Genomic DNA, 461,373 nt, shown 5'->3' on the forward strand with positions numbered 1-461,373 from the left:
GTGATCTCGTAGCCCTGCTTCTCGAGCCGCTTGCAGGTGTCGAGCACCGCCTTGTGCTCGATGACGCTCGTGATGATGTGGTTGCCCTTGTCCTTGTAGAACTCGGCGACCCCCTTGATGGCGATGTTGTCGCTCTCGGTCGCGCCGGAGGTGAAGACGATCTCCTTGGGGTTCGAGGCGCCGATGAACCTGGCGAGCGTCTCGCGCGCGTGGCCGACCGCCTCCTCGGCCGTCCAGCCGAAGACGTGGCTCCGGCTCGCGGCGTTGCCGAATTTGCCGTTGAAATACGGCAGCATGGCGTCGAGGACACGCTGATCGACCGGCGTCGTCGCGTGGTAGTCCATGTAGATCGGAAGCTGGATACCCATGATGTTTCTCGCTCAGCGGTGATTCGAGCCGTGGCGGCAATGCCCATTGCCGCGGATGCCGGCGACGAGCTCGGGCTCAGCCGTGCTCTTGTCGTGGAGGTTACAGTTCGTGCAGGCGGCGACGAGCTCTGCCGGGTCGCACGTCTCGCAGGTGTCGAGGTAGGCGAGGCTCGCCACGAGCTCGTGCTCGAGGGTCTTGAGGTGCGCGATCTGCTCCCGCACCTCTTCGAGCTTCTGCTGGTAGACGTGGCGGATCTGCGCCATCGCGCCGGGGGCCGAGGGGGACGACTCCCAGGTCGAGACGATCTGCTGGATCTGGCTCAGCGACAGGCCGAGGTCGTGGAGCTTGCCGATCCACCGGACGCGGGTCAGGGCCCCGTGATCGTAGAGCCGGTAGCGCCCCTTGGAGCGGGCGTGCGGCGTGAGCAACCCCACCTCTTCGTAGTGGTGGATTGCCCGCACGGTTTTCCCGGTTGCCTTGGCGATGTCCCCCACCTGAAGGAGGCGCTCCTCCTCCTCGGCGCCACCGAGAGCCCCCATCAGGTCGTCCGTTCGGGACGTACTGGACGTGACGGGCCCCGCGATGCTTTGCTCGTGGGCTAGCGGAAGGTGGTGGCGGGTGGTCATCGGGGCCATCGCGCTCGTAACCGTGCTCGGTTGAAACCATGACCCTTACGTGCGCGTGAGGGTTGGGGACCTTGTAGGTCGGAGCGCCAAGACTGTCAACCGGGTCGTACGAGGCCAGCGTGAAACAGCGGAAGGAGGCGGAATTGGCGGCCGCGCCGCGGCGGGTCGGGGCGGCGGGAGGGCGCGCCTGCAGAGCTCGCCCCGCCGCCCTGTGCCGAGGCAGGCTGGCTGCTTTCCCGGGGGCGCGGGCCGTTCGGTGACGATCCGGCGCTGTCGGCGCGGCGCTCGGCGAGCGGGCGTTCCCGCCATCCATCGCCGCACAGGTATGGTATCACCTCCGGGACGATAGCGACGCGATGGCAGACAAGAAACGAATCCTGTTCGTGGGCTCGTTCAATCCCCCGGCTGACGGGAGGATGGGTGGGCAGTACTTTGCCTGTCGCTCGCTGATCGAGAGCGATCTGAAAGATGATTTCGATTTCCTCCTCGTCGACTCCACCCTCGACAGCATCCGGGTGCAATCGGCGCGCCGCAGGCTGCACAGGATCGCGCCGAGGGTGCTGAGGTGCGTCAGGGCGCTGCTCTTCTCGAGGGTGGACGCGCTCCTCTTGTTCTCGAGCTCGGGGCTGAGCTTCGTCGAGAAGGGATCGATCGGGCTCCTCGGCAAGCTGCTCGGCAAGAAGGTCGTCATCTTCCCTCGCTCGGGGCCGATCGTCGACAATGTCGCCAGGAGCAGGCTGTACAGGTCATACCTGAGCGCCGTCGTGAAATCCTGCGATGTCGTGATATGCCAGAGCGAAACTTGGCGAAGCTTCTTCCAGAGCGTGGTCCCCGAGGAGCGCGGGGACAAACTCGTCGTCATCGAGAACTGGCTGCCCGACTCCAGCTTCGGCGACGTGGGAGAGAAGGCATACCCTCGAGCCATGGACAGGCCCTTGAGGCTGCTCTATTTCAATCGGATCGAGCGGCAGAAGGGTATTTACGATTTCCTCGAGGCCATGCTCCTCTTGCAGCGGGCGAACGCCTCGGTCAGCGCCAAGATCTACGGGGACGGGAGCGAGCTGGACGACGTGCGCAGGTTCATCTCCGAGAACCAGCTCGAGAACACCGAGTACATGGGCTGGCTCTCGACAGACAAGAACGACGTCATCTCGTCCTTCGATCTGTGCGTGTTCACCTCGCACAGCGAAGGGTTCCCGAACGCCTTGCTCGAGGTCATGGCCCTGGGGGTCCCCGTCGTGTCCAGCAGGGTGGGCGCCGTGAACGATCTGGTCGTGTCCGGGAGAAATGGGCTCCTGGTGGACGTCGGGAGCCCGGGCCAGATCGCGGAGGCGGTCCTGACCGTCCTCCGCGAGCCGGCGCTGCTGGAGGAGTTCTCGCGGCGCTCGCTCGAGAGGGTGAGGCAGACCAACACGATGGGTCATGCCGTGACCAAGTTCAGAGACCTGTTGTCGACGCTATGAAGAACCCTTCTGTGCTGCTGTATCGGCTGGGAAACTTCTTTTATCGGAACAACCTGACCTTCGTCGCCACGATCATCACGTGGTTGAACAGGTGGTTGTTCGCGGTCTTCGTCCCTTCCTCGGCCACGATCGGGGCGAATTTCAGGCTCGCCTACTGGGGGCTTGGGATCGTGATCCACACAAGGGCGGTCATCGGCGACAACTGCATCGTCTGCCAGAACGTCACGATAGGCAGGAATTTCGGCAGCCAGGGCGTCCCGCGCTTGGGCAACGACGTCTATGTCGGAGCGGGGAGCGCCGTCTTCGGCGACATTGTCATCGGCGATAACGTGATCATCGGAGCCAACAGCGTCGTGAACAAGGACGTGCCGTCCAACTCCGTCGTCGCCGGAAATCCGTTCAGGATCATCGCGTCCGACAGGAAGCTCAAGTACTACGAGCTGGATAACCCGAGCGCCTGATCCGCAGGATCGGGTCGGCCGGTCCGCGTGACGGGGCGCGCCTTCTTGCGTGCGTGTTCCGTGCGCGCCCGGCCCCATGGTGCGCGTGGCCCGTGCGGGCTTGCACCGCCACGGGCGCGCCGGTTTCACCCGGCCGGGGAGCGCACGCAGCTCGAGCGCACGGGGCGCCGCGCTGCGACATCCGTCCAGATTTGTCCTGGACCGAGCTGGGAAACCGTGATTCCTTTCGCGAGGCACCCGCCCCGCCGGCGGCCTGCCCTAGCGAGGACGTGATGAGCAACACGGCGTCGTCGGCCGGAGACAAGGCAGGAAGAGCGCATTGGAATCAAGTGTGGTCGAACCGGTCGCTCCCGACGCCGGTGGATCCGCACGCGCGTGGGTTTCGGCAATATGTGCGCCAGGCGTTTCATCGGGAGTTCGTTCGCGCGTTCGAGGGCATAAACACGAAGGGGCAACGCCTGCTGGAGATCGGCTGTGGTCGTTCCGCCTGGCTCCCCTACCTCGCGCGTGAGTTTGGCTTTCAGGTCAGCGGGCTCGACTATACCGAGATCGGCTGTGCGCAGGAGCGGGACATCCTCGCGGGCGCCGGCATCCCTGGAGAGATCGTGTGCGCCGATCTGTTCGAGCCGCCGGAGCGCTTCGTGGGCGCCTTCGACGTGGTGGTGTCGCTCGGCGTGGTCGAGCACTTCGAGGACACGGCGGGCTGCCTCCGCGCATGCGCGCGCTACCTGCGCCCAGGCGGGCGCATCGTCACGGAGATCCCGAACATGCGCGGGCTCGTGGGGTGGGTGGCCAAGGTCACCGACAGGCCGACCTACGACGTTCATGTTCCGCTGGACCGCGAGGCGCTGGTGAAGGCGCATCGCGACGCGGGCCTCCATGTACTGCGGAGCGACTACATCCTGCCGCTGGACGTCAGCCTCTTCGGCGTGGGCAGCATCGGGCCGCGCTGGCTCCGCCTGCCGGCGGTCGGCGCTGCCTCCGCCGTTGCTGAGCTCGTCTGGGCGCTCGACGCGCGCGGCCTGGCTCCCCGACCGAACGCCGTCACGTCCCCGTACATCTTCTGCGTCGCCGAAAAGAGCTGATGGCACGACTCCATCGCGCCATGGAGTCTCGGGCCAGAAAGCGCACTCCAGGCGCGGGCTCCATCGCTGCTATGGAGCGCCGCGCGGCCCGCGAGGGGCTCCACGCCCAGCCGAGACGAGAAGGGGCCCGCCGAGGCCACGTCTCTGTCCCGATGAAGGCGTTTCCGCTTTCACGACAAGCCCCGCCATGGCCGAGTCCGGCATCATGACATTGTCACCAGGCCGACGCACCATGGTAGACACTCACAGGTAAATTTGTTCGACGTAGCTGTAAAATGTGAGCAGAGACAGAAAATTCCAGATGCTCGCCGCATTCCAAAGCCTGCTCCTGGGTTGTTCCGTGTGCTGACTTGGGGTACTAAGTGCGCACCAACAACGGGCTGTCCGCCATGGTGATGAGCTATGAATGCCGCCCGCCGCGCCGCACCTTAGGGATGCGGGATTTCCAGAGGAGCGAGCGATGGTAAGTACGCTCACGGCGGTCATTCTGGCGCTGGTGTTCTCGTGGGCAGCGACGCCGCTCGCGCGCCGTTTGGCGGTGAGGGTGGGGGCGGTGGATGAACCGACCGCGCGGCGCGTACACACGCGGTGCGTCCCGCGCCTGGGCGGGCTCGCGATCGTGGCGGGTTTCGTGCTGCCGCTGTTCATCCTGGTCGCGCTGGGGACGCAGATCGGGCTGTTGTGGTTCTCGCAGCACTCGCTGGTGGTGGGGCTGCTGGCTGGAGGGCTGGCGATCGCCGCGGTCGGCGCCTGGGACGATACGAAGGGAATGCGCGCGCGGCACAAGCTGGCCGCGCAGGTCCTCGTCGCGTCGATCGCCTGGGCCTTCGGGCTCCGCCTCGAGTGCGTGACGCTGCCGTACTTCGGTCATGTATCGTTCTGGCCGCTCTCGTTCCTGGTGACGATTCCGTGGTTCGTCGCCATCATCAACGCGATCAACCTGATCGACGGGCTCGACGGGCTCGCGGCGGGCGTCGGCTTCTTCGCCTGCGTCGCGAACTTCATCACCGCGTACCTCGGCGGCTACCCCGGCAACATGGTGATCTGCCTGCTCGCGGCGACGCTCGCGGGCGCGATCGTGGGGTTCCTGTTTCACAACTTTCACCCCGCGACGATCTTCATGGGGGACACCGGGAGCATGTTCCTTGGGTTCATGCTGGCCGCGATCCCTCTCTTCGGCGTTGGCACGCACAAGGGCGGCACCGCGCTCGCCGTCATGGTGCCGCTGCTCGCGCTGGGCCTGCCGATCTTCGACATGATCTCGGCGATGGTGCGGCGTTATGTCGCTCGCCGGCCGATCTTCTCCCCCGATCGTTCGCACATCCACCACAAGCTGCTCGACAAGGGCCACTCGCATCGCAGCGCGGTGCTGATCCTGTACGGGCTCAGCCTGCTGTTCACCGTGGTCGCGCTGGTGGCGTATGTCGGCCGCTCGCTCGAGATCGGGTTTGCCCTCGTCGCCTGCAGCGTGGTGCTCTTCATCGTGGTGCGCACGGCGGGCTCGCTCCCGCTCTTCGGGGCGCAGCCGCAGGACCCTCGGCGCGCCCGCGAGGCCACCGTGGAGGCGCTGCGCCGCGCCGTGCCGTGGGCGCTGATGGAGATCGAGGCCGCGAGCGGCGTGGACAGGCTGCGCCCGGTGCTCGAGCGCTTCGCCGAGGAGGCGAAGCTCGTCGCGCTCGAGGTGAGCTCCGCCGGCGCCAATGGCAGCGCGCGCGTGAAGCCCTGGAGCTGGGCGCAGGACGCGGCGACGGCCCAGCAGCTCCGCGAGGCGGTGGTCGCGGTGTTCCCGATCCAGCTCGAGGGCGAGACCGTCGAGCTGCGCTTCCGCTGGGACAGCGAGGCGTGCGCGGTCAGCCCGCAGGCCGACATGCTGCTGCAGCTCGTCGTGGACTCTGCAGAGCGCCTGCTTCTACGCCGGCCGCCGCCGCGCGCGCGGGATTCGCGCCCGCAGGGGCGCTTGTCGGTGGTGTGAGGGGCCTCTATCCCCCGCTGATTTGTTCGTGCCGCCGGACTAGCTGAGGAGACATCGTGGACATTGCCAGCAGGATCGTTGGTCTCAACAACAAGACGAACGAGCTCTATTATCGTTTCAGCGATCGTGCGCATTACTGGAAGGTCTACCAGGGCATCGTGGACGAGGCGGTCACGCCGGCGACGGACATCATCCACCTCGGCTGCGGGCCGCTGTGGTTCGGTAAGGTCGCGACGGTGCCCCTCGACGGCAAGACCATCTACGCGGTCGACCCGGATGAGGAGGCGCTCGCGCGCAACCCGGCGCAGCGGCATATCTGTGCGTTCGGCGAGTCGATCCCGCTGCCGGACGGCTGCGCGGACGTGATCGCCGCGGACCACCTGCTCGAGCACCTCGAGCGGCCCGAGGCGGTGCTGCGCGAGGCGCACCGCCTGCTGCGGCCGGGTGGGCGGTTCGTGTTCACGGCGCCGAACCTCCTCTCCTATTCGGGGCTCGCGACGCACCTGACGCCGCACTGGTTTCATAGGCTCTACGTCGGGCTGCTGCGCGGGACGAACGGCAGCGACAATGCCAAGCCGTACCCGACGTACTTCCGCATGAACACGGTCTGGGCCGTGAACCGCATCGCGAAGGCCGCGGGCTTCCGCGTCGATAAGCTCGCTACCGGGGTCGACCATCCGACGTATACGGTGCTGGTCCCCGGGCTCCACCAGGCTGCGTTGGCGCTGCACCTCGTGCTCGACAAGGTCGAGGCGCTCTCGCCCTTCCGCATCACGCTCACAGGCAGCCTCGTGCGCGAGTAGCGGTCACGCTCCGGGCGTGGAACGCCGGAGCGACTGCGGCGTTCAGCGCGAAGCCCGAGCCGCTCTAAAAGCGGATGCGAAAGCCGCCGCGCCAGGTGTCGCGCACGTCGCCGCGCCCGGAGAACACCGTGGCCGCCTGCGACCTCCGGAAGCGGGGGTGCCACACGCCCGAGCTCCGCTCCGGCGCGAGCTGGATGCCCTCGATCACGATGGACTGGCGCTGCAAGGTGGCCTCGTCGAGCCTGAGCCGGGAGCACGCGCTCGTCCTGCCTCCGAGGATGTCGTCAAGGACCACGAGCTCCCGCGCGGCGAGCTCCACCGTCCGGCGATGTCGGGGGGCCCCGGGGAGCGCTCGATACCCGTCGTGCTCGGCCTCCACGGTGACGCGGGCCGGGGCGCGCTCGAGCCTGCGCACCTCAGCGCGCGCCCGGCGGCCGACGCGAAAGGCGCTCCATACCTCGCTCGAGTCCATGTTGCCGAGCTCCACGGTGTTGTGGGCGCGCGTGGAGCGGGTCGTCTGCCGGTCGCTGTCGGCCCTGTAGCTGGAGACCCCGTAATCGACGACAGCACGCTCTCCGCTGAGCCATAGCTCGAAGGTGAGCGCGTCCGCGTGCACGTGCCCTGGCTGATAGGGGGCCCCATCCATCCCCGCGTCGAGCGCGAGCCAGGCCCGGTCGCCGAACCGCAGGATCACCCAGCCGGTGGCTGGGAGGTAATCGAACGACGGCACGTCGTCCGGCGGCGCGCCGGGGGCCCCCCGCGCGCCGCCGGAGGCCGTTCCCGGCACGAAGAGGCCGAGGTCCGCGCCGAGGGCGAGGACCTGGTCGAGCTCAGGCGCGGCGTCGAGCGACGCATCGTTGAAGAGAGGATACGAGCCATCCGGCGCGCGCACGGCGGCCGCCCACTCGAGGGCCCTCTCCGCCGTGGTCCGCCAGCTCTGGGGCACAGCGCGGCCGGCTGCCTGCGCGAGCTCGATGGCTTCGAGCAGCCCGGCCGTCAGCGCGAGGTGGTACGAGGCGGAGAGCTCGAAATGACCGCCGTCCGCGAGGAACTGCTCCGGCAGCTGCCAGGCCAGGATCGCGGAGCCGAGCCGCCACCACGCCTCGGCCTCAGGCCCTTGGGCCACCGCGCCCCCGCACACGAGCCCGATCGCGTTCTCCAGGAGGTGATTGGCGAGCAGGTGCAGCTCGAGGCCGAGCGCGATGGCCCGACACGCGCGCGCCAGCTCGGCAGAGAGCCCGGGGCGTCCGAGGCGCGCCGCCACCGCGAGCCGGCGGGCGCGCACCGACGCGGGAAACGCGTGCGACGCGATCGGGTCGTCCCACGGGCCGGGGGCGGGGAGGGTCGGCTCGGCCCCGAGCTCATAGCCGTAGGCGCGCTCGTAGGCGTGCAGGAGCGACCCTTCGGGAATGGCTGCCAGTCGCGCGCGCCCGCGCTCCTTCTCCGCGTCGGCGAAGGCCGCGAACCGCGGGCTCGACGGGGCAAAGCCCGGCCGGACGCGCGGCGCCAGCGCCGCGCTCGGCCCCCCGCCGAGCGCGCGGCGGCCGAGGGCGACCGGGCGGGCGAGCACCTGCAGCGGATGGAGCTGGACGAGGGTGCGGGCGATCCGCGGGAGGTTCATCGTTCGCTCCTGCTCTGGCCTTCAGGAGAGCGCGAGCGGCTGAGCACGCGCTCCAGCACATCGACATACTCGCGCGCGAGCATGTCGCGCTCGAACGAGCGCATCACGTGGGCCCGCCCTGCCTTCCCCATGCGCCTTCGCCTCTCGGGGTCGGAGGCGAGCTCGACGATCGCCCGGATCATGGCCGGTACGTCTTCAGGGGGAGCGAAGACGCCGGCGTTCGCCTCCTCGACGATGGACCGCGCCTCGCCATCGACCGAGATCACGATAGGCCGCTCCATGGCGAGGATCTCGAAGATCTTCGACGGGATGACCGTCTGAAAGAGCTCGGTCTTGCGCAGCGGCACGAGGCATAGATCGGCGGTCGCATACACCTCGGCGACCGCATCGCGCGGGAGGGCGCCGAGGAACGTCACATTGGAGAGCCCGAGCTCCCGGGCACGCGCTTCCAGGCTGGCCCGCTCCGCCCCCTCGCCGGCGAACAGGAAGCGAATGTCGTCGCGGGCGCGCAGGCCGTTCGCCACATCGAGCACTGCGGAGAGGCCGTGCGCCATCCCGTGCGTCCCGACGTACGCGACGACGAGGCGCTCACCGATGCCGAGCTTCTCCCGGAGCGGCGTGTCGCGCGAGGAGGGGGTGAAACGATCGAGGTCCACGCCGTTCCTGATGACGTCGATCTTGCCGGCAGGGATGCCTCGCTGGACGAGCCGCTCGCGGAAGCTCTGCGTGACGACCACGATCCCGTCGGCCGCCTCGTAGAGATGCTCCTCGATGCGCGTGAGCCCGCGCACGACCGCGTGCCCGGCGGAGAGCGCGCCCACGGCCACGATCGACTCGGGCCAGAGGTCGCGCACCTCGAACACGAACGGCAGCCCGCGGAGCATGGCGAGCCCGTAGCCGGCCATGGCCGAGAGGAACTGGGGGCTCGTCGCGATGAGGACGTCGGCCCGCGGTAAACCGAGCTGCGCGAGCGAGAGCGCGGATAGGGCGAAGGACCCGTACGCGAGCGAGCGACGCACCGTGCCTCGGTTGGCGGCGGCGTAGATCCAGGTGCGGAGGACCCGCACTCCGTGGAAGTCCTCTTCCACGCGGAGCCGGCCTCGATACGCAGCCGGGATCACCCCAGTCGGGTGGTTCGGCATGCCCGTCAGGACCGTGACGTCGTGTCCGGCACGCCGCCAGGCCCGGGAAAGCTCGGAGACACGCGCAGCGGGGGCCCCAGGCTCGGGGGGAAAGTAGGGAGAGACGTAAAGGATGCGCATCAGGGTTTCAGGGAGGGCTTCGCGTGGGAAACGAGCTTCGCTCGGCGGAAGAGGGCCGTCAGCAGCTCAGGATGAGCGCCTTGATCTCCGTTCCGCCGTGGATGCTGTCGATGTGCCCGAAGCCGCTCTCCGTTCGCACGAACAGCGACGCCTTCTCGGCGTCGCGGTTGTCGATCACGAGGAGCTGCCCGCCAGGCGCGAGGGTGCGCCAGAAATTGCGCGCGGCTCGGCGGAGCTGATCGTCGGAGAAATAGGCGCGATTCAGGATGTTCGCTGCCTTGATGACCGTCGGCGCGGGGCCATCCCACGGCTGGAAGATGTCGTGGGGCCTGAGGCGCACGCGCGCGTCCCGGCGCGCGATCTCGCGGAGCCGCGGCTGGATGAGGGATACCTCCGGATAGGCCGGGTCGAAGGGCGGGATGGCGCCGCGCCACCCTGAGAGCACCCAGCGCGGCCAGCGGCGCGATCCCGCCGCTGCGGGATAGAACAGCAAGCGCGGGGTGGCCGCAAGGACGCAGGCACCGTCCGCATCATAGAAGAACGCCCGCCCGCGGTCGTCGGTGCGCACCCGGAGCGAGAGCGCCCTGTCCGTCACATAGTACGCCTCGAAGGCGTCGCCGAGCGCGGCGATCAGATCGAGCGCCGTGCTCCCGTCGGAGGCACCGACATCGAGGACGACGGGGCGCTTCTGCCGGAGCGCTTCCACGAGGAGGGCGTCGCTCTGCCGATGCCTGCCCGGCCGCGTTGTCTTGTAGGTGCCGCCCAGCAAGAGGACGGAGATCCGCTCCGAGAACACCTCGGGCGACGTGATCTCCTCAGGCCGGAGCAGCGCCCGCGGGTCCGGGAAGCAGACCCTTCGGGGCAGCACGCGCGCCGGCCAGCTTGAACGGTTCAAACGAAAGGGAACTCTCATGACGATAGGGACCTGGCTTTTCCGCTCTTCAATGTTTCGGCGCTGCGCGGTCCATCTTGCGGGCGCGCGGTCCGCGTTGTCCTCGCGCCGGCAAGCTCCACCCCAGCGCGGCTATCGCCCCAGCGCAGACGAGGGGCCGAGGCGCGGGTCGCGCAGGCGCTGGCCGGGTCTCTTGCGTGTCGGGCGGAGCGCCGCCAGCCCGCGCCGCAGGTGCGCGACCACCGAGGTGAGCAGGAGCACCGCGATCAGCGCGATCCCCAGCGACACCGTGATCTTGAGCAGCGCGGTCAGCTCGCCGCGAAACTGGTTGTATGCGAACGAGGCGAGGTTCACCGCCGCAGCGCGGATGAGCAGGGGCGAGCCGCGGGCGCCGGCCACGAGGAGCGGAAGCATGAAGAAGAGCGCGCTGAAGACCCCGATCTCGATGGCCGTGCCGGCGAGCCCGAAGTTCAGGTACCCTTCGGCGGCGGCGCCCATCGCGAAGCCGGTGCCGCCGCGCGCGAGGTCGGGGGCCTCCCACAAGGCATATCGCTGCGCGAGGCCGAGCGGCCGCTCGCTCCAGAGCGGCTTGGGCACCAGGATGAGGAACGCGTTCACCCAGCTCTCACCCGGGTAGGTGATGATGGGCGGCTGCTCGTTCACGACGCTGACGAGGTTGGCGTAGACCCGCTGGAGCTCTCCGATCTCCAGCGGGTTCTCGATCTGATCGAGGTACGCGCTGGCCGACGATATCTGCGCGTCGAGCCCGCTGCCCTGCTCGGCGCGGGCGCCCTCCACGACGATGCCGTAGAAGACGACGGCCACCATTCCGATGGCCAGCCATATGCGTCGAATCTGGATGCCAAACGCATGTGCGGCGAGCGCGATGGAGAGGACCGTCCAGACGAGGGGGCCCCGGCGGCCCATGATCGTGTTGAGCAGAAAGCTCACCAAGAAGCACAGCCCCGCGAGCGAGATCACCCTCGGCACGCCCAGCCCCGCTTTGCGGAGCGATACGGCCCGGAGCAGGAGGTAGACGACGGCCAGCCCGACGAGATGCCAGCCGCCGAGGAGCAGCCCTTTGCCATCTGCCTCGAGGTGATTGGAGGCGTAGTTCATCGAGAAGAACCGCCCCACACCGATCGTGATGATCCACGTGGCCACGAGCCCCAGGCCCACCATGCCGACGATGATCGAGGCCCAGTCCTGGTCCAGCGTCGCCTTGGGCCTGTGCGCCGGGACCAGGCGCTGCAGGTCAGGCGCTTCCTTGGGGCGGCTCAGCGCGGTGCAGGCGAGGGCGCACCCGACCGCGCCGGCATAGGCCACCTGCATGGCTGCCGTCTCATGGCTCGACAGGGCGAACTCGCGGGAGATGAGGAGGCGCAGGATAGGTGAGTAGGCGACGCTGAGGAAATAGGCGGCTGGTATGTAGGTCTCCGGATCCAGCGGATGGAACCGGGGGCCGCTGGCGCGGGCGAGCGACGGGGCGGCCAGCAAGAGCAGGAGGCCGATCGTCCATCCGCGGCCGTCGCCGAGCGCTCCCTCGAGGATCGGGCCGAGGGCCGCCAGCGTCCCGACGAGGAGCGTCGCGGCCACCCGGCCGAGGGGCGTCTTCGTCCGCCGCGCGGGCGCCGCGCGGGCGCCGCGCGCGCGGGGGAGTCTCAGCGGGGGCAACGGCGGCGCTCCTCAGTTCGGCAAGGGGGGTGGAGGAGCGTCCGCCGGGGGCGGGGGCGCCGGCTCGGAGGGCGCGTGGTAATAGCCGTCCTTCCTGTCACCATAGTAGTGGTAGACCCCGTACTCCTGGCGTTTCAGATCGACGGCGTTCAGCACGACGCCCACGGTCTTGCCGCCGACGTCGAGCAGCGCGCGGATCCCGTAGCGCGCGAAGTCGTGCCTCGTCGAGGAGGCGCGCACGACGAGCACCGTGCCGTCGACCAGCGTCGACAGCACGGCGCCGTCGGTGACCGCGACGATGGGAGGGCTGTCGATGATGACCCGGTCGAAGCGGCCCTGGAGCTTCTGGAGCAGCGCCTTGAAGCGACCGCTGTGCAAGAGCTCCGCCGGGTTCGGCGGGATCGGGCCTGCCGGGATGACGTAGAGGTTCTCCACCTCGGTCTTGAGCGCGCTCTCGTCGTCCACGACGGAGTCGTCGAGCAGCGCGCTGGTGACGCCGAGCTCCGGGCTCTTGCCGAAGATCTGGTGGATGCGCGGCTTGCGGAGGTCGCAATCGATGAGGACGACCTTCTGTCCGGCCTGCGCCATGGCGACCGCGATGCAGCAGCACACGGTCGTCTTGCCCTCGCTGGGGCCGGCGCTGGCGATGAGGAGCGTCTTGTAAGGCCGGTCGGGCGACATGAAGAGCAGGTTGGTCCGGATCGCGCGCGCCGCCTCGGCGATCCCGCTCGTCGGCTGATCGTGCACGACGAGCTCGCGCCGGCCCAGCTGGGGCGCGGCCTTGCCGCGGTGGCGCGCCCTGCGGCGCTGGGCTTCCTTCTGGTCCCGCTTGTCGAACTCCGGGAGGAGGCCGAGGAAGGGCAGCCCGAGCTCCCGCTCGACCTCATCCGGCGTCCGCAGCGTGCGATCGAGCATCGCCCGCGCCAGCGCCGCGCCGATCCCGAGGAGCAGCCCGGCGAGGATGCCTATCCCGATGTTGACGCCGACGCGCGGCCGCAGCGCGGTGAGCGGGAGGTTCGGCCGATCGAGGATGTGGATGTTGTTCACCCGCAGCATTCGCTGGAGATCGCTCTCCTTCGTGCGCTCCAGGACGAGCTGGTACAGCTTCTCCGTGTTGTCCTTCGTCCTGCGGAGTCGATCGTACTCGATCTTGAGGGAGTTCAGCTCGAACGCCTGCTTCTTCGCGTCCTCGAGCAGCCCCACGAGGCCCCCCTCCTGGCGCTTCACGATGGCGAGATCGCGACTCACCGCGCCCTGAACGTTCTTGATCTCGGCGACCAGCGCGCTCCTGTTGGCGGCGACCCGCTCGGTCGCGGCGCGGACGTCGGGGTGGTTTTCACCCTTGCCGGAGCCGATGAGCGCGTCGCGCTCACGGACGCACTCCTCCTGGCGCGCGCGCAGCATCTGGAGGACCGGGCTCTGGATGAGCTCGGAGGCGGGGAGGTCGAGCGGGTTGTTCGGGTCGAGCTTCGACAGCTCGTGGTTCCGGGCCGCGAACTCTTCACGTTTCGTGCGCACGGACGTGAGAGCGTCGTTGATCTGCTTCATCTCCTCGCGCAGCAGGTTCGTCTTGTCCTCGAAATCGACGTCGAGGATGTTCTTGCTGAGCTTGTATTCGTGGAGCGACGTCTCGCTCGTCTCGAGATCGTTCTTCAGCTTGTCGAGCTGCGCCCGGAGCCAATCGACGGCTGAGTTCGTCGAGGCGACCGCGTCATCGAGGTTCTGCTCGATGTAGATGTCCATCAACGTGGAGAGGACGCGCTGAGCCCGCTCGCGATCCGCGTCGTTGTAGCGGATCACCGCGAGGCGGCTGTCCTTCACCGGCTCGACAGCGAGCCGCTCGCGCAGGATCTCCGCGGCCTCCTCCGGGGTCACGGACATCGGCCCGGGCGAGGCCGCGTCCTTCGGGAGGTCCTTCAGAAAATAAGCATCGTTCTGCAGGTTGAGCTGGGCGACGACCGCCAGCGCCACCCGGATGGACCGGATGACCTTGTACTGGGTTTCATAGTACTCGCGGTTATTCCAGTACGAGCCGGCGCCCATGTCGACCACGGTGTCGACCCCGCGGCCGAGCGGCCGAGGAGGGTTCGGATCGAACTGCACCGTCGCCGCCGATTGATAGATCTTCTTCTGCCCGAGCGTATAGAACGTGACGCTGAGGGCGACCAGGAGCAGGGTGGTCAGCGCGATGGCCCAGTGCTTGCTGACCGTTCGCCAGGTGACGACGAGGTCGAACGCGCGCTCGCCTGTGATCTCGTCGCGGAGAGCGGTCGTGGAGGGGGCTCTGGATTCGTCGGCCATAAGTCATGCGCTCGAAGCGCCTTCGCGGAGGGTAGAGGTCCGCGCGGAGGGGTAAGGTGCCCGCGGCGTCTCCAAAATTCAAGCCGGGGTTCTTACCAGGGGGGACGATGTAGTACAGTGTGCGCATTGTGGCAGGGCGCGGCCTGGCGGCGGCCTGGCGTCGGGGAGGCGAGGTGCGGCACATTCTCGCGCGGTGCGACGCTCGCGCCGATGCAGTACACTCCGGCCGCGCGTTCGGCAGCGAAAAACGCGCTCGGGCAGTCAGAATGGAACGATCGTCCTTCATGGCGCGCGGCGCGGTCGCGAGCGCGGTTTGCTCTGCGCTCCTCCTCGAGGGGGCCTCGGCCTTCGCCGACTGGCCATCTGCCCGTCACGACACGCAGCGCACGGGCGCCACGTCGTCCACGAGCAATATCGTGAAGCCGGCGCCCTACTGGCGGGCGTACCTCGGCGGTGTCCTCTCGACAGGCCGGGTGCTCGCAGGGGACGCGGACCAGGACGGCGATATCGACCTGCTCTTTGTGTCCGGCGGCCGCGTCGTCCTCTCCGATCCGCTGGGGTTCGTCCGCTGGAGCACCCCATCGCTGGGATTGCAGACGCTGCACTCCGTCGACGATCTCGACGGAGACGGGCGGGTCGAGATCGTCGCGCTGAGCGGCGCGGGCGCGGCGGTCATCGATGGATCGAGCGGAGCCGTCCTGTGGCGCGAGGACGCCTCGGAGCTCGGAACGCTCGGGGCCGCGCGCCTCGCGGATTTCAACGGCGACGGTTATCTCGATCTCTTCCTGGACGAGTGCGGCTGTTGCAGCGTGCGCACGGACAGCCCGGGTGTCATCTACAGCTTCGCGAGGGGGTTCGGCGCTGTCGAGCGGTTGCCTCCTCCTCCGCGGCGCGTGCATTGCAACGCGACGATCGACACGGTGGGCGACTGGAACGGAGATGGCGCGGACGATCTCCTCGTGTCCTCCTATGACCAGCTGTTCCTCGTCTCGGGCTCGGGGGACGTTTTTGCGGAGTCGGCCAGCATCGGCGCCCATCTCGGCGGGGCCGTCTGCGAGGCGGTGACCATGGGCGATCGGGCGAGCCCCGGTCAACACGCGCTCTGCTTCCAGAATCGGGTCCGCGGCAACCAGGGCGCGCGCGAGGTCACCCTGCTCGCGTACAGGCCGGACGAGATCCCGTCGCTCGCTGTGGTCTGGCGAAAGACCCTCAGCCCCAATGACGGCGGCGACGCCCGCGCCCCGACGCGCCTCGCGTGGGATCTCGACGGCGACGGCGCGCTCGAGGTGCTGGCGAGCGGCAAGGTGGGCGAAACCTGGACGTCCTTCGTGCTCGATGCCGCCACGGGCGCCGTGCTCGCCACCCTTCCCGACGCGATAGCGCAGGGCGCGGTCCAGGGAGACGCCGGCTCCGAGCAATGGCTCGTCGCGTCGCGCGAAGAGCGCGTGTCGGCGTACCGGTTCAGCCGCGCCGCCGGAGGCTCGCTGGAGAGGCTCTGGTCGCTGGACGGCGAGCGGGTGCGCACGCGGCTCGACTGGGCGAGATCCCGCAGGACGAACCTCGCCTTCTCGCTGGTGACTCCGGATCTCACGGGCGACGGACGCGGCGAGCTCGTGCTCGAGTCGACGTCGGAGCCCGTGGCGCTCACCGCGGTCGACATGCAGGGGGGCGGGACGACGGTCGCGGCCGTCTACTCCGTCGAGCCTGGCAGCGGCGTCGCGGCGCTCGAGCTGCCCGTCGCGAGCGCTCCGTCGTGGCCGCGGCTGGTGGTCTCCCGGGCCGACGGGTTCCTCACGTTGCTCGACGCGTCGTTCGGGCCCTCCAACCTCGTGCGGGAGGGGCGCGACGTCCTGCCCGGGATGCGCGTCGGCGGCTTCTACACAGGCCCGGGCGCCTTCGTCAATTTCGGCCGCGCCCCGCTCGCCGCGAGGTTCTCTCCGGAGGACGCCGCCGCCAGCGTCGTGGTCGTCGACAGCCGGGGCGACCTCGTCCGGGTCGCGTCCGACGGCGCGAGCAACGTGGCGCCGGCCAAGCCCGCCTGGCGCGTGAGGGACGCGTTTGGCGCGTCCATCGTTCCCGCCGAGGGGAGCTCGCCCGCGACGCTCGCGTGCTTCAGGCGGCTGCACCCGCTCACCGACCCGGCGAAGTACGCCGTCGCGACGCTCGACGCGAACGGCAGGCCAACGAGCGAAACTCCGCTCGAGAAGCCCCCCGCGTGGGACGTGCTGCACGGGGATCTCGACGGAGACGGCGCGCGCGAGCTCGTGGCGGTCACGGTGGATCCGAGCCTGCACACCGAGGTCGTCGCGATCGAACGGGGCGGCGGCGAGCGGTGGAGACACCGTATCGACGCCTCCGCCGGCACCCAGGCCGTCGCGATCGCCGACTGGAACGGAGACGGCGCGGAGGACGTGGCGGTCGCGATCAACAGGGCCAAGGTGCTCTCGGGCAGGAACGGCAGCCCCCTCGGCGAGAACCCGGAGACGGTGCTCTATTTCATGCCCATCCTCGCCGATGTGTCGGGAGATCATCGGCTCGAGATGACCCTGCAGGGGGGGTATGCCCCCGCGCGGGCGCTGCCGCACGACCTGAGCGCCGCGCTGTGGCGGGGCGCGGAGGACATCCGTCCCTATCCGCACGGCGCGATCGCGCGCTGCGACGGCAAAACGGTCCTCGTCGAGGGGTCGTTCATGAATCCGGCGCGGCTGACGTTCTCCGTGCTGGACGCCGCCAGCGGGGGGCAATCGAGCTTCATCGTCCTCGCGGGCGACGGCGCGTTCGACGCGGAGGACGCCGCGGCGCAGGCGGGCGCCCCGATGGGCCAGCTCGGAGACGTGGCGATCTCGCGGAACCTGACCGGGCGCGCGTCCGCCGGTCCGACCGCCATCGTCGGCTCCACGAACGGCTTCCTCTATGCGGTCGACGCGTGCTCGGCGCGCCTCGTGTGGTCATATGCTTTCGGCAGCCCCGTCGGCTCACCGAGCCTCGCGGACACCGACGGTGACGGCCACGACGACATCCTCGTGAGCGTGGCAGATGGCTACCTCTACAACATGCGACACGAGATCCTGCCGGCGCCCGAGTTCGTCTGGGACGTCGATCCGGGCAGCGGCGAGCGGGGCGAGGATATCGACGAGATCGAGACGAGGGACACGCTCCACATGAGGTGGTCGAAGGTCGATGGCGCGACGTCGTATCAGGTGACGGTCGTGGGCGGGCAAGGGGATTACCTGAGCTCGCCTGCGTGGCAGGACGTGGGCGACGTCGTCGAAGCCTCGGTCGGCGGGCTGCCGCTCCTCGATGGGGCGAAGTACTACGTCGGCGTGCGCGCGGTCTCTGCCGCCGGGCTCTCGCCGGACCGGGGGTCGGACGGCGTGATCGTGAGGATGCCGCAGGGCGAAGGGGGAGGCGGCGGTGGAGCCGGAGGCGCCGGAGGCGCCGGAGGCGCCGGCGGCGCCGGCGGCGGGGCAGGGGGTGGCGGCGATGGCGGAGCAGGGGGCACCGGCAGCGCAGGTCCTGGCGGAGCCGGCGCGGCCGGGTGGGACGACACGCTCCTGTACGGCCGTGGTTGCGTGTGCACCGAGGCGCCGGGGCAGCGTCCGGCCTCGTGGGCGGCCGGCCTCGGCGCTATCGCCCTGGCGCTCGTCGCCCTCGGCCGGGCCCGCGGGACGGCGAGCGCGCCGCCGAGCCGCCGCGCGACCAGGGCACCTCGCGGGCGCTGGCCGCACGACGCGCGGCCGGCGCGCTAGAAGCTCACGCCCCCGCCGAGCGCCAGCGTGAGCGCGAACGCCGCGCTCAGCAGGAGTATCGCGCCGAGCGTGTACCGCCGCACAGGCGCGTCGATCACGAAGGCGAGGCGCGCCACGCCGACCAGCACCGAGGGGCCGAACACGCCGAAATGGCGGACCAGGGGCGCCGGCGCCAGCAGGAGCCATCCGGCCACGCACGCGCTGCTCAGCACGCTGCCCGCCGCGAGCACGCGGCGCGAACCCGGGCCGGAGAAGTAAATGCACATGGCGTCCGTGACGAGCGGAGCCACCGCGGAGACCAGCATCGTCATCGTCATCGCGTCGCGCGCGGCGCCCGAGTGCGGCAGGCCGGGGATCCGGACCGTGAAGATCACATAGATGGCCGCGCCGAGGAGCGAGAGCAGGGCGGCCGGAGGCAGCCAGGCGCGCACGGCGCGCGCCTGCCAGGCCGCCGCGTCTCCAGACCTGCTCGCGCCCGCGACCGCGCGCGCCGCGAACGCCTGCGACGCCTGGGAGAGCACCGTGGCGAACGACCAGTAGAGCACCTGCTGCCCCACGCGATGGTCGCCGATGAGCTTGAGGTTGGCGCTGAGCGAGATCGGGTAAACGATGACCGTCGAGAAGTTCGCGATGGAGTACGGGACCGCGCGCCGGACGATGAGCATCGCGTAACGCGCGGCGCGCCGGAGCCGGGTCGGGCGCAGGAGGAGCAGCGCAGGCGAGGCGCCGGCGAGCCCGACCGCGACGGCGACGGCATCGGGGCGCCCCGCGAGCGCGGCCAGCATGGACGCGCCCGGGGAGAAGACGAGGAGCACCGCGAGCGCGTGCACATACCGCCCCCGGAGCTGCCAGCTCGGCCAGATGCTCGGCGAGGCGGCGGCGAGCAGCGAGCACGCGCTGAAGAGCGCGGTGACCAAACCCGCCGTCCCGCCCAGCCCGGTGATCAGCTCATGGGCGAGCGTGCAGCTGAAGGCGAACACGGCGACGAGCGCGAGGGCGCCGCCCACGAGCGCGCGGCCCTCCCTGGTCGCGAAGGCGCGCGCGCGGCGCGCAAGGGTCGGCGCGAGGCCGGCGGAGACCAGCGCGACGACGACCATCCCGCGCGACATGTAGTTGGCCAGCGCGGCGAGCGCCGCGGGGTCGGCCGACACCGCAAGCACCCACTGGGCCGCGAGAGAGACGGCGCGAGGCAGGATGACCGCGAAGGCGACCCCGGCGCCGCCGTGCATCCCAGCGCGCAGCAACGACGACAGCTTCACAGGGCGATTCGAAGGACGGGGAGGAAGGCGGAGATGGCCACGATCGTGCGCAATCTACCTACGGGCTGAGCGAAGGCGCCAGCGCCTTCGCCTTCTCCTCGAGGACCCGCTTGCGCAGCGCAGGGTCCTGCCCCCCGCGCCGCTGCAGCAGGCGCTCCAGCGCCTTCGACGCCTCGATGTGCGCGCCCGCTCGGCTGGCGGCGTCGGCCAGCTTGAGGAGGCGCTCCTCGGTCGGCTCGTCCTGCGCTGCCCGCGCGTAGTAGGTCACGGCCGACGGATGGTCTTTCCGCGCCGTGAGCAGATCGCCGGCCCAGGTCGACGTCGCCGCGCACGCCGCGAGCGTGGTGCACGACGCGGAGAGCAGCTCGCGGAGCGCGGGGAGGAGCTTCTCGGACGAGGCCATCTGCGCCGCCGCGACGACCCGCAGGCGAAGACAGCCGGCCCGATTGTCCAGCCGCTCGCAGCTCCCCGAGAGCAGCTGCTCCGCCTCCGCGCTCTTCTTGCCCAGGAGGAGGAGCCGCGCCCTCAGCTGGACCGCGAAGAACGAGTCGTCGTCGAGGCCCTGCACCGCCGCCGCGTGCGCCTCGATCTCCCGCTCGCAGGCGGCCCTCCGCCCGTCGTCACCGCCGCAGCGGGCGGAGCCCGGGACCTCCAGCATCGCGAGCAGCGCATCGCCGGCAGCCCAGTGCGCTCCGACCCGCGCGGGGTCGCGTGCGATCGCCTCCTCCGCGCAGCGCAGGCGCAGCTCGACCTCTTCCCGGCGGTCGCCCGCGGTGGCCATGCGCTCGAGCACCGCGACCCCGGCCTTGCCTTCCGGCACGGCCCGCTGCAGCTCCTCCCACGTGTGGGTCCACTGCCGGGCGAGCCCCGCGGCCGTGTCGGTCACGCCGGGGTCGTCCTCCACGGCGAGCCGCAGGCTCAGGAGCGCCTGCTCCTTGGCGCCGCGCGACGCGAGCACCTCCGCGAGCAGGAGGTGGGCGCGCCCGTGGCGGCGCGAGCGCTCGAGCGTGCGCTGGAGCCATGGGATGGGGCTCTCGCCGCTGCCCCGCAGCGCGGCGACCGCGCCGAGCAGCGGGAAGTACGGCTCCGCGGGGTGGCGGAGGATCGCCGCGCGGAGCTCCTCGCGGAAGCGTGGCCAGCCGGCGCCGCTCGCCGCGCCGGCGTCGCTCTGCGCGCGCAGCGACCGGCGGTCGTGGTCGACGTCACGCCAGCCGAAGCGCACCATCAGGGAGACGAGCGCGAGCGCGGAGGCCGCGGCGCAAGCCGCCGCCTGCCACGGCCGCCGCCGCTCCGGGCCGGGCTCGCCCGCCGGAGCCTCGTGCCGCGGCCGCTCGCCATGGGCCTCACCCCAGAGCGAGCCCAGGGTCGTCGCGAGCGCGATGCTGACGCCTGGCACCTCGAGCCCGAGATCGAACAGGTTCTGGAGGACGAGCACCGCGCAGCCGACCCAGGCGCCGAGCGCCGCCGTGCTCGCGCGCAAGGCGATCTTGCCCGGGCGAAACGCGGCGCCGAGCGCGACGAGCGAGGCCGCCGCGACCGGAGCGCCCCACTCGGCCGCCCACTGGATCACCACGTTCTCGGCGTGTGTGAACACGATGTTCCCCGGCGACTGTCGGTACGCCGGGAACACCGTCTCGAACGCGCCGCGCCCGACGCCGAGGAGCCAGTGATCCGCGAGCAGCGGGAGCGTCGAGCGAAAGAGCGACAGCTTGTCGAGGTTGTCGTCCGCCATCTCCGCGAGCGTGCGGTTCGTCGCGGCGAGCGCGGCCAGCAGCGCGCCGCCGCCGATGGCCACGCTCAACAGCCAGGCCGCCGCGCCCCGGCCGCGGGGGCCGGAGCGGTGCCTGCCGCGCCGCCGCGAGAGCAACGCGAAGAGGGCGAGGCCGAGCGGCAGCACGAGCAGCCCTCCGCGCGACGACGCGATGATGCCGACCCCGACGATCGTGGTGAGGCCGACGCCGGCGACCCAGGGCGGCAGGAGCGGCCTGCTCGTGAGCAGCAGCCCGACCCCCGAGAGGACGCCGAGGTTCAGGTAACCGGCGAGGTTGTTCGGGTTGAGCAGCGGCCCGACGTGCCATGACGCCACCGAGAACCGCGGTTGATACAGGCCGAAGACGGTCGTCGCGCCGAGCAGCCCGTGGGCGATCGTCGTGAGCGCGGCGAGGAACGCGCTGCCGAAGACCAGGGTGATCCCGAGCTTCGCGCCGCGCCGCGCGCCGACGAACGCGGCCGTGATGAAGACGCCGGTATAGGTCAGCCATTTCACGGCCTCCACCAGCGTGGCCCCGGGGTCGAGCGAGGCGCTGGCGTACCGCGGCGCCGCCTCGCCGAGCGGCATCAGGGAGCGCGACCAGATGTCGGCGCTCGCCGGCGAGAGCCGCTCGAGCCACGCGAGCGGCAGCGGCGCGGCCTGCAGCAGCGTATACGCGGTCAGGCCGAGCAGCGTGAGCGCCGGCAGCGTCTTCACGGGAGACGGCTCGCCGGCGAGCGCGCTGGCGCGGAGCGAGAGCGCGGCGGCGATCGCCACGACCGCGGACACGAGGGCCAGCGTCGGCGTATGGACAGCGCCGATGGCGAGCACGGACCCGGCGACGATGGCCCCGAGCAGCCACGGGATCACGCGCTCGGCGAGCGGCGGTGCGGCGCCTCCTGGGCGGCTCCGCGCCGCGGCGCCCATCGAGCGCCGGAGCTCGGCGGGCGACCTTAGCTTCGGGCGTGGGGAGTCCGTCGTCACGGCCGGCCAGGGTAGTCGATCTGCGCCGCAGAGGGACGGGGTCGCTCACGGCACCATCGAGTCGACCTGCGCACTCGCGGGATTGACCGAGAGAGTGTGAGATGACGAGCATCCATCCAGGAGCGCTGTCGCGCGCCGCCGCGCGCCGCCGCGCATCAAGGGGCCTTCCTTCGCGTTCGACGCCGAGCGGTTGATCACGAAGCGGTCGTCCAAGGCGCTGAGCGCGCTCGCGCCCAACCACGCCTCCGGCGACCAGCTCGCCGATCACGACCTGCTCCGAGGAGGCGCTCGCGCAGCCTCGCCGCTCGTGTAGAGTGCGCCGCGTGCTCACGCTCTCGGCGCATCCTCTGCTCGAAGTCGCCGCCTTCGTCACGACGTTCCCCGCGCCGCTCGGCGAGCTGCAGGGGAGCGACGCGCTCCGCGGCCTCCTGTCCGACAAGGCCTCGGCCCCGTTCCGCTCGGACGACGGCGTGCGGTCGGCGGTCCGCGATCTGCTCCGGCACGGCGGCTACAAGCCGACAGGCCGGGGCAAGCCGGCCTCCGAGTACCTCATCCGCGCCGCCGAGGGGGGATCGCTCGCGGCCATCAACGCGGCCGTGGACGCGTGCAACGCCGTGTCGCTGCACACGGGCCTTCCCATCAGCGTGATCGATCTCGACCGCGCCCGCCCGCCGCTCCGCATCGAGGTCGCGCCCGCTGGGGCCCGCTACGTGTTCAACGCCTCGGGGCAGGAGATCGACCTCGAGGGGCTCCTCTGCGTCTTCGACGCGGACGGCCCGTGCGCGAACGCCGTGAAGGACGCGCAGCGCACGAAGACGCACGCGGGGACGACGCGCACGCTCTCGGTCCTCTGGGGCAGCCGCGCGCTTCCGGGCCGCGCCGCGGGAGCGGCCGCCTGGTACAAGGAGCTGCTCGCCGGCGTCGGCGCGGCGACCTCGGACGCGCCGATCGCGGCCTGATCGCCCGGCGCGCGGGCCATCGCCTCCCACGCACGCCGGCGCGCCGCCGCTGCCGCGATGCGCCCTACGGCGCCGGCGCAGGGGGGTCGGGCAGCGTGATCACGCTCTCGTCCTTGTCGGTGAGCCACCGCCAGTTGTCGATGAGCCCGGTCGAATCGAGCTGATGGTCTCCGGCGTCGTAGGCCCCCCATCGGATCTTGATCTCCGTGTTCGGCTCCACGGGCGCCGAGGTGACCAGCCAGCTCGTCCCCGCGCGGCTCTCGAACCCCGTCCCGAGCAGCTCCCGGGTCCCGCGGGTGCACGCGTAGACCCTCTCGTCGAGATCGCAGGGCGGGCCGTCCGCGCAGGCGCAGACGTCGATGAAGGAGTTGTTGACGCTCATCGCGTTCCTCTCGCTGTCGAACAGGATGTGGCCATCGATGAGGTTGGCCGGCCGCGGCGAGAGGAACGCGACGAAGTAATCGTTGAAATTGTCGCAGACGACGGGCCAGTCGAACGTGACGTAATTGACGTTGAACGCGAAGCCGCGGACGTTCGACGGGACCCGGAGAGTGATCTCGACGGCGGTCGGATCGGACGGCTTCGCCGGCACGAGATCCTCGCAGTTGCGAGGGTCCTTCGGAAAGCCCTCGGGGAACTCGCCTTCGTACTTCTTGTCGAAGCCCTGCGGGCTCTCGAACCCCTCGTCGTCCGCCGTCCGCGCCGTGCCGCTCGAGAGGGCGAGCAGCCGCGTGCCCGCCCTCGGCGGGACGTTGGGTCCGAACTTGGGGAGGATGCCGTGCCCGAGGTGGAAGTTGGCGAGCAGCTGGGCTTCCTGCGGCGGCGGCGCGCCGTCGACCATGACCCAGGCGGCGGAGACCACGCCCCAGTCGCGGGGCCCGGACGACATCTTGCACAGCTCGACCGCCCTCGCGGCGTTGAGCGGATCCAGGTCGTCGAGCGGGATCCCGTCGTCGCACGGCTCGGGCACGTTGTCGGGGATGCCGTCGCAGTCGTCGTCCACGGGCTCCGGCGAGGCTCCCCCTTCTCCACCGACCGTCGGGAGCTCGAGCGCTCGCGGGTTGATCAGCGCGTTGCAATCGTCGCAGTCGCCGTCGAGCTCCGTGAAGCCGTCGCCGTCGTCGTCGGCCTCCGGCGAGCCGCTGCAGCCCGCGCCCCCCGCACCCACCCCCGCGGACGTGGCGGCGGTCGTCGCGTCGGCCGTCGTTTCGGCTGTCGTGGTCGGTGTCCCGCCGGTGCTGGAGCTGCTCGCGGCGCCGCCCTCCCCGACATCAAGGCCGCCTACCGGTCCGATGTTCCCGGTGCAGGCCGTGCCCAGACACCCTGCCGCGGTGATGAGGCTCAAGAAATTCAACCAAGGTTTCATCGGTGCTCCTCGAGGTCGCATGGAACCAGGGAGGTTCGGGTCGATCCGGCGATACGGGAGTCGTCGATGATTTTATCAGCAGAAGCGGCCGCAGCAGTCAGCCCATCCCGGCAAAGGTCGGTGCTTTTTTGTGAGGTGAATGCCCACATCGTGGCACCCGCATCCGACCCAGGCGCCATGGTCATGCGCGTTCCAGGAGACGCGGGTCATGGCGACAAAACGCAGAGCGCCGGCGCTTCGACAGCGCCGGCGCTCTCGGCCTCTCCGAGGGGCCGTCCACGGTTCGCCCCGCTCACACGCAGCGGGCGGAGCGCTCTGAACGATCAGGCCTGGGCGCCCGCTTCCTTCTTGCCCTTGCGCTTCGGCTCCTTCTTGCTGCCGGCGCCGTTCGTGGTCGCGGGGACCGCGGCGAGCGTCGGGCGCAGCAGGTCCTCGGCCAGCTTGGCCGCGCGGTCCGTCTTCTCCCAGGTGAACTCGTCACGCCCGAAGTGGCCGTACGCGGCCGTCTTTCGGTAGATGGGCTTCAGCAGATCGAGCTGATCGATGATCGCCTTCGGCCGCATGTCGAAGTTCTGCATGATGTACTTCTCGAGCACGTCCTCACCTACGCGGCCCGTGCCGAAGGTGTTCACGTGGACGCCGACCGGCTGCGCGACGCCGATGGCGTAGGCGATCTGCACCTCGCAGCGCGCCGCGAGCTTGGACGCGACGACGTTCTTCGCGACGTAGCGCGCGTAGTAGCAGGCCGAGCGGTCGACCTTCGTCGGGTCCTTGCCGCTGAAGGCGCCGCCGCCGTGCCGGCCCATGCCGCCGTAGGTGTCGACGATGATCTTGCGGCCGGTGAGGCCGGCGTCGCCGAAGGGGCCGCCGACCACGAAGCGGCCGGTGGGGTTCACGTAGATCTTCGTGCTCCGATCCATCAGCTTGGCCGGGATGCACTTCTCGATGATCAGGCTCCGCACCGCGTCGACGATCGTCTTGTGCTTGACCTCGGGGCCGTGCTGCGTCGACACGACGACGGCGCTCACGCGCACGGGCGTCTGATCTTCGTACTCGATCGTGACCTGGGTCTTGCCGTCGGGGCGCAGCCAGTCGAGCTTCTTGGATTTGCGGAGATCGGCGAGCTTCCGGGCGAGGCGGTGGGCATAGCTGATGGGGGAGGGCATCAGCTCCGACGTCTCGTCCGTCGCATAACCGAACATGAGCCCCTGGTCGCCTGCCCCCTGCTCCTTGAAGAGGCCCTCGCCCTCGGTGACGCCGCGGGAGATGTCGGGCGACTGCTTCTCGATCGCCGTGAGCACCGCGCACGTCTCGTAGTCGAAGCCCATCGCGGCGTCGGTGTAGCCGATGTCCTTGATGGTGTTGCGCACGACGACCGGCATGTCGACCCACGCCGAGGTGGTGATCTCGCCGGCCACGACGGCCATCCCCGTCTTCACCAGGGTCTCGCACGCGACGCGGGCCGTCGGATCCTTCTCGAGGATCCCGTCGAGAATGGCGTCGGAGATCTGGTCGCACACCTTGTCGGGGTGTCCTTCGGTGACGGACTCGGATGTGAACTGGTAACGGCGCATGAATCGCTCCTTCGGCGGACTCGAAATCGGACCTCTACGCATAGTTCGAGCGCGGGGCACCGTCAACGCGAGCCGCGGCCTTCCGCGGACAAAAGCGCCGGCCGGACGAGCTGCCTCCGGGCTGTCGGTGTGGGCTGTCGGTGTGGGCTGTCAGTGTGGGCTGTCGGTGTGAACGGTGCCGGGCGGCTGTCGCTGTCGACCCGCACCGACGTTCCGCGCAGGCTGCTGCCTGGGCAGCACTCTCACTCGGCTTCGCTGCTTCCTCGCTTCGCTGCTTCCCTGCTTCCCGGTGCGCCCGCGCTCCCTGGTGAAGGCGCTGCGCTGACTGCGGGGAGCTTGCCGGCGGGGTCGCCCGCGAGACCGGACGAGCGGGGGGCGTCGGGCCGCCGATCCGGCGCGCTCGCCCCGAGTGCGCCGCGCCGCCAGAGGTTATGATGCCGCGCATGATGTTCGACGAGATCAAGGCGTGCCTGGAGCGCGAGGGCTGGGCTGTGGAGGTCGTATCCAACGACAGCATGCGCAGCGACTTCCAGGGGGCCGAGCGGCTCTTCCCGCTGTTCGTGCGGCTCTCGCCCCCCTTCGTCGTCTTCGCGGTGATCCCGTTCGTGCGGCTCCCGATGGAGCTCGAGGAGGGCGACGCGATCGTGCGGCGCCTGCTCCAGCTGAACCGTGAGATCAACATGGCCAAGCTCTCGGCCGACGAGGAGGGCGACGTGATTCTCAGCGTCGAGTACCGCCTCGAGGACCTCGATCCGAGCGAGGTGCGCGACGCCGTCGACGTGCTCTCCTTCTACGCGAACAAGCACTATGCCGAGCTCGTGGCGCTCGCCGCGCCATGAGCGGTCACCGACCCCGCTTCAAGGCAGGATCTGCTCCTCTCTGGGCTTGAGCCCCTCGTGCTCCTTCAGCTCGGTGCGCACGACCCGGACGCGCCGCACGTCGCGCCCGCGGACGACGGTGAGCTCGACGGCGCTCCCGACGGCGCCGCGGAGCCGATCGCGCACCGCCGCCGACGAGAGATCCCGGACATACACGCCATCAATCATCATGATCTCGTCGCCCGGGATCAGCCCCGCCCGCTCGGCGGCGAGGCCCGGCGGCACGTCGCGCACGTAGAGCGCCAGCGACTCGTTATCTCGCCCAAGGACAGCGCCGATGGATCCCACGCCCGCGGTGCACCCTGCGGCCACGAGCAGGAGCGCCGCGCTCCAGGACCTGTTTGCCACCGCGGCACCATAGCGCCGAGGAGCCCCGGCGCGCCGCCATTCTCGCAGGGCGCCCCCCGGAGCGCGCGGCGGGACGCGGCCGCCACGTCAGACCGGCCCGAGCGGACGCGCGCGCTCGTCGAACGTCAGATCGCCGCAGGCGAGAGAATGTGACTTTACAGGAAGGGAGCGCCCGAGTGTGCCTGTCGCGTCCGCACGCGAGGTGCGAAGCGCGGTTCTCGGTGGGGCTTCAGGAGCGCAACCAACTACGCAGCTGGTCGCCGGAGGCGCGGGATACGCGCTGGAGAGCGCGGCGTGGCGCCGGGGCGCGGGCTTGCAGCGATCTGTCACGCCATGTCCATCGAGAGGTCGCAATCCAGTTGGTCTCCGGGGGCGGCTGCCCTAGAGTCCGGGCCGGGGTCGCCGATGCCTGAACCGCGCGCTGCTGCCGAGAGCTCGACACCTGCCGCCCAGTCCGGCGGTGTGCCCGGCGGCTGGAAGATGCGGATGGAGGACCCGCTCAATCGCTACTATCGGTACCCGATCGCGCGCTGGATCGTGCGGGCGCTGATGAGGACGCCGGTCACGCCGAACCAGGTGACGCTGGTTCAGCCGCTCTTCGCCGCGCTGGCCGGTTACCTGGTGACGTTCGATGATCCGAGGCACCTCATCGCCGGGGCGCTCGTGTTCGAGCTCCGCTCCATCCTGGACTGCGTGGACGGCGCGCTGGCGCGGGCGAAGAGGATGGTGAGCCCCGCCGGGCACGCCATTGACGGCCTGGCCGACTGGCTGGGCGTCGTCTTTCTTTATGCCGGCATCTTCTGGCACCTTCACCTTCACCCGCCGCCGGAGGGCCCGTGGAGCGCGGCCGTGCCCACGAACGCACTCCTGCTGATCGCGCTGCTCCAGGGGGCGCTGCGCTCTTTCTCCGCGGACTACTTCAAGCTCAAGTACTGCTCGATCTTCGAGACGGGCACCGACGAGACGGCGGACGTGCTGCGCCGGAAGATCCAGGCGCTCGGCCCCTCCTCCTCGTTCTTTGCCCATTTCGATGTCTTCATCGGGCGCATGGGGCACCTGGCGTTCGAGCACGAGTGGTTCGACCCGCGGCGGAGCCAGTCCTCGACCAGCGCGGATCAGGTAAAGCAGCTGATCCGGGAGGAGGCGTCGCCGCTCACGCGCCTCATCGGCGCGCTCTGGGCGATATCGAACGGCGACGCGTTCCTGTCGATGGTGGTGCTGACGCTCCTCGTGAACCAGCTCTGGCTGGGCCAGGTCTTCTTCGCGACGGGCGGGGTCGTCTGGATCGTCGCGGTCGTCTGGCTGAACGGCTGGTTCCTCCGCGGCGCATCCCGCCGCGCGAAGCTGGCCGTGGCCTGAGCTCGGCGATGGGCTGCGCCGCCGAGCTCGGATCCGCGAGTCCCCCTCAGCGCCCGCTCTAGAGGGCGCTCGCCAGGCGGCGGGCCTTCTCCACGTCTTCTTCGAAGTCGATCTCGGTCCAGGGCAGGTCGTCGACGCGCTCGATACCGAACGGTACCTCCTGGAAAGCGCGGTCCATCGCGGCCTCGTACTCCTGGTCGAGGCGGCCGGCGGAGACCTCCTCCTCCAGGAGGCGCTGCATCGCGCGACCGCCCTGCGGGCCGACCTTGGCGAAGCCGACGGTCTCGCCGGCGATGTCCCAGTCCTTGCCCACGCGGCGCGCGATCTTGAGGACGCGGCCGGCGCGGACGCCGACCATCATCTCTTCGCCGCTCTCCTCCGAGCTCGCGTCGACCAGCAGGCAGTTCTCGTGGGGCGAGCTCACGAGGCGCCGCAGCAGCGCGGCGGGGTACAGCACGTCGGCGTCCATCCACAGCCCGCCGCCCGACAGCCGGTCGGCCGCCACGTGGAGCGAGACGATGCTGCCGTGGGTGAACCGCGGGTTCTTGACGAGCTCGATCTTCAGCGAAGGGCGGAGCGAGGCGAGCGCGTCCTCGATCATCTCGTGCCGGAAGCCGACGACGATCGTCAGATCGGTGACGCCGCTCTCGGTGAGGTTCACGAGGTGGCGCTCGAGCAGCGTCTTGCCCTCGATCGAGATGAGGCACTTGGGCGCGTCCCGGCCGATGCGCCGGCCGCGGCCGGCGGCGAGCAGGATCGCCCTCATCGGCGCGCCTCGGCCGCGAAGCGGGAGGCGAGCTCCTGCGGCGTCTCCGCGACGCGGCCGATGCCCTTCACGGTGCCGCCGTCGACGAGGGCGAGGACCATGACCGGGCCCGGCTGCACGAGCGCGACGCGCAGCGACGCCTCGAAGGACTCGGCGGAGTCGGCGCGGTGCGTGGCGCGGTAGCCGACCGCGCTGGCGACCGACTCGAGCTTCACGTCGCCCGAGATCGTCCGCTGCCCGCCCGTCGAGGCGTGGGAGCGGTTGTCGAGGACGACGTGGACGAGGTTCGCCGGCCGCTCGCTGCCGACGCTGGCGAGGGCGTTCATGCCCATGAGGACGTTGCCGTCGCCGTCGAGCACGAAGATCCGCTTGCGCGGCTGCGCGAGCGAGAGCCCCAGGCCGATCGACAGGCCGAGCCCCATCGAGCCGATCATGTAGAAGTTCGAGGGCCGGTCCTGCGTCGTGTAGAGCTCGCGGCCGATCATGCCGTTGCAGCAGACCACGAGGTCGTCCTTGCCGACCGCCGCCGTGAACACCTTCAGCGCTTCGAGCTTGTTCATTCGAGCACCCCCGCGGGCACGATGAGCGCCGCCGGCTGCCTGGTGGAGAGCATGACGTCCTTCGCCCACTGCACCTGGGGCCCCATCGGCTCGGCGGCGCGGAGGACGCGGTGCTGGATCTTCATCAGATCGAGGATAGGGAGCATGATCTCGCCCATCATGATGTGCTCCGGGGCGTCGTTGCCGCCCTCGCCGCGCCAGGAGATGACGAGCAGCGTGGGCACCTCGTACATCGTGCTGAGCGAGGCCAGCGCGTTCACGGAGACGCCGAGCCCGGAGTTCTGCATCAGGACCATCGGCAGCCTGCCGCCGAGCCAGGCGCCGAAGGCCATCCCGATGGCGCTGTCCTCGCGGGTCGCCGAGATGTAACGGGCGCTCGTGTCGGCGTCGAGCCGCGAGACCAGGCCCTTCAGCAGCGAGCAGGGCACGCCCGCGAAGAAGTCGAACCCCGCCTCCTTGAGCGCGGCGACGAACTCGGGTGCATACGATTTGCCTGAACCGTGGGACATCGCCTCACTCCTTGATGAGCGCCCAGGCGCGACGGTAGTCCTCGAACGTGTCGATCTCGAGCCACCCCTTGTAAACGTCGATCGCCTGCACGTCCGCGCCGCGGTCGACGAGCTCCTGGAGCAGGTCGGTGAAGGTCGCGTTGCGGAGCGACTCGGCCTCGTGGAAGCCGCCCTTCGCGCGGCTCTCCTGCAGCTGGTGGTAGCAGTCGGTGAGCAGGCGCGCGCCCTTCGCGGTGAACATGGCCATGCCCACGAACTCGCCGTGCGCCTCGCCCGCGGGGATCGCGCGGCCGACGCGGGCCACCCGGTGCGGCGCCTCGGCGCCGACGAAGCGGTAGCCGGCCTCCTGCGCGTCCTTCAGGGCCACGAGGTCGGGCACGCCGCGCGCGTCCTTGGGCCGCTGGCCCTCGGCGTACGCGCGGTCGACGACGATCGAGATGTCCGCCGGGCTCTTGAGGAGCTTCTCGAGGTGGCCGCGCTCGAACACGATGTCGCCGTAGAGGAAGAGGAACGGCCCGCTCAGCTCCTTGGAGGCGCGGAAGAGCGAGACCACCTCGTTCGTCGTCGCGTACTCGTCGTTGTCGTAGAAGCGGGCGTTCGGGACCTTGATCGCCTCCTTCTTGTACCCGCGCACGACGGCGACGTCCTTGACGCCGCAGGCGTTGAGCACGTCGATCTGCCGCTCGAGGATGCTCTTGCCCTTCAGGTCGAGCATCGGCTTCGGCAGCTCCTCCGTGAGCGGCAGGAGCCCCTGGCTCTGGCCGGCGGCGAGGATGACGGCGGTGACGCCCGGGCTGCCGGAGGGCAGGAAGCTCGACTCCTCCTGCTTCATCTTGTCGACGCCCACGAGCTGGTAGACGCGCTCGAGCGGCACGACCTTGTCGTCGACGCTGCCGGTGTACATCTCGCGCTTCAGCGTCTGGAGCGTCTCCGTCATCGCCTTGATCGACGAGCGGATCGCGTGGTTCGCGAAGATGATCAGCTTGAAGCCGGCCTTGTGCAGCGTGTCGACGCTCGTCGTGCGGTAGATCGTCGGCACGCAGACGAGCGGCGTGTTCGGGCGGTCCCACGCGCGGGCGAAGGAGAGCACCTCGTCCGGGTCCTTGCTCTTCGAGTGGATGAGGACCATGTCGGCGCCCGCGTCCGCGTAGGCGCGGCCGCGGCGGAGCGCCTCCTCCATCCCCCAGCCGGCGATGAGCGCCTCGGTCCGCGCGATGACCACGAAGTCGCGATCCTTCTGCGTCGCCTTCGCCGCGCGGACCTTGAGCGCGTGCTCCTCGACGTCCGCGAGCTCGCGCTTCACGCCGGCGTAGAAGCTGCAGCGCTTCGGGAAGATGTTGTCTTCCATGCAGATCGCCGCGATGCCTGCCGCCTCGTACTCCTCGACGCAGCGGACGACGTTGACGGCGTTGCCGTAGCCGTTGTCGCAGTCCGCGACGACCGGGAGCGACGTGTTGTTCATCATCTTGGCGGCCTGGAGGTTCTCCGCCATCGTGAGGATGTTCGCGTCCGGCACCGCGTAGCTCGCGGAGATCTCGAAGCCGGAAGCCCAGAGCCCGTCGAACCCTGCCTCTTCGCCGATCTTTGCAGAGAGCCCGTTGTGCGCGCCGATGATGACGATCGGCCCGGGGCGGGCCATGAGTTCGCGCAGCTTCCTGGCTTTGGTCACGTCTCCTCCACTCCTCCGCGCGGTGTTGCCATCTCTGCCCGGCGGCCGACCGCGCCCGCGTGCGCCGCGGTGCGTGTCCCCGGCGAGCGGCGTCCCGTCGTCACCGCGCGCGGGCAGCTCCGGGGGGCGCCTGATCTCGCTCTCCTCCCCGAGGAGCCGGGCTTCAGAACGGGGCCTGCCTTAACACCGTTCGCCAGTGCCGCCAATGGCAGGGCACGACCGGAGCAGACGATCGCGAGGGCGGCGGAGCGCGCTCTCCGCCGCAGGGACGTGCGCGCTGCGGCGGTGCCTGATGGCGGGCGCGCGCGATGCTCGCGCCCCCTGCCGCTCAGCCCTCGCGGCCGACGACCCCGCGCAAGCGGACCAGCCCGGGGCCCGCGCGGAGCACCGCCTGGCATGCGAGCCGGAGCCGCGGCGGGGCGCCGAAGCGCTCGAGCAGATCGCGCTCGCCGCGCGCGGGCGGCTCGAGGAGCTGCTCCCCTTCGACGACCTCGACGCGGCACGTGGCGCAGCGCGCGTCGCGGCACGAGAACACGATCGGAGCGCGCGCGCCGTCGCAGACATCGATGAGCCTGCCGGCTCCCGTCTCCGCGGTGACGGCGGGGCCGAGCGCGCCGTCCTCGAACACGACCGTGGGCACCGCCGATCCCTCCTCCCGAACCAGGCGCGCGACGCCGAGAGCGCATTTTCTCGGGCGTCGGCACGCATTATACGACGAGCGATGACGGATCGCTGGGACGCAATCATCCTCGGCGGAGGGCCGGGTGGGTCGACGCTCGCCGCATCGCTGGCCCGCCTCGGCCGCCGGGCCCTCGTGCTCGAGCGCGAGCGGTTCCCTCGCTTTCACATCGGCGAGTCGCTGCTGCCGCGGTCCCGCGAGGTCTTCGAGCGGCTCGGGCTGGACGAGGAGCTGGACGCGCGCTTCCTCCGCAAATACGGCGCCCGGTTCCTGTGCTCGTCGACGGGGCGGACGCGGACGTACAGCTTCGCCGACGCGTTCGATCCGAGGTTCGAGTTCGCCTACCAGGTGCAGCGCGACGCGTTCGACCAGCTGCTGCTCCGCCACGCCGCGGAGCTCGGGGCGGAGGTGCGCGAGTCGTGGGAGGCCGTCGAGGTGGTGTTCGAGGGCCCCCGCGCCGTCGGGGTGCGCGCGCGGCCCCGCGCTCGATCCGACGGCGCCGGGCCGGAGGAGGCCGCGGCCGCGCGCGCCGGCTCGAGCGACGTCGTCGAGCTCCGGGCGCCGGTGATCGTGGACGCGACGGGGCGGGACACGCTGCTCGCGTCGAGGATGCGGCGGAAGGCGCAGCTGGCCGAGCTCGACAAGACCGCGCTGTTCACCCACTACGAGGGCGTGCCCCGCGAGGAGGGGATCCACCAGGGTGACATCCAGATCGTCCTCTTCGAGCACGGGTGGTTCTGGTTCATCCCGTTCCGCGGCGAGGTGACGAGCGTCGGCGCGGTGGTGTCGTCGAGCTGGATCCGGGGCCGGGCGAAGGGGGAGCGGCTCGACGAGCTGTTCGATCGCACCGTCGCGCAGAGCGGCTGGGCGCGGGAGTTCCTCGCGAGCGCGCGGCGCGTCAGGCCGGTGGGGGCGCTCGCCGATTTCTCGTACCGGATCGACCAGCTCGCCGGAGATGGATGGCTCTTCGTGGGCGACGCGGGCGGGTTCCTCGACCCGCTCTTCTCGACGGGCGCGCACCTCGCCATCAAGGGCGCCGATCTGGCCGCCACGACCATCCACCGCGCGCTCGACGCCGGGGACACCTCGCGCGCCGCGTTCGCGGCCTACGAGGCGGAGATCCGCTACGCCGTCGATCTCTTCCTGGGGGTCGTTCAGGGCTTTTACAAAGGCCAGTTCCGGGAGACGCTGTTCGAGCCGAACCAGCGGCCCACGATGCGCAAGCTCATCACCAGCATGCTCGCGGGCGACGTGTTCCACGCCGAGCGGCGGCCGCAGTGGGCCTCGTTCCTTCGGCAGCAGTATCCGGCGGAGGTGCCCGCCTTCGCGTGAAGCGCGGCGGGCGGCCGAGCGTGTGCCTCGTCGCGCGCGCGCTCGCCCGGGCGCTCGGCCGTCCGGCGCTCAGCGGCCGCACGCTTCGCGGTCCAGGACCGCGTCGCTCATCTGCTTGCAGGCGGCCGCGAGCGCGACGCGCGCCTCCGCCCTCGCGTCGCCCTCCAGCGCCTCGTCGTCGGCCTCCGCCTTGGCCTCGAGCACGTCGCGCGCGATCCGGATCGCGGCCTCGTGGCTCTTCCTGCTCTCCGCGGGCAGCTTGCCGGCGCAGGTGGTCATCGCGACCAGGTAGCTGTCGCAGGCGTCGACCCCCGTGCTGTCGAGGTCGGCCATCCCCGGATCGCCGCCTGCCTTGCCGCAGCCGAGGGCGAAGGTGCCCCAGAGAAGAAGTGCCAGGTGAGCTCTCGCCATGGTCGCGCGCGCCGGAGCGCCGCGCGCCGCAGGAGGCCGGTGCTGGCCGCCTCGCGCGCTGCCCGACGCCGGTGCACCCTGCCATGAGCCCGCGCCGTGGGGCAATTTTCGGTGGCTCCTGCGCGGCGGCGCGCCCTGCCAAGCGCCTGCGCCGCGCGGGTCAGGTGCGGATCAGCAGGATGGCGTGCTCGTGGCGCGGGCGGCGCTGGAAGGCGCGCGCCGTGGGGCGGTGGAAGTGGGGGCGCGGCTGCGACGCGACCGCGCGGACCGCGAAGCGCGCGCCGGACGCGGCGGCCCTGACCACGTCGACCGCGTAGACCGGCGCGCCGGCGACCACGCTGTCGGCGATCAGCAGCACGAGCGGCGCGCCGCTCCGGAGGACGCGCGCGAGCGCGGCGAGCACGCCGCCGAGCTCGTCGCGCCAGCGCGCGCGGCCGGCGTCGGGGCCGAGCGGGTCGAGGTGCCGACGGGCCCCGATCTCGTCCTGCTCGAAGCGGGCGCTGCGGAGCCGGAGCCAGCGCAGCCTCGCCTCGTGGTGGGCGAGGTAGTCGTACACGCCCGGGTAGGGCGGCGACGTGATCGCGAGGTGGACGGAGCCGGCCTCGACGCCGCGGAGCACGCGCGCGTCTCCCTCCTCGACGAGCGCGGGGGGGCTCGCCTCGAGCGGCGCGGCGACCTCGGCGAGGCGCTGGGCGAGCTCCTCCGCCTTGCGGAGGAAGAGCCGCGCCGGATAGCCGGCGGCGATCCGCCGCGGCAGCTCGTGCTCCGACGTGTCGGACGTGCGGCGGCTGAGCTTCGTCAGGATGGCGGAGAGCACGAGCTCGAGATCGGCGCGGAGCGCGTCGGCGCCGTGGCCCGCGATGCGGTCGAGGCCGACGCGGAGCCCGTCGACCTCGAGGAGCACGTGCGGCTCGAACAGGGCGACGTCCTCGGGGCCGTACCGGCGGCTCGGACCGGCGCGCGCCTTGCGGCGCTCATCGGCAGCGGCCGCGACCTCGCGGGCGGCGGCGACGAGCCGCTCGCGCTCGCCGGCGGTGCTGCCCTGCACCTTGAGGCGGGCGAGGCGCACGGCCAGCGGGTTCGCGTCGACGCCGATCGCCGCCCGGCCCGCGAGCCGGGCCTCGACGAGGACGGTGCCGCTGCCGCAGAAGGGGTCGAGCACCCGCTCGCCCGGCCTCGAGAGGCCCTCGATCAGCCGGCGGGCGGTGTCCGGGTGCATCCGGGCCGGGTAGCTGTGGAACCCGTGCACGTGCGCGCGCGCCGCTTCCTCCGCCGTGCTCGAGCTGGCCACGTCGAGCGCGTGGGCGAGCTTCGCGGCGCTTTCGGGGTCGCCCTCGAGCACCGTCGCGCCGCCGATGTGGGTCAGGGCGCGGCGCTCCTGGGGCGCGGGCCGGCCCGCGCGGGCCTTCTGCTGCGGCGGGCCTGGCTTCGGCTTGGGATCAGCGCTTCGCGGGGTCGACATGGGCGGTCCGTTGCGTCATGGGCTCGGCAGCGAAGGCTTCCTCTTCGGCGGCGAGGGCGCGCGCCACGCCCTCGGCCCCCGCCTCGCCCCGGTCTTCGCCGCGCGCCGCGCCGACGCGCAGCTTCGGCGCATAGCCGAACTCGCCCGCGGGGCTCACCGCGCCGCGCACGACGTCGTTGACCTCCAGCAGGGCGAGGAGCTCCTCGGCCTGGGACTCGGCGACGCGGAGGGTCGAGGCGAGCCCGCCGGCGGTGAGCGGGCCCTCGGCCTGGCGGGCGACGTCGGAGGCGACGGAGACCCAGGCGGCGTCGAGCGCGGGCGCGATGTCCCGGCTCCGCGACTTCGCCCGCCGGAGCGCCCAGAGGGCGAAGGCGCCGACGGGCGCCATGGTCAGGAGGCCGGCGGTGAAGAGCCCGACGCTCGCGTTGAGGACGAGCAGCAGCACGGCGAACAGGAAGAGCTCGAAGCCGAGCAGCGCGCTGGCCGCGACGCCCGCGGCGCGCCAGACCGAGCGCGCCGAGGCCGCCGCGCGCGCCTTCTGGAGCAGCGGCACCTCGCGGCCGGATCGCTCGACGCGGGCGTCGGCGACGGGGACGCGCGGGCCGCCGCAGGCGTCGCACGCGAAGCGCAGCTCGGGGTGCGCCGAGACGCCGGTCACGCCGCCGCAGTGCGGGCAGGCCTCGGCGCGCGCGGCCGCGCCGCACTGCGGGCAGCGATCGCCCTCCGGCGCGAGCGCCGCGTCGCACACGCGGCAGCGGGCGGCGCCGGGCGACGCGTCGCTCACGGCGCGCTCGCGGATGGGGCCGGGCGGGCGCCGCCCACGCTGCGCAGCACGGCGTCGAACAGGGCGCGCCCGTCCGCGCGGCCCTGGCCCTGGAAGGGCTCGCTCATCCGTTCGGGGTGCGGCATCAGCCCGAGCACGTTCCGCCGGGGCCCGCCGTAGATGCCGGCGATGTCCATCGCCGATCCGTTGGGGTTCGCGTCGCCGCCGACCAGCCCCTCCCGGTCGCAGTACTGCAGCGCGATGGCGCGCTCCTCGACGAGCTTGCGGAGCGTCTCCGGATCAGCCTGGTAGCGCCCTTCGGCGTGCGCGATCGGCAGGCGGAGCACCCGTGGCAGGCCGGTCGTGAACGGCCCTTCCGCGCGCGGCGTCACGAAGACGTCGCGGCACTCGAAGCGGAGGTGCGCGTTGCGGGTGAGGGCGCCCGGGAGCAGCCCCGCCTCGGTGAGGATCTGGAACCCGTTGCAGACGCCGATCACCAGGCCGCCGCGCTCCGCGTGCCGCCGGATGGCGGGGACGATCTGGCTCGTGCGCGCGATGGCGCCGCAGCGCAGGTAATCGCCGTAGGAGAACCCGCCGGGGATCGCGACGAGATCGGTGCCTGCGGGGAGATCGGCGTCGCGGTGCCAGGCGGTCGACGTGCGGACCTGGAGCACGTCGCGGAGCGTATGGATCATTTCGGCATCGGCGTTGGAGCCCGGGAAGATGACCACGGTCGCGTGCATGGCGGTCGACGTACTCCGATTGCCGGCGCTCGGCCAGGGGTCCTGACGGCGCGCGCGGCTTCACCGGCTTCTTTTGGCGTGCCATGATGGGACATGGCGTCGCGATGGGCGCGGACCGGTCGAACCGACGCGACGGTGCAGGCGGCGTCCGGCTATCTCGTCCTCGCGGCGCTGGCGATCTCGCTGGGCCTGGTGCTGCGGGATGGATGGCCGTGGATCCACCCGAGCCCGTGGCTCGCGCTGCCGCCGCTGGCCGCGCTGCTGGTAAGCGCCGCGCTCGGCCTCACGCTGGCGGCCGGCGTCATCGTGACGACGCGCGTCGCCGTGGCCCGGTTCAGCTGGGCTCGGCGCCTGCACGCGGAGCTCCGCCCGGTCGCGCGCGACTTCTCGCTCGGCCAGATCCTGCTCCTCGCGGGCCTCTCGAGCCTGGGGGAGGAGCTGCTCTTCCGCGGGCTCCTGACGCCGCTCCTCGGCGTGCTGCTGAGCGCGATCCTCTTCGGCCTGATGCACCAGATGCGCGGCCCGAGCCGCTGGGTGTGGATCGGCTGGGCGGTGGGCGTGGGCGCGGGGCTCGGCGCCATCTTCGCGGCGACGGGGTCGCTCGTCGGGCCGATCGTGGCGCACGCCGTCGTGAACGCGGTCAACCTGAGCTACCTGCGCGATCACGATCCGGGCGAGGTGGAGCAGCGGACGGCGCTCTAGATCGGCGCTTCCGCTTCCTCGCTGTCCCCGTTTCCTGCCGTCAGCGCTTCTTCGCGTCGGGACGGGGAGGCCTGGCCGGCATCGGTCTCGGGGGGATCGGGGTCGCGCGCGGCGGGCCTTCATGGCTCGCCGGCTGGGTCTCTGGGGGAGCGATGGTCCCGCGGGAGAGCTCGCCTGTCTCCACGGCGCTCTGCCGCGCCCGGCCTGGCGAGGACGGTCGCGAGGGCGGCGTTCGGCTCCCGCCTCGCGGGAGCGTCGGAGGCTCGCTCTCCGCCACGCGCACGCCGCGCTGGCTCGACGGCTTCGCTGTCCTGCGGGCCAGCGAGGGCAGCGTCGGCGGCGCCGCCGGGGCCGCCAGCTCGAGCTCGAAGCTCAGCTCGAGCGACGGCGGCCCCTCGGCGATCGCCACGCCGGGGTCGGAGCCCTTCGGCGGCGCAGGGGTGGGCCCGCGGCGCAGGCGCTCCTCGAACACGACGCGCGATGACGGCGGCGCGACGTCGTCGAGGATGGACGACGGCCCGCCGAGCGCCGTCGTCGCGCTCCGGGGCTCCGGACGGCGTCGCGACGGCGGGAGTGGCAGCTCGACGCGGGCGCTCTCGTCCTCGAGCCGGGTCGCCTCGAGCAGGTACGCAGCGATGGATGTCCGCTGCGCGGGCAGGGGGCGGATGCCTGGCACGAACGCGAACCGTCCGACCTTCCAGCTGAGCATGGTGCGGAGCGCGGCGAGCGCCGAGGCGCGCGTGCCTCCCACGGTCCCCTCGACGATGCACCCTTCGGCGATGTCCAGCTGAGCCCGACGTTTCTTGCTGCTCACCTCGAACACGCCCGACCGCCGCTCCATCTCGAGGACCGTGAGGACGGTCGCGATGGACATCTGGCTGAGATCGCCCTCGATCGCGGTCTGATCGACGGAGGTCGGGATGGACATGAGGCTGTCCCGCCGCAGGCGCAGGCGCGACGCCATCTGCACGAGCGCCCCGATCTGCGCGACGACCTCGCCGACCCGGAACGGCTTGGTCATGTAGACGTCGGCGCCCACGTGGAACCCTTCGAGGCGGGCCTCCTGGTCGTCGAGCGCGGAGAGGAACAGGAAGGGGGTGACCGATACCCGGGACGGCTGGGTGCGCACGTTGCGCGCGACCCAGTAGCCGTCGTGGTCGGGCAGGCCGATGTCGCAGACGATGCACTCGGGCTCCAGGGTGCAGGCGGTGGAGAGCCCGGCCTCCGCGGTGGGGCAGAAGACGACCTCGTAACCTGCCTCCCGGATCGCGGTGGCGAGCAGGTCCGCGACAACCTCCTCGTCCTCGATCACGAGCACGACCCCGCTCGGCATCTGGCAGACGGTACACGCGCCCTGCGGGGGTGGCCAAGGGTGAATGGCGGAGAGCCAGCCTGATCATTCATTCGCCGGCGCGCCGCCGTCCCGGCTCCTCGCGCGAGCCCTCGCCGCGGCATCCCGCGCGGGTTCGCCCGCGGCGTCCGGCCGCGGCGAGGAATCCACGCTATAAGAACGGAAATGGCAACTCTGGTCCGAGAGGCCGACGGTACGGCGCGGCCCGGCGAGCGGGCCTCGTCGGGGGCTCGCGTCTTCATCGCGATGAGCGGCGGAGTCGACTCGTCCGTCGCGGCGGCGCGCCTCTGCGACGCTGGATACGAGGTCGTCGGCGTGACGCTGCACCTCTGGGACTACCCCGACGACGGCAGCGTCAAGAGCCGCTGCTGCGCGCCCGAGGATCAGCACGACGCCCGTCGGGTCGCCGACCACCTCGGGATCCCGCACTACACGTTCGACCGCCGCGCCCTGTTCCGCGAGCACGTCGTCGACCCCTTCGTCGAGGCCTACCTCGCGGGCGAGACGCCGAGCCCGTGCGTGGCCTGCAACCGCTCCGTCAAGCTCCGGGAGCTGTTCCCGCTGGCGGAGCGGCTGGGGGTCTCGTGGGTCGCCACGGGCCACTATGCGCGGGTCGTCCTGGAGGACGGCGGCGCTCGCCTCTACCGCGGCCGCGATCGGCACAAGGATCAGAGCTATTTCCTGCACATGCTCCGGTCGGACGAGCTGTCGCGGCTCCTCTTCCCGCTCGGCGACTCGACCAAGGACGAGGTGCGCGCCGAGGCGATCGCCCGCGGGCTCCCGGGCGCCGAGAAGGGGGAGAGCCAGGAGCTCTGCTTCATCCCCTCCGGCCGTTACGCGCCGTTCGTGGCCGAGCGCGCCGCGGACAGGCTCCGCCCCGGCCCCATCGTCGATCGGGACGGCCGCGTGGTCGGGTCGCACGGCGGGGTGCACGGCTTCACGGTGGGCCAGCGCAAGGGCATCGGCGTCTCGCTCGGCCGGCCCGCGTTCGTCGTGGGCCTCGACGCCGCGTCCGGCGCGGTGCGCCTCGGCGACGAGGGCGATCTGTACGCCGCGGGCGCCGAGATCGCCGACGCGGTGTGGTGCGACGACGCGGTCTTCCCCCTGGAGGCCGAGGTGCGGGTGCGCGCGCGGCACGAGGCGGCGCCTGGCATCATCGAGCGGCGCCGCGACCCCGCGACGGGCGCGGAGAGCTTCGTGGCGCGGTTCGCGAGCCCGGTGCGGTCCGTCTCCCCCGGGCAGATGGCCGTGGTCTACCGGGGCGATCGCGTCCTTGGGGGAGGCCGCATCAAGGCGGCCCTCCGCTCGCAGGAGGCGTCATGAGGGCCCGTGCGCTCGCGCCCCTCGCCTGCGCGCTCTCGCTCGGGTGCTCGCTCGGGCAGGGGGAAGGCGAGGTCGTCAGCGAACGGCTGCGCGCGGCCGGCTGCTGGGACGACAGCTACGACATGAACCCGGACTTCTTCGCCGCGGTCCCCTACCGCTCCACCTTGCAGGTCCGGGTGCAGCGGGGGAGCGATCTGCAGGAGATCTCGGACGGGCTCGCGGTCCTGATCGATGACGTCGACCTCATCCGCGGGGACGGGACCGTGAACAAGCTCGACGTCGACCTGAGCGTCGGGCTCCCGCCCGGCGTCCAGCTGCCGGGCTCGCCTCCACCGACCCCGAAGCCGGAGGGGCTCGCGCCGCTCGTGCACATGGCGCTTTACCTCCAGCGGTCCTGCCACAACCAGAACATCGTGCTCTACGCCGTCGATGGGACCATCAAGTTCCAGGCGCTGTTCAGCGGCGATCCCAACGAGACGGACGCGGTCGACAAGTACACCGACGCGACGTTCGACGTCTGGGTCGGCGATCCGCGCGACGCAGGGCTCGGTCATCCAGCCGACGCCATCCCTCGGGAGCTCCTCTCGCGGGTCACCGGGGGGTTCCGCTTCTACTTCGAGCGGGGTCAACCTGGGCAACCGTTCCCCTGAGCCCGCCACGACTCCGTCCTGGGTTTCAGGTGGTGTCCTACCTGTCGGGACAGGCGCCTTCAGCGCCCGGGTGGATTGAAGCTGACCATCTGGAAGGTGTCCTGGCCGAGACGACATGGCAAAGCGCCGCGAACTCGCGGTAAAGTAGTGACCGCTCATGCCCCAACCCCCGCCTCGACCCGCATCGCGAATGGGCGGACCTCCAAGCCCCGGGTCGACCCATTCATCGCTCGAAGCGCGCGCGAAGGAGTCCGAGAAGCAGCAGGGGACCTACTTCCTGGGCCGTTACCGTGTGGTCGACGAGATCGGGGTGGGCGGAATGGCGAGCGTTCACCTGGCTCGCATGGATGGCCCGGGCGGCTTCCAAAAGTGGGTCGCGATCAAGCGGATCCACCCTCATCTGGTCGAGGACGATCAGTTCGTCGACATGTTCCTGGATGAGGCGCGCATCGCGGCTGGCATCAACCACGCCAACGTCGCGCAGGTCTTCGATCTCGGGAAGGACGACAACACCTACTGGATCGCCATGGAGTACCTCCACGGCGAGCCGCTCCGGGAGGTGATGCGCCGCGCGGAGGAGCGCCGGCTGCGCATCTCGCCCGAGCTCGCCGCGCGCATCTGCTCCGATGCCGCAGAGGGGCTCCACGCCGCTCACGAGCTGCGCGGAAAGAACGGCCAGCTGCTCGGCCTGGTGCACCGAGACGTCACGCCGCACAACCTGTTCCTCACCTACGACGGCTACACCAAGGTCGTGGATTTCGGGATCGCCAAGGTGGCCGACCGGCTGTCGTCCACCCGCGCGGGAACGCTGAAAGGCAAGTTGGCCTACATGTCTCCCGAGCAGGTGCGCGGCAACGAGATCGATCGCACGACCGACGTGTTCGCGCTCGGGGTCGTCCTCTGGGAGCTCACGACGAACCAGCGCCTCTTCCGGATGGATACGGATCTCGACACGCTCGAGAAGGTGCAGGCCTGCGTGGTCCCGCCGCCGTCCACGATCGTGCCCGACTATCCGATCGAGCTGGAGAGCGTGGTCATGAAGGCGCTCGCCAAGCACAAGCAAGACCGCTTCCAGACCGCGCGTGAGTTCTCGCGAGCGCTGCAGAATTTCCTGATGAGGAGCGGGGTCTTCGTTGGCTCCGAAGAGGTCGCGCAGTTCGTGCAGCAGGTGTTCGTCGATCGCATCCAGAAGCGCGAGGCGCACCTCGCGTGGGCCGCCGAGGTGACGTCCACCATCAACGTCGAGCAGGTGCGCGCGCGCAGCTCGACGACGGCCACGGACAGCGTCGGGCTGCGCAGCCGCGGTCGGGAGCCTGAGCCGCAGCAGCGCCTCACGCCGCCGCAGATCCTGCGGCACAACGCTCCGCCGGCGAGCGGGATCGCGCCGGTCGGGCGCCCGCCGTCGAGGGGCGCGGACGACAGGCAGATGGTCGCCTCATCGCTGATGGATGACGATGAGGATGTCCCGACGACGGTCGCGACGCGCGAGCAAGCCGAGCCGGTGCGCTCCCCTCCTCATGGGGAGCGACCGATGGTGCGCCCGGCGGCCGGCATGGTGCCCGAGCCGGCGCCTGCGCAGCCTCGCCAGGCCGGCGTCCAGTCCGGCATTGCCACGGTGCGTCCTGGCATGCCGACGGCGCGCCCCGGCTTTTCGCCGGCCTACCCGGGCCCACCGCGCGTGCCCGGCGGCCACGATCCTGCTCCGCCTCCGCTCTCCTCGAGCCCGTACCCTCCGCGCGACTTCGACACCGGCGAGCTCGCGCCCCTCCCCAAGGGAGGCCTCCTGGACAGCGATCTGGGCAACCCGCTCGCGTCCACGCTCGCGCTCCCGTCGCAGGATCCACCGCCGGTCTTGCAGAGCGCGAACGAGCCTGCGCGTCACGCGCGGATGACCAGGACCCCTGCCGTCGCCGCGCCGTCGCCGGCGCACGCCGCGGTCCCGTACGCGCTCCCCTTCAATGGCCATGCCGCAGCCCATGCGCCCCCTGTCGGCTCGCCGGTGCAGGCGGCCCAGGCGCCGATGACCGTGGGGCAGGCCCAGCTGTTCGCGTCCGCGGCGACAGCGCAGCCTCCACAGTCGCAGATCGAGACAGCGCTCTCCCTGCCGCGCCCGGATCCGGCGGCCATCTGGGCCGCCACGCAGGACGCGGCGTCCAAGGGGAACGGCAGGAACACGCTCGTGCTCGTTGCCGTCATCACCCTCACCGTGCTGTGCGTGCTCGGTATCGGCGCGCTGATCTACATGAAGACGAGCGCCGCGCAGTCCTCGCCTTCCAGCGGCGTGGACGCTGGCCCTGCGTCGCCCGCCTCGACGGACGCGACCACCACGGGCCAGTCGAGCTCCTGCGTGCCGGGGAGCGCCGCGGGGGCCCTTCGCGCGCTCTCTCTCGCTGCCCGCGACCGAGCGTCCGTCGTCCACCCCGGCCGGATCCGCCTGCAGCGCCTTACGATGAAGGGATGAAGTCTGTCCACCGCCGCTCGAACGGCGCCAGGGCGCGGCAGCGCCCCGGCGAGCGAGCTCAGCTGCGCATCGAGGCGCTGGCCGCCGGAGGCGCGGGGGTCGGCCGGCTCGCGGGCGAGGTCGTCTTCGTCCCTGGGACCGCGCCGGGTGATCTTGTCGAGGTCGAGCTCGACAGGAGCGCACGCCCGGCGAGGGGCAGGCTCATCGGCGTCGTCGAGCCGAGCGCCGACCGCGTCGCTCCGCCGTGCCGCTTCGCTGACGCCTGCGGCGGCTGCGACTGGATGCACGTCCGTATCGAGGCGCAGCAGGCCGCGCACGAGCAGATCGTCCGGCAGGCCATCGCGCGGGCGACGTCGCTCGCCGAGGCCGATCTGCCGCCGATCCGCGTCCATCCGGCCCCCCTGCCGCTCGGCTACCGGTCGCGGGCGAGGCTGTTCGCGCGCGCGGAGCGCGGCGAGGTGCGCGTGGGGTATCGCGCGCCGAGGACGCACGCCGTGGCGGCGGTCGATCGCTGCGTGGTGCTTGTCGACGCGATCGCGCCGCTCGCCGGCGAGCTGCCCGGCGTCCTCCATGGAGCCGTGGGGGAGGGCGATGTCCTGATCTCGCTGGGCGCCTCGAGCCGCCCGGTGGTCGAGATCCTGTGGCGTGGCCAGCTGCCGCCGGCCGTGTGGCAGCGGCTGGACGAGCGCACGGCGCGCGGCGAGTGGGCCGGCGCCCGCGTCACGCTCGACGGGGCGCGCGAGGCCGCGTCGTTCGGCGATCCGCGGCCCGCGATCCTGGGAGCGGACGGCCTGCCGCTGTTCCTCGCGCCGGGCGGGTTCGGGCAGCCGTCCGAGGAGGGGGCAGCCGTCCTCGCCCGCCGCGCCGCCGAGCTCGCCCACCTCGACTCCACCCGCGCGCCGCACGTCCTGGAGCTGTTCGCCGGGAGCGGGACGCTCTCCGTGCTGCTCGCGCGCGGCGCGCTGCGACCCTCCCCGGCCGCCGAGCCCGCCGGGGCCGCGGCCTCCGGCCCCCCGGGGCCCGCGTCCTTCACGGCCGTCGAGCTCTCGTCCGCAGCGGTCGCTTGCTTGCGGCAGAACCTCGCCGCCCGGGGCCTCGCCGGCAAGGCGATCGAGGCGGACGCCGATCAGTACCCGATCCCGGCCCGCACCGACGTCGTGGTGCTGGATCCCCCGCGCAGCGGGGCTCCCGGCGCGGCGCGCGCGATCGCCGCCTCGAGCGCGCGCGTGGTCGTCTACGTCTCCTGCGATCCGGCCACCCTCGCGCGCGATCTCGGCGGGATCCTCCGCGGCGGCTTCGAGATCACGGACATCGAGGCGGTCGAGCTCTTTCCCCAGACGAGCCATATCGAGTCGATCGTGCGGCTCTCCCGCGCCCGCAAGTCCGCGCGCTGACGCGCGCTGATCCGCGCGGGCATGCCGTCCTGCTCGCCGCGCCGAGCGCTGTTCCGCCGAGCTCGGCCGGAGGGCCGCGAGCGGCCGCGTGGCGCCGTCACCCGGCGGCTTGCGCTACGCTGCCAGGGATGATTCACCACCTCGACGATCGACTCCGCGAAGAGGCGCGGCGCTATCGTCTCGTGTTCGCCTGCCCCGATTGCGCCTCGTTCGATCCGGTGTCCCCCGACCCCGGCGAGGCGGGCGCCGGGCCGCCTGGCCGCGGGCCTCGTTGCTCGCTTGGCTACCCGGTCGCGCCGCACCTGAGCACCTCGCTCGAGGATCGCGACGAGATCATCTTCTGCAAAGCGTTCGAGCTGCGATGAGCCCTCCTGCTGGACCTCCCCCGCCGCCCAGGCGAGGCCGGTCGCACCCCCCGTCGCTGATCCGCCTCGCCGAGCGGCTGATCCGGGACGAGCGGCTGCTCGCTCGCGGCGACGTCGTGCTCTGCGCCTGCTCCGGAGGCCCCGACTCGACCGCCCTGCTGCACGTCCTTTCGCTGCTGCGGCGGCGGATCGGCCACGAGGTGGTCGCGCACGGCGTCGACCACGGCCTCCGCGCCGCGGCCGCGGCCGAGCTCGCGATCGCGCGCGACCTGTCCGAACAGCTCGGGGTCCCTTACGCCGAGACCCGCGTGGACGTGGCTCCCGGTGCGAACCTCCAGGCCAGGGCGCGCGCCGCCCGGTTTGCCGCGCTGGCAGCCGCCGCGGCGGCGCACGGCGCCCGCGCGATCGCGACCGGCCACACCGCGGACGACCGGGCCGAGACGGTGCTCTTGCGCCTGCTGCGGGGGGCGGGGCCGCGTGGGCTCGCCGTTTTGCCGCCGCGCGCCCCGCTCCCGTCCGACGTCGCCGGCGCGGCGTGTGGCGGCGTGTTGCCGGCCCCGGCGGCGAGCATCGAGCTCATCCGCCCCTTGCTCCAGGCCCGCCGCGCCGACGTCCTGGCCCACCTCGGCCGACATCGACTGGCGTTCGCAGAGGATCCCAGCAACCGGGATCCCCGTTTCACCCGTGTCCGCGTCCGCCGCGAGCTCCTCCCGCTCCTCGAGGACCTGTCGCCGGCGATCGTCGACCACCTCTGCGCGCTCTCGGACATGCTCGTCGCCGGGCGAGATCGGCCGCCTGGCGGCGATTCAGACGTCCTCGACGGCAGTGAGCCGCCGTCGATTCCGCTCGGTCGGGCGCAGCGATTCGCGATCGAGCGGGCTCGCAAGCTGGGGCGGCCGCTGCGCGTCCGGGTTCGCGGCGGCGAAGAGATCGCCGTGGGCTTTCCAGAGGAGTCCAGCGTGCTTATCGAGGATGGGTCTGCGCGTCGCGGGACCTGACCGCATGCACCCCACCCGCGGCCGCTGTCGAGCCCCCTTTTTTCGCCGTGTCACCACGGTCGAGACCCGCGGTCGACGACCGAGCCGACGGGTGGCATGCTGACTGGAACACGCGTACAATTTCAGTACACGCCGGCTCGCCGCGCGAGCTTAGAGGGTCCTCGTGAAGCAATCGCACAAGACGCTGCTGCTCTGGGTTCTGCTGATCATGATGTTCTTGGCGATCTGGCAGTTCTTGAGCCCGGATTCCCGGCCCGCCACACAAGTCGCGTTCAGCGAGTTCATGGCCCAGGTCCAGGTCGAGGCCAAGGACAAGGAGCCGCACGTCGAGTCGGTCACGATCAAGGACCGCGAGTACACCTTCTGGGTCAAGGACCCGAAGAGCGGGACGAAGACGAAGAAGGTCACGATCGGGCCTGACAACGCCGACGAGATCACGAAGACGATCGTCGACAACAAGGTCGCGGTGTTCTTCGAGAAGGAGGAGACGTCGCCGTTCTGGCCGGGGGCGATCATGTATCTCCTGCCGACGGTCTTCCTGCTCGTGATGTTCTATCTGTTCATGCGCCAGCTCCAGGCCGGCGGCGGCAAGGCGATGAGCTTCGGCAAGTCGCGCGCCCGGCTGCTCAGCGAGGCGCAGAACAAGGTGACGTTCGCCGACGTCGCGGGCATCGACGAGGCGAAGGACGAGCTCGAGGAGATCATCGCGTTCCTCAAGGACCCGAAGAAGTTCCAGAAGCTCGGCGGCCGGATCCCGAAGGGCGTCCTGATGATGGGCCCCCCCGGGACGGGCAAGACGCTCCTCGCGCGCGCGATCGCCGGCGAGGCGGGCGTGCCGTTCTTCTCGATCTCCGGCTCGGATTTCGTCGAGATGTTCGTCGGCGTCGGCGCGAGCCGGGTGCGCGACCTGTTCGAGCAGGGCAAGAAGCACGCGCCGTGCATCATCTTCATCGATGAGATCGACGCGGTCGGTCGCCACCGCGGCGCGGGGCTCGGCGGCGGTCATGACGAGCGCGAGCAGACGTTGAACCAGCTGCTCGTCGAGATGGACGGCTTCGAGTCGAACGAGGGCGTGATCATCGTCGCCGCGACGAACCGCCCCGACGTCCTCGACCCTGCGATCCTGCGGCCTGGCCGCTTCGACCGGCGCATCGTCGTGAACCGCCCCGACGTGCGCGGCCGCGAGGGCATCCTCCGGGTCCACACGAAGAAGGTCCCGCTCGGTCCGGACGTCGACATGGAGATCCTGGCGCGGGGCACACCCGGGTTCGTCGGCGCCGACATCGAGAACCTGGTCAACGAGGCGGCCCTCCTCGCGGCGCGTCAGGACAAGGACGTCGTCTCGATGGTCGACTTCGAGATGGCCAAGGACAAGGTGCTGATGGGCGCCGAGCGCCGCAGCATGGTCATCAGCGACGAGGAGAAGCGGACCACGGCTTACCACGAGGCCGGGCACGCGCTCGTCGCGAAGCTCCTGGAGAAGTTCTCGGATCCGGTCCACAAGGTGACGATCATCCCGCGCGGCCCGGCGCTCGGCCTCACGCAGCAGCTGCCGAAGGAGGACCGGCTCAGCATGTCGCGCGACTTCGCCAAGGCGCGGCTGTCGGTGCTGATGGGCGGCCGCGTGGCGGAGGAGATCGTGTTCGGCCAGTTCACGACGGGCGCGGGCAACGACATCAAGCAGGCGTCGAACCTCGCGCGGCGCATGGTGACCGAGTTCGGCATGAGCGACGTGATCGGGCCGATCTCGTACGGCGCTGACGAGGAGAGCGTGTTCCTCGGGCGCGATTTCACGAGCCGGCGCCGCGACTACTCGGAGACGATCGCCAACCAGATCGACGACGAGGTGCGGCGGTTCATCCTCGACGCCCACGCCGAGGCGCGGCAGCTCCTCACGGACAACCGCGAGATCCTCGAGCGGCTCGCCACGGCGCTCCTCGAGCGCGAGACGCTGGACGCCGAGGAGGTCGACGCCATCGTCGGTGGCCGCGAGCTGCCGCAGCGCCAGCGCGTCGTGATCCCGAGCTACAGCGATCGCGATCGCGCCGCCAAGGAGAAGCGCCGCGCGGCCAGCATCTTCGGCACCCCGAAGCCCGCCCCGAGCACCTGATCCCGAAGCGCGGGGCGGAGCCCGATGCCTCTCGGGCGGCCCCCGCGTACCTGGGGCGCCACGCGGGACGGCGCGGCGCCCCGAGCCTCCTCGATTCCCTTCCCCATCAGAAAAGCGGCGCGCGCAGCCGGCGCGCCCCCCGGATCGCCTCAGGGGGCGGTCAGCGTTGCCTGCAGGAACGCCCACTGCTGCAGATCCGCCGGGCGGCCGTCGTCGTGCGCGCGGTTCGCCTTCGTGAAGATCGCCTGGGCGCCGTCACCGAAGAGGAACAGGCCGTAGCCGAGCGCGAGGCGCAGCGGCTCCCATGGCTGCAAGGCGAGCGAGACGTCGATCTCGTGGCCCAGCGTCCGGCTCTCGTTGTCGCTGGCGGCGCCGACAGGGAGGAGGCGCGCTGTCACCCACCTGCCTGCTGGAGAGGCGAGGCCGACGAACGTGTATCCGGCGGAGACGGTCAGCGGGTCGAAGGGCGAGGCGCGGACGCTTCCGCCCCCCTCGATCACGTTGGACCACGCGTAGAGCCCCATGGGGCCGTGGTTGTTCTGTGCGTCGGGCAGGATCGGATCGAAGCGGCGCTGCGTCTCGCCCACCGCGAGCGCGCCGTCGTCGCCCGTCGCGTAAGCGCCGCGGGCGCTGAAGGTGAGGTGGGCGGGGAGCGCTGTCTCGAGCTCTGCGCGCGCTGCGGCCGCGAACGCGCCGAGAGCGCGGTCGGCCGCGAACGTGGCCACACGACCGAGCTCGTACGCCCCCTCGATCGCGTACCGAAAGCCCCGGCGGTCACCGGAGACGCGCGCGTCGAGGACGACGGTGTCGCCGGGCGTGAGCCAGGTCGGGCGCGGCTCCCGGGTGATGCGCGCGAGCGCCGTGGCCTCGAGGTGGAGCAGGGGGGCGAGCCGCCAGATCGCGTTCAGGCCGTAGAGCTGGGACCCTGTCCCGGCGGCGATGGGCTTGCGCGTCCCCGCCACCTCGGGCGGGGCGCCTCCTGGCGCAGCGAGGAGCACGGCCATCGCCTCGAGGTCGATGTTGCCGAGCTGCAGCCCTGCGCGCACCGCATCGAGCGATCGCCCGGTGAGCGTCTCGTCGTCCGCTCCGACGAGGCGGCCATCCCCCCACGCGATCCGCTGCCGGCCCAGCCGGATGAAGGCGCGGCGCCCCGAGCGCGCGCGCAGATCGATGTACGCCTCGTACGGCGCCGTCTGCGGGAGGGCTGGCTCGCCCGGCCCGACGAAGATCGCGTCGTCGTTCCCCCAGAGCCGCGCGTCCTGGAGCGTGACGACGCCCGTGACGGGGCCGCGCTCGACGGTCAGCCCGAGGCGCGCGCGCTGGGCGAAGAACCACTGCGTCTTGACGACGTTGCCCGTGTCGCTGAGCGGCGGCAGCGCGCCTCCGAAGCCCTCGGCGAGCACCGCGTTCGAGCTGTAGACGTCGCCGCCCGTGTCGACCGGGTACCGGCGGAACTCTCCGCGGAGCCGGAGCTCCACCGAGGGGCGGAACGTGAACCCGCCGACGGCCAAGCCCTCCGACTGCGGCGACGCCTGCGCCGCCGCCCTCCTGGGCGCGAACGTGAGCGCGAGGAGCGCCGATCCCAGAGCGATGGAGGCGAACGGCAGGGATCGGATCATCAGCGAGGAGGGCCGGAGCGCGGGGACGTCGAACTGCAGATGTGCGGCCAGGACCGCGGCGTTCAGGCGGGCCGCGCTCCTGGAGCGCTCGCGCGAGGATAGGCGTCCCGATGCGCGTCGGACAAGTGGGGAAGCGGCTCCGCTCCTCCCCGGCGGCCCCGGCGTCCGGCGGGGCCAGCTCGCGCGCCGCGCGCCATGCGGACGACGTCAGGGATCGAAATCGTCCTCGCCGTGCGACGTCGGTGGCTTCGGCGGCTTCGGGGCGGCCCCCGTGCTGCTCCCGCGCCGCGGCGGCGCCTTCACGCTCGGGGCGGGTTGCCTCGTCGGCGGTCGGCTGGCCGCGCCCCGCCGCGCCGGAGCGTCGCCCGAATCGACGGCGAGCACCAGATCGAGCGTGAGCTTCGACGCCCTGCCGGCGCGTCGATCCGCGGTCGCGCCCGCCTCCGCGATCACGCGCTCGGCCGCCTCGAGCTCGTGCTTCACCTCGCGACGCTGCGGATCGTCCGCCAGCGCCTCTGCCCACGCGGCGGAAAGCGACGCCCGCTTCTTCTCGAGCTCCGCGGCGCGGCTCGACAGCTCGCCGAGCTGCTTCGACATCGCGAGGGAGCTCTTCAAGAACGCCTCGAACGCCGCGATGGTGTTCCTGTCCTCCGCGTCCAGCGAGCGCCCGCCTCGGGCGATCCCGACCCGCGCCTCTGGCACGAGCTCGACCTGGAGCCGCACGCCCGCCGCGCGGAGCTCCGCCGCGCGCGCGCGCGCCGCCTCGAGCGCTGCCTTGCCGTCCGATCTCGGATCGAGCCCCAGCGCGCGCGACAGCTCGGCCGGCGCTGCATTCGAGAGCTCCTCGGCCTTCAGCGACTCGTCGCGGAGCGCCCGGGTGGCCTCGAAGAACTCGTCGTAGGGCTGCTTGCCCGTGCGCAGGGCCTGTCCCTGATCGAGCAGCGAGATCTGCGCGGTGCACGCGGCGAGCAAGGGGGCGTGCGGCGCGACCAGCAGCAGCGCGAGCGCCGCCATGCGGAGCCGGCTCGCGCGGTCCGGCGGCCTCGTCACCCACATTGGAGGATGACCCCCCAGAGCTCGTAGCTCGCGGCAGGCTTCGAGAGGAACACCACGCCCACGTAACCCGAGCGCGACGACACGCCGAGCACGCCTTGCCCGAAGTTCCCGGCCGGCGGCGAGAGCGCGATCGGATCTCCGATGGGGGAGAAGTTGGCGGCCAGGGTCTGCGCGCGCATGGCGCGGCTCCCCGGAGGGCCCTCGGTCCACACGAGGAGCCAGCGTCCATCGCCGAGCCCCGCGATATCCGGCGCGAAGGCGTCTCCCCCGGGGCCGCCGGAAGGGAGCGGGATCACCTGGGTCGACCCGGGGATGGACCCCGGGGCGGCCTGCCCGGCGCGGATCTCCCATCGCCCGTCCGTTGGCCGATCGGCAAAGACGACGGCGAGCGCGCGCTCGTTCCATCCGAGCGATGGCTTGCCGATCGAGCCTCCGGAGCCGGTCACCCGGGTGAGCTCGCCGACGGGCTTGCGCTCGGCGTCGAGCCAGCCTGCCCACACGGCCTTCTCGCGGCGGAACGCGACGGCGTAGCCGCTGGCGCCGGCCGCGAGCGCGCGCGGCGCCTCGAGCGGCTCATCCCCTTGCACCGGCCAGAGCGGGGAGGGGGCGGCGTCGGGAGCATCGGCCGCCACCAGAGCGCCGTCCGCCAGACCGATGACGAACGACCTCGGCCCCGGCACGCTGACGGGAGAGCGGATGGCCTGCTGTGCCGCCGTGAGAACGGTGAAGCGCTCCTCGACCGGCGAGATGCTCAGGATGTCGGCGGCCTCTCGGTTCGAGAACCGCTCGCTCCGCTCCCCGGTCGCGGGATCGATCTCGAGGCCCACGGCCTCCATGGGGCTCTTCGCGTACCCCACCACGAGCTTGCCGCCCTTCGTCGTCGTGACCTCGAAGGGGATGCTCTTCGCAACGAGCGGCGCCCATGGCTGGGGCTGGCGCGCCACCCAGCAAGGCTTCGGCGGGACGGGGATCGCCGAGCGCGCGGCGTCCTGCGCTGCGCCGAGCGTCGTGCGCGCCGTCCCGACCGGCGGCTGGCGCGCGGTCGTGACGGAGCGGCGGCCCGCGAAGAAGGCGACGACGCTCATGAGCACCGCCGCCCCGCAGAGGCCGATGAGCGACGAGGCCGGCACGGTCACCGCTGCGGAGAGCCCCTTTCCGTCGCCGCGTCGCGCCGCGAGCGCGCGCGGGTTGAGCGCTGGCGGGCCGTTGCCCGATCCGGGGACGGAGCCTCGATCCGAGCGCTGGCCCGAGGCGTGGAGCGCGTCGGCAGCCGCGCTCCGCTGCGGGTTCGGCAGCCCCGGCAGCCCCGGCCACGCGCGCATCGCCGGGTGCCCCTGCGACGCGCTCGATCCGACGCCGACCGACGGGATCGTCGCGTACTCGCGGCGCCCCAGCGGCGCCTCGGCGGCCAGAGGAGAGCGCTTCGTCTCGCTGGGCACGGGCGGCGTGGGGAGCTCCGGGCTCTCGCGGCGCAGCACCGTGGTGGAGGGCTCCGGGGCGTCGCTGCGATCGCGGCTCGCCGCGGGACCGCGGCCGTCGGCGGCCGGCATGTCCTCGGAGCTGCGGGGCGAGGGACCGTCGGTGGACGTCGCTGGGCTCGCAGGGCGAGAGCCAGGCGCCGTGGAAGCGGCGCCCGTGACAGGCGCAGCTTCGGCCGGCGGGGCCGGCGCAGCGAGGGGCAAGGTCGGCGTCGCCAGCGGGGCCGACGGCGCGGGGGGCGGTGCCATCAAGGGCGTGGCGCGGGGCGCGTCCGCAGGGGGGCGCGGCGGCGGCGCGGGGAGCGCGCCGAGACGGACGAGGGCCTTTGCGCCGGCCGCCGTCCGATCCGACGCGTCAGGCGCGCGCGGGCCTGCGGGCCGCTTCGCGGCGACCGCGGGGAACCGGACCGGAACTGGAGGTGGCGGCACGGAGCGCTTCCCCGTGAGCGCGGCGCGCTTCGTGGCGCGGCCGGGGCTCGACGGCGCCGGTGACGTCGCCGAGAGCGGCTTGCCGGCGCCCTGATCCGCGCCGGTCGTCGCTCCGCCGCGCCCATCGTTCTGCTGTGCAGCGCCCGCCAGCGCCGCGTCGCGACCGACGGGGAGAGGCGGCGGCCGGGGTGGTCTCGCCTCCGCGCGCGACGCCGTACCGCCCGCGGCTCTCGGCGCTGTTCCCGGGCTGCTGGGCGCGGCCGCGCCCGCCGCGCGCCTCGGCGGCGCCGGCTCATCGCCGTCCGTCGTCGCGCCGGCGCCGCCCGCGTCTGCGGCAGGGCGCTGACCCGCGGAGGTCTCCTCCGGATCCTCCGCCCCCGAGGGGAGCTTCGGCGCGCGCGGGATCTCGGTCGTCCCCTGGTCGCCGGGCGAGGGGCCGTCGTAACGGGGGAGCTGGGTGATCGCGCGGGCGACCCCCGCATCGAACGTTCCGCCTGCGGCTGGCACGACGATCGGCGCGTTCTGTCCGCTGGCCGGCGCGTCTGCCGGCGCCTCGACGCCCGTGAGCGTCCTCATGGACTCTCGCTTGCGCGGCGGCAGGGGAGGCGGCTGCGGTCGCGTGGCCGCTCGGCGCGCGTGCGGCGGCGCGGGCCTCCGCCCGTTCGAGGACCTCTCCGCGGGCGCCGGGCCGATGGGCTGACCGCTGCGGGCGGGCGCCGGACCCAGATCCTCGATGAGCTCGATCTCCAGCGCCGCGCCGTCCTCGCGAGCGGCCTCTTCAACCCCGGCGGCCGGCCCCTCGGGCGCAGCGGTGCGCGCCTCGGGCTTGCGCCGGAGCTGGGCGGCGTCGGCGAGCTCCGGCTGCCTGGACGCGGGCGCCCAGGCGTCCATGCCCTTGCGCCAGACGAGCGTGGAGCCTGGAATGATCCCGGCAGCCAGCGCGCTGCGCAGCTCGGCGGTGCTCAGGCTCCGCTGGACGCCACGCTCGTCCGTCCATCTCCACGCGCTCAACGGGGGCCCCTCCGCCAGCTGGTAGAGCGCCGAAATTTCAGGACGTGAACCACGACGATCGCGATCGTACCGCGCGTCGTTTGCAAAGAGATCTTCTTTCGTGCGCCCACGCAACCGCGCGTCCACTCACGACGAAGATCGCGCTGGTAGCTCATGACCCTTTCCAGCGCCCTCGCCGCCGCAGTCCGCTCCGTGGTCGCCGCCGCTGCGCGCACGCTCAGCCCGCCGGCCTGTGCGGGCTGTGACGCCCCGGTCGCCGATGCCTCGGTGTTCTGCGCCGATTGCGCGCGCACCTCCGTGCCTTACGCAGAGGGGGCGCCGCGAGGAGGAGCGGGCACGCGCGCCGGGGCGGGAGCACCTCTCGTCGCGTTCGCTCCGTTCGGAGGGGCGGTCGCGGAGGGTATCCGGCGCTTCAAGTACGGAGATCGTCCGGATCTCGCGCGCCCGCTCGGCCGGTTGATGCTCTGCGCGGCGCGCGAGGCGGAGGTGCGCGTCGACCTCGTTGTCCCGGTGCCGCTGCATCCGCGCCGTCTCGCCGAGCGCGGGTACAACCAGGCCGCCCTGCTGGCCGCGCACGTCGCCGACGGACTCGCGGTGTCCTTCGCGCCACGGGCCCTCTGCCGTGTCCGTCCCACCGCGCAGCAGGCGCAGCTCTCGCGTGATCGCCGCCTGGAGAACGTGGCAGGTGCGTTTCGCGTGCACGCGCCTGAGCGCGTCCAGCGCCGGAGGGTCGCGCTCATCGATGATGTGGCGACCACGGGGGCCACGCTCGCGGCGTGTCGAGATGCGCTCCTCGGCGCGGGCGCCGCTTCGGTGATCTACCTCGTCCTCGCGACCGCCGAGAGCGGGGCGGACGAGCTCAGAAGCTCACCTCCGTCAGCACACCGCACTTGACGCGGACGGTCCTGCCCTCGGTGAGCCATCGCGTGCCGTCGCGCGTCGGCTCGCCGAGTCGAACGAAAAAACGCCCGCAACGGACCTCGACGGGTCGCTCGCTGGGCCCCACCGGCACGCCCGTCACGTAGACGGTCGCATTCCGGGAGGAGTTGAGCTTGAGCAGGCCGTGGCCCTTTCGCGGGGTCGGCGGAGTCGTCGCTGCAGCGTCGACGGATGTCTGTCGTTGAGGGGCTGCCGTCTCGGTGGCTGATGGTGCTGGAGGTGCCGCGGCCTCGGTGGCTGATGGTGCTGGAGGTGGCGCGGCCTCAGCACGTGGCGTCGGGGATGCGGCCGGCGTCGGCTGTGCCGTGGCGTCGGTCGCGCTCGCCAGCTGCACGGGGACGGCTGCTTGCTTTGAAGCCACGGCGGTGACGCTTACAGGACCGCCGGTGGTCACGATCGCCGGTCGGGGCGCTCGGCTGGGTGCCGCCAGTTCGGGCAGGCTCGTCTCGACGGTGTACACCCCCAGCGCAAACAGGATGGTTGCTGTCGCCAGCGCAACTCCGGCGGTGCCGAGCGGTGAGAGCGGCTTCGACAGAGGCGCCGCGACTGACTCAGGTTGAGGCGAGGCCGACCCAGGTTGCGGCGAGAGTGGCTTCGACGGGGGGCCGTCGTCCGACCGAGGTTGAGGAGCGTCCGACGGGGGCGGGGGCGAGGCCGACCCAGGTTGCGGCGAGAGTGGCTTCGACGGGGGGCCGTCGTCCGACCGAGGTTGAGGAGCGTCCGACCGAGGTTGAGGAGCGTCCGACCGAGGTTGAGGAGCGTCCGACCGAGGTTGAGGAGCGTCCGACCGAGGTTGAGGAGCGTCCGACCCAGGTTGAGGAGCGTCCGACCCAGGTTGAGGTACGTCCGCGCCTGTCGACCCAGGTTGGGGGGCGTCCGGGTCCGTCGAGAACATCGGGCGCCACTTTAGCCGGATCGCTGCCGCGCCGGATTCCCCCCCTGTCGGCGGCCCACCCGACGGAAGCGCAGGAGCTTCGCCGTCGGAGCCGCTCTCGAGAGCAAGCACGAACGTCGGATGTGTGCTGGAATACATCCGTGTACGTCGTCGCACATCCACTGACGTGGATCCGCAGGAGGTTGCCGCGCGGTCGTCGTGTTCTGGCCGCCGGGGTGCTCGACACCCTCGGGCTCCTGGATCGCTTCCTCTGGCTGCGCGCGAAGCTTCGGTTGCCCGTGCTCTCCGTGTTCACCTACCACCGCATCGCGGATGTCTCGGAGGTGGACGAGCTCGATCCGGGGGTCGCCGAGGTGAGCGCGCGCGAGTTCGAGGAGCAGCTCGCGGTCATCAAGACGCACGGCACCGTGGTGTCCCTCCGGGACGTGCGGCTCCTCGCGAAGGGGCGGAAGCTCCCGCCGAACCCCGTCATGGTCGCGTTCGACGACGGCTACCGTGACAACCACGACGTCGCGTTGCCCCTCCTCGAGCGCGCGGGGGTCACGGCCACGTTCTTCATCGCCACCGGGTACCCCGACAGGGGCCGCCTCTTCTGGTGGGATCGCGTCGCGCTCCTCATGCACCGGTGCCGTCGGGCGCGCGTCGAGATCGCCTACCCAGCGACGCTCGTGCTCGAGCCGCTGCGCGACCCGATCGCCGCGGCGATGCTCGTCTGCCAGACCATCAAGCACACCTCCGGGGTCGACATCGGGCGCCTCTGGGACGAGATCGAGCGCGCCACGGGGGTGTCGATCGACCTCGACGAGGAGCGCGCGCTCGCGACCAGGACGATCATGGACTGGAACCACATCGGGGCGCTGCGCCGGGCAGGCATGGACGTCCAGTCGCACTCGCACAGCCATCGTGTCCTCCAGACGCTCTCGCCCGAAGAGGCCACTCGCGATCTTGCGCGCTCCCGCCGCGTGCTCTCCGACGCCCTGAACGAGGCCGTGCACGCGGTCGCGTACCCCGTCGGATACAGCCTGTGCGGCGCGTTCCATCGCGCCGTCAAGGAGGCCGGCTTCGAGATCGGCTTCACCAACAACTCCGGCCTTTGCATGCTCTCGTCCTTCGACCCCCTGAATTTCCCGCGCATCGCCATGGACCGCGGGCAGATCGGCGCGCTCTTCAAGCTCAAGCTGCTCATCGGCCAGCGGCCCGGCTCTCGGTCCGGCTGCTGATCGAGCAAAGACCGCGCGCCGCTCCGCCGCCGCGCGCGCCGAGCGCCTCCGCTCGCCCGACGCCGCCTCGGCCGGCGCGCGTGTGGCCTGGGCTGTGCACGTGGACGTCGCTGGGCCGGTTCTGCACGCGCGTGGCCTCGATGGCCCAGGAAAGCTGCTGCGCAGCCTGTTCGACGAAGGGGGGCTCACGTGAAAGGCACAATCCATGAACGCAGCTTCCGCGCCGCCGTCTCGATGCTCGGCGCGGCTTCGCTGATCTCCGCGGCCCTCGCGTCGGGATGCGGCGGCGCGTCGGCGCCCGCCGCCTCCGCGAAGGCGCCCGCGCGACCCGCGCAGGCGTCGCCCGGCGGGCAGGGCGCGCGGGGGGCGAGCGTCGAGCAGCGCGAGCAGCGCGAGGCCCAGCGCGCCTGGTGCGTTTACCTCGAGGCGCTCTACCAGCGGGCCACCGAGCAGGCGAAGGGCTGGCCGAAGTTCGAGCAGTGCACGCAGATGACGACGATGGCCTCGCCGAAGATGCTCCGCGCGACCTCGGAGTGCTCGCTGGCAGCGCTGCGGCGCTTCGAGGGCGATCCCTTCACCGCCGCCTATGCCGAGGAGGTGAGCCGTTGCGGCTCGGAGGCCATGACGGCCACCACGCTCCCGCGCGCCGACCTGGCGCCGTACATGGCCGTCCTCTGCGGCCGCCTCGCGGGGTGCGGAGACCTCGACTACGACACCTGCCGGCAGAGCCTGGAGGAGGGCCTCGGCCCGCAGCTCGAGCGAGCGATCGGCGCGATGAACAGCCGCGGCCGGCACGAGGTCCGCGTCTGCTTCGGCAAGCTCGCGTGCGGCGGCGATCTCGGCCCCCAGATCTCCGCGTGCCTCGAGCCCATCATGGACGACCTGCTCTGGCTGCCGGGGTGAGCGGCCGCCGCGCCGCGCTCCGCCACGCCCAGAGGGCGGCGGCGCCGCGCGGCGGTCAGCCGGCGGCGCCCGGCAGGCGGCAGCGCGCGATCAGGGGGACATGATCGGACAGCCCTGCGAACGCGCCCTTGTGCCCGAACGGGTGCGTGCCCGTGAAGTCCAGCCACTGGAGGCGCTCGGACGAGTAGACGTGGTCGAGGTGCATGCGGAGGTTCATGAAGCCGGCCGTCGGGAAGGCGCGCGCCTCGGTCTCGGAGAGGCAGCGGACCTTGGCGAACGCGTCCACGAAGCCGATCTCCTCGCGCAGGAAGCGATCGACCGGCGAGCCTGGCAGCGAGTTGAAGTCGCCGACCACCACGAAGTTGCCGCTCCGGCGCTCGCGGCGGACGAAATCGGCGAGCACCCTCGCCTCCTCGATCTGATTGGGCCCGAACCCCATCCGCGCCTCGCCGGTCCAGAACTCCCGCGAGAACACGCTCGGCAGGCTGAGGTGGGTGTTGAACACATCGAAGCTCTGCCCGCTCTCGTGCTCGAACGACACGTGCGCGCAGATGCGCGTCTGCTTCAGGCTCTTGACCCCCCGCCGATGGGTGATGTCGTGCGGGCGCTCCGCGTTGTGGTGTCCGATGTGGAATGTGTCGCGCGCGAGCACCGCGAGCCCGGTCGTGTAGATGTTCGTCCGGGAGGTAAGCCTGTAGGTGTGCGCGGGGAAGTAGTAGGCGACGTAGCGCTCGCGCCGCTCTGCCTGCGCCAGCGCCGCGTGCAGCTCGGTCGTCAGGCGATCGAGCTGGGTCTCCTCCGGGTGCCAGCGCGGGTTCATCGTCGAGGACCTCAGCGACTGGGTCTCGACCTCCTGGAGGCACACGAGATCGGGCAGCGGGGACATCCGCGCGAGCGTCGTCGCGATCCGGGTGATGGCGGCGCTGGTCGAGGCGATGCCCCGCGTGCCGTGCCCGAAGTAGCGGACGTTATAGGTGACGATCCTGAGCGCCGTGGCGTCGTCGCGCGGTGTCCCGGGGCCGCGGAGAGCGCCGGACGCCGCGCGTGTCGAGGTCGGGTCCGGTACCTGCTCCGCCGGTGTTGGGCCGCTCGAACGAGGTGGGAGGCGTCGCTCGGTCATGTATCCTCTCGCCCATGGGCAAGAACATCATCGTTTCCGAGGATACCATTCGTGACCTGCTGGAAGCGCATGCCTCCCTCTCCGCCTGGTATTACGAGCTCTGGTCGGCGCTGCGGGTCGCGAAGGCCTCGGCGAGCGCCCCCGATGATGCGGCCCGTGCGGCGTTTGTCGAGCGGATGGCCATGAGCTTCCCGGAGGTCGCGTCGATCGCCCGCTCCATCCAGGTGCCGAGGATGTTCGTCCCGCCGCCGCCCGCGGTGAGCGTGCCCCCCGTCGCGGAGGGCGAGACGGGAGGAGATGAGGCCCCGACAGCGATCGAGCCCGCGCCCGCCCGGCTGCGGGAGCTCCACGGCCAGCCACCGAAGAGCCAGCCAGGCTCGCAGCCCACCGATGAGTCCGCCCCTGCGCCGTCACAACCTGCGATCGCTCCTCCACCGATGGTGGTCCCGTCGACAGTGAAATACGACACCTGAGGTCCAGTCCCCGCTCGGCCGGACTCGCGAGCTCTCACCACCAAGGGCACGCCTCGCGTGCTCCCCCTCAGCGCGCCTCGCGCGCTGCTCCTCGCAGAGCCGTCAGCGCGCGAGGCCGCGGGGGGCCTTGCGACGCGCGAGGAGCTGCTCGGCCTCGGCGGCCCCTGTCATGTCGAACCTGGGGTTCAGATCGAGCGCGTCCCGCACGAGCCGCTCGCCTCGCGCCACGTCCCCCAGGGCGATCCGGATCGCCCCGGCGTGGTAGAGCAAGCGCGCGTCCCTCGTGCCGAGCGCCAGCGCCCGGTCGCTGGCCGCGCGCGCTTCGGCCAGCTTGCCGGCGCGGTACAGCGCCCAGGCGTGGGTGTCCTCGGTGTAGATGTCTGCGCGGACGGCGCGCTCCGCGCCGGCGAGGCGGAGCGCCTCGTCGCGCTCCAGGCCCCTGGTCGCGTAGTACAGCGCGAGGGTCCGGCGGTCCGACCGCTGCCCCGCGTCGACCGCGCCGGCGTAAGCCCGCGCTGCGCCGGCGTTGTCGCCTGCAGCCATCCTCGCGTCGCCGAGCAGCCACGCGGTCTCCGCGTCCGGGCTCCGCAGGTGGGCCCGCTCGAGGAGCTCGACGGCGCGGCCCCACGCGCCGCGGGCCAGCGCGACGCGCGCCCTGCCGGCGAGCGCCGGCGGATATTCGGCCAGCGCGGCGAGCGCCCGCTCGAAGCCCAGGTCTGCGCCCTCGTGGTCGCCCTCGTGCCAGAACATCATGGCCGCCTGGGTCAGGGTCCACGCGAGCGCCTCGGGGTCGCCCGGGTCCCCGGCGTCGATCGCGAGGCGGATGATCCGCTTCGCCGTCGCCGCGTCGCCCTGGAGCCACCGCAGGTGTGCGGCCCGCGCGTAGGACGGCAGGCCGGGCCGCTGGTCGACCATCCGCTGCGCCGCGTGCGCCGCGACCTGGAAGGCACCGAGCGCGAGGGCGGCGTCGCTGAGCGTCCCGAGCGCGAGCGCGTCGCCCTCGTCCTGCGAGAGGACCCGCTCCGCCGCGTCGCGCGCCTCGGTGAACCTGCGCTCGTGGATCAGCACGAGGCCGAGCAGGTTGAGCGACGCGCGATCCTCTGCGGTCAGCGCGAGCCCGGCCTCCGCGCACGCGCGAGCCCGGCCGTAGAGCGACGGATCGCCCGAGGCGCGCGCCTTTCGGAGCCACGCGTGGCCGAGCGCGCTCCAGAGATCCGCGCCGCCGGGCGCCTTCGCGAGCCGCCGGGACAGCGCCTCGATCTCGCGATCGACGGCGCTCGCGCCCGCCGGGGCCGCGAGCGCGAGCGCGAGCGCGGCGTCGAGGCTCGAGGGCGCCGGCGCCTCGGCCGCGCGCCCGGTCGACACCGTCGCGGCCGGGACGGCCTCGGCGCGCGGGCGCTCGGTGCAACCGAGGCCTCCGCTCAGGGCAGCGCAGGCGAAGAGGCAACCTGTTCGTCGCAGCATCGGAGCGCTGACCTCCTTTCGCGCTGGAGCTCCGCCCTGGGCGCGCCGCGGCTCTCCCGGGGGCGTCACAGGCTCGACCCGATCGCGAAAGAGCTTGCCTCGCCGGTCTGCGCCGGCAAGCTCGCCGCTCCAGCGCATCGTTCGATCGACCAGCGGCGCGCAGCGCGGAGGAGATCGCATTGCCTGTCCAGACGGATGGCGACCGCCTGCAGCGGCTCTGCGCCGCGGCGCTGATCGTGCACCTCTGCGCCGCGTGTGCTCGCCGCGCCTCGCCGGAGGCGGGCGCGACAGCGGCGCCCTCGCCGGGGGCGGATGCGGCCGCGGCGCTCTCCTTGGAGGCGGGCGCGACCTCGGCGCCCTCGCCGGCAGGGCACGCGGAGGGCCTGACGGGCGACGAGATCACCCCCGTCTACGGGAAGGCCGAGGGCACGCCGGAGCCGCTCGCGGCCCGGCTGTGCGACGCGCTTCACGCGTTGCCCGCGCGGCGAAAGGCGGCGTGCTGCGGCGGCGCCGCGGGCTTCCAGGCCGCCGCCGAGTGCGCGCGCGCGCTGAGCGTCGCGGTGCGCGCGCGGGCGGTGACGCTGTCGACCGACGAGGTGGGCCGCTGTGTCGAGGCGATGGAACGGTCGCTCGATGGATGCGACTGGGTCTCTCCGCTCGCCGCCCCGGTCCCGCCAGCGTGCGAGGGGATCGTGCGGGGCGCGCTCGACGAGGGGGCCCGGTGCCGGTCGTCGCTCGAGTGCGCGGGCGGGCTGCGCTGCGACGGCGCCGGCCCCACCGACGCGGGCACCTGCCGCGCCCCGCGCGCCGCGGGGCCCTGCGGCCTCTCGGTCGACGCGCTGGCCGCGGTCACCCGGCAGACGCGCTACGCCGAGGCGCACCCCGAGTGCCGCGGCCACTGCGCCGGGCGCGCGTGCGCGGACGACCTCCCGCTCGGCGGCCGCTGCGAGGCCCACGCGGCCTGCGGGCGGGGCCGCCGCTGCATCGACGCGCGCTGCAGCGAGGCGGCGCTGCCCCCCGCCGGCGCCGCCTGCCTCGGCGGGCTCTGCGCGGCCGGCGCGCGCTGCGTGGACGGGCGCTGCGCGGCGCCGAAGGCCGAGGGCGAGGCCTGCACGCGCGACGGCGAGTGCCGCGCCGCGTGTGTTCGACGAGCGCGCGGGGGCGCCGCAGGCGGCGTGTGCGGGATGCGGTGCGCTGCGCCGTGACAGGCGAGCTGCGCGCGCTGCGCCACGCCGGGCGGCTCAGGGCCGGAAGTGGCCCTGGGTCGCGCCCTCCCAGGCCGTCGCGAGGTAAGGGAAGGCCGGGAGGAACCGCGCGTCGTTCGCGCCCACGCCGTCGCCCGCCGTCGCGCCGAGCGCGCCGGTCAGGACGAGCGTGAGCAGCGCGTCGGTGACGTCGGTCTGCTCGTGATCCGCGCCGGGGACCAGCGCGCGGCCGTTCGGGAAGCCCGACGGCATGCCCAGATCGATCCGGAGCACGTCGCCGACGGTCTCCAGGCTGTGTCCTCCGAGGCTCGCGGGCTTCAGGTTGAAGGCGTCGATGAGGTCGGTCCGGCTCTGCTTCAGCGCCTCGGGATCGAAGGCCGCGAGCGGCTGGCCTGCCTGGTAGAGCCCGGAGAACTCGGCGTCCCGCACCAGGATCGGGTTCAGGAAGTAGGCGCCGAAGTTGGCGAGATCGTCGCGCGGGTGCGCGCGGTTGTACTTGTCCTTGTCCTGCAGGCCGATGATCCAGGTGTTGATCAGCGGCAGGCCGACCCGCGACACCTGGACCCAGGGACCGAGGCCGTCTTCCTTGCCGTTCGCGCGCAGGATCCGCACCTTGCGGCGGCTCGCGGAGGCCCAGACGCCGAGCGTCTGCCGGTCGCTCGGCCCCGGCGTCGGCTCCGCGCCGCCGTTGACCGCGGCGAGCGGGAGCTCGAGCGCGAGCGTGTGGACGTTGAAGCCGGCGAGGTTGTCGCGCGCGGTGCACGACGGGTGCGGCGCCGCGAGGAGCGGGCACATCCCCGCCAGATCGGACGCGCGGCCGAGATCCGCGTAGAACCCGTCGTCGCGCGGCCCGGCCCAGGCGCGCCCCGCGCCGCCCGCCATCTGCTTGAGGAACTTCGAGGACGTCGCGAAGGCCGGGTAGCCGCCGCCGGTGATCCGGTAGGCGAGCTGGTTCGTCCTCCTCCCGATGTTCGGCGGCGCGACCGGGGCGTCCCTCAGGAGCACGGTCGGCGCGCCGCCCTCGATCCTCGTCACGGTGTACGTCTGCTCCCCGCCGGCGAGCTGCGAGAAGAACTCGTTGCCGCCGCTCGGCGCCGGCGTGAGCCCCGCCGGATCCGCCGCCACGTACGGCCTGGTCGAGAACCGGAACTGATAGGTCAGCGCGTCCTCGAGGCTCGACGGCCCGCGCGCGATGTGCACCTCGTAGAGCACGTCGTCCGAGAAGCCGTGGAAGTTCGGCCCGCTGGCGGGTTCCTCGAGCGGGATGTAGCTCGCGAGGATCACGAGGTTGCCGCCTTCCACCCACGCGTACAGGTCGGTGTTGTCGGCGGCCGGATCCCTCGCGATGGCCGGCGCCTCGCGGTGGCTCGACGCTGCGGCGAGGCCGGGCGCGCTGAGCGCGACGGACGCCGTGAAGACGGCGACGGCGCGCGACGGTCGGTGGATCATGCGTGCGGGTCCTTCCATCGCTCCTCTGCGGCTCATTGCCTGAGCAGGAACACCGAGCCTTGCTCCTGGGCCCTGTGATCGACGAACGCGAAGACGTCGGCGCCCCTCGCCCGGTGCAGCCCCCCGGGCTCGTCGTGGCCAGGCGCGCCAGCGACCGTCGCCGAGCGCGCCCCGGACGCCACCTCGAGCCACACGACCTCGTCGGCGCCCCGGGTCGGGTCGCGCGTGAGCACGAGCAGCGCCGCGTCGTCGCGCGTCAGCGCGATGCCGCACGGCGTACCGACGTGGAGCCCGGTCGCGAACGGGCTCACGAAGCCGTCCTCGATCCTGAAGATGGTCGCCGTCTTGTCGGGGCCCGCGAGGGGGTCGCACACGAAGACGTCGCCCCGGCCGGCGACCGCGATCCCGCTCGGGTCGACGAGCGGGTTCCCCTTGGCGAGCGCCGACACCTCGCCGCCGCGCGCCGGCAGCGAGAACACGCCGGGCTGGCCGTCGTCGCGAGCGCGCCCCGAGAAGATGATCCGCTCCTCGTTGTCCGCGCCGCGGGCGACCTCGAGGCCGCGCGCGCACAGCCCCTCGCCGCCGTCGATCGGGGCGACGGCGCCGCCGGGCAGGTCGATCGCGAAGAGGGCGCCCGCGTCGCCGAGCGCCGGGTCGCCCGCGCCTGGGTCGGCCACGAAGACGCGACCGCCGTCCGCGCTCGTCGCGATCCCGAGCGGCGCCACGAGCGGCGGACCGGCCGCGATCTCGGCGGCGTCCGCGCCGCCTTGCGCGCCGATCCTGAAGACGCCGGCCCTGCCGTCCGCGCCGAGGCCGGTGAAGTACACGTGAGCCCCGGCGACATCCGGCGTCGCGTCGAACGCGATCGCCGGGACGAGCGGCAAGGCCGCATAGGGAGCGTCACCCCCCGCGCCGCCCCCGCCTCCCGTTCCGCTCGCCGCGGTCGTTCCTGGCGCTCCGCCGGTGGCGCCCGCGCTGGCCCGTCCGGGCGGATCCTCCGCGCGGCTGCAGCCCGGGTTGCTCGCGGCGGCCGCGAGCGACGCGGCAGCGCACAGCACACCGGCGCTTCGCCGGAAGTCCCCCCTGGCTTCCGTCATGCCTGCTCCTCCCGAGGGCGCCGTTCGTGCGCTCGGCTCGCGCGGCGCGCGCTGGCGCGCGCGACGCGAGCCGCACGGCGATCGCGCGGCGCTGGACGCTGCCCGTTCTGCCACGTGCCTCCCGGATCGAGTAGGCGCGCGGCCGCGCTGCGCGCGACAAAGCCGCTTGCACCCTGCCTCTCGTGTCCGGGGTTGCCTGCTGGCGCTCAGGCCCATGAGCAGCGCCGCCCTGGGGGCCCGGACGGCGTTCCCCCGTCGACCGGCCGACAGCCCCGTTTTATAACGACGTCATGTTCGATGTCGCTCGGTCATTGTACGTACGGGCGTTGGAGGACATCCGTGCGGCGGGTCTCTACAAGGAAGAGCGGATCCTCGAGACGCCGCAGGGGCCGGTGATCCGGACCGAAGGTGGCGCCGGGGTCCTCAACTTCTGCGCGAACAACTACCTTGGCCTGTCGTCGCACCCGGCGGTCATCGCGGCGGCGAAGGAGGCGATCGACACGCACGGCTTCGGCCTCTCCAGCGTGCGCTTCATCTGCGGCACGCAGGACCTCCACCGGCGGCTGGAGTCCAGGATCGCCCGCTTCTTCGGCGCCGAGGACGCCATCCTCTACTCGTCGTGCTTCGACGCGAACGGCGGCCTCTTCGAGACGCTCCTCGGCGAGGAGGACGCCGTCATCTCGGACGCGCTGAACCACGCGTCGATCATCGACGGTATCCGCCTCTGCAAGGCCGAGCGGCACCGCTACCCGAACGGGGACATGGCCGCCCTCGAGGACATCCTCCGCGCGACGGCCGGCAAGCGGCTCCGGCTCATCGCCACCGACGGCGTGTTCTCGATGGACGGGTACCTGGCGAAGCTCGATACCATCTGCGATCTCGCCGACAAGTACCGCGCGATGGTGATGGTCGACGACTCGCACGCGACCGGGTTCATCGGGCCGACCGGGCGCGGGACCGCGGAGCTCTGCGGCGTCATGCACCGCGTCGACGTGATCACCTCCACCCTCGGCAAGGCGCTGGGCGGGGCGAGCGGCGGCTTCACGACCGGCCGGCAGCCGATCGTCGACCTGCTCCGGCAGCGATCGCGGCCGTACCTGTTCTCCAACACGCTCGCCCCGGCGATCGCCGGCGCCTCGATCGCCGTGTTCGACCTCATCGACGCGGAGCCCTCGCTGCGCCTGCGGGTGATGGAGAACGCGCGCCGGTTCCGGCAGGGGATGGCGCAGGCCGGCTTCACCATCAAGCCCGGCGCCCACCCGATCGTGCCCATCATGCTGGGCGAGGCGCAGCTCGCGAACGAGATGGCGAGGGCGCTGCTCGCCGAGGGCATCTATGTCATCGGCTTCTCGTACCCCGTCGTGCCGAAGGGCCAGGCGCGCATCCGGGTGCAGCTCTCCGCCGCGCACGAGCCCGAGCACGTCGATCAGGCGATCGACGCCTTCCGGAGGGTCGGCCGGCGCCTCGGCGTCGTCGCCTGAGCGGCTCACTCAGTAGCGGAGGATCACCTTCGGGTGGCTCGAGATCGCCTCCTGGAAGGCCGCCGCGTCGTAGTCCTCGAAGTCGAACACCGTCCCCTCACCGCGGTTCAGGATGACCTCCCAGATGAGGTCGTGGATGTTCGGATCGCGCGACTCGAGCAGGTGGCGCGTGATGTGCCACGTCTCGAAGATGCGCCGGCCGATCACGCTGTGGAGGCTGATGCCGTCCACGATGAGGCGGTCGAAGTTCTCGATCACCGCGTCGCCGCTCTTCAGGCCGAAGAGGATCACGTCGCCCCCGCGCCTCGCCGCGTGGATCGCGTTGTTGACGCTGCTGTTCACGCCGCTCATCTCGAGCACGACGTCGACGCCGACGCCGTCCGTGAGCTTCCGCACCCGCTCCGTCAGCTCGGGATCGCTCGCGTGGGGCCGCTCGGGGCTCGCCCGGTGCGGGCGCAGGACCGCGTCGGCGCCCAGGCGGCGGGCCATCTCGGCGTTCCGCTCCGCCGGCTCCACGCCGATGACGTAGATCGCCCCCATCGCGCGGGCGATCGCGATCGCGAACAGGCCGATGGTGCCGCAGCCGAAGATGGCCACGCGCTTGCCGCGGAGGTTCACCTTGGTGCACGCGTGCACGGCGTTGCCGAACGGCTCCTGCACCGCGGCGACCTCGGGCCGGATCCTCGCGATGTCGGTGCGCCAGAGGTTCTTCGCGGGCAGCTTGACGAGCTCGGCGAAGCAGCCATCCTCGCTGATCCCGATGATCTTGTCGTCCGCGCACACGTGGGTGTCGCCGACGCGGCACTGGTAGCAAGCGCCGCAGGCGATGTGGCTCTCGGTCGACACGATGTCGCCGATCTCTAGCCCGAACGACCGGCGCGCGTCGGTCCCGAGGTCGACCACGCGGCCGAGCAGCTCGTGGCCGATCGTGCGCGTCGCCTTCCGATCGCGCTCGAGCGACGAGAGGATCATGTCCTTGAAGGCGCTGCGGAACCAGATGCCGCGATCCGAGCCGCAGAAGCCCGTCATGATCGGCTTGACGAGGACGCTCGCGCGGTCGTGGTAGTCCCTGGCCTCGTCGATCGCCGGGCGCTCGACCTGATCCTTGGACAGCCCGACGGTGGACTCCCACGGCTGCTTCTCGCGGTTGTACGTCAGCGCCCACATCGCGTCGCTCATGCACCTGGCTCCTGTTCGGGGTTCGAGGCGCACGCAGCTCACGCAGCTGGCGCACGGGCGCCTCGGGCATGGGAAGCGTGGCGCGTGAACGAGCGACCGCCCATCAGAAAATTGCGCTCGGGCTGCTCCCGTCTCCGGCGTCTCTCCTCGGCTTCTTCGGCTCGATCCCGCGGCGCCCCGGGCGCACCGTCTGCTCCGTCGCCCTGGACCGGATGACTCGCCGCGTCGACCTCGAGGGGACAAGACCGCCTACGCGCTGACGGGGAGGCTGCGCGCCCACGCGCTGCCGGCGCGGCTTCAGCGGCGCTTCGACTGAGGGCGCGCGGGCGCGGGCGGCGGGGTCGTCTCGGAGACGGGGGGCCGCTCGCGGAGGCATTTCTCGAGGCCGTCGTGCAGGGTCGCCTCGTGGGCGCCGGGGAGCTTCGGGCGCCCCATGACGTTCACGAAGAGGCGATCCTGCGCGATGCCGCCGCCGGGGCCGAAGCTCATCCACACGAACATCGCGCGTCCCTTGATGTGATCGAAGGGCACGCCCGCGCCGAGCCCTCCGCGCCAGCTGCGCGAGTCGTGGCTGTTGTTGCGGTTGTCGCCCATCACCCACGCCTCTTCGGCGGCCACCTTGAAGGGGCCCTGGAGATCGCCGCAGATGCCGCCCCGGCACGAGGAGCCCGGCGTGCAGTCGTCGCTCTCCACGCACATCATCCCGTCGGGGTTCTTCTCGTAGAGCGTGAAGTACGACTTGTCTCCGAGGTACTCGACGAACAGCTCCGCTTGCCGGCCCTCGTAGTGGTAGGGGCCGACGTGACAGTGCGGGACGAGCCAGCCGTTGATGACGGGGCGGCCGTTGATCGCCTCCAGCGTGTCGCCGGGGATGGCGATCGTCCGCTTGATGAAGTCCTGCTCCTTGTTCTCGGGGAACTTGAACACCATCACGTCCCCGCGCGACGGCGGCAGGCGAGGGAAGAGGCGCTGGTCGGTCCAGGGGATGAGCGGGCCGTAGGTGAACTTGTTGACGAAGATGTGGTCGCCGACCATGAGGGTCGGGATCATCGAGCCGCTCGGGATCTTGAACGCCTCGACGACGAAGGCGCGCAGGAGGAGCGCGACGGCGACGGCGATGCCGATCGACTCCGCGTACTCGCGCATCTCGCCCTTGCGCCAGCGGCCGAGGTGCTCGCCGACCGCGCGATCGGCGCGGCTGTGGGCGGCGTCGAACTCGTCGGCGTCGAACGTCTCGGCGCTCATCGCGCGCTCGAGGGCCGCGATCGCCTGCATCACCTGCTCGCGCTCGCCGCTTGTCAGCTCGCGCTCGACGTCACGCTTGCGGCCGCGCAGGATCCGGTGGGCCTCCTCGAGGAGCGCCGCGGCGTCCTCGAAGCGAGCGCGCGCCTTCGGCGGGATGTCCCGGCGGCCGCCGACGCCGATCGCCGACGCGAACGGCAGCTCGTGGCGGAACCGCCAGAGGATCATCGCGAAGATCGTGAAGAGCACGATGCCTGCCGGGATCTGCTGCTCGCCGACGAAGACCCGGAGCGGCTGGGAGCTCCCTCCCTGGGCCGGCGGGGTGAGCAGCCAGACGTTCAGGACCGCGAGCGCGAAGGGGACGATGCCGATCCACACGAGGTGGAACAGGAAGCGCAGCGGCGCCCGGCCATCCCTGCCCCCTGGCGGTGGCGGAGGAGAGCTGCCAGCCGGGCGCGGGTCTGCGCCGCCTGTCGCCTTGGCCGCGCTGGCGCGGGGCTCCGAGCTCGCGCTGCCCCTCATCGAGGGTCTGAACTCCGAGCTTGCGGGCCGACTGGCCGCGACCGACGGGACGCTCTGGGGTGGATCATCGGGGCGCGGCGGCAAGAGAGAGCTTATGTATACGCCGCCCCTCGCCGCGGCAAGTGCGCAGGCGTGGGGGGCGACACGCGGTCCGTCGGCGTCGCCGCCCGCGTGTCCTCGCTCGCCCTCGTCAGGGCGCGTCTCCGACCTCGACGGCGTAGCTCACGAGGGCCGCGCGGTCGTCGCGGGCGTACGTCGTTGGCTGCGTCCGCCCCGCGGCGCTCGTGTTGTCGATGACGAGGTAGTACTGCCCCTTGGGCAGCGGCACCGTTCGCCGCCAGGGGGCGCCGGAGTACACCGGCTCGTCGAGCAGGGCCGCCGCTGTCAGGGGCGCCGGCGTGGGCTGCGTCAGGTACGCCTGGAGCCACGGCTCCCCGGCGCCTCGAGGCACGAGGAGGACGTCCACGCCGGGCGCGCCCTCGACGGCGATCGTGAGCGTCAGGGCCTCGCCGTTGCCCGCGATCTCCAGCGGGCCGATGTAATCGCGCTGCTCCTGGTGCACCTCGGTGCGCTCGTTCGCCAGGAGCAGCTTGCCGTTGTCGCGGCGCTCGTACGGAGCGTCGGGCCGCTGCCCCTTCTCAATGATGCCGAGCCCGAACTGCACGGCGCCGTCGTCGTCGCGGATGACGGTGAACCCCCGGGCGATCTCGGTCTTCAGGAGCTGGGCGCCGAGCGCGTTCGCGTACGCGCTGCCCTGGGCGAGCGACACGCCGCCGAGCGAGATCGCGGCGGGCTGCTCGATGAGCTTGGTCGTGAAGCTCGCCGCCGTCGTCGAGCGCTGGCGGAAGTACACGTACATCGTGTCGCCATCCATCAGGAAGTCGTGGTCGTACTCGACGGCCGCGCTCGCATCGAAGCTCATGCGCTTCGTCAGGTTCGTCCAGACGACGCCGCTCCCCCCGAACTGAAGGAGCAGGTGCCCGTTCGCGAGCTCCTGGGCGACGCACGAGCCCGGGTAGAACCGGCCCGTCACCGGATCCTCGTCGCGGAGGCGCAGCGGCACGCTCCGCTTCCGCATCTCGGTGCAGAGCTGGCTCGTCGCGAAGGCGAGGATGGCCCTGCGGAGGGACAGGTTTCCCGGGTCGTTCACGACGCCGGGCATCACGCCGAGCGCGCCTTGGCCGCACGCGCCGCACACCGTTCCGAGCAGCGAGAGGCAGAGCGCGAGGCCGAGCGCGCGCAGCGCGGCGGTGCGGAAGAGCATGGGCGCAGCATAGTCGAAACACCGGCGGGTCGAGCGGCGCGCCGGCGGATCGAGCCGCGCGCCGCGAGGCGCGCCGCCGTCGGCCTCCGCGCGCCGCGAGGCGCGCCGCCGTCGGCCTCCGCGCGCCGCGAGGCGCGCCGCCGTCGGCCCCCGCGCGCGGGTGGTGATAGGGTCACCGCCATGGCGAACGTCGCAGTCATCGGGGCCGGCGCGTGGGGGACGGCGCTGGCGAAGTTGCTGGCGGACAAGGGCAACCCCACCGCGCTCTGGGCGCACCACGACGAGCTCGCCGAGCGCATCGGCCGCGAGCGCCAGAACGGCCGGTACCTGCCGGGCGTGGAGCTGCCCGCGAGCCTGCGGGCGACGGGCGATCTCGAGGACGCGCTCCGCGGCGCGGAGCTCGCCGTCGTGGTCGTCCCGTCGCACGCGCTGCGCGAGGTCGTCCGGGAGGCAGGGCGCCACATCCCGCGGGACGCGCTCGTGTGCAGCGCGACGAAGGGCATCGAGAACGACTCGCTGATGCTGATGAGCGAGGTGCTGGTCGACGAGCTCGGGCGCGAGGCCGAGCCGCGGCTATCGTACCTGTCGGGCCCGAGCTTCGCGCGCGAGGTCGCGGCCGGTCAGCCGACCACGGTCGTGGTCGCTGGCAGGGGCGAGCGGGAGACGCACGCGGTGCAGCGCATGTTCGCGACCGACAGGTTCCGGGTCTACTCGTCCGATGACGTCGTGGGCGTCGAGGTCGGCGGCGCCCTCAAGAACGTCATCGCCATCGCCGCCGGCATCTGCGACGGCCTCGGCTTCGGCCACAACGCGCGCGCCGGCCTCATCACGCGCGGCCTCGCGGAGATCGGCCGCGTGGCGGGGGCGAAGGGGGCGAACCCGCTCACCCTCGCGGGCCTCTCCGGGATGGGCGACCTGGTGCTCACGTGCACGGGCGAGCTGTCGCGCAACCGCACCGTCGGGATCGAGATGGGCAGGGGACGGAAGCTCGACGAGATCCTCGCCGGCCTCGGCCACGTCGCCGAGGGCGTGAAGACCGCGAAGAGCGCGCACGACCTCGCGGACAAGCTGGGCGTGAGCGCGCCGATTACGGTCGAGGTGTACCGGATGCTGTACGAGGAAAAGCCGCCGCAGCAGGCCGTCGTGGACCTCATGACCCGCGCGCTCACGAGAGAGTGAGACGCGGGGCCGGCTCGCGGGAAGGCGCTTTCTCGCGCCGCCGCGCGCCTCGCCTCTCGCGAGCGTGTAAAGTGGCGGCGCGATGCACACGCGACCTCTCGTGAGTCTCCTCTCCGCGCTCCTCCTGTCGAGCGTCAGCTCGACGGCCGCTGCCCAGTACGGCGCGCCGCCCTACGGTGGTCAGCAGGGCGGCGCGTACGGCGGTCAGTACGGCGGTCAGTACGGCGGTCAGTACGGCGGCGGGTACGGAGGCCAGTACGGCGGCTACGGGTACGCCCCGCCGAAGAAGAGCGAGCCCAAATCGACGCCGCTCGAGGTCGGCTACCTCTACGCCACCTCCGTGGCCTACGGCGTGGGGACCGGCATCTGGATCGACGCGATCGCCGGCATCGACGATCCCGGCGTGCAGTTCATCGCGCCCGCGCTCCTCGGCGTCGCGGCGCCGGTCGGCGTCTACTTCCTCGACTCGCCGCCGATGCCGCGCGGCATGCCGTCCGCGATCGCCACGGGCATGGTGATCGGCGCGGGCGAGGGGCTCGGCATCGCGTCCTACCAGTACGTCAGCGCGCGGAAGGGCAAGGAGTGGGGCTTCCTCGGGCTCGCGACCGCCGAGGTGATCGGCTCCACCGTCGGCGGCGCGGCGGGCTGGGGTTTCTACTACTTCCTCCGGCCCAAGCCGCAGACCAACATGCTCGTCGCCTCGGGCGCGGTGTGGGGCTCGCTCATCGGCAGCGCGTTCGGGGCCGCCGCCAGCAACGGCGACTGGAGCGAGTCGAACGACAGCATCTCGCTCGGGGGCCTCATCGGGTTCAACGTCGCGACCGCGGGCGCCGTGGGCCTGTCCGTCGCGTGGACGCCCTCGTGGAACCAGCTCGCGTGGATGTGGGGCGGGCTCGGCATCGGCACGGTGGTGTCGTTGCCCATCTACCTCGCGTACATCGGGAGCGATCATGACCCCCGCCGCGGCCTCATCGCCCAGGGCGCGGCGGGCACCCTCGGCCTCGTCGCGGGCGCCTTGTTCCTCGGGAGGCCGGACTCGAGCGCCTCCGTCGCCCTGGACGACCAGGAAGATCGTGGCCGTCCTCCGTTCGCGCGCGTGCTCGGCGGCAGCCTCACGCCCTACCGAGGTGGGCTCGGCGCCGTCGTCGTCGGAGAGCTCTGGTAAGCCGCGGTGTGCCGTCCAACACGGCTGCATGAGGCCGCGGCACGCCTGCTATGCTGCCCTCGATGCCGACCCTGAAGTATTTCGCCTCCGAGGGCGCGCCACGCCTGTACAGCGTCCACAAGCCGGTCACGACGATCGGCAAGGCGCTCGGAAACGACGTCGCGGTCGTGGGGGCAGGGGTGCTGGACCATCACGCGCAGATCGTGTTCGACGGACGCGATTTCGTGCTGGAGGAGTGCGAGCGCGACGGGGAGATCGCGATCAACGGCAAGAAGAAGCGGCGCGCCCGCCTGGTGCACGGCGACCGGCTCCAGCTCGGCGCGGTCGAGGTCGGCTTCTCGATGTTCGCCGAGGCGCCGACCGTCCAGGAGCGGCTCGCGCCGGACGACGGCGGCGCGGAGCGGCCCGCGCCGCTGCGGGGCTCGTCGGAGCTCGCCGGCGTCCGCAAGCTGTTCGCCTTCAGCGAGAAGCTCATCAACCGGCGCAGCGTCGACGAGCTCCTCGAGGCGATGCTCGACGACGTCATCGAGCTGACGCACGCCGACAAGGGCTTCCTCCTGCTCCTCGAGGGGGCGGAGGCGGCGGCCGACACGGCGGTCTGCGGCGGCGCTCCGGCCGCGCCGGCCGCGGGCGGCGAGCGCAAGCTGGCCGTGCGCGCGTCGCGCAACGTCCGCAAGGAGGCCATCACCGACGCGGCCGGGGGGATCTCGGACAGCATCGTGCGTCAGGTCATCGTCTCGGGCCGCCCGGTGATCGTGTCCGACGCGCTCGCCGACACGCAGTTCGGCCGGAGCGACAGCGTCATCGCGATGAAGCTCTCCAGCGTGATGTGCGCGCCGCTCCTGTCGCAGGGCCAGATCATCGGCGCGCTCTACGTCGGCAACGACAAGATCAAGCACCTCTTTGACCGCGCCCAGCTCGATCTGCTCAGCATCTTCGCGTCCCAGGCCTCGCTCATCCTCCAGAACGCGATGCTCCTGAACGCGCTCAGGGCCGACAAGGCCAAGCTCGTCGCCGAGCTTCACGACAAGAAGTTCGGCGAGATCATCGGCGCCTGCCCGTCGATGCTCGAGGTGTTCCGCAAGCTGCAGAAGGTCGCGGCGACCGACATCAGCGTGCTCATCACGGGCGAGACGGGGACCGGGAAGGAGCTCATCGCGCGGGAGCTGCACCGGCGCAGCCCGCGCGATGGCGGCCCGTTCGTCACCATCAACTGCGGCGCGATCCCCGAGAACCTCATCGAGAGCGAGCTCTTCGGCCACGTGAAGGGCGCCTTCACCGGCGCCATCGCCAGCCGCCCGGGCAAGTTCCAGGTCGCCGACAAGGGCACGCTGTTCCTCGACGAGATCGGCGAGCTGCCGCTGAACCTCCAGGTGAAGCTCCTCCGCGCCCTCCAGGAGCGGGTCGTCTTCCGCGTCGGCGACTCGAAGCCCGAGAAGGTCGACATCCGCATCGTCGCCGCCACGAACAGGAACCTCGAGGAGGAGATCCGCGCCGGCAATTTCCGGGAGGATCTCTACTACCGGCTCAACGTCGTGAACCTGTGGCTCCCGCCGCTCCGCGAGCGGGGCGATGACGTGCTCATCATCGCCAAGGTGCTGCTCTCGAAGTACGCCGACGAGCTCGGCAGCGCCGTGCGAGGCTTCAGCCCGGCCGCGCTCGCCGCGATCAAGAAGTACCCCTGGCCGGGCAACATCCGGCAGCTCGAGAACCGCATCAAGAAGGCGCTCGTCCTCTGCGACCAGGCGCTCCTCGCCGTGGAAGACCTCGATCTCGGCCCGGGCGCCGAGACGGCCATCATGCCGCTGGAGAAGGCCAAGGAGGAGTTCCAGCGGCGGTACGTGCTGGAGGCGCTCGAGCGCAACAACGGCAACCGCACGCAGACGGCCCGCGACCTCGGCGTCGACCCGCGCACCATCTTCCGCTACCTCGAGAAGGAGCAGAACCCGATGCCGAGCGGGGCCGGCGGCGTGGCCCGCGATCCGACCGAAGCGTGATGGACTACAACCCCGAAGGGCCCTTCGCAGACCCCTGTCCGACCAAGACCCGCGCCGATCTCGAGTGGGATCGCGTCCTCGAGGCGCTCGCGGAGCGATGCGCGTCCCGGGGCGGGAAGCGGCTGGCGCGGGCCCTGCCCTTCGCGTCGACGCGCGCCGAGGCCCTCACCGCGCTCGCGGAGGTGCGCGAGGCGGTGGAGCTCGCCCGGGCCGGGGAGCCGGTGCCGTCGCGCGACGTCGCGGAGCTCGAGGACGCGCTCGATCGGGCCCGCATCGGCGCGGCGCTCGCGAACGAGGAGCTGCGCGCCGTGCTCGGCCTCCTCGAGGCCGCGCGGACGTCGCGGCAGTACCTGCAGAACCGGCGCCAGATCGCGCCCGCGCTCCACGCCGCGTGCGCGACCAACCCGGAGCTCGACGCCGTCGCGCGCGAGCTCGCGGCGGCCTTCGATCCGGACGGCACGCTCGCCGATCGCGCGTCGCCTCGCCTGGAGGCGCTGCGCGCGGAGCGGCGCGCGGTGCGCGAGCGGCTCGTCCGGCGCCTCGAGGACCTCATCCAGAAGCACGAGGACATCCTCCAGGACCGCTACTGGACGGAGCGCGACGGGCGCTACGTGCTGCCGGTGCGCTCCGACGCGCACGAGCGCTTCCCCGGCATCGTCCACGCGACGAGCGCGAGCGGCGCCACCGTGTTCGTGGAGCCCCGGGTGCTCGTCGAGACGGGCAACCGGATGAAGATGGTCGACGCCGAGGTCGCGCGGGAGGAGCTGGCGATCTACGCGGCGCTCACCGCCCGCGTGGCCGAGGATGTCGAGAGCGTCGCGGCCGCCGCCCGGGCGCTGGCCCACGCCGACGTGCGGGCCGCGGCGGCGCGGCTCGCGCAGGACCTCGACCTCACCTTCCCGGACGTCCCGGAGGACGCCTTCGAGGCCGGGCGGGGCGCCTCGGAGGGCGGCTCGAGGCCGACCTCCATCGAGCTCGTCGGGGGCCGCCACCCGCTCCTCGCGCTCGACGGCGTGAAGGTGGTCCCGAGCGACCTCGCGATGAGCGCGGGCCGCGCGATGATCGTCTCCGGACCGAACGCCGGGGGCAAGACCGTGGCCCTGAAGACGCTCGGGCTCGCGGCGCTGATGGTCCGCGCGGGCCTGCCGGTCGCGGCCAGGGAGGGCTCTCGCGTCGCGCTCTTCGACGTCGTGCTGACCGATGTCGGCGACGAGCAGAACCTCCACAAGAACCTGTCGACCTTCAGCGCCCACGTGAAGAACCTGGGGCGGATCCTCGGCGAGACGCGCCCCGGCGCGCTCGTCCTGCTCGACGAGCTCGCCGGCGGCACCGATCCGCGCGAGGGCGAGGCGCTCGCCGCGGCCGTGCTCGACGCGCTGTGCGCGCGCGGGGGCACCGTCGCCAGCACCACGCACTACGAGGGCCTCAAGGCGCTCGCGCTCGGGGATCAGCGCTTCGAGAACGCCTCGGTCGGCTTCGATCTCGCCACCATGAGCCCGACCTTCCGGCTCGTCATCGGCGTGCCCGGCGCCTCGAGCGCGCTCGCGGTCGCGCGGCGGTTCGGCATCCCGGGCGCCGTGCTGGAGCGGGCCGACCGCTTCCTCACGAAGGAGGCGGTCACCTTCGAGCAGATGGTCGAGAAGCTCTCCGCCGAGCGCCGCGCGCTCGAGCTCGCGCGCGAGGACGCCGAGCGGGAGGCGGCCGCCTCCCGCGCGAAGCGGCGGGAGCTGGAGGCGGAGATCGAGCGGGCTCGGGACAAGGAGCGCGGCGTGATCACGCGGGAGGGGGAGGCGCTGCTCGCCAGCCTGCGGCGCGCGCGCGAGGACCTCAAGGCGGCGCAGGCGCGCCTGCGCGGCAAGCCCACCGAGGAGGACGTGCGCGCGGCCGCTCGCGCCATGGACGCGGTGGGGCAGAAGACGTCGATCGGCGGCGAGCTCGAGCTGCGCCCGAAGGACGAGCCGCAGGCGCGGCCGGCGATCGATCCGGCCGCCATCCGCGTCGGCGCCCGCGTCTACGTGCCTCGCCTGCGGGCCGAGGCCGAGGTGGTGGAGGTCCTCTCGGGCGGCCAGCTGCGGGTCACCGCCGGCTCGCTCAAGCTCACGACCTCGATCGCCGAGCTGCGCGGCACCGGCGCGCCGCCGGCCGCCGCGGCGCCCCCGCAGCGCCGCGTCGATCTGGACGCCGCCGCCGACCCCGACGTCCCGATCCAGACGGCGGACAACACCGTGGATCTCCGCGGCCTGCGCGCGCACGAGGCGGTCGCCATGGCCGAGCAGTTCCTCGACCGCTCGCTCGGCGCGGGCCGCAAGGTCACGTTCTTCGTCCACGGGCACGGCACGGGCGCCCTGCGCGATGCCGTCCGCGAGGCGCTGCGCGGGAGCCCGTACGTGGCGCGCCTCCGCCCGGGCGGACCGAGCGAGGGCGGCGACGGCGTGACGGTCGCCTGGCTGAAGTGGTGAGCGAGCGCGCGCCCGAGCGGCAGCGCGCCGTGACGCTCAGCGGTCCCGGTCGACGCGGCCGAGGTTCTCGGCGATCCGGTCGAGCACGCCGTTCACGAAGGCGCCGCTCTCCTCGCTGCCGTAGCGCTTGGCGAGCTCGACCGCCTCGTCGAGGATGACCGCGCGCGGCACCTCCGGGCGGTTCATGAGCTCCCACGCGCCGAGCCGGAGGACGTTCCGATCGACGCGCGCCATCCGCTCGAGGCGCCAGTTCGTGCTCGCCTTCCGGATCGCCTCGTCCACGGCCCCGAGATCCTCGGCGACCCCGACCACCACCTCGTCCGCGTAGGCGCGTCCCTCGGGATCGCCCGGCGTCTCGCGCCAGAAGGTCGCGACGACGCGGGGCGCCGAGCTTCCTCCGGCTTCCACCGCGAACAGCATCTGCAAGGCCGCTTCACGGCCGGTAGAGCGCGCACCCATCTCTCAGAACCTTCGTTTACAGGCCAGCGGTGTCCAGCGCGGCGCCGAGCGCGAGCATCTCGATCGCGCTGACGGCGGCCTCCCACCCCTTATTGCCATGCTTCGTGCCCGCCCGCTCGACCGCTTGCTCGATCGAGTCGGTCGTGAGCACCCCGAACGTGACCGGCACCCCGGTCTGGAGCGACACGGTCGCGATCCCCTTCGTGACCTCGGCCGCCACGTAGTCGAAATGCGGCGTCGAGCCCCGGATCACCGCGCCCAGGGTGATGATCGCGTCGACGCTCTTCTTGTGCGCGAGCCTCCCCACGATGGTGGGCATCTCCCACGCGCCCGGGACGCGCACGATCGACGTCCGACCGAGCGCGCCGCCGTGCCGCGCGATGGCGTCGAGCGCGCCCTCGACCAGGCGGTCGACGATGAAGTGGTTGAAGCGGCTCGCCACGAGCGCGAAGCGCGCCCCCGGCGGGACCACCAGGTTCCCTTCGATCACCCTCGCCTGTGCTTGCCCGACCGCTTGCTCTGCCATCCGCCGTTCCTCTCTCCTGCCGCGCGAGGTGCGCGATCGCCGCGATCGCGATCCTGTCCGAGCGCCCTTTTACCAGCGAACGAGCGCGCCCGTCTGTCAGGCTTCGCCCTTCATCGAGACGAGCGGCACCCGCTCGATCACGGTGAGCCCGTACCCGGTGAGCCCCGCGATCTTCGGCTGGCTGTTCGTGAGGAGCCGGATCTGGTGCACCCCGAGGTCCGCGAGGACCTGCGCGCCGAGGCCGAACTCCCGCAGCGTCCACGGCTGCTGCGTCTTCACGACGGGGAGCGTCTCGTCGGAGCCCGAGCCCTTCAGCAGCTCCAGCTCGCGGCCCAGGTCCCCTCGCGACGGGATGTAGACGACCACCCCGACGCCGGCGCTCTCGATCGCGAGGAGCGCCTCGCGCAGGTTCGAGCCGCCGTCGAGGGGCGTCGAGCTGAAGAGGTCCGCGATGGTCGACCCGGAGTGCACGCGGCACAGGATGGGGTCCGGCGTCGCCACCGCGCCCTTGGTCAGCGCGAGGAACTGCCGCTGCTCGTTGATCACCTCGTAGACGTACACGCTCCACTCGGTACCCGTCAGGTCGAGCCGCAGCGTCCGCTCGCCCACGCAGCGGACCAGCCGCTCGGTCTGGAGCCGGTACTGGATGAGGTCCGCCACCGTCACGATCAGCAGGCCGTGCTTCGCGGCGAACCCCTCGAGATCCGGCATGCGGGCCATGCTGCCGTCGTCGTTCATGATCTCGCAGATCACGCCCGCCGGCCGGAGCCCGGCGAGGCGCGCGAGATCCACGGATCCCTCGGTCTGCCCCGTCCGCACGAGCACGCCCCCGCGGCGCGCCTTCAGCGGAAAGACGTGCCCCGGCGTGACGAGATCCTCGGGCGCGGCGTCGCGCGCGATCGCGACCCGGATCGTGTGCGCCCGATCGGCGGCGCTGATCCCCGTCGTCACCCCGGTGCGCGCCTCGATGCTGACGGTGAAGGCGGTGCCGAGCGGCGGTCCGCTCCGCCCTGGCGCGGACATCATCGGCAGCTCGAGGCGCGCGACCTGCTCCTCGTCGAGGGCGAGGCAGATGAGCCCGCGCCCGTGCATCGCCATGAAGTTGATCGCCTCGGGGGTGACCGCCTCCGCGGCCATGCAGAGATCCCCCTCGTTCTCGCGATCCTCGTCGTCGACGAGGATCACCATCTTGCCCGCGCGGATGTGATCGAGCGCGGTGTTCACCCGGTCGAGGACCGCTTTGTCGATGGTGAGCCGGTGAGGCATCGGGCCCCCGGAGGTCATGTCCTGGTCGAGCCTGCCGCTCGAGGCGGCTGACACAGCCTCACCAGAATCCCCCCGCGCGCAGCTTTGCGAGGAGTCGTTCGTCGTGATCCGCATGCTCTCCCGTATTTCCGCGCTCTTCGCCGCGCTCGGCGGAGGCATCGCCGCCGCGCGCGTCTTGGCTCGAGAGGCCCTTCACGCTGGCGAGCGATGCGACCTCGAGCGCCCGCGCCACGTAGCGCGCGAGCACGTCAACTTCAAGGTTGACGGCCGCGCCGGGGCGGAGCTCTCCGAGGAGAGTCCGGCCGATGGTGTGCGGCACCAGCATCACCTCGAACCAGATCTCGGCGGCGCCCGGCGTGGACACGGCGTTGAGCGTGAGGCTCGCGCCGTCGACGGCGATCGAGCCCTTCGGAGCGAGGTACGGCGCGAGCTCGGGCGGGGCGCTCACCCGGAGGCGGATCGCGTCGCCGGCCCGCGCCTGCTCGACGACGCGGCCGAGCCCGTCGACGTGGCCCAGCACCACGTGCCCCCCCATCCGCGCGCCGAGCGGCGTCGCGCGCTCGAGGTGGACGCGCGCGCCGACCGGCAGCGCGCCGAGCGTGGTGCGGCCGAGGGTCTCGGCGGACATGTCGCACTCGAAGCCGCCGGGCGCGATGCGATCGACCGTGAGGCAGGCGCCGTTCACGCTCACGGACTCGCCGAGCGTCAGCGGCCCGAGGCTCGCCTCGACGAGCGCGCGGGCGACGGCGCCGCCGCTCCGGCGGCGGAGGACCCCGATCGTCTCGACAAGCCCGGTGAACATCGCCGACGCCCCTCTGCCTAGCCCTTCGAGGTGCGGTGCCCCTGGCTGGTCAGGAGCTTGTCGATGAGCCCCTGCGAGTAGCCCGACAGCTCGGTGAAGACGACGCCCATCCCCTGCGGATCATCGTGCACGCGCACCACCTCGCCGACGCCCTCGATCGTCTCGATGTCGTCCATGATCACGGTGAACCGCAGGTTCACCTTCGTCCCGACGGCGAGCGGCGTCTTCGAGCGCACGAACACGCCGGTCCGCGAGATGTTCGTCACGTACTCGTTGATGAACGCGTCGTAGGACTCGAACTCCTTGTTGATGGTGACGCGCTCTTCCTTGCGTCCCGTCTTCGCGTCGCTGCTCTCCGGAGAACCCTGATCGTCCACCATGACGCCTTACCTGCCTTGCAGATCGAACTGCTCGAGGTGGTACTCCTTCCGGGGCACGAGATCGATCCGGCGCTGGAACAGCCGCTCCGCCTCTTGCACGGCGATGCGCTCGTCGTTCTTCAGCAGATCGATCACGGCCGGGTGCGCGTTGACCACGACCGAGTAGCCGGGCAGGTTCATCCGCTCGCGCCGTATCTGCCGCAGGATCTCGTAGGCGACGGTCTGCTTGGATTGCAGCTGGCCCGTCCCGTCGCAGTAGAAGCACGGCTCGAGGATCGTCCGCCCGAGGCTCTCGCGCGTCCGCTTCCGGGTCATCTCGATGAGGCCCAGATCGGAGATCCGGTTCAGCGTGGTCTTCGCCTTGTCCCTGGAGAGCAGCTCCTCGAGGCGGCGCCGCACCTTTTCCCGGTTCTGGGCGCGCTCCATGTCGATGAGGTCGAGGATGATGAGCCCGCCGATGTTGCGGAACCGGAGCTGGTAGGCGATCTCTTCGACCGCCTCCAGGTTCGTGGTCAGGATCGTCTCCTCGAGATCCTTCGACCCCTTGCCGACGAACCGCCCTGTGTTCACGTCGATCGCGGTGAGCGCCTCGGCCTGGTCGATGATCAGGTGCCCGCCCGAGGGCAGCGGGACCTTCCGCGACAGCGCGCGCTGGATCTCGTCCTCGATCCCGTACGCGTCGAAGATCGGCTCCGTCCCCTCGTAGAGCTCCACCGCGTCGGCGCGCTCGGGCATGAACATCTCGACGAAGCGCCGCAGCCGGATGTACTCCTCGCGGTCGTCGATCACGATCTTCTCGATGTCGTCGGTGAAGAGGTCGCGGGCGGTCTTCAGCACGAGGTCGAGCTCGGTGTAGAGCACCGCAGGCGCCCTCACGCCGCTCTCCCGCTTCTTCGCCACCTCGCCCCAGAGGCGCACGAGGTAGCCGACGTCGGCCTTGAGCTGCTTCTTCGTGAGGCCCTCGGCGAGCGTGCGCACGATGAGCCCGCCCTGCGGAGGCTTCATCGCCTCGATGGCGTCCCGCAGCCGGGATCGCTCCTTCTCCGAGCCGATGCGCTTGGAGATCCCGATGTGATCGACCGTCGGCAGGTACACGACATAGCGGCCGGGCAGCGAGATGTGGCTCGTGACCCGGGCGCCCTTCGTCCCGATCGGCTCCTTCGAGATCTGGACGATGACCTCCTGCCCTTCGCGGACGACCTCGCGGATCGGCGTCGACTTCGAGATCCGCGGCGGCTCGTTCTGCCAGCTGCGTGAGCTCTGCTGGCCCCGCGCTGCGCTCTTGCCCTTGCCGTCCCGCGGCTGCTCGCGCCCGCGCTCTCGCGTCCGCTGCTCGCGCCCGCGTTGCTCGCGCCCCTCGCGTCCGCCCTGCTGTCCTTTGCCGCCCCGGTCGCGCCCTTCGCGCGCGTCCCGGCCCTCGCGGCCTTCGCGCGGCGCCTCGCGCCCTTCTCGGCCCTCGCGCGGGGCCTGGCGTCCCTCGCGCGGCGCCTCGCGGCCTTCGCGCCCCTCGCGCGGGGCCTCGCGCCCTTCGCGCGGGGCCTCGCGCCCTTCGCGCGGGGCCTCGCGCCCTTCGCGCGGGGCCTCGCGCCCTTCGCGCCTCTCGCGTGCTTCCGCGGGGGCCGCCTCCGCGAGCGCGGGGCCGCCCTCGAGGTTGGCGCGCCGGTCGCGCGTCCGTCCCGAACGGCGCACGCGCGCCTCGCGCCGTCCGCGCGCGCGCCCGCTGCGCGCGCGCGCTGCCGGCGGGACGTCCTCGCCGGAGGCCGCTGCCGCGGCCTCCGGGACCAGCGGCGCGCTCGCCTCCTGTCCGGCCGGCCAGTCGCCGGCGGCGCCGTGCTCGTCCGACGCGCTCGCCTCCTGCGCTCCTGTCTCGCCGCTGTCCGCGGTGTTGCTCAGCGCTTCCGGATGCTCCTCGGCCGCGCTCCACGCGCCCGCGGCATCCTCCGGTGGCGGGGAGGCAGGCTCGACCTCGTAGCCGGGCGTGTCGAGCTCGTCGTCGTCCTCGATGCTCGCCTCGTCGGGGCCGGATTCCTCGTCGCTGGCCTCGTCGGCGTCGCTGCCTCCGCCTGGCGCGACCAGCTCCTCGTCGTCGTCCGCGCCGTCGTGCTCGTGCCCGTCGTCGATCTCCGGCTCCGAGTCGTCGGCCTCGTCGAGCGCCACCATCGTCCCCACGCCGGCGAACGCCTGGCCGGAGGGGCCTCCGAGCACATCGAGCGCCGTGGGCAGCTCGATCGGCACGTCGCTCCCTTCGTCGAGCGAGCCGCCGGCATCGGCCGAGCCGCCGGCCTCGAATTCTTCTTCCGCCCCGAAGTCCGCTCCTTCCCGGAGCTCGTGTCGTCCGGGCGTCACGTCGGGGCTCTCGGGCGCGGCTTCTGCGCCCGATAGCTCATGCACCTCGCTTTCGTCTGGTCTAGGCGCCTCGCTGCCACGCGCGGCGCGGCCTCGTGAGGAGGCGCGCTCTTCCTCAACATTCCGGCGGTGCCCAGCCAGGTACGCCTCGAAATCGTCGGGCCGGATGAGGTCCTCGACGTGCAGGAAGGCTGCTCGCTCGAGCCCCACGTCGATGAACGCGGCCTGCATTCCGGGCAAAACGCGGCTGACCTTGCCGAGGTAGATGTTTCCGAGCGTCCCCTTGGAGCTCTCCCGCTCGAGATGCAGCTCAGCGATGATCCCGTTTTCGATCAGCGCGACGCGTGTCTCGCGGATGTCCACATTGATGACGAGAAGGTTCTTTCCCATGTCGGATGCCGCACATCGGCGGCGCCGCCAAGCGTTACCACGGGTTGCCCGGCCCATGAAGGCGCAACCCGGAGTATGCTGCGCGATTGGGGCCCGGGACCGGAGGCCGCCGAGGCAGGCCGGCCGCCAGTGCGTGAGCTACCTCGCGTCTCCGCCGCTCTGCCTCGACGGCGCCCGGCGGCGCGCCTGCCGCCTGGCCCGCGGACCGGCGGCGCCCGCCGCCGGGCCAGGGCCCTGGCCAGGAGCGCCGGATCGAGGCGCCCGCACGGCGGCGAGGGCGCGCGAGCCGGGGCGACGTCCCTCAGGCGGCGCTCCCCGCCCTCGCCCGGGACCCGGACCGCCCCGTTCCCTCGCCCCCGCTGGCACGCCGCCGCTTCCGTGCTGCTCCGGAGCCGCCGGTGTCGTGCCCCGCGCCGCCCTGCGCCGGCTGTCGAGCCGCGACGGCTGGCGCGGGCGAGCCGTCCGCCGCGGCTCAGCCCGCATAAAGGCCGAAGGGGGCGGCCATCTGGCGCCCCCTCCGGAGATGCGCTGCTGTTGTCAGAGGCTCACAGGCCACACACCGGCTCTCCGCCGGCATCGCAGCGCTCGGCGCACTCCTCGCAAACAGTGCACGTGATGAGGGCGTCGTAGGCCTCGACCCCGGCCGCGTTGTCCGTGCGGCACGTCTCGATGCACGTGGCCGGGTCTTCCACCGCGGCGCAGTCAGCGATACACACCACCACGTCAATACAATCGCTGCTGTCCGCGCAGGCCTTGCGGACCTCTTTGCACGGCCCATCGCCGGCGCACTTGTAGCAGCCCTCATTCGTGTCGCGGCCGCACGTGTCCGTCGTGTCATCACAGGTCGGGGTACCCGTCGAGGAAGTGCTCGTGGCGCTCGCGCCTCCTTCTCCGCCGGCGCCGCCGCTGCCGCCGGAGCCGCCATTGCCGCCGTTGCCGCCGTTGCCGCCGCCGCCAGAGCTGCTGCTCCCGCTGCTGCTGCTGGTGGTGCTGGAGCCCGACGACGTGTTGCCGTCGTCACCGCAAGCCACGAGGGCGCAGCCGGAGATCAAAACCGCAGCGAATACCCAAGATTTCATGCTCAATACCTCCACAGAACCCAACCGACCCTTCATTCGTGTACTCGGCGCCCCCCCAACGCTCGGCATGCCTGCCAAACCACCCGTTGTCCTGCGACCGGCCTCCGGGTGCACCTGTGCAGATCGTCGGTCAGAGAGAAGCATCGTGCGTGAAGTTCAAAGAAAAACAGCCACGCAAGTCGTTTCTACACGCTCGGGATCGGCCGCGCAACGGCGTCGCTCGCCCCAGCACCCACCTGCCGTGGCGCTCTAAGCGGTTTGCTCGCTGATCTCTCCCAGAGCACGGCTCTCGCGGGCTCTCAGCTGTCGCAAAATTCTGCTAAAGCGGGATGTTTGATGTGCTTGGAGGCCATGACGTCGTAAGCGCCGCCATAGGCCGTGCGGGTGATCACCCTCGCCTCGGGCACGGAGGCTCGGGCGAACGCATAGAGGAGCTTCGCTCCGTGAGCGATGATCCCGCCCTATTCCTGGTCGAGCCCCGGGAGGAAGCCGGGCACGTCGACGGAACGTGACGAGCGGGATAGTGAAGCAGTCGCAGCAGCGGACGAAGCGCGCCGCCTTGATGTCGAGGCAGCCGGCGAGCACGACCGCGCGACGCCATGGCAGGGCGACGACCCCATGCAGCCGGTACGACAAGGGAGCGAGGCCGGCGGAAACGTGCGAACCGTGCGAAACATGCGAAACGCACGAAACGCGCACGACGTGGAGACCTGGGGACGCGCGAGGCGCGCGGGGACCTGCGACGAAAAATGACCGCGGTCCTCGATCGGCTCCGCCCTACTCTCTTGCGCGGGCGAGGGGACACCACGTACGCTGAGCGGCGCTCAGCTCCCGATGGTAAATGCAGGAATTCCCGATACGTAGACCATCTGAAGACCGGGACGCGGGGGCCGCCATCGCCGCTGCGGACCCGCCGCGCCGCGACTTCGAACGGGGCAGCTCGGGCCGGCGTGGCAGCAGAGCGGTCGCCTTCCACGGCCACTGACGTGCGGCGCCTCGTGAGATGCGCGCGGAACAGCGTCACCGGCAGCCCTCGATCGTTCGCGCGAGCGCCACGCGCTCCTGGCTCGCAACGCCTTGCGCTCGACGGCCTCAGCGTGGCCTTCCGCCTCGCGTCGCGGGGTGAGATCGTTTCGGACGAGAGGTCGCTCGAGTGAAGCTCGCTCAGACTCGTGAGGCTCGTGCCCTGGCCGTCGCCGCGGTGGCGCGAGGGCTCATCGAGCCCAACGCCCTTTGGGATATGGCTTGCCGATGGACCCTCGGCGGCGCGTCGACGCCCCAGGAGCTCTTCGAGGGGATCCTCACGCCCGAGCAGCTGGCGGCGCTGCCGGAGCTGCTCGCGCAGGAGGGCCACAGCCCGCCCGTCGCGCGCGCCCTCTCGCCGCAGAGCGAGGACGGGGACGCGCTGCGCTTCGACACGCAGCGGGAGATCGACCTGCCTGGAGATGACGTCGGGGCCGATTTCCCGACGCTCGCGACCTCTGCCACGCGCGCCGTGAACTCCGGCGGCACCCGGTACGAGGTGGGCGAGGCGCTCGGGGCCGGGGGCGCCGGGAAGGTCGTGAAGGCGCGCGATCGGGAGATCGGGCGCGTGGTCGCGCTGAAGACCTTGAAGCCAGGGGCCGAGGAGGACTCCGCGGTAGGCAACCGCTTCCGGACCGAGGCGCGGATCACGGCCCAGCTCGAGCACCCGAACATCATCCCGGTCTATGACCTCGGCACGCTGCCGAACGGCCAGCCGTACTACTCCATGCGGGTCGTCAAGCGGCAGAGCCTGCAGAACGTGCTGACGAACCCCGAGCTCCGCAGGCAATGGCCGCTCGTCCGGCTCATCGGCGCGTTCGTGCAGATCTCCCGGGCGCTGGCCTACGCGCACCGGCGAGGCGTCGCCCACCGCGACATCAAGCCGGAGAACGTGCTGCTCGGCGACTACGGCGAGGTCTACCTGGGCGACTGGGGCAACGCGAAGCTGCTCGCGAGGGCGGAGGTGAGCGAGCCGATCTCCGTCGATCCGAGCGGGCAGGACTTCGGCCGCAGGCGGCACGAGGCGATCGCGAGCGCGCTCTCGGGCACGCCCGGCTACATCGCGCCCGAGCAGATCCGAGGGGACCACGCGCGGATCGATCACCGTGCGGACATCTTCGCGCTCGGCGTGGTGCTCTACGAGATCCTCACCGGCGAGCACCCGTTCGACGCGCCGACCGTCCTCGCCGTGATCCTCGCGACCCAGACGCGCGACCCCAGGCCGCCGCGCTCGATCGCGCCGAGCTGCCCGCTGCTGCTCGAGGACCTCTGCCTGGCGATGCTCGCGAAGGATCCCGATCAGCGGCCGCCGACCGCCGACCGCGTCGCGGCGGAGGCGGAGGCGTTCCTCGAGGGCGCCAAGGAGCGGATGCGCCGCCGCGAGGAGGCCATCAAGCTATGTGAGCTCGCCAAGGCCCCGCTCGAGCGTGACCGGCGGCTCGACGGCGAGCGCGAGCGGCTCGTCGAGGAGGCGCGGCGGCTGCTCAAGGACGTGAAGGAGTACGAGGCGATCGAGCGCAAGCGGGCGGGGTGGCAGCTCGAGGACAGGGCCGCCGGGGTCGAGCGCGAGCAGGCGCGCGCCGCGGCGGAGGCGATCGATCTCTACACGAAGGCGCTGGCGTACGATCCGGACCTGGTCGAGGCGCGCGCCGGGCTCGCGGACCTCTACTGGTCGCGCGCGGTGCGGGCGGACCAGGAGCACCAGCACGCGGCGCGCATCTACCACGAGGCGCTCGTGGCGGAGTTCGACGTGGGCCGCTACGCCGCCCTGCTCAGCGCCGATTCGGTCCTCTCGTTCGACTCGTCGCCGCCCGGCGCGAGCGTCGTCGCGTACCGTTACGTCGAGAAGGATCGCATCCTCGTGGCGAGCGACGAGCGCTCGCTCGGCCGCACCCCGCTCCGCGAGGTGCACCTCAAGCCGGGCAGCTACCTCTTCATCCTGAAGCGCGCCGGCTGCCGGGACGTGCGCTACCCGCTGCTGCTCAAGCGGGGCACCCACCACCGCGTCGAGGTGAACCTCTACACCGACGCGGAGATCGGCGAGGGGTTCGTGTACATCCCGGGGGGGACCTTCATCGCCGGCGGCGACGCGCAGGCCGACGATCCGCTCCGCCGCGCCGAGCTCCACGTCCCCGACGTCGCGATCGCGAAGTTCCCCGTCACCTTCCGCGAGTATTGCGAGTTCCTGAACGAGCTCGAGACGCGCGATCTCGATCTCGCCCTCAAGCGCGCGCCACACGGGACGCGCGGCTCCGAGGGCTACGTCGCGCGGCCCGCCAGCAGCGGCGGCTGGGAGCCGTTGCCCAGCGTGGTCGAGGGCGACGCGCAGAAGCGGTTCCCGGCGGAGGAAGGGCACCTCTGGAACCTGCCGGTCATCCTCATCGACTGGTTCGACGCCGTGGCCTACTGCCGTTTCCGGAGCGAGCGCGACGGGATCGAGGTCCGGCTGCCCACCGAGCTGGAGTGGGAGAAGGCGGCTCGCGGGACCGACGGCCGGTTCTACCCGTGGGGGGATCACTTTGACCCGACGTTCTGCCTGATGCGCTCGTCGCGGCCCTTCCTGGCGCAGCCGGAGCCGGTAGGGACCTTTCCCATCGACACCTCGCCCTACGGCGTGCGCGACATGGCGGGCGGCGTGCGCGAGTGGGTCGCCGACGTGAACGGCGAGAGATCGTGGGCGGAGACGTCGGGTGATCTCGAGTCGGCCGCCGACGCCGGCGGAGACGCGCCGCCGTGGCGCATCGCCCGCTCCGGGAGCTGGGCCGCGGACTCGCAGCAGTGCAGGAGCGCGTCGCGCACCCGCTTCTTCGGGATCGCGCGGGCGCTGAACCTGTCGTTCCGGGTCGCGAAGCCGCTCTCGCGGGGTCCGGGTCGCTGAGCCGGCGGCTCAGCCGCCAGGCCCCGCCGGGGGGTCGACGTACTCGACCTCGACGCCGCGGTGCGTGCGGAGGACGGTGCGCCCCGGCCGGCGGTCGACGACGTAGTCGGGGCCGATGGGCACCTTGCCCATCCCGCCGGGCGTATCCACGATCAGCTTCGGCAGCGCGATGCCGGTGAGCCGGCCCTGGAGCTGCTCCATGAGGGAGACGCCGGTCGCGAGCGGCGTGCGCAGGTGCGCCGTGCCGCGCACGGGGTCCATCTGGAGCAGGTAGTAGGGGCGCACCCGCCAGCGCACGAGACCCCGGAAGAGCGTGGCCAGCGTCGTCGCGTCGTCGTTGATACCGCGCAGCAGCACGGTCTGGTTCATGACGGGGAAGCCGTGATCCGCGAGGCGCTTGCAGGCGCGCTCGGCGGCGGGCGTGAGCTCCTTCGGGTGGTTGAAGTGCGTCATCACCCAGAGCGGGTGATACGGCTTGAGCGCGCGCACGAGCTCTGCGGTGATCCGCTGCGGCAGCGTGACCGGCACGCGCGTCGCGATCCGGATCGTCTCCACGCTCTGGATCTGCCGCAGCCGGGCGATGAGCCGCACGACGCGGTCCGTCGAGACGGCGAGCGGATCGCCGCCGCTCACGATGACATCGCGCACTTCCGGGTGCGCCTCGAGGTACGCCATCGCCGGCGCGAGGCGCTCGAGCGCCACCGCGCCGCCGCCGTCGCCGACCATGCGTGATCGGGTGCAGAAGCGGCAGTAGACGGCGCAGCGGTCGGTCGCGAGGAGCAGCGCGCGATCCGGGTACCGCTGCACGAGGTGAGGCGCGACCTCGTGCGCGACCTCGCCGAGGGGGTCGACCAGATCGCCGGGCACCTCGGCGGCCTCGTCGGCGAGCGGCACGCACTGCCGGCGGATCGGGCACGCCGGATCGCCGTTGTCGCAGAGGCTCAGGTAATAGGGGGTGACGCGGATGGGCAGCCCCGCCTTTTCGGCGCGCCGGGCGCCAGCGAGCTCCTCCGGCGTCAGCGACAGCGCCCCGTGGAGCGCGTCGGCGCTCGAGAGCGCGTGACGCAGCTGCCAGGTCCAGTCGCTCTTCCGCGTCTTCACGCGGGCGGCTCGCGCTCCCTGCTGCTCGCTCGCGGCGAGCGGCCCCGCTCGCTCCGGCAGCGCGGCGGCGCGGGCGTTCGCGCCTTCCTCGCCGGGTCGCCGGGCGAGCCGCGCGGCGGCGACGAGCTCGCTACTTGCCGGCATCGCTCGACGGCGCCGCGGCAGCGCCGGACCGCTCCGGCTGTGGCGTGCGGGGCTTCGCGGGATCGGGCTGCGCCGCGCTCCCGGTCTCCATGAGCTGCTCCGGCAGCTTGACCGAGGAGAGCGCCGCCTCGTTGATCTCGACGGGGAATTTCTTCCGCAGCTCGTCCTCGAGAGCGCGCTCCTGGTCCTGCATCTTCTGCTGGAGGAGCGCGACCCGGATCGAGCGTTCGGCCTCCGCGAACTGGCGCCGGTGCCCGCTGGTGAGCCCGTTCAGGCGGACGATGAAGAACCGTCCGTCGGCCTCGACGACCTCCTCGCCGACCGCGCCCACGCCGCCGATGCGAAACGCGGCCGCGCGGACCGGCTCTGGGACGCGGGGGTGGGCGCCGCGCGGATCGCCGGGCGGGCTGACGATGCCGAGCTCTCCGGCCAGATCGAGCGGCGGGGCCGCGCTCTTGTCCTTCGGCGCCGTGAGCGAGTGCTTGAGGAAGAGCTCACCCCACGCGCTGCTGCTCCCGGCCTTCTGCGCCTCCTTGAGGACCTTCTCCCCGAGCGCTCGGTCGCCGACGACGATGGCGGCGACGCGCCTGCGCTCGGGCTCGCTGAACTTGTCGGCGTTCGCCTCGTAGTACGCGCGCACCTCGGACGCGGGGATGTCGGCCGGCGCGGGCAGGCCCTTTCGCGCCCGGGCGATCATCGCCTCGCGGAGGATCTGCCGGATCGTGTCCTCGACCGCGGGGTCCTTGTCGAGGCCTCGGCGCCGGGCTTCCAGCGCGAGCAGCTCCGCGTCGATGAGCTCGCTGAGCAGCTCGCGGCGCCGCTCCTTCGTCTGGTACCGGAGCCGATCGAACTGGTCCATTCGCTCCAGCGTCCTGCCGAAGTCGCCCAGCGTGATCGCCTTGTCGCCGACCTTCGCGAGCACGCGCGCCGACTGCTCGGCGGTGAGGCCGAAGACCGGATCCCCCGCGTCCGAGGGGACCTGGAGGGCCGGCTCATCGCAGCCCGCGACGAGCGCGACGAGCGAGATGGCGAGCAGGGGTCGGCGCACCGGAGCTCGGGTCATTGCTGGCTCGGGGTCTAGCACGGTTTCAGCGTGGCTCGAGGTCGCAGCGCCTCGTTCGGGCTGGCGCGTCGGCGGACGCCTCGGCTCGTCGCGCGCGGAGCGCTCGCTCAGTCGACGATCGTGCCGATCTCTTCGCCCCTGCAGACGCGGAGGATGTTGCCGCGGGTCATGAGCTTGAACACCCGGATGGGCATCTTGTTCTCGCGGCAGAGCGTGACTGCCGTCGAGTCCATGACCCCGATCCTGTCGGCGAGGAAGCGGTCGTAGCTCAGGTGCGCGAACATCTGCGCGCCTTCGTGGCGCACGGGATCGCGGTCGTAGATGCCTTCGACCTTGGTCGCCTTGAACAGCGCCTGCGCCTGGATCTCCATGGCCCGCAGCGCCGCCGCCGTATCGGTGGAGAAGAACGGGTTGCCCGTGCCCGCGGCGAAGATGACGATGCTGCCCTTCTCCAGGTGCCGCATCGCCCTGCGGCGGATGTACGGCTCGGCGACCTGCCGGATCTCGATCGCGGTCATCACGCGCGTCGGCACGCCCGTCTTCTCGAGCGCGTCCTGGAGGGCGAGCGCGTTGATGACGGTGGCGAGCATGCCCATGTAGTCGCTCTGGGAGCGGTCCATCCCCGCGCTCGCGCCCTTCAGCCCGCGGAAGATGTTGCCGCCGCCCACGACGACCCCGATCTGCACCCCCATCCGCTGGAGCTCGGCGACCTCGCCGGCCACGTGGTGGAGCGTCTCGGGACGAATGCCGAACCCCCCTTCCTCGCCGCAGAGCGCTTCGCCGCTCAGCTTGAGCACGATGCGGCGGTACTTCAGCCCGGGGGCCGGACGAGGGGGAGGGGGAAGGAGAGAGTCCTGGTCAGCGGCCACGGTGGGACCTCGTAGCCGGGACCTGCGTGGAGGGCAACGAACAACGTGAACCATCGCCCGGGCGAAGCTGCAGCGCGCGCCGCAAAGTAGGAAGAGCGAGGGGGCAGAGCCAGAGGAAGCAGAGGAAGCAGAGGAAGCAGAGGAAGCAGAGGAAGCAGCGGCAGCAGAGAAAGCAGAGGAAGCATAGGCAACAGAGCAGGCAGACCCGCCGGGGCGGCATGTACCTTGCGTTTGCTGGGGCGGGGAGCTACTCTCGGTCCCCCTATGGCGCGTGTGACTGTGGAAGACTGCCTCGAGCGTGAGGAAAACCGTTTCGCCCTCGTCGTGCTCGCGGCCAACCGGACGCGGCAGCTCATGAAGGGCTCGGACGCTCTCGTGAAGACGAAGAACAAGCCTGCCGTGACCAGCCTCCGAGAGATCGCGGCGGGCAAGGTGCACTTCCACCGGAGCTCCCACGAGGTCGTCTCCGAGTGGCTCCAGCAGATGAACGCTGGCGGCCAGCGCTGATGCCGCATCGGAAGGGCGCGCGTCCGGTGATGCGCGCCTCCGTAGAGGCTCCGTTCTGCAGCTCGCTCCCGTCACCGTGCCAGCGCTGCGCTTGATCTACTGCCTCGCATGAGCGGGATGGCCACGAGGCGGCCGGCGCGCGTTTCGGGCTCCGGCCAGCGCCGCGATCCGGAGCTCGAAGCAGGTACGTCGGCCCACTACGAGGATCCGGCGTACTACGCGAAGACGTACGCGCGCCGTAAGGATGACGTCCGCTACTACGTCGACCTCGCCGTCGCGTCCGCGGGGCCGGTGCTCGAGTACGGCTGCGGTAACGGGCGGATCACGCTGCCTGTCGCGAGGGCGGGGGTCCAGATCACCGGCGTGGATCTGTCGGCGCCGATGCTCGGCGATCTGCGCGCGCAGCTTGGACGCGAGCCGCGCGGTGTCTCCTCTCGCGTGAGCCTCCGGCGGGGCGACATGCGGGCGCTGCGGCTAGGGCGCCGCTTTCCGCTCGTGATCTGCCCGTTCAACGCCTTCTTGCACCTGTACACGCGCGTGGACGTGGAGCGATTCCTCGCGCGAGCGCGCGAGCATCTGACGCCGAAAGGCGAGCTCGTCTTCGACGTTTCCATGCCCGAGCCGGCAGAGCTCGCGCGAGATCCGGATCGCGCCTATGCCACGCCGCGCTTCCGGTACCCCACGAAGGATGGCCCTGGCGAGTTCGTCCGGTACACGGAGCGGTTCGACTACGACAAGGTCCGGCAGATCCTGTTCGTCTCCATGGAGTTCTCGCCCGTCGACGGCGGCGAGCGCTGGATGACGCCGCTCGCCCATCGCCAGTTCTACCCGCAGGAGCTCGAAGCCTTGCTCCACTACAACGGCTTCGAGCTCAGGGAGCTCCGCAGCGATTTCTCCGCGGAACCGCCCGACAACCAGACGAGCATGCTGCTCTATCATTGCCGGCCACGCCGTTCTGCCAGGGCTCGCCGCCCTGGACAAGACGGGGGCCGCTGAAGGGGGCGCGGCACCGGCGCGCGAACACCCGGCGCCCGCTGCGCCTCGCGCCGCCCTGTGGCGGCGCCCGGTCGGCATCAGGGCATGCGCGACGTGTCCGTGCACGAGCGCGCGTGTGCCCCTTGGTCCTGCCGCACCGAGCGTGCGCCAGTGCCGCCGTTGCCTGGAGCCTCAGACGCCGATGTAGAGGCGGTGGGCGAAGTTGCGCTCGAGTTTGGCGCGCAGCACCTTCTCCGCCGCCGTCTCGATATCGTACTCGACGCGCTTGAACTCGAAGCGCTTCGTGTCGCTGTCGTAGACCGTGTAGCTCGCGCGGTTGTCGTAGTCCCGCGGCTGTCCCACCGAGCCGACGCTCACGATGTACTTGCGACCCTGCTCAAGCTGGAAATCCACCGCAGGGAGCTCCTCGACGCTGTTCGGTGTGAGCGCGAACACCTTGCAGAGGTGGGAGTGGCCGATCAGCGTGATGTGACCGAGCTCGTTCCACATCGGGAGGCACTCGCGCGCCTGCTCGGGGGCGAAGATGTACTCGAACTCTTCGAGCCGGACGGGCGAGCCATGACAGAGGTCGACGTTGATGTCCGTCAACTTCTCCTGGTACGTCAGGCTCCGGAGCCAGGCCGCGTTCTCGGAGGACAGCATCGCAGCGTGGGTGTCGAGCGCTTGCCGGGCGGCCTCGTAGTAATACGAGTAATCCATCCGACCCGCGACGGCCGCGTCGTGGTTGCCGAGGATCGTCTTCTTGGCCACCTTGCGGACGAGATCGGCGCACTCGTTGGGCGAGCCGCCGTAGCCGACCGTATCCCCGAGGCAGTAGTAAACGTCGATACGTTCGTGGCGGTAGGACTCGAGCACAGCGCTGAGCGCCTCGTAGTTGGCGTGCGTATCGCTGAAAATCCCGAGTCTCATTTCGACGCGAGGGCGGAGCTTAGCACGAAGGCCTCGACTTCCGTTAGGAATTCAAACCTGGATCCACGGATGGGCCGGTCGGACCGGCACGGAGCTTTGTCGACTCGGCGTTGTGTCGGCTGGCTTGTCGTTTCTGCTAGCTCCGGCGGTTCTGCTAGCTCCGGCGGTTCTGCTAGCTCCGGCGGTTCTGCTAGCTCCGGCGGTTCTGCTAGCTCCGGCGTTTCTGCTAGCTCTGGCGGATCCATCGGGTCCGTCAGTTCTGTCAGTCTCGTCAGCTTTGTCGGCTCCGACGGAGCGTGCTTCCACTGCGCCCGAGGATCTGCAGAGGACGGTCGAGGGCCGGACATGGTCCTTGCGGAGCTTGCCGAGGCGCTCCCAGCACGACCACGTTGACGAGCGGCCACCCGCACCGGAGAAGAATAGCGTGGAGCCCATGAATACCAAACAGAACGGTGCAGGGACGTCTCCGATTTCTGCGGAGCGGCCGGCCGAGTCTGCGCCGTCCGCTGCAGCTGTCGAACCTGTCGCGCCGCCGCCGTCCACCGTGGAGGATCTCGCCGAGGGGTGCGTGCGGTTTGTGGAGCGCGCCCTCGGCGTACGGCTTGACTATCGACCGGAGACCTTGCCCCTGCTCGACCACTACCTCGAGCAGGCGCGTGGTGCGACGTCGGAGCGGGCCGAAGCGTTGCCGATGGTCGCGCACATGGCAGGCGCTTACTTCGGCGAGGTGATCCGGCGCCGGCACGCGTCGTGGTGGCGCCTGGATGGCGAAGACCCGACCTACTGGCAGGTGCAGTTCGGCTCGGTTTTCCTCGCGTTCAGCCCCGTCCTCTTCGTGCGCGAGGCGCTCACGCGCGAACATCGGGCCGACGCCGCGCTGGACCTTGCAGAGGACTCCCTGAGCGGCGATCCGGCGGCGCTGGAGCTGGAGGAAGACGATCGCGAGGCGGTCGCGGCCAGGCTCGCGGAGCTGCCGTCGGTCTCGGAAAACGAGTACTACGCGCCCTCGACGCGGCTCGAGGTGATCGACATCGCCGTGGACGCGATCCGTTCGCGCCGGCTCGCTGCCGGCGAGGATACCGACGCCGCGCTCGATCCGGGCGACTACGAGCGCGGCGGCGGCTGACGCGGGGATCGCGGCGCGCGGGGTGTGGGGCGCCCACGCTCGCTCGGCGGCGCCGCGTGGACGTGCTCCGGAAGCGGCGACAGGTGGTATCGTCGCTTCCGTGTTGTGGGTCCTCTTCGGGCTGTTGTTCCTCATCTCGTGGGCGGCGTTCTTCACGTTCGACCTGCCCACCGCGATCCCGATCGCGACGAGCGTCGTCATCGCGCTCGCCGCGATCGCGCTCTTCGTGTACCGCCGGATCAACGCGCGCCGCGCGGCGTCTGCGCTTGAGCGGGCCATCGTCCAGCAAGGAGCGCAGCAGGCGCTCAACGCGCGGCCCGAGCGCCGCGCCGAGATCCAGGAGCTCCAGCGGCAGGTCCAGGGCGGCATCAGCGCCCTGAAGAGCTCGAAGCTCGGCAAGGGGAAGGAGCACGGCAACGCCGCGCTCTACTCGCTGCCCTGGTACGTCATCATCGGCCCGCCCGGGGCGGGGAAGACGACGGCGTTGAAGCACTCCGGCCTCGTCTTCCCGTACGCGCACCCGAGCAACGGCGGCGGCGTGCGCGGCGTCGGCGGCACGCGCAACTGCGACTGGTGGTTCACCAACGAGGCGATCCTCCTCGACACCGCGGGGCGCTACACGACGGAGCAGGACGACCACGAGGAGTGGATCGCGTTCCTGCAGATGCTCCTCAAGCACCGCGCTCGCCGCCCGCTCAACGGCATCCTGGTCGCCGTGAGCGTGGCGGATCTCATCGACGCGAGCGAGCAGCAGGTCGAGCTGATGGGGAAGAAGCTCCGGGCGCGCATCGACGAGGTGATGACGCAGCTCCACATGGTGCTGCCCGTCTACCTCCTGTTCACGAAGTGCGACCTCATCGCGGGCTTCTCGGAGTTCTTCGGCGACATGCGCAAGAGCGACCGCGCGCAGGCGTGGGGAGCGACGCTCAAGCTGAGCGCGGACAAGGCCGACCCAGGGAGGCTCTTCGACGCCGAGTTCGACGCCCTGGCGAAGCAGATCCACGCCCGCTCGCTGAAGCGGCTCGTGATGGAGCGCAGCCGCGAGGCGCGCGAGCGCGTCTACCAGTTCCCGCTCGAGTTCTCGGGTATCCGGCGGAACCTCTCCGATCTGGTCTCGACCGTCTTCATGGTCAACGCGTTCCAGGGGACGCCCATCTTTCGCGGCTTCTACTTCACGAGCGGCACGCAGGAGGGCAGGCCGCTCGACCGGGTCCTCCAGCGCATGGGCCAGGCGATGGGGATCCGCACGCACGAGGCCGCGGCGCAGCAGAACGTGGAGTCGAAGAGCTACTTCCTCCACGACGTCTTCATGAACGTCGTCTTCCCGGACGGGGACATCGCCGCGAGGAGCGCGAGCGAGATCCGGCGCCAGCGGCTCGTTCGCGGCGCGATCAGCGCGGCGGCCGCGGCGCTCGGGGTCATCCTCGCGATCCCCAGCGTGGTGTCGTTCGCCAACAACCGCGCGTTCCTGCGCGACGTGGAGGCGGACGCGCGCACCGTCAGCGCGCTCCGATGGGAGGACACGCGACCCCTCTCGGAGAAGCTCGCCGCGCTGCGGCCTGCGCTGGATCGGCTGAAGGAGATCGACAAGGCGCGCGAGGAGGGGCCGCCGGACGGGAAGGGGTGGACGATGTTCCAGGGGGAGACGGTGTACCCGCCGCTCGTGCACGTCTACGTCGCCAGCCTCCAGAACGGCTTCGTGATCCCGTGCAAGCAGCGGCTCGAGGATCGCCTCAAGCTCGCGAAGGGCGACCACTACCTCCGCGAGCGGAACGACCTCAAGCTGTACCTGATGCTCAGCGACGTCGAGCACCTCGACGTCGCGTGGGCGAAGGACAGGTTCACCTCGCTCTGGGCCGAGGTGCTGCGGGCGACCTCGAACCTCACCGAGGCCGAGCTGAAGAAGCAGCTCGAACGGCACGTCGAGTACTACCTGATGCTCATCAAGGAGAAGCGGGTCACGCCGATCGCGCGCAAGGAGGATCTGGTCGCGAGCGTGCGCGCGACGCTCCAGGCCGTGGCGCCGCGGAAGCGGTACTACGACTTCTTCGTCAACGCGATCATCGAGGAGAAGTACGACGAGACGGGTGACAACAGCCGCGCCAACCGCAAGTACCCTCCGCACACGCTCGGCGACATGTTCGCCGACCGCCCCGCCGTGCTGAAGATCATCGGCAGCAAGCTGTACGCGAAGGAGAAGCGCTGGAAGGAGGTGGACGGTCCGTACACCGAGAGGGGGCACTTCGCGGTGCTCGAGAGGCTCGAGAGCGGCGCCGACAGCTTGATGGCTGAGCGGTGGGTCGTGGACCTCGCGCCCGGCGAGGAAGCCTCCATCAACAAGAACCTGGACGGCCTCGCGGCCGACTACGACGTCAGCTACATCGCGCAGTGGACCGACTGGATGGCGGACCTCACCGTGCGGGTCCCGGCCAACCTGAAGGAGGCGAAGGAGACGTACCAGGCGCTCACCCAGGCGGATTACCCTTACCTCCGCATCCTCCGCGCTCTCGAGGACAACACGCAGTGGAAGCGGGATCGCAGCGCGATCGAGGACTCGGCCCTGGTCAAGCGGGGGAAGGAGTACCTCGATCGAAAGATCGAGCAGAAGACGAGGCTGAAGGTCCCCGTCAACGTGAAGCTCATAAGAAACCGGCCGAGCTCGGTGCCGGACGAGTTCAAGCGGACCGTCGAGTTCGGCGTGCCGACCGCGCCGAGCGGCTCGGCGCCGATCACGGACACGCCCCTGGCGAGGTACGTCTCGTTGCTCAGCGCCCTTCGCGACGAGATCCAGCGTCTCGAGGATCTGAACCCCAACGTCGACGCGCGCCTCATGGCCGATCGGTTGGTCGAGGCGACGCGACAGGCCGACGCGCTCCTCCAGCCCTTCGACGAGCGGGCCAAGACGCTGCTCCGGCCGCTGTTGCTCACCCCGATGCAGGTGGTGGCGGCGCGGCTGCCGCCGCTCGCCGCGGTGTCTCGCTATCCCGCGGCGGCGCCTGCTGGGGGCCCGCGCTGAGCCACGCGGCGCGGTTCAGATCTCGATGCGGATCTCGTCGCGGCCTGGTTGCACCGCGCCGGTCGCTGGATCGAGCGTGAGCACCATCTCGATCGCATCCTCGCCGTTGTCGCTGTAGTACCGAGGGCGTACCCCCATCGCGGTGAAGCCGAGCTTCCGGTAGAGCCGGATCGCTGCCCGGTTCGAGCGGCGCACCTCGAGCAGGATCAGCCGCACTTGCTGCTGCCGCGCATACTCGAGCGACCGGTTCATCAGCGCCGTCGCGAGCCCGCGCCGCCGCGCGGCCGGGCAGGTGGCCACGTTCAGCACGTGGAGCTCGTCGGCGACGTGCCACGCGATGAGGAAGGCGAGCGCGCTCCGCTCTTCGCGCGCGACCCAGCAGCGCGTCCAGGGGCGGCGCAGCTCTTCTCGCGCGGAGAATTGCGGCACGTCGAAGGCAGCGGACGCGACGGCGTCGATCTCGTCGAGCGCAGCGTCGTCCGCAGCGTCGGCCGTCAGCTGGCTCAGCGAGGCCGAGAGCCTCGTCGCGTCGCGCTTCACCTCGCCACCTCCGTGGGACAGCCGGAGACGATCTGGACTTGCCCCACCCGCCCGCTCTTGAGCTTCGTGCAGGCTTCCCCGAGGAGCTCGATGACCGCGGGCGACTTCCAGCGCCAGCCGTTCTCCGGGTCGTAGGCGACCAGCTCGTCGTCCAGGTAGACGTTCGTCTGTCCCGCCTCGGGAGGCGGGTCGACCAGGTCGAACTCGCAGGAGACGACGATGCTGGCGATCTTCGAGAGGACGTTCCCCAGCGTGTCGAGGTCGTCCACCTTGAAGTAGAACGGGCTCACGAACTGCGCCGTGCCGCCGGCGAGCGCCATCTGGTCGAGGACATCGCCGTAGAACTCGCTCCCCGGGATGCCGACGACGTAGACCTCGATCCCGCTCGCCGCGAGCCGCTCGATCGCGGCGACCGTATCGTCGCGATCGAGGCACCCTTCGGGGCCCGAGGGGCCCATGGGCGAGCAGCAGTTCTCCTCGGGGTCTGGGCACTGCTGTTCGATGTTGGCGATGCACCCGTCGGCCTCGCAACTTGCCGAGCTGTTGCAGTTCGGACCGCCGTCGGTCGCGAGCACGACGATGGTCTTGCCGGGGAGCTCGACGAGCTTCGGCGTCAGCGCCGCGAGGGTCGCCGCGGTAGGCGTGCCGCCGAGGGGCGCGGCCCGCGTCGCCGCGCGGAACCGCGATGTCGTCGTGGAGCCCGCCTGTCCCTCTGCGAAGGGAGCCCCCGGCGTGACAGCGAACACCTCGCCGCCCGGCCTGCACGGCGCCTCGTCGGTCGCGTCCAGGGGGAACACGGCGGCGCCGACGTTGATCAGCGGGCCCAGGTTGCGCACGAGGTCGACCGCGGCCGCATGGACCCGGTCGTATCGGGTCGCGTTCGAGCTCGAGGAGGCGGGGCTGAGCATGCTGCCCGACGCATCGAGGACGAAGTAGATGTTCGGCGCTTCGGCGATCTCGACCTGGTGGATCCGGTTGCCGCAGAGCCCTCCCGCGTCCGCGGCCGGTGGTCCGCTCGGGCCTTCGGTGTCCGGATCGAACCCGTCCTCTGGCTCTTGCGCCTCCTGACCGGTGCCGCTGCGCGGGCGCTGCTTCGTGACCTCGTCCTCGCACGCGGTCATCGCCGCGCCGCCGAGCGCGAGCGCGGTCCCGATGCAGAGGAGCATGCCGCAGGCGCCGGCTCGCTGCTTCACGGCCGTCTTCATGGCGAGCAGCGTATCACGCCCGTTCGAGCCGGCAGCGCCAGCGCGGGCGCCACCGCGCGCGTTCAGGGCTCGCGGTAGAACCTGGGCACGCGGCGCGAGATGCTGGTCAGCACCTCCCAGGCGATCGTCCCCGTGAGCTCCGCGATCTCTTCAGCGCTGATCGCGCCGCGCCCGAGCGGCCCGTCCTGCGCTCCGAGGAACACCACCTCATCTCCCAGGCGTGCTCCCGGTACATCCGTCACGTCGAGCATCGTGAGATCCATCGACACGGCGCCCGCGATCGGCGCGCGTTGACCGCGCACGAGGGCGGCCCCGCGGTTCGAGAGCTGGCGGCTCAGGCCGTCGGCGTACCCCATCGGCACGGTGGCCACGACGCTCTCCCGGGAAGCTTGCCAGGTGTGGCCGTAGCCGATCCTGTCGCCCTTCGCGATCGTGCGCAGCGCGACGATCTCGCTGCGCACCCGGATGACCGGCTTGAGGTCGGGCGCGAGCCCTGCGCACGGCGATATTCCGAAGAGCGCGACTCCCGGACGGACGATGTCGAGCCACGCCGCAGGGAGGCGCAGCATCGCCGCGCTGTTCGAGGCGTGCCGCACCCGCGGCGTGAGGCCGAAGCGCTTCGCTCGCTGCTCGATCTCCCCGAAGAGGCGCATCTGCTCGATCGTCACGCCGAGATCGTCGGCGTCCGCGCAGGCGAGGTGGGTCATGAGCCCGTCGAGCCTCACCTCCGGGTGCTTGGCGAGCGTCGCGAGCACCGCCTCGATCTCCGAGCTCGCGGCCCCGAGCCGTCCCATGCCGGTGTCGACCTTGAGATGGACGCCCACGCGACCGCGCTGCTCGAGCCGCACGACGCTCGCGAGGCGCTCGATCTGGCCAGCGTCGTAGACGACGGGCACGAGGTCGCGCGCAATGATCTCCTCGAACCCGTCGCGGCGCGGGCCGTAGTAGCCGCCCATGACGAGGATGGGCAGCCGGATGCCGGCGTCTCGCAGCTCGATGGCTTCCTCGAGCAACGCGACGCACAGGCCGGGGATCCCTGCGCGCTCGAGCGTCCGCGCGACCGCTGGCGCGCCGTGGCCGTACGCATCGGCCTTGAGCACGCCCCAGATCTGCGGCTTCGTCGCGCCGGTAAGCCCTCGCTCGAGGACGCGCAGGTTGTGCCGCAGGTGCGCGAGGTTCACCTCGGCGCGGGTCGGCCGCACGGCGTCCGCGGGCGCCGCTCGCCGTGGCCGCAGCACCCGCATGGGGCCTGCGCTCGCACCGAGCCCCTCGAGGGGCGACGCCGCGCCGTTGCGATCAGGAGTCGTGCTGCTGAGCTCTTTGGGCGCGTGCGAAGCGGACATCGTGTACGCCGATAGCTCTACGCTCGATCGCGGGTCAAGATTCCAGGCCATCTTGGTGTGACAAGGTGAGGCATCCGCGCGGAGAGCCGACGACGTCGATCAGAAGCAGCGACGCATGCACCGCGAGTACTTGCCGGAGCATCCTTTTTCGCAGGCGGCGGATTTGCAGTCGTCCTGGCATGCCTTCCAGTCCGTCTGGCACGACGCGCCGCACTTCGCGCCCGGCGGCGCAACCTCCTCGGCGGTGTTCGACGCCGAGGCCGCAGCGCCGCCGTCGTTCGCGTCCGGGTCTGCATGGGCCTCCTCCGTCGCCGCCGGCGCGGCCACGTCGGCGGTCAGGAGCCTGGGCGGCGGAGCGAGCGCGCTGGTCGGCTCAGGCACGGCAGGGGCTCGGCTGCTCGGCGGAGTCCACTCGCCTTCGTCGAAATCGCTGGCGTGGCTGAGCTGCCTGGCCCGCAGCGTGGCGTACTCCACACGGTCGCGCGTCTGGCCGAACGTACAGAACTGAAGCCACTCGTCCCAGCACGCGCGCCGCAGGGTCGGCTTGACATCGGCCAGCGAGTCAAGCGCCATGCAGTGCTCGAAGCGTACGTCCCCCTCGTAGACCGCGTTGATGCTCGCGCCGCATGCGGTCACCGAGGCGGCGGCTAGGCAGAGGAGGGTCCTGGACCGCACGTCGTAGAACACCGATAGCAGAAAAGCTCGGCCCTTGTGCCAGGGCCCGTCCTATCCGCCGCGGGAACCTGCCGGTCGCCCGGTCGAGGTGCTCTCCGGTTGAACTTTGCCCTGTGATGCCGTACGTTGCCGCCCCTTCGCACCGGCGGCGGCGGCACGACGCCTCCGCGCCGGGCGCCTCAACGGAGCCTGTTCATGTTCCTCATGCTGTCGAAAGGTCCCCGGAAGACCACGCGCTCCAAGTCGAAGCGCCACCGGTCCAAGCTGAAGGCGAAGAACCGCAACCGGCGCAACCGCATCTACCAGCGCACCTGATCGTTGCACTGAGCGCGAGCGGGTCCACGGCCTCGCTCGCGGTGCGTTCTTCGATCCAATCTTCGGGGCCGGCCCTTGGAACCTAGGGGCCGCCCTTCTTCAGCTCGGTCAACACCAGCTTGGCGACCGCCTTGAGCGTGTCGAACACCCCGACGCCGGTCCGCGCGACCCCCTCGAAATCGGGGACATTCGTCGGGTTGAGCAGCGAGCGGAGCTCCTCGACGGTGCCGATCTCCGGCAGGTCCCGCTTGTTGTACTGGATGACGTACGGGATCTTGTCCAGCGAGTAGCCCTGCTCGGCCAGGTTCGTGCGGAGGTTCTCCACCGACTCCTGGTTCGCCTCGATGCGGCCGAGCTGCGAGTCTGCCACGAAGACCACGCCATCGACGCCCTTCAGGATGAGCTTGCGGCTCGCGTCGTAGAAGACCTGCCCCGGCACCGTGTACAGGTGGAACCGCGTCTTGAAGCCGCGGATCTCGCCCAGCGCGAGCGGGAGGAAGTCGAAGAAGAGTGTCCGGTCGGTCTCCGTGGCGAGGGAGATCATCTTCCCCTTCGCGTCCGGGTTGGTGCGCTCATAGATGTACTGCAGGTTCGTCGTCTTGCCGCAGAGACCCGGGCCGTAATAGACGATCTTGCAGTTGATCTCGCGCGCCATGTAATTGATGAAGCTCATCGACCGCGCTCCTAGTCGTTGAAGAGGTTGTCGATGTCCTCGTCGGTGATCTCGGCGAACGGCGAGTCGGCGCCCGGCTCCTGCACCTTCTTGAGCAGCGCTTCGAAGATGTGGTTGAGCTCCTCGCTCGCCTTTCGCACCCGGAGCCTCACCAACCCGAGGCTCGACTTTGAGTCGAAGATCACCACGAGGATGACGCGGTTCCCGACCAGCTGGATGTGGATGTTCGCCTTTTCACCCTCGTGGAACTGAGTGGCGAACTCGTTCTCCTTGAGGAGCTTCGCCATCCCGCCCGTGGCGGCGATGTTCCCCGCCGTCAGCGAGGCGAGCGACGTGGTGTCGAGGTTGTCGACGTCTCCGCTCGCGGCGATCAGTTGCCCGTTTTTGTCAACGATGAAGACGACCTTCGCATTGGCGTCCTTGACGAGGCGATCCACCACGCTCTGGATCTGATTGAATTCCTCCTCGTACATCACCATCTGAGGGTTGACCATCGTTCCTCCGCCAGCGCTCTCGCGATGGGGCCCTGGGCATTGCGGGCTCTGTCGCCCTTGTCATCACCGGGCGCCGCACGTGCGGTCCCCGACCATCGTCATCCAACTGGCTTCCCGCTGCGCGGGGTTGCCTTACCACCGGTACCACGTTCGCGGCCTGACGCTCGCTGCCTTGGGACTTGCAGGGCTGGTTCGCAGCGCGCAGTGCGGCTGCTCCTCGACCGTGCACCCGTACATCTTGGGACGTTTCTATCCGAAGCAGGTGCGGCGGAGCAAGGCGGCCCTTTCTGGAAGTTGGAGGATCGCACGGCCGAACCTCGCCGAGCCCTTGCCGGACCCCGTCGGAGCTCGCTCCCCCTGCCCCCGGGGGAGGCTCGGTTCCGGACCTCTTCCAGGCGCCTGTCCGCCCCGGCTCACCCGAGGGCCTGCATGATAAATATCGAAAATTGTTATTATTTCCCTTTGTTGAATGCGGTCGGACGGCGCTGCGCCCTCCTCCGGGGGCGCTGGTGTGGGGCGCGCTGCGTGTCATCGCGCTGTACCCGGCAGAAGATCGACAAAATTCGCGGGATCGGCGCGCGCGGCGCGGCGCGCTCATGGAGATGCGGCCCGATGAACGCGGCCCGGGGGACGACCTCCTGCCGGCGTGCGTTCCGCCGGCTCGCGGGCAGCAACCCCTTGACCTCGGCCGGTGCGACGCCTCTGCAGCCATGGCTTGTGCTTGACCGATGGCTTCGGCCACGGGATAGCGCCTCGGATGCGTGACGTGCTCAGCCGGGCCGAGCCCCGTGAGATCGAGCTCAACCCGGGGACGACGAGGGGGCGCTCCTTCTGCGCGCTCACCGTGGGGACGGCGGTCTTGGCGTGCGCCGTGTCGCTCGGCGCCGACGCGCGCGCGGAGCTCGGCGCGGTTCACCCTGAGGTGCTCTCCGCGCACGCGGCTGTACGCGCAGCGAGAGGCCCCGAGGTCTACGCCGCGTTACGTGAGCTCTGGCGCACGTGGGACCGCGCGGACCCGACCCAGGTCGAGGAGGCGATCGCGTCGATGGCTGAGGCCGGCGCGACCAGCGCGCCCACCGAGGTCTATGCCGAGCTCCTCTCGGCGTACGCGCGCAGGCGTCGAGGTGATCTCGACGGAGCGGTCGCCAGGATCCAGAAGCTCGGGTTCATCGGCCGCTGGGCGACGATCGGACCGTTCGACAACGAGAACAAGGGGGGCTTCGAGCGGGCGTTCGGGCCCGAGGAAGATCTCGAGCAGCCGATGGCTGCGGGCAGGACGTACGACGGCAAGGCGCGCGCGGTCCGCTGGCGCGTGCCCCCCGAGGCGCCGCAGTACGGGTGGTTTGATTTCGGCGACTTCATTCGTCCGGTGGAGAGCGTCTGCGGCTACGCGACGACGTTCGTCCGCGCGAAGGCCGGGACGCGCGCTCCTCGGCCGATCTCGATCTGGGTCGGGGCAGACGGGGCGTTCAAGCTGTTCTGGAACGGCGCGAAGGTCCTGGCCGATCCGGGGTACCGCGAGCTCGACATCGATCGGTTCGCCGCGCCGGTGACGCTGCGGCCCGGCTACAACCGCCTGACGATCAAGGTCTGCGGAGGCGCGTCGGCGCCCAAGTTCGCGCTGCGCATCGGCAACGAGAAGGGGGCGCCGGATCTTGATCTGGAGGTGACCTCGGACATCGGAACCCAGGTCGCGGCGCCTCAGGGGGAAGCCGCTGACACGAGGCGCGCGGGCGGGGCGCGGGCGCAGGCTGGAGGGCCAACCTCCGGCGCGACGCGCGCCGCGCGCGCGGCTGCGATCGAGGGGCCGATGCAGGCGTTCGAGCGAGCCGCGAGCGCCGCTCGGCCTTCGCCCGCCGTGCTGGAGGCGTTCGCGCGGTACCTCATGCTCACCGGCGGCGACGCCGAGGGGGAGCACAGAGCGCGCGATCTCGCGCGGCGCTCCGCCGAGGCCGAGCCGAGCGTGCGTCGCTACCTGCTCGCGGGTCAGCTCTCCGAGGACAGGAACCAGCAGCGCGCGTGGATCGAGCGCGCCGCCGCGCTCGCGGGCGGTCGTGAGGACACCGACGTACTTCTCTCGCAGGCTCGGCTCGCGCAGACGAGCCCGAACTGGCGGGAGGCGGCTCCGATCTACGAGCGCATCCTGGCCTCCGATCCCGATCATGTCGCGGCCGTCCTCGGGCTCGTGGACCTCTACGTGGAGGCTGGGCTGAAGCGCACCGCGCTCGCCACGCTGGAGCGGGCGCTCGCGCGCCAGCCGAGCAGCGTCTCGCTCCTCCGCGCCTCGGCGGCGCAGCTGCGCGCGCTCGGGCGCGACACGGAGGCCGCCGAGATGGAGGCGCGCTACGCCGCGCTGCGGTTCGACGACTCGAGCTTCCTTCACCAGCAGGTCGAGCTCGCGGTGGCGCGCCGCGACCCTGCCGGCGCGGAGCGCTGGATCGAGCGCTTCCTCCGCAGCGAGCCCGACTCCGTCTGGGCCCGCACGGTCGCGGCGCGCACGTACCGCGCGCTCGGCCAGGGCGATCGCGCCCTCGCGGCCCATCAGCGCGCGCTCGCCATGGCGCCGGAGGACATCGGAACGCTGCGCGCGCTCTCGGACCTCTACGGCGAGGAGGGAAACCGAGAAGCGCAGCTGGAGATGCTGCAGCAGATCCTGGCGATCAGCCCTCAGGCGAAGGATGTGCGCGAGTACATCGAGCACATCGAGCCGCCGAAGCCGCGCGCTGACGAGGCTTACGCCTGGGCGCCCGACCGCTTCCTCCCGATGCGGCGCAACGCTGACCGGCAGTATCCCAAGCGCACGCTGCGCAACCTCACGGTCACCACCGTCTTCCCGAACGGCCTGGCGAGCCGGTTCCGGCAGGTCGTCTTCCAGCCGCTGACGGACGAGGCTGCGGCGAGCGCCCGGCAGTACGCGTTCGAGTACCAGGCCGATCGCCAGACCGTGAGCCTCCGTGCGGCGAAGGTCTACCGAGCAGACGGCAAGGTCGACGGGGCGATCGAGAGCGGGGAATCGGGGGCGAACAACCCGGCGCTCGCGATGTACACCTCGGCGCGCACGTTCTACGTCAGCTTTCCGCGGCTCAACGCCGGCGACGTCGTCGAGCTGCGCTACCGCGTCGATGACGTCAGCCCTCGCAACGAGATCGGCGATCACTTCGGCGAGATCGAGTTCCTCCAGGGGGATGAGCCGATCGCCAGCAGCGAGTACGTGCTGATCACCCCGAAGACCAGGCAGTTCCACCTCTTCGCGTCCGACCTGCCTGGCCTCGTGCGCGAGACCAAGGAGGACGCCGAGCGGCGCATCTTCCGCTTCTCTGCCGCCTCGGTGCCGCCGGTGGCGCCCGAGCCGGCGATGCCCGCGTGGTCCGAGATCCTCGCGCACGTCCACGTCTCGACCTTCAAGACCTGGGACGAGGTCGGCTCCTGGTACTGGGGCCTCGCGCGTGAGCAGTTCGATGTGGATGATGAGGTGCGCAAGCGGGTGCGCGAGATCACGAAGAACCTTGCCGACGATCGGAGCAAGGTCCGCGCGATCTACAAGTACGCGACCGAGACGCGCTACGTGGCGCTCGAGTTCGGCATCGAGGGGATTCGCCCGAGGAGGTGCGCGCAGACGCTCGCTCGTGGCTGGGGCGACTGCAAGGACAAGGCGACGCTGATCGTCACGATGCTCCGCGAGATCGGCATCCCAGCGACGATCGTGCTCGTGCGCACCCGCATGCGAGGCGACATCGGGCCGGAGCCCGCGAGCCTTGCTCCGTTCGACCACGCGATCGCGTACGTGCCGTCGCTCGACCTGTACCTCGACGGAACGGCGGAGCACTCGGGCTCGACGGAGCTTCCGATCATGGATCGCGGCGCGATGGCGCTTCAGATCAACGAGGGCAAGCCGAAGCTCGTTCGCCTCCCGGAGCCTGCTCCCGAGGCCTCGGTCGTGCACCGGACCGTCGACATCGCGGTCAGCGCTGACGGATCAGCTCAGCTCGGGGTCGACATCCAGGTGGCCGGTGCGTTCGCGCCGGAGTGGCGGACCCGCTACATGGCGGAGGGGACGCGCCGTGACCGAGCAGCTCGTGACCTCGCCACGGATTTCGGCGCGGTCGAGCTGGCCCCTGGGAAGGCCGGGGTCGAGGTGAACGATCTCGAGGACATCGAGCAGCCGGCGAAGCTGCGGGCTCGAGGAAGAGCCGTCGCGCTCGCTCGAAGGGAGGGCGACAGCCTGTCGGTCCCGGCTGTCCCCACGCAGCGTCTTGCCACCGAGTTCGCCTCCCTCTCGGCGCGCACCCGCGACGTGATCATCCCCGCGCTCACCACGCGCCGGGATGAATGGACCATCCGGATGCCTGCCGGGTGGCGTGTCACCAGGGCGCCGCTGCCCCAGGACGTCGACACCCCCTTCGGCAAGTTCTCGCTCTCGGTCGAGCAGTCCGCGGGGAAGATCGTCGTCCGCAGTCAGATCTCCCTCACGAAGTCCCGGATCAAGCCGTCCGAGTACATGGCCTTCCGAACGTTCTGCGAGACGGCGGACCGCGTCTTCGGTCAGCGGGTGGTGCTCGGAAAGTGAGCGAAAGTGAGCGACTGAGCGACGACCTGACCCCCGGCCCTCCGGCGCGCCGACCGGCCCCCCTAGCCGCTGCCTGGACACTTGACAACCCCACGCCGGATCGCCATAAAGCGCCCCCTCTACGCATCCCTGCGGCGAAGAACAGCCTCTCCGGTGGTTCGGAGCGGTGGCCGCCGGGAGCGATAGGCATTCGGATCGAGGGCATCATGCCGAAGATGAAGACCAACCGCGCCGCGGCCAAGCGCTTCAAGGTGACCGGCTCCGGCCGCATTCGCCGCAGCAAGGGCGGGCTCAACCACTGCATGCAGGAGAAGAGCAAGAAGCGTCTGCGTCGTCTCCGCAAGAACGACATGGTCGATTCGGCGATGGAGAAGCGCGTCAAGCTGCTTCTTCCCTACGGCTGACCCTGGAGCAGTGAGGTAGATTACCGATGCCGCGTGTAAAGAGAGGCTTCAAGGCCCGTCGCCGTCGCAACCGTGTCCTCAACCAGACCGAGGGCTACTTCCTCGGCCGAAAGAACCGCTTCCGCCAGGCGGTCGAGGTGCTCCGTCACGCCTGGGAGTACGGCTACATCAGCCGTAAGCTCAAGAAGCGGGATTTCCGTCGCCTCTGGATTACCAGGATCAACGCCGCCGCGCGCCTCAACGGTACGACTTACTCCCGCCTCGTCAGCGGGCTCAAGAAGGCGGGCATCGCCCTCGATCGGAAGATCCTCTCGGAGATTGCGATCCACGATCCTGCGTCGTTCGGCGCCGTGGCGAAGCTCGCCTCGCCCGCAGCGGTGAAGTGACGGCTCCGCGGGGGGGTCTTCAGCCCGCCGTTCGACCACCCCGATGCGGAACGGTCGAAATTGGCCAAGGCCGCCCCCCTTTCCTCTCCAGTGCCCGATTATCCTAGTATTTCGTATAGTTGGTGCGCCTCCGCTGCGAGCGCTCCCTCGGGTTGCATCGCAGACGTAGAGTTCGGGGGCATCCCTTCGGCAGGGACGTGCGGCTGCCGTCGCTGACGCTGATCAGCCTCATCAGTGTGAGGCGATTAGGCACTGAGCAACTGCGCAGCGTGCATTCCGTGCGCACCTGCTATGCACCGCCGATGGCACCGTATGATCGTGCGATCAGGGTGAACTTCGACCCAGCCCGGTTCGACGACTGGCCGACCGTTCGTTGTCTCTCAAGGGGCTCTGCGTCCCCAGTCGAGGCCTGAGCAACCTAAGGCGTGATCCCGGTCCCCTCCCCGGGGGCAGACTTAGCGATAAATTCCGCTGAGGCTAAACAATTTGCCGGAATTTCTAACTCTCCAGGCGATCTGTCGCGAAAAATAACCTTCTCCGCCTTCGTCCGTCAGGTGAGGGCTCGACATTGCCATCGGGAGGCCCAGGTTCAGGAAACATCGAAGCTCACTGAGAGAACGGCCTCAGCGGCTAGGCACGGGCTCCTACTCGCTGGAAAAGACAGCGAAATTCCCTTACCTGTGCTGCGAGGACGGACCCACCGGACCGCGGAACGCTGACGAGCTCGAGGTGTCCCCAAGGAGAACAGGTTGCCGATGTTGTTGCGTCCCCGAAAGCGTACCCAGTCATGCAGTTCGGCCCGGTCGCAGCGAAACGCCTCGCTCGACAGGACATGGACAGCGCCTTCCGCTCTACATAGCGCACCCAGGCCGAGCTCTCAAACGGGAGAAGCGGGAACGCACGCTAAAAAAGGCACTGTTTTTGCTTCTGGAGCTGGGCTGCTACCGGGGACTGGCGCAGGAGCATCATTCTGCAAGAGCAGACCTGCCTCAGGTGAGAAGAGTTCGACCGGAATCAAAAGAAAGCACCAGCGGTTGCCAGTCTCAACGGGGGCTCCTTCGGTCAGCTCCTCCCCTCTGTTTGGCACGAAATCCTCTCGCCTGCCGTCAAAAGGTGGCGAGACATTTCAATCTCGCAAGGTCAGCCGTTTAGAAGTGAACGCCGACACAAAGACCAAGATGAGCACGTCGACCGCCCGCCGTCCAGAAACTGCGCGGAGAAACGCCAAGTCCTCTGCTGTAGGTGCCTCTGCGCGGCTCGCGGCATCCAAGAGCTCGCAGGGGGCCGAGACCGCATCGGCTCCCCGGCGGGGGGCATCGCAGACCACCGAGTTGGAGGTCTCCGAGGTCGAAGATTTCGGGGACAACCAGTCGCCGCGCTCGCACTTTCAAGGAGCTACCACCGTGGAGGGAGCCGCCATGAGGTCGACCAAGAGCAACGCCACTGTAGTGAAGGGCGACCCGCTCGCTCAGGGTGGGACGGCCACGCCGGAAATCGCAGCGCTCGGCCTTCTGGAAGACGACCAGACGGAGGAGACGGCCGTGCGACCCCGCCCGGCCGAGATCCTCGATGAGGAGCGGGCGGCTGACTTCATCGATCTGGACCTTGGGCCGCTCGATCGGCTGCCTCAGCCCGAGCGTGCGAGGAACCAGGATCGGGAGCTGAAGGATGTCGAGGACGGGGGCGGCGACTCGATGCTCGCCCGCTATTTCCGCGACATGGCGCTCCACCCCGTCATGGGGCCGGACGAGGAGCTCGACACCGCGCGGGCGGTTGAGCGCACGGAGGTGGAGCATTGGGTGGCTCTCCTCTCCTACCTGCCTGCGGCCGAGTTCATCCTCACCGCGCTCGAGGAGGACGTCGTCAAGGCGGGTGAGGACGAGGTGAAGGCTCCTCAGATCGCGGAGATGCAGAAGCTCGTTCGCCTGGCGAAGAAGCAGAAGGGAAAGCTGCTCGCCGAGCAGGAGAAGCCGTGGACCCAGCTCTCCGAGGAGCTCGCTGCGGCCGTCCGCCTGCCGGACTCGGATCGCCTCTGGATGGCGCGTGCCTTCAGCATCGCGCGCGATCTCGTGCGCGAGCCCGACTTCGAGGACGACGTGAGCGATCCCGAGGAGACCCGCCCCACGCGGCCGAGGCTCCCGATGTCTGGCTCCTACCGCCGTTACCTCGATCGGGTCGAGCGGTCCTTCCAGGCGCAGCACGACGCGAAGAACCGCTTCGTGAAGGCCAACCTGCGGCTCGTCGTGTCGATCGCGCGGCGTTACAACCGCGGGCGCCTGCCGCTCATCGATCTGATCCAGGAAGGCAACATCGGCCTGATGAAGGCGGTCGAGCGCTTTGACCACAGCCGTGGCTACCGCTTCTCGACGTATGCATCGTGGTGGATCAGGCATGCGATCAGCCGCGCCTTGGCCGACAAGGGCCGCGCGGTCCGCATCCCGGTCCACATGCTCGATACGTACAACCGCGTGGCGCGGGCGACGCAGGCGATCATCGCGCGCACGGGGCATGAGCCGACCATCGAGGAGCTCGAGAAGGAGACGGGGGTTCCGCGCGAGAAGCTCGACAAGGTGAAGGACTTCTACGCGGAGACGCCTTTCTCGCTCGATCGTCCGGTCGGCGACGAGGACGGGCGCAAGTTCATCGACTTCCTCCAGGAGGAGAACGCGCTGTCGCCGTTCGATCACCTGGCCAACAGGAAGTGGAGCGACGAGGTCCGGCGTCTCCTGACCACGCTCACGCCGATCGAGTCGCGGATCATCCGCTGGCGCTTCGGCCTCGACGACGAGGATGAGCTCACGCTCAAGGAGATCGGCGACAAGTACAACCTGTCGCGCGAGCGCATCCGTCAGCTCCAGGAGCAGGCGCTCGGGAAGATCCGCAAGCAGATGCGCGACTACTGAGCGACGAGCTCAGCGCGAGTCGGTGAAGCGGCCGCGCGGCGTCATGCTGCGCGGCCGCTTTGCGTGAGCCGCCCGAACACGCAGCTGCGTGGGGGCGCGCAGAGGTGAGCGGGGGCCGGAGCTCACCGCAGCCCAGCGGGCCGACACGACAGCCCGCGCTCTCACGGCGTGCGTGCGTCCTTCCAGAGCTCGTCGGCGAGCGACTCGACGAAGTGGTCGATGGCCCTTCGCGCGGGGTCGATCTTCCCTGGGACGTCGGAGGCGAGCACGGCGAAGGCGATCGGGGAGCGACCAGGGGGCGCGAGGATGTAGCCAGACAGGGCCACAACCGCGGCGAGCGTTCCCGTCTTGGCACGGATGGCGCGCTCCTTCGACCACCCGCGGAAGCGGCTGCGCAAGGTGCCGTCGACACCGCCGATCGCGAGCTGCGCGGTGAAATCTGCGCCGAGCGCCGGATCGAGAAGCGCGGCGCGCAGCAGCCGGACGATGGCCTCCGGCGATGCGCGAGCGGCGTCGAACAAGCCCGAGCCGTTCCTCAAGACGACGTCTTGTCCGAACGCATCGAGCTCCCGGAGGGTCTCGCCGACCACCTCCGCGGCACCCTCGGCTGTGCCGGGGCGCCCGCGCTTCTCTGCGGCGAGCGTTTTGAAGATCGTCTCCGCGTAGAAGTTGTCGCTGTCCTTCCCGAGGGCGGAGAGGAGCTCGCCGAGCGGCGCCGAGCGGTGAGCCGCGAGGAGCCGCTTCTGGCGCTCACCGCCGAGCCGCACCTCGCCGGAGACGTCGACGCCCACCTCCAGCAGCATCTCCTTGAGCGCATACGCGACGACCAGGCGGGGATCGTCGACGCGCCTCGCCAGGCTCACCGCGCGGCCGCCCTCTGGGATGTGCCCGCTGAGGTGCGCGACGAGGCGCTCGCCGTTCGGTTCGAGCCGGACCCCGAGCTTCTCTGGTGTGCCGCGCCTCGCGGTGGTCACCGTGCCCCGGAGCACCGTGAAGCCCGGGGGATCGATCGCGACGGAGGCAGCCTGCCCTGCCTTCGACGGGCGCACCGTGAAGAGCAAGGCGTTCGCGTTCAGCGAGGCTGCCGCGACCGGGGCGCGAAAGGCCGCCCACTCCTCCGGCTGCTGTTCGAAGGCCGGAGGCACGTAGCGCGCGTCAAAGTAGCCCTGGTCGATCGCGATCGCCGCGACCTTCCGGACGCCGGACGCCCTCAAGGCGCGCGCCATCTCCCAGAGATCACGCGTCCTGAGGGAGGGATCGCCCGAACCCCGGAGCACGAGCTCGGCGACGGTTCCGTTCGACGCGTCCCCGTAGAGGCCGGTCAGGTAGCGGTAGCTCGGCCCGAGCAGGCGAAGCGCGGCCGCTGCCGTGAAGAGCTTCGCGTTGGATGCAGGGTTGTACAGGCCGCGCTGATCGAAGGCCGCCAGCGTCGCGCCGCTGGCGACGTCGAGGGCGAGCACGCCGACCCGCCCCCCCAGGCGGCGCACGTCGGTAACGAGCGTCTCGACCTGCGCTCGAGCGCGCTCAGGGTCGATTTTTCGAGGTCCGTACGACGCGAGGGGCGCCGGGAGCGCGCTCGGCGAGACGGGGGCTCCCTGGGTCGGCCTCGCTGTGGGGGTCGAGCGGTCAGCGGGAGCGGCGCCGCTGTCGAGCGGCTGGGAGCCGCCGGGGCGGGCGAGGAGCGACGAGAGCACGAGCGCGAGCGCGGAGGCTGTACGGCGGGGATGTCGAGGCATGAGATGTCTCCGCCTCTACAACGCCTCCACCGCGGACGCCTCCTCCGGTCGACCGGTCGTCGTAGCCCGGCGTCGCTCATCGGTGCGCGCGTGTGCGCTCGGGGTTGTCCTCGGAAAGGAGAGCTTGCTAGGGTGCGCGCAGACGCTCCTTCACGCTCTGTTCGAAGGGAGGACACCGTGTCCCAGCAGCATTCGACCCGCGCGCTCTTGCCGCTCCTCATCCTCGCGGCTGCAGCATGCTCCGGCGCCAAGCCCAAGCAGGCAGGGGAAGACTACAACTTCGATCAGGCACCGTCCGATGTTGCCGCACCCGCCGAGACGGGGGGCTCCGGCTCCGAGGCGGAGAGCTCCGGCGCCGAGGCGGGCGCGTCGGCGGACAGCGGGGGCGGGCTCAACCCCGATCAGAAGAAGCAGATGGAGATCGCGCTGCGACGCGGAGGGGACAAGGCGGCGAACTGCGCCGAGGTCGTGCCCAACGCGCCGACGGGCGAGGGAGAGGTCAAGGTCGTGTTCGACGGCCAGAAGGGACGCGTGACCGACGTGCTGGTCGGGCCGCCCTTCGCAGGGACGCCCGCCGAATCCTGCGTGAAGCGCGCCTTCGTCGGAGAGATCGTGCTGCCGTTCGAGGGGGAGCCGCTCGAGGTCCCGTACACCGTGAAGCTGCCGTCCAAGAAGTCGGGCGCGGGAGCTTCCGGAACGAAGACGCCATGAAGTTCGCCTCGATCGCCGTCGTCGCCGCGCTGGGGTTGGCCGCAGCCTCCGCCGGCGCGGAGGAGCCGGCGGCGCCTCCGCGGTACCCGCCGTCCTCGGCACGCGTGAAGGTCATCGTCGGCGGGGTGGCCGTGACGGCGCTCGCCTACGGCGCGGCGTTCCTCGCCGCATCGTCATGGCCAGAGGTCCCTGGGGCGAGCGAGCTGAAGATCCCGATCGCTGGTCCATGGCTCGCGCTCGCCAAGAACGGCTGCGCCGCGGACGATCCGGACTGCGGAGCGACGCTGTACGTTCGCGGGGCGCTCACCGCGATCGGTGGGCTCGCGCAGCTCGCCGGTCTGGGTCTCGTCGGCGAAGGGATCTTCATGACCACGGAGGCGCGCTCGGCGCAGCCTTCGACCCCTGCGGCGCTGACGGTGCGGCCGGCCCCGGTGATCACCGCGACCGGCATGGGCATCGGCGTCGTCGGAACGTTCTGAGCCACCGAGGACCACGCGGTCCGCGCGGTGATGCGCCGGCGCCCGCTCACCGGCGGCGCCATGGCAACAGCGCGGGGCCGCAGACGGGCTTGCCGGTCATCCGTCCGATGCGCTCGATCATCAGCTCGACGCTGGCGCCGTACGGTACGCGCTGATCAGCGCTCCCACCGAAGACGCGGCCCGCGCCGATCACGTCGCCCGCGCGCAGCTCGACGTGGTTGCTGATGTACGCGACGGACTCCGCCAGCGAGAAGGTCCACTCGCCAACGCGCGAACAGGAACGCGTCTCGGCGTCGACGCGGACCTGGGTCCGCAGCGCCTCGACCGAGCCGAGCTCGTCGGGCGTGACGAGCACCGGGCCGAGCTGCGTTGCAAAGTCCTTCGCCTCCGACAGTGGGAGCCCGCGCACCAGCGACCGCGCCTCCAGGCTGCGCGCGGTCCAGTCGTTCAGCACGGTGTAGCCAGCGATCGCGCGCTCCACCTCCTCCGGGGCGGCGCGCCGCAGATCCTCGCCGAGGACCACCGCGAGGTTCAGCTCGTAGTCGGGCCTGTCCTCGAGCGGGGGGAAGGGGATCTCGGCAGCATGTCCAAGCAGCGCGCGGCTGTTGCCGAACCGATACCAGGGGCGCTCGGCGCCGCGCGCGTAGGGGCCGAGCTGGATGTACGCCGCGCGGTCGGTGGCGCAGGGAGGCAACCACAAGATCGTGGCTGGGTGCAGATGCGTCGACGCGGGACGATCTCCGCTGAGCAGCCGATCATCCAGCGCGTGAAGGCCGGCGCAACGGAGCGCCACCACGCGCGTGTGAAAGTCCGACACGCCGCGGATGTCCGCGAGCTTCGTCCCGAAGTGGCGCTCCAGCTCCGCGACGTCGTAGAGCGCACCGTCCCGTTCGAGCGCTACGACCGGGGTGGACGTCGCGAGCTGGAGCACGTGCGCGATTCTCATGGCGTGACCAGGCCCGCCGGCAGCCGGCGGAGCGTACCATCCCGATCCGCCGGAGCTCTCAGGCCCGCGGAGCCCCCGGCGCCTACGCCTGCGGCCGGCGGTCGGTGTCCGATCCCGAGGGACTCGACCCTTCTTGGGACATCGGATTGTCCTTTGCATTGACGCGCTGGGAGAGCGGCCTAGAATGCCGGCGGATTCAGAGCGGCATCACGTCGCGCAGGCTTGCCGTGGGTCCCTGCCGGTTGCAGATGGGCTCGTACGGTAGGTCAGGTTCTGTTGCCGGCGCGGGGTTCCCCGTCGCGGGGTTTCCTCCGGCTTCGGTCCTGCTGACGGGGCCGTGCGGCTTGTAAGCCGGGCAAGGTATTTGCCGTGGACAGCCGACCCTCGGCGGCGCTCACCTTGGAGCGCCGCTCGAGGGACTGGTTACAGGCGCGCACACGGCGCAGCGGAGCGATGGGTCATGAGCAAGCGGACCAAATTCGTCTTCGTCACAGGCGGAGTCGTATCGTCGATCGGCAAGGGACTGGCTGCGGCCTCGATCGGGGCGCTGATGGAGTCCCGTGGGTTGAAGGTCACCCACCTCAAGCTGGACCCGTACATCAATGTCGATCCCGGCACGATGTCCCCCTACCAGCACGGCGAGGTCTTCGTCACAGACGATGGCGCGGAGACCGATCTCGATCTCGGGCACTACGAGCGCTTCACGCTCGCCCGGATGAGCCGTCAGAACAACTTCACCACCGGCCGCGTCTACGAGGCGGTCATCTCGAAGGAGCGCCGCGGCGAGTACCTCGGGGCGACGGTGCAGGTGATCCCGCACGTCACGGACGAGATCAAGCTGCGCATCCGTTCTGCTGCGGACGGGGCTGACGTCGCGATTGTCGAGGTCGGCGGTACCGTGGGTGACATCGAGTCGCTTCCGTTCATCGAGGCGATCCGCCAGCTCAAGGTGGAGTCGGGCGCGCAGAACGCGATCTCGGTGCACGTCACGCTGGTGCCGTTCATCGCGACGGCGGGCGAGCTGAAGACGAAGCCCACCCAGCACTCGGTGAAGGAGATGCGCGAGATCGGCATTCAGCCGGACATCCTCCTCTGCCGCTGCGATCGGCCGCTCCCGCGCAGCATGAAGGAGAAGATCTCCCTCTTCTCGAACGTCGCCGTCGACTGCGTGATCGCGGCCGTCGACGTCGACTGCATCTACGAGCTCCCCCTCGTGCTCCACGCCGAGGGGATCGACGAGAAGATCACGGAGCTGCTCAACATCTGGGCGAGGCAGCCGGACCTGTCGCCGTGGCAGCGCATCGTCGAGCGATTCAAGAAGCCGTCCCGCGGCATCGTGAAGATCGGCGTCGTCGGCAAGTACGTGCACCTGCGCGACTCCTACAAGTCGCTGCACGAGGCGCTCGTCCACGGCGGGCTCCACAACGACGTGCGGGTCGAGCTCGAGTACATCGACTCCGAGCAGATCGAGGCGCGCGGCGCGCCCGAGGTGCTGTCGAACCTGGACGCCATCCTCGTGCCCGGCGGCTTCGGCGATCGCGGGACCGAGGGGAAGATCGAGGCCATCCGCTTCGCGCGCGAGGAGAAGATCCCGTTCTTCGGGATCTGTCTCGGCATGCAGCTCGCGGTCGTCGAGTACGCGCGCCACGTCTGCGGCATGACGGGAGCCAACTCCGTGGAGTTCGATCGCAACGCGGCCTACCCGGTGATCGATCTGATGCCCGACCAGAAGGGGGTCGTCGAGAAGGGCGGGACGATGCGCCTCGGCGCGTACCCGTGCGTCCTGGACAAGGGCTCGATCGCCGCGGAGGCGTACGGGCAGACGAGCATCAGCGAGCGGCACCGACATCGGTACGAGGTGTCGAACAAGTACCGCGAGGCGATGGTGCAGAAGGGGCTCGTGCTCTCCGGGACGTCGCCCGACCAGCGCCTCGTCGAGATGATCGAGCTGCGCGAGCACCCGTACTTCGTGGGCTGTCAGTTCCACCCCGAGTTCAAGAGCCGCCCCCATAGCGCGCACCCGCTCTTCGCGCGCTTCGTGCGCGCCGGTCTGGAGCGCCAACGCGAGCGCAACAAGGCCGAGAAGCCGAAGCCCGGCGATTCTGCCGCCGCCCACACCCAGCAAGCTGTCTCGTCCGTCAACTAGAGCGGGGTGCACAGGTTCGTGCGCTACGGGCTCGGTCGCTGGGCAGGCGAGTGAGGCGTGCGAAGCTACGCCGCAGCGAGCCGAACGACGCGGATGAGCGCGCGGCGCACCGAAGATGCGCCCGCGCGCTAGCGGCCCGCACCAGAGCTCCCGGGGAGCTCTGGCCGTCGCATCGACGGCGAGACGGGCGGCGCTGCGATGGTCGTCGAGGGTTCTGTCGCGAGCTCTTGCGGACGAAGGCGGCCCTGCAGCCTCCGTCCGCAGATCATCGATGACGAACGCCGCGCGCGGTCAGACGTCGCCGAGGCTCGGCCGGCCCAGCGGCGGGGCGTCAAGGGGCTCGGCGTTTGCGGCCTGAGGGGCGAGGAGCGGCGACCGCTCGCCGACCTCCTTGATCAGGTTCCGCTGCAGCACGTGCGCCGGCGCGGTCCTGAGCTCCCAGATCAGGCCGAGCTTCTCCATCGCGCGCAAGACGTAGAAGCTGACGTCGATCTCCCACCAGAAGAAGCCCTGGTTCGCGCTGCTCATGTAGTGGTGGTGGTTGTTGTGCCAGCCCTCGCCGAGGGTGATCAGCGCGAGCCAGAAGTTGTTGCGGCTCGTGTCGGTCGTTGCGTAGCGCCGCGAGCCAAACACGTGCGCGAGGGAGTTGATCGTGAACGTGCCGTGCATGAGCGCGCACGTCGACACGACATAGCCCCACAGGAACGCGTCGTAGCCGCCCACCGCGAAGAGCAGCGCCATCATGCCGAGCGGCCCGACCACGTGGTAGCGGTCGAGCCAGCGGAGCTCAGGGAAACCCGCGAAGTCGGGGATGCGCTTCAGGTCCAGCTCCTCGTGCTCGCGGCCGAGCCACCAACCCATGTGCGCGTACCAGAACCCCTTGCGGAGCGGGCTGTGGACGTCGCGCTCGGTGTCCGAGTACTTGTGGTGGACGCGGTGCGTCCCCCCCCACCACAGCGGGCCCTTCTGCGTCGCCGTGGTGCCGAGCAGCGCAAGCAGGAACTGCAGGCCGCGGCTCGTCTTGTAGCTACGGTGCGAGAAGTACCGGTGGTAGACCGCCGTGATCGCGAACATCCGGACGACGTACGTGGCCGCGGCGAGCGCCGCGAGCTTCCACGTGGCACCTCGGAGGATGGCGACCACGGCGCCCACGTGGATCGCAGTGATCCCCAGCACGTTGAAGATCTGGCCGAGGCTGGGGCCAGGTTTCGGTACGACGACCCGTGTAGGGCTCGATGCAGGCGCTTGCGTCATGGGTTCCAAAGTGGATGGAGCATCGAGCACGCCCGTCACTGGGGCTCACGACGCTGGTCATGATTCCGTCATGCGATGCGGCAGCCGGCTCGCCGACGGATCGGCGCAGGGCGTCGGCGAGCGCGCGGCCTCAGGGGCGCAGGGAGAGGACGTCGATGGCTGGCCCGGCGGAGACCCGGATCTCGCTCGCTCGGAGGGGATCGCCGTCGAGGATGTAGGGGCCGTCGCCGGGCGAGGTCGCGCTGGTCTCGGCGCCGAACCGGACCGTGAAATCTTGGACGAGGTCGTCGAAGTGGTCCCTGCCGCCGATCCGGCGGCCCGCGAGGACGAGCGGAGCGCGCGGCCCGAGCTCTCGAGGGGGCAGGGCGCTGGCGACGAGGTGAGGGCGATCGAGATCCTCGCCTGCCCGGTAGGTGACCAGCATGTGGATCCCGAGGTCACGCACTGCAGACGAGCAGATGAGCGACCAGGCGCGTGGGGCGAGCTGCCGCCCCTCCACGTCGATCGTGCAGGGCAGCGGGTCGAGGACGCGGCGCGCGTGGGCGCCGCCGTAGAAGGACTCGATGAACACCCGCGCCACGATGCGCGCAGCGGCGCCGTAGCCGTCGCCTCCGCGCTCGTAGTAGACATCGAAGAAGCTGGCCACGAGCCCGGTGCCGAAGATGAAGCCGATGCGCTCCTCGACGCCGCTGCGGGTCGTCGCGCGCACGCGCAGGGTGGGCCGGCGGACGGCGCCATGGATGGCCGCGCCGCTCGGGAGGCCGCGAACCTCGCTGACCGTCCGCGCGAGGAGCACAGCCGGATCTCCGGTCATGCCCCAGTTCCGCGCGACGGTTGCCACGGTGCCGCCTGGCAGCAGGACAAGAGGCGGCAGCGAGCGCTCGCCAAAGGCGCGCGCGAGGGCCGTGACGCCGGCCATGAAGCTGCCGTCGCCGCCCGAGAGCGCGACGAGATCCGTGCGTCGCCGGGCGAGCCGCTCGCAGACCTCCGCGAGCTCCGCGACGTTCGAGGTCGGGTGGAGCTCCGCCGCGCCAGCGCACGCGGCCGCCATGCGGTCGATGAGCGACGGCCTCGCCCGGTACCGGCGCGCCGTGGTGTTGACGATGACGTCGATACGCATGGTGCCGGAATGTGACCGCCCTATAAAACGGAATCCCCGGGTGGTCGAGCCGAAGGGGCTTCGAACGCGAACTTCGGCGCGGTAAGAGGCGCGTCATGCGCCGCGTGCTCTCCCGGTCGATCCTCGCCGGCCTCCTCTCGTTCGCCGCCGTCACCGGCTGCGCGAGCTCGGCCTCCCTGCGCGCAGCCGAGGCGGGCAGGTTCGACGAGCTGCGCCGCACGTTGAGCGACGAGCTCCGCCGCGGCACGCTGGACAGCGAGGGCGCACGAGCGATCGCCCGCGCGGTCGCGCAGGGGGAGATCGCGCGCGCGACGCCGCCATCGGGCGCCGATCGGCTGCGCGAGCTCCGGACGTGCGCGCGCGCGCTGGAGGACGCGCTCGCCGAGCGCGCCGCGGGCTCGGACGCGATCGCGACCGCCGCGGCGATGATCCTCCTCGAGGCGGGGCTCACCGACCCGGAGAGCGTGAAGCGGTACGCGAGCGACGCGGCGGCCGGGAGATACCCCGGCAAGGACACGGCGCTCCGCGCGCTGGAGACGCGGGCGCTCATCACAGCCGACGACGGCGCGGTGCGCCGCTCGCGGATGCTCGACGGAGATCAGGAGGTCCGCGTCTCGGCGCTTCGCGCCGCCGCCGCGGCAGCGGACCCGAGCGATCGGGAAGCGCTGCTCGCGGCGGCGCGGCTCGATCCTTACCCGCTCGCGCGGACGCTGGCGATCCGCGCCGCCGGGGCGCTCGGCGGTCAGGAGGTCGTGCTGGCGCTGCGCGATGTCTGGACCCTCTCGGATGAACCCGGGCGCGAGGCGATCGCCGAAGCGTGGGCGACGTCGCGCGCGCTGGACGGCGGCGGGCGCGCGCAGCTCCGCTGGGCGATCTCCACCCAGCGCGGCGCGCCCGCGATCGCCGCCGCGCGCGCGCTGGTCCGCGCGGGAGGCGAGGGCGCCGGCGAAGCGGTCTCCGTCCTCATCGGCTCCATCCGCTCCAGCCAGAGCCGGGATCGCGTCTACGCCATCCTCTCGGCGCCGCTCCAGGACCCGGCGGTGCGATCTGCGCTCATCGAGGCGCAGGGCGATCCGGATGAGGCCGTGGTCTTCGCCGTCCATAGCCGCCACGTCGACGCCGCGCCGCGGGACGTCGCGGCGCGCGAGCGCTCCGCGGCCGTCGCTTGGCTGATGAAGCTCGCCGCGGGGACGTCGACGCGCGCGGTGCTCGCGCGGGGAGCCCTCGCACGTGCAGGGATCCGCGCGGTCGTGCCGCTGCTGGAGCGCGACGTCGGATCCCGCGAGATCCCGGTGCGCGAGGCGGCGGGGGCGGGTTTGGTCGCGCTCGGCGAGATCCCGCGCGCCGCATCGCTCCTCGCCGACGCCGAGCCCCAGGTCAGGACCTCGGTGGCCTGCGAGATCCTTGCGGCGTTCTGAGCGTTGCCGGTATGGCGCTCGCGGCGGCCCGGTCGCTCAGAATTTCGAGACGAGCTCGAGCCGCGCCCCCTCGAACGGTGGGAAATTCCGGCACACGCCCGAAACGCAACGCAGGCCCGCGCGCCGCTGTCCGACGAAGAGCTGCACGGTGTCAATGACCTGGTCGAGCACTGTCTCCCTCGACCCGGCTTTCCACTGAAGTCCCCCGTTGAAGTAGTGGCAGAGCTCGTTGCCCCTGCCGGGCGCACACCCAGGCTGTGAGGAGTACTCGTAGCCGAACATCGCCGCGAGATGGGGTGACCACTGGAGCGCGACGTAGTTGTCCCCTTCGACCCAGGACGATTCGAAATTCTCTGGCCTGTAACGGCGGCGGCTGTTGCCCTGTGCCTGGAGGGAGAACGCGCCGGCGAGGTGCTTCACGATGTCGTACCGGACGTAGCCTTCGCTGTAGAAGACGTCGCCGGTGTCGGCCGCATCGGATTGCCGAACTCCAGTCCAGGCGCGCACGTGCGAGCGGCGGCCATCGAAGTCGATCTCGGCGCCTGCCGCGGTATCCCAGGTGTCGGTCCGAAGGCTATCCGCCGTGTCGCAGTCGATGTTGTCACGGCGTTCCGAGAAGCTCACATAGCGTCCGAGCCAGGCGTAAATGGCCGCGCTCCGGTTGAAGCGGTAGTCCACGCGGGCGCGACCGCCCGTTACGCAGACATTGGGGGACCCGATCGGCTCGACGTAGATGGGCTCCGCCGTCGGAGGCTGGTTGTACGCCACGCCTTCGAACTCCGGCGCGTTGAACCCCGGGTTCGACAGCGGGGAGACGTCGACGTTGGCCGAGAGCGGGAAAAATCGCCGGTAGTGCTTCCCTTCGAGGGCGACGGCGAGCGGACCTCCGCGCCCGTTCGCCGCCAGATAGACCGCGTAGCCAGATATGTCCCTTGCCGGCTCACCATCCCGGCTGGGGCGACCGCTGCGGAGCTGCTGACCGGCCACCTCGACGTAGACGTCCCCGCGCTCCGCGATAGACGGAATACTCACCGAGCCGCTGAAGGTGCGGATCGTGTTGCGCTGCCGCTCGGGGGGGTTGCTGACGAACTCAGGGAACTCACCGGCGCACAGGCGTTGCTGCGCCCTGCGCACATCGGCGTCCTCAATGAGCTGGGCCGCGGCCACGCATCGGTTGAACTCCGCGGTATATGACTTGCGCAGCAGCAGCGCGCCGTTCGCTGCGAGCTCGACGCCCTTCACACCCGCCTCCAGGCGTCCGCCGAGCACGGTGTCCTCCAGGTAGTTCGGCCGGGCCCCCTCGATCGCATTGTAAGGTCGATTGTTTTTGTTGAAGTCGATTGTGGCCAGGTCGCTTGCGCCAGGGAAGCCGAAGAAGAGCGGCGACCCGTCCCCGTGGAGCCGCCTGCCGCTCGCGTCGTCGACGCGCAGGGGGTTCATCTGTCCGGCGAAGGCGGTGGCCTCCAGCCTGAACAGCTGGAAATCCTTGTCGAGCACGAGCCTGCCGCCCCTCACGGTCGTGTCGATGGCCAGCTCGTCCATCTTCCGCACGCTGAAGACGAGGCCGCGCCCGAGCTGCGCGTAGAAGTCGCCGACCGTGGCCTCGATGCCCGGCTGCGTGTAGGTGAGCCAGAGCTTCGCCGGGTAGACCGTCGTCAAATACCGGGAGTGGAGCTCCCGCGCGGCGTCGTCCAGCTCGAACGAGACCTCTTTGTTCAGGACCTTCCGCTGCAGATCGATGTCGGTCGCCGAGGGCCTGGGCACGTAGAAAGAGCCGTTGAGCCGCATCCCGAGCTGCAGGCGCCACCAGTTGAGCTGGGCGTCGAGCCGATCGACGAACTCTCCGTAGTTGTCGTCGAGATGGGTCGAGGGATAGCGGCGATCGTCGTTGCGATTGTCGAAGTGGTAGCTGACGGCCGCGGTGTTCACGACATCGAGCGAGAGCGGTTCGCCGCCGACGTTCGGGAGATCGACCGCCGCCGCCGGCGTGGCCGCGAGGAGGAGCGTCGCTGTCAGGCAGGAACGGACGAGGCGGAGCGGGCTGCGCACCGCCCGATCTCTACCATGGACCTTGGCGCCGTGGAGCGAGCGAGCCGCCGATCGCGCCGACAAGGCGCGCCGGACGGCCGCCCCGGCGCTACTGGCCAAGCGCCTTCTCGACCTGCTCGGTGAGCGCCGCCTCGTCGCCGGGCTGGTACCCGCTGCGCTTGTGAAGAATCGAGCCGTCTCGGCCGATGAGCACGGAGAACGGAAGCTCGCGCTTCGGATTGTACTTGGCGGCCACGGTCGTCTCCTCGTCGAGGAGCACAGGGAAGATCATCTCCCTGTCGTGGACCGTGCTGCTCACCTGCGCCCGCGACTCCGGTCCGTCGAGCGAGACGGCGAGCACGACGAACCCCTTGTCCCTGTGCTTCTTGTAGAGCTCGACGAGGTGGGGCATCTCCGCCAGGCACGGATCGCAGGTGGTCGACCAGAAGTCGATGAGCACCACGCTCTTGCCGGCATGGTCCGAGAGCCTGACCGTCTTGCCGTCGAGGGCGGGGAGCGAGAAATCCGGCGCCCGGCTCGCCGATGGGCCGCCTGAGGCTGCTCCGCACGAGGTGGTAGCGAGGCCGAGGACAATCGACGCCAGCGAGAGCGCGCAGCGGGTTTTTCGGTTCATTGGGTTTCCATCGCGAAGGGGCCGGCCTGAGCGGCCGACCGGCATGAGGGCTCAACGTCGCGGGCGCCCTCTGCGGCGCCCTGGCAGATTCTCCCTACACGCGCGCGCCGACCGGTGGTTCGACGAGGCGCGCACGGCGAAGCTCGTTCAGAGCTCGCCGTTCATGATCTTCTCAAAGGTTCGCCAGAAATTGCTGTTCTCCTCGGGCACGCCAGCGACGATCTCCATGATCGTCATGTCCTGCGTCCTGACGATCATGTTCGCCGGGAACGCGTCGGCCTGGAAAAGCGCGCCGAGCTTGTACGAAGGGTCGATCGCCGACGGGTACTGCACGTCGTACCGGGTCGTCCAGCGGTACAGGTCGTTCGGGACCGCCGCCTCGCCCGGGGTCCTTCCGTCTGCGAGCTGAACAAGGAACTCGCCGCCCTGGGGTTGATACTTCTTGTAGAGCTCGGGCAGGACGGACTCTGCCTCGATTTTGCAGGGGCCGCACCATACGGACGAGACGTCGATCAGCAGCACCTTCGGCTTCGGCTCTCCCGCGCCGTAAAGCGAGCCTTCCGGAAAGACCTCCGTCCCGGTCGGGTTGTAGAAATCGGCGAGCTGAATCGGCTGCATCGTGTCGTTGTGTTCGGCGGCGTTGGCGTACCCGACGAACTGATAGTTCGCGATCACCCGGTGGAGGCTCACCCCATACGGCCCAGCCGGATATCGAGCGTTCGCAGCTTGACCCGTCCCCTCGGGAAAAGGAGGAGCAGGAATGGGATCCTCTTCTGCGCAGCCGACGAGCCCTAGAGCCGCCACGACGAAAAGGCCCATCCCACCGAGAACCGCGTCGATTCGCATGATGCCACCGCCTGAAGTATGGTGTAGGAGTGCTCATTCTTCTGGGCGGCACGGGGGGCGTCAAGGGCAACCTTGGCGTCGCCGCTTCGCTCGGGAGCGCGTTTCCGCAATCTCCGGCCAGGCCCGCCGTGCCTGCCCCGATCCGCGGGTGTTTCCCGCGCTGAGGTCCTATGCAGCAGGTTGTCGCTTCTCACAGCGCCCGTCGGCCCCGTCTCCGTAGTATCCACGCCTTCCTGATGCTGTGCTGCCTGGCGAGCGGGGCGGCCATCGCGAGCGGCGCATGCTCGTCGGGCACGCCGCAGGACAAATGCTTCGGGGGGGTCATCGTCGACGGCGTTTGCGAGGGCAAATGCGAGCCAGATCTCTGCCTGGAGGGCAACACCTGCGTCGGCAACCGCTGCGTGCTCAGGTGCAGCAGCCACCGCGAATGTATTCCAGGCTTCCAGGACTGTGCGCCGGCCGAGGAGGACGACACGAAGGCCGAGATCCTGGTCTGCACGCAGAAGGAGAAGATGGTGGGCTTCGGTGCGCCCTGCCCATTCGGCACCGAGTGCGGCCAGTTCGGGCGCTGCCCCGACGAGACGCCGTGCAACCCGATCCAATGCAACGGGAACCCAGGCGAGTGCCAGCGCGACACGGAGCGGTGCGGCGGCGACCCCGCCTGCTCCGCCGGCAAGTGCAGCGACGGCAGCGCCTGCGTCGTCCCGGCCTGCTCCCCCGACCAGTGCACCTCGCTCGGCCTGGAGTGCCTTGGCAAGGGACAGGGCGACGCCGAGGCCTACTGCACGATGCCGCACTGCATGGGCGATGCGGACTGCCCCGGCGGCTTCGAGTGCGCCGTGTCCCGCGATCCTCACGCGATCTGCGGCACGAACAAGGGGGATAACGGCTTCTGCGGTGAGACCGACGAGGAGTGCATCGACCCGTCCACGTTCGGGGACGGCAACACCTATGTCGAGGGCCCGGTGTGCCTGCTGCGCAGCACCTGCGTCAAGCGCACCCAGTGCGCGCCGTGCAGCACCGATTTCGACTGCTCGTTCGCCGCGGAGCAGCGCTGCGTCGCGATCGACGGCGAGCTCCGGTGCGCCAGGTCTTGCAGCGCGGACTCCGACTGCGACCTGGACTACCGGTGCGACGAGGGCGCGTGCATCCCGCGGTTCGGCGCCTGCACCGGCAAGGGCAACTTCTGCGAGCCGTGCCGCAACGACACCGACTGCGGCGACGCGGAGTCCACGATGGAGTGCACCACCACGCTGCGCGGCGAGCGGGCGTGTCTGGACGCGGCGCTCCCCATCCGGTGCACCGCGGAGAACGCGGCGGAGGTCTGCCCGAAGTCGCCCAGCGGGCTCGTCGGCGCGTGCGTGTGCGTCGAGCAGAACTCGAGCGGGGACTGCGTGGACTCGCGGTGCTACCTGCCGTCGCGCCAGCTCGATCGCGGCGACCCCGATTCCAAGGTCGCCACCTGCTGGTGACGGCGCCGGCCGGGCGCAGGAACGGCCTGTGTCGCGCCGCGCCCGGCCAGGCCAGAGCGAGCGCCCGCGGCGACGCCGCGCTCGCCGGTTGACGGGAATCCCGAGCAGTCCTAACTCCTTCGCCCCATGCCCATCACGAAGGACGCCGCGCTCGCCGCGCTGGCAAAGGTCATCGCGCCGGACCTCCAGCGTCCCATCACCGACCTCGGTCGCGTCCGGGAGCTCTCGGTCGAGGGCGAGGCCGTCTCGCTCACCGTCGAGCTGACCAGCTACTTCAAGCAGCGGCTCGCGGCGGACATCGAGGCGGCGCTGAAGGGCGCCGGCGCGAAGGGTGTCCGGATCGCGTGGGACATCGGCATCCCCGCGCGCACCATCCTCCAGGACGACCCGTCCCCGGGCGTGCGGAACATCATCCTCGTGATGAGCGGCAAGGGCGGCGTCGGCAAGAGCACGGTCGCCGCGAACCTCACCCTGGCGCTCAGCCGCGAGGGGGCCAAGGTCGGCCTCCTCGACGCGGACATGTACGGGCCGAGCGTCCCGACCATGCTCGGCGTGATGGGCCGCCCGACATCGGCCGATGGGCAGAAGTTCTTGCCGCTCGAGCGCTTCGGCGTGAAGCTCATGTCGATCGGCTTCCTGCTGGAAGATCCGAGATCGGCGGTCGTCTGGCGCGGGCCGATGCTCCAGAACGCCCTGATCCAGTTCATGCGCGACGTGGAATGGGGTGAGCTCGACTACCTCGTGCTGGATCTTCCGCCCGGTACCGGCGACATTGCGCTGACGATTTCCCAGAAGATGAGGACCACGGGCGCGATCGTCGTGACAACGCCGCAGGAGGTGGCCCTCCAGGACGTGTACAAATCGGTCTCGATGGCCCAGAAGGTCGGGATCGCCCTGCTCGGCGTGGTCGAGAACGAGAGCTACTTCGTGTGCGACGGGTGCAGCAAGCGGCACGAGCTCTTCGGGGCCGGCGGCGGGCAGAAGATCGCCGAGTTCGCCGAGGCGCCGCTGCTCGGCCAGATCCCGATGGATCCGGCCATCCGGGAGTGGGGCGACGCCGGCACGCCGGTCGTTCAGGCTGCCCCGAGCAGCCCGATCGCGCGCGCTTTCGTGGATGTGGCGGAGCGGCTGGCCGGCCAGGTCAGCGCCCACAACCTCGCGAGCGGGGGCGGCCTCCGCATCGATCGGAGCGGGGGGAGCAACAAGCACCTGCCCATCATGCGGTAGGCTCTCGCGTAAACGTCCCGGGTACGATATGGTTCCGGCCCCTTCCCCCATTCAACCGAGGGGGCCGCTGGAGAGAACGCGAGCACGTTTCGCCCCCATCGGCATGCGTTGTCGCGCGAGGCGCGGATGAATACCCACGAAAATACCACCACGCCGGCGGACGCGCCGGGAGCTCCGGCCGACCAGGGCGGCCCGCTCGAGTCGTCGAACGCTGCGCCCGAGCAAGCAGCCCAAGCCCATGAAGGGGGGTCCACCCCTCCAACTGAAGCGAGCTACGAGCCCGGCGAAGAAGCGTCGCCGCAGGCGAGCTCGGCCCAGTCCGAGGCGACACCGGCCGCGGCGGCGAGCGCCGCCCCGGCGAGTGACGCCGACGACGAGTGGGAAGAGCAGCCGGGCGACAACATCGGCAACCGCGTTCCAGGCTTGCCGCGGGATGATATCGGCAATCGCAAGCCGGGGTTCTCGTCCGGCAGGCGGACCCCTCCGGCGGCTTCGAAGCCCGCGCCGGCCGCGAAGCCGGCGCTGGCTGCGAAGCCCGCGCCGGCCGGAGAGGCCGGTGCGGCCGCGCAGACCGAGGGTGGCGCTGGAAAGAAGCGTCGTCGCCGCCGTCGCCGCAAGGGCGCGGAGGAGTCCGGCCAGCCCGAGGGCGAGGCCGCTGAGGCGGCCGAGGCCAGCGGCGCGGAGGCGGCCGACGCGGCAGAAGAAGAGGAGGGCGAGGAGGAGCACGCGGCCGACGAGGCGGGCGGGCAGCCGCAGCCCGGTGGCGAGAAGCGCAAGCGGCGCAAGGGGCAGGGCGCGCCGCCGCCGCGCGAGCGCCCGGCCTTCAGCATCGGCGAGGAAGTGTTCGGCAAGGTCAGCAAGATCACCGACCACGCCATCTGGATCGACATCGCCGGGAAGGCGACGGGGCTGTTCGACCGTCGCGAGATCCTCGAGGAAGAGCCGCCCGTCGAGGGAGATCAGTTCATCGCGACGGTGGCGAGCACCGGCGTGCGCGGAGGCATGCTCCTCCTGTCCAGGGCGCCGGTGCAGCTCGATCAGGCGCGCGCGCGCGCCGAGGCTGCGCTCCAGAGCGGCGAGTCGATCGAGGGGTTCGTGACCGGGGCGGTGAAGGGCGGGCTCGAGGTCGACCTCGGCGGCCTCCGCGCCTTCGCGCCGGCGTCGCACGTCGATCTGCGCCACGGCGCCGACCTCAACTACCTCGTGGGCCAGCGGCTCGACTTCGGCGTGACCCAGTTCGCGAAGAAGGGGCGCGACATCGTCGTGTCCCGCCGCAAGATGCTCGAAGAGGAGAGCCGGAAGGCGCGCACCGAGGCGCTCACGTCGATCGAGCCCGGCTCGCTGCACAAGGGCATCGTGCGCAAGGTCGTCGCGTGGGGCGTGTTCGTCGCGCTCCCTGACGCCGGCGGCGTCGAGGGGCTGGTCCACATGAGCGAGGCGAGCCACGACCGCGGCGCCAAGCTGGCCGACCTGTTCAAGCCGGGCGCGGAGATCGACGTGAAGGTCCTCCGCGTCGACGACAAGGGCAAGCTCTGGCTGAGCCGCAAGGCCGCCACGGTCGACCCGTGGGACGCGGTGAAGGAGAAGTACGCGGTCGGCACGCGCCACAAGGGCAAGGTCGCTCGCCTGCAGCCGTTCGGCGCGTTCATCGAGCTCGAGCCGGGCATCGACGGGCTCATCCACACGGCCGACCTCTCGATGAAGCCGATCCAGCACCCGAACGAGGTCGTGAAGGTCGGCGACGACGTCGACGTTGTCGTCGCGACCTGCGACGCCGCGGGCCGGCGCATCGGGCTCCACCCCGCTCCGCCAGAGGGCGAGGAGAGCGAGCCGCGCCAGCGTGTTCAGCAGGGCAAGGCGGTGAAGGTGTCCGTCACGCAGGTGACCGAAGGGGGGCTCGTCGTCCGGGTGCTCGGCACCACGGGGCGAGCGGCTCGCGGCTTCATCCCGGCAGGCCACACCGGCACGCAGCGCGGCACCGACCTCCGGAAGGAGTTCCCCATCGGGACCCAGCTCGACGCGAAGATCATCGAGGTGGATCCGCGCCGGGGCGAGGCCAAGCTGTCGATCCGCGCCCTCAAGGAGGACGCCGAGAAGCAGGCGTACCAGCAGTACCGCGCGGGGGTCGCGCGCGAGGCCAAGTTCGGCACGTTCGCCGACCTGATGAAGAAGAGCTGATCCCGGGAGGCGCGCGCCGGCTCGTGCGGCAGCGCCTCCGCCTCCCTCCTCCACCGGCCACCGCCCGCGGTCCGGCGCGCTTCGCGCTACTCGCGCCCTAGCGCGCTCACGGGATCCATGCGCGCGGCCCGCCGCGCCGGGAAGAACCCGAAGACGATCCCGATCGCCGTGCTCACCCCGAGCGCGACCGCGAGCGCAGCCGGCTCGAGCCTCATCGGCCAGCCGAGCGCGCGCGAGAACCCGAAGATGACGCCGTACCCGAGCGCGCTGCCGACGATGCCGCCCAGCGTGGCGAGCACGAGCGCCTCGAGCAGGAACTGCAGCAGGATGTCGATCTCCCGGGCGCCGATGGCCATCCGGATGCCGATCTCCCGGGTGCGCTCGGTGACGCTGACCAGCATGATGTTCATGACGCCGATGCCGCCCACGACGAGCGACACCGCCGCGATGCTGACGAGCAACGCCGAGAGCGCCGCGAAGATCGCGTCCTGCATGGCCTGGAACTCCGCCTGGCTCCGGACGGCGAAATCGTCCTCGTCGTTCTCGCCGATGCGGTGCCGCTGGCGGAGGATCGCCTCGGCCTGCTGCCTGGCGCGCTCCGACGTCTCGGCCGACGTCGAGCTCAGCAAGATGGCGTGAACCTCCCCGGGCCGCGTGGCGACGACGTGCGACCGCATCGTGGTGATGGGCATCAGCACGATCTCGTCCTGGCTCTGCCCGAAGGGCGACGCCCCCTTCTCCTCCAGCACGCCGAGCACGCGGTACATCTGGCGGCCGATCCGCACCATCCGGCCGACCGGATCGAGCGATCCGAACAGATCGCGCGCGGTCTGAGCCCCGATCACGACGACCTTCTCGGAGAGGTTCTCCGAGGCGGGGCTCCACGGCTCTCCCTGCGCGACCTTCCAGCTCCGGATCTCGAAGTAGTTCAGGCGCGTCCCGACGAGCGTCGGGCTCGCGTTCTGGCCCTCGTGGATGACCTGGGCGCTCGACCTGAGGAACGGCGCCACGAGCCGGATGCTCGTCGACTCGCGCGCGAGCGCCTGGCCGTCGAGCTCCGAGAGCTTGGCGCCCGCGGTGCTGCGGACGCCCGAGGCGCGGGCGGAGCGGGCGAAGACGATGAGCGAGTTGGAGCCGAGGTTCGAGATCTGCGCGTTGACGCTGGCGCGCGCGCCGCTCGCCAGCGCCGTGACGGTGACGACGGCCGCGACGCCGATCGTGATCCCCAGGATCGTGAGCCCGGCGCGGAGCTTGTTCCGGCGGACGGCGCGCAGCGCGATCACGACCGCCGAGAACACCCGGGTGAGCGTGGCGCTCATTCGTGCCTCAGGGCGGCGATGGGATCCTGACGGGCCGCGCGGCGGGCCGGGAAGAACCCGAAGACGATCCCGATCGTCGCGCTCGTCCCCACCGCGACGACGACCGCGCTGGCCGGCAACGTCATGTTCCAGCCGAGCGTCGCGGCGAGGGCCTCGATGACGCCGAGCCCCGCGCCGAGCCCGAGCACGCCGCCGATGAGCGACAGGGTGATGGCCTCGACAAGGAACTGGACGAGGATGTCTCCCTCGGAGGCGCCGATCGCCATGCGGATGCCGATCTCGCGCGTCCGCTCGGTGACGCTGACCAGCATGATGTTCATGACGCCGATCCCGCCGACGAGGAGCGACACCGCGGCGATCGAGGACAGGAGCATCGTCAAGGTGTCCAGGATCCGCTCCTGGGACGCGCGGAACTCCGCTTGCGTGCGGATCACGAAATTCGGCTCGTCGTCCGGCGCGATCCCGTGGCGCTGCCGGAGGATCCTGTCGATCTGCTCCACCGCGCGATCGACGGTCCGCTCGCTCGTGGCGGCGGCGACGAGCATCTGCACCCTGCCCGGCGCGCTCGGCACGATCCGCGACCGGAAGCTGCCGATCGGCATGAGCAGCCGGTCATCCTGGTCCTCGCCGAAGGGCGATTGCCCCTTCTTCGCGAGCACCCCGATCACCCGGAACGGGTGCTTGCCGATCCGGATGTACCGGCCCACGGCCTCGCCCGAGCCGAACAGGTTCTCCCGGACGGTCTCGCCGATCAGGCAGACCTTCGCCTTGAGCTGCTCGTCGGCCTCGGTCCAGCCCTCGCCCACCCCGACGCTGTACGAGAGGATCGAGAGGTAGCTCCGGGTCACGCCCATGACCTGGGTCGCGACGTTGGCCTCTCCGGCAACGATCTGCGTCGACGTCGAGCTGAACGGGCTCAGCACGGCCACGCTCGTCGACTCCTTCAGGATCGCGATCCCGTCGGCCTCCGACATCCTCGCGTTCTCGCGGCGCTTCAGCCCCGACGCCTGCGTCGATTGCGGGAAGATGTAGATCGAGCTCGCCCCCATGCCCGAGATCTCGCCCAGGACGCGGTTGCGCACGCCCGTCCCGAGCGCCACGACGATCACCACGGCCGAGACCCCGATCAGGATGCCGAGCACCGTCAGGGCGGCGCGGAGCTTCGAGCGGACGATGGCGCGCAGCGCGATCCGGACGGCGGCGAGGTAGCCGCTCATGGCGAGCGCTCGTCGCTCTCCGCCGCGGAGAGCGGCAGCGCGGCGAGCGCCGCGGCCGCGTCGACGGGGCGATCGTTCCTGAGATCGCTGCGGATCTCGCCGTCGCGCATCGTGATCACGCGGCTCGCGCAGGCGGCGATGTCCGGCTCGTGCGTCACGAGGACGATCGTGATCCCGCCCCGGTTGAGCCGCTGCAGCAGCCCGAGCACCTCGTAGCTCGTGCGCGTGTCGAGGTTGCCCGTGGGCTCGTCGGCGAGGAGCAGCGGCGGTGAGGTGACGAGCGCCCGCGCGATGGCGACGCGCTGCTGCTGCCCGCCCGAGAGCTGGTTCGGCGTGTGGTGCAGGCGCTCGGCCAGCCCCACCGCGCCGAGCGCCTCGAGCGCCCGCTGGCGCCGCTCCGCCGCGCCGACGCCCCGGTAGACCAGCGGCAGCTCGACGTTCTCGAGCGCCGTGGTGCGCGGCAGCAGGTTGAAGCCCTGGAAGACGAACCCGATCAGGCGGTTCCTGACGATCGCGCGCGCGTCGTTGCTGCGCCGGGTGACGTCGAGGCCGTCGAGCCGGTACGTCCCCTGCGTCGGCCGGTCCAGGCACCCGATGATGTTCATCAGGGTGCTCTTGCCCGAGCCGCTCTGCCCGACGATCGCGACGAAATCGCCGTGCTGGATGCTCAGATCCACGTGCCGGAGCGCCCTCACGATGACGGCCTCGGTCGTGTAGTCCTTGCCGACGCTCGAGAGCTCGATGAGCGGTTCGTCTCGGGGCGCCGCGGCGACGTCTTGGCTCTGGGGCAGCATCACGCCTCAGAACAGCCGAGGGCCGCGCCCCCTGCCGCTCGCGGACGGATCGTCGTTCTCGTCGGTGACGACCTTGAGCGGCCCGAGATCGGACCCGAGCGCGGTGAAAATGCCGTCGGTGATCCCGACGTCGACGACGCGCGGCTCGATCTTCTCCGCCCCGGGCGTCGCGTCGGTCAGCACGTAGATTCGGCCCTTCTTCGGCGGGAGCGGCTCGAGGGGCGGCCCCTTGATCTCCTTGCCGTCCTTGTCCCGCGTCGGGGCGGGCTTGAACCGGAGCGCCGCGTTCGGCAGCCGCCGCACCCCCTTGGCCTCGGCGGACCGGACGCTCACCGTCGCCGTCATCCCCGGCCGGAGCTTGATGTCGGGGTTGTCGACCTCGACGACCGCCGCGTACGTCACCACGCCGGACTGGCTCAACGGGCTGTAGCGCACCTGGCTCACCGTCCCTCGGAACGTCTCGCCCGGGAACGCGTCGACGCTCACGTCCGCCGTCATGCCCTCGCGGAGCCGCCCGACGTCCGCCTCGTCGATGTCGGCGAGCACGCGCATCTTGCGAAGATCCTGGGCGATCACGAAGAGGGTCGGCGCCTGGAAGCTCGCCGCCACGGTTTGCCCGGGGTCGATCGCGCGGCTGATGACGACCCCGTCGATCGGCGAGAAGATGCGCGTGTACTGGAGGTTCGTCGTGGAGGAGCGGAGCACCGCCCTGAGCTGCGCCACCTGCGCCTTCGAGGCCGCGAGGTCGGCGAGCGCGACGTCGTAGGCGCCCTGCGCCGTGTCCAGATCGGCCTGCGAGCCCACCCCCTCCGCGACCATCTTCCTCGCGCGCTCGAGGCGCTGCTTGGCGGTCCCCAGCGACGCCTCCGAGCGCACGACGCTCGCGCTGGCCGCCGCGATCTGCGCCTGGTTCGAGTCGATCTGCGCCCCGAAGAGCGTCGGATCGATCTCGGCCAGCACGTCGCCGGCCTTCACGATGCTGTTGAAGTCCACGTAGACCTTGGTGATCCGCCCCGAGACCTGGGCGCCGATCTGCACCTCGGTGAGCGGCTTGACCTGCCCCGTCGACTGGACCACTTCGAGCACGTCGCCCGTGGTGACGTCGCCCGTGACGTAGCGCGGCGGCGGCGGGGGCCTCGTCCGGATCCTCCAGACGGCGAGCCCCGCGACGAGCGCTGCGATCGTCGCGAGGACGCCGAGGCGAGCGAGCCAGCGCTTCGTGCCTACCCGGGAGAGCTCCTGCTCCAGGCTCTCTCCCCCACGTCGAGGACGCGGTCCGCCCTCGCGCGGGCCCCGGGCCGCCGCGCCGCCGGGGGGCGCCGGCGCGGTCGAGGCCGGTCGCGTCTCGCCCGGCGCCGCCTCTCCGGGACGGAGGCGCTCCGCTTCCGTGGTGGCCTGCGCAGCAGCGGGCGACGCGTCGAGGGGGTCGCGACCGGTCGCCCGAGCCATGGAATCGGCCATCGGACGTCCTCATAGCATGCTGCCGCGCGAGCGCGCCTCGCTTGAAACCGCGGAAGCGCCGTGGCAGACCAACCGCCGCCCCATGGAGTCGCTGCCCATCGCAACGGATACGGTCGTCACGCTGTCCTACGTCCTCTTCAACGAAACCGGAGAGACGGTGGATGAGGCATCGACCGCGGAGCCGCTCGTCTACACGCACGGCTATGCTCAGATCGTGCCCGGGCTGGAGCGCGCGCTGGAAGGGCTGCGCGCCGGCGAGCAGCGCGAGATCACCGTCGAGCCGGAAGATGCGTTCGGCGAGCGCGATGACGCCGGCATCTTCGAGGTGGACAAGGCGGATTTCCCCGATGGGGGCGCTGTCGAGGTCGGCGACGAGTTCGTCGCCCAGGGCCCGGACGGTTCGCCGATCGCGCTCCGGGTCATCGAGATCCTCCCCGAGGGCTTCCGGGTGGACACGAATCACCCTCTGGCAGGCCAGAAGGTGCGCTTTCAGGTTCAGGTCAAGGACGTGCGCGCCGCCAGCGAGGAGGAGATCGCGCAGGCTCAGGCCGAGCTGGAGGAGCGCATCGAGGATTCCGAGGGCGAGGGCTGCTGCGGTCACGACCACGACCACGACCACGATCACAGCCACCATCACGAGCACGGGGATGGGGGGGTGCTCGTGACGCTCTCGAAGAAGTCGTCATAAGCCCACCGCGAACGGGTGGGTTGTCTGAGGAGATCACATCATGACCGTAGGTGAGAAGGGCAAGCTGACGGAGCTGCAGCTCGATCGTCGGGTGCGCGAGCGCCTCCTGGCGAGCGGGACGCTCAGCGCCGGGATCATCGAGGCGCACCTCGCGGGCTTGCAGGACCTGGAGGAGCACGCCGAGGGGATCGCCGTCGACCAGCCGGCGCTCGGCGCGTCAGCGCAGGGGTCGCGGATCGAGCCCGAGCTCGACGACGAAGGGGCAGAGTGAGCGACGCGACGAATCGGGAAGACCTCCCTCCGCCAGGGAGCCTCCCGGAGCTGCCGACGCTCGACTTCTCGACCTTCGTGCTGTCGATCATCGGCTCCGCGTACGTTCACCTCGGCGACGCGCCCAGCCCCGACGGCCGGGAAGAGCAGAACCTGATCCTCGCGCATCAGGACATCGATTTGCTGTCGCTCCTCCAGGAGAAGACGAAGGGGAACCTCTCGGGCGACGAGGAGAGGTTGCTCGAGCAGGCGCTCTACGATCTGCGGATGCGCTACCTTGAGGTCTCGAAACGATCGTGACCGTTGGCGCCAGGGCTCTCTTGTGGGTCCTCCTCGCCTCGCTGGTCGCCTCGTGCAGCAAGGCCTCTCCCGGCCACTCTTCCAGCGCAAGCAGCTCCACCGTCCCCTCGGGCGCCGTGCCGGTGGCGATCGCGCCGCCGCCTCCGCCCGCGCCGCCGCCTCCTCCGATCGTCCGCTCCGAGGGCATGCCCGGCTCCTTCGCGCCGCTCGCGCGCAGGGCCGATCCAGCGGTCGCGACGGTCAAGGCGCGCGTCGAGCGGCAGCAGCCGGGCGGCCGCCGCCGCACGGTCGCCGAGGGGCTCGGGACCGCCTTCGTCTATGATCCAGAGGGCTTCCTGCTGACGAACAACCACGTGATCGAGGGCGCGACCGACATCCTCGTGAGCTTCGTCGACGGCCGCGACATCAAGGCGACCGTCATCGGCCGCGACAAGCACACGGACGTCGCCGTGCTGAAGGTCGACGAGAAGGGGCTCCCGTCGCTCCCCCTGGGCGACTCGGACACCATCGAGGTCGGCGACTGGGTGGTCGCGATCGGCAACCCCTTCGGCCTCTCCCACACGGTCTCGGCGGGCATCCTCTCCGCCAAGGGCCGCACCCGGGACGACGTGAAGGGGCTCGACCCGAGCGGCTACTTCAACTTCCTCCAGACGGACGCGAGCATCAACCCCGGCAACTCCGGCGGCCCGCTCCTGAACCTCAAGGGCGAGGTGGTCGGCATCAACGCGGCCGTGCGTGCCAACGCGAACAACATCGGGTTTGCGATCCCGATCAACATGGTCCGGCAGCTGCTCCCGATGCTGCTGCGCGACGGCAAGATCCGGCGGAGCCAGGTCGGGGTGATCGTCGACGTCCTCAACTCGATCGAGGCGGGGCGGCTCAAGCGCCCCGATCGAAAGGGGGCGTGGGTGAAGACCGTGGTGGCGGGGGGACCCGCGGACCGGGCTGGCATCGCGCCGGACGATGTGATCATCGGCTTCGAAGGAAAGGCGATTTCCGACCCGAACGAGCTCCGGTGGATGGCGAGCATCGCCGGGGTGAACAAGGCCGTTACGCTCCGCGTCGCGCGGCTGGAGCGGGTCTTCGATGTCCGCCTCACGCTGGGCGAGCTGCCCGAGCTCAGCGACGAGGCCGATGAACCGTGAGCCGGGCGGCCGCTGTCTCCCGCCCGGCACGTCCGCCGGCTGCCGCGCGCCGTGCGTGTCCGCCTGCTCCGCGACCTCCCTCGTCCCCCAGCCTCCTCAGGTAAGCTGACCCCGTGGCCATTGCACCTTCCCACCCGGACGAGCTCGAGCCGGTCGCACCTCCCGGTGATCCCGGCGAGGTCGACGCGGAAGGCGACGAGCTGTCCGCGGAGGGCGACCACCCCGAAACGAAGCAGCTCCACCCGCGCCTGAATAGCGCTTCCGCCCGTGCGTCCAACCGCGAGGCACGGCGGCGGGAAGCGGAGGAAGATCGTGAGCTCATCGAGCGGGCGCAGAAGGGGGACCAGGCGGCTTTCCGCTCGCTCGTGGAACGGCACCAGCGCAGGGCGTTCGCGATCGCGATGGGGCTCGTCCGCGACGAGAACGACGCGCGCGAGCTCGTGCAGGACGCCTTCCTCCGGGTCTACAAGGGCCTCGGCTCCTTTCAGGGGGGCTCGTCCTTCTTCACCTGGCTCTACAGGATCGTCACGAACCTGGCGATCGACCTCATGCGGAAGCCGGGACGCCGCGATCTCGAGCTCCAGGAGAACCAGGCGGCAGACGAGCAGTCCGACTTCCCGCTCGTCGCTCGGATCGACGGCGCGGACCCCCTCAACGTCGTCCGGCGCCGGGAGATCGCCGGGCGCATCCAGGCCGCGCTCGACGCGCTGCCGCCCTACCACCGAGGCGTGATCCTGATGCGGGAGGTGGAGGGCATGTCGTACGAGGAGATGGCTCAGGCCATGGGGGTCTCGAAGGGGACGATCATGAGCCGCCTGTTCCACGCCCGTCAGAAGCTTCAGCGCGCCCTCGCCGACTGTTACGCGGAGGAAGAGGGCAAGGCCCCAGCAGAGGACCCGGAGGAGATCGCGTGAGCAGCGCCAACAGCAGCAAGGCGAATCACGGGGAAGCGAGCGCCCCGCCGACGGATCTGGAGCTGATGCTCTATGTCGATGGTGAGCTCGATGAGGCGCGCCACCGGCAGGTGGAGGAGCACGTGCTCCACGACCCGCGCTGCCGGGCGAAGGTCGCAGCGCTCGTCACCGCGGCCGACATGGTCCGGGACAGCGCGCTCGCCTCCAGCGCGGCCGACGGCATCGCCGATGGGGTGATGGCGAAGCTCCTCGAAGGGCAGGCGGGCGCCGCGCGGGGCGACGGGGGCGGCGCCGCGCGGCCGCTCGCGGCGCCGCCGTCGGGCGAGCCGCCCCGCGCTCGGGCGCGGCTCCAGGGAGCGCCGGCGAACGACAACGCGCGTGGGATCTTCGCGCTGACGGCGCTCGCCGTGGCGGCGGCCGCCGCCTTGATGGTCTGGGGCAAGATGGGCGTGGAGACGCCCACCGCGGAGCTGACGACGTCGGCGCCCTCCGCGTTGCTCGCCCCGCCGCCCGAGGCGCCCTCCGCGCCGCTCGCGGCGCCGGCGAAGGAGCCGGACGCCGCGCCGAGCTTCGAGGGGGAGGTCGAGCCCGGCGTCGAGATCGCCGCGGTCGACTTCGGGGCACGCATGGGCACCATCTTTTACGTCCCTCAGGAGGCCGTGGCTTCAGGCCCGACGACCACGGTGGTCTGGCTCTCCGATGACGGTCCGGGAGGACAGTGATGAGATTTCTTGCGAGTGCGATCACCGCGACGATGGTCCTGGCGCTCGGCGTGAGCCCTTCCCCTGCCGTCGCGCAAGAGAAGGCGCCGGCCCCCCCGCAAGCGGCGCCTTCGGACGCCGAGGTCACGTCCGAGATCGTGATCCTCCACGCGACGAACGATGGGAAAGGCATCGACCCGAAGATCGGCAAGATGCCCGAGCTCGGGAAGCCGCCGTTCTCTGCGTACAACAGCTACAAGCTCCTCGAGCGGCTGAAGGTCACCCTGCAGAAGGGGAAGCCGACCACGACGAAGCTGCCGAACGGCAGCGTCCTCATGGTGTCGCTGAAGGACGTGGTCGCCGCGAAGAAGAAGGACGAGCCGAGGCGCTTCGTCGTCAGCGCGAGCATCCAGAAGCCAGGTGGCACCACGTTCCTGCCCCTGCTCGAGGTGAACGCCAAGGCCGGCGAGAGCTTCTTCGTCGCGGGTCAGCCGCACATGGGCGGTGTGCTCGTGCTCGGCATCAAGGTCGCGCCCTGAGTCGAGGGGAGCTCGCCCCTGCTCAGCGGCGGGCCGAGGACGGCAGCGCGATCGGCAGTTCCAGAGAGAAGACCGTCCCGCGCGGGGCGCGCGCATCCGCGCGGATGCTGCCGCCGTGCGAGGCAACGATGTTCCTTACGATGCTCAGGCCGAGCCCGGTGCCGGTTCCGTCGGTCTTCGTCGTGAAGAAGGGCTCGAAGATCCTCGTCAGGTGCTCGGGCTCGATCCCGTGCCCGTCGTCGCGGATCGTCACCGTGATGTAGCCGTCCGCCGGCGACATCGCGGTGGAGATGCCGAGGCAGCCGCCGCGCTCGTTCATCGCGTGCGCGGCGTTCGTGAACAGGTTCACGAACACCTGCGTCAGCGGATCGATGACGCCGCAAACCGGAGGGATCTCGTCGAAGCGCCGCTCGACGGTGACGCCCGTCTGGTCGAGGAGGTGCTCGCAGAAGACGAGCGCGCGCTCGATGATGTCGTGGAGCGAGACGGCGCCCGGCTTCTCCGTGGACGGCCGCGCGTAGGCGATCAGGTCGCGCGAGAACCGGCGGATGCGATCCGCCGCGTCGTTGATCCTCGCGAGCCGCTCGATGTCCGAGGGGTCGAAGCCGCCGCGCTCGCCCTTGCGGCGCAGGTACTCGGAGTAGGCGAGGATCGAGGTGAGCGGGTTGTTGAGCTCGTGCACGACGCCTGCGGCCATCTTCCCGAGCGAGGCCAGCTTCTCGGCCTGCATGACCTGAGCGCGCAGCGACTCGTGCGCGCGCGCCTCGCGGAGCGACGCACCCAGGGTGAGCACGAGCCGGTCGACCAGCGCCTCGACAGGCGCGCTGTCGAGGTACGCGGCGTCGTCGGCCGCGATGTGCATCGTCGAGCGACCTCCGGGCTCGATGGCCACGACGCGCTCGAAGGCGAACTCCGGGAGGAGCCGCGCCGGATCGCGGCCGTCGTCGCGGCGAGCGCGCGGCGAGACCCGGACCGCCACCTGCGCGCCCGTCGCGCCGGGGATGTAGATGCCGAGCCCGCAGGCCGTGAGCACCTTCGCGGCCGCGCCGAGCAGCGTCGAGGCGCGCTGCTCGATGGAGGCCGACGGATCCAGCTCGCTCGACGCGATCAGCAGGCTGTCCACCCACTCGAGCGGGATGTCCCGGGTGAGGGGCTTCCGGAGCGTGACGGGAGCGTCGGACAATGGCTGCTCCCCCAGGCGCTCCGCGGTCTTTCCGCTCACCCGATCACCCTGTTCGGGTCGTCGCCGCTCGATCGGTCGAGATCGATGATCTTCGCTGCGCCGACATAGGATTTCGTCTCATAGCGGGTGATCTTGCCGATCTTGCGGACGATCTCCGCCATCCGCTCGGCTTCGCTGCGGATCGTGGTCGCGGCCCCCTTGATGGGGGACGCGTCGTCGATCCGGCGGCAGATCAGCTCGGCGTAGCCGAGCACGCTGGTGAGCGGCTGGTTCAGCTCGTGCGCGGCCGCGCCCGCGAGCTCGGCGATGATGGCCTGCTTCTCGCGAGCGCGGAGCTCCTCCTGCGCCTCGGTGAGGCGGGCCTCCATCCGCATCCGCTCCCGCAGGTCCGTGAAGATGCCGACCGAGCCGACCGGGACGCCGTTCTCGAAGATCAGCGCCGCGGAGAGGTGCACCGGGATCCGCGACCCGTCCCTGGCCAGGACCTCGGTCCGGTAGCCCTCGAGCCGGCCGGGACCGCCGTGCTCCTTCGCGTGGATGAGCCTCATGATGTGCTCGGCGTTGTGGTCGGGGTAGAGCGCGCGGGCGTTCATCACGCCGACGACCTCCTTCGCGTCATACCCGTAGATCCGCTCGGCGGCGCGGTTGAAGAGCAGGACGACGCCCTCCATGTTGGCCGAGACGATCGCGTCGACCGAGCTGTCGATGACGCGCTCCAGGAACTCCTTCGTCTTCGTGAGCTCCGCCTCGGTGGCGCGCTCCGTGGTGACGTCGCGGAAGCTGACCAGGACGGCGCCGCTCTCCTCGCGAAGGACGCTGCTGAAGCTGAAGCTCAGGATGAGCCGCTCGTGCTCGCCCCGCCGCACGGTGAAATCGACCATGTGCGGGAACGATCCCTTGGCGAAGCCGGCCCGGATCTCCTCGAGGAGAGGGTGCTCGCGCGCGTCGACGAGATCGGCCAGGTTCGCCCTCTCGAGGTCCTCCGCCGTGCGCCCGGTGATCGCCTGCGCGCGCGGGTTGGAGAAGAGGATGTGGCCGTCGGGATCGACGACGACGATGCCGTCCGCCGTCGAATAGAAGAAGTCGGCGTAGCGCTGGAGCGCCTTCAGCCGGCGCTCCGCCTCGAACCGCGCGAAGGTGCTCTGCTGCGTCTGGTCGCGGAGCGACTGCAGGATGCGCGCGTTGCGCAGGGCGATCGCGGTGGCGCTCGCGACAGTGCGGGCCAGCGAGAGCTCGTGCGCGTGGGGCGCCACCGGCTGCCGGCCGCGCAAGAAGAGCACGCCGAGCGGCTTGTCCTCGAACAAGATCGGCAGCAGCGCCAGCGAGCGGAACGCGTTCTCCGGGAGCTCCGCACGCACGATGTCGAAGAGCGGGTGCGCCTTCGCGTCGTCGATCACGAGCACGTCGCCCGTGCGCATGACGCGCTGGATCTCCGGGTACTTGCCGAGATCGATCGGCAGATCCCGCAGCTCCTTGTCGTCGCTCGCGGCGACCACGTAGCCGACGTCGCCCGCGTCGCCCACGAGGACGATGCTGCAGCGGTCGACGCGGGCCACCTCGGCGATGCGCCGCACGACCGTGAAGAGGATGTTCCGGAAGTCGAGCGTCGAGGAGAGCGCCTGCGTGAGCTCGAGGACCACCTTCGCGTCGTGCTCTTTGCGCGCGAGCGCGTCGACGTAGTCCCGGATCCGGAGCTGCCCGCGGATGCGCGCGATCAGCTCGGCAGGGCGGAACGGCTTGCGGATGAAATCGTCGGCGCCGAGCTCGAAGGCGCGGGCGACGTCCTCGTCCGCGTCGAGCGCGGTCAGCACGACGACGGGGACGTCCTGCGTCCGGGGGGCGTCCCGCACGGCGCTGAGGACCACGTAGCCGTCCGGGGGCGGCATCACGAGGTCGAGCAGCACGAGCGCCGGCACGCTCGCCTTGAGCCAGGCGAGCGCGTCCGCGCCCGAGGTGACCGCGACGGCCTCGATGCCCGCGTCGGCCAGCGCGTGCAGCAGCATCTGCCGGCTGACGGCGTCGTCGTCCACGACGAGCACAGGATCACGGCGAGGCACACGCCAAGCTTAGCGACTCCAGGCTGGAGCGATGAGAGAATTCCGGGCCTCGGCGCGGCGCTGGCGCACTGCATTGCGCTGCCCGCGCGGCGCTGGGATCAGGAGAAGAGATCTCCCTGCTTCGTCGCAGGAGCCGCGAGGCCCAGGTGCTCGTAGGCGCGGCGGGTTGCGACCCTGCCGCGCGGCGTGCGGCCGACGAAGCCCTGCTGGAGCAGGAACGGCTCGTACACGTCCTCGATCGTGTCGCGCGGCTCACTGAGCGCCGCGGCCAGGGTGTCGATGCCCACAGGGCCGCCGTCGTAGTGATCGACGATGACGCGCAGCAGCCGGCGATCCATTTCGTCGAGGCCGGCCGCGTCGATCTCGAGCCGCTCCGCGGTCTTCCGCGCGATCTCCACCGTGATCGCGCCGTCGCTCAGCACCTCGGCGAAGTCGCGGACGCGGCGCAGGAGGCGGTTGGCGACGCGCGGCGTCCCCCGCGCGCGCGCCGCGATCTCGCGCGCTCCGCCGGCGTCGATCGGCACATCGAGCAGGCCGGCGCTGCGCTGCACGATGCGCTCGAGCTCCTCGACGGGGTAGAAGTCGAGGCGGACGACGTGGCCGAAGCGCGACAGCAGCGGCGCGGTGAGCAGCCCGGTGCGGGTCGTCGCGCCCACGAGCGTGAAGGGCTTCAGCGCGAGCTGGATCGTCGTCGCGTACGGGCCGTCGCCGGTCATGATGTCGATGTTGAACGACTCGATCGCGGGGTAGAGGCTCTCCTCGACCGCCGGCGTGAGCCGGTGGATCTCGTCGATGAACAGCACGTCGTTGCGCTCCAGCTTCGTCAGCAAGCCGGCCAGCGCGCCCTTGTGCTCGATCGCCGGTCCGCTCGTGACATGGAGGGCGACGCCCATCTCGCGGGCGATGATGTGGGCGAGCGTGGTCTTTCCCAGGCCGGGTGGGCCACAGAACAGCATGTGGTCCAGCGGCTCGCGCCGCCGGCGCGCGGCCTCGACGAAGATCTTGAGGTTCTCCGTGTGCTTGGCCTGGCCGACGTACTCGGCGAGCGAGGCAGGCCGGAAGAGGCGATCGAAGCGATCGTCGTCGCCTGTCTCGGCAGGAGAGAGCGCCCGTTCAGGCATACCACGGGCGTACCGCGTGCAAGCAGCGAAGGGAAGCGATCCGCGCGGCGGCGTGGGTCGCCGCGGGGCGCTGGTCGAGGTCAGCCGAGCGCAGGGACAGAGGACAGGCGGGGGCGGCGGGGGGGCGGGATGCGCGGCAGACGAGCGCGGCAGAGCGGCCGGCCGTCGGGGGCGCCGTCCACCTCGAGAGAGCCGCCGTGGAGCTCGATCACCGATCGCGCGTGGCTGAGGCCCAGCGTCAGGCCGCGCCCGCGCGCCGTGGTCTGCCGGCTGAACAGGGCCTCGAGCTCGTCCGGCGGCACGTCGCGGCTGCCGTACTCGATGTCGATGCGGACCTCGTTGTTGAACTCGCCGGCCATCGTCGCCGTGAGGCGCACGAGGCGGGCCGACGGGTCGGCCGCGCCCGTCCGGAGCGCGTGCGCGACGATGACCGCGATCGCGCGCGTCGCGTAGGCTTGATCGACGGGGATCAGCGGCAGGGTGTCGCCGACCTCGATGACGACCTCGCCGCCGGCGTCGCTCGCGAGCTCGCGCGCCTTGCGGAGCGCGCCCGCGATGAGCCAGCCGACGGACGTCGGCTGAGGCTCGAGCGTGAGCTGCCCGGCCTCGACGCGGGCGGCGTCGAGGATCGACTCGATGAGGCCAAGGAGCTCCCGGCCGCGCGTCGCGATGAGCTCCAGGCTCTCGCGCTGCGCGGGGGTCAGATCCTCCTGGCCCACGAGCTCGGCGAACCCGAGGATGGCGTTCAGCGGGCTCTTGAGGTCGTGGCTCACGCTCGCGAACAGGAGGCCGCGCATGCGCTGCGCCGCCTCGCGGGACTCGAGCGCGCGCTCCTGCGCCGCGGCGAAGACGCGGAAGCGCTCGGCGAGGTCCTCGATGGCGTGCCCGAGCCGGGCGACGACGGCGAACCGGGCGGGGCGCGCGATCTGGGTGGCGCCGCGCAGCACGCTGTCCGTGCCGAGCAGGCGCACCTGCTTCGTGGCGTGCACGAGATCGGCCGCGAGGACGCGGCCGAACAGGTTGCCGAGCGCGCCGGCGACCAGCACCGCGAGCAGCGCGACGAGCGCGCCCCAGATCGCGGCAGAGGGCTCGAGGTCGGCGGAGAACCGGGTGTTGACGCAGCCGTAGTCGAGCGGCGTGATCACGGCGATCTGCCCGTCGGCTTCGCGGCCGAAGGAGGGCTCCGAGCCCACGCAGTCGTGCTCCAGGCGCGCGAGGAACCCGAACTCCGCCGCCGAGGCCACGACGTCGTTGCGGCCGGCCGCGTCGATGGCCCCGAGCGACGGGTCGAGCGCCGTGCGCGCGATGAGCCCCGCGGTCGAGCGCCGGCTGCGCTCGATGAACGTCTGGAGGTGCGCGTTCGCGATGAGCACCGCCCCGACGCCGACGAGCAGCACCGGCGCGGCGACGGCCAGGAGCAGCTTGGAGGTGACCCGCCGGCGCGGCGTCTGGTAAAGCTCGGCGGTCTCGAGCAAGGCGCCGATCGCCTCGGCCGGGCTGATCTCGAAGAGGCTGAACGCCGCGGCGCGCGTCAGCACGTAGTGCGGGATCGCGGAAGCGCTCAGGATCGTGATCGCGAGGATGAGCAGGCTGACCGCGCGGCCGTCGTCGAGCTTCTCTGGCCTGATCCCAGGGATCATCATGAGGCCCGCGATCGTCGAGCTCGCCAGCACGAAGCGCAGCGCCAGCGAGGTCGGGAGCCTGGCGAACCGATCGAGCTCCTCGTGATCGACGTCACGCGAGCCGATCACGAGCGAGCGCAGCAGGTTCTCGTGGGTGCGCAGCCGGAGCAGCGTCAGCAGCGTGGTCGCGCAGATCGCGGCGAGCGCGAGCTTGGCGCCGACCGAGAGCACGCTGGCGGCGACGCGCTGCTCGAGGATGAGCAGCTTCGGCGCGAGCGCCGCGATCGCGCCGAACGCGGCGACGCCGACCAGCGCCTGGCGGACGAGCACGCGCCTCGCGAAGTGGATCGCGTCGTCCCTCATGCGCTCCTCGGTCATGCGATCCTCCCCTGGGAGCCGCCGGCGCCGGGGTCGCTCCCCGGCGGCGCCGCCGCGTCGGGCGCGGGCGGGGTCGGCGCGAACAGGGGCTGCTGAACGATCCACATCGGCAAGGTGATCGTGAAGGTCGAGCCCCGCCCGAGCTCGCTCTCCAGCTGGATCGTCCCGCCGTGCATCAGCACGAGGCGCCGCGCGATCGAGAGCCCGAGCCCCGTCCCGGCCCGGCGCGAGCGCACGTCGCCGGTCTGCCGGTACTCCTCGAAGACCGCCGACGTCTCCTCCGGCGGGATGCCGGGGCCGGTGTCCTGGACGACGATCGCCACATAGCGGCCGCGCCCCGTGATGTTGACCGTCACCGAGCCACGCGCCGTGAACTTGACGGCGTTCGAGACGAGGTTGGTCAGGATCTGCCGCACCCTCCGCGGATCGGCGTGCGCGACCAGGGCGTGGTCCCCGGTGACGCGGAGCTGGAGGGGCTTGTCGCGCGCCGCCGCGGACGCTTCCCGCATCACCTGATCGACGAGCGCGCGGAGGTTGACGGCGCGGCGGGAGAGCTGGAGCTTGCCCGTCTCGAGCGCCGAGAGGTCGAGGATGTCGTCGATGAGCGTGCGCAGGTGCTCGCCGCTCTGCCGGATGACCGATAGCGCCTCGCGCGCGTCCTGGCTGAGCGGCCCGTCGACCTCGCTCTCCAGGACGTGCGCGAACCCGAGGATGGCGTTGAGCGGCGTGCGCAGCTCGTGGCTCAGCCCCGCGAGGAACGCCGAGCGCTCGCGGTCCATCGCGGAGGCCTGCTGGAGGTCCGCCCGGTAGGTGCGCTCCGCCGCGGCGAAGCGGGTGATCAGGAGGTTGAAGGCCGCCGTCAGGAGGCCGACCTGGTCGAGCGACCTGATCGGAACGGGCTCGGCCTGGATCACGTCCGTGGGCAGCGCGCTCTGGACCTGTCCGCGCGCCATCGCCGTGATGCGCTCGCGCAGGTAGTCGACGTCGTCGCGCGCCGACTTGGTGAACGAGAGCGCGACCGCGACAGCCACGCCGAGCAGCAGCACCGTGAGCGCCGCGACGGCGTTGCCGAGCGCGATCGAGTCGGGCGGCGGGCTCGGCGCCGAGACGAAGGTGAGCACCGAGAGATGAGAGAGCGGCGGGTGCAGCGGGCGCGCCGCGAAGCGGACGCGGCCGAGCGAGGTCGTCGTCTCGCCCTTGCCCTGGGTCAGCATCTGGACGATGCCGGCCCTGGCCGGCGCGCTGAAGCTCTCGTTGATCAGCACGTGGCCGCCTTGATCGACGAGCAGGATCTCCGACCCAGCCCGCCGCGCCGCCTCCCGCAGGAACGCCGCCCGCTCCCCCTCGATGGTCCCGCGGAGCCGCGCCGAGAGCGTCGCGGCCAGCACCTCGGCGCGCAGGCTCGCGGCCTGATCGCTCATCTTCGCGAGCTGGCCGATGCCGATCAGCGCGATCGCCATCGCCGTGGCGATCCCCACGACGATCACGATCGCGGGCGCGAGCGGCACGAGCGGCGTCGTGCCGCGGGGCCAGCGGATGAGGCGACGACGGCGGGCCACGGAGGAGCCAGGATGCTAGCGCGCTTCGGGCGGCGCACGGACCACCTCGGGCGCGCGGAGGGAACTAACGAGCGAGCGCCCTCGCGGGCGGCTCTACCTGGGATCGGTCGCCAGGAGCGCGAAGACGGAGTGGTCGAGCCAGCGGCCGTCGCACCACTCGGCCTGCCGGGCGATGCCCTCGAAGCGGAAGCCGAGCCGGCCGATGACCGCGAGGGAAGGATGGTTGTCCGTCGCGGCCGCAACCCGCACGCGGTGCGCGCCCATGTGGCCGAACGCGAACCCGAGCGCGGCCCTCGCGGCCTCGGTCATGAGCCCGCGCCCGGTCGCCTCCTTGCGGAGCCAGTAGCCGAGCTCGCAAGAGCGGTGCAGGTGCACGCACGCCTCGAGCCCGACCACCCCGGCGAGCGAGCGGTGCGCGCGCTCGCGGATGACGAAGCGCAGCGCTCTGCCGTGATCCCAGTCGGCGGCGCACGCCTCGGCGAAGCGCACGCTCGCGGCCGGATCCGTGTGGAACTGCACCCAGGGCAACCAGCGCTGGAGGGTCGCGCGCGAGCCGTTGACCGCGAGCCAGAGCTCGGGCCCGTCGGACGGGTCGATCGGCACGAGGATCAGCCGCTCGGTCTCGATGGGACGGGCGCGGACCTCGCTTCGAGGTGGGAGGATGAGCATGGGGTCACCGGCACTGGATGCGGGCGGCGTAGGGCTCGAGATGACCCGCCTCGTAGTCAAGCCAGGCGACATACCACTCTCCAGGCTTCGCGCCGGGGCTGATCGAGGGCGCCGGCTGATCCCCGCTGACGCGGGCGAACTTCGTGGGCGCGCCGATGCCGTCGCGGTTGATCGACGCGGTGAGCATGCGGCCCCCCTCGAACCAGACCAGCTGGGCCTGCCCGCTCGGCGCGATCGCGATCGACGGGCGCGCGCCCGACTTCGAGAACCGCTTGCGCCAGAGCGGCTGGCCCTTGGCCGGATCGATGTAGGCGGCCGATGCGCCCCCGAGCGGCGCCTCGCCGTGCCAGACGACGAAGCAGCCGCCCGCGCCGCAGGCGAGCGAGGGGCTGTCGCTCCGTACCCGATCGCTGTTCACGAGCGACAGGTCGCCGAGCGCGCGGTCGGCGCGCTTGCCGGGGCTGGCCGGCGGGAGCCCCTTGCCGGCGTTCGCGAGCGGGAGGCGCATGTACTGGATGACCCGCGTCGGCTCGCGATCGAAGCGGAAGGCGAGGTGCATCACGTCGTTCGCCACCGCCACCGAGGGGAAGCGGACGCGCGGCTTCGAGGGGCCCGTCGGGGTGACGTCGGTCAGCCGGATGATCTCGCCCGCCGGATCGAGGTTCGGCGAGAGGCGGCGCATGAAGAGGTCCTCGGAGGCGTTGTCGCCGTCGTCCGACCACGTGATCAGGAACCCTTCGGCGGCGCGCGCGAGCGAGGGCCACGAGTTCCCTCCGCGAGGGAAGGGCGCGACCATCACGGCGGGGCCGTCGATCCGGCCGTTGGCGTCGAGCCAGCGCACGTGCACGCCGGCCTCCGGTCCCTTGCCGTCCCAGTACGTGAGCACCAGCCGATCGCCTGCGGAGGTCAGCTCGGGGCGCCCGATGGCGCGGCCCTCGGGCGTCACGTCGAGCGCCGGCGACGACGGCCGCATCGCGCCGTCCAGCGTCGTCGTGTAGGCGTGCTCGGTGCCCTCGTGCGAGTCCGTCCAGGTGACCACCGCGCCGCGCGGCCCGAGCGCGATCGAGGGCCGGCTGGCCCCGACGGCGCGGCCGCCCTCGCGCACCAGATCGTGCGTGCGCGGCCTCGCGAGGCCGGTGAGCGCGCAAGGCGCCTTCCCGCTCGCGTCTTTCAGGGCGACCTGCACGTGATCGATCAGGGTCCGCGGCACGGCGTGGTTGCCCTTGTCCTGGGCGTCCTTCAGCAGCCTGAGCGCGGCCTTGAGATCGCCGGCGGCGACCGCCTCCTGCGCCTGCGCGACGAGCGGCGGCCACGCCAGGGCGGGCGGCTCGACGCGGGCGTCGGTGCGCGCCGGCACGTTGGTCCCGGCGGACGCCGAGGGGGCGCTGATGGCGCTGATGGCCGGCGGCGGCGCCGCGCTGCTCGACGAGACGGGCGGCAGGGCCGTCGGCTTGAGGAACTGGCGGTAGCCCGCGTAGGCGCCGCCCGCGAAGAGCGCGAGCACGCCGAACACGACGAGCGCGCGCCCCGCGCCGCCTCGCTTCGGCGTTGATGCGTGCGCCAGCGGATCGGGGACCGAGGTCTCGCCCGAGCCCCCGGAGAACGTGATCTGCTGCCCCGCGCCCTGGCTCATGCGCCCGGCGATCGCGGCGCCGGGCGCGCCCGAGGTGTCCAGCCCGGCGAACGGATCTCCCCCGCGCTCCGCCGGACCCGACGGGACGGTCCGCCGCGATTCGTTGGGGGTCACACGGACGACCCCCGGCGGGTCGAACGACAGGTCGGCCGGCGCGTCGCCGCCCGGCATGACGAGCCCCGCCTGCGACGGCTCCGCGCCGCGCGGCGGCGTCGGCTGCGCGACGCCGAGCGCGACCGACAGCTCGTCGGCGAACTCCTTCGCGGTCTGGAACCGGCGATCGATGGAGCGGTCGAGCGCCTTCTCGAACCACGTGGTGAAGCTCGCCGGGAGGTCGGGGCGGAGCGCCGCGGGCTGCGGCAGGGGCGCGTTGGCGATCTGCGCGAACGTCATCGCGACGCCCTGCTCGGTCTGCCAGACGGTGCGGCCGGTGAGGCACTCGTAGGTGATGCAGCCGAGCGCCCAGAGATCCGCGCGGTGGTCGACCGCTCCCTGGCCGCGCACCTGCTCCGGGCTCATGTACGCCGGCGTTCCGAAGACCGCGCCCTCGCGGGTGAGGCGCGCCTGCGCGTCGCCGCCGTCGACCGGCGCGTAGAACTTCGCGAGGCCGAAATCGAGGATCTTCGCGCAGAGCCGGCCCTCCTCGTCCTTCGTGAGGAAGATGTTCTCCGGCTTGAGGTCGCGGTGGACGATGGAGGCGGCGTGCGCCTTGGTGAGCCCTCGACACACCTGGGACACCACCGTCACGGTGGTCTCGGGGTCGAGGTACCTGATGACGGTCATCCGCTCGTACAGCGACTCGCCTTCGAGGAGCTCGAGCACCAGGAAGGGCCGCCCGTCGTCGAGCTTGCCCGAGTCGTAGACGTCGCAGATGAAGGGGCTGCGGATCGACGCGGCGGCCCGGGCCTCTCGGAGAAAGCGCTCGACCACGACGGCTGAGGTCGTCAGCTCCTGGGCGAGCACCTTGATCGCCACGCGCTTGCCGATGTCGATGTGCTCGGCCTCGTACACGGCAGCCATGCCACCGCGCCCGATCTCGCGTGTGATGCGGTATTTTCCGGCGAGGACCGTGCCTACCGGGATCTTCGCTTTGTTCGGCAAAGCCATCAGGCAGGGCTGTCCCGCGACTGGATTCGCCAGCGCAGCCTATTCGAGCCGCGTCACAAGAACAATGGCGAGCGCAGCGTGACCCGTCGGGGAGGGGCCCGATCCTCTCTCTGACGCCGCGCAGGCGGGCTCAGCGGCCCCACGACGGCACCGTGAAAGCGGATTCCACCCGGGGCCGGTCATGGAACAAGGCGGGGCCACCGCCCTGGTGGCGCGGTGCGTAGGCAGGTTCCCACCTCCGGCGCCACCGCTGCGCAAGCGAGCTCTGCCTTGTACAGGTGGAGCTGTGAAAAAAGTAAGCGGGCTCCGATTTCCTGACGTCCGATGCACTTTTCTCACGCTCGCGCGGTGCGCGAAACATTCCGGAAACATGAGCTTGGGTACACCAGCCTGGACCTTCGGTCGCGCGCCAGCGTCCGGGGTGAAGGGTCGCCGATCCGGCTCCGCTGGATGGGTCCCTGAGTCGTTGACAGTGGCGGGCTAGGCTCGGTGGACCGGGCTGCTCCCGTCACGGATCGGAAGCCGGGCGGTGCCCGGCACATCGATGGGAGGCCGCCGGCGGAGGTGTCCCCCCTTTACCAGCTCTGCTCCGGCGGGGCCTTTCGGGTGAGCGCCCGGGTCTTCCACCCTGGCGCGCACCCGGTCACCACAGGCGTGCGCAATGAAAAAGGTCGAGGCGATCATCAAGCCGTTCAAGCTCGACGAGGTCAAGGACGCCCTCGCCGAGGTCGGGATTCAGGGCATGACGGTGACCGAGGTAAAGGGCTTCGGTCGGACCGGCGGCAAGAAAGAGGTCTATCGAGGGTCGGCGTATGTCGTCGACTTCGTGCCGAAGGTCAAGGTCGACATCGTCGTGCCGGACAGCATGGTCAGCGACGTGATCGACGCCATCGAGAAGAGCGCCAAGACGGGTCGGATCGGCGACGGCAAGATCTTCGTCGTCCCCGTCGAGGAGGCCGTGCGGATCCGCACGGGGGAGCGCGGCGAGGACGCCATCTAGGAGGCGCGCCGCCGGCAGAGCGTCACAGGGCATTCGCGGCGGGTCACAGGCTCGCGGATCGATAGATCGACAGATCGACAACCGAGAAGCGAGCACGAGCCCGCGCACCGTCGAGTCACATACAGCGAGAGCAGCGAGTCAGCGAGGTAGAGAAGATCATGAAGGCGAAAGATGTCGTCGCGTTTGCGAAGGAAAACGACGTAAAATTTGTCGATCTCAAGTTCATCGATCTGCCCGGCATCTGGCAGCACACGACCATCCCGGCGTCCCGCCTGAACGAGGATCTCTTCGAGGAGGGGATCGGCTTCGACGGCTCGTCGGTGCGCGGATGGCAGCCGATCAACGCGAGCGACATGCTGATGACGCCCGATCCGTCGACGGCGAAGCTCGACCCGTTCCATGCCCAGAAGACGCTGAGCATGATCTGTAAGATCAGCGATCCGGTGACCGGCCAGCCCTACGGCCGCGACCCGCGCTACATCGCCCAGAAGGCCGAGAACCACCTCCGCGCGAGCGGCATCGCCGACACGTCCTACTTCGGGCCCGAGGCCGAGTTCTTCGTCTTCGACTCGGTCCGCTACGAGAGCTCGCAGCGCGGCGCCTTCTACGAGATCGACAGCGACGAAGCGGTCTGGAACTCCGGCAAGGCCGGCCCGAACCTCGGGCACAAGATCCGGTCGAAGGAGGGCTACTTCCCCGTCGCGCCGACCGACACGCTCGGCGATCTGCGCGGGCAGATGATGTCGACGCTGATCGAGACCGGCATCGCGGTCGAGGTCGGCCACCACGAGGTGGCGTCGGCCGGCCAGTGCGAGATCGGCATCAGGTTCTCGACGCTGACGTCGATGGCCGACAACCTCATGTGGTTCAAGTACGTCATCAAGAACGTCGGCCGCAAGAACGGCAAGTCGGTGACGTTCATGCCGAAGCCGCTCTTCGGCGACAACGGCAGCGGCATGCACTGCCACCAGTCGCTCTGGAAGGAGGGCAAGCCGCTCTTCGCCGGCGACGGCTATGCCGGGATGTCCGACACGGGCCTCTGGTACATCGGCGGCATCCTGAAGCACGCGAAGGCGCTCGCTGCGCTCACCAACCCGACGACGAACAGCTACCGCCGGCTCGTCCCGGGCTACGAGGCGCCCGTGAACCTCGCGTACTCGAGCCGCAACCGCTCGGCGTCGATCCGCATCCCGCTGGCCCCGGGCAACAGCCCGAAGGGCCGCCGCATCGAGGTCCGCTTCCCGGACGCGAGCTGCAATCCGTACCTCGCCTTCGCCGCCATGATGATGGCCGGCCTCGACGGCGTCCAGAACCGGATCGATCCGGGCGACCCGCTCGACAAGGACATCTACGCGCTCTCGCCCGAGGAGCTCAAGGAAGTGCCGCACATGCCGGGTTCGCTCGACGATGCCCTCGGCGCCCTCGAGCGCGACCACGAGTTCCTGCTCCGCGGCGACGTCTTCACCCGCGACATCATCAAGACCTGGCTCGACTACAAGCGCGAGCGCGAGGTCGACGCGATCCGGCTCCGCCCGGTCCCGCACGAGTTCTTCCTCTACTACGACGTCTGATCGCCCCCACCCCCGAGGGCAGCACAGGGGCCGGCGCACAAGAAAATTGCGCTGCGCCCCTCGCTGCCCAGCCTCTTCCTCGCTCGTCGTCGTGTCCGGCGGGCGCCGGTGACGCCGAGTCGAGGCGTCGCGGCATCGCAAAATCGACGGATCTCTGCGCCCGTGGAGGCGACGAGGCGGGTTATCGTCCCCTCGCGCCGCCAACTTTTGCTTCCTGCTGGAGCGCGCCGCACCGCGGTACCGCTCGTCCATGGCTCGGGTTATCCTCCGGTCCGGCTCCGGTGGGGGCGGCGTAAAGCCAGCTCCTCCTCGGTTCCCTGGTCCCGCGGTCCTCCGGTCCGCCTGTCTCCTCGGTCCCCTCAGTTCCTTCGGCTCCCTCAGCTCCCCAGCGACACCTCGGCGCAGCAGTGAACCCCGGCGATCTCATCCAGTCTCGCTACCGGCTCGTGAAGCTCCTGGGCCAAGGCGCCAGCGGGTCGGTGTGGGCCGCGAAGAACGTGCTCATCGACCGCGACGTGGCGCTCAAGGTGATGAGCCCCGAGGTGGCCGGGGACGCCGTCGCGCTCCAGCGCTTCTTCAACGAGGCGAAGGCGAGCGGGCGCCTGCGGAGCCCGAGCATCGTCGAGATCCTCGACCTCGGCCAGGCCGAGGACGGCTCTCCGTTCCTCGTGTTCGAACTGCTCGTCGGCGAGGGGCTCGACGAGTGGCTGCAGCGTGAGCACACCATCGAGCCGGAGGTGCTGGTCGAGCTCTTCCTCGGCCTCGCGCGGGCGCTCGACATGGCCCATCAGCAAGGGATCATCCACCGCGATCTGAAGCCCGCGAACATCTATGTGCATCGCAACCACCTGGGCGAGCTCGTGGGGAAGATCCTTGACTTCGGGATCAGCAAGGTCCTCGAGAAGGAGCACAACTTCTCGCTGACCCGCACCGGCTGCGTCGTCGGCTCGCCGGCGTACATGTCGCCCGAGCAGGCCGCGGGGCGCGAGGACGTGGACGCCCGCGCAGACATCTGGTCGCTGGGCGTCGTCATGTACGAGGCGTTGACCGGGACGACCCCGCATCAGGCGCCGAACTACAACGCGCTGATGGTCCGGATCCTGAGCAAGGACTGCGATCCGATCGCCGCGCGCAGGCCAGGGCTCCCGCCGCACCTCTGCCAGCTCGTCGAGGCGTGCCTCCGCCGCGAGCGCGACGAACGGATCGCCTCGGCGGACGCGCTCGCGAGGGAGCTCGAGGCCGTTCTCCGCGAGCTGCGCGCCGAGCGCTTCCGGGGACAGAAGGGGCGGCGCGCCTCGGACACCGGCCTCGGCGGCGACGTCGGCCTCGCGCCGGAGAGCGCGGCGGCGCGGGGCGGCGATGCCGCCGGGACGCTGGGGCGGCTCGTGCAGCACGGCAGGCGCCTGCCGCCGGCCATGCTCGTCGCGGCGGGCATCGGGGTGGTGCTCTGGGCGATGGCGCTCGTGCTCATCGGCAAGTACTGGGTCCGCTGAGCGCCGCGCCGCCGCAGGGCGAGCGAGCGTGGTCGGCTCGCCCGCGGCATGCGCGCCAGGTTGCTCCTTGCGGCGGTGCGCGTCGGGGCCCCATGTTGGCCCCACGTCGAGCCGTCACCCGAGCTCGAAGCGAACATTGATGGAAAGGATGCAAGTCGATGGACGACCACCAGACGCATGAAGCGCACGCCCATGTTCATGGGCAGGGATGTGGACATCAGGCGCTGCAGCATGAAGGCCACGTCGATTACCTGCACGACGGGCACCTGCATCACCCGCACGGCGATCACTTCGATGAGCACGTGCTCTCGGTCGGCAAGGAGAACCCTGACGCGTGCACGCCGGGCCATGCATGCGCCGATCACGAGGAGGCGCACACGCACGGGGCGGGCTGCGGCCATCAGGCCGTGCCTCACGGCGATCATTCCGATTACCTCGTCGGGGCGCACCTGCACCATCCGCACGGCGATCACTGCGATCACCACGGCTCGGTCCAGCTAGGGTGATCGCTGCGCCGCCCCGCGCCGGAGCTCCGGCGCGTGAGGTGGAGGCCGCGGGACGACACGCGAGGGAGACTGGCGAGCGGCGCGCGAGGGAGGCCGCGAGCGGCGTGAGGGAGAGCGGCGAGCGTGAGCTCCTGGAACGACGTTCCGGGGAGCCCGGCGTCACGCGGGCGGGGCGCCGTGGTCGTCCGGTGCGCCGCTCGCGCTGCAGCGATGTGCGTGTGCGCAGGGCGCATGCCGCTCCTCAGGCCCGGACGCACCGGTGTCGCCGGCGCCGCGCATGCCGCCGAGCCATGCGCGAGGGCCGAGCCTCATGAAGCTCGAGATCAGGAGCGCGCCGAGCGCGGCCGCGCAGACCCACGTGATCGTGGAGTGCTCCTGCGGCGCGAGGTCGTGGAGGTCCGGGATCGCCGAGAGGGGGACGAAGGCGTTCGCGACGAGGCCGAGCGCGACGGCGAAGGCGACGCTGAAGAGCGCGGAGGCGGCGGCGGCGCGCGCTCCGAACGCCCGATGCAGGGCGCCGAGCGCCGCGATGTGGGTCGCGGGCCCCGCCACGAGGAACGCGAGCGCCGCGCCGACCGGGAGCCCCTTGTGGATCATCACCGCGGCGAGCGGCGCCGCGCCTTGCGCGCACACGTGCGCGGGCACCGCGAGGAGCGCGCTCACGAGGACGTCGTCCGGCGCGCCGAGCGCGCGCGCCGCGGCCGGCGCGATGGCCGCCTCGAGGGCGGCGGCGAGCAGAAGGCCCGCGACGTACCAGGCGGCCATGTGATCGAGCGCTGGACCGACGGCCTCGGCGACGGCGGCGCGGAGCCGCGCGCCCGGCGATGCCACGGCCCCGGCGACGACGGGCGGCGCGCCGCCGGAGGGCGCGGCGCTCGATCCATTCGTCCTGGCCACTCTGGCGACGAGGAGCGCGACCAGCACGGCGAGGAGCGCGCCGCCCGCGACGCGCGCCGCGGTGAACGGCAGGCCGAGCATCCGCAGCGAGAGCAGCGCGCCGGCGGGATCGAGCGCCGGCGCGCAGAGGACGACAGCGACGACCGCGGCGACCGGCGCGCTCACGCGCGGGAGCCGCTGCATGCGCGGCGCAACGCCGCAGGCGCAGAGGGGCAGCGGCGGCCCGGACGCTGGGCCGCGGGCGGCACGGGGCAGTGCCGCGCCGCCGCGCAGCGAGCCGGTCGAGCTGTGCAGGACGCCCGGAGAGAGCGCGCGCAGGAGCCCCGCCATGGCGAGCCCGGCGAGCACGGCGGGCGCCGTCTCGATGAACAGCGGGCCGAGCGACTCGGCGAACGACAGCTCGGACGCGTGCGCGCTCGTGAAGCAGCTCTCCGGGCCGGGGAGCGCGAGCGCGACGCAGAGCCCCGAGGCGAAGGCGATCGCGCTCGCCGTCCGCGCGCGCGCCCCCCGAGGCGGCGCCTCGTGCGTGTGGACCACGAGCCGCAGGAGGACGCCGAGGCCGAACGCGATGAACACCTCGAACGACTCGTGGGGGAGGCTCTCCACGGCGCGCTGGCCGAGGAGGGCGCCGGCGACGGTGAGCAGCCCGAGGAGCCCGAGGCGCGCGGCGAGCTGCCGCCAGCCCCAGGCGGGCAGGAAGCGCGCCGCGAGCGACAGCCCCTCGGGCAGCCGGTGCACGAGGACGGCGCTCGCGAAGAGCACCCCATCCGCGCTGCTGTCGGCCGCGGCCACGGCCAGCGCGAGCCCGGCGCCGTCGAGCAGCCCGTGCACGGCGAGCGCCGAGAACGCGATCTCCCGCCCCAGCACCTCGCCGGTGTCACGCCTCCGGTGCTCCGTGAGCCCGAGCGCCGCGTACCCGAGCGCCGCCCAGAGGAGCGCCTGCGCCCCGATCTCCTCGACGACGTGCGGCAGGTGGCGCGTGAGGACGAGCGCGGGCACGAGGCCGAGCGTCAGCCCGTCGAGCGCCGACGTCGGCAGCGCCTGGCGCCGGCCGAGCGCCACGAGGAGCGGCCCCGCGGCGAGGCCGGCGATCGACAGGACGACGACGAGCGCGAGCATGGGCGCGGTGGGCTATGCCCGAGCCACGTAGCCTAATCAATATCAAATTGGTGTTGCAACCAGGATGCAGGCAGCCGTCTGTGGTCGCCGAGCGCCGCCGAGCGCCGCGTCATCCACGCGGCTCGGGGCTGCTGGTGGCCGGGGGTCGCCGGTGACCGGGGGCTGCTCCGCCGCTCAGGCTTGCACGCACCGATCGCAGCGGCCCTTGATCTGGATCTGGAGCCCCTTGCGCCGCAACGCGCGCGGCGCGCCGCGCGCCGCCTTGATTTCGATGCTCTCGTCAGGGAGGCAGAGCACATCGCCGCATGTGTCGCACATGAAGTGCGGGTGCTCGTCCGCCGCGTGCGTCCCGGTGGACTCCCGCAGCTCGAACCGCCAGAGGTGGTCGCCCATGTCGGTGCGGCGCACGAGCCCGGCGTTGGTCAAGTCGATCAGGTTCCGGTAGATGGTGGCGCGATCCCACCCTTTCGGGGCGAGCTCAGCAGCGAGCTCCGCGTGGCTGACGGGCGTCCGCGAGCGGCCGAGGCTATGCAGCACCGCGATGCGCGGCGAGGTGGCCCGCAGACCGGTCGCCCGGATCTGCTCGCGGAGCTCCTCCGCGGACTGACCTGCTTTCGTACGCGCCATGCCAAACATCTACCGTCGCCAGGAGAGTGCCGCAATCACGATGCATCGCGCCCGCCGGGCCGCGCGGCGCCCGGGTCGGCCGCGTGCCAGTGTGAGCGAGATCGCAGGATCGCCGCCGAGCCCGCCGCACCACCGCCCGCGAGAACGCAGCGTCTGCCCTCGTGCGGACCGCGTGTGCGCGTGCCCGGCGCGGCCCCGACGAGAGGGCCGGCGGCGGCGAGCGCCGACGGGGCCCCGAGCGGATGTGGCAGGCGGAGAGTTTGGATAACGTCGTGCGCTTGCCTTCGATCGTCGCTCGATCTGCACAGACCAGGCGGATGGGCGCGCGGCGCGGCGCTCCTCGGGAGAGCGCCTCGAAATCGGGGTGAGCTCCGCGGGTCCCTGATCCCGAAGGCGCGGAGGACATGGAACATGCGGAACAACCAGGTCCCCGTCATCGTCTGATCTCGAGTCGAGGGGCGCTCTCTCGGTCCGCGCCGCTCTCGACGTGTGCTCCATCATGGAGCGATCGATCCAAGTTGGAGCGATCGGCGTGTCCGTTCCACACGGGCCGCTGCGCCTCGTCATCGCCCTGCATGTCCGGGGGCCTGTCGGCGTTCGGCGAGAGAGCGCAAGACTCGTAAGACGACCAGAACGACCAGAACGACCAAGGCATGGAATCTTCCTTTGTCGTCGCGAGTGGAATCAGCTCTTTGGGAATTGAACCGATTGTGATCGCGGATATATATTCATGCTTCCTTTGCGGGGAAATGAACCAAGGAGAGTGTCCATGCGAGCTCGGACGTGTGCGGAAGTACTTGCCTTAGTCTTGATCGCTGCCTTGGGCGTCGCGTGCGGCGCCGACCCCTCGACCCCCGTGGAGGATGCGCCGGCCGTCGCTGACGTCGAGCCCGAGCAGGTCGAGGCGGCGCCGGCGCCCCTGCGGCGCGGCTGCGCGACCGCCGAGCTGAGCGACGTTGAGAAGGACGACGTCGAGCAGTTCGTCCGCAGCCAGATGGCGCTCGGGTTCTCGGTGGGCGCGACGGTCGAGATCCCCGTGCACGTCCACGTCATCAACAAGGGCACCGGCGTGTCGAACGGCGACGTGACGGACGGGATGATCGCGGAGCAGATCGACGTGCTCAACGAGGCGTACGCGAACACCCGCTTCAGCTTCACGCTGGCCTCCGTCGATCGGACGAGGAACGCGACCTGGTACACCATGTCGTCGGGCTCTTCGGCCGAGCGGCAGGCCAAGGCCGCGCTCCGCATTGGTGGGTCAGACCACCTCAATATCTACACGGCCAATCCGGGCGGCGGTCTGCTGGGCTGGGCGACGTTCCCCTCGAGCTACGCGGCCCATCCGACCGACGACGGCGTCGTCCTGCGCCATTCCACGTTACCCGGCGGCAATGCGGCGCCGTACAACGAGGGAGATACGGGTACGCATGAGGTCGGTCACTGGCTCGGCCTCTTCCACACGTTCGAAGGCGGCTGCAACAAGAGGGGTGATGGCGTCGCGGACACGGCGTCCGAGCGCAGCGCCGCGTATGGTTGCCCGCTGAGCAGGGACAGCTGCCGGGGAGGTGGGCTCGACCCGGTCCAGAACTTCATGGATTACACCGACGACTCCTGCATGGATGGGTTCACTGCAGGGCAGGCCGCTCGCATGTCGGCTCACTGGGATACGTATCGTTGATCGGTGGGTGATGGGACGGCGGGCGGCGGGCGACTCCGCCGCTCCCTGCCGGACAGGCGTCCGGCAGGGCTCGATCACATCGGCTTGATCTGGGCCCGGCGCTCGAAGCTCCGGCTCTCGGTGAGGACGCGCGGCGCGGGCTCGGCAGGCGCCGGCCCCGCGCTCGAGTCCCTCTCTCCCGGCGCCAGGCGCTGCTGGCGGCGGGTGCCGGCCTGTACGCCGAAGTACACGCCGAGGAACGTCACGACGCCCCAGCCGAGCAGGCCGACGGCGATGAGGCCGGTCTGGCGCGACGCATCGCCCCCGAGCTGGCTGATCTCCTCCATCGGCGCCGACAGCTTGCTCACCTCCTTCATCGGCTCGCGCAGCGTCGCGACCTGCTCCATCGGCTGCCTCAGCCCGGCGACGTCGCGCATCGGCGCGTCGAGGGCGGCGACGTCGCGCATCGGCGCGTTCAGGGCGGCGACGTCCGTGAGCGGGCCGCGGATGCCCACGAGGCTCTCGTTCATCGCGGCGATGGTGGCCTCCATCTCGCTCAGCCGGTCCATCGACTCCTTGAGGCGCGCGGTCTCCCGCATGCTCTGCTGCATTGCGTCCATCGACCCCTTGAGCTCGGCCAGCCGCTCCATCGCCGCCTGCATCTCGGCGAGCTTCTCCATCGGCTGACGCAGCTCGGCGAGCTGATCGATGCTCTCCTGCGAGCTCCGCAGCGTCTGATTCGAATCCTCGATCGTCGCGCGGGTGCGCCGCATCTCCTCCGTCGTTGCCTGGATGGAGCGCGTGTTCGTGTCGATCATCGTCGCCATGCCGCAGCCCGTCGACACGAGCGCGAGCAGCATCATCGGCGCAATCCGAAGGATCCTTTCGCAATGCATACCTGATCGTTGGTTCCTCGAAGGCGGCGCGTCAATGTGTGCTTGACGCGGTGCGCTGAAATATGACATAGCCGTGTCCGAGGGGTGAGGCGCTGTGGGAGATCGCGCGCGTTCGCCCGCGATCCGCTTGCGCGGCGCGCGCTCTCACGGCGCTGTGACATGTCGGTGTCGGTCCGGGGGATGTGACGCGCCGAGCGCCGGAGACCGGACGCCGGCGGTGGAAGAGGAGAGGCCGAGTGCCCAGCTGCGATGGATGCGGCGCCGCCGGCGCCGATGTCCGGAGCTACAACGCGGGTGCGGCGCGCTTCATGCCGGCGCGGCGGCGAGAGCTCCGTGGTGGCCGCGCGGGGCGGGGCGCTTTACCGCGCTGGACGGTCAGGCTGCAGGGCGCCGGCGCGGAGGGTGAGCGCGGCGAGGATGGCGAGCACGGCCGCGCCGAGCCAGGCGGGCGGGCCGAAGGCCTGCGTTCCCGCGGCGAGGGCGCCGTCGAGCCACGTGGCGTCGAGCAGGGCGCCGCGCAGACCTGCGCCCGCGAGCGCGGTGAAGCTCGCGTGGACGGCGACCGCCCCGAACACGCCGCGGCCGCGCAGGAAGAGCGCCGCGGCGAGCGCGCCGAGCGCGGTCGCGAGGGCGAAGCTCGACGGGGACGCGCCCGGCGCGAGCCCGAGCGCGGCGCCGTGCGCGAGGGCGGAGAAGACCAGCGCGGGGCGGGGCGAGAGGCCGGCGCGCGCCGCGGCGGCGAACGGGATGCCGGTGAGCAGGAGCTCGTCGCGGACAGCGAGGGCGATCGCGCGCGCCAGGGCGAAGCCGAGGCCCGCCGAGGGCGCCCCGGCCTCGACGGTCACCCACCCCAGCACCGCGGAGACGCCGAGCGTGATCAGCACGGCGAGCGCGCCGAGCGCGGCGCCGAGCCCGACGCGACGGGCGAGGCGCGCGCGGCGGCCTGGGCCCTCCGGCTCCAGCGGGTCGCTCCACTGCACGCCGGCCCGCGCCGCGACGACGTCGGCGACGACCGCGCCGGCGAGCGCCGCCGCGAGCGGGCTCGACGAGAGGAGCACGGACACGATCTGCAGGGCCGCGGCGAGGCCGATGAGCCAGGCCGCGCCGAGCGCGAGCTCCGTCAGGCGGCGCTGCGGTCCGGCGGGACCGGGCCGAGGAGGGGCCTCCTCCGTGGCGTTCAGTGGAGCGTGTGCCACTGGCCGTTGTGCTCCACCTTCGGGACGTCCGCGTCGCCGTCGACCTCGTTGCGGTGACGCGCGCCCAGCGTGGCGACGAGCTGGACCGTGGACGGGCGCGCGGGCCGGTGGCGTGCCTCCGACGCCGCACGGAGCCGGCGGCGCGGCGCGGGAGGCGGCGGCGATCTCCGGCTGCGGAGCCGCTGCACGGCCAGCCGGCCGGAGGCCAGCAGCCCGAGCGCCAGCAGCGAGCCAGCCAGCACCGGGACGAAGCCGTAGCGGCGCGCGACGTTGGCGCGCCACGCGAGCTCGATCTCGCGGCCCGTCGAGACATAGGCGGCCCCGAGCGCGGCCTCGAGCGGCACGCCGCCGCGCACCTGAGCCAGCGCGCGCACGAAGCTCTGCCGCCGCTCGTCCTCGACGAGGAAGCGGACGACGTCGGCCGCCTGCGCGTAGGGCAGCGAGACGGCCGTGTCCTCGGCGCCTGTCAGGTGCGCCTCGAGCTCGTCGAGCGGGAGGAGGCGCCCCCGGAGCGTGGCGACCGAGAGCTCCTGCGCGCGACGAGCGCCGCGGTCCCCGGCCACGTGGGCGGCGAACCCCTCGTGGAACCAGCGCGGCACCACGGCGCCGCCCGTGACCTCGTCCAGGGCGAGGTGCGCGAGCGCGTGACGGAAGGCGCCCTCGAGATCGGGCGCCTCGGCGCCGAGCCGCGGAGAGGCGCTCAGGACCGCGAGCCGCAGCGCGCCGAACGAGATCGCCGTCACGGGGCCAGCGAGGCCCCCGGGGACGAGATCGTCGAGCTCGGCGGGCACATCCGCGATCCGGACCTTCACGGGGGCGGTCAGCACGTCGCGGCCGAGCAGGGCGCCGAGCTCGGCGCGCAGGTCGCCGGCGCGGGCGATCAGCGGACGGACACGGTCGCGGGTGGACGGGTGATAGGCGAGCTCGATCCAGCCGAGATCCTCGGTGTGGTACGCCGGCGGCGGCGGCGGCACGGGAAGATCGGCGCTGCCGTCGCGCGACGCGGCGGGCGCGTCGTAGACGCGGGGCGCGGCGCCGGCGAGCCGCGCGGGCGCGGCGATGATCGCGACGCAGAGGAGCGCGGCGAGCCTCAGCCCGAACCCCGCTGGGCTGCGCCGGGAGGAGCGCGTCATGGCGCGATCCGGCCCCGCAGGTGCACGGTGTCGCCGTCATCGCCGCCCGTCTGGGCCAGCACCAGAACGACGATCCCGGTCGCGACGACGCCCGCGAGCGGCCCCCAGAACCAGGGGGAGCTCCACGTCGAGCGCCGCTCCGGGGGCTCCGGCGAGCTGACGCCGCCGCCCGCGGACCTCGGCGCCGCCTGGGCGACGTCGGCGCGAGGTCCGCGAGGTCCCGAGGCGCCGCGCGGCGATGAGGCGGGCGCGGGCGGCGGCGTCGCGGCGCGGCCCGCCGCGCCTCCGCTCTGTTCGTCTCCGGCGAGCAGCGCGCGCACGGCCGCGCCCGCGCCCGGCCAGCCGAAGATCGCCCCGGCGGGGGCGGCCGCGCCGTCCGCGGTCCGCTGGACCGTTGCGCCGAGCTCGAGCGGCGCGTAACTCGCGCCCGCGACCCGGAGCACGCGCGCCACGGGGTGGCCGTGCGCCGTGCTCACCGCGACGACGAGCGCCGCGCCTGCGCCCGCGCCGAGCGACGCGAGCAGCCCGCGCGCGACCGGCTCGGACTCGGCGCGCCCGGCGGAGCGGCGCACCTCCGCGAGCTCCTTCACGGCGGCCGGCGCGTCCGGGTGCGGCGGATCGCCGGCGAGCACCTGCGCCGTCGCCTCGTCGATGGGCGGGCGGAGCGCGGGGTCGCCGTAGATCGCGCGGGCGAGCGAGCGAGCCGCCTCGGCGCTCGCGTCGTCCACCGCCACCACGACGGCGCCGCGCAGGGCCGACCGTGCGGCGGGCGTGTCCGGCGCGCCGCGCGCCGCCGGCGCCGCGCTGCCCGCGTCCGGAGCCGCCGCGGCGGCGCCGTCTCGAGGCGGCTCCTGGGCCTGCGCGGGCGCCGCCGTCAGGCCGAGCGCCATCGCGACGAGGCCCGGGGCAACCGGCGGACAGCGGGACATGCATTTACGGTACGGAGGCCGCGGGCGAGCGTCAAACGGCGCGCGGCGCGGCGTCACGTCACAGCCAGCCGTGCTCGCGGTACCAGGCGACCGCGCGGCGCGTCCCCTCCGCCCAGCTCACCTCGGGCGCCCAGCCGAGCTCCCGGCGGGCGTCGCTCGAGTCGCAGACCCAGTGCGACGCGGAGAGCTCGTTCAGCTTGTCGCGCGTGAGCATCACGGCCTTGCCGGTGAGGCGGCCGAGCCCCTCGCTCGCGAGCGCGGCGCCGCGCACGAGCGAGAACGGGACGCCGAGACGGACGAGCGCCCGCGCGCCGAGCGCCGCCTCCACGTCCGCCAGCATGTCGCGCCACACATACACGCTTCCGTCGTCGATGAAGTAGGCGCGGCCGCTCGGCACGTCGCTCTCGATCGCCCGGATGCACGCGGCGGCCGCGTCGGAGGCGTAGATGACGCTGAGCGTGTTCCTGCCGTCGCCGAGCATCGGGAGGAAGCGGCGCGCGACGCTCTGGAAGAACGCGAACGACTCCTGGTCGCGCGGGCCGTAGATCATCGGGGGGCGCACGACGACCACGGGCAACGCGCCCTTCTCGGCGAGCACCAGCCGCTCGGCCTCGAGCTTCGAGCGCCCGTAGCGCGTCACCGGGGCCGGGCGCGCGTCGGCGGCGATGGGGCGCCCGTCCAGGCTCGGGCCGATGGCGGCGAGGCTCGAGACGAACACGAACCGCCGTATCGCCCCCGCCGGCGCCGCCTTCGCCGCGTCGAGCAGGTTGCGCGTGCCGCCGACGTTGACCCGGAAGAACTCCGCCTCGTCGCGCGCCTTGACCAGCCCGGCCGAGTGCACGATCGCGTCGACGCCCGGGGGGCCGACGACTGCGCGGCGGACGCTCTCCGCGTCCTCGACGGCGCCGTACGCGAGCTCGACCCCGCGCAGCGACGACAGGAACCTCGTGTCCGACGAGCGCCGCACCAGGGCGACGACGCTGTGCCCCTGCTGCACGAGCTGCTCGGCGACGTGCGAGCCGAGGAACCCGCTCGCGCCCGTGACCAGCACCCTCATCGATCCGCTACTCCTTTCCGGCCCCGGCGCACGCGTCCATCACAGCGCCCGCTCGTAGACGCGGTACTTCTTGTGGATCCGGCCGCCCATCAGCCGGATGCCCGCGTTGATGGCGGCGTTGTCCTCCAGCGTCCACCCCAGCTCGCCGCCCTCCATGCCGAGCAGATGCGCCGCGCGGTTCATCTCGACGTAGAGGAAGGCGCTGAGCCCGGCGTAGCGCCGCACGTGGCGCCACTTCTTGCGGATGCCGAGCACGACGAGGCGCCCGCGCTTCGGGCCGCGCACGCGCAGCCGCCACAGCAGCTTGAAGATGCCGCCAGGGAGGAGCTTGCCGTGGAAGTCCTTGATCAGCTGGTTGAGGTCGGGCAGCCCGAGCGACACGGCGGCCGGCTCGCCGTCGATGAACGTGATCTTGGTGAGCTCGGGCATCAGGATGAGCCGCACGTCCTTCGCCCACTTGACGAGCTCCTTCTCGGTCATCGGGACGAAGCCCCAGTTGTCGCTCCAGGCGTCGTTGTAGACGTCCATGAGGATCCGGATGTCGCGGAGCAGGTTCTTCGGATCGCCGCAGCGCGTGTGCACCTCCGGCATCGCCAGGACCTCGGCGTGGGCCCTCTGCGCCCGGGCGGGGACGTTGCCGACCTCGTAGCCCCACGCGTAGAGGTCCTTCACCTTCTCGAGCCCCGCCTGCTCGATGAGCCGGCCCTGGTACGGCCGGTGGTAGGGCATCATCATCACCGGCGGGAGCTCGAAGCCCTCGATGAGGCAGCCGATCTCCTCGTTGGTCGAGAGCGAGTAGGGGCCCCGCATGCGCTTCATCCCGCGCGCGCGCAGCCAGCCCGCGGCCTCGGCGAGCAGCGCCCCGGCCGTCTCGGCGTCGTCGATCGTGTCGATGAACCCGAACGAGCCGGTCTCGTCGCGGTGGACCCGGAGGTGCTCGTGATCGACCTGCGCGGTGATCCGGCCCGCTGGCCGGCCGTCCTTGTACGCCACCCACGCCGTCCCCTCGGCGTGCTCGAAGAACGGGTTCTTCTTCTTGTCGAGCCGATCGGAGATGTCCAAGTCGAGCGGGCGGATATAGTTGGGCTCACCTTCGTAGACGGTGTCGACCACGTTCAGGAAGTCCTTCAGGACCTTCTTGTCGCCCTTCCGGAGCTCGCGGATCTCGATAGCCATAGGGCCTGAGCCCGTACCTTCCGAGACGCGGCGCTGCAAGGGGCTCGCACCGACGTGGTCTCGGCCCCGAGCGCCGCGCGCCGCGCTGATCGCCGGACGCCACGCGCCGCGTTGATCACACGACGCCGCGCGCGTGAAGCCGGTAAGCTCTCGCGGAGGGCCTGTCCGGCCCCCGGCAACTCAGGTGGACGCAGCATGATGACCCCGAAGGAGTTCCAGAGGCAGTTCAAGCGGCTGCTGATGAGCCGCGTGGAGGGCATGGACTGGGAAGACAAGCTCGCCCGGGTCCGCCAGTACCTGCGCCAGCTCGAGGCGCGCCAGAGCCCGGAGGAGGAGTCGGCCGAGCTCTCGCCGTCGCTGGAGCTCATCCCGTTCGAGCCCGGCAAGCGGCCTGTCGACGAGGCGCTCTATCCGGGGCACGGGTGCAGCGAGCGCGTCGGCTGCATCAACACCTCCGGCGACCCGTCGGAGCTCGGCGACGAGGTGTGGCTGCTCTACCGGCTGCGCGATATCTACGCGTTCGTCGCCCCCTTCGAGCGCCCGTTCGAGGTGACCATGTCGGCGTGGTTCCTCCCCGCGAGCCCCGGAGACGGCGATCCGTGCCCGGTGCCCGGCCTCGTGGACCGGCCGCTCAGCCCGCAGATCGTCTCGACGTCGTCCTACCCCGTCCCGATGCTCGAGCCGGCCCCGTGGAACTCGTTCCATCAGACGGTCTACGTCGCCACCATCGCGCCGGCGCGGCAGCTCGTGCCGCACCCCCCGGGCGAGGAGACCGGCGGCGGCTATGCCTGGAGCGACCTGCCCGAGTCGTTCCGGCGGCGCGTCACCGACGGCTTCGAGCCGTTCACGTTCGCGAGCCTGTTCCGGCAGCAGCTCCGGGTCGAGATCAGGCTGAGCGAGGCGGGCAGGACGGTCGCCTCCGAGTCGACGGACATCGAGATCTTCGACACCGGCCGCTTCGGCTCGCTCTACGCGCGCCTGCTCGACCGGCTCGTCAAGGCGGACACGGAGATCCAGCAGCGGGCGCTCGGGATCGACGATCTCCACGTCGGCTATCACCCGTGGTTCCCCGTGCTGACCATCGGCATGGACAAGGCGCTCCTGTACCTCCGGGCCATCCATCAGGACCTCGAGCAGCACCGGCGCAACCTCCCCGACCCCCGCTGGCTGCTCCGGGTGGGCCTCTACCTCGAGCTGCTCACGTGCCTCGGCATCTTCGAGGCCGTGAAGCACGACTACCCGGACATGCTCTCGCCGGGGGAGCGCGAGGCCTTCGAGGAGGGCGCGGCGTTCGCGCCGATCCGCGCGTCGATCGACGTCGCGGCGTGGGCGCAGGTCTGGGACATGCGGCACATCGCGCCGCGCGCGGCCGGCTTCTTCGCGGCCGGGCCCGTGAGCCTGACGAACCTGATGCGCAAGCAGAAGGCCACGCTCGCCTTCCTGCACGCCCACCACGCGGACCTGCAGAAGGCGATCGAGCTCGCCGGTCCCAACCTGTGGAACGCGCAGGAGACGTGGCACCGGGTGTTCCGCGACGCGGAGCGGGCCGTGCTCAAGAACAACGCGCTCGCGTTCCCGGAGCTCGCGCACCTCGATCCGCGGTGGCGCGACTTCGCGCTCTGGCACCAGCGGGGGGACATGCGGCTGTTCGGGCTCAGCCTGATGCCCGAGGCGCTGACGGGGCTCTTCGGCGACCAGGACGGCATCTTCCCCGCGGCGTGCCGGCAGTACCGGAAGTCGATGAACGACGTCGCCCGGTGGGCCGCCGAGCGGAACCTCATGGATTACACGGGCGACGAGTGCATCCCGCGGAACGCGAGCCTGCTCGAGGCGTACATGGAGAAGAACCCGTCGCACCTCGCCGCGCTGCAGCGGCGCGACGGCCACGGGGCCGCGCCGTCGATCGAGCTGGAGGAGCCGAGCAAGGCGGCGCGGGAGGCGAGCGCCGAGGACCTCATGGTGCTGCTCCGGCGGACGCCGGTCTTCAAGCCGCTGCTCGATCGCGAGCTCCGCAAGCTCGCCACGAAGGCGCGCCGGATCGAGTACGGGCCGCTCGACCGGATCGTGCTGCAGGGGCAGCGGGACTCGTCGATGTTCGTCGTCGCGTCCGGCGCCGTCGAGGTCCTGGTGCGGCACCCCGACGGGCAGGACGCGACGGTCGCCGCGCTCGAGAAGGGCGCCGTCTTCGGGGAGTTCGCGCTGCTCACGGGCGAGGAGCGCACCGCGACGGTGCGCGCCGTCGACGAGGTGGTGCTCTACCAGATCACGAAGGAGGCCCTGCAGCCGATCATCGAGGCGCGCCCGCAGCTCGTGATCGAGCTGAGCTTGCTCATGGCGTCGCGCCAGGCCCACCTGCGCGACGCGGCCGAGCGCTACCTCGAGGCCGAGGAGAAGGTGCGGAGCCTCGCCGGGCGCATCCGGCGGTTCGTCCTCGGCTGAGCGCGCTCGGCCCTCCGTGGCCGGCCTCGCGCTCGGCCCTTCGCGGCCGGCCGGCGTCGCTCGGCCCCCTCGCGCTCAGCCCTTCAGGAGCCACGCGACGGCGTCGGCCTCCGCGGTGAAGAACGAGTACTCGGGCAGCCCCATGGCGGCCGACAGGCGAGAGATCTGCATCTTCGAGAGCGCGCTGTTCACGAGGTTCGCCGCCTTGCGCATGCCGTGCTCGACGGCGTAGGCCATGGTCTGCTCGACGTACGGGCTCACCTCGGGCTTCTGCGGGGGGAAGTCCGCGATGTCGGCGAGCACGTACCAGGGCTTCCCGAGGTTGAGCAGCGTCGATGCCTTCTGGCGGAAGTCGTCGAGGTACGCCTTGCCCTCGTCGATGTCCCAGAACCCCCACACCTTCACGTGGAGGACCCCCGTCGACGTGTCGGGCCTGACGTTGAAGCGCCGCTGCGGGGCGCGCTCGCGCCTCGACGTGAGCTCGGATCTCCTCGGCGGCTCGCTCCCGGAGAGGCCCGTCCGGCCCGGCGGGTCCAGGGGGGGCGGCGTCCGGGGTCGGGTCTCCGCGAACTTCGAGGCGGCCGACGCCGCGGGCGGCGCGGAAGAAAACGAGGGTGGGACGGAGCGCGAGGGCGGATTGGGTGCCGACGGCGTAACAGAGCGCGAGGGCGGGCTCGGGTAGGAGGCCGGACCGGGGCGTGAGGGAGGCGTCTTCGACGACAGCTCCGGCACCGTGACGGTCGGCACCTCGGCGAAGCCCCTCGCCGTGCCGGGCTTCGAGGGCAGCGTCGGGTCGGTCGGGCTCGGGTTCGCGCTCGGCGCGGGCGCCGCCGGCTCCGGCAGGAGGACGACGCGCGAGACCCGCGGGAGGGCGACGTCGAGCGCGGCGGCGAGCGCGCTGACCGCGACGGACGCGCGCTCGAAGCGGTCCTCGGCCTTGAGCGCCGTCGCCTTGAGGAACCAGCCGTCGAACTCCTTCGGCAGCGCCACCGAGGACCGCCGCGCCGCGCGCGCGCTGGGCGCCTCCATCGCGCCGCGCAGGAGCTCCCCCGCGAGCATGTACGGGGACGCGGTCGCCTCGGCCTCCTGGGCCCAGTACGACTCGCCGACGAGGAGCGCGTACGCGACGTGCCCGAGCGCGTAGATGTCGGCGCGCGGGCCGACGTTGCGCTCGGCGCGGATCTGCTCCGGCGCCATGTACACGGGCGTGCCGAGCATCTGCCGCGTCAGCGTGGAGGCGTTGTGCTGCTCGATGACCTTGGCGATCCCGAAGTCGAGGATCTTCACGCACGGCGAGCCGTCGTCGCGGACGGTGACGAACAGGTTGTCCGGCTTGAGGTCGCGGTGGACGATGCTCGCCGCGTGCGTCTTGTCGAGCGCGAGCGCGGCCTGGAACAGGTAGAGCGCGACGTCCTCGGCGAGGAGGGCGCCGCGCTTCTTGACGAGGCTGCCGAGCTCCTCGCCGCGGAGCAGCTCCATGACGAGGAACGGGGTGCCGGTCTCGTCGTCGACCCCGGCGTCCGAGGTCCTGACGATGTGGTCGCTCTCGATGACGCCGGTGATGCGGGCCTCGAGGGCGAAGCGGGCGCGCAGCTCCTCGCTGTCGAGCAGGCTGGGCAGCATCACCTTGAGCGCGCGGCGCGTCGCGGTGACGTCGTCCATCACCTCGTAGACGGCGCCCATCCCGCCCGCCTTGATGACGCGCAGCACCTGGTAACGGTTGCGAAACCGCGTATTCGGCTGCAACAGGCCGGGCGAGGAGCTCATCCTGCGGCCCTCGGTTCAGGCATGGTTTGCACCACGCTACCAGCGCCGCTTCCCGCGTCGCAAGGCGGTCGGGTGAGGAACGTGCTCAGCGCAGGATCGCGCCTCCGCCCGTAGGCCCACCTCCGGATCGATCGGCGTGGTCGAGGTGCGGCTCCAGCGCGCTCCAGAGCGAGCGGACGTCCTGGAAGCGCTCCTCGGGGGCCACGGCCAGCGCCCGCGCGACCCACGCGTCCACCTCGGGGAGCAGGTCGGGCCGGAAGGCGTGCAAGCTCGGCCGCGGGCCGCGGGCGGCGGCGAGCAGGATGTCGACCCGGCTCGCGCCGGCGAACGGCACGCGCCCCGCGAGCGCGCGGAAGAGCACCGCGCCGAGCGAGTAGATGTCGATCCGGTGGTCGATCTCCTGGGGCCGGCCCTTCCATACCTCGGGCGCGATGTAGCTGGGCGAGCCGGGGATCGTGCCCTCGCGGGTGAGGGGGTCGGCCTGCATGACCTTGACGAGACCGAAATCGAGCAAGCGCACGCGCCCCCGCGCCGCTGCCCCGGCGCGGGCCGGCGCGCTCCCGCGGTGAGGGGAGGTGGAGGAAGGGACGCCCGTGTCGTGGTCGAGGACGAAGATGTTCGCGGGCTTCAGATCGCGGTGGACGATGCCGCGCGCGTGCGCGGCGTCGAGGGTGTCGACGATCGGGCGGAACAGCTCGCGGATCTCGTCGAGCGGGAGCCGCTGGTTCCGCGCCTCCAGCTGGCGCAGCGCCGTCTCGAGATCGCTGCCCTTCAGGAACTCCATGACGATGTAGAGGGTGCCGTCGGGCACCTCGCTGAACGCGAAGACGTGCGTCGCGCTGGTGCCGGCCAGCTCGCCCATGGCGCGGGCCTCGCGCCGCAGGCGGGCTTTCAGGGCGGGATCGCCGGCGAACTCGGGCCGCAGGCACTTGACGGCGACGTGCGCGCCGGTTTCCTGGTCCAGGGCGCGGTAGACCACGCCGTGGCCTCCCTGACCGACCACCTCGAGCAGCGTGTACCGGCCGTCGATCACGTCGTCGATGTCGTGGTCCATCGGCAAGCCCTCGGTGCGTGAGCGCGCTGCGTCAGCGTGCCGCACAGCGAGCCCAGGTTGTAGCCGCTTCGGCGCGCTGGCGGTAGGGACCGGTTGGGCGCCGCCCTGACTCGCCGGCCGGGGGCGGACCGGTGGCGGAGAGGGGCGGCGGGCGCGGGCGCCCGGGGACGCGGCCCGCGGGAAGGCGCCTGCGGGGGGAAGAGGCCTGGGCGAGCGAGCCTGTGGCGAAGCGCGCTGGGAGGAAGCGCGACCCTTCTCGGGAAAGGGAACGCGCCGAGGGGGAAAGCGAATGCGACAGGGACGTCACGGATCGGGTTCAGGCGGTATCCTAGAGCGACAAACGGGTTGAAACCCCGAGGAAAAGCAGGAATTTCACAGGGAGGCGAGGAGACGGGGAGCGAGAGACGGCGAGAAGGAGAGATTTTTTTTTCTTCCTCCCCGCCTCCCCGCCTCCCTGTGAAATTCTCCGGGTTTCAACATGATTGGTGTTCTAGGAGTGACGGAAATGGCCTGATGAGCGATCCCACGCATCATGACGCAGCGACGAATTTGGTTGGTTTGCCGCCCCTGAGATCCCGTGTAGAGTGGCGCCCATCCTCCTATGAGATCCGTCCGACAGAACAGCGACCTTCCCCGGGTGAACGGCGCGCTGCCGGTCACGCTCGACGCGCAGCCAGCCAGGCCCGGCGCACAGGGACAGGAGCTGGAGGAGGAGGCGTGGACGTATGAGGTCGCTCACCACGACTCGCCGTCGGATCTCACGCACGTTGTCGGGGAGAACCTTAGGCGGTTGCGCACGCGGCGCGGCCTCTCGCTGGAGCGGCTCTCGAAGATCTCCGGCGTGAGCCGTGCGATGCTCGGCCAGGTCGAGCTCGGCCGCAGCGCGCCCACGATCAACGTCGTCTGGAAGATCGCCCGCGCGCTCAGCGTGCCGTTCTCGGCGCTCGTCAGCGATCGCTCGGCGAGCGGCCCGATGCTGCTGCGCGGGGATCGCGCGAAGCGGCTGACATCGCACGACGGCAAGTTCACCTCGCGCGCGCTCTTCCCGTTCGATGCGCCGCGAACGGTCGAGTTTTACGAGCTCTGCCTGGCCCCGCTCGGCGTCGAGAAGGCCGATCCCCACCCGCCCGGGACGACCGAGAACATCGTGGTCTGTCAGGGGACCGTTGAAATCAGCGTCGACGGACAGCGGTTTCTGCTCGCGACGGGCGATGCGCTCGTGTTCCAGGCGGATGTCCCGCACGTCTACCGCAACCCGGCGAACGTCGACTCGCTGATGTACCTGGTGATGACGTATTCGCTGCAGGCGCCCTGAGGCGGGGCGCGTTCCTCGCCGAGGAACGGGGGAGGGGCGGAGCAGCGCGAGGACGCCGGTGAGCGCCGACGCTCCGCTGCTCCGAGGCGGTCCGCGGCCGCGCTACTTGGTCATGGCGGGGGTGCACATCATCATGGGCATCCCGCCGCACATCATCATCATGGGCATCCCGGCCGACATCATCTTCGTCATGGCCTCGCAGCGCTCCTTCAGCGTGTCCATCGACATGCCCTCGGGCGGCATCATCTTGCAGATCATTCCGTCCTTGGTCATCTCACACGACATCTTGCACGTCATGGGCATGCCCATGCTCATCATGCCGGGCATCATGCCCATCATGCCGGGCATCATGGGCATGCCCATGCCCATCATGCCGGGCATCATGCCCATCATGGGCGTCATGGGCATGCCCATCATGCCGGGCATCATGGGCATGCCCATGCCCATCATGCCGGGCATCATGGGCATGCCCATCATGCCGGGCATCATGGATGCGCCGGCGGCCATCTCCGGCGTCGACATCATGGGGTACATCGCCTGCGGCATCATGGGCATCTGCATTGCAGTGGTCATGGGGGCTCCTGTCGTCAGCGCTCGTTGCTTCCGGGGAGCCGTTCTAGCTGGTCGGCGTGCCGTCGCAACGCGTTGACACGGGCGCCTGTCGCTTTGCTCCAGTCTAGCGGAGGCGCCTCCACGGCGTTGGAGGCGCCGGCGCCCCGGGCGGACGAGCAGCCATGATAGCGACGGCCGCTCCGACAGGAGATAGCTCCTCGAGCTCAGCAGCGTTGATCAGTTGATCTGCAGGTTCGCGGACGCCTCACCGTCCTGTCCCGCGCCCGCGACGCCGCCGCTCGGGGTCGTGCCGCCAGCGCCGCCGTACCCGGGGACGCCGGTCGAGCAGCTGTTGTCTCCGAACGTGAAGGCGACGCCCGCGGCTCGCGCCAGGCAGGCGCTCGGGCCACCGCCCCCGCCCGCGCCTGGGCCGCCGTCGCCGCCATTGCCACCCCTGCCGCCGACGCCGCCGTTGCCGGCGTCATCAGGACCGGGGCCGCCAGGGCCGCCGTTCCCTCCGAACTGCGGCGCTCCTCCGTTGCCGCCGCGGCCGCCGTTGCCGCCCTTTCCGGTCGTGATCTCGTTGCGGGAGACGACCACCCGTCCGGCCGCCGCGAAGATACCAAAGCTCCCGCCTCCACCGCGGCCAGCCTGGCCGCCGCGGCCTCCGAGCCCGCCGCATCCGCCGCTGCCGCCGCCACCGCCGCGATCATCAGGGAATGGAGAGCACGAGCCGCCGCCGCCGCCGCCCGCGCCGCCGCCGCCGCCGCCGTTCGCTCCCTGCTGCCCGTTGGTGCCGTTCGCAGGCTGGTAGACGCCCGAGGCGATGCGCCCGAGATTCGCGCCCCCTGTTCCCGGCGTCCCTTGCGATCCCGCCATGCCCGGTGCGCCATTTTGTTCTGGCGAGGTGCGCGTCGAGCAGCTTCTCGACGCGATGCCCCCCGCGCCGCCCGCCGCGCCCTGGCTGCCCAGATGGCCCGCCGCTCCGGTGTTCGGGCCATGTCCGCCATATCCACCCCTCCCGCCAGGCTCGTCGCAGGTGGGCGCCGGGCCGGCATTGCCGAGGCCGCTGCAGTTGTGGCAGCCCTGCTCTCCCGCATTCCCCACCGCCGCCGTCCCCACCGTGTGCGCCGCCCCGTTCGTCCCTGCGGCGCCGGCCCGTCCCTCCTCCACGTCGATCTGGTTGAACCGCACGAAGAGATCCGCCGTCCCCCCGCCGAGGCGCACTCCATAGGTGCTCGCGCCGGCCGACGACGGGCTCAGCGCTTCTATCGAGAGGCCCTCGATGTGCGTCGGCTGCGTGATCGAGGGCGCGTGGAACACCGTGCCTGTCGCGCGCACGGTGGTCGTCACCGAGGACGTCCTCCGGAACTTGAAGTCAGCGTTGGCGTGATCGAACCCACCATAGATGCTGATGCCGGACACGACCGTGACCGCCTCCTGGTACAGCTCGCCCGACAGGCAGATCGCCGGCACCGCGCCCGCCTGCGCCACCTGGATGGCCTTGGCGATCGTCTCCACCGGCGCGTTGCGCGCCCCGCTGCTGGCGTCGTCCCCCGTGCTCGCCGAGACGTAGATGCATCGCTCGACGAGCCCGTCGCCGCCATCGCAGTTGTCGTCGACGAACTCGGCGTCGATCGGATCCTCGCCCGCCTCTCCCGCCGCGGTCGGCGTACACGCGTATTCACAGCCGCACTCGCCCGTGAAGGGATTACCGTCCACGTCGTGTGTGCCCGGCAAGCATCCCAGCGCGCATCGATCCGCGCCCCCGGCGCCGCCGCCGCCCGCCTCTTCGCTGCCACCCTCTCCACCCGAGCCGCCTTCACCCCCGCTCGAGCCGCCTTCACCCCCGCTCGAGCCGCTCGTGGCGGCGGCGCTGCTCGATGACGCTGTCGTGGTGGTGGTGGTGGTGCTGCTGCTGCTCGCGGAGGACTCGCCGCCCGCGCCCGAGCCGCCTCCCGTGCCCGCGACCGGCCCGACGGGGCCGTCGATCGAGCTGCTCTCCGCGCAGCCGATCGCCGAGAGCAATGCGAGCAGAGATGCCGTCTCGAGGAAGAATTGTGCGCGCATGCTTAATTCTGCACCTTCGCGCGCTTTTCGAAAAGACTTTGTCTTGCTCGTTCCCAATCACCATGGGGCTGTGCGCCACATTGCGGCCGGCATCAAAAGCGCGTCCGCCCACGCCGTTATGTGCTGCGCCGGCGCGAGCCAGCTCACGATTCCGCGATTCGCACCTCGCGCCTGTCATCGTCTCCGGTACTCTGTGTCTGCGTACCTTCCCGCTTCCGCACCGTCCTCGCTGTCCTCTGTTCATCTCATGCGCCTCGAATCGCTCCACCTCACCTCGCTCGCTTCCATGGTTGGGCTCGCCGTCGCCATGGGGCTCCATGGCGCGTGTGCACCGGACTCAGGAGCTGGCCTTGTCTCGTCCTCTTCCTCTTCGGACGGAGCTGGCTTGGGCGGGACCTTTGATCCGGATGGCGGGCTGTCGACCGACGCGCCTGTCGAGGTCCTCGATCCGGACGCCGCGTGTGGCCTTGTCACCGAGGAGGCGATCGCGGTCCCGCTCAATCTCTACATCATGATGGACAAGTCGTCCTCGATGGCGGGCGACGACCCCACGGTGGCCGACAAGTGGACCAGCGCGAAGGCCGGCCTGACGGCGTTCGTCAACAGCGCGAGGTTCGCCGGCGTGCGCGTGGCGCTGCGCTTCTTTCCGCGGGTGGCGGACGACGTGCCGGCCTGTGACCACGAGGCGTACAGGGAGCCGCTGGTCCCGTTCGGTCCGCTCCCCGACAACGCGGGCGCCATCGTCGCGGCCATCGAGGCCGAGTCGCCGAACGGAGCGAGCACGCCCGTCTATCCGGCGCTGGGCGGCGCGCTGCTCCAGGGCATCGACGTGGCGAAGAACCACCCCGGCGAGGCCTCGGCGGTGCTGCTCGTCACCGATGGGCAGCCCCAGGGGCCGGCGGCCCAGTGCGCCGGGGTGAACCCGGAAGACCCGGACGCCATCGCGGATCTCGCGGCGGCGGGCGCGCGCTTCGGCACCCCCGTGCGCACCTTCGTGATCGGGCTCCCGGGCGTGAACCAGAGCTTCGCCAACCAGGTCGCGGCCGCGGGAGGCACCGACGCCGCCGTCCTCGTCGGGGCGACCAACATCGCCGTCGAGTTCGAGAACGCGCTCGCGAAGGTCACGGGGCAGGCGCTCCCGTGCGAGGTCGAGGTCCCTTCCCAGGTGGCCGGCGGGCAGGTCGCGTTCGACGACGTCAACGTCCTCTTCGGGCTCGACGGCGCATCGCAGGAGATCCTGCCGCAGCGCCCCGGCTGCGACGGCCCAGGCTGGCGCTACGACGACCCGGCCTCTCCCGCGGCCCTCGTGCTGTGCCCCGACACCTGCGAGGCCGCCAGGGGCGCTTCCATCGCGAAGATCCAGATCCTCCTCGGCTGCGAGACCGTGATCCTCTGACCGGGCGCAGCAGAAGGACCGCGCGATCTCGAAGGAGAGAGGGCGAACCGCTGGCGTCGTGGAGAGGACGGCGGGAGCGACGGAGAGGCCGAGGAACATGCGGCGCAGACGCGAGGCGTCATGGGTGAGGCAGCTCACTGCGCTGACGGCGGGGGGCGCGGATCGTGGGGCCGGCGCGAAGGCGTGGGACCGGCGCGCGCGGGCGGCGCCCGGCGCGGTGAGCGCCGCCTTGCAACTCTGCACTGCGCTTTGTGGACTCCGGGCCCCCAGAGCCGTAAGAGGACGGAACCATGACGAAGGAGTCCTCCCTCGCAGCCGCAGGCTCGCCGCGGCACGCCGCCCCCGCCGCGCTCCACCCCGCCCTGGTGCTGAGCGCCTACCTCGAGCCGCTCGTGCGCGGCCGGCGGGTCGCGGTGGTGGGTGACGCCACCATCGGCCTCGCCGACCGGCTGCTCCAGCGCGGAGCCCGCCTCGTTCATGCCTACGACCCGGACGCCGCGCGCGTCGCCGAGAAGCTCGCGCGGACGGCGCCCACCCGGCAGCCGCACCCGAACGTCGCCGTGTTCGAGGGCGACCTCGGCGTGCGCGACGGCGCCTTCGACACCCTCGTCATCCCCGATCTCTCCCTCTTCGGCGATCCGGCCGAGGTCGTCCGGCGCGCCCGACGCCTCACCGCAGCGGGCGGCGTCGCCGTCATCGCGTCGCCGAACCCGGACGCCGCCCGGGGCCTGCTCCCCGCGGGCGCGCGGCGCGGCGCGGCGCCCGGCTACTACGCGCTCTACGACCTCGTGGCGCTCCAGTTCAAGCAGGTGCGGATGGTCGGCCAGGCGCCGTTCGTCGGCTACACGGTCGCGGAGTTCGCGCCGAAGGGCGAGCCCGAGGTCAGCGTGGACACGTCGATCCTCGATGCGTCCGAGGAGCCCGAGTGGTTCATCGCCGTGGCCGGCGAGCGCCTGCCCAGGCTCGACGCGTTCGCCGTGATCGAGCTGCCGTTCGCCGACTTCCCGGGCGCGAGCGCCGGCCCGTCGCCCGAGGCGCTCAGCGAGGCCGAGGGCCGCGCGCAGCGGCTCGGGGGCGAGCTCGCGGAGCTGCGCACCCGGCACCAGCGCGACCGCGAGGACGCCGGGGTCCGCGCCGAGAGCGCGGTCGCCACGGCCGCGCGCCTCGCCGAGGTGGAGGCCGAGCTCGATGCCAGGGCGGCGCGCCTGCGCGACGTCGAGGCCAGGGCGGGCGACGCCCACGTCCGGGCCGAGCGCCTGTCGCACCAGATCCGCGACATGGAGGAGGAGCTCCGCAGCCAGCGCGATCGCGCGACCCGGCTCACCAAGCAGCTCGACGACGAGAAGCGGGTGCGGACCAAGGTCGAGCTCGAGCTCGGCATGATCCGCAACAGGCCGGAGATCGCCGGCGCCCGCGACCGCCTCGACGCCGTGACCGCCGACCTCGAGGCCGCGCGCGCCCGGATCGCCGAGCTCGAGGCGCGGCCCGCCGTGGCGGCGCCCGACCCGGCGCTCGCGGCGCGCGTGGGGGAGCTCGAGGCCGCCGCCGTGGGGGCGCGGCGGGAGCTCTCGAAGCTCACGTCGGAGCGGGACACGGCGCGCAGGCGCGCGCAGGAGAGCGAGCGCGCGCTGGAGGAGGCGCGGCGCGCCGGGGGGAGGGTCGAGGAGCTGGAGGCCGCCCGCGCCGAGCTCGCGCGCGACCGCGACCGGCAGAAGGAGCGGGCGGACCGGAACGAGCGCGAGAGCCGCGCGCTGGAGGACCAGCGGAGCGCCCTCGACGCGCGCAGGCTGCTGCTCGAGGCGCGGATCGTGGAGCTCGAGCAGACCGTCGTCGCGCTGGAGCAGCGGGCGTCGGAGCTCGAGAAGCGCGACGCAGGCGAGGCGGCGGCCGCGGAGATCGCGGGCCTCGAGGAGGCGCTGCGCGACCGGGGCCACGTCATCACGTCGCTCATGGCGCAGCTGCGCGAGAGCGAGCGGGTGGGCAAGGAGCTCGTCGACGAGCTCGGGACGGTCTTCGCGTCGGCGCCGGCCGGCGACGGCGGGCCGGGCCAGGCGGCGGACGGCGGGCAGGGCGGAGCGCTCGCGGGGCAGGGCGGGCCGGGCGGCGCGGTGGAGGCGCTGCGGCAGCAGCTCGACGCGCTGGCGCGGAGCGCCGCCTCGAGCGAGGCCGACCTGCGCGCCGCGGGATGGAAGATCGCGCAGCTCGAGCGCGAGCTGACCGAGGCGCGCGACACGGCCGGCTCTCCGCCGGCGCTCCACGAGGAGCTCGAGCAGGCGCTCGTCGCCGCGCAGGCGGAGATCGCGGCGCTGCGCCGGGCGGCGGAGCGGGACGACGTGGCGGCGGCGCGCGACGACGTGGTGGCGGCGCGCGACGACGTGGCGGTGGCGCGCGAGGACGTGGCGGTGGTGGCGCGCGAGGACGTGGCGGCGGCGGGCGAGGACGTGGCGGTGGTGGCGCGCGAGGACGTGGCGGTGGCGCGCGACGATGTCGGCGTGCCGCCCGAGGTGATCGAACAGACGGTGCTCCTCCAGCAGGTCGCCAGCGCTGTCGAAGCGAGCGTGTGAGCCGCGGTCTGGACCGGGGCGGGCGGTGGCCCCGGTCCAGGTCCGACTACGCGGCCTGCGCGCCGCATCGATCCACGCGTCCGCCGTGACGCCGACGCGTGGTCCGGGGCGCAGTCCGACGCGCGGCGCGCGACGTCACGCCGGGCCGGACAGGTTCCTGCTCTCGGCCGGCGACGCGCTGGCGAGCGGGGCGCGCTTCTCGCCCGCGAACGCCTTCTCCACGAGGTAGTCGCCCGGCTCGCCGCTGTTGCCCTCCTCGAAGCCGCGCGACTCCAGGAGCGCGGCGGTGTCGGCGAGCATCTCCGAGCTGCCGCAGAGCATCAGCCGGTCGTGCGCGGGGTCGAGCGCGGGCAGCGCCAGATCGGCGAAGATGCGGCCGGACTCGAGGAGCGCGGTGATCCGGCCCTCGGTCTTGAACGCCTCGCGGGTGACGGACGGGTAGTAGCGGAGCTTGGGCCGCACGATCTCGCCGAGCAGCTCGTCCGCCGCGAGCTCGTGCTCGAGGTAGCGCCCGTAGGCGAGGTCCTGCACGCGGCGGCACGTGTGCGTGATGACCACGCGCTCGAAGCGCTCGTACGTCTCGGGGTCCTTGACGACGCTGAGGAACGGCGCGAGGCCGGTCCCGGTCGCCAGGAGCCACAGGGTCCGGCCCGGCCGCAGGTTGCCGATCGTGAGCGTGCCCGTCGCGCGCTTGCCGACGAGGATCGTCTCGCCGACGGCGATGTGCTGCAGGCGCGACGTCAGCGGGCCGTTCGGCACCTTGATCGAGAAGAACTCGAGCGTCTCCTCGTGGTTCGCGCTCGCGAGGGAGTACGCGCGGACGAGCGGCTTGCCCGCGACCACGAGCCCCATCATGCAGAACTGCCCGTTCGCGAAGCGGAAGCTCGGCGAGCGGGTGGTCTTGAGCGTGAAGAGCTTGTCCGTCCAGTGGTGGACCTCAAGCACCGTCTCTTCTGTGTAACCGGGTACCATGTCGTTCATCCTTGTCGGTGCGAAAGCATCGCGGCGAGGTGGTTCGAAAGAGCGCGCTCCCCGATCAAGACAGCGGGGCGGCGCCGCGGTGCGCGAGCGCGCCGAGCTCTACCGCAAGGTCGTCTTCCATGAGTTCGCCGCTTAATCTAGCAATGATGCAAATGATAATCAAGATCGCCACCGGCCCATGGGGCCGTCCTTGGTGGCTCCGCGGAGCGTCGCCGCGCACGACCTCGTGGCGCGCCGTCCTCTAGGGGCGGCGGCGCGCCTTGACGATGCCCCGGGAGCCGCTGGCACGCCGCGGAGGCCCATGCCGCGGGTCGGGCGACGACGGCGGGCCGGGCGGGGCGCTCAGGGGCCGGGCGGGCCAGGTGCGCTGCGCCGCGCGGCGTCTCTGTGCGCACGCGGTCGCTCGCGCTAAGGACCGGGCCGATGCGCGCTCCTCGCCCCCTCTCCACGCTCGCCCGGCTCGCCGGCGCCGCCGCCCTGGCCCTCGCGCTCGGCGCCTGCGGCGCGGTCACCGCCCCTGGCGCGAAAGACCCCATCGCCTCGCTCCGCGACGCCGGCGCGCATTCGGCCGACGGCGAGGTCGTCGGCCGTTGGCTCCTCGGAGAGCTCCTGGTCCCGGGCGGCACGCCTGCCGGCGCCAGGGAGGCGCGCAAGCGCCTGGAGGGGATCGGCGCGAAATCGATGCTCGCGTCGCTCGGGCGCGCGATCGACGACCAGGGGCACGGCCGCAACGCGCGCGCGGCGGCGGCCTACCTCGATGCGCTGGACGCCGCCCGGGTGAGCGCGCACCCCGACGCCCCGCTCGTGGGCTGGTTCGCCGCGAACCGCCTGCTCGGCCTGCGATCCAGCGTCGCGGGCCTCTGGAAGAAGTCCCGCGAGGTCGTCCTGCGCGCCATCGACCACCCGGGCAAGCTGGGCTGGCGCGCGCGCGGAGAGCTCGTCGAGTGGTGGAGCCTCGACGGGCTGCCCGACGAGGCCGCCGCGGCGCGCCCGGACGGCGCCGCCGGGACCGCCGACGACGCCGCCGGCACGGCGCCCGCCGTGCCGCTCGTCGACCGCGCGGCGCCCGCCGTGCCGCTCATCGACCGCTCGGCGCGCCGCTACGGGTGCATCGAGGACGCCCGCTTCGCCGGCCCGTTCGGCCACCTGGCGCCGAGCGATCACCGCGTCCACTACGAGGCGGAGCGCGCCGGCCCCTGGCCGCCCGTGTTCCCGCGCGATCCCCACCGCAGAGGCCCGCCGCGCGTGCTCGGCGCCGAGCGCCGCGGCTGCCAGCTCTCGGCCGTCGCGCCGGAGGGGCCCGGCGAGGACGGGGCCAGGGGAGGCATCTTCTACGTCGAGACCTTCGTCGACCTGCCCGCCGAGCGCGAGATGCTCATCGCCGTCCAGGGGGCCTACGCCATCCTCGTCGACGACGTCGAGGTGCTGACCCGCGACACGAAGCAGTGGGGGATCTGGCCCCGCTTCGGCGTCCGCCTGCGCCTCGGCCCCGGCCGGCACCGCATCCTCGCCCGCGTCGGGGGCCGCGACACCTCCATCCGCCTGCTCGCGCCCGACGGCACGCCCCTCGGCGTGGCCACGTCCGCCGATCCGACGCCGCCCTATTCGCTCGTCCGGCCCGAGGTCCTGCCGGATCCCAACCCCATCGAGCCGTTCCTCACGGCGCTCGGCGTGCCGCCGCAGCCCGCGCCGAAGGTGGCGCGCGCGCTCGGCCTGCGCGGCGCGCCCCCCGCCGAGCGCGACGTGGGCGATCCGATCGCCCGGTATCTCGCCGCGACCATCGCGCACCTCGAGGGCCAGGACGACGTGAGCGCCGTGCTGATCGAGCCGCTCGTGGCCGATCCTGCGCGCGCCACCGGCCCCGCGCTCGCGGCCCAGGCGGTCTTCCTCGAGAAGGACCCGATCTTCCCGGCGTCCGACGGGCGAGACCTCGTGAAGGACGTGCGCGCGCGCGCCGTGGAGAAGGACCCGGAGCTCTGGTACCCCCGCCTCTGGCTCGCGCTCGAGGAGGCCGACAAGGTCGGCCTGTCCGAGATGACCCGCACGATCGAGGCCCTCGCCGACCGCTTCCGGGAGGTGCCCGACCTCCTGAAGACGCTCGCCGGGATGTACTCGCGGCTCGGCTGGCGCGTCGAGCACGTCCGCACCGTGAAGGAGGCCGCCGCGCGCTTCCCGGACGACATCGAGGTGCTGGGCGCGCTCCTCCGGATCCACGACGGCGACGGGCGCATCGCGCAGGCCGACGCCCTCGCCGCGCGCATCCGGGAGCTCGATCCCGACGCGGAGATCGAGCTGGAGAGGGCGATCGATCGCCGCGACTACGCGGCGGCGATCAAGGAGCTCCAGCGCCTCGGCTCCGTCCGCAAGGACCGCAAGGACATCGCCGCGCGCGTCGCCGACCTCCTGACCCGCGCCGGCAAGCGCGCCGAGTCGTTCGAGCAGCTCGAGCGCGCGCTCGCGAAGTCGCCGGACGACGCCGACGCGCGCCTCGCGCTCGCGGACGCGCGCTTCGCGCGGGGAGAGCGCGGCGCGCTCCAGAAGGCGCTCATCGAGGCGATCCGCACCGGCGCCGACACCTCGGGCCTGCGCGACGCGATCGAGCTGCTCGACGGCACGACGGAGCTCAGCCCGTACCGGCTGGACTCGAAGAAGGTGATCGCCGAGCACGAGGCCTCGGGCGAGGTCATGCCGGGCACGGCGGCGCGCGTGCTCGACTATGCGGCCATGTGGGTGCACGAGGACGGCTCGGCGCGGATGCTCCAGCACGAGATCATCCGGATCCAGTCGCGGGAGGCCATCCAGGAGCACGCCGAGCAGCGCATGCCCGAGGGGCTCGTGCTCAAGCTCCGCACGGTCAAGCGCGACGGGTCGATCCACGAGCCGGAGTTCATCGAGGACAAGCCGACCGTGACGATGCCCCACCTCGAGGTGGGCGATTACATCGAGGTGGAGAACCTGTTCGTGCTGCGCGGCGACGGGCAGGGGGGCCTCACGTTCCAGGGCCCGCGCTGGTTCTTCCGCGAGGAGAAGGTCCCCTACTGGCGGAGCGAGTTCATCGTCGTGTCGCCGAAGAGCCGGCCGCTCGACGTGGAGGCCTCCGGCCCCGTCCCGGCGCCGGAGATCGTCGAGTCCGGCGCGCTCGTCACCCGCCGCTACCGGGTCGACAAGAGCCCCGCGCTCCCGGAGGAGCCGGCGAGCGCGCCGATCTCGGAGTTCCTTCCGAACATCCGCATCGGCTGGGGCATCCGCCTGGACAGCACGATCGCGCGCATGGTCGACGCGGCCGCCGACGAGACGCCGCGCGATCCGCGGCTCGTGCGCATCGCGCGGGCGATCACACGTACGCCGCGCTCGCCGGCCGCGGGCGGCGGCGAGCAGGGGAAGGCCGCCGGCGCCGCGCAGGATGCGCGCGGCGAGGGCGGGGGAGCGGCGCCGTCGAAGGACGAGCAGGCGCGCCGGATCTACCGGTGGGTGCTCTCCAACGTGGAGCCGGGGCGCGAGGACGACGGCCGCCGCGTCGTCATCGGCAAGAGCGGCAACCGGACCGAGGCGTTCCTCTACCTGTGCCGCCTGGTCGGCATCGACGCCGGCTACGGCGTCGTGAGCGACCGGCTCACCGCGCCGCCGCGCGGGCCCATGAGCGAGGCCGAGACGTTCAACGCGCTCGCCGTCCGCCTCGACACCGGGGAGAAGCCCGGCGCGGGCGCGGCGCGCTGGATGTTCGTGCGCGACAAGTTCGCGCCGTACGGCTACCTGCCGAGCTCCCTCCGCGGGCAGCCGGCGATCGTGCTGAAGCCGGGGGCGCCGCGCGAGGTGACGCCCTCGTCCGGCGCGCACGACGGCGTGGTCACGGAGGGCGTCGCCGAGGTGGCGAGGGACGGCTCGGCCTCGCTGGCGATCGAGCAGCGCTACGAGGGCAAGCTCGCGATCGCGCTGCGCTCGGCGCTGGAGTCGCTCCCCGACGCCCAGCTCAGGGACGCCGTCGAGTCGCGCCTCCTGCCGCAGATGGTGCCGGGGGCGCGGCTCCAGGCGATCGAGATCAAGGAGCTGAGCGAGATCGACCGGCCGCTCACGCTGAAGATGAAGATCGCCGCCGCGAGCTTCGCGCGCGCGCAGGGAGGGGAGCTGGTCATCACGCCGCCCTTCGGCGTGCGCGTGGCCAGCCTCGCCAGCCTGCCGGTCCGCGAGACGCCGCTCTACCTGTCGGAGCAGATCGCGACGCGCTCGGAGGTGCGGCTCCGCGTCAAGCTCCCCGCGGGCGCGCGCGTGATCACGAAGCTCGCTCCGTCGACGGCGGACGACGAGGGGCGCGCCGTGCGGGTGAACGATCGCGTGGACGGGGGCGCGCTGGTCCTCGATCGCTTCCTCGATCTGCCCGCGGGCCGCGTGCAGCCCGATGCCTATACGAAGTTCCAGCAGTTCGCCCGCGCGGCGGACAGCGCGCTCGACCGGGACATCGTCGTGCAGCTCGACCGCGACGGACGCTGAGCGCGGCGCTCCGCTCGCCCCGCGCCGGGCCTCGGTCGCGGGGATTCCTGTGTGTCAACCCACGCGGTATGGATTACTCTTTTGTTCCCTACCGTGAGCGATCTGGATTCCCAGTACGCGCAGGATGCTGGCCGCCAGCCGACGGATCCCGTGAAGGCGCGGGTGGCGCGCGCGTTCCGGCTCTCCTCCCTGTTCGCGCAGGTGGATCGCGAGGTCCGGGAGGCGGTCACGGACGCCGCGGTGCTCGAGGTGGTGGCGTCCGACGCGGCGATCTTCGAGCAGGGGGCCCCCGCGGACACGCTGGTGGTGCTCGGCCGGGGGCGCGCGCGCGTCGAGCGCGTCAACGAGGCGGGGGCCGCGTTCCCGCTCAGCTACCGCGGCACGGGCGACGTGCTCGGCGAGTCGTGCCTCGGCGGGCTGGAGACGCGGACGGAGCGGGCGATCGCGATGGATGAGGCCGAGGTGGTCCGGGTGCCGCTCGCGCTCGTCCGCGAGCTCTGCGCCCAGCACCCGGGGCTCGGCGGCGCGGTGTTCGCGCTGCTCGTCGCGCGGCAGCGGGAGACCGAGGACCGGATCGAGTCGATGCTCTTCAAGAACGTGGGGGGGCGCCTCGCCGAGTTCCTCCTGCACGCGGCGGAGCGGTGGGGCGTGCCGACGCCGCGGGGGACGCTGATCTCGGCGCCGATCACGCACGCGGAGATCGCCCAGGTGATCGGGTCGACGCGCGAGACGGTGACGCTGACGCTCGGGGCGTTCCGGAAGGAGGGGGTGCTCGACGCGGCGGGGCGGCGCCTCATCGTCAAGGACCGCGAGGCGCTCGCCCGCAAACGCTAGGTGCGGTGACGGCCGAGGAGCCGGCGCGCTCCGCGCCGGCGCGCGCGCCGTTCCCAGTTGACGTGGCGCACGAAGCGTCGATACGCCTTCGCGAGTCGACCCCGCAGGAAAGGACCGCTCATGCCGAAGCTCAGCTCCGGGACAGCCATCGCCGTCGCATTTCTTTTCGGTTGCTCCGCGTCGTACGTCGCGCCGCGCTTCCTGGTGCCGCCGGTGCAGGCGGGGACCGATCCGCCCCGGTGGGAGGTCCGGTGCGTGGACGTGGAGACGGCGCGCGTCAGCGACAGCCAGGTGTTCGAGGTGACCACCACGGCCGGATGGAACCCGGTCCTCAAGCGGTTCGGGCAGGAAGGCTGGGAGCCGGTGCAGTTCCTGCGCAGCGAGATGACCGCGAAGATCGAAGCCGTGTGCTTCAAGCGGCCCCTTCTCTGACGTGGCGCACGTGGCGCACGTGGCGCGCAGCCGCCGCGCGCCTGTAGGGAGGTCGCGCCGGGAAGGCCGCCCGCGCCGGGACACGCCGGGACGGCCGCCGCGCGCCGGGACGGCCGCCCGCGCCGCCGAGACGGCCTCCGCGCGCCGGGAAGGCCGCGGCGAGCGGGCGGGCCTGCCGCGCGGCATTCTTGCGGCGGAAGCCGGCCGGAAGGCGTGCTAGGGGGGCGCCGATGGAGTCCGCGATCCAGACGTACCGGATCCGCCTTGACGGCATCCGCTTTCGCGCCAAGCACGGCGTGTCTCGCGCCGAGCGCGACCTGCCCCAGGATTTCGTCGTGTGCCTGGAGGTGGAGCTCCCGGTCTCGCTGTTGCCTCGCGCGGACACGCGCGCGCGCGTCTTCGATTACGACAGGCTCGCGAGCCTCGTCGTCGAATCGGGCACGAGCGCGTCGTACAAGCTGCTGGAGACGCTCGCCGAGCGCATCATCGAGCGCGTGCTCGACGACACGCCGGCCCTCCTCGTGACCGTTCAGGTCAAGAAGTTCGGCCCGCCGACGTCGGTGTCGGTGGACGCCGCATCCGTGGAGCTCTCGGGCCGCAAGCTCGGATGAGCTCGCTTGAAGCGGGGCGCCGCGCGACGAGGAGGGCGAGCCACCATGCCCGGCGAGGAGAGCGTGAAGCGCACCGAGGCCTACGCGAGGGAGCACCTGGCCAACGAGCGGACGCACCTCGCCTACGTGCGCACGGCGATCGCGCTGCTCAGTTTCGGCATCACGCTCAACCGGGTCAGCCTCTACTTCCTGGAGGCGGGGCCGCCGGCCGCGCCGGGAGGGCCGCGGTCGTTGCTGCGCGAGGTCGTGGGCGTCGGCGCGGGGATGGTCGTGCTCGGGATGGCGCTCATCGCGTGGGCGGCGATGCGTTACCTGCGCGTCGCTCGCGCCATCGATCGTGGGGAGTACCGGCCTGACCGGACGGCGATCCTGATCTTCACGGCGGCGCTCTTCCTGGCCGGCGCGGCGAGCATCGCCTGGCTCTTCATGGATTGAGCCGGACGCGAAGCGACGCGGCGCGACCTGCCGAGGAGGGGCGGACGGCTGCGGACGTTGCCTCCTCGCGGCCCGGCGGAGGACACGGCGTCCGTCAGCGGCTTTCCGTTGACGAGCATCGTTTTTCCTCCCTTCAAGCGCCTGCCCTGCTGGAAGGCTGCCTCGCCAGCGGCGCATTCTGGCGAAAACTTGCGTGACGCCCGTGGGCCCGACGCGGCATAGTGCGCGCCTCGGATGACAGGCAAACGACACCCCGGCGGATTGGGGCCGCCAGGGTGCCGGCGCCTCAGCCTCGTGCCGGAGGACTGGAGCATGGGTAGGCCCATCGCGCCTTGGTTTGTTGGTTCCATTCTTCTCATCGGCCCAGCGACGTTCTTTGCATGTGGTGACGTGCCCTATATGGGCGGAGACTGCGCGGTCACGGATGACTGTGAGTCGGACCACCAGTACGTGCCGGGCACGATCTGCGTCGATGAGCGCTGCGTGTGCGGGGACCCGGGCAAGGTCATCTGCTGCGCGCGCGGCGAGGAGGGCTCGCGCGGCGAGCAGGGCTCGGAGTGTTTCAAGGAGTGCCTCACCTGCGACGAGTGCGCGGAGGGCACCGAGGAGGGCACCGAGAAGTGCTCCGGGGTGCCCGTGCCGCCCGGCGGCTGTGAGAGCGGCGCGGAGTGCCCCGGGGTGCCGCCCGGCGGCTGCGAGAGCGACGCGGAGTGCCCTGGCCCGCCGGACCCGCGGTGCGGCGCGGGGCGGTGCGTGGACGGCGCGTGCGCGGTGGAGATCCACAAGGGCCCGCTCGAGTCGCAGCTCCGCGGCGACTGCAAGATCGAGGAGTGTACGGCCGACGGCCGCGTGGTCAGCGCGGCGGCCCAGGACGTCTACGATGACGGCAACCAGTGCACCCTCGACTTCTGCGCGGTCGATGAGCCGCAGCACCTCCTCTTGAACGAAGTCACGTGCCCCGCCTCGGGCGAGGGGCGGTGCCATGAGGGCGCCTGCGTGCAGTGTGTCGCCACCGACGCGTCGCTGCGCTGTCCCGGCGGGCTCGCGTGTGATGGCGTCTGGTGCGTGCCGGAGCACTGCGTGAACGACGTGCAGGACGCCGGTCGCGGAGAGACCGGCTTCAACTGCGGTGGCCCCTGCCGGCCCTGCCAGGCGGGGGACCGCTGCCGCGCGGCCACGGACTGCATGAGCGGCGTGTGCACGAACGAGAGCTGCATGATCCCGACCTGCAGCGACGGGGTGAAGAACGGCCGCGAGTCCGGCGTCGACTGCGGCACGCTCTCGTGCCCGCGTTGCGAGCCGGGCGGGGGCTGCAAGACCGGCGCGAACTGCAAGAGCGGGGTGTGCTGGGCCGGCGCCTGCGAGGCCCCCACCTGCACGGACGGCGTGAAGAACGGCGACGAGGCCGGCGTCGACTGCGGCGGTGAGGGGTGCGCGGGGCAGTGTCCGGAGTGAGCGTATCGCTGCCTGCCTCCGCGGCGAGTGCCTTCCAGGAACCAGCTGCCCTGCTCGACGCCGCGGAGGCGGCGCCGCTGCTCGGCTCCTGAGAGCACTCGCGCCTCGCAGGCCGGCGCGCGACGGGCGCAACCTCGGGACGGTACGACCCATGTCCATCGGGACGTCCCCGCCCGGATCCCGGTTGACGTCCAATTTCACCGTCGGTAGGACGGCTCGCGTCGTCACGTCGCTCGTCCGCTTGGGGAAAGGGGAGGTACCATGGGCACAAGAGGCCGGCAGAAGATCCCATGGGCGGTCGTGGCCGTCCTCCCGCTCCTCGCCGCACCGGCGCGAGCAGGAGCGGCCGAAATCAGCGCCGGTGCGAGCCTCGGGTGGATTGAGCTCGGCGCCGATTCTCGCCCCGCGGTGGGTCCACAAGGGGGGATATCGTGGCCCTTCGAGCGAGACTTCTTGTTCACGGTCCACGACCTGTGCACCCTCCTCCTGGGGGCCCAGGGCGGCGGGCTCGGTGTCTACAATCAGACGTCACTCGACGTCGGCGTCTCCTGGGAGGACGGCAATTTCAGCCTGGGGCCATCGCTCGCGCTCTACGACATGCCGTCGTGCGGCGTCGCCTTGTGCGGGCGCGTCGCCGGGGTGGCGATAGGCGGGCATGCGCAGGTCAACTCGTACTTCGCAGGGCCGCTGGGCTGGTCGACGAGCGCCCATGTGCAGTGGCTCGGCGGGGATAGTCCTGTGCTTCCGGGCCACGTGGCCTTCGTCGTCGTCGCTGGTCCCGTGTTTCGATGGAGCACCGAATGAACACGAGGAGGCCTCTGTCGTTGATGGCGGACGTCATCCCTCCTCCTCCGCGCCGCTTGCCAGCACCGTCTCTCCACCCTCCTTGCCAAGCTCGATGAGCCGGCAGGGCGTCGCCTTCCGGATCCGCTCCGCCAGCGGGCGGGAGTGCGTCGTGATCCATAGCTGGCTCCGGGATGCCGCGTGCACAAGGAGATCCCCGAGCGGCCCGAGCAGATCCGGATGCAGGCTCGTCTCGGGCTCGTTCAGCGCCATCAGCAGCGGAGGCCTCGGGCTCAGCAGCGCTGCCAGGAGGCAGAGATAGCGCGCCGTGCCGTCCGAGAACTCGCGGGCGTCGAGCGGCCGCGACATCCCTGGTAACCCGAGCTCGACGCGGAACCGCCCCTGCGTCGAGGAGACCTCGAGGGACGCGCCAGGGAACGCGCTGGAGACGGCATCCTTCAAGGCGACCCTGTCGCCGATATCGAGGATCGTCGCCAGCGCCGCGGCCAGATCGTGGCCATCGGTGCTGAGCACAGGCGTCCGCACCCCGACCTGCTCGACCCGCAACGGCGCGCCGGAGTCGGTGCGGAAGTGGTGATAGAACCGGAAGCTCATCAGCTTTTGCCGCACCACCGAGAGCAACGGAAAGCGGTGCGGCTCCACCACCTGCGCCAGCACCGACTCCGAGCCCCAGAGCGAGAAGGGAAAGGTCACGCGGTGGCCGTCCGCGTCGCGCGCGAAGGCCGAGCCCGCGGCCCGCTCCAGCATCGGCAGGCGGCGGCGCTTGTCGAGCAGCCAGAGGTTCTCTTCCTTGATGTCCGGGTCCAGCTCGAACGGCCCTCCCGGCGGCGGCGTCAGCCCGCACTGAAGCTCGTAGACGAGCTGATCCAGCCGCACCCGCAGCGTCATCCGCACCGGGCCTTTGCTGCGCCGGCCGGCCCAGAGCACCGAGGGCATGCCCCCCTCCTCGGCCAGCGTGCGCGCAAAGGTCCCGCTCGCCGCGGAGCCGAGCAGCACCATGGTGCGGTAGAGGTTGGTCTTGCCGACGCCGTTCGGTCCGACGATGACGTTGACCTGCGCGAGGGGGAGGGTCAGCTCGCGGATCGAGCGGTATCCCGCGACGTGGAGCTCCTGGACCGTCATCCCGCCCAGGATAGCGTATCGCGGTCACGGGCCTTGCTACCGCAGGCGGTGCTCGCGGAGCACGTCGGCCGGCACCGCCTCGCGCGCGAGCTCGCAGAGCCGCGCGTGGTGCGTGAAGAACAGCACCTGCGTCGTCCCCGCGAGCTCGCCGAGCACCGCGAGGGCAGCCCGGGCGCGGTCGTCGTCGAAGTGGATCAGGATGTCATCCAGGATGAGCGGCATCGGCTCGCCCGTCCGGGCGTGGTGCTCGAGGCTCGCGAGGCGCAGCGCGAGGTAGAGCTGGTCGCGCGTGCCGTCGCTCAGGCCCGTCACGTCCACCTCGCGCTGCACCGGCGCCCTCGCGGGCTCCGCCGCTGCGTCCGCGGGTGCCTTCGCGGGCCCTGGCGCTGGGTCCGCCGGAGCCTTCGCGGGCTCCGGCGCTGGGTCCGCGAGCGCCTTCGCGGGCTCCGCCGCGCCGTCCGGCGCGGGCGCCCTCGCGGCCGCTGCCCCGCCGGCCACCCCGCCGGACGCCGCCGCGCGGACGCAGCGGAGGATCGCCTGCTCGCTCTCGTCGTAGCCCACCCGGAGGCCGGTGAAGGCGCCCAGCGTCAGGCGGTGGAAGAGCGCGCTCGCGCGCGCCAGGATCGGGCCCTGGTTGCGCTCGCGGTAGCGCTCGATCTCGCGCTCGAGGAGCACCGCGGCGAGGCGCGCCCGCACGTAGCGGCGCACCTCGCCGCGCAGGTGCGAGAGGCAGATCTGCGCCTCCGCGGCGGCCTCCGCGGCGCCCACCGTCGCCCGGAGGTGCTCGCGCTCTTGCTCCAGGCTCCCGAGCGCCCTGTCGATCCGGCGCCGCTCGTCCTCGAGCGCCGCGAGGCGCTCCTCCGCCCGGTCGAGCTCGAGCGCGAGCGCGTCCCGCTCCACCCCGGCGGTCTCCTGCTCGAGCGCGGCGATGCCCGCGCCCTCGCCCGCCTCGAGGAGCTTGCCCTCGTTCTCGACGAGCTCGCGGTCGAGCCGGCGCGCCTCGCGCGAGCGCTCCTCGGCCAGGGAGAGCGCGGCGACGTCGTCGGCGTCGTCACCGCCGCGCGGGACGCCCGCCGCCTCGAAGAGCTTGGCGAGGCGCGCCTCGGCGGCCGCGCGGCGCGCGTCCTGCTGATCCAGCTCGCGGCGCTTGTCGGCCAGGCTCCGCGCGATCTCGCCGCGCTCGCGCAGGTCGGCGCGCGCCTTGTGGTGGCGCTTGATCAGCTGATCGGCGGCCTGATCCGCCGGCAGCGGGGCGAGGTCCGGCGCGTGCCGGGACGCGAGCTCCGCGACGTCGGCCGCGAACCCCCGGGCGTCGCGCTCCATGCCGCGCACCCGGCGGCGCTCGTGGGCGGCGCTGTCCGCCTTGCGGAACAGCGCGCCGAGCTCGTCGAGGATCGCCGTGGCCTCGTCCGCGGAGGCGTCGCCGGGCAGGCCGAGCGGCCGCACGCCCTCGGCCCACTCGGCCCGCCACGCTTCGAGCGCGCGGGCGTGCTGCGCCTGCTCGCGCTCGAGGTCCTCGATCTCGCGCTCGAGCTCCTTGCGCTCCCGCAGGAGCTCCTTGCGCTCCCGGGCCGCGCCCTCGATGGCCGCGAGCTCCTGCTCAGCGGCCTCGATGAGCGCCGGGAGGCGCGCCGGCGCGTCCTCCGGCGCTCCGGCCGCGTCGTCGCGCGAGCCCGCGCCGGCCGCGTCCCCGCGCGAGGCGCCCGGCGCGGCGCGGGCGCCCTGGAGCGCCGCGTGGAGCTCGGCGGCGTGCGCCTGCATCCGGGCCCGCAGCGCCTCGGCCTCGGCCTCCGCGGCGCGCAGCCGGTCGACCGTGGCGGTCAGGGCCGCGTAGCGGCCGAGCCAGCCGCGCATCTCGTCGGGGGAGCGCGGGGCGACGCCCGCGGGCCGCCACAGCTCGAGCCACGCGGCCTCGGCCTCCTCGGCCCGGCGCCCGAGCGCGGCGCGCTCCGCGGCGAGCTGCGCCAGGTCCGCCTGGGCCCGCGCCTCGTCCGCGAGCAGCCGCGCCAGACGGGCGACCCGGTCGGCCTCGCGGCGCAGCCGATCGGCGAGGGCGTCGGCGGCGCGGACCAGGTCGGCGTAGTCGTCGGGTTTCCCCCGGGCGGCCGGCGGCTCGTCGCGCGCGGCGAGCGACGGCCTGCGCCGCGCCCCGGGCGCGGCGGGCGCGTCCGCGCCGAGGTCGAAGAGCGAGGCGGTGTGGATCGCCGCGGCCGCCGCGCGGGCGCCCGCCTTCGCCTGGAGGGCGCGCACCAGCGCCTTGAAGGCGGCGTCCCGGCGCTCGCGCGCCTCCGCGAGGTCGGCCTCCGTGGGGACGGCGCCGGCGCGCTGGAGCGCGTCAATCTCGCGGGCGCTCTCGCGGAGGCGCGCCTCGATCTCGGCGGCGCGCTCGCCGAGCCGCTCGCGCTCCCGGGCGAGCGCGCCCCAGTGCGCGGCCGCCCGGTCGACCGTCTCGGGGAGCGGGACGGGCAGGGCGCTCGCCTCGGCCGCGGAGAGCGGCCGGCCTTCGGGCGCGCCGCCGGCGTCGAGGCGCGCCCGCCGCGCTGCCTCGTCGACGTCGAGGCGTGTCCGCTTCGCGGCCGCGCCGAGGCCGAGCCGATCGCGCTGCGCGTCGGCGTCGCGGGCGAGCTGCGCCGCCGCGGCGGCGGCCTCGCGGAGGCGGTGCTCGAGGTCACCCTGCTTCTGCGCGCGAGAGAGCGCGCCGCGGAGCGGGGCGGGGTCCTCGCCCGGCGGCAGCTCGGCCAGCCGGCGCGCGCAGGCGTCGCGCCGCGCGCGGTGCGCCGAGAGCAGCCGCTCCACCTCGCGCGGCTTGGCCTCGGCGGCGCCGCGCTCGCGGGCGAGCTTCTTGATGCGCGCCTCGGTCGCGACGTCGACGCGCATCGCCTCCAGCCGCTCGGGGTCGTCGCCGCCGGCCAGCGAGGCGTCCCGCCCGAGCCTGCGGAGGATCGCGCGCGCGTCCTCCTCGACGCCGTGGAGCTCCGCCCGGACGCGCGGCAGGTCGACGGCGGCCTTGCGGTGGCTGCCGAGCCGGGTGACGAGGCCGTCGATCGCGCCCGCGTCGAGATCGGCGAGCGACGCGGGGACCTCCAGCGCGGCGTGGCGGGCCTCGAGCTCCGCGATGTCGGCGCGGAGCCGCGAGGCCTGGGCGCTCGCGTCGGCGGCGCGATCCTGGGCGTCCTCGCGGTCGCGCTGCGCGCTCTCGGGCAGCAGGACGACGTGGCCGAGGGCGGCGCGCCGGCCGAGGATCGCGCGCCGCGCCTCCAGCAGCGGGAGCACCCGGAGCGCGCGCCGGAGCCGCTTGTCGGTCGACCGGAGCGCGCGCAGCTCCGCGTCGACGCGCTCCTGCTCGGCCCGCTGCTCGTCGATCTCCTGCCGCTTGCGCGTCCAGTCCGCGGGCGGGTGCGCGGCGCTCCTGGCCCCGTTGCGGGCCGCCTCGAAGGCCTTGATCGCCTCGTTGAGGGGGCGGGTCCTCGCCTGGGGCGTGAAGATCTCGTCCGCCTCCTGGCGGAGCGTGGCGAGCAGCTGCTGCAGCCCCGGCCCGCCGAGCCCCGCGCCGAACAGGCTCTGACCGACGTCGCCCTTGCCCTGGAGCAGGGCCTCGGCGCCCTGGCGGAGCGTCTCGTGGGTGAGCCCGAAGGAGGTCCGGAAGAGCTCCTCCGTCACGCCGCCGAGCACCGGCGCGAGCGCGACGTCGTCGAGGGGGTTGTCGTCCGGGTCGCGGAGCGTCTTCACGCGCCCCTTGCGGCGGACGAGCGCGAGCGCGGCGTCGCCCCTGCCCGCGAGCCGGCCGCCGACGCGGAGATCGGTGTTGTGGTGCAGGTGGGCGTCGGGGGTGATGTGCGGGATGCCGTAGAGCAGGCCGCGGATCGCCCGGAGCGCGGTGCTCTTCCCGGCCTCGTTGGGGCCGTAGACGACGTGGAGGCCCGGCGACGGCGAGGCGAAGTCGAGCCGGAGATCCGTGAAGGGGCCGAACGCGAGGAGGTGGAGCTCTAGGATCTTCACGAGATCGCTTGCCGGGCGCAGGGGGCGGTGCCCTCCCCTGAACGGATAGCAAGTGCGGAACCTCGGCGCGTTGTCAAGCCGCACCGCGCGGCGCCGGGGCGCGTTGCGCGGCGCCCGTCCGTCCGATGAGGGAGCGGCAGGTCGTGTCGTGCTGGAAGCGGCGGGCCGCCTCCGCCACGCGCCCGACGCGGGGCTGCTGCTGCTGAACGGGCTCGATCGCCACATGCTGGGCGCCGCCGCGTGGCGGCGCCGTGTGGCCGCGGCGCCGCAGTTCCACGAGAACCACGTCCTCGCCGGGACGTTCGCGTACAACCTACTGATGGGCAGGCGCTGGCCGCCGAGGCCCGACGACCTCGCGGAGGCCGAGGAGATCTGCCACGAGCTCGGCCTCGGCGAGCTGCTCGGCCGGATGCCGGGGGGGCTGGAGCAGGTGGTGGGCGAGACGGGCTGGCAGCTCTCGCACGGCGAGCGGAGCCGGCTCTACATGGCGCGCGCGCTGCTCCAGGGCGCCGAGGTCGTCGTGCTCGACGAGAGCTTCGCCGCGCTCGACCCGGAGACGCTGGAGCGCGCGTTGCGCTGCGTGCTCCGGCGCGCGCGCACCCTCGTCGTCATCGCCCACCCGTAGCCGCGGAGAGCGCGCTCTCATCGCCTCCTATCGCAAGGTCGTCAAGCCCACTTCGTGGCATCTCCCCATCTCGATGGGTCGACTCCTGTCTCGTTCTATCTCCTTCGCGTTCACGAACACGCGTCTTGGGCAAGGAGGAGCCCAGCGGCGCGCGAGATTCAGAGCGAGCTCACGTCGCGCAATTTCGCCACACAGACAGCGCTGGCCTCGATGTCGGTTTGCTCCTGATCGCTCTCAGGCAGCTCCGTAAGGCACGTTGCGCTCGACAACCGAGCAGCGACAGCGGTAGCGTCGTCATGTGCATATCGGCGCTGGACGTCATCTGTGTTGCACCTAAAATTCATTTCAATGCTGGAGTTCAAGACGGAGAGGCGGTTGCCCGTCGGCGCAGAGGTGCTCGTCGGGAAAGGAGTCCACTTCCGTGTCTGGGCGCCGGCCAGGCGCAAGGTCGAGGTCGTCCTGGAGGCCGGGCCGGGGAGCGGCGGGGCCGCCCCGCTGCGGCCCGAGGAGGGCGGTTATTTCGCGGCGCTCGTCGCGTCCGCCGCGAGCGGCACCCGCTACCGGTTCCGGCTCGATGACGGCGAGGCGCTCACGCCCGATCCCGCCTCGCGGTCGCAGCCGGAGGGGCCGCACGGGCCCTCCGAGGTGATCGATCCCGGCGCGTTCTCATGGAGCGACGCGGCATTCCGGGGCGCCCCGCTGAAGGGGCAAGTCGTCTACGAGATGCACATCGGGACCTTCACCCGGGAGGGCACATGGGAGTCCGCCGCCCGCGAGCTGCCGGAGCTCGCGCGGATCGGCGTCTCCCTGATCGAGCTGCTCCCCATCGCCGAGGTCCCCGGCCGCTTCAACTGGGGGTACGACGGCGTGAACCTCTTCGCGCCGACGCGCCTCTACGGCAGCCCGGACGATCTCCGCCGCTTCGTGGACGCGGCGCACCGCGTTGGGATCGCGGTGATCCTCGATGTCGTCTACAACCACCTCGGCCCGGACGGCAACTACCTCGGCCAGTTCTCCGGGGACTACTTCACCGATCGTCACAAGACGGACTGGGGAGCGGCGATCAACTTCGACGGCCCGCGATCCGAGGCGGTGAGGGAGTACTTCATCGCCAACGCCGGCTACTGGATCGACGAGTTCCACCTCGACGGGCTCCGGCTCGACGCGACGCAGAACATCTACGATGGCTCGAAGGACCACATCCTCGCCGCCATCGCGCGCCGCGTGCGGGAGGCGGCGAGGGGCAAGGAGACGTTCCTCGTGGCCGAGAACGAGTCGCAGGAAGAGTGGCTGATCCGCGCCGCCGAGCGGGGCGGCTACGGGCTCGACGCGATCTGGAACGACGATTTTCACCACAGCGCCAAGGTGGCGCTCACCGGCCGGAGCGAGGCCTATTACGGCGATCACGAGGGCTCGCCCCAGGAGCTCCTCTCGGCCCTGAAGCACGGGTTCCTCTTCCAGGGGCAGCGCTATCACTGGCAGAAGCAGCGGCGAGGGACGCCGGCGCTCGGCGTCGATCCGGCCCGCTTCGTCCTCTTCCTGGAGAACCACGATCAGGTCGCCAACACCGCGCGAGGCGAGCGGCTCTGTCACATCGTGAGCCCGGGCAGGTTCCGGGCGATGTCGGCGGTCCTGCTCCTCGCCCCGGGGACACCCATGCTCTTTCAAGGGCAGGAGTTCGGGTCCTCGGCGCCGTTCCTCTTCTTCGCCGACCACAACCCCGAGCTCGCCCCGCTCGTGCGCAAGGGCAGGGCGGAGTTCCTCGCGCAGTTCCCGTCCTGCGCGGCGCCCGAGGTCCGCGAGCAGCTCGACGATCCGAGCGATCCGCGGACGTTCGAGCGCTGCAAGCTCGATTTCTCCGAGCGCGAGCGGAACGCCGCCGTCTACGCCCTCCACGAGGACCTCATCGCGCTCCGCCGGCGCGATCCGGTGATCCGGGCCCAGCGCCCGCGCGGCGTCGACGGGGCCGTCCTCTCGGCCCACGCCTTCCTCCTGCGCTACTTCGGCGACGACGGCGACGACCGGCTGCTCCTCGTCAACCTCGGGCGGGACATCCATCGAGGGTCGTTGCCGGAGCCGCTCTTCGCCCCGCCGCCGGGGCGCCGCTGGGAGACGTCGTGGTCCAGCGAGTCTCCCCGCTACGGGGGCCAAGGCAGCCCACCTGTCATCACCGAGGAGGGCGTCCACATCCCGGGCGAGGCGGCGATCCTCCTCCACCCCGTGGTCGGGACGCCGGTGCCCGAGAAGACGAGCGCCAATCCGCGCCCGGAGGAGCCCAAGAAGCATGTACGCTGACGAGATCTGCCGGAGGATGGTCTGGTCCCGGGGCGCCGCCCCCACCTCGGAGGACGACGCCGAGCGCGGCTCGGACCCGCTCACGCGGGAATGGCTCGTCACGAACGGCCTCGGCGGTTACGCGTCGGGCACCGTCTCCGGCGCGGTGACCCGCCGCTTCCATGGACTGCTGATCTCCGCGCTGCCGGCCCCCCTCGGCCGCACCATGATGCTCAGCGATCTCTCCACCCGGATCTTCACCGCGGAGGACAGGGTGTACCAGGTGGGCGGTCAGGAGCCCTGGCTCGACGACGGCGCCGCGCAGGTCATCGATCTCGCCGAGTTCCGCCTCGAGGCCGGGCTCCCCGTCTGGCGCTACGAGGGCGCGGGGATGGCGATCGAGCGGCGCCTCCTCATGCCCCACGCGCAGAACACGGTCCATGTCACGTACACGCTCGTCGAGGGGACGGGCCCGGCGCGGATCGAGCTCCAGCCGTGGGTGAATTTCCGGCCGCACGAGGGCGCGCTCGATCGGCCGGTGGCGGGCCCCTATGCGCTCACCGTGGTCGAGGATCGCTACGAGCTCGCGTCGCCGGGCGACCTGCCGCCGCTCCGGCTGAAGGTCCAAGGGGCTCGGGCCGAGTTCAGGATCGAGAGCGCCCGCCTGCGCAACGTCCGCTACCGGATCGAGCAGAGCCGCGGATACGACGCCGTGGGCGAGTTCTACAGCCCTGGCCGCTTCAGCCTCGAGCTCCCGGTCTCGGGCAGCGCGACCCTGATCGCGTCCACGGAGGCCTGGGAGACGCTCAACGCCCTCTCCACGGCCGAGGTGCAGCGCGCGGAGCGCAAGCGCCGGACACGGCTCCTGCTCGCCGCGGCGCCCGAGGTCCGCACCGGGCCGGCGGCGGAGCTCGTCCTCGGCGCCGATCAGTTCCTCATCAGCCCCGCGGGCCGCGTCGAGGACGCCGCCCGCGCCCGGGCCGCGGGCGACGAGGTGCGCACCGTCATCGCGGGCTATCACTGGTTCACCGACTGGGGCCGGGACACCATGATCAGCCTCGAGGGGCTGACGCTCGTCACGGGGCGCCACACCGAGGCGGGCTACATCCTCCGCACGTTCGCCCATTACGTGAAGGACGGGCTCATCCCCAACATGTTCCCGGAGGGCAAGAACGACGGGCTCTACCACACCGCCGACGCCACCCTCTGGTTCTTCCACGCGCTCGATCGCTACCTGGCGATCACCGGCGATCGCGAGACGCTCCGGCTCATCCTCCCCACGCTGATCGACATCGTCGAGCACCACACCCGCGGGACGCGCTTCGGCATCCGCGCCGACCCGCAGGACGGCCTGATCCGACAGGGGGAAGAGGGGGTTCAGCTGACCTGGATGGACGCGAAGGTCGGCGACTACGTGGTCACGCCACGCCGGGGGAAGCCCGTGGAGATCAACGCGCTCTGGTACAACGCCCTGCGCCTCATCGAGCGCTGGGCGCGCGCGTCCGACGGCGACGGCGCGGCGAAGCGCTACGGCGCGGCCGCCGAGCGGGTCAAGACCTCCTTCAACCGGCGCTTCTGGTCCGAGGAGCACGGCTATCTCTACGACGTGATCGACGGCGAGCAGGGCGCCGACGACGCCTTCCGGCCGAACCAGCTCCTCGCGATCTCGCTGCCTCACCCCGTCCTCGAGCCGGCGCGCTGGAAGGGGATCGTCGATCAGGTGAAGGCGCGGCTCTGGACGCCCGTGGGCCTCAGGTCGCTCGCGCCGGGGCACCCGGACTACAAACCGAAGTACTTCGGCGACCTCCGCGCGCGGGACATGGCCTATCACCAGGGCACCGTGTGGGGGTGGCTCATGGGCCCGTTCATCGACGCCTGGCTGAAGGTGTATCCCACCGATCTCGGCGGGGCGCGGCGCCTGCTCGAGGGCTTCGCGCCGCACCTCGACGAGGCCTGCGCCGGCTCGATCAGCGAGATCTTCGACGCCGAGCCGCCGTTCACGCCCCGCGGGTGCGTCGCCCAGGCGTGGAGCGTGGCCGAGGTGCTGCGCGCCTACGCCCGGACGGCCCCCTCGGGGAGCTGAGCGCTCGCCCGCTCAGAATACCACAGGCACCGTCGCCGGGCCGCGGATCGTCGGCCATTCGCTCCATACGATGTCGCGGGGCGGGACGGCGAGCTCGATGCGCGGCAGCCTCCGGAGGAGCGTCGAGAAGGCGATCGCCGCCTCGATCCGCGCGAGCATCGCGCCCAGGCAGAAGTGGATCCCGCCCCCGAAGCCGATGTGCCGGTTCGGCGAGCGGCCGATATCGAAGCGGTCCGGCTCCGGAAAGTGCTTTGGATCCCGGTTCGCGGCCAGGAGCCCCGCCGCGACCCCTTCTCCCGCCGGCACGCGGGCGCCGAACAGCTCGATGTCGTCGAGCGACCAGCGGATCGTCGAGAGCTCTGCCGGCCCCTCGCAGCGCAGCGCCTCCTCCACGGCGGAGCCGACGAGCCCGGGGTCCTCGTCCAGCCGGCGCCGCTCCGCGGGGTGCGAGAGCAGGAGGAACATGCCGCTCGCGATGAGGTGCACCGTGGTCTCGTGGCCCGCGACGATCAGCAGGAACACCATGCTCGAGAGCTCCGCCGGGCTCAGCTTGCGCTCCTGCTCCTCGGCCACCAAGAGGCCGCTGATCAGGTCGTCGCGCGGGGCCTTGCGGCGCGCGTCGGCGAGCGCCCGGAAGTACGCCGCGAACTCCTCCACCACGGGCTGCGCGCGCTCCACGAACTCGCGATCTTTCGCGGGCGCGAGGAGGATCTTCGTCCACCGGCGGAACCGGTCGCGATCCTCGAGGGGGAGGCCGAGCAGCTCGGCGATCACCGCCGTGGGGAGCGGAAACGCGAAGTCTGCCACGAGCTCCATCCGGCGCCGGTCGATCACCGCGTCGATGAGCCCGTCCGCGATCGCCTGGATGCGCGGGCGCAGCCCTTCCATCATCCGCGGCGAGAAGGCCCGCTGGACGATGGCCCGGAGCCGCGTGTGATCCGGCGGATCGGCGTCGAGCATGTGCTGATCCATGAAGGTCGTGCGGTCGCTGAGCGGGAAGTAACGCCGGCGCACCTCGTCGGGGAGCTTGCGGAAGTCGCGGATCAGGCGCGGATCCTTGAGCAGCTCCACGCAGTCGTCGTAACGCACGGCCACCCAGATGGGCACGTCGAGGCGGGGGTGAATGAGGCGATGCAGGCGCCCCGCGGCCCGCATGCGCGCGTAGATCGCGTGCGGCTCGGCGCGGCAGCTCGGATGGAACAGCTCCGGAAAAGCGTCCTGGTCGACCATGATTCCCCCGTTTCATGGCGTCCGGACGTTCGAGGTGATGCTCGCGTCACGCCGGATCGCGAGGTGTGCATGGTGGAGAACCGCGCGCCGTCAAGCGGCGGCCGGAGGGCTGCGCGCCGTCAGGTAGCGGCGCCGGAGCTCGGGCGCGCCGCGGGGCCGCGCCCGACCTTCAGGGCGCGTCGCTCGCGCCGAGCAGCCGCGAGATCAGCGTGTGCTCCACGTCGTCGAGCGCCTCGCGCAGGAACGCCGGGTCGTCGAGGCGGATCGCGTCGTCCCCCTCGCGCGCCTCGACGGGCAGCTTGTTCCTGAGGCTCGCGAACTCGCGCAGCAGCGAGGACAGGCCCGCCTCGTCGTCGCGCAGCGCGCGCAGCGACCGCGTGAGCTGGCCGATCGCGTCGTCCCGCTCCTCGAGCGCGCCCACCTGGAGCGGCGAGATCGTCCGGGAGAGCACGCGCTCGATCCACAGCGCGCCGCCGAGATCGTTGGCGATCGCGCGGATCTGCCCCGTCCATCGCTCGAAATCGGCGCGGAGCGCGGCGTGCGCCTTCGTCGCGCCGCACAGGAAGACCCGCGCGGCCAGCGTGCGCCCGTCCGCCTCGGCGAGGCGCCGCTCGAGCTCCTCCCGCGTCAGATCCACGATGTCGTCGGCGCTCGCGGCCGGGGAGAGATCGACCTCGCAGGCGCTCCAGCGCACGACGTCGAGGGGGCGGTGCTCGACCGAGGTGATGCGGCCGTCGTCCACCGCGACGAGGAGGGCGCCCTTCTCGCCGGTCTCGCGGGCGTGGCGGCCCTGGAGGTTGCCGGGGAACGCGATGTACGGATCGCGCGAGAGCACCTCCCGGGTGTGCACGTGGCCGAGCGCCCAGTAATCGTATCGCTTCCCGACGAGGGTGTTCAGGCTGCAAGGAGCGTAGTTGTCGTGGCCCTCGCGGCCGCTCAGGCAGGTGTGGAGCATGCCGATGTTGAAGAGGCCTGCCCGCGCGTCCGGATAACCCGCGGCGAGATCGTCGGTGACGGCCTTGGTCGCGAAGCTCTGTCCGTGGACGGCGACCCCGAGCCGATCGAAGACGATGGACTCGGGGCGGCGGGGATCGAGCCGCCGGGCGTTCTCGGGGAGCTCCAGGTGACGCGTGATGTTGCTCTCGGCGTCGTGATTGCCATAGAGGAGCACGACGTCGACCCGGGCGGCGCGCAGGCGGGAGAGCTGCGCGGCGAAGAACAGGCCCGTGCTGTAGTCCTTCCAGTCGCCGTCGTAGATGTCGCCCGCGAGGAGCAGGAGGTCGACCTCCTCGGCGAGGCAGAGGTTCACGAGGTTCTCGAGCGCGCGGCGGGTGGCCCCGCGGATCTGCTCGACGGGGGCGCCCGGGTAACGGTCGAGCCCGCGGAGCGGGCTGTCGATGTGGAGGTCGGCGGCGTGGACGAACTTCATGGGCTGGCGCGGCCCGAGCTTAGCCGCTCGGCGCCGGGAGCGCTGCTCATCCGATGAGGATCGCGAGCGATGGCTCACCCGCCGTCGCCGGGCTCGGCCGCCCGGGGACAGCTCCGTCCGAGCTCGTCCAGCCGGAGGGCGAGGGTCGTGTCAGCCACGACGTGAGGCGCGCCGTGCGCGAGGAGATGGGATCTCCGGCGGGATGGACAGGGCGCGTCCGGATCGCGAGGAGTCAGCGGACGCAGCTGCAGGTGGAGTGCCCGCCATCCTGCGAGTCCGAGCCCGGCTTGCCCTTCGTGACAACGAGCTTGGCGTCCGTGCCGAGCTCCCGCAGGAGCTCGGTGGCGAGCGCCATGGCTTCTCGCTTTTCCTCCTGTGTGGGTGGAGAGGACCATGTGCCGCTCTTCTCCACCAGCGTCTGCACCAGCGCTTCGATCGGAGACGTCGGGGCCTCAGGCCCGCCGGACGGCGCCGGCGAGGCGCCGGTCGGTTGCGGCGAGGCGCCGGACGGTTGCGGCGAGGCGCCGGTCGGCAGCGGCGAGGCGCCGGTCGGTTGCGGCGAGGCGCCGGTCGGCAGCGGCGAGGCGCCTGTCGGCTGCGGCAAGGCGCCGGTCGGCAGCGGCGAGGCGCCGGTCGGCAGCGGCGAGGCGCCGGTCGGCCGCGGCGACGCACCTGTCGCGTCGTGCGCTAGCGGCGAAAAGCCGGCCAGCTGCGCCGCTGGATTCTGCTGCGCGATGAACTGATCAGCGTAACCCGGGTTACTGTTGGAGGATGCCTGCTGTGCGCTCGGATTGTTCAGCAGCTTGATGATCTGCTGGAGCTCGTCCGGTGCGAAGCCGTCTTTGGCCGTCTCGAGCCGCGTCGCCGCCTCCTTGAGGTGGCTCAGGTAGCCGTCGCGATTCTCGTACGGCACGGCCCCATCGACCACGAGCTGCCCGTTCTTCAACTGCGGGGTCTGTTGCTCCACCCGCTCGGCGTGGTCGCGGATGACCTTGGCGAGGGAGGCGCGCTGCTCACGACCGGGCAGGGTCGAGAGGACGACGCGGTGGTAGTTGGGGAGCTTGTTCGGGCCGAGCCACTTCTGCATGCGGGCCGCCTGGGAGTTGCCCTGCTCCTCGAGGTAGACGGTCTGCATGCCCATGAGAGCGGGGCCCTCCAGGGCACCGCTGCGCATACCGACGTTGACGGCGTTGTCGCGGTGGGTCTTGGCGAGGTAGCGGAAAAGACGGAGCTGGCCAAAGCGCCCTTCGTCCTTGAAGGGGAAGCTCGGGTCCTTCCAGAACTCGCCGAGGACGACGCCGTGCTCGCCCGGATCGACGTCGATCGGGTCGCCGACGAGCACGGGCTTGACGTCGCCCATCTGGTCGATGAGCTGCTGCAGGCCTTTCGGGCTCGTGAAATGGTGCGACTTCTCGGCGTCGGCGGCGCCTGTCTTGGCCCAGAGGAAGGCGTACTTCTCTCCGGGCGTGATGCCCTTTGTCGCGAGCCAGTCGCTCAGCTTCTTGTCCTCGGAGGCCGTGTTGTCGCCGGTGTCCGAGTGTGGGTTGTCCAGCCATTGCTGCGCGAGCCAGGCGGGCACGCCATTGTCGCCGTCGCCGCCGTAATCTGTGAGATTCTGGCTCACGACCTGGGTGCCGTAGGTGGCGCTGTGGATCTGCGCCCCTTGCAGCAGGTCTTCGCCGATGGCCTGGTCGCGGTCCTTGTAGGTCTGCTTGACGTCGTCGACCTCGTGGATCATCACGCGGTCGTCGGGCAACCACGGGGGCGCGCCGTTCTGGTCGCTCGCCTTGCGGGCAAGGGCGTCGCGGTAGAAGCGCGCGATGTCCTCGGCGTGGTCGCGGGCCCCCGTCGGAGCCAGGACGACGACGCCGAGCTCATCGTCGAGCGTCAGCGCGGCGGCGATGCCGTACCGATCGCCGCTCATGAAGTCGGCCTGCACGAGCCAGCCATGCTCCAGCGCCGGTACCATGGGCTCGTCCATCGCCATCGCGGCGTCGTAGGGGCCCTGTGGCTGTGCGGTGCCGGTACTGCCGGAGCTCGTCCCGGGGTTCGCCTGGTCGTCCGCTCCATGGAAGCGTTGCGACGGGGGGCCATCGTCGTCGCTGCCGCTGCGATCGCGTTTGGCACCCGCGAGCACGTTGGCGGGGCCGAGCGTGTCGCCGGAGCGGGGGCTGCTGGGCGCCTGAGCTTGCGACTGGCCGCCGGCGGATGTGCCGTAGGTGAACGCCCCGAACAGCTGCGGCATGTCCTTCTTGTCCACCCGGACGGGGAAGGCCTTCCCCCAGGACTGGATGGGCACGATGAAGGAATCGCCGTGGGAGGTGATCGGGCCGTCGATGGCGACCACGTGTGCGCTGGACGGGTCGAGCCCGCTGAGCTGGGCGATCTTCTGGGGATCATCAGGCGTCGGGGAGCCGGGCGCGTGGTTCTTCGCGATGTCCCAGAGCGCGGCGCCGTTCATCACGGTGGCAAACGCAAACCCTCCTTGCTCGGTCTTCGCGAGTGCATCGTTGATGCGCGCGACGTCGTAGCCGCCCGGGGAGCCGGCGGTCATGATCCTGGCGTCCGCGCCCAGGGCCTTGTTCATGAAGCCGGCGGTCGACTCGGCCGAGAGCAGCAGGTCGCCCTGGGCGGTGGAGACACCGGGGGCCTTGGCCGCGTCGCTCTGCTGCTCGAGCGCGGCGACGGCATCGGCTCCGAGCAGCTCGACGAGGCCGCGGGCGAGGACGTGGTCGACGAGGTGGTCATCGACATCGTTGCGGGTGGCCTGGTCCTTCAGGGCGGCGCGCTTGGCCTTGGCGGTCTTGAGGCCATTGACGAGCGGCCTTGTCGGCGTCGGGCCGAGCGCTTGCGGAGCGTTGCCCGTCATGCCGCTCCGGATGAGCTCCAGGCCGTCGCTGAGCGCCACGCCGTCCTGACCCTGCTGGCCCTGCTGGCCCTGCTGGCCGCCACGGAAGGCGGCGGCTCCGGGGGCCTTGGCGAGGCGGCCGAGCGGCTTGCCGGTGAAGAGCGCGACGGCCAGGTGCGATGCCGTGGCCAGGTCGCTCTTGAGCGTGGCGTAAAGCATGCTGTGGAGCGCGCAGTTGGTGAACGCCGATTGCGACAGCGAGGCAGGGTTCTGGAAGAGCGCGCTGAGCCGCTCGATGAACGGCTCGCTGACGCCCTGCGCCCGGAGCAGCTCGCTCAGCAGCGCGGCGGCCTCCTCCCTGTGCTTGCTGTCGGCGTTGGGCGGCCAGGTGGCGCTGCGCTCAGCGATCGTGCGGACCAGCGCATCGACCGGGCTGCCCTGGGCTTGCGCGCCTTGCTGGCCCTCGGCAGCACCTGCGGCCGTCGTGGGGGTGGTGGCGAGATCGCTCGGCGCCTGCGGCGGCGGGGCGGCCACATCGGGAGCGCTCGACGGAGCGGGGCTGTCCCCGGCGTTCTTGTCCTCCGGCTTCACCGAAGGCGCGCCCTGCAAGGCGCCACCCTTCTTCGGCGGCGGCCCCTTCCCCTCGTCAGGCGCGCCGGGCGGCGCCGGAGAGGCGCCGATCGGCCGCGGCGAGGCACCTGTCGCGCCGTGCGCTAGCGGCGAATAGGCGCCCAGCTGGGCCGCCTTCTGCTGCGCGTTAAACCGATCCGCGTAGCCCGGGTTCGTGCTGGAAGATGTCTGCTGTGCGCTCGGATTGTTCAGCAGCTTGATGATCTGCTGGAGCTCGGCCGGTGCGAAGCCGTCTTTGGCCGTCTCGAGCCGCGTCGCCTCCTCCTCGAGGTGGCTCACGTAGCCGTCACGATGCTCGAACGGCACGGCCCCGTCGACCACGAGCTGCCCGTTCTTGAATTGTGGGGTCTCGCGCTTCACCCGCTCGGCGTGGTCGCGGATGACCTTGGCAAGGGACTTGCGCTGGTCAGGACCGGGCAGGGTCGAGAGGACGACACGGTGGTAGTTGGGGAGCTTGTCCTCGCCGAGCCACTTCTGCATGCGGGCCGCCTGGGAGTTGCCCTGCTCCTCGAGGTAGACGGTCTGCATGCCCATGAGAGCGGGGCCCTCCAGGGCACCGCTGCGCATACCGACGTTGACGGCGTTGTCGCGGTGGGTCTTGGCGAGGTAGCGGAAAAGACGGAGCTGGCCAAAGCGCCCTTCGTCCTTGAAGGGGAAGCTCGGGTCCTTCCAGAACTCGCCGAGGACGACGCCGTGCTCGCCCGGATCGACGCCGATCGGGTCGCCGACGAGCACCGGCGTGACGTCGCCCCTCTTGTCGATGAGCTGCTGCAGGCCCTCCGGGCTCGTGAAATGGTGCGACTTCTCGGCGTCGTCCGCGCCTGTCTTGGCCCAGAGGAAGGCGTACTTCTTGCCGGGCGTGATGCCCTTTGTCGCGAGCCAGTCACTCAGCTTCTTGTCCTCGGAGGCCGTGTTGTCGCCGGTGCCCGCGTGCGGGTTGTCCAGCCATTGCTGCGCGAGCCAGGCGGGCACGCCATGGTCGCCTTTGCCGCCGTACTGTTTGAGATTCTGGCTCACGACCTGGGTGCCGTAGGTGGCGCTGTGGATCTGCGCCCCTTGCAGCAGGTCTTCGCCGACGGCCTCGTCGCGGTCCTGATAGGCCTGCTTGACGTCGTCGACCTCGTGGATCCTCACGCGGTCGCCGGGCGACCACCGGGGTGTGCCGTTCTCGGGGTTCTTCGCCTTGCGGACGATGACCTCGTGGTAGAAGCGCGCGATGTCCTCGGCGTGGTCGCGCGACCCCGTCGGAGCCAGGACGACGACGCCGAGCTCGTCGTCGAGCGTCAGCGCGGCGGCGATGCCGTACCGATCGCCGCTCATGAAGTCGGCCTGCACGAGCCAGCCATGCTCCAGCGCCGGTACCCTGGGCCCGTCCATCGCCATCGCGGAAGGGTCGGTATAGACCCATTGATTCTGGTCGCCCGACCAGGCCATGGGGAGCGAGGTGCCCTGCTGGGGGTCGTACGAGAACACGCGGAAGGTCCCGCTGGCGAGGATCTGATCCGCGCCCACCCGGACGGCTCCGTTGTCCAGCCACTCGGAAACGTACATCGGGGTTGAATCCCCGGTGACGTAGGCCACGAAGTAGGGGCCCTGTGGCTGCGTGCTCGCTCCCTGCGCGTCCCCGGTGCTGCCGGAGCTCGACCCGGAGAAGCCGGCCAGCTGCGTCGCCGGATCCTGCTGCGCGAGAAACCGCTCGCCGTAACCTGGGTTATGGTCTGCCTGCTCTGGGCTCGGATCGTTCAGCAGCTCGATGATCTGCTGGAGATCGTCCGGTGCGAAGCCGCCTCTGGACGTCTCGAGCCGCGTCGCCTCCGCCTTGAGGTGGCTCAGGTAGCCGTCACGATGCTCGTACGGCACAACCCCATCGACAACGAGCTTCCCGTTCTTCAACTGCGGGGTCTCGCGCTCCACCCGCCGGGCGTGGTCGCGGATGACCTTGGCGAGGGAGGCGCGCTGCTCACGACCGGGCAGGGTCGAGAGGACGACGCGATGATAGTTGGGGAGTTTGTCCTCTCCGAGCCACTTCTCCATGCGGGACGCCTGAGAGTTGCCCTGCTCCTCGAGGTAGACGGTCTGCATGCCCATGAGGGCGGGGCCCTCCAGGGCACCGCTGCGCATGCCGACGTTGACGGCGTTGTCGCCGTGGGTCTTGGCGAGGTGGCGGAAGAGACGGAGCTGGCCGAAGCGGCCTTCGTCCTTGAAGGGGAAGCTCGGGTCCTTCCAGAACTCGCCGAGGACGACGCCGTTGTTGCCCGGATCGACGTCGATGGGGTCGCCGACCAGCACCGGGGTGACGCCGTCCATCTCGTCGATGAGCTGCCGCAGGCCCTCCGGGCTCGTGAAATGGTGCGATTTCTCTGCGTCGGCCGCGCCTGTCTTGGCCCAGAGGAAGGCGTACTTCTCGCCGGGCGTGATGCCCTTTGTCGCGAGCCAGTCGCTCAGCTTCTTGTCCTCGGAGGCCGTGTTGTCGAGCCATTGCTGCCCGAGCCAGGCGGGCACGCCGTTGTCGCCTTTGCCGCCGTAGTAACCGAGCTGCCGGCTCACCTCCTCGGTGCCGTAGGTGGCGCTGTGGATCTTCGCCCCTTGCAGCACGTCTCCGCCGACGGCCTGGTCGCGGTCCTGGTAGGTCTGCTTGACGTCGTCGACCTCAAGGATCCTCACGCGGTCGCCGGGCGACCATGGGGGCGTGCCGCTCTCGGGGTTCTTCGCCTTGCGGGCGAGGGCGTCACGGTAGAAGCGCGCGATGTCCTCGGCGCGGTCGCGCGACCCCTTCGGAGCCAGGACGACGACGCCGAGCTGATCGTCGAGCGTCAGCGCGGCGGCGATGCCGTACCGATCGCCGCTCATGAAGTCGGCCTGCACGAGCCAGCCATTCTCGAGGGCCGGCGCCATGGGCTCGTCCGTCGCCATCGCGGACGGGTCGGTATAGACCCATTGATTCTGCTCGTCCGACCAGGCCATGCCGGGATCGACCCAGGCGCCCTGCTGGGCGTCGAACGAGAACAAGCGGAAGGTGCCGTGGTCGAGGACCTGCTCCGCGCCCTCGCTGGTGTTCACCCGGACGGCTCCGTTCGCCATCCACTCCGAGATGACCATCGGGGTTGGAGTCCCGTGGACGAAGGCGTAGGGGCCCTGTGGCTGCGTGCTCGCTCCCTGCGCGGCCCCGGTGCTGCCGGAGCTCGACCCGGAGAAGCCGGCCAGCTGCGCCGCTGGATTCTGCTGCGCGATGAACAGCTCGGCGTAACTCGGGTTATGGTTTGAAGATGCCTGCTGTGCGCTCGGATTGTTCAGCAGCTCGATGATTCGCGTGAGATCGCCCGATGCGAAGCCGTCTTCGGCCGTCTCGAGCCGCCGCGCCTCCTTCTCGAGATGGCGCAGGTAGTCGTCACGCTGCGTGGCCGGCACGACCCCGTCGACCACGAGGTCCCCGTACTCGTTGAATCGCTCGGGCTCGCGCTCGACCCGCCAGGCGTGGTCGCGGATGACCTTGGCGAGGGACGCGCGCTGCTCAGGACCAGGCAGGGTGGAGAGGACGACACGGTGGTAGTTGGGGAGCTTGTCCTCGCCGAGCCACTTCTCCATGCGGGACGCCTGAGAGTTGCCCTGCTCCTCGAGGTAGACGGTCTGCATGCCCATGAGGGCGGGGCCCTCCAGGGCACCGCTGCGCATACCGACGTTGACGGCGTTGTCGCCGTGGGTCTTGGCGAGGTGGCGGAAGAGGCGGAGCTGGCCGAAGCGCCCTTCGTCCCTGAAGGGAAAGCTCCGGTCCTTCCAGAACTCACCGAGGACGACGCCGTTGTTGCCTGGAGCGACGTCGATGGGGTCGCCGACGAGCACGGGCTTGACGTCGCCCATCTGGTCGATGAGCTGCTGCAGGCCCTCCGGGCTCGTGAAATGGTGCGACTTCTCGGCGTCGGTGGCGCCCGTCTTGACCCAGAGGAAGGCGTACTTCTCGCCGGGCGTGATGCCCTTTGTCGCGAGCCAGTTGCTCAGTTTCTCGTCCTCGGAGGCCGTGTCGTCGCTGGTGCCCGCGTGCGGGTTGTCGAGCCATTGCTGCCCGAGCCACGCCGGGACTTCATCGTCGCCTTGGCCGTTGAACGCTTCGAGATACTGGCTCACCATCTGGGTGCCGTAGGTGGCGCTGTGGATCTGCGCCCCTTGCAGCAGGTCTTCGCCGATGGCCTGGTCGCGGTCCTTGTAGGTCTGCTTGACGTCGTCGACCTCGTGGATCATCACGCGGTCGCCGGGCGACCACGGGGGCGCGCCGTTCTGGTCGCTCGCCTTGCGGGCAAGTGCGTCGCGGTAGAAGCGCGCGATGTCCTCGGCGCGGTCGCGGGCCCCCGTCGGAGCCAGGACGACGACGCCGAGCTCATCGTCGAGCGTCAGCGCGGCGGCGATGCCGTACCGGTCGCCGCTCATGAAGTCGGCCTGCACGAGCCAGCCATTGTTCAGCGCCGGTACCGTGGGCTCGTCCATCGCCATCGCGGCGTCGTAGGGGCCCTGTGGCTGTGCGGTGCCGGTACTGCCGGAGCTCGTCCCGGGGTTCGCCTGGTCGTCCGCTTGATGGAAGCGTTGCGACGGGGGGCCGTCGTCGTCGCTGCCGCTGCGATCGCGTTTGACACCCGCGAGCACGTTGGCGGGGTCGAGCGTGTCGCCGGAGCTGGGGTTGCTGGGCGCCTGAGCTTGCGACTGGCCGCCGGCGGAGGTGCCGTAAGTGAACGCCCCGAACAGCTGCGGCATGTCCTTCTTGTCCACCCGGACGGGGAAGGCCTTCCCCCAGGACTGGATGGGCACGATGAAGGAATCGCCGTGGGAGGTGATCGGGCCGTCGATGGCGACCACGTGTGCGCTGGACGGGTCGAGCCCGCTGAGCTGGGCGATCTTCTGGGGATCATCAGGCGTCGGGGAGCCGGGCGCGTGATTCGTCGCGATGTCCCAGAGCGCGGCGCCGTTCATCACGGTGGCGAACGCAAACCCTCCTTGCTCGGTCTTCGCGAGTGCATCGTTGATGCGCGCGACGTCGTAGCCGCCCGGGGAGCCGGCGGTCATGATCCTGGCGTCCGCGCCCAGGGCCTTGTTCATGAAGCCGGCGGTCGACTCGGCCGAGAGCAGCAGGTCGCCCTGGGCGGTGGAGACACCGGGGGCCTTGGCCGCGTCGCTCTGCTGCTCGAGCGCGGCGACGGCATCGGCTCCGAGCAGCTCGACGAGGCCGCGGGCGAGGACGTGGTCGACGAGGTGGTCATCGACATCGTTGCGGGTGGCCTGGTCCTTCAGGGCGGCGCGCTTGGCCTTGGCGGTCTTGAGGCCATTGACGAGCGGCCTTGTCGGCGTCGGGCCGAGCGCTTGCGGAGCGTTGCCCGTCATGCCGCTCCGGATGAGCTCCAGGCCGTCGCTGAGCGCCACGCCGTCCTGACCCTGCTGGCCCTGCTGGCCGCCACGGAAGGCGGCGGCTCCGGGGGCCTTGGCGAGGCGGCCGAGCGGCTTGCCGGTGAAGAGCGCGACGGCCAGGTGCGATGCCGTGGCCAGGTCGCTCTTGAGCGTGGCGTAAAGCATGCTGTGGAGCGCGCAGTTGGTGAACGCCGATTGCGACAGCGAGGCAGGGTTCTGGAAGAGCGCGCTGAGCCGCTCGATGAACGGCTCGTCGATGCCCTGCGCCCGGAGCAGCTCGCTCAGCAGCGCGGCGGCCTCCTCCCTGTGCTTGCTGTCGGCGTTGGGGGGCCAGGTGGCGCTGCGCTCAGCGATCGTGCGGACCAGCGCATCGACCGGGCTGCCCTGGGCTTGCGCGCCTTGCTGGACGTCGCTCTGCGCCTTCGGCGGCGGGGCGGCCATGTCGGGACCGCTCGACGGAGCGGGGCTGTCCCCGGCGTTCTTGTCCTCCGGCTTCCCCGAAGGCGCGCCCTGCAAGGCGCCATGATTCTGCTGCGGCGGCACCTTCCCCTTGTCAGGCCTGCCGGGCGGCGCCGGGGAGGCGCCGGTCGGCTGCGGCGAGGCGCCTGTCGCGCTGTGCGCTAGCGGCGAATAGGCGCCCAGCTGCGCCGCCGCCCTCTGCTGCGCGATAAACCGATCCGCGTAACCCGGGTTCGTGTTGGAAGATGCCTGCTGTGCGCTCGGATCGTTCAGCAGCTTGACGATCTGCTGGAGCTCGGCCGGTGCGAAGCCGTTTCCAGGCCTCTGGAGCCGCTGTTTCTCCGCCTCGAGGTAGTCCAGGTAGTCCTTACGATTCTCCACCGGCACGGCTCCGTCGATGACGAGCCTTCCGTTCTTGGGCTGAGGGGTGTCGCGCTCCACCCGCCGGGCGTGGTCGTCGATGACCTTGGCGAGGGAGGCGCGCTGGTCAGGACCGGGCAGGGTCGAGAGGACGACTCGGTGGTAGTTGGGGAGCTTGTCCCTGCCGAGCCACTTCTGCATGCGGGCCGCCTGGGAGTTGCCCTGCTCCTCGAGGTAGACGGTCTGCATGCCCATGAGGGCGGGGCCCTCCAGGGCACCGCTGCGCATGCCGACGTTGACGGCGTTGTCGCCGTGGGTCTTGGCGAGGTGGCGGAAAAGGCGGAGCTGGCCGAAGCGGCCTTCGTCCTTGAAGGGGAAGCTCGGGTCCTTCCAGAACTCGCCAAGGGCGACGCCGTTGTTGCCTGGAGCGACGTCGATGGGGTCGCCGACGAGCACCGGCGTGACGTCGCCCATCTGGTCGATGAGCTGCTGCAGGCCCTCCGGGCTCGTGAAATGGTGCGATTTCTCGGCGTCGGCGGCGCCCGTCTTGACCCAGAGGAAGGCGTACTTCTCGCCGGGCGTGATGCCCTTTGTCGCGAGCCAGTCCCTCAACTTCTTGTCCTCGGAGGCCGTGTTGTCGAGCCATTGCTGCCCGAGCCAGGCGGGCACGCCACTGTCGCCTTTGCCGCCGTACTGTTTGAGATACTGGCTCACCACCTGGGTGCCGTAGGTGGCGCTGTGGACCTGCGCCCCCTGCAGCACGTCTTGGCCGATGGCCTGGTCGCGGTCCTGGTAGGTCTGCTTGACGTCGTCGACCTCGTGGATCCTTACGCGGTCGTCGGGCGGCCACGGGGGCGCGCCGCCTTCCTGGTTCTTCGCCTTGCGGGCGAGGGCGTCGCGGTAGAAGCGCGCGATGTCCTCGGCGCGGTCGCGCGACCCCGTCGGAGCCAGGACGACGACGCCGAGCTCGTCGTCGAGCGTCAGCGCGGCGGCGATGCCGTACCGATCGCCGCTCATGAAGTCGGCCTGCACGAGCCAGCCATGCTCCAGCGCCGGCGCCATGGGCTCGTCCGTCTCCATCGCGGAAGGGTCGGTATAGACCCATTGATTCTGGTCGCCCGACCAGGCCATGGGGAGCGAGGTGCCCTGCTGGGGGTCGTACGAGAACACGCGGAAGGTGCCGTGGTCGAGGACCTGATCCGCGCCGACCCGGACGGCTCCGTTGTCCAGCCACTCGGAGACGTACATCGGGGTTGAATTCCCGGCGACGTAGGCCACGTAGTAGGGGGTCTGGGTCTGCGCGCTCGCTCCCTGCGCGGCCCCGGTGCTGCCGGAGCTCGACCCGGAGAAGCCGGCCAGCTGCGTCGCCGGATCCTGCTGCGCGACAAATCGCTCGCTGTAACCCGAGTTATGGTTTGAAGATGCCTGCTGTGCGCTCGGATTGTTCAGCAGCTTGATGATCTGCTGGAGCTCGGCCGGTGCGAAGCCGTCGTCGGGCCTCTCGAGCCGCCGCGCCTCTGCCTCGAGGTAGTCCAGGTAGGCCTTACGATTCTCGACCGGCACGGCCCCGTCGATGACGAGCCTTCCGTTCTTGGGCTGCGGGGTCTCGCGCTCCACGCGCCAGGCGTGGTCGCGGATGACCTTGGCGAGGGAGGCGCGCTGGTCACGACCGGGCAGGGTGGAGAGGACGACACGGTGGTAGTTGGGGAGCTTGTCCTTGCCGAGCCACTTCTCCATGCGGGACGCCTGAGAGTTGCCCTGCTCCTCGAGGTAGACGGTCTGCATGCCCATGAGGGCGGGGCCCTCCAGGGCACCGCTGCGCATGCCGAGGTTGACGGCGTTGTCGCCGTGGGTCTTGGCGAGGTAGCGGAAAAGACGGAGCTGGCCAAAGCGTCCTTCGTCCTTGAAGGGGAAGCTCGGGTCCTTCCAGAACTCACCGAGGACGACGCCGTTGTTGCCTGGAGCGACGTCGATGGGGTCGCCGACGAGCACGGGCTTGACGTTGCCCATCTGGGCGATGAGCTGCTGCAGGCCCTCCGGGCTCGTGAAATGGTGCGACTTCTCGGCGTCGGTGGCGCCCGTCTTGACCCAGAGGAAGGCGTACTTCTCGCCGGGTGTGATGCCCTTTGTCGCGAGCCAGTCGCTCAGCTTCTCGTCCTCGGAGGCCGTGTTGTCGAGCCATTGCTGCCCGAGCCAGGCGGGCACGCCACTGTCGCCTTTGCCGCCCCACTTTTTGAGATTCTGGCTCACGACCTGGGTGCCGTAGGTGGCGCTGTGGATCTGCGCCCCTTGCAGCAGGTCTTCGCCGACGGCCTCGTCGCGGTTCTGGTAGGTCTGCTTGACGTCGTCGACCTCGTGGATCCTGACGCGCTCGTCGGGCGACCACGGGGGCGTGCCGCTCTCGTGGCTCGCCTTGCGGGCGAGGGCGTCGCGGTAGAAGCGCGCGATGTCCTCGGCGCGGTCGCGTGACGCCTTCGGGGACAGGACGACGACGCCGAGCTCATCGTCGAGCGTCAGCGCGGCGGCGATGCCGTACCGATCGCCGCTCATGAAATCAGCCTGCACAAGCCAGCCATTCTCGAGGGCCGGTGCCATGGGCTCGTCCGTCGCCATCGCGGACGGGTCGGTATAGACCCATTGATTCTGGTCGCCCGACCAGGCCATGCCGGGATCGACCCAGGCGCCCTGCTGGGCGTCGTAGGAGAACAAGCGGAAGGTGCCGTGGTCGAGGACCTGCTCCGCGCCCTCGCCGGTCGATACCCGGACGGCTCCGTTCGCCATCCACTCCGAGACAACCATCGGGGTTGGAGTCCCGTGGACGAAGGCGTAGGGGCCCTGTGGCTGCGCGCTCGCTCCCTGCGCGGTCCCGGTGCTGTCGGAGCTCGACCCGGAGGCTTGCGGCGAAAAGCCGGCCAGCTTCGCCGCCGGATTCTGCGCGATGAACTGATCAGCGTAACTCGGGTTACTGTTGGAGGATGCCTGCTGTGCGCTCGGATTGTTCAGCAGCTCGATGATTTGCTTGAGATCTTCCTGTGCGAAGCCGTCTCCGGCCGTCTCGAGCCGCCGCGCCTCCTTCTCGAGATGGCGCAGATAGTCGTCACGCTGCGTGGCCGGCACGACCCCGTCGACCACGAGATCCCCGTACTCGTTGAACCGCGGGTCCTCGTGCTCCACCCGCTCGGCGTGGTCGCGGATGACCTTGGCGAGGGACGCGCGCTGCTCAGGACCGGGCAGGGTGGAGAGGACGACACGGTGGTAGTTGGGGAGCTTGTCCTCGCCGAGCCACTTCTCCATGCGGGACGCCTGAGAGTTGCCCTGCTCCTCGAGGTAGACGGTCTGCATGCCCATGAGGGCGGGGCCCTCCAGGGCACCGCTGCGCATGCCGAGGTTGACTGCGTTGTCGCCGTGGGTCTTGGCGAGGTGGCGGAAGAGACGGAGCTGGCCGAAGCGGCCTTCGTCCTTGAAGGGGAAGCTCGGGTCCTTCCAGAACTCGCCGAGGGCGACGCTGTGCTCGTCCGGATCGACGTCGATCGGGTCGCCGACGAGCACCGGCGTGACGTCGCCCATCTGGTCGATGAGCTGCTGCAGGCCCTCTGGGCTCGTGAAATGGTGCGACTTCTCGGCGTCGGCCGCGCCCGTCTTGACCCACAGGAAGGCGTACTTCTTGCCGGGCGTGATGCCCTTTGCTGCGAGCCAGTTGCTCAGTTTCTCGTCCTCGGAGGCCGTGTTGTCACCGGCGTCCGCGTGCGGGTCGTCGAGCCATTGCCGCCCGAGCCAGGCGGGCACGCCATCGTCGCCTTTTCCGGTGTACGCTTCGAGATACTGGCTCACGACCTGGGTGCCGTAGGTGGCGCTGTGGATCTGTGCCCCTTGTCGCACATCTTCATCGAGTGCCTGGTCGCGCTTCTGGTAGGTCTGCTTGACGTCGTCGACCTCGTGGATCCTCACGCGGTCGTCGGATGACCACGGGGGCGCGCCGCCTTCCTGGTTCTTCGCCCTGCGGGGGAGGGGGTCGAGGGCGTCGCGGTAGAAGCGCGCGATGTCCTCGGCGCGGTCGCGCGACCCCTTCGGAGCCAGGACGACGACCCCGAGCTTATCGTCGAGCGTCAGCGCGGCGGCGATGCCGTACCGATCGCCGCTCATGAAGTCAGCCTGCACGATCCAGCCATGTTCCGGCGCCGGTGCCGTGGACTCGTCCATCGCCATCGCGGAAGTGTCGGTGTCGTGGCTCGACTGGCCCCAGCTCCCCATCGCGGACGGGTCGGTATAGATCCACTGATTCTGGTCGCGAGACCAGGCCATGGGGAGCGGGGAGCCTTGCTGGGAGTCGTACTCGAACAAGCGGAAGGTGCCGTCCTCGAGGTCCTGTTCCTCGCCCGCGCCGGTGCTCACCCGGACGGCTCCGTTGTCCAGCCACTGCGAGACAACCCTCGGTGTTTGGGCCCCGGCGACGTAGGCCACGTAGTAGCGACCCTGTGGCTGCGCGCTCGCTCCCTGCGCGGCCGCGGCGCTGCCGCGATCGTGTTTGACACCCGCGAGCACGTTGGCGGGGCCGAGCGTGTCGCCGGAGCTGGGCTTGCTGGGCGCCTGCGCAGGCGCCTTGCCGCCGGCGGAGGTGCCGTAAGTGAACGCCGAGAACAGCTGCGGCATGTCCTTCTTGTCCACCCGGACGGGGAAGGCCTTCCCCCAGGACTGGATGGGCACGATGAAGGAATCGCCGTGGGAGGTGATCGGGCCGTCGATGGCGACGATATGTGCGCTGGACGGGTTGAGCCTGCTGAGCTGGGCGATCTTCTGGGGGTCTTCAGGCGTGGGGGAGCCGGGCGTGTGATTCGTCGCGATGTCCCAGAGCGCGGCGCCGTTCATCACGGTGGCAAACGCAAACCCTCCTTGCTCGGTCTTCGCGAGTGCATCGTTGATGCGCGCGACGTCGTAGCCGCCCGGGGAGCCGGCGGTCATGATCCTGGCGTCCGCGCCCAGGGCCTTGTTCATGAAGCCGGCGGTCGACTCGGCCGAGAGCAGCAGGTCGCCCTGGGCCGCGGAGACACCGGGGGCCTTGGCTGCGTCGCTCTGCTGCTCGAGCGCGGCGACGGCATCGGCTCCGAGCAGCTCGACGAGGCCGCGGGCGAGGACGTGGTCGACGAGGTGGTCATCGACATCGTTGCGGGTGGCCTGGTCCTTCAGGGCGGCGCGCTTGGCCTTGGCGGTCTTGAGGCCATTGACGAGCGGCCTTGTCGGCGTCGGGCCGAGCGCTTGCGGAGCGTTGCCCGTCATGCTGCGCCGGACGAGGTCCAGGCCGTCGCTGAGCGCCACGTCGTCCTGGCCCTGCTGGCCCTTCTGGCCGCCACGGAAGGCGGCGGCTCCGGGGGCCTTGGCGAGGCGGCCGAGCGGCTTGCCGGTGAAGAGCGCGACGGCCAGGTGCGATGCCGTGGCCAGGTCGCTCTTGAGCGTGGCGTAAAGCATGCTGTGCAGCGCGCAGTTGGTGAACGCCGATTGCGACAGCGAGGCAGGGTTCTGGAAGAGCGCGCTGAGCCGCTCGATGAACGGCTCGCTGACGCCCTGCGCCCGGAGCAGCTCGCTCAGCAGCGCGGCGGCCTCCTCCCTGTGCTTGCTGTCGGCGTTGGGCGGCCAGGTGCTGCTGCGCTCAGCGATCGTGCGGACCAGCGCATCGACCGGGCTGCCCTGGGCTTTCGCGCCTTGCTGGACCTTGGCGGCATTTGAGGCCGTCGTCGCCAGGGTGGTGAGGCCGCTCGGCGCTTGCGGCGGCGGGGCGGCCACGTCGAGAGCGCTCGACGGAGCGGGGCTGTCCCCGGCGTTCTTGTCCTCCGGCTTCCCCGAAAACGCGCCCTGCAAGGCGCCATGATTCTCCTGCGGCGATCCCTTCCCCGTGTCAGGCCCGCTGGTCGGCTGCGGCGAGGCACCTGTCGCGCCGTGCGCCAGCGGCGAATAGCCGCCCAGCCGCGGCGCGGCTTTCTGCTGCGCGATAAACCGATCAGCGTAACCCGGGTTATGGTTTGAAGATGCCTGCCGTGCGCTCGGATCGTTCAGCAGCTTGACGATCTGCTGGAGATCGTCCGGTGCGAAGCCGTCTTCGGGCCTTTCGAGCCGCCGCGCCTCCGCCTCGAGGTAGCGCAGGTAGTCGTCACGATGCTCGAACGGCACGGCCCCGTCGATAACGTACTTCCCGTGCTTGGGCTGCGGGGTCTCGCGCTCGACCCGCCAGGCGTGGTCGCGGATGACCTTGGCGAGGGAGGCGCGCTGGTCACGACCGGGCGGGGTGGAGAGGACGACACGGTGGTAGTTGGGGAGCTTGTCCTCGCCGAGCCACTTCTCCATGCGGGATGCCTGGGAGTTGCCCCGCTCCTCGAGGTAGACGGTCTGCATGCCCATGAGGGCGGGGCCCTCCAGGGCACCGCTGCGCATGCCGACGTTGACGGCGTTGTCGCCGTGGGTCTTGGCGAGGTGGCGGAAGAGGCGGAGCTGGCCGAAGCGTCCTTCGTCCTTGAAGGGAAAGCTCGGGTCCTTCCAGAACTCACCGAGGACGACGCCGTTGTTGCCTGGAGCGACGTCGATGGGGTCGCCGACGAGCACCGGCGTGACGTCGCCCATCTGGTCGATGAGCTGCTGCAGGCCCTCCGGGCTCGTGAAATGGTGCGATTTCTCGGCGTCGGTGGCGCCCGTCTTGACCCAGAGGAAGGCGTACTTCTCGCCGGGTGTGATGCCCTTTGTTGCGAGCCAGTCGCTCAGCTTCTTGTCCTCGGAGGCCGTGTTGTCGAGCCATTGCTGCCCGAGCCAGGCGGGCACGCCACTGTCGCCTTTGCCGCCCCACTTTTTGAGATTCTGGCTCACGACCTGGGTGCCGTAGGTGGCGCTGTGGATCTGCGCCCCTTGCAGCAGGTCTTCGCCGATGGCCTGATCGCGGTCCTGGTAGGTCTGCTTGACGTTGCTGACCTCGTGGATCCTTACGCGCTCGTCGGGCGGCCACGGGGGCGCGCTTTCCTCGTGGTTCTTCGCCCTGCGGGCGAGGGCGTCGCGGTAGAAGCGCGCGATGTCCTCGGCGCGGCCGCGCGACCCCGTCGGGGTCAGGACGACGACGCCGAGCTGATCGTCGAGCGTCAGCGCGGCGGCGATGCCGTACCGATCGCCGCTCATGAAGTCAGCCTGCACGAGCCAGCCATTCTCCAGCGCCGGCGCCATGGGCTCGTCCGTCGCCATCGCGGACGGGTCGGTATAGACCCATTGATTCTGGTCGCCCGACCAGGCCATGGGGAGCGAGGTGCCCTGCTGGGGGTCGTACGAGAACAAGCGGAAGGTGCCGCTGGCGAGGATCTGATCCGCGCCGACCCGGACGGCTCCGTTGTCCAGCCACTCGGAGACGTACATCGGGGTTGAATCCCCGGCGACGTAGGCCACGAAGTAGGGGCCCTGTGGCTGCGTGCTCGCTCCCTGCGCGTCCCCGGTGCTGCCGGAGCTCGACCCGGAGAAGCCGGCCAGCTGCGTCGCCGCCTTCTGCTGAGCGACAAACCGATCCGCGTAACCCGGGTTCGTGTTGGAAGATGCCTGCTGTGCGCTCGGATTGTTCAGCAGCCCGATGATCTGCTGGAGCTCGTCCGGTGCAAAGCCGTCTTTGGACGTCTCGATCCGCCGCGCCTCCGCCTCGAGATAGCGCAGGTAGTCGTCACGATTCTCGTACGGTACGCCCCCGTCGACAACGAGCTTCCCATTCCTGGGCTGCGGGGTCTCGCGCTCCACCCGCCAGGCGTGGTCACGGATGACCTTGGCGAGGGAGGCGCGCTGGTCACGACCAGGCAGGGTGGAGAGGACGACACGGTGGTAGTTGGGGAGCTTGTCCTCGCCGAGCCACTTCTCCATGCGGGACGCCTGAGAGTTGCCCTGCTCCTCGAGGTAGACGGTCTGCATGCCCATGAGGGCGGGGCCCTCCAGGGCACCGCTGCGCATGCCGAGGTTGACGGCGTTGTCGCCGTGGGTCTTGGCGAGGTGGCGGAAGAGCCGGAGCTGGCCGAAGCGGCCTTCGTCCTTGAAGGGGAAGCTCGGGTCCTTCCAGAACTCGCCGAGGGCGACGCCGTTGTTGCCTGGAGCGACGTCGATGGGGTCGCCGACGAGCACCGGCGTGACGTCGTCCATCTCGTCGATGAGCTGCCGCAGGCCCTCTGGGCTCGTGAAATGGTGCGATTTCTCGGCGTCGGCGGCGCCCGTCTTGACCCAGAGGAAGGCGTACTTCTCGCCGGGCGTGATGCCCTTTGCTGCGAGCCAGTGGCTGAGCTTCTTGTCCTCGGAGGCCGTGTTGTCGAGCCATTGCTGCCCGAGCCAGGCGGGCACGCCATGGTCGCCTTTGCCGCCGTACTGTTTGAGATTCTGGCTCACGACCTGGGTGCCGTAGGTGGCGCTGTGGATCTGCGCCCCTTGCAGCAGGTCTTCGCCGATGGCCTGATCGCGGTTCTGGTAGGTCTGCTTGACGTCGTCGACCTCGTGGATCCTGACGCGCTCGTCGGACGACCACCGGGGTGTGTTGTTCTCGTGGCTCGCCTTGCGGACGACGGCGTCGCGGTAGAAGCGCGCGATGTCCTCGGCGCGGTCGCGCGACCCCTTCGGAGCCAGGACGACGACGCCGAGCTGATCGTCGAGCGTCAGCGCGGCGGCGATGCCGTACCGATCGCCGCTCATGAAGTCGGCCTGCACGAGCCAGCCATTCTCGAGGGCCGGCGCCATGGGCTCGTCCATCGCCATCGCGGAAGGGTCGGTAACAACCCATTGATTCTGGTCGCCCGACCAGGCCATGGGGAGCGAGGTGCCCTGCTGGGGGTCGTACGAGAACAAGCGGAAGGTGCCGCTGGCGAGGATCTGATCCGCGCCGACCCGGACGGCTCCGTTGTCCAGCCACTCGGAGACGTACATCGGGGTTGAATTCCCGGCGACATAGGCCACGTAGTAGAGACCCTGTGGCTGCGCGCTCGCTCCCTGCGCGGTCCCGGTGCTGCCGGAGCTCGACCCGGAGGCTTGCGGCGAGAAGCCGGCCAGCTTCGCCGCCGGATTCTGCGCGACGAACCGATCGGCGTAACTCGGGTTATGGGCTGAAGATGCCTGCTGTGTGCTCGGATTGTTCAGCAGCTCGATGATTTGCCCGAGATCTTCCTGTGCGAAGCCGTCTTCGGCCGTCTCGAGCAGCCGCGCCTCCTTCTCGAGATAGCGCAGGTAGTCGTCACGATTCTCGTACGGTACGCCCCCGTCGACAACGAGCTTCCCATTCCTGGGCTGCGGGGTCTCGCGCTCCACCCGCCAGGCGTGGTCGCGGATGACCTTGGCGAGGGACGCGCGCTGCTCAGGACCAGGCAGGGTGGAGAGGACGACACGATGGTAGTTGGGGAGCTTGCCGAGCCACTTCTCCATGCGGGACGCCTGGGAGTTGCCCTGCTCCTCGAGGTAGACGGTCTGCATGCCCATGAGGGCGGGCCCCTCCAGGGCACCGCTGCGCATGCCGACGTTGACGGCGTTGTCGCCGTGGGTCTTGGCGAGGTAGCGGAAGAGCCGGAGCTGGCCGAAGCGGCCTTCGTCCTTGAAGGGGAAGCTCGGGTCCTTCCAGAACTCGCCGAGGGCGACGCCGTTGTTGCCTGGAGCGACGTCGATGGGGTCGCCGACGAGCACCGGCGTGACGTCGTCCATCTCGTCGATGAGCTGTCGCAGGCCCTCTGGGCTCGTGAAATGGTGCGACTTCTCGGCGTCGGCGGCGCCGGTCTTGACCCAGAGGAAGGCGTACTTCTCGCCGGGTGTGATGCCCTTTGTCGCGAGCCAGTCGCTCAGCTTCTCGTCATCGGCGGCCGTGTTGTCGCCGGTGCCCGCGTGCGTAGGGTCGAGCCATTGCTGTCCGAGCCAGGCGGGCACGCCATCGTCGCCTTTGCCGCCGTAGTAACCGAGCTGCCGGCTCACCTCCTCGGTGCCGTAGGTGGCGCTGTGGATCTGCGCCCCTTGCAGCACGCCTTGGCCGACGGCCTCGTCGCGGTTCTGATAGGCCTGCTTGACGTCGTCGACCTCGTGGACCATCACGCGGTCGTCGGGCGACCACCGGGGTGTGCCGTTCTTTGGGTTCTTCGCCTTGCGGGCGAGGGCGTCGCGGTAGAAGCGCGCGATGTCCTCGGCGCGGTCGCGGGCCCCCGTCGGAGCCAGGACGACGACGCCGAGCTCATCGTCGAGCGTCAGCGCGGCGGCGATGCCGTACCGATCGCCGCTCATGAAGTCGGCCTGCACGAGCCAGCCCTTCTCCAGCGCGGGTACCGTGGGCTCGTCCATCGCCATGGCGGAAGGGTCGCCGTAGCCCCACTGGCTCCAGCTCCCCATCGTGGACGGGTCGGCGTAGACCCACCGATTCTGGTCGCCTGACCAGGCCATGGGGAGCGGGGAGCCTTGCTGGGAGTCGTATTCGAACAAGCGGAAGGTGCCGTCCTCGAGGTCCTGTTCCTCGCCCGCGCCGGTGCTCACCCGGACGGCTCCGTTGTCCAGCCACTGCGAGACAACCCTCGGTGTTTGGGCCCCGGCGACGTAGGCCACGTAGTAGCGACCCTGTGGCTGCGCGCTCGCTCCCTGCGCGGCCGCGGCGCTGCCGCGATCGTGTTTGACACCCGCGAGCAGCTTGGCGGGGTCGGGCGCGCCGCCAGCGCGGGGGCTGCTGGGCGCCTGCGCAGGCGCCTTGCCGCCGGCGGAGGTGCCGTAAGTGAACGCCGAGAACAGCTGCGGCATGTCCTTCTTGTCCACCCGGACGGGGAAGGCCTTCCCCCAGGACTGGATGGGCACGATGAAGGAATCGCCGTGGGAGGTGATCGGGCCGTCGATGGCGACGATATGTGCGCTGGACGGGTTGAGCCCGCTGAGCTGGGCGATCTTCTGGGGGTCTTCAGGCGTGGAGGAGCCGGGCGTGTGATTCGTCGCGATGTCCCAGAGCGCGGCGCCGTTCATCACGGTGGCAAACGCGAACCCTCCCTGGTTGGTGTTCGCGAGTGCATCGTTGATGCGCGCGACGTCGTAGCCGCCCGGGGAGCCGGCGGTCATGATCCTGGCGTCCGCGCCCAGGGCCTTGTTCATGAAGCCGGCGGTCGACTCGGCCGAGAGCAGCAGGTCGCCCTGGGCGGTGGAGACGCCGGGCGCGTTGGCTGCGTCGCTCTGCTGCTCGAGCGCGGCGACGGCATCGGCTCCGAGCAGCTCGACGAGGCCGCGGGCGAGCAGGTGGTCGACGAGGTGGTCATCGACATCGTTGCGGGCAGTCTGGTCCTTCAGGGCAGCGCGTTTGGCCTTGGCGGTCTTGAGGCCATTGACGAGCGGCCTTGTCGGCGTCGGGCCGAGCGCTTGCGGAGCGTTGCCCGCCATGCCGCTCCGGATGAGCTCCAGGCCGTCGCTGAGCGCCATGCCGTCCTGACCCTGCTGGCCCTTCTGGCCGCCACCGAAGGCGGAGGCTCCGGGGGCCTTGGCGAGGCGGCCGAGCGGCTTGCCAGTGAAGAGCGCGACGGCCAGGTGCGATGCCGTGGCCAGGTCGCTCTTGAGCGTGGCGTAAAGCATGCTGTGCAGCGCGCAGTTGGTGAACGCCGATTGCGACAGCGAGGCAGGGTTCTGGAAGAGCGCGCTGAGCCGCTGGATGAACGGCTCGCTGACGCCCTGCGCCCGGAGCAGCTCGCTCAGCAGCGCGGCGGCCTCCTCCCTGTGCTTGCTGTCGGCGTTGGGCGGCCAGGTGGCGCTGCGCTCAGCGATCGTGCGGACCAGTGCATCGAGCGTGGGCGCCGGGGCCTGCGTGCTCTGCGCGATGTCCGGCGCCGTCGCATGGACGGCCTTCTCTTTGTCTGTCGCCTCGGGGAGCGGGCTGGCCGCCGGCTTCGGCTTCGGCGGGCCGGCGGTCTCGCTCCCCGCTTTCGCAGCGGTGCTGGAGGCGCTGGTGCCGCCGGCTGGGCTGTTCTCGCCGGATTCCGGTGGTGCGACATTGCGGGCGCGTTTCACCTGCGCGCTCAGCGGCGGCCGACCCTCGCGGCGCCCCTCGCCGGAACCGGAAGAAGACGTGGGCATGGTCAATGATTGCCCCGAAATGCGCGCGCTGCCAAGCGCCACCACCCCCTTTCATGGGCAGATTCTGTGGCTGGCAGGAATGTTGCCCGCGATGGCGCCGATCCCCCGGGGGTACGGGCTCTCTCCCGAGCGGCTACCCGGCGAGGTGGCTGGCGGAGCGCGCCTGCGGAGAGGGAGGCCAACGCGGGCTGACTGCCGTCAGCCGGTGCTCGATCTCGTGGAGGAGCACGGCGTGCCCGTATCGAGCTGGCCTAACGGACGCACGTGCAGGCCGAGTGTTCGGATTCACGCGAGTCCGGGTCCTGATCGTTCGCCCTGTCGATGACGTTCGCGTCCAGGCCGAGCAGCCGCAAGAGATCGGTGACGAGCTCGACGGCCTCCTTCTTGTCCTCTGGCGTGCGCGGGGAAGACCATGTGTTGTTCTTCTCGATCAGCTTCTTTTCCACGGCCTTGATCGGATCGATCTGGAGGTCGGGCCGGCCTGGCGACGCCGGCGGGGTGCCGGCTCGCTGCTGTAAGGTATCCCCAGAGCCGGGAGGTCGCGGCGCAGGAGTGGCCGGTCGCGCCCCCTTCGGCGCGCCGTTCCCCGGCGGCTGCGGTGATGGCCCGTTCTTCGCGGAGGGCCCGTCCGCGGGCGGCTTGTTGTCGGCGGGCGCAGCGCCCCTCGGCGGCGTCGGGCCGTTGTTTCCTTTGGGAGCGTTGGTGCCGCTCTGGCCTGGCTGCGTGCCGGTGGTGTTGGGACCCTTGGCGTCACTGGGGTTGGAGCCCTTGGCGCTCGCAGCGTCCGGCGCCTTGGCAGGATTTGTGCCGGCCTCACCCGTCTTGGGCGAGGCCTGGGGCGACGTGCCGTCCTTCGGAGCGTTGTTGTTTGCGGGCGAGCTGCCAGCAACGTCGCTCGGAGTTGGTGCACCACGCCCGGGCGCCGTCGCACCGGGGTTTGCCTGGGCGGGAGGGGTGGGCGCAGTCGTGTTGTTGCCTTGCGGAGCGGCCGTGGCGCCGCCAGGCCTGGGGCCCTGGGGGACGTCGCCCTTGGGCGTCGCACCGGGGTTTGCCTGGGCGGGAGGGGTGGGCGCAGTCGTGTTGTTGCCTTGCGGAGCGGCCGTGGCGCCGCCAGGCCTGGGGCCCTGGGGGACGTCGCCCTTGGGCAAAACGGGCTGCGGAGTACCTCCCTGTGGAGGCCCTGCGCTGGTGGACGCGTTGTTGCTCGGCAGCGAGGGAGAGCCCGGGTTGCGGCTCGCCGGCTGGGGGCCGCTCGGCCCCGTGGAATTGTTGCTCGGCTGCGAGGAAGCGGGGGACGCGGGGTTGCTCCGCGGCGTGACGCCCCGGTCGGGGGCGACGCCGACCTCGCTGCGGGGGACATCGCCCGGTCTCGGCGCGACAGGCTGCGACCTCGGCGCGACAGGCTGCGACGTCGTCGCGCTCCCGGAAGCGCCTCCCGCCGTCGCCGAGGGCGCGGGCTTCGGCGCCGTCGGCGCGCTCGGAGACGAAGCGCTCGGGAGCCTCATCTTGCGCGACACGGGATCCCAGCTGCTCTCGACGCTCCCCTGGGCGGCATTGGCGCCGGTCACGCTGCTCCCGCTGGTCGGGTGTGCGAAGGCGCCCGCGCTCTTCACCTGGGTACGCAGCCCCGACCGTACAGCCCGTGCCCCCGCGTTGCGGCTACCCTTGCCCGGAGTCCCCCCGCCGCGCGACCCGATGCCCATGGTCCATGTTTGCCCCGAAACCCCCGCGCTGCCAAGCGCCCGCCATCACGGGCGGCAGGTGCCGTTCGATGTCATCCCCCATCGCAGCGTCTGCTCGCTCCGGATCCACGCGAACGCAGCGTGATCTTCCGCCTGCGGGGGCGAAACCGGCGTCGAACCCACGCGACCGGGGAGCCGCCGCCGGGTGAGTTGTCTCGCACGGCGCGCTCGTGTACGAGGTGCGAGAGGGCGGCGCTGGATCGCGCCGCCATCGCGCAGCGCCAAGAGCACGAGGAACCATGAGCGTTACGACGATCGCCGTTGCTGATGTCGAGCCTTCGACGGCGCCGCTGCCCGCGTTCGACGAGGAGGCCTCGGTGCAGAGCCTCCTCGTTTCGCCTATCGAGGCGGCCTTCCGCCACCGGCTGCCGCTCGTCGGGCGCACGGACGTGCACCCTCTTGTACAGGCGGCCTACATGGCCTTCACCCAGCGTTACTCGCTCGTGCTCTCGCCGGATGTGATCTGGTTCTGCATCGCGCGGGGGTTCACGTTGCATCTCGCCGCGAACGAGGAGCAACGGCGCCAGTTCCTCGTCGACGAGCGCGACTTCGATCTGCGGCTGGATCGGCCGGATTTCACGCTCGGCCAGGTGAACCCGTGGCCCGTCGCGTTTCCGGAGTTCTCCACCCAGATCGCCGCGCGGGTCGGCAAGCTGTCGGAGCTCGTGACCGGCAATTTCTCGACCACGGGACCGGTGGAGCGGATGGCGTCGGAGCTCACGGTGATGACCCCGTTCGTGCCTGACTACGAATGGCAGCCGCCTTTCCCCGCCGACATGGTGTTTCCGAACCGCGGGATCCCGCGCATCCACCTGCTCGGCACCGCGGACGACTGGCGCTGGATATGCCAGCGCGCGGCGGCGTTCGGCCAGTTCGGGGCGGAGCGCTGGACTCGCGCGCTCCTGCCGGTGCTCGAGCAGCTCGTCGCCGCGGCGGAGGGCCGCCAGGATTCGGCGTTCTGGCGCTCCTTCTTCCGGTACGAGAACGCCGCGGACGAGCTCACCGGCTGGATCCACGTGCTCTTTCCTTACCTGCGCGCCTGGCCTGCCGATCACTTCGTGCTGAATCGGCACCTCGACGACTGGTTCGATCGCTGGAACGCGGCGGAGGCCCGGCGCAACCCGCTCGCCGCGCTGGCGTCGCCGGAAGGGCCGGGGTTCAACCGGCTTCCGCCCGGGCTCACCAGCACGCCGCTTCGTTTCATCGACGAGCACAGCCGGGAGCACTCCCTCGATTTCATCAGCGGCTTGATCGGCGTCACGCAAGATCCGCACTCGCTCTCGTTGATTCCGGAGTTCGTGTGGGCCATCGTCCACGAGGGACTCGAAGCCGGGGCCGAGCAGCCGGGCGAGGCGGCCGAAGCTTCCTGAGCGACGGCGGTCAGCCTACCCGAACCGCACCTCGAGCCCCGCGCCCCCGCCCGCCACCACGATCTCTCGATCCCGGCACCCCGGATCCTCCGCCATGCGCGCCGCGATCGGCGTGATCACCCGCTCCTCGATCACCCGCTTCAGCGGCCGCGCCCCGCGCCTCGGATCGAACCCCGCCTCGGCCAGGAAGGATCGCGCCTCGGGCAGCACACGGAGCCTCAGGTTGCGCCGCACGAGCCCGGTGCGCGCCTCGGCCTTGGCGAGCTCGAGATCGACGATCCTGAGCACGCTGTCCCGCCCGAGGCCCCGGAACTGCACGACGTGGTCGATGCGGTTCACGAACTCCGGCCGGAAGTGCTCGCGCACGCCCGCCGGCGCTGCGCGCCGCGCGCCCGGGGGCAGGGCGCGCTCGTCGTCGCCGCCGAAGCCGACCGGCGCCCGGTCGGCGACGCCGAGGTTCGAGGTCATCACGAGGAGCACCATCCGGAAATCCACGTGGCGCCCGTCCTCGTCCGTCAGCCGCCCCTCGCCGAGGATCGCGAGCAAGAGGTCGAACACCTCGCGGTGCGCCTTCTCGATCTCGTCGAGGAGCACGAGCGACAGCGGCTCCTGCCGCACGCGCTGCGCCAGCGTCGTCGCGTCCGGCCCCGCCGCGAGCAGGCGCGCCGACGAGCCCGGGAGCCTGTACTCGCTCATGTCGAGCCGGATCATCCGCCCCTCGTCGCCGAACATCGACCGCGCGAGCTCCTTCGCGAGCTCCGTCTTGCCCACGCCGGTCGGGCCGACGAACAGCAGCGTGCCGCACGGGCGCTCGGGGTCGTTCATCCCGGCCTTGAAACGCGCCAGCACCCGCGCCGCCGTGTCGCACGCCTCGTCCTGCCCGATCACGCGCCGCTTCAGCCCGCGCGCGATCGTCTCGGCGCTCGCGGGGATCTCGTCGGCGATGAGCTCGATCGGCAGCCCCGAGTGGCGCGCGTAGGCCTCGGACACGTCCCGCGGGTACAGCACGCGCGCCGGCGCCGCTCCGGCCGCCTCCGCCTCCCCGCCGGCCCGGGCGCCGGCCTCCTGCGCGAGCCAGTCGAAGAAGCGGAACGCCTTGCCGGGGAAGAGCACGTCGCGCCGGAACATCGCGAGGTGCTGCACCAGCCGCTTCTTGCCCGCCGGGTGCAGCCGGACGCGCGTGTCCTTCCGCGCCTCGTACTCCGCGAGCAGCGCCGGCACCGCGGCCGCATCCGGCTCGCGCAGCCGGACGATCTGGAAGCACGCCACGAGCGACGCCGCGCGGCGCTGGCACGCCTCGAGCTCCGGCTCGGTGCACTCCGCGACGAGGCTCACCTCGCCGGTCCGGAGCGCGGGCAGGAACACGTCGCCGATCGACGCGCCGTCCGGCTGCGGCCGGAGCAGCTGCAGGAGCGCGCCGACGTGGAGCAGATCCCCCTCGTGCGACAGCTCGCTCACGAGCTTCAGGCACCTCGCCTGCCACATGCCGAGGTACTTCATCCCGGCGAGCAGCCGATCGGCCGACGTGCTGAACAGGCCCGGCGAGCTCGCGCGCGCCTTGTCCCTTCGCCACGCCGCGAACCGCCGCGCCAGCCGGTGGACCCAGGTCGTCTTGCCGACGCCCGGGCCGCCCACCAGCAGGATCGACGGCATCGACGAGGCGCGCGCCACGTCGAACAGCGGCAGCGCCTGCTCGAGCTCCTCGGACTCGCCCACCGCGGGCGGCAGCCGCTGGCGCGCGGCCTTCTCGACGAGATCCTCGGAGACGGCGTGCAGCGTCGGGCGCTCGTCCTCCGGGCGCCGGGCGGTCCGGCCGGCGCGCTCCATCCGGCGCGGCGACCACGGGCGCACGTACTCGTCTCCCTCCCGGCGAAAATCGAAGAGCGACCGCGGGGACTCGCCGAGCAGCGCGCTCGTGACGAGCTGGCGGAGCACGTCGGGCGCAATCGAGAGATCCTCGAGGACCACGGACCAGCCGAAGCGGGGGAGCATCACGCGGACGCCGCCCTCGGCGAGCTTGCTCGCGAGGTACGTGAGCCGCAGCGGGATCTGGCGCCGGCCGACGACGGCGGTCCGCTTGACCGTGGTCTGCGGGTGGACGTCGACGTCCAGCGAGCGGACCTCGAACGACTCGTCCCACAGGTAGCGCTCGAGATCGTCCTCGTCCGTGGCGAGCCTCGCGTGGAGCTCGAGCTCGATCGCGCGCAGCACGTCGTCCTCGGAGGCGCCATAGGCGGACGGCGCCGGCCGATCGAAGAGGAATGCCCACGTGCGCAGGAGGATGCCGGTGACGCGGCCGTCGTGGTGGGCGATGAAATAGACGCGGAGCGATTTCTTGCTCATACGGTGGCGGTGGAAACGCGCAGCCTGAGCGCGCGAGCCTACCACACCCGGACAGCACCCCGGTCCGGGAGCTCCGCTGCGTTGCTCGGCGGCGCTGTTGGTTGTTTCGTCGCGCGCGCCGTCGTTTCATTGCTCCGCTCTTTCATGTCGCCATTGCGGCGATTCCGCCGCAGTCGTCCGCGCAGCGCCCCGAGGGGGCCTGTCCCGGCGCGAGGGGGAGCGGCGCCGGAATACACTGACGGTCGACTCAACGTCAGAGCCACCCCATGCGTCGTGGTGACGGCGTGCGTCAAAACGGCTGCGCGCCGCGACGCAGGAACAACTGCGCTGCATAATTCTGGCGGTGTGGAGATGTGTAATCTCATCCACCCTGGTCTCCTCGGGAGGTGTAGAGTGGTGTTCATGCCGCAAACGCCTTATTTCACGACGCCTTGCCGCCGCGCGGCTCGAGCCGCGTTTTCCTTGTTCCTGTCGCTTGCCCCGCTCGCGGGGGCCGTGCCCGCGAGCGCTGCTGTGACGCAGCTGGACGGCACGCGCCTGCCCACGGCGGTCCGCAAGAATGAGCTTGATCTCGTGACCAGCCGGGGTTTCCGCGAGGACGCCGTCACGCTCGAGGGGCTCTTCGGGTACCGGGGGGAAGACATCGATCCCGTGGCCGACGCGAGCACGGAGCCAGGTGTCTTCTCGCCGCTCTGCGGGTTCACGGGAGAGCTGGTGCTGCGCGGGGGCGGGTGCAAGGTCGCCTTCGGCTGGTACAACGCGACCGCGAGCGGCGTGCGCCCGCCGGACAACCAGATCTACGAGCTGATCCCCGCGGACACCAAAACGGCGTTCCGGTGCCAGGACGACGATTTCTGCCCGCTGGCCACGATGGTGACCACCCAGACGGGGCAGCACGGCTGGACGCCGCGGCAGTTCTCGGCGGCGGACATCCGGAACGATCGGCGGTACCAGGGCGGCCTGGTCGGCTTCGCGCTGATCGGCAAGGAGGGCACCTACTGCACCCAGACGAAGTTCTCGCAGCGCGAGCTGAACACCGTCTGCACGAGCTGCACGCCGAACGCGCCGTGGGTGACGACGCTCATCTACACGTCGACCGCCGAGCCCGACGCGTTCTATGTCGCCTTCGAGGACCTGCCCGTGACCGCGACGAGCTGGAAGGGGAGCCAGGGCGGGTACGAGAACGACGGCGATTTCAACGATTTCGTCTACTACATCACCGGCGTGACCTGCAAAGGCGGCGGCGAGATCTGCGATACGGGCCTGCAGGGCGCGTGCGCCGTGGGCAGGACGGGCTGCGCGACCGAGGGCGAGGTCCAGTGCCTGCCCGTGCTCGAGCCTGGCGAGCAGAAAGAGACCTGCGATAACATCGACAACGACTGCGACGGCAAGGTCGACAACGGCGAGGGGCTCTGCAACGAGGGCTTCGTGTGCAACCGCGGGTCGTGCGTGCCGTACTGCGGGCGCGGCGAGGTGGTCTGCGACGTCGGCCTCGTCTGCAACAACGACGGCTTCTGCGTGGAGCCGGCGTGCGTCGACAAGGAGTGCACCGGCGGCCAGATCTGCGTCGGCGGCAACTGCGTGGGCGGGTGCGACGGCGTCGTCTGCCCCGCGAACCAGGAGTGCCAGCTCGGGCGGTGCGTGGATCTCTGCGCCCACATCGAGTGCGAGGACGGCGCGGTCTGCGAGCGCGGCATCTGCCAGTCCAACTGCGGCTGCCGTACCTGCCCGACCGGCAAGGTGTGCGGGGGGGACGGCCGTTGCGTCGACACCGGCTGCGACGGCAAGACGTGCGCTGACGGGCAGGTCTGCGTCGCCGGGAGCTGCGCCGACGCGTGCGCGGGCGCCGTCTGCCCCGGCAACGCGCCGTGCGTCAACGGGGTCTGCGGCGAGCCGGTGGTCAACGGCGGCGCCGCCTCCGCCGCGAGCGGAGGGCCGATCGGACCCGACGTGGGGCTCGACGATCCGGTGGATCTGACCACTGGCTCCGGCTCTGGTTCCGGCTCCGGCTCCGGCTCCGGCGGCGCGAGCGGCGGCGGCACGGGCGGCAACAAGCCCGACACGTCCTGCGCGTGCCGCGCGGGCGCGACCTCGGAGGCCTCGCCGGCGAGGGTCGGCCTGCTCGGGCTCGGTCTCCTGCTGCTCGCCGGCCGCAGGCGCCGCGCGCGCCGCGCCGCGAGCCGCCCGTAGGCCGCGCTCTGGCCCGCCGCGCGCCTGCGTCACCCCGCGGAGCGCGCGGCCATCGCCGCGACGAGGCCCCCCACGACCGCTGCCAGGACCCACGCGAGGCGCGCGCCGTACGGCGACGCGGCCGCGGCGCCGGCGGGCAGCGGGAACACCACCGACCGCACCCGCCGGGACTCCGCGTCGACAAGGAGCACGCCGTCGACGTCGAACGCGACGCGGTACTCGAGCAGCTGCCGCCGCGTCGCGGGCGTGTCGATGCGGGGTGCGAGCCGGCCCGTCTTCACCTCGGCGACATACCGCCTGGGGCCGTGCGCCACGAGGTAGTCGGCGCGGAGCCCGACGCTGACCGGCTCGCCGTCGATCTGGACTCCGTACGAGATCGCGACCTGCCGGCCGACGATGGTGTAGCCGAGCTCGCGGAGGAGCGCCTCGGCGCGGGCCTCTCCCGCGGCGCCCTGCTCCCGGCACCGCGAGAGCCGGCGCCGCTGCCATGCGCGCCTCCACGCGAGCCGGAGCGTCTGGACCAGCCCGAAGGAGAGCGCCGCGCCGGCCACGGCCAGGAGGAGCTCGGGCGGCATGTCGCGGAAATCCACGCTGCGCGGGTTTGCTCAGGAATCGGGACACCGGGCCAAGTTTTCTGCGCCGGGACGCGCGCGGCTTGGCTGGCGCGCATGTCCGTGCGCTCCTATGACAGGGCCGCAAGAGGCATACCGCCTGCTCGTGCTCTGGTGTGGTGGCGCCGTGTTCCAAGAGCGTGCCCGGCTGATCTGGGCAGGGATGTACACCCATCGTCTGCGCGAGCACCCTCCTGCTGGATCCGAGGGTCGTCTGCCTGTGATCGAACACGAGGAGAGGCACCGTTCGCAGATCCGCGCGCTGACCGAGGCCAGCCGCGCGCTCGCGTCCGCGTGCCCGGCGCCCGCGATTCAAGAGATCGTCCTCTCGGCGGCGACGCGTCTGAGCGGCTCCGGCAGGGCCGTCCTGATCTTGAACGATGAGGGCGGGCGTCCGGTCGTGCGAGCGGCGCTGGGGCTCGATCCGGCGCTGCTCGCCGAGCTCTGCGGCCGCCCGCTCCCGAGCGCCGACGACGGGATAGCGCGAGCGCTGGACGGGGCGGCCCACGTCGCCGCCGCGCCGCTCGTCGTCGGCGGCCTTGTCTCTGGCGTGCTCGCGGTCGAGCGGGACGCCCCGGCCTCCGGCGAGGATGCCTGGCTGATCGAGGCGCTCGCCGATCAGGCCGCTGTCGCGCTCGCTGGCCCCGCCGATGGCGCCGCGCACGCAGGCGCCCGGGAGCCGCGCGCGCGCCTGGAGGCGGACGTACAGGACGAGCGCTATCGCCTCCTCGGTCGAGCGATCAAGGACCCGATCTGGGACTGGGATATCCGGACGGACCGGGTCGAGCGCAACGTGACGTTTCACGAGGTCTTCCGCTACACGCCCGAGCAGACGGCCCCGACCGGCGCGTGGTGGGTGGGCCGCATGCTGCCCGAGGATCGCGACCGCATTGCGCGCGCGCTCGAGGAGCTCATCCACGGGGGCGCCGACACCTGGTCGGCGCAGTACCGCGTCTACCGCGGCGACGGCTCCGTCGCCCGCGTGTTCGATCGCGGCACGGTGCTCCGCGACGCGGGAGGCAAGGCGATCCGCATGGTCGGCGCCTCGGTCGACCTGACCGAGCGGTTCCGGATCGAGAGCGCGCTCCAGGACCGGGAGGATCGGCTCCGGCTGGCCACGTGGGCGGCGGACGTGGGCACGTGGCGGGTCGACCTGGAGACGCGGTACGACACGAGGGACGCGAGCCTGAACCGCATCCTGGGCCTGGACGAGCGCGAGACGACGCAGCCCGTGGGCGACTGGCTGAGCCGCGTCCACCCGGAGGATCTCGACGCGGTGATCGCCACGCACGAGCGGAGCGTCCGCGAGCGGTGCATCTACGACGTCATCCACCGCGTCGTCCGCGCCGACGGGTCGATCCGGTGGGTCCACGATCGCGGGCGCATCGTCGCCGATCGGGACGGCTCCCCGCTGTTCCTGACGGGCGCCGTCGTCGACATCACCGAGCTGAAGCAGCTCGAGCACGAGCGCACGGAGCTGCTCCGCCGCGAGCAGCAGGCGCTCGCCCAGTCGGAGAAGGACCGCATCCGGGCCGAGGACGCGAACCGCATGAAGGACGAGTTCCTCGCGACGGTCTCCCACGAGCTGCGGACGCCGCTCACGGCGATCCTGGGCTGGGCGCGGCTGATCAAGGACAAGGCCCTCGCCCCGGAGCGCGTCAAGCAGGGCATGGCGTCGATCGAGCGCAACGCCCACGCGCAGGCGCAGATCGTCGACGATATCCTGACGGTCTCCCGGATCATCACGGGCAAGCTGCGGCTCCGCACGATCGCCGTGGATCTCGCCGCGGTCATCGAGGCCGCCGTGGACACCATCACGCCGACGGCGAAGGCGAAGGAGATCGAGATCCGCGTCGAGCCGGGCGAGGGGCTCAGCCACGTGTGCGGCGACCCGGATCGCCTCCAGCAGGTCATGTGGAATCTGCTCTCCAACGCGGTGAAATTCACCCCGAAGCGGGGGCTGGTCACCGTCCGGGTGGGGCGGAGCGACTCCCAGGTCGCGATCTCGGTCACGGACAACGGCAAGGGCATCGCCACGTCGTTCCTGCCGTATGTGTTCGACCGCTTCCGCCAGGGCGACTCCTCCCCGACGAGGGCTCACGGCGGGCTCGGCCTGGGGCTCGCGATCGTCCGCCACATTGTCGAGCTGCACGGCGGCACGGTGGAGGCGGAGAGCCCGGGCGAGGGGGGAGGGGCGACGTTCACGGTGACGCTCCCCCTGCCCGCGGCGCCCTCCGCCGCGCACGAGCGGCCGCCGCCTGCGCCGGGGCGCGCCCCGCTGCGGAGCGGGGAGCCGCCGCTCTTCGGCGTTCACGTCCTCGTCGTCGAGGATGAGCCGGACGCCCGGGAGCTGCTCGCGTTCTTGCTGGAGGGAGCGGGCGCGCGGGTCACCACGGCCGACTCGGCGAGCGAGGCCATGAGCGTCCTGGAGCGGCTGAGGCCCGATGTCCTGCTCAGCGACATCGGTATGCCCGGGGAGAGCGGCTATGCGCTGATCCACCAGCTCCGCGCGGCGGGCCGGGACGAGATCCGGCGTATCCCCGCCGTGGCCCTGACCGCCTATGCCCGGATCGAGGACCGGAGGAGGGCGCTGGCGGCCGGCTTCCAGAAGCACGTCGCCAAGCCGATCGACCCTGCCGACCTGGTGCAGGTCGTCGCGGACCTCACGGGCCGCTCGGGCAGCGACGGGCCCCCCGCCCGCCCCCGGCGCGGCGCCCTCCTCGGTTGACCCCGCGCGGTCGCGTCAGGCGAGCTCGACGCCGAGCAGCCACAGCATCAGCGCCTTCTGCACGTGCAGCCGGTTCTCGGCCTGATCCCACACGCGCGAGCGCGGCCCTTCGAGCGTCTCGTCGTCGATCTCCTCGCCGCGGTGCGCCGGCAGGCAGTGCAGCACGATGGAGTGCTGCGCGGCCTTCGCCATCACCCTGGCGTCCACGGTCCAGCCGGCGAACGCGGCGCGGCGCTTCTCCGCCTCGGCCTCGTGTCCCATGCTCGCCCACACGTCCGTGTTCACCACGTCCGCGCCCGCCGCGCCCTCGCGCGGGTCGTGCGTGATCGTGACGTGGCCCGTCTTCCGCGCGCGCTCGACCTCGTCCGCGGGCGGCATGTACCCCTCGGGCCCCGCCAGCACGAGGTGGAAGTCGAAGAGCGGCGCCGCCTCGAGCCACGAGCGCGCCATGTTGCTCGCGCAGTCGCCGAGGAACGCGATGCGCCGGCCGGCGATGCCGGTCCTGTCCCCGCTCGCCGCGAGCGCCTCCTGGATCGTGAAGATGTCGCTGAGCACCTGCACCGGGTGGCCGTCGTCCGAGAGCGCGTTGATCACCGGCACGCTCGCCTCCGCCATCTCGAGCAGGCGCGCGGTCGACGACGTGCGGAACGCGATCGCGTCGCAGTACCGGGCGAGGACGCGCGCCGTGTCGCGGATCGGCTCGCCGCGGGCGAGCTGGCTGCCCTGGGTGCTCAGCACGACCGGATGGGCGCCGAGCTGCGCGGCGCCGACCTCGAACGACACGCGCGTGCGCGTGCTCGCCTTCTCCAGGACGACCGCGATGGCCCGGCCGGCGAGCATCGTCGTGCGCCGCCCTTTCGGCTCCTCCTTCAGGCGAGCGGCGAGCCTGAGCACGCGGTGCGCTTCGGCCAGGGTGGTGTCCGTGATCTTGAGGTAATCGCGCTTCGCCATTGTCCCGCCTTCCGCGTCGCCGCCGTCCGGGCGCGCCGTCGCGCCGCGGGCAGCCCGCGACGCAGGGCGCGCCGTACGCCCGTCGTGATGTGGCACAACCGGGACGCCGCCGTCAATCGGCCGTGGATCCGCCGTGGACCGCGCTCAGCGCCAGATCTCGATCTGCCACGCCGCGTCCGAGATCTGCTCGACCGACGCGCGGATCCCGAGGAGATCCCGGAGCAGCCCGAGGTGGGTCGTCGTGTGGGATGACGGGCGCACGGTCCGGAAGGCGCCGCGGCCCGCGAGGGCGATCGGCAAGAGCAGCTGATCGGCCAGGTGCTCGCCCACGGGGACGCCCGCCGCGAGGTAGTCACGCGCCTCCTCGGCCGCCTTCGTGGCGACGGACTCCGCGCGCACGCCCTTCGCGCCGAACCCGGTGAAGACCTCGGTCACGTGCTCGCTCTCGACGGCGATGGTGATCACGTTGCCCGGGCCGTTCCCGCCCCTCAGCACGCTGGGCTTGAAGCAGCCCGGCTCCCAGCCGAGCACCGCCGCCGCCGCGTCGAGCTCGCGCGCCGCGATGGCGCCCGGGAGGTTCGACACCGTCGCGACCGCCCGCCGGCCGCGGATCTCCCCCCGCTCGAGGAGCTCGAGCGGCGCGAGCGCCGGCGCCGGCGCGATCGAGACGCGGGCCAGCCCGCCGCCGGCCGGGTAGAAGCCGGGCGTCACGAGCGTCGCGGTGACGTCCGGCCCCATCCTCCGCACGAGCGGCAGGTAGGCGAGGTCCAGGAAGTCGAACGGCGGCGCCAGGGGGTTGTGCGTGCCGCCCTCGAGCGTGAGCGCCGACGGCGCGGGCGCGCGGAGCAGCGCGGGCAGGACGGTCTGCAGCACGAGCGTCGTGCTCCCCGCGCTCCCGACCTGGAACGTGTGCTCGCCGGGGACGAGCGCGGTCGGTCGAAACACGATCTCCTGCGACCCGAGCGCGGCGCCCGACACCTCGGCGCGGCCGATCTGGGCCGCGGCCCGGACCGACGTCAGGTGTTGCCGCATCAGGCCCGGGCGCGCGCGGCCCTTGCGGATCGAGGTGATGCGGACGGGCGCCTGCGTGATCAGCGAGAGGCCGAGCGTCGTGCGGAGGATCTGGCCCCCTCCCTCTCCGATGGATCCATCGATGGTCAGCATGGCGGTCGGCTCTCCCCTGGATCAGCGATATCACGGCGCCGGGGCGCGGCTCACCCCTTCACGCAGACGACCTGCCGCAGGGTGTGGACGATCTCGACGAGATCCTTCTGCGCCCGCATCACGTCGTCGATCGGCTTGTAGGCCGCCGGCGTCTCGTCGATCACGTCCTCGTCCTTGCGGCACTCGACGCCCGCGGTCGCGGCCTCGTGGTCCGCGACGGAGAAGCGGCGGCGCGCCTCGCCCCGCGACATGACGCGGCCCGCGCCGTGGCTCGAGCTGCAGAAGCTCTCCCGGTTGCCGAGCCCGCGGACGATGAACGAGCGCGCGCCCATGCTGCCCGGGATGATCCCGAGATCACCCGCCTGCGCGCGGACGGCGCCCTTGCGGGTCACGAGGACGTCCTTCCCGTAGTGGTGCTCGCGCGCCACGTAGTTGTGGTGGCAGTTCACCGCCTCCACGGTCGCGTCGAAGGGCGGCAGCTCGCCCGAGCCGCGGAGCGCCTCGACCACCTGCGCCATCATCAGCTCGCGGTTCACCGCCGCGAAGTCCTGCGCCCACGACACGGCCTGCATGTAGTCGTGGAAGTGCCTCGTCCCGTCCGGCAGGTAGGCGAGGTCGGCGTCGGGCAGGTTGATGAAGAAGCGCCTCATCTCCTGCTTGGCGAGCTCGATGAAGTGGCTCCCGACCCGGTTGCCGACGCCGCGCGACCCGCTGTGCAGCATGACCCAGACACGGTCCTCCTCGTCGAGGCAGAGCTCGATGAAGTGGTTGCCGGTCCCGAGCGTGCCGAGGTGCTCGATGGCGTAGCCGCGCCCGACGCGCGGGTGCTTCTCGACGATCTGCCGGTACCGCGGCTCGAGCTCGGCCCACGCGGCGACCTGGGCGGGGGGCGGCGAGCGCCACGCGCCGCGGTCGTTCTTCCCGCCGTTGTCGGTGCGGCCGTGCGGCACGGCGCCCTCGATCGCCGTCCGGAGCCCGCGCAGCGCGTCCGGCAGCTGCGACGCGGAGAGGCTCGTGCGCGCCGCCATCATCCCGCAGCCGATGTCGACGCCCACCGCCGCCGGGATGACCGCGCCGCTCGTCGCGACCACGCTCCCCACGGTCGCGCCGATGCCCTGGTGCGCGTCGGGCATCACGGCGATCCACTTGTGGATGAACGGCAGCGCGGCGAGGTTCTTGAGCTGCGCCTCCGCGGCGGTCTCGAACGGCACGCCGACCGTCCACGCCTTGATGGGCACGCCCGAGTCCGTGGGGATGACGTTGTAGCTTCGCTCCATGGCAAGGTCTCCGGTGAGGGGTCGAGCCGTCCGGCGCGTGCCGCGGCGCGCGTTCGCGGCGGGGTCCGTCGGCCTCTGTCGTTCCGTCGGTCTGTCGTTCCGTCGGTTCGGCGTTCCTGCGTATCGCACGGCGCGTGCCACCCGGAATCCAGGCGATCACGGGCCACTGGCCCTGTGGATTAGATGTGTGTATAAATAGGTTAGATAAGAATCTATGACGCGCAAGACGACCGTGGTCCTCGGCATGCTGGGCCCGACGCTGGACACCGGGAAGACGCCGGAGCGCTGGTCGCGCTGGCGCCCGAGCGTGGCGCTGTGCCAGCACGAGGACCTGATCGTCGATCGGTTCGAGCTGCTCTACCAGCGCCGCTTCGAGGGCCTGGCCGGGACGGTGATGGGCGACGTGCGGCGCGCCTCGCCGGAGACGGACATCCGCGGTCACGTGGTCGAGGTGGACGATCCGTGGGACTTCGAGGCGGTGTACGGCGCGCTCCACGACTTCGCGAGGGCGTACCCGTTCGCGCCGGACCGGGAGGACTACCTCGTCCACATCACGACGGGCACGCACGTCGCGCAGATCTGCCTGTTCTTGCTCACGGAGTCGCGGTACCTCCCGGGTCGGCTCATCCAGACGTCGCCGCCGAAGCGCGACCGTGAGGAGCTCGCGGCCGGGTCGTTCACGATCATCGATCTCGACCTCTCGAAGTACGACCGCATCGCGTCGCGCTTCCAGAAGGAGCAGCGCGAGGGGGTGTCGTTCTTGAAGAGCGGCATCGACACGCGCAACGCGGCGTACAACCGGCTGATCGAGCGGATCGAGCACGTGGCGATCGCGTCGCGGGCGCCCATCCTGCTGATGGGCCCGACGGGGGCGGGGAAATCGCAGCTCGCGCGGAAGATCTACGACCTCAAGAAGGGGCGCCGGCAGGTGGGCGGCGACTTCGTGGATCTGAACTGCGCGACGATCCGCGGCGACGGTGCGATGTCGGCGCTGTTCGGGCACACGAAGGGGTCGTTCACGGGGGCGCTCCAGGACCGCCCGGGGCTCCTGCGCAAGGCGCACGAAGGGGTGCTGTTCCTCGACGAGATCGGCGAGCTCGGCGCGGACGAGCAGGCGATGCTGCTGCGGGCGATCGAGGAGAAGGCGTTCTTGCCGGTCGGCTCGGACAGGGAGGTGAGGAGCGAGTTCCAGCTGCTCGCCGGCACGAACCGGGATCTCGCGCTGGAGGTTCTGGCGGGGCGCTTCCGCGAGGACCTGCTGGCGAGGATCAACCTGTGGACCTTCCGGCTCCCGGGCCTCCGGGAGCGGGTCGAGGACATCGAGCCGAACCTCGAGTACGAGCTCGACGCCACGGCGCGGCTGCTCGGCGTGCGGATCACGATGAGCCGCGACGCGCGCGCGCGGTTCCTCGAGTTCGCGACGTCGCGGGAGGCGGTGTGGCCGGGCAACTTCCGGGACTTCAACGCGGCCGTGACGCGGATGGCGACGCTCGCGCCCGGGGGACGGATCGGGGTGCCGATCGTGGAGGAGGAGATCGGGCGGCTCGTGGAGGCCTGGCGGCGAGCGCCGGCGGCGGGCGGGCGGGGGCTCGCCGCGGGAGGCGCGGCGGGTGAGGGGAGCGACGGGGACGAGCTCGTGGTCGCGGCGCTCGGCGCGCGCCGGGCGGCGGCGCTCGACCCGTTCGACAGGGTGCAGCTCGCCGAGGTGCTGCGGGTGCTGAAGGGCGCGCGGTCGCTGTCGGAGGCGGGACGGGTGCTGTTCGCGGCGTCGCGGGTGAAGAAGAAGAGCGTCAACGACGCGGACCGGCTGCGGAAGTACCTGGCGCGGTTCGACATCGACTGGAGCGAGGTGGTGGCGGAGGGCGGGTAGAGAGGGCTCCCCCCTATCACGGGGCCAGGACCGAGCCCCGGACAACGATGTTGCGGCGCCGAACCGTCGAGAGCCGCGCGCGACCGATGCGCGATGCTCCCGCGGGCCGTGTCACGCCGCGAGCCGTGACATGTCACGCTGCAGCCCGTGAGATGTCACGGAGAATGGGCCTCACAGCGCGGCGGGCGGCCCGTCGTCCAGCGCGTGGAACGCGACGGCTCGAGGCATCTCGCGCTCTCTGCGCCTGGCACGTGGAGTGCTACGTGCCAGTCCGAGCGGCCGAGAAACAGCGTTTTCCACAGCGGCCTGTGCTCACGGGATGACAATGGCAAATCACGAGAACATCAATCCACCGGAGCGCACCAGGTCGTGTCCTTCTGCCGCTGGCAGAGGAAGAAGCACGACGGCGGACTGGGCCACGAAAGCCTGCTCGAAGGCGTTGACTTGCTGGTGACGGAAGGGTTCAAGACGCCGGCAGCAGCGCAGAACTTCGAAAACCTGGGTGACGAGTTCGGGGTCAGCAACGTGCCATGAATACGATCGATCCGATGACGTGCGCGATCGGTGTCGCTCTCTGGGCTCTCTTGGCCGTACCCCTCGGCTGCCAGGCCGAGGCGGAGGGCCACGAGCCATCCGTCGTGCCTGACGGCAGCATGGATCCGGCCGGTCCGGAGGTGACTGGCTGGGAGGTCGCCTCGGCCGATGGATCCGTGTGTCGGCATCCGGCGGTGGTGGCGGAGTGCGCGAATGGTTGGTGTCGCGTTCCGCCGGGCTGCTTCATCATGGGCTCGCCAGAGAGCGAGCTCTGGCGTGGTGAGTACACCGAGATTCCAAGGGCGGTCACGCTCGAGCGCGGGTTCGAGATCGGGCAGTTCGAGCTGACGCGCAAGCAGTGGTCGGAGCTCGTCGAGTTCATGCCGGAGAAGCCGGTGAAGGTCCAGGATGGTACGGCGACCTGCGAGGACGACGCGTGTCCGCTCCGGTATGCGACGTGGTTCGAAGCCCTCCTCTTCGCGAACCTGCTCTCCGCACGTCACGAGCCGCCCCTCGCGCCCTGCTTCGAGCTCTCCGAATGTCAAGGCGAGCTGGGCCGCGGCGTGATTTGCGGCCGCGTGGGCCTCGCGGGCGACGCGGCGAGCGTCTACGAGTGCGAGGGCTATCGCCTGCCAACGGAGGCAGAATGGGAGTACGCCGCGCGCGCGGGGACGAGGACGGCCTACTACGGAGGTGACATCACCGGAGCGAATCCGGACGCGCGCTACGACCCCGAGCCGAACCTCGAGCCCATCGCATGGTATGACGTGAACTCGGGAGCGCGTATGCACCCCGTGGGGACGAAGCGGCCCAACCGCTGGCTCTTGTTCGACATGCTCGGCAACGTCGTCGAGTGGACCAGCGATCGACCCGTCTTTCACGATGCCGAGGGGCCAGTGACGAACCCTGCCACGGAGATCACCCTGAGGACCGACGGGACAGATCTCCGCGTGACCCGAGGCAGCAACGCCGCGGGCTCGCGTTTTCAGCTGCGAGCGGCCAGCCAGAATTACCCCGCATCGGACGCGGCGTACCGAGGCGTCGGCTTCCGTCTCGTCCGAACCCTCAAGTGAAGGCTCAGCCGCCGGGCGCCTCGTGGTCGCGGCGCTCGGCGCGCGCCGGGCGGCGGCGCTCGACCCGTCGACCGGGTGCAGCTCGCCGAGGTGCTTCGGGTGCCGAAGGGCGCGCGGTCGCTGTCGGAGGCGGGACGGGTGCTGTTCGCGGCGTCGCGGGCGAAGAAGAAGAGCGTCAACGACGCGGACCGGCTGCGGAAATACCTGGCGCGGTTCGACATCGACTGGAGCGATGTGGTGGCGGAGGGCGGGTAGAGGGGGGAACGGCGAAAGGCCGCTCACCTCGGGTGACAGAAGATCCTCTGTGCGATCCCGTACCCCCGGAAGAGCGACGCTATCCCCCTACGTTATCCATGCATCCAAGGCGACGCCCTCCCTCAACAGCGTGCGGGCCCGGTTGACGGCGGCGCAAATGGGCTGATATCCATCCAATGGGCCAGCTGGGGGCGCCCCGGCGGCGCGGGTCCGAACGGAGGTCAGATGAAGCTCTACTACTCGCACAACTCAAACCCACGTCTCGCCGTGGCTGTGGCGCGGCACGTCCAGGCGCCGGTGGAGTTCATCCGCGCGGCCCCGTTCGCGCCGGACCAGATCGAATTCTTCCGAACGCTCAACCCCAACACGCGCGTTCCGATCCTCGTCGAGGACGGCACGCCCCTCTGGGAGGCCGACGCCATTGCCTGTCGCCTGTGTCAGCTGACTGGCTCGGACTTTTGGCCCGCGCCCGCTCGTCTGCCGGAGCTCTTGCGCTGGCTGAGCTGGGCGCACCAGCATTTCAATCCGCCGGCGAGCGCGCTCTACTTCGAGTACATCGTCAAGCCCACGTTTACGACCGACCGAGCAGAGCAGTCGGTGATGGACCAACACCTGAAGGAGTTCCGACAGTTCGCGGAGGTCCTGAACGGTCTCCTGAAGGGCCGCCGCTGGCTGATCGACGACAAGCTGAGCTATGCCGACTTCCGCGTGGCCTTCGTCTTTCCGTATGCCGCGCGCGCGCGGCTGCCCTTGGCCGACTACCCCGAGGTGCAGCGGCTGTCGAACCAGCTGGACGAGATCGAGGCGTGGCGCGAGCCGTTCAAAGGCCTGGAGGGATGAGATGAGGAGCCCGCGGGCGCGCGTGGCAGGCTGAGCGCGCCTGCGCTGCGAGCTCGAGCCGAGCTACCGAGGGGAGAAGGAAATCACTCTGGCCTCGTCGTCTTCAGCACCGACCACTCGACGTCGCCGAGATCCACGAGCTGGTCGTGGAGCAGCCGCGGGGGCCCATAGACGGCGACGCCGATCTGGGCGTCAAAGTATCGCGCCGCGGCGCGCTGCAGCTGCTCGGGGCTGATGGCGCGCACCCGGCGCTCCAGCGTCGCCAGGTGGTCGAGCGGCAGCGCGTTCAGATAGAGGTTCGCGAGCGTCCCGGCCAGACCGGGAGTCGACGACACAGCAGCGGCCGTCTGGCCGAGCAAGCGCATCTTCGCCGTCTCCAGCTCGGCCAGCGTCACCGGAGAGCTCTTGATCCGCCGGATCTCCGCCAGGATCTTCTCCAGGCTCTCACCTGCGCGATCGAGATCGGCGCTGAGCTCGATCAAGAATCGGCCAGCGGTCCTGCGTTGATAGCACGCGGCGTGCACCCCATAGCTGATTCCCGTGTCGTGCCGGAGCGTGGCCGCAGAACGCGACACGGCGAGCCCGCCGATCAGCATGGCGATGAGATCGAAGGTGAGGGCGTCCGGGTCTGACAAGCCGGCGCATGGCAAAGCGACGACCAGGCTGGCGTCAGACGTGCCACCCGCGATCGCACCGATCCGGATCTCCCGGTCGCCGCGGGGGATGACCGCTGGCGGCGCTGGCTCAGGCGGCACCTGACCCTGCGCAGGGGACCATGGGCCAAAGTGGCGGCGCGCGAGCGTGAAGATCGCCTCGGCTTGCACGGCGCCCACGGCGATGAGAGCGCTGTCGCGCGGGCCGTATTGCCGTGAGTAAAAGCTCCTCACCTGATGCCCGGAGAAACCCCTGAGATTGCTCCCAAAGGCCTTGAATGGCAGCGCCAGAGGGTGATCAGGGCCATACAGCCCCTCGAGGGCGAGCTCGTTCAGCTGGGAAGAGATGCTGAGGGAGCGGCTGAACAGCGCCTGGGACTGCGCGCCGCGTGCGCTCTCGAGCGCGTCGGCGTCAAAGACGGGGTGCTGGACGAGCCGCGCCAGAAGCCATGCCGCCTTATCGGCGCCAGACGCCAGCGTCGTGATCGCGATCGCGGTTCCGGCGGAGTTCACGCTCCACCCGGGGAGCTCACCGCTGATGCGGAGCTTGCGCAGGACCTCGCCGTTTTCCAGCCGCGTCCCCTCGTTCAACATCCGGGCCGCGAGCTCCGCGAGCCCGGCGTTGCTCGGCGCTCCATCGTCGCGGGCCGCACGGTTGACGTAGACCAGCGTCACGAGCGGCAGCTCGGGCCGCTCGACGACGAGCGTCGTCATGCCGTTCTCGAGCTCGGCCGAGCGGATGTCGTGGACCCGCAGCGCTGGCTCGGCCGTGAGCGGGGGCGCGTTCGCGCGGAACTCGGCGTCCGGGGTCGGCGTGAGCGGCGGCAGGGGAGGAGGCAGCTCCACCCGCGAGCCGCAGCCCGCGAGCGCTGCACCGAAGAGCGCGGCCCACCCCATGCTTGCTCGTCTCATGCGGACACCTCAGCGTGCGTCGACGGTCAAGTTGCCCTCAGGGGACGCGAGATCCTCGGGCTCCACGCGGACGAGGCGGGCGACGAGGCGCCGATCCGCCGTGAAGTAGCTGCGCAGGCGCAGCGCGTCGTCGGGGGTGACGCCGCGGATCTCAGCGATCCGCTGTGCCACGTCGAAAGGTCTCGACGTGGAGCGCAGCGACTGCAGGTGTCGGAACGCGCGCCCCATCGGCTGATCATGCGACATGAGCTCGCGGACGATCGCTGTCTGTTTCAGCTCCGGTAGCAGGGCGCCCCAGTCCATGGTCCACATCTGGCGGATTTCTCGCTCGATCGCCGCCTCGACGCCGTCGTGGGTCGCGTGCTTCGTCAGGGTCGCCGAGACGGAGAACACCGATCCCAGGTCCAGGTCGTCGATGTCCGCGTCGACGTGCGACAGGGTCCCCTGATCATCGACGAGGCGCGCCCGGAGCGACTGCCCCAGCGCGTAGGCGAAGAGCCCCGCCGCGACCCGCTCGCGCGACGAGGCGAGCGGCGCCGCCCAGCACATCTCGATCTGCTCACGATGAACCGCATTCTCGAAGGTCACCCGCTGCGCCGTAGCGAAGGCGGGCGGGGCCGTCCACCTTCGCACGAACGGCGCCTTCGGATTGACCACCGGGCCGAAGTAACGCTCCACGAGGGCGCGGGTCGCCTGTGGATCGATGTCGCCGACCAGGATCAGGCGCGCGTTGCTCGGACGGTAGCCTTGCTGGAAGAACCACTGCGCGTGCCGCAGCTCGATCGCCTCCAGATCGTCGAGAGGGAGCGCTGGGCCCGAGTAAGGGTGGTCCTGCCCGAAGATGGCGCGCCAGGTGTGGCGCTGGAACATCTGCTCGATGCCGTATTTCATCAAGAGCTCGTTGCGCACGATCTTCTGCTCGAGCGCGAGCGCCTGTTCGTTGAAGCGCTCGAGCGTGAATGCCATGCGCTCGCTCTCGATCCACAGCGCGAGGGGAAGCGCGGCCGCTGGCGCGAGCGCGTAGTAGGCGGTGTAGTCGGGGGTCGTGATCCCGTTCATGCGGTGCACCCCCGCTCGCTCGAGCAGGCTCAGGGCATCGAACGGCTTCATGTGACGCGAGCCCCGGTACGTCATGTGCTCGACGAGGTGCGCCAGCTGGCTATAGCCCCGCGGATCATCTCGGCTGCCGATCTCGTACGCGGCGATGACGGCGACCGTCGGCTGCCTGTGATCTTCCTCCAGGAGCACCTCGAGGCCGTTGGCCAAGCGGAAGTGGGCGGCGCTCTGAGCCAGGCCCTCGATGCCTCCCGCCGCCGAGCGGGCGCCCGGAGCTCCCGCGGGGTCCGCCGCTGCCGCGAGGGGCATGGCGGCCGCCAAGAGCCCCGCCACCAGCCCTGCGGCCCTCGCTCGCCCCGGCGCGCGGAGTCTCGGCTCTTTCTTGGCGTTCAATGGTTCACCCCTCGCGTGCTGTCTCCTGGCGCATGGACGCTGGAACGGCCGTCCGTGTCAAGCGCGCCGTATGGGGCGGTGTCGCCGGAGCGCCCCCTGACGGCACCGCTCGTCGCTCGCCTTTTGTCGTGCGTGCTGGCTTGTGTGGGAGCGCTCGACGTGGATGCCGTCCGTCGCGAGGGTCTCCCGTCCCGCCGGCGCTACAGAGAGCATCTCTGGATATTTACCGTTTCAGTTGACGGTTCCTCCCGACGGCGCATTTTCCTGAGCTGTTGCGAGCCGTGACGCAGCGAACAGGGCTTTACCGGTTCATCTTGTCGGCGTGGATCGATGACGGAGGTCACCTCCGCTGTTGATCGTGGCGCCGAACTGCCCCAGAGTGCCCGGCGCTGGAGGTCGGTTTCGATGGCTTTTCGTTCATTTCACCAGGCACCTTTCCTGGCCCTTACGCTGGGGGCGGTAGTCCTCCTGGCGGCCTGCTCGGATGACGACGGCGGCGGCGGCTCGTCAGCGAGCTCCGGGGGCACGGGCGGCTCGTCGGCGAGCTCCGGGGGCTCCGGGAGCACCACCGCGCAGGGCACGGGCGGCGCGGGCGGTGGTACGGGCGGCGCCGGGGACACGGGTGGCGGCGGCACGGGCGGCGGCGGCGGCACGGGCGGTGGCGGCGGCACCGGCGGCGGTGCGGACGCGCAGGGGATCGTGCCCAATCCCATCATCTCTCGCGGCAAGCCCGCCTTCGCCTCGGCGGGGACGGCGTCGGTGATCAACGACGGCAAGTACAGGTCGGCGGGGACCTGGATCGCGGGCAAGCCCACCTCGGCCGCGCCCGCCTGGGTCGCCATCCAGGTCGGCACCGGGTACGAGCGGCTGCTCCTGAGCTGGACGGCTTCGTACAACTACAACTACACGGACGTGCAATACGGGGCGCCGGGCGCCTACCGGGTGGAGACGTCGAGCGACTCCACGAACGGCTCGGACGGCACCTGGACCCAGGTTGCGGAGGTGACCAGCAACCCGGTCCGCACGCGCGCCCACAGCTTCGATTTCGGCGGCAAGAGCTGGGTCCGGCTCGTCGTGACCGCGGCCCCCGCGACGACCGATGACACCGGCGTGCAGCTCGACGAGATCGACGTGCACGACATCTCGAAGGGCGCGGAGGACACGTGGTTCTTCCTCGGCGACAGCATCACGGCGTACGCCTACGACCGCGACACCCCGGCCACGCAGCCGAGCTTCGCCGAGAACGTGCACGCGGCGCACCCGGCCCACTATCCGGCGATGATCAACGGCGGCATCGGGAGCGAGCTCACGAAGAGCAGCGACAAGCCCAGCGCGCTCGATCGCATCGATGACGTCCTGGAGCTGAACCCCGACTTCCACTACTTCGCCATCGGTTACGGCACCAACGATTCCTGGGGCCAGACCGACCCGAGCACCTTCAAGGCGAACCTGCAGCAGATCATCGACAAGATCGAGGCAGCGGGCCGCGTCCCGGTGCTCGCGCACATCCCGTTCTCGCCTGACGGCAACCACGACGCGGTCCCGGTATTCAACGAGGCGATCGACGCGCTGACGGAGGAGAACGGCCTCCCTCCTGGGCCGGATCTGTATACGTGGTTCAAGGACCACCCCGACCGGTTCACCGACAAGGTGCACCCGGATCCCGCCGGGCGGGTGGCCATGAACAAGCTCTGGGCCGACGCCGTGGACGGGCTCTACCCGGCCCAGCGGTAGCGCGACCAGACGCCGGGCGACACGCGACCACGCGCGCTCGCGGCGCCGGCGCGAGCCTTGACGCCACGCGGCCGCGGGAGCTAACTCGATCTGGCGAACTACACGGATCAGGCCAAGATCAAGGCGTTCGTGGGCGCGTTCCAGGGGCGGCTTGGCGGTTCCCTTCCCCGGCCGACCTCCCGCGGTAGAGATAACGGGCGCCGGAGCGGAGCCGTGATGGACGACGATCGGGACGAGCGAGAAGAGGAGGACACGAAGCGGGACATCGCTCCCTACGTGCCGCGCCGCCCCGTGATGGCGGTGATCGGCAACGGCCTCGCGGTGGACGCGGCGACCGAGGTTGTGTGCGTCGAGCTCGGGCGGCGCGCCGTGGAGGCGGGGTTCCGGCTGGTCACCGGGGGGCTGGGGGGCGTCATGGCCGCCGTGTCGCGCGGCGGGCGCGAGGCGACGACGTGGCGCGACGGGGATATCCTGGGGATCCTGCCAGGGTACGAGGCGTCCACGGCCAACCCGTACGTGGACATCGTCATCCCGACCGGCATGCAGATCGGGCGCAACATCCTGGTCGTCGCCATGGCCGACGTGGTCGTGGTCATCGGCGGCGGCGCGGGCACGCTGAGCGAGATCGCCGTCGCCTGGCAGCTCGGCAAGCCGGTGCTCGCGCTCGCGACGAGCGGGGGCTGGGCGAGGCAGCTCGCCGGGGGGCGCGTGGACGACCGGCGTTCGGATCGGATCGTGTCGGTCGCGAGCGCGGAAGAGGCGGTGTCGACGGCGTGGGAGACGGCGGGCCGCGGCCGCGGCCGGGGGGCGTGACAGGGCGCCGCGCGCGCGGCGCGGCCGCCGCGCGAGCCGGCCGCGCGGCGGCCCGTGCTAGCCTCCGCGCCGATGCCGGAAGCGGAAGAGGACGAGATCCAGCGGCTGAGAGCCCGCGTCGGGACGATCCTCCACGGAAAATGGCGGATTGACGCGCTGATCGGGGCGGGGGGGATGGCGGCCGTCTACGCGGCCACCCATCACGTGGGGCACCGCGTGGCCATCAAGATCCTGCACCCGGAGGGCGCCGTGTCCCGGGAGCTCCGCGCCCGCTTCGAGCAGGAGGCGCTCGCCGCCGCGCGGCTCGGGCACCCGGCCGCGGTGCAGGTCCACGACATCGACGTGACCGAGCGAGGCGAGCCGTTCCTGGTCATGGAGCTGCTCGACGGAGAGAGCCTCCGCGAGCGCGTGTTGCGGCTCGGTGCGATCGATTCGGGCGAGCTCCTCGCCCACATGGACACGCTCCTCGAGGTCATCAAGGCGGCGCACGACGCCGGGATCGTCCATCGGGACATCAAGCCCGACAACCTCTTCGTGACGCGCGATGGGCGGCTCAAGGTGCTCGATTTCGGGATCGCGCGCATGAAGCAGGGCGGCTCGGGGCTGAAGACGCGGACGGGCGCGGTGCTGGGCACGACGAGCTACATGGCGCCCGAGCAGATCCTGGGGAGGAACGTGGACGGGCGGGCCGACCTCTACGCGGTGGGCGCGACGATGTTCACCGTCCTCGCGAACCGCCGAGTCCACGACGACGACGGGCTCACCGAGGGAGAGCTCCTCGTGAAGAGGGGCACGACGCCGGCTCCTCCGCTGCTGACGGTGGCGCCGGGCGTGGATCCGCGGGTCGCGCGCGTCGTGGACCGCGCGCTCGCCTTCCAGGTCGAGCGGCGCTACCCGGACGCGCAAACGATGCTCGCCGACGTGCGCGCGCTGCGACGGGGCGAGGAGCCGCCCTTCGCGACGGGGGAGCTGGCCAAGATGGATGAGCGAACGCGCGCGTACGGCCGGGCCATCCCCGACGGGCCGCCGGCGGGGGCGCGGTTCCCGAGCGCGAGCCCGCCGGGGGTGGGGATGCCGGCGGCGGTGGCCGCCTCGACGGGGGCTCCTCCGGGCCAGCCTTATCCGGGGGCGGGGGCCGCGCCGCGGGGGCCGCGCGCGCCGGGAGCGACGCAGATCGCCGTCGCCGGCGGGGTGGGGGTGCTCCTCTTCTGCGTGGGAGTCGGCATGGTGCTGCTGCTCTGGCCCTCCCGCGACCAGGGCGCTGGCGACGCTGGCGACAGCAACGCTCCGGTGTCCCTCCCGAATGCCGCGCGGGCCCGGAGCGCTGCGGCGCTCGCGATCGACCCCGCCGGCTGCCCGCCGGGCGTGCCTTGCACCTGCCCGGGCGGCAGCCCGGGAAACGCGCCGGCGAGCTGCCTGCTGACGTGCGGCGACGCGCCCGGCTGCAGGCCGAGCTGCTCCGATCGAGAGAGCTGCGCGAGCCACTGCGCCGGTGACTGCCAGTCTTCCTGCGCGAGGAGCAAGGGGTGCAGCACGACGTGCGCCGACGGCTGCTCCACGGACTGCCGCAACGCGGAGACGTGCCAGGTCAACTGCGGCGCAGGGTGCTCGATCACCTGCGAGGACGTGAACAAGTGCGCCCACGTCGTGGGCGACAGGAGCGTCGTGAGGTGCAATCGGGTCGGAGGGTGCCAGGTGATGTGCATGGGCTCGTGCGCGGTGGCGTGCTCCAATGCCGGGGGAGGATGCCCGGTGACCTGCGTGGGGCAGGGGCCCGCGGTGAAGTGCGGCGACGGCCGCAAGGCGTGCGGGGACGGCTGCTCGCTGCCGCGGTGAGACCGGGCTGGCCGGGCATGCGCCGCGAGAACGAGCGTGGAGCGACCCTGGGCCGTCCAGGGATCGGCGCTCCGGCGTGCCCGTGTGCGCGCGTCGGTGGACGTGCCAGCGAGCCCTCGCCGCGCCTCAGAGCCGCGCCTTGCGCAGCGCGAGCAGCCAGTCGTTGAGCTCTCCCGGGTTGGGCGGCTCCTCCGGCAGCACGGCGTGATCGCGGGCCTCCTCGAGGGTCGTGAAGGCGCGGGCGATCTGCTCGGCCCAGCGCTCGGCGACGTCGGGAGCGAGCGGCGCCTGCTCCCCGGCGCGCTTGGCCTCGACCAGCTCGCGCGCGGCGCCGAAGCCGTAGAGGTCGAGGAGCGCGGTGACGTCGGTGACGATCTCGCCCGTCCGGAGGGCGTGGGCGCCGGTCAACGTGGTCCTGAGGACGTAGAGGAGCTTCTTCGCCGACGAGCGGCCTCCCGCCTCCCAGGCGCGGAGCTGGCTCGTGGCGAAGCCGACGTAGTGGCGGAAGATCCGGCGCGAGAGCGCGGCGGCGACGAGCGGGCGAAGCGAGGCGAGGTCGGGATCGACGTGCAGCTGGAGGGGGCCGAGGATCCGCTCGATGTAGTTGCCGTTGCCCTGGAGGACGCCGATGAGGACGGGGTGGAGCTCGTTCGACGTGTAGTCGATCTCGACGCCGTCGATGACCTGCATCCGCTCGGGGCTCGCGTTGCTACGGAATAGTCCGAGCAGCTTCTCGGTCGGCTCGACGTGGACCGCCTTGAGGTCGAGGTCGCTGTCTGGCGAGGGGAAGCCGTATGCGTGGGCGCCGCTCAGGGCGATGACGAGGTGCGAACGCTTGGCCTCCTCCTCGGCGATGACGCGCGCCGCGACCTCCTGCTGCTTTGCTTCGAGCACCTGAGGGTTCATCCGTCGTTCTTTCTCTCCTCGTTGCCGGGCGCGGGGGCCGCGTCTCCGTCGTCCCAGGCCGCGACCGGCGCGGGGGGAGCGTCCTTGCCGAGGGGGCCGGGCTCCGCCGCGAGGTGCCGGCGGGCGATCTCCTCGCGGACCCGACGGAGGAGCACGTCGGCGCGGGGCACGTCGGGGTGCGGCGGCAACCTGGTCGCGAGCCGCGCGGCCTCGAGGTCGGGCGTCATCGCCTCAGCGAGCTCGATGGTGCGTTCGAGCGGCCAGGCGCCGCTCTTGATGGCGAGGAGCGTCTCGCGGAGATCGCCCTGCACGACCAGGTCGACCTCGCCGTCGCGCAGCCAGCGGATGGCGGTCGCGATGAGGCGAACCAGGTTGTAGGCGTTCTTGGGGCGGAGGTCGCGGGAGAGGTCGAGCGACGTCCTGTCGGCCCGGGCGAAGGCCGCGAGCGAGGCAAAGTCGCGCGCGGGGAGGAGGCCCTGATCGTGGAGCGAGCGGTAGAGCTGCTTGATGTACTCCTTCGCCTGGAGCTCCCGGTCAACCTGGGTCGGCGCGGCGCGCGGGCTGACGGCGGCGAGCTTCCGGGCGACGTCGTCGAGCGCCAGCGAGGCGTCGTCGGCGAGCCAATCGAGCACGCGCTCCCGGTGCTCGGCCAGCCGGTGCGCCTGCGAGAGCCGCTTGAGCTGCGAGAGCGCGTAGCGGCCGAAGCTGCCGTAGATGGCCGAGGAGACGAACGCGTCGCGCGCCTCGAGGATCCAGGCGCCGATCTCGTCGTGCGCCTCGGCGGTGCGGACGAAGAGCAGCTCGAGTGTGTTCGGGTCGGCGCGCAGGGCCTGCCGGATGGCCTTCTCGACCTCCCAGTACGAGGCGCTGCCGTCGGCGCTCACGAGGTCGCGCGGCGGCTCGGCGAGGCCCGTGGTCCAGAGGAAGGGGAGGGCGAAGACGCCGCGCCGGTCGGTGTCGGACCTCTCGTTCGCGAGCCCCCACGCGCGCGACCCCACGACGGCCTCGAGGACGACGGCGGGCAGGAGCGCGTCCCAGGCGGCGCTGCGCCGCTCCGCGTGCCGCACCTGGCCGGTCTTGCGCGGGACGAGCTCGTCCCGGCGGTAGCGGACGACGCCCACGCCGACGAGCATCACGTCGAGCTCGGTACCCGCCGAGCCGACGACGCGCCCGATGGCGCCCTGCGGGACGCGGCGCTCGCCGAGGAAGCGGTCGACCCGGGTGGTCACCTCGGTGCCGTGGGGCAGAGGGACGGCGAGCGGATCGATGTGGGTAAGGCCGCGCAGGCGGAGCTCCATGCGAGGACGCTACCATGATGACGACGACCCGACCCAGGTTGGGGGCGACCGGCCGACCTGGATCCGACCCAGGTTGGGGTACCGGGGCCGACCCAGGTTGGCGGTGGGCCAGGTTGGCAGACCGAGGTTGGCGTCCCGACCTGGGTCGGACTGACCGCAACCCAGGTCGGGCTAGTCGGGCTAGTCGTCGTCGCAACGGCTCCAGCTCGGGTGGCGGCCCGCCAGGCGGCCGCCACCCACGAAGCTTGGTCGCGCAGCGAAATGATTGATGAAAATCCCTGGCACGGCGCTTGTCTTATTGCGCCTGTCATGAGCCAGCCCCGCGAGATCGCTGCCGGAGCCACGTACCTCATCACCCGCCGTGTCCTGCGCCGGCACCTGCTCTTCCGCCCGGATGCGGCAATCACCCAGCTCTTGGTCTACGTCCTTGCGGTGTCGACCCGCCGTTACGATATCGAGGTCCATGCGCTCTGCGCCATGTCAACGCATCTGCACCTGGTCGTGACCGACCCGAGGGGCGTCCTGCCGCGGTTCTTGCAATTCTTCCATCGCGTCGTCGCGCTCGGCACGAAGGTGCTTCGCGGGTGGGAGGGCCCGGTATGGGACCACGAGGCCACGAGCGTGGTGCGGCTGCTGACGCGCGCAGCGGTGGTGGAGAAGATTGCTTATGTCATGGCGAATCCTGTCGCCGCTGGCCTGGTGCAGCATGCTCGCGAGTGGCCGGGCGCCAAGGTGGATGTGGACGAGCTCGGTCGCGGCGTGCTGCGCGCGGCACGACCTTCGGTGTATCTCGACCCGGAAAACCCCCAGTGGCCCGAGGAAGCGACGGTCTCGCTCGCGCTGCCGCCGGCCATCGAGCAGGACAGCGCGGAGGGCTTTCGCCAGGACGTCTCTGCCGAGCTCGAGCGACAGGAAGCGCGGGCCCGCGCGGAGGTGCAGCGGCGAGGACTTCGCTTCTTGGGCGCCGAGAGAGCCTGCAAGGTGTCCCCTTACGAGCGCGTGACGAGCTTCGAGCCGCTGCGCGACGGCAATCCGACGTTTGCGGTGGGTCGCGAGCAGGGAGATGCGTGGCGAATCGCTGGTGCCGCTGTACGTGCGTTTCGAGCGTCGTACCGTGCGGCGCTGGAGCGATGGCGTGCCGGCGTACGCAGCGCGGTGTTCCCCGCGGGGACGTGGTGGATGAGCACGTTTCACGGCGCCAGCGTGGCCGACGTCGTGCTCACGGTGTAAAGCCCTAGCGGCGCCGTGGCAGGGAGGTGGGCGGGACAGGCGAGGTCATCATTGCCTTGTCGTGGGGCGCCTCCGTATGGGGGCGGTGGTGTGGGAGGCGGATCGTTGTGTGGCGTTGTGCGCAATAGGATGCGCTGGGACGATGCGGCTCCGAATGCGTAGGAGTGGGTCCGGAGGGGTTGCGATCGGCTCTGCGTGATCGAACGGGGAGCTTCGTGTCGGAAAACGAACATAGCGATTGGACCAGCTTGGCTTTAAGCTCGCCTAGCCGGGGTTCGATCGTGCCACGAGGAGAGTTCAGCTCGGCTGAAATTGCTGCGTTGCCGGCCGCAGCTCGGCTGCAGCTCAACCCGGGTCCGGCGTGTCGGCGGGCAGGCTCGCAACCTGGGTTTGGGCTGCCGCAACCTGGGTCGGCCGCAACCTGGGTCGGGTCGCCCGGGTAGGCTCAACCTGGGTCGGAGTGGGTTGCCGCAACCTGGGTTAGGTCGCGCCAACCGTCAGGGTTAGGTCGCGCCAGCCGTCACCGTTCGATCAGCAGCAACGGGCTGCCCGAGAGGACGAGCGTCGCCTTGCCGCCGCTCGCGTCGGCGGAGGTCTTCGCGCCGTCCCACGCGTGGACCTCGAACCCCGTCGCCGTCGCGAGCTCGACGCTCGCGGACGCGTCCTCCGTGCTGCTCGCCGTCACGGCCCAGAGGGCGATCCGGCGCTTGCCGTCCTTCGTGAACACGGCGCCTCGAGCGCCCTCCGGCAGCGCGAGCTCCCTGGTCGCGCTGTCATCGTAGGACGCGCCGAAGAGGACCTCGTTGAGAGTGGCATACGCCTTGCCGAGGTCGGTCTTCGTCGCCTCATCCACGCTGGCGAGCGCGCCGACATCGTTGTAGAGCCCCATGTGCGCGAACACGTCGTCGCTCCCGTCCTCGCCGTTCGATAAAATGAACCAGTCGACGCCGCCGATGCCGTGCGCCTGTGCCATGGTCATCATTTTGATGAGGTAGTTTCGCGCGTACTCCGGGCTCCCCACCTCCGGGTACTCCGGCGTCGGCGCGAGCGGCGCGCCGTTCTCCGAGACATTCCACCCCTGCACCTCCGCCCCGGCGTCGGCGAGCGTCGCGGCGAAAGCGTCCTTCGACGCGAGGAAATCGTCGACGGACGCATCCGAGCTCTTCGGGCTGAAGATCGGATAATAGTGAAAATCGAGCACGTCGATATAGGCGCCGCCCTTCTCCGGGTAATCTGGCGTGACCGCCCCCCCGTCGGGGTTGTCGGTGTAGCGCAGGATCGCCGAGAGGAACGAGGAGTATCCGATGCCCCCCGTCGCGATCCGCGCGTCCGGATCCGCCTTGCGCGCGGCCTCCTTCGTGACGCGCAGCATTCGTATATAGTCGAATATCGATCCATTGAACCGGGGGAGATCGGCGGCCTTCGGTGGTTCGGTCCTCCAGGTCTCGGTGACGCGCCAGTCGGCCACCCAATCGGGCTCGTTCCACACGTGCCACAGCTTGACCCAGGGCTTGTAGGTGTCGACGGTCCGATACACGTAAGAGGCCCACGCGTTGCCGGGATTCACCGTTCCATCGGCCGAGAAGATCGGCTCGTAAAGGCTCTTCGGGATATAGTACTCGTTCTGCCAGTCTTCCGCGTCGGCCGGCGCCACCGTCAGATCGACCGACTCGGAGCCGATGAGAAATCCGATATGGTCCGCCATGCCCAGGGACGCGTACGATTGAATGTCCCCGACTTCGATCTCGTATCCCCACCTCGCGAGATGGGCCGCTGGCAGCTTGATGCGGAGACTGCGGACGCCCGCTCGCGCCGCGAGCGTGGCCTCCTTGTCGTCGCCCCAGTCCGCGTTGCGGTGGCCGAGGTTGGCGCCATAGCGAAACGCGTGAGGGAGCCCGCCGTTCCCGCCGCTTCCCTCGTCCCCACCGCTTCCACCCTGTCCCCCGCTTCCGCCTCCCCCGGAGCTGATGTCGCCGCCGCCCGACGCGTTGTACCCCGGCGAGTCGTCCCCCGAACCACATGCAACGACAGCTGAAGCGCACAGCAGAACGGACCATCGACGCATGGACATTCCTCCTCCAGGCAGATCCCGGGAGGCCAGCGTAAGGGAGTTTCGCGTCCAATTTCAGGAAATCTGCGAAGCAGATTGCACTGCGCTCGCCTGGGGACCGTTCGCTCGCTCTACAGCGGCGTGCACGCCGAGGCCGAGGAGGCGCTCTCGCTGCCGGTCTCCGTGGGCGAGGTGCTTGCCCGCCTGGCTCGCGCCGCGGCGCAGGTTGGCGATCCTGGCTGACGCAGGCGCGTCTCCCTCCGGGCGCGCAGCGCACCGGTGGGGCTTTTCTCGATCGCGCAGGAGATTGCGCGTGCTTGTCTTCCTGCTCGCCCGGCCGGTCCTGCGGTGGCCGAGCGAGAATGCCCGCTCTGCTCTGCGGTTCATGGATCTCGAGGCGAGACTGGGCGCACCTTCGGCTGGCACATCGCTTGCCATGGTGCCCAGATGTAAGCGATGGCAGAAAGGGATCGATGAGCACGGCGCCGCGAAGTCCGTCGTCGTCACCGGCATCGCCGCGTGCAGCAGCAGTAGCAGCATCATCTGCATCGGTTGATGCGGACGACGCTATCCGACCGGACAGGGCTCCTCGTCAGATGAGGAGCCTCGTCCGCCGCTCCATGGATTCCTGACGGGCTCTGCCCCAGTCATCGTTCTGCGTGCCAGCGCTCGCGGCGTGGCGACGCCTCGCCGCCAGCTCCGCAGCGCGAAGAAGCTGATGAGCGAGTATGAACAAGCTAGACGACGTTCCCGAGTTCCCCTGTGTGAAGATCTGGTATCGGGTCGCGATCACGGATGTTGCGGTGATCTTTTTAGCACGGAGAGAGGGCGCTCTGCTTTCAAGGCAAAGCCGCGAGCAATCTGCTGCCGGTGCTGCTTCCGATCCTCGATGGAACGCGTACGGTCGAGCAAGTGATCGAGTACATGGGTAAATCCATCGAGCCCGCCGCCGCGAGCGCCTTGCGTATGCTGGCCGAGAAAGGGGTGCTCACGAGCGGTTCTCCCGTCGGGGCCTCGGCGCCGCGGCCCGTCGGGGAATCGGCCCGTTTCCACGCGGCATAACGCGATGACGAGCCGGAATCCCTCACGCAGCAAAGGTTGAGCGACGCCAGCGTGGCGGTCGTCGGTGCCGGGGTTCTCGCCGACGAGATCGCGCGCCAGGTGAGCCTCTCCGGGGTCACGGGCGTGCAGCGGAGGTCGTTCACGCCGACGCGGGCGACCTGGCCCCGGCGAACCTCGTCGTGGTCGCGCCGAGCGAGGTCATGGCCAACGCGGTGCATCCCGAGCGAGAGGCGGTCTGGGTGGCGGCGGTCGCCGAGGCCGTCGAGCGATATTCGTCGTTTTACGTGCCTGTGGGGGATCTTGTGTTCTCTTCGTATGACGCTCCTGGAGACGAGCGCGCAGCTCCAGCGCTCGACGGCGAGGTCGACCAAGCGGTATGTGCTGGGCGAGGCGATTCGACTGCCAGGACCGGCGCTGCCCGATGTGGGCCTGACGGTGCTGCTGCGGGAGCGCAGATCGATCCGCCAGTTCAGCGGCGCGCGGATCGACGCGCACCCACACGGTCCCCGCGAGCCCGATGACCATGCGGACCGTCCCTTCAGGAGGCGCGCGTTATCCCATGGATCTGTACTGCGCCGTCCTCGGGGTCGACGGTGTTGCCTCTGCAGATCACGTGCCGCACGCCCACCTTCGCCGCGGCCTCGAGCGCGCTCAGGTGCCGCGCGATGCGCCGGCCCGGGCGGTCCAGCGCGTCGGTGCTCATGAGCACCGACGCGCCGCGCCGGCGAACGCCTCCGCGAGCGAGGCGGGAGCATCGAAGTCTGCGCGCCGCACCTCGACGCCGCGGGCGCGGAGCTCGCCGAGCTTCTCCGGGTGTCGGGTCGTGACGATGAGCGGCCCTGCGCGAGCAAGAGATCGACGACGCGCCGCCCGAGGTGAGGGCCAGCGCCCCGTCGGGGTTGTCGCGCACATTACACACGTGTTGGGCCCACGGCAGCGCCGCGACAAGATGTGATCCGCGCCTCCCCGCGGGCGCCCCTTAAAGCTTGATTTGTCGGCAGGTCGTGAGGTTAGGCTGCACAGCCGAGGCCGCCGGCGCATCGCGGGCGGGGCACCTGAACCTGAACATGAGCGCACACGTGGACACTCTCGCGCGATCGCCGCTCGCGGTGGTCGAATACGGGCTGGATCTGGCAATCACGGCGTGGAACGAGAGCGCCGCGCGACAGCTCGGGTTCCCGAGGCAGGAGGCGATGGGTCGATCCATCGCCGAGCTGCTCCCCGTCCCCGAGGGCGCGGGGTTGTGGCGGCGGCTGCTCGACGAGGACAGCGGGGAGCAGCGCCTGCGTCACGCCCGGAGGGACGGGGGCGACGTGGCCATCGTGTGGGTTCATCACCGCGTGCTCGATGCGCGGGGCGAGGCGGCGGGCGTGGTGTGCATCGGCCGCGACGTGACGGCCGAGAGCGAGGCGTCCAGGCGTCAGGCGGAGCACGAGCACATCCTCCGTGCCCTCGTCGAGAACCTCGATGTCGTCGTCTGGGCCTGCGATGCCAGCGGCGTGTTCACCTACTACGACGGCAAGGCGCTCGCGGCGGCCGGCATGAAGCCAGGACAGCTCGTGGGGCTGAACAATTTCGACATCTACAAGGAGCACCAGACCGGGGGGTTGCGCAGGGCACTTCGAGGGGAGCCGATGCACAACGTCATGGAAGCGGACGGAAGGCCGATCGAGAACTGGTTCGTCCCGGTCCGAGGGGAGGGGGGCGAGGTGGACTCGGTGGTCGGCATCACCCTCGATCTCACCGAGGCACGGCGCGCGGAGAGGGAGCTCCGGGAGCGGCTGGCGATCATCGAGCGGCAGCAGCAGGTCATCCGCCAGCTCTCGACACCCATCCTGCAGGTCTGGAAGGGCGTGCTGGCGCTCCCGATGATCGGCGTGGTCGATAGCGCGAGGACGGCGGAGGTGATGGACAGCCTGCTCCAGGCGGTGGTGCGCACCGGGGCCCGCTATGCGCTGCTGGACCTGACCGGGGTCGAGGCCGTGGACACGAAGACCGCGAGCTACCTCGTCGATCTCGTCCGCGCGATCCGGCTCCTCGGCGCGGAGGGCATCATCACCGGGATCCGGCCGAGCGTCGCCCAGACGATCGTCTCGCTGGGGATCGATCTCGCCGAGATCACGACGCTGTCCGACCTCCAGGCGGGCCTGAAGCATTGCATCGGGCTCACGCTGCGCGAGGCGACCCGAGGCGGGCGTCCCGACCCAGGTTGAGGTTGCCGACCCGGGTTGGGGTTGAGGTCGCCTCCTCCTCGCCGACCCAGGTTGAGGTCGGACGACCCGACCCAGGTTGAGGTCGATGGGCGACCCGACCCAGGTTGAGGTCGGGCCGCCCGACCCAGGTTGAGGTTGCACAGGTTGAGGTTGCAGGTTGCCGGCCGGACCCTTCACCCTGGGCATGCGCCTGGCACGGACCTCGCATCCAATCGTCTCCCGAAGGAGGCCCCTCATGGATTACGACCGCTTTATCGAGGAGGTGCAGCGCCGCGCCGGCTTCGAGGGCCGCGATGAGGCCGAGCGTGCGATCGCCGTGACAGCACGGACGCTCGGCGAGCGGCTGCTGATGGAGGAGGCCGCCGCGGTCGCCGGTGGGCTGCCGGGTCCCGTCGCCGCCGCGGTGCGCCGCGCCACGTACCAGGGCGACTTCGATCGCGACGAGCTCTACGACCGCATCGCCCGCCGCGAGGGCGCGCCGCGTGGCTTTGGCATGGAGCACGCCCAGGCCGTGTGCCAGGTCATCGGCGAGGCGCTGCCCGAGGCCGAGCGCGTGCGGCTCCAGCGGCACCTGCCGGACTGGGCGGACCTCTTCGCGCCGCGCTCGGCCGGAGCGCCCCCGCCGCGGCCGGCGCACGCCGCATCGCCGCCCGAGACCGGCCAGGGCTCGACGTTCGCGACGGGGCGGCCTGGCAGCCACCACCCCTTGAGCGAGGCGCGCCCCGAGACGGCCCATGCGCAGTCGGTCGCCCGATCGGACGATCCCCACGCGGATACGAGGCTGTCGAGCAGCCCGGGGCTGACGCAGGAGCGCCTCCGAGAGACGCTGGCTGACGGGCGCCCCGGCCCCGAGCACCCCGTCAGCGAGACGCAGCGCTGAGCAGCGAACCGCACGCGGACGACCCCATCCCGGCGCGGGGGCGGGAACCTCCGGCGCCTGCTTGACAGCGGCCGTGCTCCAGCGAACACTTCGCCCCACGGGCTGCTCCGAGCCCGGCTCCTCGCTCGCCGCCGGCACGGCTCCGCGAGGGGCGAAGAGGGCGCTGCCCTTCGGCGGTCTTCGCTCGTGATGCTGCCGCTCTTCCGTCGGTGCCGGCCGACAAGGACCGATCTCGGCAGATCACCTGGACAGGGCCGATGGGGAACCGCCACCACCACAAGAAGCTGCGCGCCGACGTCCGCGCCAGGATGGCCCGGACCGGCGAGAGCTACCAGAAGGCGCTCGCGCAGATCCTCGACGAGCGTTCCACGCCGAAGGCGGCGCGAAACATCGATCTCGTGCCGATCGATTACTTCGGCGCGCCGGCCGCGCTCGCGACCTTCGAGATCGCGGGGCGGCTCGCGTGTCTCGTCGTCTCGAGCCGCCATCGCCCGCGGCCGTTCCCCCAAAGCCCCCTCGTCGCCCTGGCGATGCGTGGGCCTCGGGCCATCCATTGAGTGATCTCCGCGATCCCGGGTGTCGCGAGGTCATGATGAGCACGTCAACGAGAGATCGAATCGACGCCTTTCGCGCGCAAGGCTTCTTCATCATGCGCGCTTTCCTCGACATCGCCGAGCGCGCCGAGCTCCGTCGCGCGTGCGACGCCGCGCTCCTCCGCACACGAGCGCTCTCCCGGGAGACGGGCCACTCGACCCCCAGCATCTCGCTCCTCACGGACGGCGCGACCTGCTTTCAGGACGATCCCTGCGCGCTGGAGCGCATCTCCGCGTTCGTCGGCTCCCGGCGCGTCTGCGGGCTGCTCGCCGGCCTCTCGCGCGCGGGAGCGGGAGAGGGAGAGGAAGACGCCCCGCGCCTGAAGGACGCGCATTACTACCACGAGCAGACCAGGCGTGACTGGGACGGGGACTGGCACCGAGACAGCCAGTTCGGCCAATCCGATCCAGAAATCGAGCGCGCGATCGTCGCGACGACGACATCGGTCCATTTCAGGGTGGCGCTGGAAGACGACGATCGGCTCGAGATCGTCCCCGGTTCCCACGCCCGCTGGGACACGCCGGACGAGCTCCGGATCCGCAGGGGCGCCGATCGGACCACGCCGGACATGCCGAACGCCGCGCGCGTCGCTTTACGCGCCGGAGACGCGTGTGTCTTCCACGCGTGGTCCATTCACCGTGCAACTTACCTTCGAGCTCCTCCGCGTCGCACGATCGACGCCCTCTACACCTTCGCTCGTCCGACCGTGCGCCGGTGGACGCTGCCGTGAGGTGCGGCCGGCCTCCGCGAGGTGGGCGGCCCGCGGGTGCTGCTCGCTTGGTCCATGCAGCTCCCCATCGTTCCGCAGTATCGATCCGCTGCGCCTGAGCACCACCCGTGGGCTGGGCGTTCGTCTGAGCCCGGACCCGACCTCGCGAGCGCCGCCGCGGCCTCCGCGCGCGTGACCGGCTCGCGATCGGCGAGCAGGCGCCCGGCGAGCTTACAGCAGCCGCGCGCGAGGTCGCCTATCCTTGCCGCCCATGGCGCTCCGCCTGCCCCTGCTCCACCGCCTCGCCGGCGGGCTGGAGACCCGCCCCGTCAAGGCCGCGATCTCGCTCCTGATCCTCGTCTCGGTCCTGCCCATCCAGGGCCTCGACGAGCAGCTCCGCCCGTATTTCCTGGCGATCTTCGGCGTCGAGCTCCTCTTCCGGGCCCTCCTCCTCCACCAGCGCGGGGACGGGCGGTCGCGCCTCGACGTGCTCCTCTTCGCCTTCGACATCATCGCCTGGGTCAGCTTCCTGCCGCTCGAGCGGATCCTCGACGCGCACGCCGCCCACGCCCTCCCCATGCTGCGGCTCTCGCGGCTCTTCCTGCTCCTGCGCTTCACGCGCGAGATCGCGATCGACCTCTACGCGATCATGACGCGGCGCGAGCTGCTCGAGCAGTTCGGGCTCGTCACGCTGGCCGTCTGGGGGCTCGCGTTCGGCTCCTCCGTGCTGCTCAGCCACCTCGCGATCACGCACGACTACGATGGCCGCGGCCCGACCCCGGACACCGATTTCATCGACCGGATCTGGTGGTCTTTCCGGCAGATCGAGAGCGCCGACAACCTCGTCGAGAACCTCCGGGTTCACCCCGTCGTGGCCGTCGTCTCGCTCGGCCTCACCATGGTGGGCGTCTTCATCACGTCGTTCATCATCGGCATCGGCGCCAACGTGGTCGACCAGGTCGTGCGCGCGGCGCGGCGGCGGCCGGTCCGCTACGCGGGGCACGCGCTCGTGATCGGCCCGGTGCACGAGGCCGAGATGCTGGTGCAGGAGTTCGTCCGGCTGTACGAGCGCCACCGCGCGCTCCGGAGCATCCGGCTCGCGGAGCTCTGGCAGTGGCTCATCCGCCGCGGGCCCCCGCCGACCCGGCACGCGCTCCCGCGGATGGCGCTCCTCGGCACCGAGGACGACCCGCCTGCCTACCTCTACGCGCCGGGGATGCGCTGGGTGACCTACCGCCAAGGGGACAGCGCGCAGCCGGAGGCGCTCGAGCTCGTGGGCGCCGCCGAGGCGAAGCGGGCGCTGATCCTCGCGCGGCCCGACGCCGGGCCCGACGCCGACGCCCTGACGGCGATGGCGCTCTCCTCGTTCCGGGCGCAGAACCCGCACGGCCACGTGTTCGTCGAGGTGCAGGAGAGCAAGAACCGCGATCTCATCCAGGAGGTGGGCGGGCCCGGGACACATCCGCTCGACATGCAGCGGTTCCTCGGCTTCTTCCTCTGCCAGCACCTGCTCACGCCAGGCGTGGAGTCCCTCTACACCGACCTCATGACCGCGGACGGCTCCGAGTTCTACACGCACATCTTCCTGGGCGAGGAGGCGGCCGGAGCCGTCGGCAAGCTCGGCAAGGCGCCGAGGCACGAGCTCTCGTTCTCGGACATGGCGCGCGCCGCCTACGAGAAGCAGGTGATCCTCGCGGGGGTGTTCCTCGGGGACGAGGCGGCGGTGCCGAAGCGCGAGGAGGGCAAGCTCGTGTCGGTCGAGGGGCTCGTGCCGTGGCTGAATCCGCTGCTCGATCCGCTCGAGGGGTCGCCGGCGTGGGCGCTCGGCGCGCGGGCGGGCCGGGTGCCGGCGCAGCGGCTCCGGGGGCTCATCGGCGTATCGGCGACGTATGCGCCGCTCCTGGACTACGGGCGAGAGCTCTACAGGGGGCGGGGGATCGAGCGCGCCGCGGCGTCGGACGGCGCGACGGCGGCGCAGGCGTGGGCGGCGAAGCTCTCGCTGCACCTCGACGAGATCGAGCGGGTGCTGATCGTCGGGTACAGCCCCGCGCTGCCCTCGCTGCTGCACGCGCTCGCGCGGTTCGTGCCGGGCGTCGAGGTGACGCTGGTCCTCGGGGAGCGCGGGGACGAGCGGATGCCGCTCCCCGATCGGCTCGCCTCGCTCGGCGTGACGCCCGGCCCGGGCGGCGCGCCGCCGGGCTCGGACGGGGCGATGCTCTCGCTCCCGCGCGGGGGCAGCGCGACGGTGTACACGCAGCACGGGCACGACCTCGCCTCGCTCGCGGTGCGGTGCGTTGCGCGCGGCGCGCCGCTCTCCGCGGCGGTGTTCCTGAGCGAGCCCGAGGGGCTCGACCGCGACGCGCGCACGGCGATGCGGGTCATCCGCTTCGCGCGGGCGCTGGCGAGCCGGGAGCTCGCGCACGGCGGGGCGCTGCACGTGCTCGCGGAGTTCTCCTCGGTGGCGAAGGGCGAGCACGTCCGGAGCCTCCTTGCCCCCGACAAGTGCGGCTTGGCCGTGCGGGTCAGCCTCGTCAGCACCGAGCGCATCAAGAACTACTTCATGGTCCACAGCGCCTTCGTGCCGGGAGTAACGGCTCTTTACGATGAGCTCCTCGGCGAGGGCGGGCAGGACCTCGTCCGCATCGAGGCGCCGCCGCCCGACGTGGCGGGGCAGGCGGGCGACGAGCTCCGCTTCGACGACATCCGGACGGCGCTCGCGCCCCGGGGCGCCATCCCCATCGCGCTGGAGGTCGAGGAGCCGAAGGAGGACCAGCCCCGCGGCGCGAGCCCCGTCGCGCAGCGGGGCGAGCCCCGGGGCGCGAGCCATGTCGCGCAGCCGGGCGAGCGCAGGGTCGTGCACCTGAACCCGCCGCCGGAGAAGGCCTTCAAGACGGCGCTCATCCGCGTCGTGTACGCGCTCGCCCGGCGCCAGGATCTCGTGATCCAGGGGGCGCAGCGGCCGAGGCGGGGCGACGCCGGTGAGGCCGCGCTCGGGGAGGAGTCCCCGCGGATCAGCGCGTAATCAGCGCGTGATCAGCGCGCCGCCGCGCCTCTTTTTCGCGCCTCGCCCGAAGGCGCGCGATCTTCGCGGCGAGATCTGTATCCTGGAGGTGTGCCCGAGCGCCCGGACCTGGAGTACGTCGTTCCGATCCTCGCGCGCGAGCTTGCAGGCGCGGCCGTGGCCGCGGCGCGGGCCGAGAACTCGGTGGTGCTGCACGTCCTGCTCCCGGAGCGGCTCGACGCGCTCTTGCCGGGCGCGGAGGTCCGGCGCGTTGCGCGGCGGGCGCACGCCGTGGTCTTCGAGCTCGACGGGGCGCGCGCGCTCGATCTCGTGATCTCCCCGATGCTGGCAGGGCGGTTCTCGATCACGCGGCCAGGAGAGACGCGGATCCCAACCGATCTCGCCTTCTCGCTGACCCTCGGGGACGGCCGCGAGCTCAGGGTCCGAGACGACGTGCAGATGAGCAAGGTCTACGTGCTCGCGCGGGGCGATTTCGACAGGATCCCCGGGCTCCAGCGCGTCGGCCTCGACGTCCTCGATCCTCGGGTGTTCACGCAGGAGGCGTTCCGCGCCGCCGCGCGCGGGCGGCGCGACCTCGCCAAGGATTTCCTGATGGACGGGACGGCGCTCGACTCCATGGGAGACTCGTACGCCGACGAGGTGCTCTTCGAGGCAAGGATCCACCCGAAGGCGACGGTCCAGAGCCTCTCCGAGGAGGAGACCGACCGCCTGCACGTGGCGATTGCCCGTGTCCTCGGCGAAGCGACCCGGACGATCGCCCGGCGCGCGCCGGCGCTGGACGAGCGGCTGCGCGACTTCCTCAAGGTCCGCGGGCGCCCGGGCCAGCCGTGCCCCCGCTGCGGCGACAAGCTCCGTCGCGCGAGCGTCCACGGGCACGACGCGATCTTCTGCCCGGCCTGCCAGCCGGAGGCGCGGAGGAGCGCAGCGGGGGATCCGCGCCGCGCCAGGCGGGAGCCGGGCTGAGGCGAGGCCGGCGGCGACTCCCCAGGTGACGCTCCCGATGTTGCGCGCCCGCTGGCCGTCCGGTCGCGGGCGTGGTGACATGACCCGTGTAGGATTCTGTGGGATTGTGTGGTCGACGAAAAAAGGGTCGGCCCGCGCTCTGTTGGGTCACGGACGGCGTCCTTGGGTTTGTAGGCTCGAGGAACGTCTGCCTCCGCCGGACCTCATGGCCACCGACCGAGCTCACGCCCAGCAACGTATATCGACGAATTCTGGCCTGTCTCCGAGCATCGGAGCGATGGGCGCTGATAGCGCGCTGAAGGGCACGTCTGTGCCTCCCCGAGCCACTTACGAGGGCGCATGTCATCCTTTCAGCCACTCCATTCCCACGCGCGTCCAGCGACGCTGGTATTGAAGGACAGTCCTTCATCTCTCGCGTCGAAGCGCTATGATGGTGCCGCAAAGGAGCACGCGCCGTGTCATGACCACGGTCATCGCCCCATGAGCCTCGACGATAGCCCAGAACTCCTCGTCGAGGAGCTGATTGGTCGCGCGCGCGCTGGCGATCCGTCCGCGTTCACCGAGCTGTTCCGCCAGTGCGGGCCGATGCTCGAAAAGTGGGCGGCCCGGAGGCTCAAAGACGCCAGGTCGAGTGCGATCCGCCCCTCCGACCTCGCTCAGGAGACCGCGCTGCGCGCGTTCCAGAAATTCTCGACGTTCACTGGAGCGACCGAGGCCGAGTGGCTGTCCTGGCTCCGCGCCGTCCTTCGCAACTACACGCTGCAGGTGCTGCGCGATGCAAAGCGAGAGAAACGCAAGAATCGCGGGACGGTGGTCCTTGATTGTATCGAGGCGATGGACGTCCCCTCACCTCAGCGCAGCCCAAGCCAGGCGATGGCGCGGGAGGAGCAGCGGACGGAGACCTGGGCGCTGATCTACGAACTACCGGAAGACCAGCGTGACGCCATCTACCTCTGCCATCTGAGGGAACTCCCCGTCGCCGAGGTTGCTCGGATCATGCGCAGAACGGAGCCAGCCGTGGCGGGGCTCCTGAGGCGCGGGCTGAAGGCGCTGCAGTCCCGGATGATCAGCGGCAAAGAGGCGTGTCCGGGCGATGACGCCTCCGCGGCCTCGTCGGCCGACGCGGCAGCCGCGCTGCTGATCTATCTCCAGAGGCGCGACGCTGGAGAGCGCGTCGATCCGCAGGCCTTCCTGGCCGAAAACCCATCCTGCGCGGACGAACTCCGCCCCATGCTGGACTGGATCGAGCGCATCCGGTCGATGCGTCCAGCGTCCCTGAGCTCGAAACGCTAGAGGTAGTGAGGCCGTGCCCATGCTCGCATCCGGATCGTGCGTCGGGCGCTTCGAGCTGGTCCGCCGGGTCGCGAGCGGCTCGATGAGCGAGGTCTACGAAGGTCGGGAGGCGGGCAGCGGTCGTCCTGTCGCGGTCAAGGTCCTGAGGGACGCGTTCTGCATGGATGCCGACACGATCGCGCGCTTCCTCAACGAGGCGCGCATGCTGGAGCGCGTGCGAGATCCCCACATCGTGGGCCTCGTCGACTGTGGCCGTCTCCCTGGAGGACCGCCGTTCATGGCCCTGGAGTGGCTTCCGGCGAGCCTACATGATGTGCTCGCCAGTGCTGGAAGCGGCCTTTCATTACACGCAGCCGCGCGCGTCGCGTCGCAGATCGCACACGGCCTCCTGTCGCTTCACGAGCGCGGGATCGTCCACCGGGATCTGAAGCCAGCCAATGTGCTCCTGGACCAGCGGGACCCCGCCGTCGCCCGAGCCAAGCTGGCCGACCTCGGTCTGGCCAAGATGCCACGGGCGTCTGCTTCCGAGGAGGCGAGCCGGGGAACGGTGGCGGCGACGCTGCTGCCGGTCTCGACCGGCGGCGCGGCGTTGCTCGGGACGTGCGAGTACATGGCCCCCGAGCAGTGGCTCAAGTCCAAGGACGTCGAGCCCAAGGCCGACGTCTATGCGCTCGGCGTCCTCCTTTTCCAGATGCTCACCGGCCAGCTCCCCTTCGTCGGGGAAGACAAGGGGGCTCTCATGTGTCTCCATCTGTTCGAGCGACCTCCGCTTCATCTCCTCGACCATCTCGCCTCCGAGGAGCTTCGCGACCTGATCACGCGGATGTTGAGCAAGAGGCCGTGGCTTCGCCCAGACATGCGCGAGGTGCTCGATCCGCTTGCGCGCTTCTTGTGACGCTGGGCGCGAAATTTCGCGCGATCGCGAGCAAGACGGCGTCTTCATCGTTGGCAGCCCGCTACGTGACGAGCTGCCCTCCGCGGCGATCAGGAATCCGCTGCGCGCGAGGATGAAGGAGTCGAGAAATGGCCATCATGAAGCGTGTCACATGCATCACGAGAACGAACCTGCAGGGGGCACACGAGCGCATCCAGGCGCTCGGCGGCGTCAATGCCGACGGCACCCGCTGGCACCGATCACAGGCGGACGTCGCCAGCGATATCAACAGCGGTCGGTGCGACTACTACGTGGAGCAGCCGGGCGGACACCGGGTGACCCTCGTGGTCGTGCGCTCCTCGACCGGTTATGTCTACGTGAAGACGCAAGCGGACGGTGAACAGCCCAACAACCTGCTTTCTCTGCCGGACTGCCGCTAGACCGACGCGCCTTCACGTTCGCCCTGCCCGTGGGCTGGCCGCACGGAGCGATCGCCCTCGAGCTTCTCCCTGCATCGATGAAGAGGATCTCGCCGAGGCGCTTCGACGTCGCTCGCGCCAGCAGGCCTACGCCCGCCGCTCCGCCTGCGCATGGATCTCGGATCCATGCGCAGGCGCGAATCTGCTGGACCAGGGGTACCCAGCCTGCTCCCCTGGGCGTGAGCTCGATCACCTTGCAGGCATAGGCAGACATGTCCACGGAGAAACGCGAAGGCGAGCGCTACGACACGAGCACCGAACGGCTCACGGTTAGCGCGGACGTGGGAGGTCCCCCTGCGCAGCGGGGCATCACGATCGTGTTCCACTACCGAGACGGCGTCGAGGTGGCGCAGCTCGCCCCCGGCCAGGCTCGGGTCGTCGGGCGCGGCGAACCCTCGGACCTGTGCTTGCCGGACCGCACGCTCTCGCGCGAGCACGCGCGTTTTTCCCTGAACGAGGGGCGCATCCTGGTCGAGGATCTCGGCTCCACCAACGGCACCTGGATCGCGGGTACGCGGATCGAGCGAGCCGAGGTCGCGCTCGGCGGCGAGGTGATGCTGGGCACGGTCGTCGCTCGCATCGTTGTCCTCGGCACGGCGACGCTGCCGCTGGAGGGGGAAGAGAGCTTCCGCGCGCGGCTCGACGAGGAGATCAAGCGAGCGCGCCACTTTGGCCGCGGCTTCGCGATCCTCGCGGTGCGCGCCCCAGCGCCAGAGGCGGCGCGCGCGCCGCTCGGGGCCTGGGTGACAGGCTTCATGGCGAAGCTGCGGACGGGCATCGACCGGGCGAGCCTCTACTCCCCGGATACAGCGCTGGTCCTGCTGCCAGAGACGGGCGCTGAGGCCGCGTCGCAGATGGCGCACGCCGTCTCCTCGGCGCCGAGTCCGGGCACTTCCGCTCACATCGTCGGCGTCGCGGTGTATCCGGAGGCCGCGACCACGGTGGAGAAGCTGATCGAGCTCGCGCGCGGCGCCGCGGCGAGCGCGAGCGCGGCGCGACCGGTGATGGCGGCCCCGATGGAGGCGTGGACGGAGAGCGACGTGACGCGTCTCCATGGGGGCATGATCGCGGGCGCGGCGATGCGCGATCTCCTCGACGCCGCGAAGCAGGTGGCCTCATCGCGCGCCTCGGTCATCTTGCGCGGTGAGACGGGGACCGGGAAGGAGCTCCTGGCGCGGTTCATCCACGAGCACAGCCTGTGGCGTGACAAGCCTCGCGTGTGCGTCAACTGCGCTGCCCTCCCTCCTTCGCTGCTGGAGAGCACCCTGTTCGGTCACGAGCGGGGCGCTTTCACCGGCGCGTCGCAGCAGCGCGGTGGGCTGTTCGCGGCGGCGAACGATGGGACCTTGTTCCTCGACGAGGTCGGCGAGCTCTCGCTCGCTGCGCAGGCGGCGCTCCTGAGAGTGCTGGAGACCGGGAGATTCTCCCGCGTGGGCTCGACGCACGAGGTGGAGGTGAGCGTGCGCGTCATCTCGGCGACTCACCGTGATCTGGACGCCATGGTGAAGCAGGGGGCCTTCCGTGAAGACCTCTATTACCGGTTGAGCACGATCGAGCTGGAGGTCCCCCCGCTGCGCGACCGGCGGGACGAGATGGATTCGCTCGCAAGGCTCTTCCTGACGGAGGCCAACGCTGCGAACGGCCGGAGCGTGCGCGGCCTCTCGGACGAAGCGATGGCCGTGCTGTGCGCCTACCGATGGCCGGGAAACGTGCGAGAGCTCCGCAACGTCATCGAGCGGGCGGTGGTGCTGGCGCGATGCGAGCTGATTCAGCCCCACGACCTGCCGCCACGGGTGCGCACAACTCCGGCGGACGACGGCGTGCAGGCGGCGGCGCGGCGCGCGTCCGAACCGGAGCCCCTGGCCGACGAGAGCGCGCTCGGACGACCGGTGAAGGCGCATGTCCGCAAGGCCGAAGCCCAGGTGATCAAGGAAACGCTCGACAAGGTCGGCTGGAACCGGACCGAGGCGGCGAGGCGGCTCGGCATGCCGATCCGCACGCTCACGCGCCGGATCAAGGAGCTCGGCCTGACGCCGCAGAAATGATCCTGGCCAGAATGTCAATGGAAATTACGCGCGTGGGCTTCCATTCGTGGCCCTCCAGAGACGGCTTCACCTGTACGTGGAGGTGAGGGCTGTCCGGCTCTGCGCCGGGGCTCGGCGCAGGGCCATGCGCCTGAGGCGAGCTGTCGGCCAGAAATGGCCGATCGACGGCCAAATTTGGCCTGGTCACACCGCCTCTCAGGAGGGCGCTATACGGCGTTTTTCGGGGATCGGCGGGAGCGTCCGGTGCGGCACGCATCGTGCTCAGCGTCGCTGGCGCCGGGAGCACCATGTTGCGAGCCACTGCGACACACCGATCGATGGCGGGCGAGGGAGCGGCTGGCGGGCTCGCTGGGTCGAGGGGCCTCGCCGCGGCCCTGCAGCCACAGGATAGGATAGCCTCTCGCTCCCTGGCGACAGCCACGGAGCCGGCAGGACCCGATCCGATGAGCCTCCCCTCGAGCCTTGGCCGCTATCGCATCTCCGGGATCCTCGGCTCCGGCGGCATGGGAATCGTCTATCGGGGCGAGGACGCCGAGACGGGCGAGGCTGTGGCCGTCAAGACGGTGCCGGTCACGGGCCGATCCCGGCTCGCGAGTATTCGCCGCGAGATCCACGCGCTCCGTCGCGTTCAGCACCCAGGCATCGTCCCCGTCCTCGACGAGGGCGTGAGCGACGGGACGCCGTGGTATGCGATGCCGCTCCTGCGCGGCTCCACGCTGGCCGATCGTCTGCGCGAACTCCGGCCGGGGCGCGCCGACGACGGGGCTGGTGCTGGAGGCGCGACGGTGGACGACGCGACGGCCCGTATGACCAGCCGTCCCGGCGAGCCAGCCCGTGTGGTCGTATCGGCATCGTGGGGAGCACTGGCGCCGCGGCTCGGCCCGCTCCTCACCTTGATCCGCCGGATCTGCGCGCCCCTCGCGTTCCTGCACGGTGAGGGCCTGGTTCATCGCGACCTCAAGCCAAGCAACATCCTCCTGCAAGAGAACGATCGTCCGGTGCTCATCGACTTCGGCATCGCCGCGCACTCTGGCGGTGTCGGCGGGCGCGACGAGCTCGACGTGGAGCCCTCCTATGGCACCGAGCCCTACTGTGCGCCTGAGCAGATGCGCGGCCATCTGGTCGATGCCCGGGCCGATCTGTACGCGCTCGGCTGCATCCTCTACGAGTGCGCGACAGGGCAGCCTCCGTTCATGGGCACGGACATCAGGGCACAGCACGTGTACGCCACGCCGCTCCCTCCTTCTCTCCTCGTCCCCGGCCTTCCTGCGGAGATCGAGCGCCTGATCCTGCGACTCCTGGAGAAGCGTCCGCGGGATCGGGTCGGTCACGCGATCGACGTCGCCGCGGCGCTCGTGGCAGCAGGCGCGGAGGCAGAGCCCGAGAGCGGACCCAGGCCGCGAGCCTATCTGTACCGACCTGCACTTGAGGGGCGGTCCAAAGAGGCATCGAAACTGGCTCAGGCCGTGAAGGACGTCGCGCAGCACCGCCTCGGTGGTTTCGTGTTCATTCGCGGCGAGAGCGGCGTGGGCAAGACCCGCCTCGTGAAGGAGGTGAGTCAGAGCGCAGCGTACTTGTATGAAAAATTGAACCTCCTCGTGCTTCCTGGACGCTGCGCGTCCGGAGGCGGCGCGGCGTCGCCGCTGGATCCGCTCCGGCCAGTCCTGACCGAGGTGGTCTATCGAGCGCGGCAAGGTGGCAGCGCAGAGGCAGACCGGCTGCTCGGCTCTCGGGGCGGAGTGCTCGCTGCGTATGAGTCGTCCTTGCTCAGCCTGCCTGGCCAGGAGAGCCAGCGCCCTCCTCCGGCGCTGCCGCCCGAGGAGGCGCGGGCGCGGGTGCTCGCTTCGCTCCGGGACACGATCTGGGCCCTGTCGGAGCGATCGCCGCTCGTGCTGGCGCTTGACGATCTCCAGTGGGCGGACGAGCTGTCGCTGAGCTTGCTCGACGCGCTCGTGAAATCTGGCGTCGAGCATCATGGGGTGCTGGTCATGGCCACCTACAGAAGCGAGGACGAGCGCTCGGAGCTGCTAGAAATAGCTCGCGCATCGAGCGTCACCACGATCACGCTCGGGCGGCTCGACCGCCCGGCCGTGGCAGCGATGGTCGAGGACATGCTGGCGCAGGGCCCACCCTGGCCCGTTGTCGACGCGCTGGTGCAGCACTCGGAGGGCAACCCCTTCTTCGTAGGCGAATACCTGCGCACGGCCATCGCAGAGGGAATGCTCTACCGCGACGAGGCGGGGAGCTGGCGCTTCGATGAGCCCGACCGGGCGGCGTCCGCGCTCTCCTCCCTTCCGCTGCCGCGCACGCTGATCGCGCTCGTCGAACGGCGGCTCGATCGGCTCGACCCGCAGGAGAAGGCCCTCGTCGCGCTGGCCTCGGTCTTCGGGCAAGAGCTCGACGGCGACCTGCTGATCGCAGGCGTCGAGGACGCTGGCGCGGCGTCCACGGAGGCGCTGGAGACGCTGCGAAGGCTGCAGATCCTCGAAGAGGCGCCCGGAGGACACCTGCGCTTCGGCCACGACAAGATACGCGAGGTCGCGTATGCGCAGATCCCGCGCGACGAGCGGGCCAAGCTGCACCGGCGCGCCGGCGAGGCGATCGAGGCACGGTACGGCGGCGCGTCGGAGAGGCTCCCGTCCCTCGCGTACCACTTCGCAGAGGCCGGCGCGCACGGTAAGGCCAGCAAGTACTTCGCACAGGCCGCAGCGCGCGCGCGGGACCTGTACGCGAATCAGGAGGCGATCCGACTCCTGATGAAGGCCATCAACGAACGGGTCCAGGCGCCTGCCGCCGACGCGGACCTGCCGGACCTCGCCGCGCTGTACGAGCAGCTCGGCGATATCCTGGGTCGCGTCGCGGACCAGCCACGGGCCCGAGACGCGTACGACGCCGCGCTCGCGGCGGCTCCTGGTGAGTCTCTCCAGCTGGCCAGGCTCTACCGCAAGATCGGCAAGACGTGGGAAAAACAAGAGCGGCACACGAAGGCGCTCGAGCTGTCCGACCTCGCCCAGTCCGTGCTCGGCAACCCGCCCGCGGACCATGCCGACCCGCGGTGGGATGAATGGTTCGAGATCCAGATCGAGCGGATCTCCACACATTACTGGCTCGCGCACGTGGATCGAATGCGTGAGATCGTCGAGCGCATCCGGCCTCTCGTGCAGGAGCACGGCACGGCCGTCCAGCGCGGGCGGCTCCTACATACCTCGACGCAGGTGAACATCTGGATCGAGCGTTACGCGCCGTCGAACGAGACCGTGGGTCTGGCGCGCGACTGCTGCACAGCGTTCGAGCACGCCGACGAGTCGCATGAGGCTCACTGGATCCTGACGGCCCGTTGCAGCCTGGCGATCCTCCTCCTGCTCCACGGCGACCTGGAGGAAGCGGACGAGAGGATGACCGCCGTGCTGCACGACGCGGAGCGGATGGGCGATCTGGAGATGCATGCGCGCAGCCTGATCTACCTCTCCGTCATCCAGCGCAGGCGGAGCAATGACCTCCTCGTGGCGCAGCTGGCCGAGAAGAGCCTCGCGAGGTCGACCGAGGTGGGAATGAGCCAGTACATCGGCGCGGCCCTCGCGAACCAGGCCTGGATCGCGCTCCGGCGCGGCGATCATGTCGCAGCGGAGCGGGCGGCGCGTGAGGCGCTCTCGCGCTGGGGAGCGCTCCCGCGCGTGTATCCGTTCCACTGGCTCGCGAGGATGCCTCTCGCGTTCGTCGAGCTCGCGCGCGAGCGCGTCGACGACGCCGTGGAGCAGGCCAGGGCGATGCTCGACCCAAAGCAGCAACGCCTGCCGGACGAGATCGCGGCCGCGCTCGCAGCAGCGGACGCCGGCAGTGCGCGAGGCGACGCGGCCGGTGCGCGAAGAGCGCTCGAGGACGTCTCCGACGTCGCCCGAAGACTTGGCTACCTGTGAGCTGAACCGCGCCGTCTGAAATCGACGTCATGTGAACGCGGCGAAGCGCGCGTGCACAGGTGTGCGCTCGACCGGGCGTGGTCCGTGAGCAGGGAGCATGAAGGAGGAACGTCATGTCTGTTAAAAGCCTGATCATTGATGACAAGCGTGGTTTCATCTTCACGATCGACCGCCAGCGGGAGCCGGTCTACCAGCTGGAGTCGAAGCACTGGGCCCATGCGGATCATCGCTGGAGCGAGAGCGAGATCCCGCCGGAAATCCGCGCGAAGACCGACGAGCTGAGGCAGAACGGTAGGCCGGGCACCTTTGTGCGTTCGCTCGCGGGAGAGAGCGGCGTCTACCTGATCTACGAGAAGAACATCAAGCCGCTCCCCGAGCTCGCCGACGAGGAAGCTGTCTTCGCGCCCGTGAAGCAGCAGGGGAGCAACCGGGAGCTCTCCCCCTACGACATCGTCCTTTGCGCGAAAGGAGGGACCATCATCGCGGACAATGGAGACGTCTACCAGACCCGCGAGGGCGACTACTACGTCATCAAGTGCAGCACCTGGGGTCGCTTCGTGACGAACCAGGCCGCGCGCCCCCGCGACGTGGAGACGACCAAGGAGGTGCTGCTCCTGCTCGAGGATCTCAATGGGAAGAACTTCCTCTCGATGACGCCCGACAAATCCGAGGCGCTCCCCTCGACCATGCCGAAACCCGCACAGGCGATGTCCCAGATCAACTGCTACGTGCTCAACCTGGCGCGATTCAAGCGCTGATCAGGGGCGATCAACGAGGCACCATGACCACCTCACAGCACGACACCAGCGCGGCGGCGCTCGCCGAGGCGCTTCCGCCGGTTCCCAAGCGGTTCTTCTCCGGCACCCACCGCGCCGTCTCCCCCGAGGAGACGATGGCCCGACTCCGACCGCTGATGCCTGTCATGGGCATCACCCGGGTCGCGGACGTCACCGGCCTCGACACGCTGGGCGTGCCTGTGGTCATGGTGACGCGTCCCAACGCGCGATCGCTGTCCGTTTCGCAAGGCAAGGGCCTGACGCTGGCGGCGGCGCGCGCCTCGGGCCTGATGGAAGCGGTCGAGCACTGGCACGCCGAGCGCGTGCAGCTGCCCCTCAAGCTCGGCACCGTGAACGAGCTCCGCTTTCGGCACCGCCTCGTCGACGTGAGCGCCCTGCCGCGCCTCTCGATCAGCGCCTTCCACGACGACCTCCGGCTCCACTGGGTGATCGGGATGGATCTCGTGGCCGGCGCGCCCACGTGGGTGCCGTTCGAGGTCGTCCACACCGATTACTCCTTGCCGCTGCTCTCCGCCTCGGGCTGCTTCGTGATGAGCTCGAACGGGCTCGCATCCGGCAATCACCCGCTCGAGGCCATCAGCCACGCGCTCTGCGAGTTGATCGAGCGAGACGCGGCGACCCTGTGGTGGCTGGCAGGCGAGGAGCATCATCGCCGCACCATGATCGACCTCTCCACGGTGGACGACCCGAGCTGCCGGGCCCTGCTCGACGGGTACGAGCGCGCGGGGATCGAGGTCTATGTCTGGGATATCACGTCGGATGTCGGGGTTCCGGCGTTCTATTGCACCCTCGTGGACCGTGAGCCGAACCCTCACCGTCCGATCGCGCCGATGGGCGGATACGGGTGCCACCCCGCGAGGGGAGTGGCGCTCTCGCGTGCACTCACCGAGGCGGCGCAGAGCCGGCTCACCGTGATCACCGGCGCGCGGGACGACGTCCGTGTCGCCGGCAATGGGCCGGACGACGATCTCGAGGCTGCCCGAGGCTTTCTCGCCTCCCACGGGGGCGGGCTCGCTGCGCGCAGCTTCCTCGACGCCCCCGACCGCGCTGGAGCGACGCTCGACGATGACGTGACGTGGGAGCTCGACCGCCTGCGCGCGGCGGGCATCGACCAGATCGTCGCGGTCGACCTCACGCGGCCTGAGCTCGGGATTCCCGTCGTGCGGATGGTGGTCCCTGGCCTTGAACCTCTCTACGACATCCCTGGTTACGTACCTGGCTCCCGCGCGCGCCGGAGCCTCCTGGAGCGCGCCGCATGAGCATCTACATCTTCACTGGACCGACGATCGCGGCGACAGAGGCGAAGGAGCAGATCGATGCCGTCTTCCTGCCCCCCGCAGCGCAAGGTGACGTCTATCGTGCCGCGCTGGACAGGCCGGTAGCCATCGGGATCATTGATGGCTACTTCGAGCGTACTCCGTCGGTATCGCACAAGGAGATCCTCTGGGCGATGGGGCAGGGCGTGCACGTCTTTGGCGCCGCGAGCATGGGCGCCTTGCGCGCTGCCGAGCTCTCGGCCTTCGGAATGGAAGGTGTGGGCACCATCTATGGCGCGTATGCGCGCGGGGAGCTCGACGCCGACGACGAGGTGGCCGTCGCCCACGGGTCTGCGGAGGACGGCTATCGCCCCATGAGCGAGGCGATGGTGAACGTCCGGGCTACGCTGCGCGCCGCCGAGGTGGCCGGCGCGCTGCCGACGGCGGCGGGCGAGCGCCTCGAGCAGATAGCCAAGAGGCTTTTTTACACGGACCGGTGCTATCCTATCCTCTTGCGGCTGGCTGCAGGGCAGGGCGTTCCCGCGGCCGACATCGGAGCGCTCCGGGCCTTCCTGCCGGAGGGCCGTGTCGATCAGAAGCGCACCGACGCACTCGAGCTTCTCCGGCTCATGCGCGAGCGCTTCACCGGCCGGGTCGAGCCCAAGCCGGTGCGTTATCACTTCGAGGCCACCGACGCGTGGGAGCACATCCGCGGCAAGGTCGATCGCTCCGCGGTGGCGCCTGACGCCGGCCGGACCGATCCAGCGGTCGAGGAGCTGAAGCGCTCGGAGAGGTACGCGGCTGCGCGTCGCGGAGCGCTCGCCCGGGCGCTCGCGCTCGAGGTCGCGCGGCGGCAAGGCCGGACCCCTGAGGGGGAAGCGCTCCGGGACGTCGTGGAGGCGCTCTGCCGCGACCGCGGGCTCGCCGGAAAAGCGGAGCTCGCGAGCTGGCTCGCGCGGCAGGGGGTCATCGAGGTCGAGCGGTTTCTCGCGGACGAAGCGCAGGTGCGATGGGTCGAGATCCTCTATGGCCCGGACGCCGACCGCTGCCTCCCGGATCACCTGCGATCTACTGGCGAGTACGCGTCCCTGCGAGACCGCGCCCTCGCCCGCGCGCCTCGCGAGCATGGAAGTGCGCGCGCGGGCCACCTCCGAGGTGATGAGGTGGAGCCATCGCGCGTGCCTGTGACGGGGAGGGGCGAGCGATGAGCACCGCTGCCCAGAGCACGAAGGACACGACAACTGGAATCGAGGGAGTGGTGCTCGCCTGGCAGCTGGCGCAGCCCAGCGGCGCCGGGACGAGGAGCGCAGCAGAGAAGGCGCTGAAGCCGCTGCTCGGCGTTCGATTGAGCGACGCAGAGCGACGACGATCGCTCGAGGAGGCGTGGGCTACGCTCGAGCGGGCCGGGCACGTCACGTTTCCACGGAGAGGTGCTGTCGTGATCACCGAAGGCGGTCGGCGCACCGCGCTCGACGCGCTCGGAGTCGAGTCGCTCCCCGGTCGCATCCGCTGGAAAGTCGTCAAGAGACGATATCTGATCCCACGCTCGCTCGGTCGCCCAGCCCCGAGGACGAAGGCCGAGGTCGAGCGGATTGGCAAGAAAGAGGGACTATTCGCCGCGATCCTGGCATGGCATTATGATCTCGACATCGGCAGCTATCCCACGCTCAGGCAGGTACGCGACAGGTTGGCGTGGCGGTCGCTCGGGGTTGACACCAAGGAGCCGTTCACGCTCAAGGCCGTACTGGCACGGCTCATAAGCCGTGCGTACGGCCATTCGGCGACCTTCGAGACGAGCTACGGGCTCGCGCTCGCTGCGGCGAACGCGATCGGGGCGCCACGGGCGGAGCCGGGGGAGCTAGAGACCGCGCTTATCTGGCGCTGGATCGACGGGCGGAAGGCGGCGCGAGGGGAGGGGAGCGTGAGCTCGGCGGCGGCAGGCCCAGGGGGCGGGGCGCCGGTCGACAGGGGCACAGCTCCGAGCCCGAACGCTGTGGGAGACGTCGTCGCCCGCGTCGATGACGACGACAGCAGCGCGTTTGCGGCGCGAGTGCTCGCTGTCGCGCGAGGGGCGGAGACCGGTCGCTTCGGGAGCAACAAGGTCTTCATCTCGCACGTGTTCCGGAAGCTCGTGCAGATGGGCGCCGTCCCCGGCGACGCGGAGGCGTTCAAGGACCGGCTCGTTTCGGCCCACCGCGAGGGGCTGCTCTCGTTGAGCCGCGCCGATCTGGTCGAGGCGATGGATCCGAAGGACACCGAAGCATCGGAGACACGCCACCTCAGCGCTACGTTCCATTTCGTGGTCATCTAGGAGTGCAGATGTCGGCGCTCGCGCTCGCCGGAGAGGCCGCGACGAGATCTACGGCGAGAGAGAGAAGATACGATGGATACCACCATGACAGGTCGGGACGCCATGCTCAGCGTGTTCATGTCGAACAAGAAGAAGGAGGTGTTCCACTCTGTCGAGCACCGCCACCAGATCTGGCGTGAAGATCCGTTCGACGTCGAGTCGGTGCACGATCGGGCGCGAGTGCAGTTCCAGCGGCTGCTCTCGCAAGTGACGACGCCGCCGGGGCTGGAGGCCGGGCGCATCCTCCTGCTCATCGGGGAGTCCGGCAGCGGCAAGACGCACCTGGTTCGCTCCTTCCGGAACCACGTCCATGTCAACGGCCTCGGCTTCGTCGGCTACATGCAGATGACGACCACGGTGCTCAACTATGGCCGCTATCTGGTGAGCAACCTGATAGACTCTCTCGACCAGCCCTACTACGAATCGCTCGGGACGACAACCGGGCTGCTCCGGCTCTCCAACGCCGTTGCTGCCCGGTGCGGCGATACGGCCGCCGTCGCGTCCCTTTCCGACAATGCCGGCCTCGACCCCGATGCTGTGATCGATCTCGTGGAGCGTGCCGCAGATCGACTCATCTCACAGCCTCGCTACGCAGATCTCGACCTCGACCTCGTCCGCGCCCTGCTCTTCCTGCAGCGACAGGACCCGGCTCTCAAGAAGCGCGTCGTCAAATACCTGCGGTGCGAGGAGCTCCCCGAGCGGGACGCCCGGCACCTCGGCGGCATCTCGCCGAAGCGCAGCGAGGACGACGCGCAGAAGCTCGTCGAGCACCTCGGCCGGCTGATGTGGGCCTTCGACGCCCGCTCGCTCGTCCTCTGTGTCGACCAGTTCGAAGATCTCTACCAGCTCGAGGACGCCGAGGCGCGGTTCCGCCGCGTGATGGCCTCGCTGTGCGCCATCGCCGATCAGGTGCCGTCGTCCATCATCGTGATCGCCTGCCTGGCGGACTATTACGACGTGGTTCGCACCCGGCTCACTCGCTCGACACTCGATCGCATCGAGAACGACCCTCCCCCGGTGCGGCTCGTGAGCGGACGGAGCGCCGAGGAGGTCGAGATGATCGTCCGCCAGCGGCTCAGGCATCTTTATGAGGCCTGCGACATAAAGCGGGCTGATGGTGCCTCCGATCCGCTGTACCCCATCCCGCCGGCGTTCGTCCAGAAGCTCTCCGGGTTGCGCATCCGGGACGTGCTCGACGAGTGCCGCGCATTCCGAGACGCGTGCGTCGAGGCCGGTCGGATCGTCGAGCCGCCGCAAGGGAAGCCAGGCCCGCGAAAGCGTGACGACGACGATCGGAGCACGAAGGCCGCGAAGGAGCGGATCGAGCGAGAATGGAACGATTTCGTGGCCCAGACACGGGACGATTTGCCGGAGACAGACGCCGAGCTCGCCGAGCTGTTCGGCTGGGCCATCAGGACATCCGCCGACGAGCTGGAGAGCGGGTACCGCTTTGAAGTCCACGTGGACGGCGAGCACATCGAGGTTCGGGTGATGATCCCGACATCGAAGGGCCTGTATCGTCTCGGAGAAGAGCTATTGCTCGCGTTCTGCAACAAGGCTCCCCAGGGCGGTGGCTTTCGCGCCCAGCTCGACGCTGCCGTCAAGCGTGCCAAGCACCGAATCCCCGTGTTGATCCGCTGCGGTGAGTTCCCGAGCGGGCCGAGGTCGGCGCAGGCGCTCGCGGACATCATCAAGAGCAAGGGGGGCCGAAAGGCGGTCGTCGAGGACAGCGACTGGCGGAAGGTCGCGGCCTTTCGGAGGTTTCGCGAGGCGCAGCAGCGGCAGGAGCATTTCATGGAATGGCTCAGAGAGGAGAACCATCTCTCGCGGCTCCTTCCGCTCATTCATGTCCTCGATCTCGATCACCTCGATCGCTTCGATGGTGAGCCGGCGGCGGGCGGAGAAGCGTCGGCGCCGTCGCCTACGCCTGCACCGCGGTCAAAGGCCGACAATCCCCGTACGCCAGCGCGAGCCGCCGCTCCGCCCGAGCACCGCGCGCCTACCGCTCCGAAGAACGAGGCTATCCGGGCGAGTGCCTTCGGCGTGCCCGAGGGCGACGGATCCAGCACCCTGAAGAGTCCGGCTGCGCAGGCGAGCACGAAGGACAGCGTGCCTCGTGACACGAGCGGCGCCATCGCGCTCGGCGTCACGGGAGAGCTCGTCGCCCAGCAGCTCACGGTGGACGTCGAGGCGCTGACCGGTCACGCGGCCTTCCTCGGTAGTACGGGGAGCGGCAAGACAACGCTGGCGCTCAACGTGATCGAGCAGCTTCTCCTGCGCGGCGTCCCCGCGATCCTGGTCGATCGGAAGGGCGACCTCGCCGCTTACGCCCGTAGCGCGCCGTGGCAGGAACGGCACGCGGATCCTGTGCTCGACGACCGGCGCCAGGCGCTGCGCGAGCGGCTCGACGTCGCCCTGTTCACGCCAGGCCATCGAGAGGGCAGGCCGCTCGGCATCTCGCTCATGCCGCGCGGCCTCGGGACCCTCAAGGACCTCGATCGCGATCAGGCCGCCGGCTATGCCGCCCAGGCGCTCGGCGACATGCTCGGTTACAAGGACACGAGGAAGGACAAGGCGCTCCGGGTCATCTTGATCCAGGCGTTTCGGCTCTGCGCGGCGCACGGCGAGGCGGAGCGGCTCGATCTGGAGCTGCTGATAGCGCTCATCGCGAACGAGGATCCGGCGCTCGTCGCCTCGCTGGGGCGGCTCGACACGCGCCTTTTCAAGGAGCTCGTGCAGCACCTGGAGACGCTCAAGCTCGGCTCTTCAGAGCTCTTGAGCTCATCGGGCGACCAGCTCGACGCCGATCTGCTCCTCGGGCTCGGGCTGCACGCGCGGCCGGGTCGGACACGGCTCAGCATCGTCAACACGAAGTTCCTTGGAGACAACGCGAGGATCCTCTTCTGGGTGTCGCAGCTCCTGCTCTCGCTGACGCGCTGGGTGACCCGCGCGCCGTCGCCGCAGCTCCAGGCCGTGGTCCTCTTCGACGAAGCAGACGTCTACCTGCCCGCGCAGTCGCAGCCAGCGACGAAGGGGCCGATGGAGAACCTGCTGCGCCGCGCGCGCTCGGGCGGCCTCGGCATCCTGCTGGCGACCCAGAGCCCGGGCGATCTCGACTACAAGTGCCGGGACAACGTCCGGAGCTGGTTCGCGGGGCGGATCACGCAGTCTGTCGCGCTCGAGAAGATGAAGCCGCTCCTCAGCGAGGCTCGCGTGAACGTCTCTGCCAGGATTCCCGGGCAGCGCCCCGGTGAGTTCCACCTGCTTCAGGACGGGCGGGTCACGAGCTTCCGCGCGCACCGGAGCTTCCTCCAGGCCGAACAGGTGCCGGAGGACGAGATCCTCACGCTGGCCTCGCAGCGCAAGGCGGCGCTCGCGACGTGAGCCGACGCGGGCGTCGAGCGGGGCGGGCCGGAGTGGACGCGATCGTTTTGCGAGAGGGATGACGAGTGTACGGCTCAATCATCGATTTTGAAGACGAGTTTTCCCGTCACGGTCAGATCTTCGCGAGGGAGGACGTACTCGCGGAGCTCTGTCGCTGGCTCGTCGGTGACAAGCGGCTCCACCGGGGCTGGCTGCTACTGCTCGGCGGGCCCGGCGTCGGCAAGAGCGCCATTCTGACCAGCCTCCTCAAGATGCTGCCCGCGCCGAGGCCGCCATGTCACTTCATCCGGAGAGGGATGGAGGGGTTCGATCGCCCGGAGGTCGTCGTCCAGAGCCTCTGCGCACAGCTCGAGCGGCTCTACCCGGAGCACGGCAGCGCCGACTTGCCCTCCGAGATGCGGCTCGGGGAGCTCCTGAAGCGCCTCTCGACCAAGGAGCTCGCCCGTCGCGGCCAGCGGTTGCTCCTCGTCATCGACGGGCTCGATGAGGCAGCCGGCGACGACCCGCTGCCGAGGATCCTGCCGCGGGTGCTGCCGCCGGGGGTGGTCATCCTGTGCGCTTCGCGGCCCATCTACCCCGCTCTGAGCTGGCTGGAGCGCGACGGCGTCCAGCGGATCAACCTGAACGACGAGATGTGGGCGGCCTCCAACGAGAACGCGTGCCTGCACTTCTGGCAGCACCACGCCGATGAGTTCGCCCCGCCTCTCAGCCCTGCTTTCATCCACGAGGCGGTGCGCCGGTGCGAAGGGAACATGCTGTACGCGGTCAAGCTCCGGGACTGGCTGAGGATGCAGCCACCCGAACGCCGCGTAGCGAGCGCGATACCCTACGGTCTCGACGCGTTCCTCACGCAGATTTGGACGGAACTGAACGAGCTCGACGGCGCGGTGTACGCGCTCGTTATGGAGGGGCTCGGCCTTGCGTGCGCCGCGCGTGAGGCGCTCCCGGCGTACCTCTTCCGAGAGATCCTCGAGTGGCCGACGACGATGGAAGTCGAGACGTTCCTGCGCGCGGTACGGCCCTTCCTCCTCGAGACGCGAGCGCACTGGCACAAGGGCGAATCGGCGTACCAGCCATTTCATGCGTACTTCCGTGAGTTCATCTCGGGCAAGCTCGGGAGCTCCGTGATTCGCGAACATCACCTTCGGTTGACCGAGACGCTGGCAGCGTGGCCGCCCAACGAACGCGATCCTTTCCAGCGCGCGTATGCGCTTCGGCACGCGGTGGCGCATCGAATCGAGGCCGGCGAGCTCCGCGACGCTCAGCGCCTCTGCACGAACCTCGACTACCTCAAGACCAAGTTTCGCGAGATCGATGTCGCCGCTGCCCAGCCGGAGCGCGAGCAGAGCGGCAGGGAGGCCGGCGCCACCTCGGCCGAGCGCGATCTCGACGCCACGGTCCGCGCTTCTGTCGGGGGCGAGGCCATCGATCTCGCGGCGGTCCTCACCGCCGTGTGCGCGGAGGTGAGCCGGCTGGGCACCGATCCGGAGTCGCTGCCGGTCCTGATCTATAACCGCTTGCGCTGCGCGGGATGGTCGGTCGACAGGATCAAGGGAAGACTCGGCTTCGGCGGGGGCCTCCCGGCGCTCCGGCTCCTGCACGGCGTGCGGCTCGGGCCCGCGCGTCTCCGCTCATTCCGTGGGCACGAGAAGCAGGTCACCGCCTGCACGATCACGTCGGACGGGACCCGTCTGCTCTCCGCGTCGGCCGATGGCACACTCCGCTTGTGGGCGCTGGGGTCGGCGGCCTGCATCGCGGAGCTGCGCGGTCACGAGGGCGAGCTCACCGCCTGTGCGATCACGCGCGACGGGAACACGGCGATCTCCACGTCGACCGACGGCACGGCGAGGATATGGGACATCCGCGCGCGCCGCTGCGTCGGGACGTTGGAGAACGGAGGTCGCTGCGCGACCGCATGCGCGGTGACCCACGACGGCCTACGCGTCGTGATAGGTTCAGACAACGGGCTCCTCCAGGTCTGGGATCTGGCGTCGCGCGAGCGCGTCGCCACGATGGAGGGGCACGCCGACTACATCACGGCGTGCGTCATTACCGGCGACGGCGAGCTGCTCGTCTCCGCGTCACGCGACGGGTCGGTGCGGGTATGGCGCCTCACTTCCGGCGAATGCGTGCAGACGCTGCGTCGCGCGGAGCCCGCCGCCGTGCTCGCGCAGGGAAGCTTGAAGGAGCAGGGGTGGATTGCCGCGCTCGCGCTGACGCCGGACGGGAAGCAGGTCGTCGCTGCGGCAGGCGACGGATGCCTGGCGTTCTGGGACCCCCTCTCCGGTGTCTGCGCGCGAAGCTTCGGGGCTGGACAGGGGCGCGTCGACGCGTGCTCGATCCTGCACGACGGCCGTCACGTGCTCTGCGGGATGGCGGACGGCACGATGGTAATCTGGGACATCGCGGCGGAGCGGCGCATCCGGTTCCTGGAAGCGCACGCGGGAGCGGTCTCCGCCTGCGCGCCGACCGCGGACGGCCGCCGGATCCTCTCGGCCTCCTACGATCGAACCCTCGCGCTCTGGGAGATCGGCGGGCCCGAGAGCTTGATGCCCCAGGACGAGCACGACGCGCCTGTGGCGGCGTGCGCCGCCGCGCTCGACGCACCGACGGTGATCTCCGGCTCGGAGGACCGGACCTTGAAGATCTGGGACGCCGCGACCGGGGCGTGTCGCGCCACGCTCGCGGGGCACGCCGATCTCGTGACCGCATGCGCGAGCTGCGCCAAGGGGCGTCGTGCGCTCTCAGGCGCGCGGGACGGGAGTGTTCGGCTCTGGAACCTCACGACCCGCCGGCTCGTAGAGGCGCTCGATGGTCACGCCGCGCTCGTGAGCGGCTGCGCCTTTACGCCGGACGGGCGCATGATCACGGCCTCTCACGACGGTACGCTGCGGGTGCGGGGCGCGGACGACAAACGGCGCCTCATGGTGCTCCCGCACGGAGATCCCGTGGAGGGCTTCTCGATTTCGCAGAACGGCGATTACGTCCTGTCCTTCTCGCGGATCGGAACAGCAAAAGTCTGGGCTCTCAAATCTGGGCGTTGCGAGCGGACCTTCGCCCCGTTCACATCGCCGATCCTCGCCGGCGCGTTGACGCCGGATGGCCGGCGTGCGGTGCTCGCTCTCGAGAGTGGCGAGATCGAGGTGTGGGATATCCACGGCAACTGGTGTCTCCCTGTGCTCAAGGGCCATCGAGGGCGGGTCTTCGGCTGCGCTGTATTACCGGACGGCGCACGGGTCGTCTCGGCTTCGGAAGACAAGACGCTGAAGGTATGGAACCTCCATACGGGCGTCTGCCTCGGGACGCTGTACGGGACGTCCATTTTTCGATGCGTGGCGGTGACGAAGACGCTGATCTGCGCTGGCGATCACGAAGGGAACGTCTGGATGATCGCCGCCGACGCGGAGCCGTTGGACGAGGACGGGCGCGGAGGTCCAGCGTCGCCCTCGAAGACGGCGAAGCGTGGGCCGCGTCCTGCCGGCAAATCGTCGCCACCGCTCCGCTTCGGTGCTCGTCGCATCGACCCCGTCGCACGTATGGACCCCCTCGCGGCGATGGCCGACGCGTTGGCGGGCCTATATACGCAGGTAGAGGAAGCCCGCCTCATCGCTGAAGAGGCAGGGATCGATATCAGGCGCGTCAACATGAACGGCAGCGCGCTGGTCGTCTGGCATAGCATCCTCAAAGAGGCGTGCAAGCGGGGCTTGCTCCGTGAGCTGGTGCGGCGTCCACTGAAGCAATATCCCGGACACTCTGCGCTCAGCTATGCCGCGCAGATGCTCGGGGTTCTCCGGTGAAATGAATTGGTGATTTTTTGTGGTGAAGCTGTGGGGGTCTTTTGACGGTGCTCGCTGGTGGTGGATATGTCGCCATGTGGAGAGGGGGTGAGCGTGGGTCTCGAGCATCTTTTGCGTGACGGGCGCAGCCGAGCGGCCTTCCGAGAGGCGCTGGCAAGGAAGTACCCGACCGTCGACGAGGCGCGCGCGTTCGTCGACAAGGTGGGCCTGAATCCTATCCGGATCAGCTTCAGCAGCCGCGCCGATCTTACCTGGTTCAGCATCCTGGAGGAGGCCAGCAAGCAGGGCGAGCGGTGGGTGCGGGCGATCCTCGATCTCGCCCTCGAAGAGTACCCTGACGACGATGGTCTGTTGTGTCTGCGGAGCGGCTCCGCTCCGCGCTACGCCGAGGGGCCTGACATCGCCTCGCTCGGGTGGCGGGGCCGCGGCGGGCAGTCCTACGAGAAGCTCATCGGCAAGCAGAGCTCGCTCGTGCCGGTCAGCTTTCTAGAGGTCGGGATGGCCCGAGCTCGCGCTGTGGCGCGCGTCAAATGCGACGATGGCACGCTCGGCACAGGCTTCCTTGTCACGGGAGACCTCTTGGTCACCAACCACCACGTCCTCGGCTCTCGAGAGGCCGCCGCGGCGACGACGGTTCAATTCAACTACCAGAAGACAGCCGACGGGCGCGACGGCCAGGTCGAGGAGCTTCGCCTCGAGCCAGAGGCGCTCTTCTTGACATCGATGAAGGACGACTACACGATCGTGAAGGTGAGCGGCGAGCCGTCTGCCCGCTGGGGGGTGATCGAGCTGCAGGCAAGCCGGATCCACGCAGAAGATCGCGTCAACGTCATCCAGCACCCGGGGGGCGAGCAGAAGCAGCTCTCCTTTTTTCACAATCTCGTCGTGTTCGTGGGCGAGGGGCGCGTGCAGTACCTGACCGACACGCTGCCGGGCTCTTCGGGGTCACCTGTCTTCGACAAGGACTGGAAGCTGGTCGCGCTGCACCACAGCGGTGGATGGCTCGTCGAGCCGGGGTCGAGAGAGCGCTTCTATCGAAACGAGGGGATTCTTGTGGATCGGTTGATCGATGCGCTCCAGGCGGGGAACCCGAGCCTGCCCGCCTGACGTGGCGAGCGCCGCATCGTCACGTCAGCGCTACAGCGCTTCCGGCAGCGGCTCCGGCGGCGCGAGCCCCGCGCTCTTCGCCCTGCACGGGACGCTCACGCCCTGACAGCCGCACTGGTTCTGGCCGCCGTCGGTGATCTTGCCCGCCGTGCCGCTCTCCGTCTCGACGTTGAGATCGATGAAGTTGCACTCGATGGTGCTGCGCGCGAGCGCCACCGAGGCGCCGAAGCTCGCGACGGCGGCGCCGTCGCTCGCCTCGATGCGCACGCCGGTCAACGTGGCCTTCGAGTCGCCAGCGTCCGTGACGATCGTGACGCCACTTCCCTGGAGCCCCTCGGCCGAGCTCCGGGTGCCGCGGACCGTGGTCTCCTCCAGGATGGCCACAGATCCGAAGAGGGCGAGCCCCGAACCGACGCTCTCGTCGACGAGCGACGACCGGAGCACGAGGCCGCTCCGCCCGTCCTGCGCGTGGACCTCGATCCCCCGGCCGAAACGCCCATCCGACGCCTGCGGGAGCGTGCGGCGGACCGCGACCCGCTCCAGCGTCGCGTCGGCGCCCTTGATGAACACGTCCGCAGTGCGGCTCCCCTCGACCACGGAGCCGCGCGTCGTGACGTCGCCACGCAGCGGGCCGCGGGAGGCGACCGCGAGGCCGACGCCGTGCTTCCCGTCCCCGTCGCGCGGCAGGGTGTCGCGCACGACCACGCCGTCGAGCAACGGTCCACTTGTCGTTCACCACCGTAAAAAACCGCCGACCCGTCCGCGCTCACGGTCCTCTCTTTGCTCGAACGCGACCGAGGAGACGCGGAGGCTTCACAGGAGAGAGCAGCGAGCGACCGCCATCTACTCCGCGCCTCTTCTCCTGCGCCTCTGTGGTGCATTTTTCGTCTCACTGCATCGGCGTGCGGCGCGCCGGCGCGAGTCGAGCCATCGTGCGAGGCACGGTGACAGGGAGCGGCGTTCTGAGCTACGCTGAGCGCCCCGCAGGAAACGCAGTATGCTTTGCAAATCCCATCCATCTGTACATCGCCTGGCCGGCGTCGCCGTGCTTCTTCTGTCGCTGCCGGGCTGCGCCCTCGAAACGAGCGGCACAGGCGGGTCAGGTGAATCCGAAGCTCAACCCGGAGGACCTGGCGGCGCTCCCGCTGGAGAACCCGGCGGAGCCATCGCCGGACAGCCTGACGGCGCCCCCGTCGAAGAGCCGGGCGGCGCTCCCGTCGAAGAGCCTGGCGGCGCTCCGGCGGAAGAACCCGGCGGAACGCCGACGGAAGAGCCCGGCGGGGATCCGCTCGGAGAACCCGGCGGCGCTCAGGCCGAAGAGCCCGGCGGCGCTCCCAAGCCGCTGTGCGGAGCGGCAGCTTCATCGCTGATCGCGTGCTTCGCGTTCGAGGGGAACCCCGACGACGCCTCGCAGCATCACTTCACGCCCGAGCGGGTGCGCAGCCTGCACTACGCGCCTGGCCGGGCCGGGCAGGCCCTCTCGGTGACGATGGGGAGCAAACTCTACTTCCGCCATGACGCCGCATGGACCGCCTCCGCGATGACCATCGATGTCTGGATCAACCCCGCCTCTCTCCCCGACAAGCGGCGATACACCGTGATCGACAGCGGCGGGAAGCCTTCGCTCTTCCTGATGCCGGGCGGACAGATCCGCTGCACCATGGGCGTCGAGCGGAACGTGACTTACCCCATCGTTCCCGGGCAGTGGACGCACGTCGCCTGTCTCTCCGACGGCCAGACGCAGAGCCTCTACGTGAACGGCGTCGAGGTCGACCGGAGCCCCTCTGGCCCGGTGATCGCCTCCGGCGAACAGCCCGTCCACATCGGCTCGGACGAGCCCTCGGGAGAAGACGAGTTCAACGGGCTGCTCGACAGCCTCCGCATCTTCGGCCGGACGCTCACGCCCCAGGAGATCTGCGCGGCTGCCGGCGGCGGCTGCTGAGCTGCGCCGTCCGACGCGCACCCAGCGGGGGGCTCCGGCCCGCGGGTCGGCCCATGGCCGTCGCCCTGCAGATCGCCAGGCGAGCCCCGGCGTGACCGGCCAGGGCTGTCCGAAGAAGGCGCGCTCTCGGCGCGCAGAAGGAAGAACGGAGGGCGGGAAGAGAGCGAGAGAGGAGCGAAGGGCCTCAGAAGGGGGCGTCGCGGAGCGTGTCCTTGTACGTCGCCTTGTACAGATCGTGGCAGGCCTTGCAGCTCGCCTTGGCACCGTCGATGTCGCCCTTCTTGGCCTTCGCGATGCCGTCGTTCGTGATCGCGACCCACTTGTCCATCCCCTTGGGCGGCCGCTTCGCCACGTACTCCAGCGCCTCTGCGATCTTCGCCGCGTCGCCGCTCGTGGTCGCCGACTGCATCACCGATTTCATCCAGCCCTGCATCGGACAGGCCTTCTGTCCTTTTGCACCGCAGCCAAAATCCTTCTTCTCGGCGACGGATGCGGGGAGGTCCGCGGTTCCGCCTGCGGCCCACGCGGCTCCAGCAAAGCCAATGCCGACGGTCATCAACACGGCACTCATCAGCTTCTTGCTCATCGACATCCGACGTCTCCTGTGGGTAAGGGCAAGCGCAGCGAGAGACATTGCAGTTCCGCGGGTGGAAGTCAACAGCCACCTTGGTCGCCGAGCCGGCTCGCGAACGCCGCCGAGGCGAGACGGCGTCGGGGGACAAGATCTTCATCCCAAACGCCGCCGAGACGAAGATAACGTCAGGAGAGAAAAACTTCATTCATGATGTCCGCCCAGCGCCGTCTCCGTCCTCGCTCGCGCCGCGCGGACGTCCTGACGCCACGTGGCGGGCGGGGGGGCCGGCCCGCCGGCGAGCGCGCCTCCAGGGCCGCCCTCCGGGCGCGCGCCGCCTCCGCGCCGGAACAGCGCGCCCACCCTGGGCGCCGTCGGCGGGGTCTCCGTTCGTCGATGGCGCAGGCAGGTCTCTTCGCCGGCGCGATGACGAGGTTCGCGATGCGCCAGACCGACCCATCGACATGACGCGACGACGTGGCTTATCGACACAGCGCGATGCGCTCCTCGATGGCATTTCAGATGCCTTGAAGCGAGCCCGCAGAACACGGCACCCGGCGGCGCCCTCTCCGGCGCCGGAGCCGTTCGCCCAGCCCGGGCGCCCTCCTCGCCGATGGCTTACCTGCGCTCGGTCCACCACCCGGGCGGCCTGAGCACACGCACGTGTCCGTCGAGGACCCCTCGTTCGCGCCGGCGGGCGGCCTGCGCGTGCGCGGAGCCGGTCCTCCCCGAGCGCCCCGGCGTGTTCTTCGTGAGACTCCAGCCCTGACGCGTCGCATCGCGCATTCGCCCCGGTCGCGATCGCGCTGAAGGTGAGTTGCCCTACCATCCCGGGCCTGTATCCAGACCAGCAGGGCGGCGCGCGTGATATCGCTGGATTCACGGCCGTTGATGCGCGTCGGAGAGATCGTCGACGAGCGGTTCCAGATCGAGGGCCTCGCGGGCTCGGGCGGGATGGGGCACGTCTACCGGGCGCGCGACCGGCGAAGCGGCGACACGGTGGCTCTCAAGGTGCTTCGCCGCGCCGACAAGGGCGAGCTCAGCCGCTTCTCCTGCGAGGTGGAGGCGCTCTCGGCGCTGCGCGTCCCCGGCGTCGTCCGGTACATCGCCCACGGCGTCGCGGCGGACGGCAAGCCGTATCTGGTGATGGAGTGGCTCGCCGGGGAGACGCTCGCCGAGCGCGTCGCGCGGCGAGGGCTCACCCCTGCCGAGAGCGTCGACGTCGTCGCGCGGATCGCGGAGACGCTCGGCGCCCTCCACGGGCAGGGCGTCGTGCACCGCGACCTCAAGCCGAGCAACCTGCTCCTCGTCGAGGGGCGGCTCGATCGCGCGACGGTGCTCGACTTCGGGATCGCGCGCTTCCGGATCGACCAGCAGCTCACCCTGCCGGGCACCGTCCTCGGGACCCCGGAGTACATGGCACCCGAGCAGGCGCGCGGCGAGCGGCGCGTCGACGCCCGCGCCGACGTGTTCGCGCTCGGCTGCGTGCTCTTCAAGTGCCTCACCGGGCGCGCCGCCTTCCAGGGCGCCGGGGCGCTCGCCGTGCTGGTCAAGGTGCTGCTCGACGAGCCGCCGCGCCTCCGCGAGGTCCGCGCCGACCTGCCGGACGAGCTCGACGCCCTCGTCACCAGGATGCTCGCGAAGCTGCCAGACGGGCGTCCCCGCGACGGCGCGGCCGTCGCCGAGGCGCTCCGCGCGATCGACCTCAGCCGCGCCGGCGCGGCGGACGGCGCCCACTCTGGCGCGCTGGCGCCCGTCCTGGAGCTCACGAGCAGCGAGCGGCGCGTCACGTGCCTCGTGCTCGCGCACGAGCGCTCGGAGCCCGAGGAGGTGACCCGCTCGCAGGAGGAGGAGCAGGCGCGGGCGACGGGCCTCGCCGACGAGCTCTACGCGCTCGCCGAGCGCTACCAGGGCCAGATCGAGCTCATCGACGCGAGATCGCCGCTGCTCGTGCTGACGAGCGCCGAGGCGGCCACCGATCTCGCCGCGCAGGCCGCGCGCTGCGCGCTCTCGCTGCGCGCGCTGCTCGGCGGCGCGCAGGTCTCGCTCGTGACCGGCCGGGCCGAGCTGACGTCGCGCATCCCGATGGGCGAGCTCATCGACCGGGCGGTCCAGCTCCTGCCGTCGCGCGGCGAGCCGGGCGCGGTCGCCGCGGTCCGCATCGACGAGGTGACGGCGGGGCTCCTGGGCGGCCGGTTCGAGACGAGCTGCGAGGGCGGCGCGCGCTTCCTCCACGGGGCGCGGGACGACCTCAAGGTGACGTCGGCGCCGGCGCTGCTCGGCAAGCCGGTGGCGTGCTTCGGGCGGGAGCGGGAGCTCGCGGTGCTGGCCGCGGAGCTCGATCGGAGCATCGAGGAGTCGACCTCCGGCGCGCTGCTGGTGGTCGCGGCGGCCGGCATGGGCAAATCGCGGCTGCGGCAGGAGTTCCTCGAGAAGGTGTCGGCCCCCGCCGCGCGCGCGGCCGACCGCGCGGGCGGCGGGGGCGGCGCCGACCTGGCGGACGGCGCCCGCGTGGAGGTGTGGATCGGCCAGGGGGACCCGATGAGCTCGGGCTCGGCGTTCGGCCTCCTGTCGCGCGCGCTGCGGAGCGCGATGGGCATCGTCGACGGCGAGCCGCTGGAGGAGCGGCGGCGCAAGGTGAGGGCGCGGGTCGAGCGGCACCCGGAGCTCGACGTCGGGCGCGTCAGCGCCTTCCTTGGCGAGCTCCTGGGCGCGCCGTTCCCGGACGACGACATCCGGGTCGGCGCGGCGCGGCGCAACCGGCAGCTGATGGGCGATCAGCTGCGGCTGTCGTGGGAGGAGTTCATCCGGGCCGAGTGCGCGAGGCAGCCCGTGCTGCTGATCCTCGAGGACTTGCAGTGGGGTGACCTGCCCACCCTGACGATGGTGGAGGCGGCGCTCCGGAGCCTGCGGGATCTGCCGTTCCTGGTGCTCGGGCTGGCCCGCCCCGAGGTGCACGAGGCCTTTCCGGGGCTGTCCCAGGGGCGCTTCGGCAACCAGATGATGCTGCCGCCGCTCACGCGCCGGGCGAGCGAGCGGCTGGTGCGGGCCGCGCTGGGCGACGAGGCGAGCGCGGAGCTCGTGGCCACGCTGGTGGACCGGGCGGACGGCAACCCGTTCTACCTGGAGGAGCAGGTCCGCGCGGTGGCGGCCGGCCACGGCGCGGACCTGCCGGAGACGGTGCTGGCGATGGTGCAGGCGCGCATCGAGGCGCTCGACGCCGAGGCGCGGCGCGTGCTGCGGGCTGCGAGCGTGTTCGGCCAGACGTTCTGGCCGAGCGCGGTGAGCGCGCTGCTCGGGGGCGCGGTGGTGACGCGCTGGCTCTCGGAGCTGGAGCGCCGCGAGGTGGTCCACCGGCGCGGCCCCGGGCGGCTGCGCGGAGAGGTCGAGTACCGCTTCCGGCACGCGCTGGTGCGCGAGGCGGCGTACGGGATGCTGACGGAGGCCGACCGGCGGCTCGGCCACGCGCTGGCGGGCGCCTGGCTGGAGGGCGCGGGCGAGCCCGACGCGATGGCGCTCGCGGAGCACTTCGAGCGCGGCGCCGTGCCCGCGCGGGCCGCGGCGGCGTACCTGCGGGCGGCGCAGCACGCCCTGGAGGGCAACGATCTCGGCGCCGCGATCGCGCGGGCCGAGCGCGGGCTCGAGTGCGCGCCGGAGCCCGCGGTGGTGGGGGCGCTCCGGCTGGTCCAGGCCGAGGCGCACGTGTGGCGGGGCGACCTCGCGCTGGCCGAGCAGCGGGGGACCGACGCCGCGCGGCACCTCGCGCCCGGCTCGGCGCCGTGGTTCGCGGCCGTCACGCAGGCCGTCGCGGCCGCGAGCAAGCTGGGCGGCTTTGACCGCGTGGAGCGGTGGATGGACGAGGCGGTCGTTGCGCCCGGGCTGGAGGGCGCGGGCAGCGCGAGGAGCACGTGCCTCTGCGCGGGCGCCTCGACGCTGGCCTTCGCCGGCCGCCCTGCCGTCGTGGACGCGCTCGTCACGGCGGTGGAGCGCGCGCTGCGCGACGGGTCCGCGACGGGCGCGGAGGTGGTCGCGGGGCTGCACCAGGCGCGCGCTTTCCGCGCGATGAGCGGGGGCGATCCCGGCGCCTGCGTCACCGGCCTGGAGGCCGCGCTCGTGGCGTTCGAGCAGGTCGGCGACCGGCGCAACGCGTGCATCACCCGCGCGAACCTGGGCTATTCCTACGGCGAGCTCGGCGACTTCGGCGGCGCCGAGGCGGCGCTCCGCTCCGTGCTGGCGGCCACGGAGCGGATGGGTCTGCACGAGGTGGCGGCGGCGGCGCAGGCCAGCCTCGGGCAGGTCCTCGCTTACTGCGGCAAGCTCGCCGAGGCGCGGGCCGTCGAGGAAGCGGCCCTCGCGTCGAGCCAGCGGCTGGGCGACCCGCGCGCCGAGGTGGTGTCGCGCTCGTACCTCGCGAAGATCGCCCTGCTCGCCGGCGATTTCGCCGGCGCGGAGCGCGAGGCGCAGCTCGCGGAGGCGCTGGAGAGCGCGTCGCCGCTCCGCGTCGCGGCCACGGCGATCCGCGCCCGGGCGCTGATCGGGCTCGGGCGCGCCGCCGAGGCGCTCGCGGCCGCCGGCGAGGCCCTCGCCGCGCTCGAGTCGCTCGGCGGGCTCGAGGAGGGTGAGTCGATGATCCGCCTGGTGTATGCCGAGGCTCTTATGGCGAACGGCAACATTGATGAAGCTTCCGCTGCCATCGCATCCGCCCGCAACAAATTACTTGAACGGGCGGCCAAAATCGGTGATCCGAGCTGGCGTGATAGATTTCTCTATATCGTCTCGGATAATGCCCGCACATTAAGCTTCGCAGCTCAGTGCCTAGGAAGAGAGGTTGCTAGTCTCTAAGAGGCCAAAGCGCTGCAGCATCCGTCGCTGCGGCGACGGTGGAATTGTGTGCCTTGGTTGCCTGTGAGTTCTTGGTGTCAGGCTGGATGCGCACCAAGCGAGCAGCATGCGTGATATTGTCGGAAGCGATGTTGCCCATGCAAGAGGGAGAAATCGTTGGTGGCCGCTTCAAGATCGAAGCCATTGCTGGCTCCGGGGGCATGGGGCACGTTTACAGAGCATGCGATGGGCGTACCGGGAACACGGTGGCTATTAAAGTGCTTCATGGTGCAGGCTTCGGTGAGTCGAGCCGATTCTTGCGCGAAGTGCAAGCGCTGGCGGAATTGCAGGTTCCTGGTGTTGTGCGGTACTTTGAGCATGGGGTGACCTCGGGCGGTAATCCATTCTTGGTCATGGAGTGGCTCGACGGCGAAACCCTGGCGGATCGTCTTGCTCGCCACCCTCTTACGTTGATCGAGAGCGTCGATGTCGCATTGCAGGTGGCAACGACGCTGGGGACTGTCCATCGACGAGGGATCGTTCACCGCGACGTAAAGCCAAGCAACCTGCTCCTCGTCGATGGGCGGCTTGATCGGGTGATAGTGCTCGATTTTGGAATCGTGCGCGTCCGGAGTAGCCAGTCGCATACATTTACGATGCCGGGGACGATACTCGGTACACCTGAGTATATGGCGCCCGAGCAGGCGCGTGGTGAACCGAATATCGATGCCCGAGTTGACGTGTTCTCGCTTGGGTGCGTGCTGTTCGAGTGCCTTACCGAGCGTGCCCCATTCCAGGGAACTGGAGTTCTTGCTGTTCTGATGAAGATCCTTCTCGAGGAGCCACCGCGCCTCCACGAACTCCGCCCTGAGCTTCCGGAGCAGCTCGACGCGCTGGTCGCCAGCATGCTCGCAAAGCATCCGGACGGGCGGCCGCGCGACGGCGCGGCCGTCGCCGAGGCGCTCCGCGCGATCGACCTCAGCCGCGCCGGCGCGGTGGCCTTCAGCGATCCCGCCGCGCTGGCGCCCGTCCTGGAGCTCACGAGCCGCGAGCGGCGCGTCACGTGCCTCGTGCTCGCACGCGAAAGCCCCAGTTCAGAGGACGTCACCCGCTCGGAAAACGAGGAGCAGGCGCGGGCGACGGGCCGCGCCGACGAGCTCTACGCGCTCGCCGAGCGCTACCAGGGCCAGATCGAGCTCATCGACGCGAGATCGCCGCTGCTCGTGCTGACGAGCGCCGAGGCGGCCACCGATCTCGCCGCGCAGGCCGCGCGCTGCGCGCTCTCGCTGCGCGCGTTGCTCGGCGGCGCGCAGGTCTCGCTCGTGACCGGCCGGGCCGAGCTGACGTCGCGCATCCCGATGGGCGAGCTCATCGACCGGGCGGTCCAGCTCCTGCCGTCGCGCGGCGAGCCGGGCGCGGTCGCCGCGGTCCGCATCGACGAGGTGACGGCGGGGCTCCTGGGCGGCCGGTTCGAGACGAGCTGCGAGGGCGGCGCGCGCTTCCTCCACGGGGCGCGGGACGACCTCAAGGTGACGTCGGCGCCGGCGCTGCTCGGCAAGCCGGTGGCGTGCTTCGGGCGGGAGCGGGAGCTCGCGGTGCTGGCCGCGGAGCTCGATCGGAGCGTCGAGGAGTCGACCTCCGGCGCGCTGCTGGTGGTCGCGGCGGCCGGCATGGGCAAATCGCGGCTGCGGCAGGAGTTCCTCGAGAAGGTGTCGGCCCCCGCCGCGCGCGCGGCCGACCGCGCGGGCGGCGGGGGCGGCGCCGACCTGGCGGACGGCGCCCGCGTGGAGGTGTGGATCGGCCAGGGGGACCCGATGAGCTCGGGCTCGGCGTTCGGCCTCCTGTCGCGCGCGCTGCGGAGCGCGATGGGCATCGTCGACGGCGAGCCGCTGGAGGAGCGGCGGCGCAAGGTGAGGGCGCGGGTCGAGCGGCACCCGGAGCTCGACGTCGGGCGCGTCAGCGCCTTCCTTGGCGAGCTCCTGGGCGCGCCGTTCCCGGACGACGACATCCGGGTCGGCGCGGCGCGGCGCAACCGGCAGCTGATGGGCGATCAGCTGCGGCTGTCGTGGGAGGAGTTCATCCGGGCCGAGTGCGCGAGGCAGCCCGTGCTGCTGATCCTCGAGGACTTGCAGTGGGGTGACCTGCCCACCCTGACGATGGTGGAGGCGGCGCTCCGGAGCCTGCGGGATCTGCCGTTCCTCGTGCTCGGGCTGGCCCGCCCCGAGGTGCACGAGGCCTTTCCGGGGCTGTCCCAGGGGCGCTTCGGCAACCAGATGATGCTGCCGCCGCTCACGCGCCGGGCGAGCGAGCGGCTGGTGCGGGCCGCGCTGGGCGACGAGGCGAGCGCGGAGCTCGTGGCCACGCTGGTGGACCGGGCGGACGGCAACCCGTTCTACCTGGAGGAGCAGGTCCGCGCGGTGGCGGCCGGCCACGGCGCGGACCTGCCGGAGACGGTGCTGGCGATGGTGCAGGCGCGCATCGAGGCGCTCGACGCCGAGGCGCGGCGCGTGCTGCGGGCCGCGAGCGTGTTCGGCCAGGCGTTCTGGCCGAGCGCGGTGAGCGCGCTGCTCGGGGGCGCCGTGGTGACGCGCTGGCTCTCGGAGCTGGAGCGCCGCGAGGTGGTCCACCGGCGCGGCCCCGGGCGGCTGCGCGGAGAGGTCGAGTACCGCTTCCGGCACGCGCTGGTGCGCGAGGCGGCGTACGGGATGCTGACGGAGGCCGACCGGCGGCTCGGCCACGCGCTGGCGGGCGCCTGGCTGGAGGGCGCGGGCGAGCCCGACGCGATGGCGCTCGCGGAGCACTTCGAGCGCGGCGCCGTGCCCGCGCGGGCCGCGGCGGCGTACCTGCGGGCGGCGCAGCACGCCCTGGAGGGCAACGATCTCGGCGCCGCGATCGCGCGGGCCGAGCGCGGGCTCGAGTGCGCGCCGGAGCCCGCGGTGGTGGGGGCGCTCCGGCTGGTCCAGGCCGAGGCGCACGTGTGGCGGGGCGACCTCGCGCTGGCCGAGCAGCGGGGGACGGACGCCGCGCGGCACCTCGCGCCCGGCTCGGCGCCGTGGTTCGCGGCCGTCACGCAGGCCGTCGCGGCCGCGAGCAAGCTGGGCGGCTTTGACCGCGTGGAACGGTGGATGGACGAGGCGGTCGTCATGACGGCCTCGCAAGGCTCGGAGAGCGCGAAGAGCACATGTCTCTCCATGGGCGCCTCGACGCTGGCCTTCGCCGGGCGGCCTGCGGTCGTCGACGCGCTCATCGCGGAGGTGGAGCGCGCCATGGGCGATGGGGCGTCGACCGGCGCCGGCACGGGCGCGGAGGTGGTCGCGGGGCTGCACCAGGCGCGCGCTTTCCGCGCGATGAGCGGGGGCGATCCCGGCGCCTGCGTCACCGGCCTGGAGGCCGCGCTCGTGGCGTTCGAGCAGGTCGGCGACCGGCGCAACGCGTGCATCACCCGCGCGAACCTGGGCTATTCCTACGGCGAGCTCGGCGACTTCGGCGGCGCCGAGGCGGCGCTCCGCTCCGTGCTGGCGGCCACGGAGCGGATGGGTCTGCACGAGGTGGCGGCGGCGGCGCAGGCCAGCCTCGGGCAGGTCCTCGCTTACTGCGGCAAGCTCGCCGAGGCGCGGGCCGTCGAGGAGGCGGCCCTCGCGTCGAGCCAGCGGCTGGGCGACCCGCGCGCCGAGGTGGTGTCGCGCTCGTACCTCGCGAAGATCGCCTTGCTCGCCGGCGATTTCGCCGGCGCGGAGCGCGAGGCGCGCCTCGCGGAGGCGCTGGAGACCGCGTCGCCGTTCCGCGTCACGGCCATGGCGATCCGCGCCCGGGCGCTGATCGGGCTCGGGCGCGCCGCCGAGGCGCTCGCGGCCGCCGGCGAGGCCCTCGCCGCGCTCGAGTCGCTCGGCGGGCTCGAGGAGGGCGAGTCGATGATCCGACTGGTCCATGCGGAGGCGTTCTCCGCGGTCGGCGATGAGGCTAGCGCCGCCGCCGCGATCTCCGCCGCGCGCGACAAGCTGCTCGACCGGGCGGAGAGCGTCCGTGACCCCGAGTGGCGCAGGCGCTTTCTCTCCCACGTTCCGGACAACGCCCGCACCCTGGAGCTCGCAGCGCAGTGGGTCGGAGCTGTCGGAGCTGGGCGGAACTGTCAGAGCTGAACGTGGCTGAACGTGGCCGAACGTGGCTGAACGTGACTGAACGTGACTGAACGTGACTCAACGTGGCTGTCCTGCGGCGAAATCCGCGGAGGACGTGCAATTTAATGGCTGACAGTCGAAGTGGTTTGCCGTACCCTGCTGATTGACGTGGAGAGTTCCCGGCTGTCGTTCTGTTGAGCGACGCGCCGGAGGGCGTGCTGTGATCGGGGAGCGTGGGCGCTCCCCTTGGCTCGCTACCGAGGTCTCATCACGTGAAAACCAGTGCTGTACTTGGGTGCGCAGGCATCCTTCTCGTGGCTACCGGCTGCGTCGCGCCCGAGCAGGCGCTCGAAGCGGGGAATGAAACAGAGGAGCTCGGCTCCGCCGCTGACGAGCTCGCCAGCGGCAATGCGCTGAGCTTCAACGCGCTGAGCTTCAACGCGCTGAGCTTCAATGCGCTGAGCTTCAATGCGCTCAGCCACACCGCGCTGAGCCGGGAGGCGGCCTCCGCGCTGAAAGACCCCAGCGAGAGGGGCGATCTCTTCCGGACGCTCGTGAAGTACACGGTCAGCTGTGCGCTCAAGGAGTCCCAGTCGTTCCGTTTCTCCTGGACCGACCGCGCGGGCGCGACCCACAAGGAGGTCTATCCCGGACACCTCGGCCTCGCGCCCCGGTGGGACCGGCGCCCGCTCGACGGCGAGGGCAAGCGGATGGTCTCCGCGTGCCTCGCCGCCCACACGAACCGTTATGGGGTCTCGGTCAGCATCTCGATGCGCTCCCGACAGAACCCGCTGCGTCACGAGGTCGGGTGCGGCGAGCTCGACGAATACCCCCATGTCGAAGGGGCCTTCTGGGGGAACCTCTTCACGGAGACGCCGTACCTGCGCGCCTGTTACAACCCGGCGAACGTCGATGTCGCGCGCGCGGCGAAGCGCGACTGCGCCGCGGGCCATCTCGACGCGGACGGCGATCTCGAGGGCTGCGGGATGATCGAGATCGTCGGGCGTTGCAAGGAGTACTGCGGCAAGCTCAACCGCTCCGGGGAGTATTACAAGGAATGCGATGATCCGGAGTTCGGCGAGACGCGCCATGTGATCACCACCGCGCTGCGGTGACTCTTGCCATCCTGAGCAGAGGGGCCGCCGGTCGTCTTCTCCCTCGGCAGCCCTGATCGGGGCCGAGCGAGCGCGCCGGCCTCCTCGGCCTCCTCGGCCTCCTTGGCGCGGGCGGCGTCGCCGGGCGAAGATGCGCGGCCATGGAGATGCATCAGGTCCGGTATTTCCTTGCGGTGACCGAGACCCGCAGCTTCACGCGCGCGGCCGAGCGGTGCGCGGTCTCGCAGCCCGCGCTCACGGCCGCCATCAAGAAGCTCGAGGAGGAGCTGGGCGGCCCGCTCGTCCTGCGCGAGCGCGGCGGCGCCAAGCTCACGGCGCTGGGGCAGCGCGTGCTGCCGCGGCTCCAGCGGCTGCGGGACGAGATGCAGGCCGTCCAGGTGATCGCGGACAACCACCGGCGCCTCAAGCAGGTGCCGCTCCGGGTGGGCATCCTCTGCACCATCGGGCCCGCGCGGCTCGCGGGCTCGCTGGCGGCGTTCCGCGCGGAGGCGCCGGGGGTGGAGCTGGAGATCGCGGTGGCCGTGCAGGGTGAGCTCCTGCGGCGGCTGGAGGAGGCCGAGGTCGACGTCATCGTCTCGAACCTCGGCGACGCTGTTCCGGACTGGTGCGTGGTGGCGCCCCTCTACGAGGAGCGCTACGTCGTGGTCCTGCCGCCCGGCCACCACCTGGCCGCGCGCGAGGGCCTGCGGCTCGAGGATCTGGACGGCGAGCCCTACCTCGATCGGCTCGCCTGCGAGATGCGCGAGCAGGTGACGGGCGCGTGCGCCGCGCGGCGCGTGGACCTGTACGCGGCGTACCGCACCGACCGGGAGGACTGGGTCCAGAGCCTGGTGCACGCGGGGCTGGGTTTTGCCTTCATGCCCGAGCACTCGGTGCTCCTGACGGGCGCGTCGCAGCGCCCGCTCGTCGACCCGGCCCTCCGTCGCACCGTCGCGCTGGTGCGCTCGGGCGATCGCACGCCGGCGCCGGGCTTGCAGCTCTTCTGGGACGCGCTGCTCTCGCGCGCTGCCCGGGCGCGGCCGGTCACCCCTTCGCGGCGATGATGTCCACGTGCTCGATGACGGGCGGGGTGGCGAGCAGCTCCGGCGCCTTGGCCATGAGCGCGGCCGCGATGCGGCCCGCGAGGTGCTCCTTGCGCCCCACCTCGTCCGCGAAGGTATCGAAGATGCCGAACGTCGACGGCCCGATGCGCAGCGCGAACCAGTGAACCGTCCGCGGCTCCTCGGCGGCGAGGCCGACGGCGGAGCGGAGGAGCGCCTCGACCTCGGCCTCCTTGCCGGGCTTGGCCTCGATGCGGGCCAGGAGGGAGAGCGTCACGGCGGTCGGGGAAGCAGCGGTCATGGGATCCTCCTCTTCGGCGGCGCACGGCGCGCCGCGCTTCGGTGAAGAGAGTTGTAACGATCGGCGTCCGGCCGACCATTCGATGTTCTGGATGGATCCATCAGCGCCGTGGATGGCCGCTTCACAGGAGGGGTGGCCGCGATCCGCCGCCATGGCGGCGCCACCCCCTGAGGTGGAGCGCCTCTCGGGTTCTCCCGTGTTTTCGCGTCGGCCTCGGACCCCCTGCGCGGCCCCCCATGCTCTCGGCCAGCTTGCCGCTCACCGGCTCAGCGATGGTCAACCTATCGGGAGCATGGACCTCCTCATCGCCTCCATCGCGCTCGCGAATGGGCTGATCCTCGTCATCCATCATGTTCGGGAGTTCTCGCGCGTGAAAGGCCTGCCGCTCGAAGACTGGGAATCGTGGTGATCGACGCTTCCGCAGGGCGGAGTGTTCCGTCATGGAGCGCGCGGGGGAGGCCTCATCCTCCGCCGCCCGCCTTCGCGCCACCGCGCCCGCCCCTCCCGCTCCGGCCTGCCGCAGCGCCAGCACGACAAGACATGGGCTGAGGCTCCTTGCCTGTCCCCGCGGCGTGAGGCGTCGAACCATGGGGAGCGGATCCATGGGGCATCGGTTCGCTGGCGTGATCTCGTGACACGGGCATCGATCCCGGCGTGATGCCGTCTCGGGCGGAGACGGCCTGATCCTGCGATCCGTGCTCGGAGATTCCGGCTCGACGGCGCGGGGACCGAGGTTATGGTGCGACCCCGCAGCGCAATCGGGCCGACCCGCGGAGGGGAAGATGAACCAGGAAGAGCGGCAGGACGCAGCCACCTATCGCGTCGTCGTCGATCACGAGAAGCAGTACACCGTCTGCCCTGTCGAGCGCGCGATCCCGAGCGGGTCGCGGGAGGCCGGCAAGCAGGGATCCATCATGGAGTGCCTCGCTTATATCGAGCAGGCGTGGGAGCGCCTGCGCGCCCCGGCGGAGGGATGCACCCCGGCGGAGGTCGCCGCCCGAGCGCGCGCGGAGTGGCTCTCCTGACGCCGTCATGAGGCGACGACGGCGGCGATGACGGGGTGGAACGGGCTCGGGGGCGTCCCTCCGCTCATGTCGACCGAAGCGCCGGGATCCCTCCACGCAGGCGTGGATCCGAGTCACGGCGCGATAAGCCTCATCTGCGTCTCGAGCGGATCGATCCCGCGCAGCACGGCAGCGCCGTGCGGTCCAGCGAGGCGACAGGCTTCCTCGACGGGGAGGCCGTGGGCGAGATAGTAGGCGAGGGCACCGGCGAAGCTATCGCCGGCGCCGTAGTCGCCGAGGACGCGGTCCGGCGCGGGCGGCGCGTCGACCAGCGCGGCGCTCCCCGGGCGGAGCACGCGGACGGGCCGCGGCCCGTCGGTGAGCACCAGCGCGCCGGGACAGGGGTCGTACGCGTCGAGCGGGGCGTTCTCGCGCGGATCGGAGGCGCTGCCGATGACCACGTCGGGGGCGATCGCCGCCGCCCGGAGCGCCGCGCCCCTGCGGGCGGTCACCACGAGGCGACGCGCGGCGCGCGCGAGGCGCAGGCTCTCGGGGTCGGCGCCGGTGAAGTAAGTTGCCCAGCGAGGCGACGCGCCAGGCGGGCGAGCGCAGACGGCCGCGCCGCTCGGGGGCGACGATGCGTCCGAGTTGCCTCGGGCGCGAAATCGGACCAATCGACGCCATGGAATCAGCAGCGGCGCGGCGCGCGCCAGAGCTCGGCTCCTCGCGGCAGCCGAGCCTGAGCACGCTCCTCGGGATCGCGACATTTCTCCTCACGGGCGCGGCGATCGCCGTGGTCGCCGCGCTCATGGCCGCCTCGGCGACCATGCAGCAGGCCACCGGGATCCTCGGCGACGCGATCGAGAGCGTCCGCCTGGTGCACAGCCTGCAGATCGACCTCCTCCTCGATGCACACCAGATCCACCGCGACACCGGGGCCGCCAGCGGCGGGCCGATCTCCACCTTCCACGAGTGGGAGAGCGAGCTAAGGAAGGGCCTTGCGGAGGCTCACCGTCACGTGAGCAGCCAGGAAGAGAGCGGCATGCTCGTCGACGCAGAGCGGCGCGTCGACGAGTACCTCGTCGGGCGTCGAGCCGGCGATGCCGGCGGCTCACCCCCCTCGCCGGACGCGCCGGCGCCGGCCACCGATGCGCTCGCTTTCGACGAGGCGTTCAATGCCCTCGACGGCCTGGTCGAGATCAACCTCCATCAGGCCCGCGCGTCCCAGGCGCTCGTGGAGCGTCTGGGCCAGCGCGCGACCACCGCCGGCGTCGCGGCCGTCCTCTTCTTCATGGCCGGCGCGTCCCTGGTCCTCATCAGCGCGCGGCGGCTCGTCTACGGCCCCGTCGTCGCGATCCAGGAGGCGATCGGTCGCTACGGCGCGGGGGACCGCGCCGTGCGCGCGCCGCTCGTCGGGCCGCGCGAGCTCGGGGACATCGCGCGGGCCTTCAACAGCACGGCGGAGTCGCTGGAGCGCCAGCGTGAGGCGCGGTTCGCGTTCCTCGGCGGCGTGGCGCACGACCTCAGGAACCCGCTCTCGGCGCTCCGGCTGTCGGTCGGCTTCCTCAACGACGGAGGCCCCCCGTCGGAGCCGCGCGTGCAGCGGACCATGGCGCTCGTCGGACGGCAGGTCGATCGCCTCGAGCGCATGGTCGGGGACCTCCTTGACGCGTCACAGATCGAGGCGTGCAAGCTCGAGCTCCGGGTCGAGGCGCGCGACCTGCGCGAGCTCGTGCAGGAGGCGGCCGAGCTCTATCGCCCGGTGTCGCCGGAGCACCCGATCGATCTCTCGCTCCCCGAGGCGCCGGTGCTCGTCCGCTGCGATGCGACGCGGATCCAGCAGGTGCTCAACAACCTCCTGTCGAACGCGCTCAAGTACTCTCCCGCCGGCGGCCAGATCGATGTGGCGGTCCACGGCGGCGCGGGCTGCGCCGAGATCGCGGTTCGCGATCGCGGGGTCGGGATCGATCCGGCGGATCTGGCGCACCTCTTCGAGCCGTTCCAGCGCCTCAAGGCGTCGGCGGGCGCGATCCCGGGGACGGGCCTCGGGCTCGCGGTGGCGAAGCGCATCGTCGAGGCGCACGGCGGCCGCCTCCTCGTCGAGAGCGAGCCGGGCGCCGGCTCGGTGTTCCGGGTCGAGCTGCCGCGCGCGTCCTGATGGGAGAGGCGGTGCACGAGGCCGCGACGCGCGGCGCGCGAAGGGCGACGCCTCCACGAAGCGACCCCCCTCCGCCGGGCCGTACGGTCAAGCGCCCGTCCCCGCCGCGCGCCGCCATCGGTCGTCGCGGCGCACCGCCCGCCCCTCGCGCTCCAGCTTGATCAGGTGAGCCTCGAGGCTCAGCCGCGCGAGCGGCCAGGCGACCGGCGCCTTGTCTGCATAGACGACCGGCAAGAGCGCCTCGAGCGACGTGCCGCTCGCGCCGCCCTCGCCGGCCGCCTCGAGCGCCGCGACCACCAGCCGCTCCCGCCCCAGCCGGTGCGCGATGTAGCGCCGGAACAGCGCCTCCGGCGCGCCGATCGGCCCGCCGTGCGCCGGCAGCGCGACCCGCGCCCCGAGCCCCGCGAGCCGATCGAGCTGCGCGAGGTACTCCGCCATGTCGCCCTCCCGGGGATCGATCAGGATGGTCCCCTCGCCGGCCACCATGTCGCCGCAGACCAGGGCGCCCTGCGCCTCGTCGAGGAAGCAGAGGTGGTCGGGCGCGTGCCCCGGCGTGTGGAGCACCCGCAGCGCCGTCGGCTCCGGCCCGCCGAGCCGCACCACCTCCCCGTCCGCGAGGCGGCGCGCGAGCGGGACGCCCGGGAGGCGCGGGGCCGCCTCGGCGTGCGCCCAGAGCGGCAAGCCCAGCTCGGCCGCGAAGAAGCGCGCGCCCCCGACGTGGTCGGCGTGGTGGTGGGTCACCGCGATCGCCACGAGCGACCGCCCCTGGGAGGCGAAGCCGCGCGCCCAGGCGAGCCACTCGCGGCGCTCGTCCTCGTACGGCGTGGCCGGCTCGACGAGCAGCACCTCGCCGCCGCCGAGCGCGTAGCTGTTCGTGTGGGTCGCGGGCGGCAGGGTCGGCGTGCGCGCGGGGAAGGCCTCCACGCCGCGCACGCCGGACCCGACGGGCTGCGGGCGGATCACCGCTCGACGACGACCGCGAGCGCCTCGCCGCCGCCGATGCAGAGCGTGGCCAGGCCGCGCTTCGCGTTCCGGTCCTTCATGGCGAAGAGCAGCGTCGTCAGGATGCGCGCCCCGCTCGCGCCGATCGGGTGGCCGAGCGCGACCGCGCCGCCGCGGACGTTGACCTTCTGGGCGTCGAGCCCGGAGAGCTTGTTCACCGCGAGCGCCACCACCGCGAACGCCTCGTTCACCTCGAAGAGGTCGATCTGGTCCGTCGGGATGCCGAGCTTCTTCGTCGTGTTCGCGATGGCCGCGGCCGGCGCCGTCGTGAACCACTCGGGCGCCTGCGCGGCGCCGCCATAGCCGACGATCCGCGCGAGCGGCGTGAGCTTGTGCTCCTTGACGGCGCGCTCGCTCGCCAGGACGAGCGCGCTCGCGCCGTCGTTGATCGACGACGCGTTGGCCGCGGTGATCGTCCCGTCCTTCTGGAACGCGGGCTTCAGGGACGCGAACTTCTCGGGCTTGCCCGCAGGCGGGCCCTCGTCCTCCTTCACGACCACCGCGTCGCCCTTCTTCTGCGGGACGGAGACGGGCGCGATCTCCGCGGCGAAGAGCCCCTCGCGCTGGGCCGCGACAGCGCGGCGGAAGCTCTCCTTCGCGTACTCGTCCTGCGCTTCCCGCGAGAAGCCGTGCTCCCTGGCGCACGCGTCGCCCGCGGTGCCCATGTGGAAGTTGCCGTACGGATCCCAGAGGCCATCGTGGATCATCCCGTCCACGAGCTTGCCGTCGCCCATGCGGTAGCCGGAGCGCGCCTGCGGGAGGTAGTAGGGCACGTTCGACATCGACTCCATGCCGCCGGCGACGACGACGTCCGCGTCGCCGAGCGCCACCGTCTTCGCGCCGAAGAGGACGGCCTGGAGGCCCGAGCCGCAGACCTTGCTCACGGTGGTGGCCGGCACCTTGCTCGGGATGCCGGCGAAGATGGCGGCCTGCCGGGCCGGAGCCTGCCCGATACCGGCGGACAGGACATTGCCGAGGAACACCTCCTCGACGGCCTCCGGAGACAGCTTTGCCCGCTCGAGCGCCGCCCGGATGGCGACCTCACCGAGGCGAGGGGCGGGCAAGGGCGAGAGTGCGCCCTGGAACGCGCCGATCGGCGTCCGGGCCGCTGCGACGATATACACGGGGACGGGCAGGGTCATGATCTCCTCCAGCAGCGCTGATGCCATGTCATTCGATGACACCAGCCGTGCGCCTTGCGAATGTGCCTTGGGTACCTCGGCTGGCCTGGGGGGGCAAGCCGGCCCCGCGACGCTCCGCTGCCTGCGCGGTCGCGCGCGCGGTTGCCTGCGCGGGTTGCCTGCGCGGTTCGTTCGGTTCGCGCGGTTCGCGGGTTCACATCGATCATCGATCGCATCGATCGCATCGATCGCATCGATCGCATCGATCGCATCGATCGCCCCCCTGCCTCGCTCCGCCGGCCGGGCTCTTCGCGACCGGGCTCTCGCGATCCCCTCGAGATCGTATGTCACCCCCCCAGCCGCCGCGCGCCGCGCTCGCGCGAGGGGCGCCGCCGCCGCGCGCAGGCGCGGGAAACCCGGAGTGGAGCGCAGTCGTCGTGCGGCCGCCCTCGGACGGACCCCAAGCTCCGCCCGAGCCGGATCCGGGCTGGCCCTGAGCGCCCTCCGGGCCGAGGCCCCGCCGACTCGTCGCCTGGGCGCGGCGCGCGGCGACGCTGGCGCGGGCCGGGGGGCGCTATGTGGTACGCCGGGGACGTCGCGTGATATCGTGCGCGCCGATGGGGAAGGGGGGCTGTCCTCCCTGCGCCCGGGCGGACAAGGAGCGAACGAGCGATGGTGAATGCAGGCGATCGTGCCCCCGACTTCTCTCTCGAAAGCGACAGCGGTAAGACGGTGGGCCTCGCGGATTTCCCGGGCAAGACGGTCGTCCTCTACTTCTATCCAAAGGACGACACCCCCGGCTGCACGCGCGAGGCCCAGGCCTTCTCCGCGGCTCTGCGCGCCTTCGCCGACGCCGGCGCCGTCGTGCTCGGCGTCTCCCGCGACTCCGTCGAACGCCACCGGAAGTTCAGGGACAAGTACGATCTCGGGGTGACGCTCCTCAGCGATCCGGATCTCGCCGCGCACAACGCCTACGGCGTCTACGGCGAGAAGTCGATGTACGGCAAGAAGGTGATGGGCACCATCCGGAGCACCTTCATCATCGGCCCCGACCGCGCGGTGAAGCACGCCTTCCGCGCCGTGAAGGTCGACGGACACGCGGACGAGGTGCTCGCGATCGTGCGCGGAGGCGGCAGAGGCGAGGCGCCGCCCGCGCCTTCAGCACGGGCGACACCGAAGAGCGCGGCCAAGGCGCCTGCGAAGCGCGCGGCCAAGGCGCCCGCGAAGACTCGATAAAGGACCCCAGGAGCCGTCGAACAAACGACATCGCCGACTCGGGGCGTGCGGGCTGTCGATCGCCTGATGGATGGCATCGCGAAGGCCTCCGGCGCGGGGACGGCGGGCTCGCCAGGCTGGACGGGCCCGGCGCTTCATGAAAGAATCTGTGCCGTTGCTTGCAAATCGATGAAACTACCACGACACCAGGGCTCATCTCTCGATCCGCTTCGTGGCAGGTGGAGCGATGAGCGCTGGAGCGAGGGAGCGAGGGAGCTGGATTATGATGTTGAAGCATCCGATGCTACGGACTTTTGCTTTGCTGAGCTGCCTCTCCGCGATCGCCGCGTGCGGCGATGACGAGCCGCCGCCCAAGGTGACCGAGGGCGAGGGCGGCGGAGGCAGCGGGGGGGGCGGCGGCGCCGGCGGCGACGGCGGCACCGGCGGCGTGCCGGTCGAGACGTGGGATCTCGACCGCAGCAAGCCGCTGTCGGACGTCGAGCCGGAGTTCGCGGAGGCGGAGCACCCGCTCGCGCCGGGCGCCGTGCTGGCCGATCTCAAGGCCCCGCTCCCCACGAACGCCACCTGGATGAACTTCGCGCTCGGCCAGGGCGATCAGCGGATCAACGCCGCGCCGTACGACCTCAAGGCGGTCGGACAGGCGCTGTCGATCTCCCGGCCCGCCGTCGTGGTGGAGAGCGCGTCCGTCACCTCGGCGGACCTGACGCAGCTCGCGCTCAGCGCGCGCCAGGCCTTCGCCGGCCACACCGTCAAGTCGGCCGATCTCCTGTCAGTCACCGTGGAGTGGGCGGCGCAGGGCGGCACGATGACGGCGCCCATCGTGTACGGGATGCCGTACGTGACGGCCACGTACGACGGGCTCGCCCCCTCCGTCCGCGCCGGCGACGGCGTGGCGATCACCGAGGTCAACGGCGAGTCGACGAGCCCCACCACGGTCACGGGCGACCGATTCGAGATCACGCTCAACAACGGCCAGACGTGGGTGCTCTATGCGTTCCCCGAGATCAGCCTCGAGTGGGACGCCCTTTCCATGATGGCGGACGAGCCGTACGAGGGCTCGCTCCGCCTCGCGCTCGTCCCCGGGCCGAACGCCGCGGCCGTGCTCGACAAGCACGCCGCCGCCATCCCGGTCGGCGGCGACATCGAGGCCTCGGTCACCGAGGACGAGGCCAGGGTGCGCTTCGTCTGGAAGACCGAGGGCGAGGGCGATCTCCTGACCATGGCGCTGCCGCACCATCTGGATCACCTCGATATGTTCAAGGCGGCGGACGTCTCGCACCCGACCGTGATTGGCCAGATGAAGGGCATCTCCGGCGCGAGCTGGGAGCTCGAGTACCCGCTCAGCACGATCGGCTGGGACGCGCCGCGCCGCGCCTCGGACGAGTGGGGCGCGGCCGTCATCGAGGCCCTCGAGGAGGACAAGGGCTTCATGCCCGACGCGGCGGTCGCCGGGACAGACCCCTATTTCGGGGGCAAGCAGATCGCGAAGCTCGCGCGCCTCGCGCAGATCGCGGAGGTGGTCGGCAAGACGGATCTCGCGGAGGAGCTCAGGGCGCGGCTCAAGTCGCGCCTCAACCCGTGGCTCAACGGCCAGAACGACAACCCCCTCGTCTACGACACGACCTGGGGCGGCCTCGTGACGACCAACGGCCTGACAGACCAGGCCGCCGACTTCGGCCAGGGGTATTACAACGATCACCACTTCCACTACGGCTACTTCCTCTACGCGGCGGCCGTGCTCGCGAAGAGCGATGAGGCGTGGCGCGAGGAGTACGGGGACAAGGCGCTCTGGCTCGTCCGGGACATCGCGAACCCGAGCGCCAAGGACAAATTCTTCACGCCGTTCCGCAACATGGATTGGTTCAGGGGCCACTCGTGGGCGTCAGGGCTGTTCCCGTTCGCGGACGGCCGTAACCAGGAGTCGACCTCCGAGGCCGTCAACGCCTGGTACAGCATGCAGCTGCTCGGCGAGGCGCTCGAGAACGAGGACGTGAAGAACCTCGGCCGGGTGCTCCTCGCCATGGAGACGGCCTCGGCGCAGAAGTACTGGCAGGTGACCTCGGACAGCACCGTCTACCCTGAGCCGTTCAAGAACAACGGCGCTGTCGGCGTGCTCTGGTCCACGAAGGCCGACTTCGGGACGTGGTTCGGCGCCAACCCCGAGTACGTCTATGGGATCCAGCTGCTCCCGATCACGCCGATCTCGGAGTCGCTCATCTCCAAGGACTGGGTCCAGGACGCGTGGCCCGTGATCTCGGAGACCACGCAGGACGCGGAGGACCCCTGGAAAGCGTTCCTGATCGCGGCGCACGCGACCGTCGACAAGGAGGCGGCCTGGGAGGACGCGCAGGCGCTCACCGAGCTCGACGACGGCCTCAGCCGGACCGCGCTCCTCTACTGGATCGCCACGCGGCCCTGAGCCGGCTGCCCTCGCAATCGATCTCCCCGCGGCCCGGTGGTGGGGGAATTCCCCCACCCTGCCGGGATGATGGAGCCGCCAAGGCGCCATAAGACGCCAAGAATCTTGTGATTTCTTGGCGTCCTTGGCGTCCTTGGCGGTTCAAAAGACCCCCACCTTCAGCCAAAGCACCACCTACCACCTGCGGCCGTGAGCCCGCCGCCCCTCAATCGATGGGCTCGACCCGCACGTCGACCGCGAGGCGCTCCGCCCCGCCACCCACGTAGATCGTGCCCGAGGTCGGCGTCGCGTCCACGTAGTTGCGCCCGACCGCGACGCGGATGTGATCGGTCTGCGTCAGGATCCCGTTCGTCGGGTCGAAGCCCTTCCACCCGATCTCCGGCAGGTACACCTGGACCCAGGCGTGCGACGCCTCGCTCTGCCGCTGGTTCTCGTGCTTCGGCCCCGTGTAGATGTACCCGCACACGTAGCGCGACGGCACGCCGAGCAGCCGCGTCAGGCAGATGAACAGGTTCGTGAAGTCCTGGCACACGCCGCGGCGGTTCGCGTACACGTCGAACGCCGTCGTGAACAGGTTCGTCGACCCCTGCTTGTACTCGTACTCCTCGAAGATCGACGCGTTCAGATCGAGCAGCGTGTCGAGCAGATCGTAGCCGTTCCGCTCCACGAAGGTCATCGCGTACTCGATGAGCTCCGCGAGCTCGCTCTCCGCCAGCTCCGGCGGCAGGAGGAACGGCTGCAGGACCTGGCGCTGCCACGGCATCCACACGAGCGGGATCGTCGACCGGGCGCGCAGCGGGCGGAAGCTCAGCGGATCGGTGTCGAGCAGCTCCACCCGCGACCTCGACTCGATGACGAGATCGTGGAACGGCGTGTCGAGCAGCACCCGCCGCGCGCGGTTGCCGAAGACGTCGTCGTACTCGCGCTGCTGGCCCTCGACCGACACGTGGATCTCGTTGTGCAGCAGCGACTGCATCCGGTCGTGCGCCGGCGTCAGCCGCAGGAGGTGCGTGCTGCGCTCCACCGCGGTCGCATAGTGGTACGACGTGCGGTGCACCACCTGGAAGCGGCGGATGGCCGCGTGCACGGGGCGGCGGACCGGGCGCGACGAGAGCGGCGGCACGGAGGCCGACGCCTTGCGCCGGTCGGTGTGCGGTGTCGCCGTGGCCCGCAGCGCCCCCTGCCGCAGCACCACGAGGTGCCCCGGCGGCACGCGCTTCCAGGTCGCCGCCCGCCCGCCCGCGTGGACCTTGAGCTCCTCCGACGAGACGATGACGCCCTTGCGGCTCTTGACCCCCCGGCGCGTCAGGTCGACCTCCAGATCGTCGTCCCCGAACGCGAGGCGCTCGTACGGCGGCAGCACCTCCCACAGGAACGCGTCCCCCTCGCGATCGCGATCCGCGTAGACCACCAGATCGCGGCCGTCGGCCAGGACCGTCGTGAGGGGGCCGTGCTCGTTCATCTCGTCGAACCAGTCGCGCAGCACCGCCGGGTCGACGTCGCCGACGCTCCGGAGGTTCTCCGACGCCATCCAGCGCATGAGCTCGCACAGGATGAGCTCCGTGTCCGTCGAGCCGACCGGCTGGAAGAGCGACTTGGGATCGACCTCGATCCGGTCGACGAGGCTGCCGCTGTGCGCGAACAGCCAGTCGCGCCCGCCCCAGCTCCGGCTGAACGGCTGCGTGTTGGCGTCGTTGACGCTGCCCCACGTCGCCGTGCGGATGTGCAGCACGAGCAGCGACGACTCGAGGTGCTCCCACGCCTTCACGAGCTCGCTGCGGATGCTCCCCTGCGGCGGCGCCGGCTCCTTGAGCACCGAGGCGCTCGGCTCGCCGCCGGGGTAGTAACCGATGCCCCAGCCGTCAGGCAGTTTGCGCCCGGGGCGCAGGCAGGTGAGATCGAAGCATGGGGCGAGCTCGCCCTCGAACGACATCGCGAGGAGATTCGGCATGGGTGCGTCGGCGACTCTGGCGGCTACTGGCTCGTGACCGTGGGGCTACTGTCGGGCGGCCCGTAACCGAGCAGCTCGCGCCCGATACCGTCGCAGATCATCGCCGTCTCGTCGACCACATGGGTGAGCGCCGTGTGGACCGCCATCGGGTCGAACGCCTCGGTGGCCCTGTCGGCCACCCACTGGTGCAGGAGCTGGAGCCGCTCGAGGCTCTCGCCGCCGGGGAGCGCCACGCTGTCCGGCGGCCGGATCTCGCAGAGGCGCGCGAACGCCGCGTGGACGCAGTGCCGGATCGAGCGCGGGAAGCGCGGCTCGTACAGGAGGAACTGGGCGACAGCCTGCTCGCTCACCTGACCCTGGTTGAGCTTCATGAACGGCTCGAACCCGGAGCAGGCGCGGAGGAGCGAGAGCCAGAGCGCCGTCTCCACGACCCGGTGCTGCCTGCGCAGCGCGCCCTGCGTCTGGGCGCTCATCTCGGACGGCGGCGGCGGCGGCAGGTGGGTCAGGGCGTGGTGGTGCACGTCGAGCGTGCGCGCGGTCTGCCCGACGCGCTCGAGCAGCACGCCGAGCCAGATGAAATCGAGCGGCGTGTCGTTGAGCATCGTGCTCTGCGTGAGCCCGAGGCAGAGCTGCGTGAGCTGGCGTACGCGCCGGTAGAAGGCGTAGCGGCTCGACCTGAACTCCTCCCGCGCCTCGTCGCTGTTCACCCAGAGGTGGAGCTCGTTGACGGTCTCCCACACCTCGAGGCTGACGACCTCCCGGATCGACCGGGTGTTCCAGCGCGCGGCGGAGATCGAGCTGCGGAGGCTCGTCGTGTTGTCCTCGTCGAAGCTCATGTAGCGCTGCACGAGCTCGCCGTCGGCCGCGGCCTCCTCGCCGTGCTCGGCCCCGAAGTGCGCCTTCTGCCCGGCCACGATGATGACCGGCAGCCAGCACTGGTGCGCCGGGATCTCGGCGTCGAGCGCGAGGTTCTGCGTGACGGCGAGGATGCGGGCCATGTTCTCGGTCCGCTCGAGGTAGCGGCCGAACCAGAAGCAGTGATCGGCGACGCGGGAGATCACGAGGCCTCCGGGGGGTCGGATCCCGGCGCCGCGCCGGGAAGGTCGTTGTTCGTGGCAGCAGGGCCCGTGTCGGCAGCGCCGACCGAGGGCGTGCGCTGCGCGCTCTCCCCTGGGCCCTTCAGGACCCAGGTGTCCTTCGAGCCCCCGCCCTGGCTCGAGTTGACGACGTAGGAGCCGGCCACCAGGGCGACGCGCGTGAGCCCGCCGGGCAGCACCCACGAGCCGTCGCGGCCCGTCAGCACGTAGGGGCGCAGGTCGAGCCGCCTCGGGACCGCGGTCTTCCCGCTCGGGTCCCAGGTGGGGCTCGTCGAGAGCTCGACCCGGTGCTGGGCGATGTAGCGGCGCGGCGTCGCCTGGATGCGCGCCCGGAACTCGTCCCGCTGCGCGGCGGTCGACTGCGGCCCCATCAGCATGCCGTAGCCGCCGGCCTCGTCGACCGCCTTGACGACCAGCTGGTCGAGGTGGTCGAGCACATAGCGCCGGTCGTCGTCGCGCATGCAGAGGTAGGTGGGCACCTGCTCGAGGACCGGCTCCTCGCCGAGGTAGTAGCGGATCATCTCCGGCACGAAGGGGTACACGGCCTTGTCGTCCGCCACGCCGTTGCCGGGCGCGTTCGCGAGCGCGACGTTGCCGGCGGCGTAGGCGCGCATCAGGCCGCGCACGCCGAGCAGGCTGTCGGGGCGGAAGGCCTCGGGGTCGAGGAACGCCTCGTCGATGCGGCGGTAGATGACGTGGACCCGGCGGGGGCCGCGCGTCGTCCGGGCGAAGACCTGGTCCTGATCGACGAACAGGTCGGGGGCCTGCACGAGCTCGAGCCCCATCGTGCGCGCGAGGAAGCTGTGCTCGAAATAGGCCGAGTTGTAGGGCCCCGGCGTGAGCACGACGGCGCTCGTGCCGCTCGGGCTCGCGGGCGACACCGAGCGCAGCGTCTCGGCGAGCCGGGCCGGGTAATGGTCGACCCGCTGCACGCGCGCCTTGTCCAGCAGGTGCGGCAGGACGCGCTTGCTGATGAGCCGGTTCTCCAGGACGTAGGAGACGCCGGACGGCGTGCGGAGGTTGTCCTCGAGGACCCGGAAGGTCCCGGCCGGGTCGCGGATGATGTCGACGCCCGCGATGTGGATGCGCACGCCGCCCGGGGGCCGCAGGCCGTGGACCTGCTTCAGGTACTGCCCGGAGCCGAGCACGAGGTCCCGGGGGACGCGCTCCTCCTTGAGGATGCGCTGGTCCCCGTAGACGTCGTCGAGGAAGAGGCCGAGCGCGCGGACGCGCTGCTCGAGGCCGCGTTCCATGTGGGCCCAGTCCGCCGCGGAGAGCAGCCGGGGGATGAGGCAGAGCGGGAAGATCTTCTCCGCGCCGCGCTGATCCGCGTAGACCGAGAACGTGACGCCCTGGTTGAGCAGGGCGAGCTCCGCGAGGTGCTGCGCGCGCGCGAACTCGTTCGGCGCGAGCGCGCCGAGGAGCGTGGCAGTGCGCAGGAACTCGGGGCGAGGAGCGCCGTCTCGACCAAACAGCTCGTCGTAGGCGCCGGGGAGGGGAGCGTAGCCGGCGAAGAGGCCGGCACCCGGGTTCTCTAACAACACTGGAGTGAAGCTACCGCTGGACGGCCCTGGAGGTCCATGGGCCATTTGCGGTTTCTGACGCGATGGAGGCAGTGGCGCGGTCGGCTGATCGACTCGGCCTACTCGGCGTCGAGGGCTTGCCGCTCTCTGGAGCGCGTGAGCTCGTCGACCGCGGCGAGGAAGGCGTCGTAGTCGATCGGCTTGGGCAGCACCCGAGCGACACCGAGGCTCGTCGCGTCATGTTTTGAAGACGCGGATGAAACAATGACTGGTATACGGGCCGTCTTCTCGTTGTGCCGGAGCGCCGTGAGCAGGCCCCAGCCGTCCATCACCGGCATCATGATGTCGACGACGAGCAGATCCGGCGGCGCGATCTGGTCGAGCAGCGCCAGCGCCTCCTCGCCGTTCGAGGCGCAGCGCACCTCGTAGCCGCCCTCGCTCTCCAGGATCATGCTCACGACCTCCTGGATGTTCGGCTCGTCGTCCACGACGACCACGAGCTTGGCGCGGCTGTTCGGCGCGCTCGATCGTGTTCGTACTTCCGCGTTGCGCCGCACCGTCCGACCTCCGAGCGTATCGACCAGCATGCCGTTCTCCCCCGCGCTCTCCGGACCCCGAATTCTCCGGATGAACGAGAGTATTCCCCACGCGCTCCGTTCCGTCGCTGCGTGGAATCCAAGATTGAAAGCTCGGGAGACTCCCGAAAGCGGTGGGGGCCGCGCGCTTGCGTCATTACGCCCGAACCACGATCGGGCGCGCGGCGCGACCGGGACATCCGCGCGCGCACGCCCATGACGCGCGCGCGCCGGGCCGCGTGGACGCGCAGGCGCGGGAAGGTTGGCTATTCCCGAATTTCCAGGGCGAGCGCGCCATGCGCACGCGGTGCGTCGTCGCCGGCCGCCTGTTCCGAGATTCCTACTGTCCCGCGCTCTCGAGCTGCGCCGTCGCGTCGTGGTAGGCGCGCGTGACGTCGGATTCGTCCAGGATGCCGACGATCTTGCCCTCGGCGTCGGTGACCAGGAGCTCTCGCACGCGCAGCTCCAGCAGCACCTGGAGCGCGTGGTGCAGGTCCTCCGCTTCGCTGACCGAGGCGGGGCTCGCCATCATGTCGTGCGCGATCGCGAGCCCCGAGAGCTCGGGGCTCGTCGCGGTGGCGCGCAGGATCTCGGCGTCGATGGTGCCGACGACCTTGCCGTCCTCGGAGAGCACGGGGAAGGTGTCCTGCCACTCGCACGCCGCGATGCGCTCGACGACGATCGTGGCGGGGGTCCGCGCCTCGAACGACACGAACGGGCGGCTGCGGATGACGATGTCGGCGACGCGGATGCTGCGGAGCACGTCGACGATGAGCTCATCCCGGTGCGCCGGCGACTCGCGCTTGGTCGCGACCTGCGCGCGGTACAGGGTGCTGTGCCGGAGCGCCACGAAGGCGATGCCCTCGCAGAGCATGAGCGGCACGAGCAGGTCGTAGCTGCCGGCGAGCTCGCAGACCATGACGAGCGAGCCGATCGGCACGTGCGCGATCCCGCCGTAGAACGTGCCCATCCCGACGAGCGCGAACGCGCCGGGGTCGATGCGCGGGTCGCCGAGGAGGAGCTCCGCCGCGCGCCCGAAGGCCCCGCCCGTGAGCGCGCCGAGCACGAGCGAGGGGCCGAAGTCCCCCGCGCTGCCGCCCGAGCCGACGGTGAGCGAGGTCGCGACGATCTTCGTGGCGAGCAGCACGAGCAGGAGCTGCACCGCGGTCCACCCGCTCGGCAGCCACGGGGCCCCCGTGATCGCGATCTGGGCCGCGCCATACCCCGCGCCCAGCATCCCGAACCCCTGCCCCGGCCTGTCGAAGCGCGGCCCGAGGAGCATGAGCAGCGGGGTCACGAGCGCGCCGAGCGCGAGGCCGCCGAGCGCGGGCTTCGCCCAGGGAGGCAGGCGGATCCGGTGCATCGTGTGCTCCACGGCGTGCAGCGTCTGGAGGAAGACCGTGGCCACGAGCGAGACGACCAGCGCGAGCGCGGCGTAGAGGGGGAGGTGGCTCGGGATGAACGGGTAGCGGGGCGCGTGCGCGAAGAGGGTCGACTCGCCGAAGAAGTAAATGAAGACGGAGTACGAGACGACGCTCGCGAGGATGGAGGGGATGAGCGCGTCGGCCTCGAAGTCGTCGCGGTGCAGCACCTCGACGGCGAGGAGCGCGGCCCCGAGCGGCGTGCGGAACACGGCCGCCATGCCCGCGGCCGCGCCGGCGATGAGCAGGATCCGCCGCTCGCGCGTGTCCACCCGGAGGGCGCGCCCGATGATCGAGCCGATCGCGCCGCCGATCTGCATCGTCGGCCCCTCGCGCCCGCCGGACCCGCCGCAGCCGAGCGTGACGATGGAGGCGAGCGCCTTCACCACCGGGACGCGGCGGCGGATGTTGCCGCCCAAGTGGTGGAACGCCCGGATGAAGGCGTCGCCGCCGCCGCCGCGGGTCTCGGGCGCGAGCGCCGTCGTGAGCACCCCGCCGACGAGGGCGCCGAACGCCGGCAGGACGAGGACGAGCCACGGCCGGAACGCCCCGATGCGCGCGCGCGAGAGCACCGCCTCGCCCTTGGCGCGGAGCGGCTCGTAGCCGGTGACCGCGATGAAGAGCTCGTGCTCTGCGAGCTCGAGGGCGGCGAAGAACAGCGAGCCGGCGACGCCGGCCGTGACGCCGACGAGGATCGCGTGGAGCAGCACCCGACCGACGAGCTGGAACGGGATCAGCCCCTGCGCGCGGGGGATCGGCGTGCGCGCCGCCCCCGTGCGGCTGGGGCGTGATGGGGAGTACTCGCGGGACGACGTCATGATCTCATGGCCCAGGGCCTCCCCCTCGAGCGATGGGCCTGGCAGGAGCGGTAGCTTCCCTGATCTTCGGCGGGTTGCCGCCTGAAATCGCCGCCAGGATCGCCGTCCCGAGAGGCGCCCTCGCGGTGTCGGCCTCCGCGCGGTCTCCGCTCAGCCTCCGCTCAGCCTCCGCTCAGCTTCCGCTCGGTCTACGCTCGACTTCCGCTCGGGCCTCCCGCGCTCCATGAGCGAGGAAGGAAGCCTGGCGCGGGCGCGGCATCCGGACCCGCCCGAGCCCGGACGAGGTGGAGTCATGACGACCGATCGGAGCACCGTCGAGTACGGCACCCTCATCACCGGAGACGCCAGCGTCACGATGGGCGACGCCGCCGTCCAGACGACGGACGAGAGCGTCCGCACGACCGCCGAGACCGTGGTCACGCCCGTTGTGGCGCTCGAGCTGGCCGCCGAGATCCTGGCGGGCTCGCTCGGCTCGCTGATCGACGAGGATTACGTGCAGGGCAAGACCCGGTTCCGGGACGTGCTCTGCGAGCGGATCGACATCTCGCAGCTCGAGGCGGAGGAGCTCGTCGATGATATGGAGCGGTCGGGGCGGATCCGTTTCATCGGCGTGGAAGAGGGCCGGGGATGGCACATCCAGCAGGGAGCGGGGGTGCGTTGATCGCCGCTGTCTCGCGCAGAAAGACGGGCTCGCCGGTGGTGCCTGACGAAACAATTCCCTTGCCGGCGTACTCGACTCGTGGCGTACGCTGAGGTGCCTATGGAGGACGGTACGAAGCCGCGCCAGGCCGTGGTCCCAAGCGCTCCGCCCGCTCCGCTCGTGATCGTGGCCGGTTGTCCTGCCGAGCTCGTCGCCGCGTGCCGGGAGGCGGGGGCCCGGCTCGGGGTGACGGTGCGCGAGTGCGATCTGCGCTCGCTCCGGGCGACGAGCGCGGCGTCGCAGCTGTACGCCGTGATCGTGGGGGAGGAGCTGTACCGGTTCGATCGGGAGGTGTTCGACGCGATCACCCGTCAGGCGCCGGCGTCGCTGGTGCGCGTCGATCGCCGGGAAGCGGACGACGAGTCGGCGCGGCGGTTGCTCGTGGACGCCGTCTTCGAGTCGGCGGCGACCGAGCCGAGCAGCGGGATCCGGTCCATCCTGACGTGAAGCGGCGCGGCGCGACGGCGCACAGCCGCCGCCGGCGGCCGCGTCAGGGCTTGCGCTTCATGCCGGGGAGGGTGGCCTTCTCGGGCGGCGGCTCGAGGTACTCGATCTGCTCCGCGGCCAGGATGCCGTACTTCGGGTTGGCCGCCGCGCCGCCGGTCGACTTCGTGAACGTCACGCCGTAGGTGCCGGTGACCTTGACCTTCGCGCCGACGGCCGGGATCGGGTTCGGCAGCTCCTGGCCCCAGAACTCGTCCGTGAGCTTCGCCTCGCCCTCCTTGCCGCGCGGCGCTTTGTCGATCGCCTCGATCATGCTGTAGATCTGCGCGAAGTTCGACGCCCAGCCCATGACGTCGATCATGTCCTTCGTCTCGCCCTTCTCGTCGGCGATCGCGAAGCTCGGGACCGGCGCCTTGCAGTCCGGCGGGTCGCCCTTGCCCGTCTTGTGCACGGAACAGGCGGGGGCCTCCGCCAGGTTCGTCTTGACGATGTAGCCGATGATCGAGAGCTTCTTGCCGTTCACGTCCTCGAAGTGGACGCGGCTCCGGAGGTCGTGCGTGACGCCCCAGACCGTGTACGCGTCGCCCTGCTTCTTGTTCTTCGCGGGCAGCGTCGGCACCGCGGGCAGCGTCGCTTTGCGGCCGCTGAAGGCGGGCTTTGCCTGGTAGGGCTGCTCGTCCGTTCCGCACCCTGAAGTGCCCGCGACGAGGAGGATAGCGGCGAGGAGGGTTCGACCGAATCGGGCGTTCATGGCATCTCCAAGGTCAGCGTGACGGGCACCTCCAGCAGGAAAGATCCAGCGCTGGAGTAGCCTTCGGACAGCGGTGCGCCGCGTGCGGGTCAGGCGCCTCTCGCATGCGCGCGCGGCGGCGGAAACGGCTAACACGGCCGCGAGTCGATCGTAAAGAGAAACGGAGACGTCCCCCTCTCTTCATCGGGCCTCGTCGCGCACCGGCGCGCGGCGGAGGGCGGGCGGAGGGCGGTAGAGCGCGGCGGGCCGCTGCCGGCGCCGGCCCGATCGCGGGGCAGGAGGGCGCGAGAGGCGGGCTCTGCGAGGCGCGCGCGCGACCCGCCCGGGCTCCGCCCGGCGCCGCCAGGCCGGGTTGCGCGGGTCTCCGCGGCGTTCTCCCGGTCCCGGGGTTGCCTCGAATACGCGAAGGACGTGTTTCCGCTCTTCGCGATGGCAACATCGATCGAGTACCCTCTCCGTCCCATGCGCGAGACCTCCCTGCGCGCCGCTTTCGAAGCGTCGAAGGTTTTGGTGATGATCCTTGCTGGCGGCGAGGGCCGCCGGCTCGGCCCGCTGACGCACGACCGGGCGAAGCCGGCCGTGCCGTTCGGCGGCCGCTACCGGATCATCGACATCGTCCTCTCGAACTTCGTCAACTCCGGCCTCCACCGCATCAAGATCCTGACGCAGTACAAGAGCGCGTCGCTAGACGAGCACATCGCCCGGGCTTGGCGCCTCTCGCCGATGCTCGACAGCTTCATCGAGACCGTCCCTGCGCAGCAGCGCACGGGCAAGAGCTGGTTCAAGGGGTCGGCGGACGCCGTCTACCAGACCCAGCACGTCATCACGGACGAGTCGCCCGAGCACCTCTGCATCTTCGGCGGCGACCACGTCTACAAGATGGACGTGCGCCAGATGCTGCACGATCACCTGTCGCGCGACGCGGAGGTGACCGTCGCCGCCATCCCGGTGACGAAGGAAGAGGCCCGCGCCTTCGGCGTCATCGAGTGCGACGAGTCGGGGCGCATCCTCGCCTTCCACGAGAAGGTGCAGGATCCGCCGAGCATGCCCGGCAGGCCGGGCATGTGCCTCGCGTCGATGGGCAACTACATCTTCAAGACGAAGGCGCTGCTCGACGTCCTCGAGCACGACGCGGCGACCGAGGACAGCGCGCACGATTTCGGGCGCGACATCATCCCGCGCATGGTCCAGAGCGGCAGCCGCGTCTACGTCTACGATTTCCACGAGAACCGCGTCCCCGGCGAGGACGAGGGCGCGGGGTACTGGCGCGACATCGGGACGATCGACGCGTACTGGGCGGCCCAGATGGATCTCGTCAGCATCCAGCCGGCGTTCAATTTCTACAACCCGCGCTGGCCGATCCGGACCGGGATCAGCCACGACCCGCCCGCCAAGTTCGTCTTCCGCGACGAGGCGAACGCGCGCGTCGGCATCGCCACGGACAGCCTGGTCTCGCTCGGGTGCATCATCTCCGGCGGCAGGATCCACCGCAGCGTGCTCTCGAACCGGGTCCGCGTGAACTCCTTCAGCCACATCGAGGAGTGCGTGCTGTTCGAGGACGTCAAGATCGGGCGCCACGTCAAGCTCCGCCGCTGCATCATCGACAAGGACGTCGAGATCCCCGCCGGCGCCGAGATCGGCTTCAACCTCGAGGAGGACCGCAAGAAGTGGTTCGTCAGCGAGGGCGGGATCGTCGTGATCCCGAAGCGCGCCAAGATCGACTCCCCGTAATGCGCCTGACCAGGGCCCAGCGCGGCGCCGTCCGGGTGGCCGGCGCGTAACTCTCCTGAATTGCATGTAAAATTTCGATCGCGGCGCGCGGCGGCGCGTGGCGCTCGCCGGCCGGGCTGCGCGGTCCTGCCGCGTCCGCGGGGACGGGCCTGGGCGCCCCCCATGGAACGGGCGTCCCTGCTACGTTGGGTGTGCGATGCCGCGCACGATCATCATCGGTGACGTTCACGGCTGCCGGGATGAGCTGGCGCGGCTGATCGAGCACGTGGGCCTCGTATCGGACGATCGGGTCGTCATGGTCGGCGATCTGATCGTGCGCGGCCCTGATCCGTGCGGAACGCTCGATCTGCTCCGGGAGGTCGGCGCGATCTCCGTGCGGGGCAACCACGAGGATCGGCTGCTCCGCTGGCGTGCCGGGCGGAGCGATCCTCGCGGCGAGCCGCTGGGGGAGCTCTCGAAGGAGACCGCGCAGCAGCTGCGCAAGCGGGACTGGGCGTGGCTCGAGACGCTGCCGTACTGGCTGGATCTGCCGGAGCACGGGCTCCGTGTGGTCCATGCAGGGTTGATCCCCGGGTTGCCGATCGAGCGACAGGATCCGCACACGTTGATGTACGTGCGCTGCCTCGGCCGCTACGGCGAGCCGGTCGAGCGCCGCGGGGGCAAGACGCTGTGGGGCCAGACGTACCAGGGCCCGCCGCACGTGGTGTTCGGCCACAACGCGCGGAGCGAGCCGCAGATGCACGCGTGGGCGACCGGGATCGACACGGGCGCGGTTTACGGGGGGCGCTTGACCGCGATGGTGCTCCACGACGGCGAGCGCGTCCCGCCGCCGGCGTCGCGCAGCGAGGTGCTCGTCTCGGTCCCGGCGCGCCGGCGTTATGTGGGGCGCTAGAAATGCTCCGCGTCTTCCAGCGGTTCCGCGCGATCGGACGCGCCTCTCTGCGGGAATTTCGTTAGGCTCCCGTCCGCGCCGCGGCCGCTCTCCAGGCCGGCGGCTCGTCACGGAGCAAGCCAGGTGGAGCCTCGATACCCGTTCGTTGCAGTCGATGTCCCGGAGCCGGAGGCCGACGAGATCGGCGCCCTGCTCTTCGAGCTGGGCGCCAGCGGCGTCGAGCAGCGCGACGAGCAGACCCTCGTCCGCGGCGCGCGCTCGGGCCAGGTGACGCTCGTCGCCAGCTTCGAGGATCACGGCGAGGCGATGGAGGCCATCGCGGCGCTCGGGGAGCAGTCGCCGCCGCTCGCCGCGCGGCTCGAGGAGGTGGTGGGCGACGCCTGGCGCGACGCGTGGAAGGAGCACTTCGCGCCGTTCGCGCTGACGCCCACGATCACGGTCGTGCCGCCGTGGGCGGAGCGCGCGCCCGAGCGCGAGGGCGAGCGGGTGCTCCTGCTCGAGCCGGGCAGGGCGTTCGGCACGGGGCTCCACGCGACGACGGCGCTCGTGGCGGAGCTGCTCGACGAGCACGCGGCGGAGCTCCGCGGCCGCGAGATCCTCGACGTGGGCACGGGCAGCGGCATCCTCGCGCTCGTCGCGCTGCTGCTCGGCGCGGAGCGGGCGATCGCGATCGACAACGACGACGACGTGATCGAGGTGGTGCTCGAGAACGCGGCGCGCAACGGCCTCGAGGGCCGCATCGACGCGAGCGCCGGCGTGGTCGAGGCGGTGACGCGGCGGTTCCCGTGGGTCGTCGCGAACATCGAGGCGCGGGTGCTGCGGCCCTTGGCGCCGGAGCTCGCGCGCGTGCTCGAGCCGGGCGGCTGGCTGATCCTGTCGGGCATCCTCGAGAGCGAGCGCGACGATCTGATCGCGCGGTACACGTCGCTGCCGGGCCCGCTCGAGCACGTCGCGACCCGGCCGGATCCCGCGTCGCCGGGCGGCGAGCGCAGGGCGGGGCGGGGCGACGCGGGCGGCGAGGGCTGGGTGGCGCTCCTGTTCCGCGCGCCGGGCGGCGCGGCGTCCTCGCCGGGATGAGCGGCCCGGGGCTCTTGCGGGTGCCGCTCGGCGCGATCGCGGCCGGCGTGGTCGCGCTGCCGCCCGAGGCGGCGAGCTATGTCGTGCGGGTGCACCGCCTCCGCGAGGGGGATCGGTTCGTCGTGTTCGATCCGGAGCTCGGGGTCGAGGCGGAGGCCACGCTCGAGTCGATCGGCCGCCGCGGGGCGGAGGCGCGCATCGACGCGCCCCGCCCGGCCGCGCTGCGGCCAGGCCGGCGCGTGACGTGGATCCAGGCGGTGGGCAAGGGCGACAAGATGGACGCGGTGGTGCGCGACGCGACCGAGCTCGGGGCGACGCGGATCATCCCGGCGATCTCGGCGCGGAGCGTGGCGCGGCCCGCCGAGGAGAGGAGCCAGCGCTGGCGCCGGATCGCGATCGAGGCGGCGCGGCAGTGCGGCCGCGGGGACGCGCCCCGGGTGGAGGCGCCGATGAGCCTCGCGGCGGCGCTCGCGGAGGCGGGTGCGGCGCCGTCGACCGAGGGCGGCGCGCTGGGGATGTGCCTGGATCCCTACGCGGAGACGCCGCTCGGCGCGCGGCTGGCCGCGCTCTCGCCGGGAATGGAGGCGGCGTTCGCGGTCGGCCCGGAGGGCGGGTTCACGCCGGAGGAGCTCGGCATGTGCGCGGCGCTCGGGTTCGAGCGGGTGCGCCTCGGCGCGCTGACGCTGCGCACGGAGACGGTGTGCGCGGCGGCGCTCGGAGCGCTGATCGCGGTGAGCGACGCGCGCGCGGGGTGATGGGACGGCGGTCGGCGAGCGGCGCGCTGGTCAGCGCTGGTCGCAGCGCCAGCGGCCCGTCGTCGCGAGGTGCGGCGCGGTGGATCGCGGCGTTGCTCGGCGCGCTCGCGGTCGCGGTCTGCGCGTGCACCAACACGGCAGACGCTCCGAGGAGCGCGCACGCGCCAGTGGGCGACGGGGCCGCGCTCGGTCCGGCGCAGCCCGGCCTCGCGCCTGCAGCGCCGATCCCGACCGTCGCCGCCGCCCCGACCGCATCGCCCGAGCCGGCGCCGTGGCCCCGAGCGCGCCCGCCGCGCGTCGAGACGGACTGGTGCATCGACGGCGTCGACGCGCTCGACGAGGAGACCTGCTACGTGCTGCCCGACGCGCCGACCCGGACGCTGCTGCTCTACCTCCACGGCATCGTCCCGCCTGGGAAGGAGAGCCAGCAGAAGACCAACTTCGAGACGGTCGTGTCCCGCGCCGCACGGCGCGCGGGCGTCGCCGCGCTGATGCCGCGCGGCAAGGTCGGCCTCGCGCCGAAGGGCTACGCGAGCTGGTGGGGCTGGCCGACGGGCGGGCGGGCGTACGACGAGCACGCTGCTCCGCTCGTCGCGACGTTCGCGGAGAAGCGGAGGAGGCTCGAGGAGATCGCCGGCGCGTCGTTCTCGCGGGTGTATGTCGCCGGCTCGTCGTCGGGCGCGTACTTCGCCGCGGCGCTCGCGCTGCGCGGCGGGATCGACGCAGACGGGTTCGGCGCGATGTCCGGCGGGGGAGGCCGCGCGACGCCCGAGCTCGCGACGCTCGCGCCGAGGCCGTTCTACATCGGCTTCGGCGCCCACGACACGGTGGGCGGCTCGGCCCGCGCCCTCGCGGGCGTCCTGCGCGGCGCGGGCTGGCCCGTGCGCGTCGCCGAGCACCCGTTCGGCCACGGCGCGAAGGAGGTGTACCTGGACGAGGCGTTCGCCTTCTGGCGCGAGCACGAGGCGCGCTGACCCCGCGCGTCAGAAGTAGATCCCGAGCGTGTCCTCGCCCCACGGCAGCCCGCCATCGAGGTGCTCCGGCGATGCCGTCTCTGACCCCGAGACGTAGGTCACGGTCGTGCGCGCCAAGGAGCGCCGCGGCACGGTCGTGCGAGGGAGATCACTCGCCGCGACCGAGGAAGTCCATCAGCCAGGTCATTGCCGGCCGCATCGTGCCGTCCGGGTGCAGGAGGCCCGTGCTGTCCCTCCAGGTGGAGCCGACGACGTAGCCCCAGAGGGTGATGCCCTTGACGGCGCTGTGGTTGTAGAACATCGGGAACTGCTCCTCCATCACCCTGCGTTGCTCGTCGTCGTCCGCGAGGTCGATGTCGTACTCGGTGATGTACACGGGCAGGCCCGTGGCGGCGAGCCTGTCGATGTAGCCCTTCACGGTGCTGGTGTCGATCTTGTACGCGTCGTGGGCCTCCGCGCCGAGGCCGTCGATCGGGGCGCCCGCCTCCAGCGCCGCCTTCACGATCTCGACGAAGTGGTTGTGATCGCTCTCGTACTCGATGTTGTTGTAGTCGTTGAGGATCAAGGTCGCGTCCGGGCAGAACTCGCGAGCCCACTTGAAGGAGTTGACGATCCAGTCATAGCCGCTCTCGCCGCCGCCTCCGATGGCGTTCATGAAGGGAGGCACGGTGTGGGGCGGCGGCTCGTTCACGACGACGATGTACTTCGTGTCGGGGTACCGCTCGCAGAACGCCTGCATCCAGTCCCTCACGGCCTGCCGCTGCTCCTCCGCGGGGAGGCTCGTGAGCCAGGCCGCCTGCGTGGCACCCCACACGAAGCTGTGCTGCATGAAGGGGATGTCGTTGTCCTGCGCGTACTCGTAGATCGCGTCGAGCCTGCTCCACTCTCGAACGCCGCGGGTCCTCTCGACAGAGGGCCACTTGCCCTCGTTCTCGGGCGCGATCTGGTTCCAGTGCTGGATGAAGCCGTCGCGCACCTGGCCGTTCGTCGTGATGTTGCCGACGAACTTGCCGGTGCTGCCGCTCGAGCCACCCGACCCGTCGCTGGAACCGCCGGCCCCGGAGCTGCTCGGTCCAGCGCCTCCGGCGCCTCCGTTGCCGCCGTCGCCGGAGCCGCCCGTACCAGATCCCAGAGCGCCCGTGCTGCCCGTGGCGGCTCCGCCGGCGCCCGTTGCGCCGGCGCTGGCGCCATGGCCCCCCGCTCCCGTCGTGCCGCCCGCGCTCGACGAGCCGCTCGGGCCATCGTCAGCCTTGTCCACCTTGCCAGAGCAGCCGGAGAGGGCCGCGATCCCGAGCGCGATCGAGGTCGTGCCGCACAGCCATCGAGAAGAACGGTTCTTGTTCATGCCAACCACCCGCAAGCTGAAGGATCGTGACCGGTGACTCCCGGAGAGGGAAAGCCGAGGGGAGCAGCGCGAGGTAGAGAGCATGCGCCTGGCGCCACGCACGCCCGACAGACCGGCCCCCCTGGAGTTCCCGTTGCCCCTCGGATCTATCACGACCCGTGCGGTGGAGCGATCCTCCACGGTCACGAGCGCGGGCGGTGAGCAGCTGAAGCGCGTTGGCCTCCGCGCATACGAGGTCGGCCGGCTGCGCGTCGCCGCGCGCGCGGCGTGGATACTGGTGCCCGTCGTGCTCGTCTGCATGCTCGAGACGGGCGAGCGCGAGACCTGCGCGTGCCTCGGGGTGCTCCTGCTCGGCGCGAGCTTCTTCCTGCGCTGGCGCGACCGGCAGGGGGCGGACTCGGTGCGCTACGGGCTCCTCGCCGGCGCGCTGCCGCTCCTGGCGGGGCTCGCCGCCGGCCGGGTGGCTCCGGCCTGCGCGGACGCGCCGCTCCTCTCCGTGTGCACTGCCGTGTGCCTGGGCGTCGGTGTTCCATCGGGCGTGTGGCTCGGCGCCCGCCTCGTCCGGGGCTCGGCGCCCGCATCGACCTGGCTCGGGGCGAGCGGCATCGCGGTCCTGGCCGCGAGCCTGGGCTGCGCGGGCCTCGGCATCTCGGGTCTCCTCGGCGCAGGCGCTGGCTTGGTCCTCGGCGCTGCGTCCGCGAAAGTGCTCTTGCGCGCTCCGACATAGCCTGCACGGTGGCTTCCGTGGGATGGCACGCTTGGCGTTCTTACATTCGCTCGGGTTTCGCGGTAGAACGCGAGATCCGTCAGGTAAGACAGCATGATCTACAGCTTCCCAAGCTATGTGCCCGGCATTGCGATCGCCGTCGCGGTGCTTGCCGCGTCGATCGGCGTGCTCCTGCTGTGGAGGCGTCAGCCGCTGGTGGTCGCCTTGATCGCATTCGGGGTTTCCGCGGTAGCGGGTGGCCTCTTCGCGCCGATGCTGGCGATGGATCGGGTCGTCCTCGACGACGAGAAGCTGGAGCAGACGACAGGCTTCTGGTTCGCGCCGACCGTGAAGGGATTTCGTCACGCTGATGTCGCATCCGTCGCGATTGGCACCGCCAGGGATAGAAAGAATCGCAAGATCGAGGTGTGGATTGTGAAGATGAGGGACGGCCAGACGCGAGAGATCGACCCGGGCGACCTCTGGGAGATGAACGGTCAGGACATCCTCCGGCGCCTGAGAGAAAAAGGGATCGAAGTCAGCCGATGAGGACAGGCTTGCTCGTCTCGCGCCCGGTGCCGGCGACCGTCGCCGAGCAGGCGCGGCATGAGCTCGGCGTCCAGGAGCCCCATTTAGAACCGCCGGCGCCGTACGACACCCACACCCGCGGCACTGGAGCGGCCAGCAGGAAGCCAGGAAGCCGCTTGTCGACTGGGATGGCTGGTACGCCGGTTGCTTGTCTGTGGCGTTGGCACACATGGCGTGGATGAAACCCGCGATTCGAGCGTCCTTCGGCCTGGTGCCGCGGCACAACGATCCGGGTTTGGCACACCGGCACACCGGCCCCCGTGCCGCCAAAGGAGCAGGAAAATCCGTGCACACCCAACGAATTCTCTCCGCCCTGGTCAGCGTTGGCTTGCTCGCGGCGTGTTCTGGTTCCACCGAACCGGGCGGGCCGGGCCCCGCCGGTCCCGGCGACGAGCGTCCCGATGACGTCGGAACCCAGGTGCAGCTCGAGCTCAGCTCGGTCGCAGCGACCGAAGTCGAAGCCCAGGTGGCCGCCGCCAGACAACACGACGCGGCGTCCCTCCAGGAGGCCTACGCGGTCTCGTTCTCGAACGATCTGGGCTACGGTCTCACGGACGTTCAGAACCTCGATCTGATCCAGCGATCAGAGCTGGGCCTGAATGACGCGGAGCTCGAGGTCCTGGCCGCCAACGGCTTCGTCGTCTCCAGCCGACTTGCCTATCCCAGCTTTCCCTACGCCTACGCTGCCATCTACGTGCACGATCTGCCGGTCTTCGTGAGCGGCGACATGGTGCTCGAAGCCATGCACCGTTCGTACGACGACATCTTGCAGGCCCTGGAACGAGCCGTCTTGATCCCGCGTGTCACCCGCTTGCTCGACACGATGCGTGCTCGCCTGGCGTCCGGAAATTCCGGGCTCTCGCAGCAGGCGGCAGCCGACGCGGACTTCTACCTGACCGTCGCGCGCAGCCTGCTGATGGGAGCGCCGAGCGAACCCGTGGCGGGGGCAAGCAAAGCCGACGTCGCGTCCTTCCTGACTCACGCCGAAGCGGCCGACGGAGAACAGAAAAAGTCCATGTTCGGCGTTCCGCGCCGCTTCGACTTCTCGCAGTTCAAGCCCCGGGGCCACTACACGGACACGGTGGCGCTCGAGCGCTATTTCCGCGCCATGATGTGGATGGGACGCATCGATTTTCGGCTCATCGAGACCATGCCCGATGGCTCGCGCGTCTTCTGGCGCCGCCAGCTCGAGGCGGCGCTGGCGTTGCGTGGCTTGATGGATGCCGCGGCGCTGGAAGACTGGTCGGGCATCGATCGAACCGTCACCGCGTTCGTGGGCGAGCACGACTACATGATCGTGCCCGAGCTGGACGAGCTGTTGAGAGGCCTGGGGGTGTCCGATGCGAGCGGGCTTGCCGCCATCGATGACACGACGATCGCTCAGGCGATCATCGACGGGCGCTACGGCGAGCAGCGCATCGCGAGTCACATCATGCGAAAGGACGGCGGCGATTCCACGTTCCCGCTCAACGCGAGCTTTGCGTTCTTCGGGCAGCGCTACGTGATCGACAGTCACGTGTTCTCCAACGTGGTGTACGACCGCACCGCGACGCGCGTGGTCCCGAACCCGCTCGACGCCGCGTTCGCCGCCCTGAAGAACGATCACGCGGTGAGCCTGCTCGCGGGTGAGCTCGAAGAATGGAGCTACGCCGGCGATCTGGCGGCCGTCCGCGTCATCGCCGACGCCCACCCGCCATCGTACTGGGAAGGCAGCCTGTACACGTCCTGGCTCGGGGCGCTCCAGACGCTCTCGGCGAACGCCACGACCCTGGGGCCAGCCGCGGAAGGTCTACCCAGCGTGGCGCGCAGCGAGGCGTGGGGGCGCCGTTTGCTGAACACCCAGCTCGGATCGTGGGCGCAGCTCAGGCATGACACGATCTTGTATGCCAAGCAGTCGTATACCGGCAGCAATGGCTGCGACTTTCCGGATGCGTACGTCGAGCCCTACCCCGAGCTGTTTCAAAGGATCGCCAGATTCGCCGGCCAGGGCCAGGCCTTGGTCGATACCCTCGACTTCAGCTTGAACGGGAACGACACGCTGGCGGAGCAGGTGAGCGCCTACTTCGGCACCCTGTCGCGCATCGCGACCACCTTGAGTGAAATGGCGGAAGCGCAGCGGACGGGCATGCCGCACTCGGAAGAGCATCTGACCTTCATCAAGCAGGCAATTCACATCGAGGGCGGTGGCAGCGGCGACCCCTGGCAAACGGGCTGGTACAAAGATCTGTTCTTCGATCCCGTCGACGGCCTGAAGAGCGACCCGACCATCGCCGATGTGCACACGGACATCGGAGGCGACCTGCCGGTCCCGCGATCTCCGTCGGTGTTGCACGTGGGCACCGGCAATCCACGCATGATGGTCATGACGGTCGATACCTGTCAGGGGCCGCGCGCGTACGCGGGCGCAGTGTTCGCCTACCACGAGCACCTGGCGGAGGGCTTCACCCGACTCACCGACCAGGAATGGGCTCGGAAGCTGGTTCAGGATCCGCCGGCCGATGTGCCGTGGATGGCGCCGGTGCTGGCGGAGTAGACACCGGCGCGGCCAGGCCCCGCGCTGGTCCGACATCGCCCCGCTCCTCCGGCGCCCATCCGGCGCCCCGTCTGGACGATCAGTTCATTTTTCTGATGTTTCAGGCACAGAAAGTCTACATTCCGGGACGTACGGTGCAACGGCGAACGGGCGGCGAACACGGGCCGCCGTCCCGCCGACGGGCGGCGAGCAGCGCTCGCGCGCCGCCGACGACCGAAGAGAGCCCGGAGAGAAGAACGATCATGCGGATGATTTCCACGCGGCGAATCGCGTCCATCGCGGCCTCACTCCTGCTGCTCGGAGGCGCTCTCACCCTCCCCGCCGCGTGCGCCGCCCCGGCCCCGCCGAGCAGCAGCGCTCCGAAGAGCCCGGCGGCTCCGGAGCAGCCCGCCGCGACGCCGGCGGCACCGGGGCCGTCTCCGGCGGCGAGCGCGCTGGTTCCGCACGGCGGCGAGAGGCGTCAGGCGGGCTTCTACCACACGCGCGTGGGCGACGTCGACGTGACCGTGCTTTCCGACGGCACGTTCGGCCTGGATATCTCGAATGGCCTCGTCCTCAACGCCAAGCCGGGCGAGGTCGACAAGCTCCTCGCGCGATCGTTCCAGAGGTCGCCGATCGACGTGTCCTTCAACACCTTCCTGATCCACAGGAACGGCAGGACGATCCTCGTCGACACCGGGTGCGCAGAGCTCATGGGCCCCACGACAGGGAAGCTCCCCGCGTCGCTCTCCGCGGTGGGCGTGAGCGCCGAGAGCGTCACCGACGTCTTCCTCACGCATGTTCACCCGGATCACGCCGGCGGGCTCGTGATCGGCGGGAAGAAAGCCTTCCCGAACGCCACCGTCCACCTGAACCAGAAGGATCTCGACTACTGGATGGACAAGGCGAACGCCGCGAAGTCCTCGGGTATGCAAGCCCAGTTCTTCGCCGCGGCGCAAGCCACGTTGCAGCCCTACCTCGACGCCGGGCAAGTGAAGCCGTTCACCGGAGCGGCCGAGTTCTTTCCGGGGTTCCGCGCGGAGCCGGCGTACGGCCACACGCCCGGCCACACGCTGTACGCTCTCGAGAGCGGCGGCCAGAGGCTCCTCCTGTGGGGCGACCTCGTTCACCTCATGGCCGTTCAGTTCGACGAGCCCTCGGTGGCGGTGGCCTTCGACGTGAACGCGCCGATGGCCGTGGAGACGCGCAAGAAGGCGCTCGCCGACGCGGCCGACAAGGGCTACCTCGTCGCGCACACCCACGCCCCGTTTCCCGGGCTGGGCCACGTCCGGAGAGACGGAGAGTCCTACCGCTGGGTGCCCGCCCCCTACGTCGACGACGCGAAGAGGAAGTAGCGCGACGCCGCGAGGACGCACGGACGGGCTCACCCCCGCGGATGGATAACGCGCATGGCCCGCTCTCCCCCGGTGACGACCCGATCGAGCGCCTCGCGCAGGACGCCTTTGGCCGCACGGCGGAGCAGGGGGGAGATCCTCGACGCGATCGCCAAGAACCTGCCGGCGCAGATCCTGGGGGGCGAAGGTGGGGAAGTCGTCGCTCTTGCGCTGGGCGGAGCGGCATGTGCCCGCGGGCCGGCCGGTGGCCTGGATCGATCCGGGCGTCGGCTTCTCGCCAGGGATGCTGGTCGCGGCGATCGCGCGGAAGGTGAACAAGCCCGAGGTGGCCGCACGGATCGAGCAGGAGGGGGCGACCCTGCGCGCGGCGATGGAGCAGTTAGGGAGGCTCGGGCCTTACGCGTTCAGGCAGGTTTTCCACGCCTGAAACGCCTCGGATTACCGCGACGTAGCACCAAGCGGAAGGCATCCTACCGTATCGCTGTACCCTACTGGCTCTACCTGCCCGGCCCCCGTTTTCTGCACACCCCTTGAGTACGCCCGCGCTGCCCGGGTTTCACCGAGCATCGTCCACGGCGGCACGCCGGGGATCCATGCTTGACGTCCGCCGCTCTCCTCCCAATGGACGCCCTGCCCAGCGCTCCCTCAAGGAGGTCCTGTTGAGCTCCACATTCGCGGAGGACGCGTACCCTTCACCCGATGAGTGCGCTCGGTTGCGCGAGAGCCTCACACGATCGCTGCCCGAGATCCCGCCCGTCTACTTCTACGACGATCTCGGGAGCGAGCTGTTCGAGCAGATCACCCATCTCGAGGTCTACTACCCGACGCGCACGGAGATCGGCATCCTCGAGCAGCGCGCCGGAGACCTCCTGCGCGCCGTCCGGCCGCGGCGCCTCGTCGAGCTGGGCAGCGGCGCGGGCCGCAAGATCCGCATCCTGCTCGACGCCTGGCGGTGGGTGGGCGGCGGCGAGACGTGCACGATGCTGGACGTGAACGGGCTCTTCCTGGAGACGTCGATCAGCCGCCTCCGCACCGACTACCCGGAGTACACGTTCCGCGGCGTGATCGGTGACTTCACCACCGACCTGCCGCGGCTCGGCCGGGGCGGGGGGCGCCTCGTGCTCTTCCTCGCGGGCACCATCGGCAACCTCTACCCCGACGAGCGGCGCGCCTTCTTTCGCGAGGTCGCGCGCGTCATGGAGCCGTCGGACGCGCTGCTCGTCGGCGCCGATCTGGTCAAGGACACGGCCCGGCTGGAGGCCGCGTACGACGATCCGGAGGGCGTGACGGCGGCCTTCAACCGCAACGCGCTCCGCGTGATCAACCGGCGCTTCGGGGCGAATTTCGCGCCCGACGCGTTCGCGCACCGCGCCTTCTACGACGCGGCGCGGGCGTGGATCGAGATGCGCCTCGTGGCCTCGCGGCGGATGCGCGTGCAGATCCCGGCGCTCGATCTGCGGCTCGATCTCGAGCGCGGCGCCGAGATCCGCACCGAGGTGAGCTGCAAGTTCACGCGCGACTCGCTCCAGGCCTCGGCCCGGGCCGGAGGGCTCGTGGTGTCTTCGTGGCACACCGATCCCGACCAGCTCTTCGCGCTGGCCCTGCTCCGGCGGAGCGACGCGTGACGGAGGCCTCGTTCGAGGCGCTCCTCGCCGCCGCGTGGCGCCGCAGCGACGATCTGTTCGCGCTCGTCCCGGAGGCGTCGATGGGGCGTCGGCCCATCGCGCTGCGACACCCCTTCTCGTTCTACCTGGGGCACCTCCCGGCCTTCGCGTGGAACCAGATCGGCCGAGGCGTCCTCGGGCTCGGGCCCATGCGGAGCGATTTCGACGTGCTGTTCGAGCGCGGGATCGATCCGGCCGACGAGGACGGCGCCCGGGCCGCGTCGAGGGGCGCGTGGCCGGCGATCGCCGAGGTGATCGCGTACCGCGACGAGGTCCGCCGCGCCGTGCGGGCGCGCATCCCCGACGTGCTGGCGCGCGCCGAGGACGTGCTCGGCGCGCGGGGGCGGATCCTCCAGCTCGTGCTCGAGCACGAGCGGATGCACCACGAGACCCTGATGTACATGCTCCAGGAGCACGGCGCCGCGCGGCGCCCCGACGGCGCGCCCGCGTTCGTGGGCGGCGGGGGGCGCGCGGCCGAGCCCCGGCACGTCCCGGCGGGCCGCGTGGTGATCGGCGCGGACTTCGAGGCGATCCCGTTCGGCTGGGACAACGAGTTCGGGCGCGCGGAGATCGATGTCCCGGGCTTCACCATCGACTCGTTGCCGGTGCGGAACGGCGATTACCTGGCCTTCCTCGAGGCGATGGAAGACGGCGCGCGGGCCGCGCTCACGCCCCGTACGTTCGTGCGCCGCGGAGGCGGGCTGGCGGTGAAGACGATCTTCGGGCCGGTCTCCTTCGAGGTCGCGTCCGGCTGGCCGGCGCAGGTCTCGGGCGAGCAGGCGCGCGCCTATGCCGTCTGGCGCGGCGGGCGCCTGGCGACCGAGGCCGAGCTGCGCCGCGCCGCGTTCGGCGAGCCGAGCGGCGGTGTGCGCGCGCGTCCGTGGGGGCACGCGCCGGGCGAGCCGCGTCATGGCCAGTTCGGCTTTCGCGGATGGTCGCCGGTGCCGACGGGCAGCCACCCGGACGGCGCCAGCGCGTTCGGCGTCGAGGAGCTGGTGGGCAATGGCTGGGAGTGGACGTCCACGCCCTTCGCGCCCTTGCCCGGCTTCGTCGCGTACGCCCGCACGTACCCCGGGTACTCGGCCGATTTCTTCGACGGGGAGCACGACGTCGTCTTCGGCGCCTCGTGGGCGACCGACGAGGGGTTCCTCCGGCCGAGCTTCCGCAACTGGTATCGCCGGGACTATCCCTATGTCTTTTCGAGCTTCCGGGTCGTCCGCGAGGCGCCACGCTCTCGGCGGCGATGATCGAGCTCGAGCAGGTGACCAAGCGCTACGATGGAATCGCCGCTGTCGACAGCGTCTCCCTGCGCGTCGAGCCGGGCGAGCTGGTGGTCCTGCTGGGCGGGTCGGGATCGGGGAAGACCACGACGCTGAAGATGACGAACCGGCTCATCGAGCCGAGCTCGGGTCGCATCCGCGTCGAGGGCGAGGACGTGACCACCGTGCCGCCGCACGCGCTCCGGCGCCGCGTCGGCTACGTGTTCCAGCGGCTCGGGCTCTTCCCGCACCTGACGGTCGCCGAGAACGTGGGCATCACGCCGGCGCTCCTCGGCTGGGACGCGAGGCGCATCCGTGGTCGGGTGGACACGCTGCTGGAGCTGGTCGAGCTGGATCCAGCCGAGGTCCGCGATCGGCGGCCCGACGCGCTCTCCGGCGGCCAGGCGCAGCGCGTGGCCGTGGCGCGGGCGCTGGCGGCCGAGCCGGGCGTGCTGCTGCTCGACGAGCCGTTCGGCGCGCTCGATCCGATCACGCGCGAGCGCCTCCAGCGATCGTTCGCGCGGGTGCGCCGGAGCCTGGGGTTCTCGGCGATCTTCGTCACGCACGACGTCGTCGAGGCGCTGCTCCTCGGCGATCGCGTGGGCGTCATGCGCGGCGGGCGCCTCCTGCAGCTCGCGCCCGGCCGCGAGCTGGTGCGCGCGCCGGCCGACGACTACGTGGCCGATCTGGTGCGCGGCCCGCTCGAGCAGGCGCGCGCCGTCGAGTCGCTGATCGCGGGCGCGCCCGCGCGAACGATCGCTGGAGGCGACGCTTCGTGAAGGAGCAGCTCGCCCTCCTCCCGCGCTACCTCGCCGCCCACCTTGGGCTCACGCTGGTCGCCCTGGCGCTGGGCGTGGCCGTGAGCGTCCCGCTGGGCGTGCTGGTCACGCGATCGCGCCGCCTGGAGGGGCCGGTGCTGGGCGTGGCGAGCGTCGTCCAGACCATCCCGAGCCTGGCGCTCCTCGCCTTCATGGTGCCCGTGCTCGCGGCCCTGGGCGCGCGCAGCATCGGTTACCTGCCGGCGCTGATCGGCCTCTTCCTCTACAGCCTCTTGCCGGTCCTCAGGAACACGGCGGCCGGCCTCTCGGGCCTCGATCCGGCGGTGATCGAGGCCGCGCGCGGCGTGGGGATGACGCCCCGCGAGCAGCTCCGCCGCGTCGAGCTGCCGCTGGCGCTCCCGGTGATCGTGGCCGGCGTGCGCACGGCGGCGGTGCTGACGGTGGGCACCGCCACGCTCTCCACGCCGGTCGGGGCGCCGAGCCTTGGTGACTACATCTTCAGCGGGCTGCAGACGCGCAACACCACGGCCGTGCTGATCGGCTGTGTGGCCTCGGCCGGGCTCGCGCTGGTGCTGGACGGCCTGGTGCGTGGCCTGCTCGCCGGCGTCACGCGCCGCAGCCGGCGCCTCGTGCTGCTGTGTCTCGGCGGCTTCGCCGGGCTCGCGGTCTTCGCGGCCACCCCGGTCGTGCGCGCCCTCCTCGCGCGCGATGATCAGGTGTCCATCACCGTCGGCGCCAAGACCTTCACCGAGCAGTACATCCTCGCCGGCATCGTCGCCGGGAGGATCGAGCGCGTCGCCGGCGTGCCGGCGCGGACGCTGGGATCGCTCGGATCGACGGTGGTGTTCGACGCGCTGAAGAACGGCGAGATCGACGTCTACGTCGACTACTCGGGCACCCTCTGGGCGAACGTCCTGAGACGGAGCACGGAGAGCGCGGACCGCGCGTCGGTGCTGGCCACGGTGGAGAGGGAGCTGCTCGATCGGTACAACGTCCACGTGGCCGCCGCGCTCGGGTTCGAGAACACCTACGCGCTCGCCATGCGGCGGGCCGAGGCCGAGCGGCTGGGGATCCGGCGCATCAGCGATCTCGGGGCGCGCGCGCGATCGCTGCGGGTGGGGGGCGACTACGAGATCTTCCAGCGGCCGGAGTGGCGCGCCATCGAGCGCGTGTACGGCCTCGCGTTCCGCGAGGCGCGGAGCATGGATCCGTCGCTGCTCTACGAGGCGCTGCGGGCGGAGCAGGTGGACGTGATCACCGCCTTCTCGACCGACGGGCGGATCATCGTCGACGATCTGGTGCTGCTGGAGGACGATCGCCGGGCCATCCCGCCGTACGACGCGCTCGTGCTGGTGAGCGATCGGCTCGCGCGCACCCGCCCGGAGGTGCTGGAGGCGCTGCGCGGGCTGTCGGGGACGATCGACGCGCAGGAGATGCGCCAGATGAACGCGGCGGTGGACGAGAAGAAGGGCTCGCCGGCCGCGGTGGCCGCCCGTTTCCTCGATGAACTGCGGCGCTGAATTCTTCTGCGCTCAGTCCGACTGGTTGAGCTCATTGACAGAACGGGCCTTATGCGATGGGGCAGCCCTTCCACGCCTGAAACGCCTGGGATTACCGCGAGGTAGCACCAAGCGGAAGGCATCCTACCGTATAGCTGTACCCTACTGGCTCGGGCGCGCCCCGTAGATGGATCCCCGCGCGCGACGCTCGCCCGCAGCCGAGCTTTGACCGGACGGCACCGCGCCTCCTGGCGCGCGAGCGCCTCGATACCTTCCGCGTGAGCGCACCGTTGAACGTTCTCAGAGCGGGCGGGCACTCACCGAAGTAGCACCGACGCCAGGCCGCCGGCCCGTCCGTAGACCTGGGTCGCCGGTGCTCTCACGCGCCAAGTCTCCCGCTGTTCTCGGGAGCTCGCGGCGCGCGTTCTTCTTCCACCCAATTCGACGGCGTTCTTCGGAATCTCGGTCTTCGACCGCCCTTCCGAAAAGCTGCAGCTCAGCGCTCGATACCCTCGAACGCCGATTCAGGTCGCACTTTTCCCCGAGGAGCTCGCATGAATCGTAGTCGTTATTTGTTCTCGGCGCTGTCCTTCCTATCCGCTCTCGTGGTCGTCGCGTGCAGCGACGCCGAGAAGGGCAGCAGCGGCTCATCCGGCTCCGGTCCGGAGAACGGCAACGCGGAAGCGCTGCCGTGCGACGTCGACAAGATCCTCTCCACGAAGTGCCAGACCTGTCACGGGGCGTCCCCGAAGTTCGGCGCGCCGTTCCCGCTGGTCGACCGGAGCGATCTGGTCGCGCCCGCGGTGAGCGATCCCAACAAGAAGGTCTACGAGCTCGTCGCCGCACGCGCCCGCGACACCGCGCGCCCCATGCCTCCGCCCCCAACCGAGCGCCTGACCGACGCGGAGCTCGCGATCTTCGATCAATGGATCGCCGCCGGCATGCCGGCCGGTAAAGACACGTGCGTCGACCCGGGCGGCGGCGGAACCATCGACCCTCCGACCCTGAGCTGCACACCGGATGTCCTGCTAGCGCCGTCCGCGCCTTACGTCATGCCGAAGGACGTCCAGGACCAGTATATGTGTTATGGGGTCGATGTAGAGATCGGCCAGAAACGACACCTCGTCGGGGTCGCGCCCCGCATCGACAACAGCACCATTGTACACCATATCCTGCTCTTCAAGGCGGATGAGGCGTCTCCCTCGACGCCCACGCCGTGCGATGGGGGCGACATCATGGGGCCTCTTTTGGCCGTCTGGGCGCCCGGCGGCAAGGCCACGGAGCTGCCGCTGGAGGCGGGCTTCCCGCTGGAAGGCACGGCACACTTCACAATCCAGGTGCACTACAGCAACATCAAGGGCCTCGACGGGCAGCAAGACAGCACCGGCTTCGACGTCTGCACGACGACGGAGCTCCGCCCCAACGACGCCGGCATCTTCGCGTTCGGCACAGAAGACATCAACATCCCGCCTCACGGCTCGCTCGACGTGAGCTGCGATTACCAGTTCCCGCGGGATATGGGGGCGATTTCGGTGATCGGTGTTATGCCGCACATGCACACCCTCGGCAAGCACCTGTCGAGCAACACGGTGCCCACGGACGGCAGCGAGCCGAGCAACCTGGGGCTCGCCGATCCGTGGAACTTCGACAACCAGATCTGGTACGACAACGATACCATCCTTCGTGGCGGCGATACCGTGAGGACGCGTTGCGCGTGGGACAACCCGGGCAACCGTGCCGTGGAATTCGGGGAGCGCACGCAGGATGAGATGTGTTATAATTTCGTGATGTACTATCCGTCTCAAGAGCTAGAGTCAAAGGTGGAGGACTTGACTTCTCCGACGGAGGACGTGTCCTGTGTGACGACAAAATAGACCAGCGCGTGCAAGGCGCGCGGCCTGTGCCCAAGCGGAGGCGCGCGCCGTTCGGTGAGAGCGCTCGTAAGCCTGGCGAACAGGAGCACCGCGCGCGCCGCCGGGCGCCTTCGAGGGTCTCTTCGATCCGCGCGCCACCCCGAACGGCCGCGTCGCTCGCTTCGCTTTCAGCGAGCGGATAGGACAAGCAAACGCGTTCCGCAAAGTCACGATTCTCGGAGCCGTTCCTGACTCGTGCCGTCCGACTGTACGAGCTCATTGACAGAACGGGCCTTAGGCGATCAGGCAGGCCTTCCACGCCTGAAACGCCTGGAATTACCGCGACGTAGCACCAAGCGGAAGGCATCCTACCGTATAGCTGTACCCTACTGAGCTCGTCCAAACGGCAGCCTTCGCGGTTCGCGGCGCGTCGTGATGGCCGGCGCACGCACCTCAGGGCAGACTTCCCCCCGGCCACGTCGTCGAGCAGCGTCCCTCCCCTTTTGGTTTCGTCACGCGGGGGCCGCCGGGTACCGTCCCCTGGCGCGACGGCGCGGGTGAGCGCGTCGGGAGCGAGACGACGACGGCCCGAGGCGACGGGCCCGGTCACGGCGAACGCTCCGGGCCCAGGGCTCGCCGCTTTTGTTCGGGTTGGGCCCATGCGTTCCGAGGGGGTGCAGTCGGTAGTCTGCGGCCCCCAAAATTGCGGCAAAAGCGACGGAGCGCGACGATTCGGCACGGCATATTGGCTGTCCAACGATGAGGCGCGCGCCTTGACGGGCCCGTCGGGGGACGGTGCCTGCTCCTCGGCGACGCGGTGCGGATCCGCGAGTGCCTACACTGCCGGCGGCGGGGTAGGCCTCGCCTTACGGGCGTGAGCGCGCTCGCTCCTCCGGTACCGCCGCCAGCCCGAGCAGCTGACCGATCGCCTCGTGCACGACCCAGGCTGCATCCACGTCCCCGAGGGCGACGGCTCGGCTCAACGTGCCGGCAAGGGACGCGAGCACGGCGGATCGAGGCGACGGATCGATCGTCGTGAGCTCCCCGGGCACGGTGCTCGCCGGCTGGGCCCGGGTTGGGTCAATGCCTTCCGAACGGGTGCAATCGGTGGTCTGGTGCCCCCAAAATTCCGGGTGACGAGACGGATCGCGACGGCTCGGCACCGCAAATTCGTTCCTCCAAGAAAAGACGAGTGGCACTCGTCTCCCGGTGGACGTGGCTGCAAGAAAAGACGAGAGGCACTCGTCTCCCGGTGGACGTGGCTGCAAGAAAAGACGAGCGGCACCCGTCTTTCGGTGGACGTGGCACCAAGAAAAAACGAGTGGCACTCGTCTCCCGGCGGACGTGGCACCAAGAAAAGACGAGTGGCACCCGTCTCCCGGTGGACGTGGCTCCAAGAAAAGACGAGAGGCACCCGTCTCCCGGTGGACGTGGCTCCAAGAAAAGACGAGAGGCACCCGTCTCCCGGTGGACGTGGCTCCAAGAAAAGACGAGAGGCACCCGTCTCCCGGTGGAGGCGGCTGCAAGAAAAGACGAGCGGCACCCGTCTCCGCGGTGGAGGCGGCTGCAAGATGAGAGGGCCGGCACCCGTCTCCTGGTGGACGTGGCTCCAAGAAAAGACGGGTGGCACCCGTCTTCGCGCTGGAGACGCCGCCCTCCGACCCCGCGATCGCTGGCCCCCTTCTCGCCGGCGCTCCGGCGTCGGTCTCCCCCCTCGATGCGGCCTGTCCTTTTCCCATCGACAGATCCAGATCGCCCTTCGCGAGGTGCGCGCGGCGTTCGCTTCGCCCCCGTCGCTTTTGTGAGCCACCGGGACCCCCTCGCGACCACCTAGTCCAGTTCCCGTGGTCTTGCCCAGCGCAGCCCTCGCCCCCCGGCTCACCCTCGTCCGCCCGAGCCCCCTGACCGGCCTGGACGACGCCGGCCTCGCCCGCGCGGCTGCCGAGGGCCAGCCAGGCGCGGCCGGCGCCGTCTGGGACCGCTACGGCGCCCTGGTGCACGGCCTGCTCCGCCGCGTGCTCGGGCCGGGCGGCGACGTCGAGGACCACGCCCAGGAGACGTTCCTGCAGTTCTTCCGGGAGGTGAAGAACCTGCGGGATCCCGCGGCGCTGCGGCCGTTCCTCCTCGGCATCGCCGTGCGCGTCGCGCGGTCGGCGCTGCGGCGCCGGCGGCTCCGGCGCTGGTTCTCGGTCACCGACAGCGGCGCGCTGCCGGACGAGCCGGCCGAGGGCGTCGACGAGGGCGCGCGCGAGGCGGTCGCGCGGCTCTACGCGCTGCTCGACAGGCTGGACGACAGGGCGCGGCTCCTCTTCGTGCTGCGCCACATCGAGGGGCTGGAGCTCGCGGAGACCGCCCAGGCGAGCGGGATGTCCCTGGCCACGGCCAAGCGCCACCTGGCCAAGGTGACCGCGCGCGTCCACGCGATGGCCGAGCGGGATCCGCTCCTCGCGGCGTACGTCGAGCCCGTGGAGGAGGCGAGCGATGGCTGATCCGAGGCCCGGTGTTCCCCCGGAGGTCGCCCTGCGGCGGCTCGCGGCGCTGGCGCGTGAGGCGGGGGCGGCCCCGCCGGCGGACCGCGCGCTCGCCCGCGGCCGCGCGCGGCTGATCGACGAGGTCGAGCGCCCCGTGTTGCCGCTCGCGCCGCGGCGGCGCTGGCTCCTGCCGGCGGCGCTGGCGCCGCTGCTCGTGATCCTGGGCCTCTGGGCGCTGCGCCCGGCGGCGCGCCTGTCGTACCAGGTCGACGGTGTCGCGCCGGGAGACCGCGTCGAGGGCGCGGCGCTCGCGGACACCTACGTGCGCGGGGGGACCAGCGGGGCGACGGCGCGCTTCAGCGAGGGGACGACCGTCCGCTTCGCGCCGGGGGCGCGCGGGCGCATCGCCGCCGTGACGGCGCGCGGCGCGCAGATCCACATCGAGGGCGGCGCCGCGCACTTCCGGGTCGCGCACCTGCCCGAGGCCGAGTGGGTCGCGGCGGCAGGGCCGTTCACCGTCAGGGTGACGGGCACGGAGTTCGACCTGAGCTGGGAGCGCGAGCGGCTCGAGCTGACCATGCAGAGCGGCTCGGTCGCGGTCCGCGGCCCGCTCGTCGCGGGTGGCGTCGCGCTCCAGGGCGGCCAGCGCCTGGTCGCGGACGTGATCCGCGGCGAGCTCACGATCGCGGACCTGAGCGCCGCCGGCGCGCGCGCGCCAGGAGGCGGCGCGCTGCGCGAAGCCGACGCGCCGGCGAGGACGGACGTGCTGGAGGACGCCGGGGCACCGGCCGAGATGGGCATGCTGGAGGACGCCAGGGCGCCGGCCGAGATGGGCATGCTGGAGGACGCCAGGGCGCCGGCTGAGACGGGCGGGGCAGCCGCGGCGGGAGCGCCGGCCACCGCGGGAGCGCCGGCCGCGGCGGGAGCGCCGGCCACCGCGGGAGCGCCGGCCACCGCGGGAGCGCCGGCCACTGCGGGAGCGCCGGCCGCGGCGGGAGCAACGGCCGCGGCGGGAGCGCCGGTCACGACCGGGCCGATGGCGGCGCTCGCCCCAGCTTCGGCCGCGGTCCCTGCGCCCGCGGCGCCTGCGGCCGCCTCGGGGAGCTGCAGCGAGCATGTCGCCCGCGGTGACTTCGCCGGGGCGATCGCGGTGGCCGAGGCGCGGGGCATCGACGCGACGATCGCGGCGAGCCCGCTGCCGGAGATCGCCGCGCTGGCCGACGCCGCGCGCTACACGGGGCGGAACGACCTCGCGCGGCGCGCGCTGCTCGCCGAGCGCGCGCGCTTCCCAGGATCGCCCGAGGCGCGCTCGGCGGCGTTCCTCCTCGGTCGCATGGCGGAGGCGGGCTCGCCCGCGGCGGCCATCGACTGGTACGATCGGTACCTCGCCGAGTCGCCGGCCGGCTCGCTGGCCGCCGAGGCGCTCGGGCGGAAGATGATCGTGCTGCGCGCCTCCCAGGGCGACGGCGCGGCCCGGCCGATCGCCGAGCAGTACCTCGCGCGCCACCCGCACGGGGCGTTCGCGGCTGCCGCGGCGGAGATCCTGCGCCGCCCATGAGGCGCAGCGGGTTCGGGGTCGTCCTTGCGCTGTGCGCCGCGCTCTTCGTGTCCCGGGAGGCGAGCGCCGCGGAGGAGATCGGCGTGATCGTGGTGCGCGCGCCGCACGCCGGGAAGGTCGTCGAGGAGGCCACGGTGCGCCTCGAGGGCGAGCTGCGCGCGGTGGGCTTCTCGGTCCGCTCCCTGGAGGGCGCACCGGGCGTCGACGGGCGCGCGCAGATCGAGGGCGCGGGCGGCGTGTTCGCGGCCATCGCCATCCTCGAGACCGACCGCGGGGCCGTCGCCGGCGCGTGGATCGCGGATCACGCGACGAAGGAGACGCTGGTCCGCCGCGTGGAGCTCGGCGTCCCCGGCGCCAGCAACGCGGCGAGCGATCTCGCCGTGCGGTCGACGGAGCTGCTCCGGGCCAGCCTGCTCGAGCTGAGCGGCGCGCAGCGGCGCGAGCTGCCCGAGCGGGTGGCGCAATGGATCGCCGATGCGGCCGCGCCGGCGGGGCGCGAGGAGGCCATCGCGCTCGACGCGGGGCTGCAGCAGCCGCGAGCGGCGGTCGCGCCCGCGGATCGAGCCACGGCGGCGCGCGGGTCGGCCGCGTCCGCGGGCGGAGCCCGGGCGGCGCGCGGGTCGGCCGCGCCCGGGCGGCTTGACCCCGGGAGCGCTGCGCCCCGGGCGCCCACGGCGCCCACGTCCGACGAACGCCGGCTGAGCGTCGAGGCGGGGCTCGCGGCGCTCGCCGGCGACGTTGGTGTCGTCCCCGGGCCCTACTTCCGTGTGGGGCACGATCTGACGGCGCGCGTCTCGCTGCGCGGGACCCTCGTGCCGGCCGTCGTGGCCAGGAACCTCGACGCTCCCGGCGGGCGCGTGGCGCTGCGGCAGACCGCGGCCATGCTCGGCCTGGCGTACGCCGCCGGCCCCGAGGCGTGGCGGATCCATCCGGTGATCTCGCTCGGCGCGGGCGTCTACCATGTGACGGCCGCCGGCCGGGCGAACCCTCCTTATCGCGACCGGCGTCAGAGCTGGCTCACCGCCGGCGTCTCCGCAGGGGGCGGCGTCGGCGTCCGCGTCTTACCGTACCTCGCCGTCCACGCGGCGCTCGACGTCTTCGTGCTCGCAAGACAGCCTGTCTTCACCATCGCCGGTGTGGAGGTGGGCCGCACGGGGCGCCCGGCGCTGCTCCCGAGCCTCGGCCTGCAGGTGAGCTTCTGAGTCGCCGGATCCTTATGAATCGTTGATTTTGGTGAGCCACGGAGAGGAGCTCGCGCCCACTTACCAGAGCGAGGCACATCCCGGCTTCGCTTCGAGAGGGAGAGTCATGCGTCATCATCTTCTTTCACGCCGTCCGCTGCTCGCCGTCGCAGGGCTGTTCTTGATGCAGGCCGCGTGCGAGGTGCGCTTCATCGAAGGGGTCGACTCGCCAGAGGAGAGCTCGAGCACGGGGGCGTGTGCCGAATGTTGTTCCTCCTCGACGGACTGCACGACCGGAGGCAGCGCCGTGGGCGGGTCGAGCGCCGTGGGCGGGTCGAGCGCCGTGGGCGGGTCGAGCGCCGTGGGCGGGTCGAGCGCCGTGGGCGGGTCGAGCGCCGTGGGCGGGTCGAGCGCCATGGGCGGGGCGAGCGCCGGCGCGGTGTGCGGAGACGGCGTGGTGGACCCGGAGTGGGAGCAATGCGACGACGGCAACACGGCGGATGGAGACGCGTGCTCGAGCGACTGTCAGCTCCGCGCAGCGGGGGGCGCCGGCGGGGCGAGCGCCGGCGCGGTGTGCGGAGACGGCGTGGTGGACCCGGAGTGGGAGCAATGCGACGACGGCAACACGGCTGACGGAGACGCGTGCTCGAGCGACTGCCAGCTCCGCGCAGCGGGGAGCGCGGGCGCGGTGTGCGGAGACGGCGTGGCGGAGCCGCCGCGGGAGCAATGCGACGACGGCAACACGGCGGATGGAGACGGGTGTACGAGCGATTGTCAGATCGGCCCGGCATAGGGCCGTGAGCATCGTGGGGCGGCGCGGCCCGCCGCCTTCAGCCGATCACGGCAGCACCTTGCGCGTCGGGCACTCGCCGTCGCCCTGGAAGTCGCCGAGCGTACGCGCCTGCGCGACGACGTAGTCGTACGCCGTCTCGATCGGGCCGCCGGACGCGCCGGCGAGGTTGTACTCGTCGCCGAACACGTCGGCGGCGTTCACCTGCTTGAGCTCGTCGATCGTCGTCTCGCCGTCGCCGTCGAGATCGCTGTCCGCGATGTACTGCGCGTAGCGCTTGGTCAGCTCCACGCCCGCGGTGATGTTGTCGAAGAACCAGTGGTCGCCGTGGATGGTCGGCTTCACCGCGACCGTGCCGCTGGTCGGCACGCTGAACCCGTTGAGCCCGTCCTCGGTCGCGCAATCGTCGAACGACGTCCCGGCCGAGAGGCCCCAGCTGAAGCGCACCCGGGCCGCGGGGACACACGCGCCGCCGGGCGGCGGGCACGACTCGCCGTCCTCCTTCTCGATGGAGCCCTCGAAGAACAGCGAGTAGCCGCCCTCGACCATGAGGTCGACGTCGGCCGCCGTGGTGGGCGGAAGCGTCTTTGCCCCCGCCTTCGCGTTCGGGAGGTCGAACCCGAAGCGGTCCCAGCGCACCGCGCTCACGTCCTGGAACTCCGCGATCACATACCTCGTCGCCGGGGCGTTCTTGAGGTCGAGCACGAACACCGATGCATCGCCGAGCGTCTCCTCGGCACCCAAGCGCGCCGCGCGGACGTTGCCGATCGTCACGAGGAACCTCTCGTACGTGACTTTCCAGCCGTCCGCGATGTTCTCCTCCCCCGTGCCCGGCTCGAGGCCCTCGGGGATTGTGTCCTCCGGCTCCACGAAGATCTGCACGGCACCGGTCTCGGACGTCGCGCCGCTGTGATCGCCGCACCCGGCGACGAGCGCGAGCGCGCACGCCGTCACCACGAACCCTGTCTCTTTCAGTCTTTGCATGATCAAGCTCCTGAGTCGTCTCGAAATCCCGACGAGCGCGCGCAGGCGCGCCCGGCGAGCGCAGGCCCGCGCTCCTCGCGCGCCCAGCGCCCGCATCACCCTCTGGCCTCGTGAGATGCTCAGGCCGCCGGCGGGGAGCTCTTCGGCGCCAGGATCAGCAACGGGATGGGCCGGACCTCGGGCGAGGGCCGGATCGAGGTGAGGCGGACGACCTCGAGCAGCGTGGCCTCCGCCACGCGGTGCACGGGCGCGCCGAGCTGGCCGCGCAGCGCGAACGCGTCGCAGTGCTCGTCGCCCTCGTGGCGCGGCGCCAGCGCGTCGCACAGGTCGTCTCCGCCGCCGGGCCGCGCTCCGGGCGCGCCGGGCTGGTCGCCGGGAGGACGGCGCTCGGCGTGCAGCGTCGCCGCGGCGACGGCGATCGTCGCCGCGTGGACGAGCTCGCCGTGCTCGCAGTGGGCGTGCCGGACGAGCAGCGCGTGCGTCAGGCCGCACAGCTGCGCCGCGAGCGCGAGCGCCACGAGCCACCGCGCTCGCCACCGGCAGGCGGGGCTCCGGCCAGGCCGCCGCCGCGATGCAGCCGCCGCGCGGGCCGGACGGCGGCTCACGGAGACCGCCTCATGGCGACGTCGACCAGAGGAACTGCGGCCGGTGCACCGAGATCATGTCGTAGCGCAGCCGCTGGTGCGCGGGCGACCCCGGCGCGATGGCCACCCTGGTCGCGCCTCCTTCGGCCAGGGCGTCGAAATCGACGCTCGCGAGCCACTCGTCCACGACGTCGAAGCGGACCGCGAGGCGGACCGGCGCCGCGCCGACGCTCGCGGCGACCGCGAGGCTCGGGACCGTGAGCAGCCCCCGGCGCTGCGGCACGGCGTCGATGTCGGCCTCGAAGTCGAGCGCCTCCGCGCCCCGCGTCGCGCGCCCGCGCAGGTGGACGGAGCTGACGCCGGGAGCCTCCGGCTTCGGCGTGGGCGACGACTCGGTCGAGAACCAGTGGATGCCGTAGTTGAACGACACGCTCCGGATCTCACCCTCGAAGCCGTGGACCAGGCCGAGCGGCTGCGGCGCGGGGTCGAGCAGGTTCACGCGCGTGATCGTGGTCAGCTCGGCGATCGCGGTCTCGCAGAGCGTCGACGCGCCGGATTCCGCGGCGCAGAAGTAGGCCGGGCCGAAGGCGACCGTCGCCTCGTCGAGCGCGATCGTCCACGCGCCCGCGGCGATCTCCCCGGGGACGGAGGCCTCCGCGTGCGCGGCATACGTGACCTCGGGCTGGCCGGTGCCGGCGCAGGCGGACAACGCGGGCGACCCGAGGAGGACGGCGGCGAGGAGGCGGCGCGCGGCCGGGGAGAGGTTCGGGGCGTTCATAGCGAGAGCGTCACGTTCGCGAGGATCGAGCGCGGCGACCCGGCGCTGATGTGCCGGGCCGGAAGCTCCGAGGGGATCGGCGGCGGCCGCGATGCGTCCGTGGTGGTGCGCGGCCAGTACGACTTGAACGAGTACTCGGTGTCGGCGTACTCGGCGTCGAGCAGGTTCTGCGCCTCGACCCCGACCTCGATCCAGGGGCCGCCCTGCGCGGCGTCGCGGCCGACGCGCAGGCTCCGCCGGAGCGAGAGGGACGCGTCCACCACGAAGACCGGCGCGGCGGTCTGCGCGTACGGCAGCGGGCGCGGGGAGAGGAACGTCGCGCCGTAGCCGAGCCGCCCCTCGACGGGCGCGCCGGCGATCGTGAAGAGCGGCCGCTTCAGCGCGAGGTCGGCGCGCACCACGACGGGCGGCACGAACGGGAGCTGCTGCCCCTTCACGTACGGCGGCGACGGGTTCTCGGGCGTCGGCGGGGGCGGCTCGTCCAGCGTGGCGTGGACGAACGTCGCGCTCACGCCCGCTGTGAGGGTGGGGCTCGGCGCGGCCTGCAGGTAGGCGACGAGCCCGCGGCGGGTCGTCCGGCCGATGCGCACGAGCGCGCCCTCCGCCGCGTCGAACGCGAGGTCGTAGGAGAGGCGCGTCTCGTAGGCGGCCGCGGTCACGCTGAGGCCGCCGCCGGGGCGCAGCGTGGCGCCCGCCTCGTAGCTCCTCACGGTCGCGAACGGGGCGTTGTCCCCGTCCTCGAGCAGCCGCGCCTGCGGCGAGCGGTAGCCGTGCCCGTACGAGGCGGAGATGCGCAGCGCGGGCAGCGGGTCGAGCTCCAGCGTCAACCGCGGCCCGGCGGCCAGGCCCGCCGCCGTGCGACGGAACCCCTCGATGTGCGTCTCCTTCTGCGCCGCCGGGATGAAGTTGCCGATGCGGTCGTCCACGTCGAAGACGAGCAGGTCGGCGCGCAGGCCGCCGCGGAGGCGCGCGTAGCGCGACAGCTCGAGCAGCGCGTCGGCGTGGGCGCCGACCCCGGTCACCTGGATCGACGCGTCGACGCGCTGATCCCACGTCTCGTTCTGCGGCGGTTGGAGGAGGTTCTGCGCCTGGTCGATGCCGTTGGTCTGCACCTCGGCGCCGACGGCGACCTGGCCGGTGAGCCAGGGCGCGAGCGGGATCCGCGGCGTGCGGTAGGCGAGGCCGCCGCCGAGCGCGGCGTCCTGGTTCGCCTGCTCGATGAGGTCGCCCCTGCCGACCCACTCGGGCCGCCGGCGCGAGCGCTGCGTGTAGCCGGTGAAGTTCATCCGGCTCCGGTACCCGGACGTCGCCGCCCAGAGCCAGGCGCTCTTCTGCGAGCCGTCGTCGTCCGATCGCTCGACGCTCAGCGCGAGCTGAAGCCGCGTCGACGCGGCCGACTGCGCGCGGGCCGCGAGATCCGGGTAGGCGTCGTGGAAGCCGACGCGCCCCAGCTCGACGTCGTCGCGCCGGAGCACGCCCGCGAGGTTCGCGCGGCCGCCGTGGGCCGCGACGTGCAGCAACGCCGAGTACTCGTCCGGCAGCGGCACGCGGTACTGGCCGACGGCGCCCCCGGAGATCGCCCCGCGTGTGCCGTCGCCGAAGCCGTCGGTCGCGCGCACCACGGCGGCCCCGAACGTGTCTTCCGACTGCGCCTCGGGCGCCCAGAGCGCGAGCAGCCGCCGGGTGCCGAACGAGCCGAGCGTGCCCTTGAGCTGGAGCCCGCGCTCCTCGACGCCGAGGTCGAAGTACGCGCTGCCCGCGACCGCGAAGTCGCCTTGCTGCGGATCGTACACGCCCTCGACGACGCGGAGCGACCGCACCACCTCCGGGATGATCACGCCGAGGTCCGCGTAGCCCTGGCCGTGGACGTGCGAGCGCTGGTTCAGCGGGATCGGCCCGACCCGGAGCTCGACGTCCTGGCCGTGCTCCGCGTCGAAGCCGCGGAGGAAGATGCGCTGCGCGACCGCCTCGCCCTCGGGGTGGGCGACGTGGACGCCGGGCGCGGTGCGGAGCAGATCCGCGGCGGTGGCGTGCGGCGCGGCGGAGAGCGCCGCGCGGCCGATCCGGAAGTCGCTCGCGGCGCGGCGCGGCGGGTTCGGGCGGCCCTGCACGTGGATCTCGATCGGCTTGCCGGGCTCGGCCACCGCGTGCGGGCCCGCGACGCCCCCGGCGAACTCCACCGGCTTGGGCGCCGCCGGCCGGGGCGGCGGGGGCGCCGCCGGGCGATCCGCCGCCTCCGGCGCCTCCGTCTGCGCCGGCGCGGGCTGCTCCTCGTGGGGGCCCGGCGCGAAGTGGAACGGCACCCGGATCCGCGCCCGCAGCGGCGCGCCGCCGCGCATCGCCGGCGAGAAACGCCACCGCCGCACGGCCTTCATGGCCGCGTCATCGAACGCCGCGCCCCCGGACTCGGCCACGACCGCGTCGCTGACCGTGCCGTCCTTCTCGACCGTGACGAACAGCGTGACCGTCGTGTCGATGCCCTCCGCGAGCCGCTCGGGCGGGTACTCCGGATCCACGTGCTCGAGGATCTGCGGCGCCACGGGCGCTTCGGGCCGCGCCTCAGGCTGCCCGAGCGCCGGAGGCGCGGCGAGGGCGGCCGCGAAGAGGCAGCAGGAAAACGACAGCCAGCGCATGGGCAACCGAGCTCAACGCGACTACCACGCCACACAGCGGTGCCGCAAGCGCCGCACCGCCGCGCAGCGCGCGCAAACGACGGCGACGGAAGCGCGCGACGTCGCGCGACGTCCGCGCGCCTCCTCGGCTCCTCGGCTTCTCGGCGACACGTCGCGCCGGTGCAGCGGCGGTCTCGCCGCGGGGCGCGGGGCCGTGTATCGTCTCGTCATGCCGAATGAGACGCTCGTCCAGGCGGTCAAGACCATCGTCGCCCTCGCGCGCGGTGGCGACCTCGACGCGGCCTACAAGGGATACCGTGACCTCTTCCAGAAGCCGGAGTTCCTCAAGCAGCGCCCCGAGGATCAGCGCCAGGTGCTGCGGCTCATGATCCTCGCCAAGGGCGTCCCGTCGACGCCGACCGAGGCGATGATCGACGCCCACCGCGCCGCGGTCCCCGCGCTGACCGAGCTCGTGTCGATCCACGGCGATCCCGGCGACCACGAGCTCCTCGGGCTCTGCCACGTCGTGCTCGGCAACGTCGAGAGCGCCGACAAGATCTTCCGCGCCGGCCTCAAGATCGAGCGCGAGCGCAACCCTCAGAGCGATCTGTGCGGCACGCTGATGAAGCGGATCTCGCTGCTCTAGTTCGCGCTCGTCAGGGACGGGACTAGTTCTCAGCCGCAACCGTCCTGTTAGGATGGCCCCCGGGCGCCGTGACAGCGCGCCGTCAGGGAGTCCATGCACGTCATCGCGGTCGCGAGCCAGAAGGGCGGCGTCGGAAAGACCACGATTTCCCTCAACCTCGGGCTTGCCCTCGGGCGCGCGGGCAACCGCGCGTTGATCCTGGAGCTCGACGCGCAGGGGAGCCTCGGGCTGTCGCTGGGCCTCGCGGATCGCGCGCGGCCGGGCGTCGCGGAGCTGCTCACGGGCGCCGAGCGGCTCGAGTCGGTGCTGCTCCGGACGCGCGAGCCAGAGCTCCAGGTGCTCACCGTCGGCCGGGTCGATCCCACGACCGTCGCGGGCTTCGAGGACGCGCTCGCCCGCGGGCCCGTGCTCCCGAGCGTGCTCGCGCGGCTCTCGCCGGACTTCGACATCGTGGTCGTCGATTGCCCCGCGGGGCTCGGCAAGGTCACGACGCGGGCGCTCGAGGTGGCGACGCACGCGCTCCTGCCGCTCCAGGCCGAGCCGCTCGCGCTCCGATCGGTCGGCCAGCTGCTCGCGGTGATCGATCGCGTCCGCGCCGAGAAGAACCCGCACCTGTCGCTGCTCGGCATGGTGCTGTCGATGTTCGACCGGCAGGTGTCCGCGTCGCTCGACGTCGCCGAGACGCTCTGGACGAAGTTCCCCGACGGGATCATCCTCGACACGGTCATCCCGCGCGACGAGGCGTTCCTCGAGGCGTCTCTCCGCGGGGCGCCGCTCCTGCTCATGCAGAAGCGCCCTCCGCCGCTCGCGCGCGTCTTCGATCAGCTCGCGAACGACGTGCTGGTTCGCCTGGACCCCACCTCGCCGGACGATGACGATGGCCCGATCTCGCTCCTCCTTTGATGTCGACGGCGCCGTCGTCACCGCGGCGGCGCTGGTCAAGCGGTCGAAGTCGCGGAGGCCGCGGGCGGCGCCGGTCGCGCCCGCGGCCGAGCCGCTCGTGTCGTTCGAGTCCCGGCCGCCGTCCTCGCGGGCGGAGCCGGAGCCGACGTCCTCGTCGCCGCTCTCGCCGTCGTTCGAGGAGCTCGCGCCCTCGAGCGACCTCCTGCCCCTGTCGAGCCCCCTGTCGGGCGCGGGCGCGGGCGGCGATCTCGGGCTCCGGGGCGCGCTGCCCTCGTCGGCCGACGACGTCGACTCGCGGCGCGGCGCGCCGCTCGACCTGCGGCCCCTGGGCGCGCCGCCCTCGTTCGCGGCGGCGCGCGAGCCCCTCGAGGAGCGCCTCGACGGCGCCATCGAGGCGCTCTCGGCGGGCCGCGCGCCGCGCTTCCCGGACCTCGCCGCGGCGGGCGGGCCGGTCGCGCGCTGCGAGCGGGTGATCGAGTGGATCTCCGAGGCGACGGGCGCCACGGACGTGTTCCTCGCGGACGCGGCCGGGCTCCCGTTCGCCGGCGCGATCCGCGACACGGAGGCGAGGCTCGCCGCCTCGGGCCTCATCGCGTCGGCGATCGGCTCGCTCGTCGCGGCGCTGCCCGGCGCCCCCTCGCAGCGCTTCGAGCTCTGCGTCGGCGACGGGCCGTTCTTCCAGCTCATCGGGTTCCAGGTGCGCTCCGCCGCGTACATCGTCGGCCTGATGCGCCCGGGCCCGCTCACGCCGCGCGAGGCGCACGCCGTCCGGATCGCGTGCCGGCACGCGATCGACGCCGCGGTCGGGGTCGTCGGTTGAGCGCGGAGCACGGCGAGCCCTCGTTCGGTCGTGGCGTCGCGGTCGGCGCCGGCGCGCTGGACGACGACGACCCGCTCGCGCCGATCGCGCTCGACGGCCTCGGCTACGGCGTCGGCGGCCTCGACGCCATCGTCGTGTTCCACCTCGGCGACGCGCGCGTCCACGCCGTGTTCGTCCGCGAGGGCGCGGCCCTCTCCCCGGGCGACGTGGCCGCGGGGCTGCGCGACGCGTACCTCGGGAGCCAGCTCGCCGCGCAGCGGCTCGTCCCGGAGCGCGAGGGCTCGATCCGCCCCGCCCGCAGCCGCGGCGCGCGGTCGTCGAGCAAGCCGCCGCGCTCGCAGGGCCGCGCGGAGGAGCTCCCGGACCCCGTGGTCACGCTGGAGCTGAGCGGCCGGACCGTCCTCCTGCGCCGCGTCCGCGCGTGCGTCGTCGCGAGCCTGTTCGACGGCACGATGCCGCTCGGCATGGCGCGGCTCGTGGCGCAGCAGCTCGCCGCGACGCTCGCGCCCGAGCTGCCGCTCGAGGAGCCGCCCGAGGAGATGCTGAGCGACCCGTCGGGGCTCTTCGAGGAGCCGCTCAGCGCGGACACGGTGGACGATCTCGTGCGGGGCGTCGCGCGATCGGCGCCGCCGAGGGGCTCGTCCAGCATCCCGTCGCGCCGGACGGGCGGGACGCCGCCGCCCGTCGAGCCGCCGTCGGCCGAGGTCGCGCGGATCCAGCGGCTGCTCGCGCTGCTCGAGGCGCGCGCGCCGGAGCCTCACGTGGCGCGGCTCCGGCTCGCCCTGCGCGCCGGGCTGACGCCGCTCGCGCTCGAGCACCCGGACGGGCTCGGCGCGGAGGCGATGGTGCTCGTCGAGACGGCGGTCGCGGACATCCTCGGCCTGGAGCGCGCCGCGCTGCGGAGGCTCCTGTGACGGCGCTCCGGCACGGCCTGCGGGGCCGCATCGACGGCCCGCTCGGCGATCTGGTCGGCCCGATCGTCCCGCACGGGCTGCTCCACGTGGCGGATCAGCTGGTGATCGCGCACTCCCACCACTTCGCGCTCTTCCTGGAGCAGACGATCTTCGACGCGCTCGGCGGGGAGAGCCGCGGCGTGCGCCGGCAGGCGGCGTTCGAGGCGACGAACGCGCTGCTCGGGCCGCTGTACGAGGACCGCCACGGGGCGTCGCCGCGGGAGAAGCTCGAGCTCGCGGGCGAGCTGTTCGCCGCGATGGGGCAGGGGCGTCTGCGGTTCGAGGTGAGCGCGGAGGGCGGCGCGGTGCACGCGGGCGCGCTCTTCCACGGGACGAGCTTCCTCGCGAAGTACGGCGGTCGGATCCAGAACCGGCTGGCGGTGGACGCGTTCGCCTCGGGCTACTGCGCGGCCGCGGCGAGCCTCGCGTTCCCGTCCGACTGGGGGCGGCTCGACGCCGACGAGGTGACGTGCGTCGCGCGGGGCGACGCGGCCTGCACCTTCCTGCTGACGCGGCGGTCGGAGCGGCCGCGCTTCGGCGAGGCGCTGACGCGCAAGCAGATCGAGGCGGCGCGGGTGCGCTGGGAGACGGAGGGCGGGCCGCTCTCGCGGGCGCAGCGCGTCGAGGGCGCGATGCTCGAGGAGCTCGGGGCGCTGCGGTCGGACGAGCGCGGCCTCATCTCGGCGTACGGGGTGAACCTGGCGCTCTTGCCGGTGGGGTACATCGATCAGAAGACGTTCGACACGGTGCACCTCATCGAGCGGCGGTCTCCCGAGCTGGTCCCTGTGTTCGAGGCGCTCGTGCGGGAGGCGGCGCAGACGGGCGCGTTCCACCTGCTCGGGGGGATGCTCTCGTCCTCGTCGTTCGAGGCAACGTGCGGTCCGGTGGGCAGGGACCAGCACGAGCGCCTCGAACAGCTGCTCGGGCTCGCCCGCGCGCTCGGCTGGGGGGCGCTCTCCGCGCCGGAGTTCCAGCCGGGCCGGGCGCTCGTGCTGCGGGCGCCGATCACGCACGAGAGCGCGTATTACGCCATGAAGCACGGGCCCACGGCGCGGGGGCGGCTCCTGCTCCAGCAGGGGACGGCGCTGGCCATCATGCAGCTCCTGCACCGCGTCGATTTCGGGACGGCGCGGCCGATCGACGCCGAGACCTATGGTGGGCTGTTCAAGATGGGGACGCGGTTCCGCGTGCAAGAGACGAAGTCACCGCTCAGGGGGGATGGCGCGTGCGAGGTGCGGGTGGAGGCGGTCGAGGACAGGTGGTGACGTTCTCGTTCGCCCGCGAGCAAAACGAAGCATGCGGTCTTGAACGGCGAACTCTCCGGGATGGCCGGCGCACCAGCGGGAGGCCTTCCGATATGCTACCAGGTGCGGTCTATGCCAGGACTTGTATTCCCCTCAGGCTCGTTTGTCGCTTATCTCTTTGATTGCGACGGGACGATCGCGGACTCCATGCCGCTCCATTATCAGGCGTGGCTCGAGGCGCTCGCCCCGCATGGGTGCGAGTTCTCCGGCGAAGACTTCTACGGCTGGGCGGGTATGCCGACCGACCGGATCGTCGAGCGCCTGAACGGGAAGTATGGGCTGCGGATGCCGGTGGCCGAGGTCTTCGCGGCGAAGGAAGCGGCGTACCACCGCCTGATACCGACGGTGCGAGGCGTGCCTGAGGTCGTCGCCGCGCTGCGCGACGCTCCTCCGCGCGTGAAGCGCGCCGTCGTCTCGGGGAGCCCACGGGCGTCGGTGGAACGGACGCTCGAGTTCCTGGGCCTCCGCGGGTACATCGACGTGGTCGTCGCGGCGGAGGATTACGCGCGGCCCAAGCCGGCGCCCGACCCGTTCCTCGAGGCGGCGAGGCGCCTGGGCGTCGAGCCCGCGCGGTGCCTGGTCTTCGAGGACGCCACGCTGGGGATCCAGTCCGCGCAGGCGGCGGGCATGCCGTGGGTCTTCGTCGATCCCCGGGCGCTTGCCGCCGAGCGTGGGTGAGCGGGGCGGAGCGGGCCGGCGGGGGATACCTCGCCTGGCTCGCGTGGAGGCCGCGCGTCAGTGGGCCGCCGCGCGCCGCTCGGGCCGCGCGTTCCACACCCGCGTCGCCAGCGCGAAGCCGACGAGCGCGACCGGGAGCATGGCCGCGGGCCATGGCATCCAGTTCCCCGGGTGCTTCGCCGCGTCGCCCGAGGGCAGGATGCTCGCGTAAAGGAACGATTGCGCCGCGGTGCCCAGGTAGACGAAGCCGTCGATGATGCCAGTCGCGATGCCGGCGTTTTTCCTCCCGCCGAAATCCATGCTCGCGGTCCCGGACAGCATACCGTGGACGCCGATCACGCAGAGGGACATGAACACGACCGTCCACCCGGCGATGGGGAAGCTCAGCGTGAAGAGGACGATGACCGCGCCGAACACGAGGCCTGCGTACAGCACCGAGGCCACGGGGCCGCGGCGCGAATCGAAGACATGATCGGAGATGAAGCCGGCGAACACGCCGCCCAGGATGCCGGCGACGCAGAGGAGCACGCCCCAGTGCGCCGACACGAAGCCCTTGAGCCCGGTCTTGTCGGCGAAGACGAGGTACCACTTCATGACGGCGTTGCGGAGGAAGCCGCTGCAGAACTCGATGGCGACGATGATCCAGATGACCCGCTGCGAGAACATGCGACGCGCGACCGCGATCGCCCCCAGGCGCCCGCCGGTGTCGCCCGAGGACGCGTCGGCGGTGTCGAAGTCCCGGAACCCGGCCTGGCCCGGCGTGTCGCGGATGAGGAAGACGTCGAGCGCCAGAAAAACGAGCAGCAGCAGGGCGGGGACGTGGAACACCCACGGCATCGGCAGGTGCTTGGCGACGAATCGACTCCAGTCGTAGGCGAAGTAGAGCCCGAGCGAGATCAGGATACCAAAGACGCCGCCGAGCATCCCGCGCTCGCGGACGTGGAACCAGGGCGCGTTGACCTTGACGATGGATACGGCGCCGAAGCTCTGGAAGTACATGTTGGCGGAGAAGAGCACCGTCATCGCGGTGATGGCGGCGCCGTGGTCGAGCCGCCCTTCCTGGGCGAGGCGGACGGCCACGCCCATCAGGACGTTCATGAGCGCCGATCCGCCCGCGGCGATCAGGATGGTGACCCGCCCGCCCCACCGGTCGGTGAGCGGCCCGTTCAGCAGGAAGGCGACCCCATAAACGGCCGAGCCCCAGCCGTCGATGTTCCCGAACTCCTGCTTGCTGACGAGGCGCAGCGCGTCGAGCTCCGGCGCGTTGGCGGAGAGGTTGTACCGCCCCATGTAGAGGAAGGCGTACGTGAGCCCGAGCGGAAACCAGTTGAAGAACCGCCGGCGCCGGAATTCCTCCGAGTGCCCGAGATCGATCTTCGGCAGCCGCCGCATGACGACCGCGATGGCCGCGAGCAGGAGCACGATCGGCAGCAGCTGGTTGAGCCACGCAGGCATGGACGCCCTTCGACGATAACGGCCCCCCGCACGAGCGGCCATGCCTTCGCGCTTCCCTCGCGCGCCCGCTCGCTCGAACTCCGTCCGTGAGGTCGAAGCGCGCGCAGCGACGTGTTGCTGTCCTGAGAGCTACCGGCGAGAGCCGCGGTCAGCCGCCGTGGGGCAGCCCCGGAGATCTCCAGGGGGCCCCTTCCGAGCCCCCTCCAGGATCACCCCCCGCGCCCGCGGAAGATCGCGTGGCGGAAGAAGTTGATCTGGCTCTTGGCGAACTCCTTCGCCGCGTCCAGCCGGTCCCCCTCGCGCGACGAGCTGCGGAGCAGCAGCTCCCCGTTCTCGTAGAGATCCCGCGTCTTGCTCCGCTGGAGCTTCCCGCTCGAGGTCTTCGGCAGGATGCCCGCCCCGACCGCCACCACGTCATCGACGGTGAGCCCCATGGCCTGCTGGACGACGCGGCGCACCTCGCCCTTCAGCGCCTGCTTCTCCTGCTCGTCCGACGCCGGGGTCTCGAAGACGATGACCACGCGCTCGCGGTCGTTGTGCGGCTTCATCGTCCCGAACGCGATCACGTTGCCCTTCCGGACCCCGGAGACGCGGCTCGCCTCCCACTCGAGATCCTGCGGGTAGTAGTTGCGCCCGTTGACGATGATGACCTCCTTCGAGCGCCCGCAGATATAGACCTTGCCCTCCGCGAGGTACCCGAGATCGCCGGTCCGCAGCCAGCCGCCCGCGAACGCTTCCTTCGTGAGATCCGGGTCGTTGAAATAGCCGGGCATCACGCTCGGGCCCCGCAGCCGGAGCTCCCCGACCTCGCGATCGCCGAGCGGGCGGGCGCTCTCCGCGTCGTCCGACGCGAAGACCGCGATCTCGTGCCCCTCGAACGCCGACCCGCACTGCACGAGCGACGACGCGCCCTCGCTGTCGGCCGGGACGGGCGTCGCCTTGCCCTCCTTCCAGAGCGTCTCGCCGTCCACCGCGTCGGTCTGCAGCCCGGCCCCGAGCGCGCTGAACGACACCGCCAGCGTGCTCTCGGCCATCCCGTACGAGCAGACGAACGCCTTCTCGTCGAAGCCGACCGGCGCGAACTTCTCGGCGAACGCGCGCAGGTTGTCGGCCCGGATCGGCTCGGCGCCGCACCCGGCGACCCGCCACGCCGAGAGATCCAGCCCCGCCATCTCCTGCTCTCGGATCCGCTTCACGCAAAGCGCATAGGCGAAGTTCGGGCCGAACGACACGTTGCCCCGGTGGCGCGTGATCGTCTCCAGCCAGCGCACCGGGCGCTTCAGGAACAGGAGCGGCGGCAGGAACGTGATCGTGTTGACGTAGTAGAGCGGCGCGATCACGAAGCCGATGAGCCCCATGTCGTGGTAGAGCGGCAGCCACGACACGCCCGTGTCGACCGACCCGCGCACCGCCAGGCCGAGATCCACGATCGCCCGCACGTTGGACGCCAGGTTCGCGTGCGTGAGCACCACGCCCTTCGGGCGCGACGTCGAGCCGCTCGTGAACTGGAGGAAGCACACGTCGTCGAGCTCGACCTTGACCGGCTTCAGCTCCTCGCGGGCGCCCCGGAGGCCCTCCACCGCCACGATCTGCTCGAGCCCCGGCGCCTGCGCCTGGATCGTGCCGAGCATCCGCTTGATCTCGGCGCTCGTGAGCAGGACCTTGGCGCCGCTCTTCGCGACGATGTGCAGCGTGTTCTCGAGGTAGCCGGTCAGCCTGCCGAGGCCGGTCGGCGGGTAGATGGGCACCGGGATGACGCCCGCGCGGATCGCGCCCAGGAAGGCGAAGATGAAGTCGGCGTTGTCCGGCAGGATCAAGGCGACGCGATCGCCCTTCTGGAGCCCGAGCGCCTGGAGCGCCCCGCCGAAGCGCGCGCTGGCCCGCTCGATGCCCCCGTGCGTGAAGAACGGCTCGTTCTCGCTGGACTCCTCGATGAAGCGATAGCCCGTCTTCGTGCTCGCCGCTGCGTCCTCGATCGCCTGCGCGACCGTCCGCGGTTTCCAAACAGCCGTCATCCCGAGAGCCTTCCTTCGTTCTTGAGCCGGAGCTCGATGGCCTTGACGACGTCGGCGACCGTGTCGACCTCGCGCAACATGTCGTCGGGGATCGAGAGGTCGAACTTATCCTCCATATCCGCGACGATCTCCATCACTCCCAGCGAGTCGAGGCTGAGGTCGGCGACGAGGTGGCTCGACTCCTCGATCTTTACCTCGCCGGCCGTGTGTCCTTCCAGGAGCTGGATGATCTCTGCCCGCAACGTCTCCCGTGTCCACGTCATCCTACGTTCCTACCCTAACTGCGGCGTGGCGAGGAGGGGCTTGCTCGGCCGCAAGGCCGCGGGAATTCGGCGGCGCACCCCCTGACCCGACGCTCGCGCGTGCATCAGGGACGGGCGGCATCGACGATCTCGCGCAGCCGACTGAGCCCCTCGAGCGCCCGCGCGCCGTACCACATGAGGTCCTTGCCGTCGCACCTGATCACGTGGCCCCGGCGCGCAGCGGGGATGTCGAGGGAGCGAAATATTGCCGCGTCGGCGTCGGTGAAGGCGTGCGGCTCATCGGGCAGCAGGACGAGCTCCGGGGCGCGGGCGATCACCTCGTCGAGGGTCACGCGGGGGTAGCGGAGGTCGCGGCCCTGGACGCGCTCGGGGGGCAGCGGCGGCGCCTTGCCCAGGTCGGCCGCGAGCGGGTAGCGCCGGGGCCGATCCTCGAAGACGTTCTGCGCGCCCACGAGATCGAGCACGTCGGAGAGGAACGTGTCGCCGTGGGCGGTCATCAGCGGGTCCATCCAGATCGGGACGAAGGCGCGGATCGGCGGGCGCTCGCGGCGCCGCGCCTCGGCCGCGGCGTGGGCGCGGTAGGCGGCCGCGACCTGCTCGCGCGCCGCGGCCGGCGGCGGCTGGCCCGGGGCGCCGTGCTCCACGTACGCCAAGGGCGCGGGCGCGCCGGGCTTCGCCGCGCCGTGCCCGAGCAGGCGCGCAAGCCGGGCGAGGTGCGCCACGCCGTCGGCGACCCGCTTCGGGAACGAGACGAGCACCCGGAGCCCCGCGGCGTCGAGGCGCTCGATGTCGCGCTTGCTGTTCTCCTCCTGGTTCGCGACGACGACGTCGGGGTCGAGCGCGGCGATGCGGTCGACGTCGGCGTCCTTCGTGCCGCCGACGAGCTCGATGCCCTCGACGTCCTCGGCGGGCGCGACGCAGTAGCGGGTGCGGCCGACGAGCTGATCCCGGGCGCCGAGCCGGAGGAGCGAGTAGGTGTCGCTCGGGACGAGCGAGACGATGCGCCGCGGAGGAGAGCGCCACTCGTGCTTGCGCCCCCGGTCGTCGACGATGCGGATGAACGACCCGGCAAAGGCCGGTCCCCAGCCTGCGCTGAACGCCATGCGCCGGATGTAGCCCGCCGCCGCGCGCGCTGCACGTAAACTGCCGTGGACTGACGCGAACTGCCGTGGACTGCCGTGAACTGACGTGAACTGACGTGAACTGACGTGGACAGCGCGGCGCAGGGCCTGAACAGCGCCGCGTCCACTTAGTTGGCCCGCCCGGGCGAAGTCTGCGACGAGGGCTCGTGCAGATCGATCGCCTCGATGTGCGTCGCGGAGGCACGCTCCCGTACCCGCCTTCCGGCCTGCCCGCTCTCCCCCTCGGCGCCGCGCGCGAGGAGACGCCCCGCCGCCGGGCGGCGCCCCGCGGGGGGCGGCTGCTGCCGTGCCGGATCGGCCGTTACACGCTGTTCGATCACATCGGCCAGGGGGGGATGGCCGATCTCTACCTGGCCCGGGTGCGCACGGACCTCGGCGCCGCGCGCCTCGTCGCCATCAAGGAGGTCGCCCCGAGGTTCGCGCACGACCCGCGCTTCGTCGAGATGCTCGCGAGCGAGGCCAGGCTCGCGGCGGGGCTGCGCCACGCGTCCATCGCGCAGGTCGAGGACCTCTGCCGCGAGGACGGCTCGCTCTTCATCGCGATGGAGTACGTCGAGGGCCTCGACCTGCGCGAGCTGCTCCGCCGCTGCGCGCGCCAGAAGGTGAAGTTCCCGGTCGCGTTCTCGCTGCTGATCATCGCCGAGGCGCTCCAGGCGCTCGCGTACGCCCACCGGCAGGGCGTCGTGCACCGCGACGTCTCGCCGTCGAACGTGCTCCTGAGCTTCGAGGGCGAGATCAAGCTCTGCGACTTCGGCATCGCCCGCGCGCACGAGCGCTGCGGAGCCATGGACGAGGCGCTGCAGGGCAAGGCCGGCTACATGAGCCCCGAGCAGGCCCGGGGCGAGGCGCTCGACGCGCGATCCGACGTCTTCGCGGCGGGCATCCTGCTCTGGGAGCTGCTCGCCGGCCGGAGGATGTACAGCGCGAGCCCCGGCGCCGCGCTCTCCAAGGAAGCGGCGCGGGGCGATCTGCTCGAGCTCGCGCGGCGCGCGTCGATCCCGCCGCTCGTGGAGCGCGGGCTCCCCGACGAGGCGGCCCTCCACGCGATCGTGGCGCGGGCGCTCGCGGTCGCGCCCGACGAGCGCTACCCGAGCGCTGCGGCGATGCTCCAGGACATCGCCGCCTACGCGGCGGCGGCCGAGCTGACGGCGAGCCCGCTGCGCTTTGGGGCGTGGCTGCGCGACAACTTCGGTGCGGAGCTGGTCGCGCCCCGCCGGGCGCGCGAGCGCGCGGTGCGCGCGCTGGAGCTCGGTCCGCCTGCGGTGATCGAGCCGATCGCGACCGCGGCCATCGCGCCGAGCGCGAGGGCGGCCGTCACGCCGAGCGCGATGGACATCGGCGCGCAGGGCGCGATGGCGATGGCAGCGCCGCCGGCGATGGCGGCCGCCGCGCTGCCCGCGAGGGCGGCCGGCGCGCAGGGCGCAGAGCCCGCCGCGCTGGCCCTGGCCGAGCCCCCGCCCTGGGCCAGGGCGCAGCCTCCGCTCGCTCGCCCGCAGCAGCGCCGGCTCGTGCCATGGCTCGTGGACGGCGCGCTGCTGTTCGCCTTCGCCGCGCTCGTCATCGCGGGCTGCTACCTCGCGGCGCGCTAGCGCCCGCTCGGGCGAGGAGAACGTCGCCTCCCGCTCCCGTCCGGCGCACCGGCGCCCGTCGCCGTCAACCCGCGTCGACGATCGGCGCTTCGGGCACGGGCACCTGCATCTCCGGCCTCCGCGCGCACGCGTCGTTGCCGATGCCGACGCCGTAGCGGTAGATGAGCTCTCCGCCGAGCCAGCCGCTTGCCCCCGCGAGGCCGAACCCCGCGGTCGACAGCGCGATCCCGAGCGGCCGCAGCCCGCTCGCCCGGGAGGCGAGCGAGGCGCCGTACAGGCCGGCGATCGCGAAGTTCACGGCGCCGTGGACGAAGCCGACCCGCCTCGCGGGGCCGATCGTGGTGCTCCAGTCGGCGAGCCCGGCGAAGGCGGCGACGAGCGCCCCGCCGAGGCCGATGGCCGCGGTCGCGTCCGCTCCGCGATGGAGACGATGCCGCCTGCGGCCGATGCCGGCGAGATCGAGCACCAGCGCGCAGGACCAGGCGCCGATGGGGATGGTCACCAGCACCGGGTGCAAGGGGTGCCCGAGGAACTTGCCGTGCAGCACCCTGGCGAGCGTGGGCGCTCGCCTCAGGACGGATTGGATGCCGCGCTGGAGCGGGTCGGCCATCCGGTCGATCCAGTCCTGCTCCTCGATTCCCCCCAAGACTGCGCTTCCGATCATGTTCCCCTCCTCCGAGGCGCGCGGCTGCGCGGATTTCCAGCGCATGGCGCCCGCCCCGCCGACCGTCCAGCGGTGAACCCCTGACCGGATCCCGAGCAATCCGCGGACCCCGCGGGAGCGGGTCGGGCGTTCCCATCCCCTCCCGCGGCGCGCGCGTCGGCGACGCTCGAGCAGGCCGCGCACTTCGCTTCTGCAATGATGTTTTGCCGAAATTTCAGGTTCGAAATCGGCGAGCGCCCCATCTGAAGTGAAATACGTTCGAATCGCGAATCCCGCGGATGGCACGGACGGTGCTCTATGTCCGGCCAGCGCTGCCGGCGCGGCCTTCCCCCCCCCGAGGCCCCGGCGGCGCTTTTTTTTGGAGTCTTTCCTTTCCGGGCCCGGCGCGGCGCCCGCGCACGCCCTGCGTTCCTCGTCCTGGGCGGCGTTCTCTGGTATCTCGCCCGTGCCGCGCAGCGCGCGGCCCTCCCGGAGCGATGCCCCTCCTCGCCGACGTCGCGGTGCCCGTCCCGCTCTCGCAGGCCTTCACCTACGAGGTCCCCGCCGCGCTCGCCGGCGAGGTCCGACCGGGGGCGCGCGTCCTCTGCGAGTTCCATCGGCGCAAGCTGCTCGGCGTGGTGCTCGCCGTCAGCGAGCGCAGCGCGGCCATCGATCCGTCCAAGATCAAGCCGCTCACGGCGCTCGTCGACGCGCGCCCGGCGCTGCCAGCGGAGCTGCTCGCCTTCCTGCAGGAGCTCGCCGCCTACTACTTCGCGCCGATCGGCGAGGTGATCCGCCTCGCGCTGCCGGCGATCGAGCGCGAGCAGGTGCGCGCGCTCAAGGCCCAGGGGGAGCTCGACGGCGTCCTCGACCTCGGCCGCGCCAAGCAGGTCGGCGGCCGCAAGGTCGCGTACGCGAGCGCGACCGACGTCGTCGAGGCGCCCGGCACGCTCCGCGGGCAGGCCGCGGCGGTGCTCGCGCTGCTCCGGGCGAACGGCGAGCAGCCGGTCGCGCGGATCGAGGAGCGCTTCGGCAACGCGCGCAGCGCCCTGAAGAAGCTCGCCGAGCGCAACCTCGTCGCCCTGGACGAGCGCGAGCCGCCGCGCGACCCGTTCTTCCGCAGCGCCGAGGAGCGCGACGTGCCCCCCGAGCTCAACGCGGCGCAGGCCGAGGCCGCGGCGCGCATCGACGCGGCGCTCGCGGCGCTGCCCGCGCCGCCCGGGGGAGGGGAGCACCCCGCGAGCACCCACCAGGAGCCCCCGCGCATCGCGCAGGAGCCGCGGCCGAGCGCGTTCCTCCTCTTCGGCGTGACCGGCTCCGGCAAGACCGAGGTGTACCTGCGCGCCATCAAGAGCTGCCTCGACCGGGGCCGCGGCGCGCTCGTCATGGTGCCGGAGATCGCCCTCACCCCGCAGCTCGTCGCGCGCTTCCGCGCCCGCTTCGGCGACGAGCTCGCCGTGCTGCACAGCGGGCTGAGCGACGCCGATCGCCACGCGATGTGGGCGAGCCTCCACGTCGGCAAGGTGCGCGTCGCCATCGGGGCGCGCTCCGCGCTGTTCGCGCCGGTGCCGGACCTCGGCCTCATCCTCGTCGACGAGGAGCACGACGGCTCGTTCAAGCAGGAGGAGGGCGTGCGTTACCACGCGCGCGACATGGCGCTGCTCCGCGCCCACCGCGCCGGGGCGGTGTGCGTGCTCGGCTCCGCGACCCCTTCCATCGAGTCCGTCGCGCTGGTGCGCCGCGGCAAGCTCGCCGAGCTGCGCCTGCCGGACCGCGCGCACCGCGAGGCCAGCCTCCCCGAGGTCTCGCTCGTCGATCTCCGCCGCTTCGGCGCCGGCCCCTCGGGCGATCCGCTGATCTCGTTGCCGCTGCACCGCGCGCTCGAGAAGACGCTCGCGGCGAAGGAGCAGGCGATCCTCTTCCTGAACCGCCGCGGCTTCGCCCCGAGCGTCGTCTGCGGCTCGTGCGGGACGCTGACCACGTGCGACGCCTGCTCGGTCGCGCTGACGTACCACCGCGGGCGGCGCCGCGACGCGCGCCCGCCTTCGCCGGGCGGCGCGCCCGCGCCCGCGGCGCCGCTCGACGAGCGGCCGGAGGGGGGGCGGCTGCGCTGCCACTACTGCGACTATGCGGGGCCGCTGCCGGACCGCTGCGGCGCGTGCGGCGCGCGGAACCTGCTGCTCGAGGGGCTCGGCACCGAGCGGCTCGAGGCCACGATCGCCGGCTCGTTCCCGGAGGCGCGCGTGGCGCGCCTCGATCGCGACGTCGCCGGCAAGGATCGCTCGCAGGCGATCCTCGCGAGGATGCGCGAGGGCAAGATCGACATCCTGGTCGGCACGCAGATGGTCACGAAGGGCCATGACCTGCCCAACGTGACGCTCGTCGGCGTGGTGAACGCCGACGCCGCGCTCGGGCTGCCCGACTTCCGCGCGGCCGAGCGCGGCTTCCAGCTGCTCGTGCAGGTGGCCGGGCGCGCGGGGCGGCGCGACCGCCCCGGCCGTGTGCTCATCCAGACGCGCAACCCCGAGCACCCGGCCATCGCGTTCGCCGCGGCGCACGACGTGCCCGGCTTTCTCGAGCGGGAGATCCGCGACCGCGAGGAGGTGGGTTATCCGCCCGCCACGCGCCTCGCGCTGCTCCGGATCGACGCGGTCGACGAGAGCGTGGGGCGCGGCGCCGCGGCGAAGCTCGCGGCCCACGCCCGCACCTGCCCCGAGGGGGTCGCCCGGCGCGTCGAGGTGCTCGGCCCGTCGGCGGCGCCGATCGCGCGGCTGCGCGGGCGCTACCGGTTCCGGGTGCTCCTCCGGGCGCGCGATCGCGGTCCGCTCCGGGGGGCGCTCGCGGCGGTGGCCGGGCTGATGAGGGATGGCCTTGACCGGAACGCCCGGGTGATCATCGACGTGGATCCGGTCGCCATGCTGTGACGGGCGATCCTCGGAGACGGGCGCGCTCGCTGCGCCGGCGGCGCTCTCTAGCCAGATCCGCGCGCGGCGAGCTCGCCGAGCTCGTCGCGCGACGCGCGCGAGAGCCGCTCGAACTCCGCGCCCAGCCAGTCGAGGAACGCCGCGTCCCACGTCGGCCCTTCCGGGCGGCACGCGACCGCTGCGGCGAGCTCGCGGTCCCAGCGGCCGTAGACGTCCCGGAGGAGCGCGTGCGCCCGGCGGCCCTCGGCGGACGCAGGATCCGCCTGGCCGTCCGCGCGCTCGGCGAAGGCGTCCTCGCAGAGGAAGTAATTGCATGTCGCGGCCCGCCGCTCGGCGGGCACGGAGCAGCCGCGCGCGCCGTGATAGACGCACTTCGATTGCCGCGGGGCCGTGCGCTCCTCCCGCTTCCGCACGCGCCGGAGCTCGAGTCCGCGGCTCACGGGGAGCAGGTTGCCTGCGGCGATCTGCTCGAGCAGCCAGCCACGGCCGTCGAGGGAGACGATGCGCCCGATGTCCGTCCAGTCGAGCTCGGGCGGGCTGACGCAGCACCCCGCGGGGCCCTGCGGGCACTGGGCGCACAGCGTCGAGTGCAGCCGGGTGTGCTCTCCTGAAAGCTCCAGACGGATCATCGAACCCCTTGCCGTCCCCCGGAGGGGTCGAGACACGCGCTCGCCACAGCGCACATCCTGCCAGCGAACGCGCCAGGAATGACAGAAGCGCCCAGCGGCTGCAACCGACGCAACCGACGCAACCGGCGCAACCGACGCAACCGGCGCAACCGGCGCAACCGACGCAACCGACGTTGACCCCGCGTCGATCCGAGCGGCGCCAGGGCGCCCCTCCTCACCGGCATAGCGATCGAGAAGCGCGAGAACTCGCACTCCCGGGCGCTCTTGGAGGAGCTGAATCAGTTATAGTAAGTAACGAACATCGACGTGCGCCCCCGCGCGAATGCAGGGAGAAGCGTGCGATCGTCCGTTTCCGGCCGCGGCGGGAGTTGATAGGCTGCGCCGGCCATGAGCGATGCGCTTCCCAAGGAGGTCGGTCGAGCCATTCGCGTGCTCCGGCAGCTGCACGGGCTCACTTACGCCGAGTTCGCCGAGAAAGCGCGCCTCTCGGCGACCTACCTGCGGCAGGTCGAGCGCGGAGAGCGCGATCTCGGGCTCGGCGCGCTGGCGCTCATCGCACAGGGGCTCAACTGCGATGCTCGGCTCCTCCTGCCCGGCGACGGGAGGAGCCCGGTCTCCGCGGTCGTCGCCGATCGCTTCGATCGCGCGCCCGAGGCGCTCCAGGAGGCGCTCCTCTTCCTGTTGATCGAGCCCGACGACTCGCCCAAGAAGCAGGCCATCCTCGCGCTCATCAACGAGGATCCGGAGTGCGCGCGGCTCCGCTCGCGGCCTCGGCCGGAGGAGCGCGGGTCGCGCGGCTCCGCCCCCTCGTCATCGAGCCGGCGCGGGCGATGAGCCCCTGAGCCGTCACGTCCGGGCGGGCCAGCCCGCGACGCGAGGTGGCCCAGCGCAGGACTCCGGCCGGCCGCCGCCCCGCGCCTCTGCGCCGGGCATCGACGCGAGGCGCCGCGTGGCCATCTGCTGAAACGCGGCGAGCGCTCGGCTCCGCCGCTTGTACGCCGTCGAGAGGGGGATCCCGGCCCGGCTCGCGAAGTCCGCCATGGGGACGCCGTCGATGTCGTGGGCCATGAGGATCGCGCCGAGCTCGGCGTCGAGCTCGCGCAGGACCGCGCGCGCGAACAGGCGATCGCACTGCGAGATGATCTGCTCCTCGGCCGAGGGCTCGTCGAGCTCTGCGTCGAAGTCGTCGGGCAACGGCTCCTCCCTCCGGCGCCGCTCGCGCAGCCCGTAGTGGGACGCCGCGTGGACGGCGATCTTGTTCAGCCAGCGGTCGGACGGCCCGAGCTCCGGATCGTAGTTCCCGAAGCTCTCATGCGCCGCGAGCATCACGTTCTGGGCGATGTCCCAGCGATCCCGGCGCGGGACCCCCAGGAGGCGAAGCCATCGCCGCACGAGCACGATCGTTTTCTTGTTGAAGATCCGCCAGTAGGCCCCTTCTCTGTCGTTCGGTGGCCCTGAACCGTGGCCTCCTCGCCCCGTTCCCGACATCGCGTAACGATCGTTATCACAAGAAACGGAACTTGCAAAAACTGGTCGGGGCGATCACAGGCGAAATTTGATCGAAAAAGTGGTCGAAGGTGTGTGCGTGTGGTCATCTCCTGCGTCCCCCTCCGCCTGCGCGACTGCGCGCATGCAGGCCGAATCGCTCGGGAAAGCGCCGCTGGACGATGGTTCTCGGGATGTAACGATCGTTCCTCACCCGAACCGCGCCAAGGGGCCTTCCGGCATCGTCGGTCACGATGGTGCTCCCGCCCGGCTGCTGCGGCGCGATCGACGCGCGGGCGGGCTCGGCGGCGGCCTGGTGCACCGCGGCGGAGGGCGCCTCCTCGTGCGGGTAGGGTAGGTAGGCAGGCGAGACAGGCGAGACGCCGCCGCTTTCCTCGCTGGACGCCGCCGCATCGCGCCGGTAGACAGGCGGCGCTCGATGCACAGCTTCCATCGAAGGATGCCGGCCCCACGGCGGAGCGGCGCGCCCTGCGGGGGGCGTGTCGCGACCGTCCGCGCGGGCGCTGGCGAGGCGCCCATCGCTCATGTCGGCTGACGCGGGGAAGCCAGGGACGGCGCGCGGCGACGACGCGGCGCCCGCGGCCAGCGACGCGGCAGAGGTGCCGGCGGCGCGCCAGCGGGTCGCCTACTTCGGGCGGCCCGGGACGTTCAGCCACGAGGTCGCGTCCCGGCGCTTCGGCGCGAGCGCGGACCTCACGCCCCGGCGCACCATCTCGGAGGTGTTCGACGCCGTGGCCGGCGGCGCGGCGGCCTACGGGGTCGTGCCGATCGAGAACGCGGTGGGCGGACCGATCTACGACACCGTCGATCAGCTGATCCGCCGCGAGGGCACGGGCGCCGCGCTCGTCGTGTGCGAGGAGCTCTCGCTGCACGTCACGCTGTCGCTCCTCGGCAGGGCGGGCGTGGCGCCGAAGCGCATCTATTCGCACTTCGTCCCGCTCAAGCACTGCGGCGACTGGCTGCGCGAGACCTACCCTGACGCGCAGATCCTCGAGGCCGAGAGCACCGCCGAGGCGGTCGAGCGCGCCGCGCAGGACGGCGAGGCCTGCGCGATCGGCAACAAGGGCGCGGCGGCCATCTACAAGCTGGAGATCCTCGTGCCGAAGCTCGGCGCGAAGGGCGAGAACATCACGCGCTTCTTCATCGTCGGGAAGGCCGCGGAGCCGCCGGCCTCGGGGGGGCGGACGCTGCTCCTGTTCGGGCTGGACCACCGCCCGGGCGCCCTGGTGGCGGCGCTCTCCGCGCTCGGGAGACACCACATCAACCTCACGCGCATCGTCTCTCGCGCGCTGCCGGACAGCCCTGAAGAGTACCTCTTCCTCGTCGAGTGCGAGGGCAGCACGGAGGAGCCTGCGTTCAAGGAAGCCCTCGCGTTGCTCGAGCAGCACGCGACCGGCGTGCGCTCGCTCGGCTCGTTCCGCGTCAGCCAGAAGTACGAGTAGGCGCCCCGGGCCGACCCGAGGACGATCGCCGATCCGCGCGGGCGCCGCGCGGCGCGGCCGGTGCGTCGGATGACCGCGGGTCCGCCGCGGCGGACCCGCGCCAGCCGCTCGTCGCGTGGGCGCCCCCACGTGCGGGGAGAACAACGCCGCTGCGAAGCTGGGAATATCTTCGCGCGGGGTATCCCGCGTGACTCATGCGCTCTTTTCAATAACCAGTTGCCCCTCGCCTGTGACTAGAACGCTCGACAGGTGCTGTCTCGCACTCCTCACTAGGTAGGGTGGCATGGATCTACATTGGCGATGGCTCTTCGTGATGGTGCCGGCGCTCATGGGTTCTCTGGAAGCGTGTGATGTGGACCCATGGGAATCGGAGTTGACGGTCGACAGCGAGATGCAGAGCGGCGGGGCGAGCCAGAAGCGCCTCCCCGCCGGCGCGAGCTGCAGCTGCGATGCGGACTGCGACGGCGAGGCGGCCGTCTGCATGCTCGGCATCTGCATGCAGCGTGCGGAGGGGCTGTGTACGGCGCCGAACAGCGAGCAGGGCTGCGCGCCCGGCTCTCGCTGCTTCAACACGGACATCCTGAACGACGCGGGTGTGTGTTATCCCCTCTATGATCCAGGGACCTGCGATGGCGTGCAGAGCCGTCATGGCCTGTGCTCTCCCCGGCGCGGCGACGGGTGCAACACGGCCTGCGGCGCGGCGTGCGCGGAGGATACGGTCGGCGCCGGGGAGATCGGCGCGGCCTGCGACGCCGACGAGGCGTGCTCGCTGCGCGGCGCGACCTGCTATCGTGACGAGGATCCCTCGGCGCCGAACGGCTGGGTGGAGGGGTACTGCCTCGCCTTCGACTGCGAGAGCGATGACGAGTGCGGCCCAGGCGCCGGCTGCTTCCCCGCGGCGGAGGGCGGCTCGCCGGTGTGCATGAGCACCTGCGGCAGCGATCTCGACTGCCGGCCTGGCTACGTGTGTCACACCGTCGACGGCGAGGGCAGGTCGGCCTGCTTCGCCGGCTGCGACGGCGCGTCGACGTGCCCGGAGGGCACGACCTGCCTCGGGGAGCTCTGCGTATCGGACGATGTCGCGTGCTCACCCGACGTTCCGTCCGGCTGGTGTCCGGAGGGCAGCTCCTGCGATGGCGGCGAGTGCCGCAAGGGCCCCTCCGCCTGCGGCGCCGAGGGCGACGTCCTCGAGCCCAACGACGACCTGGCAGAAGCCGTGACCGCGCCCACGGGCGTCACGAGGGACCTCACCCTCTGCGAGGGGGACGAGGACTGGTTCAAGATCGTGGTGCCGGCGCGGACCATCGTCCGCGTGGGCATCCGGTTCCGTCAGGCCGCCGGGGACATCGATCTGGTGGTCTATGACGGCGTGGGCCGCCTGCTCGGCGCGCGCGACGGCGCGCAGTACCCGTACTCGTACCGCGATCAGGAGACGGACACCGAGTTCTACGGGTTCTACTCCGAGCGGGGTGGTGCCGAGTACTTCGTCCGGGTCGTCGGCCACGACGGCGCGCAGAACGTCTATGGCCTGGACGTCACGTCGACTCCGTATGTCGACGGCCCGAGCTGCGTGGGCGCCGGCTTCTCGTTCGACGAGTGCGCCGGCTTCGGCGAGCGCGGCGGCGGGCTCTTGCCGTTCCCGTTCCCCGACCCCGACGACTCGGTGGTCGGCGGCGGTTACGTCTGGGAGACGTTCAGCAATTACCGCTTTGCTCGGCGCGAGCTCATCATGCTCGTCAGGGACGCCCTCGCGGAGACGCTGCGTGCGTTCCCGGGCACGACGCCGCTCTCGCTGATCGACGTCTGCCAGATCAACGGCGTCACGCCCGGCTACGACGTCGACAGCCCGCGTCACCCCGAGTCGACGCACGACCAGGGTGGCAACATCGACATCGCCTATTTCCAGACGGACGGATCGAACGATGGGGAGATCATCTGCGGAGACGGGTCGAAGCACGAGGACGGGTACTGCTCTTCGGCGGCGAAGCGGAAGCACATCGTCGACCTCGAGCGGGAGGCGTTCTTCATGGCCAGGCTGTTCCGCTCGCCCCGCACGCGCGTCATCGGCGTGGACAAGGTCATCGCGCCGTTCCTGTCGAGGACCGCGGCCAAGCTGAACGCCCTTCCGGCCCGGGATCGGCGGAAGATCACCGACGGCGAGCTCGCGAGCTTCTCGGACCGGATGGCGTACGGCGAGGGGTGGCCATATCACCACCACCACATCCACCTCAGCATGGACTGGTGGCCCAAGAAGGCCGCGGCCGGCGGCGGCACGCCGGAGGCGTCGCTCGCGGCGCCGCGCGCCATCCATCGTTCGCCCGCGCTCGCGTCCGAGCAGCGGATGGTGTGGTCACCCCGGCCCGCGATCGTGCGATGAAAGGTCCCTTGCGCGACTCGGATCCCTCCTGGAAAAGTGCGCTGTATCCATAACGCACTCACGCATCGAAGGATGCCTCGTCTTGCTCCACGGCCGCTGGCTGCGGGGCCTTCCACCAGGCGACGCGCGACAAGCAACCGATGCCGGCCTGAGCCATGGGATTCCCGGCGTTGTTCGAGGTTCTTCGCACGTGGATCCAGGGTGGCGTGAAGGCCCCTCGTCACCCTCGATACCTGACGCGCCGATGCGCGTGAAACAGCGGAGGATAACTACATGAGGGCGGGAATGTAGGATCAGCTCGGGTCCCATCTTCCACGCCCCGCGCCGCCATGCTTTACTGTCGCCGTTCTTGGGAAGATGTTGCCGCCTTTTCGGCGCCTTGTCCGCCGGACGGACAGGTCATCGACCACCTGAGGAGAGCTGCTTTATGAGCAAGGAACGAGATACCGAGACCCAGGGCCCGTTGTTCAAGGTCGTTGACCGGCGGCAGGCGCTCCTGGGGCTGGGAGTGATTGCCGTCACCGTGTCGTGCGGAGATGGCGGCGAGTCGGATGACCCCAGCGGCGCCGGCGGAGGCTCTGCGAGCTCCGGGGGCAACGGGACCACGAGCTCGGGCTCGGGTACGGGAGGTGGGGGGGCCGACCCTGCCTCCACCACGGCGGGCTCGGGCGGCGCGGGACCGGCCACCTCCACCACGGCAGGCACGGGCGGCTCAGGCGAGGGGGGCTCCGAGCCGGGCGCGGGAGGCGCGGGAGGTAGCGGCGGCAGCGGCGGCGGCGACGGCCTCCAGGCGCCGCCGTTCGACAACGTGCCGATGTGCAGGGCGATCAACAAGACGGACGGCGCCGGCCAGGGCCCCTTCTTCATTCACGAGCTCGAGAAGAACGACGACATCTCCCTGGTCCGACAGGACATTCGTGGTCGCTACAATGAGAGCGCGCCAGAAGGTGTGGAGATGCACCTCCACCTGCGCGTGGTCGACCTGAGCGCGCCCGACTGCGATGGCAAGGGCGTCGGCCTGCCCGACGTGGACGTCTACATCTGGCACACGGACGGGCAGGGGTTCTACAGCGGCTTCGGGACCAGGGGTACCGCCAACGAGCAGAAGCCCGACGCGCCCTACGCGGGCAGGCCGGGTCAGAACGATCTCACCAACACGGACCGTTTCTGTCGCGGCGTGCAGACCACGGACGCGAACGGCGTCGTCTCGTTCCGGAGCATCTTCCCCGGCTGGTACAACGGCCGCGACGTTCACATCCACTTCGTCTGCTTCAAGAAGGGGTCGATGTCGAAGGGTCGCACCACGTACCAGGGTGGAGACCACATCTTCACGACGCAGTTCTACTTCGATCCCGCCTTCACCGACTCCGTTCATACCAAGTACGAGCCGTACAAGGCGCGCACCACCGGCAACCTGGCGAATTACTACCAGGGCGCCATCAAGGCCGACGAAGCGGGCAACAGCGGCCTTCGTGCCAAGGCCGTGATGGACGGGGACATCGTGATCGCCCAGATGCAGATCGCGGTGAATCCCGGCTAGCGCTGCTGCGCGAAGTCGCCCCGGATCGGCAGAAAAACCGCCATGGCGCCGGGGCCGCCGAGGAGAGAGAGAAAGTGCCGTCGCGGCGTTTTTTCCTCTCATTTCCCTGGTTCCTTGGCGTCCTTGGCGTCATGGCGGTTCGCTTTCCTGTCCGACGTCCCGCAGGAGTGCTAGGGTCGGGGCCATGAGACGTGATGGCCCTGACGCCGCTCCCTCGTCGATGGCCAGCGAAATCGGCGGCTGCTTGCTACGGCAGTTCGAGATAGCCTGGCAGCTCACCAGCTTTCACCTCGACGGGCTCTCCACCGAAGAGTGCTTGTGGCGCCCCGCTGACCAGGGATTGCACGTTCGTCAAACCCCCGATGGCGAGTGGCGCGCCGACTGGCCGGAGCACGAGGGATACGATCTCGGCCCGCCGAGCATCGCGTGGCTGACGTGGCATCTCGGCTTCTGGTGGTCCATGGTGCTCGACCACGCCTTCGGCGACGGCGCTCTCGCTCGCGAGAACGTGACGTGGCCTGGCAACGCCGACGACGTGCGCGCGTGGCTCGGAGGGCTTCAGGGCCAGTGGCGAGCGGTGATCGAGCAGGCGACCGACGACGACCTGCGCTCGACACGACGGACGCGATGGCCTTTCCAGGACCGCCCGTTCGGTGATGTCGTCGCGTGGGCCAACGTCGAGCTCACGAAGAACGCCGCCGAGATCGGCTATGCACGCTTCCTCTACGCACGAAGGCCGCGCAGCTAGGGTGCGAGCTCGCGCAGCTCCAGGAGGCCCGATCAGGGCGTGATCGTGATCCGGTCGAGCGCGGGCGGGGAGATAGGAGAGCTCGCCGCGAAGTAGTCCCGCAGCGCGTCCAGGTCCAGCGCGCCGCCGAGCCGATCGGTGCCGTCGTTCAGCACGGTGAAGCCGTCGCCGCCCGTCGCCAGGAAGCTGTTCACCGTCACCCGGTAGGTCCGCGCCGCCTCGATCGGGACGCCGTTGATCCGGATCGAGGCGTTGTCGACCTTCGCGCCGATGGGCGCGCTCTGGCTGTAGGTGTACGTGAAGCCGCCCGAGACCTGCAGGATCAGGCTCTGCAGCGCGCCCCCCGCGTCCAGCCGGAACTGCTGCTCCAGCAGCGTGTCGATCTGCGTCCCCGTGAGGGTCATCACGACAAGGCTGTTGCCGAAGGGCTGCACCGCGAACACCTCACCGAACGTGACCACCCCGTCGCTGACCTCGGTGGACGAGGCTGCGTAGATGAGGTCCGCGCGGACGCCGCCCGGGTTCATGAACGCGATCTCGGCCCCGCCGGTCCTCGCGTCGCGCGTGGCGGCGAGCTGGGCGTCGGCGATCACCGCGCCCATCGTGAACAGCCCGGCGCCCATGGCCGGGACGGCGCGGTCGAGATTCGCGGTGATGGTGCCGACCTGCACGTTGGCCAGCGGCGCCGCGAGGTCCTTGTAGCGCGTCACCAGGGTGCTCACGCCCGCGTCGGGCGCTTCGCGCGTCACGATGACGTTGTTTGCCGTCTTCGCCGTCACGTCGCCCGTGCTCTTGCTGATCTCCAGATCGATGTCCGTCACCAGACGGCCGAACGACGCCGCGCTCGTCACGATCTTGTCGTCGACGATGCAGTTGTACGCCTGATGGGTGTGCCCTGAGACGATCACGTCCACGGCAGGGTCGATGTTCATGGCGATGTCGACGATGGGGCCAGAGAGGCCCGGGCACTCGTTGAAGAGGCCGGCGGGGAGCCCTCCCTCGTGGAGCAACACCACGATCGCCTCGATGCCCTGCGCCTGGAGCTCCGGGACGATGTCGTTCACCGTGTCGACCTCATCCATGAACGACAGCCCCGCGACGCCGATCGGCGTCACGATGGACGGCGTGTCCTCGAGTGTCATGCCGATGAAGGCGACCTTCACGCCGTCGAACTCGCGGATGTCGTAGCGCGGGAAGAGCGTCCTGCCGGTCGTCGTGTCCACGACGACGTTGGCGGCGAGGAACTTGAAGCTCGCGCCCGGGAAGAAGGTGCCGTCCGTGCAGCCGTCGGCCGGGCTGCACCCGCCGTACTGCATCCGGAGGAGCTCCGCTGTGCCCTTGTCGAACTCGTGGTTGCCGACGCCGTTGATGTCGAGGCCGAGGAGGTTCATGGCCTCGATCGTGGGCTCATCGTGGAACAGCGCCGACACGAGCGGGCTCGCGCCGATGAGATCGCCGGCCGAGACCACCACGGTGTTCGGATTCGTGGCGCGGAGCGCGGCGACGCGGGACGCCAGGTAAGTGACGCCGCCGGCGTCCACGGTGGTGTTGGTGGGTGTGGCAGGCACGGTGATCCTGCCGCTGCTGCCTGTGGGGGGCTCCAGGTTGCCGTGGAAGTCGTTGAAGGCGATGATCTGCACGCTCACGGTGTCGCCGCCGGAGCCGCCAGCGCCGCCGGTGCCATCCGAGCCGCCGGTGCCATCGGAACCGCCAGCGCCGCTGCCTCCGGAGCCACCGGAGCCGGCTGTGTCGCCTCCGGAGCCGCCCGAGCCGGCAGCGCCGCCGCCCGAGCTGGTACCCGCCGCGCCGCCGCTGCCGCTGGACACCGAGGCGGTGGTCGTCCCCTCGTCATCGCCGCAGCCCGCGCCGGCGACCGGTGGCACGCACAGCGCGGCTCCGAGGAGCGTGACCCGCCACGCCTGTGCGTATCGCCCGAGGACCCACGAAGCTCCGCTCGATCTCATCTCTGCTCCTCCACGCCGCAGCGCTCGCCGCTCCATGGTGTCACATGCTGGATTCCCCTGGAAACGTCCATGTGAACGCCGCGCGGCGGGCTCATGGCCGGCCGCGGCCGCGGCTCCAGAACGCGACGACGTCCTCTGGCAGCTCGCGCTCGCGCAGGACGCGGAGGTCGTCGGCGTCGACGCCGAGCACAGCAGGAATGCCGCGGCTGCAGTGGCGGGACCACATGCTCAGCGTGTAAGCCCCCGTGTCGCGGATGAGCACGAGATCGCCAGGCGACAGCTCCGGAAACGCGAGATCGCGGGCCAGCACGTCGCCGCCGAAACAGAGCGGACCGCCGAGGGTGCACGGCGAGAGCGGCCCCGACTTGGGTTCGGCCTCGGGATCGAGCGCCATGAAGTCATGGTGCCAGTCGTCCGGGTGATACGCGCGGCGCAGCAGGAAGTCGGCGCCGAGGTGAAGGATCGCGGTGCGCCCGGCCGAGTCCTTCTTCACGTACTCCACCCGCGAGACCGCGAAGCCGCAGCCCGCCTGGATCCAGCGCCCGAACTCGGTGATCAGCGCGGTCCCCGCCTCGAAGAGCGTCGGCACCTCGCGCCGCAGCGCGGCCGCGTAGTCCTCGAGCGCCGGGGGGCGGTCCGTGCTCCGGTAGGCGACCGGCAGGCCGCCGCCGATATCCATGGTTCCGGCGGCGAGCGGGCCCATCGCGCGCCGGAGCTCCTGGCGCAGCGCCTCGACGCGGCCTATCCCGTCGATGAGCTGCGAGAGCGCGCACCCCTGCGAGCCGACGTGCACGTGCAGCCCGGCGAGCCACGGGTACCGCGCAAAGGCGGCGCGCACGGCGTCGGCCTGTTCGAGGGGGACCCCGAACTTGGAGCGCCGATCCGCGACGCTGGTCAGGGCGATGCTGGAGGCCCCGACCTGCGGGTTGATGCGCAGCCCGATGCGGCTGGCCGTCCCCCCGTGACCGACGAGCTCGTCGATGCGTCCGAGCTCGTCGAGGTTGTCGGCGTTGAGCCGCACGCCCAGGCGGAGGGCCTCCGCGATGTCGGCGCGGGACTTCGCGGGAGAGTCGTAGACGATGCGGTCGGGCGGGCAGCCGGCGGCCAGCGCGAGCTTCACCTCCTCGAGGGAGGCTGCCTCGAGCCCCGCGCCGCAGTCGACCGCCGCCCGCAGGACCTCGACGAGGGGGTTCGCCTTGATCGCGACGGTGTGGAGGGCGCCAGGCGGAAACGCCGCGCCGATCCGTCCGATGCGCGCCCGCATGCGCCCCAGGTCGTGGAACAGGACCGCCGGCTCCACATCCATTCCGCGGCGCCGCGCCTCGCGGAACGCGCGCGCCATGCTCCCGGGATCCAGCCGATCCGTGTCGCTCATGGAACCTCCCTACCGCAGTCTGGCGCCCCGGAGGGCGATTGTCCGCCCCGCGCCGGCGCGGCGAACGGCAGAGGTGCCCTGTTTCCTCGAAATTTCGTGACGTTCAACAGGCAGCGGGCAGGCGCGGTCCCGGCGTGCCGAGGGGTGGCCCGGGTCGAGCCGGGGGCGTGACGCACTGCCCTCTGGGCGGGACACCCGTGCGCTCAGGCGTCGACGATGATGTTGAGAATGCTGGTGATCAGCCCCGAGGTGTACGTGGCCGGCATGACCACGCTGCCTGGAGGCGGATTGAGGCCGGACGCCGGGAGGTTCGCCGAGCGAGCCGCGTAGGCTGGCTCCTTCTGGAAGACCTCCGCGCTGAGGTCTGCGTCGAAATAGAGCTGCGTCGTGATCAGCCTGGTCGTGGCTCCGTTGATGCGAGCGAGCATGTGGACGTGGACCGGCCGCCCCGCGTCCGACCCGGGATAGATCGACTTGAAGCCCACGATTCCGTTGCGGTCCGAGAGCTGCACGCCGCGGCAGAACCGATCCTGGCCCTCCGGCGTGCGCTCGGCCGCGCCCGTGGACGGCGTGGAGGGGCCCTGACGCTCGAAGCTGCTGGTTTGCCCATCCGCGTCGCAGTGCCAGATATAGACCTCGGCGTCGGGGATGGGCTCGTGGTTGTTCCGGGCGTCGAGCAGGCGGACATAGAGCCGGAGCTCGCAGCCGGGGTGGTCGTCCCGGATGTCGCTGCGAAACAGGCTGATGTCGTTCGGGATCTCGCTGTCGTCGATGAAGAACGGACCTCCGATGTCCGTGGCGGTCAATCGGCAGCTGCCGGCGCCCTTGAAGATCGACGGATCCAGCGCGTCGGCGCCGCCCGCGCCGCCGCCGGCGCTGCTCGAGCTGGTGGCGATGGGGCCGGCGGTGCTGCTGCCCGAGCTACCAGGGCCGCTCCACGTGCCCCCTCCGCCGCCGGTGCCGCTCCCGCTCAGGTCGCCGCCCCTCTCGTCGTCCTCCCTGCAGGACACGAGTACGGGCCTGGTGATGGCGAACGCCCCGAGCTTGACGAGGGGCTGCCGACGGTTGAAGACCCAGTCGAGCAGATCTCGCGGCACGGCTCCCTGGCTATTACGCATACAACGGTCTCCTTCGATGAGTCGCTGATCTGACCCGTGCAATCACCCTGGCTCGACCGGAGAGGGGGCGGCGTCCCGCCCCGGCGCTGCCCATGCCGGCGCCGTGGCTGACGTTGGGGCGACGGTCGACGCCGCCAGCGCCGCTGGTCGCCGAGGAGGCGCTCGTCGACGCCGCGTCATCGTCATCGGGCGCGTCATCGCTGTTCCCGGCCTCGGACCGGCACGCCACCATGACGAGCGACGGGATGAGCGCGCCGCGGATGGGTCGGAGGGCACGGGTACCGAAGCTGCCCGAGGACAGGCTGCCCCACCCGCTGTTCACGGTGAGACAGTGCTTCAAGGACATACGGGCTTGGCCCTCCTAAGTAAGAACCGGGCGACGCGCCGAGGTGCGCGGTAACGGAGCGACGTACCGCAAATCGTCTCTTTCTCGCCCCGTCTGGCGCTGCCGTGGCAGAACCAGGGCTCTCATCGAAGCAGCCCTGGTGAAGAAATACAGTGCGCGCGGTGCGCACAAGGTTTCCTGTGTGACTCAGACGAATTCCCGGAACGCGCCGATGTGATCACGGCATGGGCTCGAGGAGGGGCCAGGCCGGTCCTCGGAGGCCGCCGCGGGGCACCTGACCAGCGCGCAGCTGGGCGTGGAGGGCCCAGGGGCGCCGCCGGGGGCGCGCTCTCCTGTCGGAAGGCGTCGGAAGGCGTCGGAAGGCGTCGGAAGGCCGACAAACACTTCCGATTTTGCCGTTTGTGGTGTACTAGGCGCCCCCTCGAGAGCTCGAGCCGGACCCGCCGCATGACCCGCATCCTCCTCATCGACGACTCCGCCGCGATGCGGACGTACATGCGAGCGGCGCTCGAGGGGGCGCCGGAGCTCGGTCCGGCGGTCGAGGTGGCCGAGACGGCGAGCGGGTTCGAGGCGCTCCGGCGGATGCACGGGGGCGCTTACGACGCGGTGATCATCGACATCCACCTGCCGGACATCGACGGCCTGGAGCTCATCCGTTTCATCCGGCAGAGCCTGCACCATCGCGACGTCGCGCTCGTCATCGTCTCGTCGATGTCCTCGCCGCGCGAGCGGGAGCGGGCGTTCCGGCTCGGCGCCCATGCGTTCGTCGCCAAGCCGTTCGCCCCGGATACGCTGGTGTCCGCCGTTCGGCGGGGGGTCGCGTCGAGCCAGCTGGGCCTGCGCGTCGCGACGTAGGCGGGCGCGACGCCTCGCGGCGAGGCTTCCGGTGCACCGCTCCGAGCTGGTAGGGTGCGGGCCATGACGCTTCTGTCCCACCTACGCCGCTTCCGCGTGGCTGCGCCGCTGGCGCTGCTCGTCGCGACCGCCTGCTCTGCCTCGTCTCCCGCGCCCCGCGTCGAGCCGCCGCCCGCGGCCGCCGCGCCGTCGCCGGCGTCGTCCGGCGCGCCCGGTGAAGTCGGCCCGACCGGGCTGCTCTCGGAGGAGGACTTCAAGGCCCTCCACCAGCTCAGGGCGGACAAGGCCCCGCCCGCGCGAGGACAGACGGTCGATGTGGCTGGCACGAAGGCGTACCTGAGCCTGCCGCGGGACGCCAAGCCGCCGATCGCGGGCGTCATCGTCATCCACGAGTGGTGGGGCCTGAACGAGCACATCAAGCACTGGACCGATCGCCTCGCGGAGGACGGGTATGCGGCGCTCGCCGTGGACCTCTACGGCGGCAAGGTCGCGACCACGCCGGACGACGCGATGGCGGCGATGAAGGCGGTCGACGAGGCGAAGGGGATCGAGGTCGTGCGCGCGGCGCGCCGCTTCCTCACGACGGACGCGCGCGTCCTCGCGCCGCGCACGGCCTCGATCGGGTGGTGCTTCGGCGGCGCGTGGTCGCTCAAGCTCGCGCTGAACGAGCCCGAGCTCGACGCGGCCGTGATCTACTATGGCCGGCTCGTCACCGACCCCGCGCAGCTCAAGGCGATCAAGGCGCCCGTGCTCGGCATCTTCGGCAACCAGGACAAGGGCATCCCGCCCGAGGTCGTCAACGACTTCGACAAGGCGCTCCACGACGCGGGCATCGAGCACGAGGTGCTCCGGTACGACGCCGACCACGCCTTCGCGAACCCGTCGGGAGAGCGGTACAACACCAAGGCCGCGGCGGACGCGTGGGAGAAGGCGCGGCGGTTCCTGGCGGCGAAGCTGAAGGGGTAATGAGCGGCGGGGCTGGCGAGGAGGGCTCGAGCGGCCATCCCCCTCGCCGGCCAGGCGCTCAGCGGGACTTGAGCCGCTCGATCTCCGCGCGCGCCTGCGCCAGCTGCTTCTCTGTCTCCTCGCGCAGGCGCTGCTCCCCCTCGCGCAGGCGCTGCTCCTCCTCGCGCAGGCGCCGCTCCCTGTCGAGCTCCGCGGCCAGCTCCTCGGCGACGCGCTGCGCTTCCTCCTGGTGGGAGATGACCTGATCGAGCATCCCGCCAAGGCGGGCGATCCTCTCGTCGGCGTCCTCGAGAAGGGCGTTGCCCGCGAAGAAGCGGAGGCGCGTGCCGTCGAGCAGCAGATCGAGGCCGAGCACCTCGGAGGCGAACCGGCCAGCCTGAGGCACGATGCGCTGGTAGGCGCGCGGGCGTGACGGGTCGCTCTCCTGGGCCGCAGGCAGCCTGTAGGCGTGCAGGCGCAGGCGGGCGCGGTCGAAGAGGAAGTACTCGCGGATGCCGAGCCGGGCGTAGCGGTCGACGTTGACCTGGTGATCCTTCGTGCGGCTGCCGGCCACGTGGACCTCGATCACGAGATCGAGCCCCTTGCCCTCGTGGTCGACCACCCACCGCATGCGCTCGTGGGGCTCGACGTCGATCACGGCGAGCAGGTCGGGCGCGAACCGCGGCTCGCCAGGGTAGAAGACGGCGAGCTCGGAAGAGAGGTAGATCTTGCGGGCGCTGCGGCGGAAGAAGCCGTCCAGGGCGTCGAGCGCGTCGCGCTTCGCCTTGCGGTGCGGGTCTCCCTCGGGAGGCATGAGCTCCAGCGGGACCTCGGCGGGGAGCATGTCGACGACGCGCGCGCGCTCGGCCGGGGTCATCCGCGCCCACTGCTCGCTCGTCGGCGCGCGCGGGTCCGCAGGGTCGAAGAGATAGCCGGTAGGGAGGGCCTGAACCACACGCAAAGCCTAGCTCAACCCACCTCGTTCGGGGAGGCTCCCAGGGCGCCGGGCGCCAAGGTGACGCCAAGGTGACCCCTTACGGCGAAGCATCGTTTTGCGTGTGATTTTCAGGGGCGGCCGTCGCTCATCGCCTCAGCGGAGCTCGCGCAGCGCTGCGATGAGCTCCGCCAGCGACGTCGCGTCGCTCCGATCGAGCGCCACCGAGCCCGCGGCGAGCGCCTCGGCGAGCGCGCGCGAGCCCCCGGCCTCCGGCGCGGCGGCGGCGACGGCCGACTCGGCGCGCGCTATCTCCGTCACGAGCGCGCCGAGCGCCGCCGGGTCGATCGCCGCCGCCCTCGCCGTCGCGGAGAGCGCGCCCGCGGCGCTCTCGACCTGCTCGGCAGAGGCGCGCGCCGAAGCGTGGAGCTCCGCCAGGCGCAGCCGCTCGAGCAGCGCGCCGTAGGCCGACTCCATCGCGGCGAGCTCGCGCAACGCGAGCGCCGCCGGGCCCTCCGCTCCCTCTGGGCCGGCCGCGCCGTCTTCGCCGGGCGCGCCGTCTTCATCGGCCGCGCCCGGCGCGCGCCGCTCCGCGAGCTCCACGACCTCGACGCGCGCCGCCCGCACCTCGCCGAGGAACGCCTCGATCGACGCCGCCGCCGGCGCGAGCGCGCCCGCGCCCAGGGTCGCGAGCGCCTGCGTCGCCGCGCGCGGCCGCCGCCGCAGCAGCCGCCGGAGCGGCGCGTTGCACGCGATCCGCAGCGCCGCGGCCTCCGCGGCGGCGAGCACCCGCTGGCCCATCGACAGCTTCAGCGCGGCCTCGTCGCACGCGCGCGCGAGGTCCCCGGCGAGCGCGCTCGCCTCCGGTCGCTCCTCCGACGGCGGCGCGTCCTGCGCGCCGGCGCGCTTCGCCTCGAGCGCGGCGCGCGCGCCGGCAAGCGCGCCCACCGCGGCGCGCAGCCGCGCGACGGCGTCGTCGGCCGCCGCCGTCTCGGCGGCGAGGTCGTCCCCCTCGGCGTACGCGCGCTGGCTCGCCGCGAGCAGCCGGCGCCGCTCGTCGCCGGCCCGCAGCGCCGCGGCGCTCCGGCGGGCCTGGGCCGCCCCGAGCGCCGCCGCGGCGCGCGCCCCGAAGGTCCACGCGCACGCCGCGGTCGCCCCGATCGCGGCCGCGGCGGCGATCCCCACGGCGGCCGTCGGGACGGCCGCGCCCGCGCCCGCGCCCACGCGCAGCCCGACCATCCCGGCCGCGAGCGCGCAGGCCGCCGCGCCCGTGCCGACCGCGCGCGCGCCGCGCTGGCGGGGCGCGGCCTCGAGCGCCGTCACGCCGAGGTAGGCCACCGAGCCGAGCGCCACGAGCAGCAGGGCGAGCGACAGCGGCGACGTCAGCGTGACGAGGAGCCAGCCGAGCAGCGAGACGTCGATCATGGCAGCGCGCCGCTCGCCAGCGCGACCTCCCGGTCCTTCGCGCCGATCGACCCCGGCGCGGTCGTCACCTGGAACGACGCCCCGTCCCACACGATCGTCGTCACCACGAAGCGCACGTCCCTCCCCGGCGGATCGCTGCGGAACCGGACGCGCCACTCGAGGCGCGCGAGCTCCGAGGTGGGCAGCTGCACCGCCGCGAGCCCGACCGCCGGCGCGAAGGTGCCGTCGCCGAGCGCCGCGTCCACCTGGCCGTCCCGCGCCGCGAGGGCGAGCTCCGCGGCGTAGTCCTCCCAGAGCACGACGCGCAGCGCCCCGGGCCCGCTGAAGAGCTGGAGCTCCTTCAGCTTGCGGGCGAGGCTCTCGGCCTCGGCGCCGGCCGCGGGGGCCGCGCCGCCGCCCCCGGCGAGCAGCCGGCCGATGCGCGCCGCCGACAGGAGCCGCGCCCACGCCCGCGGATCGTCGGGCCCCGGCATGCCCTCCGCGGCGGCGACCTTGCGCTGGATGCGGAGCGCCTCGTCGACGCGCCCGCTGCCCGCGGCCGCCGCGGCGAGCCGCAGCCAGCCCTGGGGCTCGGCCGGCGCGAGGTCCGTGAGCGTCGTGTACTGGCGGTACGCCGCCGCGTACCAGCCGTGCCGGAGGTAGACGTCGCCGAGCATCGCGCGCGACGCGGGGCTCGTCGGATCGAACTCGACGACCTCCGAGTACGTGCGCAGCGCGTCCGCCTCGAAGCCGCTCGACGCGAGCACGTCGCCGAGATCGAGCGCGAGCGCCGGGCTCATGAAGCCGCGGTCGCGCAGCCGCCGCCCGTAGGCGAGCGCCTCGTCCTTCCGGCCCGCCTCCGCGAGCAGGCGCACCCGCCGGATCTCCCCCTCCGGGTCGTCGGGCCGGTCGGTGAGCGCCTGCCGCACCAGCGCGAGCCGATCGTCCACCGCCGGGAGCGCCGCGAGCCGCTCGTCGAGGAGCGCCCAGCTCGCCCTGGGATCGACGCCCCCGAAGAGCGTGCGCCGCACCGCCGCGGAGATCGCGGGGTCCACGCTCCGCCTGAGGAGCGCGTGCGCGATGAACCGCCGCGCCTCGGGCTCGCCGGCGAACCGGGCGAGCAGCGCCTCGGCGCCGCCCTCGGTGGACACCCTCGCCTGGAGGAGCGAGAGGAGCGCGGCCCTCGATCGCCAGTCCGGCAGCTCGCAGGTCGTGAGCGCGCCCTCGTAGCGCGCGATGAGCTGCTCCGCCGTCGTGGCGCGGGCGAGGCGCTTCGACCAGACGACGATGCGCTCGGCGAGCGGCCGCCGCGCGGTGTCGCTGCACGGCGCCATCGCGACCTGCGGGCGCCTCGGCGGCGGGGAGGAAGCGGGGCGCGCCGCCGCGGGCGCAGTCCTGCGGGCCTTCTCCAGGCGCGGGATGGCGTCGGACGGCGTGATCGCCCCGCCGCCGCCCGCCGCGCGCTTGAAGCCGGTCGAGCCGATCGCTGCGAGCTCGGACGGCTCGTCGGCCGCCCATGCGCTCATGGGCGCAGCCAGCGGGCGGGGGGCGGCCGGCTGGGTCGCCGTAGCCACCTGCTTCGGCCGCAGGGGCTCTTGCTCCGCCTCCTCGGCCGGGCGCGCCGCCTCGGGCGCAGGGGGCGGGGCCGTCAGCGTGGCGCCGGGGGAGGCGACATCCCCCTTGAGGCCCTGGTCCCGCTCGTTGCCCTGCTCGGCGATCGCCGGCGCCATCGCCGGCGCTGGCGCCGCCGCCTGCGCCCTCGCGCCGTGGCCGCCTTCTTTCGCCGAGCTCTCCTCGTAGGCCGCGCTCGGCTCGCTCTTCGCGCACCCGGCGGCGACGGCCGCGGAGGGCGGCGCGAGCAGCGCCGCGAGCTCGCGCTCTCGCCGGGGCGTGAGCGCCGTCAGCCGCTCGCCCCGGAGCGGCGAGCGCCGCCGCCGGATCCCCTGGTTCACGTAGGCCTGCTCGCTCTCGAGCGCCAGCGTGCTCGTGAACGGCGTGATCAGCCCGTAGTCGAGCCCGAGCTCCACCACCTTGCCCCGGTGCGCCTCGATGTCGTCGCCGTCCGCGAGCAGCCGCCGCATCTTCTCGGCCGCCCAGAAGCGCGGCACCAGCGCCGCGCCGACGCCCCGGTCGAGCGCGATGGGGTGCTCGCGGGTGTACTCCTTCCCCGCGAGCCGCCCCTTCACGATCGCCTTCGTGGGCAGGGCGTGGTGCGTGCGCGCGAGCAGCACCACCTCCTCGCCGCGCGACACCTTGCCGCTCGCGGTGAGCATCGGCTCGTCGAGCCCCGCGCCGAGGTCGATCGCGAGATCGGTGATGGTCGGCGTCTTGATCGCGCCGGCGAGGCGCAGCACCTCGGACGTCGAGCCCTCGGCCTCGTCGATCCGGAACGCCTGTCCTCCCCCGGCGCGCGCGAGCTCACGGAGCAGCGCGTGGTTCGAGTTCTCGCCGACGCCGACGGTGAAGAAGCGCGCGCGCGAGCCCGTGAGCGAGCGCCGGAGCCGCTCCGCGAGGCGCGCGCCCGTCACCTCGCCGCTCGTCGCGAGCCCGTCGCCGATGTAGATGACCGCCGGCTGCTCCTTGCCGTGCACCCGCCCGAGCGCCGACTCGAACAGCGCGCCGAGGTCGGTCGCGCCCCCCGTCGCGTGCTCGGCCAGCCGCGTGAGCGCGGCGGAGATCTCCTTGTCCGACGCCTCGGCCAGCCCGTCCTTCGGGTGCAGGACCGCCGGCGCCGAGTCGAGCGCGATCAGCGCGAAGTGGTCCGACGGCGACATCGCCCGCAGGATCGCCTCGGCGGCCGCCGCCTTCTGCTGCCGCGCCGACTCGTCGGCCGACGCCGACGTGTCCACCACGACGACCAGGTCGGCGGGCAGCTCCTCGAGCTCGGCCCAGTCCACGTCGGGCACGTACCTGGCCATCACGTAGTCCGCGCGGTCCTCGCCCGCGGCGAAGCGCGACACCCGCAGCGGCGACGGCTTGGCCGCGACGGAGGCCTCGAGCTGGAAGTCCGCGCGCGGCTCGTAGCCGCTCCGCCGCATGCTCACCCGCCGCCCGCCGTCCTCGATCACCGCGTCGGCCAGCGTCGCGATCTGCAGCCCCTGGCCGGCCTGGCCGAGATCCACGGACAGGGAGAACTCGCCGATCTGCACCGGATCGCTCGCGCGCATCGGATAAACGTAAGCAATCTTACCTGATGGCGCGCCGAGCATCTCCACGTAGCGCAGCACGACGCGCCGGGAGCCGCTGGCGGGCACGGGGAAGATGCGGGCGCGGTAGCTGTGCCCGTCGACCCACTCGAGCAGCGCCGGCTCGTGGCCGGTCTGCACGGCGGTCTGGTACCGCTGCGCCGCTTCCTTCCGCTCGATGACCTCGCCCTCGACGAGCACGCCGTTGGTCTCCACGGCGAACGAGCTCACGATCGCCCGCTCGGGCACGGTGAACCAGTACCAGCCCTCGACCTGGCGTCCGCCCGGGTTCGAGAAGGTCTGGTCCACCTCGGTCTCGGCGATGCCGTCGCGCAGGACGGCCCGCACGGCCTGCCGGCTGATCTCGAGCGTGCGCGCCTGCGTCCCTGGGGCGCCTTGCAGGTCGACGCCGTAGATCCGGCCGGATCCGCTGCCTTCGCCTGCGAGCGGCCGGTGGTCGCCCATGCCTCCGGTCCAGTCCTCCCAGTAGGCGAGCGGCGCCACCTTGGGCGCGGCGCTGCCGGCGACGGTCGCCTGCTCCCCTGCGTGCACCTCAACGCGCCCGCCGGGGGCCGCGACGACGGCGAGCCCGCGCGCCACGTACACGGTCACGGCGTCGCCCGAGCGCCTCATCGACAGGCCGGCGTCGGCCGCCGAGACGTTGACGTCCCCGAGCGCGTGCGAGAGCCCGCCGCGCCCTTCGGGCGGCGCGTCGAGCCAGACCTCGCCCCGGGCGATCGAGAGCCCCTCTGCGCGGAGCGCGATCTCCGAGTCTGCGCGGAGGAACACCGCCGAGCCGTCGGCGAGCCGGACGAGCGCCCGCGCGCCCTTTCCGGTCGCGAGCTTCGCCCCGACCGGGACGGGGATCCCGGACACCACCGTCGACTTCTTGTCGTCCTGAGCGCTCGCCGCGAGCGTGACCTCCCCCGACGACAGCTCGAGCCGCGCGCCGATGGCGCTGGTCTTCTCGGGCTTCGTCTCGTGGGTCAAGACGAGCGCTGTCACGCTGGCGGCGAGCGCGAGCGCCCCGAGCGCGAGCCGGAAGCGCAGGCCGCGCCTGCGGCGCGCAAGCTCGGCCCCCGCCCTCGCTGCGCCCTCTTCTGCCGGCGTGTCGGCCGGCTCAACCTGTTCGTGCGACGACATCCAAGACCTCCTCGCCGCGGTGGCCCTCGCCCCCGGGAGCCCAGCGCGGGGCCGCATGCAGACGTCCCATGCCCCCCGGCGATCTACCGAAGCGATCGCGCTGGTCATCGTAACGGGAAAGCACGCAGGAAGCGTAGCCCCAAGCCGGAGCGGGACGGCGAGCGGCGCTCATCCGGATGCCGCCTGGCGTGGGGACGAGCTTCGATCCGCCAAGACGCCAAGAGAAGAAGAATTGAACGCCAAGACGCCAAGACGCCAAGACGCCAAGACGCCAAGACGCCAAGACGCCAAGACGCCAAGAGAAGAGAGAAAAGCTCGTGAAGGCGCCAGGAGAAGATTGCGACGCTGGCGCTCCAAGGGTCACCACGCAACGTGGAAATCTTGCTGCGCCACGCCGCTCCGAACGCCGATCGGGCACGCTGCCGCCACGATGGCCGACCGGACGATTCAGAAAAGCAGCGCGGCCTTCTTGATATCGCTCGCGCTGGCGGCCGTCGCCGCCTGCGGAGACGACGGCAGCGGAGAGGCGAGCGCCTCGACGACATCTTCCGCGAGCTCGAGCACAAGCGCGAGCGCCGGGACCGGCGGCGGCTCGACCGGCGAGGGCGGTGCCAGCGGCGGCGCGACAGGTGGCGGCGGCGGCGCGACGGGCGGCGGCGGCGCGACAGGGGGCGGCGGCGCTGGCGGCGTGGGCGGGTCGGCCGGCGGCGGCGGCGCCGCGGTGGAACTCCTGGATCAGCTGCGCGCGCTCGACGTCGCCGAGGTCACGGAAGAGGCGTCCAAGATCCCCGGCTATCGGTTCTTCGTCATCGAGCTCGAACAGCCTGTCGATCACGATGCCCCGGAGGGCGAGCGCTTCCGGCAGCGGCTCGCGCTGCACCACCGCGACTCGAGCGCGCCGCTCGTGCTCGCCGCGACCGGCTACTCGCTGTTTCTCCCCGAGCAGTACATCGAAGAGCCCACCGCGCTCTTGAACGCAAACCAGATCTACATCGAGCACCGGTTCTTCACGCCGTCACGCCCGGAGCCGGCGGATTGGACCAAGATGACGATCGAAGCGGCGGCCGCCGATCACCACCGCGTCGTCGAAGCGTTCCGCACGATCTACCCCGGGAGATGGATCTCCACGGGGGCGAGCAAGGGGGGAATGACCTCCGTCTACCATCGTCGTTTCTACCCCGATGACGTCGACGGCACGGTGGTCTACGTAGCTCCGCTCAGCCGCGGCGTGGAAGATCCACGCTACATCGATTTCCTGAACCAGATCGGCGAGGCCGACTGCCGCGAGCGCATCGCCGCGTTCCGGCGCGAGGTGCTGCTCCGGCGCCGGGCCATGCTCGAGCGCGCGGAGACGGAAGCGGACGCGCTGGGCTTGACGTACGACCTGTTCGGCGTGGAGGCGCAGCTCGAGAGCGCCGTGATATGGCTCCCATTCTACTTCTGGCTCTACTCGCTCGAGGCCACCTGCGGCCAGATCCCGGACGTGTCGGCGTCCGACGACGACCTGTGGCTGGCGCTCGGCCTGATCTCTCCCGTCAGCGCCGGCGCCGACGCTGCGTATCTCGCCTTCGAGCCGTACTACTGGCAATGCTACACAGAGCTCGGCGCCCCCCTGCCCGACACCGCTGATATCGCTGACCTGCTCACGTTCGACTGGGGGGCGGTCGACCGCCTGCCGACCATCCCCATCGAGCCGGAGTTCTCGCCTGCCGCGATGGAGGACGTCGCGCGCTGGGTCGCCACCGAAGGCAGCGAGCTCCTGTTCGTCTACGGCGAGAACGACCCCTGGTCTGCCGGGGCCTTCGATCTCGGCGCGGCGGTGGACTCGTATCGCTATTTCGCGCCGGGCGCCAACCACGGCGCGCACATCGGCGGCCTCGCCCCGGCCGACAGGGACGCCGCGGTGGCGACGCTCGCCCGGTGGGCGGGTGTGCCACGGTCGCTCGTGACGGCGCAGCCCTTGCGCGCAGGCCTCCCCCGCTCTCCGCGCATGCTGCGCCCGCGATTCGCTCTCTGATCTCTTGTCTTTTTCGAGGCGATCACGACGATGTCGTCGGCGATTGCCGAGGGCGCTGGTACGGCTGGATGACCCCGGGTTAACCTCGACCGATGACCACCGCGGACCACGGGGAGCACATCCTGGCGATGCGGCCGCAGCGATGAGCGAGGACGCCCCCGGCGCGGCTTCGCCCGAGCGACGCTGCAAGGTCGAGGTGCAGGACGCCCGCCGCGACAAGCGCCTCCTCGGGTCCGTTGTCGTCGCGTCGCTCGTCGGCACGTTCGCCGCTCCGTGGGGGCTAGCCGCGCTCGGGATGGAGACGGCCTCGCTCTTCGCCGCGCTGATCGGCCTTGGCAGCTATTTCGCCAGCGCGCTGTCGTTCGCCGGCGCGGACCGCGGACCGGGCGAGCGCCGCCTCCGCGACGGCAGCGTGACGATCGAGGGCGAGCGGCTGCTGATCGCGGAGGGAGCGAAGGAGAGCAGCCTGCCGCTCGCGCGCCTCGCGGGCGGCTGGACGGAGCGGACGCCGAACGGCCACGCCGCGGTGCTGTCGTTCTCGGATGGGCGCGTCGCCGCCGTCGAGCAAGCCTCGGAGGAGGAGGCGATCGACCTCTTGTCGCGGGCCGGGGCGGGGGCGCAGGCGCGCGCGGTGCGGATGCGCACGTACCGCGAGGACTCCAGCGGTCGCAAGATCGCGGGCTGTCTCCTGGCCTTCTTCGTCCTGATCCTCGCCCCGGGTGCGCTGGCGCTGCTGATCCTGCTGTTCACGGCCATCGCAAAGTGGTCACTCGCGCCCCTCGTTCCGATGGTGGCCATGGGCGGGCTGGCGCCGCTCCTGGGCGTCGCGGCCTGGCTCTGGTCCAAGGTGACGCCGAGCTGGGTGCATATCGGCACCGACGGCGTGATGGTCAAGAGCGCGTTCCGGCGGCGGTTCCTCCCGCACAGGGCCATCGTCCAGGTCGCTCTCACCCACGGGGGCGTTGGCGGCGCCTATCATTTCGTGAAGATCGGCCTGCAGCACGGCGAGTCGATCACCGTCCCGGCGGCCAGCCCCGCCGAGGCCACGGCGCTGATCGAGCGTATTCAGGCCGCTCAGGCCGCCGTCGCGATGCAGGATCGGGCGCGGCTGCTGGAGGTCATCGCGCGCAATGGCCGGCCGCTGGCCGAGTGGAAGAAGGCGCTGGGGTCGCTGGTGGCCAGGACCGGATACCGGACGGCGGGGAACGATCTCGAAGAGGTGCTGCGCATCGTCGAGGACGGTTCGGCGCCGCCGGAGCAGCGCGTCGCTGCGGCGCTCGCGGCGCGCCCGCACGGGGGCGAAGCGGCGGAGAAACGGATCCGCGTCGCCGCCGAGGCGAGCGCCGAGCCGAAGCTGAGGCTGGCGCTGGAGAAGGTGTCCGCGGGGGAGGACGAGGATGATCTGCTGGAGGAGATCGGCGCCGGGGACGCCCGGAAGGCGGCGGGATGAGCGGTGTCATCTGACCGGCACGCGGCGACGCCGGTGAGATGAACGAAAAGCTCGTCAAGCCGCCAGAAGCAGATTGCAACGCCAGCGTGCCAAGGGAGCGAAGGAGGAAATATTCCCTCTTGCCTTTTGGCGTCTTTGCGTCTTTGCGCCTTTGCGTTCAATTCTTCCTCCCCCTCCGACCGGCGCTTCAGGCCACCTCGCGCCCCGCGGGTCAGGCGCGACGAGCGCTTTCAGAGGGCCAGGGCCCTCTCTATATCTTCATGGAACAGGCCGCCTGGGCAGGGTGAACGTCCCTGCGACGCGCGAACGGCGGTTTCTGTGGGGCTATCCATCATAGGAGGGGGCGATGGCAGGATTGCTTCCGGAGTTCCGGAGGTTCATCGACTACGTGTCTCTTGTCTCCTGGAGGCGGGGGCTGCGCCGGGAGCTGCCGGGCGACAGGTTCATGGCCGAGGTGGTGAGGACGGTCGACGGCGACACGCTCCGCGTGCGCGACGAGAACGGCGTGATCCATCCTGTCCGTATGCTCTCCATCGATACGCCGGAGACGCACTTCCTCGGCGCCTCGCAAGGTCGCTGGGCCGAGGTGGCCGCCGAGCGGCTGTCCGAGCTGGTCCCCGACGGCGCCGAGGTCGAGATCCAGACGGACGAACAGCCGTTCGACGCCTACGGTCGCGTCCTCGGATACGTCCTGTCGCGGGGTCGGCTCATCAACCTGCAGATGCTGGAGGAGGGCCTGGCGACGACTTACATCGTCGCCCCGAACCTCCGCCATGCGCGGGAGTTCTCCGAGGCCGCCCGGCGGAGCTTCACCGAGCGCCGCGGCATGTTCGGCGACCCCAGCGTCCTGCTCCCGTACGAGTTCCGGTGGAGGATGCGAGGCCGGTCGAGCGCGAAGCTCGTCGGCAGCCTGTCCCGAGGCGAGGTGTACGATCTGGCGGAGCGGGAGCGGGTCCCCGTCTGGGATCGGGTGTTCTTCTTCCAAGCGAAGGACGTCAAGGCGCCGTTCTTCCGCGTCAGGCCGGAGCGGGGCGAAGAGGGCGGCTGAACGGACCGCCGTGGGGCGCGCGCGCTCGCGGCGCGGGCCATGATGCCACGGATCGTGGCAGTTTGCCTCGCGCCGGCGCGCACATCGGCTGGACGGAGCGCGCTCGTGCGCTCTGTGGGCACGGTGATCCGCGCTGGCGCGAGGCGTGCTCGTTCGCCGATCCGAGCGAGGGGGCACGATCTCCCGCGCAAATTGCCCCGCTCCGCGCCTGATCAGGAACGGAGCGCACAGCCGGCGTGCCCTTGGCACAGGAGTCGCCTGCGGGCGGAACTGCTCATGGCGCCTCGGCTGTATGCCCGGCGAGCCGCCATTCGTGTGCACCGGGCGGGAGCTCCGCGCGCCGGGAGGCGGGGCGCTCGGCCGGCCATTTCTGACGACGTACCCCTCGTGAAGGAGCCGCTCGTATGCCTGTGAGGAGAATGGATATCACGTGCATGGTGGCGTGCACTGCCGCGCTCTCGCTCGGCCTCGTGCACTGCGCCTCGACGCCCGGGGTGGTACCTCTGGAGCCTGACAGCACCCGTGGCACGCCGCCGGGGACGCCCGAGGCGGTCGCGCCGGCGGGCCCGAGGGCGCCCATGAACGCGTATCCGCCGCCCGGCCCCGCCACGCCGCGCACGAGCTACCTGCCGGTCGACGACAAGGAGCCGTTCGCCGCTGTGATGGCCCGGATGAAGGCCGACAAACCCGCGGTGATGAAGCGCCACCAGACGCTGCTCGATGCGCGGTACGACCTCTCGAACCGCCCCGCGCCAGGCGTCACCATGTCGCGCGGAAAGGCCGTCCAGGGCGGCGTCCGCGTGAAGCTCGAGAAGGGGACGACGTGGGAGTCGCTGGCGGCGCTCACGCCCGACGCCATCCGGGACCAGGGGCTCTGGCCGCAGGGCTTCCTGCCGCTGCCCCACCCGAACCAGCCGGAAGGCGGGATGGTCTTCCCGAAGCTCCAGATCGAGGAGCTGAAGCGCCAGACGGGGAGGGATCTCACGCGCTTCGATCTCGACTTCGATATCCCGGATCACCTGATCTCCGAGTTCCCGCCGCCCATCTACCTCACGACGCGGCCTGACCTGGGCGACGTCTCCAAGGGGCAGCTCGTCACGATCGACAACTTCTACGAGCTCTTCAACGGCATCCTGAACCCGAAGCAGCTCGAGGGGCTCCGCCTCCTCGTCACGCCGTTCCCGCAGATGCAGTTCAACGCGACCGCGGACCGGCGCTCGGAGAAGGCGAGCCTCGGCGTCGCCTGCTTCGACTGCCACGCGAACGGGCACACGAACAACGCGACCCACCTCGTGGGCGACATAAGGCCGCAGGAGTTCCGCCACCGCCTCGACACCCCGACCCTGCGCGGCGTGAACATCCAGCGCCTCTTCGGCTCGCAGCGCGCGCTCAAGACCGTCGAGGACTTCACCGAGTTCGAGCAGCGAGCGGCGTACTTCGACGGCGACATCGTCATCGCCGTGAAGAAGGGGATCAACATCCTGGACCGGGGGCACCAGGTGCACCCGATGGCCGAGTTCCAGGAGATCCTCGACTTCCCCCCGGCGCCGAAGCTCGCGTTGAACGGGCGCCTCGATCCCGCGAAGGCCACGCCGGAGGAGCTCCGCGGAGAGCAGATCTTCAACGGCAAGGGCCAGTGCGCGACGTGCCATGCCGCGCCGTACTACACCGACAACCTGATGCACAACCTGCGGGCGGAGCGCTTCTTCAAGCCCGTGCTCATCAACGGACGGATGGCCACCGCGGACGGCCCCATCAAGACGTTCCCGCTGCGCGGCATCAAGGACAGCCCTCCCTACCTGCACGACGGGCGCCTGCTCACGCTGGAGGACACCGTGGAGTTCTTCAACCTCGTGCTCGGCACGAAGCTGACGGCGCAGGAGAAGGCCGATCTCACGGCGTTCCTCCGGGTGCTCTAGGAAGGCAGCGGCTACCGGCGCTCGCGGGGGCCTTTTCCTGCCGCGGCTCCGCAGGAGAGGCGCGCTGCGATGCCGTCGAGCACGCAGTCGAGACCCCTGTCGAATGAGGCGTCGGCCGGCGGGTGGGTGGCGTCCTTGACCACCTTGGCGAGCGTCGGGAAGCGGCCGGTGGCGATCATCCGGCGGATGTACGCCTCCGACGCCCGCTGCCATTCGGTCTGATCCATGCCGCTCGCGACCTCGGCGCGCAGCTCGTTGGCCTCGGCGCGGATGGCGCCGATCACGTAGGCGTTGACGGTCCTGACCGCCATCATCACGGCGTCGATGTCCTCGAAGCCCGGAGCGCCGCTCAGCGCGGCGAGCGAGGCCTCGAGGTGCGCGAGGGCGTTCGGGCCCAGATGGGGACGGCCGCCCAGCAGATCGATGAACCACCCGTGCTCCGTGGCGACCCGACGGGTACGGTGGGCGATCGTCCGGAGGGCCTCGCGCCAGCCGCCGGGGATCGGCCCCGCGGACGCCATCTCCCCGTACACCGCGTCCACCATGAGCTCGAGCAGCTCCTCCTTGGTGTCCAGGTAGCCGTAGAGGCGCATCGGGCCGGCGTCGAGCGAGGCCCCGATCTTGCGCAGGGACACCGCGGCGAGGCCTTCCGCGTCGGCGAGCGCGATGGCCGCGCGCACGATCCGCTCTCTGCTCAGCGGCCCGGGAGCGGGACGGAGCGCCGGCTCCGGGCGCTCCCAGATGAGGGAGGCGTCGGTCGCGTGCGGTTTCTTCTGCCGTGCGGTCATCGCTCGTCTTGTCCTTTTCCGCATCGGACCCCGGTTGACAACAAATCCTGAACGATACACTGTATCGTAGTGATACACTGTATAAAAGGACGGTTTTCATGGAACTAGAATCGACGCCGGTGCTCGTGGTCGGGGGCAGCCTGGTTGGCCTGTCGGCCGCGGTGTTCCTGGCCTGGCGAGGTGTGCGCGCGGTGCTGGTCGAACGGCACGCTGGCAGCTCGCCGCATCCACGCGCGATCGGCTACACGCCGAGGACGCTGGAGCTCTATCGCGCGGTCGGGCTGGGCCAGCACATCCCGCAGGTGCCGCCCGGCTTCCGGCTGCGCCGGGCTCGGGTCGAGAGCCTGGCCGGGGCGTGGTTCGAGGAGGTCCCGTGGACGCCCGGGGAGCAGGGGGCGCCCGCGATCGAGCGCTCGCCGTGCGCGGGCGCCGCGATCGCCCAGGATCGTCTCGAGCCCAGGCTTCGAGACAGGGCGGTCGAGCTCGGCGCCGACGTGAGGCTCGAGACCGAGCTGACCCGCTTCGAGCAGGACCCAGGCGGCGTGACCGCCTGGCTGCGTGAGCGCGACGGGCGAGAGGTCGCGCTGCGCGCTTCCTACCTGGTGGCGGCGGACGGCCACCGCAGCGCGATCCGCGAGGCGCTCGGGATCGGCCGCGCCGGGAGAGGGCACATCCGGACGGTGCGCAGCGTCCTCTTCCGGGCTCCGCTCGAGGAGTACCTTCGAACGGGGGTCACGCAGTTCGCGATCGAGCAGCCGGGCTTCAGCGCATTCCTCACCACCTACGGCGATGGCCGCTGGGTGCTGATCTTCTGGGATGACGAGGAGCGCGACGCGGCGACGTTGAGAGCGCTGATCTCCAGGGCGATCGGCAGGGCTGACCTGGAGATCGAGATCGTCACCACCGGGCGCTGGGAGATCAGCGCCCTCGTCGCCGATCGATTCATGTCCGGCAGGGTGTTCCTCGCCGGGGATGCCGCGCACACGCTGCCGCCCAACCGGGGCGGTTACGGCGCGAACACCGGTATCGAGGACGCCCACAACCTTGCGTGGAAGCTCTCCGCGGTCCTCTCCGGCGCGTCGGCGCCGGATCTGCTCGACACGTACGACGCCGAGCGGCGCCCGATCGCGTGGCTCCGGCACCACCAGATCTTCGCCCGCGAAGACTACAAGGCGCATGCGGGCGGGACCGCCGGAGGCGCGCCGATCCTCGACGACGACGCCATGGAGCTCGGGCAGCTCTACCGATCGACGGCGGTGCTCGGCGCCGGCGACGGGCTCCCGCCGGCGTTGCGGCCCGAGCAATGGGCGGGTCAGCCCGGCACGCGCGCGCCGCACGCGTGGGTGGTGAGGGGCGGCGAGCGGCTGTCGACGCTCGATCTGTTCCAGCGACGCTGGGTGCTGCTCACCGAGGACGCGCGGTGGTGCGCGGCCGCAGCGCAGGTCGGTGAGCAGCTGGGCATCGAGCTCGAATGCATCCGCATCGGCGCGGAGGTGCTGCCATCCGATGAAGGAGCGTTCTCTAGGGCGTTTGGCCTCGGTGCCGGGGGAGCGTCGCTGGTCCGCCCGGACGGCTACGTGGCCTGGCGCTCGCCCGACCTGCCGGCGGATCCGGCTGGCGCGCTCGCCGATGCCCTCGGGCGGGTGTCGTCCGCCGCGCGCCGCACCGGCGAGCGCGACGTCCTCAGTTAGGTGGTCGCCTGAGCGCGCTCGCCGGACGAGCTGGCGAAATCAGCGGCGAAGCGGGCCGGCCACCGGGTGATGACCTCGGTGCTCCGCCCCGTCATGCCCGGAGGCGACTGCGCGGCTCAGGAGTGCGGCAAGATCAGGTGGGTGGTCGGCCCGGTCCGAGGCGCCGTGGCCGGCGCGTCGAGGGATCGTCGAGCTGGCCTGGGGGACGCTCGCCTCCAATCCCGGTCCGGCTCACCTCAGGTAGTCGGAGATCGCGTCGTACCAGCGGCCCGCCATCCGGGCGTAGCCGGCCTTGTTGGGATGGACCCCGTCGCCGAGCTCGGACGTGGGGAAATCCTTGAACTGATCGACGAAGAGGACGTGCGCGCCCTTGCTGGCGCGCGCCTCGACCAGCGCGGGGATCTTGGCGTTGTACGTGTTGACCGCGCCTGCGCCCATCGGGAAAGGAATGATGTTGCTCACGACGATCAGCGCGTCGGGCGCCTCGGCGATCAGCTCGTCGATGAGCGCGCCCAGGCGGGTGTCGGCGCCGTTCGGCTCTCGATACATGTCGTTGGTGCCGGCGTGGAGCAGCACGATGTGCGGCATCTCCCGGAGCCCCGGGGTCGGTATACGATTGGCGATCTGCTGGATCGTCTCTCCGCTGATGCCCTCGTGATTGCGGGGGAACGGCTTGCCATCGACCATCGCGGGGCCGTTCCCCGGCTGGCTGCCCGTGAAGGTGACCTCGTGGCCGTCTTGCGTGGCAAGGTGGAAGAGCTCGACCCGGTACCCGCCGTCGAAGCCGAGACCGACGGTGATCGAGTCCCCGAGGGGCAGGATCTTGCAGGCGCCCGTCGCAGGGCAGGGCTGGAACCCTGTATCGGGCGAGCCCCCGCTTCCGCTGGATGCTTCCGCTGTGCTGCCGCTCCCTCCTGCGCCTCCAGCCCCGCTGGCGCTGCTCGAGCTCGAGCTGCTGGAAGAAGCCCCACCGCCCGAGCCGCTGGTCGCCGTCGTCGTGCTGCCAGCTCCGCTCGTGCTCGAGGAGACGCCCGACCCCTCACCCGTGCTCGTCGTCTGGGGGCCGCCGGAGGAAGAAGCCCCTCCTCCAGACCCACCCGAGTCTTCGGGCGACCCATCAGAAGCGCTGGAGCAGGCCATGGAACCGACCAACAGCAGGCCCACGAGCGGAATCCCACGGGCAAAGGTGCCGAATGCGCCACGGCGGACGAGCAGCGAAGAGGTCGAGGTAGACATGTGAGCCCCGCTCCCGGTCAGCGACCGAAGAAAATTGTGTTGTAAGCAGAGGGGGCGGGAGCTCGGCGCAATGCCTGACCACCCGCACAGCCTTTGCGAGGAAGTGAAGGGAAGGGTACGTGGCGCTCGCAGCGAGGTCGTTCAAATTCCCGGCGAAGGTTTTCAGGATCCCGACGCGCGGGATCCCATCCACCCGGCGCCAGCGCGCAGAGATGTGTGTGCGCTCACATGCCTGGCGCACGAGGGGCTTGACCCCCGTGTTCCTCGACGCCGACGATGCTCCGGGGCGATTCAGGCATGACCGCGGAGTTTTCAGCGAAGTACGGCGCGGCCCTGACCGGATCGGACTGGGTGGGGCTGCCCCTCCGGATCGGGTACGTGCCCGAGAGCGGCCGGCTCGAGGGGCTCTCGGCGGAGAGCGATGCGGTTCTGGTGTGGACGGGAGGCCCCTCGCAGGTCGACATTCGCTTCGCGGAGCCGACCTCGGGCGAGGTCCGGGAGCATTCCTTCGAGCGGCTCTCGGGAATGATGGACCTCTTGCCGCGGAGGACCAGGCTGCACAGCGTCGCGTGGCGGGGGCGGCCCTCCGTGTGCACGTCGGTGAACTTCCCCGAAGCATCCATGGTGGCGCTCTGTGCGTCTCCGTCCGCCGTGCTGGTCCCGGAGCGGGAGCCGCGGTTCGGTCTGGTCGACGCCCATGTCGTCGACCTGGTCCATCGCCTGCAGGCGCAGGCGGAGGGGCAGGAGTACTTCGGGGCCGTCTACGTGCAGTCGCTCTGCCTGGCGCTGGCTTCGTACGTATCGGCGCGGTACGGAGCGGGATCAGGGGCGGAGATCTCGCTGCGCAACGCGAGCCTCTCGAGGAGCCAGCGAACTCAGATCGAAAGATTCGTGGACAGCGAGCTCTCCTCGAACTTCGGGCTCGTCGACCTGGCGGGGCTGGTCGGCTACTCGCCGGACCATTTCTCGCGCTTGTTCAAGAGCGCCTTTCACCAGACTCCCCACCAGTACGTCATTTCACGCCGCATCGAGAAGGCGATGACCATGCTCCAGGACGAGCGGCTGTCCATCGCGGAGATCGCGCTGGAGTGTGGCTTCTCCAATCAGGGGCACCTCACCACGGCGTTCAAGCGCCGCACGGGGACGACGCCGGGCGCCTATCGAAAGAAGTGATGTCCCGGCCGGCGATCACTGGACCAGCGGGGCCGGTGGGCCCTCGGCTTCATCCTGAGAGCCATCGAGCATCATGCCCGGATCGACCGGCGCCACCGGGCTTCGCAGGGCGAGTTGCCGCTGGAGCAGCTGCTTGGTCCGCAGGACGCCCGACACCGAGCGGATGAGGCTCCGGTGATCCGCGCCGAAGTCGAGCCGCGGCACCGAGAACGGCGCGTCCGCGGAGCTACGGAACCCGCTGACCGTCGCATGGTCGCCAGGCCAGTTGGTCACGGCTCCCAGGAAGCCGAGCCGGCGAAGCGTCGCGCACTCGCGAGGACCGAAGTCCGTCCCCTCGTGCCCGTTCGGATAACAGAAGATGGGGACCGGGCGCCTGGCCTCGGCGCGCAGGCGCGCCCAGGACACGTGGATCTCGTGCTTCGATTGCGCGTCGCTCGTCCTGGAGAGCACCGGATGGGTGACCGTGTGCGGACCGAACGTGATGCCGCGCGCCTCGCACGCGCGGACGTCATCCCACGACATGGGCGCGTACCGCGCGGGAGGGCGCGCCGGGAGATCGACCTCGGCCGCGGCGGCGAGCCGCTGGATGGCGCGGAGCTTCTCGGTCTCGGGCACGCGCTTGCAGCGCTCCATGAAGCGCCGCGCGAGCAGCGCCCGCGGGACGCCGTCGTCCAGGCGGATGACGTGGCGGAGGCCGCCCAGCATCACGCTGAGCTCGCGGCGCCGCGTCGTCTCGAACACGTGCTCCACGCGGTGCCACCAGCACCACAGATGGCCGTCCAGATAGCCGCTCACCACGAAGATGGTGGCCGGGCAATCGAACTCCGCGAAGATCGGCGCGGCGACCGTCGCCTGGTCGATCGTGCCGTCATCCATCGTGAAGGCGACGGCCCGGTCGATGGGCGGCTCCTCGCCCGCGAGGCCTCGGAACACCCGCTCGAGCGACACGAGCGAATACCGCTCGCTCCTCAGGAACTGCAGCGCGCGCCGGAGGGCGCGCGGATCCAGGCCCTCGATCCCGCGATCCGGGTCGGCGAGCCGATGCATCACGATGATGGTCGAATGGCCGTGCATCATCGGTGTGAATGGCCGCGTCGCCCATGGCGTGGCCAGGAGATCGGAGAGCCATCGCGTTGCGTTCGACATGAGTCGTCCCCCCTTGAGAGCGTTTGAAAGCAGCAGCGGTCGGCGACGGCGGCGCTCCGCCGCCCGATCAGCTCGCGAGCGGCGCCGGCGAGCGCGACGACGGGTGATCGCCGAGAGCATGCCCGCCGTGGCGGTGTGGGGCGGCGGTGGTTGCGCGCGGCGTCTGGTCCGCGCCCCAGATCCGGGCGAGCAGCGTGCTCGGGCGGACAGCGGCGACACGCCGCGAATGCCGCAGGAGCAGCCGCGCGTACAGCTCCATGTAGCGCTCGGCCATCTGGATGGCGGAGTAGCGCCGGAGCGCGAGCCTCCGGCCGCTCCGGCCCATCTGCGCGGCGCGGGCCGGATTGGCGTGGAGCTCCGAGAGCCTCGCGGCGAGCGGCGTTACCTCGTCGGACGGCACGAGGAAGCCCGTCTCCCCGTGGACGAGCACGGTGGACACGCCGCCCACGTCGGTCGCAACGACCGGAAGCCCAGCGGTCATCGCCTCGAGGAGCGCGAGCGGCAGGCCCTCGGAGAGGGACGGCAGCGCGAACACGTCGAACGCGGCGAGGAGCGCCGGCACGTCGTGGCGCTCCCCTGTGAACAGCACGCGCTCGGACACCCCGAGCTCTCGCGCGAGGGCGTCGAGCCGCCCGCGCTCGGCGCCCTCGCCGACGAGGAGCACCCGTCCGTTCCGGGGCAGCGACGTCGCGGCGGCGCGCACGAGCAGCGCGTGGTTCTTCACGGGAGAGAGGCGCCCCACGCTCCCGACGACCCAGGCGTCTCGTGGAATCGCGAGATCGGCCCGAACCCGCGCCCTCGCCGCCGGGTCCGGCGCGAACCGAGATAGATCGATGCCGTTCACGACGACATGCAGCTTCGGCGGGTCGACCTCGCGCCGGCCGAGGACGACCGCGGCGGTCGGCTGCGACACCGCGACATGAGCATCGACGAACGCGGACGCGGCGCGGAGCAGCCAGCTCCGTCCTTGCATGTCCTGGGACACGCCGTGCTTCGTGTGGATGACGGGGACCCGGTGCAGCCATCCGGCGGGCGCCGCGTAGACGAGCGAAAGGTGGTTGTGCGCGTGGACGAGCGTGACGCCCTTCGTCGCGAACAGCGCGGCGAGGCGGGCGGTGAGCGCCGCGTCGAACCCCGGGCATTTCGGCACGAGGTGCACCTCGACCCCGCGCCGCCGGAGCTGCTCGGCGCGCGGGCCGTCGGGATCCTCGGCGATCGCGACCGCCAGCACGTCATGACCCGCGGCGCGCTGGGACGCGGCGAGATCGACGACCACCTGCTCGGCGCCGCCGGTCTGGAAGCTGCTCACCACGTGCGCGATGGCGAGCCGCCGGTAGGTCCGTGGATCCTTGAGATCACGAGCCTCGATACCGCAATCGGTCCGTACCACCATACCCCTCTCCCCCCATCGAGTAGACTGTCGATCTCTCGACTCGACCGCTCATCGAGCGCTAGAATGCCTCGACGTCCTCCCGCCGCGCCGTGGCTCTCCGGTACGGAACACACCGTCCAGGGCATCGCAAGAGCGAAACCGGGACGGATGGGGCCTCGACCTGGCAGATCGACACGAGCGCTGCAACACGCCGCATGACTACATTGCGGACGGCAGGGGCGCGATTCGAATACACTATACGTCGAGTTCGCGAACTGACAAGCACATCGCACAACAAACGAGAAGACCGGAGTACGGGGGCTGCACAAGCTCGAAGAGGACATGGGCCGTGGCGCCCAAGCGTGGTGATCCGTCCCAGTCTTCGCCTGGTCACCTCCCGCGAGGGCGACTTCTCACCGGCCCAGGAGCCCGTCGAGCGCCCGCGTGGGCGGCCCGGTCGCTGGTCTACAAAGTCGTTCGTTTTCGCCAGGTTACAAAAATCGTCGCCGGCCGGTCACGAAAGGTGAGCCGCGCCTGGCTCGCCTGAGCACTGTAGAGGGCGGGTCGGGGGGCGGTCTGGGATGGAGCGTGCTTGGCGGCGGTTCGCCCTGCGGCGGCGCCGCGGGTGACTTCGGATCATCGCCTCCTCACGGAACATGGGACACCGCGATGGATATCGCCGGACGGAGGACACCTCGATGCAGATCGCAGACGGCGCAGCCGCGCGCGTCTGGGGGGGCTGCGCCGATAGCGACCCGCATCAACGGCTGCGCGCCGGTGCTTCGCGGAGGTAGTCGAGCAGCCGGGCCTCGTCGCTGCCGATCATCCGATCGATGCCGTCCTCGCGGAAATGGCGCTGGATCTGCAGCGCCCCCGCGGTCGTCCGCACGAGGATGGCGACGCGCCGGAAGCGGCCCATCACGGGCGGCCGAATCCGCTGCATCGCCGCCTCGAACTGCGGGTCGTTCCGCCCCACCGCGGCGCGCAGATCGATGAGCAGACACAGCCGATGGCGGTCGACCCGGTCGAGCGCGCGGCTCACTTCCATCCACAGCTCCTCGAACTGCGCGACAGACTCGGACGGCACGGCGCTCCTCGTGACCCGTGCGAGCTGCGCAGCCGGGTCGATCATCACCGTGTGGTGCGCGTTGCGGAGGAGCTCGAGCATGGCCAGCGACCATTCTATCAGACCCAGAGCAGCGGAGCGAGCGAGCGAGCCGAGCACCCCGGGTGGAGCAGCCGAGTTCGCCGACGCTGCCTGGCTCGCTCTTCGACGCCGCCGGAAGAGACGCCTCCGACACGTACTGGAAACCCGCTCGGCGAGCCCCACCGCGTGAATCGCGCTGACGCGGAGTGGCAGATCCTGAACAGGAGCGGCGAGGGATGCGCTCGGCCGGCGGAACGGCCCAGGGGCCTCAGCGCTTCTCCGGGTGACGCGGGCCCGCGCGGCGCCGGCGCGCCGATCCGCTCACCGGATCGCGAGCGGGATGCCCGGTGATCCGGACGCGCCCCGGAGGGGCAGCGGGCTGTAGACGTAGAAGAACTCGTAGGGGCTCTTGTGGCCGTGGGGCCGCTGCTGGAGCTCCGCGGCCAGATCCGCGGCCAGCTCCGAGAGCACCATCACCTCGTGCATGAAGATTCCGCTCTTCACCAGCAGGTGATGGTGCACCGGGAAGACCACCCCCGGCGCCACCGGAGCCTTCGGCGGGGTGACCTCGATGCCGAAGTTGTCCGACCCGACGCAGGCGATGCCCTTCGATGCGAGCCACTTCGCGACCTCGAGCCCGATCCCCGGCTGGGCCAGCCCCACGCCTGGCTGCGTGTAATACCCCTCGGTGCCGAGCTCCCAGTTCTCCTCCCAGCCCGTGAAGATCAGCACGACGTCGCCGACGCCGATGTCGCGCTCGTCCATCTTCTGCGCGCGCAGCGTCTTCATCACCATGGGCAGCGTGATCTCCTGGCCGAACGCGAGCGTCTCCCCGCCGTTCGCGTAGCGCTTGACGTCGAGGAGCACGCCGCGCGTGACGAGCGGCTTCACCTTCTCGACGCCGAGGTGCGCGAGCCCGTCCTCCGTGAGGATCTCGGCGCCAGTGAACTGGTTGTAGAAGAGCGCGTCGGCGGGGTCCGTGCTCCCGGGCGGGATGTAGCCGAAATGGCCCAGCGCGTCGAACTCGGTCCCCATCTGGCCGAACTCGCCGTGCATCACCTCGGAGTTCGTGACCTGCTGCTGGATGACCGCGGTCGGCCCGGCCTCCACGGAGAGCCCCTGGTTGCCCGGGAACGTCGGCATCCCCGGCTCGTAGACGTGACCCAGACGATAGACCTTGCCCTCCTTGATCAGGCGCTTGCCCTCGAGGACCTTGTCCGGCGTCTGCGTGTTGGAGGCGCCCGCCTCGTCGTCAGGGCCCCACGGCGAAGGGCCGGGCACCGGATCGTACCCCTGCAGCATCGGCACGCCGCGGGCCAGCGCGGCCCCCGCGACCAGGCTGACGGCCATGGTCACCACGATCGCGCCACGTAACGGCATCACTCCAGGCTTCATAGGCAACCTCCTGGGTCACATCGCACGTTGTACCGACAGCGCTTCGCGCTCCCGTCATGGGCGCGGGCGCATGTCATCACTAGAGTACACCGTCAGGGGCGCCTGAAACCTGCTCTTCCGAGGTCGCCGCGGGCTCCGCCGATGCCGTGAAGGCCCTGTGCGTACCCGCGTACACCCGGTCTCTCGGTGGGAGCGCGCTCGGTCACCAGCGGAGCCGGCGCCCGAGCGCGTAGGCGATGCCGCTCTCCAGGGTCCCTTTGGTGATGATGCCGCTCAGATCGGCGCCCATCGTCGTGAGCGTCTGCGCGATCTGCGGCTTGATCCCGGTGAGCACGACCCGGGTGCCCAGCAATCCCGCGGCGCGGGCCGCGTCGACGAAGGATCGCGCCACGCGCTCGTCGACGACCTTCACCCCGGTGATGTCGAGGATGGCGATCTTGGCCTGTCGGTCGGCGATCCCTTCGAGCAACGTCGTCAGGATCCGCTCGGCGCGCGCGGGGTCGACGCTCCCGACGATCGGCATCGCGACGACGCCGGGCGCCAGCGGCAGGAGCGGCGTGATGAGCTCCTGGATCGTCGCCTGGTGCATCTCGATGAGCTGCCGCTGCATCTCCGCGCGCTCGGCCTCGGCCTGCTTGGTCCGGCTGATGTCCACCGAGATCGTCCCGACCGCGTAGATCTCCCCCTCGGCGTCGCGGATGGGGAACTTGGTCGACAGGTAGGTGCGCGGACCGTTCGGATAGACGAGCACCTGCTCGGATGCGCCCGGGCGTCCGGCGGCCGCCACCTCTTCATTGGCCTTTCGTATCGAGGCGGCCGCGGGCGCCGGGAGAAGGTCGTAGACGACCCGCCCTAGCAATTCCTCGCGGCTCATCTTGTAGAACGACTCGATTTCGCGGTTCACGAGGAGGAGCCGGCCCGCGGCGTCCACCGCGACCACCATGGACGGCGTGTATTCGAGGAACGCATGGAGCAGGCTCTCGCTCCGCTCGAGCATCTGCTCCGTATGCTTGCGCGCGGTGATGTCGTGCGCCGACCCCAGCATCCGCCGCCCCGGTCCCTCCGGATCGCGGCCGAGCGCGACGCCTTGCTCGAGGAACCATCGCCAGCCGCCGTCGCGACCGCGCACGCGGTACTCCACCGTCGCCTGCTCCCCGCTCTCCGAGGCGGCCACGCGAGCCCGGTACTCCTCGATGCGGCCGATATCGTCCGGATGCACCATCGAGGACAGGCCGTCGCCGCGGGGCGAGCCTGCCGCGGCTCCGCCGCCCTCTCCGACGAGATCGGCGAGCCCCCGGTTCCAGTAGACGTACCGCCCCTCATCGAGATCGAGCACGTAAACGAGGCTGGGCAGCGCGTCGAGCAAGCGCTCCGGGAAGCCGCGGCCGGCCTCCTCCAGCTCGGCGACGCGGGAGCGCAGGCGCCGCACTTCCTTCTGCAATGCGTCCAGCTCCGCCTCGAGCGCCACGGTCTTCTGCGCGTCCATCGGCCTTCCAGGGCGAGGTTATCCCAGTCTCGGGCTGAGGTGGATCACAATTTTCCCGGGTGTCCTGGCTCCAGCAGCGAGGAGACCTAGCCCGCAGCAGGCGAGCTGCGGTGTCAGGCCGGGAGGGCCGTATCCCGGGCCGCCAGCCGCCGGCGGCGCGCATCGCGGAGGCGCCTTGCCGGCGAGACGGCCAGCGCGAGCGCGAGGGCCATGATCGTGGAAGCGCTGCGCGTCGGCTGACCTGGAGCGCCAGTGCGGCAGCCGCCATCCCCGCCGGCGTCGGCCCCAGGACTGCCTGTACCAGCGGACGCCGTGCTGCTGCCCGCGTCCCCGCCGCCGCCCGCGACACTGCTGCTCGCGCCGCCGCTCGCCGCTCCTCCGCCTGCGCTGGCGCTCGCGCCGCCCGACCCGGTATCCGCGGTGCCGCCGCCGCCCGAGCCAGCGCTCCCCGCGCCGCCGGCGCCGGAAGCCCCGGCGGTCTCGGTCTCGGCCAACCCGGTCTCGAAGCAGCCAAAATCCGGAGCGGAGCCTGCGTAGGGCAGCCCGACGTCGACGCCCTTGTCGATGGCGTCGCTGTCCGGCGCGAGGCGGAAATTCGTGAGCACGGGCAAGCTGCCGTCCGCCTGTCGCGGAGCCCCTAGCCCCATTTCCGACGGATTTTGAAAGTCCGCGTCCGAGACCGTGACACCCCCCGCCGTCCAGGAGTTGTTCGCGTCGTCGGCGCCGTTGCGGTTCGAGAACAGCGTCCCGCCGAACGCCAGATTGTTCCGGTAAACCCCGACGGTGATGTCGTTCCCGTTCGAATCCATCCCGAGCATGTTGAAGTCGGGGCGATTGCCGTACGACGTGTTGTTGTAGAAGTAGAGCGTGCCCGGGTGGTGGTTCGCGTAGAACCCTGCCGCCCTGTTGAAGGCGGCGAGACAGTTTTGCACCGTGTGGGCCGCGGGCTCGGCCGGAAATCTCGCCGGATCGGCGCCGTAGCCTCCGCCCTTGAAGCCGTTGCCGTTGCCGATGCCGGTCTGCGTCCCCGGCTTGTAGCCGTTGTACCAGGCCCACGAGCGCTCGACGAGGCAGGCGGCGCCGGAGTTGATGAAATCGTAGCCGTCGTCCGCGTTCCACCAGGCGCGGCACCCTCGGAATACATTGCCGGTCTCCCCGGCGCCGACGTGACAGCCGAAGCCGTCCGCGCTCTCGCCCGCGCCGTTCGACGTGAGCTCGTCGAAGTTGTCGTGCGAGTCGCAGTTGAGCACGAGGTTGTTGCTGCCGCGCTGGAGGAAGATGCCGGCGCCCATGATGTGGTGGACGTCGAGCGCCTCGAAGATGTTGTTGCTCCCCTGATTCCACACGCCCCAGGACTCGTGGTTCAGGTTGTTGTTCTGGCGAACGCCTTTGATCTCGAGTCCCTTGAGGTGAATGTAATTGCCGGAGACGAGGATGCCCTTGATACGGCAAGAATCCCGGATGCCGTCGAAATCGAAGACGGGCTTCTCGCCGGGCGCCGCCCAGTACTTGATCAGGTTGCCGGCGCTCCCGCTCTTGTTCAGCACCACGCCGCTGATGGTCGCCGTCCCGCTCGAGCAGGTGGTGGTGCCCTCCGTGTACGTGTACGTGCCGCCTTTGAAGTAGAAGACGTCGCCGGCCATGGCCACGCTCTGCGCTTTGGCCATCGACGCGAACGGCGCGGCTTCGGTGCCGGCGTTCGCGTCGTCGCCGGCGGGCGCCGGGGCCACGTAGTAGTCCTTGGCCCACCCGCTCGTCGCAACGAGCAGCGGAGCGCCCAGCGCGGACAGCGAGAGAAAGAGTCGCACGTTCATTCTTGCACCAGCCCGAGGTCGTCGAGGTTGAAGCCCGCCGAGGCCGGGGGAAAGCACACCCAAGCGTATTGGAGGCGTCAAGCCCAAATTGCAGGACCTCCGGGTTGACAGGTCCAGCGTCTCTGCGATATCGGCCAGAGGTGCGCCGCCGGAGCACACGGGGCGTGGATCCATGCGACGATTCGCGATCTCTCGTTGGCTGATAGCGTGCCTGGCGAGCTGTACGTCGGCGCCGCCGTCCACGCCGGGGGACGGGGGCGTCGGGGGGCGTCCGCCCCCTGCGCCGGCGTGCCCGACCCAGAAGCTCGCGTTCACCAGGGAAACGGGGTGCGTGAACGATGGATCCCTGGAGTTTTGCCTGCCGTCGGACGACGCGGCGCTCCTCGCGCGCGTGCGGGGCATCGCGCCCGCGATCCGGGCCGGCTCGTCGAGGGGGCGCGCCAGGTGCGATGTGCCCGCAGAGACCCTGTACTTCTTCCCCACGGGAGACGCCGAGTGCACCGCGCGCCACGGCGCGCTCGAGGACGCGGCATGGGACCAGGTTTGTCGTATCGCCGCGCTGCCCGAGGTGCGGGAGATCGTGCCGACGTGGTACGAGTGAGCGCGGGCGGGCGCTCCTGCGCTGGCTCGCCGGCTGAGCGGCCTGGCCGCGCGGATCGCTGGTAGAACCGCGTCGCGGAGAGGGCCGCCCGCCGTCCCCTGGGCGTGCGAGGGTGAGCAACCCGATCACGGGCGCGCGAGGCCGGCCGCGCTGGAGTCACTTGACACCGCTCGGGGACGGCACCTTGTTCGCCGTGGCCCGCCCGGCTCATGCGCTCTCGGCGGAGCGCGTGGCGCTCGTCGCGGCGAGCGGGCACGCCGGTGAGGCGATGGGCTTCCAATTGCGATTGCGGTTACGGCGAAACTCCAGCTCCGGGAAGAGGAGGGTGCACACATGGCTGATCGCTGGCAGGACCCTGTTCATACGACGAGCTTCGGATTGCGATTGGTCGAGCCCTATACCCTGCGGGAGAACCGCGGCTCGTTCATCGGGCTCGGCATCGCCCTCGTGGTGCTCGGGGCTCTCGCGATCCTCATGCCCGTGATCGCCTCGCTGGTCACGGCGGTCGCCATCGGGGCCGTGCTGGTGGCGAGCGGCCTCTTCCAGGGCCTCCACGCCATCCAGCACCGGCGATGGGCCAACTCCGGCTGGTCGCTCGCGAGCGCCCTGATCCAGATCGTCGCGGGCGTCCTGATCGTGGCCTTCCCCTTGACGGGCACGGTCACGCTGACCTTGATCCTCGCGGCCTTCTTCTTCGCGGAAGGCTTCCTCAAGATCGTCCGCGCGCTCCAGCATCGCGAGATGCCGGCCTGGGGCTGGCTCCTGTTCGACGGGCTGCTCGCGCTGGCGCTCGGGGTCCTGATCTGGTGGCGCTGGCCGAGCACCGCGGCGTGGGCGATCGGGCTGCTCGTCGGCGTCAACGTCCTCGTCAGCGGCACGTCGATGTTGCTGATCGGGATCAGCGCGCGACAGCGGCCGGTGGCCAGCATGTGACAGGCGCCCCGGGCCGGAGACCGCGCCCGGCGCTCGTCCCTCACTGGCCACCATCGCCCGTGGCGAGCAGCCACGTCTCCACGGCGTGCGCGAAGCCCTCGTCGGCGTTCGACAGCGTGATGAACTGGGCTTGCCGCTGCACGACGGCGCGCGCCTGCCCCATGGCGATGCTGAGCCCGCTCTCCCGGAACATGAGCACATGGTCGGGCAGCTCGCCGATCGTGGCCATGGCCGCGCCGGAGACGCCGAGGCGCGCCGAGAGGGTCCTCGCGACCTCTCCGGAGTTGGCCCGCGGGTGCACCACGTCGATGCAATGGGGCGCGGGGCGCGACGCCGAGAAGAACGCGCAGGCCCCCTGGAGGCCCGACTCGCAGCGCTCCAGCACCTCGGCGTCGTCGCTGACACCGACGATCTTGACCGCGCTGTCCACGACACCTTCCCAGCGCTCGACGACCCTGGGGACACACCGCGTGACCGCCTGCTCGCGCGCGACGTCCGGCGCGTCGGCGTGGCGCACCAGCCAGTCGTCGCCCTGGTAGACCCAGACGGCGGCGCCGTGCCGCTCCAGGGTCGTGATGACTACCGCGGCCGCGCCGTTGTCCAGCGGGTGCTGCTCGATCACGGAGAGATCCGGCCGCACCAGCATGGCGCCGCCGAACGCGGCGACCGGCGTCGCGATCCCCAGCCGCCCGAGCAGGACGCGCAGGCCGCGCGGCGAGCGCCTGCTCATCAGCGCGAGGTCGATCCCGGCGTCGCGGAGCCGACTCACCGCCTGCTCCGTCCTGGGGGTGAGCACGCCGTCGGGCGTGAGGAGCGCGCCGTCCACGTCGGCGAGCAGCACGCGAATCCCTGTCATGCGGCTCTCCTCGCCAGCGGGGTGGCCAGGGCGGGCGTCCGCCACCCGCCGAGGTCGGCGGCGAGGCGGTCGGCTTCCGCTGGGCCCCAGCTGCCCGGCTCATGGGGCGAGAGCGGCGTCGCCTGGTCCAGCACCGGATCGACCACGGCCCATTGCGCCTCCACCTCGGCCTGGCTCGCGAACAGGGTCGGATCGCCGGCGAGCGCATCGCCGAGGAGCCGCTCGTAGGGCCCCAGCGCCTCGGACAGGTCGTTCGTCACGAGCAGCTCGGTCGGCTGTCCGACCATCCGCTCGCCGGGCGCCTTGACCCGCACGCCGATGGCGAGCTCCGGCGCCGGGGCGAGCCGGATGCGCACGTAGTCTGGATCCCCGCGCCCGACATCGTCGAACACGGCGTGCGGAGGCCGCCGCATCAGGACGATCACCTCGGTCGCCGTGACCGCGAGGCGCTTGCCGGCGCGGATGCAGAACGGCACGCCCGCCCAGCGCCAGGTGCGGATGCGGAGCCGCGCGGCGCAGAACGTCTCGACCTGCGACCCCGGTGCGACGCCCGGCTCGCCGCGGTACCCGTTGTATTGACCGCGGACGACGTGCGCCGGATCGAGCGGCGCGATGGCCCGCAGCAGCCGGACGCGCTCCGCGCGCACGGCGTCCGCGTCCCCGGACGGGGGTGGATCCATGGCGAGGCACGCGACCACCTGCAGGAGGTGGTTCTGCAGGACGTCGCGGATGCACCCGGTGGCGTCGTAGAACCGGCCGCGGCCCTCGATGCCGAACCGCTCGGCCATGGTGATCTGGACGCTCTCGACATGGTGGGAGTTCCAGACCGGCTCGAGCAGCGCGTTCGCGAAGCGGAAGTAAACGATGTTCTGGACAGGCTCTTTGCCGAGGAAGTGATCGATCCGGAAGATCTCCTCTTCCGGAAAGACGCTCGCGAGCGTGCGGTAGAGCGCCCGAGCGGACTCCAGATCGTGGCCGAACGGCTTCTCGACGACGAGCCGCCCTCGCCGCACGCACCCGGAGCGGTCGAGCGCCTTGACGACCTCTTCGAACAGGTCGGGTGGCACGGCCATGTAATGGAGCGGCCGCTGGGCGGTGCCGAGCCGCTCGCGGAGGCGGTGGAACGTCGCCGGATCGGCGTAATCCCCGCTCACGTACGAGAGCCGCGCGCACAGCTCGCGAACCACGCCCGCCTCGAACGCGCCCGCCCGCTCGAGGCTCTCGCGGACGCGGGCGCAGACCTGATCGAGGCTCCACGGGCTCTTGGCCACGCCGACGATCGGCACCTCCAGCTTGCGGCGGCGGATCAGCCCGGCCAGCGCCGGGAAGATCTTCTTGAAGGCCAGATCGCCTGTCGCTCCGAAGAGCACGAGCGCGTCGGCGGCGCTCATGCCGCCTGCCCGGCGGCGCCGGAACTCACGCGCCGCGTGCCCGAGCTGCCCTTACCTTCCATCCATCCAGCGCGCATGAGCTCGGCTCCTCTCGTCATGGCCCTGGAGGCCCTGGTCCCGCTCCGGCATCGCGTGTGCCACGCTGGATCGGCACGAGCGCGCCTTGCCGACCGCGGCAGCGGGAGGCCTTCCGGGGCTCCTGCCGCCGCATTCCTGAGCGCAGAGCCGCACCACTCCTGTGCAGCCTGCGCATGCGGCGGGTCTCAGCGGCTCACCGAGCGCGGGCGCGCTTTTGCGCCATGCCTTGGAGCCTCGTCACGAGCTCGACGGCCTCGTCCTCGCGGCCGAGATCGTGCAATGCCCTGGCTCGAATGAGGAGCGACTCGGGGAGCGCATCGACGCGGCCCGCCTCGGGCTCGAGCAGGCGGGCCGCTTCCGCCGGATCACCGCTGCGAAGCGCGACGGCCGCGAGGTTGTGGGTGATTTGGCGCTTCTCTCGATCGTCGCCGGAGCGCTCGAGAGCGGACGTCCACGCGCTGCGAGCGTCGGCCCACCGCTCTTGAGCGAAGCGCACGGCGCCGAGGTTCTGGAGCGCCGCGAGCTCATCGGCGTAGGAGAGATGGTCGGCGTCGGGCGCCGCGGCTCGCTCGTACCGCGACGCGGCCGCCTCCCAGTCGCGAGCGTCCCGAGCCACCTCGCCGAGGAAGAACTGCCCCTCCCGGCACGCGGGCTCGCGGCTCACCTCCGGCACCCAGAGGCGCTCATCGCTCGCATACCTCCGTCCTTCGCGCAGCGAGAGCGCCGTGAACGGCACGCCGAGGACGAGGACCAGCGCCCACAGGCGCCGGCCGTGCCGGTCGGCCGCGTCGGTGAGGAGCATCGCGCCGAACGCAAGTGGCACATAGAGGTAATGGGGCGACCACCAGCGCATGATCGGGACGAGCTGGAGCGACGGAAGGAGAGAGAGCGCGAAGAGCCACGCGACGCCCCGCCGTCGTGACGCGAGCACGGCGACGCCACCGAGCACGGCGGCGCCGAGGAGGGCCGAAAGGCTCGCCGTGCGGGTGATCCGGAACGCATCGCAGATGCTCTGGTCGAGCGGCACGACCAGCGCCAGGGCGCTCTTCCCGAGCGCAGCGAGCCTCGTGCCGACGCTCTCGTCGAGCGGCAGCGCCGGATGCTGGGCCCGGAAGCGGGGCGCGTACAGCAGGCGGAGGCCGGTCGCGGCCGCGAACGCGGCGCCTTCCGCTGCGAGCAAGCGCAGGTGCGTCGCGGCGTCGGCGGAGGATGCCTGCGGGATCGGCCCGGCGTGCCGGGCCGCCCCCCCATCGGAGCCGCCCTCCCGATGTCGCCCGGCGGAGAGCGCCAGGACGAACAGCGGACCAAGGAGCCACGCCGTCTCCTTCGTGAGCGCGCCGGCGAAGAGCGCCGCGGCTGCCAGAGCGGGCTTGTGCGCCTGATGCGCGGCGACGAGCGCAAGGAGGAAGACTGCTATCATCGCCTCCGAGCGGAACGCGATCGCGGACGCGACCAGGGATGTCGCCGGATGCGCCGCGAAGAGCAGCCCGGCCGCCAGCGCCGCGCGGGACGAGAGGCCGAGGGCCCGCGCCGCCACGGTGGTCATGACCGACGCGAGCGCGTGCCAGCCGAGCGTGACCGCATGGAAAAAGCCGGGCGTCTTCGACACGGCCGCGTCGATGGAGAGCGACAGCGCCATGAGCGGCCGGTAGAAGCTGGTGTCCGCGAAGCCCCGGGTGAACAGCCCGAGCCAGCCGGAGGGCGCCGCGAGCGCGCGCCCCTCACGGAGGTGCGCGTGATCGAGCCAGACGTAGCCGCCGCCGAGGGCCGTCGCGTGGGAAGCGGCGGCCAGCGCGGCGACGGCGATGAGCCCGCGGCGACCGGGGGAGAGCTCGCGCAACATGCACCCCTAGTGCGATCGGGAGACTCGCCAGGAACGCTCAGTCATGGGTGATCGAGAACGTCTCGGCGGTCGTACCGCTGATCGTCTTGAAGTAACCCGTGGCCGCCCTGGGGTTGCCGCCGACGTTGAAGGTGATGAACTGAGCACCGTAGTTCGCGCTCTGGCTCGAGGTGTAGATGAACCCCCACGTGTTGCTGCACCCGTACGGAAACGTGGTCGGTGTACAGCGCGTCTGGGAGCGGATGCTGTTCCCGCCGAGGCCGGCGACCGTCACGAACGTCCGCCCGTTCGTCCCATCGCCTCCGACGCAGAGGATCCCTGCGCCGTTGCACGTGGGGTCGACGGTCTGCGCGGTCATGTTGGTGAGCGTCCTCGTTCGCTCGTAGCTGTGCTCGTGTCCCGTCTGGATGATCGCGCCCTGCTTCCGGCACGTCTCGTAGACGTCCCAGCCCATCTCGTCGCCCTTGCCGCCCACCTGCATGGCCGCCTGATTCTGGTGCCACTGGCAGATCTTCCAGATGTGCGTGTCCGTGTTGAGGAACGGCGTGATGTGCGTCGCCCCGTTATCGCCCTTCTTGGCGGTCACCAGCACGAGGCCGCGGAAGGTGGTCTTGTAGTTTGCGTCGTGCGCGCCGGCGACCCGGGTCGCGCCGCCGAGGTGATTCGCCGCCTTGGGCAGATAGCCGCTCCAGGAGGAGTCATCGTGGTTGCCGCGCGAGATGAACACGGGGAACGTCGTGCCGAGGACCGACTCGACCTTGTTCCACCACGTGGTCGGGTTGGCCGAGTACGACATGTCGCCGTTGACGACGACCGCCGCCGCGCCCTCGTTCTTCACGAGGTTCAGCACGCTCGTGAAGCTGCTCCCCGTGCCCGTGTCCCCGATGAAGGCGATCTTGAGGTTCGGATCCGTCGAGACCGTTCCGTTGAGCGCGGCCGAGGTCGACTCGCTCTGCTCGAGGGCGCCTTCCTCCTCCTGCTCGTCGTGAACCCCCAGCGGATCGTCGTTCGCGCCTTCGTCGCCGCCCGCGCTGCCACACGCCGAAACGCCGGTCCCCATCGACAGCGCCAGCACGATGGCGCCGATCACGAGGCCGAACATCCGGGCGAGCGGAGCCTTACGAGGCTCGCTCTGCTGATCCCTATCTCCCTGTGTCACCATGGAATACGTTCCTTCTCCACCAGGCGCACGGCACTCCGTGCTCACGACGTCCCCGTCGAGATCGAGAGATCTGCCCCCTGGATGGAAAATCTACCCTATTGTAAGTACTCTTGTTTTTGTGATGGAGATATTGTTGCGGTATCGTTACGTGGCCCGGCCGCTCTGCTGGTCTCGTCGCTCAGCCGCCGCAACGCGAGCCGTCAGCTCAATCTGTCACTCAATCTCCACACCGCTGCCCTCGGCGCTGCCGGTAGAAGGACCCGTCGACTCGATCCTCTCCTCGTTGCCTCTCCTCGTTGCCTCTCCTCGTTGAGAGCCTCGACGCGGTAGATCTGCGGGCGGACAGGAGAGCCTGATATGAATCTTTCCATGTGCAGGGGTGTGGCCCGAGGGGTCCTGTGGTTGAGCGCTGCGCTGGCGCTCGTCGGATGTGGAGCCGATGACGTCGGGAGCGGACCGAGCCCCGCAGAGGCGGCGCTGTGCAGCGGGGCGATCTGCGCCGAAGACGAGTTCTGTTACTATCCGCCGGGGGCATGTGGAGGTAAGGACGGAGCTTGCCTGTTGCGGCCGACGACGTGTCAGAGCGACACGCAGGTCTGCGGCTGCGACGGTCGCGCCTACGCGAGCGCCTGCGAGGCGGAGCGGGAAGGACAGAGCATCGGCGCGGCCGAGGCGTGCGCCGCCGCCGCGCCTCCGGGGACCTTCGCCTGCGGCAGCTACTTCTGCAGAACGGCCGATCAGTATTGCGAGATCCCGGACGAGCCCCACGAAGAGCCGTTCAAACCGCCGCCGCAGCTCTTCTGTCACCCGATCCCTGTCCCCTGCATGCCGGAGCCGTCGTGCGACTGCGTCGGCGATGCCGCCGAATCCATGAGCGTGGGAAACTGCTACAGCCCGCCGGTCTGCACGCAGGACGCGGGGAGGCTCACCATCGAGTGCAACGCCGAGGTGTATGACCCGTGAGGGCCCGGTGAGCGCGCGACGAGCCGCCCTCCTGCGGATGATCCTGAGCGCCGCTCCGCTCGCGGGCTGCGCCGGCGGCTCCGACGCGGCGGGCGGGACGCCGACGTTCCACGCCGATATCGAGCCGCTCCTTCAGCGCAGCTGCGTGAGCTGCCACTCCACGGGTCGGATCGCCCCGTTCGGCCTGGGCAGCTACGAGGACGCGAAGCGCGTCGCCGACCTGATCGCCGAGGTCACGAGGGAGCGCACGATGCCCCCCTGGGGCGCGTTCGAGACGGACGAGTGCATGCCTCGCCATGGCTGGAAGGCCGATCTGCGGCTCAGCGGCGAGGAGATCGCGACGATCGAGGCGTGGAGCGCAGGAGGGGCGCCGGAAGGGGAGCGCGCCCTCTCGCCGGCTCCCCTCGCGTCGGGAGCGGACGAGCTTCACGGCGCGCAGCAGGAGCTGGCGCCGATGGCGCCGTTCGTCGCGAGCGGCGAGTCGGATCAGTTTCGCTGCTTCGTCCTGGATCCGGAGCTCTCGGACACGAGATACCTGAACGGGTGGAGCTTCCTCGTCGGAAACTCGAAGATCGTGCACCACGCGTTGGTGTTCCTCGACGAGCGCGGCGAGAGCGAGGCGCTCGCCGGCCCTGACGGCAGCTACGAGTGCTTCGGAGGCCCACGGGTCGAGGGCGGCGTCGTCGCGGCCTGGGCGCCCGGCGGTCGACCTTTCGACGCTGGACCGAACGTGGGCGCCCCGATACCGGCGGGCTCACGGCTCGTGATGCAGATCCATTACCACCCGGCCGGGGCGACGGCAGCCCCGGACAGCACGCGCTTTCAGATGCGCTTCGCGCCGTCGCGCCCCGAGTACGAGCTGCTCTTCGCGCTCGTCGGCAACTACGCTCGCCAGTTCGCGAACGGCGACGGCTTGCAGCCCGGTCCGGACGACGAGCGAGGCGCCTCCTTCCGCATCCCGGCAGGCGCTCACGACCACGTCGAGCGCATGCGCTTCACGCTGCCTGCCACGATGAACGGCCACCCGACGCCGGACCTCCACGTCTACGGCGTCGGCCCGCACATGCACTACATCGGCACCGACGTGAAGATCGACGTCGGGCACGCGGGCGGGGCCTCCGGCCAGGAGACGGAGGAGTGCTTGCTGCAGATCCCGTCCTGGGATCTCACATGGCAGCGCCTCTACCAGGTCGACGCCGCGATCGGCGACCTGCCGCGGCTCGCGCCGGGCGACGCGCTGAAGATCAGGTGCACGTACGACAATTCCCTGGACAACCCCCGTCTGCGGGCGGCGCTGACAGAGCGACACACGACGAGCCCGGTCGACGTGTCCCTCGGGGATACGGCGTTCGATGAGATGTGCCTCGCGAGGATGGCGTTCATTTACAAGGCGCGTTGAGGAGGCGCTGTTCGACTCTGTGTGCTCCTCCCGAGCGCACCTCAAGACAGGAGCTCTTCCCCATGGTCATCCATCGCGCGCGTCTTCCCCTCTGCCTCGCCGTCGCCGCCTCGTTCGCGCTCGCCGCGTGCGGGAGCGAAGGCGAGGAGCCGCTCGCCGCCCCTGGCTACGAGGAGCAGGCCGTGCTCGACGTGAAGGCGTTCATCCAGGCGAACCTCGACGACCTCGCCGCCGCGGCGGCGGCGCTGCAGGCCGCTGCGCCCGAGCCGGACGAGGACGGGTGGAGCGCGGCGGCCGACAAGGACGCCGTCGATGCGATGAAGGCCGAGTGGAAGAAGGCGCGATGGGCCTATGAGCACGTCGAGGCCGCGATCGCGGTCCTCTTCCGGGCTCTCGATGTGTCCACCGACGCCCGGTATGACGCGTTCATCGAGACGGCCGCCGACGCCGATCCGTTCGACGGCGAAGGGGTGACCGGCGTCCACGCCATCGAGCGGATCCTCTGGTCCGACGCCATTCCGCCCGCGGTCGTCGAGTTCGAGTCGGGCCTCGGGGCCAGGTACCGCGCCGCCGCGTTCCCCGCGACCGAGGCCGAGGCCAAGGCGTTCAAGCGCGGCCTGTGCGCCCGCCTGGTGGCGGACACGAAGAAGATGCAATCCGACTTTCACGGGCTGGCGCTCGACGCGCCGTCGGCGTTCCGGGGGGTCATCGGCTCGCTCGGCGAGCAGGTCGAGAAGGTGGCGAAGGCCGCCACGGGCGAGGAGGAGTCTCGGTATGCGCAGTACACCCTCGCCGACATGCGCGCGAACGTGGCGGCCGGGAGGCTGACCTACGATGCGTTCCAGCGCTGGCTCCTCTCGAAGGAGGGCGACGCCGCCGCCGTCGACCAGGCGGTCCTCGACGGCTTCGAGCGGCTCGAGGATGCCTACGCCGCGCTCCCCGGCGACGCGCTGCCGCCGGTGCCCGACATGTGGAGCTCCGAGGATCCGACGGCGGCGCAGCTCGAGACCCCGTTCGGCCAGCTCTTCTCGCTCGTTCAGCGCGAGAGCGACGACACGGTAGAGGGCTCCCTGGTCCGCAGCATGGTCGAGGCCGCCGATCTGCTCGGCATCCCGGAGCGATGATCCACGAACGGCGACGCCCTCCTCAGGGGGCCTCTGTCATGCGCGCTGTGACGCCGCGCGCCTGGGCTTGACTGCCCTGACGGCCCGCCTCTTCAACAGGAGCGGGAGGCTCTCGATCACGTCGACCCGATCCGCGATGAACAGCGCGACCCAGTGGGAGAGCCGGTGATCCGGGACCTCGTAGGCGATGCGGCGCAGCGCGCCGCTCACCCCTCTCGGCGGCAAGGCCGTGCTGAACACCGGCGTCGGACGGGCGCGCCCGGGGTGCCTGAGCACCCGCCCCTCGATCGGCTGCTGCTCGGGCTCGAGCCAGTGCGCGCTCTCCAGGAGGCGCGGCGGCACCTCCCTCGGGACGCCGGGCCTGTCCTCGAGGCAAAGATCGACTCCCCAGTACGGCAGCTCCCTCGGCACTACGATCTCGGCTTCCATGACCGCCTCCCCCTCGATGACCGAGCTCACTTGGCCCCCCGCGGAACGAGCACGCATTTGAGGATCCCGTCGGTCCTCGCCGCGAACACCCGGTACATCTCCGCAGCCGCCTCGAGCGGGGCGCGGTGGGTGATGAGCGCCCTCGGGTCGATGTTCCCGCTGCGGATGTGCTCGAGCAGGCGGGGCATGTACCGCTTCACGTCGCACTGTCCGGCCTTGATCGTCAGGCCCTTGTTCATGGCCGCGCCCACGTCGAGGAGGTTCCACGGCGGCCCGTAGACGCCGACGATCGAGACCCTCCCGCCGCGGCGGACCGACTGGATCGCCCAGTTGAGGGCGACGGGCGAGCCGGCCTCGAGCTTGAGCGCCTTGCCCAGCACGTCGTGCAGCGCCGAGCCGTTCGCCTCGAGGCCGACCGCCTCGACGCAGACGTCCGGTCCGCGGCCGTCGGTCATGTCCCGGAGCGCGGACACGACATCAGGGGTCTCGCTGAAATCGAGCGTCTCTGCCTTGTTGTGCCGGCGCGCGAAGTCGAGGCGGTAACCGATCGAATCGATGGCGATGACCCGGCGCGCGCCGAGGATCCAGGCGCACCGCTGGGCCACGAGGCCGACGGGCCCGCAGCCGAAGACGGCCACGGTGTCCGCGGGGCCGATGTCTCCCATCTCGGCGGCCTGGTACCCCGTGGGGAGGATATCCGAGAGGAAGAGCGCGTCCTCGTCCGAGAGGTCGTCGGGGATCTTCATGGGGCCGACGTCGGCGAAGGGGACGCGGACGCGCTCGGCCTGGCCGCCCTGGTAGCCGCCGGTCGTGTGTGAATAACCGAAGATCCCGCTGGCGAGCGTCGTGAGCGGGTTCGTGTTCTCGCAGGCGGAGGTGCGCTCTCGCTGGCAGAAGAAGCACGTCCCGCAGGCGATGTTGAACGGCACCACGACGCGGTCGCCGCGCTTCAGGGTCTGCACCGAGGCCCCGACCTCCTCCACGACGCCGGTGAACTCATGGCCGAAGATGGTCCCCACGCGCGTGTCAGGCACGTAGCCATGATAGAGGTGCAGATCGGAGCCGCAGATCGTGGCGCGACTCACGCGCAGGACCACGTCGTTCGGATGTTGAACCCGAGGCTCCGGGTTTTCCTCGACGCGGACGTTCTTCGGCCCATGGTATGTGAGCGCCAGCATTCGCACGACCTCCCAGCTTGCTCGACAGGGCAATGCAAGGGGTGAACCAGGCGCGCACGCTCGTGGGTGCGCCTGGCGTAGGCATCGGCTCTCCGGGCTTCGGGCGCCCAGGCTCAGGACATCGAGGACATCGCTGCTGACGCCGGCGGCCCGGGCGTCGTTCGCCGTATCGGCGGTCGCTCGTCCTCTTCTTCTCTTTCTTCGGCAGCGGCGGCAGCTTCAGCTTCTTCGGAGCGACGAGCGCGCGGGCGCCCCCTTGCCGAGGTGATACGCCGCCATCTTGCGCTTCAGGGTGTTCCTGTCGATGGCGAGCGCGCGCGCCGCGCGCGAGAGGTTGCCCTGGTGCACCTCGAGCGCGCGCCCGATCGCGGCGCGCTCGGCCGACGCCACGGCCACCGCGAGCGGCGCGACCTCCTCGCCGCCTGCCTCCGACGCCGTCGCTCGCGCGATCCCGCCTGCGCCGCCGCCCGCCGGCCGCGCCGCCGGCGACGCGATCTCCGGCGCGAGATCGCCCACGTCGACCGTGTGCTCGCAGAACACGCCCCACCGCTGCACCTCCGCGCGCAGCTCGCGCACGTTGCCCGGCCAGGGGTGCTGGTAAAGGCGCCTCAGCGCCTCGCGCGTCACCTTGAGCCCGCGCCCCTTGCGCCGCGACTGCACCTCGTCGAGGAACACGTCGACCAGCACCTCGATGTCGCCACCCCGCGCACGGAGCGGGGGAACCTCGATGATCGCGCCGCGGAGCCGGTAATACAGATCCTCGCGGAACGTCCCTTCCTCGACCATCGCCGCGAGGTCGCGGTGGGTGGCCGCGAGGACGCGGACGTCCAGCTCGATCTTCGCCTCGCCGCCCACCCGCCGCAGCGTCCCGTCCTGGAGCACGCGCAGCAGCGACGCCTGCACCCGCGGCGACAGCTCGCCGATCTCGTCGAGGAACAGCGTCCCGCCGTGCGCCTGCTCGAAGACGCCGCGCCGCCGCCCCGCGGCCCCGGTGAAGGCCCCCGCCTCGTGGCCGAACAGCTCGCTCGCGAGCACGCCCTCGGCGAAGACGCTGCAGTTCTCCGCGATGAACGGCCCCTTCGCGCGCGGGCTGTGCTCGTGGATCGCCCTGGCCGCGAGCTCCTTTCCGGTCCCGGTCTCGCCGACGATCAGCACCGGCACGTCGGTCGCGGCGACCCGGGTGATGCGGGCGCGGAGGAAGCGCATCGGCTCGCTCTCGCCGACGAGCACCGTGTCGCGCGTGCGCGCCTCGGCCCGCAGGCGCACGACCTCCTCGCGCAGCGCGCGGATCTCGGGGAAACCCTCGATGTCGAGCCGGACCTCGCGCACCGGCCGCGGGTGCGGGTGCGGCACGAACGCCGCCGGGATCACCTGGAGCATGCGCGCGGGCAGGATCCCCGCCTGCACCAGGATGACCCAGAGCGTCTGCGCCTGCGGCGTGCCGGCCGAGAGCAGGACGTCCGTCGCCCACGCCGCCGGCGGGAAGGCGCGCTTGAGCTGCGCCGAGAGCTTCCCGAGCACCCGGAAGAGCTTCGCGTGGTCCGACGGATCGTCGACGTCCACGACCCGGAGCTCGATCCGCGGCGCGCGGGCCCGCGCCCGCTCGACGAGCGCGCGCGACGGCGCCTCGCCCGCCGGGATGGTGAGGACCACGATCGCGTCGTAGCGGCTCTCTTCCTGGTCGAGGAGCCGCAGCACCGGCCCGCGATCGCCCTCGGGCCGGCGGCCGTGGTGCGCCGGCGCCGGCCCGAGCGTGCCCGCGTCCGACCAGGTGAGGAGGAGGCGATTCACTGGTGCACCGTACACCAGGCATGGTGCACGATGTACCACGTTACTTGGTGCACGGCGCACCATGTTGAGGCGTTCTGCCGGCGTCGCCGCGGGCCGCGCGCTGGCACGGAAGCCGCAAGTCTCCTCCGCATTCCCATGGGCATTCCCGTTCCCATCCGCGTTTGCGCCTGCCTTTGCCGCCTGCCCCGGAGATCTCGATGAAAGCCCCCGCCGACAGCGCAGTCCTTCCTGTTCACGCCCGCCTGGTCGCCCGCGACGACGTCTGGCTCGAGGGCAACGCCGTCCAGCAGCTCGCGCGCGTCGCCGCGCTGCCGGGCTGCGTCCGCGCCGTGGGCATGCCGGACCTGCACGCCGGGCGGGGGATCCCCATCGGCGCGGCCTTCGCCTTCGCGGACCGGGTCGTCCCGGCGCTCATCGGCGGCGACGCCGGCTGCGGCGTGCGGCTCGTCGCGACGTCGATCGGCCGCATGGCGCCGGACGTCCTCGAGCGGCGCGCCCGGCAGGCGATGGACGACGAGCCGCTCGCCGGGTGCGACCCGCGGGCGGTGTTCGAGCGGGTCTGGGAGCGTGGCGCGCGCGGCTTTGCCGAGGTCGACGGCGTGCCCGAGGCGCTCGCGCGGCTCGCGGCGGCGGAGCCCGAGGACGGCCTTCGCCCGAGCGGGGACGCCTCGCCGTACCGCGCGGGCTACGAGGGCGCGCTCGGCTCGGTCGGCGGGGGGAACCACTTCCTCGAGGTCGCCCGGGTCGGCGCGCTGCGGGACCCTGCGGCGGCGGAGGCCCTCGGCCTCTCCGCGGGGGAGCTCGTCGTCCTGGCGCACTCCGGCTCGCGCGGGCTCGGCGGCGCGCTCGGGCAGCGCTGGGGCGGCGCGGTGCTCGAGGGGGATGCGGCCGAGCCGTACCTCGGCGAGCTCGCCGGCGCGTGCCGCTTCGCGCGGGCGAACCGGCTCCTGCTCGCGTACCGGATGCTGCGCGCGCTCGGCGCCTCGCGGGCGTCGACGATCACGGGCGGGCTCGACCTCACCCACAACGACGTCGCGCGCGAGGCCGTGGGCGGCGAGCTCGCCTGGGTGCACCGCAAGGGCGCGGCGCCCGCCCGGGGCAGCGACTTCACCGTGGTGCTCGGGTCGCGCGGCGCGCCGTCGTGGGTGATGCGCTCGTGCGACGCGGAGGCGGGGCTGCGCTCCGTCGCGCACGGCGCGGGCCGCAAGATGGGGCGCAGCGAGGCGCGCGAGAAGATCGCGGCCAGGTACCGGCGGCGTGAGCTCGCCCGCACGGAGCTCGGCGGCCGCGTCGTGTGCGACGACCCGGCGCTGCTGCTCGAGGAGCACCCGGACGCGTACAAGCCGATCGCGCCGGTGATCGAGAGCCTCGTCGAGGCCGGCCTGGCGACGCCTGTCGCGCCGCTCGTGCCGGTGCTCACGGTGAAGCGATGAGCCGGTCGTGGGTGCAGATCAGCGCGGGGAGGGGGCCGATCGAGGTGCGGCGCTTCGTGGCGCGGCTCGCCGAGCGCATGGAGGCGCTCTGCCAGGAGCGCGGGCTCGCGGTGGTCGACGTCACGGTGCACGGGGACGAGGACGCGCCGGCGTCGGTCGAGATCCTGGTGGAGGGCGACGCGCGCCGCTGCCTGGAGGGCGAGCTCGGGACGCACGCGCTGGTCGAGCGGAGCGCGGCGCGGGGGAAGGCGGCGCGCAAGCGGTGGTTCGCGGGGGTGGCGATCCACGCTGCCGGGGAGGACGCCGGGACGGGCGCGGGCGGGGGCGTGGGCGTCGACCTGCGCGAGCTCGAGATCTCGGCCTGCCGCGCGAGCGGGCCAGGAGGGCAGCACGTGAACAAGACCCTGTCGGCGGTCCGGATCCACCACCGGCCGAGCGGGATCACGGTGCGCGTCGCCGACGAGCGCTCGCAGCGCGCGAACGTCCGCCGCGGGGTGGAGCGCATCGCCGAGCGGCTCGCCGAGCGCGCCGCCCGGCGCGTCGCAGACGGGGAGGCCGCGCGCTGGAGCGAGCACGACCGGATCGTCCGGGGAGAGCCGGTGAGGACGTACCGGGTGGGGCGGAAGAGCGCGCTTGTCGTGGAGGAGGCGCGGGAGGGACGGTGAGGAGAGCGGCCTCGCGTCTTGTTGGATAGGCGTCGTCTCTCCCGCTCACTACTTAAGTCGGTTCCGCCAATAGCCAGGCATTCGACTCGTGTGGCCAAACGCCAGCACGAGGACATGCTCGTCCCGGACAACGAAGTAGGCCACCTACGGGAACCTTGTGAACAGGAACCGGCGGACGATCTAGCTGCCCGCAACGAGGGGCCATGTGGTTGGGCTCGCCGCGATTGCACTCACTACACGATCGGCCTCGGCCAGCAGATCCTCACCGAGGCCCTCTCGCTCCTGCTCATACCAGTCCGCGGCGGCGGTAAGCTCGGCATCTGCCTCGTCGAGAACGACGATCTTCATTTGCGGTTCGTGCGGAGACGTGTGGCGAGCCGTTCCCGAACAGCGTCCCAAGGCTCGGCGCTCGCCGTGCCACGGTCGACGTCCTGCAGACGTCGCTCAACCTCGGCGAGCCAGGCAGTCTCAACGTCCTCGTCCTCTGGTCCGTCGAGGCTCGCGATCAAGCGCTTCGCGACGTCTGCTCGCTCCTCCGGCGGAAGTTGCAGAGCCTCGGCAAGCACGGCATTCCTGGACGACATCTAGGGATTGTAGCAGGATTTTGACCCATCGGCATCCCTCTTCCAGCGCCCCCAGACGGCTACAGCTGCCGCATGAAGGCGGTGAGATCGCTCTTCTCGTCGCGCGAGAGCTTCAAGCCGAGCACGAGGTTGAAGAACTCCACGGTGTCCTCGAGCGTCAGGCAACGCCCGTCGTGCATGTACGGCGGGCTGTCCTTGATGCCGCGCAGGGTGAAGGTCTTGATCGGGCCGTCCCCCGGCTCGTCCTTGAGGAAGCGCTCGAGATGCAGGTCGTGCTGCTGGTTGTCCAGGTAGAAGGGCGCCGTGTGGCAGCTTCCGCATTGACCCTTGCCGAAGAAGATCTGCTCGCCTCGCAGCTCGCTCGGGGTCGCCTTCGCGCGGTCGAGGCGGCCCGTGGCCTGGTCGAGCTTGGGCGTCGGCGGGAAATCGAGCATGTTCTGCAGCTGCGCCATGTGGCTGACCTGGATGCGGTCGAGGATGTTCATGCCCTTCTTCATGGCGTGGATGGGATCGCCGTTGAAGTAGGCCGTGCGCTGCTCGAACTCCGTGAAGTCTTCGACGGATCGCAGGCTCCGCTTCGATCCGTGGATTTGCTGGTTGAACACGCCGCGCAAGCTCACCGTGTCGAGGCGGAGGCGCCGCTCCTGCGGGCGCATGTCCGGGTTCAGGTGGAACTGCCCCGTCGTGTGGCCGTTGATGTGGCAGTCGAGGCACGTCACGCCGAGGCTCGGCTCACGGCTCTTGCGATCGTCGGTCGGGTTGAACTCCTCCTGCGGGAACGAGGTCAGGAGCAGCCGGAGCCCGTCGAGCTGCACCGGCGTGAGGATGTCCTTGAAGAGCCGGTAGTAGTTGTTGATCGACACCACCTCCCCGCGCGACACGTCGCCGAGCTCCGGCCGGTTGCTCAGGAACATCGCGGGCGGGAACTCGGGCAGGAACGCCTCCGGCAGATCGAAGTCCACGTCGAAGCGCTCGAGCCGCGGGAACATCGCGATCTGCATCTTCGGGAAGACCTGGCCGCCGTTCGCCTGCAGGGGATGGGGCAGCGACGGATACGGGAAGACACCCTGCCGCTTGATCTCCAGGGGAGGCATGGCGGCCAGCTTCTCCCAGGTCAGCCCGCTCTGGAGGCGCGCCGTCGGGCCCACGCAGAGCGGCTTGCCGCGCGACATCTTGGCGACGGGGTCCAATCTGGGCGTGAGATCGTAGCGCTGCTCGAGGAGCTTCTGCTGAGCGCGCATGACGTTGGGTTTGTTCGCGATCTCCCGCTTCATGATGGCGGTGGGATCCTCGTTCGGCTTGTCCGAGTTCAACGGATCCCGGTAGAAGTCGAACCCCGAGACCCTGCCCTGCTTCGGTTGGCTCAGGAACACGGGAGAGGACGGGTCGGCGTTCCGCGCGTTGAAGATGTTGGAGAGGTCGTGGGCGGTCTTCCTCTGCTCCGGCCGTTGCACCGCGACCTGGCAAGCCTCCTGTGCGCGGGCGATCGCGTCAGGCGGAGGCGGGGTCGGACAGCTCGTCTGTGCCCACACGCTGGCGATGCCGCAACCGACCAGCGATGTCGCGACGAGCGCGACGACGCCGCGGCAAATCGGCCTCTCTGCGAGCGCGACGGTCGTCCGTGACGAGGCTGGTCGGTTCTTGCTCATGCTCGTCCGTTTGCAAGCGCTAGACCGATCCTCGAGCGGTCCTCGGGCAGCGCGAGATACCTCGCGGGCAGAATCAAATGCTGCAGGACCCGACAAACCGCGGGAATTTGAACAGCTCGGCCGAGTCTCGGACGGGCCGCTTCCAGGCTACTTTTTCGGCTGGGCGGCGCTCTGCTTCGAGGCCCCGCCTGCGCTCTGCGCCGCGCGGCGATAAGCGCGACATCGTGTCGCAGGACGTTGGCAGCGGGTGACGCTAGCCTGTCTCGCGATGATCCAGCGAGACCACGACGGGTCTGCCAATGACCCGGCCCGTCTTCCTCACGGCGCGCGAAAGGCAAGCGGATCGGTCGGTCTCCGGTCGCTGCGGAGCTCGCGCTGGCGCCGCGCGGCAGCGCTGGCCGTCGCCCTCGCCGGCGTGGCGCTCACCGGCAGGGCCGAGCCCGCGCCACCCAGCCAGGATGCCTCCGAGCGCGTCGACTCGACCCCTGCGCCCGGCGAGAGGGCGCTCGCAGCGCGTCTGCTCGCGCCTTGTTGCTGGGATCAGACGCTCGATGTCCACGAATCGGAGGTGGCGCGCGATCTTCGTCGCGAGATCCATGCGCGTCTCCGTCGGGGGGAGGCGGCCGACGCCGTCGAGCAGGACCTCGTGGCGCGCTACGGCGAGCGCCTCCGGGCGGCGCCCTCGTCAGGCACGCTCGGCAAGGTCGCGCTGGGTTTGCTGCTGGCCATCGCAGCGACCTTTATCGGGATCTTCGCCCTGTTGCGATCGTGGCGGAGCAATGCAGCGCAGGCCGCTCCGTCCGGAGGCACCCTTGCGGCTGCGCGCGACGAGTACGACGAGCGCCTCGACGACGAGCTCCGGGAGCGCGACGCGTGAGTGCAGCCGATCGATCCGGAGTTCGCAGCCGTGGTGGACGGCGCGCACGTGCCGTGACCGGTGGGTGTCAGTTCCCTCGGTTACATTGGCCGGCCCCCGCTCGCGCGGACGATCTCCCCCGTGACCGCGGTGTTCGCCGCCGAGCACAGGAACACGATCGTCGGCGCCACCTCCTCCGGTCGCAGCAGCCGCCCCACGGGATACGCCTTCCCGCGCTGCGCGACGAGCTCCGGTGATGCCTGCGCGCTCACCCTGTCGGTCAGCGTCAAGCCCGGCACCACCACGTTGGTCAGGATCCCGTGCGGCCCGAGCTCGCGCGCGAGCACGGACGTGAGCCCGTGGAGCGCCGCCTTGGCGGCGGCGTACGGCCCTGCGCCCACCACCCCGTCGAGCGCCACGCCCGACGAGACGTTGACGATCCGCCCCCATCCGCGGGCCCGCATCGAGGGCACCGCGGCCTGGATCGCCGCGAAGGCGCCGTCGATGTTGTCGTGGATGACGCCCTGCCACTCCGCGAGCGGGATGTCCTCGAAGCGCGGCGCTTCCCAGGGCAAGCGCTCGCTCCAGCGGACCGCGTTGTTGACGAGCACATCGATCTGCCCGAAGCGCGCCACGGTGGCCGCGACCGCCGCCTTGACGGACTCGACCGACCCGAGGTCGAGCTCCAGCGCGACCGCCTCGCCGCCTCGCCCCTCGATCTCCCGGACGACCTCTCGGGCCTTCTCCCGCTCGCTCCGGTAGGTGAGCGCCACGCGGGCCCCCTCGGCCGCGAGCTGCAACGCCACCTCCTTGCCGATCCCCTGCGAGCCACCGGTCACCAGCGCGGCCCTCTTCTCCAGCCCCAGCTCCATGCGACACCTCGCTTTCGACAAGAAGGTAAACAAAATGGAAGAAACTTCCAAAATAAAATTGGAAGAATCCTCCAGTTGGGCCGGCTGGCCAGCGGTGCATGGCTGGGGTAGGGGAGGGGCCATGGCCGTGGCTCGACAGAACGGCGTGGCCCGCCGGGAGGCGCTCCTGGACGCCGCGCTCCGCTGCTTCGAGCAGCGGGGCCTCTTGCGCACCGGCATCGAGGACGTCCGCAAGGAGGCGGGCGCGAGCCCTTCGAGCGTGTACCACCTCTTCGAGGACTTCCCGGCGCTCGTGGCCGCGCTGCTGGAGCGGACCTTCGAGCGGCTGGTGGGGCACGTGACCGCGCGCGTCCTCGCAGCCAGGACGGCCCGCTCGGCGGTGCGGGCGCTGGTGGAGGCGCACTTGACCTGGGTGTTCGACCACGAGGGCGAGGCGCGCTTCATGTACCAGGCGCTCGCGCTGGAGCTCGACGGGCATCACCGCGCCGCGCTCCGGGAGACCAAGGCGCGGCTCAAGGCGGAGATCATGGCGCACCTCTCCGGGCTCGGCCTCTTCTCCGGGGCGCGCTCGTCCGAGGTGATGGTCGACGTCGTGCTGCTCGGGCCGGCGCACCAGGCCTGCCGCGCCTACCTCTCCGCGCCCGGCGCCGTGGACCCCGCGTGGATGAAGGCGACGCTGCCCGAGCTCGCATGCGCAGCGATGGGCAAGGTCGACCCGGCGCAACGGGCGGCCCGGACAGGGCGGCGCGCCGCTGGCGTGGAGCCGCGCCAGCAGGCCGGCGGGAGAAGGAAAGGCAACCCGGGGTGAGGATGTTCCTTGTTGCCCGCCAGAACGACGATCGCCAGTGCGAGCTCCGGCTCCTTGAACACCAATCATGTTGAAACCCGGAGAATTTCACAGGGAGGCGAGGAGGCGGGGAGGAAGAACAAAAGAATCTCTCCTTCTCGCCGTCTCTCGCTCCCCGCCTCCTCGCCTCCCTGTGAAATTCCTGCTTTTTCTCGGGGTTTCAACCAGTTTATTGCTCTAGCCTGCATGGTTCCCGCCCGGCTTGACACCCTCCACGCGATTCGTGCTACGGTCCCCCCCGAAGCCACCCGACGCTGCGATGGCGGCCCGGCCTGCGCCGGTCCGTAGCGCGTCCCTGGTGGCCTGCGCGACCCGAGACCACCGGGACGACCTCCGTGGTCGCCAAGGCTCGGAAAAACATGGCTGAGACGAAGTCGGCGTCGACGACGCTGCCCCTCCTCTCGTTCGTTCTCCGCAACTACAAGAATTTCAACGCCCGCGCGACGCGCGACGCGCTCCTCGCGTACTGGGAGCACATCGAGCGCGGGGGGAAGATGTTCTGGGCCGTGGCCGGGGCGATGTCCTCGGCTCAGCTCGGCATCACGCTGGCGCCGGCCATCCGCGCCGGCCTGATCCACGGCATGTCCGTGACCGGCGCCAACCTGGAGGAGTCGCTGTTTCGCCTCGTGGCGCATGACGGCTACCGCGACTTCCCCGACTACCGTTACCTCACCAAGCAGGACGACACGCGGATCCTCGAAAACCGGATGCGGCGCGTGACCGACACCAGCATCCCCGAGGACGAGGCTTTCCGCGCGGTCGAGAAGCACATCCTCCCCATGTGGGAGCGGGCGACGGCGAGCGGCGAGCGCCGCTTCTGGCACGAGTACTTCTACGATCTGGTCCGGGTGGTCGAGCCCGCGCTCCACCGCGGACCGCCCGAGGACTGCTGGTTGCTCGCCGCCGCGGAGGCCGGGTTGCCGCTGGTGGTCCCGGGCCACGAGGACTCGACCTTCGGCAACATCTTCGCGTCCTACGTGAAGCGGGGCGAGTGCAGCGCGAGCATCGTGAAGTCAGGCATCGAGTACATGGCCGAGCTCTACGATCAGTACCGTGCGCTCAGCGCAGGCGCGGGCGTGGGGTTCTTCCAGATCGGCGGGGGCATCGCGGGGGACTTCCCCATCTGCGTGGTGCCGTCGCTCAAGTACGATCTCGAAGAGCCGGCCCGGCCCTGGGCCTACTTCTGCCAGATCTCCGACTCGACGACGTCCTACGGCTCGTACTCCGGCGCCACGCCCAACGAGAAGATCACCTGGGACAAGCTGACCGCGGACACCCCCATGTTCGTGATCGAGTCGGACGCGACCATCGTGGCGCCGCTCCTGCTCGGGGCGCTGCTCGAGTGCAAGCAGCACCCGGCCGAGGCTCGGGCCATCATCGAGGCGCGCGGCGCGTGAGCGTCGGCGGCTCTCCTTCGTATTATTCCTGTCCCAGAAGCGAGGTTGCAAGACGATGAGCAAGAAGAAGGTCCTGATCACGGGCGGCGCGGGCTTCCTCGGGATCAATCTGGTGCGGCACCTGCTCGAGCGCGGCTATGACGTCACCTCGCTCGACCTCCTGGACTTCGACTACCCCGAGCGGTCGAGCATCCGCGAGGTGCGCGGGGACATCCGTGACGCGGCGGTCGTCGACGCGGCGGTGAAGGGGCAGGACTTCGTCGTGCACACGGCGGCCGCGCTGCCCCTGTACACGGCGGAGGAGATCTACACGACCGACGTGATCGGCACGCGCCTGGTCATGAGCGCCGCGCGCCGCCACGGCGTCGAGCGCGCCGTGCACATCTCCTCCACGGCCGTGTACGGCATCCCCGACCATCACCCGCTCTGCGAGGACGACCGGCTCGACGGCGTGGGCCCGTACGGGCAGGCCAAGATCCAGGCCGAGGTCGTGTGCCTGGAGGAGCGTGGCCGGGGGCTCGTGGTGCCGATCATCCGGCCCAAGTCCTTCATCGGCCCGGAGCGGCTCGGGGTCTTTGCCCTGCTCTATGACTGGGCGCTCGACGGCAAGGGCTTCCCCATGATCGGCGACGGCAAGAACCGCTACCAGCTCCTCGACGTGGCCGATCTCTGCGAGGCGATCACCCTGTGCATGACGAAGGACGCGTCGATCGCCAACGACACCTTCAACATCGGCGCGAAGGACTTCACCACCATGGGTGAGGACTACCAGGCGGTGCTCGACGCGGCGGGCAAGGGCAAGAAGATCGTGCCCTTCCCGGCGGCGCCGGCGGTGGTCGGCCTGCGCGCGCTCGAGGCGATGGGCGTGTCGCCGCTCTACAAGTGGGTCTACGAGACGGCGTCGAAGGACTCGTTCGTGTCGATCGAGAAGGCCGAGCGGGTGCTCGGCTTCACGCCGAGGTACTCGAACAAGGACGCGCTGGTGCGCAACCTCGAGTGGTACCGGGCGCATCGCAGCGAGTTCGAGAGCCGCTCGGGCGTGACCCATCGCGTGCCCTGGAAGCAGGGCGCGATAGGCCTGTTGAAGGCCTTCTTCTGAGGGGGCGCGCGGCGCCGGGGAGAGCGAGATCCTCATCATGAGTCACCCGCAGCGGACCTCGGGATGAGCATCGAGGACGACGCCCCCCTGCTGCGGGTGATGAGCCATCTCGGCCTGACCCGGGATGGGCTGCTCGGCATCGGCGGTGAAGCCTGCGTGTTTGCGCTGGGCGTCGAGCGGGTCGTGCGCGTCCACCATCCCGGGACCGTCCGGGAGACGGTCGTTCGACGAGCCCAGCTGCTCGAGGACTTCCACCAGGGCGCGAGCGCGGTGCCGTTCTCGATCCCGCGTGTCCTGGAGACGACCGAGCTGCACGGCCGCCTCATCACAGTCGAGCCGCGGCTCCCCGGGCGGCCCCTCTTGCAGGCGCTCGGCGAGGCGGCCGGCGCCGAGCGCGAACAGCTCATCACCCGCTTTCTCGAGGCCTCGACGCACCTGCGAGCCCTGCGCGTGAGCGCTGCGTGGTACGGCGACCTCTGCGAAGCCGAGCCGATCCGGACGCCCTCTTACCGCGCTTACCTCGAGCTGCGCGCAAGGAAGAGCCTGGCCTGCGCCGGGAGCGCGTTCGACGGCATCGATCCGGCGCGCCTGGCCGCCGCGCTGCCCGAGCCGGAGCGACCGAGCTTCGTGCACATGGACTTCTATCCAGGCAATGTGCTGGTCGAAGGCCAGGAGGTGAGCGCCGTGATCGACTTCGGGGGCCTACCCATCGTGGGAGACGCTCGGCTCGATCCGCTCTCCGCCGTCATCTACCTCACGCCGTTCATCACCACGACCGCCACGGATCGCGACCGACGCCTCGCCCGGGAGTGGCTGCTGGCCCAGCACCTCGACGCGCTGCTCGAGCCTGCAGAGCGATGGCTCGCCGCCCGCTGGTCGTTCGCGACCGACGACGTGCGCCTGCACCGATGGTGTCGACGCGTGTTGCTCGGACACCAGGGGGATCCGTGAAGCGGACCCTTGGACCCACGCGGCGGGCGGTCCCTCCGGCCGTCCACACGGGGCCGCCCGCTTGCTTTGCCGATCGTCCAGGCGGGGGTGGAATGCACCTGGCCAGTCAGGGGGACAGCGCTGCGCATGAGGCCGACGCGAAGCCCGGTACGCTCCGGCGCTCGCCGCGTCGCTAGAAAGATACGGCGGAGCGCTTCGTCGACGCGGCCCTTGCTACTTTTGGTAACGTGTGAGCCATGCGTGCGATGCGTCGATCCGCGTGCGTCGTGCGTAATCCTTTTGAGCGCCTTCCGGGAATTTGTATCCTTACCCTATGCTGAAATCATCGCGATTCCGCCACTTTGAAAATTTTCCTGCGTCATCGTCCTTGGCGCTCGGTGCGATGTTGTTGCTGGGCACGCTGCACGTCAGCGGCTGCGGCGGCGATGACGGGGAGGATACCTCCACCAGCGGCACCACCGGTGGCCAGCAGACGACGAGCAGCAGCGGCGGCGGCACGCCGGGAAGCTCCTCCTCCAGCGGCGGGGATCCCGGCTCGACCTCGGCGTCGGCCGGGGGGGGCGACGGCGGCTCGAACCCCGCCGGCACGGGCGGCTCGGACCCCGCCGGCACGGGCGGCTCGGACCCCGCCGGCACCGGCGGAACGGGTGGAGCGGGAACGGGTGGTGGCGGTGACGGAGGAGCGCTGCCCGAGTCCGGCATTCCGCCGGCGCCTGGCGCTGGCAATGTGCCGAAGCCGGGCGGCGCGGCCGGCGGGTTCAAGGTCCTCGACTGGGCCGGCTTCGCGGGCGCCGTGACGTACAGCTTCGACGACGTGAACCAGACCCAGATCCAGAACTACGACGCGATGAACGCGCTCGGCGTGCCGTTCACGTTCTACGTCTGGACCGGTAAGCAGGAAGCGAACAACGCGGTCTGGAAAAAGGCGCTGACAGACGGGCACGAGCTCGCCAACCACACGAGGAGCCACTCGAGCAACGACAACGGCTCCGATACGGACGCCGCGACGAAGGACATGAAGGACAAGTACGGTGTCACGCCGTACACGATGGCGGCGCCCAACGGCTCGGATGCGTACACGAGCATCTCCCAGTCGCGCTTCATGATCAATCGCGGCGTGTCCAACGCCCTGATCGGCCCGAACGACAACAGCAATCCGTTCAAGCTGCCCACCTACATTCCCCCGACCAACGCCTCCAAGGCGCAGATGGACTCGGAGGTCGCGAGCGCGCGAACCGGCAAGAAGTGGCGCACCTTCTGCATCCACGGCTTCACCGGCGGCAGCGACGGCGCCTATCAGCCCATCCCGTTCCAGGCCTGGGTCGATCACGTCAAGGCCGTCAAGGAATACGGCGACGTGTGGATCGGCACCATGGAGACCATCGGTGCCTACTGGCGCGGCCAGAAGGCGATCACCGACGGCACCAACATGAAGAACGGGAACGACACGACCTACAGCTGGACGCTCCCCCAGAACTTCCCGCCGGGCAAGTACGTGCGCGTGACGGTCACCGGCGGCACGCTCAAGCAGAACGGCGCCCCGCTCAGCTGGGATCCGCACGGCTACTACGAGGTCGCGCTCGACGCGAAGTCCGTCACGCTCTCGCCGTGACGCGAGCCGCCCGATGCCCCGCGCCGCTGCCGGCGCGGGCTTCGGGCGGAGCCGATCCCACCCAGGGAAGGTCCCGCAGCGGGGGCTTGACGTCTCCGAAGCGTTTGGGTCTCCTCTCCCCCAGCGAGAGCGCGTTTCATGCCTGACATCAGCGGTAGAACCATGGGGAGCTTCGCTCGGTTGCTCCGCGAACCGATCCTTCATTTCCTCTTCATCGGCGCGCTGTTGTTCCTCGGCCACCGGCTCGTCGCCGGCGATCCCAGGGAGATCGTCGTCAGCACGGGGCTGAAGGCGGACCTGGAACGGCAGTTCCGCGACACCATGGGGCGGGCGCCGACGGCGGCCGAGCTGGCGGCGGCGCTCGACGGGTGGAAGCGGGACGAGGTGCTCTACCGTGAGGCGCTGCGGGAGGGGCTCGATCGGCAGGACGCGACGGTGCGGGTCGCGCTGGCCGAGAAGCTGCGGACACGGGCGGCTCAGCCGAGCGCGGCGCGGGCGCCGACGGACGCAGAGCTGGACGCGTGGCTGGCTGCTCACCGGAGCCAGTACGAGGCGCCGCTCCGGTACGATTTCGAGATCGTCGCCTTTCCCAGGAGCGACCCGGCTGCAGAGGAGCAGCGGTCGACGTATCGACGTGCGCTGGCCGACGGTGCGGACCCAAGGACGCTCGGTCGTCCGATCGAGGGGGGCAACCTCACCCGCGATTCACTCGCAGCCAAGTTCGGACCCGCGGTCGCCGAGAGCATCGGCAGCTCGCCGCTCGCCGCGTGGCAGGCCCTGGAGACCCAGGACAGCCTGCTGCTCGCGCGGGTCAACCAGATAAGCGGGGGGCTGCCCAGCCGCGAGGCGATCCGCGCGACCCTCATCATCGACTGGACCGCCGCACGGAAGAAGCAAGCCGTCGACGAGTTCGTCGAGAGCCTCCTCGCGCAGTACAGATTCAAGGAGAGCCCTTGAATCGTTCGCGCCTGCTCCGGCTCGCTCGGTCCCTGCCGTTCTTGCTGGCCCTGCTCCTGGTGCCCGTCCCCGCGGCCGCCCACGCGCTCAACTCGGCGCTCCTTTCGCTGACGGAGGTGGAAGGTCACGACGGGCGGTTCGCCGTACGCTGGGAGGCGAGCTCGTCCGCGCTCCAGGCCGACCTCGCGACGCCCGCCGTGTTCCCCGCGGCCTGCAAGCTCGACGGAGCAGCTCTCGACTGCGGTCACGACGGCCTCGTCGGCACCATCGAGCTCCCCTGGCTCGAGGGGACCGAGACCAACGTGATGGTGGTTGTCGAGTGGCGGAATGGAAGCCGGCTTGTCCGGGTGTTGACCGGCAACGACCCGAGCCTGGTGGTCTACGGTATTCCCGCCTCCGCCGGGCTCGGCGCGCTCCGGCCGATCATGGTCGATTACACGTGGCTCGGCGTCGAGCACATCCTGACCGGGTTCGACCATCTCCTCTTCGTCATCGCGCTCACGCTCCTCGTGCGCGGCGGCCGGAAGCTGCTCGGCGCCGTCACGGCCTTCACGGTCGCGCACAGCCTGACGCTGGCCTGCGCCGTGTTCGGCTGGTTGACGCTGCCGGCCCCGCCGGTCGAAGCGGCCATCGCGCTCTCGATCGTGCTGATCTGCGGCGAGTGCATCCGGCCGACCGACTCGCTGACCCGCCGGGCCCCATGGGTCGTCACGTTCGCCTTCGGGCTGCTTCACGGGCTCGGGTTCGCGTCGTCGCTGCTCGACATCGGGCTGCCGGAGAGGCATGTGCCGATGGCGCTCCTGTTCTTCAACGTGGGCGTGGAGATAGGCCAGCTCGGCGTGATCGCGCTGGTGGTCGCGCTGCGCCTCCTCGCCGCGCGGGTCCCCACGCAACCAGCGACGGTGAGGCGCGGCGTGGTGTACGCGATGGGCGCAATGGCAGGCTATTGGTCGATCGAGCGCGTCGTGGCGATGCTCACGGACGCCGGCATGTAGCGGAACCCGCAGGCGGCGGCGTGGAGGCGGCCCCTTCGCGCTGCGCCGCAGGTCCGGCAGGCGCCTCGCCGCTCACCGCTTCTCGCCGCTCCCTGGCGCCGCGGGCGCGCCGCCTCCCGGCGTCGCGTCCACCGCGCCCGGCCCGAGCAGCGTGCCGCACATCGTCTTGCACCGGATGTCGGTCGGCTTGCACTCGCACTTGCCCTGCTCCTTGAGCTCGAGCTTCCCGCGCATCTCCTCTACGGTGAACTGCGCCATCCGCTCGACGCGAGCCATATCCCACCCCTCCTGGACCTGCCGGGGCGTCCGCGGCTCGGTGGCCTTGCCGTCGGGCTCGGCGCAGCAGCGGAAGCTCAGGAAGTAATAATAGAACCCCTCGTCGTGGGTGTAGATCTTCGGCCGGCACTGGTTGCGCACGCCCTTGTACCAGGGGCCGCCGGTGTGGACGCTGTCGAACTTGCCGCGCCAGCCGCCGCTCGTCTCGCTCGCCACCACCTCGTCGGTGTTCGCGGGCAGGTCGGCGACGCCATAGTCGCTGATGCACTCGGGCTGCGACCCGCTCCGCACCCCCTTCCACAGGCGGGCCAGCTCGCCCGGATCGCGCTTCGCGACCTTCTTCATGTCGGGATCGTCCCAGAGGTGGTCGCCGTTGCACTTCGTCGCGTCGCGCGAGTACCCGTACGGGAACGGCTTCATCTCGGGGCCCTCGCACGCGAGCGTCCACTCCGACTCGGTGCAGAGGCGCTTGCCGACGGCGGCGCACTTGACCTGCGCCTGGTGGAAGCGGTTCATCACCTCGGGCCGCTCCCCCTTCTTGTTCGGCCACTCGTACGTGTCGATGCAATACCGCTTCTTCGTCTTGTCGCCCGTGCAGCGGGCCGGGGCAGGGGCGAACTCCTCGCAGATCGTCTTCTTGTTCGACTTGTCGTACCAGCTGCGGAGGCAGCTGTGCTCGACCTCGCTGCAGTACTCGCCTTCCACGAGCTTCATGTCGGCCGGGCACGCCTGCTCTTCCGCGGTGGCGGTCTCCCCGCCGGCCGTCCCCGCCTGGGGGGCGGGCGCGCCGGCCTCCGGGGCGGGGGGCGCCGCGGGTCCGGCCTCGGCGGGGGACGGCGCGGCCGCGGGCGGGTGGCCGTCGTGCGCGCGCGGGGACGGCCCCGTCCGGGCCGGCTCCGGGGGAGCGCCGGAGCAGGCGGCGGCGAGCGTCAGGGCGGGGAGGGAGAGGGGGAGCAGGAGGCGTCGCATGCCCGGCGTCATAGTCGAGATCGCGGCAAGGGGAACCAGGCGTCGCGCCCCCGGATCGACGCCGCGCGCCCCGGCCGGGCCGGGGGCGGTCCGGCCGGGGCGCGCTCGCTCCGGGCGGCGGCGCGCCGGGCGCTCTCCGGGGGCACCGGCTTCCCGGGTTGGCGCTGCCGGATCTCGCCCTCTGCTCCGGCAGGCCATCGACGCGCACGGTTCGCCGTTCCCGCCGGAGGCGCGTGATATCGTGCGCCCGAAGACAGAAGGAGTATCGCTGATGATGCGTACGGCTCGTTTCGGTTCGCTGGTTCTTGCGTTCGTCTTCGCCGCTTCGGCGGCCGCCGTCTCGTGCGGCGATGACGGCGACGCCCCGTCCAGCGCGGCCGGCGGCGACGGCGGTGAAGGCGGCGGTGAAGGCGGCGGGGGAGCGGCGGGCGGCGGCGGAGGGGGATCGGACGCCGGCGGCGTGGCGATTCCCGATCTCGACGGGGATGTCCGGGCGGTGACCGACGAGCTCGGGGTCCTCCACCTCGAGTGCGCGTCCGACAACGACTGCTTCGCCGCGCTCGGTTACTTCCACGCTCAGAACCGCTTCTTCTTCATGGATTTCATCCGCAACCTCGTCGAGGGGTCGCTCGGCGGGCTGGTGAAGGCGGGCGCGCGGGTGCTCGAGCAGGACTATCAGAACCGCCATTTCTTCACGACGCGGGACGGCGAGCCGCTCGAGAGGGCGCTCTACGCGCAGGCGAGCCCCAAGGTGAAAGGGCATTTCGACGCGTATGCGCGCGGCGTGAACGCCTGGCTCGCCGACATGCGGAGCAAGAGGAACGGCGCGACGCTGACCGTCGAGTACAACCTCGCGCTCATGGTGAAGGACCCGATCCGCGACTGGAGCCCGGAAGACAGCGCCGCCGTCGGCCTCTACGTGCTCAACGACCTCTCGAACAACAGCGCGCAAGAGCTCGAGCTCGCGGCGCAGGTGCCGCTGTTCGACGCGGCGCTCGCCGCCGATCTGTTCTCGCCCGCGCCCGTGTTCGACGCGTCCACCGTGCCCGCCGCGCAGGCGGCGGACCTCGCGCGGCCCTTCGCGCCGTCGGCCGCGTCGCGGCTCTCGCCGCGCCGGGCGCTCTTCACGGGCGCGGCGGAGCGCGCGGCGAAGGTCGGCGACGGCCGGCGCAAGATGGCGGGCGACGCCGGGTCGAACAACTGGGCTGTCGGCCCGGGCCGCACCGAGAGCGGCCACGCCATCCTGGCGAACGATCCTCACCTGCTGCTCGGCAATCCCAGCATCTGGTTCCCCGTCGAGCTCGACGCCAAGAGCAGGGGCGACGGCGAATACCACGTCGCCGGCGGCACGTTTCCGGGCATGCCGAGCGTGATGATCGGACAGAACGAGTCCATCGGCTGGGGCGTGACCACCGCGTACTACGACCTGGCCGACGTCTACCTGGAGACGCTCACCGGGGACGGCGCGTCGGTCGATTTCAAGGGGGAAGACGTGGCGATCGTCGAGAAGAAGTTCTCGTTCAAGGACGCGGCCTCCGGCGAGACGATCGAGAAGACCTTCCGCTGGGTCCCGCACCACGGGCCCATCGTGAGCGAGGACGCGGGCGCCGGGACCGCCGTGACCATCCGGTGGCGCGGGCACGACGGCGGGACGGACCTCGACGCGTTCTTCGCCCTCGGGCGCGCTGGAAGCGTCGACGAAGCCAGGAGAGGGCTCGAGGCGGCGAGCTCCGCCAGCCAGAATTTCGTCGTCGTCGACACCGAGGGCAACATCGGCTGGTTCCCGTACAGCAAGGTGCCGGCGCGGCCCTGGGCGTCGCCCGAGGTGCCGGCGTGGCTGCCGCTCCCGGGCGACGGAAGCGCCGAGTGGGGCGACCCGATCCCGTTCGCCGAGCTGCCGCAGCTCCTCAACCCGCCCGCGGCCGCGATCGCGACGGCGAACGGCGACATGACGGGCGCGACCGCCGACGGCGACCCCACGAACGACGGGCAAGGCGCGCTCCAGGCGTGGGGCAAGGCCGACGGGACGCGCGAGCAGCGGATCCTCGATCTGCTCGACGCAGGCGGCGACGCGCATTCGCCCGACACTATGACGGCGATGCAGGGCGACACGTACTCGCTCTATGGCAGCTTCGTCGTGCCTGCCGTGCTGTCGGCCGCGGAGCCGGCGACGTTGACGGACGAGGAACAGGCCGTCGTCGACGCGCTCGCCGCCTGGGACCACACGTGTCCGACAGGGCTCGACGGGCACGATCCGGTGGACGCGGGCAAGGTGGACGACGCGACGCTCGCCGCCGCGTCGATCGGCTGCACGGCGTTCCACGCCACGTTCTATGCGATCGTGAGCGAGGCGCTGGGCGACGAGGCGGCGGCCGCGGGCCTCGACGAGCCCGGGTTCGGGCTGACCGTCGTGGCGCGCGCGCTGCGCGATCCGGCGCGCCTGAGCTCGGGCGCTCTGCTCTGGGACGACGTGACCACCGACGGCGTGGCGGAGACGCAGGACGACATCGTGCTCCGGGCGCTCACGAAGGCGGCCGCCTCGCTCGCGGCCCTCGGCCCGGCGGACGACTGGCGCTGGGGCCGCGTCCACACGCTCACGCTCCGCAGCATCTTCGATAACTTCGGCCTCGCCGTGTACAATGACGGGCCTTATGCCGCGCCGGGCGGGCTGTTCACCGTCAACGTCGCCAACCCGAGATCGCGCGCGCTCCCGCCGGACGGCGGAAAGCCCAGCTTCGCCTTCGCCAACGGGCCTTCGATCCGCCTGGTCATCGACGCGGATCCAGCGGGCCCGAAGATGCGCTTCGGGCTCCCCGGCGGGTCGGACCTCCACCGCGACAGCGCCTTCTACAACAACCTCCTCCCGCAATGGCTCGACAACGAGCCGCTCGAGTTCCACTTCGGGCCGGGCGCGGTGACGGATCCGGCGAGCGTGGTGGACGTCTCGCCGGCGCGCTGACCCGGCGCCATCGCGCGGCGGGCCCCGGCGGCGCCATGTCGCCGGGCGCCGCCGGCGCGAGCGCGCGGGCCATCGCGGCCGCCGCCCGCGCCGGCGCGTGCTCCAGACTCCCAGGATCCCTCGGCTCCGCAGGTTCTCGGGACACCGATGATTCCATTCGAACGCGCAGAGAAGAGCGTTGCGCCTAGGGCTATCCCCTGCTCGTATCCGGCCGCGCCTGGCGCCCTTCTCCTGCGCTGCGATGAGGCGCGAATGAGCATTGGCCGTGAAGCGATCCCTGATCCGTGACCTGCGCCGGAGTCTGAATTACTTATCTCCCCACCGTGGTCGACTTTCCGTGTGCCTCGCGCTCACGCTCGTCTCGGGCGGCCTGCCCGCGCTCGAGCCGCTCGCGCACCGCGCGATCTTCGACCAGATCTCGGCGAGCGCTGGTGTCTTCGGCCCCGGGAGCGGGCCGGCCGCGCCCGGGGAGCAGGGCGTCCGGTCCCTCGCCTGCCTGACGCTCGCCCTGTGCGCGCTCGTCGTCCTCCGGCAGATCGCGGAGGGCCTGGGGGCGCTCTCGGTGTGGCGGGTGCGGCTCCGCATCAACCGCGACCTGCTCGACGAGACCACCGCGCGGCTGCACGCGCTGCCCCTCTCGTACCATCAGGAGAGGGGCGTCGGAGAGACGATGACGCGGGTCGATCGCGGCATCACGTCGCTCATGGACTGCCTCGCTTCGGTCGCGTTCCAGCTCTTCCCCGCGCTCGTCTACCTCGTGGTCTCGCTCGGGATCATGCTCCGGCTGAGCCCGCTGCTCGCGCTGGTCGCTGTCGGGTTCATCGTGCCTCCGCTGCTCTTCGGCAGGGCGACCACCGCGCGCCTCGTGGAGCGCGAGCGCGAGGTGCTCGACCGCTGGTGCGGGATCTACAACCGCTTTCAGCAGGTGCTCTCGGGCATCAAGACGGTCAAGGCGTTCGCGCGCGAGGCGGACGAGCACGCCCGGTTCATCCGTTCCGTCGAGGAGGCGCAGGGCGAGGTGCTCCGGAGCATCGGGCTCCAGACGCGGCTCTCCGCGGGCCGGAGCGTGTGCGTCAACATCGGCCGTGTGGCGCTGCTCGGCGTGGGGGGCCTGCTCGTCCTCCGCGGGGAGCTCGGCGTGGGCACGCTTGTCGCGTTCCTCGGCTATGTCGGCGGCCTCTATGGCCCCGCGCAGACGCTCCTCGGCGTCTACGAGACGGCGCGCCGCGCCGAGGTCGGCCTGGCGGCGATCTTCGGCGTGCTCGACGCCGAGGTCGCGGTCGCCGATCCGGAGCGCGCCGTGAGCCCGGAGCACATCCGCGGCGACCTCGAGCTCGACCAGGTGAGCTTCCGCTACCCGCACGCCGCCGGGCGGGCGGTCATCGACGGGATCTCGCTCTCGATCCGCGCCGGCGAGTTCGTGGCGGTCGTGGGCCCGAGCGGCGCCGGGAAGAGCACGCTCGCCGATCTGCTCCTGCGGCTGCACGATCCGACCTCCGGGGCGATCCGCATCGACGGGCTCGACCTCCGGGCGCTGTCGCAGCGCGCGCTCCGGCGGAAGCTCGGCATCGTCACGCAGGAGCCGTTCCTCTTCGAGGACACCATCGAGGCGAACCTCCGGTATGGCTCGCCCGACGCGACGAGCGAGGCGCTCCGCGCCGCGGCGCGCGCCGCCTGCGCCGAGGAGTTCATCGAGCGGCTCCCCCTCGGGTACCAGACCCTCGTCGGCCGCGGCGGCGTGGCGCTCTCCGGCGGCGAGCGGCAGCGCCTCGCGATCGCGCGCACGCTGCTCAAGGACCCGTCGGTCGTGATCCTCGACGAGCCCACGAGCAGCCTCGATATCGAGAGCGAGACCGCGGTGCAGCGGGCCATCGAGGGGCTCTCGCGGGGCCGCACCACGCTGCTCATCGCGCACCGGCTCTCCACCACCCTGCGCGCCGACCGCGTCGTCGTCATCGAGGGCGGTCGCGTCGTCGAGCAGGGCCCGCCCGCGGCGCTCCTCCGCCGCGGCGGGGCGTACCGCCGGATGATGGATCTCTGGCGGGCGCACGAGCCGTCCGGCGCGAGGGGCCTCGGCCACCGAGCGGGTGCGCTGGAGCCAGCGCTGCTCGAGGCCGCGGCGGTGCCAGGCGTGTGAGCGGCTCCCGAGGCGCCGGGTCAAAGCATGATCCAGGAGCAGGGGCGCAGGGCGGCGCCGCACGCCCGCCCTGAGCCGTCGCGGCGGGGGCCGGCCATCTAGAGGCTACCCGATGTCCGCGCACCTCCGCGTCGTTCCAAAGCCCCGTCCACCGGACGGCCCTGCCGGCGCGCAGCTCACCTCAGCCGACATCCTGCGCGGCCTGCACGCTCGGAACCCCGCGGCGGAGCGCCGCCTGCTCGACACCTACGCGGGCCTCGTCGAGCGGATGCTGCTTCGCATCCTCGGCGACGTCCGGAGCCTGGAGGATCTGGTCCAGGACGTGTTCGCCCGGGTGTTCTCCCGCATCGACGACGTGCGCGAGCCCGAGGCGCTGAAGCCCTTTCTCACCAGCGTCACCGTGTTCGTCGCGCGCGAGGCGCTCCGCAAGAGGCGCAGGCACCGCTGGCTCGCGTTCTTCGCGAGCGACGAGCTGCCGGAGGTCGCGGCCAGCGCCGATCCGGAGGCCCGGCAGGGCGTGCGCGCCTTCTACCGCGCCCTGGAGACGCTCGACGCCGACGATCGGCTGGCGTTCACGCTGCGCATCGTCGAGGGCCAGGAGCTCACGGAGGTGGCCGCGGCGTGCAAGGTGTCGCTCGCCACCGTCAAGCGCCGGATCCAGCGCGCGGAGCTCGCGTTCGTCGAGCGCTGCAAGAAGGATGAAGTTCTGTCTTCCTGGCTCGCGGAGGGCGACCGATGGACTTGAGGACCAAAGACGTCGCGGCCGTGGTGCGCCGGGTCGCCGCGCACCAGGACGCCGCGCTCGAGCGGCTGGTGCGGCCGTCGACCACGGATCGACTCGAGGCGATCTACCGCAAGGAGGCCGCGCTCTCGCTGAGCGCCAGGGCGGCTCCCCGCTCGCGGCGGCTCGGCGTCGCGCTCGCTGCGGCGTGCGTCGCCGCTTCGGTCCTCTGGTTCGTGCTGCTCCGGCCGGGCGACCCGTTGACCTACCGGGTCGCGGGGGCGCCGGGCGCCGTCGGCCGGTGGGTGGCGGCGGACGCGTCGCAGGTCGGGCTCGACTTCTCGGACGGGTCGCGCGTGGACCTCGCGCCCGGGACGCGCGCCCGCGTGACCGAGGTCGGCCCCCGGGGCGCGAGCGTCCTCCTCGAGCGCGGCTCGCTGCGCGTGCGTGTCGCGCATCGCGACGACACCCGGTGGGTGGTGGCCGGGGGCCCTTTCGAGGTCCACGTGATCGGCACCGAGTTCGACATCACGTGGAACACGGACGCCGAGGAGCTCACGGTCTCGATGATCACCGGCCGCGTGCGCATCCTGGGCCCATGCGTCGACCCCTCGGGGCGCGCCCTCGCCGCCCCCGAAGCGGCGCGGCTTTCGTGCGCGGCTCCGCGACCCGCCGCGCCGCGGGCGTCGTCGCCGGCGCCTGCTCCGGAGGCCGTCCCCTCCGCGCAGCCTCCCGCGCTCCTCCCGAGCGCGAGCGCCGCCGCATCCGCGCCCGCGCCCGCCCCCGCGCCACCCTCCCTCGGCGCGCCGCAGCCCCGCGCGGGCGAGCCCCTGGCCGGCGCCCCCGCCGAGCGCTGGCGCGCGCACCTCGCCGCGGGCAAGCTCGGCGAGGCGCTCGCGGACGTGGAGCTCCTGGGCATCGACACGGTGCTCGGGCGCGCCGGCGGCGCGGAGCTCGTCGACCTCGGCTCCGCGGCGCGGCTCTCGCGCAAGCCGGACGTCGCGGCCAGGTTCTACGAGGCGGCGCGCCGGCGGTTTGCCGGGAGCGACGCCGCGGCCGCAGCGGCGTACCACCTCGGTCGCATGGCGTTCGACGGGCGCGGCGCCTGGGCGGAGGCCGAGCGCTGGTTCGCCGTGTACCTCGCCGAGAGGCCGCGCGGCACGCTCGCGCCGGAGGCGCTCGGCCGCTCGATCGAGTGCGCGAGGAACCTCCAGCTCCGCGCGCGCGCCCGCGAGCTCGCCGCGCGCTACCTCGCGGCGTACCCGAACGGCGCCCACGCCGGGCTCGCGGCGACGCTCGCCCATGGGGCCGATTGAGGGGTCCGCCCGGCAGCCTGGACGCTGGATCGAGCCTCCTCCCGCGGAGGTCGCGGCCGTCGCGCCGGCGCCGCCCGCGCTCGCCGGGAGCGCGCGCCGTGGCGAGCTCGATCGGCTGCGCGCTCGTCGCTTTGCTGGCGTTCGCGGCGCTCGCGGCGCCGTGCTCCGCCGGCGAGGCGCCGCCGATCACGGTCGTCGCCGGCGCGCGCGGGGCGCTGGCGTACCGGCTCTCGCAGGAGCTCGAAGCGGCGGGCCTGCAGGTACACGTCCAGGCGGGCCCGGCGGCGGCTGGTTCCGGCGGGCTGCTCATCGTCATCCCCGAAGGCGAGGAGGGAGCCATCGAGATCTGGTCGGACTCGAGCGGGCGCGCGGACCTGGTCGCGAGCGTGGCGCCCGACGGCCCGCTCGACACCCGGGTGCTCCGCGCGGCGGAGCTGGTGCGGGCGCTCCGGTCGACGGCCGGGGCCCCCGCCGGAGCCGTCGGACCCGAGCCGGCGGCCGTCGCGCCGGCCCCGGTCCAGCCGTCTCCCGCCGCGCCTCCTGCCGCGCCGCCCGGTGAGGCGTGGCCGCGCCCGCCGCTCCGCGCCTGGGCGCCGCCCTCGCCGCCGTTCGCGGTGCCCGCGGCGCCCAGGGCCCCGCTCGTCGAGGTCGGCGTCGCGATCGCCGCGGGATGGCAGGCGCCTGGCGCCTCGCTGGCGCTCGATGCCTCGCTCCGGATCTGGCCCTCGGCCCGGATCGGCGCCGGGCTCCTGGCGGACCTGCCGGTCATCGGTCCGGAGATCGAGGCGTCGGAAGGCAAGGTTCGCTTTCGCCGCTCGCTCTTTGGCGCCGAGCTCGCCCTCGCGCCCATCGAGAGGGGCCGCCGGTTCGGACTCGTCCTCTCCCCCGGCGTGGGTCTCGGTTACGTGAGCGCGTCCGGCGATGCGAGACCGCCCTATATCGACAGCGACGAGTCCACCTTCACCGCCTTGGTGTACGGGCGAGGCGAGGCGCGTTTCCGGCTCGTCGACTCCGTGGTTCTCACGGCGGGCGCGCTCGGCGGCGCGGCGATCCCGCCTGTCGACATCCGGTTCGCAGGACGGGTGATCTCGACGTTCGGCCCGCTCGCGTCGTTCTCGCTCGGTGTCGTCGTCCAGCGGTGAGCCGCCGCCACGACAGGCGGCCATTCCTAGGAGCAAGCCACGCGCACTTCCTCACTCGAGATCGGAGAGACCTCCTTGAAACAGCTCCTCGTCCCTGGATGCACCGCGCTCATGACGCTTGTCGCCGCATGCGACAGGATCCCGCTCGATCCCATACGCGATGAGGGCGCCGGCGGTAGCGCGACGGGAGAGGGCGGGGCCGGGGGCAGCGGCGGGGCCGGGGGCAGCGGCGGGGCCGGGGGCAGCGGCGGCGCAGGCGCAGGCGGCAGCGACGCCGCCGTCGGCAGCGGCGGCGCAGGCGGCAGCGGCGCCGCCGTCGGCAGCGGCGGCGCAGGCGCCGGCGGCGCCGTCGGCAATGGCGATCCTTTGTGGAGCCGGCACTTCGCCTCGAACCCACGCCAACCCAACGTGTGGGTGGGCAGCCGCATCGCCGTGGACGAGCCCGGCAACCTCGTCGTCGCGACGGCGGTCGCCGATGGCGTCGACTTCGGCGACGGTCCGCTCTCGACCGGGGGCGCCCTGGCCTTCGCCCTCGCGAGATTCGACGACGAAGGAGAGAACCTCTGGCACAAGGAATTCTCCGGTTCCGCCTACCCGCGTGACGTCGCGGTCAACCAGGCTGGGCTCATCGCCACGACGGGGGTGGTTTACGGGACCGGCGTCGACTTCGGCGGTGGTTTGCTCGCGGGGCCGGAGTCGGGCGGCGACGCCTTCGTGGCCGTCTTCACGGGAGACGGAGAACACGTCTGGTCGGCTCGGATCGGCGCCGATGGCGATCAAGGGGCGGACAGCCTCGCCATGGATGCAGCCGGGAACGTCGTCGTGGCAGGGACGTTCATGGGCCAGATCAGCCTCTGCGGCGCCTCGCTGACCAGCGTCGGTGACATGGACTCGTTCATCGCGAAGTTCGACCCTGCGGGGCATTGCCTCTGGAGCAAGCAACTCGGCTACACGGAGATCCACGACGTCGCGCTCGGCGGGTCGGGCAGCGTCGTCCTCGCCGGCAGCTTCGGCGCTTATTTCGCAGATGCGATCGACCTCGGCGGCGGCCCGCTGATCACCGCGGGCAGCGAGGATATCTTCGTGGCGAAGCTCGACGCCGCCGGTGAGCACGTCTGGAGCAAGCGGTTCGGCGACGAGGCGCTCCAGAGGGCGTACGGCGTCGCGGTCGACGGCGCTGGAAACGTCGTCATCAGCGGGACGTTCCTCGGGAGCGTGGATTTCGGCGCAGGCCCGCTGGTGAGCGCGGGAGGGTACGGCCCTCTCGAGCCCGGCTCTGTCACGTGGGGGGGCAACGCCTTCGTGACCAAGCTGAACCCGGCAGGCGAGCTGCTCTGGGCCAGGCGCCTCGGGCAGCATGGGCCGCAGACGGCGCTGGACGTCGCGGCGACCGCGGGCGGCGAACTCGCGATCACCGGCCTGATGTACGGCGACGTCGACTTCGGCACGGGCCTGATGGACTGCACCTACGGCGACGCCTTCGTCGCGAAGCTCGATGCGGCCGGCACGGTCCGCTGGGTGAAGCACACCGGCGGCAGGGAGCAACAGTACGGCTATTCCACGGCCATGGACGGGGCCGGTGACGTGTACGCCGCCGGGCCGTTCTTCGGCACCATCGACTTTGGCACGGGGCCGCTGGCGACCCCGACGCCTACCCGGGCGATCTTCCTCGCGAAGTTCGGCCCCTGAGGCCGCGGGCGGCGATCCGCGAGGTGGCCCTCAGCGCAGGCAGGCGCCGAGCCATCGCGCGGCGTTCTGTCCGAGGGCGGGGCCCAGGAGCTCGGGGGGCAGGTGAAGGCCCTGATAGGTGCCGATGGTGCGGGCGGGCTGATCGGCGGTTTGACGAAAGAAGCGAAACTTGTCCTCTCTCAAGAGACCCATGTTCGACTCCACCTGCAGGTCCCACAGCTCCATGGACATCGGGTCCAGCCCGCTGGTCACGAGATCGGTCCCGAACAGGAAGCGCTCGGGCCAGCGAGAGAACAGCCTGAGGAGCTGGGCGCGCTCCCGCTCGAGGCTCGCGAACCCCTCTGTCGCCGGGCCGGCGGAGCCATGGCTCGTATCGACGAGCAGGCGCGGAAACGCCGCCATCAGGGACTCCATGCGCGCGAGGTCGGTGCGGCTGCCGCAGAGGTGCGCGCACACGAGCTGCAGGTCGGGGAAGGCGCGCAGGACCGCCTCGAGCTCGCTCCTGTAACGGACGGTGTTGGCATGAAGCAGAACCGGAAGCGCCTGATCCGCGAGCGCCTGCCACATCGCCTGGTGCGAGGGGTCGTCGAGGGGACGCTCGTGAAAGAGGTTGTGCCCCTGGTAAAGCTTCACGCCGCAGGCGCCTCGGCGGCGCAGCTCGGCGAGGTAGGCGATGTCATCGTCACCGAGCTCCAGGGTGACGAAGGGAATGAGCTTCCCACGGTGAGCCGCTGCGGCGTCGAGGACGAGCTCGTTGCCTGCGCGGTAGCCGGAGAGGCCAGCGCCGCCGCGTCCGCTGGTCAGGTCCGGGCTCGCCAGGATGACGGCGCGATCGACGTGATGCTTGGCCATGTGCGCGAGCAATGGTGCCACTGCGCTGGCCTCCGTCAGGTGCACATGGATGTCGATGACCTCCTGACGGGCCGGCGGAGGCGGCGACGAACGGCACCCCAGGACGGCGGCGAGCGCGGCGCCCCACGCGATGCTCCGGAAGCGAGCGCCGCGATCGGCGCGCGAGTTCATCGAAGGAGGGCGATGAGGGCGGCGGCGACCACGAGAGTGATGAGCGACGATTGGATTCATCGCCGACAAGGATACGCCGTGGCGGGGATGGCGCCATGAGAAAGGAGGGAGTCAGGAGATATGAAAAAATGATGTGAGCGGATGATCCGCTTCTGAGTCTGCTTTGTGCGAACGCTCGATGTTCGCGCCTCGAGGGCGAAGTTTCGCCCTCGAGGTCGTTGTTCATTTGTGCCCAGTGGAGTTGTCTATGTCGCTCATTCGTAGCTCGGTTCGTCTCATGGGGTTCGCGGCGCTCTGCGCGTCTTTGTTCGGAACGACATCTTGCTCGCGCTGGCTGGACGAGGGCTCAGGCGCCGACGGAGGCGGCGGTGATGCCAGCGGCAGCGGCGGTACCGGCATCAGCGGGAGCGCCACCAGCGGTAGCGGCGGCAGCGGCGGTACCGGCATCAGCGGCAGCGGCAGCGGCGGCGGCAGCAGCAGCGGCGGCAGCAGCAGCGGTAGCGGCGGCAGCGGCAACGGCAGCGGCGGCAGCGGCGGCAGCGGCGGCAGCGGCGGCAGCGGCATGGGTGGGGCGGGTGGAGGCGGGGCCACGACCGGGGGCGGCGGAGCGCCTGTCTGCGCGGACGACGCCTACGAGGCGAACGACGCGTCCATCTCTGCGGCTCCGCTCGCCTATGACCATACCGACGACAGCTTTGGTCCCAGCGCGTGGTTCTCGAAGATCGACTTCGTCCTCTGCCAGGGCAACGAGGACTGGTACCTGCTCGACACCACCTCTCTCGGGATCGAGGAGGTCAACTGGAGCCTTCGCGTCCTGGCCTCCGGGGCAGGGCTGTGCGGCTCGGGTTGTGAGCAGTACACTCCGCCCTCCGGTCCAGAGAACACGTTGATCGTGGAGGTCTACAGCGCTGCCACGATGGAGCTCCTCGGGGCTGAGGAGAGCGATCATGGACGCGTATGGCTCGACGGAGGGGGCGCGGATTCGGCGAACGATCTGCTGCTCCGCGTCTATGGGCCGCCCGAGGCGAACTACCCGTACGACATGAGCTTCGTCGCCAAGTCCTATGAAGGGGAGGACGAGTGCGAGTGCTGATCTTCGCCTAGCGCCGCGACGCCCGCGCTCCTCTCTGCTTCCGTGTCCCGAGGGGCCGGGCGGCCCGGCGCTGCCCCGCGCGCCGCCGGGAACGAGCGCGGCGCCCCGCTCAGCCCTGCTTCGGCGCCTTCATCCGCGCCGGATCCACGCTCACGTCCCGCGCCACCTTGCCGAACGCGATGACGCTCCGGTCGCCGTTCCGCTCCTCGATGACCACGCGCCGCACCGACCACAGCTCCGGCCCCGAGGTCATCTCGAGGCTGCGCACGTGCTTCGCGACCTCCTCGGCCCGCGGCCGCGCCGCCAGCGTGATCCCGTCCGCGCGGCTCGGGATCGACAGGTCGTAGCGCGCCCGCAGCTTCCCGAGGTCGCCGCCGAGCAGCACCAGCAGGTCCGACAGCACCGCCCCGAAGCGCCCCGCCGCGCCCCGCCCCGCGCCCGACGCGCCCTTCGGCGTCGCGAAGCCGAACCCCTCGGGCGTGATCCAGTAGGTGATCGCGTCCGGCGGCTTCAGCTCCCACCGGAGGCGGTCGGGCAGCACCAGCGTCATCTCGCCGTCGCTCTTCACCGCCGTCGCCAGCAGGCCGATGCTCCGCTCCTGCGTGAACGGCGCGACCAGCGTCTTCACCGACGCGCGCGCCCGCGTGATCTCGGCGAGCGCGTCGCCCACCTCGTCCGCGCGCGCGCGGCGCGCGTGGCTGCCGAGCGACAGCGCCCCGCCGCACGCCGCGAGCCCCTTCAGGAAAAATCGTCGCTGCATCCTCGCCTCGTCCTCTGACATGGTCATGTCAGACGAGCGGGCCGCGCTCAATCCGCAATGGGCTTCGGCGTGTTGGGCCCGCTCTCCGGCAGGTCCGGCTTCGCGATGTACTCCTTCGGGAGGTCGCCCGTCAGGCACTTGAGCCACACCACGATCTGATCGACCTGGGCATGGGACAGGTCCTTGCCGAGCTGGTGCTTGCCCATGAGCCGCACCGCCTCCTGCAGCGACGAGACGGACCCGTCGTGGAAGTACGGCGCCGTCATGGCCACGTTGCGGAGCGTCGGCACCCGGAAGACCATGAAATCCGCCTGCTTCTTCGTGATCTCGAAGACGCCGCGGTCCATCGTGTCGGGCCACGACCGCACGAGGCCGAGCTTCTGGAACATCGTCGCCCCGATGTGCGGGCCGAAGTGGCACGTCACGCAGCCGACCTCGACGAACGTGTTGAACCCTTCCTTCTCCGCGTTGGTCAGGGCCTCGGGCTCCCCCTCCAGGAACAGGTCCCACCGCCCGCGCGTGATCAGCTTGCGCTCGAACGCGCCGAGCGCCTTCGCCGTGTTGTTGGCGTTGACGGGCCACGGATCGCTCGGGAACGCCCTGCCGAACGCCTTCACGTACTCCGGGATGGAGCGCAGCGTCGCCTCCAGCCGCACCGGCGTCATCGCCATCTCGCTCGGGTTCATCATCGGCCCGTTGGCCTGGGCCTCGACGTTGTCGAAGCGCCCGTCCCACATGAGCGAGAAGAACCCCGCGGAGTTGTACACGCTCGGCGTGTTGCGGCGGCCGCTCTGGTGCGCGTGCCCGATCGACACCTTGGCGCCGTCCGCGCCGTAGCGATCGAGCGGGTGGCACGAGTTGCACGAGAGGTCGTGGTTCTTCGAGATCCGCGTCTCGTAGTAGAGCATCCGGCCGAGGTTGATCTTCTCGTCGGTGAGCGGGTTGCTCGAGGACGTGATGACCGCCGGCAGCGGGTTGAAGCTCCCGAGCCGCTCCGGATCGATCTGCACGGCCGGCTCGGCCGGGGCCGCGGCGGACGCGCCCGGCGCCGCGGTGGGCGCGGCCGGCGCGGCGGCCGCCGGCGCGGGCTGCGTCTCGCCGGTCGCCGGGGCGGACGCGGACGCCGTCGTCTTCTGCACCAGCCAGGCGCCGACGCCGGCGCCCGTCGCCGCGACCAGCACCGCCGCCGCCACGAGCGGGGCCACCTTGCTGCGGGGGCGCACGTGGGCGGTGGGCTGGTCACCCGCCACGATGATCGTCTTGTGGAACGGCACGGAGGTGCCCGAGACCGTCCTCGATGGCGGCGGGCCGTCCGGGAGCCCGCGGATCAGGAGGCCGTGCGGGGTCGCGTGGTGGCCGCTCTGGGTCGCGTGGTGGCCGCTCTGGGTCGCGTGGTGGTGACCGCTCTGGCCCAGGGCCCCGCTGTGCGTGACGTGCTCGGGCCAGCTGCGGGGCGTCCCCACGGGCGTGGGCGGGCGCCGCGTCGACATCTCGCCGGGGTCCGGCCAGCTGCGGGACGTGCTCCCGGGCGTCGGCGTGCGGCTGCGGGGCGTCCCCACGGGCGTGGGCGGGCGCCGCGTCGGGACGTCGGGGTTCGGCGGCCCCTGCGAGGGCGGCGGGATGTCGGCCTGCACCGAGTCGGGGAGGGGCTGCAGCATGCTCTCGTGGATCGAGATGCCGTGCGGCAGGAGCATCCGGCACTCGTCGAGCATCTCCGCCGCGCTCTGGAAGCGCAGGTTCCTGTCGATCTGGAGCGCGCGCTGGACGATCTCGGAGACCTCGTAGGGCACCCAGGGCGCCAGCGTCTGGATGGGCGGCGCCGGGGTCGAGCAGATCGCGACGATGAGCTCGCCGAGCCCCCGCGAGTTCCTGTAGGGGGTGCGCCCGGCGAGCATCTTGAAGAGGACGATGCCGAGCGACCAGACGTCGGTCCGGCCGTCGACGTCCCGCATGTTGCGCGCCTGCTCGGGCGACATGTAGATGGGCGAGCCGATCAGGTTGCTCGTGGCCGTGAGCTCCTTCTGTTGCTCGAAGGTGTCGTCCTGGATCTTGGCGACGCCGAAGTCGAGGAGCTTGACCGCGTACTCGCCCCCGTCGCGCCGCGCCAGGAACAGGTTGGCGGGCTTGATGTCGCGGTGGAGGACGCGCGCGTCGTGCGCCTTGATGAGGCCCATGCACGCCTGGGCCACGATGCAGAGCGCGAGCTCGGGCGGCAGGGGGCCGAGCCGCCGGAGCATCTGGTCGACGTCCTCGCCGTTGAGCAGCTCCATCACGAGGAAGGGCAGGCCGGTCGCGCGGTCCCTGCCGCTGTCGAGCACGCTCGCGATGTGCTCGCTGTCGATCGCGCCGGCCGCCCTGGCCTCGCGCTCGAAGCGGGCCATCACCGCCTCGTCCTGCGCGAGCTTGCTCGTGATCACCTTGACGGCGACGCGGCGGCCGGTGCCCAGGTGCCGTGCCTCGTAGACTGCCCCCATCCCGCCTTCCCCGAGCAGCCCGAGGATGACGTACCGTTGATCGAGGGTGGTGTTGATCAGGTTGATGTCCGTCATGGTCTGGTCGACTCGGTCGCCGCTCCGGTGCCGCGACCTTGGCGCCCCGAATCGCATTGTCGGACGGAAGCAGCCGCTAGGCAATCTTGCGGTAAGGCCATGCCGGACGAGAGGTGTCCTACCGCCGATGTACGGGCGTGGAAGAGAGGGCACCCCGAAACCACGCCGAAAACTTGCGATCTCGCGCAGGGTGTGTCGCTGCTGGCGCTGCGGGGAGGGCCTTCGTAGGCGTGGCGGCGCGGCGCTTTCGTGCTCGCTGTGGGAGGAGGCGCGTCCCGGGCGCGGGGCTGTCGCGCTCGCTCGCCACGCTCGCCACGCTGGCCACCTTGGCGTCACGGCATGGAGACGGCGCCGCCGCGCTTGCGCGAGGGACGGAGCGGTTATTGGGTTGCGTCTGTTTATTTAAGGATTGTCGTTGCCGCGCTCCCCGCCTTCGTGCGGTGAGCCGGCGCGCTCCCAGGCGGCGTAGTCGCCGCTCGTGAGCAGCGGATCCTCGGGCAGGGCGCCGGGCTCGGCCGTGTCGAGCGCCGGGTCGAACGCGGGGTCGAGCAGCCGGGTGAGGTCGAAGCGGAGGAAGCGGCCGGCGAGGTGGGGGCCTTCGCTGACCCAGAGGACGCGCGCCGTGGCGTCCATGACGACCGCGTGGGTGGCGATGAGCGCGTCGATCGCGCGCCGGTCGCCGAGCGGCAGCGGCGCGCCGCCGCGCCCGCGCCGGTCGCGCAGGACGTCGACCGCCGCCTCGATCGTCGCGCCCTCGGGCAGCGCCGCGAGCCGCTCGTCGAGGCGGTCGCGCCGCGGGCGGGTCGAGGTCTCGGCCTCCACGCGCAGGTTGCGCGGATCGCCCGCGAGCGGCCCCTCGAAGTGGTTGGTGAGCGGGACCTTGCCGCGGCCCCGGCGCGCGTGCAGCGGCGCGCCGGGCGCCCGCTCGGCGATCGCCGCCTCGCCGCCCGCGTCGACCAGCATCACGAGGTGGGAGACCATCGGCGCGCGCGCCTCGAGGATCGCGAGCGCCTCGTCGACGCCCCGCGCGCGGCCGAGCACCTCGCGCATCGTGTGGACGACCGGCTCGCCGGCCGCCCGCGGCTCGCCGGCCCGCCCGCCGTGGACGACGAGCGCGAGGCCCGCGGCGTTCATCCCCGTCACCGCGCCGATCAGGCCGGGCCAGGACACCGAGGCGTACGGGATCTTCCCCTGCTCGTGGACGAGGAACACCGCCTTGCCCTCGTCGAAGACGGGCCCGGCCTCGAAGTCGAAGTTGCGGGCGAGCACCGCGTGCCCGTCCGCCGACGCCGTCCCGGTGAGCGCGAAGCTCGTGCAGCCGATGAGCGGCGAGTGCTCGAACGAGAGCGCGATGTCGTAGAGCGACTGGAGGAAGACGAAGCGGTGGTACGTGGGGAGGACGCCGTCGAACGGGTCGGGCGAGAAGGCGCGGGCCTGCGCGGCGATCTCGCGCCGCACGCCGTCGGTCATGCCCTCGTCGACGCCGCGGAACTCGAGGCGCGACAGGTCCATGATGAGCCACCGGAGCGGGGCGACGGGCACGTGGCGGTGGAACTGCTCGTAGAGGGTCCCCTCGTTCTGGACCATCTCCGGGTAGAAGAGCCGCCCGTGCTGGTGCCCGATCTCCTCCGGCGACCCGGAGAGGCGCGCCTCGAGGATCCGCCCGCGGCGGCGCACGTAGGCCGGGCCGAGCACGCGCAGCCCCCCCGGCCCTGTCTCGGGCTCGCCGGCGGTCGCGCGGATCGGGGGCGGCTCGATCCGCGTCGCGGCGGCGATGCCGAGGTGCGCGAGGATCGGCGCGGCGAGGAGCGCGGCGGCCGCGAGGAGCTTGCGGCGGTGGCGTGCGAGGCGCGGCGGCCGCAAGTCAGGGAGGCGCCGTCGCCGGCTGCCGCGGGTGGGGGTCGAGCTCCGCGGCGAGCGCGCTCGCCGCGGCCGGGCGGACCGGGTCGGGGAACGGCACCGGCGCGGCCGGCACGTGGCGGAGCCCGCGCGTGAGCGCGAGCGTCGCCACCACCCGGCGGATGATCCGCGCCGGATCGCGCACGCTGTCGAAGTGGGTGAGCCGCTCGCCCTCGGGCGGGTAGATGACCCGGATCGGCGCCTCGACCAGGCGGACGCCGGCGGCCACCGCGCGCAGGAGGATCTCCGCTTCGAAGGCGTACCCCTCGTCGCGGGCGCCGAGCGACAGCGTCGTCCGGAGCGGGTAGCGGCGCAGGCCGCACTGGGTGTCCGCGAAGGGGCGGCCGGCGAAGAGCGAGAGGAAGAAGTTCGAGATCCGGTTCGAGATCTGGTTCGCGCGCGGCGCGCCTGCGCCCGCGAGATCCCGGACGCCGAGCACCAGCGCCTCGGGGTCGGCGTCGGCCTCGATGAGGCGCCGCGCCTCCTCCGGCGGGTGCTGTCCGTCCGCGTCGATCGTGACCGCGACGTCGAAGCCTGCGGCGACGGCGAACTCCATCCCGGTGCGCAGGGCGGCGCCCTTGCCCTGGTTCTCCGGGTGGCTCAGCACCGTGGCGCCGGCCGCGCGCGCCCGCTCCGGCGTCCTGTCGCTCGACCCGTCGTCCACCACGATGACGGAGCCGGCCAGGCCGTGGACCCGGAGCGCCTCCCGTGTGACGTCCCCCACGTTGCGCTCGGCCTGGTAGGCGGGAATGATGGCGCAGATCCGCATGAGACGGAGCGCGATTACCATGGTGTGCCCTGGATGAACAGCGGCAGGCGCCCGGAGCGCCGTCCTGGCCTGCTCCTGCTCCGTTGCCGTCCTGCGTTCCGTCGCGTCTGGATGAGCGAGATCGTCTCGCTGCTGGGCGACTGGATGAGCTTCGTCGCCGTGAGCCTGCTCGCGCTGGGGGGCGAGGGGGGCGGGGTCGTGGCGCTGGCGCTGGTGATGGTGGGGCATCACCTCCCGAACGCGCTGTTCGCGCCGGTGGCGGGGGTGCTCGCGGACCGGCTGGATCGGCGGTGGCTGCTCATCGCGACGAGCGTGGCGCAGGGGGCGCTCACGGTCGGGATGCTGGGGGCCGCGGTCGCCGGCAGCGTGGTCGGGGTGCAGGTCCTCGTCTTCGTGCGCGCGTCGGTGGGCGCGCTGCGCTTGCCGGCGCAGAGCGCGGTGCTGCGCCATGTGGTCGAGGAGGACGAGCTGCTCGAGGCGAACGCGATCGTGTCGGCGACGTGGAGCGTCATGTTCGCCGTCGGGATGGCGTTCGGGGGCCTGATCGCGGGGCTCGGCCCAGCGGCGGCGCTCGCCCTGGACGCGGCGTCGTTCGGCCTGTCGGCGCTGTTCCTCCGGGGGCTCCCCCCGATGGCGGCGGAGGGGCGGCCTGCGGAGGGCGGCGTGCTGCCGGCGCTCGCGTCGGTGCGCCGCGACATGGTCCTCGCGTGGCGGCACGCGTGGGAGCGGCCGCCGCTGCTCGACGCGGTGCTCGCGAAGACGCCGGTCCACATGGCGAACGGCGGGGCGCTCCTCTTGCTCAACCTGCTCGCGACGCAGCTCCCCTTCGCGGGCACGGGCGCGCTCACGCTGGGGGTTCTCCAGTGCGTGCGCGGCGCGGGCACCGGGGTCGGCCCCCTGGTCGGCGTCGCGCTGGTCCGCCGCGGCCTGCGGGGCGAGCGCGCGGCGGCCGGGGCCGTCTGGGTGACCTTCGGAGCGATCGCGGTGTTCGCGGTGACCCGCCACCCGGCGGCGCTGCTCGCGGTCGTGCTCGTGTGGGGCCTGGGCAGCGGGGCGAACTGGGTGCTGTCGAGCACGGAGATCCAGCGGCTCTCGCCGGATCGTTTCGTCGGCCGGCTCTCGGCCGCCGACAACCTGGTCCTCACGGTGGGCCTGTGCGGGACGTTGCTCGGCGGGGCGTTCCTGGTGGAGCGCGCCGGTGTCCCCGCGGCTTCCGCCTGGCTCGGCCTCGGCGCCGGCGTCGTCACGTGGCTCGGGGCGCAGTGGATGCTGCGCCGGCGGGCCGCGGCGGTCTCGGCGGTCCCGGCGCCGCCTCCCTTGCCCCCCGAGATTGCGGCGGTCCCGGCGCCGCCTCCCTTGCCGCCCGAGACCGAGCGCAGCTAGCCTCCCGCCCCGATGATCCCGGACGTGTGGGCGCCTCTGAGCGGCCTCTCCGTGCGCCGCTGCGAGGACGAGGGCCTCATCAACGGCACCTGGCTGGCCGGCGACCCTCCGCGGTACGTGGTCCAGCGGGTGAGCCCCATCTTCGCCCCGGAGGTCCACGACGACATCGAGGCGGTGACGGCGCACCTGGCGGCCCGCGGCCTCGCGACGCCGCGGCTGCTGCGCGCCGGCGACGGCGCCCTGTGCGCGCGCGACGCGGAGGGCGCGGTGTGGCGGGTGATGGACTTCGTCCCTGGCCGCACGCACCACCGGGTCGGCTCTCCTGTGCTGGCGCGCGCCGCCGGGGAGCTCGCGGCCCGGTTCCACCGGGCGGTCGACGATCTCGAGCACGTGTACCGCCACGTCCGCGCGGGCGCGCACGACACGGCGCTCCACATGGAGCGGCTGGACGGCGCGGCCACGGGGGGCGAGGGGCGGCGGCTGGCGGACGCCATCCTCGACGCGTTTCGCACGTGGCGGGGGCGGCTCGACCTGCCGGTCCGGCACTGCCACGGCGACCTCAAGATCTCGAACCTGCGCTTCTCCGAGGCGGGGGAGGGGATCTGCCTGCTCGATCTCGACACGCTGGCGCTGCAGTCGATCGACGTGGAGCTCGGCGACGCGTGGCGGTCGTGGTGCAACCCGGTCGGGGAGGACTCGACCGAGACGCGCTTCGATCTGGAGGTCTTCGCCGCCGCCGTGGCGGGCTACCGCGAGGCGAGGCCGTTCGGCGCGGAGGAGCGGGAGGCGCTCGTGGACGCGGCGGAGCGGATCGCCCTGGAGCTCGCGGCGAGGTTCTGCCGGGATGCGTTCGAGGACCGGTACTTCGGCTGGGACCCGTCGCGCTTCCCGACGCGGGTCGCACACAACCTGTACCGGGCGGCGGGGCAGCTCTCCCTGGCGCGCTCGGCGCGGCGCCAGCGCGGGGAGCTCGCGCGGCTGCTCGCGGGGGGGTGAGCGCGGCGCGCGCCCCTGCCGCGCCGGGCGCCGTGATGCGCTATCGCCCCTTTGCGCTCGTCAGCGATCTGCCACCGCGTAGGTCATCACCGGCTGCACGCGGCCTTTGACCGTGATCTCGCTGATGGGACGTGTGTTGAAGACGTCCTTCACGAGGAGGTGCGTGTCCTCGCTGAGGAGCACGCTCACGCCGAGCTCCTTGGTCGCGCTCTCCAGGCGCGAGGCGAGGTTCACGGCGTCGCCGATGACGGTGTACTCCATCCGCGCTTCACTGCCGATGTTGCCCGCGACGACCTCGCCGGTGTGGATCCCGACACCGGTCTTCAGCGCCGGGATTCCCCGTCTGGCGAGTCGCTCGTTGAAGCGCTCGAGCGCGGCGCGCATGCGGATGGCCGCGCGCACGGCGCGCACGGCGTCGTTCGGCCTGGGGACGGGCGCGCCGAACACCGCCATGATCGCGTCGCCGATGTACTTGTCGACGACCCCGCCCTCGTCGAGGATGATGGCCACCATCTCGGTGAAATACTCGTTGAGGAGCCCCACGAGCTCATGGGCGTTCATCCTCTCGCTGATGGTCGTGAAGCTCCGGATATCGCAGAAGAGGATCGAGACGGTGAGCGTCTCGCCGCCGAGCTGCACCTTGCCGGCGAGCAGGTGCTCGAGCACCGATTCGGTCATGTACTTGCCGAAGGTGCTGCGGAGCTTGTCGCGCTCCTTGAGGCCGTCCACCATCGAGTTGAAGCCGGTCGCGAGATCCTCCAGCTCGTCGCCTGTCTTCACCGCCTCCACATGGACGTACCGCTGTTGCTCGAGGTGCTTGAGGGCGACGTTCACGCGGGAGAGCGCGCGCGCCATCGTGCTTGCGAGGCGCGCGCCGAGGATCAGCGAGAAGAGCGCCGCGACGGCGAGCACGCCGGCCGCGAACATCAGGTTCTGGCGCACGATGTTCCGCACGTCGCTCACGTCGAGCGCCATGACGATCGAAAAATCGCCGGCCTTGCCCCGGAGCGATCGGGGCGCGAAGCGGGAGAGCGCCCACAGCGAGCTCGCCTCCTCGACGATCGTGGGGTGGGTCTCGTCGCCGATGACGGCGCCCTGGAGCAGCTCGGTCGGGAAACGCGCCGTGCCCGTGACCCTCTTGCCCGACGGGTCGACGAGCGCGATCTCCACGCCGAGCCTCGTCGCCGCTTCGTCGAAGTAGGTGTGATCGATGGGGATGCAGGCGAGCAGCGACCCGGCGTCGCTCCTCGCATGCTGGGCGATCATGTACGCAGGCGGCGAGCCTTGCTGTCCATCACACCCATGGACGAGCACGTCCCGCAGGTCGTCCATCTCGCCGAGGCCCGGGAGGCCCTCGGTGAGCCCGGGGACCTCGTCCGTGCTCGTCGGCGGCGCATCGAGCCCCCTCGCCGCGACCAGCTCGCCGAGCTCGTCGAAGGCGACGATGGCGACGTTGGGATGAGCGTCGGTGACGGCCTCGAGCGCCGTCCCCACGGCCGACTCGTGCCGCACCCGGAGCCCCTCGACCAGCTCGCGCGTGCGAGACGCCTGGCGTGAGCTCGCCGAGATGGCGCGCTGCTGCTGCCTGAGCTCCAGCCGGAAGTTGCGGATCGCCTGCGGGACGCGCTCGCTGATCTGCGCGAGGAGCTGCCGGTGCATCACCCAGGAGAGCACGGGGAGGGCCGCGAGGGTCGCGAGCGAAGAGAGCGCGACGAGGACGGTGAGCTTGGCGCGCACGGTGCTGAGGCGGAACATGAAGACCGTCATCAAAGCAAAGTCGGCTTCCGGTGGACAGCGCTTCGTCCGGGCAACAGCGCTTCGGTCGGTCACTGGCACCTCGGGAGACCGCCGCACGATGGGTGTCATCGACGACGAGTCCGACAACCGCGCGGTGTTGTGCGCTCGGCTCGTACCCGTCGCGGCGGTGGCGGGCTATCTCACGTGCCCGGGGTCAACGGGTGGATTCCCGATCTGCAGGGCGAAGGCGACCTTGGCGGTGGAGCTCGTGCGCCATGAACGGGCAATGACGGTGGTCGACCGTCGCCAGGCCGGTCGCCGGGTCGATGTACATGCCGAGATAGGCGCAGATATCCCGGTAAGCCGCCCGCAGCTCCGGCAACGCCTGCACCCAGAATGGGGGGAGGGCCCCGGAGGGGATATCCTCGATCCGGTCGGTGAGCTTCTCCCGCCGTGGTCCGGGTCGTCTGGGCGCTTCGGTCGAGCCGATCAGCTCCTTTAGCGCCGCCTTCCCCTTCTGTCGGACCTTGGCGTCGAATTCGGCGGGCTCGGCGGCTCGTTGGACGCGAATCACGCAGACTCCCTGCCGGCGTGCTGCTGGACGTAGTACCGCCAGCGCACCAGGAAGGGATCCATCTCGGGGAGCGTGCGGAGGAGGGCCTCGTTGACGCGCCGGACCTCGGCCGCATCAGGGCTCGAGTCCCTGAGCAACTGCCGCGCCTGGCGCAGCACGGCCTCTGCCTCCGCGGACGTCGCGGCGTCGAGATCGAACACGTCGGACATCAGCCAGCGGTTGACGTCCCCCCGCTTGTGCCACACGTCCTGCGCGATCTGCACGGCGCCGTCCACGAGATCGAGCTTCCAGAGCGCGTCCGCTTCGGGATCGAACAGCGGTTCCACCGACGCGAGCACCAGCGGGGAGTGCGTGGCGGCGATCACCTGGACGCGCGGCGCATGCGCGCCCCACGCGCCGATCGTCCTGAGCAGCCCCGGGAGCACCGCGCGTTGCCACCGGGGGTGGAGGTGGGTCTCGGGCTCGTCGATGAGCAGGATGACCTGCTCCGAGAGCGGAAGGGCCTGCCGCCGCGCCGCCTCCTCGTGCTCCGAGAACGCCCAGGTAAGAAGGTACGCCAGCTTGAGCATGCGCTGCATTCCGGCCGCCGCGAAGATCACCGGTACCTCGTCGCCGTAAGGCATCTTGATCGTGGGGACGTCGCGCACGTCCTCCAGAAAGGGCCGGGTGGGTTTGCCGGCCTCCATGGGCCGTTCCGGATCCTCGGACAGCGCCTCGAGCATCCGGGAGAGCATCGCGAAGCGAGGGTCATGGGACTGCTGCCAGCGCGTCCAGTCGTCGAGCAATCCTCTGCAGACCACCTGGTTGTCGCCGGTGCGGAGCTCATCGAAGACCTGACCCGGCGTGAAGTGGTAGGCGGGCAGCATCTCGCGCTCGCTGCCGTCCGCGCCGCGGTAGAGGCGGTAGTTCTTCGCCGGATCCCAGACCGAGAACGCGCCGTCCGCGCGCGCGTAGAGGACGAGGCCGGGGTTCGATGGCCGCCCTCGCTTTCGCTTCCAGTCCTGGGCCTTCGCGATCCAGGGGGACACGTCCTCGGTGAGCCCCTTGGCCCCGTCGAAGGCGAACCCGATGGACGCGTCGGGCCGCCTGGGGACAGCCGGGTACTGCGGCCAGGTCCGCGTGAGCGCCCACCAGGCGACATCGAGGAGGAACGACTTGCCGAGGCCGTTGTCGCCGGTGATGAGGTTCAGCCGTCCCGCGAGCGGCCCGAACGTGAGCTTGTCGGCCGGACCGATGCCGTCGAGCTCCAGCTGTCTAAGCATCGTGTTCTCTGGTGAGCAGCGGGCGCGAGCTTCCGCGCGCGCGGAGCGCGCCTGCTTCAGTCGTTGCCATCGTCGTCCAGTTTGCGCGCGTCTCGTGCCACCGCCACCCGCCCGTGCGCTCGTCCTCCGTGCGGATGCGGTTGAGCTCGATCGGCCGCGCCAGGACCTCGTCGCGCACCTGGTCGTCGGTCGCACCCCGGGCGACGTCATCGACGAGGTAGAGGCGCGAGCGCACGCGCACGAAATGGCCCTGCTGCGGGGTGACCGACACGGGCGCATCCTAGGATGCGAGGGCATCCCGGAGGAAGGACATGGGCGGGTGCCTGCTCGGCGAGACCCCCGGGCATGTCGGACATGGGCGGGTGCCTGCTCGGCGAGACCCCCCGGGCATGTCGGACATGGGCGGGTGCCTGCTCGGCGAGACCCCCGGGCATGTCGGACATGGGCGGGTGCCTCGCCGCTCACGCCCCCGGGCATGTCGGACATGGGCGGGTGCCTGCTCGGCGAGGCCGCCGGGCATGTCGGACATGGGCGGGTGCCTGCTCGGCGAGGCACCCGGCATGTCGCCGCGAGCGGTCCGGCTAGAGCTCGGGCTCGGCGCTCACCGCCGGCGCGGCCGGCGCCACGTCGCCGGGCGCCGCCGGCGGGCTGGGGGCCGCGGGCGGGGCCTGCTCGGACGCCGCGCGCCCGCGCAGGGCCCGCTCGCGATCGGCGTTGAGCTTGTCGATGTAGGCGAACAGCCGCGCCTCGTGGTCGGCCGGCAGCTTGCTGCCCTCTTCCTGGATCTCGTCCCGGAGCGCCTCCCGGAACCGCCCGAGCAGCCCGACCGCGGCGCCGCGGAGCGGGCCGGTGGCCCCGGCGTTCTCGCCCGTCGCGAGGAGCGTGGCGCGCCTGCGCAGCAGGCCGTCGATGTCGTCGCCGGCGGCGACGAACGCCTTCACCCAGTCGTGCAGCGTCCCTCCGCCGGGGGTCGCGGCGGCCTTCAGCTCCGCCTTGAGCCGGGTCAGCTCCGGCCGGTTGTCGAGCGCCGCCGCCGCCTCGTCCGCGTACGGGGCGCGGAGCACGTCGAGCTTCGGGACGAACGCCTGCTGCGCGGTCGCCGCCGCTTCCTTGAGCGCCGCCGGCAAGGCGGGGTGCGCCTCGACGGCCTTGCACAGGAAGAAGACGGCCGCCCCGAGGCCGTCGTGCCGGACGTCGGCCTCGGCGAGCTCCCTGGCGAGCGGCGCCTGCGTGCCCGCGGCGTCGGGGATCGCGTCGATCTCCTTCTGCTTCGCCCGGAGCCGCGGCTCATACAGCTTGCCTGTCGCCGACAGGCGCAGCTCATCGGCCTTGTCAGTCAAGAGATCGCGCAGCGCGAGCTTCAGGTCCCCTATCGTGAGATTGCGCAAGGTCACCTCCGTGAATGGCGTGATCGGCCACCCCCCACGGCCGCACGGGCGGCCGAGAGGGCGAGCCAAGGAGTGTTGCTGGAGCGTCACAGGATAATGAACTTCTCCGCATCCGGTAGTCCGAATTCGATGGCTCGGAGGCGGAGGACCTGCGGGTGCGCTGAAATCGTGCTGGGAACCGGTCGAGTTTGGCGCTTTTCCCGGCGAGACCGCCCCACCTGTTATCGCTTGTAATTGCTATTTACGATGTCGTTTGCTCCCTTCGCGACCGCGGAGGCAAGCGATGACGTCCGGGTGGATGAGACGGGGTTGGCGGCTGTGCGCGGGTTGCGTTCTCTTGCTCATGGTGGTGAGCGCGCCCCTCGGCGCGTGGGCTCAAGCGTTGACGTTGCGCCGGATAGGCGATCCCCTGCGCGCGCGGCTCACCGGCGCTCGTGGCGGCGCCGAGCTCGCGGCGGCGCTCGCCGGGGACGCCGCCGTGCTCGCGAGCGCGGGAGACCCCGCCGGCGGCCCCGGCGGCCTCGCCGTCGTCCCGATGGTGGCCTTGCCAGCGGACGTTCGCGCCGATGGCGCCGGCCCGGGGGCGGACCCGTGGGTCCTGTTCGACGGCCGCGGCGACACGGGGCTTCGCAGCGAGACCGGGGAGAAGGTGCGGATCCGGGTCTCGTTTCCGCAGCCCACCGCGCTGGAGGCGCTCTCGCTGTACGGGCGCAGCGAGGGCGCGCTCACGGTCCGCGCGGAGGACGGCGCAGAGCTTCAGGCCGCCTCCGGCCTCGTCGACGTGCCGCTCCACGACACGGGCGAGCGCTGGACGCGCCTTCCCATGGCGGTCACGGCCCAGCACGTCGTCATCGAGTGGCTTCCTTCGGGCGAGCGCGGGCCGCAGGAGATCCTGTTCTGGACCGCCGGCGCGCCCACGCGCGGCCTCTCCGAGGTGGAGCTCGCCGATCGCGTGCTCGCGGGGCGGCTCGCCGGGGCTTACCAGTTCGCCGCGACGTCCGAGCGGGCGACCGTGACGCGCACGGGCGGAGAGCAATCGCTGTCGTTCCACGTGGACACCGATCCACGGGCGCTCGCGCGCGCGTTCCTCGTCTACCAGCTGGAGGGCCGCGGCCACTGGTCGAGCGTGAGCCGGCAGATCAACGGCACGGCCCCGCGCGGCGGCTCGCTGGCGGCAGCGCCCGCGACCGGAGGCCTGCAAGTCGAGGAGATCGCGCCCGCGTGGCTGAGGCGCGGCGATAACGTGGTGCGGTTCCGGCCCTCCGCGGAGCAGGAGCACGGATTCACCGTGAGCGCGCTCCGGGTGGTCGGGATCCCGCACGCCGGTGTAATCGAGGCGCGTTCCGCTGCCGAGGCGCGCGCCCGGCCGGCCGGCGAGCGCGTGCCTCGCACGGAGGCGCTGCGCCTCGATTTCGGCGCGCGTGTGGCGCCCCACGCGCTCCTCTTCCAGCTGACCAGCGCGGGCGCCGGGGAGCTCCGGATCGCGCCCGGCGAAGGAGCCGAGGGGCTGCGCTTCGACCTGAAGGGCCTGCCGCCGGGCTGGCACCGGTTCGATCTCCCGGAGTCAGCGACATGGCCGGGGGCGGCCTCCGTGCAGATCACGCCGGCGAAGGGGAGCCGCGCCGAGGTGTCGGACGTCGCCGTGGTGGCGAGCCCCGTCCCCTCCCGCGCGCGGCGGATCGCGCTGAGCATGCCGCTGCACGGCGAGTGCGCCGAGGGACGAGCCCATGTGCGCGGGTTCCTCGATCTGGCCGGCGAGGGCGCGTCGCGAGCACGGCTGTTCGCCGGCGCGGAGCCGGTTGCGCTGGGCGACGACGGC

General features: G+C 71.2%; 337 protein-coding genes and 2 pseudogenes (2 of these 339 only partly in view). 182 read left to right on the plus strand and 157 right to left on the minus strand.

The genetic code is table 11. The features are described 5' to 3' along the window. Both ACSRUE_RS11965 and ACSRUE_RS11970 read right to left on the minus strand, forming a co-directional pair. Positions 1-362, minus strand: partial view of an IscS subfamily cysteine desulfurase gene (locus ACSRUE_RS11965; protein WP_441293080.1) — the start only. Its footprint begins 856 nt before the window's first position; 362 of the gene's 1,218 nt are visible here — the first part of the coding sequence; its start codon is at positions 360-362; the stop codon falls past the left edge of the window. Between the two features lie 18 nt (positions 363-380). Next, positions 381-908: a helix-turn-helix domain-containing protein gene (locus tag ACSRUE_RS11970; RefSeq protein WP_441291106.1), complete on the minus strand. Its 528-nt coding sequence runs from the start codon at positions 906-908 to the stop codon at positions 381-383. A 443-nt stretch (positions 909-1,351) separates the two neighbouring features. On the opposite strand from ACSRUE_RS11970, the gene ACSRUE_RS11975 reads away from it, so the two are divergent. The 5 genes from ACSRUE_RS11975 to ACSRUE_RS11995 all read left to right on the plus strand — a co-directional run bounded on the left by ACSRUE_RS11975 (position 1,352) and on the right by ACSRUE_RS11995 (position 6,779). Beyond that, positions 1,352-2,458, plus strand: a complete 1,107-nt coding sequence (locus ACSRUE_RS11975) for a glycosyltransferase family 4 protein (protein ID WP_441291107.1) — start codon at positions 1,352-1,354, stop codon at positions 2,456-2,458. Next, positions 2,455-2,919, plus strand: a complete 465-nt coding sequence (locus ACSRUE_RS11980; RefSeq protein ID WP_437764275.1) for a serine O-acetyltransferase — start codon at positions 2,455-2,457, stop codon at positions 2,917-2,919. The genes ACSRUE_RS11975 and ACSRUE_RS11980 overlap by 4 nt, the downstream gene beginning before the upstream one ends. A 392-nt stretch (positions 2,920-3,311) precedes the next feature. After that, positions 3,312-4,004, plus strand: coding sequence for a class I SAM-dependent methyltransferase (locus ACSRUE_RS11985; RefSeq protein ID WP_441291108.1), 693 nt, complete (start codon positions 3,312-3,314; stop codon positions 4,002-4,004). Positions 4,005-4,410: 406 nt separating this feature from the next. Further along, the gene (locus tag ACSRUE_RS11990; protein ID WP_441291109.1) at positions 4,411-5,976 is read left to right on the plus strand and encodes a glycosyltransferase family 4 protein; all 1,566 of its coding nucleotides are present in this window, start codon (positions 4,411-4,413) and stop codon (positions 5,974-5,976) included. A gap of 56 nt (positions 5,977-6,032) precedes the next feature. Beyond that, a complete protein-coding gene (locus tag ACSRUE_RS11995; protein ID WP_437764278.1) occupies positions 6,033-6,779 on the plus strand; it encodes a class I SAM-dependent methyltransferase in 747 nt (248 codons plus the stop codon). A 64-nt stretch (positions 6,780-6,843) separates the two neighbouring features. Here ACSRUE_RS11995 and ACSRUE_RS12000 read toward each other — a convergent pair whose 3' ends face one another. The 5 genes from ACSRUE_RS12000 to ACSRUE_RS12020 all read right to left on the minus strand — a co-directional run bounded on the left by ACSRUE_RS12000 (position 6,844) and on the right by ACSRUE_RS12020 (position 14,529). Beyond that, complete coding sequence (locus ACSRUE_RS12000; protein WP_441291110.1) at positions 6,844-8,400, minus strand: heparinase II/III domain-containing protein; 1,557 nt, start codon at positions 8,398-8,400, stop codon at positions 6,844-6,846. After that, positions 8,397-9,662, minus strand: a complete 1,266-nt coding sequence (locus ACSRUE_RS12005) for a glycosyltransferase family 4 protein (RefSeq protein WP_441291111.1) — start codon at positions 9,660-9,662, stop codon at positions 8,397-8,399. The genes ACSRUE_RS12000 and ACSRUE_RS12005 overlap by 4 nt, the downstream gene beginning before the upstream one ends. 58 nt (positions 9,663-9,720) lie before the next feature. Then, a complete protein-coding gene (locus ACSRUE_RS12010) occupies positions 9,721-10,530 on the minus strand; it encodes a hypothetical protein (protein ID WP_437764281.1) in 810 nt (269 codons plus the stop codon). Positions 10,531-10,686: 156 nt separating this feature from the next. After that, positions 10,687-12,228, minus strand: a complete 1,542-nt coding sequence (locus ACSRUE_RS12015) for a hypothetical protein (protein ID WP_441291112.1) — start codon at positions 12,226-12,228, stop codon at positions 10,687-10,689. A 12-nt stretch (positions 12,229-12,240) separates the two neighbouring features. Next, positions 12,241-14,529 (minus strand): GumC family protein, encoded by a 2,289-nt coding sequence (locus ACSRUE_RS12020; RefSeq protein WP_441291113.1) that lies wholly within the window; start codon positions 14,527-14,529, stop codon positions 12,241-12,243. A 266-nt stretch (positions 14,530-14,795) separates the two neighbouring features. Between ACSRUE_RS12020 and ACSRUE_RS12025 the strand changes: the two genes are divergently transcribed. Further along, positions 14,796-18,278, plus strand: coding sequence for an FG-GAP repeat domain-containing protein (locus tag ACSRUE_RS12025; RefSeq protein WP_441291114.1), 3,483 nt, complete (start codon positions 14,796-14,798; stop codon positions 18,276-18,278). Here ACSRUE_RS12025 and ACSRUE_RS12030 read toward each other — a convergent pair. Next, positions 18,275-19,537 (minus strand): hypothetical protein, encoded by a 1,263-nt coding sequence (locus ACSRUE_RS12030; protein WP_441291115.1) that lies wholly within the window; start codon positions 19,535-19,537, stop codon positions 18,275-18,277. The genes ACSRUE_RS12025 and ACSRUE_RS12030 overlap by 4 nt on opposite strands. A gap of 58 nt (positions 19,538-19,595) precedes the next feature. Beyond that, positions 19,596-22,271, minus strand: coding sequence for an O-antigen ligase family protein (locus ACSRUE_RS12035; protein WP_441291116.1), 2,676 nt, complete (start codon positions 22,269-22,271; stop codon positions 19,596-19,598). A gap of 323 nt (positions 22,272-22,594) precedes the next feature. On the opposite strand from ACSRUE_RS12035, the gene ACSRUE_RS12040 reads away from it, so the two are divergent. Continuing rightward, positions 22,595-23,230, plus strand: coding sequence for a phenylalanine--tRNA ligase beta subunit-related protein (locus ACSRUE_RS12040; protein WP_437764288.1), 636 nt, complete (start codon positions 22,595-22,597; stop codon positions 23,228-23,230). Between the two features lie 64 nt (positions 23,231-23,294). Here ACSRUE_RS12040 and ACSRUE_RS12045 read toward each other — a convergent pair whose 3' ends face one another. Together ACSRUE_RS12045 and metK are read right to left on the minus strand one after the other, a co-directional pair. Next, positions 23,295-24,596, minus strand: a complete 1,302-nt coding sequence (locus tag ACSRUE_RS12045) for a hypothetical protein (protein WP_441291117.1) — start codon at positions 24,594-24,596, stop codon at positions 23,295-23,297. 323 nt (positions 24,597-24,919) lie between these two features. After that, a complete protein-coding gene (metK, locus tag ACSRUE_RS12050; protein ID WP_441291118.1) occupies positions 24,920-26,170 on the minus strand; it encodes a methionine adenosyltransferase in 1,251 nt (416 codons plus the stop codon). 443 nt (positions 26,171-26,613) lie between these two features. Here metK and ACSRUE_RS12055 point away from each other — a divergent pair, with 443 nt between their 5' ends. Continuing rightward, a complete protein-coding gene (locus tag ACSRUE_RS12055; RefSeq protein WP_437764291.1) occupies positions 26,614-27,009 on the plus strand; it encodes a YbjN domain-containing protein in 396 nt (131 codons plus the stop codon). 18 nt (positions 27,010-27,027) lie between these two features. Here the strand turns inward: ACSRUE_RS12055 and ACSRUE_RS12060 are convergent, their stop codons facing one another. After that, positions 27,028-27,396, minus strand: a complete 369-nt coding sequence (locus tag ACSRUE_RS12060) for a PDZ domain-containing protein (RefSeq protein ID WP_441291119.1) — start codon at positions 27,394-27,396, stop codon at positions 27,028-27,030. 486 nt (positions 27,397-27,882) lie between these two features. Between ACSRUE_RS12060 and ACSRUE_RS12065 the strand changes: the two genes are divergently transcribed. Then, positions 27,883-28,755 carry a CDP-alcohol phosphatidyltransferase family protein gene (locus tag ACSRUE_RS12065; protein ID WP_441291120.1) on the plus strand — a complete coding sequence of 291 codons (873 nt, stop codon included), beginning with the start codon at positions 27,883-27,885 and terminating at the stop codon, positions 28,753-28,755. Positions 28,756-28,813: 58 nt separating this feature from the next. Here ACSRUE_RS12065 and ACSRUE_RS12070 read toward each other — a convergent pair whose 3' ends face one another. From ACSRUE_RS12070 to ACSRUE_RS12090, 5 genes are all read right to left on the minus strand, one after another. Beyond that, positions 28,814-29,521, minus strand: a complete 708-nt coding sequence (locus ACSRUE_RS12070; RefSeq protein ID WP_437943330.1) for an NTP transferase domain-containing protein — start codon at positions 29,519-29,521, stop codon at positions 28,814-28,816. After that, a complete protein-coding gene (locus ACSRUE_RS12075) occupies positions 29,518-30,081 on the minus strand; it encodes a thiamine pyrophosphate-dependent enzyme (protein WP_441291121.1) in 564 nt (187 codons plus the stop codon). The genes ACSRUE_RS12070 and ACSRUE_RS12075 overlap by 4 nt, the downstream gene beginning before the upstream one ends. Next, positions 30,078-30,590, minus strand: coding sequence for a thiamine pyrophosphate-binding protein (locus tag ACSRUE_RS12080; RefSeq protein WP_437943328.1), 513 nt, complete (start codon positions 30,588-30,590; stop codon positions 30,078-30,080). Before ACSRUE_RS12080 ends, ACSRUE_RS12075 begins: the two co-directional genes overlap by 4 nt. Positions 30,591-30,594: 4 nt before the next feature. Then, a complete protein-coding gene (locus ACSRUE_RS12085; RefSeq protein WP_441291122.1) occupies positions 30,595-32,259 on the minus strand; it encodes an isocitrate lyase/phosphoenolpyruvate mutase family protein in 1,665 nt (554 codons plus the stop codon). Between the two features lie 328 nt (positions 32,260-32,587). Beyond that, positions 32,588-32,899 carry a 2Fe-2S iron-sulfur cluster-binding protein gene (locus ACSRUE_RS12090; RefSeq protein WP_437764298.1) on the minus strand — a complete coding sequence of 104 codons (312 nt, stop codon included), beginning with the start codon at positions 32,897-32,899 and terminating at the stop codon, positions 32,588-32,590. Between the two features lie 81 nt (positions 32,900-32,980). On the opposite strand from ACSRUE_RS12090, the gene ACSRUE_RS12095 reads away from it, so the two are divergent. Next, positions 32,981-34,270, plus strand: coding sequence for an NAD(P)/FAD-dependent oxidoreductase (locus tag ACSRUE_RS12095; RefSeq protein ID WP_441291123.1), 1,290 nt, complete (start codon positions 32,981-32,983; stop codon positions 34,268-34,270). A gap of 69 nt (positions 34,271-34,339) precedes the next feature. Here the strand turns inward: ACSRUE_RS12095 and ACSRUE_RS12100 are convergent, their stop codons facing one another. The 4 genes from ACSRUE_RS12100 to purQ form a co-directional block, all read right to left on the minus strand. Next, the gene (locus tag ACSRUE_RS12100; protein ID WP_437943322.1) at positions 34,340-34,681 is read right to left on the minus strand and encodes a hypothetical protein; all 342 of its coding nucleotides are present in this window, start codon (positions 34,679-34,681) and stop codon (positions 34,340-34,342) included. Positions 34,682-34,841: 160 nt separating this feature from the next. Next, complete coding sequence (locus ACSRUE_RS12105) at positions 34,842-36,143, minus strand: DNA methyltransferase (RefSeq protein WP_441291124.1); 1,302 nt, start codon at positions 36,141-36,143, stop codon at positions 34,842-34,844. Next, positions 36,121-36,927 carry a zinc ribbon domain-containing protein gene (locus ACSRUE_RS12110; RefSeq protein WP_441291125.1) on the minus strand — a complete coding sequence of 269 codons (807 nt, stop codon included), beginning with the start codon at positions 36,925-36,927 and terminating at the stop codon, positions 36,121-36,123. Before ACSRUE_RS12110 ends, ACSRUE_RS12105 begins: the two co-directional genes overlap by 23 nt. Then, positions 36,924-37,649 (minus strand): phosphoribosylformylglycinamidine synthase subunit PurQ, encoded by a 726-nt coding sequence (purQ, locus tag ACSRUE_RS12115; RefSeq protein WP_441291126.1) that lies wholly within the window; start codon positions 37,647-37,649, stop codon positions 36,924-36,926. Before purQ ends, ACSRUE_RS12110 begins: the two co-directional genes overlap by 4 nt. A gap of 93 nt (positions 37,650-37,742) precedes the next feature. Here purQ and ACSRUE_RS12120 point away from each other — a divergent pair, with 93 nt between their 5' ends. Continuing rightward, the gene (locus ACSRUE_RS12120) at positions 37,743-38,351 is read left to right on the plus strand and encodes a CPBP family intramembrane glutamic endopeptidase (RefSeq protein WP_437764304.1); all 609 of its coding nucleotides are present in this window, start codon (positions 37,743-37,745) and stop codon (positions 38,349-38,351) included. A 40-nt stretch (positions 38,352-38,391) separates the two neighbouring features. Here the strand turns inward: ACSRUE_RS12120 and ACSRUE_RS12125 are convergent, their stop codons facing one another. Continuing rightward, positions 38,392-39,684, minus strand: a complete 1,293-nt coding sequence (locus ACSRUE_RS12125; protein WP_441291127.1) for a response regulator — start codon at positions 39,682-39,684, stop codon at positions 38,392-38,394. 264 nt (positions 39,685-39,948) lie between these two features. Between ACSRUE_RS12125 and mnmA the strand changes: the two genes are divergently transcribed. The 7 genes from mnmA (at position 39,949) to ftsH (ending at position 49,003) form a co-directional block, all read left to right on the plus strand. Next, the gene (gene mnmA, locus ACSRUE_RS12130) at positions 39,949-41,025 is read left to right on the plus strand and encodes a tRNA 2-thiouridine(34) synthase MnmA (protein WP_441293081.1); all 1,077 of its coding nucleotides are present in this window, start codon (positions 39,949-39,951) and stop codon (positions 41,023-41,025) included. Continuing rightward, positions 41,022-41,675 (plus strand): hypothetical protein, encoded by a 654-nt coding sequence (locus tag ACSRUE_RS12135; protein WP_441291128.1) that lies wholly within the window; start codon positions 41,022-41,024, stop codon positions 41,673-41,675. The genes mnmA and ACSRUE_RS12135 overlap by 4 nt, the downstream gene beginning before the upstream one ends. Positions 41,676-41,865: 190 nt before the next feature. Then, on the plus strand, positions 41,866-44,136 hold the full coding sequence (locus ACSRUE_RS12140) for a protein kinase domain-containing protein (RefSeq protein WP_441291129.1): 2,271 nt from the start codon (positions 41,866-41,868) through the stop codon (positions 44,134-44,136). After that, positions 44,133-45,530 carry a class I SAM-dependent RNA methyltransferase gene (locus ACSRUE_RS12145; protein WP_441291130.1) on the plus strand — a complete coding sequence of 466 codons (1,398 nt, stop codon included), beginning with the start codon at positions 44,133-44,135 and terminating at the stop codon, positions 45,528-45,530. Before ACSRUE_RS12140 ends, ACSRUE_RS12145 begins: the two co-directional genes overlap by 4 nt. A 128-nt stretch (positions 45,531-45,658) precedes the next feature. Further along, positions 45,659-45,895, plus strand: a complete 237-nt coding sequence (locus ACSRUE_RS12150; protein WP_441291131.1) for a hypothetical protein — start codon at positions 45,659-45,661, stop codon at positions 45,893-45,895. Beyond that, positions 45,892-46,893 carry a tRNA lysidine(34) synthetase TilS gene (tilS, locus tag ACSRUE_RS12155; protein ID WP_441291132.1) on the plus strand — a complete coding sequence of 334 codons (1,002 nt, stop codon included), beginning with the start codon at positions 45,892-45,894 and terminating at the stop codon, positions 46,891-46,893. Before ACSRUE_RS12150 ends, tilS begins: the two co-directional genes overlap by 4 nt. Positions 46,894-47,056: 163 nt before the next feature. Beyond that, positions 47,057-49,003, plus strand: a complete 1,947-nt coding sequence (gene ftsH / locus ACSRUE_RS12160; RefSeq protein WP_441291133.1) for an ATP-dependent zinc metalloprotease FtsH — start codon at positions 47,057-47,059, stop codon at positions 49,001-49,003. 149 nt (positions 49,004-49,152) lie between these two features. Here ftsH and ACSRUE_RS12165 read toward each other — a convergent pair whose 3' ends face one another. From ACSRUE_RS12165 to ACSRUE_RS12175, 3 genes are all read right to left on the minus strand, one after another. Continuing rightward, a complete protein-coding gene (locus ACSRUE_RS12165) occupies positions 49,153-50,622 on the minus strand; it encodes an alginate export family protein (RefSeq protein WP_441291134.1) in 1,470 nt (489 codons plus the stop codon). Between the two features lie 207 nt (positions 50,623-50,829). Beyond that, entirely contained in the window at positions 50,830-51,672 is an 843-nt protein-coding gene (locus ACSRUE_RS12170; RefSeq protein ID WP_441291135.1) for a hypothetical protein, read from the minus strand. After that, on the minus strand, positions 51,669-54,596 hold the full coding sequence (locus tag ACSRUE_RS12175; protein WP_441291136.1) for a DUF4339 domain-containing protein: 2,928 nt from the start codon (positions 54,594-54,596) through the stop codon (positions 51,669-51,671). Before ACSRUE_RS12175 ends, ACSRUE_RS12170 begins: the two co-directional genes overlap by 4 nt. Positions 54,597-54,749: 153 nt before the next feature. Here ACSRUE_RS12175 and ACSRUE_RS12180 point away from each other — a divergent pair, with 153 nt between their 5' ends. From ACSRUE_RS12180 to ACSRUE_RS12190, 3 genes are all read left to right on the plus strand, one after another. Continuing rightward, positions 54,750-55,490 carry a ComF family protein gene (locus tag ACSRUE_RS12180; protein WP_441291137.1) on the plus strand — a complete coding sequence of 247 codons (741 nt, stop codon included), beginning with the start codon at positions 54,750-54,752 and terminating at the stop codon, positions 55,488-55,490. 1,122 nt (positions 55,491-56,612) lie between these two features. Continuing rightward, a complete protein-coding gene (locus ACSRUE_RS12185; protein ID WP_441291138.1) occupies positions 56,613-57,650 on the plus strand; it encodes a polysaccharide deacetylase family protein in 1,038 nt (345 codons plus the stop codon). Positions 57,651-57,839: 189 nt separating this feature from the next. Continuing rightward, positions 57,840-58,553, plus strand: coding sequence for a hypothetical protein (locus ACSRUE_RS12190; protein WP_441291139.1), 714 nt, complete (start codon positions 57,840-57,842; stop codon positions 58,551-58,553). A 55-nt stretch (positions 58,554-58,608) separates the two neighbouring features. Here ACSRUE_RS12190 and ACSRUE_RS12195 read toward each other — a convergent pair whose 3' ends face one another. Beyond that, positions 58,609-59,673 carry an endonuclease/exonuclease/phosphatase family protein gene (locus ACSRUE_RS12195; RefSeq protein WP_441291140.1) on the minus strand — a complete coding sequence of 355 codons (1,065 nt, stop codon included), beginning with the start codon at positions 59,671-59,673 and terminating at the stop codon, positions 58,609-58,611. Positions 59,674-59,687: 14 nt separating this feature from the next. Between ACSRUE_RS12195 and ACSRUE_RS12200 the strand changes: the two genes are divergently transcribed. Further along, complete coding sequence (locus ACSRUE_RS12200; RefSeq protein ID WP_437764320.1) at positions 59,688-60,146, plus strand: hypothetical protein; 459 nt, start codon at positions 59,688-59,690, stop codon at positions 60,144-60,146. Positions 60,147-60,248: 102 nt separating this feature from the next. Here the strand turns inward: ACSRUE_RS12200 and ACSRUE_RS12205 are convergent, their stop codons facing one another. After that, complete coding sequence (locus ACSRUE_RS12205) at positions 60,249-61,610, minus strand: tetratricopeptide repeat protein (RefSeq protein ID WP_441291141.1); 1,362 nt, start codon at positions 61,608-61,610, stop codon at positions 60,249-60,251. Positions 61,611-61,789: 179 nt separating this feature from the next. Here ACSRUE_RS12205 and ACSRUE_RS12210 point away from each other — a divergent pair, with 179 nt between their 5' ends. Continuing rightward, positions 61,790-62,815: a hypothetical protein gene (locus tag ACSRUE_RS12210; protein WP_441291142.1), complete on the plus strand. Its 1,026-nt coding sequence runs from the start codon at positions 61,790-61,792 to the stop codon at positions 62,813-62,815. 36 nt (positions 62,816-62,851) lie between these two features. Here ACSRUE_RS12210 and ACSRUE_RS12215 read toward each other — a convergent pair whose 3' ends face one another. Next, positions 62,852-64,264 carry a DUF4331 domain-containing protein gene (locus tag ACSRUE_RS12215; RefSeq protein ID WP_441291143.1) on the minus strand — a complete coding sequence of 471 codons (1,413 nt, stop codon included), beginning with the start codon at positions 64,262-64,264 and terminating at the stop codon, positions 62,852-62,854. A gap of 32 nt (positions 64,265-64,296) precedes the next feature. Beyond that, the gene (locus tag ACSRUE_RS12220; RefSeq protein WP_441291144.1) at positions 64,297-65,361 is read right to left on the minus strand and encodes a hypothetical protein; all 1,065 of its coding nucleotides are present in this window, start codon (positions 65,359-65,361) and stop codon (positions 64,297-64,299) included. Positions 65,362-65,651: 290 nt separating this feature from the next. Here ACSRUE_RS12220 and kbl point away from each other — a divergent pair, with 290 nt between their 5' ends. After that, a complete protein-coding gene (kbl, locus tag ACSRUE_RS12225) occupies positions 65,652-66,842 on the plus strand; it encodes a glycine C-acetyltransferase (RefSeq protein WP_441291145.1) in 1,191 nt (396 codons plus the stop codon). 9 nt (positions 66,843-66,851) lie between these two features. Here the strand turns inward: kbl and ACSRUE_RS12230 are convergent, their stop codons facing one another. The 3 genes from ACSRUE_RS12230 to ACSRUE_RS12240 form a co-directional block, all read right to left on the minus strand. After that, a complete protein-coding gene (locus tag ACSRUE_RS12230) occupies positions 66,852-68,021 on the minus strand; it encodes a zinc-binding dehydrogenase (protein ID WP_437895019.1) in 1,170 nt (389 codons plus the stop codon). A 297-nt stretch (positions 68,022-68,318) separates the two neighbouring features. Further along, complete coding sequence (lepB, locus tag ACSRUE_RS12235) at positions 68,319-69,785, minus strand: signal peptidase I (RefSeq protein WP_441291146.1); 1,467 nt, start codon at positions 69,783-69,785, stop codon at positions 68,319-68,321. Positions 69,786-69,975: 190 nt separating this feature from the next. Continuing rightward, positions 69,976-71,049: a hypothetical protein gene (locus tag ACSRUE_RS12240; protein WP_441291147.1), complete on the minus strand. Its 1,074-nt coding sequence runs from the start codon at positions 71,047-71,049 to the stop codon at positions 69,976-69,978. Between the two features lie 180 nt (positions 71,050-71,229). On the opposite strand from ACSRUE_RS12240, the gene ACSRUE_RS12245 reads away from it, so the two are divergent. The 4 genes from ACSRUE_RS12245 to ACSRUE_RS12260 all read left to right on the plus strand — a co-directional run bounded on the left by ACSRUE_RS12245 (position 71,230) and on the right by ACSRUE_RS12260 (position 77,849). Further along, positions 71,230-72,228, plus strand: coding sequence for an NAD(P)H-dependent glycerol-3-phosphate dehydrogenase (locus ACSRUE_RS12245; protein ID WP_437764329.1), 999 nt, complete (start codon positions 71,230-71,232; stop codon positions 72,226-72,228). An 82-nt stretch (positions 72,229-72,310) separates the two neighbouring features. Further along, positions 72,311-73,393 carry a hypothetical protein gene (locus ACSRUE_RS12250; RefSeq protein ID WP_441291148.1) on the plus strand — a complete coding sequence of 361 codons (1,083 nt, stop codon included), beginning with the start codon at positions 72,311-72,313 and terminating at the stop codon, positions 73,391-73,393. A 62-nt stretch (positions 73,394-73,455) separates the two neighbouring features. Further along, positions 73,456-75,390, plus strand: a complete 1,935-nt coding sequence (locus tag ACSRUE_RS12255) for a sigma 54-interacting transcriptional regulator (RefSeq protein WP_441291149.1) — start codon at positions 73,456-73,458, stop codon at positions 75,388-75,390. After that, positions 75,390-77,849, plus strand: a complete 2,460-nt coding sequence (locus ACSRUE_RS12260; RefSeq protein ID WP_441293082.1) for an endonuclease MutS2 — start codon at positions 75,390-75,392, stop codon at positions 77,847-77,849. The genes ACSRUE_RS12255 and ACSRUE_RS12260 overlap by 1 nt, the downstream gene beginning before the upstream one ends. Positions 77,850-77,885: 36 nt before the next feature. Here ACSRUE_RS12260 and nusB read toward each other — a convergent pair whose 3' ends face one another. From nusB to ACSRUE_RS12300, 8 genes and pseudogenes are all read right to left on the minus strand, one after another. Then, positions 77,886-78,308, minus strand: a complete 423-nt coding sequence (nusB, locus tag ACSRUE_RS12265; protein WP_437764333.1) for a transcription antitermination factor NusB — start codon at positions 78,306-78,308, stop codon at positions 77,886-77,888. Between the two features lie 16 nt (positions 78,309-78,324). After that, positions 78,325-78,834 carry a 6,7-dimethyl-8-ribityllumazine synthase gene (ribH, locus tag ACSRUE_RS12270; RefSeq protein WP_272102824.1) on the minus strand — a complete coding sequence of 170 codons (510 nt, stop codon included), beginning with the start codon at positions 78,832-78,834 and terminating at the stop codon, positions 78,325-78,327. Between the two features lie 96 nt (positions 78,835-78,930). Further along, the gene (ribB, locus tag ACSRUE_RS12275; RefSeq protein ID WP_441291150.1) at positions 78,931-80,118 is read right to left on the minus strand and encodes a 3,4-dihydroxy-2-butanone-4-phosphate synthase; all 1,188 of its coding nucleotides are present in this window, start codon (positions 80,116-80,118) and stop codon (positions 78,931-78,933) included. A gap of 40 nt (positions 80,119-80,158) precedes the next feature. After that, the gene (locus tag ACSRUE_RS12280) at positions 80,159-80,902 is read right to left on the minus strand and encodes a riboflavin synthase (protein ID WP_441291151.1); all 744 of its coding nucleotides are present in this window, start codon (positions 80,900-80,902) and stop codon (positions 80,159-80,161) included. Between the two features lie 17 nt (positions 80,903-80,919). Next, positions 80,920-81,282, minus strand: coding sequence for a PilZ domain-containing protein (locus tag ACSRUE_RS12285; protein ID WP_012239873.1), 363 nt, complete (start codon positions 81,280-81,282; stop codon positions 80,920-80,922). Between the two features lie 6 nt (positions 81,283-81,288). Beyond that, the gene (locus ACSRUE_RS12290; protein WP_441291152.1) at positions 81,289-84,018 is read right to left on the minus strand and encodes an Rne/Rng family ribonuclease; all 2,730 of its coding nucleotides are present in this window, start codon (positions 84,016-84,018) and stop codon (positions 81,289-81,291) included. A 545-nt stretch (positions 84,019-84,563) separates the two neighbouring features. Beyond that, entirely contained in the window at positions 84,564-85,097 is a 534-nt protein-coding gene (locus tag ACSRUE_RS12295) for a hypothetical protein (RefSeq protein WP_441291153.1), read from the minus strand. A gap of 332 nt (positions 85,098-85,429) precedes the next feature. After that, a pseudogene (locus ACSRUE_RS12300) lies at positions 85,430-85,685 on the minus strand (carboxyl transferase domain-containing protein); the annotation flags it as partial. A 652-nt stretch (positions 85,686-86,337) separates the two neighbouring features. Here ACSRUE_RS12300 and ACSRUE_RS12305 point away from each other — a divergent pair. Further along, positions 86,338-88,998 (plus strand): protein kinase domain-containing protein, encoded by a 2,661-nt coding sequence (locus ACSRUE_RS12305; RefSeq protein WP_441291154.1) that lies wholly within the window; start codon positions 86,338-86,340, stop codon positions 88,996-88,998. Between the two features lie 9 nt (positions 88,999-89,007). Here ACSRUE_RS12305 and ACSRUE_RS12310 read toward each other — a convergent pair whose 3' ends face one another. From ACSRUE_RS12310 to pyrH, 3 genes are all read right to left on the minus strand, one after another. Beyond that, positions 89,008-90,243: a KamA family radical SAM protein gene (locus ACSRUE_RS12310; RefSeq protein WP_441291155.1), complete on the minus strand. Its 1,236-nt coding sequence runs from the start codon at positions 90,241-90,243 to the stop codon at positions 89,008-89,010. After that, on the minus strand, positions 90,230-91,291 hold the full coding sequence (locus ACSRUE_RS12315) for a peptidylprolyl isomerase (protein WP_441291156.1): 1,062 nt from the start codon (positions 91,289-91,291) through the stop codon (positions 90,230-90,232). Before ACSRUE_RS12315 ends, ACSRUE_RS12310 begins: the two co-directional genes overlap by 14 nt. A 122-nt stretch (positions 91,292-91,413) precedes the next feature. Further along, positions 91,414-92,175, minus strand: a complete 762-nt coding sequence (gene pyrH / locus ACSRUE_RS12320; protein ID WP_080599110.1) for a UMP kinase — start codon at positions 92,173-92,175, stop codon at positions 91,414-91,416. A 264-nt stretch (positions 92,176-92,439) separates the two neighbouring features. Between pyrH and rpoZ the strand changes: the two genes are divergently transcribed. Together rpoZ and ACSRUE_RS12330 are read left to right on the plus strand one after the other, a co-directional pair. After that, the gene (gene rpoZ, locus ACSRUE_RS12325; RefSeq protein ID WP_044966694.1) at positions 92,440-92,682 is read left to right on the plus strand and encodes a DNA-directed RNA polymerase subunit omega; all 243 of its coding nucleotides are present in this window, start codon (positions 92,440-92,442) and stop codon (positions 92,680-92,682) included. Between the two features lie 117 nt (positions 92,683-92,799). Then, positions 92,800-93,678, plus strand: coding sequence for a class I SAM-dependent methyltransferase (locus ACSRUE_RS12330; protein ID WP_441291157.1), 879 nt, complete (start codon positions 92,800-92,802; stop codon positions 93,676-93,678). A 171-nt stretch (positions 93,679-93,849) separates the two neighbouring features. Here ACSRUE_RS12330 and ACSRUE_RS12335 read toward each other — a convergent pair whose 3' ends face one another. Continuing rightward, a complete protein-coding gene (locus ACSRUE_RS12335; protein WP_012239864.1) occupies positions 93,850-94,587 on the minus strand; it encodes a metallophosphoesterase family protein in 738 nt (245 codons plus the stop codon). Positions 94,588-95,020: 433 nt separating this feature from the next. Here ACSRUE_RS12335 and ACSRUE_RS12340 point away from each other — a divergent pair, with 433 nt between their 5' ends. Continuing rightward, the gene (locus tag ACSRUE_RS12340) at positions 95,021-95,713 is read left to right on the plus strand and encodes a hypothetical protein (RefSeq protein ID WP_437769964.1); all 693 of its coding nucleotides are present in this window, start codon (positions 95,021-95,023) and stop codon (positions 95,711-95,713) included. A gap of 100 nt (positions 95,714-95,813) precedes the next feature. Beyond that, on the plus strand, positions 95,814-98,729 hold the full coding sequence (tssM, locus tag ACSRUE_RS12345) for a type VI secretion system membrane subunit TssM (RefSeq protein WP_441291158.1): 2,916 nt from the start codon (positions 95,814-95,816) through the stop codon (positions 98,727-98,729). Between the two features lie 15 nt (positions 98,730-98,744). On the opposite strand, the gene rimI is transcribed toward tssM, so the two are convergent. From rimI to ACSRUE_RS12375, 6 genes are all read right to left on the minus strand, one after another. Then, positions 98,745-99,269 carry a ribosomal protein S18-alanine N-acetyltransferase gene (gene rimI / locus ACSRUE_RS12350; RefSeq protein WP_441291159.1) on the minus strand — a complete coding sequence of 175 codons (525 nt, stop codon included), beginning with the start codon at positions 99,267-99,269 and terminating at the stop codon, positions 98,745-98,747. Further along, the gene (locus ACSRUE_RS12355) at positions 99,266-100,474 is read right to left on the minus strand and encodes a vWA domain-containing protein (protein WP_441291160.1); all 1,209 of its coding nucleotides are present in this window, start codon (positions 100,472-100,474) and stop codon (positions 99,266-99,268) included. The genes rimI and ACSRUE_RS12355 overlap by 4 nt, the downstream gene beginning before the upstream one ends. Positions 100,475-100,536: 62 nt before the next feature. Next, entirely contained in the window at positions 100,537-101,817 is a 1,281-nt protein-coding gene (gene alr, locus ACSRUE_RS12360; protein ID WP_441291161.1) for an alanine racemase, read from the minus strand. 99 nt (positions 101,818-101,916) lie between these two features. Next, entirely contained in the window at positions 101,917-102,453 is a 537-nt protein-coding gene (locus tag ACSRUE_RS12365; RefSeq protein WP_441291162.1) for a hypothetical protein, read from the minus strand. Positions 102,454-102,889: 436 nt separating this feature from the next. Then, the gene (locus tag ACSRUE_RS12370) at positions 102,890-103,480 is read right to left on the minus strand and encodes a GTP-binding protein (protein ID WP_012239857.1); all 591 of its coding nucleotides are present in this window, start codon (positions 103,478-103,480) and stop codon (positions 102,890-102,892) included. 11 nt (positions 103,481-103,491) lie between these two features. Then, complete coding sequence (locus tag ACSRUE_RS12375; RefSeq protein WP_012239856.1) at positions 103,492-103,974, minus strand: roadblock/LC7 domain-containing protein; 483 nt, start codon at positions 103,972-103,974, stop codon at positions 103,492-103,494. A 757-nt stretch (positions 103,975-104,731) separates the two neighbouring features. Between ACSRUE_RS12375 and ACSRUE_RS12380 the strand changes: the two genes are divergently transcribed. The 4 genes from ACSRUE_RS12380 (at position 104,732) to ACSRUE_RS12395 (ending at position 112,234) form a co-directional block, all read left to right on the plus strand. Further along, positions 104,732-108,541 carry a DUF3857 domain-containing protein gene (locus ACSRUE_RS12380; RefSeq protein ID WP_441291163.1) on the plus strand — a complete coding sequence of 1,270 codons (3,810 nt, stop codon included), beginning with the start codon at positions 104,732-104,734 and terminating at the stop codon, positions 108,539-108,541. 206 nt (positions 108,542-108,747) lie between these two features. Next, on the plus strand, positions 108,748-108,945 hold the full coding sequence (rpmI, locus tag ACSRUE_RS12385) for a 50S ribosomal protein L35 (protein WP_012239854.1): 198 nt from the start codon (positions 108,748-108,750) through the stop codon (positions 108,943-108,945). 26 nt (positions 108,946-108,971) lie between these two features. Continuing rightward, positions 108,972-109,331: a 50S ribosomal protein L20 gene (rplT, locus tag ACSRUE_RS12390; protein ID WP_437764349.1), complete on the plus strand. Its 360-nt coding sequence runs from the start codon at positions 108,972-108,974 to the stop codon at positions 109,329-109,331. A gap of 1,418 nt (positions 109,332-110,749) precedes the next feature. Further along, positions 110,750-112,234, plus strand: coding sequence for a sigma-70 family RNA polymerase sigma factor (locus tag ACSRUE_RS12395; RefSeq protein ID WP_441291164.1), 1,485 nt, complete (start codon positions 110,750-110,752; stop codon positions 112,232-112,234). Positions 112,235-112,395: 161 nt separating this feature from the next. Here ACSRUE_RS12395 and dacB read toward each other — a convergent pair whose 3' ends face one another. Beyond that, positions 112,396-113,970 (minus strand): D-alanyl-D-alanine carboxypeptidase/D-alanyl-D-alanine endopeptidase, encoded by a 1,575-nt coding sequence (dacB, locus tag ACSRUE_RS12400; protein WP_441291165.1) that lies wholly within the window; start codon positions 113,968-113,970, stop codon positions 112,396-112,398. Positions 113,971-114,147: 177 nt separating this feature from the next. Here dacB and ACSRUE_RS12405 point away from each other — a divergent pair, with 177 nt between their 5' ends. Together ACSRUE_RS12405 and ACSRUE_RS12410 are read left to right on the plus strand one after the other, a co-directional pair. Then, positions 114,148-114,681, plus strand: coding sequence for a hypothetical protein (locus tag ACSRUE_RS12405; protein WP_441291166.1), 534 nt, complete (start codon positions 114,148-114,150; stop codon positions 114,679-114,681). Beyond that, positions 114,678-115,160: a hypothetical protein gene (locus ACSRUE_RS12410; RefSeq protein WP_437711171.1), complete on the plus strand. Its 483-nt coding sequence runs from the start codon at positions 114,678-114,680 to the stop codon at positions 115,158-115,160. Before ACSRUE_RS12405 ends, ACSRUE_RS12410 begins: the two co-directional genes overlap by 4 nt. A 46-nt stretch (positions 115,161-115,206) precedes the next feature. Here ACSRUE_RS12410 and ACSRUE_RS12415 read toward each other — a convergent pair whose 3' ends face one another. Continuing rightward, positions 115,207-116,091 carry a fumarylacetoacetate hydrolase family protein gene (locus ACSRUE_RS12415; protein ID WP_441291167.1) on the minus strand — a complete coding sequence of 295 codons (885 nt, stop codon included), beginning with the start codon at positions 116,089-116,091 and terminating at the stop codon, positions 115,207-115,209. 475 nt (positions 116,092-116,566) lie between these two features. Between ACSRUE_RS12415 and ACSRUE_RS12420 the strand changes: the two genes are divergently transcribed. Continuing rightward, positions 116,567-118,252 carry a CTP synthase gene (locus tag ACSRUE_RS12420; RefSeq protein ID WP_441291168.1) on the plus strand — a complete coding sequence of 562 codons (1,686 nt, stop codon included), beginning with the start codon at positions 116,567-116,569 and terminating at the stop codon, positions 118,250-118,252. 291 nt (positions 118,253-118,543) lie between these two features. On the opposite strand, the gene ACSRUE_RS12425 is transcribed toward ACSRUE_RS12420, so the two are convergent. Further along, the gene (locus tag ACSRUE_RS12425; protein ID WP_437764355.1) at positions 118,544-119,506 is read right to left on the minus strand and encodes an acyl-CoA desaturase; all 963 of its coding nucleotides are present in this window, start codon (positions 119,504-119,506) and stop codon (positions 118,544-118,546) included. Between the two features lie 130 nt (positions 119,507-119,636). Then, positions 119,637-120,626: a diacylglycerol/lipid kinase family protein gene (locus tag ACSRUE_RS12430; protein ID WP_441291169.1), complete on the minus strand. Its 990-nt coding sequence runs from the start codon at positions 120,624-120,626 to the stop codon at positions 119,637-119,639. Positions 120,627-120,721: 95 nt separating this feature from the next. Between ACSRUE_RS12430 and ACSRUE_RS12435 the strand changes: the two genes are divergently transcribed. Next, positions 120,722-122,044 carry a hypothetical protein gene (locus ACSRUE_RS12435; RefSeq protein WP_441291170.1) on the plus strand — a complete coding sequence of 441 codons (1,323 nt, stop codon included), beginning with the start codon at positions 120,722-120,724 and terminating at the stop codon, positions 122,042-122,044. Between the two features lie 36 nt (positions 122,045-122,080). Here the strand turns inward: ACSRUE_RS12435 and ACSRUE_RS12440 are convergent, their stop codons facing one another. The 3 genes from ACSRUE_RS12440 to ACSRUE_RS12450 all read right to left on the minus strand — a co-directional run bounded on the left by ACSRUE_RS12440 (position 122,081) and on the right by ACSRUE_RS12450 (position 125,381). Then, positions 122,081-124,093 carry a hypothetical protein gene (locus ACSRUE_RS12440; RefSeq protein ID WP_441291171.1) on the minus strand — a complete coding sequence of 671 codons (2,013 nt, stop codon included), beginning with the start codon at positions 124,091-124,093 and terminating at the stop codon, positions 122,081-122,083. Positions 124,094-124,181: 88 nt separating this feature from the next. Further along, positions 124,182-124,706: a peroxiredoxin family protein gene (locus tag ACSRUE_RS12445; RefSeq protein WP_441291172.1), complete on the minus strand. Its 525-nt coding sequence runs from the start codon at positions 124,704-124,706 to the stop codon at positions 124,182-124,184. A gap of 147 nt (positions 124,707-124,853) precedes the next feature. Continuing rightward, entirely contained in the window at positions 124,854-125,381 is a 528-nt protein-coding gene (locus ACSRUE_RS12450) for a TlpA disulfide reductase family protein (protein ID WP_437711158.1), read from the minus strand. Between the two features lie 407 nt (positions 125,382-125,788). Here ACSRUE_RS12450 and ACSRUE_RS12455 point away from each other — a divergent pair, with 407 nt between their 5' ends. The 3 genes from ACSRUE_RS12455 to ACSRUE_RS12465 all read left to right on the plus strand — a co-directional run bounded on the left by ACSRUE_RS12455 (position 125,789) and on the right by ACSRUE_RS12465 (position 130,429). Then, entirely contained in the window at positions 125,789-127,024 is a 1,236-nt protein-coding gene (locus ACSRUE_RS12455) for a hypothetical protein (protein ID WP_441291173.1), read from the plus strand. 126 nt (positions 127,025-127,150) lie between these two features. Continuing rightward, entirely contained in the window at positions 127,151-128,251 is a 1,101-nt protein-coding gene (locus ACSRUE_RS12460; protein ID WP_437764362.1) for a P-loop NTPase, read from the plus strand. A 126-nt stretch (positions 128,252-128,377) separates the two neighbouring features. Continuing rightward, positions 128,378-130,429 carry a S1 RNA-binding domain-containing protein gene (locus ACSRUE_RS12465; protein ID WP_441291174.1) on the plus strand — a complete coding sequence of 684 codons (2,052 nt, stop codon included), beginning with the start codon at positions 128,378-128,380 and terminating at the stop codon, positions 130,427-130,429. A gap of 86 nt (positions 130,430-130,515) precedes the next feature. Here ACSRUE_RS12465 and ACSRUE_RS12470 read toward each other — a convergent pair whose 3' ends face one another. From ACSRUE_RS12470 to ACSRUE_RS12485, 4 genes are read right to left on the minus strand one after another with little or no spacing between them, the layout of a single operon-like run. Then, a complete protein-coding gene (locus ACSRUE_RS12470) occupies positions 130,516-131,748 on the minus strand; it encodes an ABC transporter permease (RefSeq protein WP_437764364.1) in 1,233 nt (410 codons plus the stop codon). Next, positions 131,745-132,965, minus strand: coding sequence for an ABC transporter permease (locus tag ACSRUE_RS12475; protein ID WP_441291175.1), 1,221 nt, complete (start codon positions 132,963-132,965; stop codon positions 131,745-131,747). The genes ACSRUE_RS12470 and ACSRUE_RS12475 overlap by 4 nt, the downstream gene beginning before the upstream one ends. Beyond that, positions 132,962-133,759 carry an ABC transporter ATP-binding protein gene (locus tag ACSRUE_RS12480; protein WP_437764366.1) on the minus strand — a complete coding sequence of 266 codons (798 nt, stop codon included), beginning with the start codon at positions 133,757-133,759 and terminating at the stop codon, positions 132,962-132,964. Before ACSRUE_RS12480 ends, ACSRUE_RS12475 begins: the two co-directional genes overlap by 4 nt. A 6-nt stretch (positions 133,760-133,765) precedes the next feature. Continuing rightward, complete coding sequence (locus ACSRUE_RS12485) at positions 133,766-135,220, minus strand: efflux RND transporter periplasmic adaptor subunit (protein ID WP_441291176.1); 1,455 nt, start codon at positions 135,218-135,220, stop codon at positions 133,766-133,768. Between the two features lie 82 nt (positions 135,221-135,302). Here ACSRUE_RS12485 and ACSRUE_RS12490 point away from each other — a divergent pair, with 82 nt between their 5' ends. The 7 genes from ACSRUE_RS12490 to ACSRUE_RS12520 all read left to right on the plus strand — a co-directional run bounded on the left by ACSRUE_RS12490 (position 135,303) and on the right by ACSRUE_RS12520 (position 139,777). After that, positions 135,303-135,908 (plus strand): FKBP-type peptidyl-prolyl cis-trans isomerase, encoded by a 606-nt coding sequence (locus tag ACSRUE_RS12490; protein ID WP_441291177.1) that lies wholly within the window; start codon positions 135,303-135,305, stop codon positions 135,906-135,908. A gap of 40 nt (positions 135,909-135,948) precedes the next feature. Further along, the gene (locus ACSRUE_RS12495; protein ID WP_441291178.1) at positions 135,949-136,179 is read left to right on the plus strand and encodes a hypothetical protein; all 231 of its coding nucleotides are present in this window, start codon (positions 135,949-135,951) and stop codon (positions 136,177-136,179) included. Then, positions 136,176-136,478 (plus strand): DUF1844 domain-containing protein, encoded by a 303-nt coding sequence (locus ACSRUE_RS12500; RefSeq protein WP_437764370.1) that lies wholly within the window; start codon positions 136,176-136,178, stop codon positions 136,476-136,478. Before ACSRUE_RS12495 ends, ACSRUE_RS12500 begins: the two co-directional genes overlap by 4 nt. After that, positions 136,475-137,623, plus strand: a complete 1,149-nt coding sequence (locus tag ACSRUE_RS12505) for a S1C family serine protease (protein WP_437764371.1) — start codon at positions 136,475-136,477, stop codon at positions 137,621-137,623. The genes ACSRUE_RS12500 and ACSRUE_RS12505 overlap by 4 nt, the downstream gene beginning before the upstream one ends. Before the next feature lie 113 nt (positions 137,624-137,736). Further along, on the plus strand, positions 137,737-138,537 hold the full coding sequence (locus ACSRUE_RS12510; RefSeq protein WP_441291179.1) for a sigma-70 family RNA polymerase sigma factor: 801 nt from the start codon (positions 137,737-137,739) through the stop codon (positions 138,535-138,537). Further along, on the plus strand, positions 138,534-139,259 hold the full coding sequence (locus ACSRUE_RS12515) for an anti-sigma factor family protein (protein WP_441291180.1): 726 nt from the start codon (positions 138,534-138,536) through the stop codon (positions 139,257-139,259). The genes ACSRUE_RS12510 and ACSRUE_RS12515 overlap by 4 nt, the downstream gene beginning before the upstream one ends. Then, positions 139,259-139,777 carry a hypothetical protein gene (locus tag ACSRUE_RS12520; RefSeq protein WP_437764374.1) on the plus strand — a complete coding sequence of 173 codons (519 nt, stop codon included), beginning with the start codon at positions 139,259-139,261 and terminating at the stop codon, positions 139,775-139,777. The genes ACSRUE_RS12515 and ACSRUE_RS12520 overlap by 1 nt, the downstream gene beginning before the upstream one ends. Positions 139,778-139,799: 22 nt before the next feature. Here ACSRUE_RS12520 and ACSRUE_RS12525 read toward each other — a convergent pair whose 3' ends face one another. The 7 genes from ACSRUE_RS12525 to ACSRUE_RS12555 form a co-directional block, all read right to left on the minus strand. After that, positions 139,800-140,960 (minus strand): sensor histidine kinase, encoded by a 1,161-nt coding sequence (locus ACSRUE_RS12525; protein ID WP_441291181.1) that lies wholly within the window; start codon positions 140,958-140,960, stop codon positions 139,800-139,802. A 35-nt stretch (positions 140,961-140,995) separates the two neighbouring features. Continuing rightward, positions 140,996-143,017, minus strand: coding sequence for a PAS domain S-box protein (locus ACSRUE_RS12530; protein ID WP_441291182.1), 2,022 nt, complete (start codon positions 143,015-143,017; stop codon positions 140,996-140,998). Between the two features lie 98 nt (positions 143,018-143,115). Next, the gene (gene ruvB / locus ACSRUE_RS12535; protein ID WP_437764376.1) at positions 143,116-144,138 is read right to left on the minus strand and encodes a Holliday junction branch migration DNA helicase RuvB; all 1,023 of its coding nucleotides are present in this window, start codon (positions 144,136-144,138) and stop codon (positions 143,116-143,118) included. Between the two features lie 80 nt (positions 144,139-144,218). Then, the gene (locus ACSRUE_RS12540; RefSeq protein WP_437764377.1) at positions 144,219-146,138 is read right to left on the minus strand and encodes a sensor histidine kinase; all 1,920 of its coding nucleotides are present in this window, start codon (positions 146,136-146,138) and stop codon (positions 144,219-144,221) included. Next, positions 146,135-147,697, minus strand: a complete 1,563-nt coding sequence (locus ACSRUE_RS12545) for a sensor histidine kinase (RefSeq protein WP_441291183.1) — start codon at positions 147,695-147,697, stop codon at positions 146,135-146,137. Before ACSRUE_RS12545 ends, ACSRUE_RS12540 begins: the two co-directional genes overlap by 4 nt. Positions 147,698-147,790: 93 nt before the next feature. Further along, positions 147,791-148,366 carry a GNAT family N-acetyltransferase gene (locus ACSRUE_RS12550; protein ID WP_012239821.1) on the minus strand — a complete coding sequence of 192 codons (576 nt, stop codon included), beginning with the start codon at positions 148,364-148,366 and terminating at the stop codon, positions 147,791-147,793. Between the two features lie 4 nt (positions 148,367-148,370). Continuing rightward, entirely contained in the window at positions 148,371-151,106 is a 2,736-nt protein-coding gene (locus ACSRUE_RS12555) for a serine/threonine-protein kinase (protein ID WP_441291184.1), read from the minus strand. A gap of 661 nt (positions 151,107-151,767) precedes the next feature. Between ACSRUE_RS12555 and ACSRUE_RS12560 the strand changes: the two genes are divergently transcribed. The 4 genes from ACSRUE_RS12560 to ACSRUE_RS12575 all read left to right on the plus strand — a co-directional run bounded on the left by ACSRUE_RS12560 (position 151,768) and on the right by ACSRUE_RS12575 (position 155,676). After that, positions 151,768-152,106 (plus strand): P-II family nitrogen regulator, encoded by a 339-nt coding sequence (locus ACSRUE_RS12560; protein ID WP_012239819.1) that lies wholly within the window; start codon positions 151,768-151,770, stop codon positions 152,104-152,106. 158 nt (positions 152,107-152,264) lie between these two features. Beyond that, positions 152,265-153,677 carry a type I glutamate--ammonia ligase gene (gene glnA, locus ACSRUE_RS12565; RefSeq protein ID WP_441291185.1) on the plus strand — a complete coding sequence of 471 codons (1,413 nt, stop codon included), beginning with the start codon at positions 152,265-152,267 and terminating at the stop codon, positions 153,675-153,677. A gap of 407 nt (positions 153,678-154,084) precedes the next feature. Further along, entirely contained in the window at positions 154,085-155,170 is a 1,086-nt protein-coding gene (locus ACSRUE_RS12570) for a serine/threonine-protein kinase (protein WP_441291186.1), read from the plus strand. A gap of 158 nt (positions 155,171-155,328) precedes the next feature. Continuing rightward, positions 155,329-155,676 carry a hypothetical protein gene (locus tag ACSRUE_RS12575; RefSeq protein WP_441291187.1) on the plus strand — a complete coding sequence of 116 codons (348 nt, stop codon included), beginning with the start codon at positions 155,329-155,331 and terminating at the stop codon, positions 155,674-155,676. 159 nt (positions 155,677-155,835) lie between these two features. Here the strand turns inward: ACSRUE_RS12575 and ACSRUE_RS12580 are convergent, their stop codons facing one another. Both ACSRUE_RS12580 and ACSRUE_RS12585 read right to left on the minus strand, forming a co-directional pair. Beyond that, entirely contained in the window at positions 155,836-157,692 is a 1,857-nt protein-coding gene (locus tag ACSRUE_RS12580) for a permease (RefSeq protein WP_441291188.1), read from the minus strand. Between the two features lie 174 nt (positions 157,693-157,866). Next, positions 157,867-158,319, minus strand: coding sequence for a Fur family transcriptional regulator (locus ACSRUE_RS12585; protein WP_437764384.1), 453 nt, complete (start codon positions 158,317-158,319; stop codon positions 157,867-157,869). A gap of 769 nt (positions 158,320-159,088) precedes the next feature. On the opposite strand from ACSRUE_RS12585, the gene ACSRUE_RS12590 reads away from it, so the two are divergent. Next, the gene (locus ACSRUE_RS12590) at positions 159,089-159,997 is read left to right on the plus strand and encodes a zinc metalloprotease (RefSeq protein ID WP_441291189.1); all 909 of its coding nucleotides are present in this window, start codon (positions 159,089-159,091) and stop codon (positions 159,995-159,997) included. Between the two features lie 74 nt (positions 159,998-160,071). Here the strand turns inward: ACSRUE_RS12590 and ACSRUE_RS12595 are convergent, their stop codons facing one another. The 6 genes from ACSRUE_RS12595 to ACSRUE_RS12620 form a co-directional block, all read right to left on the minus strand. Beyond that, positions 160,072-160,839, minus strand: coding sequence for a hypothetical protein (locus ACSRUE_RS12595; RefSeq protein WP_437764386.1), 768 nt, complete (start codon positions 160,837-160,839; stop codon positions 160,072-160,074). A gap of 392 nt (positions 160,840-161,231) precedes the next feature. Further along, on the minus strand, positions 161,232-162,068 hold the full coding sequence (locus ACSRUE_RS12600) for a CPBP family glutamic-type intramembrane protease (RefSeq protein WP_441291190.1): 837 nt from the start codon (positions 162,066-162,068) through the stop codon (positions 161,232-161,234). Continuing rightward, positions 162,050-163,201, minus strand: a complete 1,152-nt coding sequence (locus tag ACSRUE_RS12605; RefSeq protein WP_441291191.1) for a peptidase MA family metallohydrolase — start codon at positions 163,199-163,201, stop codon at positions 162,050-162,052. The genes ACSRUE_RS12600 and ACSRUE_RS12605 overlap by 19 nt, the downstream gene beginning before the upstream one ends. Further along, a complete protein-coding gene (locus ACSRUE_RS12610) occupies positions 163,198-164,130 on the minus strand; it encodes a hypothetical protein (RefSeq protein ID WP_441291192.1) in 933 nt (310 codons plus the stop codon). Before ACSRUE_RS12610 ends, ACSRUE_RS12605 begins: the two co-directional genes overlap by 4 nt. Positions 164,131-164,188: 58 nt before the next feature. Continuing rightward, positions 164,189-165,187, minus strand: a complete 999-nt coding sequence (locus ACSRUE_RS12615; protein WP_441291193.1) for an NAD-dependent epimerase/dehydratase family protein — start codon at positions 165,185-165,187, stop codon at positions 164,189-164,191. Positions 165,188-165,226: 39 nt separating this feature from the next. After that, positions 165,227-166,363: a hypothetical protein gene (locus ACSRUE_RS12620; protein WP_441291194.1), complete on the minus strand. Its 1,137-nt coding sequence runs from the start codon at positions 166,361-166,363 to the stop codon at positions 165,227-165,229. A gap of 195 nt (positions 166,364-166,558) precedes the next feature. On the opposite strand from ACSRUE_RS12620, the gene ACSRUE_RS12625 reads away from it, so the two are divergent. After that, positions 166,559-168,802 (plus strand): cyclic nucleotide-binding domain-containing protein, encoded by a 2,244-nt coding sequence (locus ACSRUE_RS12625; protein ID WP_441291195.1) that lies wholly within the window; start codon positions 166,559-166,561, stop codon positions 168,800-168,802. Positions 168,803-168,877: 75 nt separating this feature from the next. On the opposite strand, the gene ACSRUE_RS12630 is transcribed toward ACSRUE_RS12625, so the two are convergent. After that, positions 168,878-170,569, minus strand: coding sequence for a serine/threonine protein kinase (locus tag ACSRUE_RS12630; protein ID WP_441291196.1), 1,692 nt, complete (start codon positions 170,567-170,569; stop codon positions 168,878-168,880). Between the two features lie 85 nt (positions 170,570-170,654). Beyond that, positions 170,655-171,623, minus strand: a complete 969-nt coding sequence (locus ACSRUE_RS12635; RefSeq protein ID WP_441291197.1) for a serine/threonine-protein kinase — start codon at positions 171,621-171,623, stop codon at positions 170,655-170,657. Between the two features lie 601 nt (positions 171,624-172,224). Here ACSRUE_RS12635 and ACSRUE_RS12640 point away from each other — a divergent pair. Beyond that, the gene (locus tag ACSRUE_RS12640; protein ID WP_437764395.1) at positions 172,225-172,938 is read left to right on the plus strand and encodes a helix-turn-helix domain-containing protein; all 714 of its coding nucleotides are present in this window, start codon (positions 172,225-172,227) and stop codon (positions 172,936-172,938) included. Between the two features lie 58 nt (positions 172,939-172,996). Next, positions 172,997-173,587 carry a hypothetical protein gene (locus tag ACSRUE_RS12645; protein WP_441291198.1) on the plus strand — a complete coding sequence of 197 codons (591 nt, stop codon included), beginning with the start codon at positions 172,997-172,999 and terminating at the stop codon, positions 173,585-173,587. A 140-nt stretch (positions 173,588-173,727) separates the two neighbouring features. Here the strand turns inward: ACSRUE_RS12645 and ACSRUE_RS12650 are convergent, their stop codons facing one another. Then, positions 173,728-175,560 (minus strand): PE-PGRS family protein, encoded by a 1,833-nt coding sequence (locus ACSRUE_RS12650; RefSeq protein WP_441291199.1) that lies wholly within the window; start codon positions 175,558-175,560, stop codon positions 173,728-173,730. Between the two features lie 385 nt (positions 175,561-175,945). Here ACSRUE_RS12650 and ACSRUE_RS12655 point away from each other — a divergent pair, with 385 nt between their 5' ends. After that, the gene (locus tag ACSRUE_RS12655; RefSeq protein ID WP_441291200.1) at positions 175,946-176,956 is read left to right on the plus strand and encodes a vWA domain-containing protein; all 1,011 of its coding nucleotides are present in this window, start codon (positions 175,946-175,948) and stop codon (positions 176,954-176,956) included. 290 nt (positions 176,957-177,246) lie between these two features. After that, a complete protein-coding gene (locus ACSRUE_RS12660; protein ID WP_441291201.1) occupies positions 177,247-179,520 on the plus strand; it encodes a hypothetical protein in 2,274 nt (757 codons plus the stop codon). 135 nt (positions 179,521-179,655) lie between these two features. On the opposite strand, the gene ACSRUE_RS12665 is transcribed toward ACSRUE_RS12660, so the two are convergent. Beyond that, the gene (locus ACSRUE_RS12665; RefSeq protein WP_441291202.1) at positions 179,656-180,492 is read right to left on the minus strand and encodes a ferredoxin--NADP reductase; all 837 of its coding nucleotides are present in this window, start codon (positions 180,490-180,492) and stop codon (positions 179,656-179,658) included. Between the two features lie 432 nt (positions 180,493-180,924). On the opposite strand from ACSRUE_RS12665, the gene ACSRUE_RS12670 reads away from it, so the two are divergent. The 7 genes from ACSRUE_RS12670 (at position 180,925) to ACSRUE_RS12700 (ending at position 189,560) form a co-directional block, all read left to right on the plus strand. Continuing rightward, positions 180,925-184,989, plus strand: a complete 4,065-nt coding sequence (locus ACSRUE_RS12670; RefSeq protein WP_441291203.1) for a hypothetical protein — start codon at positions 180,925-180,927, stop codon at positions 184,987-184,989. Positions 184,990-185,082: 93 nt separating this feature from the next. Continuing rightward, positions 185,083-185,823 carry a Crp/Fnr family transcriptional regulator gene (locus ACSRUE_RS12675; protein WP_157907166.1) on the plus strand — a complete coding sequence of 247 codons (741 nt, stop codon included), beginning with the start codon at positions 185,083-185,085 and terminating at the stop codon, positions 185,821-185,823. 120 nt (positions 185,824-185,943) lie between these two features. Continuing rightward, complete coding sequence (locus ACSRUE_RS12680; protein ID WP_437711098.1) at positions 185,944-186,255, plus strand: hypothetical protein; 312 nt, start codon at positions 185,944-185,946, stop codon at positions 186,253-186,255. Between the two features lie 230 nt (positions 186,256-186,485). Further along, a complete protein-coding gene (locus tag ACSRUE_RS12685) occupies positions 186,486-186,866 on the plus strand; it encodes a dihydroneopterin aldolase (protein WP_441291204.1) in 381 nt (126 codons plus the stop codon). Between the two features lie 45 nt (positions 186,867-186,911). Continuing rightward, positions 186,912-187,301 (plus strand): YidH family protein, encoded by a 390-nt coding sequence (locus tag ACSRUE_RS12690; RefSeq protein WP_441291205.1) that lies wholly within the window; start codon positions 186,912-186,914, stop codon positions 187,299-187,301. A gap of 399 nt (positions 187,302-187,700) precedes the next feature. Continuing rightward, positions 187,701-188,756, plus strand: a complete 1,056-nt coding sequence (locus ACSRUE_RS12695) for a hypothetical protein (RefSeq protein ID WP_441291206.1) — start codon at positions 187,701-187,703, stop codon at positions 188,754-188,756. Between the two features lie 261 nt (positions 188,757-189,017). Continuing rightward, the gene (locus tag ACSRUE_RS12700) at positions 189,018-189,560 is read left to right on the plus strand and encodes a hypothetical protein (RefSeq protein ID WP_437764405.1); all 543 of its coding nucleotides are present in this window, start codon (positions 189,018-189,020) and stop codon (positions 189,558-189,560) included. Positions 189,561-189,593: 33 nt separating this feature from the next. On the opposite strand, the gene ACSRUE_RS12705 is transcribed toward ACSRUE_RS12700, so the two are convergent. Together ACSRUE_RS12705 and ACSRUE_RS12710 are read right to left on the minus strand one after the other, a co-directional pair. Next, on the minus strand, positions 189,594-190,682 hold the full coding sequence (locus ACSRUE_RS12705; RefSeq protein WP_441291207.1) for an AAA family ATPase: 1,089 nt from the start codon (positions 190,680-190,682) through the stop codon (positions 189,594-189,596). 36 nt (positions 190,683-190,718) lie between these two features. Beyond that, positions 190,719-194,681 carry an AAA family ATPase gene (locus tag ACSRUE_RS12710; RefSeq protein ID WP_441291208.1) on the minus strand — a complete coding sequence of 1,321 codons (3,963 nt, stop codon included), beginning with the start codon at positions 194,679-194,681 and terminating at the stop codon, positions 190,719-190,721. 148 nt (positions 194,682-194,829) lie between these two features. On the opposite strand from ACSRUE_RS12710, the gene ACSRUE_RS12715 reads away from it, so the two are divergent. The 3 genes from ACSRUE_RS12715 (at position 194,830) to ACSRUE_RS12725 (ending at position 199,663) form a co-directional block, all read left to right on the plus strand. Further along, entirely contained in the window at positions 194,830-195,306 is a 477-nt protein-coding gene (locus ACSRUE_RS12715; protein ID WP_437764408.1) for an ATP-binding cassette domain-containing protein, read from the plus strand. A gap of 348 nt (positions 195,307-195,654) precedes the next feature. Further along, entirely contained in the window at positions 195,655-197,601 is a 1,947-nt protein-coding gene (treZ, locus tag ACSRUE_RS12720; protein ID WP_441291209.1) for a malto-oligosyltrehalose trehalohydrolase, read from the plus strand. Then, positions 197,591-199,663 carry an amylo-alpha-1,6-glucosidase gene (locus ACSRUE_RS12725; protein WP_441291210.1) on the plus strand — a complete coding sequence of 691 codons (2,073 nt, stop codon included), beginning with the start codon at positions 197,591-197,593 and terminating at the stop codon, positions 199,661-199,663. Before treZ ends, ACSRUE_RS12725 begins: the two co-directional genes overlap by 11 nt. Before the next feature lie 12 nt (positions 199,664-199,675). On the opposite strand, the gene ACSRUE_RS12730 is transcribed toward ACSRUE_RS12725, so the two are convergent. The 4 genes from ACSRUE_RS12730 to ACSRUE_RS12745 form a co-directional block, all read right to left on the minus strand. Beyond that, positions 199,676-200,893, minus strand: coding sequence for a cytochrome P450 family protein (locus ACSRUE_RS12730; protein WP_441291211.1), 1,218 nt, complete (start codon positions 200,891-200,893; stop codon positions 199,676-199,678). Between the two features lie 169 nt (positions 200,894-201,062). After that, positions 201,063-202,322 carry a metallophosphoesterase family protein gene (locus ACSRUE_RS12735; protein WP_441291212.1) on the minus strand — a complete coding sequence of 420 codons (1,260 nt, stop codon included), beginning with the start codon at positions 202,320-202,322 and terminating at the stop codon, positions 201,063-201,065. 232 nt (positions 202,323-202,554) lie between these two features. Further along, positions 202,555-224,073: a hypothetical protein gene (locus ACSRUE_RS12740; RefSeq protein WP_441291213.1), complete on the minus strand. Its 21,519-nt coding sequence runs from the start codon at positions 224,071-224,073 to the stop codon at positions 202,555-202,557. Positions 224,074-224,324: 251 nt separating this feature from the next. Continuing rightward, on the minus strand, positions 224,325-224,519 hold the full coding sequence (locus ACSRUE_RS12745) for a hypothetical protein (protein WP_441291214.1): 195 nt from the start codon (positions 224,517-224,519) through the stop codon (positions 224,325-224,327). A 742-nt stretch (positions 224,520-225,261) separates the two neighbouring features. On the opposite strand from ACSRUE_RS12745, the gene ACSRUE_RS12750 reads away from it, so the two are divergent. Together ACSRUE_RS12750 and ACSRUE_RS12755 are read left to right on the plus strand one after the other, a co-directional pair. Beyond that, the gene (locus tag ACSRUE_RS12750; RefSeq protein WP_441291215.1) at positions 225,262-225,900 is read left to right on the plus strand and encodes a hypothetical protein; all 639 of its coding nucleotides are present in this window, start codon (positions 225,262-225,264) and stop codon (positions 225,898-225,900) included. 154 nt (positions 225,901-226,054) lie between these two features. Further along, a complete protein-coding gene (locus tag ACSRUE_RS12755; protein WP_441291216.1) occupies positions 226,055-227,185 on the plus strand; it encodes a DUF4419 domain-containing protein in 1,131 nt (376 codons plus the stop codon). Positions 227,186-227,200: 15 nt separating this feature from the next. On the opposite strand, the gene ACSRUE_RS12760 is transcribed toward ACSRUE_RS12755, so the two are convergent. Continuing rightward, on the minus strand, positions 227,201-229,528 hold the full coding sequence (locus tag ACSRUE_RS12760) for an AAA family ATPase (protein WP_441291217.1): 2,328 nt from the start codon (positions 229,526-229,528) through the stop codon (positions 227,201-227,203). A gap of 573 nt (positions 229,529-230,101) precedes the next feature. On the opposite strand from ACSRUE_RS12760, the gene ACSRUE_RS12765 reads away from it, so the two are divergent. After that, complete coding sequence (locus tag ACSRUE_RS12765) at positions 230,102-231,718, plus strand: hypothetical protein (protein WP_441291218.1); 1,617 nt, start codon at positions 230,102-230,104, stop codon at positions 231,716-231,718. Positions 231,719-231,747: 29 nt separating this feature from the next. Here ACSRUE_RS12765 and ACSRUE_RS12770 read toward each other — a convergent pair whose 3' ends face one another. Further along, a complete protein-coding gene (locus ACSRUE_RS12770) occupies positions 231,748-232,293 on the minus strand; it encodes a hypothetical protein (RefSeq protein WP_437764417.1) in 546 nt (181 codons plus the stop codon). 256 nt (positions 232,294-232,549) lie between these two features. Between ACSRUE_RS12770 and ACSRUE_RS12775 the strand changes: the two genes are divergently transcribed. Continuing rightward, entirely contained in the window at positions 232,550-235,057 is a 2,508-nt protein-coding gene (locus ACSRUE_RS12775) for a PAS domain-containing protein (protein ID WP_441291219.1), read from the plus strand. 15 nt (positions 235,058-235,072) lie between these two features. Here the strand turns inward: ACSRUE_RS12775 and argF are convergent, their stop codons facing one another. The 3 genes from argF to ACSRUE_RS12790 form a co-directional block, all read right to left on the minus strand. Further along, positions 235,073-236,008 (minus strand): ornithine carbamoyltransferase, encoded by a 936-nt coding sequence (argF, locus tag ACSRUE_RS12780; RefSeq protein ID WP_437764419.1) that lies wholly within the window; start codon positions 236,006-236,008, stop codon positions 235,073-235,075. Positions 236,009-236,152: 144 nt separating this feature from the next. Beyond that, positions 236,153-237,172 (minus strand): RNA 3'-terminal phosphate cyclase, encoded by a 1,020-nt coding sequence (gene rtcA / locus ACSRUE_RS12785; RefSeq protein WP_441291220.1) that lies wholly within the window; start codon positions 237,170-237,172, stop codon positions 236,153-236,155. A gap of 50 nt (positions 237,173-237,222) precedes the next feature. Further along, positions 237,223-238,449, minus strand: coding sequence for an RtcB family protein (locus ACSRUE_RS12790; protein WP_441291221.1), 1,227 nt, complete (start codon positions 238,447-238,449; stop codon positions 237,223-237,225). 214 nt (positions 238,450-238,663) lie between these two features. On the opposite strand from ACSRUE_RS12790, the gene rtcR reads away from it, so the two are divergent. The 5 genes and pseudogenes from rtcR to ACSRUE_RS12815 all read left to right on the plus strand — a co-directional run bounded on the left by rtcR (position 238,664) and on the right by ACSRUE_RS12815 (position 243,021). Next, positions 238,664-240,319, plus strand: a complete 1,656-nt coding sequence (rtcR, locus tag ACSRUE_RS12795) for an RNA repair transcriptional activator RtcR (protein ID WP_441291222.1) — start codon at positions 238,664-238,666, stop codon at positions 240,317-240,319. Positions 240,320-240,688: 369 nt separating this feature from the next. After that, on the plus strand, positions 240,689-240,853 hold the full coding sequence (locus ACSRUE_RS12800; protein WP_437764423.1) for a hypothetical protein: 165 nt from the start codon (positions 240,689-240,691) through the stop codon (positions 240,851-240,853). Between the two features lie 248 nt (positions 240,854-241,101). Continuing rightward, positions 241,102-241,926, plus strand: coding sequence for a formylglycine-generating enzyme family protein (locus ACSRUE_RS12805; protein WP_441291223.1), 825 nt, complete (start codon positions 241,102-241,104; stop codon positions 241,924-241,926). A 19-nt stretch (positions 241,927-241,945) separates the two neighbouring features. Then, positions 241,946-242,181 (plus strand): annotated as a pseudogene (locus tag ACSRUE_RS12810) (sigma 54-dependent transcriptional regulator); the annotation flags it as partial. 225 nt (positions 242,182-242,406) lie between these two features. After that, entirely contained in the window at positions 242,407-243,021 is a 615-nt protein-coding gene (locus tag ACSRUE_RS12815; RefSeq protein ID WP_437764424.1) for a glutathione S-transferase family protein, read from the plus strand. An 83-nt stretch (positions 243,022-243,104) separates the two neighbouring features. On the opposite strand, the gene ACSRUE_RS12820 is transcribed toward ACSRUE_RS12815, so the two are convergent. Then, positions 243,105-244,586: a M16 family metallopeptidase gene (locus ACSRUE_RS12820; RefSeq protein WP_441291224.1), complete on the minus strand. Its 1,482-nt coding sequence runs from the start codon at positions 244,584-244,586 to the stop codon at positions 243,105-243,107. Between the two features lie 9 nt (positions 244,587-244,595). Beyond that, positions 244,596-245,951: a M16 family metallopeptidase gene (locus tag ACSRUE_RS12825; RefSeq protein ID WP_441291225.1), complete on the minus strand. Its 1,356-nt coding sequence runs from the start codon at positions 245,949-245,951 to the stop codon at positions 244,596-244,598. A gap of 489 nt (positions 245,952-246,440) precedes the next feature. On the opposite strand from ACSRUE_RS12825, the gene ACSRUE_RS12830 reads away from it, so the two are divergent. The 3 genes from ACSRUE_RS12830 to ACSRUE_RS12840 all read left to right on the plus strand — a co-directional run bounded on the left by ACSRUE_RS12830 (position 246,441) and on the right by ACSRUE_RS12840 (position 250,418). Then, positions 246,441-247,769 carry a GDSL-type esterase/lipase family protein gene (locus ACSRUE_RS12830; RefSeq protein WP_441291226.1) on the plus strand — a complete coding sequence of 443 codons (1,329 nt, stop codon included), beginning with the start codon at positions 246,441-246,443 and terminating at the stop codon, positions 247,767-247,769. A 216-nt stretch (positions 247,770-247,985) separates the two neighbouring features. Continuing rightward, complete coding sequence (locus ACSRUE_RS12835) at positions 247,986-248,582, plus strand: TIGR00725 family protein (protein WP_441291227.1); 597 nt, start codon at positions 247,986-247,988, stop codon at positions 248,580-248,582. Positions 248,583-248,654: 72 nt separating this feature from the next. Next, the gene (locus tag ACSRUE_RS12840) at positions 248,655-250,418 is read left to right on the plus strand and encodes a protein kinase domain-containing protein (protein ID WP_441291228.1); all 1,764 of its coding nucleotides are present in this window, start codon (positions 248,655-248,657) and stop codon (positions 250,416-250,418) included. 126 nt (positions 250,419-250,544) lie between these two features. On the opposite strand, the gene ACSRUE_RS12845 is transcribed toward ACSRUE_RS12840, so the two are convergent. After that, positions 250,545-251,324: a nucleotidyltransferase domain-containing protein gene (locus tag ACSRUE_RS12845; RefSeq protein ID WP_441291229.1), complete on the minus strand. Its 780-nt coding sequence runs from the start codon at positions 251,322-251,324 to the stop codon at positions 250,545-250,547. Then, positions 251,321-252,622 (minus strand): DNA polymerase beta superfamily protein, encoded by a 1,302-nt coding sequence (locus ACSRUE_RS12850; protein WP_441291230.1) that lies wholly within the window; start codon positions 252,620-252,622, stop codon positions 251,321-251,323. The genes ACSRUE_RS12845 and ACSRUE_RS12850 overlap by 4 nt, the downstream gene beginning before the upstream one ends. Before the next feature lie 309 nt (positions 252,623-252,931). Between ACSRUE_RS12850 and ACSRUE_RS12855 the strand changes: the two genes are divergently transcribed. Further along, positions 252,932-253,852 carry a transposase gene (locus ACSRUE_RS12855; protein ID WP_441293046.1) on the plus strand — a complete coding sequence of 307 codons (921 nt, stop codon included), beginning with the start codon at positions 252,932-252,934 and terminating at the stop codon, positions 253,850-253,852. 520 nt (positions 253,853-254,372) lie between these two features. Here the strand turns inward: ACSRUE_RS12855 and ACSRUE_RS12860 are convergent. Next, positions 254,373-255,917: a hypothetical protein gene (locus ACSRUE_RS12860; protein ID WP_441291231.1), complete on the minus strand. Its 1,545-nt coding sequence runs from the start codon at positions 255,915-255,917 to the stop codon at positions 254,373-254,375. Between the two features lie 81 nt (positions 255,918-255,998). Here ACSRUE_RS12860 and ACSRUE_RS12865 point away from each other — a divergent pair, with 81 nt between their 5' ends. The 3 genes from ACSRUE_RS12865 to ACSRUE_RS12875 all read left to right on the plus strand — a co-directional run bounded on the left by ACSRUE_RS12865 (position 255,999) and on the right by ACSRUE_RS12875 (position 256,964). Then, positions 255,999-256,145 (plus strand): hypothetical protein, encoded by a 147-nt coding sequence (locus ACSRUE_RS12865; RefSeq protein WP_441291232.1) that lies wholly within the window; start codon positions 255,999-256,001, stop codon positions 256,143-256,145. Positions 256,146-256,215: 70 nt separating this feature from the next. Beyond that, positions 256,216-256,458, plus strand: a complete 243-nt coding sequence (locus ACSRUE_RS12870; protein ID WP_441291233.1) for a hypothetical protein — start codon at positions 256,216-256,218, stop codon at positions 256,456-256,458. 314 nt (positions 256,459-256,772) lie between these two features. Continuing rightward, positions 256,773-256,964, plus strand: a complete 192-nt coding sequence (locus tag ACSRUE_RS12875; protein WP_441291234.1) for a hypothetical protein — start codon at positions 256,773-256,775, stop codon at positions 256,962-256,964. A gap of 538 nt (positions 256,965-257,502) precedes the next feature. Here the strand turns inward: ACSRUE_RS12875 and ACSRUE_RS12880 are convergent. Next, the gene (locus tag ACSRUE_RS12880; protein WP_441291235.1) at positions 257,503-257,667 is read right to left on the minus strand and encodes a hypothetical protein; all 165 of its coding nucleotides are present in this window, start codon (positions 257,665-257,667) and stop codon (positions 257,503-257,505) included. A gap of 376 nt (positions 257,668-258,043) precedes the next feature. On the opposite strand from ACSRUE_RS12880, the gene ACSRUE_RS12885 reads away from it, so the two are divergent. The 18 genes from ACSRUE_RS12885 (at position 258,044) to ACSRUE_RS12970 (ending at position 286,644) form a co-directional block, all read left to right on the plus strand. Next, a complete protein-coding gene (locus ACSRUE_RS12885; RefSeq protein WP_441291236.1) occupies positions 258,044-259,177 on the plus strand; it encodes a PAS domain-containing protein in 1,134 nt (377 codons plus the stop codon). Between the two features lie 235 nt (positions 259,178-259,412). After that, complete coding sequence (locus ACSRUE_RS12890) at positions 259,413-260,057, plus strand: DUF2267 domain-containing protein (RefSeq protein WP_441291237.1); 645 nt, start codon at positions 259,413-259,415, stop codon at positions 260,055-260,057. Between the two features lie 257 nt (positions 260,058-260,314). Continuing rightward, positions 260,315-260,614 (plus strand): hypothetical protein, encoded by a 300-nt coding sequence (locus ACSRUE_RS12895; RefSeq protein WP_437764442.1) that lies wholly within the window; start codon positions 260,315-260,317, stop codon positions 260,612-260,614. A gap of 92 nt (positions 260,615-260,706) precedes the next feature. Then, positions 260,707-261,381 carry a phytanoyl-CoA dioxygenase family protein gene (locus ACSRUE_RS12900; RefSeq protein WP_441291238.1) on the plus strand — a complete coding sequence of 225 codons (675 nt, stop codon included), beginning with the start codon at positions 260,707-260,709 and terminating at the stop codon, positions 261,379-261,381. A 250-nt stretch (positions 261,382-261,631) separates the two neighbouring features. Further along, positions 261,632-264,382, plus strand: coding sequence for a hypothetical protein (locus ACSRUE_RS12905; protein WP_441291239.1), 2,751 nt, complete (start codon positions 261,632-261,634; stop codon positions 264,380-264,382). A gap of 90 nt (positions 264,383-264,472) precedes the next feature. After that, positions 264,473-265,345, plus strand: coding sequence for a DNA-formamidopyrimidine glycosylase family protein (locus ACSRUE_RS12910; protein WP_441291240.1), 873 nt, complete (start codon positions 264,473-264,475; stop codon positions 265,343-265,345). Between the two features lie 480 nt (positions 265,346-265,825). Continuing rightward, positions 265,826-266,638 carry an RNA polymerase sigma factor gene (locus ACSRUE_RS12915; RefSeq protein ID WP_441291241.1) on the plus strand — a complete coding sequence of 271 codons (813 nt, stop codon included), beginning with the start codon at positions 265,826-265,828 and terminating at the stop codon, positions 266,636-266,638. A gap of 19 nt (positions 266,639-266,657) precedes the next feature. Further along, positions 266,658-267,533, plus strand: a complete 876-nt coding sequence (locus ACSRUE_RS12920) for a serine/threonine-protein kinase (RefSeq protein WP_441291242.1) — start codon at positions 266,658-266,660, stop codon at positions 267,531-267,533. Positions 267,534-267,670: 137 nt separating this feature from the next. After that, positions 267,671-267,952: a DUF3892 domain-containing protein gene (locus ACSRUE_RS12925; protein ID WP_441291243.1), complete on the plus strand. Its 282-nt coding sequence runs from the start codon at positions 267,671-267,673 to the stop codon at positions 267,950-267,952. Positions 267,953-268,203: 251 nt separating this feature from the next. Continuing rightward, the gene (locus tag ACSRUE_RS12930; protein ID WP_441291244.1) at positions 268,204-270,036 is read left to right on the plus strand and encodes a sigma 54-interacting transcriptional regulator; all 1,833 of its coding nucleotides are present in this window, start codon (positions 268,204-268,206) and stop codon (positions 270,034-270,036) included. 443 nt (positions 270,037-270,479) lie between these two features. Further along, on the plus strand, positions 270,480-273,953 hold the full coding sequence (locus tag ACSRUE_RS12935; RefSeq protein ID WP_441291245.1) for a serine/threonine-protein kinase: 3,474 nt from the start codon (positions 270,480-270,482) through the stop codon (positions 273,951-273,953). Between the two features lie 113 nt (positions 273,954-274,066). Next, positions 274,067-274,711 (plus strand): hypothetical protein, encoded by a 645-nt coding sequence (locus ACSRUE_RS12940; RefSeq protein ID WP_441291246.1) that lies wholly within the window; start codon positions 274,067-274,069, stop codon positions 274,709-274,711. Positions 274,712-274,734: 23 nt separating this feature from the next. Next, positions 274,735-276,009 (plus strand): YcaO-like family protein, encoded by a 1,275-nt coding sequence (locus ACSRUE_RS12945; protein WP_441291247.1) that lies wholly within the window; start codon positions 274,735-274,737, stop codon positions 276,007-276,009. Next, on the plus strand, positions 276,006-277,214 hold the full coding sequence (locus ACSRUE_RS12950) for a TfuA-like protein (protein WP_441291248.1): 1,209 nt from the start codon (positions 276,006-276,008) through the stop codon (positions 277,212-277,214). The genes ACSRUE_RS12945 and ACSRUE_RS12950 overlap by 4 nt, the downstream gene beginning before the upstream one ends. Continuing rightward, positions 277,211-278,317 carry a hypothetical protein gene (locus ACSRUE_RS12955; protein ID WP_441291249.1) on the plus strand — a complete coding sequence of 369 codons (1,107 nt, stop codon included), beginning with the start codon at positions 277,211-277,213 and terminating at the stop codon, positions 278,315-278,317. The genes ACSRUE_RS12950 and ACSRUE_RS12955 overlap by 4 nt, the downstream gene beginning before the upstream one ends. A gap of 84 nt (positions 278,318-278,401) precedes the next feature. Continuing rightward, positions 278,402-281,740 (plus strand): helicase HerA domain-containing protein, encoded by a 3,339-nt coding sequence (locus tag ACSRUE_RS12960; RefSeq protein ID WP_441291250.1) that lies wholly within the window; start codon positions 278,402-278,404, stop codon positions 281,738-281,740. A 65-nt stretch (positions 281,741-281,805) separates the two neighbouring features. Further along, on the plus strand, positions 281,806-285,537 hold the full coding sequence (locus tag ACSRUE_RS12965) for an NACHT domain-containing protein (RefSeq protein ID WP_441291251.1): 3,732 nt from the start codon (positions 281,806-281,808) through the stop codon (positions 285,535-285,537). A 93-nt stretch (positions 285,538-285,630) separates the two neighbouring features. After that, positions 285,631-286,644 carry a trypsin-like peptidase domain-containing protein gene (locus ACSRUE_RS12970; RefSeq protein WP_441291252.1) on the plus strand — a complete coding sequence of 338 codons (1,014 nt, stop codon included), beginning with the start codon at positions 285,631-285,633 and terminating at the stop codon, positions 286,642-286,644. A gap of 30 nt (positions 286,645-286,674) precedes the next feature. On the opposite strand, the gene ACSRUE_RS12975 is transcribed toward ACSRUE_RS12970, so the two are convergent. After that, the gene (locus tag ACSRUE_RS12975; RefSeq protein ID WP_441291253.1) at positions 286,675-287,361 is read right to left on the minus strand and encodes a hypothetical protein; all 687 of its coding nucleotides are present in this window, start codon (positions 287,359-287,361) and stop codon (positions 286,675-286,677) included. A gap of 386 nt (positions 287,362-287,747) precedes the next feature. Here ACSRUE_RS12975 and ACSRUE_RS12980 point away from each other — a divergent pair, with 386 nt between their 5' ends. Both ACSRUE_RS12980 and ACSRUE_RS12985 read left to right on the plus strand, forming a co-directional pair. Beyond that, positions 287,748-288,014 carry a hypothetical protein gene (locus ACSRUE_RS12980; protein ID WP_441291254.1) on the plus strand — a complete coding sequence of 89 codons (267 nt, stop codon included), beginning with the start codon at positions 287,748-287,750 and terminating at the stop codon, positions 288,012-288,014. Between the two features lie 65 nt (positions 288,015-288,079). Next, positions 288,080-288,586: a LamG domain-containing protein gene (locus ACSRUE_RS12985; RefSeq protein WP_441291255.1), complete on the plus strand. Its 507-nt coding sequence runs from the start codon at positions 288,080-288,082 to the stop codon at positions 288,584-288,586. A 184-nt stretch (positions 288,587-288,770) separates the two neighbouring features. On the opposite strand, the gene ACSRUE_RS12990 is transcribed toward ACSRUE_RS12985, so the two are convergent. Further along, on the minus strand, positions 288,771-289,172 hold the full coding sequence (locus ACSRUE_RS12990) for a hypothetical protein (protein WP_437764447.1): 402 nt from the start codon (positions 289,170-289,172) through the stop codon (positions 288,771-288,773). An 876-nt stretch (positions 289,173-290,048) separates the two neighbouring features. Between ACSRUE_RS12990 and ACSRUE_RS12995 the strand changes: the two genes are divergently transcribed. The 4 genes from ACSRUE_RS12995 to ACSRUE_RS13010 all read left to right on the plus strand — a co-directional run bounded on the left by ACSRUE_RS12995 (position 290,049) and on the right by ACSRUE_RS13010 (position 300,254). Then, on the plus strand, positions 290,049-293,999 hold the full coding sequence (locus ACSRUE_RS12995) for a protein kinase domain-containing protein (protein ID WP_441293083.1): 3,951 nt from the start codon (positions 290,049-290,051) through the stop codon (positions 293,997-293,999). A gap of 137 nt (positions 294,000-294,136) precedes the next feature. Continuing rightward, positions 294,137-298,117 carry a serine/threonine-protein kinase gene (locus ACSRUE_RS13000; RefSeq protein WP_441291256.1) on the plus strand — a complete coding sequence of 1,327 codons (3,981 nt, stop codon included), beginning with the start codon at positions 294,137-294,139 and terminating at the stop codon, positions 298,115-298,117. 293 nt (positions 298,118-298,410) lie between these two features. Then, positions 298,411-299,211, plus strand: a complete 801-nt coding sequence (locus ACSRUE_RS13005) for a hypothetical protein (RefSeq protein WP_441291257.1) — start codon at positions 298,411-298,413, stop codon at positions 299,209-299,211. A 140-nt stretch (positions 299,212-299,351) separates the two neighbouring features. Further along, positions 299,352-300,254: a LysR family transcriptional regulator gene (locus tag ACSRUE_RS13010; RefSeq protein WP_441291258.1), complete on the plus strand. Its 903-nt coding sequence runs from the start codon at positions 299,352-299,354 to the stop codon at positions 300,252-300,254. Here ACSRUE_RS13010 and ACSRUE_RS13015 read toward each other — a convergent pair. Beyond that, positions 300,235-300,552 (minus strand): putative quinol monooxygenase, encoded by a 318-nt coding sequence (locus ACSRUE_RS13015; RefSeq protein ID WP_272103977.1) that lies wholly within the window; start codon positions 300,550-300,552, stop codon positions 300,235-300,237. The genes ACSRUE_RS13010 and ACSRUE_RS13015 overlap by 20 nt on opposite strands. 782 nt (positions 300,553-301,334) lie before the next feature. Here ACSRUE_RS13015 and ACSRUE_RS13020 point away from each other — a divergent pair. Next, positions 301,335-301,577: an MbtH family protein gene (locus ACSRUE_RS13020; protein WP_441291259.1), complete on the plus strand. Its 243-nt coding sequence runs from the start codon at positions 301,335-301,337 to the stop codon at positions 301,575-301,577. 113 nt (positions 301,578-301,690) lie between these two features. Here ACSRUE_RS13020 and ACSRUE_RS13025 read toward each other — a convergent pair whose 3' ends face one another. Next, complete coding sequence (locus ACSRUE_RS13025; protein ID WP_441291260.1) at positions 301,691-302,230, minus strand: PfkB family carbohydrate kinase; 540 nt, start codon at positions 302,228-302,230, stop codon at positions 301,691-301,693. 8 nt (positions 302,231-302,238) lie between these two features. On the opposite strand from ACSRUE_RS13025, the gene ACSRUE_RS13030 reads away from it, so the two are divergent. Continuing rightward, positions 302,239-303,714, plus strand: a complete 1,476-nt coding sequence (locus ACSRUE_RS13030) for an ATP-binding protein (protein WP_441291261.1) — start codon at positions 302,239-302,241, stop codon at positions 303,712-303,714. A gap of 87 nt (positions 303,715-303,801) precedes the next feature. Here ACSRUE_RS13030 and ACSRUE_RS13035 read toward each other — a convergent pair whose 3' ends face one another. Together ACSRUE_RS13035 and ACSRUE_RS13040 are read right to left on the minus strand one after the other, a co-directional pair. Beyond that, on the minus strand, positions 303,802-304,677 hold the full coding sequence (locus ACSRUE_RS13035) for an MBL fold metallo-hydrolase (RefSeq protein ID WP_441291262.1): 876 nt from the start codon (positions 304,675-304,677) through the stop codon (positions 303,802-303,804). Further along, positions 304,674-305,858, minus strand: a complete 1,185-nt coding sequence (locus ACSRUE_RS13040) for an acetyl-CoA C-acyltransferase (RefSeq protein ID WP_441293084.1) — start codon at positions 305,856-305,858, stop codon at positions 304,674-304,676. Before ACSRUE_RS13040 ends, ACSRUE_RS13035 begins: the two co-directional genes overlap by 4 nt. Positions 305,859-306,509: 651 nt before the next feature. Here ACSRUE_RS13040 and ACSRUE_RS13045 point away from each other — a divergent pair. Beyond that, the gene (locus ACSRUE_RS13045; RefSeq protein ID WP_441291263.1) at positions 306,510-307,073 is read left to right on the plus strand and encodes a peroxiredoxin; all 564 of its coding nucleotides are present in this window, start codon (positions 306,510-306,512) and stop codon (positions 307,071-307,073) included. Between the two features lie 280 nt (positions 307,074-307,353). Then, the gene (locus tag ACSRUE_RS13050; protein WP_441291264.1) at positions 307,354-309,492 is read left to right on the plus strand and encodes a glycosyl hydrolase; all 2,139 of its coding nucleotides are present in this window, start codon (positions 307,354-307,356) and stop codon (positions 309,490-309,492) included. Between the two features lie 205 nt (positions 309,493-309,697). Here ACSRUE_RS13050 and ACSRUE_RS13055 read toward each other — a convergent pair whose 3' ends face one another. The 5 genes from ACSRUE_RS13055 to ACSRUE_RS13075 form a co-directional block, all read right to left on the minus strand. Next, positions 309,698-311,443, minus strand: coding sequence for a class II glutamine amidotransferase (locus tag ACSRUE_RS13055; RefSeq protein ID WP_441291265.1), 1,746 nt, complete (start codon positions 311,441-311,443; stop codon positions 309,698-309,700). Positions 311,444-311,466: 23 nt separating this feature from the next. After that, positions 311,467-312,504, minus strand: a complete 1,038-nt coding sequence (locus ACSRUE_RS13060; RefSeq protein WP_441291266.1) for an alpha-E domain-containing protein — start codon at positions 312,502-312,504, stop codon at positions 311,467-311,469. Continuing rightward, positions 312,501-314,129: a circularly permuted type 2 ATP-grasp protein gene (locus ACSRUE_RS13065; RefSeq protein WP_441291267.1), complete on the minus strand. Its 1,629-nt coding sequence runs from the start codon at positions 314,127-314,129 to the stop codon at positions 312,501-312,503. The genes ACSRUE_RS13060 and ACSRUE_RS13065 overlap by 4 nt, the downstream gene beginning before the upstream one ends. A 53-nt stretch (positions 314,130-314,182) precedes the next feature. Continuing rightward, positions 314,183-314,650 (minus strand): response regulator, encoded by a 468-nt coding sequence (locus ACSRUE_RS13070; protein WP_437764462.1) that lies wholly within the window; start codon positions 314,648-314,650, stop codon positions 314,183-314,185. Positions 314,651-314,978: 328 nt separating this feature from the next. After that, complete coding sequence (locus tag ACSRUE_RS13075) at positions 314,979-316,877, minus strand: chloride channel protein (RefSeq protein WP_441291268.1); 1,899 nt, start codon at positions 316,875-316,877, stop codon at positions 314,979-314,981. A 292-nt stretch (positions 316,878-317,169) separates the two neighbouring features. Here ACSRUE_RS13075 and ACSRUE_RS13080 point away from each other — a divergent pair, with 292 nt between their 5' ends. Together ACSRUE_RS13080 and ACSRUE_RS13085 are read left to right on the plus strand one after the other, a co-directional pair. Next, positions 317,170-317,538 (plus strand): hypothetical protein, encoded by a 369-nt coding sequence (locus ACSRUE_RS13080; RefSeq protein WP_437764464.1) that lies wholly within the window; start codon positions 317,170-317,172, stop codon positions 317,536-317,538. A 99-nt stretch (positions 317,539-317,637) separates the two neighbouring features. Further along, a complete protein-coding gene (locus ACSRUE_RS13085) occupies positions 317,638-318,024 on the plus strand; it encodes a hypothetical protein (RefSeq protein WP_441291269.1) in 387 nt (128 codons plus the stop codon). Between the two features lie 43 nt (positions 318,025-318,067). Here the strand turns inward: ACSRUE_RS13085 and ACSRUE_RS13090 are convergent, their stop codons facing one another. Continuing rightward, the gene (locus tag ACSRUE_RS13090) at positions 318,068-318,772 is read right to left on the minus strand and encodes a hypothetical protein (protein ID WP_441291270.1); all 705 of its coding nucleotides are present in this window, start codon (positions 318,770-318,772) and stop codon (positions 318,068-318,070) included. A 462-nt stretch (positions 318,773-319,234) separates the two neighbouring features. On the opposite strand from ACSRUE_RS13090, the gene glgC reads away from it, so the two are divergent. The 5 genes from glgC (at position 319,235) to ACSRUE_RS13115 (ending at position 324,201) form a co-directional block, all read left to right on the plus strand. Beyond that, positions 319,235-320,503, plus strand: a complete 1,269-nt coding sequence (gene glgC / locus ACSRUE_RS13095) for a glucose-1-phosphate adenylyltransferase (RefSeq protein WP_437764467.1) — start codon at positions 319,235-319,237, stop codon at positions 320,501-320,503. 196 nt (positions 320,504-320,699) lie between these two features. Further along, positions 320,700-321,395 (plus strand): metallophosphoesterase, encoded by a 696-nt coding sequence (locus ACSRUE_RS13100; RefSeq protein ID WP_441291271.1) that lies wholly within the window; start codon positions 320,700-320,702, stop codon positions 321,393-321,395. Positions 321,396-321,518: 123 nt separating this feature from the next. Beyond that, on the plus strand, positions 321,519-322,472 hold the full coding sequence (locus ACSRUE_RS13105; RefSeq protein WP_441291272.1) for a 50S ribosomal protein L11 methyltransferase: 954 nt from the start codon (positions 321,519-321,521) through the stop codon (positions 322,470-322,472). Further along, positions 322,469-323,227 carry an RsmE family RNA methyltransferase gene (locus ACSRUE_RS13110; protein ID WP_441291273.1) on the plus strand — a complete coding sequence of 253 codons (759 nt, stop codon included), beginning with the start codon at positions 322,469-322,471 and terminating at the stop codon, positions 323,225-323,227. The genes ACSRUE_RS13105 and ACSRUE_RS13110 overlap by 4 nt, the downstream gene beginning before the upstream one ends. After that, complete coding sequence (locus ACSRUE_RS13115) at positions 323,227-324,201, plus strand: alpha/beta hydrolase (RefSeq protein WP_441291274.1); 975 nt, start codon at positions 323,227-323,229, stop codon at positions 324,199-324,201. The genes ACSRUE_RS13110 and ACSRUE_RS13115 overlap by 1 nt, the downstream gene beginning before the upstream one ends. Positions 324,202-324,349: 148 nt before the next feature. Here the strand turns inward: ACSRUE_RS13115 and ACSRUE_RS13120 are convergent, their stop codons facing one another. Continuing rightward, positions 324,350-325,546: an endo-1,4-beta-xylanase gene (locus ACSRUE_RS13120; protein ID WP_441291275.1), complete on the minus strand. Its 1,197-nt coding sequence runs from the start codon at positions 325,544-325,546 to the stop codon at positions 324,350-324,352. 163 nt (positions 325,547-325,709) lie between these two features. Between ACSRUE_RS13120 and ACSRUE_RS13125 the strand changes: the two genes are divergently transcribed. The 14 genes from ACSRUE_RS13125 (at position 325,710) to ACSRUE_RS13190 (ending at position 343,764) form a co-directional block, all read left to right on the plus strand. Further along, the gene (locus ACSRUE_RS13125; protein WP_441291276.1) at positions 325,710-326,273 is read left to right on the plus strand and encodes a hypothetical protein; all 564 of its coding nucleotides are present in this window, start codon (positions 325,710-325,712) and stop codon (positions 326,271-326,273) included. Positions 326,274-326,366: 93 nt separating this feature from the next. After that, complete coding sequence (locus tag ACSRUE_RS13130) at positions 326,367-326,801, plus strand: hypothetical protein (protein ID WP_441291277.1); 435 nt, start codon at positions 326,367-326,369, stop codon at positions 326,799-326,801. Between the two features lie 217 nt (positions 326,802-327,018). After that, the gene (locus ACSRUE_RS13135) at positions 327,019-329,373 is read left to right on the plus strand and encodes a DUF3160 domain-containing protein (protein WP_441291278.1); all 2,355 of its coding nucleotides are present in this window, start codon (positions 327,019-327,021) and stop codon (positions 329,371-329,373) included. Between the two features lie 242 nt (positions 329,374-329,615). Then, positions 329,616-330,707, plus strand: a complete 1,092-nt coding sequence (locus tag ACSRUE_RS13140; protein ID WP_441291279.1) for an MBL fold metallo-hydrolase — start codon at positions 329,616-329,618, stop codon at positions 330,705-330,707. 187 nt (positions 330,708-330,894) lie between these two features. Then, complete coding sequence (locus ACSRUE_RS13145; protein WP_441291280.1) at positions 330,895-331,134, plus strand: hypothetical protein; 240 nt, start codon at positions 330,895-330,897, stop codon at positions 331,132-331,134. A gap of 232 nt (positions 331,135-331,366) precedes the next feature. Continuing rightward, a complete protein-coding gene (gene egtD / locus ACSRUE_RS13150; RefSeq protein ID WP_441291281.1) occupies positions 331,367-332,332 on the plus strand; it encodes an L-histidine N(alpha)-methyltransferase in 966 nt (321 codons plus the stop codon). Beyond that, on the plus strand, positions 332,329-333,618 hold the full coding sequence (locus ACSRUE_RS13155) for an SUMF1/EgtB/PvdO family nonheme iron enzyme (RefSeq protein WP_441291282.1): 1,290 nt from the start codon (positions 332,329-332,331) through the stop codon (positions 333,616-333,618). Before egtD ends, ACSRUE_RS13155 begins: the two co-directional genes overlap by 4 nt. Continuing rightward, positions 333,615-334,409, plus strand: a complete 795-nt coding sequence (locus ACSRUE_RS13160; protein ID WP_441291283.1) for an ATP-binding cassette domain-containing protein — start codon at positions 333,615-333,617, stop codon at positions 334,407-334,409. Before ACSRUE_RS13155 ends, ACSRUE_RS13160 begins: the two co-directional genes overlap by 4 nt. Beyond that, on the plus strand, positions 334,406-335,929 hold the full coding sequence (locus ACSRUE_RS13165; protein ID WP_441291284.1) for a glycine betaine ABC transporter substrate-binding protein: 1,524 nt from the start codon (positions 334,406-334,408) through the stop codon (positions 335,927-335,929). Before ACSRUE_RS13160 ends, ACSRUE_RS13165 begins: the two co-directional genes overlap by 4 nt. Before the next feature lie 533 nt (positions 335,930-336,462). Then, positions 336,463-337,782 carry a monooxygenase gene (locus ACSRUE_RS13170; RefSeq protein ID WP_441291285.1) on the plus strand — a complete coding sequence of 440 codons (1,320 nt, stop codon included), beginning with the start codon at positions 336,463-336,465 and terminating at the stop codon, positions 337,780-337,782. 1,823 nt (positions 337,783-339,605) lie between these two features. Continuing rightward, positions 339,606-340,250, plus strand: a complete 645-nt coding sequence (locus ACSRUE_RS13175) for an RNA polymerase sigma factor (RefSeq protein ID WP_441291286.1) — start codon at positions 339,606-339,608, stop codon at positions 340,248-340,250. Next, positions 340,243-341,790 (plus strand): tetratricopeptide repeat protein, encoded by a 1,548-nt coding sequence (locus tag ACSRUE_RS13180; RefSeq protein WP_441291287.1) that lies wholly within the window; start codon positions 340,243-340,245, stop codon positions 341,788-341,790. Before ACSRUE_RS13175 ends, ACSRUE_RS13180 begins: the two co-directional genes overlap by 8 nt. After that, positions 341,787-342,992, plus strand: a complete 1,206-nt coding sequence (locus ACSRUE_RS13185; RefSeq protein WP_441291288.1) for a hypothetical protein — start codon at positions 341,787-341,789, stop codon at positions 342,990-342,992. Before ACSRUE_RS13180 ends, ACSRUE_RS13185 begins: the two co-directional genes overlap by 4 nt. Positions 342,993-343,098: 106 nt before the next feature. Further along, positions 343,099-343,764 carry a DUF4215 domain-containing protein gene (locus ACSRUE_RS13190; RefSeq protein ID WP_441291289.1) on the plus strand — a complete coding sequence of 222 codons (666 nt, stop codon included), beginning with the start codon at positions 343,099-343,101 and terminating at the stop codon, positions 343,762-343,764. 45 nt (positions 343,765-343,809) lie between these two features. Here the strand turns inward: ACSRUE_RS13190 and ACSRUE_RS13195 are convergent, their stop codons facing one another. The 4 genes from ACSRUE_RS13195 to ACSRUE_RS13210 form a co-directional block, all read right to left on the minus strand. Continuing rightward, the gene (locus tag ACSRUE_RS13195; RefSeq protein WP_441291290.1) at positions 343,810-344,745 is read right to left on the minus strand and encodes a hypothetical protein; all 936 of its coding nucleotides are present in this window, start codon (positions 344,743-344,745) and stop codon (positions 343,810-343,812) included. Between the two features lie 119 nt (positions 344,746-344,864). After that, entirely contained in the window at positions 344,865-345,350 is a 486-nt protein-coding gene (locus tag ACSRUE_RS13200) for a hypothetical protein (protein ID WP_441291291.1), read from the minus strand. Between the two features lie 10 nt (positions 345,351-345,360). Then, positions 345,361-346,107 (minus strand): hypothetical protein, encoded by a 747-nt coding sequence (locus ACSRUE_RS13205; protein WP_441291292.1) that lies wholly within the window; start codon positions 346,105-346,107, stop codon positions 345,361-345,363. Continuing rightward, positions 346,104-348,740 (minus strand): TonB family protein, encoded by a 2,637-nt coding sequence (locus tag ACSRUE_RS13210; RefSeq protein WP_441291293.1) that lies wholly within the window; start codon positions 348,738-348,740, stop codon positions 346,104-346,106. The genes ACSRUE_RS13205 and ACSRUE_RS13210 overlap by 4 nt, the downstream gene beginning before the upstream one ends. Positions 348,741-348,948: 208 nt before the next feature. Here ACSRUE_RS13210 and ACSRUE_RS13215 point away from each other — a divergent pair, with 208 nt between their 5' ends. From ACSRUE_RS13215 to ACSRUE_RS13240, 6 genes are all read left to right on the plus strand, one after another. Beyond that, on the plus strand, positions 348,949-349,365 hold the full coding sequence (locus ACSRUE_RS13215) for a hypothetical protein (protein ID WP_044966617.1): 417 nt from the start codon (positions 348,949-348,951) through the stop codon (positions 349,363-349,365). Between the two features lie 93 nt (positions 349,366-349,458). Further along, complete coding sequence (locus ACSRUE_RS13220) at positions 349,459-350,268, plus strand: ParA family protein (RefSeq protein WP_441291294.1); 810 nt, start codon at positions 349,459-349,461, stop codon at positions 350,266-350,268. Beyond that, the gene (locus tag ACSRUE_RS13225; protein WP_441291295.1) at positions 350,243-351,088 is read left to right on the plus strand and encodes a hypothetical protein; all 846 of its coding nucleotides are present in this window, start codon (positions 350,243-350,245) and stop codon (positions 351,086-351,088) included. The genes ACSRUE_RS13220 and ACSRUE_RS13225 overlap by 26 nt, the downstream gene beginning before the upstream one ends. Then, on the plus strand, positions 351,085-352,002 hold the full coding sequence (locus ACSRUE_RS13230; RefSeq protein WP_441291296.1) for a hypothetical protein: 918 nt from the start codon (positions 351,085-351,087) through the stop codon (positions 352,000-352,002). The genes ACSRUE_RS13225 and ACSRUE_RS13230 overlap by 4 nt, the downstream gene beginning before the upstream one ends. Continuing rightward, positions 351,999-353,306: a hypothetical protein gene (locus ACSRUE_RS13235; protein WP_441291297.1), complete on the plus strand. Its 1,308-nt coding sequence runs from the start codon at positions 351,999-352,001 to the stop codon at positions 353,304-353,306. The genes ACSRUE_RS13230 and ACSRUE_RS13235 overlap by 4 nt, the downstream gene beginning before the upstream one ends. Positions 353,307-353,417: 111 nt before the next feature. Next, positions 353,418-354,023, plus strand: coding sequence for an HAD family hydrolase (locus ACSRUE_RS13240; protein ID WP_441291298.1), 606 nt, complete (start codon positions 353,418-353,420; stop codon positions 354,021-354,023). A 57-nt stretch (positions 354,024-354,080) separates the two neighbouring features. Here the strand turns inward: ACSRUE_RS13240 and ACSRUE_RS13245 are convergent, their stop codons facing one another. The 4 genes from ACSRUE_RS13245 to ACSRUE_RS13260 all read right to left on the minus strand — a co-directional run bounded on the left by ACSRUE_RS13245 (position 354,081) and on the right by ACSRUE_RS13260 (position 358,859). Further along, entirely contained in the window at positions 354,081-355,478 is a 1,398-nt protein-coding gene (locus ACSRUE_RS13245) for an MFS transporter (protein WP_441291299.1), read from the minus strand. A gap of 209 nt (positions 355,479-355,687) precedes the next feature. Beyond that, on the minus strand, positions 355,688-357,493 hold the full coding sequence (locus ACSRUE_RS13250; RefSeq protein WP_441291300.1) for a fatty acyl-AMP ligase: 1,806 nt from the start codon (positions 357,491-357,493) through the stop codon (positions 355,688-355,690). Further along, positions 357,490-357,756 carry an acyl carrier protein gene (locus tag ACSRUE_RS13255; protein ID WP_012239660.1) on the minus strand — a complete coding sequence of 89 codons (267 nt, stop codon included), beginning with the start codon at positions 357,754-357,756 and terminating at the stop codon, positions 357,490-357,492. Before ACSRUE_RS13255 ends, ACSRUE_RS13250 begins: the two co-directional genes overlap by 4 nt. Positions 357,757-357,860: 104 nt before the next feature. Next, positions 357,861-358,859 (minus strand): helical backbone metal receptor, encoded by a 999-nt coding sequence (locus tag ACSRUE_RS13260; RefSeq protein WP_441291301.1) that lies wholly within the window; start codon positions 358,857-358,859, stop codon positions 357,861-357,863. 185 nt (positions 358,860-359,044) lie between these two features. Here ACSRUE_RS13260 and ACSRUE_RS13265 point away from each other — a divergent pair, with 185 nt between their 5' ends. Further along, positions 359,045-360,487: a serine/threonine-protein kinase gene (locus ACSRUE_RS13265; protein WP_441291302.1), complete on the plus strand. Its 1,443-nt coding sequence runs from the start codon at positions 359,045-359,047 to the stop codon at positions 360,485-360,487. 64 nt (positions 360,488-360,551) lie between these two features. On the opposite strand, the gene ACSRUE_RS13270 is transcribed toward ACSRUE_RS13265, so the two are convergent. After that, positions 360,552-361,151 (minus strand): DUF2231 domain-containing protein, encoded by a 600-nt coding sequence (locus tag ACSRUE_RS13270; RefSeq protein WP_441291303.1) that lies wholly within the window; start codon positions 361,149-361,151, stop codon positions 360,552-360,554. A 476-nt stretch (positions 361,152-361,627) separates the two neighbouring features. Between ACSRUE_RS13270 and priA the strand changes: the two genes are divergently transcribed. Further along, positions 361,628-364,054, plus strand: coding sequence for a replication restart helicase PriA (gene priA / locus ACSRUE_RS13275; protein WP_437764512.1), 2,427 nt, complete (start codon positions 361,628-361,630; stop codon positions 364,052-364,054). A gap of 47 nt (positions 364,055-364,101) precedes the next feature. Here priA and ACSRUE_RS13280 read toward each other — a convergent pair whose 3' ends face one another. Further along, complete coding sequence (locus ACSRUE_RS13280; RefSeq protein ID WP_437764513.1) at positions 364,102-364,683, minus strand: hypothetical protein; 582 nt, start codon at positions 364,681-364,683, stop codon at positions 364,102-364,104. 387 nt (positions 364,684-365,070) lie between these two features. On the opposite strand from ACSRUE_RS13280, the gene ACSRUE_RS13285 reads away from it, so the two are divergent. Then, positions 365,071-365,517: a helix-turn-helix domain-containing protein gene (locus ACSRUE_RS13285; RefSeq protein WP_441291304.1), complete on the plus strand. Its 447-nt coding sequence runs from the start codon at positions 365,071-365,073 to the stop codon at positions 365,515-365,517. 12 nt (positions 365,518-365,529) lie between these two features. Here ACSRUE_RS13285 and ACSRUE_RS13290 read toward each other — a convergent pair whose 3' ends face one another. Continuing rightward, positions 365,530-366,075 (minus strand): sigma-70 family RNA polymerase sigma factor, encoded by a 546-nt coding sequence (locus ACSRUE_RS13290; RefSeq protein ID WP_441291305.1) that lies wholly within the window; start codon positions 366,073-366,075, stop codon positions 365,530-365,532. A gap of 638 nt (positions 366,076-366,713) precedes the next feature. Between ACSRUE_RS13290 and ACSRUE_RS13295 the strand changes: the two genes are divergently transcribed. The 4 genes from ACSRUE_RS13295 to ACSRUE_RS13310 all read left to right on the plus strand — a co-directional run bounded on the left by ACSRUE_RS13295 (position 366,714) and on the right by ACSRUE_RS13310 (position 372,296). After that, positions 366,714-367,631, plus strand: a complete 918-nt coding sequence (locus ACSRUE_RS13295) for a prephenate dehydratase (protein ID WP_437764515.1) — start codon at positions 366,714-366,716, stop codon at positions 367,629-367,631. 283 nt (positions 367,632-367,914) lie between these two features. Continuing rightward, the gene (locus tag ACSRUE_RS13300; protein WP_441291306.1) at positions 367,915-370,008 is read left to right on the plus strand and encodes a PPC domain-containing protein; all 2,094 of its coding nucleotides are present in this window, start codon (positions 367,915-367,917) and stop codon (positions 370,006-370,008) included. Between the two features lie 427 nt (positions 370,009-370,435). Continuing rightward, a complete protein-coding gene (locus ACSRUE_RS13305) occupies positions 370,436-371,548 on the plus strand; it encodes a hypothetical protein (RefSeq protein WP_437764517.1) in 1,113 nt (370 codons plus the stop codon). 184 nt (positions 371,549-371,732) lie between these two features. Next, a complete protein-coding gene (locus ACSRUE_RS13310; RefSeq protein WP_441291307.1) occupies positions 371,733-372,296 on the plus strand; it encodes a DinB family protein in 564 nt (187 codons plus the stop codon). 32 nt (positions 372,297-372,328) lie between these two features. Here the strand turns inward: ACSRUE_RS13310 and ACSRUE_RS13315 are convergent, their stop codons facing one another. The 3 genes from ACSRUE_RS13315 to ACSRUE_RS13325 all read right to left on the minus strand — a co-directional run bounded on the left by ACSRUE_RS13315 (position 372,329) and on the right by ACSRUE_RS13325 (position 376,753). Continuing rightward, positions 372,329-374,260 carry a bifunctional metallophosphatase/5'-nucleotidase gene (locus tag ACSRUE_RS13315; RefSeq protein WP_441291308.1) on the minus strand — a complete coding sequence of 644 codons (1,932 nt, stop codon included), beginning with the start codon at positions 374,258-374,260 and terminating at the stop codon, positions 372,329-372,331. A gap of 91 nt (positions 374,261-374,351) precedes the next feature. Continuing rightward, entirely contained in the window at positions 374,352-375,635 is a 1,284-nt protein-coding gene (locus ACSRUE_RS13320) for a diaminopimelate decarboxylase (protein WP_441291309.1), read from the minus strand. A gap of 203 nt (positions 375,636-375,838) precedes the next feature. Continuing rightward, entirely contained in the window at positions 375,839-376,753 is a 915-nt protein-coding gene (locus ACSRUE_RS13325; RefSeq protein WP_441291310.1) for a dioxygenase family protein, read from the minus strand. Between the two features lie 793 nt (positions 376,754-377,546). Between ACSRUE_RS13325 and ACSRUE_RS13330 the strand changes: the two genes are divergently transcribed. Then, a complete protein-coding gene (locus ACSRUE_RS13330) occupies positions 377,547-377,954 on the plus strand; it encodes a response regulator (RefSeq protein ID WP_437764523.1) in 408 nt (135 codons plus the stop codon). Positions 377,955-378,017: 63 nt separating this feature from the next. Continuing rightward, positions 378,018-378,920 carry a dienelactone hydrolase family protein gene (locus ACSRUE_RS13335; RefSeq protein WP_437764524.1) on the plus strand — a complete coding sequence of 301 codons (903 nt, stop codon included), beginning with the start codon at positions 378,018-378,020 and terminating at the stop codon, positions 378,918-378,920. 58 nt (positions 378,921-378,978) lie between these two features. Here the strand turns inward: ACSRUE_RS13335 and ACSRUE_RS13340 are convergent, their stop codons facing one another. The 3 genes from ACSRUE_RS13340 to ACSRUE_RS13350 form a co-directional block, all read right to left on the minus strand. Continuing rightward, positions 378,979-379,854: a Uma2 family endonuclease gene (locus tag ACSRUE_RS13340; protein WP_441291311.1), complete on the minus strand. Its 876-nt coding sequence runs from the start codon at positions 379,852-379,854 to the stop codon at positions 378,979-378,981. Positions 379,855-379,989: 135 nt separating this feature from the next. Next, positions 379,990-381,258 (minus strand): hypothetical protein, encoded by a 1,269-nt coding sequence (locus ACSRUE_RS13345; protein WP_441291312.1) that lies wholly within the window; start codon positions 381,256-381,258, stop codon positions 379,990-379,992. Continuing rightward, a complete protein-coding gene (locus tag ACSRUE_RS13350; protein WP_441291313.1) occupies positions 381,255-385,565 on the minus strand; it encodes a VIT domain-containing protein in 4,311 nt (1,436 codons plus the stop codon). The genes ACSRUE_RS13345 and ACSRUE_RS13350 overlap by 4 nt, the downstream gene beginning before the upstream one ends. Positions 385,566-386,034: 469 nt before the next feature. Between ACSRUE_RS13350 and ACSRUE_RS13355 the strand changes: the two genes are divergently transcribed. From ACSRUE_RS13355 to ACSRUE_RS13370, 4 genes are all read left to right on the plus strand, one after another. Next, on the plus strand, positions 386,035-387,582 hold the full coding sequence (locus ACSRUE_RS13355; RefSeq protein ID WP_441291314.1) for a S28 family serine protease: 1,548 nt from the start codon (positions 386,035-386,037) through the stop codon (positions 387,580-387,582). A 43-nt stretch (positions 387,583-387,625) separates the two neighbouring features. Further along, positions 387,626-389,032, plus strand: a complete 1,407-nt coding sequence (locus tag ACSRUE_RS13360) for a hypothetical protein (protein WP_441291315.1) — start codon at positions 387,626-387,628, stop codon at positions 389,030-389,032. A 346-nt stretch (positions 389,033-389,378) separates the two neighbouring features. Next, positions 389,379-390,080 carry a thermonuclease family protein gene (locus ACSRUE_RS13365; protein WP_437764530.1) on the plus strand — a complete coding sequence of 234 codons (702 nt, stop codon included), beginning with the start codon at positions 389,379-389,381 and terminating at the stop codon, positions 390,078-390,080. A gap of 578 nt (positions 390,081-390,658) precedes the next feature. Then, a complete protein-coding gene (locus ACSRUE_RS13370) occupies positions 390,659-391,999 on the plus strand; it encodes a cytochrome B6 (RefSeq protein WP_437769969.1) in 1,341 nt (446 codons plus the stop codon). 11 nt (positions 392,000-392,010) lie between these two features. Here ACSRUE_RS13370 and ACSRUE_RS13375 read toward each other — a convergent pair whose 3' ends face one another. Further along, a complete protein-coding gene (locus ACSRUE_RS13375) occupies positions 392,011-392,787 on the minus strand; it encodes a TetR/AcrR family transcriptional regulator C-terminal domain-containing protein (protein WP_441291316.1) in 777 nt (258 codons plus the stop codon). A gap of 98 nt (positions 392,788-392,885) precedes the next feature. On the opposite strand from ACSRUE_RS13375, the gene ACSRUE_RS13380 reads away from it, so the two are divergent. Next, entirely contained in the window at positions 392,886-394,478 is a 1,593-nt protein-coding gene (locus ACSRUE_RS13380; protein ID WP_441291317.1) for an FAD-dependent oxidoreductase, read from the plus strand. A gap of 231 nt (positions 394,479-394,709) precedes the next feature. Here ACSRUE_RS13380 and ACSRUE_RS13385 read toward each other — a convergent pair whose 3' ends face one another. Continuing rightward, the gene (locus ACSRUE_RS13385; RefSeq protein ID WP_441291318.1) at positions 394,710-395,642 is read right to left on the minus strand and encodes an SGNH/GDSL hydrolase family protein; all 933 of its coding nucleotides are present in this window, start codon (positions 395,640-395,642) and stop codon (positions 394,710-394,712) included. A gap of 369 nt (positions 395,643-396,011) precedes the next feature. On the opposite strand from ACSRUE_RS13385, the gene ACSRUE_RS13390 reads away from it, so the two are divergent. Continuing rightward, positions 396,012-396,887: a helix-turn-helix domain-containing protein gene (locus ACSRUE_RS13390; RefSeq protein ID WP_437764534.1), complete on the plus strand. Its 876-nt coding sequence runs from the start codon at positions 396,012-396,014 to the stop codon at positions 396,885-396,887. A 15-nt stretch (positions 396,888-396,902) separates the two neighbouring features. Here the strand turns inward: ACSRUE_RS13390 and ACSRUE_RS13395 are convergent, their stop codons facing one another. From ACSRUE_RS13395 to ACSRUE_RS13420, 6 genes are all read right to left on the minus strand, one after another. Continuing rightward, positions 396,903-398,033, minus strand: a complete 1,131-nt coding sequence (locus ACSRUE_RS13395; RefSeq protein WP_441291319.1) for a polysaccharide deacetylase family protein — start codon at positions 398,031-398,033, stop codon at positions 396,903-396,905. A gap of 67 nt (positions 398,034-398,100) precedes the next feature. Continuing rightward, positions 398,101-399,426 carry a glycosyltransferase gene (locus tag ACSRUE_RS13400; RefSeq protein WP_441291320.1) on the minus strand — a complete coding sequence of 442 codons (1,326 nt, stop codon included), beginning with the start codon at positions 399,424-399,426 and terminating at the stop codon, positions 398,101-398,103. Positions 399,427-400,165: 739 nt separating this feature from the next. Continuing rightward, positions 400,166-400,573 (minus strand): hypothetical protein, encoded by a 408-nt coding sequence (locus ACSRUE_RS13405; RefSeq protein WP_441291321.1) that lies wholly within the window; start codon positions 400,571-400,573, stop codon positions 400,166-400,168. 300 nt (positions 400,574-400,873) lie between these two features. After that, a complete protein-coding gene (locus tag ACSRUE_RS13410; RefSeq protein WP_441291322.1) occupies positions 400,874-401,947 on the minus strand; it encodes a cyclase family protein in 1,074 nt (357 codons plus the stop codon). A gap of 202 nt (positions 401,948-402,149) precedes the next feature. Then, entirely contained in the window at positions 402,150-403,433 is a 1,284-nt protein-coding gene (locus ACSRUE_RS13415; RefSeq protein ID WP_441291323.1) for a PAS domain-containing protein, read from the minus strand. A 113-nt stretch (positions 403,434-403,546) separates the two neighbouring features. After that, positions 403,547-405,241, minus strand: coding sequence for a right-handed parallel beta-helix repeat-containing protein (locus tag ACSRUE_RS13420; protein ID WP_441291324.1), 1,695 nt, complete (start codon positions 405,239-405,241; stop codon positions 403,547-403,549). A 337-nt stretch (positions 405,242-405,578) separates the two neighbouring features. Here ACSRUE_RS13420 and ACSRUE_RS13425 point away from each other — a divergent pair, with 337 nt between their 5' ends. Both ACSRUE_RS13425 and ACSRUE_RS13430 read left to right on the plus strand, forming a co-directional pair. After that, positions 405,579-405,848: a hypothetical protein gene (locus ACSRUE_RS13425; RefSeq protein WP_441291325.1), complete on the plus strand. Its 270-nt coding sequence runs from the start codon at positions 405,579-405,581 to the stop codon at positions 405,846-405,848. 333 nt (positions 405,849-406,181) lie between these two features. Continuing rightward, positions 406,182-406,781, plus strand: coding sequence for an HdeD family acid-resistance protein (locus tag ACSRUE_RS13430; RefSeq protein ID WP_441291326.1), 600 nt, complete (start codon positions 406,182-406,184; stop codon positions 406,779-406,781). Positions 406,782-406,821: 40 nt separating this feature from the next. Here ACSRUE_RS13430 and ACSRUE_RS13435 read toward each other — a convergent pair whose 3' ends face one another. From ACSRUE_RS13435 to ACSRUE_RS13450, 4 genes are all read right to left on the minus strand, one after another. After that, positions 406,822-407,637, minus strand: a complete 816-nt coding sequence (locus ACSRUE_RS13435; RefSeq protein WP_441291327.1) for an HAD hydrolase family protein — start codon at positions 407,635-407,637, stop codon at positions 406,822-406,824. Continuing rightward, positions 407,634-409,028, minus strand: a complete 1,395-nt coding sequence (gene zwf, locus ACSRUE_RS13440) for a glucose-6-phosphate dehydrogenase (protein ID WP_441291328.1) — start codon at positions 409,026-409,028, stop codon at positions 407,634-407,636. Before zwf ends, ACSRUE_RS13435 begins: the two co-directional genes overlap by 4 nt. Before the next feature lie 271 nt (positions 409,029-409,299). After that, complete coding sequence (locus ACSRUE_RS13445; RefSeq protein ID WP_441291329.1) at positions 409,300-410,949, minus strand: tetratricopeptide repeat protein; 1,650 nt, start codon at positions 410,947-410,949, stop codon at positions 409,300-409,302. Between the two features lie 37 nt (positions 410,950-410,986). After that, a complete protein-coding gene (locus ACSRUE_RS13450) occupies positions 410,987-412,111 on the minus strand; it encodes a metallophosphoesterase (RefSeq protein ID WP_441291330.1) in 1,125 nt (374 codons plus the stop codon). A 402-nt stretch (positions 412,112-412,513) separates the two neighbouring features. On the opposite strand from ACSRUE_RS13450, the gene ACSRUE_RS13455 reads away from it, so the two are divergent. The 3 genes from ACSRUE_RS13455 (at position 412,514) to ACSRUE_RS13465 (ending at position 415,597) form a co-directional block, all read left to right on the plus strand. Next, entirely contained in the window at positions 412,514-413,074 is a 561-nt protein-coding gene (locus tag ACSRUE_RS13455; RefSeq protein ID WP_441291331.1) for a hypothetical protein, read from the plus strand. Positions 413,075-413,081: 7 nt separating this feature from the next. Continuing rightward, entirely contained in the window at positions 413,082-414,473 is a 1,392-nt protein-coding gene (locus tag ACSRUE_RS13460; protein WP_441291332.1) for a hypothetical protein, read from the plus strand. A gap of 62 nt (positions 414,474-414,535) precedes the next feature. Continuing rightward, positions 414,536-415,597, plus strand: coding sequence for an imelysin family protein (locus tag ACSRUE_RS13465; protein ID WP_441291333.1), 1,062 nt, complete (start codon positions 414,536-414,538; stop codon positions 415,595-415,597). Positions 415,598-415,633: 36 nt separating this feature from the next. Here the strand turns inward: ACSRUE_RS13465 and ACSRUE_RS13470 are convergent, their stop codons facing one another. The 3 genes from ACSRUE_RS13470 to ACSRUE_RS13480 form a co-directional block, all read right to left on the minus strand. Beyond that, positions 415,634-416,026 (minus strand): hypothetical protein, encoded by a 393-nt coding sequence (locus tag ACSRUE_RS13470; protein ID WP_441291334.1) that lies wholly within the window; start codon positions 416,024-416,026, stop codon positions 415,634-415,636. A 26-nt stretch (positions 416,027-416,052) separates the two neighbouring features. Beyond that, entirely contained in the window at positions 416,053-417,204 is a 1,152-nt protein-coding gene (locus ACSRUE_RS13475) for a zinc-dependent alcohol dehydrogenase (protein ID WP_441291335.1), read from the minus strand. 219 nt (positions 417,205-417,423) lie between these two features. Further along, positions 417,424-418,995 (minus strand): sigma-54 interaction domain-containing protein, encoded by a 1,572-nt coding sequence (locus tag ACSRUE_RS13480; RefSeq protein ID WP_441291336.1) that lies wholly within the window; start codon positions 418,993-418,995, stop codon positions 417,424-417,426. A gap of 197 nt (positions 418,996-419,192) precedes the next feature. Here ACSRUE_RS13480 and ACSRUE_RS13485 point away from each other — a divergent pair, with 197 nt between their 5' ends. Both ACSRUE_RS13485 and ACSRUE_RS13490 read left to right on the plus strand, forming a co-directional pair. Continuing rightward, positions 419,193-420,428, plus strand: a complete 1,236-nt coding sequence (locus tag ACSRUE_RS13485) for an RtcB family protein (RefSeq protein ID WP_441291337.1) — start codon at positions 419,193-419,195, stop codon at positions 420,426-420,428. Continuing rightward, entirely contained in the window at positions 420,425-421,093 is a 669-nt protein-coding gene (locus tag ACSRUE_RS13490; protein ID WP_441291338.1) for a peptide chain release factor-like protein, read from the plus strand. Before ACSRUE_RS13485 ends, ACSRUE_RS13490 begins: the two co-directional genes overlap by 4 nt. A 180-nt stretch (positions 421,094-421,273) precedes the next feature. On the opposite strand, the gene ACSRUE_RS13495 is transcribed toward ACSRUE_RS13490, so the two are convergent. Genes ACSRUE_RS13495 through ACSRUE_RS13505 form a run of 3 tightly spaced genes read right to left on the minus strand, consistent with a single transcriptional unit; the run spans position 421,274 to position 423,326 of the window. Further along, positions 421,274-421,441, minus strand: a complete 168-nt coding sequence (locus tag ACSRUE_RS13495) for a hypothetical protein (RefSeq protein ID WP_441291339.1) — start codon at positions 421,439-421,441, stop codon at positions 421,274-421,276. Next, positions 421,438-421,677 (minus strand): addiction module protein, encoded by a 240-nt coding sequence (locus ACSRUE_RS13500; protein ID WP_441291340.1) that lies wholly within the window; start codon positions 421,675-421,677, stop codon positions 421,438-421,440. The genes ACSRUE_RS13495 and ACSRUE_RS13500 overlap by 4 nt, the downstream gene beginning before the upstream one ends. Before the next feature lie 59 nt (positions 421,678-421,736). Beyond that, positions 421,737-423,326 carry a cytochrome B6 gene (locus ACSRUE_RS13505; RefSeq protein ID WP_441291341.1) on the minus strand — a complete coding sequence of 530 codons (1,590 nt, stop codon included), beginning with the start codon at positions 423,324-423,326 and terminating at the stop codon, positions 421,737-421,739. A gap of 268 nt (positions 423,327-423,594) precedes the next feature. On the opposite strand from ACSRUE_RS13505, the gene ACSRUE_RS13510 reads away from it, so the two are divergent. Continuing rightward, on the plus strand, positions 423,595-424,203 hold the full coding sequence (locus ACSRUE_RS13510; RefSeq protein WP_441291342.1) for a cytochrome c-type biogenesis protein: 609 nt from the start codon (positions 423,595-423,597) through the stop codon (positions 424,201-424,203). A gap of 80 nt (positions 424,204-424,283) precedes the next feature. On the opposite strand, the gene ACSRUE_RS13515 is transcribed toward ACSRUE_RS13510, so the two are convergent. Next, positions 424,284-425,054: an SDR family NAD(P)-dependent oxidoreductase gene (locus tag ACSRUE_RS13515; RefSeq protein WP_441291343.1), complete on the minus strand. Its 771-nt coding sequence runs from the start codon at positions 425,052-425,054 to the stop codon at positions 424,284-424,286. 121 nt (positions 425,055-425,175) lie between these two features. Between ACSRUE_RS13515 and ACSRUE_RS13520 the strand changes: the two genes are divergently transcribed. The 7 genes from ACSRUE_RS13520 (at position 425,176) to ACSRUE_RS13550 (ending at position 432,912) form a co-directional block, all read left to right on the plus strand. After that, positions 425,176-425,862, plus strand: coding sequence for a TetR/AcrR family transcriptional regulator (locus ACSRUE_RS13520; RefSeq protein ID WP_441291344.1), 687 nt, complete (start codon positions 425,176-425,178; stop codon positions 425,860-425,862). Between the two features lie 398 nt (positions 425,863-426,260). Next, on the plus strand, positions 426,261-427,298 hold the full coding sequence (locus ACSRUE_RS13525; RefSeq protein WP_441291345.1) for a deoxyhypusine synthase family protein: 1,038 nt from the start codon (positions 426,261-426,263) through the stop codon (positions 427,296-427,298). A 55-nt stretch (positions 427,299-427,353) separates the two neighbouring features. Then, positions 427,354-428,397 carry an NAD-dependent epimerase/dehydratase family protein gene (locus ACSRUE_RS13530; protein WP_441291346.1) on the plus strand — a complete coding sequence of 348 codons (1,044 nt, stop codon included), beginning with the start codon at positions 427,354-427,356 and terminating at the stop codon, positions 428,395-428,397. A 63-nt stretch (positions 428,398-428,460) separates the two neighbouring features. Beyond that, complete coding sequence (locus ACSRUE_RS13535; protein ID WP_441291347.1) at positions 428,461-429,348, plus strand: phosphotransferase family protein; 888 nt, start codon at positions 428,461-428,463, stop codon at positions 429,346-429,348. Between the two features lie 382 nt (positions 429,349-429,730). Beyond that, a complete protein-coding gene (locus tag ACSRUE_RS13540; RefSeq protein WP_441291348.1) occupies positions 429,731-430,960 on the plus strand; it encodes a polysaccharide deacetylase family protein in 1,230 nt (409 codons plus the stop codon). Between the two features lie 180 nt (positions 430,961-431,140). Further along, positions 431,141-431,917, plus strand: a complete 777-nt coding sequence (locus tag ACSRUE_RS13545; protein WP_441291349.1) for a hypothetical protein — start codon at positions 431,141-431,143, stop codon at positions 431,915-431,917. Beyond that, positions 431,914-432,912 carry a HupE/UreJ family protein gene (locus ACSRUE_RS13550; RefSeq protein ID WP_441291350.1) on the plus strand — a complete coding sequence of 333 codons (999 nt, stop codon included), beginning with the start codon at positions 431,914-431,916 and terminating at the stop codon, positions 432,910-432,912. The genes ACSRUE_RS13545 and ACSRUE_RS13550 overlap by 4 nt, the downstream gene beginning before the upstream one ends. Positions 432,913-432,984: 72 nt before the next feature. Here the strand turns inward: ACSRUE_RS13550 and ACSRUE_RS13555 are convergent, their stop codons facing one another. Beyond that, complete coding sequence (locus tag ACSRUE_RS13555; protein ID WP_441291351.1) at positions 432,985-434,157, minus strand: SUMF1/EgtB/PvdO family nonheme iron enzyme; 1,173 nt, start codon at positions 434,155-434,157, stop codon at positions 432,985-432,987. 271 nt (positions 434,158-434,428) lie between these two features. Between ACSRUE_RS13555 and ACSRUE_RS13560 the strand changes: the two genes are divergently transcribed. The 6 genes from ACSRUE_RS13560 to ACSRUE_RS13585 all read left to right on the plus strand — a co-directional run bounded on the left by ACSRUE_RS13560 (position 434,429) and on the right by ACSRUE_RS13585 (position 444,121). Continuing rightward, a complete protein-coding gene (locus ACSRUE_RS13560; RefSeq protein WP_441291352.1) occupies positions 434,429-437,116 on the plus strand; it encodes a penicillin acylase family protein in 2,688 nt (895 codons plus the stop codon). Positions 437,117-437,381: 265 nt separating this feature from the next. Then, complete coding sequence (locus ACSRUE_RS13565) at positions 437,382-439,253, plus strand: ABC transporter ATP-binding protein (RefSeq protein WP_441291353.1); 1,872 nt, start codon at positions 437,382-437,384, stop codon at positions 439,251-439,253. 112 nt (positions 439,254-439,365) lie between these two features. After that, entirely contained in the window at positions 439,366-439,998 is a 633-nt protein-coding gene (locus tag ACSRUE_RS13570; RefSeq protein ID WP_437764565.1) for an RNA polymerase sigma factor, read from the plus strand. Next, complete coding sequence (locus tag ACSRUE_RS13575) at positions 439,989-441,290, plus strand: FecR domain-containing protein (RefSeq protein ID WP_441291354.1); 1,302 nt, start codon at positions 439,989-439,991, stop codon at positions 441,288-441,290. The genes ACSRUE_RS13570 and ACSRUE_RS13575 overlap by 10 nt, the downstream gene beginning before the upstream one ends. A gap of 98 nt (positions 441,291-441,388) precedes the next feature. Next, positions 441,389-442,432: a hypothetical protein gene (locus tag ACSRUE_RS13580; protein ID WP_441291355.1), complete on the plus strand. Its 1,044-nt coding sequence runs from the start codon at positions 441,389-441,391 to the stop codon at positions 442,430-442,432. Positions 442,433-442,507: 75 nt separating this feature from the next. Further along, positions 442,508-444,121: a hypothetical protein gene (locus tag ACSRUE_RS13585; protein WP_441291356.1), complete on the plus strand. Its 1,614-nt coding sequence runs from the start codon at positions 442,508-442,510 to the stop codon at positions 444,119-444,121. A 30-nt stretch (positions 444,122-444,151) separates the two neighbouring features. Here ACSRUE_RS13585 and ACSRUE_RS13590 read toward each other — a convergent pair whose 3' ends face one another. Beyond that, positions 444,152-445,144 (minus strand): amidohydrolase family protein, encoded by a 993-nt coding sequence (locus ACSRUE_RS13590; protein ID WP_441291357.1) that lies wholly within the window; start codon positions 445,142-445,144, stop codon positions 444,152-444,154. A 247-nt stretch (positions 445,145-445,391) separates the two neighbouring features. On the opposite strand from ACSRUE_RS13590, the gene ACSRUE_RS13595 reads away from it, so the two are divergent. Next, complete coding sequence (locus tag ACSRUE_RS13595; RefSeq protein ID WP_441291358.1) at positions 445,392-446,237, plus strand: hypothetical protein; 846 nt, start codon at positions 445,392-445,394, stop codon at positions 446,235-446,237. Positions 446,238-446,346: 109 nt separating this feature from the next. On the opposite strand, the gene ACSRUE_RS13600 is transcribed toward ACSRUE_RS13595, so the two are convergent. From ACSRUE_RS13600 to ACSRUE_RS13615, 4 genes are all read right to left on the minus strand, one after another. Beyond that, complete coding sequence (locus ACSRUE_RS13600; RefSeq protein WP_437764571.1) at positions 446,347-446,997, minus strand: LolA family protein; 651 nt, start codon at positions 446,995-446,997, stop codon at positions 446,347-446,349. Between the two features lie 47 nt (positions 446,998-447,044). Further along, positions 447,045-449,546 (minus strand): cytochrome c peroxidase, encoded by a 2,502-nt coding sequence (locus ACSRUE_RS13605; RefSeq protein WP_441291359.1) that lies wholly within the window; start codon positions 449,544-449,546, stop codon positions 447,045-447,047. Positions 449,547-449,948: 402 nt separating this feature from the next. Next, entirely contained in the window at positions 449,949-451,409 is a 1,461-nt protein-coding gene (locus ACSRUE_RS13610; RefSeq protein ID WP_441291360.1) for a C45 family autoproteolytic acyltransferase/hydolase, read from the minus strand. Between the two features lies 1 nt (position 451,410). Then, positions 451,411-452,214, minus strand: coding sequence for a glycosyltransferase family 2 protein (locus tag ACSRUE_RS13615; RefSeq protein WP_441291361.1), 804 nt, complete (start codon positions 452,212-452,214; stop codon positions 451,411-451,413). 33 nt (positions 452,215-452,247) lie between these two features. On the opposite strand from ACSRUE_RS13615, the gene ACSRUE_RS13620 reads away from it, so the two are divergent. After that, on the plus strand, positions 452,248-453,597 hold the full coding sequence (locus tag ACSRUE_RS13620; RefSeq protein ID WP_441291362.1) for an MFS transporter: 1,350 nt from the start codon (positions 452,248-452,250) through the stop codon (positions 453,595-453,597). A gap of 24 nt (positions 453,598-453,621) precedes the next feature. Beyond that, the gene (locus ACSRUE_RS13625) at positions 453,622-454,593 is read left to right on the plus strand and encodes a phosphotransferase enzyme family protein (protein ID WP_441291363.1); all 972 of its coding nucleotides are present in this window, start codon (positions 453,622-453,624) and stop codon (positions 454,591-454,593) included. A gap of 60 nt (positions 454,594-454,653) precedes the next feature. Here ACSRUE_RS13625 and ACSRUE_RS13630 read toward each other — a convergent pair whose 3' ends face one another. The 5 genes from ACSRUE_RS13630 to ACSRUE_RS13650 all read right to left on the minus strand — a co-directional run bounded on the left by ACSRUE_RS13630 (position 454,654) and on the right by ACSRUE_RS13650 (position 459,554). Continuing rightward, positions 454,654-456,348 carry an adenylate/guanylate cyclase domain-containing protein gene (locus tag ACSRUE_RS13630; RefSeq protein ID WP_441291364.1) on the minus strand — a complete coding sequence of 565 codons (1,695 nt, stop codon included), beginning with the start codon at positions 456,346-456,348 and terminating at the stop codon, positions 454,654-454,656. A 196-nt stretch (positions 456,349-456,544) separates the two neighbouring features. Then, positions 456,545-456,904, minus strand: a complete 360-nt coding sequence (locus ACSRUE_RS13635; RefSeq protein WP_441291365.1) for a hypothetical protein — start codon at positions 456,902-456,904, stop codon at positions 456,545-456,547. Then, positions 456,901-458,166: an AAA family ATPase gene (locus ACSRUE_RS13640; protein WP_441291366.1), complete on the minus strand. Its 1,266-nt coding sequence runs from the start codon at positions 458,164-458,166 to the stop codon at positions 456,901-456,903. The genes ACSRUE_RS13635 and ACSRUE_RS13640 overlap by 4 nt, the downstream gene beginning before the upstream one ends. Continuing rightward, positions 458,159-458,437, minus strand: a complete 279-nt coding sequence (locus ACSRUE_RS13645; protein ID WP_441291367.1) for a hypothetical protein — start codon at positions 458,435-458,437, stop codon at positions 458,159-458,161. The genes ACSRUE_RS13640 and ACSRUE_RS13645 overlap by 8 nt, the downstream gene beginning before the upstream one ends. Before the next feature lie 310 nt (positions 458,438-458,747). Next, complete coding sequence (locus ACSRUE_RS13650; RefSeq protein ID WP_441291368.1) at positions 458,748-459,554, minus strand: hypothetical protein; 807 nt, start codon at positions 459,552-459,554, stop codon at positions 458,748-458,750. Between the two features lie 343 nt (positions 459,555-459,897). Here ACSRUE_RS13650 and ACSRUE_RS13655 point away from each other — a divergent pair, with 343 nt between their 5' ends. Further along, positions 459,898-461,373: the beginning of a SpvB/TcaC N-terminal domain-containing protein gene (locus ACSRUE_RS13655; RefSeq protein WP_441291369.1), read on the plus strand. The gene runs 8,790 nt beyond the window's last position; only the first 1,476 of its 10,266 coding nucleotides appear in the window; its start codon is at positions 459,898-459,900; the stop codon falls past the right edge of the window.

Origin of the sequence: Sorangium sp. KYC3313, from assembly GCF_052075895.1 — a bacterium.
Taxonomy (GTDB): domain Bacteria; phylum Myxococcota_A; class Polyangia; order Polyangiales; family Polyangiaceae; genus Sorangium; species Sorangium cellulosum_B.

Coding starts and splice junctions, on each gene's coding strand:
- ACSRUE_RS12945 (WP_441291247.1), top strand. CDS start 274,735: ATGACCACCTCACAGCACGACACCAGCGCGGCGGCGCTCGCCGAGGCG.
- ACSRUE_RS13380 (WP_441291317.1), top strand. CDS start 392,886: ATGGAACTAGAATCGACGCCGGTGCTCGTGGTCGGGGGCAGCCTGGTT.
- ACSRUE_RS12135 (WP_441291128.1), top strand. CDS start 41,022: ATGAGGGCCCGTGCGCTCGCGCCCCTCGCCTGCGCGCTCTCGCTCGGG.
- ACSRUE_RS12305 (WP_441291154.1), top strand. CDS start 86,338: ATGGCTTGCCGATGGACCCTCGGCGGCGCGTCGACGCCCCAGGAGCTC.
- ACSRUE_RS12375 (WP_012239856.1), bottom strand. CDS start 103,974: ATGGTCAACCCTCAGATGGTGATGTACGAGGAGGAATTCAATCAGATC.
- ACSRUE_RS13210 (WP_441291293.1), bottom strand. CDS start 348,740: ATGCGCTGGCTGTCGTTTTCCTGCTGCCTCTTCGCGGCCGCCCTCGCC.
- ACSRUE_RS13030 (WP_441291261.1), top strand. CDS start 302,239: ATGGAATCAGCAGCGGCGCGGCGCGCGCCAGAGCTCGGCTCCTCGCGG.
- ACSRUE_RS12295 (WP_441291153.1), bottom strand. CDS start 85,097: ATGAAATCTTGGGTATTCGCTGCGGTTTTGATCTCCGGCTGCGCCCTC.
- ACSRUE_RS13075 (WP_441291268.1), bottom strand. CDS start 316,877: ATGACGTCGTCCCGCGAGTACTCCCCATCACGCCCCAGCCGCACGGGG.
- ACSRUE_RS13620 (WP_441291362.1), top strand. CDS start 452,248: ATGAACAGCGGCAGGCGCCCGGAGCGCCGTCCTGGCCTGCTCCTGCTC.
- ACSRUE_RS12825 (WP_441291225.1), bottom strand. CDS start 245,951: ATGCCCCTCGCGGCAGCGGCGGACCCCGCGGGAGCTCCGGGCGCCCGC.
- ACSRUE_RS13400 (WP_441291320.1), bottom strand. CDS start 399,426: ATGGTGGTACGGACCGATTGCGGTATCGAGGCTCGTGATCTCAAGGAT.
- ACSRUE_RS12165 (WP_441291134.1), bottom strand. CDS start 50,622: ATGATCCGATCCCTGCCGTTCGCCTCCATCGCTCTGGGATCGGCGCTC.
- ACSRUE_RS13160 (WP_441291283.1), top strand. CDS start 333,615: ATGATCGAGCTCGAGCAGGTGACCAAGCGCTACGATGGAATCGCCGCT.
- ACSRUE_RS12925 (WP_441291243.1), top strand. CDS start 267,671: ATGAAGCGTGTCACATGCATCACGAGAACGAACCTGCAGGGGGCACAC.
- ACSRUE_RS12650 (WP_441291199.1), bottom strand. CDS start 175,560: ATGCGCGCACAATTCTTCCTCGAGACGGCATCTCTGCTCGCATTGCTC.
- ACSRUE_RS13305 (WP_437764517.1), top strand. CDS start 370,436: ATGAGCAAGGAACGAGATACCGAGACCCAGGGCCCGTTGTTCAAGGTC.
- ACSRUE_RS13520 (WP_441291344.1), top strand. CDS start 425,176: ATGGCCGTGGCTCGACAGAACGGCGTGGCCCGCCGGGAGGCGCTCCTG.
- ACSRUE_RS12100 (WP_437943322.1), bottom strand. CDS start 34,681: ATGGCGAGAGCTCACCTGGCACTTCTTCTCTGGGGCACCTTCGCCCTC.
- ACSRUE_RS13220 (WP_441291294.1), top strand. CDS start 349,459: ATGCACGTCATCGCGGTCGCGAGCCAGAAGGGCGGCGTCGGAAAGACC.
- ACSRUE_RS12120 (WP_437764304.1), top strand. CDS start 37,743: ATGGCGTCGCGATGGGCGCGGACCGGTCGAACCGACGCGACGGTGCAG.
- ACSRUE_RS12850 (WP_441291230.1), bottom strand. CDS start 252,622: ATGGAGCTCCGCCTGCGCGGCCTTACCCACATCGATCCGCTCGCCGTC.
- ACSRUE_RS12465 (WP_441291174.1), top strand. CDS start 128,378: ATGAATACCCACGAAAATACCACCACGCCGGCGGACGCGCCGGGAGCT.
- ACSRUE_RS13260 (WP_441291301.1), bottom strand. CDS start 358,859: ATGGCGTTCAGCGCAGGCTGGGGACCGGCCTTTGCCGGGTCGTTCATC.
- rplT (WP_437764349.1), top strand. CDS start 108,972: ATGCCGCGTGTAAAGAGAGGCTTCAAGGCCCGTCGCCGTCGCAACCGT.
- nusB (WP_437764333.1), bottom strand. CDS start 78,308: ATGGGTGCGCGCTCTACCGGCCGTGAAGCGGCCTTGCAGATGCTGTTC.
- ACSRUE_RS11980 (WP_437764275.1), top strand. CDS start 2,455: ATGAAGAACCCTTCTGTGCTGCTGTATCGGCTGGGAAACTTCTTTTAT.
- ACSRUE_RS13065 (WP_441291267.1), bottom strand. CDS start 314,129: ATGGCCCATGGACCTCCAGGGCCGTCCAGCGGTAGCTTCACTCCAGTG.
- ACSRUE_RS12680 (WP_437711098.1), top strand. CDS start 185,944: ATGCCGAAGCTCAGCTCCGGGACAGCCATCGCCGTCGCATTTCTTTTC.
- alr (WP_441291161.1), bottom strand. CDS start 101,817: ATGTCCGCTTCGCACGCGCCCAAAGAGCTCAGCAGCACGACTCCTGAT.
- ACSRUE_RS12240 (WP_441291147.1), bottom strand. CDS start 71,049: ATGCTCTTCCGCACCGCCGCGCTGCGCGCGCTCGGCCTCGCGCTCTGC.
- ACSRUE_RS12940 (WP_441291246.1), top strand. CDS start 274,067: ATGTCTGTTAAAAGCCTGATCATTGATGACAAGCGTGGTTTCATCTTC.
- ACSRUE_RS13045 (WP_441291263.1), top strand. CDS start 306,510: ATGGTGAATGCAGGCGATCGTGCCCCCGACTTCTCTCTCGAAAGCGAC.
- ACSRUE_RS13080 (WP_437764464.1), top strand. CDS start 317,170: ATGACGACCGATCGGAGCACCGTCGAGTACGGCACCCTCATCACCGGA.
- ACSRUE_RS12860 (WP_441291231.1), bottom strand. CDS start 255,917: ATGCGTCGATGGTCCGTTCTGCTGTGCGCTTCAGCTGTCGTTGCATGT.
- ACSRUE_RS12370 (WP_012239857.1), bottom strand. CDS start 103,480: ATGAGCTTCATCAATTACATGGCGCGCGAGATCAACTGCAAGATCGTC.
- ACSRUE_RS13515 (WP_441291343.1), bottom strand. CDS start 425,054: ATGGAGCTGGGGCTGGAGAAGAGGGCCGCGCTGGTGACCGGTGGCTCG.
- ACSRUE_RS12280 (WP_441291151.1), bottom strand. CDS start 80,902: ATGTTCACCGGGCTTGTCGAGACGATCGGGGTCCTCCGCCGCCGGAGC.
- ACSRUE_RS12730 (WP_441291211.1), bottom strand. CDS start 200,893: ATGGTCGACCAGGACGCTTTTCCGGAGCTGTTCCATCCGAGCTGCCGC.
- ACSRUE_RS12615 (WP_441291193.1), bottom strand. CDS start 165,187: ATGAGGGTGCTGGTCACGGGCGCGAGCGGGTTCCTCGGCTCGCACGTC.
- ACSRUE_RS13490 (WP_441291338.1), top strand. CDS start 420,425: ATGAGCCGGTCGTGGGTGCAGATCAGCGCGGGGAGGGGGCCGATCGAG.
- ACSRUE_RS12815 (WP_437764424.1), top strand. CDS start 242,407: ATGAAGCTCTACTACTCGCACAACTCAAACCCACGTCTCGCCGTGGCT.
- ACSRUE_RS13245 (WP_441291299.1), bottom strand. CDS start 355,478: ATGCCTGCGTGGCTCAACCAGCTGCTGCCGATCGTGCTCCTGCTCGCG.
- ACSRUE_RS12760 (WP_441291217.1), bottom strand. CDS start 229,528: ATGAGCAAGAAATCGCTCCGCGTCTATTTCATCGCCCACCACGACGGC.
- ACSRUE_RS12770 (WP_437764417.1), bottom strand. CDS start 232,293: ATGCCGCCCGAGCTCCTCCTGGCCGTGGCCGGCGCGGCGCTCTCCTTC.
- ACSRUE_RS13555 (WP_441291351.1), bottom strand. CDS start 434,157: ATGCGACGCCTCCTGCTCCCCCTCTCCCTCCCCGCCCTGACGCTCGCC.
- ACSRUE_RS12025 (WP_441291114.1), top strand. CDS start 14,796: ATGGAACGATCGTCCTTCATGGCGCGCGGCGCGGTCGCGAGCGCGGTT.
- ACSRUE_RS12455 (WP_441291173.1), top strand. CDS start 125,789: ATGCTGTGCTGCCTGGCGAGCGGGGCGGCCATCGCGAGCGGCGCATGC.
- ACSRUE_RS13295 (WP_437764515.1), top strand. CDS start 366,714: ATGTCGGCTGACGCGGGGAAGCCAGGGACGGCGCGCGGCGACGACGCG.
- ACSRUE_RS12480 (WP_437764366.1), bottom strand. CDS start 133,759: ATGCTGCCCCAGAGCCAAGACGTCGCCGCGGCGCCCCGAGACGAACCG.
- ACSRUE_RS13040 (WP_441293084.1), bottom strand. CDS start 305,858: ATGACCCTGCCCGTCCCCGTGTATATCGTCGCAGCGGCCCGGACGCCG.
- ACSRUE_RS13190 (WP_441291289.1), top strand. CDS start 343,099: ATGCGTCATCATCTTCTTTCACGCCGTCCGCTGCTCGCCGTCGCAGGG.
- ACSRUE_RS12605 (WP_441291191.1), bottom strand. CDS start 163,201: ATGACGCGCTCCTCCCGGCGCAGCCCAGCGGGGTTCGGGCTGAGGCTC.
- ACSRUE_RS12555 (WP_441291184.1), bottom strand. CDS start 151,106: ATGGCTTTGCCGAACAAAGCGAAGATCCCGGTAGGCACGGTCCTCGCC.
- ACSRUE_RS12310 (WP_441291155.1), bottom strand. CDS start 90,243: ATGCCGGCAAGTAGCGAGCTCGTCGCCGCCGCGCGGCTCGCCCGGCGA.
- ACSRUE_RS12260 (WP_441293082.1), top strand. CDS start 75,390: ATGGACTACAACCCCGAAGGGCCCTTCGCAGACCCCTGTCCGACCAAG.
- ACSRUE_RS12950 (WP_441291248.1), top strand. CDS start 276,006: ATGAGCATCTACATCTTCACTGGACCGACGATCGCGGCGACAGAGGCG.
- ACSRUE_RS12660 (WP_441291201.1), top strand. CDS start 177,247: ATGACGAAGGAGTCCTCCCTCGCAGCCGCAGGCTCGCCGCGGCACGCC.
- ACSRUE_RS12695 (WP_441291206.1), top strand. CDS start 187,701: ATGGGCGGAGACTGCGCGGTCACGGATGACTGTGAGTCGGACCACCAG.
- dacB (WP_441291165.1), bottom strand. CDS start 113,970: ATGCCTCGACATCCCCGCCGTACAGCCTCCGCGCTCGCGCTCGTGCTC.
- ACSRUE_RS12410 (WP_437711171.1), top strand. CDS start 114,678: ATGAAGTTCGCCTCGATCGCCGTCGTCGCCGCGCTGGGGTTGGCCGCA.
- ACSRUE_RS13120 (WP_441291275.1), bottom strand. CDS start 325,546: ATGAACAAGAACCGTTCTTCTCGATGGCTGTGCGGCACGACCTCGATC.
- ACSRUE_RS13020 (WP_441291259.1), top strand. CDS start 301,335: ATGAACCAGGAAGAGCGGCAGGACGCAGCCACCTATCGCGTCGTCGTC.
- treZ (WP_441291209.1), top strand. CDS start 195,655: ATGCTGGAGTTCAAGACGGAGAGGCGGTTGCCCGTCGGCGCAGAGGTG.
- ACSRUE_RS12915 (WP_441291241.1), top strand. CDS start 265,826: ATGAGCCTCGACGATAGCCCAGAACTCCTCGTCGAGGAGCTGATTGGT.
- ACSRUE_RS12380 (WP_441291163.1), top strand. CDS start 104,732: ATGCGTGACGTGCTCAGCCGGGCCGAGCCCCGTGAGATCGAGCTCAAC.
- ACSRUE_RS13300 (WP_441291306.1), top strand. CDS start 367,915: ATGGATCTACATTGGCGATGGCTCTTCGTGATGGTGCCGGCGCTCATG.
- ACSRUE_RS12550 (WP_012239821.1), bottom strand. CDS start 148,366: ATGCTCATCCTCCCACCTCGAAGCGAGGTCCGCGCCCGTCCCATCGAG.
- ACSRUE_RS12995 (WP_441293083.1), top strand. CDS start 290,049: ATGCGCGTCGGAGAGATCGTCGACGAGCGGTTCCAGATCGAGGGCCTC.
- ACSRUE_RS13280 (WP_437764513.1), bottom strand. CDS start 364,683: ATGATCCGTCTGGAGCTTTCAGGAGAGCACACCCGGCTGCACTCGACG.
- ACSRUE_RS12075 (WP_441291121.1), bottom strand. CDS start 30,081: ATGAACAAGCTCGAAGCGCTGAAGGTGTTCACGGCGGCGGTCGGCAAG.
- ACSRUE_RS13320 (WP_441291309.1), bottom strand. CDS start 375,635: ATGAGCGACACGGATCGGCTGGATCCCGGGAGCATGGCGCGCGCGTTC.
- ACSRUE_RS13410 (WP_441291322.1), bottom strand. CDS start 401,947: ATGAAGCCTGGAGTGATGCCGTTACGTGGCGCGATCGTGGTGACCATG.
- ACSRUE_RS13600 (WP_437764571.1), bottom strand. CDS start 446,997: ATGCAGCGACGATTTTTCCTGAAGGGGCTCGCGGCGTGCGGCGGGGCG.
- ACSRUE_RS12580 (WP_441291188.1), bottom strand. CDS start 157,692: ATGCTCGCGCTCGTCGTCGTCCTGTCGATCGCCGGCCTCGCCGCGGGG.
- ACSRUE_RS12005 (WP_441291111.1), bottom strand. CDS start 9,662: ATGCGCATCCTTTACGTCTCTCCCTACTTTCCCCCCGAGCCTGGGGCC.
- ACSRUE_RS12725 (WP_441291210.1), top strand. CDS start 197,591: ATGTACGCTGACGAGATCTGCCGGAGGATGGTCTGGTCCCGGGGCGCC.
- ACSRUE_RS13335 (WP_437764524.1), top strand. CDS start 378,018: ATGACGCTTCTGTCCCACCTACGCCGCTTCCGCGTGGCTGCGCCGCTG.
- ACSRUE_RS13365 (WP_437764530.1), top strand. CDS start 389,379: ATGGCAGGATTGCTTCCGGAGTTCCGGAGGTTCATCGACTACGTGTCT.
- ACSRUE_RS12640 (WP_437764395.1), top strand. CDS start 172,225: ATGAGATCCGTCCGACAGAACAGCGACCTTCCCCGGGTGAACGGCGCG.
- ACSRUE_RS13470 (WP_441291334.1), bottom strand. CDS start 416,026: ATGGAAGCCGAGATCGTAGTGCCGAGGGAGCTGCCGTACTGGGGAGTC.
- ACSRUE_RS12540 (WP_437764377.1), bottom strand. CDS start 146,138: ATGACCGAGGAGCGCATGAGGGACGACGCGATCCACTTCGCGAGGCGC.
- ACSRUE_RS12460 (WP_437764362.1), top strand. CDS start 127,151: ATGCCCATCACGAAGGACGCCGCGCTCGCCGCGCTGGCAAAGGTCATC.
- ACSRUE_RS13140 (WP_441291279.1), top strand. CDS start 329,616: ATGCGGATGATTTCCACGCGGCGAATCGCGTCCATCGCGGCCTCACTC.
- ACSRUE_RS13415 (WP_441291323.1), bottom strand. CDS start 403,433: ATGGACGCGCAGAAGACCGTGGCGCTCGAGGCGGAGCTGGACGCATTG.
- ACSRUE_RS13135 (WP_441291278.1), top strand. CDS start 327,019: ATGAAACCCGCGATTCGAGCGTCCTTCGGCCTGGTGCCGCGGCACAAC.
- ACSRUE_RS13370 (WP_437769969.1), top strand. CDS start 390,659: ATGAACGCGTATCCGCCGCCCGGCCCCGCCACGCCGCGCACGAGCTAC.
- ACSRUE_RS13180 (WP_441291287.1), top strand. CDS start 340,243: ATGGCTGATCCGAGGCCCGGTGTTCCCCCGGAGGTCGCCCTGCGGCGG.
- ACSRUE_RS13195 (WP_441291290.1), bottom strand. CDS start 344,745: ATGCAAAGACTGAAAGAGACAGGGTTCGTGGTGACGGCGTGCGCGCTC.
- ACSRUE_RS12245 (WP_437764329.1), top strand. CDS start 71,230: ATGGCGAACGTCGCAGTCATCGGGGCCGGCGCGTGGGGGACGGCGCTG.
- ACSRUE_RS13500 (WP_441291340.1), bottom strand. CDS start 421,677: ATGTCGTCCAGGAATGCCGTGCTTGCCGAGGCTCTGCAACTTCCGCCG.
- ACSRUE_RS13055 (WP_441291265.1), bottom strand. CDS start 311,443: ATGCCGAATCTCCTCGCGATGTCGTTCGAGGGCGAGCTCGCCCCATGC.
- ACSRUE_RS12140 (WP_441291129.1), top strand. CDS start 41,866: ATGGGCGGACCTCCAAGCCCCGGGTCGACCCATTCATCGCTCGAAGCG.
- ACSRUE_RS12125 (WP_441291127.1), bottom strand. CDS start 39,684: ATGCCGAGCGGGGTCGTGCTCGTGATCGAGGACGAGGAGGTTGTCGCG.
- ACSRUE_RS12820 (WP_441291224.1), bottom strand. CDS start 244,586: ATGAGACGAGCAAGCATGGGGTGGGCCGCGCTCTTCGGTGCAGCGCTC.
- ACSRUE_RS12560 (WP_012239819.1), top strand. CDS start 151,768: ATGAAAAAGGTCGAGGCGATCATCAAGCCGTTCAAGCTCGACGAGGTC.
- ACSRUE_RS12740 (WP_441291213.1), bottom strand. CDS start 224,073: ATGCCCACGTCTTCTTCCGGTTCCGGCGAGGGGCGCCGCGAGGGTCGG.
- priA (WP_437764512.1), top strand. CDS start 361,628: ATGCCCCTCCTCGCCGACGTCGCGGTGCCCGTCCCGCTCTCGCAGGCC.
- ribH (WP_272102824.1), bottom strand. CDS start 78,834: ATGGCAGAGCAAGCGGTCGGGCAAGCACAGGCGAGGGTGATCGAAGGG.
- ACSRUE_RS13560 (WP_441291352.1), top strand. CDS start 434,429: ATGATGCGTACGGCTCGTTTCGGTTCGCTGGTTCTTGCGTTCGTCTTC.
- argF (WP_437764419.1), bottom strand. CDS start 236,008: ATGGCGAAGCGCGATTACCTCAAGATCACGGACACCACCCTGGCCGAA.
- ACSRUE_RS12055 (WP_437764291.1), top strand. CDS start 26,614: ATGATGTTCGACGAGATCAAGGCGTGCCTGGAGCGCGAGGGCTGGGCT.
- ACSRUE_RS12180 (WP_441291137.1), top strand. CDS start 54,750: ATGACCCTTTCCAGCGCCCTCGCCGCCGCAGTCCGCTCCGTGGTCGCC.
- ACSRUE_RS13315 (WP_441291308.1), bottom strand. CDS start 374,260: ATGAGATCGAGCGGAGCTTCGTGGGTCCTCGGGCGATACGCACAGGCG.
- ACSRUE_RS13435 (WP_441291327.1), bottom strand. CDS start 407,637: ATGACAGGGATTCGCGTGCTGCTCGCCGACGTGGACGGCGCGCTCCTC.
- ACSRUE_RS12665 (WP_441291202.1), bottom strand. CDS start 180,492: ATGGTACCCGGTTACACAGAAGAGACGGTGCTTGAGGTCCACCACTGG.
- ACSRUE_RS12890 (WP_441291237.1), top strand. CDS start 259,413: ATGGATTACGACCGCTTTATCGAGGAGGTGCAGCGCCGCGCCGGCTTC.
- ACSRUE_RS12285 (WP_012239873.1), bottom strand. CDS start 81,282: ATGGTGGACGATCAGGGTTCTCCGGAGAGCAGCGACGCGAAGACGGGA.
- ACSRUE_RS13205 (WP_441291292.1), bottom strand. CDS start 346,107: ATGAACGCCCCGAACCTCTCCCCGGCCGCGCGCCGCCTCCTCGCCGCC.
- ACSRUE_RS13605 (WP_441291359.1), bottom strand. CDS start 449,546: ATGACGGACATCAACCTGATCAACACCACCCTCGATCAACGGTACGTC.
- ACSRUE_RS12290 (WP_441291152.1), bottom strand. CDS start 84,018: ATGGGAAAGAACCTTCTCGTCATCAATGTGGACATCCGCGAGACACGC.
- rpoZ (WP_044966694.1), top strand. CDS start 92,440: ATGGCGCGTGTGACTGTGGAAGACTGCCTCGAGCGTGAGGAAAACCGT.
- ACSRUE_RS12080 (WP_437943328.1), bottom strand. CDS start 30,590: ATGTCCCACGGTTCAGGCAAATCGTATGCACCCGAGTTCGTCGCCGCG.
- ACSRUE_RS12685 (WP_441291204.1), top strand. CDS start 186,486: ATGGAGTCCGCGATCCAGACGTACCGGATCCGCCTTGACGGCATCCGC.
- ACSRUE_RS12145 (WP_441291130.1), top strand. CDS start 44,133: ATGAAGTCTGTCCACCGCCGCTCGAACGGCGCCAGGGCGCGGCAGCGC.
- ACSRUE_RS13510 (WP_441291342.1), top strand. CDS start 423,595: ATGATCCAGCGAGACCACGACGGGTCTGCCAATGACCCGGCCCGTCTT.
- ACSRUE_RS13535 (WP_441291347.1), top strand. CDS start 428,461: ATGAGCATCGAGGACGACGCCCCCCTGCTGCGGGTGATGAGCCATCTC.
- ACSRUE_RS13130 (WP_441291277.1), top strand. CDS start 326,367: ATGATCTACAGCTTCCCAAGCTATGTGCCCGGCATTGCGATCGCCGTC.
- ACSRUE_RS12635 (WP_441291197.1), bottom strand. CDS start 171,623: ATGGACCACGACATCGACGACGTGATCGACGGCCGGTACACGCTGCTC.
- ACSRUE_RS12955 (WP_441291249.1), top strand. CDS start 277,211: ATGAGCACCGCTGCCCAGAGCACGAAGGACACGACAACTGGAATCGAG.
- ACSRUE_RS12070 (WP_437943330.1), bottom strand. CDS start 29,521: ATGAGGGCGATCCTGCTCGCCGCCGGCCGCGGCCGGCGCATCGGCCGG.
- ACSRUE_RS12230 (WP_437895019.1), bottom strand. CDS start 68,021: ATGAGCGACGCGATGTGGGCGCTGACGTACAACCGCGAGAAGCAGCCG.
- ACSRUE_RS12625 (WP_441291195.1), top strand. CDS start 166,559: ATGATGACCCCGAAGGAGTTCCAGAGGCAGTTCAAGCGGCTGCTGATG.
- ACSRUE_RS12705 (WP_441291207.1), bottom strand. CDS start 190,682: ATGACGGTCCAGGAGCTCCACGTCGCGGGATACCGCTCGATCCGCGAG.
- ACSRUE_RS12830 (WP_441291226.1), top strand. CDS start 246,441: ATGGCTTTTCGTTCATTTCACCAGGCACCTTTCCTGGCCCTTACGCTG.
- tilS (WP_441291132.1), top strand. CDS start 45,892: ATGAGCCCTCCTGCTGGACCTCCCCCGCCGCCCAGGCGAGGCCGGTCG.
- ACSRUE_RS13225 (WP_441291295.1), top strand. CDS start 350,243: ATGGCCCGATCTCGCTCCTCCTTTGATGTCGACGGCGCCGTCGTCACC.
- ACSRUE_RS13000 (WP_441291256.1), top strand. CDS start 294,137: ATGCAAGAGGGAGAAATCGTTGGTGGCCGCTTCAAGATCGAAGCCATT.
- ACSRUE_RS12960 (WP_441291250.1), top strand. CDS start 278,402: ATGACAGGTCGGGACGCCATGCTCAGCGTGTTCATGTCGAACAAGAAG.
- ACSRUE_RS12895 (WP_437764442.1), top strand. CDS start 260,315: ATGGGGAACCGCCACCACCACAAGAAGCTGCGCGCCGACGTCCGCGCC.
- ACSRUE_RS12435 (WP_441291170.1), top strand. CDS start 120,722: ATGCGCCGCGTGCTCTCCCGGTCGATCCTCGCCGGCCTCCTCTCGTTC.
- mnmA (WP_441293081.1), top strand. CDS start 39,949: ATGAGCGGCGGAGTCGACTCGTCCGTCGCGGCGGCGCGCCTCTGCGAC.
- rtcR (WP_441291222.1), top strand. CDS start 238,664: ATGACGCGCAAGACGACCGTGGTCCTCGGCATGCTGGGCCCGACGCTG.
- ACSRUE_RS13630 (WP_441291364.1), bottom strand. CDS start 456,348: ATGTTCCGCCTCAGCACCGTGCGCGCCAAGCTCACCGTCCTCGTCGCG.
- ACSRUE_RS12630 (WP_441291196.1), bottom strand. CDS start 170,569: ATGAGCTCCTCGCCCGGCCTGTTGCAGCCGAATACGCGGTTTCGCAAC.
- ACSRUE_RS13240 (WP_441291298.1), top strand. CDS start 353,418: ATGCCAGGACTTGTATTCCCCTCAGGCTCGTTTGTCGCTTATCTCTTT.
- ACSRUE_RS13595 (WP_441291358.1), top strand. CDS start 445,392: ATGTCGCTCATTCGTAGCTCGGTTCGTCTCATGGGGTTCGCGGCGCTC.
- ACSRUE_RS12220 (WP_441291144.1), bottom strand. CDS start 65,361: ATGACGGAAGCCAGGGGGGACTTCCGGCGAAGCGCCGGTGTGCTGTGC.
- ACSRUE_RS12840 (WP_441291228.1), top strand. CDS start 248,655: ATGCCGGAAGCGGAAGAGGACGAGATCCAGCGGCTGAGAGCCCGCGTC.
- ACSRUE_RS13110 (WP_441291273.1), top strand. CDS start 322,469: ATGAGCGGCCCGGGGCTCTTGCGGGTGCCGCTCGGCGCGATCGCGGCC.
- ACSRUE_RS12335 (WP_012239864.1), bottom strand. CDS start 94,587: ATGAGACTCGGGATTTTCAGCGATACGCACGCCAACTACGAGGCGCTC.
- lepB (WP_441291146.1), bottom strand. CDS start 69,785: ATGAGGGGCAGCGCGAGCTCGGAGCCCCGCGCCAGCGCGGCCAAGGCG.
- glnA (WP_441291185.1), top strand. CDS start 152,265: ATGAAGGCGAAAGATGTCGTCGCGTTTGCGAAGGAAAACGACGTAAAA.
- ACSRUE_RS13615 (WP_441291361.1), bottom strand. CDS start 452,214: ATGCGGATCTGCGCCATCATTCCCGCCTACCAGGCCGAGCGCAACGTG.
- ACSRUE_RS12340 (WP_437769964.1), top strand. CDS start 95,021: ATGAATACCAAACAGAACGGTGCAGGGACGTCTCCGATTTCTGCGGAG.
- kbl (WP_441291145.1), top strand. CDS start 65,652: ATGTTCGATGTCGCTCGGTCATTGTACGTACGGGCGTTGGAGGACATC.
- ACSRUE_RS13540 (WP_441291348.1), top strand. CDS start 429,731: ATGTTGTTGCTGGGCACGCTGCACGTCAGCGGCTGCGGCGGCGATGAC.
- ACSRUE_RS13170 (WP_441291285.1), top strand. CDS start 336,463: ATGAATCGTAGTCGTTATTTGTTCTCGGCGCTGTCCTTCCTATCCGCT.
- ACSRUE_RS13185 (WP_441291288.1), top strand. CDS start 341,787: ATGAGGCGCAGCGGGTTCGGGGTCGTCCTTGCGCTGTGCGCCGCGCTC.
- ACSRUE_RS12590 (WP_441291189.1), top strand. CDS start 159,089: ATGCGAGCTCGGACGTGTGCGGAAGTACTTGCCTTAGTCTTGATCGCT.
- ACSRUE_RS13215 (WP_044966617.1), top strand. CDS start 348,949: ATGCCGAATGAGACGCTCGTCCAGGCGGTCAAGACCATCGTCGCCCTC.
- ACSRUE_RS13505 (WP_441291341.1), bottom strand. CDS start 423,326: ATGAGCAAGAACCGACCAGCCTCGTCACGGACGACCGTCGCGCTCGCA.
- ACSRUE_RS12105 (WP_441291124.1), bottom strand. CDS start 36,143: ATGTCGACCCCGCGAAGCGCTGATCCCAAGCCGAAGCCAGGCCCGCCG.
- ACSRUE_RS13310 (WP_441291307.1), top strand. CDS start 371,733: ATGAGACGTGATGGCCCTGACGCCGCTCCCTCGTCGATGGCCAGCGAA.
- ACSRUE_RS12920 (WP_441291242.1), top strand. CDS start 266,658: ATGCTCGCATCCGGATCGTGCGTCGGGCGCTTCGAGCTGGTCCGCCGG.
- ACSRUE_RS13285 (WP_441291304.1), top strand. CDS start 365,071: ATGAGCGATGCGCTTCCCAAGGAGGTCGGTCGAGCCATTCGCGTGCTC.
- ACSRUE_RS12805 (WP_441291223.1), top strand. CDS start 241,102: ATGGGCTCGCCAGAGAGCGAGCTCTGGCGTGGTGAGTACACCGAGATT.
- ruvB (WP_437764376.1), bottom strand. CDS start 144,138: ATGCCTGAACGGGCGCTCTCTCCTGCCGAGACAGGCGACGACGATCGC.
- ACSRUE_RS13345 (WP_441291312.1), bottom strand. CDS start 381,258: ATGATCGACGTCTCGCTGCTCGGCTGGCTCCTCGTCACGCTGACGTCG.
- ACSRUE_RS12430 (WP_441291169.1), bottom strand. CDS start 120,626: ATGCGTATCGACGTCATCGTCAACACCACGGCGCGCCGGTACCGGGCG.
- metK (WP_441291118.1), bottom strand. CDS start 26,170: ATGCGCCGTTACCAGTTCACATCCGAGTCCGTCACCGAAGGACACCCC.
- ACSRUE_RS13390 (WP_437764534.1), top strand. CDS start 396,012: ATGACCGCGGAGTTTTCAGCGAAGTACGGCGCGGCCCTGACCGGATCG.
- ACSRUE_RS12595 (WP_437764386.1), bottom strand. CDS start 160,839: ATGATGCTGCTCGCGCTCGTGTCGACGGGCTGCGGCATGGCGACGATG.
- ACSRUE_RS11970 (WP_441291106.1), bottom strand. CDS start 908: ATGGGGGCTCTCGGTGGCGCCGAGGAGGAGGAGCGCCTCCTTCAGGTG.
- ACSRUE_RS12475 (WP_441291175.1), bottom strand. CDS start 132,965: ATGAGCGGCTACCTCGCCGCCGTCCGGATCGCGCTGCGCGCCATCGTC.
- ACSRUE_RS12485 (WP_441291176.1), bottom strand. CDS start 135,220: ATGGCCGATTCCATGGCTCGGGCGACCGGTCGCGACCCCCTCGACGCG.
- ACSRUE_RS13015 (WP_272103977.1), bottom strand. CDS start 300,552: ATGACCGCTGCTTCCCCGACCGCCGTGACGCTCTCCCTCCTGGCCCGC.
- ACSRUE_RS11990 (WP_441291109.1), top strand. CDS start 4,411: ATGCCGCCCGCCGCGCCGCACCTTAGGGATGCGGGATTTCCAGAGGAG.
- ACSRUE_RS12755 (WP_441291216.1), top strand. CDS start 226,055: ATGAGCGTTACGACGATCGCCGTTGCTGATGTCGAGCCTTCGACGGCG.
- ACSRUE_RS13405 (WP_441291321.1), bottom strand. CDS start 400,573: ATGCTCGAGCTCCTCCGCAACGCGCACCACACGGTGATGATCGACCCG.
- ACSRUE_RS12095 (WP_441291123.1), top strand. CDS start 32,981: ATGACGGATCGCTGGGACGCAATCATCCTCGGCGGAGGGCCGGGTGGG.
- ACSRUE_RS12255 (WP_441291149.1), top strand. CDS start 73,456: ATGCCGACCCTGAAGTATTTCGCCTCCGAGGGCGCGCCACGCCTGTAC.
- ACSRUE_RS13450 (WP_441291330.1), bottom strand. CDS start 412,111: ATGGTGACACAGGGAGATAGGGATCAGCAGAGCGAGCCTCGTAAGGCT.
- ACSRUE_RS13570 (WP_437764565.1), top strand. CDS start 439,366: ATGTCCGCGCACCTCCGCGTCGTTCCAAAGCCCCGTCCACCGGACGGC.
- ACSRUE_RS12990 (WP_437764447.1), bottom strand. CDS start 289,172: ATGAGCAAGAAGCTGATGAGTGCCGTGTTGATGACCGTCGGCATTGGC.
- ACSRUE_RS13010 (WP_441291258.1), top strand. CDS start 299,352: ATGGAGATGCATCAGGTCCGGTATTTCCTTGCGGTGACCGAGACCCGC.
- ACSRUE_RS12195 (WP_441291140.1), bottom strand. CDS start 59,673: ATGACCGAGCGACGCCTCCCACCTCGTTCGAGCGGCCCAACACCGGCG.
- ACSRUE_RS12845 (WP_441291229.1), bottom strand. CDS start 251,324: ATGAACCCTCAGGTGCTCGAAGCAAAGCAGCAGGAGGTCGCGGCGCGC.
- ACSRUE_RS13115 (WP_441291274.1), top strand. CDS start 323,227: ATGGGACGGCGGTCGGCGAGCGGCGCGCTGGTCAGCGCTGGTCGCAGC.
- ACSRUE_RS11975 (WP_441291107.1), top strand. CDS start 1,352: ATGGCAGACAAGAAACGAATCCTGTTCGTGGGCTCGTTCAATCCCCCG.
- ACSRUE_RS13640 (WP_441291366.1), bottom strand. CDS start 458,166: ATGCTTAGACAGCTGGAGCTCGACGGCATCGGTCCGGCCGACAAGCTC.
- ACSRUE_RS13395 (WP_441291319.1), bottom strand. CDS start 398,033: ATGTCGAACGCAACGCGATGGCTCTCCGATCTCCTGGCCACGCCATGG.
- ACSRUE_RS12425 (WP_437764355.1), bottom strand. CDS start 119,506: ATGACGCAAGCGCCTGCATCGAGCCCTACACGGGTCGTCGTACCGAAA.
- ACSRUE_RS13575 (WP_441291354.1), top strand. CDS start 439,989: ATGGACTTGAGGACCAAAGACGTCGCGGCCGTGGTGCGCCGGGTCGCC.
- ACSRUE_RS13350 (WP_441291313.1), bottom strand. CDS start 385,565: ATGTCGTCGCACGAACAGGTTGAGCCGGCCGACACGCCGGCAGAAGAG.
- ACSRUE_RS13090 (WP_441291270.1), bottom strand. CDS start 318,772: ATGAACGCCCGATTCGGTCGAACCCTCCTCGCCGCTATCCTCCTCGTC.
- ACSRUE_RS12610 (WP_441291192.1), bottom strand. CDS start 164,130: ATGTCCCGCTGTCCGCCGGTTGCCCCGGGCCTCGTCGCGATGGCGCTC.
- ACSRUE_RS12690 (WP_441291205.1), top strand. CDS start 186,912: ATGCCCGGCGAGGAGAGCGTGAAGCGCACCGAGGCCTACGCGAGGGAG.
- ACSRUE_RS12445 (WP_441291172.1), bottom strand. CDS start 124,706: ATGAACCGAAAAACCCGCTGCGCGCTCTCGCTGGCGTCGATTGTCCTC.
- ACSRUE_RS12490 (WP_441291177.1), top strand. CDS start 135,303: ATGGAGTCGCTGCCCATCGCAACGGATACGGTCGTCACGCTGTCCTAC.
- ACSRUE_RS12065 (WP_441291120.1), top strand. CDS start 27,883: ATGGAGGACCCGCTCAATCGCTACTATCGGTACCCGATCGCGCGCTGG.
- ribB (WP_441291150.1), bottom strand. CDS start 80,118: ATGACCTCCGGGGGCCCGATGCCTCACCGGCTCACCATCGACAAAGCG.
- ACSRUE_RS12215 (WP_441291143.1), bottom strand. CDS start 64,264: ATGATCCACCGACCGTCGCGCGCCGTCGCCGTCTTCACGGCGTCCGTC.
- ACSRUE_RS12700 (WP_437764405.1), top strand. CDS start 189,018: ATGGGCACAAGAGGCCGGCAGAAGATCCCATGGGCGGTCGTGGCCGTC.
- ACSRUE_RS12150 (WP_441291131.1), top strand. CDS start 45,659: ATGATTCACCACCTCGACGATCGACTCCGCGAAGAGGCGCGGCGCTAT.
- ACSRUE_RS12735 (WP_441291212.1), bottom strand. CDS start 202,322: ATGAAGTTCGTCCACGCCGCCGACCTCCACATCGACAGCCCGCTCCGC.
- ACSRUE_RS13475 (WP_441291335.1), bottom strand. CDS start 417,204: ATGCTGGCGCTCACATACCATGGGCCGAAGAACGTCCGCGTCGAGGAA.
- ACSRUE_RS12355 (WP_441291160.1), bottom strand. CDS start 100,474: ATGAAGACGGCCGTGAAGCAGCGAGCCGGCGCCTGCGGCATGCTCCTC.
- ACSRUE_RS13375 (WP_441291316.1), bottom strand. CDS start 392,787: ATGACCGCACGGCAGAAGAAACCGCACGCGACCGACGCCTCCCTCATC.
- ACSRUE_RS13445 (WP_441291329.1), bottom strand. CDS start 410,949: ATGTTGCGCGAGCTCTCCCCCGGTCGCCGCGGGCTCATCGCCGTCGCC.
- ACSRUE_RS13530 (WP_441291346.1), top strand. CDS start 427,354: ATGAGCAAGAAGAAGGTCCTGATCACGGGCGGCGCGGGCTTCCTCGGG.
- ACSRUE_RS12045 (WP_441291117.1), bottom strand. CDS start 24,596: ATGAAACCTTGGTTGAATTTCTTGAGCCTCATCACCGCGGCAGGGTGT.
- ACSRUE_RS12395 (WP_441291164.1), top strand. CDS start 110,750: ATGAGGTCGACCAAGAGCAACGCCACTGTAGTGAAGGGCGACCCGCTC.
- ACSRUE_RS13250 (WP_441291300.1), bottom strand. CDS start 357,493: ATGACGGCTGTTTGGAAACCGCGGACGGTCGCGCAGGCGATCGAGGAC.
- ACSRUE_RS12620 (WP_441291194.1), bottom strand. CDS start 166,363: ATGGCTATCGAGATCCGCGAGCTCCGGAAGGGCGACAAGAAGGTCCTG.
- ACSRUE_RS13070 (WP_437764462.1), bottom strand. CDS start 314,650: ATGCTGGTCGATACGCTCGGAGGTCGGACGGTGCGGCGCAACGCGGAA.
- ACSRUE_RS12670 (WP_441291203.1), top strand. CDS start 180,925: ATGCGCGCTCCTCGCCCCCTCTCCACGCTCGCCCGGCTCGCCGGCGCC.
- ACSRUE_RS13050 (WP_441291264.1), top strand. CDS start 307,354: ATGCTACGGACTTTTGCTTTGCTGAGCTGCCTCTCCGCGATCGCCGCG.
- ACSRUE_RS12420 (WP_441291168.1), top strand. CDS start 116,567: ATGAGCAAGCGGACCAAATTCGTCTTCGTCACAGGCGGAGTCGTATCG.
- zwf (WP_441291328.1), bottom strand. CDS start 409,028: ATGAGCGCCGCCGACGCGCTCGTGCTCTTCGGAGCGACAGGCGATCTG.
- ACSRUE_RS13485 (WP_441291337.1), top strand. CDS start 419,193: ATGAAAGCCCCCGCCGACAGCGCAGTCCTTCCTGTTCACGCCCGCCTG.
- ACSRUE_RS13255 (WP_012239660.1), bottom strand. CDS start 357,756: ATGACGTGGACACGGGAGACGTTGCGGGCAGAGATCATCCAGCTCCTG.
- ACSRUE_RS13100 (WP_441291271.1), top strand. CDS start 320,700: ATGCCGCGCACGATCATCATCGGTGACGTTCACGGCTGCCGGGATGAG.
- ACSRUE_RS12935 (WP_441291245.1), top strand. CDS start 270,480: ATGAGCCTCCCCTCGAGCCTTGGCCGCTATCGCATCTCCGGGATCCTC.
- ACSRUE_RS12930 (WP_441291244.1), top strand. CDS start 268,204: ATGTCCACGGAGAAACGCGAAGGCGAGCGCTACGACACGAGCACCGAA.
- ACSRUE_RS13525 (WP_441291345.1), top strand. CDS start 426,261: ATGGCTGAGACGAAGTCGGCGTCGACGACGCTGCCCCTCCTCTCGTTC.
- ACSRUE_RS13465 (WP_441291333.1), top strand. CDS start 414,536: ATGGTCATCCATCGCGCGCGTCTTCCCCTCTGCCTCGCCGTCGCCGCC.
- ACSRUE_RS13270 (WP_441291303.1), bottom strand. CDS start 361,151: ATGATCGGAAGCGCAGTCTTGGGGGGAATCGAGGAGCAGGACTGGATC.
- ACSRUE_RS12000 (WP_441291110.1), bottom strand. CDS start 8,400: ATGAACCTCCCGCGGATCGCCCGCACCCTCGTCCAGCTCCATCCGCTG.
- purQ (WP_441291126.1), bottom strand. CDS start 37,649: ATGCACGCGACCGTGGTCATCTTCCCGGGCTCCAACGCCGATGCCGAA.
- ACSRUE_RS12880 (WP_441291235.1), bottom strand. CDS start 257,667: ATGAGCACCGACGCGCTGGACCGCCCGGGCCGGCGCATCGCGCGGCAC.
- ACSRUE_RS12470 (WP_437764364.1), bottom strand. CDS start 131,748: ATGAGCGCCACGCTCACCCGGGTGTTCTCGGCGGTCGTGATCGCGCTG.
- ACSRUE_RS13330 (WP_437764523.1), top strand. CDS start 377,547: ATGACCCGCATCCTCCTCATCGACGACTCCGCCGCGATGCGGACGTAC.
- glgC (WP_437764467.1), top strand. CDS start 319,235: ATGCGCGAGACCTCCCTGCGCGCCGCTTTCGAAGCGTCGAAGGTTTTG.
- ACSRUE_RS12205 (WP_441291141.1), bottom strand. CDS start 61,610: ATGCTGCGACGAACAGGTTGCCTCTTCGCCTGCGCTGCCCTGAGCGGA.
- ACSRUE_RS12575 (WP_441291187.1), top strand. CDS start 155,329: ATGGACGACCACCAGACGCATGAAGCGCACGCCCATGTTCATGGGCAG.
- ACSRUE_RS12585 (WP_437764384.1), bottom strand. CDS start 158,319: ATGGCGCGTACGAAAGCAGGTCAGTCCGCGGAGGAGCTCCGCGAGCAG.
- ACSRUE_RS13590 (WP_441291357.1), bottom strand. CDS start 445,144: ATGAACTCGCGCGCCGATCGCGGCGCTCGCTTCCGGAGCATCGCGTGG.
- ACSRUE_RS12020 (WP_441291113.1), bottom strand. CDS start 14,529: ATGGCCGACGAATCCAGAGCCCCCTCCACGACCGCTCTCCGCGACGAG.
- ACSRUE_RS12330 (WP_441291157.1), top strand. CDS start 92,800: ATGGCCACGAGGCGGCCGGCGCGCGTTTCGGGCTCCGGCCAGCGCCGC.
- ACSRUE_RS12900 (WP_441291238.1), top strand. CDS start 260,707: ATGCGCGCTTTCCTCGACATCGCCGAGCGCGCCGAGCTCCGTCGCGCG.
- ACSRUE_RS12520 (WP_437764374.1), top strand. CDS start 139,259: ATGAGATTTCTTGCGAGTGCGATCACCGCGACGATGGTCCTGGCGCTC.
- rtcA (WP_441291220.1), bottom strand. CDS start 237,172: ATGCTGACCATCGATGGATCCATCGGAGAGGGAGGGGGCCAGATCCTC.
- ACSRUE_RS12855 (WP_441293046.1), top strand. CDS start 252,932: ATGAGCCAGCCCCGCGAGATCGCTGCCGGAGCCACGTACCTCATCACC.
- ACSRUE_RS12495 (WP_441291178.1), top strand. CDS start 135,949: ATGACCGTAGGTGAGAAGGGCAAGCTGACGGAGCTGCAGCTCGATCGT.
- ACSRUE_RS13495 (WP_441291339.1), bottom strand. CDS start 421,441: ATGAAGATCGTCGTTCTCGACGAGGCAGATGCCGAGCTTACCGCCGCC.
- ACSRUE_RS12790 (WP_441291221.1), bottom strand. CDS start 238,449: ATGGAGCGAAGCTACAACGTCATCCCCACGGACTCGGGCGTGCCCATC.
- ACSRUE_RS13085 (WP_441291269.1), top strand. CDS start 317,638: ATGGAGGACGGTACGAAGCCGCGCCAGGCCGTGGTCCCAAGCGCTCCG.
- ACSRUE_RS13430 (WP_441291326.1), top strand. CDS start 406,182: ATGGCTGATCGCTGGCAGGACCCTGTTCATACGACGAGCTTCGGATTG.
- ACSRUE_RS13325 (WP_441291310.1), bottom strand. CDS start 376,753: ATGCGTAATAGCCAGGGAGCCGTGCCGCGAGATCTGCTCGACTGGGTC.
- rpmI (WP_012239854.1), top strand. CDS start 108,748: ATGCCGAAGATGAAGACCAACCGCGCCGCGGCCAAGCGCTTCAAGGTG.
- ACSRUE_RS12835 (WP_441291227.1), top strand. CDS start 247,986: ATGGACGACGATCGGGACGAGCGAGAAGAGGAGGACACGAAGCGGGAC.
- ACSRUE_RS12200 (WP_437764320.1), top strand. CDS start 59,688: ATGGGCAAGAACATCATCGTTTCCGAGGATACCATTCGTGACCTGCTG.
- ACSRUE_RS12905 (WP_441291239.1), top strand. CDS start 261,632: ATGGCGCTCCGCCTGCCCCTGCTCCACCGCCTCGCCGGCGGGCTGGAG.
- ACSRUE_RS12250 (WP_441291148.1), top strand. CDS start 72,311: ATGCACACGCGACCTCTCGTGAGTCTCCTCTCCGCGCTCCTCCTGTCG.